The organism is Paenibacillus sp. WC2504, from assembly GCF_052682475.1.
Window position 1 is genome coordinate 3,152,985 of the sequence record NZ_JBQZFH010000001.1, and the last position, 461,373, is coordinate 3,614,357.

The window sequence follows — 461,373 nt, forward strand, 5'->3', positions numbered from 1 at the left end:
CTAGTTAGTTAAAGGCCGCGTCAACTGACAAAAAAAGTAGTAGCCTACTAGCAAGTTTAGACAGACTTTGAACTAGGATTGCCCTATACTGATTTAGAACCTTAAAGTTTCGTCAGGAAAATGGTTGAAAAAGCATCTATCATGGAGGTGAGGACATTGTGATCGTCTACGCGGATCTCATTTTCCTACTGAACTTTCTGATGGATGCGGCCATGCTGATCGTAACGGCCAAAACGCGGAAAATATCGTTCAAATGGTGGAGAATCGTAGGTTCGTCGTTCTTAGGAGCCTCCTATGTCGTCATTATGTTCTTGCCGGTACCCGTGTTTCTTTTTACATTTTCTGTGAAATGTATGTTTTGTATAGGGATGATTATGACTGCTTTTGGGTTCGGGTCTTTACAAAATTTATTGAGAAACCTCGGAACGTTCCTCTTAGTAAATTTTGCTGTCGCTGGCGGGATGTTTGGTATCCATTATGTCCTTGCATCGTCCTCTGAGGTGATGAAAGGTATTGTATTCACCCAATCCGGTGTGGCAATGTTCCAACTCCAAATTGGCAGCGTGCTCTTTGTTCTTTTGCTACTTATTCCATTGCTCTGGTGGTTCAGGACCGTGCTGCAAAGCACAAAGCAGCGTGAGGTGCTGACAGCCTACGTTGCGGAAGTTACGATTCATGTAGGAGACTATACGGCCTCCTGCAAAGGATTAATTGATACGGGAAATCAATTGTATGATCCACTAACGCGCACCCCTGTGATGGTCATGGAAGTGTCGGAATGGGGCGATGTATTGCCTGTAGAGTGGCTGCAGCGGATTCGGTCAGCTGATGTTGACCAAATCATAAGCGGTTTGGGTGTAGAAGAGTTCGTTTGGCAGGACCGCTTGCGTCTAGTGCCTTATCGAGGCGTTAATCGGAACACCCAATTCATGCTGGCCATTAAACCGGATAAGGTGGTGATTACCCATAATAGTACGCAAATTGAAGCATCTAAGGTGCTTATCGGACTCGACGGAGGAAAGCTTTGCAGCGACGGATCCTATCAAGCGATTATTCATCCGGCATTAATATCTGCTGGTTAGCGCTTTCATGCCCTGGCGAAGTCTGTTCTGATACGCAAAACTCAGCGAATGCATACGAAGCAAGTTTTCCTACGAAAACTCAGCCCATGCTTACGAAGCAAGTTTTCCTACGGAAAACTCTTAGGAGGAAACTAACATGCTCTTGAAGTGGAAAATGCTTTTTCAACTAGCGTACTATCGAATTTTGATGCTTCTTGGTCTTAAGGGAGAAGAAATCTATTACATAGGTGGAAGCGAGGCTCTACCGCCACCGCTAACGAGGGAAGAAGAAGAATACTTATTGGAAAAATTACCATCCGGGGACGCCGCTATTCGAGCCATGTTGATTGAACGCAACCTGCGATTGGTTGTTTATATAGCCAGGAAGTTTGAAAATACAGGCATCAACATCGAAGATCTGGTTTCCATCGGCGCTATTGGCTTAATAAAAGCAGTTAACACGTTTGATCCGGAGAAGAAAATTAAACTTGCTACATACGCTTCCAGATGTATTGAGAACGAAATTCTCATGTACCTGCGGCGTAATAGTAAAATCCGTACGGAAGTATCTTTTGACGAACCGCTGAATATCGATTGGGATGGTAATGAGCTGCTTTTGTCCGATGTACTCGGAACAGAGAACGATACCATTTACCGCAATATTGAAGAACAAGTAGACCGTAAGCTGCTGCACAAAGCGTTGGATAAATTAAGTGAGCGTGAGCGTATTATCATGGAGCTGCGCTTTGGATTACAGGACGGCGAGGAAAAAACGCAAAAAGACGTGGCAGATCTACTTGGCATTTCGCAATCCTACATCTCCAGGCTGGAAAAACGAATCATTAAAAGGCTGCGTAAGGAGTTTAACAAGATGGTGTAAGGTGAAAAGAGAGCTTGGGATGTGGTCGTGATCCCACCTCTCTTTTTTTTGTGAAAAATATTTTTGAGCTGGCAATGTCGAAATTGTTCAGGCGTCACAGGGGGGAGCGAGTCGGAGGCCTTTTGTCAAGTGGCGGAACGGGGGGTTAAGCAGGAATAAATCACTCACTCAGGGGGATAATTAACATTAATGTTTCTCCTTGGGAGGTAATCACGGTGACCCGAAATAAAGTTGAGATATGTGGTGTTGATACCGCCAAACTGCCTGTTCTGACCAATGCTGAAATGCGCGAGCTGTTCGCTGATTTGCAGACCAAGCAGGAGCGAACGGCAAGAGAGAAATTGGTGAATGGGAACCTCAGATTGGTTCTAAGTGTGATCCAGAGGTTCAACAATCGCGGAGAGTATGTGGACGATCTCTTCCAAGTTGGCTGTATCGGTCTGATGAAAGCCATTGATAACTTTGATTTAAGCCAAAATGTCAAATTCTCAACCTATGCTGTACCGATGATTATAGGTGAGATACGCCGCTACTTACGTGACAACAACCCGATTCGCGTTTCTCGTTCCTTAAGAGATATTGCTTACAAAGCGCTGCAAGTCAGAGACAGCCTGACGAATGCGAACTCACGCGAACCCACGATTTATGAGATCTCCGAGGCGCTGAACGTGCCCAAAGAGGATGTCGTGTTTGCACTCGACGCTATTCAAGACCCGGTTTCGTTATTCGAACCGATTTATCATGATGGCGGTGATCCGATTTATGTCATGGATCAAATCAGTGATGAAAGAAATAAGGACATGTCCTGGATTGAGGGAATCGCACTTCGTGAAGCGATGCGCAAGCTGAATGCGAGAGAGAAAATGATTCTCTCCATGCGTTTTTTTGAAGGAAAAACACAGATGGAGGTTGCCGATGAGATTGGCATTTCCCAAGCACAGGTATCGCGACTTGAGAAATCAGCCATCTGCCAGATGCAGAAACACGTGAAATCGTAATTTCTATACATAAAGACCGGAGCAGCTGTGACAAGCTGTGACGGTCTTTTTTTGATTTTCAGGACATTTTGCCCACACCGCACATATACTAGTACAAAATCAGTTAAAATCCTATGGATTCGTGGTGAATAGCCTCATGAAAATATCTGATTTCCAGACGAAAGATGTCATTAATATCGTGGACGGCAAAAAACTCGGTCAAATCAGCGACCTGGAGCTGGATCTGCTGCAGGGACGGATCGAATCGATTGTCGTGCCGAACCAAAGCCGATTTTTCGGGTTGTTTGGTACCGGAACAGACGTCATCATACCATGGAAGCATATTGTGAAAATCGGCGCAGACGTTGTGCTCGTGAAGCTCGAAGATGCTCGTCCGTATCGTCAAACCGAAGAAAATGAAGGTGTCTATGAGTTCAACAGACAGTTCCGCAACTAACGTATGACACACGAATGTAGGCTGAATTCCCACAATCAGCCAAGAGACAATCGTGTGTCTTTTTGTTTTGTGCTAAAGTAGAGGTAGTATGAATGTAAGGGAGTGGAATTATCGTGGAACCATTTGTGAAACAAGTAAAAGAGGGGCAGCCTGCACTCTATACAATAGAAAACTGGATGGACCAATTTGAAGGACTGACGGCAGGTTTTACTTCACGACATGGCGGAGTGAGCGAAGCACCTTATTCAACGTTGAACTGTGGTCTGCATGTGTTGGATAATCCTGAGCACGTGATCAGGAACCGAGAACGGTTAGCTGAAGCCATCGGTCAGCCATTCGACGCTTTTACCTACGCGGAGCAGGTACATGGCAATGAGGTGACGGTTGTGTCGCTTCAGGAGAAAGGGATAGGAAGAACGTCGAGGGAGTCAGCCATTCAAGCGAAGGACGGCTTTATTACGAAGGAGAAGGGAATTGTGCTATGTGCGCAGTTTGCAGACTGTGTACCACTGTTTTTCTATGATCCTGTTCATCACGTTGTGGGACTCTCCCATGCCGGCTGGAAAGGGACCGTGCTAAACATTTCCATGGCTACAATATCCTTAATGACACATACTTTTGGTAGTCAGCCTAAGGACATCAGGGCAGCCATCGGACCTTCCATTGGTGTTTGCTGTTATGAGGTGGATGACACCGTTGCAACACATGTTTATGCTGTGCTAGATGAGATGAATGCAACGCCTGATGACAGGCTTACAGTTATTACTGGCAAGGAAAACGGCAAGTACATGCTGAATTTGCAAGAACTGAACCGAAAATTGTTGGTACAAGCAGGAATTTTGTCGTCCCATATCGAAGTAACTCAGTTATGTACGAGTTGCCGCTCAGATGACTTCTTTTCTCATCGCAAAGAGGGCGGATCAACAGGTAGAATGGTTGCTTGGATTGGTCTTCGGTAAGGAGATAACAAGCAGGCAACGTTTGAAATTGAGGTGTTTACATATATGACTTTACTAGCGCGTAAAGAAGAAGTTGAAGCTCGTGTTGCCGCAGCTTGCCAGCGGTCAGGACGAAATGAGGATGAGATCAAAATTATTGCTGTGACCAAATATGTGTCCTTGGAGACGACCCGAAGTGTACTGGATACGGGATTGCTGCATATCGGTGAAAATCGTTGGCAGGATGTAAAGCCTAAGTGGGAGGCACTGCATGAACGCGGTACATGGCATTTCATAGGTCATTTGCAGACGAACAAGGTGAAAGATGTCATTGGCAAATTCGCCTACATTCATTCGCTCGATCGGATGTCGCTCGCCAAGGAGTTGGACAAGCAGGCTGCGGCGCTCGGTATGCAAGTTAATTGTTTGCTGCAAGTAAACATATCCGGAGAAGAATCCAAGTATGGCATGGATCCCGAGCATTTCTTCGAATTTGCTGAAGAAGTCAGCAAACTGCAGCATATACATATCTCCGGTTTAATGACGATGGCGCCTTATGAGATGGAAGCCGATGCGACTAGACCTGTCTTTCGCAGTTTAAGAGAACTGAGAGACCGATTGAATGAGCGCAACATTTTCCCCTATGACATTAAAGAGCTATCCATGGGGATGTCAGGAGATTTTGAAGTGGCGATTGAAGAGGGAGCTACATGGGTGCGATTGGGTACTGTTCTGGTTGGAAAAGAAGCATAAAGGTTATAAAGGATTGAACAAGCGGATAGGAGGGAATTATAATGGGAGTTTATAACCGTTTTATGAATTTTCTTGGATTACAAGAAGAGGAAGAAGTTGTGGAGCGTGAGCGAATCGTGGAAACAACGGAAGAACCTGAAACCAATCCTTATGAATTGCGTAATAAAAATAAGGCGAATGTCGTCAGCATTCACTCTCAGAAGAACGCGCGTGTCGTGCTGAGCGAGCCTAGAACGTACGAAGAAACGCAAGACATCGCGGATCATCTTCGTTCTCGAAGAGCGGTGGTCGTCAATCTACAGCGAGTTCGCGGTGATTTAGCCATACGCATCGTAGATTTTTTGAGCGGAACAGTATATGCTTTGAATGGGTCTATATCCAAACTGGGACCGAATATCTTCCTTTGCACACCTGATACAGTTGATATTCATGGCCACATCTCAGAGATGATGAGTGAGGAATAGGCGCATATCCTAACACAGAGGTGGATGCGTACGTGGATTACGTTCACTATTATCTTAGTATTTTGATGGAAATTTATTATTTCATGATTATCGGTTACTTAATTCTTTCCTGGTTTCCGAATGCACGCGACAGTTTTGTCGGTGGTCTGCTGGGGAAATTAGTTGAACCGTACTTAAGTCCTTTCCGAAAAATAATTCCAAGCATCGGGTTCATCGACTTGTCGCCGATCGTTGCCCTTATCGCTTTGCGATTCGTGGTCATGGGGATTATTGCCGTTCTAGATTTCATTGTAGGGATGTTTTAAAATTGTCTAAAGAACTCTATAGTCATTTTCATTCAGACGAACATTACTTTGTAGATAAAGCCTGGGATTGGGTGGAGCGGGCGGCACAGAACCACGCCGTGAAGCTGACTGATTTTCTGGATCCCAGACAAGCTTTCATCTTAACCTCACTCGTGAATCGGCATCCGGATGTGCACTGCCGGTTCGACGGCGGCTATCCGGATGCGGAACGCAGAAGGGCGCTAGTCGCCCCTGATTACCGGACATTGGATGAGGAAGATATGGAGATGGCTGTTCTCTCCGTTTCATCCGGGGACGGTAAATTTTTAACATTAGAACATGGGGATTACATGGGCGCCATTCTTGGACTCGGCATGAAGCGAGACAAGGTTGGCGATATTCATGTTATAGAGGGTGGCTGCCATTGCCTAGTTACCCGTGATGCAGCCGATTATTTGCACTTAAACTTGTCACAAGTTCATAGAGTCCATGTTCAGACAGAACTGCTTCCATTGAATAAACTGGAGCTAGCAACTGTGAACCTGGACGAGCTGACGTTATCCGTTGCCTCCATGCGGATGGACGGTATTGTAAGCGATGTATTCAGGCTTAGCCGCGCTAAAGTGCTGATCCCTATTCAAGCCGGGCGCTGCCGCGTCAACTGGAAGCCGGAAGAAGATCCGAGTAAGCCGCTGAAAGAGGGCGACATGGTTTCTATGCAAGGATTCGGCAGATTCAAGGTGCTCGAAGTCGAAGGCGTAACGAAAAAAGGTAGGATTCGTGTGAAGATCGGCAAGTTTGCATGAACGTGGATAAATTATCCACGAACCATGCAGGAATTGCTAATTTTCTGTCGAACTGATTCAGTATAGATGTGCGTATTGCTGTGCAAAGCTGTGCAAAACGCAAAGGAGGGGCACTGATGCCATTAACACCGTTAGATATACATAATAAGGAATTTTCCCGTTCTTTTCGCGGATACGATGAAGATCAAGTCAATGAATTCCTCGATCAAGTCATTAAGGATTACGAGGCATTGATTCGTGAGAATAAAGACTTAGCTAATCAAACGGTGGCCCTGCAGGAGCGTCTGGATCATTTCACGAACATCGAAGACTCGTTAAGCAAAACGATCATTGTTGCCCAAGAAGCAGCGGATGAAGTTAGAAACAACGCCAAGAAAGAAGCGCAGCTGATCTTGAAGGAAGCTGAGAAGAATGCAGACCGGATTATTAACGAATCCTTGACGCGTTCACGTAGGGTAGCTCTGGAGATTGAAGAGTTGAAGAAACAAGCATCGATTTACCGTACGCGTTTCCGGACGTTGCTGGAAGCTCAGTTGGAGCTTCTAAACAATGAAGGCTGGCAGAGCATGCAGTTCGATCAAAAGGAAGAAGCCTAGGATGACGGCTGCCAGGCAGCTGTCATATTGACTATGTCTAGTGAATTCGTTATACTCCTTTTATTAGTATCTCAGTAAAGCTATGACTGGAACGAGTAAGTCGCCTAAGCAGTGTCAGCGAATTAGGGTATTGGTGTGAGCCTAATCTCTGCAGCGTACCGAATATCTCCCAGGAGCGTCTCTTGAATCAAGTAGAGAGAACCGGGTCATGCCGTTATACATGATCGAGTGAATGAGCGTGAAATTGCTGCGTTTAACGCGTCTTTTCGGTGGCTCATTAACGAGGGTGGTACCGCGAGTAGAGTTTCTCGTCCCTTTTAGGGGATGAGAGGCTTTTTTTGTTTTTTTGGATGATAAAATGTGTGAAGGTAAGAATGGAGTGGTTGAGTTGGATTATGGCAAAACATTAAATTTATTACAAACCGATTTTCCGATGAGAGGGAATTTACCTCAAGCGGAGCCGAAAATTCAAGAACATTGGGATGCCGAAGACATCTATGCCAAAGTGCAGGAGAGTCGCAAAGGCAGAGAGAAATTTATTTTGCATGATGGACCTCCATACGCCAATGGGGATATTCATATTGGACATGCACTTAACAAAGTGTTGAAAGATGTGATTGTTCGCTTTAAAACGCTGCAAGGATATGACGCTCCATACGTGCCAGGCTGGGATACACACGGCTTGCCGATCGAGCAGGTGATTACGAACAGCGGGAAAGTCGATCGCAAGAAAATGACGGTCCCTGAATTCCGTGAATACTGCAAAGAATACGCGCTGCAATCCGTTGAGAAACAGAAGAGCCAATTCAAACGTCTAGGTATTCGAGGCGATTGGAAGAATCCGTATATCACTTTACTGCCGGAATATGAAGCGGGACAAATCCGTGTATTCGGCAAAATGGTGCAAAAGGGTTACGTTTATAAAGGTTTGAAACCTGTATACTGGTCCCCGTCTTCCGAAAGCGCACTAGCTGAAGCGGAAATCGAGTACAAAGAAAAAACATCCTCATCCATCTATGTGGCATTCCCGGTTAAAGACGGGAAAGGCAAGCTTCCTGAAGACGCAGCAATCGTCATCTGGACGACTACAGCTTGGACGCTTCCTGCCAACTTGGGAATCTCCTTGCATCCGGAATTTGATTATGCTGTGGTGCAAGCCGGTGGGAAGAAATATGTGCTGGCGAAAGGCTTGCTGGAAGCAGCGGCCAAAGAAATCGGCTGGAGCGATTATGAAGTATTGTCGACAGTGAAAGGTCAAGAGCTGGAGTACGTGACTTGCCAGCATCCTTTCTATGATCGCGAATCCCTTGTTATGGTTGGCGAGCATGTTACGCTTGAAGCCGGTACAGGTTGTGTACATACGGCTCCAGGTCACGGGGAAGATGACTTTGCCATCGGTCAACGCTATAACCTCGGGGTCCTTTGTCCTGTGGATGACCAAGGTCATTTCACAGGGGAGGCACCTGGATTTGAAGGCATGTTCTATGAAAAAGGCGGCAAGCTGATCATTGAGAAACTGCAGGAATCAGGCTTATTGCTAAAAGCAGGGGAAATTCAGCATCAATATGCGCATGACTGGCGTACAAAGAAACCGGTTATTTATCGTGCTACGGAGCAATGGTTTGCTTCAATCGATAAATTCAGACAAGAGATGTTGGATGAAATCAAGAAAGTAAAATGGACGCCAGAGTGGGGAGAATTGCGCCTGCACAACATGATCGCCGATCGTGGAGACTGGTGTATTTCGAGACAACGTTCATGGGGCGTACCCATCCCGATTTTCTATTGCCGCAGCTGTAATGAACCGCTCGTCAATGAACAAACGATTGAGCATGTGGCACAGCTATTTGAGCAAGAAGGATCGAACGCTTGGTTTATCAAAGAAGAGAAGGACCTGCTTCCTGCGGGAACTTGCTGCTCGAAATGCGGTCATGGCGAATTCCGCAAGGAAACAGACATCATGGATGTTTGGTTTGATTCCGGTTCCAGCCACGTAGCCGTGCTTGAGGCACGTCCTGAGCTTCAATGGCCGGCAGATTTGTACCTGGAAGGTTCTGACCAATATCGTGGTTGGTTTAACTCTTCCTTGATTACCGGTGTTGCGACGAAAGAGCAATCTCCTTACAAAGGCATTCTAAGTCACGGTTTCACATTGGACGGAGAAGGACGCAAGATGTCCAAGTCCATTGGGAACACGATTGATCCTAATGTGGTTTGTGGCAAGCTTGGTGCTGATATTCTGCGTCTATGGGTATCCTCTGTGGATTACCAATCAGATCACCGGATTTCGGACAACATTTTGAATCAAACAACGGAAGTTTATCGCAAAATCCGTAACACGATGCGTTTCTTGCTCGGGAACTTGAGTCACTTTAATCCAGAGACAGATCGTGTAGCTGTTGAAAATATGTCAGAGCTTGACCGTTATGCATTGATCCGTCTGAACCGGATGATTGATAAGGTTATCAAAGCTTATGATGCTTATGAGTTCAACATTGTATATCAAACGATTCATCATTTCTGCGCGGTTGAAATGAGCTCTTTCTACTTGGATATTATCAAGGACCGCTTATATGCGAACGCACCGCAAGATCCAGCACGGAAAGCTTCGCAAACGGTATTGTATGATTCATTAGTTGCTGTGACTAAGCTAATTTCACCAATCTTGGCTCATACAGCTGACGAAGTATGGAAGTACATCCCTGGAGTAGCATTAAGCAGTGTTCAGTTGGCTGAGCTGCCGGAAGTGGATTCGAGCTTGTACAATGTGGAATTGGAAAATAAATGGAACAGCTTCCTTGATATTCGCGACGAAGTGTTGAAAGCACTAGAAGAAGCGCGTAAAGAGAAAGTCATCGGTAACTCCTTAGGGGCTGCTGTGCACCTGTATCCGAGTGAAGCGACTTTTGGCCTGCTTAGCCAACTTGAACAGTTGGATCAATTGTTCATCGTGTCCGCTGTAAGTGTACATCAGCCAGGAACGAGTGCACCTGAGGGGGCTCATCAGACGAAGGATTTAGCTATTGCTATTGAAGTAGCGGACGGCGAGAAATGCGAGCGCTGCTGGATAGTGACTCCAGAGGTTGGGCAAAGTAAAGAACATCCAACACTATGCGTCAGATGTAATGACGTGGTTACTGCTCATTACCACGAGTAAGAAACGAGCAAACGAGCTTGCGCTGTTATAGCGAAGCTCGTTTGTCCTGTTTATTTTAGAGCGGCTCGTCATCAAGGGAACGGTTTTCCGGCTCAAGAAAAGGGTCGCCTTCATCGCTGTGCATATAATCCCGGTAAGCTTTGCTGCGCACAATGGTGACATGCTCACCATATAAGTCTGTCGCTACGAAGCTTTCGAAAGATTCAACATAGCCGACATTTTCATCAGCTTCAATATACATTTCGTTGTAATTCTCAACGTTTGGGTCTTCTGCGAAGGCAGGCGTATTGGATGTGCCCCAGCTTTCAACGATTTGCCAAGCGTCCTCACCGTCAAATTCGGTTTCGTCATTACGCTCGTCAAAGCTTGTCCGGCCAAAAGGCGGATAAAGCACTTGCTCCTCAACCGGTCTTCTGATGGACTGTTCTGGATCAGGCACATGCTCTTTGCAGTAGAGCGTAGTTGGAATGGCCTGCAAGCGTTCAAAAGGAATTGGGCTATCGCAAAAGATACAGTGGCCATAGTCACCTTTTTCCATATGTGCTAGGGCTTCATCAACCTGCCTCAAGTGAAATTCAGCATGCTCATTGAGCGAGATATCTTTTTCACGTTCGAAGATTTCTGAGGCCACGTCAGCAGGATGGTTATCATACATTGAGAGTTCACCCGTACCGTCTCTGAAAGAGTTTGACAGGCCATAATGATCGTTCGTGGCAAAATGTTTTTCAAGACCAAGCTTTTCCTCCAATAATTGCAAATATAATTGATTTGATTGCTCCTCGGTTAGATGGCTCATAGGTCGTACAGCTCCCTTCTTACAGCTGATCCTTACCGTTATAATGCCGAGCAGCCGCGTTTTTTAGTGAGGTAATTCCTTGAAATTAAGGTACCTTTCTTGCTTAGGGATATATGTGAATGTTTATGAAGTGGGTTTTTGCAGAGGCAGAGCTCTTAGGAGGAAAAGAAATGAAGTATATGAAGTATTATTTCTATGCGTTAATCGTGTTTATTTTGGATCAAGTGTCCAAATGGTTCATCGTAAAAAGAATTCCGCTTGGCGAAGAAAGATCTGTCATTGGCGAGTTTTTCATGATCACTTCCCATCGAAACCGGGGAGCCGCATTCGGCATTTTACAAAACCAACGATGGTTTTTCATTATCATTACGACTTTTGTGTTGATCGGTATCATCTGGTATATGCGTCGGACAATTCGTGAGAATAAAACATTGTTGACATGCGCACTTAGCTTACTCCTCGGGGGAGCTATCGGAAACTTTGTAGACCGCGCGTTATTCGGAGAAGTCGTGGATTTCCTGCAGGTGACTTTTGATTTCAGCTTGTTCGGTAAGGACATTTATTACATTTATCCGATTTTCAATATTGCTGATTCCGCCATCGTGATCGGGGTTATCCTCATTTTCTTAGATTCAATTCTTGCGTGGAGAAAAGAGAAAAAAGGAGCCGCTCATGAACACAAATCAGACCTCGTCTGACATGGCATCTCAAGATGTTATCGAATGGACAGTTGATAAAGAGTATGCGGGTGAACGGATCGATAAATTCATCACCGAAGCGTTGGAAGAAGATGTGTCCAGAACCTTGGTGCAGCAATGGGTCAAAGACGGGCATGTTAAGGTAAATGAGAAAACGATCAAACCTAACTATAAGCTCTCGGAACAGGATGCGATTTCGCTGCAAATACCTGACCCGCAAGGTGTCGAGCTGATTGCTGAAGACATTCCGCTTCAAGTGGTATACGAAGACGCGGATGTCATCGTCATCAACAAGCAGCGCGGGCTCGTTGTTCATCCTGCGCCAGGGCACTATTCAGGTACGTTAGTGAATGCCTTGATGCATCATTGCAAGGATCTTTCCGGAATCAACGGAGAACTTCGTCCTGGCATTGTACACCGCATCGATAAGGACACATCCGGCTTGATTATGTCAGCTAAGAATGACAAGGCACATGCGAGTCTGGCTGAGCAATTGAAGGCACACACGGTTAATCGCAAATATATCGCGTTAGTCCACGGACACCTTCAGCATGATCAAGGCACGATCGATGCGCCGATTGGACGCGATTCACATGACCGTAAGATGTACACGGTGACGGAGAAAAACAGCAAGCATGCGGTGACTCATTTCGTCGTGCTGGAACGTTTCGGCGATTTCACTTTGGTGGAACTCAAGCTAGAAACGGGGCGAACGCACCAAATTCGCGTGCACATGAAGTTTATTGGACATCCCTTAGTCGGAGATCCGATGTACGGCAAGAGCAAAGGGATGTTGATGGATGGTCAAGCGCTGCATGCCGCAGTGCTAGGCTTCGAGCATCCTCGGACAGGGGAATGGCTGCAGTTCGAAGCGCCGATTCCTTCGGACATGGAGCACCTACTGCAAACGATACGAACATCCTAAGGTTCATCTGATGGGGAGAGGAGCGAATCATATGGAGCATTTAATTAATCCACAAGTAAAAGACATTCAGATTTCGGGTATTCGTAAAATCTCCAATCTGGTCAGCACCATTCCGGGTGCACTGACGCTTACGATCGGACAACCGGATTTCCCGACGCCGCGGCATATTATTGAAGCGGGACAGAGGGCGCTGGACGAAAATAAAACCGTCTATACGCAAAATCCGGGTTTGCTTGAGCTTAGACAAGCGGTATCTCACTTTGTGAAAGTGAAATATGGCCAAACCTACCGTGCAGCAGATGAAATCATCGTGACTGCCGGCGCAAGCCAAGCGGTCGATATTACGCTGCGGACCATTCTTACGCCGGGTGCGGAAGTCATCTTGCCAGCACCGATTTATCCGGGGTACGAGCCATTGATTCGGCTAGCCGGAGGGGTTCCTGTCTATGTGGACACAAGAAAAAACGGCTTGAAATTAACAGCCGAACTGTTAGCACCACATCTAACAGACAAAACGCGCTGCGTGATCTTGTGTTATCCGTCCAATCCAACGGGCCAAGTGCTGTCGAAGCAAGAGTTGAATGACTTGGCACAGTTGTTGGAAGACCGTGAATTATTCGTTTTATCCGATGAGATATACAGCGAGCTTGTTTATGGGGAAACGCATCAATCCATTGCAACGATCGGCAACCTGCGTGAAAAAACGATCGTCATCAATGGGCTGTCCAAATCTCACGCCATGACAGGATGGCGGATTGGCTTCACCTTGGCGCCGGCTAACATAACGGAGCATATGGTCAAGGTGCACCAATACAATGTCACCTGCGCCAGCTCCGTAAGCCAATACGCGGCTTTGGAAGCATTGACAGTAGGGATCGACGATGCACTTCCGATGCGAGCAGAATATGAAGCTCGCCGAGACTACGTCTATAATCGTTTGCTGGCCATGGGCTTTGAGCTGGATAAGCCGGATGGGGCGTTCTATTTGTTCCCGTCCATCGCCAAATTCGGATTATCCTCGCAAGAGTTCACGATGAGACTGCTTCAAGAAGAGCATGTCGCGGTCGTGCCTGGGGATGCTTTTACCTCCTACGGGGAAGGTTTTATCCGTATCTCCTATGCGTACTCGCAGGAAGTACTGGAAGAATCGCTGAATCGTGTGGAACGTTTTATCAGCAAATTGTAAGACGCAAAAAACCTCCAAAGCTCTAAGGCTTGGAGGTTTTTTTGTATCCACTTATTGAGATTTAAAATGGAAGTAAGCTGTAATGGTGTTAATAGCAACTTCAATCGCCCGTTCATCCGGGTCAAGCTTGGCATTGTGCAGTCCGTGAGGCGTATCTACCCCTAACCAGAACATGAAACCGGGAATTTGCTCCAAAAAGTAGCCGAAGTCTTCACCGGTCATAGCTTCTGTACATTCCACAAGCTGAACTTGATCGGTTGTTCGCAGCCACGCCATGAACTCCCCGGTCAAAGCAGGATCGTTAAAAACTTGACGGTAGTTTGAACCGTAATCGATCGTTACTTTGCATTCAAAAGAGCTTTCGATGCCAGCTGCGATGGCCTCAATCCGTTTCTTGATCTTGTCCATCGAACCAGCGGAAAGCGTGCGAATCGTGCCTTCCAAGCGCCCCTTTTCGGCAATGATGTTCTGTTTGGTGCCAGCCTCCATTTTGCCGATGGTCACGACAGCCGAATCCAGCGGATTCACATTACGGGAAACGATGGTTTGTAGTTGGCCAACCATTTGCGTCGCCGCGATAATCATGTCATTCGCTTGATGCGGGTAAGCTGCGTGTCCGCCTTTGCCTAGCAGGTCGATGAACAACTCAGAAGTGTTGGCGAACAAGATCTCAGGGCGTGTGGCAATGGTGCCAACCGGGTATTCAGGCGCGATATGGAGGGCAACCATTTGATCCGGCATCCAGTCCTGCAGTTCTTCCGAAGCAAGCATGGGCATTGCGCCCCCAGGTCCTTCTTCAGCCGGCTGGAACAAGACAACAAGATCATCCTTCATAGGCTGTTCAACAAAATGGGTGATCACGCCCATCCCGATAGACATGTGAAAATCATGACCGCAGGCGTGCATGTACCCAGGATGCTGCGATGGAAACGGAAGTGTGGTTTCTTCCGTAATCGGCAGCCCGTCCATATCCGCCCGATAGCCAAAGCGTTTGGTCGGATTTGTTCCTTTGATATAAACCAAAATGCCTGTCCGCCAAGTCCGGATGCTGATCCGATCCTGAGGCAGCTTAGCAAGTTCGTCTAAGAGCAGCTTTTGCGTCTTGAACTCTTGAAAGCCCGGCTCCGGGATTTGGTGAAGCTGACGACGCAATGCGATGAAAGGGCTAGACATAGGTGTTCCTCCAGATGATCTTACAGGGTACGCAGATCTTGTAAGATTTCTGTTTTGGATTTTGTTTTATCGTCAACTTTCTTGATTACACGAGCAGGAGCGCCTGCAACAACCGTGTACTCTTCAACATCTTGTGTAACGATAGCGCCTGCAGCTACTACGGAACCTTTACCAATGCGAACACCTTCCAGGATAACGGCATTTGCGCCTACAAGCACGTCATCTTCGATAACGCAAGGTTGTGCGGAAGGAGGCTCAATAACGCCGGCAACAACTGCACCTGCGCCGATGTGACACATTTTACCGATTTGCGCTCTGCCGCCAAGAACAGCGTTCATATCGATCATGGTGCCGTCGCCTACGGATGCACCGATGTTAATAAGAGCGCCCATCATGATAACCGCGTTGTCTCCGATATGTACTTTATCGCGAATAACCGCACCTGGCTCGATACGAGCGTTGATTCCTTTCAGATCAAGCATAGGAATTGCGGAGTTGCGGCGGTCTGATTCAACCACGTAATCAACGATTTGCTCTTTGTTGGCTTCAAGCACAGGGGAGATTTCGCTCCACTCGCCAAATACGACGCCGCTGCCCCCGGAAATGAAGGATTGGCTGCCTTCTCCGAATTCAATACCTTCAAGGTTTCCTTTTACATATACTTTAACGGGAGTTTTTTTCTTGCTTTCTTTAATAAACTGGATGATTTCTAACGTATTCATTTCGCTCATGGTGACATCTCCTTAAATTAAATTGACTCTCCTATATTATCAGATAGGGGGCGACGTGAAAAGGACTGCGTACCGAGTCGAATCAACTCGCGTGCGCAGTCCATTGATTATGAGATGGCTTTTGATGCAAATTGGCTGTTATACAGGTCGGCATAGAAGCCATTTTGCGCTAAAAGCTGCTCGTGTGTCCCCTGTTCAATAACAGTTCCATGATTCATCACCAGAATGAGATCAGCGTCACGGATGGTGGATAAGCGATGGGCAATAACAAAGCTCGTTCGGTTCTCCATCAGATTGTTCATCGCCCTCTGAATGGAGACTTCTGTGCGGGTATCTACAGAGCTTGTCGCTTCATCAAGAATCAAAATCGCTGGATCCGCCAAAATTGCTCGAGCAATGGTAAGCAGCTGCTTTTGACCATGGGAGAGATTGGAAGCTTCTTCATTTAAAATGGTGTTGTATCCATCCGGTAGCGTTCGAATGAAATGATCGGCATACGCTGCGCGAGCCGCATTCACGATTTCTTCCTCGGATGCACCGTCTCGCCCGTAAGCGATGTTCTCCCGAATCGTGCCATTGAACAGCCACGTGTCTTGAAGCACCATGCCGAACAGTCCACGAAGGTGGCTGCGAGACATTTTACGGGAATCAACGCCGTCGATAGATATCGTTCCGCCTTTTAGCTCATAGAACCGCATGAGCAGGTTAACGATGGTCGTTTTCCCCGCACCGGTCGGGCCGACGATAGCCACGGTTTGACCTGGCTCGACTTCGATGTTCATATGCTCAATGAGCGGCTCATCCTTTTTATAGGAGAAAGCGACCTCGTTGAACTGGACATGCCCGCGCACCTGCGTAACGGACTTGACTGCGGTGTCCTCGAGTACCTCTTCAGGCTCATCCAGCAGTTCGAAGATCCGTTCCGCGGCTGCAATGGTGGACTGAATAATGTTTGCGATGTTCGCAACCTGCGTGATGGGCATCCCGAATTGCCCGGAGTACTGGATGAAAGCCAAAATATCGCCAATTTTGATCACGCTGTGTGTCACCATGATACCGCCAATGACACTGACGAGTACATATCCAATATTTCCGATAAATGACATGAGGGGGAAGATCATCCCGGAAATAAATTGTGCCTTCCATCCGGAATGATACAACCTGTCATTGATTTCATTGAATTTCTCAATAGAGTGGCGTTCACGCCCGAATGCTTTGACAATGGTATGTCCCGTGTACATTTCCTCGACGTGGCCATTGAGCTCGCCAAGTGTTTTTTGCTGACCTTTGAAATATTTCTGGGAGCGGGAAGCAATCATCTTCGTTGCCATAATGCTTAAAGGCAGTGTGATGATGGTAACCAACGTCAACAGGGGACTAATGGTGAGCATCATAATGATAATCCCGACCAGCGTGACGATGGATGTGATTAGCTGAGTTAAACTCTGCTGCATGGTCGAAGAGATCGTATCGACATCGTTCGTTGCACGACTCATCGTATCTCCATGACTGCGGGAATCAAAGAAAGAAAGTGGTACCCGAGTCAGTTTATCGCTAATGTCTTTGCGGAGATTAAACACAATTTTCTGAGTAACACCAACCATAATCCTTTGCTGGATAAAAGTTAAAACAGAGCTGAATAGGTAAAGCGCAGCTAGTATCAAAACAATTTGAAGCAGCGCATCAAAGTCAATTCTCGCGCCGGGCACACCCTTCAGCTTAGCCATAGAGCCTTCATACAGCTTTGTTGTTGCATTCCCCATAAGCTTGGGACTAACGATGCTGAAAACTGTACTGAGCACGGCTGCTATAAAAACAGAAATGATTGATACTCGAAAAGGTTTCATATAGCCGGACAGCCGACGCAAGGTACCTTTGAAATCCTTTGCTTTCTGGACGGGCATGCCCATCGCACCCATACCGCCTCGGCCAAAATGAGCTGGATTAACACCTTGGGAGGAAGGACGCTGCCCGTTTCTCGGTTGATCACTCATGCAATTTCCTCCTCTGACAGCTGGGAAGCCACGATTTCTTGATATACACCGCAGGTGCTCATCAGCTCGGCATGTGTGCCGATCCCGGCAATGCGTCCGTCTTCTAGTACGATAATCCGGTTGGCATCCATGATGGTGCTGACTCGCTGAGCTACGATGATTTTCGTCGCTTGCGCGGTTTCAGCTTTAAGTGCCGCTCTCAGCTTTGCGTCCGTTTTGAAATCAAGCGCAGAGAAGCTGTCGTCGAAGACGTAGATTTCCGGTTTGCGAGCGAGGGCTCGAGCAATGGCTAACCGCTGCTTCTGGCCACCGGATAAATTCGTGCCTCCCTGAGCCAGGATGGATTGATAGCCGTCTTTCAATTCGGCAATGAAATCTGCGGCTTGCGCTGTCTGCGCAGCCTGTTGGATTTCTTCCTCCGTCGCAGACTCGCGTCCGAACCGGATGTTGTCGGCAACCGTACCGGAGAAGAGCGCTGCTTTTTGTGGGACATATCCAATTTGTTGCCTCAGGCTATCTATTTTCAATGTTGGCAAAGAATGGCCGTCAATCGTAATGCTGCCTTCATTAACATCATAAAAGCGCAGCAGCAAATTGATCAGGGTCGTTTTGCCAGAACCCGTACCGCCAATAATGGCTGTTACTTCACCCGGCTCTGCGCGGAATGAAATATCACGGATCGCAGGCTGCTCGGCGCCAGGATAGCTGAAGGTTACATGTTTAAATTCAATCGCTGCCTGATCGGAGGGAAGGGTCTTTGCCTCTTTGGTATTATGTATCGTGGAGGTCAAAGCCAGAACTTCATTAATACGTCCGGAAGAGGCGGAGGCTCTTGGAATCATCATGAAAATCATTGTCATCATGAACATTGAAAACATAATTTGCATCGCATATTGAATGAAAGCCATCAAATCGCCAATTTGCATCTGTTGGCTATCAATGCGTATTCCCCCATACCAGAGGATCACGACAATCCCCAAATTAAAAACCAACATCATGATTGGCATCATCGTCGCCATGATTGTGTTCACTTTGATGGCTGTTTGGGTGTAATCAAGATTCGCTTTTTCAAACTTCGTCTGTTCATGACCGGAACGGTTAAAAGCGCGAATGACTCGGATACCGGTCAAATTCTCGCGAAGCACGAGATTGATGGCATCTATTTTGACTTGCAGCACCTTAAATAGAGGAAGCCCTTTGGACATGATTCCTATGATTGCTAATGCGAGAATCGGAATGACGGCAATGAGGACAATGGCCAGATGGGCATCCTTGTAGGTCGCCATGATTACACCGCCGATCAGCATTGTCGGCGCACCGATGAACATCCGCATCATAACGATCACTTGCTGTACTTGTGCGATGTCATTGGTGGTTCGTGTAATCAGGGAGGAGGTGCCGACCTTGTCAAACTCATTTAATGAAAAGCTCTCGACATGACTAAAAAGCTTGCGGCGCAAATCTCTGCCGAATCCAGTAGCTGTCCGTGCCAGCAAGTAGCTGGCGATCATAACGCAAACCATCGCGCCCATAGCTACCAAAAGCATGTAGGCCCCATAACGGAGAATATAGGCAACATCCCCATTCAAGACTCCGACATCGACGATGTCCGAGAGCAAAGTGGGGAGATACAGTTGGGACAATGACTGAAGGAGCATTAAGGCGATGATGGCTGTAACTGAAACTTTGTACGGATTCAAAAGTCTAAACAGTTTGAACAAATGTTTTCCTCCTTAGGGAATTGTGAATAAACGCCATAATGTGAATTTTGATATGTAAATTATAACACATGATAAAATATCTGTTCAAAAATTCAATGGAATTCATATTGACTTATTGTGTCGAAAGTGGCATAATTCTTTTAATTACATATGTACCTTTAAAAACAGTCCAGAGAGGCTGGCAAGGTAGTCGATAAGAAAAGACGGGATAAATTGAATCGCGAATTCAGTTTATGAACAAGCTTGGGGATGTGCGCATCCTTATGCCCCGCTCTGTATCTTTATGCACGCTAACTCCTTGCCAATGAATGGGCAAGGAGTTTTTTGGTGTGTTTTAACCTGGCCAAAACTCAACTAATGCTTACGATGCCAGTTTTGCTAAAGCAAAACACAGCAGATGCTTACGATGCCAGTTTTGCTAAAGCAAAACTCTCAGGAGGCGAATCAAATGAACGAAGCAGCCGAACACACGATTATAGACGAAATGGGAATTCGCCGTGCTCTTACGCGGATTGCGCATGAGATACTTGAAAAGAATAAAGGGGTAGAAAATTGTACCCTAATTGGGATTCGGACACGAGGCATTTATTTAGCGAAGCGAGTCGCTGAGAGAATCTTAGAAATCGAAGGCGTACCGGTTCCTGTCGGCGAGATTGATATCACTTCGTATCGAGACGACCGCGTCAAAGTGAAATCGGTCGAGAACGTTCAGGAAGGCGGCCGCATCCAAATTCAAGACCGGAAAATCATCCTGTTCGACGATGTCCTGTTTACTGGACGCACCGTGCGGGCAGCTATGGACGCTTTAATCGATTTAGGCAGGCCGCAAATGATCCAGTTGGCCGTGCTTGTGGACAGAGGGCATCGCGAACTGCCGATACGCCCGGATTATGTAGGAAAGAACGTACCTACCTCCAAAAGTGAAAGCATTGAAGTGCTGCTAACGGAAATCGACGACAAAGACGGCGTCATTATACTTCAACAGAGGGGGAAACAGGAGTGAGCATGGTGAGTACACAAACCAAACATTTTCTAGGACTAAAAGGGGTAAGCGCAGATGAGATCATAAGCATCCTCGATCGCGCGGCCTATTTTGAACAGAGTCCTGCGAAAGTGACCAATCAATTTAATGGCAAATTCGTTTCCAACTTATTTTTTGAAAATAGCACAAGAACCCGTTTTTCCTTCGAACTGGCGCAAAAACGTCTAGGAGCGGATGTCCTGAACTTCTCGGCAGCGGAGTCCAGCGTACAGAAAGGCGAGTCCATCTACGACACAGTCCGCACATTGGAGTCGATGGGGATCGACGCTGGCGTTATCCGCTTGAAGCCGAACGGCGTGCTCCAGGAGCTCGCGGAGAAAATCAAAATCCCGCTTATTAATGCGGGTGACGGCAACAACGAGCATCCGACACAAGCGCTGCTCGACTTCTACACGATGCGCAAGCAGTTCGGCGCCATCAAAGGGCTCACCGTCTCTATCGTCGGAGACATTCTGCACAGCCGCGTGGCACGCTCCAATCTGTGGGGACTGCTCGCACTGGGCGCGAAAGTGCAATTCTGCGCACCGGCCAGCATGCAGGCTCCAGAACTCGCAGAGTTCGCGCCATATGTGTCCTTCGACGAAGCGCTGAAAGCAGATGTCGTGATGATGCTGCGTGTGCAGCTGGAACGCCACGACACAGGGCTGCTTCGCTCCGCAGAGGAATACCGCGAGCAATATGGTTTAACGGTAGAGCGTGCAAGCCGTATGGCACCTCACGCGATCATCATGCATCCGGCTCCGGTTAACCGCAACGTGGAACTGGACGATGAACTGGTTGAACATGAGAAATCAAAAATTTTCACACAAATTGCTCACGGCGTGCCGATTCGTATGGCAGTCATCGAACGAGCTTTATCATAAAACAGGGGGACTTACCACAATGGGCATTTGGATTCTAAACGGAACGACAGTTGACGTAAATAATGTACAAGCGAAGAAACACATTTTAGTTGAAAATGATAAAATTGCTCAGGTTCTGGACGCAGTTGAAGGTTCAGCGCCACAAACCGAAGGACATGAAGTCATCGATGCAGCAGGTAAATTGGTAACACCTGGCTTTATCGATATGCATGTTCACTTGAGAGAACCTGGGTTTGAACATAAAGAAAATATTGCGACGGGAACGCGTTCCGCTGCAAGAGGCGGATTTACAACGATTGCTTGTATGCCGAATACAAGACCCGTCATCGATACGGTAGAGACGGTGAATTACATATTGGACAAAGCAGCTACAGAAGGCGTAGTGCGTGTCCTTCCTTACGGCACGATTACCAAAAACGAGCTTGGCCGCGAGTTGACGGACTTTGCCGCGCTGAAAGAAGCGGGTGTCATCGGTTACACGGATGACGGCGTAGGCGTGCAAAGCGCGCAAATGATGAAGGATGCCATGGCGTTGGCCGCATCCATCGGAATGCCCATCATCGCTCACTGCGAGGATGATACGCTTGTCGTCGGAGCGCCGGTCAGCGAAGGCTCTTTCGCCAAGAAGCACGGCCTCAAAGGCATTCCAAATGAATCCGAAGCGATTCATGTTGGCCGCGACGTGCTGCTGGCTGAAGCAACCGGTGTTCACTACCACGTATGCCACGTTTCTACTGAGCAATCAGTTCGCTTGATCCGTCACGCGAAACAGTTCGGAATTAAAGTTACCGCAGAGGTTTGCCCGCATCACCTGGTGCTATCCGATGAAGATATTCCAGGGCTTGACGCGAACTGGAAGATGAACCCGCCGCTGCGCACACCGCGCGATGTGCAAGCCGTCATCGAAGGGCTTGAAGACGGGACGATCGATATTATCGTTACGGATCACGCTCCTCACTCGGAAGAAGAGAAGGAGAAGGGCATGATGCTGGCGCCATTCGGTATCCTTGGTTTCGAGACAGCCTTCAACCTGCTGTACACGAAATTTGTGCTGACCGGCAAGTGGACGCTTGGTTTCCTAGTAGACCGTATGACTAAGAAACCTGCTGACGTCTTCGGACTTCCATACGGAACGTTGAATGTAGGCAGCGTAGCAGACATTACAATTGTAGATTTGGAAACAGAACGCGAAGTCCTCAAAGAAGAGATTGTTTCACGCAGTAAAAACACACCGTTTATCGGATGGAAACTGAAGGGGTGGCCCGTTGTTACCATCGCTTCCGGAAAAATCGTTTATTCATAAAAACGACACGAACGATCTATACGGCAACCCGAAAATCGTGTATATTTATACAAACTGATCATTTTTTATGCAAGTCTACGCATAAAGATGGTAACAAATAAGCATGACATCTGCGATTCGTTAGAATCGTTGACAATAGTGAAGGAGCTGAACATACATGCAGGCAAGATTGTTGCTGGAAGACGGCACGCTTTTTACAGGAAAATCGTTCGGTAGTGAAGGAGAGTCCGTTGGTGAGGTAGTATTCAACACGGGAATTACAGGGTATCAGGAGGTCCTTTCCGATCCGTCCTACTGCGGTCAAATCGTAACGATGACTTATCCATTGGTGGGGAACTACGGTGTGATTCGTGATGATTTTGAATCCGTACGCCCATTCATTCATGGCTTTGTCGTTCGTGAACATGAAGAAATTCCAAGCAACTGGAGAGCGCAATACACGCTTGGCAGCTTGCTTAAGGAATACGGCATCGTAGGCATCAGCGGTATCGATACGCGCATGTTGACTCGTAAGATCCGTCACCACGGCGTTATGAAAAGCTTGCTGACAACTTCCAATAAATCAGTTGCCGAGCTAACTGAAATCCTGAGAGGAACTTCCCTCATGACAGATCAAGTTGCTCGCGTCTCCACGAAAAGCGTGTACGGAGCACCAGGTCACAAAGAGCGTATCGTATTGGTTGACTTTGGAGCAAAAAGCGGAATTATCCGCGATCTGAGCAAACGCGACTGTGACGTTGTTGTTGTGCCTCAAGATGCAACAGCGGAACAAATTCGCCGCCTTGCACCAGATGGTGTCCTGCTGTCTAACGGCCCTGGGGATCCCAAGGATGTTCCTCACGCTGTCGAAATGATCAAAGGTTTGCTTGGCGACATCCCGCTTTTCGGAATTTGCTTGGGTCACCAGCTGTTCGCCCTCGCTTGCGGCGCTGACACGGATAAACTGAAATTCGGTCACCGCGGCGGTAACCACCCTGTGAAAGATTTGGCTTCCGGCCGTTGCTATATTACTTCGCAAAACCATGGCTACACAGTAAAAGATGAGTCCGTTGCCGGAACTGATCTTGAAGTGACGCACATTAACAATAATGACCGTACAATTGAAGGTTTGAAACATAAGAAATTCCCAGCTTTCTCGGTTCAATACCATCCGGAAGCCGCACCTGGACCTTTTGACTCCAGCTATCTGTTCGATGATTTCATCTCGATGATTCGTCAGCACAAACTAGATCATCCAGAACAGCCGCGCCAAGCACAAATGCTTGCTCAATGGAAAGCGTCCGCGGCATCGACATCTGTAAGTAAAGCTTACGAAGCAAGTTTTGCTGAAGCAAAACTCTAGGGAGGAACTGTAATATGCCAAAAAATAATACACTCAAAAAGATCCTCGTTATCGGTTCCGGTCCGATCGTTATTGGTCAGGCAGCGGAATTCGACTATGCGGGAACACAAGCTTGCCAAGCATTGAAAGAAGAAGGCATGGAAGTTATCCTGATCAACTCCAACCCGGCTACGATCATGACGGATACGAACATGGCCGACAAAGTATATATCGAACCAATTACGCTTGAATTCGTTACACAAATCATCCGTCAAGAGCGTCCAGACGGCTTGCTTCCAACTTTAGGCGGTCAAACAGGTCTGAACATGGCGGTAGAACTTGCTCGCGCTGGAGTTCTTGAGAGTGAGAATGTGAAGCTTCTGGGTACTCAGCTTACTGCGATTGAGAAAGCGGAAGACCGCGATCTTTTCAGAGACTTGATGAGAGAGCTGGAACAGCCTGTACCAGATAGCGTTATCGTAACAACAGTCGCGCAAGCGGTAGATTTTGCTAATGAAATCGGCTTCCCGATTATCGTTCGTCCAGCCTACACACTTGGTGGTACTGGCGGCGGTATCTGTAACACGATGGAAGAACTGACGGATATCGTAGCTTCCGGAATTCGTTACAGCCCAATCGGACAATGTCTGGTTGAACGCAGCATCGCAGGTATGAAAGAAGTCGAGTATGAAGTTATGCGTGACGCGAACGACAACTGTATCGTTGTATGTAACATGGAGAATTTTGATCCAGTAGGCGTACATACAGGAGACAGCATCGTAGTAGCGCCAAGCCAAACATTGTCGGATCGCGAATATCAAATGCTTCGCTCCGCATCCCTGAAAATCATTCGCGCTTTGAACATCGAAGGCGGTTGTAACGTACAATATGCGCTTGATCCGCACAGCTTCCAGTACTATGTTATCGAAGTTAACCCGCGTGTAAGCCGCTCTTCAGCGCTTGCATCCAAAGCAACAGGTTACCCGATTGCCAAAATGGCAGCTAAAATCGCGATTGGTTACACGCTCGATGAGCTTGTAAATCCAGTAACGGGTCAAACGTATGCTTGCTTCGAGCCTGCACTTGATTACATCGTGTCCAAAATCCCGCGCTGGCCATTCGATAAATTCACGGCGGCTAACCGCAAATTGGGTACACAAATGAAGGCAACCGGCGAAGTGATGGCGATCGGACGTACATTCGAAGAGTCCATTCACAAAGCGGTTCGCTCGTTGGAAATTGGTGTACATCGTTTGTTCCTGAAGGAAACAGACCTTTTAGATAAAGAAACATTGGAATCCCGTTTGCAAAAACCTGATGATGAGCGCTTGTTCTTGCTAGCAGAAGCTTACCGCAGGGGTTATTCTGTAGAACAATTGCAAAATTTGACGAAAATTGATTGGTGGTTCTTGAACAAGCTTGAAGGTTTGATCAAGTACGAGAAAGAAATCGCCGCAAGTGAATTAACGGCTGATCTGATTTTTGAAATTAAGCGCAAAGGCTTCACAGACCGCGCTGTTGCTGAAATTCGTTCGCTTGCTGGCTGCACAACATTCATTAACGAAGCGGATGTAAGAGCTTATCGCTTGAAGCAAAACATTAAACCTGTTTACAAAATGGTTGATACTTGCGCAGCGGAGTTTGAAGCTTCGACGCCATACTACTATTCAACTTATGAGCAAGAAGATGAAGTAACGGAAACATCGAAAGAGAAAGTCGTTGTACTTGGCTCCGGTCCGATTCGTATCGGTCAAGGGATCGAGTTTGACTACTCAACGGTACATGCTGTATGGGCGATTCAAGCTGCTGGTTACGAAGCTGTTATTATCAATAACAACCCAGAGACAGTATCCACGGACTTCAACACATCCGATCGCTTGTACTTCGAGCCATTGTTCTTCGAAGATGTGATGAACGTCATTGAACGCGAGAAACCAATCGGTGTTATCGTACAATTCGGCGGTCAAACGGCTATCAACTTGGCAGCTCCTTTACACAAAGCAGGAGTTCGCATTCTTGGTTCCGATCTGGAAAGCATCGATACAGCGGAAGATCGCAAAAAATTCGAAGCTTTGCTAAGCAAGCTTTTCATTGCTCAACCTCCAGGCGGCACAGTAACTTCTGTGAATGAAGCGGTTGGAACAGCAGCGAAATTCGGATATCCGGTTATCGTTCGACCTTCCTATGTCTTGGGTGGACGTGCGATGGAGATTGTCTACTCCGATGAAGAATTGCTGAGCTACATGGAATATGCGGTGAAAATCAACCCTGAGCATCCGGTTCTGATCGACCGTTATATGCTGGGCAAAGAGGTAGAAGTAGACGCGATTTGTGATAGAGAAACGGTGCTAATCCCTGGGATTATGGAACACGTTGAACGCGCAGGGGTTCACTCCGGCGACTCCATCGCGGTATACCCGCCGCAATCGCTCTCTGACGAAATTAAGGCGCAAGTTATCGAGATTACAACAAAAATCGGTCTGGAACTTAACGTAGTGGGCTTGGTAAACATCCAGTTCGTTATCCACAACGATCAAGTGTATGTGATCGAGGTTAACCCGCGTTCTTCCAGAACGGTACCGTTCTTAAGCAAAGTAACGAACATCCCGATGGCTAACGTGGCGACACGCGTCATTATGGGACAAAAGCTGGCGGATATGGGTTACCAAAGCGGTCTATGGCCGGAAGATAACTATGTCTCCGTGAAAGTGCCGGTATTCTCCTTCGCGAAACTTCGCCGTGTCGATACAACACTTGGACCTGAGATGAAATCCACAGGTGAGGTAATGGGCCGCGATACGAACTTTGCTAAGGCGCTATATAAAGGTTTAATCGGTGCGGGCATGAAAATCCCGGCTGCCGGTTCAGTCGTAGTAACGGTTGCTGACAAAGACAAGGAAGAAGCGATTGAAATCTTGAAAGGTTTCTACCGTCTTGGTTATAAAATCATCGCGACCGGCGGAACGGCTACAGCCATTGAAGAAGCTGGCCTTCCAGTCACAACGGTGCATAAATTGAGCGAAGGCTCACCGAACATTTTGGACCTGATTCGCAGCGGAGATGCACAATTTGTTGTCAACACGCTGACGAAAGGTAAAACGCCTGAGCGCGACGGTTTCCGTATTCGCCGTGAAGCGGTTGAGAACGGTGTGGTTTGTATGACATCGCTTGACACAGTAAGAGCACTCGTGAATATGCTTGAAGCGATCAACTTCTCCTCGCGCGCAATGCCGGTGCATGTCTAAGAAAGAGGTGACGGACTTGTCAGTATTAACTCGTACGGATGTTGCAGGACGCATTATGGTCGCGCTCGATTATGCGAATGCGGCAAGCGCCGAAGGGCTGCTGAAGCAGCTCGAGGGTATCCCTTGCTACGTGAAGGTGGGCATGCAGCTGTTCTATGCTGCAGGTCCAAGCTTCGTCGCGAGCCTGAAGGATCGCGGTTATAAGGTGTTCCTCGATGTGAAGATGCATGACATTCCGAACACGGTCAAAGGCGGGGCGGAAAGCGTAACGCGCCTAGGGGTGGATGTGTTCAACGTCCATGCCGCCGGAGGCAAGGACATGATGGTGGCTACCTTGGAGGGTGTCGACAAGGGATTGGCCGCAGGCGCTGCACGTCCGATCGTTATCGGCGTGACGCAGCTGACCAGCACCTCGCAAGCGGTGCTGAATGAAGAGATCGGCTTGACCGGCACGGTTGAGCAAGCCGTCATTCGTTATGCCCGCTTGGCGCATGCCGCGGGGCTTCAGGGCGTCGTCGCGTCACCGCTAGAGGTGACGGCGATTAAGGCGGCGTGCGGTGACGGGTTCGTCACCGTAACGCCGGGCATCCGCCCGGCAGGCGCGGATGTGGGCGACCAGTCGCGCATCATGACGCCAGGCGAGGCGTTTGCGCAGGGCACGGACTACGTCGTGATCGGCAGACCGATCACAGGTGCGGCGGACCCAAGGGCTGCATTGGAATCGATTATTGATTCCATCCTGTAGCACTTAACAACGGAAGGAACGGTGGAAGTAACATGAGTCAACTCGAAACGATTGCGAAGCATGTCGCGGCTTCCTTATTAGATATTCAAGCGGTAGCGTTAAGACCGCAGCAACCTTTTACATGGACATCGGGCTTGAAATCCCCGATTTATTGCGACAACCGTCTGACGATGTCACACCCGGCGATTCGCGAAGCGATCGCTGACGGCTTCGTCAGCTTGATTCAAGAGAAGTTCCCGGATGCAGAGGTAATAGCCGGTACTGCAACGGCTGGCATCCCTCATGCGGCATGGGTCGCTCAGAAGTTAGGTCTCCCAATGATTTACATTCGCGATAAAGCGAAAGGCCATGGCAAGGAGAACCTGATTGAAGGTTCTGTAAAGCCAGGTCAAAAGGTCATCGTGATCGAGGACCTGATTTCAACAGGCGGAAGCTCTTTGAAAGCAGCGATTGCTGTCAAAGAAGCTGGAGCCATTCCGTTAGGCGTACTAGCCATTTTCTCCTACCAACTGGATAAAGCGACAGACGCTTTCCAAGCTGCGGAGATGCCGCTTCACACGCTTTCCAACTACTCGACGCTGCTTGAAGTAGCTTTAGAGAAGGGTGCAATCAAAGCTGAGGATATGGCCTTGCTCCGTTCATGGAGAGAGAATCCAGCCGCGTTTGGTGTATAGAAGGATGCGAAGCGTTCAACTGGTTACCGCACCGGCGGCGCCACAAGTGGATGACATTCTCGACATCCACATATAAATGAAATGCGAAGAAGCCCTACCTTTTCGAAAAGGAGGGCTTCTTTTTTTATATTTATTCCTCGTTACTGGTTAATAGTTGGATAAATGTTTGCAAGGGCTGGGAGATCCACTTTTTGGGATGGAGAAGTAGTTGGATATCCAGCTTTAAATCTTCATGTGAAAAAGGAAGGGAAACAAGCCTTTTTTGTTCGAGTTCGCTCTGAACGACAATTCTAGGTAGCAGTGCGATCCCGAGCCCGTTCATGACACACTGTTTAATGGCCTCTAAATTGCCAAGTTCAAAGCCGATTTGGAGCGGGATGGCGTGATCTTTGAGCAGCTTTTCAAACATGCCCCGATAAATACAGCTTTCTTCTGTCACAATAAACTCAGTTTGTTGCAAGTCGCTAAGCTCAATGCGGTCTATTTGTGTGAGCGGATGAGTTAATGGAGCAACGAGCAGCAATGGTTCTTCTTTAATTTTCGTACAGGTTAAGAGGGGCTCAGCCGGATATCGGTCCAAAAGCAAACCCAGATCGTAGTCGCCTTCTCTGACTTTGGTCATTAGGGAGGCTTCGCTGTCCGGATATAACTGAATATTGAGGCCGGGATAAAGCTGTTTCAAAGCTTGTAAATAAGGCGGAAGATAATAAGCGGCAAGAGAGTTGATCGTGCCAATCGTCAAAGTACCTGTGACCTGGCTTGCCACCATTTCTTTGGATTGATCATAGAGATCGAGCATCTGTACAGCCAGCTTCAGAAGGCTTTCACCAGGAGATGTTAGCCGCAGCTGCCGACCAAATCTTTCAAAAAGAGGTACCCCGTATTCACGCTCAAGCTTCTGAATTTGCATCGTAATGCTGGACTGTGCATAGCCTAATTCCTCGGCAGCCTTGGTAAAGCTCTTTCTTCGGGCGACCTCCCGAAAGGTGCGGAAATACGTTAAGTCCATGGCAGCCTCCTATCATTACTTCAAAATTATTGATGAGTAGTATCATTTATTATAGCTAACTGTGATGCAATATTCCATGCTAAAGTGGATGTACAACATCAAATTGACGGGGAGATGGCTTATATGTTAAAAGAAAAAGATTTGCATGGTGTGTATGTTCCTATCATCACGCCTTTTGATGAGGAAGGTGAGTTGGATGCTGCCTCCTTTTATAATCTTGCCTACAATTTGTTTCAAGACGGGATTGATGGCCTTGTCGTGAATGGAACGACAGGGGAATCCCCGACAATTGCGAGTGATGAACTAGGCGTTATGTTTGCAACCGCACAAGCTGCCCGAGATGCAGCCCATGTGCATGTCCCGCTTGTAGTGGGTACGGGCACGAATGATACACGTTCTACGGTACGTAAGACGGAAGAAGCTGGAAAACTTGGCGCTGACAGTGTTTTAGTCGTGGTACCGTATTATAATAAGCCTAGTCAGCAAGGAATTATTGAGCATTTTCGCCGTGTTGCGAGTGTGGGTGTGCCCGTGATTCTCTATGAAGTTCCTCATCGTACAGGGGTGAAATTAGAACTCAATACGGTTCGGACGATTCTCGAACTGGATGGTGTGATTGGAATGAAAGACAGTACGCCCAACACTCAGTTAGTTTCGGAGCTTACTAGATTGGGCTCGAAGCCGATTTTGTGCGGAGAAGATACGTTGCTTTTCGAGGCTCTTCAATCCGGAGCAAAGGGGGTAATGAGCGCATCTGCGAATGTGCAGACAGAGCGGTTTATAGCGTTTTACCGCCATTTTTTGGCAGGGCAGCAGGAGAAAAGCAAGGTGCTTTTTGAAGAGTTGCTTCCGCTGATCCGCCTGCTTTTCCAAGAGCCTAATCCAGCTCCACTGAAATGGCTGCTTGAGCAGCAAAGCGTCATTGAATCGGGTACGCTTCGTTTGCCGCTTATGCCAGTATCGGAAGGTTTGCGCGTTAATCTTGCATCTTATCTGTAAAAGGAGAGTTGAGTGAGTGATGACTCGAACAAAAGTATTTACAGGCTCGCCTTGGGAGCCAACAGTAGGCTATTGCCGCGCAATCCGAGTAGGGAATCGCATTGAGGTCGCTGGTACAACAGCGATGAGGGATGGTGAAGTCGTTGGAGAAGGCAACGCTTATGAGCAAGCGCGTTATGTGCTTGAGACGATAGAGAAAGCACTCTTAGAACTTGGAGCCACCATGTCGGATGTCATACGTACGCGGATGTTTGTGACGGATATTTCCTTATGGGAAGAATTCGGCCGTGCGCACGGGGAATTTTTCCGGGAAGTTCAGCCTGTGGCAACAATGGTTGAGGTGAAAGCTTTAATTGATCCCAGGTTAATGATTGAGATTGAAGTAGAGGCGTTGAAGACCGAAGAATAGAGATGCACTTTCACGCTAAAAAATAAATAGCGCTTTTCCATTTTGTCGTAGATGTCATGTCGCTGACAAGAGGAAAAAGCGCTATTCGCGTTGCTGCTTGCTAACCGACCCGTTTACCAAGAATAATCAGGTCTCGTTCGATTCCGTCAAGCTCGGCAATGCCAGGCAGATGCGCCCAATTTTCAAAACCAAATTTACGGAAAAGCTGCAAACTAGGTTCATTATGGCCGAAAATAAAGCCGAGCAAAGTCTTAAGCCCTAATTTTGGACAAGCTTCTAAAGCCTGCTCCATGAGGTACCGGCCGATTCCTTGACCGCGGCACGCTTCGTCTATGTAAATGCTGACTTCTGCCGTGGCATTATAGGCCGGACGGCCATAAAAGGATTGAAAACTAAGCCAGCCGCAGATTCCGCTGCCATTTTCCAGTACCCATAAAGGCCGGAAATCGGCGGAGTGTTCATGAAACCAGCCTTCACGACTGGCTGTCGTAACGGGTTCCGTATCTGCAGTAACCATACGCCCTGCGACGGTTGAATTATAAATACGTACGATATCCGCGAGATCTTCCAAGTTGGCATCGCGGAGAGATAGATTGGTTGTGCTCATGATGTTCGCTCATTCCTCTCATGCTTTCTCATTTCGTGCAGTGAGTTTCAGCCAGAAGCGACTGATTGTCTCCGTTCCCTTTTCCCAATTGATCAAATGGAAATGCTCATTAGGTGCATGCAAGTTCTCACCCGGAAGGCCAAAGCCGAGCAGAACAACAGGGGCGTCCAGCACGCGGCCCAACACTTCCACGATTGGAATAGAGCCTCCGCTTCGGGTGTACACAGGCCAAACGCCGTAAGTATCTTCAAAGGCTTCTGCAGCTGCAACCATGACGGGATCGTCGATTGGCGTAATAAATGGATTGCCGCGTAGTTGACGATCGAGAGTTACTTTAACGCCAGGCAAATCTTGGGCATGTATATGCGCTTCAACGGCATTCATGATCTCATCCGGGACTTGCGCGGCAACGAGACGGCAGGCAATTTTGGCCGAAGCACGGTTCGGGATAATCGGTTTAATCCCTTCACCTTGAAAACCGCCGCTTACTGAAGTTATTTCCAAAGTGGGTCTGGACGTTGTTTGTTCGTAGAACGAGAATCCTTTTTCCCCATATAACTTGTCTACATTTAGATCGGTACGGACTTTATTTTCATTAGGTTCAACTTGTTTAAAAGCTTCGCGCTCTTTGTCTGAAAGCTCAATGACACGATCGTAGAAGCCTTCGACGGCTACCCGGCCATCGGCATCATGAAAAGAGCTTAGCAGCTTTGTTAAAGCATGAATCGGATTCTGGACAGCCCCGCCAAATAGCCCGGAATGCAGATCGCTGTTCGCTCCATCGATTGTAATCTCAAAACCGGCAAGACCACGCAAACCATACATAAGCGCCGGTTTGCCAGGGCCGTGCATCTGAGTATCCGAGAGGGTAATAGCGTCAGCCTGCAATTTGTCTTTGTACTTTTCTACAAAGGGAGGGAGGTTTTTACTGGCAATTTCTTCTTCACCTTCAATGCAGAATTTCACGTTTACTGGAAGACTGCCCTGTGTGCGCAGGAAAGCTTCTACCACTTTTACATAAAGCAGAAGTTGACCTTTATCGTCGGTACTGCCACGAGCAAAAAGCTTCCCGTCACGAATGACAGGCTCGAAAGGCGGAGTATTCCATAATTCCATTGGGTCAGCCGGTTGAACGTCATAGTGTCCATAAATTAGCACGGTCGGTTTACCTTCCGCATGCAGCCAGTCCGCATAAACGACTGGATGACCGCCTGTAGGCATAATTTCAATATTTTCTAGACCTGCATTTTTTAGGGATTCAGCTACCCAATCTGCACAGCGCTTCATATCCGGTTGGTGTTCGGCAACAGCACTAATACTTGGAATCCGCAAAAATTGCATCAATTCCTCTATGTGTTGGTCTCTTTGCTCTTCCAAATAGGTTTTGATTGTTTCAATCATGTCGGTATTCTCCTTCTTTGTAAGCAATTCTAAATAAGCTACTTCTTTTAACTTCCCCAAAGGGCGGGAAAATCCTGCAAATGAATGCTGCTGTTTCACATTTTGTAGGAGAGTTGCATGCAGCTAAGGCAAGCGGGTATTATTGTAAAGCCAAATAAACGGAACCGCGACGGTTTAGGAGGAGTAAACATGCAGCTTGTTTGTAAAACAGAACGAATGTCTTTGGTTCGTTTAGATCCAGCTTCATCTGAGCTGGTGCTTGATTATGTGAATCGCAATCGTGCTTTTTTGAAGGAATGGGAAATTGAGCGCAATGAGCTGTATTATACGAATTCGCATCAAGCTGATTTACTTGAGAAAGAAGTTAAACTGATCGAGGACGGCCTGCTGCTGAAAGTATGGATGTTGTACGAAGACAGCGTGATTGGGTCGATTTCTCTAAGCAATATTGTCAGAGGAGCTTTTCAATCCTGCCATTTAGGTTATCGAATGGATGGAAGTCTCGTCAATCGAGGGCTTATGACGGAGGGTGTCAAGGCAATGATTGGTTATGCTTTTGAGGTTATGGGGCTGCACCGAATTGAAGCCAACATCATGCCACGTAATGCTGCCTCTTTGAGGGTTGTGGAGAAGCTGGGTTTCTATGAGGAGGGCTTAGCGCTGAAATATTTGAAAATTCATGGTGTTTGGGAGGACCATATTCATATGGTGCTGCGAAATACGGCTATGGAGTAGAAGCGGTAGATTTAAGTAGATTTAGATAAGGATCATCTTAAAAGTCTGTAAGGACTTTCAGGATGGTCCTTTTTTGGATAAAATTAGGTATTTTTTGTATAACATTATTTTACAAATGATAGTATATTTTAATAGATTCATACATAAGAACATTCGTGCTCAAAAACTTTCAGGAAATTTTCAGTTTCGTGGAACTTTTTGAAAACATCCTTCGTCTAATTTATCATACAGGTTATTTTGGAAATGAAAGGAAGAAGTACCATATGGCGAATTGGTTTCGCAAAAATAACAGGGCTGAGCCAGTAGGTACAGAGGATTTGCAGTACCACGAGTTGCAAGCAGCTCCGCACACACAAGATTCGCCGTTGTTAACGGTAACGGGTGTTCATCGCTCTTTTCAAGTCGGTGGCGAACGTTTAGAGGTGCTCAAAGGTATTGAGATGGAGCTCAGACCGCTTCAGCTTGTGATGCTTAAAGGCCGCTCAGGCTCAGGTAAAACAACACTTTTGAATTTGATTGGGGGGCTTGATCAGCCGAATGAAGGAGAAATCATGTTCCTAAATCATGCTTTTCATTTAGGAAGCGACAATGAGCGAACGTTAGTTCGTCGAAAGGAGATCGGCTTTATTTTTCAATCGTATGCCTTAATGCCGTTGTTATCAGCATGGGAAAATGTGGAGCTCGCGCTTCGCATGGCGGGTGTTCCCCGGTCTGAATGGAAGGAAAGGGTAGCCTATTGTCTTGAACTCGTCGGGCTTGGTAAGCGAATGTACCATCGTCCTTTCGAGCTGTCTGGCGGTGAGCAGCAGCGTGTTGCCATTGCCAAGGCGATTGCGCATCGACCTTCATTGATTTTGGCCGACGAACCGACGGCAGAGCTGGACTCCCAGATGGGAGCACAAATCATGTCCGTTTTTCGCAGTATGATTGCAACGGAGCAGGTAACAATTTGTATGACGACCCATGACCCTACGATTTTGGAGGTTGCCGATCATGTTTACGAAATGGTGGACGGGAAATTCGTCTCCTAACTGGAGAAAGCCCGTAACTGCACTACTTATCTGTACGACACTTATTTTATCTTCCGGCTGCTCGCTGCTGCCAAAGGAACAGGAAGAAGAGGCGCTTCCAAGCATTAATCCGCCTAAACTTTCCAAGAAGCCTGAATACACGGTGAAAACAGAAACACTTGAGACGAAAGTAAGAGGGAGCGGGCGTCTGATGGCGCTGCAGGAAGAGAAGCTGTTCTTCTCCGAAGATATGACTTCCAAACGGATCAGTGCCATTCTCGTGAAAAATGGCGATTCGGTTGAGAAAGGCCAGCCCGTTGCTGAGCTGGACGTTTCGGATATGGATAGCGATTTGAAGCGGAAGAAGCTAGAAACCCGCAAAGATGAGCTGACGATGATCGAAACGCTGCGGAAAGCGGACGAAATGACGCCGGAACAAATTGAGCAGGCGAAGATTGATTTTGAGCTGAAGCGGGAGGAACTCACGAAGCTAGAAACCCAAGTGAGTAAAGCGAAACTCCTTGCACCGTTTAGCGGAACAATTGTATCGGTTACAGCGAAGAAAGGCGACACGGTGAAGTCAGATGAGTCCGTCGCAACACTTGCGGACTTGAATGAATTGACGGTGGCGGCAAGCATAAGCGCAGACGATGCGAAGAAAGTCTCCATCGGGATGGATGTCCAAGTAGATATTAACTCTGCCGGACAGCACAAAGGCAAGGTCAAGCAGCTGCCGAATCCGCAAGCGGCAGGAAATAATAACGGCGGCTTCCCGGGAGGCGGGCAAGACGGGAAACAGGATTCCATCGATCAATATTTAGTCGTTCAGTTGGATGAATTTCCAAAAGGTCTGAATCGTGGAACACCGCTTAGCGTGACAATTATTACCCAAAGGAAAGAAAACGCGACAACGATACCGCTTGCGGCGCTTCGTTCCTATTCCGGCCGGAATTATGTGCAAGTGGTTGATAATCAGGGAAATAAGAAGGAAGTTGATGTGGAAATCGGTCAACAGACGTCAACGGATGTGGAGATTGTAAAAGGTCTTACCGCCGGACAGAAAGTAGTTGGTCGCTAATGTCTATTCCCATGCTGAGGTTTTTATTTCGGAAAATGTGGAATACCCGCTGGCTGACGCTCAGCACATTACTTGGTTTGATTATGGCTGTTGCGTTCACAACGAGCATACCGATGTATGCGGACGGGTCGCTGAAGCGAGTCGTAGCCAAATCGCTCGAAGAGAAGAGCAGCGGACTTCCGGCAGGATCCGTGCTTATGCGCTATCAAGCGGTTGGGACGGAACGTGCAGGGTTAGACGAGCTGAAAGACGTCAATGTGTACATAGGGGAAGAAATTCCCAAAGAAATTGGGTTTCCGGTTGCAACGTTCGCCAAAAGCTACACGATCAAAGCAGCTCAAATAACTCCTGTTGATGCATCGAAAGTAGATCCCAGCAAGAGGCGGCAAATGGCGCTTACTTCATGGAGTGAGCTGAATAATCACGTGGACTGGTCTATCGGTCAAATGGCTTCGGATCAAGTGCAGAACGGTATTCTGGAAGCTGTTGTTTTGGATGAAGCTCTGTACCGGAATGATTTGCACATCGGCGATGTGTTCAACTACTCGGTCTCTGGCGCAGGAGGCAGTCAACTGCTTAAGGTAAAGATTGTCGGCTCATTCAAGCCAAAAAATGAAACGGATGCCTATTGGTTTCAAGGTTTAGAGGGCTTACTTAACTCACTTATCGTAAGTGATGATGTTTTTATGAAGACGTTGTTAACAGAGAAGAAAATTCCGCTTCAGTTGGCTAATTGGTATTATGCTTTCGACCTGCGGAATATTCAAACAAGTCAGTTGTCACCGTTAGATCACCGTCTGGAGAGGTTGGACATCAACCTGTTCCAGAAACTCAAAAATACGAAGGTCGATGTTTCCTTCAAGCCGATGCTTGCTGAGTTTAAGGCGCAGAGCTTGCAGATGCAAATTTTATTATTTACGTTAGCAGCACCTATGATTGCCATGGTTTTTTATTACATTGTTATGAATGCCAGACAATCACTGGATCGGCAGCGGGGAGTTATTGCCACTTTGCGAAGCAGGGGCGGCAGTACGAAGCAAATCATTGGCATTTATTTTCTGGAAGGTTTATCGCTAGGGATCATAGCGTTGGTGGTTGGACCGTTCATGGGTTGGTTCATGGCCAAGAGTATAGGTTCTTCCAGCGGGTTCCTGACTTTTGTTGACCGAAAATCAATTCCAGTCAGTTTTACCAAGGAAGCATTGCTGTACGGCGGGCTTGCTGTTCTAATCGCTATCCTGGCAAGTGTAATTCCTGCCGTTCTTTTCGCTAAAGCTTCAATCGTGAACTATAAGCAGCTTCTTGCTAGATCTGATCGATCTCCACTATGGCAGCGCTGGTTTTTAGACATTGTACTGCTCGGTGTTGTTGGTTATGGCTTTTACCTGTTTGATCAGCGTCAGGTGTTGTCAGTACAGACTGGCCTAACGACCGATCAACTGCAAGTTCATCCGCTATTGTTTTTTGTGCCTGCACTTTCGATTTTCGCGTTGGGATTATTCTTTTTACGAATATTCCCGTGGCTGCTGCGCTTTTTTGGATGGCTTGGGCGGAGATTCCTTCCGGTGCCTCTCTACTTAACACTTGTGCAGCTTTCCCGGTCGGCCAAAGCTTACTATCCTTTAATGCTGCTGTTGATTCTTACACTGGGACTCGGCGTATACAATTCTTCAGCGGCACGCACGATTGACCTGAATTCCACAGAGCGAACGCTCTATCAGTATGGAACGGATGTGGTGCTGCAAACCGTATGGGAAGGCTTCTCCGATGATCTGCCGAAGGATCCTAATGCAGGTGGAAATTCTGGTGGCTCTCAAGGCGGCGGCTCAGGAGGTAATAACGGCGGCAATGGTGGTTCCGGTAATGGAGGAAACGGTGCTGGCGGTGGCCAAGGAGGTCAGGGCGGTCAAGGTGGTGGAAATCCAGGAGAGGAAACACCATCGAAGATTCGCTATGTCGAGCCGCCATTTCAAGTTTTTCGCGAGCTTGAGGGCGTTCAGGCAGCGGCAAGAGTTCTGCAAACCAAAGGCAATGTCGTGGTTTCCGGGAAATCGACGGGGCAAGGGCTTGTCATGGGCATTGATAATGTCGATTTTGCCAAAGTCGGGTGGTTCCGGCCAGATTTATTTCCAGCTCCTCCGTATCAATATTTGAATTTGCTTGGCAGCTATGAGCAAGCGGTCATTATTCCTTCTAATTATGCAAGTAAGTATGCACTGAAAGCAGGGGATCTGCTCTCGATTACCATTAGCCAGCAGCCTGTGGAATTTGTCATTGTCGGCATTCTTCCGTACTGGCCAAGTCAGTATCCCGATCAGACGCCATTTTTCATTACAAATTTGGATTATGTATACGATCAAGCGCCTATGGTTCCTTATGAAGTTTGGCTGAAAATGAAACCAGACGCGAAAGTGGCGCCGATTGTTACTGCTTTGCAAGAAAAGGGAATCGAGTTAGCTTCTGTGAAGGATGTTCGCAATGAGCTCATTGTCCAGAATAAGCTTCCAGCCAGAGGCGGAGTTTTCGGGATTCTAAGCTTAGGATTTCTCGTATCTGTCCTTGTGTCTTTAATCGGCTATATGTTGTACTGGTTCTTTAATCTATCAAGTCGTGTCGTGCAGTTTGGGGTCCTTCGCGCGATGGGGCTTTCCCGCAAGCAATTGACAGGCATGCTGCTGCTTGAGCAAGGCTTTACAGCAGGTTTATCGATTGCCTTAGGAATTGCGATAGGTAAACTGACGAGCTATTTCTTTTTGCCTTTCTTGCAAACTTCTCAGAATGTGAAGACTCAGGTACCGCCTTTCCGGGTTGTTTTCGACTCCAAAGACACCAATCAGCTCTATTTCGTTGTAGCTTTCATGATGGCAACAGGAGCTTTGCTGCTGTTCTTGCACATTAGAAGGCTGCGTGTTCATCAAGCTGTGAAGCTCGGGGAGGAGAAATAGAATGATTACTTGTGAAGGTTTAGTCAAAATTTACAAATCAGACGAAGTGGAAGTTGTCGCCTTGCAAGGATTGAACATCCAAGTTGACGCCGGTGAGCTCATGGCCATTATCGGGAACAGCGGAAGCGGTAAGTCTACATTATTGAACATTTTGGGCGGCCTGGATCGTCCTTCCGCAGGGCAAGTGAAAGTCGGCGATTGGGATTTGTTGAAAATCACTGATAAGCAGCTGGTCGAATACAAACGGCATACAGTCGGCTTCATTTGGCAAAATAACGCCCGCAATCTCGTTTCCTATTTGACCGCACTCGAGAATGTAGAAATGCCGATGATGCTCAGCGGGAAATATGATCCCGCCTATGCCAAGCAATTGCTGGAATGGGTCGGGCTTAGCCATCGGCTGAACAATAAACTGCAAGAGCTGTCAGGAGGCGAACAGCAGCGTGTTGCTATTGCGATTTCGCTTGCAAATCGTCCAAGGCTGCTGCTCGCCGATGAACCTACGGGGTCCGTAGATTCCAAAACGGCGGATATGATACTAAACATTTTTCAGCGTCTGAATAAAGAATTGGGAGTTACGATTGTGATTGTTACCCATGATTTATCCATGGCCGGAAAAGTGGGGCGAGTCGTTGCCATCCGGGATGGAATGACGAGTTCAGAGTTTATTGCGCGCAGTCCGTCACTTGTAGGCACGACGGGTATTGCGGGTGGACTTGCGAATAAGGATCATGAAGAGTTTGTTGTGTTGGACCGCGCAGGCCGCTTGCAAGTGCCCAAAGCTTATTTGAACGCCTTGCAAATCGAAGGCAAAGCAACGATGGAGTTTGATGGCGAGAAAATTATGATTAAAGCGCCGAAAGCCATACCGACTTTTGGGGGTAAGGAAATGAATTCACATACTGACGGAGGTAAATCCAAATGAAATCAATTACACGTAAAATGGTCGCTACATCTTTGACCTTGGCCATGGTCGTCCCCCTCGCAGTGGCTTGTACCAAGGGTGAGAAAGCAGACGATAAACAGGAGCGGGTGCTTAAGATCGCCACATCCATGGGGTTCGGCGATGATGAGTATTTCCGACAACAGTTTACAGAAATATTTGAGTTCGCCAACCCGAATATTAAGATTGAAATGATTCCAACGATGGATGATAAGTATCGCTATGGCGGGGTGCAGCCTGGTGAGAAGATGCCGGATCCGATGGAGAAACTGAAAGAGGTCATGCAGGGGGATAACCCGCCGGATGTCGTGATGGTCGGCTTCGAACAGCTGCCGGATATTATTGAAAGCAATATGCTAACGCAACTGGATCCACTGATTACGAAAGATAAGTTCGATACGACAGGCATTGTGCCAGCTGTCATTGATGGCATCAAAAATGCGGGCAGCGGTAAGTTGTATGCACTTGCGCCAACTTTCTCGTCCTCGGCATTGATTTATAATAAGAAAATGTTCACGGATGCCGGAGTTGATTTTCCGAAAGACGGCATGACGTGGGATGAGGTGTTTGATCTTTCCAAGCGGCTGACCAAAGGGGAAGGAGAGAACCGATTGAACGGCTTCTCATTCTCAACGCAAGCTCAAGGCGATTTGTTCTATGGCATGCAAATGTACACGGCTCCTCTGCAAATCAAGATGTTTGATGATGCTGGAGATAAGATGACGGTGGATACGGATCAGTGGGAAAAAGTATGGACGAAAATGGCACAGCTGCAAAAAGACAATGTGTTCCCTGAGCTTATGGATCCACAAAAGGGGATGAATCGGAAATTCGATCAAGAAAATCCTTTTGCCTATGACGATTTCATGTCGAACCGCTTGGCGATGGGAATTATTAATTACGGTCAAATTCAACAAATTACGAATGCGAACAAAAACGCTGCCAGCTACAAAGGATTTACACCGATTGATTGGGATGTTGTAACAATTCCTTCCCATCCTGAAGCGAAAGGCGTGGGAGGTTCCATTTATATGAATGGGATTATGGGGATTAACGCGAAAGCGCAAAATCCAGATGATGCCTGGAAATTCATTAAATTCGTGAATGGCGATGACTGGGCAAAACTGAAATCATACAGCTCTTATAACTTAGTTGCGCGTTCTAAGTATTTGAAACCGAAAGATGGTTTGGACTTCCATATGGAAGCATTTTACAATGTAATTCCTGCGCCATCGGATAATAACTTCAAAATTTACCGTGATAAGCCGAACATTTATCAAGTCCAAGAAATTGGCCATCAATTGTTTAATAATGTTTTACAAGGAAAAACGACGGCTCGTGAGGCACTGAAAGAATGGCAAACCCAAGGCGATGCAATGCTGAAGCAAATGAAGGAAAATCCAGGTGAACCACCGAAACCTATGACTATGCAAGCAGTGCCAGCCGGTTAATAACCATTAACGATCAGATGACAGTTACAACGATGAAGGAGGCCATTCACACCATGAAGATCAAGTTCGGCTACAAATATGCGGCCACAATTGCTTTGTCTGCCACAATGGCATTTGGCGCCATAACACCCGTATGGGCAGATGGCAGTCCAGCCGCCGTAACCATGGCGATAGGTAAGGTACCGATTACGAATAGCAGCTATTTTGAATTAAAGCAGATTCATGTTTTACCTGATCAAAGCGGCAAGATCGCAACCTTCACGATTACGATTCATAATGAAGGCAGCAGTGAACTGCAATTTATTGATTATTGGGCTAGATTGAAAAGTAAATCAGGCAATCAATTCTCAGCGCGCTTGCTGCCTGCTGATAAGGATAAGAACCGGGTAGCCCCCGGTTCTACAACAGATTTAACATTCTATGCGACGGTGAATCCAAGTACGAATCTTCAGGACCTTGTAGTCCAATTCATCAAGTGGGATTTTAGCCAAACGAATTTCGAACGGGTGCTTGGAGAGGTCGCTGTACCGGAGAATTATACGGATGTCGTTCCATCTGAAGGTACGGGCACCATTTCGATTGGCGGCGTGGAAGTACGCGCTTCTATTAAAAAGTTCGTCAGCAACAAAAACGAGAAGTATCATGTTCCCACGGTTTACCTGACGCTGGAGAATGTAGGTAGTCATGCTGTGACTATTCCCGCTTACTTATTCTCAATCAGGACACAGGATGGGCTCTTGTATCCTTTGGAGGCCAAAGGGATCAAGGATTTGAAAATTAATCCAAAAGAAAGCAAAGAAATTCAGCTCTCCGGTTCCATTCCCGTAGCGGTAGCCGCGGATGCTTGGCAGCTGGCCATTGCGGACACGATTGCGGATTTGAAACTTAATGTAGCCGTAGCCAATTTCCAACTTCCTGCCGTATCGTCTCAAGAAGGTGGTTCAATTGGCAAAGAGTATTCTTTCACGAATAAGTCGGGTGTATACACAGCTCAGCTAGGTGGTCTTCACCGTCTTCCTTGGGAGGATCAAGATCTACTGACAGCGGATCTAGTACTAAGCAATAAGGGAGATGAGTCGCTGCCCATTCCGAAACTATCCGGTTACTTCCTTCTGGATGATGCGGTCAAAATCGATGCGAAGCTTATCCAGACAGCTAAAGTGATTGGGCTTGGAGCGGGTACGAGCGTTAACCTGCAGCTTGCCGGCAAATTGCCGTATACGTATGAGTTCTCTCAAGTGAAGCTTGTACTCCAAGAGAATGAGGGAGATGAACCGGCTACGGGGACAGAGACGACAAACACAACAACAACGGATGTCCTGGAGTTCTCAACACAAGCTGAGCTTCAAGCTGTTCCTATGGTTGGACTGGGCGAATCCTATTCGTCGACGGATGTTGGGCGCAAAGCCAAGTATGCGATTAGGAGCGTATCGACCTACGAGGACAAAACAAGCATCATGTATTCAGCCATGGTTGAGGTGACTAACCTGGAGAAAAGATTCACGAACGCCACCAAGCTTGTCGCGAATTTCCGGTCACCGGACGGAACTGTATTCCCGGCTTCTGTTGCGGAAGTGAAGAATAAAATTTCTCCAACAGGAAAAGGGCTGCTTAACGTTTGGGCGCCTGTGCCAAAAGGCTTCTCAACCGAGAACATGAATTTGCTACTTGGCGAAGCCGTAACGGAGGGCAAACTGTCGGAAGGCGACAAGGCTGTTGCTGATTCCTATGTAAATCCAGTTGCCTATACACTGCCAGCGGAGAATACGAAAGTGGCAGATACACTTAAGAATGTGGACTTATTCCCTTACACGATTAGCATTAATAAAATTGGGACGAGTATTGAGGATAAAGTATTTACACTCAAATTCAACTACGAGTTAACGAAAGAGAAACTGACTGAAATTAATACCGAAGGCCACAACTTATTGCTTGTATTTGAAGATGGCGGCGGAATTAAACGTTTTGAGAGAAGATTCGATTTCAAAGACTTTGACGTCTTCAATGGAGATTCCACGGGGGATGAGGATACGAAGATGCGACTTGGGAAAAGAGAGAATTTCAAAATCTCGATCCCCGATGAAGGCCTTATTTTTAATACAAAATTCCTGCAAAAATATACACTTAGTGTGTACGACGAATTCCAGGGGCAACGAAAGTTAGTTGCTTCTCAGAAAGCGGATTGGTTTATTACTACGGATTAATAACATACATCTAAGGGTTGCCTCAAATGGTCTGATAAAGCCAATGAGCAGCCCTTTTTTGTGTCCAGTCATAAGAAGTCATAACAGGATTGCCCGCCATATGACCAACATATGACTGAAATATGACTTCACTCACCTGTTTTTATACATAGCCCGATATATAATAAACCCAGACCGAAAAAAAACATAAATTTTCCATTGTAATTTTATGTTTTGTTAAGAAATTCCAAGTATGATGGTTAAGTGAGTGTCTCAGAGTATTAAAGCTGGTGATAGGGGAGAAGTGAGAATGATCAAGTTAACCGATTTTTCAATGAAAAATGTAGCAGCAATTTTCATCCTGATGCTGCTGTTGGTCGTAGGTGGTACGTACTCCACAACGACGCTCAAGGTAGAAAGCTTTCCAGACATTACTTTTCCGGTCGTCATTGTAAGTACTACATACGTAGCGCCTCCTAAGGATGTGCTGGATGAAGTTACGAAGCCGCTCGAAAAGGCGGTTGCAGGCTTAGACGGGTTAAAGACCCTTAGCTCAAGTTCACAGGATAATTACTCACAAATTATTTTGGAGCTTGAACAGGATAAGAAGCCGGAAGATGTGAAGAAGGACGTTGAGAGCTTAATCTCCAATGTTAAGCTTCCGCAGGGATCTGAGAAGCCTAAGGTGTTAACAGCCGGCTTTGCTTCCGAACCGGTATACTATCTAGCCGTATATGGTGACGAGGGTATGAACCAAGCAGAGCTGGATAATGCGTACAAGGATACAATTCTTCCAGGCTTTAATGGACTTAAAGGGGTTGACCATGTTGACTCTGTCGGTAACCAAGACGCAGTACTAACGATTAAGCTGGATGCGCCTGCGATTAACAACTATGGTTTAACTCCAGCGGATGTCTCTGGATCCATTAAGGCAGCATTGGTTTCCAGCCCTGCAGGTACAGTGGATTTCAATGGTAACCAACAGATGGTTCGTGTGAAAGGCGAAATGGATACCATCTACAATTTGGACAATTTGAAAATCACGACAAAAACAGGTGATACGCTACTCCTTAAGCAGATAGCCAAAGTTGAAGCCATTAGCGAATCCAAGTTTATTGCCAGATTAGACGATAAACCGGCGATCGGCGTGCTTTTGTACAAAACCAAAGCGGCCAACGCCGTGGAATTTGCAGATAGCGCAGATAAATTAATGGCAGACTGGGCTCAGACTTTGCCTGGCGTGAAATTCCACAAAATTTATAACTCAGCCAACGATATCAAAGATTCTATCCATGGAATGGTCCAAGAAGGCGGCTTAGGCGCGATTCTGGCATCTGTCATGATCTTGCTGTTCCTTCGTAATATACGAATGACACTGATCGTACTCGTTTCCATTCCTCTATCGATTCTCGTCACGCTGTTAGTCATGGGACCATTGGGCATTTCCCTGAATATCATGACGCTTGGGGGTATGGCGATCGCGGTCGGACGGGTAGTAGACGACAGTATCGTCGTTATCGAAAATATTTATAGTCAGTTGCAAGTGGCCCAACAACGTAATGAATCCGTTATTCGATTAGCAACGAAACAAGTTTCGAGTGCGATTACGTCCTCAACCATTACAACCGTAGGTGTATTTGGTCCGATCGGCTTCGTAAGCGGGGTTGTCGGCGAAGTTTTCCGTCCTTTTGCGATAACGCTGGTTGTAGCTCTTTTATCTTCATTAATTGTTGCGTTAACTGTCATTCCCATGTTGGCGAAGCTGCTGGTGCTTAAATCCAACAAACTTACCAACCACGACGAACATCATATTGGACCGATGGGTGAGAAGTATAAGAAAGCGATCATCTGGTCTTTAAACAACCGTATCAAAACGCTTTTAATAGCCGGCGTGGCCCTTATTCTTTCTATTGTTATTACTGTTCCGAATTTAGCGGTGGCCTTCATGCCAAACAGTGAAGCTGTCAAACAAGGGGCTATTGAAATAAAAATGCCTCGCGAAACATCTATTGAGATGATGAATGAAAAATCCAAAGAACTCGAAAGAGAATTAAAGCAGCATAAAGATAAATTGGGCAATCCTGCTTTCAAGTATATCGAATCCCTGGTTGGTTATAACCAAAGCAGCGACCGGTATGCCTATAGAGCGATGATGTTCTTTGAATTAACCGCAGACACAGATGCGACAGAGGCTGTCAAAATCTACAAAGAAGATATGCTGAAATTGATGCCGCCAGGTTCGGATGTCAACATCCAGTTGTTTACGGGTGGACCTCCAACATCAACAGGTTCTGATTTTGCCTACTCGCTGAAGGGTGATGACCAGTTATACCTCCAGCAAGCTGCTAAGATGGTGGAAGATAAACTGAAAGAGTTTCCAGAAATAAATGATATCAAAGATAGCTTGAGTGATTCTAAAACGGAAGTTGAGATTACGGTCGATCAAAATAAGGCTCGATTGTACGGACTATCTTCAGCGCAAATTCTACAAGCTGTTAGTTCCTGGATTGCAGAAGAAAAGCTCGGAGATTTGAAGTTTAACAATGTGACCTATGCAACCAAAGTTATGCTTAATCCAACTTATAAAAATTCCGTGGACAAATTAGGCACATTTTTGGTCAAAACACCTACGGGTCAAACGATCCAGTTAAATGAAGTCGCTCATATTGCGCAAATTGACGCGCCTAATAGCATCAGTCGTGAAGATGAAGAACAAATTGTAAGTGTAAGTGCCAAAATTGATAGTACGGATAAAGGAGGCGTGAGCCAAAAAATAACGGCTGAATTGGCAAAGCTGGAGCTGCCGTCTGGGGTCTCACGTGAAGTCAAAGGGGTTTCTGATGATATTAACAGAAGCTTTATGCAAATGTTTGTCGCCATCTTTGCATCCATTTTCATCGTTTACATCGTCATGGTAATCGCATTTGGTAACGCAAGAGCGCCGCTGGCTATTCTTTTCTCACTGCCGCTTGCGGCCATTGGGGGGCTGTTAGGGCTTCTGATTACAAGAGAATCTATTAATGTTACCTCACTCATCGGATTCCTCATGTTAATCGGTATCGTTGTAACGAACGCGATTGTACTTGTAGACCGTGTACAGCAGCTCAGAGAACAAGATTATTCCATTCGGGATGCACTTATTGAAGCAGGGATTACACGTTTAAGACCGATCATTATGACGGCAGGTGCAACGATTATTGCCCTCTTGCCGCTTGGCTTAGGTTTATCCAAAGGGACCATTATTTCCAAAGGATTGGCGGTTGTTGTTATTGGGGGACTTACGACTTCAACGCTGCTAACACTTGTCATTGTACCGATTATGTACGAGATTTTATTCAAAAAGAGAGAACGTCGTTGGTTCAAAAGAAAAGGGAAATCGTCAACCATACAAACGGAGCAATCACCATCTGCGCTTCAATAAGCTGAATAGGGGAAAAGGAGAAATCGAATATGAAACGTCAGTTGTTTACGATTAAGCAAAGTGCCAAATTATTCGGTGCCGTCGCGCTTAGCGCGGCGATCATCGCAGGATGTTCCGCATCACCTGCTGCAAGCCCGAGCGCAACGCCGGCAACGGCTGCCGAGCAAGGAGTTAAAGTTGTGAAAACGGCTAAAATTGCCAAACAAAAGATTGGTAATCCGATTGAGCAAGTAGGAGACGTTGTCTCTTCCATTCAATTGGATGTTGTGCCTAAGTCAGGCGGGGAAGTTATTGAGATTCTAAAGAAACGCGGAGATAAAGTTGAGAAAGGTGATGTGCTGTTCCGCCTAGATCCGACCGATGTTTTGATACAAAAAGATTTGAATTCCGTGAGTATTAAAGGAGCCCAGGCCGGGCTTGTTGAAGCTAAACAGAAGACAGCCAACGGAATTGCTGATGCTAAAGACGGGGTGTCCAAATTAGAGACAGCCGTTAGCGATCTTGAGAAGGCTTATAACAAGGCTCGTAATGAATACGATCTAGGTACAGCAACGAAAACGCAGTTAGAACAGTCTGAAACAGCGCTAACCAATATGAAAAAAGATTTGGAGAGCGCACGTAGAACGCTGAAAACTGCGCAAGAGACGAATTCCCTTGCACAAGTGGAAACTAGTCTGGAGTCAGCACAGGTTAGCGCGCGCAGCATCGATAGAACACTAAGCAACCTCGATGTAAAAGCGCCTGCTTCCGGTGTGCTAACGGATCTCAATGTGACAGTTGGTGAAACTTTGTCACCAGGCGGTCGTGTCGGAGAAGTGCAGCAGACGAACCCGGTGAAAATCAAGTCCCAATTGACCGAAGCATCGGCTGCTCTCGTTCGAGGTAAAAGCGAACTGATTTTCTACATACCAGATGTTACTGATAAAGCCAGCGCTAAAGTCACGTACTTATCTGATGTCATTAATGGTCAATCCAAGGCGTATGATCTGGAGTTGGAAGTCCCGAATCCTGATGGTAAGTTGAAACCAGGTTCCAAGGCCCAAGTCGAGCTTACCAAAGACGATGAACAAATCGTACCGGTTATCCCGAGCCTTAGTATCGTTCGCGAAGGCGGCGACAGCTTTGTGTATATCGTGAACGGGGAAACTGTCCAAAAACGTAAGGTTGAACTTGGTCGCTTAAACGAAACGAATCAAGAAGTGTTATCCGGCGTTAAGGAAGGCGAGATGCTCGTGATCTCCGGACAGCACCAACTGAAAGATCAAGATAAAATTAAAGTGAGCAACTAGCTCGAGCTCAAGGAGGAGAACTACGTGAATAAGAAAATGAAGAGATCACTGGCCACTATTGTACTATCCGCTGCACTTTTAACTACCGCTTCTTTTCCTGCATGGGCTGCGGAGGGTGTGAGCTCGGCAGTTTTCGCTCAAACAAGCACGAATACCAGCTATGCGCTGACTGATAAAGTTGAAGTGGAGATCAAAAGCATACTCAACGAGCATGAATCGGATACAACGAAGCTAGGAGCAGTCATTCGGATTAAAAATACGACCGATAAAATAACTCGTGTCCCTGATTATGAATTGCGCGTTCGCATGGCGGATGGCGTTGAATATACGCTGCAGCCGAGTGCCAAAAATCCAAAGTCGATACTACCGAAGACGCAGCAAGAGCTTAGCTATCTAACGAATGCAGAACGCAGCGATGATGCTGAACTTAGCGAGCTTAGCTTTGTAGATGTGGATATGGAAGTATATCCGAAAAAAGAAACAACACTGCTGAGCGTACCGGTTGACGCGGCGCTCGTGTGGAAAGGCAGTGACAGCACGATTACCAAAGCTTCTGCGCTTCTGAAGTGGGGAGAGGCTTTCACACTGCCATCTCTGAGGACATCGGTAGGATTTATTCCTGTGGATATTCACAAGGAAATCACAGCCAAAGGCGTGTCTACTGTTGTGCAAATTCAGGTCGTCAATCCAACGAATGAACGCCAAACCGTTCCGAATTTCGGAATCGACGGCAAGACGGATAGCAAGGTTTATTCCGGCGATCGTGCCGAAGCTTCCGTTGTACTTGATCCGGGTGAGAAAAAGTATATTCATATCGTGATCCCAACCGATTTGGACACCGAATTCACGAGTTTGAATGTCGTGACGCCGGAGAGTTTCTTCGCTTCGCAGGGGGATGGCAAAATGCAAGAAGATACCTACCGTGTTGGGCGCGCGAACATTTTACTTCCTGTTGGAGCGGCGACACAAGGCGTCATTCCGGCTCCAGACTACACATTAGGAACACCAGTTAAACTGGATTCAACGAATAAATTTGTACCTTCCAATGTTGATGTGTCGCTTGTTGAACTGCATGTCACAAACAATGAAGATGATGGATTCAATACGGCAGTGGCCAAATTTAAACTAACGAATAACAGTGATCGTCCAGTCCCTATTCCAGCGATACAAACGGAGCTTGTAAGTAAAGACGGCTTTGCTTATGGAGGAAGAAGACAGGCGGCAACTGCGCTTAGTGTTGTTCCTAAGGCTTCTTATGTGGTCAGCTATTCCTATGCGCTTCCTGCTTCCGAAACAGGCGAGGGCTTGAAGATGAACTTATACAGCCAGCAGGCTAGCGGAGATACGGTGTATAAGTCGCTGCTCGCAACAGCGAAGGTGCCCGTTCAGACTAACGAGACAACGAGTAAAGTGCTTAATGTTTACCCTTACGAGATCAATATTAAGGACTGGAGTATCTCAGCGATTTATCAAGCTTCCTTGACCTACGATTACAAGTTGAAGCTGGAGCTGGACATCAAACCGGATAAACAGGTAACAGTGGATAAGTATAACAACAAGCTATCCTTTGAATTATTCGATAAAGTTGGCAATCCTGTTGGAAAAACGACGAAAGATTTGTCAGGCGAAGGAAGATTGTACAGTGGTTCGAACACAATTGACCTAAGTGCGAGATCCGGTCAACTGGATTTCCCAATTCAAGTCAAAGTTTATGAGACCTTTACGAACGAATATGGAGAAACGGTTAAACGATTCCTTACAACTTTTAAACAATAAAAGTTCAATGCCGCCTGGTAGTGCAAGAAGCACTGCTAGGCGGTTTTTCATTTTTTTCGTACATGCAGGATGTTCAAGAGGATGGACTCATAAGTCTGATCGGTTTTGGATAAGATAGGTTTATCGATTTCATTAAAACGGAGTGATTGCGATGAACTGGATATATTGGGCAAAATTATATGATTCCAAGTTTCAAGCGGGCTGTCTGGCGAAAAGAATGGAAGAAGACTGGTGGATTTACGGGTATGAATGCCCACAAGAAGTGGAAGTTTTCAAGTCGAAAAAGGGACGTTTCGGCGTTCGTTACAATACGTAATTTCCTGCATTTTATCTAAAAATTAACGCTTGACTTACCACTCGCGCTTAGTGTATATTTATTTTTGTCGCTGTTGAGCGGCAACATGACGCGGGGTGGAGCAGCTCGGTAGCTCGTCGGGCTCATAACCCGAAGGCCGCAGGTTCAAATCCTGCCCCCGCAACCAAATTTTATTTGGGCCTATAGCTCAGTTGGTTAGAGCGGTCGGCTCATAACCGATTGGTCGGGGGTTCGAGTCCCTCTGGGCCCATAGTAGTGAAACCCTTTGAATAAGGGTTTTTTATTTTTTAGAAAATAAAAACAGCCTCTTATTTTCATCAATCGTTTGATGAAGATGAGGGGCTTGTGCACGTTTTTGTGCACACAGCTTTTTGAAAAAATAATAAGAGAATCAATTTGAAAGGTATGGTAAACTGTGTAGGAAATTACTACATGGAGGAAGTTGCATGCCATTAAATTGTGTTAGAAGAAGCCTCATTTTATCTGCATTACTTGTATGGACTTATTCACCATTAGCAGTGTTTGCTTCATCTACAAGCGGACTCGTTTCCATCAAGTTAACATTGGGGGAAACCAAAGCTTCAATTAATGACAAGAGCGTTACTCTTCAAATGTCTCCGCACCTTGTTGAGAATACAACGATGGTCCCACTCCGATTTGTTACAGAAGCCTTAGGTGCCACCGTTAAATGGGATGGAGCTGTACAGAGAGTTGACTTGGCATATGGGACAAAGCTCCTCTCCATGCAGATAGGAAATGCAACTGCTCATGTAGACGGTACGCCAATCCACCTTGAGCAAGCTCCTATTATTGAAAATGAAGTCACTCTCGTGCCGATTCGGTTCATTGCAGAGAATTTCCAACAGACAGTTACATTCGATGAACTTACTCGGGTTATCACGATTTCGCCAGCAGATGATCAAAGCTTGAATGGCGCTCTCCCTGTCAAAAAGCGATTGGATAAGCCGACAGTTGATAATTTAACTTCACAGAACTCTATAAAAATTCCTTTAACTGGACTCCTCCCATCATCTGGACCTTATCCGCATTATTTCCTTAGTGATATGGAGATGATCTCGGATGGTAAGGATGATCTGTATTTCATATCGCAAAATGATCAGTCTAACTTCTATATTAAGAAGATGAATCTGAGCAAAGGAAAAGAGATAAGTTTAGAAACCATCCTTTCGTTCAACGATACAAAGTTTGATTTTGAGTATAAAGACGAGCGTGGTGCGGCAAGCAAATTTCTACATTATGAATTCATCCCAAAATCATTATTCTATGATCAAGCTTCAGATAAACTTTTTGTCATGGGAAGAGACTTTTATAATAAAATGGCTGTTTTTTATCAAGTATGGCCTAGCGTGAAAATGATTGCGTTTGATACGAGTGGACAATTAGATACGGATACGGACTTTATCCAGCCTTTGAATGACGGACAAACATATGTGATAAGTAACTCTTTCAAAAACATCCTGTACACAGCTCATGAGGGAGAGAGGCTCACATCTTACATGAGTGTCGAGGGAAATCGAATGCATCATCTTGTTCCACTTGTTAATAATGGGATCTTGTATGTTCTTGATCGCGAGAGCAAGCAAATAAAAGAGATTACTCCTGGGGTAGGATCAGAGGTAGTTGCTACATTAAATATTGAACAAATAAATACCGCAATCACGCATGATGGATATTTTTTCATTACAGATGGGAAGCAATTTTATCGTGCAAATGTAGAGGGGAAGATTGAACCCTACGCGAATATGGATATTGCCATTTATAGAAAAGGTATTTTTAATTCCTTGACTGGGAACTATGATCAGATGCCCACTCCGCCAGGCTACTCGGGAGCATTAAATGATGATTTTGAGCCTAAAAAAATTGTTCTTGGTATTTCACCGCGATTTGTCATAAATGCCGATGGCAATATTCTGATTTATGATGATATTAATTTGATTCTTAGGAAAATTACGGTTTTCGAGAATTAAGCAAAAGTGTTCAACAAATCAAAAAATTCGCAAAGGAGCTGCTTGTTATGTGTCGTAATATTAAGCCGCTTTTTAACTTCAACCCCGTTGCTACAGATGCTGAGATTCAGGCGGCTTCTTTACAATTTGTTAGAAAAATTTCGGGCTTCACCGCGCCATCCAAGGCGAATGAGGAAGCTTTCAACCGAGCGGTCGCTGAGGTGGCGCTAGCTGCACGTCAATTAATGAATTCACTCGTCACTACTGCGGAGCCGCGCAATCGAGAAATCGAAATCGAGCGTGCACGCGCTAGAAACGCCAAACGATTCGGAACCGTAAAAAAGCTGGAGTCCTAATAAAAAGGCTTTTACCTTCTTAGGTAAGAGCCTTTTTGTTGCTTTCCTTTAATAAGCAACTCATTTGAAGTGTAGCAATCTATTGTCTACGAGCATATGATGTAACAAACTAGTAGAAATTAGGTGATAGAAAGTGGCCAAAGGTTTTGATTGCTCAACGCCTTTAACGGCGCAAACCGCCGCAGCTTTCGTCAAAGATGGCTACTCGTTTGTGGCCAGATATCTCGTCCCGAGCGGGTATAAGGCTTTAACGAAAAGTGAAGCGGAACAAATCAGCCAAGCAGGTTTGGACATCGTATCTGTTTTCGAAACTACGGCAAATCGGGCTCTTGGCGGAAGAAATGCAGGATTGGCTGACGGCGCTACCGCGGTACAGGTGGCTCATCAGCTAGGTCAGCCTGCAGGAAGCTGTATCTATTTTGCTGTCGATTTTGACGCGACTAGCGCTCAAATGGCTACGGTCATTGCGTACATTCAAGCAGCAAGTGAAGCGACTCCGGAGTATACCACCGGGGTATATGGGTCGTATGCGGTTATGGAAGCTGTGAAGCAAGCAGGTGCTTGCTCGAGATTTTGGCAGACCTACGCATGGAGCGGCGGTAAAAAATCTACATTCATTAACATTTATCAATATTTGAATGATGTTTCAGAGAATGGCATCCAAATCGATCATGATGAATCCTACGGCAGTGAAGGCTGGTGGAACACGCTGACACCAGTGAACTATCCACTTACAACGCATGATGCCAATGTCATCATCCCTTTTCTGTCAGCTGGCTATGAAGCGACAACTTCGCTCCCAGCTCGAGCGGAATTCAATCGCTTAGCGAATGAACTACGCAAAGCGTCTGGCCAGCCGCTGCAATAAATGTAAAGCCCGTTAACTCTCGTTCATGAGAGCTAACGGGCTTTTGTCATTGCATGACAGCGCTGCGAATATACCAGCGCGAATCAAGCGATGCTCTTTCAAGCCGAAAGAGCACACGCCTGTGCGCAGGCGCGGAAGCACGTGCCGGTGTAACCGTAACGTCGACCGCAGCCTCAAACTCGAGGAGCTGGGACACGTCCCGCTCCGGGAACTTAGACAGCCGGCGCATGCTTCGCACATGCACCGCCTGCTCTTGCCCTGTGGTGACCTGCAGCAGCTGCAGGTCACCTTGGTTGGCGCCGCTGATCCAGACGTCGATCAGCGCCCAAGGCGAAAGCTTGCTGATGTAGGACGTCAGCAAGCCTGCGGCCCGGTGCACCATGACCTGGTGCGCCGGATCGGAGGAGTGGGAGCCGTGTGTCACGCTCCCGAGGAAATGAATACAGAAATGACCGTTGAAGTCATTTCCGGGAATACCGTCTCCGCCATGCGGCATGCCGTGCATGGAGCCGGCCAGCGTGCGGCCGTTAAACCTCACGAGGACCGCTTTACGGTCCCAGCTCCATGCGCCGCCATAGATGGTTTTGAGCGTCGCGGAGTCGGTCTTCGTCAGCGGTTGGACATCCGCGTGGCTGGAACCTGCGCGGCGCTGTCCTTCAAAGCTAAGACCGCTTTCTACGTCGGTTATTGTGAATTTACTATATTTGGGGATGACGGCGCTTGCGTCTTCCCAAGTCAGGATCTCGCCATAGTGCTGAGCTCTAAGCGCTTGAACCTGTGTGCGAAGCGCTTCTTGCACATCCATCGACACCGCGTAGATGGATTTGGTCATCGGATCAACCAATTCCCCGTTTACCGTAACGCCGTAGTGGAGCGTCTGCCCTTTTTTATGATAAATGAGAGTGGTATCCGGCGGTAAAGGCTCGGTGTACGAAGCGCCTGCCTGTAGTTGCTCAAGCTCTCGCTGTAATTTTTTATTTTCAAAAGATGATTCTGATCGGTAGGCGGCATGTGGAGAGGCTTGGACAACCAACTGAAAAGTAGTCATATTCGTCGTTTCTTGATACCTGAGGGCTTGACCATAGGAATGATGGCCGAATGGACCAAACAAACAAATGGACATCACAGAAAGCAACAAGGTGCAGATCATCGTTCGGAGCAAGCGGGTTGCTCGGGCATGATGCATAGGTAAGCTTCCTCCTGAATTGATTTTAGTAGCGGTCCACATTTGAACAGCTGGATGAAACGTCATAGTCAAGTTTTTACTAATTGCCATAAATTTATGAACAAATTCATCGTCCTCTGCTGTCGGAATGGCATCTGTGTTAAAATATAGCAGTACTTAGGAAAGGGAGGTTATCTCATGCAACCAAGTGTAGGTAAAGCATTTGAGCTACATATAGCAGAGGATCGGATAGTGAGAGGTGATTTCTATGAAGCGGCGTCACAACCGGCTCTGGGGACCTTGATCATTTGCCATGGATACAAAGGTTTTAAAAACTGGGGGATGTTTCCGCACGTAGCGCAATCATTATCTATGAATGTAAATGTCATGGCCATCAATTTCTCACACAATGGCGTCGGGGAGGACCTGCTTGAATTTACAGAGCTGGAGAAGTTCGCGCGCGATACATATTCCAGGGATCTTGAAGATTTGGAAGCCGTTGTGGAGGAAATTCGGCGAAATGAACAGCTTGCTGGTGCCGGAGAGAAACCGATTTTGCTTTTGGGCCACAGTAGAGGGGCGGGGGTATGCCTCATCTATGCCCTTGATCATCCAGATCAAATTGCGGGTGTTATCAGTTGGAATGGCATTTCGAATGTTGATCTGTTGACAGAGGACAATAAAAAAGAGATGCGCACAGCGGGAAGAACGTATACGTTGAACGGTCGTACGAAGCAAAATATGCCGCTAGATCTTGAGATCCTTGAAGACATGGAAAGTAACAGCGAACGATTCAATATTATGGGCAGAATTAGCGGTGCAGCGTTCCCAATTGCGTTAATTCAAGGGACTGAAGATAGCGAGAGGCTTATTCGAGGCTCAAAACAGATGGTCGAGCAAAATTCAGCTATCCAATGGATCCGAATTCCTGAGGGCAATCATACCTTTGGCTCGGTTCATCCTTACCAAGGAGAGTCCCAAGCGCTGAAGCAAGCCATCCAAGAGACTCTTCATACCATTCGAGAAATGTTAGGATAAAAAGACACATGTTAACGAATAGACAACTTGGCGTAACGATACTTATTACCATTCTAGGACTCGCTGCCGCATATGTGCTGCACATTGCCTTGGAGATTGGTTTTTCATTTGGACTCATCACATTGGTCGTCATCGTATGGCGAGGCGGAGCTGGATTCAGTGGCATTCTGAGAAGCATGTGGGAGGGCGTCAAGCATACCAAAGAAGTCATGTGGATTCTTGCATTGGTTGGCGTTGTTATCCCTACGTGGACAGCAAGCGGGACTATTCCCTATATGATCGATTTAGGACTTCGCATCGTGGATCCTAGCTTTTTTCTTACATTTTCGTTTGCTCTTTCCGTGTGCATTTCCATGCTTCTTGGAACTTCCACGGGCACGCTAAGCTCGGTCGGAATACCACTAATCGGTCTTGCTGTGCTGCTTCAAATCCCTTTGCCGATGGTTGCAGGGGCACTAATTTCGGGCGCATTTGTCGGCGATAGGACTTCGCCTTTTTCCAGTGCGAACCGTCTGGTGGCATCTTCCACAGGTGTTTCCGTCAAAGACTTATTTAAAGCCTTGCTGCCAACTACGATTGGGGCTGGAGGTATCACCCTCGCTTTTTTCTTGTTTTGCGACATGAGAGGTAAGTGGCATCAAGGGGAAAATGATGTGCTTAGTCAGCAATTTGGTTCCGGTTTTAACTACAGCATTTGGTTGTTATTGCCTGTGCTGCTTTTACTGCTTTCAATATTGTTCAGATTTAAAACAAGAAACGGATTTCTTCTTTCCATCGCTAGTGCAATCGGAATCGGCCTCATTTTTCAAGGAGTCGCTTGGGAGGAATGGCTGCATGCGATGTGGTTTGGTTATCACTCTATTACTTTTGAATCGCTGCAAACCAAAGGTTTGTCTAGTATGGTTGAATTAATTGTACTTATTGGACTCGCGGGAGCGTTCAACGGGATTTTAGAGGAAAATCGTGTATTACAGGCCTATATGCAAAAATTGTTGGGAGGAAGCTCCACTTCCCTATTCATCGCAACCATTCGAACCGCCTTGTTTGGCTTAGGACTTGGCCTTGTTTCGTGTACACAAACCCTCCCGATCATGATGACAGGCAGGAGTTTGCTGCCTTTCTGGGAGGAACGCTTCCCGCGCAGCCAGCTTGCCAGAGTTGTTGCAGATTCAAGCCTCATTCTAGCTGCTATGATTCCTTGGAATATGCTCGCGATTGTGTGTGGAACCATTGTAGGTGTGCCAGTCGAACATTATGTTAGTTATGCGCCGTTTCTTTGGGCTTTGCCATTATGTACCTTAATTTGGTCGTACGGGTGGAGAGCACGTGGGAACGCTGTCGGATATTAAAATGAAGGAGAGCTGTAATATGCCTACAACTTATTTTATTTCAGATCACCATTTCGGTCATAAAAACATCATTGACTTCGAAAACAGACCTTTTGCAGATGTTGACGAAATGACAGCAGCTATGATTGCAAAGTGGAATGCTGTCGTCCGTAAAGAAGACAAAGTTTTTCATTTGGGTGACTTTTCTTTTTTAAATAAAGAGCGCACTCAGGCTATTGTTTCCCAGCTGAACGGGTATAAAATCCTCATCCTTGGCAATCATGATCGGGGGAGATCGAGGACCTGGTGGCTTGATGCGGGATTTGATGAGGTAAGTGAGTATCCACTTATTTATATGAATTTCTTCTTCCTTTCGCATGAGCCTATGTATATGAATAAACAGATGCCATATTTGAATGTTCATGGGCATATTCATGGTCAGAAATATGAGGGACGCCACTATTACAACGTGAGTGTAGAACAATTGGACTACACGCCGGTGTCTTTTGAGCAGATTCGCGATTCGGTTGTGGTGGATGAGGAACAGGCATAATAGCGCTTGAATGACAAGTATTAAGGTTTATAAAAGGTGGGAATAATGAGATTAATTGTTCGAGGAGGTTGATTTTATGTTAACGAATGACAAGTTGTCTGAAGCGGATATCGAAGTCATTTTGATGGCCATAGATACTTCGAAAGACGCATTACTTAAAGTGTATACGAAAGATTGGCTCGAAACTAAAATCGATGATATAAAAAACAAGCTTCACGCACAGCAAGAGGAACTGGAACGAAATCATTGAATCATGCAATCGATTCTATCGGCAAAAAGCACTCATAATCATTGATCATTAGGGTGCTTTTTTACAATGAATAAAGAAGCATTTGAAAATGCGGGTGGTAAGTCGTACAATGATTTGAAGAGTAAATCCATGTAAGTTTTTGGACGCAGCCTTGCCTCTGGCTCCAATAAAACTATGCTTAAGGAGATTTGAATTATGCCTCAACTGTCATCGTATAAATTGCCTTGTGGAACCAAGAAATTTTATCCTGAAAAACTTGATTATTTAACACGCAAAGGAAATTATCTATTGTTTCATACGTACTCACCTAAAAATAAAATAGCCTATATCATCTCTCCGAAACAGAAGGGCATGGATATCATTGTGGAAGGTCCACCTGGAGACATCGTAAACCTTTATGAAAGTATTGGCCTTGATGAACATGAAATTCGTGATGAAAATGGTGTATTTCTCTATAAACAAGCGCAAACAAAAGAAGAATTTGAACAGGTTTTTGAAAAGTTCGTCCGTTAATATTTGAAATAATATAGAAAGAGCACTTGAATTTATTCAAGTGTTTTTTTTGTTGCAGTAATGGATGCTCAGCGAAAGGGGTTATTCGCGATGATTTATACAATCACATAATTTGGGAATACTGTCTGAATATTAGAAAGTACAAGGTGGTACAAGATGTTCTATAACAATCATCAACAAAAATTTTATCAAGAACCCGTGTACAAGTCCCCTTACGCTGCTGCACTCTGGTCATTATGTTTGCCAGGATTCGGGCAACTATATGTCCGTGAATATTTTATCGGTATCATCTTACTCGCTTCTGAAATTGCTTTTAATATTTTGTCTAAATTAAACTGGTCTATTTATTACTCGTTTACAGGAAAATTGCAAGAGTCTTCCGAGATTGTAAATATGGGATGGGGGTTGTTCTATCCTTCCGTTTACGCGTTCAACATCTGGCATGCGTATAATACGGCAAAGTTCATGAATGCTAAGCTAAAAGCAGAAGGAGTTCCTAGGCCAGATAAACTAGCACATAATATGGGCTTTTTTACTGGACTCGTTTTTGGTATGTTTTTCGGACTACATTGGGCATTTTTAATAAGTCCTGTTTTTTCTGGTATTGTCCTGGGGATTTCATTGGCGATTATTGGGCATTTAATCGAGAAGTGTGTGGATCGATGAATTGAAGTGTAAAAGACGTTTTAGTAAGCATAAAAGAAAAAGCCCTTACCATGTAAGGACTTTCTCTGTATGACCTGTAGTGGGCTCGAACCACTGACCCCTACCCTGTCAAGATAGTGCTCTCCCAGCTGAGCTAACAAGTCGTTTTGTGAAGACAATTAGTAATATACCAAGAATTCTCAAGCATGTCAATATATAAGATGGTTATTTTGTAAACAGATTAATTGCGCCAAAATCGAAAAAGCTTGATGAGGACATGGTAAGTTTTGCGCTTTTTTTTGGACCTGGGCATGAAGGAAAAATCGTTCGTTGAAGTTTCTAAAGTTGCTGTAGGACCTTTCCCCAGAAGGATGGACAGTTCATCATCGGTTATGCCTTGCATTGTCATGGATTAGTCAACCTTTCCGCTCAATCATGTCATTAATATATCAAAAAAGTCAGCGCTTTGATATAGGACTTTCATATTAGCGGGATTTATGGTAACTTGGTGTCATTAGAGTTTGGGAGGAACAGGAATGACGAAGCAGCAGCATCGATGGAATTTGCGTTTAAAAAGCAGTAATGTATATCTAGGTACAGTATATTTAGGCGATCCGCTTCCCGAAGTGGAAGATGTGATTATGATTGGCGATAAGAAATATACAATTCTTGAGCTCGGTAGTAATCGCGATGCAAGCGATGTGTTTGTAGAAGAAGTGAAGAAGAAGTAACTCATGGTAAAAAGCGCTGTCTAGAAGGGTTCATCCTTCTAGACAGCGCTTTTCAATTTACGGATTCTTACACTGGATTCTACACTTTTGTATGTACTAGGCAAGGTTGTAGAGAGAGGCCAGGCAATCAACGAACATTTTGTTATATTCCTCACGGGTGTAGTCTTTGTTACAGGCAATGTCTCTTCCCAGGAATTGAAACCAGGTGATTTCTGTTTGCGCTTTTTTGTAAATAAATTTGCCGTGTTGGATGAGGAAGGTGTCGTTCTCGAAGTAGGGGACGTTATCAAACTGAAGTGTTTTTTCACCTTTTTGTTCGCTAACTAATGTAGCCAATAGAATAAGCATGCGGTAGGGATCACGGAAAATCTCATATTGTTGTTCAGTCATGGTTTACCACTCCTTTTGTATATAGGGATAAAGCCATCATACTAGAGAGGTAATCTGAATAGAATATGCGAATGAAAACTCGTGAGGATATCGAAGGAACAGATGACAATATTGAAGAAATAGAAAAAAAGACTGACGGTCACTCTAAGGAGGATCGAGTGAAATCAGTCTTTTGGAGTTTGCGCCTACATCAAAGGATTAACGTTTGAAGCTGGAAAGTTGTTGTTCTGCGATTTGTACCAAACGCTTCGTGATGTTTCCGCCGATCGCGCCAGCATCACGAGTTGCCAAATTACCGTTGTAGCCAGTAGGGGAGAGAGGGACACCAATTTCCTGAGCGACTTCAAACTTCAGTTGATCCAATGCTGCTTTTGCTTGTTGTACGACTAAAGTGTTGTTACTAGCCATTCAAAATCATCTCCTTTTTTATGGTACACCCGTATTATTTGAATGTTCAGAAAATTTATACGCAAAAAATAAATAATATCTATAACATCAATAAACCCCCAACCGGATGGCTGGGGGAGGATATATTTTAAAATAAGGACCATTTATTCCTCTTCGGATTCCACGCTTTCTTCAGCCGCAGCAGCTTCTTGACTTGCCTCTGCAACTTCTTCAGCCGCCTCTTCGTTCACTACTTCTTCTGTGGACTCTTCAGCGATTTCTTCTTCATTTTGGGATACAACTTCTTCTTCTTGGCTCATGCATTGTCACCTCCTCGGTTATGTATAATATCATTCTATCCGCTTCTATCAGGCGCTACAAGAGGGTTTAGAGGGCTATGCATAGATTTAATGAAACCTTAATTCGTTTGTCAAATCCTGCTAAAACGGGGTAGCGAGGATGCTAGTTTTTTGTGTCTTAATGACTTATTTTCGCCGGATTTCTCTAATGAGCATGTTTTATTTTTCTATGAATATACATGAGGCAAGCAGCGAAAGTTTATGCATTGCTAAGCTGAGCTATGCTACAAAGATAGTTTTCTTACGAAAACTCTTAGGAGGAGTCCGAATGAACCGGTCGGATGTTATTTTGGAATTACAGTTAGTACCTGAGCTGCTCAAACAAGCTGAAGCGATCTATGTGGATGCTGTATCTGAGCTGAGTTGGGCCAAGCACGAACTATTGACGAAGGAATGTGAGGTCATTGGTGACGGATTGGTTACAGGGAAAAATGAACAGCAGCGCCAAGCTGAAATGTGGCCTTACACGAAAGACTTGCAGCAGCAAGTGTTAAGAATGGAAGATGCCGTCGAGCATACGAAGGTGGAGTTCCATTTTTACAAGCGTAAGCTTGAAAATCTTCAAATCATAGCCAAATTGATGACCATTCTATAAGGGAAAATAAAATGACTAGAAGCCTGCGATCGGATGATTGCGGGTTTTTTACTATTTCTGAGCATATATGAAAATTTTATTTTTGTTATACGGTTACAGCAGAAGTCAGTTGTGCATCCTAAGGGTAGATTATGTAAAATGCTAAGTTTTCGGGAGGACGAAGATAGGTCATGAAATCATTAAAAATTGTTGTGACTGTGAGTTTGGGGCTGCTTGTGCTGACAGGCTGTCAAAGCGTGAAAAGTACGGCGACAGCAGAATCTGGCTCTACGCCACCTCTAGAGGTTACATTCATTGGGGCAAGCGGACAAACGGTTGGAAAGGCGCAACTGGCAGCCGTTCCAGAGGGGGTGCAGATTGATCTTCAAGTAAGCGGACTAACGCCTGGTGCCCATGGTTTTCATATTCATGAAAAAGCCGCTTGCGATGCGCCGACATTTGATTCGGCAGGTGCGCATTTTAACCCGATGCATAAAGAGCATGGTTTTCTTAATCCCAAAGGTGCGCATGCAGGGGACCTTCCTAACTTGGTCGTAGATGAGCAGGGTAATGGCCGTTTGAGTACGGTCACCAAATCCGTAGTGATGCTTCCTGACAAGCCGAATTCGTTGTTTAAGCCAGGGGGAACCTCTCTCGTCATTCATGAGAAAGAGGATGATTTGAAGACAGATCCATCCGGAAATTCTGGTAAACGAATCGCCTGCGGTGCCGTGAAATAAAGGAAGGAGCATTCATGACAACATGATCAAAACACAGGATCTCAAACTGCAGATGGATGAACTCACCAAACAGAACGACTTGGTGCTAATTGAGCTCGAACAGGTAAAGAAAATGTTGTTAGGCGGATCCCAAAACTCGCAAGGTGGCCAAAATCAGCAGCAAGCCTCAAATTCCGGTCAATCGCAAGCGCAGGGTGAAGATCAAGGACAGAACCAGGATCAAGCTCAAAGTCAGGCCCAAGGACAAGGACAAGATCAGGGACAAGACCAGGGACAGGGCCAAGGACAGGGCCAAGGCCAAGGTCAAGGTCAGCAAGCCGGACAAAATGGCGCTAACGGCCAGCAAGTCTCAGACTTAGCCAATGAACTATTGAAAATTAAGGATTTGGTTGAAAAACTGGAACAAAAAACATCCCAATATGTCAGCAGCCAGTCCAACAACGGGACATTAACAGAGAAGGACGCTGTCAATCTGATTTTGACGCTAATGAACGGCATGGTCGATTGGGCTAGCGAATTTGTCTCATCCAAAGCCTCTTCGAATGGACAGCTACAATAACATAAGAGATCATCACCCAAATAAAAGAGCTGCCAGTGCAGCTCTTTTTGTTTTTTTGTCGAAACAAAACGCATTTCGTTTGTTTTTTCGGTGACGCGTTTTATGGATTCTTTAGGCGATTCGACAATATGCACTTATTTACATAATCGACTCTGACCGATAAAGTAAAGAAGAGTTAAACTTAAAGAGACAAACCATAGATGGGGTGTAGTGTATGAGAGAAATAGATATTCATCATCTGATGAATCAACTCGGAATTCAGCCTGATCAATTACATAAATGGATGTCTGATCAAGGGAATACAGCTAAGGTTGAAGGGACTCGCAGAGCCGAACATTATTTGATCACGCCGACCCCTTCGAGCTTCATTTCGACTCCTACGCGGAACTCCAATTCGGGATAAAGAGCTTGCCATGTACGCCACTCCTCTTCTACTGTTCCAAAGTGACGCGATCGATACTTTAATCCGAAGCCAAGAGGATCCAGTTTGTTGTCTCGAAATTTTTTCAAAAGCCGCACTATTTTTTCTTCAGAGGATTGGCAAACAGCCGCTTCATATTGCGAGAACTGATTGATTTCGAGGGGACCTGATGCCGATTCTTCAATGACACCTCTCATCTTAATGTGCATATCGACATAAGGAGGTCCACTCTTAGGAATGCGAATGTGGTAATTCGAATTAATATGATCCACCGAAACGAAAAATTTCGAATCCTGGAAGGGCGCTTCAATTTCAACTTTGTTTATACTTGCTTTCATAATATTAAAAAGTCGTGTTTCATTCGAGTTTAGTGTAAGCTTTACATTCTCCTTATCAAAAAGGACGGCAGTGTTAATCGTAAAATGATTGTTAGCCGATTCCACAATGGAGAGAATGGGATCTAATCCCAGTTCTTTTTTTTTGCGATAAAAGTTGAATAGGTACTCGGAAACCACATAACCCGATTCTACCCCCGTTTTCCCAAAGCTTAGCAGCAAAGAGTTGCCAGGCATCCTCTCATGAGATATTTTTGTTCCCAATACGGCTTCTGCTGAAGGTTGTCCAACAGCAACCCAGGACACGAGTTGGATATCTCTGCGGCGATTGAGCCAGTCCAATTCATTGATGCCATTTTCCTTCAGAAACGGATACCCAAAAATAATAATTTTGGCATGACCAAAATCCAGTTCTTTGTCGACCTTAGACTTCAGCAATCGAACAGCTTCGGTGATGGAGTTGGCATCCTGTGTGATCAATTCGTATTGCGCGGAACTATTATCGAGACTACTTCCAGGAACGGCTAGTTTAAGCGATATCCGATATTTCATATTTTTATGTTCAGATTTATCAATTCCAATGGAAACAACGAAAAATCGTTTGTCAATATCCTTGAAGCCGCATCCTCCGCACAGGCACAAGAGCAGCAGGATGAAGAGCCATTTCTTCACGCCATTTTCCTCCTGGCAAAAATTACGATGATCAACACCAAGGCAATTTCAGAAGCCAGCCTTACATTTAAATAAATCGTGCCAAAATCGAATAAGGAATTGTCGTTGAAGAAGTAGCTGAGTAGAAACGTGACCCCTCCCATAAGGGCTATTACAGCCCAAGTGAAGTAGCTTTTTTCTTTCTGACTAGGAATCAGCTCTTTAAAAAATTCAATACCCACATGCCAATGTATAAAAGAACCGGCTAAGCTAATATTGGTGTACAGCAGCATGAAAATAAATAAGACCCTTTCGACTAAACCAAATTCTACCCGCATAGAATCTGAGGTTGAAATCCAAGGGTAAATGTAAGTATTCACGGCCATAGTTCCATGGTAGCCCACAGGAATCAGAAAGCTCGTTAACAAAACACAAGTACCGACAATCGGGATTGTCCAGAGTAAGGGGATTTTTTTATTTGGTTTAAGAAGTCTGTTGAAAATAACTAAATTCGTATACCCTGTGAAAATGTAGGTGCCAGCGGATATGGAGTCCCAAGTCGGCCTATTCAGAATATGAGTGGCAATTTCAAAACAAGCATCATACTGCATGGATTCATTCGTTACAGATTTATACAAGACCCAAACAATAACGGGGACATTGGTAACCAGCAAGATTTCCATGCAAAAAAGAACGGATTCCGATTTCAAACGGGCAATCATACCGACAACAATGACGAAAGCCAGAACGATTAACATCGACGAAATGTCGGGATTAATATATTTTTTTGTGATCTCGCTAAACGCAATCAGCGTTATCATGCCGGCCAAATACCAGATGATAATGAAATAGATCAAAATGAGTATACGCACCCATCGCGGCGCGTGTTGTTTTAATATTTCCGGGAAACCCTGTCCGGGGAACTTCGTGATTGATTTGACAAACACATACAGGAGGGTGAACCCAATTGGTATGGACAAAACCAACGACATCATACTACCTTCAAATCTGTGTGAGAGAAGAATGCGAGGCACGAAAAGGATGATATTCGCCAGCATATTTAATAAAACCAAATAGTAAAAATAACGGACCATCGGTGCAACCACCCCACTCAAGTAAGACTCGTAGGACTCGCTTTATTTTCGGTAGAAAAATAAGCGTAAATAAGGAACGCCAAAGCTTCTTAAATTTGACAAATAGGCTGTCATGCCAATGAGTCCAAGTACGACGCCAGTGATGCCTAAAAAGGATGCGAGCAGGACAAGTGGATATTTCATGATTCTCATGGCGAAGCTCATCGAATTGATGGGAACGACAAAGTTGGAGATCGCTACCGTTGACACGATAATGATCATGATGTTGCTGATTAAACCTGCGGAAGTAGCGGCTTGCCCCAGAATTAATCCGCCAACGGTAGTCGCTGTGGAACCTACGGATTTCGGCAAACGGATGCTTGCTTCCAATAGTAACTCCATCAGGATCAGCATGAGCAAGACTTCGACATACGCCGGATAAGGTACAGAAGCCCGGCTTCCGGCAATGGATAACGCAACCTGGACCCGGAATATTTCCGGATTATAGGCAGTTAGCGCGACATAGGCTGCAGGTAATATCAAACTTAGGAACAAGGCAATGTAGCGTAAGATAAGCAGAAAATAACTAACTAAAGAAAGCTGATAGTTATCATCCATCGCCGAGTAGAAATCATAAAATACGACAGGCAGAATCAGAACGAATGGCGTTCCTTCGAGCATTAAGATTATTTTTCCCTGAGAGAGATTAAGAATGGTTCTGTCAGGACGTTCTGTCGTCAGGAAGGTGGGAAAGATCGAAAACTTTTGTTTGTTCAAAAGTTGGGTAAGCTCGCTTGTCGATTGCAAAGTGTCAACTTTAATCTCATCAATCGTTCTTCTTACTTGGTCAAGTACCTGATGGTCGACTTGCAATTCATCGTACATGATGCACAGCCTGGATTTGGACAATCGTCCGAGCTCCAGGCACTCCACGCGCAAGGAGTTGTTCTGATAGCGAAAGCGGATCAGGTTGATATTTGTATCAATGTGCTCGCTAAAGCCCGTTTGCGGTCCTTGAATCGTTGCTTCCACTTGAGCATCGCTTAGAGCGGCGGCTTTTATTTGTGCGGCATTGAAGAGCAGTATGCGCTCTCTGAGCATAATGGCGACATGGCCCGAAGTAATTTTGTTCAATGCATCAACATTGGAAGCGGGTCGATTGCAGCCTGGAAAAGAGAGTAAATAATTTTCATACTCAGCTTCCTGTTTCATTTGGAAGAAGGGTTGAATGATTTCATCCCGGATCAAGCTGCTGTCACAAATATTAGTAATAAATAAAATTTCGGCCTGAATATGATTGGATTGCATCTTACGATGCTCCAAATCGTCGGAAGGACCTAGTTTATCTAGCAGCCATTGCTTGTTCTGGCTCATTGAATTCAAGGATACCCTTCCTTTCCAAGCAAAGTTTTCCTCTTAGTCTGTCTCTGGAAGGCTGACCCTATCCAAGGGTTAAGGGAAACTGGCTTATTCAGGAAATGAAGAAGATAAACTTGAAATTGCAGTGGGGGAGCTGTTCTTTCTCGTGAGGAGCGTTTGTGCTTGGGAAATATGAAAACGAAAGGGGAGGAAATTCGTAATGAGACGTGGCAGTCGGGGGAAGCGGGTAATCCGTTCCTGGGAGGAACGGACCCGTACTTCCGAGATTCCATTGCGTGGACCAACAGACCACCGTGTCGCGATTTTGGATAAAATGGATGAGGATTGAAAAAGGACAAGACCGGAGTGCTGTGACTATCTCTCTCCTGCAGCGGAGGGGGATTTGAACACAACTTGCTTTGCGCAATATTCAATGATTTCGCTTCTTCGCACAATGCCGATGAATTTATCGGAATCATCAACAATCGGCACGAAGTTTTGCACTTTGGCTAAATCAATGAGATCCACCATGTCCGCATGGATATGAACCGGTTTATTTTGCACGCGCAGCGGAACCTCAGACAGTAAATGTCGGTGGGCATTCTCAAACGATACGCCTTCCGAATTTTTCAAAAACCATAGCAAATCGCCTTCGGTGACGGTCCCTACATAATGACCATCGTCGGATAATATCGGTACCGCGGTATAACGGTGATATTCCATACGCTCAAGTGTTTGACGAAGCGTTGTTTGTAATGTTGTTGTAATAACTTCGGATTTCGGTAAAAGGAAAAAAGCAATATTCATCATTCACACTCCTTAGAGTTTTCATAAGAAAACTGACGTCGCTAGCAAAGGCTTGGAGTTTTTCGCAGGAAAACTTTCTTCGTAAGCTAACACTCCTATTGTATCAAAATTTACGAATAGAATCTAAACCTGTGTTGGATGCTAAAAGAGAGGTGAGCAGAATGAATAGAGCGCTTATAACAGCATTGCTAGGAATCGGTACTGCACAGGCGATAAAAATGCCTCTTACTTATATGACAACGAAGAAGTGGGATTGGTCGCAACTCATTCAAACCGGTGGAATGCCTAGTTCACACTCCGCGGGTGTGTCGGCTTTAGCTACTTATATCGCTATGAGAAGAGGGATTTCCGCCATTGATTTTGCTATTACCTCGGTGTTTGGCGCTGTAGTCATGTACGACGCCATGGGAGTTCGCCATGCTGCTGGGGAGATTGCCGTAGAAGTGAATGAAATTGATGTGCAGGTAGAGCGGTTAGCTAAGCAGCATCCGGGCTTATATCATGTTCGCAGACGGAAAGCTTTGAAGGAGAGATTGGGGCATTTGCCGCGGGAAGTTTTGGGCGGTGCGATTTTGGGGGTAGCCATCGGGGCTTCCAGCTATTTGTTGGAGAAAAAAAGGTAGGCTTTGACGCGTGTGGACATCCTTTCTTGAATGAGATAAGATCAAGGAATATTCATTGAAAGGAAGAAAGTCCACATGGAAATCATTCGCGTTACTAGTCATGATCAACTGAAAGATTGCTTTAAGGTTCGTTTCAAAGTATTTGTAGACGAGCAGCAAGTGCCTGAACATTTGGAGATGGACGAAAAGGATGAATCGCCGGAAGCCTGCCATCATTTTCTTATTCTAGACGGCGAACAACCGGTAGCCGCAGCCCGTTGGTATGAATACCAGCCCCAAACCGCCAAATTGCAGCGCGTAGCTGTTTTGAAAGAATATAGAGGCCAATCCCTTGGCAAGCAAATTATTCTGGCTATGGAGCAGCAGGCGCGCGAATTGAACTGCACGTCATCTATTTTGGATGCGCAGTGCCAGGCTGAGGGCTTTTATAGTCAACTGGGTTATCATGTCATCTCGACAGAACCATTCTACGACGCAGGCATTCTGCACGTAAGAATGAAAAAGCCGCTGTAACTACAGCGGCTTTTTTTGCTATGACGATGTTATTGCGCTAATGGGAAAGTGATGATGAATCGTGTGCCGGTTCCAAGCTCGCTTTCCACCTCCAGCGTTCCCTGGTGATCTTGCACGATTTTGTAGCAGATCGATAAACCAAGTCCTGTGCCGGACTCTTTTGTCGTGAAGAAAGGATGGAAAATCTTCTCTAACTGTTCGTTTGGAATCCCAGGACCATTATCGGCAATGACGACAGTCACGCTTTTGGTATCAGACGTTAATTGCATGTGGACGACACCGTTTTCCTCCATGGCTTCGCAGGCATTTTTTACGAGATTGAGAAGCAATTGAATCATTTTATCTTGATCCATTAAGACAAGGACGGGCTCTGTCGCTTCTTTGTAGTGAATTTGATGGCCGAAACGGGTTGCTTCCGACTCCATCAGCGCGATGACCCTGAGCACGCACTCGTGCAAGGAATAGACGCGAAAATCGATGCTATGAGGCTTGGAGAATTGCAGGAATTCACCGGTTAAATCACTCATGCGATCAATTTCTTCCATAATCAAGCTGTACCAATTTTCTATATTGTAACCGTTTGCTTTGGAAATTTGTAGAAATCCTTTGACTGTTGTAAGCGGGTTCCGTATTTCGTGAGCCATACCAGAAGCCAATTCGCCGATAACCCTTAGCTTATCGGATCGAAGCATATGCTCTTCACGTTTGAGCCACGACTCCCGTTTCTTCGTAAATAAGTTATTCTCAGCTAATAAGATCAGATCATCTTTCGTCAAGCCGTCTAGCGGGTAGGATGCAATCCCGTATGTAATTTGGATACCTGTCAGTTTAGGCAGTTCGGAATCTAGTTTTAGTTTCAAAGAGGAGGTGGCTGATTGGTCTGCGACTAGCGGCATAACTACCGCGAATTCATCACCGCCGTATCTCGCGATAAAGAGCGCATCTTTAAACAAGATTTGGAGGAGCTCTGCCATCTGCTTCAGAATAAAGTTTCCAGCCTGAAAGCCGCGGGTCGTATTCATCGATTTTAAATCCGTACAGTCAATTAGAATCAGGACCAAACCCTGTTTCTGACGAATGAGCTGCTCAAGCCGGCGATGGGACTCTTCATAGTTGTATAGGCCTGTTAGCGAATCTTGCTGCGTAAATAAGTAACGTTCCTTTTTCAACAGATCAGCTTGTTTGAGCGTGGAATAGGTTGCTTTCGTAAGCAATGCAACTGTTGTGAAATGCAGCAAGCATTCAATCCCATAAATCCATAGTAAGTCATATAGCCCTTTAATGAGATAAACATTGCCTAAAAAAATAAGCGCGTAGGAGGCGGACAGCACGCACGATTTTTTGCGATTTTCTTCTGTATAAATATCGTAAAGCAGCGTTAGTATGTATAGAGGGAGGATCAAGTTTAAATGACCTATGTAATGTAAGAAGCCAATGATCAGTAGGCGAAGCCAGGGCATTCCTGCATGTTTTAATGGAAAGCGGAAGCTTATCAAGTAAAGTAACACGAGAAGGATCTGTAAAGGAGTGTTAATGGAAGTGTGGAGAACTGTCGTATATAGCATAAAAACAAATGCGTAAGCAAAAAGAATCCAATTGATTATCAAAGTATCATCTCCTGCAAGTTACGATGTCCAGAATAACCACTCTTGTGACATGTTCTCTGTCTGTTTACCCAAATCCTGCTTTCAGGTAAAAAGAATAGGAAATAAACACGGATTTTCGCGAAAAAAGAACCTTCAAGGGGTTGAATTCCTAAGGTTCCATGTTGATAATTATTCTGGAAGATCAATAATTTCGTGCTGGGTGACAAACCGCATATGGCCGGTTTTGCCAATGAAATCGCTCATATTGTCAGCATAATGCATGAGATAGATCCTCTGCTGAATATGTTCAGGTAACGTAAGCAATTCGTCAAGCGTAGCATGGATGAATCCTTGGCCGCTTAATTGACAATCATGAAAGATTGTATGGCAGTTTCTTTTGGCGGCGACCTCGTGAATAAGCAGATCTTCACTGAAGCGGACATCCGCACTATAGAAGATTCGGTCATTAATAAACAGCGAGTAGCTGGGTTTGCTGGAAATATGAAGTGTGGGCACAAGTTCAATGGTTAAACCAGGGCCTATGACAACAGGCACTTGTTCCTCAATCATAATGACGTCAAAATAATCCTCGAGGGAATGGTAGCCGTCTTCCGGATTATACATGCCGCCTTTCAAAGTGTTCTCCCATAAAATATCTGCGATAGCTTTCGTCAGGTAGAGCTTTGTTTTCTTCTGATTGCTTTCATATAATAAGCGGAAAGCCATTTCTTCCAATCCGCCAACGTGATCGGCATGAATGTGTGAAATTACGATGCCATCGATTTGATCGGGCTGTAGCTGTATGTCGTAAAGCGATCTTGGCGTTGTTGAGCCACAGTCGATGAGTATATTTCTTTCGTTTGAACGGATTAATGCGCTTGTATTATAAAATGTTTTGGCAAAAGCACTGCCGGTTCCCAACATTTGAATTTGCAAACTCATTCAGCCGCCCCCATTTTTCGACAAAAAACATCTTTTTCTAATGTAGCATGGGAGGTTGTTCGATTTCAACCATTATATGTATGGCGTATAAGCTTAAAGCACGATGTATACATAAGTTTATTTCATTTAAGGTGATGATATTGGGATGATTTGGTATGTAATTGGAGCGTTGATCGCGACGATTGGCTTGATTTTGGTGGGCATTTCGACCTATGTAGGCTGGCAATTAACACATCCGAAACGCAAAATCGTCGATGAGTTCCCTGAACAATATGGGTTGCAGAAGCAGGATATTACATTTCCGAGCCAATCGCAGGATGTTGCACTGGATGGATGGTTTTTTAAATCGTCTTCCGCACCCCAAGGGGAATTGGCAACGACAGTCATTATGTCACACGGGTATGCGGGCACACGCTTGGAAAAAGGATTGCCGGCGCTTGCTTTAGCGAAGGCGATCGTTGATGACGGTTATCATGTGCTTATGTTTGATTTTCGCAATTCGGGCAATTCTGAAGGCAGTTTGACGACCGTCGGCTATTTGGAGAAGCAAGATTTGTTGGGTGCAATTCAGTGGGTGCAGGAGCATGTCCCTAGTAAAATTTGCTTGTTGGGCTTCTCGATGGGAGGAAGCACGTCACTTTTAGCTGCAGCGGAAGAATCCTCTGTTGCGGGAGTCATTACCGATAGTGCTTTTAGCCAGCTAAGCCCTTACTTGCGAGATAACTTGCCGGTCTGGTCGAAACTGCCCAGGTTTCCGTTCACGCCTTTGATTTTGGGCATTTTGCCAAGGCTGATAGGGATTAATCCCCGTCATGTAGACGCGCTTGCAGCAGTGGATCAGATTTATCCGAGGCCGATCCTTTTTATCCATAGTAAAGATGACGATGCGATTCCATGGTCAAATAGTGAAGGGATGTGGCGTCGGCATCCGGACGTTTTTGAGCTGTGGCTTACACAAAAAGCGGGGCATGTCGGGTCTTATCACATGCAGCCAGAGGCGTACAACCAACGGGTTCTATCATTTTTATCAAAATTATAAAATCATCGCAACTCTTTTTAACCTTCGGAGTATAAAGATGCAGACATAAAGTTTACTAACGAGAGCTGGAGGTTATTCAAAATGAAAGTTGTTCAGCGGATATTTACGTTGATGCTGGTGTTTTTTGTTCTAAGTACGGCTGCAGTGGTGGCCTCGTCGATATGGGGGGATTATAAGGGATTTAACATTGCCCGTCTGGTCGTTAATGATACGACATCGGAGTTCGGGGATTCGGATGTTCCGCCTCTTATCGTTGATGGCAGCACCGTTTTACCTTTACGCGCGGTTAGCGATGCCTTGCAAGCGCTGGTGAAATGGGATAACACCAATAAGACGGCCTATTTGTACAAACCGAACGTGCACTTGTTCTTTACAACGGAAGTGCGGAAAGATTCGGCCATCGTTCCATTTGGCGTCGTTGAACGCGGGAAGCAAGCGGATTTTATTGTATTTGCACAGGTCGATAATTTGAAAACAAGCATTTCTTCTGTCAAAGTTTCCATTGTATCGCCAAGCGGCAAAAGTGTGGTTACACCTGTAGTGAAAGCCATCACGGACTCCAAAGAGTCTTTCTGGTTGAAGGTGCCTTTGTATGGCGTTTCTTTTGACGAAGCAGGCACTTATGTTGTGAAATTTGCGATGCAAGCGACAGGCGCTAGCGATTATTCCATCGTATCCGAGAAGCAGATTCAATCCGAATAGGATAAGCTCGCAAGAAAGTGGTTTGACCTCTGAATATGAAAATGTTAGGATAATTACGTAACTAATTATTCGACGAAATGAGGTTCTGCCTGTGAGCGATGAGAAGCACGATCATGTACACGGCCCGGACTGTGACCACGATCACGAGCATGGGGAAGATGTTTTTATCGTAACGGACGAGAACGGTGAAGAGCATGAGATGGTAATGGTGTATACCTTCCAATCTCAAGAGCAAGCTTATGCGGTATTGCTTGATCGCAATGATCCTGAAGCGGACGGCGTTATTTTCCGTGTTGAGGAAGATGGCGATGATGCATTCCTAGTCAACATTGAGGATGAAGAAGAATGGGAACGCGTAGTGACCATTTACAATGAGATCGTAGCTCAAGAAGGCGAAGAATAAGAGCTATACATAAGAAAGGGCTGTCCAGTCAGTGGGTTATCTACTGAAGGGCAGCCCTTTCACTATTTAGATGAAACGGGGCTGTCCTAATGGTTTGAATTAACCATTTGGGACAGCCCCGTTCGTGTAAAATGTCATTTTCGAGGATTGAAGTACATGATTCTGCCATTAAATAGATGAAGTTCAGCTTTCAACAGTTTGCCAAGGTATTTGCAGAACTCATTGCCTTTGCTCTTGTCGCCATGTGTGGCGTCGTCAGGCAATACGACTTGAACATAATGCCGGTCTTCCTCTTGAACCCTCTCGCTGCCGACACCAATCACGATATATTTGTATAAAGGATTGATACCTTTCAGATAGAACCATTTGCCTTCGCCTTCCGGCTTCGTCTCAATGGTATAAGGGAATCCGGCCTCGTCATATTCCCAGCCAAGCTGCTTGGCTGTTAGACTGAGCTGCTCACGGTAATGCAAAAGCCTGTCCTTGAGTTCATCCAAGGTGAGTGCGGGTACTTGGGAGCCTGTTACGAATTTAATATAAGCGCTTTGAGCCATTCCTTGTTCACCTCATTCGCTAAACATCACCAACATCATAGCATCATGTAAACGGTTTTACAATAACTTCCTGTCAGTTCAAAGCCTAGAATATCGCCTGTGTCTCAACGATAACTTTGACATTTTGAACGCTGCGGTCCTCAGGGCCCTTGACAGGAAGTCCAACCTCAACATGCTCGACGATGTAATCAATAAGCTCTTGTGTGATGACTTCACCTGGAAGCAAAATCGGAATGCCCGGTGGATAAACATAGATGAACTCAGCGATAATTCGGTCGGCGGAATCTTTGAACGGCAGAATTTCGGTTTCACCATAGAAAGCATCTCGAGGTGTCAACGTTAATTGAGGAATAGCAGGAACTTTAATGACAACCTCTTTGACCTCAACAACATCGTCATTCATATGCGAGAGTTTGCGCAGAGCTTCTAGTAGAATCTCAATATTTTCTGGCGTATCACCCGGCGTAATGAGGCAGAGAATGTTGTACATATCGCTCATTTCGACTTCGATGTTGTAGTGCTCGCGCAGCCAGTTCTCGACTTCGAAGCCTGTGACGCCGAGCTTTCGCACGTGGACACATATTTTCGTCGGATCATAGGTGAAAGTCGCTTCTTCGCCTAGAATTTCTTCCCCGAAACAGTAAAGGTTCTCGATTTCATTAATTTGCTTTCTTGCATACTGAGCAAGGGCAATTGTACGTTCCGCCATTTCATATCCGTTCAAAGCCAAGTGCCTGCGGGCTGTATCCAGCGAAGCTAGCAAGATATAGGACGTAGAAGTCGTCGTAAGCATAGAGATAATCGTTTGAATCCGCTTCGGATTTACGCGATTTCCTTTTACGTTCAAGACGGAGCTTTGCGTCATGGACCCGCCTAGCTTATGAACGCTAGTCGCTGCCATATCGGCGCCTGCTTCCATAGCGGACATCGGCAGTTTATCATGGAAGTGAATGAGCACGCCATGCGCTTCATCAACAAGGACAGGCATGTTATAGCTGTGTACCAGATCAACGATCTCTTTTAAATTCGTGCATACACCATAGTAAGTCGGGTTGATGACCAAGACGGCTTTGGCATCGGGATGCTTCTCGAGCGCTCTACGGACCGAACGAGTCGGAATGCCGTGGTCGATTCCTAAGTTTTTGTCACGAGCTGGTTGGATAAACACCGGCTTAGCGCCAACGAATATAATCGCGGCAAGAACGGATTTATGTACGTTTCGCGGGACGATAATTTTATCGCCTTCGGAGCATACTGTCATGATCATCGTCATGATGGCTCCGCTTGTCCCTTGGACGGAGAAAAACGTATGGTCGGCGCCATAGGCGTCCGCAGCCAGCTTCTGGGCTTCCTCAATGACACCCATCGGTTGATGGAGATCATCCAGCGGTGCTATATTGATGAGGTCGATGGACAGGGCGTTGTCTCCAATAAAGGAACGAAACTCCGGGTCCATGCCGACTCCTTTTTTGTGGCCAGGAATGTGAAATTGAATCGGATTTCTTTCAGCATGCTTGAGCAATGCATTGAACAGGGGGGTACGGGTATGATCCACCTGATTATCGCTTCCCTTCTATCGTGGATTGCTTGTCGAAAGTTGCAACAAACAAAATGAGTATATCAAACTAGAGATTTCATGCAAGCTAATTTTTTGAAAATAGTTTGTGCAAATTGGGGAAAAACTAACAACACTTGTTAAAATACGGCCAAATAAGGAGAAATCCCATGATTTTGATGCAAAAATGGCGGAAAAACCAACTGTTTTCCCCATTTGTGATCGAATTGTTAATTATTATGTTTATCGTCGAATTTGTGAAGGGTGCCCTGCTCATTACCATATTACCGGTATATATGAAAACAGGGCTTGGCGCATCCGCGTTTATCATCGGTTGGACGCTCGCGGCCCAATATATCGGCGATAATGTGCTGCGCACCCCGGTTGGCTGGATCATTGATAAGCTCGGTTACCGTACGACCATGCTCACAGGTGTGCTCTTGACCTTTATTTCCGTAATCCTGATGGCGACGACGTCCCAATATATATGGATGATAGTCGGCTGTGCGCTGCTTGGCTTTGGTACAGCCCCGCTGTGGCCCTGCGTTATTACAGGTACGACGGAAGTGGCGGGAGAGGATGGCAAAGCGACGATTATGAGCGTCGTTTACATGGCATGGCTATCAGGTGTTGGACTGGGTCCGGTGGCGATCAACTTTTTTGTAGGCGAAAATCGTTACACCATGGCATTTCGTTTATTAATTGGCTGCATGACGGTTGTAGTGCTGGTAGCGCTAATGCTGCCCAGGAAAAGTTCAACAGCGGATGTGGCAGTGGAGAAGGCCTTGACGCACGCTAAAATTCAGAAAGCACCGCTTGCTCAGCGGATTTCAGTCTATCTGAGTGAAGTAAGGCGATCGATGTCTGTTAGTCCGCTGATGTTTCCCGCGATGTTCGCGCAGACGTTTGCTCTCGGTATATTGACACCGATTTTGACCCTGTATGCCAAAGAGGTGTTAAAACTTTCCTCCTTCGAATACAGCATGTTTTTGATTGCCGGAGGAGCCGTTACGGTCATTTGTTTAGTCCCGATGGGGAAATGGGTGGATCGCCGTGGCATACGTCCGTTTTTGATAGCGGGTTTTACGATAAGCGCCGCAGCTCTGCTGCTGTTTACATATGCCAAGTCTATGACCATACTGTATGTATTGGTAGCCCTGCTTGGAATCGGTTATGCGTTTATCATACCTTCCTGGAATGCATTGATTGCTTCGGCCATCCCGCCTGAGAAAAGAGGGGCTGTATGGGGGTTTTTCCTGACAATTGAAGGGCTCGGTATGATCGTCGGCCCGATTGTTTCCGGCAAGCTTTGGGATGTATATGGCTATCATGCGCCTTTCTTGATGAGCGGTTCAGTCCTCGTACTGTTACTTGTTCTTCAAATGTTCATTTCCATCCCCAAAAAAGGTATGGTACGATAAGGAAAAATGTTTGGTTTGGAGGCTCATAAGCATCATGAATAAACAGATTGGAATCATCATGTTGTTGTTGATGACCATTTTCGTAGGGTTTGGCATTATCATTCCCATCCTGCCGGAAGTTGTCAAAGGAGCCGGCTCTGAGTATCATAACGCGTTGTTGCTATCGGTCTACTCTGCGGCTTCCTTTCTGATGTCTCCGATATGGGGCGCGGTGTCGGACCGCATTGGACGCAGACCTATCATCTTGATTGGCTTGCTAGGTTTTAGTATCAGCTTTTTGATTTTCGGATTTGCAAATGGGCATCTGTGGGTTATGTACGTGTCACGTATCTTGGGGGGCTTATTCTCAGGCGCTGCCACAGCATGCGCTGTTGCTTACGTGGCGGACATTACAACGGCCGAGAATCGGACGAAAGGCATGGGAATGGTGGGCATGTCGATCGGCTTAGGTTTTATCTTCGGACCGGCACTTGGAGGTATTTTAAGCCGCTGGGGGACTTATGTGCCTTTCTTCGCAGCTTCCATCCTGGCGTTTGCCTCGTTCCTGTTTGCTTTTGCGATCCTTTCGGAATCGCTGCCGGCAAATAAGCGATCTTCGGTGCAGGAGAAAGCACCTTCCCGATGGACCGCATTCTCCGGAGCTTCCAAGTATCTGTATGTGTTATCCTTTTTCGTTTCGTTTACACTAGCAGGCTTAGAAGCGACACTTCAGTATTATCAAATGGACAAAATCGGCGCAACGCCATTTGATATCGGCATGATGTTCCTTGCCAGCGGCATCGTCGGCGCGTTGATCCAAGGCGGTGTCGTTCGCCGCCTGGTCAAGCAGGGTGCCGAGCAGAAGGTGATCGGCATCGGCTTATTGCTCTCAGCAGCTGGCTTCTTCCTGCTGCTGTACTCCAGCAGCGTAGTCACCGCTGCGATTTACTTGTCCGTATTCGGCGCAGGGAACGCGCTCATACGCCCTTGTGTGACGTCGCTGATTACACAGCGTACGAAAGTCGGTCAAGGCGTCGCGACGGGCCTCAGCTCCTCCATGGACAGCCTGGGCCGCATCGCCGGCCCGCTGCTTGGCGGAGCGGTGTTCGCCATCGCGCATTCCTTGCCGTTTATTATCGGCGGCGTGCTTTGCTTGGCGGCGATTCTGCTGCTGCAGCGCTTCGTGCTGATTGACCGCGAGACGCGCGTCCAACAGCAAACGGCGTAGAACAAATTAAAAGCTGTACACTAGCCTATCTCGGTAGAGAGGGCGGGTGTGCAGCTTTTTTGATGCTTGAGAGAGGGTGGGGACTACAGTCCGCTATTTCACTGAAAAGAAATAATTTCCCATGAAAAGGGAACTCTAGTCCTTTATTTTGGCGATTTTCATCTGAAAATCACACCATGGAGGACAAATAAGAGCCTGTAGTTCCCCATAGCCCATAGCGCCGTTCCCTCTACAATTTTGGCAGATTAGCGCCCAGCAGTTCCCTTTGCGGATGAAAAATTCTGCCTTGAGCATTACGTAGCGATAAACCGTACATCCAGAGGTGCTCCCATCCAACGCCGCGAAGCATCTATATTACTCAGCGCATCAGCGCCGCATTTCAGGGCATGGGGACCCGATCGAACACTGGGACACAAAGACCATCGTATTCAAACAAAAATGCCTGAGAAGAGCACTTGGAGGACGTCAAAGAGTTGTATAGTTGAATGATTTGGAATCCGTTTTTGCGCAACGGAAAAATTGAATCCAACAATAAATAAGACTGCTCCAATGCCATCAAAGATGACAGTGAGCAGTCTTTCTTATTTACTTATTCCTTCGCTTTCATGTCTTTTTTGTGATCAACCCATTTCTCAATCGAAGGGGTGAGCTGATCTTTAATGGACGCGACGAGCTTGTCCTTGGAAATGCCTTTGGACTGAGCGATTTCGGCGAGCGACTTGCCGGAGCGGAGCTGGGCATGCAGTTCATCTTTGCTCAGTCCGAGCGTTTTGGCGAGCTTTTCCGTGTCGGGCTTCAATCCGAAGCGGTGCCACTTGCTTCTGCCATGGCTGTCCAACAGGTTCTTCTCGTTGAGGATGAACTTCAAATGCTCGCCAAGTTTTTGCTTCATATGCTCGCCTTGGTCGGCAGTAAGCTTGCCATCCTTCACGGCAACTTCGATCTTCCCGGCACGGAGCTGCTCGAGTTTTGCCGTTAGGTCGGCTTCGCTGATTCCTTTGTCAGCGGCTGCCTCCACGATGCTTTTGCCGCTCTTGAGCGATTTCACGAGCACTTCTTTGTCAACGCCAATGACATGAGCGGCTTCCTCGATAATCGGCCATTTGCGGTCATGGCGCCCGTGCCCTTTCTCATCAGCTTGCTGCAGAGAGACGATTTCCTGCTGGTTCTCGGAAGGAGCTTGCGCCGAAGCAGAAAGTGAAGGGAGCATAGCTGCTCCCAAGACGAACGAGAGGGCCATCGTGCTCACCAGAAGCTTTTTTCTATAATGCTGATTCATGTGTGTACGCCTCCTTTCCCAAATAATAGGAATTACAGAACATAGTCTGTGCAGGAGGGATTAATTTTAGTTTAAAATAACCTTAGTTTTACATAAAAATTCCAAAATTCGAGTTATTTCGCGTCAACCGCGAGTTGATATAAGGGAACCAACTTTTCGAACGTGTCTTTAATCAGGGATTCAAGTTCGTCAGGTTTGGTCAGCACAGGATCTTGGAAATGAAGGTTTTTCCCGATCAGCAGCTCAACTTTTTTGACATCGCGGAATCGGATCAAAGCATCATTCCAAGCGCTGCGGTCCAGTTCAGCAAGCGGTGTGACATCCTTTTTCATATGATCGAAGGACAGGACGAAATCGGCGGGAATTTCCTTTTGGATGCGATCGATCTGATTCATATACGCGGTAGCGATGTTGCTTTTATTGGGCAGCTCATAAATGAGTGCCAGCCAGATAAATACGCGGTCATCAAACAGGCCGACCTGGAAATGAGGAACTTGCTTGTAGCCTCTTTTGTTTGGGCAGACCGCCATCCAGGTGTCCACAGGCGGGTTAATTTTGCGTCTTAGATGCTTGGCAATATGTAAGAACATTTCGGTTCCGGTCAAAAGCGAGAGATCCTGCGCCAAAGAATCGCCTAACGCTTTAAATTTAGGTTGAATGCGCTCGCGAATGGCTTCCATCCGTCCATCCAGACCTTCTATGGCAAATGTATCAAAATCATGTTGTGTAAATCCAGTAAAGCTCATCGTCAGGATCCTCATTTCACTTGCGTTTTTCAATTATTTTAAATTAAATGAGTGCGCTCTGCAATGTTTTACGAGTTTCGTAGAATGCAAGTAGGAAAAAGGTCCCAATTTGTCTAAAAAAGCAGGAAAATATAGGAGTTTGCCGAAATATGTGGAATAATCTATGGCTAAAGACAGGAGAATTCGGATATGAGAATGAAGAAATGGTCTGCAATCGCTCTTTTGGGCTCTTTGATGGGAACATGCTTTACGGCAGGCGTCTATGCGCAAGATGTGCTGCAACGTGTTGACGCGTATTTAAGAAATGATTTCAAAATCGTTGTGAACGGGCAGCAGGTAACGCTTGCGAACCCGCCGTTAATTTATAACAATAGCAGCTACTTGCCAGTGAAAGAGTTGGGAAATTATTTGGGGGCAGTCGTTAATTGGCAGGAGAGTTCCAAAACGATCTATATTAACCCGCGTATTAATCCCGGACAACCCACAGAGGGGAATAATATCAATTACACAGAGATAGTGTTCCAATACCCTTATGTGCAGTACTTCGATTATCGAGGTGCCACTTATCCGATCCTCACGAACACGACAGAGATGACGTACTATCGATTAAAGGATGTGGAGCGAATGGGTGTGCCTACAGTCGGATTGCGCAAAGCGAAGGAGAAATATTCAGAAGAGATCTATGTCGGAGAGGATGAATTGAAGAAGGTTTGGGGGAGCGAGCCTCCGCAATCATCGTATATGTATAATGAAGGTGTTACTGTCACAGGTGAGAATGACCCTATTAAAATTAAAGCACTCAAAGACTATGTGGAGAGCTTCCGATATTATGAAATTGATAAGATACCGTACATGTCGAGCCCGATTATTATTGATGCACTGCCTGAACTCAATACATACAGCTATTTACTTGTCGAGAACGGTCATTACTTCCGCACGACACTCAGGCTGGCGCAGAGCAATAATACGAACAGCAACAATCAGCCCGAATATGTGGTGGGGAGTTCCTCCAAAGAGAATATCGAGGTTGTAAAAGTAAATAAATAACTACACTAACTGATGACTCCGGATTGTTTTTTTAAATAGAAGATGGCAATTTGCGTGCGATCGCGGAGATTCAGCTTGCTGAGAATTTCAGTTATATAATTTTTGACCGTACCTTCGCTCAGGAACAGCTCCTGGGCGATTTCTTTGTTCGATAAGCCTTCCGATATTTTCTCAACCACGGCTTGTTCACTGGCAGTTAACCCGTATTCTCGGAGCATGGCAGGCAGAGGTGCGCTTGGTGCGGGAGCTGGGCTGATGAAGGTAGCTAATTTCTTGGCAATGTCAGGATGAATAAGCAAATTGCCTTGCTCAACCGTTTTGATTCCTTGAATGATACGGTCCGGAGAAATATTCTTAAGCAAATAACCGCTAGCCCCATTGCGTAGCGCCTGAACGATAAATTCATCGTCGTCAAATGTTGTTAGAATCAGAATGGAAATCGCGGGATATGCTTGTTTAATTTTCAACGTGCCTTCCACGCCATCGCAGATGGGCATTCTAATGTCCATAAGGACTACATCGACCTGAACACCGCTCTGAATAAAAGCCAAAGCTTCATCGCCATGATTGCACGTACCGACAACCGTAATGTCTTGGTCAAGTCCAATAATCAATTGCAAGCTTTCTCGAATAAACGGATCATCGTCAGTAATAAGAACATGTATCATCGTTGTTTCAATCCTTTCTTTCTTCATTTGCATTAGTGCGTTTAACGAAAAGTGGGCAAGACCGTTGTCACGGTAAAAGCGGAGTCCATGGCTACAAAAAGCTGACCGCCTATGAGCTTGCTGCGCTCTTCCATGCCTGTCATTCCAAGACCTTTCACGGTTTGAGCGGCAGGGAGTCGACCGTTATTCGAAACGCTCATTGTGATTTGCTTGGTTTCATAGATTAATTGAATTTGAACGGATGTTGCTCCGCCGTGGCGAATTGCATTCGTGATGGCTTCTTGGGCATTGCGGTATAGAATGAAGGCGAGACTTGGATACAGGACATAAGGCATTCCCTGAATATCAACTTCAATCGCAATACTTTTGTCCTTGGTCAATCCTTCAATAAGCCGATTAAGCGTGAACGACTGCATGGAATCGTCATCCGGTTTCAGCTTGCGCACCGTTGATCGAAGCAGCTCCATACTTTCAGTCAATTGGTCCCTGACGGAAGTTAACATCTCCATGCCTTTGTCCATTTGAGTTGGCAAAATCCGCAGGCCGGCTTCCATCATCATTTTGAGACGAATTAATTGATGTCCCAAATCATCGTGAATATCCCGGGAAATCCGGTTCCGTTCATCCAGCTGGGCTATATTTTCAACCTGTCTGGCATAGTCCAATAACTGCATGCGTGCCTCATCCAGCTCATAATGCTGCCGCCGCAGCTGATCATAGAGCAGTTCGATATCCACTTTGTTTTGTTCCACCCGGTTCATATGCAGCAATAGGAGCACCAGGATAAAAAAGAGGAAATTGGCCAGCACATAATAATTGCTCGATTGGCCTTGTAAACTCAGATTTAAGGCGATCAATTGAATACCTAAGAAAGAAAATCGGAGATGACGATGAAAGGCATGCAGATAAGTGAGCAATGTGGAGTAAAAGATCATGAATAATAAGCCGTCAAACGTATAGCTTAGCCATCCGCTGAATGCGATTTCGATCAGAAGCATCCAGACAGCTCTCTTGAAAATCGTTCTTCGCAGCTCAGCGACCCAGAAGAATAGAAGAATAAAGAACACATACGTACCGTTAGACGCGTAGCTTTCGAGATACATGGAGGCAATCGCTGGAATGAGAATGAGCGTGTAGCGGGTAATAAGCAATAAAGGTAACAAACGATTCCCTTCCTTTGTAAGCGTGTAGGAAAATTATAGCATAATTGACAAGTGAGTCTACATGTTTTATAGCGTGCTTATGACTTTTGTCACCTTGTTAAATGACTTAATCTACCTGTAGATGTAATTTCCATGAGGTACAATAAGTGTAATTCAAGCCGTCGAGAAAAGGGAGAGGATCCTATGAGTTTTATTCAAATTAAAAATGCTGTGAAAAAATACAGCAATCAAATATCCGTTGATCATTTGAATTTATCCATCCAAGAAGGTGAAATTTTCGGTTTGCTGGGCCCGAATGGAGCCGGAAAAAGCACGACGATCAAAATGCTAAGCGGCTTGCTCAAAATAGATGGGGGAGAAATGCTTGTAGACGGTCTGTCCGTTGCCAAGGATCCGTTGGAGGTTAAACGACTTATCGGTCTTGTTCCGCAGGAACTTGCCATTTTCGAAACTTTAAGCGCTAGGGAAAATGTTACGTTTTTCGCCAGACTTTACGGCTTAAGAGGCCCTCTCTTACAGAGCCGTGTGAAAGAAGCTCTTGAATTCGTCGGATTATCGGATCGGGCTAACGATAAGCCGAACGCTTTTTCAGGGGGAATGAAGAGGAGATTGAATATTGCTTGCGCCATTATGCATCATCCTAAACTGATTATTATGGATGAGCCGACCGTCGGCATCGATCCCCAATCGCGGAATCACATTCTGGAGTCGGTCAAAACCTTGAACCGTATGGGCTCTACGATCATTTACACATCGCATTACATGGAAGAAGTAGCTGCAATTTCGACGCGGGTCGGCATTATGGATCACGGACATCTGATTGCATGCGGCACACAAGAGGAGCTTCGTGGCAAAGTCGCGCAGGATAACAAGATTGTGCTGCAGGTAGCACATTTATCAGAGGATGCGGTTAAGGAGCTGCGGGATCATCCCAAAATCAAGCAGGTTAACGCCCAGGAGCAAGCGCTGGAACTGCTGGTCGGTTCGTCGCAAGCCTATTTGCAAGACATTTTGTTCATTTTATCCAAACATAACGTCAAAATTCAATCGCTCGTGCAGGTAGAACCGGATCTTGAGGCATTATTCCTGTCGTTGACCGGCAGAACTTTACGGGATTAGGGGGAGAGCACGATGTCGCTATGGATTATTGCAAAATATGAAGTTTTGCGAATGTTTCGCATGCGTTATGTCATGGCCATTCAGTTTGTAATGCCGCTCTTGCTCATCTTCATATTAGGGTCAGCGCTTTCAGGAGCTTTCAAAGTGGAGGACCGGACCATCAAGCCAGTGAAAGTGGACGTTGTGCAGGGAGATACGGGTGCCTTGAAATCGAGTATCGAAGGCTTTCTGCACTCGCCCGACCTCGGGAATTTGATTCAAACCTCAACTGTTCAGACACGCGACCAAGCTGTCAAAAGACTTAAATCAGGCGCCTCTGAATTTGCGCTGATCATCCCTGCTGATTTCAGTGCTCTTGTAATGGCGGGGAAGGAAGCCGAATGGGAAATGATTTTCGGTAACGATTACGAGCAGAATTTGACAGCCGAAATGGTGCTTCGTTCCTTCTTGGATAACGTCAACCAAAGACAGGCAATCGTGATAGCGACTGGTTCTGAAGCAGCAGCTGCCATGCAGAGTCAGGGATCGTCTGAGCATGTTGCTGCCCCGGCAGCTAGCCATGTCAAGTTAGGGAATCTTGCAGCGAATAATTCCCAGTATTCTGCCATGCAATATTATGCGGCATCTATGCTGGTCATGTTTTTGTTATACTCCGGCCTGTCTACAGCAATGACACTGCAAGGCGAGAAGGATAAACATACACTTTCCCGCCTTAATGCAATGCCGATTCATGAATCTGCGATTTTACTTGGCAAGGTGCTCGGAAATGCCTTTATTGCGATATGTCAGGCGGCGGTCATCGTCGGAACAACCGTTATGTTTTATCATGTTGATTGGGGAAAATCGTATGGGGTGTTGGCGCTAATCTGCTTTTTCGTTGTCGTGGCGTCTATGAGTCTCGCCGTATTAACAACTCTCATTGTGAAATCGTCCAAAGGAATCTCAACGATTTTCCAGATGGTTGTACTGACGATGTCTTTTCTAAGCGGAGGCTTTACACCTCTACCGGATGGATTTCTGCGGCAAATTGGTAATTTCACTCTGAATTACTGGGCGATGCAAAGCATGTATCGCATTATGTTAGGCAGTGAAACCTCTGTTTTAGCTCATCATTTACTGGTCTTGGGCTGCATTAGCGGTGGATTACTGTTTGTTTCTTTCATTGTTTACCGAAAGGCGGGATACCATGAATAGTTTGTTTATCGCCTATAATATGCTTCGTCGCACGCTTTTACAAAAAAGAGGTTTTCTGATGTATCTGCTCATTCCTGCGGGTGTTGTTTCCTTAATCATTGGTGTGATGGGACAGCAGCAGGAGCATCGGGTTGATATCGCTTATATCAATATGGATCACGGGCCGCTCGGCGCCCACTTGGTGCAAGAATTGAGTGGGCTGCCGGACTACAAGCTGAAGGAACAAGTTTCTGATGCGGCCTTGAAGGAGGTTGTGACGAAGCAAATTGTCGGTGGCGCGTTCGTCATCCCGGAAGGATTCAGTGAAACGTTGTTAAAGGGCTCCGCACCGCAAGTAGATATGTATCAATTAAGTGTAAGTGAAGCGACGGTTACTTTGAAAATAACCCTGGATAGCATCCTTACTGGCTATCAAGGAACTGTTGATGCCCTGCTCAAGCAAGGACTTCAGGAGAAATCGCTTCAGGACGCCGTGGAAAAGACATTGATCCAGCTAGAAAAGCACCAAGTTAAGGCGAGTGTCACGGATCTGAACTTGTATGTAAATCCGAATATGCATCTTGTCATTGGCTTTATGCTGATGTTCATGATGGGGGTTATCAATAACACGATTTCCGTCATTATGGAGGACCGGAGAATGCGGACCATGGCAAGAACCTTCACGGCTCCGGTTCGCTCCGTAGAAATTATGCTAGGCAATTTTATCGGCAGCTTTTTTGTAGGAACCTTGCAGGTGCTTGTGATCTTGATCATAACACGTTATGTGGCCCTATATGATTATGGACTGCCGTTCTACTCGCAATTTGTCATGTTGGAATTTTTCTTATTAGCAAGTATGGGCATTGCCAGCGCAGTTGCAGGCTTGGTGAAAAATGCCTCTAATATGGGCATGATCAACTCTTTGATCGTTACGCCCACTTGCATGTTAGGCGGCTGTTTTTGGCCCGTTTCGCTAATGCCGGATTGGATGCAGAAAATTGCCGATTTCGTTCCCCAGAAATGGGTGATTGAAGCCATCCAACTTATGGCTGCGGGGCAAACTTTGTCCCAGATGTGGATGCACATGGGGGTGCTGGCCTTATTTGCTCTGATTCTGCTTGGTGTCGGCACGGTGATTTTGAGACCCGAGGATGCAGAGGTAGGTTAATCTAGGTTAATCCGCTCGCTAGCGGGAATATATATAAAGGGCTGCTGGCCAAATGCCAGTCAGCCCTTTTGTATTTGAAGTGGATTAGATAACGAATGCACTAGAAATAATAACTAACAAAATAAAAAGCACCAAAATTGCTGCGGCAGAATTGTAACCACCTACACCTGCATAACCCATTCAAAATCACCCTTTCGTTTATTAATTCTGTTCGTTTGTCTTACAGGGATAGCATATGGTGATCTCCCTAGGAAGGAATGGGCGAATGGATTTGTATGGGAATGATTGTGCTCCTGTACCTATTAATCGATAAATGTAAAGAAAATGTGTTACAATGGAACGATGGATTTATCTTATTGGACAAGGTTCAATTCGACATAACGAATGCAATGAAGGGGAGAAAGGGAATGGCCGTTACGGCGAACGAGGTTGCAGAATGGATGCTCGAGCAGTTGAAATCCGCAGGGATTTTGCATCAGAAAGAAGCCGTTGACTATATTATTCGCCATTATGGAGAATCCTTTATTTATGTCAACGAAAATGGCAATCAAGCGATTTCCAAAGAAGTCAAAAAAATATTTAAGAAACTTCATGGCGGCAGAGCTGCCTGGGAGCGCGACGGATTTTTCTGGGGATGGCATTAAATCGAGTACCTTTGCATAGCAAAACCAGCCTTCCATTTTTTGTTAGGCTGGCGCCGCTATCATACAGGCATCGGCTTTTTTTGTACGTTTTTCCTTAAAAAAATGTCAATAATCCAAGTTGCTAAAACATAGAATTCATAATAAGATAAGGATAAGAAGATAAGTTGTCTGAATATTTAAATAAAATCAAACGCACCAATTATGGAGGGGATTGCCGTGAGTAAGAGTCATGAAGTGGAGTACTGCAACCTAGAGTTACGATTTGATCGCCGGCTAATCCGGAACTTCATTAAAGCACTCATTCAAGAAGGTTATTCTCTGTATTGGAACGAAAGTGAGCTGCAGTTCATCATTTCCATTCGGACAGGACGCAAGCTGATTAAGCTGAAGTTTGAACGAATTGGTGAAAAGTATAAAATCGTGGGTAATTATTCGTTCAAAGACGAGAAGCTCGCGGAAATGATGGAAAAATTGATTGGAGACACACGCGGTCATGCCGTAGTCAAAAGATTTAAGGATCGGCAAATTCTCATTGAGAATATTATGTTCGGGGAAATTATTCGCATGGTTGAAATTAGCGGCATCGAACATAAAGTGCTGTATCAGAAGGAGCCAGCCGTGACAGTAGAAGAAGTCATGCAAGCGCTGCGATCCAAGCGTACTGATGAGCGAATCCCTATTTTGCGCATGGAGCTCGATTATGAACTGGCCACCTTGCATGATGCGATCGCATCCGGGGATGCCAAAGCGATTATGGAGAGTAAAACCAAATTGCTTGAAATGCGTCAAGAAATGCTTTTATTGGAGATGTGAGAATGAATAGTGGATTTGAATAAAAAGAGAGCCTGTATTTATACATACGGACTCTCTTTTGTGTTTCTTAGGGTTTCTGGAAAAAGAAGAAGCGTATATACTTGGATTTTTGCTTAAACTAGGGGTAAACCGCTCCCAAGAAAGGGAGCTTTTTTATTGAAAAGACTATTGTTAACGTGTGCATGAATGTGATATGCTTCTGATAGAGGTGAAGGAATGAGCGTAACGATTAAGGATATTGCCAAGCTTGCGGGTGTGTCCCATACGACGGTTTCCAGGGCGCTTAATAACAGTCCGCTTATTCAAGAGGAAACGAAAGAACGTATTCGCCTCATAGCCGAGCAACTGGATTATACGCCCAATTACAGTGCTAAGAGCTTAGTTCTCGATCGATCGTATAATTTGGGGCTGTTCTTTACCACACTGAGTAAAGGAACTTCAGCAGGTTTCTTCTATGAAGCCATCCGCGGCGTCAACTCGGTCATTCAGGACCGATACCAACTGATTGTCAAGGGGATTGATGACTATTCGAGCTTTCAATCCATTACCCGCAAGAGCTTTGACGGAATTATCATAGTTTCCCAAAGCGATGACGATCAGGCCATTATTGAACATATCGCAAGTAAAGGCATCCCGCTCGTCGTTCTCAATCGGCCAGTCTCTACAGCCGGAGTGTTGAATATTCTGTCTGACGAAGAGCAGGGCGCTTTCCTGGCCTGCTCCTACTTGGTTGAGCAAGGCCACAAGCGCATTGCGTTGATTGAGGGTCGCAAAGGGTTTAAATCCGCCCAAAATCGGAAGGACGGCTTCGAACGAGCCATGAAGCATTATGGCATTAGCGTACCGCCGATTTACAGAATTCCCGGCTTGTATGATCTCGAAAGCGGTCATAAGGCTATGCAGCAATTTCTTGCCTTGGAAGAGCGGCCTACCGCCGTATTTAGCTGCAATGATGAGATGGCGCTTGGTGCAATGAAAGCGATATCGGAAGCCGGCATGCAGGTGCCGACGGACATTTCCGTTGTTGGATTCGATGATACGGTGTTTGCAGCATATGTAACGCCCGCCTTAACAACCGTTCGCAGACCGATTGAACAAATTAGTAAAGAAGGCGCTGTACGGCTCCTTGGGAATATTGAAAATAAGCAGCACGAAACGGAGCAGGTGCTTTTGAAGACAGAGCTCGTCGTGCGGGAGTCCGTAAAGAAGCTGTCAACATAAAGAAAGAGGGAATAATCGATGAGCATATTAAGAGAGCTGTTAAATGATATTCCGATCCCGCAAGTGGTTAAGATTCGTCAGAAGTTCGATCGTACGATTCTGGAAAATCCAGAGCAGGAGCTTGCGGATAAGCTTGCAAGCAGCGGTGTTATGGAGACCATTCTTCCAGGTCAGCAAGTTGCTGTCGCCGTAGGAAGCAGAGGGATTGCAAACATCGCTGGATTTACCAAAACGACAATTGATGCCATTAAAGCCAAAGGTGCGTTCCCGTTCATCGTGCCTTGCATGGGCAGCCATGGCGGCGCAACGGCAGAAGGACAAACGGAAGTGCTCCTTCACTTTGGGATCACGGAAGCGACAATGGGCGCTCCGATTCGTTCCTCTATGGAAGTTGTGAAAATTGACGAGCTTCCCAACGGTCTACCGGTTTATGTGGATCGCATTGCTTCAGAAGCGGATGCTATCGTTGTCATTAATCGCGTGAAGCCGCATACGGCGTTCCGCGGACGCATTGAGAGCGGCATCATGAAGATGATCGCGATCGGGCTAGGGAAGCAAAAAGGCGCTGAAGCTTGCCATCAGCTTGGCTTTAAGTATATGGCGGAGAATGTGCCGGCCATGGCGAACCTGATGATCCAGAAGCTGCCCATCGTGTTCGGTGTAGCCCTCGTCGAGAATGCCTATGATGAGACTTGTCGTGTAGAAGTGCTTCCTGCAGCCGAGATTGAAGAGCGCGAAGAGCAGCTGTTGATTGAAGCGAAGGCGCGGCTTCCTAAGATTTTGTTCGATGAGATTGACGTGTTGGTCATTGATTATATCGGTAAAAATATTAGCGGCGACGGCATGGATCCGAACGTAACCGGCCGTTACCCGACGCCTTATGCCCACGGTGGCCCGGACGTTGCCAAAATGGTTGTTTTGGATTTGACGCCAGAAACGAAAGGCAATGCCAACGGAGTAGGAACGGCTGATTTTACGACTCAACGCTTAGTGGATAAAACAAACCTGGAGTTCACGTATGCTAACGGACTGACATCCACGGTATGTGCCCCAACGAAGATCGCAACAACACTGGAGAATGATTTCTATGCGATCAAAGCGGCTGTAAAAACTTGCAACATCCTGGACTACACGAAGTGTAAGCTCGTTCGGATTCAAGATACGCTTCACCTTGGCGAAATTGAAATCTCCGTGAATTTGCTCGACGCAGCGCGCGTTCATCCCGATATTGAGATTTTAACTGAGCCTTATGATCTTTCATTCAACACAGAGGGGAATATTAGCAAATGACTGACCAATTAAGTACCCTCAAGCCCTATATCATAGCGGCTGATATTGGTACGACAAGTACGAAAACGCTCGTTATTTCACGCGAAGGGAAAGTTCTGGGGTCACACTCCATTGAATATCCCCTTTTCACGCCGACGGCTGATCGCGCTGAGCAAGATCCAGACCAAATTTTTGATGCTGTCGTGCAAGGGATCGGCGAAGTTGTTCGGAAGGTGGGCGTCAAGCCTGAGCAAGTGCTTTGCGTCTCCTTCAGTTCAGCTATGCATAGTCTGATTGCGGTTGATCAAAACACGAAGCCGCTGACCGCTTGCATCACATGGGCGGACAATCGCAGCGCGATGTATGCGGCTGAATTGAAGCGCAGCGGGTTGGGGCAGCAGATTTATTCGCGAACAGGCACACCGATCCATCCGATGTCTCCACTGCTCAAGCTGATGTGGTTCCGAGATAATGAACCTGGGCTCATGAAAGAGACATACAAGTTCATTGGTATCAAAGAATATGTCTTTGCGAAACTTTTTGGCCGTTATGTGATTGATCATTCTCTTGCCAGCGCAACAGGCTTATTCAATCTAGAGAACTTGGATTGGGACGTAGAAGCCCTGGGACAAGCTGGCGTTACGCCAGACCAGCTCTCCGAGCTAGTTCCTACAACGTATCGTGTAGAGGGCCTTAGTGCTGAATATGCTTCTGCGATGGGATTGTCCCAGGATACGCCGTTTATTGTCGGAGCTTCCGACGGCGTGTTGGCCAACCTAGGTGTTGGCGCTTTTGAGCCGGGCGTTGTCGCTGTCACCATAGGAACCAGCGGCGCGGTGCGCAGCGTAGTGACCAAGCCGCAAACGGACCCGGAAGGCAAACTGTTCTGCTATGCGCTAACAGAGAAGTTCTGGGTCGTTGGCGGACCTATCAACAATGGCGGTATTGTTTTCCGCTGGGTACGAGATCAGATCGCTACCGCGGAGGCCGAGGAGGCTCGCCGGCAAGGGATCGATCCGTATGATTATTTGACGGAGTTGGCCTCTCAAGTGAAAGCGGGCTCTGACGGGCTGTTGTTCCTGCCGCTGCTTTCAGGAGAACGCGCTCCGTACTGGAATGCGAATGCTCGCGGAGTATATTTCGGGCTTTCTCTAAGCCATGAGAAGAAGCATATGATTCGCGCGGCTCTGGAAGGCGTCATGTTTTCCATTCAAGCTGTCGCAACGTCGCTTGAGCGGATTATGGGGCCAGCGGCAGTCATTCGAGCTTCAGGCGGTTTCGCCAGATCCGAATTTTGGCGTCAGATGATGACGGACATGTTGGGTACGTCCGTTACGGTGCCGGATTCCATCGAAAGCTCTGGTATCGGGGCAGCGCTGCTTGGTTTACTGGCGATGGGCGAGATTGATGATTTGGCTCATGCACACAATTGGATTCAGGTTGGAACGGCTCATGAGGTGAATGAAAGCAATTATCGCGTATATCAACAATTGACATCTATTTATACAAGCGTATATCATCAGTTAAAAGATCAATTCGACGCGATAACCGCCTTTCAAGGACAGCACCTTCGGAGCCCTCAATCATAAATAGCTTAAGCAAGCAAAATGCTAGAGGGGATGAAGACAAATGAATTTATTCGATCTTACAGGGAAAACAGCAGTAATTATCGGCGGTAACAGTACACTTGGAGGTTCCATGGCGATTGCATTAGCCGGTCATGGCGCGAAAGTAGCGATTGTTGGACGCAACCAAGAGAAAAGCGATCAAGTTCGCCAGGAGATCGAAGCGATTGGCGGCGAAGCCCAAACTTTCCAAGCGGATGCAACGAAACGTGAAGATTTGGAGCTTGTGCTCAAGGAAGTAATCGCTTGGTCTGGCCGTGCAGACATTTTAATGAACTGTCCAGGGAAAAATAGTGCTACGCCTTTCTTTGACATTTCCATGGAAGAATGGGATTCTATTATGGAGGTAAATTTGAAAAGCGTCGTGCTAGCTTGCCAGGTGTTTGGGAAATATATGATTGATCGTGGCGAAGGCGGAAGCATTATCAATATTTCGTCTGTATCGTCTGATCCGCCTCTATCACGTGTATTCACTTACTCCGCTTCTAAAGCAGCTGTTAATAATATCACGCAGAACATGGCACGTGAATTCGCTCCGAGCCGTGTGCGTGTGAATGCGATCATTCCTGGTTTTTTCCCAGCTGAGCAGAATCGTAAGATTTTGTCGCCTGAGCGTATCGAGTCCATTATGCGTCATACGCCAATGAACCGATTCGGTGAGGCATCTGAGCTACAGGGTGCTGCTGTGTTCCTTGCTTCTGAACAAGCTTCGAGCTTTGTTACAGGCTCTGTTTTAAGAGTGGATGGCGGTTTTGGCGCGATGACGATTTAAATATTTATATATCGGAAGGGTGTATGAGAGACGTGTCTAAACAACAAATTGGTGTAGTTGGATTAGCGGTAATGGGGAAAAACTTAGCGTTAAACATCGAGAGCAGAGGTTTCACTGTATCCGTATTTAACCGTTCTGCCGAAAAAACAAAAGAGCTTCTTGAAGAAGCAGCTGGCAAACAACTAGTTGGTACATACACTGTAGAAGAATTCGTGCAATCTTTGGAAGTTCCGCGCAAAATTTTGATCATGGTCAAAGCAGGCGGTCCAACTGACGATACGATCAACCAATTGCTGCCGCACCTTGAAAAAGGTGATATCCTGATCGACGGAGGCAACGCGTTCTTCCCAGATACGCAACGCCGTAACAAAGAACTTGAAGCACATGGTATTCGTTTTGTTGGTACTGGTGTTTCCGGCGGCGAAGAAGGCGCGCTTAAAGGCCCATCGATTATGCCAGGCGGTCAAGAATCCGCGTATAAATTGGTTGAGCCTATTCTTACAGCCATCTCTGCTAAAGTTGGCGAAGACGCTTGCTGTACGTATATCGGACCAGACGGTGCCGGTCACTATGTAAAAATGGTGCACAACGGGATCGAGTATGGCGACATGCAGTTGATCTGCGAAGCTTACCAACTCTTGAAAGATGTTCTGAATGTAAGCACAGAAGAACTTCATGAGATCTTCACAGAGTGGAACAACGGCGAGCTTGACAGCTACCTGATCGAAATTACACGTGATATCTTCACGAAATACGACCCTGAAACCGGCAAACCAATGGTTGACGTTATCCTCGATTCCGCTGGTCAAAAAGGAACAGGAAAATGGACCAGTCAGAGTGCTCTGGACCTTGGCGTACCGCTTTCCATCATTACGGAATCCGTATTCTCCCGTTTCATCTCTGCGATGAAGGAAGAACGCGTAGCGGCTAGCAAAGTGCTCAAAGGACCTGATGCTCCAGCCTTCACAGGTGACCGTAAAGCATTTATTGAAGCTGTGCGTCAAGCGCTGTATGCAAGTAAAATTTGCTCTTATGCGCAAGGCTTTGCTCAAATGAGAGCGGCTTCCGATGAATACAAATGGGATCTGAAATACGGCAACATCGCGATGATTTTCCGCGGCGGCTGCATTATTCGCGCTAGATTCCTTCAAAATATCAAGGATGCGTACGATCGCAATCCGGAACTGAAGAACCTGCTGCTTGATTCTTACTTCACAGATGTGGTTGAGAACTATCAACAATCGTGGAGACAAGTTGTTGCAGAAGCTGTAACTCGCGGTATCGCGGTTCCTTCTTTCGCATCGGCACTTGCTTACTACGACAGCTACCGTACAGAAAGACTGCCGGCTAACCTGCTGCAAGCGCAGCGTGACTACTTCGGCGCTCACACGTTCCAACGTGTGGACAAAGAAGGTTCCTTCCACTTCAACTGGATGGAAAACTAAGAGGGCAGGGGCGCTATGCCTCTCCCTGTAAACCGTAAGCCGCTTCGCGCAGCCACATTTTCAAACGATCGGCTTCTTGATCGAAGCCGTTCCGTCTGTGAATGAGCATCAAGGAGACTTCGGCAAAATAACGGAAATTTTTTAACAATCGTGGTTGAGCAAGACCTTGCATACGCGGGTCTTCTTCAGCCACTTTTTTCTTAATAAACTCCAAAATCCAAACAACATCCTCTTTGCACAAAACATAGCTCGGGTGTAAGATTTGCTCCAGTTTGCCTTGCGTGTGGTTGGAATAGGCAACAATTGGGTTCAAAACTTCATCTCTCCTTGTCGGCATTAGGTTTCTCTTAAAATCTTAACTGTTTGTGTTGGAATTTATTCACACTACTATATGTTTTTCAAATGGATTGTATTCATGACTATGCGGCTATGGTATGATGTTGGGAAAGTTTGTATGAACAGCATATGAGAAAAGGGGATTAACGTGACAACAAGCAATCTTGTACTTGTAGGTTTCATGGGGACAGGCAAATCAACCGTCGGGAAGAAGCTCGCTGAGCGTCTGGGATGGAAATTTCAAGACTCGGATGCTGTACTTGAAGACGAGCTCCAGACGAGTATTGCAGATTTGTTTCGTCAATATGGGGAAGCGCATTTTCGCTCATTAGAGAGCAAGACTCTAGAAAGTTTATTAGCTCAAAGAGGGCAAATTGTGGCAACAGGCGGGGGCGCTGTGTTAGCAGAGGAGAATAGAGCGTGTATGCTTCGTAATGGCTTTGTCGTGGCGCTGAAAGCTTCACCAGAGACAATTATTCATCGCGTGAGCGCGGATATAAATCGTCCGCTATTGCAGGGGAACTTGGAAGAACGTGTTCATACACTGCTTGAGCAGAGAAAGTTTGCTTATGATTTCGCACATACCGTGATCGACACGACGGAACTAACGACAGATCAAATCGTTGATTTGATTATTCAGCAAGCGAATCTTTAAGAGAAGAGGGACAAGCTTTAAGCTTAGTCCTCCCACTCCAACATACCGCCTGTCATGTTTTTAAGGCCTTTATAGCCTTGCGCTTCCAAAAAGCCAAGCGCTCGCCCGCTGCGATTGCCGCTGCGGCAAACAAGAATCACTTCGTCCGCCTGCGGGATCTCGCTTAGTCGCTCCGGCAATTGGCCTAGCGGAATATGGATGGCACCTGCAATCATGCCTTCAGCCACTTCTTCGTCTTCTCGAACGTCGATGATTGCCAACTTTTCGCCACGGTTTAATCTATCTCTGACGGCGGATGGTAAAATCGTATCCATCGTAGGACCTCCTTGTTTTAAAATGTGGGGTAAAAGCCCCATCACAAGTAATGATAGAAACATTAAGGCAAGATGTCAAACCTCGTGCAGCACCACATACATGTGGAGAAGGTTCCCAAGTTCTATTCCGTATGGTACACTGACAATAAATCTTTTGGGCTGTTTTTTACTGGGAATTCTGATAATATGCCATGGGGTTGACAATTGTAAACTATTGATTGGCAACGGTTTTATGAGAGCTTTCACTACAGTTATACCGGTGGAATTCTATTAACATTCATCGGATATTACATATAAACACATGCGAAGGAGATATTAACCACATGAAGGCCATTGTGAAACCTACTGCAAATCTACAAGGAGAAATTAACGCGCTTTCCTCCAAAAACTACACAACTCGTTATTTGCTAATCGGAGCACTAGCGAATGGGACAAGCACGATCTATTACCCAGCACATAGTGAAGACAGTGATGCGATGAGGCGTTGTGTACAAGATTTAGGCGCTGTCATTGAAGAAGATGATGAGAAGATTGTCATTACAGGTTTCGGTAAGAACCCTAAACATGTGTCTGAGTTAAACGTAGGAAATGCCGGTGCTGTTCTGCGGTTCTTAATGTCTACAGCAGCATTTTGCCCGGACGTGACGTTCGTTAACACGTATCCTGAATCCCTGGGTAAGCGTCCTCATGACGATTTAATCGAAACTTTGCAGCAAATGGGCGTGGAAGTACAACATTCTAACGGACGTTTGCCGATAACAATTAAAGGGGGCAAACCCCGCGGCGGTAAACTTACGGTTTCCGGAAACGTTAGCTCGCAGTTCCTTAGCTCTCTCTTATTCATGACACCTCTGCTTGAAGAAGATAGCGAGATTGAAGTGCTTCATGATTTGAAATCCAAAATTATTGTGGGCCAAACGCTCGAAGTGCTTGAGCAAGCAGGCATTGTCGTTCATGCGAGCGAAGATTTGATGCACTACCGGATTCCGGGCAGACAATCGTACCAAGCCAAAGAGTATGTAATTCAAGGCGATTATCCAGGTTCTGCGGCCATTCTGGCAGCAGCGGCAGTGACGAACTCGGACCTACGAGTTCTTCGTTTGGAAGAAAACAGCAAGCAAGGCGAGAAAGCTTGTGTCGATGTTTTACGTGCAATGGGTGTTAATTTAACGCATGACAACGGAGTTGTACATGTTCGCGGCAACCAAAAGCTGATCGCTGGGGAGTTTGATGGAGATCACTTTACAGATGCTGTTCTAGCTATGGTTGCGGCTGCTGTTTTTGCAGAAGGTACATCTCGTTTCTACAATGTTGAAAACTTGCGTTACAAAGAGTGCGACCGAATCACCGATTACTTGAACGAGCTGCGCAAAGCAGGCGCTGATGTGGAAGAACGTCAAAGTGAAATTATCGTCCACGGCAAGCCGGAAGGAGTTACTGGCGGTGTCGAGATCAACGCTCACTTCGATCATCGCGTCATTATGGCTTTAACTGTCGTTGGTCTTCGTTCCGAGAAGGGTTTGACTATTCGTGATGCTCATCACGTGGCCAAATCGTATCCGCAATATTTTGATCATTTGCGTTCTATCGGTGCTCAGGTTGAACTTGTGAAGGAGTAACTTCATTCCAAAAACAAGGATCGGGTGAGTCAGCATGAGGATTATTTGGCAGGGGTTAAAGGTGACGTTTGGATTTTTCCTCGTTGCAGGACTTGTGTTTGCCAGCAGTGTTTTTGCTGTACTGCTATATGCCAAAGCTACCGGGAAAGAGCCGGCATTATTTGCGGCCAATCCTGTAGTGGCCACAGTTAAGCCGGGCGAGCCAGTTCAAGCAGCGGAGGTTTCTTCGCCACAACCGACAATCCAGACAAAAAAATCAGCAATGATTGATGCGCCTGTTTTTTCTCAACTGCCTGAACTGCCTGCAGGTTGTGAAATAACGAGTTTAACGATGCTTCTGCATTATTATGGAATTACCAAAGGTAAGATGGAACTTGCGGCCGAAATGCCCAAAGATAATACACCTATCAAGCTAAATGCGGATGGTTCACCTGCTTATTGGGGAAATCCGAACATAGGCTTTGTAGGTGATGTTACACGAAAGCAAAGGGGCTTCGGCATTTACCATGCCGGTCTTTTTCCACAGCTAAAGTCCTACATTCCCGAAGCGATCGATATTACGGGTGAGTCCTTTGAGCTATTTGAACAGCAAGTGGCAAATGGTTATCCGGTCATTACATGGACGACAATTGATTATAATTTGCCATACAAATGGGTGACATGGGACACGCCGCTTGGCCCGATTCAAACAACTTATGCGGAGCACGCTGTATTATTGGTCGGATTCGATGAGAATAATGTATACTTGAATGACCCGCTAAGCGGTAAAAAACAGCTGCAAGTAAACAAAGCTCAGTTTATTGAAAGTTGGACCGCTATGGGGAAGCAAGGCCTCACTTACTTGAAAAAATAGGAGGTACTACGCATGACTTTTGAAAATCCGTCCAGAGAGCACATTAAGGAAATTCTTGCGAATGCAGGCAATATTGCCGTCGTAGGTCTATCCGACAAGCCTGATCGCACATCTTATATGGTAGCTGCAGCCATGCAGAGCAGAGGATACCGGATTATTCCCGTAAATCCGAATGCAACGGAAATTTTGGGTGAAAAGTGTTATGCTTCGTTATCCGACATTTCGGAGCCAGTTGATATCGTCAATGTTTTCCGCCGGGCAGATCAAGTCGTCCCCGTTGCGGAGGAAGCTGTCAAAATCAAAGCCAAAGTGTTCTGGCTTCAGCTTGAAATCGTGAATGAAGAAGCAGCCCGCATCGCAATTGAGGGTGGCTTAGAAGTCATTATGGACCGCTGCATTAAAGTTGAGGACGCAATTCTCAATCCGCGGAACAACTAAGGGATAACTCAAAAAACCGCTTTTCTCAGACCCTTATGGTGAGAGAGAAGCGGTTTTATTTACGATAAAGCCTAAGCTTTTAATACATCGTGATCGACATAACGTGCGCCATTCAACTCACTGATCACGTTAATGGCCACTTTGGCGCCATCCCCGGAAGTGACAATGGTGTGCATGGAAACACCGGCGATTGTGCCTGCTGCCCATACACCTTTGAGGCTGGTGTTACCTTGTGCATCCGCATCGACAACCGTTTTGATACGAGGCTCAGTACCTGGTTTCGTCTGAATGCCGGAAGCTTCTGCGAGGTCAACGGATAAACCTGTGGCAAGAATGACATACTTACCTTCATATGTACCATTTTCTGTCGTTACTTGAAAGCCGTCGCCAGCCTGATTCAACTGCGTAGCTTTGCCTTGCACGAATTCAGCACCGAATTTAGCGGCTTGTTTTTTCCCGATTTCTACTAAATCAGGACCGGTAATGCCATCTACACCATAATGATTTTCAATCCACGCACGTTTTGTCACGCTTTGATCATTGTCGATAACGAGCGTTGATTTGCCAGCTTTGGCTGAGAATAAGGCTGCACTTGCTCCAGCAGGTCCTGCTCCAATAATAATAATATCATAGGCCAAGTCCGTATTCCTCCTTGTAAAGTGTATGGGGTACTAAGAAATTATGGCATATTTATTTCCTATTAGTCAACTTACATGTATAGAAAGTATGTTTTCTCATTTGAACCACTTTGCATGGATATTAAAATAAAATAAATAAAAAACGGAGTAGCGGAGAGAATAAAAGAGGCTCCCAAAAGGTGCCCAAAAAATAGAAGTATGTAGGAGGATTTACACACATGTACAACAACTTCAACAACAACGGTACCTCATCGTTCGGAAACTCTTCCCAAGGTATGCAAGCGTCCCACAATAACCAAGCGTCGCAAGGTTATCAGAGCAACACCTCCCAATATCAAGGTTACCAAAAGCAGTATCAACCTGTAGGTTATGTCCAGTCCTTTTACACGCAACCGGTATCAAGCAGCACTAATCAAAGCTTTAGTCAAGGCTATAATCAAGGCAGCAATCAGAATCAGGGCTATAATCAAGGCTATGCTGCTACGGAGTCTTTTCATATGGCGAATTACCGGGGGAACCAGACGGGCAATGACAATTATTCGCGCAGCGATTCTTCCGTGTCATCGCATTACCAACCATCAAGCTTCCAAAGCGCATATTCTACCTACAACGGGATGAATAACCAAAGCAATACCATTACTTCTAATCAAACTCAACCGGCTACCTATTCCTACAGCCAGCCATCGATTACGAGCCACTACACGAGCTCCTCACAAATGAATCAACAGCCAACTGCGCAAACATATGTTTCGCCTAATGCTTACCATACGGCTAATTACCGCGGAAACCAGCCAGGTCACGATGTTTATTTGCGTAGTGACTCATCTAATCCTTCTGCGCAATCCTACTCCTACCAACCAAGCTATGCCTTTCAACAAAGTACGCAACAAGGATATCAACAACAAGGGCAACAAGGGCCGCAAGGACAAGCAGGATATCAAAGCTACCAACAGCAAAACACACAACCGTATATCCAAAGTATCAGCAGTACGAGCATGGGGCAGCAATACGGAAATAACTCTTCGTACTAATTACCGTATGCTTTCCAACATGTATAAGCGGGTCGATCCTCGACCTGCTTATTTTGTTTTGACAAACTGGCAAACAAGCTATACGATTTGATAAGAGAGGCTTATGCTTACCATGTAAGTTTTTTCAAGAACACTAGGCTTTGGCTTACGATGTTGGTTTTGTTATAGCAAAACTTTTAGGAGGTAGCATACGTTTGAATTGGATGGGGAACTTACAACAGCTTGGCCGCTCATTAATGCTGCCCACCATTGCGCTTCCTATTGCTGCTGTGCTGCTTAGTCTGGGGAATCTACCTTGGGATGGGATTCACGCATCCGGCTTTGGGGATATGCTGCTGTTAGCAGGGAATACGGTCTTTGACTATATACCCATCATATTCGCTGTTGGCGTGGCGCTCGGTCTTACGGAAAGTGCCGGAATCGCCGGACTGTCTGCCATGCTGGGCTATTTTATGTTTACGAGGCTCATCGAACATTCACTTGGGTCCCATTTTCAATTGGGTGTACCGGGCGGGATCTTAATCGGTTTGCTTGCAGCCATTATTTATCATCGCTGCAAAGAGATCAAGCTGCCTGAATACATACAATTTTTCGGTGGCCCCCGCATGGTGCCGCTCATCATGGGGATGTGCACGCTCATTGTGTCCTATATCATGATTGTGATAGGACCGTTTTTGGAAGATGTAATGGGTAAGCTTTCGAATTGGCTACTCGGCCTTGGCGGGTTTGGTGCATTTGTTTACGGTATTGCGCATCGATTGTTAGTGCCGTCAGGTCTGCACCATATTTTGAATAACTTTTTTTGGTTTCAAGTGGGAGCTTACAAAACACCATCAGGGCAGATGGCTTACGGGGATTTACCACGTTTTTTCGCCGGTGATCCTACGGCTGGGATGTACATGGCCGGTCTATATCCTATCATGATGTTTGCGCTTCCTGCCATTGCATTTGCCATCATCGGGGAAGCGCGTGAGGATTTGAAGCCGAAGATCAAGGCGACATTTCTGACAGCGGCGTTAGCCTCTTTTTTGACAGGTGTCACGGAGCCGATTGAGTTTGCTTTCCTGTTTGTTGCACCTTATTTGTTCATTATTCACGCTATTTTATCAGGTGTAGCCATGTGGTTGGCCTATGAGCTGCATATTCAACATGGTTTTTCCTACTCGGCAGGTGCTATAGACTACGTTATTAATTTGCATTTATCGCATAACGGTCTGCTGCTAATCCCGATTGGAATCGTGTATGGACTGGTGTATTACTTCATGTTTCGCTGGGCGATCAGACGGTTCCAGATACCGACGCCAGGCAGGGAAGAAGGTTCTTCACTCGAAGAATGGGCTGGCGATATTCCGTATCGCTCACCTTTAATTTTGCAAGCCTTGGGTGGGAAAGACAATATTAAGAAGATTGAAGCCTGCATTACCAGATTGCGCCTTACGCTTGTTAATGATCGATTGATTGACATCACGGCATTACGACATTTAGGAGCTGCAGGCGTCATCCGTCTTGGAGGAGGCAATGTTCAGGTCGTGTTCGGGACATTCTCAGAGCTAATTCGTGAAGAGATTATGAAAGTACTGCGCAAAGATATTCATGTGGTGCTGTTTACTTCGCCGATGCAAGGGCGCATGATTCCTATTGAGGAAGTGCCCGACCGCATTTTTGCCTCGCGATTGGTGGGCAACGGGGTTGCGTTTATTCCTGAAAAAGGAGAGCTGGTCTCGCCTGTTGCAGGTACCATTATGCATATTTATCCGACCATGCATGCCCTGGGCATTTTGACGGATGAAGGACTAGAGGTCCTGCTGCACATTGGTATCGATACATCAAGTTTGCCGGGCAAATGCTTTAATGCCGTGGTAAAAGAAGGCGATCGTGTAGAAGCGGGCCAGCTGTTAGTTAAATTTAATTATAATAAAGTTAAAAAGTTTGCTTCATCTTTGGCGACACCGATGATTATTACAAATCCGGATCTTGTTAAGTCTTGGAGCTTTGCTCCGTTCAAATCTGTTAAAAAAGGCCAAGGTTCTGTGATGTCCGTCGTCTTAAAGCCTACTAAATCTACGGGGGGGATGAACGGATGATCAGAGGGATAGGCGCGTCTTCAGGCATAGCAATGGGTCAGGCTTTTGTCATTCCTACGTGGGAGTGGGATTTTCCTGAGAAAATGATCGATGTGACAGACTTGGCTTATGAATTTGAGCGGTTGTATGACGGCATCCGCTCTTCTAAAGATGAATTAGAGTTAATCAAGCAGGAAATTAAGGAAGTTGTGGGGCAAGATCAGGCGTATATTTTTGATGCTCACTTGGCGATTTTGGAAGATCCCATTTTTATGAATGAAATTCAGGGGATCATTGAGCTTCAGTACAAAGCCGCGGAAGTTGCGGTGAAAGAAGTGATCGATAAATTCGTCGGTATGTTCAATATGATCGACGATGAGTATATGAAGGAACGCGCGCTGGATATTAAAGATGTGGGCAACCGGCTTCTGAAGCATTTGCTCGGGGATACCAGTTCAACCGTTCCGCCTATCGATCATCCGTATATTTTGGTCGCCAAAGAGCTTACACCTTCGCAATTGGCTCATCTGGATCCGACTAAAGTGCTAGGGCTTCTAACCATTCTGGGAGGCACGCATTCGCATGTATCGATCATGGCCAGAGCCATGTCGGTTCCTTATGTTTTAGGCCTGGAAGGGAAGCTTCTGCGTCCGATTCAAAACGGTGATTTCTTGATTATTGACGGCCAAGAGGGCACCTTGTATATCAATCCGGATAAAATCACGATTGAGCGCTACCAAGCTCGCAAAAAGAATTGGCTGGAATTCAAAGAGAGTTTGCAGGAAATCGCAGATGTTGCGCCTGTCACTGTGGACAATAGCTATGTGAATCTGCATGCCAACATCAACTCAGTTATGGAGATCGATCAAGTTCTACGTAACGGCGCTTCTGGGGTCGGTTTGTTCCGGACGGAGTATCTATATATGGACCGCGATTCATTGCCTGGCGAGGATGAACAGTTCGAAGTCTATCGTCACGCTGCCAAACAATTAAAAGGTCGTCCTATTGTCATCCGAACCTTGGATATTGGCGGAGACAAAAAGTTGGATTACATGCCGCTTGCCAAAGAAGATAATCCGTTCCTTGGATATAGGGCCATTCGGATCTCACTGGATCGCAAAGATCTTTTTATGACACAGTTAAAAGCAATTCTTCGAGCAAGTCATTATGGGAACGTGAAAATCATGTATCCAATGGTCACTTCGCTGGGTGAAGTGCGTCAAGCCAAAGCCCTTCTAGAGAAGGCGAAAGCCGAACTCAGTGCCCAAGGGATTCCTTACAATGCCCAAATTGAAGTAGGATTAACCATTGAAGTACCTGCAGCTGCTCTTATTGCAGACGTCCTTGCCAGTGAAGTAAATTTTATGAGTATCGGCACTAACGATCTTGTTCAATATGTGCTTGCTGTAGACAGGATGAACGAAAATATTGCGCACTTATATAATCCTTATCATCCGGCTGTTATCAGACTTCTTAAACATGTGATTGATGCTGGCAAAAGTGTTGGCATTCCTGTTGGCGTCTGCGGAGAAATGGCGGGAGACGTCCGCGCGCTTCCTATTTGGTTAGGACTCGGCATTGAAGAACTGAGCATATCTGTGCAAACTATTTTGCAAGTCAAACACCGTTTATTAAGCAGTGATGCTAAGAAATGCAAGCAGTTAGTCAGTGAAATTTTAGTTTGCAAAACTAGCGATGAAATCATAGAGCTGTTAGCACAAACCGAACAGACAGAATCCATTGTGGGAGGTACTTAGTATGGAATTGAAGGGTACGAAAGTATTGGCATTCGTTGATGAAGAGTTTGAAGATTTGGAGATGTGGTACCCCGTTTTACGTTTGCGTGAGGCGGGTGTTGTCGTAGATATCGTCGGGCCAAAAGCGAAAACGATTTATCATGGCAAATATGGCGTCCCAATCACAACGGATTTTGCCTTTGATGAAGTGCAGTCATCGGATTATATCGGTCTTTATGTGCCAGGAGGCTGGGCTCCTGATAAATTACGCCGTTATCCGGATGTGCTTCGCCTTACACAGGAGTTTCATGCCGCGGTGAAGCCAATCGCTCAAATCTGCCATGCCGGCTGGGTGCTTATTTCAGCGAAAATCGTAAATGGCTATACTATGACCTCCACGCCAGGCATTCGCGATGACCTCGAAAATGCCGGGGCTACTTGGGTTGATGAAGAAGTCGTGGTCGACCGCAATATCATCTCAGGGCGCCGCCCGCCAGATCTACCGGCATTTTCCAAGCGTTTCGTGGACGAGCTGGTGCAATTCCATAAACATCAGGAAAAGTAACAGGACGCTTCCATTCGTGGCAAAAACTACTACTCTCTTTTCGGCAGGAAATCGTATAGAATCGTAGAATATCTTTATTACAAGAAATTCATGTTCATGCCGCCAGCCAGTGAAGGAGTGTTAGAATGCAAAAGTTTTGTAAGTGCGGACGCACGATGAACCTTCGTCTGCGTACGGTTATTTATCAAAGTAAAGTCGATATTGAAAATGTACCTATTTATTCATGTGAGGCTTGTGGACGCAGTGAAGTTGTTCCTCATGTTAAACCCGAGCTTACCGGTTTAATCGGCAAGCTGGGGAGTAAGCCTGAGAAGCAGCAGCTGTTTTTTCATGAGCTATCGGAAGTAGCTTTCTTACTGCTTAAGGTAACTGAGAAAGAACATATGAATGATTCCATGGAAAAGATTGTTGAAGAACGTATAAATGAGCTTCTGGACATCTTACTGCTGGCACAATCGCTTGGTGACGAGCCGTGGACCGAAGAAATTCGCAAACGCTTATCTCAAATCACACAGAGCGCAATTTCGACATAAGCAACATGTGGCCAATCCCTTATGGATTGGCTTTTGTACATATTTGTGTACCTTTTGAAAACAAAATGAAATTATTTTCAAAGTATTTTCATTTTTCATTGCAAGATGGATTAATTTGTCGTATCATAACGGTAATATACTAGGCTCGCAGAATACTTTTGAAAATGGAGAGAGTAACCGTGACCGTAACCATTTATGATGTAGCAAGAGAAGCAGGCGTATCCATGGCAACCGTTTCCCGGGTTGTAAACAACAATCCGAACGTAAAGCCGCAAACACGTAAGAAAGTTTTTGAAGCAATTGAACGTCTCGGTTACCGCCCTAATGCGGTGGCAAGAGGTTTGGCAAGCAAGAAAACGACAACCGTTGGTGTCGTCATTCCCGATATTTCAAACTCAATTTTCGCAGAAGTAGCGCGCGGAATTGAAGATATTGCGAATATGTATCACTACAATATTATTTTGTGTAATGCCGACAAGAAGAAAGAAAAAGAAATTCGCGTCATCAACACACTATTGGAAAAACAAGTCGATGGCTTGCTCTTCATGGGTGGCGTCGTGACAGAAGATCACATTCAAGCTTTCCGCACGTCTTCCGTTCCTGTTGTCTTATGTGGAACGAAGGATGAGGCGCAAACGATGCCTTCCGTCGATATTGACCACGAGAAAGCTGCGTTCGATGCCGTTAATGTGTTAATCGCAGCGGGACACCGCGACATTGCGATGATTTCCGGAACTTTGCAAGATCCAGCGAATGGATTCGCCCGTTATCAAGGGTACAAGAAAGCACTCGATGCAGCAGGAATAGAGCTGCGCGACGAGTATGTTCGAATCGGGAACTATCGATATGAATCCAGCGTCGACGCTGTCAAATATTTCTTGGAGCTTTCCCCGCGTCCAACTGCCATTTTCTCGGCAACAGACGAGATGGCGATTGGCGCCATTCACACGATTCAAGATAGCGGACTCAAAGTACCGCAAGATATCGCCGTAATCAGTGTGGATAACATCCGCATGGCTTCCATGGTAAGACCGACGCTTACGACAGTCGCTCAACCGATGTATGATATCGGAGCGGTATCCATGCGTCTTCTGACGAAGTTGATGAATAAGGAATCAACGGATAATATGCAGGTCATTTTGCCACATGAAGTGATCTACCGTAACTCTGTTACACAATCCTAGTGAACTTAAGCCTCTAAGCGAGCTCTTCCTTTCGAGGATGACGCCGCTTAGAGGTTTTCTCCTTTATACATAATTGAAATGAGGATCGATGAAATGACATGGAATAAACTTGCACTAATCGGTGCGATGAATGAAGAAATTGAACTGCTTGTTGCGCATATGTCGGATGTGCGTGAAACCGTGAAAGCGGGAATTACCTTCAGAGAAGGGACGTACTTCGGCAAGGAAGTGGTCGTATGCCGCACTGGCGTAGGCAAGGTTAACGCTGCTGTAACCACTCAAATTCTAATCGATAAATTTGGTGTTGAAGCCGTAATTTTCACAGGTGTTGCGGGTGCATTGGATCCGGAACTGAACATCGGTGATCTTGTTGTTTCCAGTGAGTGCATGCAGCACGACATGGATGTTACACCACTTGGTTTCGCTCGAGGCATCATTCCTTATGAAGCGAAATCTGTTTTTGAAGCGGATAGCAAGCTGGTGGATTTGGCCGTTGCTTCAGGCGAGAAACTTTTTGCAGGTAAAGTAAAAAAGGGGAGAGTGCTCTCCGGCGACCAGTTCATTGCGAGCCGTGAAGTAGTAGCTGGCCTTAATACGGAACTTGGCGGCGTATGTGTGGAAATGGAAGGAGCATCAGTTGCACAGGTATGCTCCATGAATGGTATTCCGTATGTCGTGCTTCGCTCGATGTCTGATAAAGCAGATGGTTCCGCTCATGTGAACTTTGCGGAATTCACGGTTCAAGCATCCGAGAATTCTTATAAAATGGTTGAGGAAATTGTGAAGCAGCTGTAAATGGGAACATGAAAAAAGAGTTAGGCATGCACAACATGCTTAACTCTTTTTGTATCTTTACTTCAAATACATCATCGAGAGATCCTTCGTTTGCCGGTTCTTTTCTGTAATGACCTGGCGCCTCGGAATCGGTGCCCAAGCATCCACAGGGTCCAGCCACGTATCCACGAGCTGGACCGGGCTCTTGCTCTGCCAGGCGTCCAGCCACGCCTGAGGAAGCCTCAGCTGCGGCTGCGCCGCCAGCTGGGGGATAACCGCCTGCTCGCTCATCACGAGCCAGAGCAGGCTCCAAGCCCGTGGTACGACGCGCCAGATGTCGTACCCGCCGCCCCCGAGCGCAACCCACCGCCCTTCGCACCATTGGTGCGCAAGGGAGTGGATCAGCTCGGGCATAGCCTTGTACACGTGCATGGAGCAGTGCACATGCGCGAGCGGGTCGAAAGCATGGGCATCGCATCCATGCTGCGAGATAATGACGTCCGGCTGGAAGCGGGCGATCGTCATGGTCAGCACCTCGCCGAAGCATTCCAGCCACGATTCATCCTCGGTGTAAGGTTCCACCGGGACGTTAATGCTTGTTCCGAACGCGTCGCCTTCTCCGCGCTCGTTCACGGCTCCCGTGCCGGGGAACAGGAATTTCCCCGTCTCATGAATGGACAACGTGCATACCTGGGGATCGGCGTAGAAGCTCCACTGTACGCCATCCCCATGATGCACGTCCGTGTCGACGTACAGCACCTTCGCGCCGTACGTCTCTTTGGCGTGCGCAATCGCCGCTGAAGCGTCGTTGTAGACGCAGAAGCCCGCGCCCTTGCTCTGCAGCGCGTGATGCAGCCCGCCGCCCAGATGCAACGCGTGCGGGGCTTGGCCGGACATAACCAGCTCAGCTGCGGTAATGGAACCGCCAACAATTTTGGCCGTGACGTCATGCATGCCCGGGAAAAATGGCGTATCATCGGTATCGAGTCCGAAGCGTGCCGCTTCTTTGACCCATCGGTCCTCCGGCACGGAAGCGCTAAGCGCTTTCACAGCTTCGATGTAAGCGGGTGTGTGAACCCGCAGCAGCTCGCTGTCTGTAGCGAAGCGAGGCGCCCACAGCGCGTTGTCTGGGAGTGCGCCGGCTTTGCGCAGCAGATCGACCGTCATCACCAGACGGTCTTGATTAAAGGGATGATCTTCATTAAATTTATAGTGAATCTCTTCGTCATCATAGATAAAGACAGGATTTGATGCCTTCTTGTTCATATCCCACATTCCCCCGAATGAGCTAACATGCTTGCTTGAAGTCCTAGTAATCCAAAAGCTGGTCTATCTTTAGTACATGAAGCGCTGTTGAAAACGAATACGATCAAACTGTTCCACAGAAGATATAGGCACTTGCTTGCCTATACGAACCATGAGACAGTTGGCCGGGTGCGAACAGATCTCAGGATCATCCGTAGCGAACCAGATCATATCGACGCTTTTCATCAACTTCTCCATCATTTGCCTGTACTCCCAGACGGTGAGCTTGCTATTTTCCAAGTCCCAGTGCCAATAATACTCCGTGGTGAAGCATATGACATTCTCCATCTGCTCGTCCTCGAAAGCAAGGCGAATCATACGTTTGCCGAGCCCCATGGTGCGATAGTCATCCGCAACTTCTATTGCACCGAGCTCTATTAGATCCTGCATATTTCCTTGTGACCACCGCTCTATTTCGTCTGGATAATGGAAGGTGACATAACCGACAATGGTAGCGCCATCTCTGGCAATGATGATCCGGCCTTCCGGTAATCCGGCAATTTCAATGAGTGCTTCCAGTTGTTCCTTAGGTCGGCGGAAGGCATCTAATTTGCTATGCATCGTGAGATTTTGCAAGCTGTCAGCAGAAACAGGACCTTCTATCATAATTTCTGGTTGATCGGGAGCTGTTCGCAAGCGAAATGAGTGATATATTTTGGTGTGCTGCATAACCTTAGCTCTCCTTTTGAAAAACAGCATGATATGAGTGATTCCTTCTCCGTTGGGTCATAGTCCCTTTATACCAAATTTTATTTGCAAATAAAAGCTGAACTTAGGCGTAGGCGAAAAATTCTCCGTGTGATATAATAGAATATGTCAAAAATCGATCACATTTTGCTCGAAAACATCAGTAAAATGAAAGCGGTTTATCTCGTGAGGAGGGTTTTACGTACATGGATCAAATGAAAGTTGAACTCGTTGAAGCGGTAGCTACTAATCCTAACATGAAAAATTATGAGGAAACACACGCAAATTTTGACTGGAAAGACATCGAAAAGAGCTTTTCCTGGTACGAAACAGGCAAAGTGAATATGGCTTATGAAGCCATTGACCGTCATGCTGAATCGTCGAAAAAGGATAAAGTTGCTCTTTATTACAGCGACAACCAAAGAGAAGAAGCCGTAACATTTGGACAAATGAAAGACAGATCCAATCAGTTCGGTAATGTGCTTCGTGGTCTTGGCATCGGCAAAGGTGAGCGCGTATTTATTTTCATGCCACGTACTCCTGAACTGTACTATGCGTTGCTAGGTACGTTGAAAGTAGGGGCTGTTGTAGGGCCTTTGTTTGAAGCTTTTATGGAAACAGCCGTGAAAGATCGTCTGGAAGACAGTGAAGCTGTTGCGATTGTGACGACACCAAGCTTGCTTTCCCGGGTTCCTTCGAGTGAACTTCCACATCTGAAGCACATCATCGTTGTTGGTGAGAATGTGGAGCCTGCTGAAGGCCATGTAGACTTCTACAAAGAGATGGAAACGGCTTCTTCTGAGCTTGAAATTGAGTGGTTGGATCGTGAGGATGGCCTCATTATTCATTATACATCGGGTTCAACTGGCAAACCGAAAGGTGTTTTCCATGTACAGAATGCAATGATTCAACATTATTATACAGGTAAAATCGTTCTGGATCTCCAAGAAGACGACATTTACTGGTGTACAGCCGATCCAGGTTGGGTAACTGGAACTTCTTACGGCATTTTTGCTCCATGGCTGAATGGGGCTACGAATGTTATCCGTGGTGGACGCTTCAGTCCTCAGGATTGGTACAACACGCTGCAAAAATATAAAGTAACCGTTTGGTACAGTGCACCGACAGCTTTCCGTATGTTAATGGGAGCAGGCGATGATGTTGTATCCGGATTCGATCTTTCATCGCTTCGCCATGTGCTGAGCGTTGGTGAGCCGTTGAACCCGGAAGTTGTTCGTTGGGGATTGAAAGTGTACAACCAACGTATTCATGACACATGGTGGATGACGGAAACAGGCGGGCAGCTCATCTGTAACTATCCTTCCATGACGATTAAGCCTGGCTCCATGGGGCGTCCGATTCCGGGCGTTGAAGCAGCTATTATCGACGATGCTGGGAATGTCTTGCCTCCAAATCGGATGGGCAACCTGGCAATCAAGACACCTTGGCCGTCCATGATGCGCAAAATTTGGAACAATCCAGCCAAATATGAAGAATATTTCCGATTAACAGGCTGGTACGTTTCCGGTGATTCGGCTTATCAAGATGAAGAAGGGTACTTCTGGTTCCAAGGGCGCGTTGATGATGTGATCAACACAGCTGGAGAGCGGGTAGGTCCTTTCGAGGTAGAGAGCAAGCTTGTTGAGCATCCTGCCGTTGCGGAAGCAGGGGTCATTGGCAAACCTGACCCGATGCGCGGCGAGATCATCAAAGCATTTATCGCGCTGCGTGAAGGTTTCACACCTTCCGATGAGCTGAAAGCGGACATTTCCAAGTTTGTCAAAGAAGGGCTTTCCGCCCATGCTGCTCCTCGTGAAATTGAATTCAAAGACAAGCTGCCGAAGACACGCAGCGGTAAAATTATGCGCCGTGTCCTAAAAGCTTGGGAGCTCAATCTCCCAACAGGCGACTTATCCACGATTGAAGATTAGAATGAATTGAATGACGAATAGATAAAGAACCTAGTGATGGGCACCATCACTAGGTTCTTTATTTAGTCATTATAGGCAATGGAAGCAGATGCTTTGGACTCGCCTGAGTCACTGACAGCCGTTACTTTGTAGAAGCCATTGTACGCTGCTGCATAGTAGTGAAACTCTGTACCACCTTCAACGGTGCCAAGCTTGGAGTAGGTGCCTTTTTCCTTCGTGCTAAAGTAGACGTTATACTTTTTGACTTTGTCTTTCGTAGCATTTGCTTTCCACGTGAGCACAATGCCTGCTCCGTCTACCTTGGCTTTAAGACCGGTGGGAGCGCCTGGTGCATCCTTCGCTGTCGTGTTTGGTGGTTCAGTTGCGCCAGCAGGTGGAGTGGATGAACCGGGAATCTGCGTGCCATCATCGGATGGGACAAATAGTGAATCGAGTGAGCTTCCGTCCGTATAGGCCGAACGACTTGGTGTTGATTCTTTGCCGACAACATCGACAGCCGTCACATAGTATCCCATTAAGCTTGATGCAGGGATCGTATCAACAAATTTCGAATCCGCACCGGCTAAAACAACTTTGCCGCCTAATAGTTGGAACTTACCGCGATTATCCGAACGATAAATGCGATAACCGACTATATCCGGGTTCGGACTTGGTTGGAATGTGATGGAGACTGTTTCTCCGGACTTTGTTGCTGTTATATTCGTTGGGGCAGTTGGCTCTTTGCCGTCGTCAACCCTTGGATCGGCTTCGGAAGGAGCATCGTCATCATAATCTGTCGGTTTGTAATTATCGATTGGCTTTCTGCTCTTCTCAGGAAGCTTGTTCATCGCGTCTTGGACTTCTTTGAGCAGTTGGGAAATCGATTTCTGGCGTTTAATAACCGTTTTTTCCTGAACAAAATCTATCGGTGTTTGATCCTGTGCCATGTAGTTCAAGCCGTTGTAAGAGCTGATTTTCATCCGCACCATGACATTGTCGACTTCCGTAGGCACATATTTCTTGTTGAAGATATCGGTTACTTGAAGATTCGAGCTTGTTGTTAATTCGCTTGGCAGTTTGCCGGATAAGCTGGATACAGTAGCCGATACGATACCATCAGGTTTGGCGAACGTTTTGGTTGGGAAGAGCTCTGGCTTCTGTTCGATCGTTTTATTCATGATTAAGGCCCAGACGTCTTTGGCGTGATTCGTTTGCAGTGTTTTGGAAGAAAGCTTATTGATTGGTTGATCATAGCCAATCCAAACGCCCACTGTAATATCCGGTGTAAAGCCCATGAACCATGCATCAGCATCATCTTGTGTAGAGCCTGTTTTACCTGAAATCTCGATTTTGCCGTAAGATTTATACTTTTTCATTAGATCTGTAGCGGTACCTTGGCTAATCACCGTTTTCATCATATCCGTAATCAGATATGCACTTTGTGGGGAGTAGACCTGTGTTGGCTTCTGATCATGAGAATAAATCGTTTGACCGTTCGAATCTTTGATTTCGCGAATCATGAATGTTTCATTGTACTGTCCTTTGTTTGGGATAGAAGCGTAGGCTCCAGTCAGCTCTCTGACGGAAGTACCACGGCTTAATCCGCCGATTACACCGGTTTGGGCGTAATAATCTTCTTTTTGAATAGAGGTAATCCCCAGCTTTTTCGCAAAATCCCAAGCGTCGTTAATACCAACTTTATTCAAAAAGATATCGATGGCAGGGATGTTGTAAGACTGGTTCAATGCTTTTCTGGCTGTCATCAATCCGTGGAACTTGTGATCCCAGTTCTCTGGCAGATGGAAACCTTTGACGCCGTCTTTGAGAATAATCGGAATGTCATCCACAATACTTGCTGGTTGAATGGCACCTTTTTCTAAAGCTGGAATGTAGGCGGCGATGGGCTTCATTGTTGAACCTGGCTGTCTATACGCTTGTGTAGCGTGATTCAGCTGTTCGTCGAAGAAGTTCCGCCCCTCAATCATTCCCTTGATAGCGCCTGACTTGGAATCGATCATGATCGCGCCGACTTGCTCAATGCCTTTTTTCTCATCATTTGGTGCGAAATTCTTATCGTTGCTCGAGATTTCGTGCATGGAATCATAAATCGTCTTGTCGATCGTTGTGTAAATTTGATAACCACCGCGCAATAGCTGAGTATGTATGCCTTTCAAAGCTTCACTATAAGCGGCTTGATTTTTAGTAGGATCAAGGTCTGGCTTTTGAATTTTCAGCAAAATCTCGGCTGCTTCTTGTTCCGTCTCAATCATCAGATACGGATAAGTCGTGTACGCTTTTTGAGCGGCAGATGGCATTGATGCTTTCAGATCAAACTTGAGAGCAGCTTGATATTGCTCATTCGTTATTTTCTTTTCTTCGAGCATCCGTTTCAGCACAAGCTGCTGCCTGGTAACAGCCTTTTTAAAGCCATCTTCATCAAACTCCGGTTTACTTGTGAATGCCGAGTACTGAGAAGGGGATTGCGGCAGTCCAGCCAGATAAGCGGCTTGGGCTACGTTAAGCTTGCTCAGATCATCAATGTCGAACAGACCTTTGGCAGCTGCTTTAATCCCGTATAGGTTGTAACCGGTTGAGCCGTTTCCGTAGGGGATTTTGTTCAGATAGGCGAGCAAAATCTCATCTTTGGACATCAGGCGTTCCATCCGCAGAGCGAGCAGCAATTCTCTTGCTTTACGACCATCATCTCGATCCAACGTTAAAAATACCCGTCTGGCGAGCTGCTGCGTAATCGTACTTCCTCCGGTTTGGACTTCTTCATTCAGCAGCTTCTGAGTGACGGCCCGGTAAAGTCCGCGGAAATCAATTCCGTGATGCTCGTTGAAGTCTTTGTCTTCAATTGAAAGAACAGCATCTAACAATACTTGCGGAATATCATCCAATTTAGCGAGACGCCGGTCTTCTTCGGTTCGCAATTGTCCAATGACCGTGTCGTCATTGAAGTAAGCAAAGCCGGTTACAGCGTTTTCCTGCATCTGCTGGCGAATTTCTTCTTCGCTGCGGACAGGATCTTTTTTAACCAGTGCACTGACATATCCAAATGCCGCGGAGCCGCCCACGATTCCTGCTAAAAAGGCAGAAATGAGCGTCCATTTTAACGTAATTCCGATTACTTTGAATGTCGTTCTTACCCAAGGGCGATTGATTTTGGCGAAAAAATTGCGCATAAGTTCCAATATCCTCCTTACATGAACCCTAATAGTATACCATAATTGCCCTCCCAGCGGTAATGATGTGTCGAAGAAAGGTGGTTGCATGGTTTGACAATTGCCGGAAATCTATGATATAAATTGTATCAAATGCGTAGATAGATCAGCAGTAGGTAGCTTGTGGATGCTTTCAGAGAGCCGGTGGAGGGTGCGAACCGGTACCTGCAGGTTAGTGAATTACGGTCTGGAGCAGTGAATGGGAACCTGCAGCAACAGAAGCTGCATTAGTAGTGTTTGCCGATTAAACCCCGTTACAGGTTCTTGAGTGAAAATAGTTAGCCGTACACGGGCGTTGTTCCTATAGATGTACGTAACTGCTGTTTTAATTAGGGTGGTACCGCGAGTCAAGTCTTCTCGTCCCTTGTGGATAAGAAGGCTTTTTTGTATGCCCACATAACAAAGGAGATGGATGAACATGTCGATTTTGAAGGATTTGGAGTTTCGTGGATTGCTTCATCAAATTACAGACCGCGAAGGCTTGGACAAGAAGTTAAGCGAAGAGCGAGTCGTCTTGTACTGCGGGTTTGACCCGACAGCGGATAGCCTGCACATCGGCAGTTTGCTGCCTATTTTAACATTGCGCCGCTTTCAATTAGCGGGTCACATTCCTCTGGCGCTCGTAGGGGGAGGAACTGGCTTGATTGGAGACCCTAGCGGTAAAGCGAATGAGAGAACCCTGAACGGGCCAGAAACCGTAGAAGCATGGTCTCAAAGCATTAAAGGTCAGCTTTCGAGATTTTTGGATTTTTCATCGGATATCGAAAATAGCGCGGAGTTAGTCAACAACTATGATTGGCTAGGGTCCTTGAATGTGATCGAATTCTTGCGCGATGTAGGTAAAAACTTTACGGTCAACTACATGCTGGCGAAGGATTCCGTTGATTCCAGGATTACAAAAGGTATTTCTTTTACGGAATTCAGTTACATGATCCTGCAATCCTACGACTTCTTGAAACTGAACGAAACGAAAAATTGTTCCTTGCAGATCGGTGGAAGTGACCAGTGGGGCAATATCACAGCCGGTCTTGAGCTTATCGGCAAAACAACGGAGAGCAGAGCCTACGGCGTAACCTTGCCGCTTGTAACCAAAAGCGATGGACAAAAGTTCGGTAAAACAGAAGGCGGAGCGATTTGGCTGGATGCAAGCAAAACGTCCCCTTACCAGTTCTATCAGTTCTGGTTGGGTACGGCGGACAACGATGTTATTCGTTTCCTGAAGTATTTCACGTTTATCAGTCACGAGGAAATTGAGCGATTGGAAGTCGAGGTCCAAACACAGCCTGAGAAGAGAGAAGCGCAGAAATTGCTTGCTCGTGAAGTTACGAAGCTTGTGCACGGGGGAGACGCTCTGGAGAGCGCGCTTAATATTACAGCGGCACTATTCAGTGGCAACATCCAGGAACTATCTCGCACAGAGATCGAGGAAGCCTTTAAGGATGTTCCGTCTTCGACACTAGAACAAGAGGATATGCCTTTGGTCGATCTGCTTATTGCTGTAGGGGCTGCACCGTCCAAACGCCAAGCTCGTCAAGACATTGAAAGCGGAGCTGTGACGGTTAACGGGGTCAAAATAACGGAGCTTGATGCGGTCGCCAAGGACCTGGGCAGACTCGGAGAGTCTTACATCGTTATTCGCCGCGGCAAAAAGAACTACTACCTGGCGCAGTTTAAATAAAATAAACCCCTTAGGGAATTCCCTAAGGGGTTTGCTTTTATTAACGGCTGTAGAACTCGACGATTTGTTTCTCGTCAATTTCTTGAGGAAGCTCAGCGCGCTCTGGCAAACGGATGTATTTGCCTTCTACTGCTGCATCGTTGAACTCAAGGTAAGTTGGCAGGTGGTTACGGTTAGCAAGAGCTTCTTTCACAGCGGAAAGGCCTTTGCTTCTTTCGCGAAGAGCGATAACGTCACCAGTGGATACGATGTAAGAAGCGATATCTACTTTTTTGCCATTTACAGTTACGTGACCGTGAGAAACGAGTTGACGCGCGCCTGCACGGGAGTTGGAAAGACCAAGACGGTAAACCAAGTTGTCCAAACGGCTCTCAAGCAAGATCATGAAGTTCTCACCGGCGATACCTTTAAGTTTGGAAGCTTTGTCGAACAAGTTGCGGAATTGCTTCTCGTTCAAGCCGTACATGTGACGAAGTTTTTGTTTTTCATTTAATTGAACGCCGTAGCCGCTCATTTTTTTACGTTGTCCTGGGCCATGTTGACCTGGAGGGAATGGGCGTTTCATGTCTTTGCCGTTACCACTTAAAGAGATACCAACGCGGCGGCTTAATTTGAACTTAGGTCCTGTATAACGTGACATTTAGGAAAAACTCCTTCTTTTTAACAAATAGTTTAGTAGATAGCATCTAGATGTCAGGGTGAAGACAAGTGCCTGGTTTTGCTTACGAATCATAATGTGATTCCCTGACAAGAGTAGTTCAGCCGCTGTCTTGGCAGGAGCAAAAGCAGTGAGGGTGATCACAAATGGCATTCACCGAAATCATGTTGTTACTCGACTTCTAATTTTATTAAAAAGCGGGGCAAGTGTCAAGTCTCAATCCGCCAAAACAAATCGAAAATATCGTGCAATAACAGTCGAAAAATAGTATGATAAATGAGGTAACATTTTAGCCTGGATCAAAAGAACTATAGTTTGTTAGTGAGGAGAGCCTATGAGTGAACCGCTTCGTAGTATGAAACAACATAGTTCGGCAGAGCACTTCGAAGAGTTTCTTCGGCAAGGACTTGTTCTTCCTAGCAACTTTTCCTATGGAGAATTCAATACGGATCAAGCGCTGCAAGATGCATTTGAGTATTGGGTTTATCAATTTGGACATGCGATGCTACCGCACCAAACCGCATTGTTGTGCGTAAATAGGGATCTTCGTGTCATTAACGCTTGTTTAAATAACGCCCCGTTTATGGAGGAATACTCGCAGACAGGAGTGTCTTGGAACTTCGCTGAACGAGAGGAGAATCCTTTAGCTAAGTGTTTAGCAATTCCTCAGTTACATGTGATGTCCGGGGAAGAACGGGATGATTCAAGGCAGAGTTCGATGAATGCTGCCGCCATTCCGGTCTTGGACTCGCACAAACAACCCATCGCCTATCTGGGACTATTCACCCATTTTCTTACAGAGACTAAAGAGCTTATTCAATTGCTTTACACCTTATCGATATCCTTTCATAGCTGTGTACAAAGCATTGAGGATCGTCGCCGATACGACCATCTGCTGCTGCAAAATCAGCAAAGAGAGCTTGATTTTAAAAAGCATGACATTTTGTTTGAGGCCTCTAAAAAGCTGCATGCCAAAATTGATGTTGACTCGGTACTAACGGAGGCCATTGAATGCATGTACCGCGTGTACCCTCATATTCAAGTCGATCTGCTGCTCTCACAAGATAATGATTCCACGAATCTTTCCGTTAAGCCCTTGAATTTTCAGAGTATTGAGAATGATATTTGTACACGCGCCTTTATGGAAAGCACCGTGGTTTTTGAGCCGACTAAGGGCAGCGAAGGGCCAAGCACGGGGAAAGTAGCGGCGCCATTATCCGGTAAGCAAGGCGTGTATGGAGTTTTGTATATGCAATTTGAGCATGATTTGATTCATGCTTCCGATCTGCAATTTATATCAATGCTCGCCGATACGGCCGGATCGGCATTTGAGAATGCGAAGCTGTATGAGCAGTCGAACGTCATGATTAATGAGCTTCGCTTAATCAATGAAATTACCAAGCAACTTAACCAGAGCCTGCGGTTGAACGAAATTTTCAACTCGGCTTCCAGTGAGATTTTAAGCATCTTTGGAGCCGACTTTTGCTGCATTTTGCAAACGGATCAAGATTCGGACAAGTTAATTCTACAAGCCACGAACTTGCCAGCGTTGTTCCATGAGACTTTTACGATGGACCAGGGCTTCTCCGGACAAATTTACAGAACGAAAGAACCCGTCATCATTTCGGACTATCTGGCAACCAACAAGGTGAAGTCGAAGATCATGCAGTTAAGCAACGCCAGATCGCTCATTGGATCGCCTATTCTAGTGAACGGCCGCGTAGAGGGTGTCATTCTAGTGGCACATAACAAGCCGAATTTCTTTTCATACGATAATTACAAATTACTGCAAGTGCTTTCCGGGCACATCGGTTTAGCCATGACGAATGCCTCTTTGCATGCGGAAGTGAAACGTATGGTTATCACGGACAATCTAACCGGCCTTTATGCGCGACACTATTTGGATGAGCAAGCGAATTTGCTGCAAAAGAAGGACTTCTGCGGTTCGCTAATCGTTGTAGATATCGATAATTTCAAACGTATTAATGATACGCATGGTCATCAAATTGGCGACAAAATATTGATTCAAGTGAGTCAAATTATTAAGACCTGTATTCGCGAGAGCGACATCGCGGCTAGATGGGGTGGTGAGGAGCTCGCCGTCTACTTGCCTCAAGTCGCCAAAGATCAGACGATTCGCATTGCAGAGCGCATACGTACAAGAGTTCTTAAGGAAACCAATCCGCAAGTGACTGTTTCCTGCGGGGTATCGGATTGGAACTGGGAAGAGGATAAGATTAGCGTTGAATCGTTGTTCTATCGGGCGGATATGGCGCTGTATCAGGCTAAAAACAGTGGGCGTAACCAAATTAAAGTCGGCTAGCTTTCCACAAAAATCACTTATCTATAGATAGGTGGTTTTTGCTTTTCATAACGCTGCAAAAAAAGGGCAGACTAGCTTCAGACACGCATGCTTTTACCCTACTTTTCTCTTCCTGAACTAACGGTAACATGATACAATGGTTTGGTTAAGGGAAGGATGGTCGAAATTTGTCAGTGGCTAACAGAAAGCGGATACTTTCAATTCTAGTTATTTTGATTTTAGTCGGTTTTTTGGTTTATTTTTTCTTTTTTAACCACATAGGCATTAAACTTGCTCATAGTAATATGAGGCAGCTGTCTGATCATTTGAATGATCTTGGTTGGCCCGGCAAAATCATCGGCATGGCTTTGATATTTGCTCAAACTTTTTTCCCGTTTATTCCTTTTGTGCTGGTAGCCGGGACGAATGTTGCGCTTTTTGGGATTAAAGTAGGGTTTTTGGTAAACTATATCATGTCTTGCCTAGGAGCAATTGCCTCTTTTTATTTTGCTCGTTATTATGGACATGCTTGGGTCGAGAAGAAATTAGAACGATTTCCGCTTGTTACTCAGTTCAGCCGCCGCATGGAACAGCGTGGGTTTGTTTATGTGCTTCTGGGGAGATTGATCCCGATTTTACCGTCATCGGCAATTAACTTTGCTGCAGGACTCACTCGAGTACGATTCACTCCATTTCTATGGGGCACTGTCATTGGGAAACTTCCCATCGTTTTTTTAGAATCCATGATTGCACACGATTTATTTCATTTTCACAAATATAAAGGAAGACTTCTCCTTCTGCTTGGAATCTTTGTCGTCTTAATTCTTGTTGGTAATGGTGTCAAACGGGTGCTCGCGCCCAAATCGAAATAAAAATTGTTGGAGAATGCAGGAAATTTTCTAGTTGCGCTTTGTCACCTATCCAAGTTATCATATAGAAAGCAAGGCGACCAACTCATATGCAAATAAATGGAGGAATGAAATATGCCAAGTGCTAATAACGCCGCAATTGTTGAAATTTCACAAACAGCTAATAAATTTAGATCATCCATCGTTCTCCAATATGATAATAAGTATATCGATGTGAAAAGTATTTTGGGATTGTTCACAACTCTACTTAGCTCCAGCAAGTATGATTTGCACGTTCATGGCCCAGATGAGCAAGAAGCGAAAGTCGCTATGGCCGAAGTTTTCGCTAAGCATGATCTAGGGGTTAATGTCGTAGAAGACTAGATGAACGCCCGAAGAAGGTACTCTCAGAATCTCTGAGGGTACCTTCTCTTGTATATTGGAGCAATTTCGCTTAATATAGATACATATAAGGACGGATGACTATGCGTATAGGGGGAAGTGGAATGTCTTCATCTGATCTGTTGTTGGACATGAATCAAAAAGCGCTTAATCTTCTTCAAGAAGATGCAGATAAAATCGAAAAGCTGATCGAAGTACAAATGGAAAATTTGACAACACGTCAATGCCCGTTGTATGAAGAGGTTCTAGATACGCAAATGTACGGTCTGTCTAGAGAAATTGATTTTGCCATTCGTGCGGGACTTATTTCCGAGATGCCAGGCAAGCAAATTCTCAGCAAGCTTGAACGTAACCTTGCTCAGCTATATGAAGCGCTGAATAACAAAAAGTAACCCATCATTCGGGTTACTTTTTTTGTTTAGCGTATGTAGTGGTGACACATGAACGTTAGACGAGGAAGAATACGACACCCAGGATGATGTAGACAAATAGCAGGAGGAGACCTTCGTACCAATTGGTTGAACCATCCTGTGTGATTGACTTGGTGATGAAGACGGCGACCCCGATGGCGGCGATCTCATAGGTAGTGAAGACAATGTTCATTGGCGTGCCGCTCATGAAGAAGCTGACTAATACTAGCACTGGAGCTACGAATAGTGCAATTTGCAAGGAGCTGCCGATAGCAATTTCAACGGCTGCACCCATTTTATTTTTCATCGCCATCATGACGGCTGCGCTGTGTTCGGCTGCGTTCCCGATAATGGCTACGAGGAAGGCCCCGACAAAGAGTTCCGAGAAGCCGAATTTATGTGTCACTTCTTCCAAAGTGCCGACCAGCCATTCACTCGTGAAAGCAACCATGACGGTGGATAGAACCAGGAAGAGAATAGATGTTGTTTTGGACCAAGCAGCCTCGCCGTGCTCCATGGCTGCATCGGAAAGTATGCTTTTGTGGGTAACCATGGAAAACAACAGCCAGAGCAAGTAGGCGACTATGAGTAAAATCGCGACGATCATGCTCATCGTCGAAGTTTCTTTAGACGTTAATCCTCCCGTAAAAATCGCTGGAATGAAAAGCGCCACGACGCCGAGAATCATCAAAGACGAGTTGTGGGAAGCCAGCTTTACGTTAAACGACTGCTCCTTGAACTTGAGTCCCCCGGCAAAGATACTAAGCCCGAGCACCAGCAGGAGATTCCCGATGATAGCCCCGGTAAGGCTGGCCTTCACGATATCGTACAAGCCGTCCTTCACAAGGAAGATGGCGATGATTAGCTCTGCTGCGTTGCCAAACGTGGCGTTAAGAAATCCACCTACCCGTTCGCCAGCATAATGGGCCACACTTTCAGTCGCTTTGCCTAGGAACCCGGCGACAAAAATAATCGCGATACAGGCAATGACGAATTGCAGGGTTGTATCCAGATGCATGTAGTGTGCAATCCCTGTCAATACAAAAGAGATGATTAAACCCGCGTAAAACAATTTTCCTTTCAATGTACACCCTCCGACCCTTGAAATATTGGAACTTTTTTACTTCTTTTTACTATACCCACTTTGCCCGATAAAGTAAATTCGATTTAGACATTTGCGGCAGTTCTTGCTTTCATCTATTGAACTTATTACAATAGATTTATACCAGAGTGGAGAAGTTTGGCATTCCATTCAAAGAACCCTATATTAGGAGTTGATCCATATGTCCGAAGACAATCAAACCGGTTTAATTCGTATTTCTGATGATGTAGTATCCACAATAGCAGGTCTTGCAGCTCTTGAAACGGCTGGCATAGCAGGGATGTCTGGTGGCATTTCAGAAGGCTTGGCTAAGCGCTTGAGCGGTAAAAACGTGCAACGAGGCGTATCAGTAGAGGTAGGTCAAGTGGAAGCTGCCATCGATTTACGCGTTATCGTCAATTACGGTTCCCGTATTCAGGATGTATGCAGGGATCTCCAAGAGAACGTTCGGGAAGCAGTCGAAAATATGACAGGCTTAAATGTGGTTGAAGTGAACGTTAAAGTAGAAGGCGTTGCTTTCAGAGAAGAAGAACTTGCAGACGATCCTCTTCGTGTAAAATAAAAAAAAGACCCAATCGAATTTCGTGTCGATTAGGGTCTTTTTTTGGTGGTTGGTTCTTCTTTGCGTATTTGTTCCCGAGATATGCTAAGTATAATACCCATACTAATCAGAGAGACCATCATGGAAGATCCTCCGGCTGATATAAAGGGGAGGGTTACCCCGGTTAGGGGGATGGTTCCTGTGACGCCTCCAATATTAACAAAGGCTTGAAAGCCGAACATCACCATGATCCCTACCCCTGCAAGCATGCCGAACATATCCGGACTGCGAACGGCAACAAGGATACCCCGCCAAATGAAGAAAATGAAAAGAAGAATAAATAGAGAGCTTCCTATAAATCCCAATTCCTCACCGATAATGGCAAAAATAAAATCGTTATGGGCCTCAGGCAAGTAGTGCAGTTTCTGGATGCCTTGTCCGAAGCCAGCCCCTCGAAAGCCGCCGTGTCCAAATGCGTATAAGGACTGGACCACCTGATGTCCGGCACCTTGGGGGTCCGAGAAAGGATCCATAAACGAAGTCAAACGGTCAATTCGATAGTTGTTGCCATCGGAGCCGCCTTTTAACATATATAGGGCTACGCCGATTGCACCAAGGGTAAGCAAGCTTGTCCCCAGCATGAAAATGTGCTTCAAATTGGAGCCGCCAACCATAATCACGATGGCCGAACAAACAAAAAGAATCATGCATGAACCAAGATCCGGCTGAAGCATGATCAGGAAACAGACGAATCCGACAACAATCAAAGCAGGGAGAAGCCCCTTTTTGAAATTGCGGAAATTCTCCTCCTTATTGCTGATTAACGAAGCCAAATACAGAATGACAATCAACTTGGCGAACTCTGTCGGCTGAATCCCGAATTTACCAAGCGTGTACCAACTGCTGGCTCCGTTTGCTTTGGTTGTGAAGATAACGAAGATTAGGGCAAGCACGATAAAGAAGAACGCTGGGATGACAAGCTTTTTGAGCTTCGTGTAATGGAGATTCATGCAAAAGAGCATGCCGATGGTTCCAATCCCGACTGCGATTAACTGCTTTTTCGTAAATGCCCAGGGATCTCCATAATAAGCGCTTGTCATCGAGCTTGCACTGAAAACCATGGCCAGACCGAAGCAAACAAGCACAAAGGTTAATAGAAGCAGCAGAAAATCCGGCGTTCCTCTTCGAGGTGGATTCATGCTGTATCCTCGCCTAGTCCGCTAATAATTGCTTCAGCTGATCCAATTTTTGTTTGGAAAGTTTGAGCACGGATTCAGGAATTGGTGAATCGTAGTCCAAACCATGTGGGAATGTTTCTCTGCCTATGTATGCATCCTCTAGAAACAAAATAGCGTAAGGAGATTCCAGTTTGCCCGATTCTACACGTGCATTTACACGCAAGAAGTACACGGATTTACTTGCTTTATCTTCCATTTTGAAATCATAAGTAGCACGAGTGTATTCCCACTGCCAGCGCACGAAACCTAGCTTCGTCGTTACTTCATCCAGGTGAGCCAGATCGCTTTTTAAGCCTTTTAAGCCAGTTGCTTCAATAATCACTTATAACGCCTCCATATTGTACGTATGCATTCTTTATTCATGATAGTATGTTTCCAATGGTTCTGCAAGTCGATAGCTTCGTCTAATTTCTAATATTTGATGGCACTTTGGAGATGAAACTGGCGCATTAATTTGGTAGAATAGGTTCAATCACTTAGGCAAATATGAAATACCTACATATAAGGATGAGCGGAGGAGTTATCTATGATTGATTTTCAAGCGGACTTACAAGCCATTTATGAAGAAATGGTTGGCTGGAGGCGCTATCTGCATCAAAACCCTGAACTCTCCTTCCATGAGTACCGGACGGCTGATTTCGTCGCGACCCACCTTCGCAGTTGGGGCATTGAAGTCCGTCAAGGCGTTGGCGGCAATGGCGTTGTCGGGCTTCTTCGCGGCGGTGAAGCCGGACCAACCGTCGCTCTGCGAGCCGATATGGATGCTCTTCCTATTCAAGATGAGAAAGACTGCACATACGCATCCCTGACCAAAGGGGTTATGCATGCATGTGGACATGATGCCCACACATCTACGCTTCTCGGGATCGCTAAGGTAGCAAGCAAGCGCCGGGCTGAACTGAAAGGCAATCTGGTTTTCTTGTTCCAGCACGCGGAAGAAATCACCCCTGGCGGGGCGGATGCCATGATCCAAGATGGCGCGCTTGAAGGTGTTGATGCTGTGTTTGGCGTACATTTGTGGACACCATTCCCCGTCGGCAATGTTTACTCCAAAGCGGGTCCATTAATGGCGGCTCCCGATGAATTTACAATCCAGATTCAAGGGAAAGGCGGTCACGGTGGCTTGCCTCATCAAACTATTGACAGCATCTATGTGGCTTCTCAATTAGTTGTGAACCTGCAATCGATTGTAAGCCGTCAAGTAGATCCGATTGAACCATGCGTCGTAAGCATCGGTTCCTTTCACGGAGGGACGAGCTTCAACGTGATTGCTGAAACAAGTTCGTTAAGCGGGACTGTCAGGACTTTTAACGCAGAGCTTAGACAAGATGTTAAGCAGCGCATTGAAAGGATCGTGCAGTCTACTTGCGAAATGTATGGAGCTGCTTACGAAATTGATTATAAGATGGGCTATCCAACGGTAGTGAATGACCCGAATGAAGCTGGGCGATTCTTTAAGGTAGGAGCTGCATTATTTGGGGCAGAAGCTACACAGGAATCTCCACTTATTATGGCCGGAGAAGACTTCTCTTATTATTTGCATCATCGACCGGGTTGTTACATGTTTGTAGGGGCGGGCAATGTAGAAGCAGGGATTATCCATCCGCATCACCATCCCAAATTCGATATCGATGAGAAGTCCATGCTGAATTCGGCTAATTTGCTGCTTGGAATGGCTTTGGATTATATGGCATGAATGCCGTCCATCCTTTGGAGAATGCTATGTCTGTAAGACAACTCTAAGGGAGGGATCGTGGACATGGCTGGGAAAACAGTTCGGGATATTATGAGTAAAGATTGCGTGACAGTGACTTTGCAGGATAATGTATATGAAATTGCTTTGAAAATGAAACAACACGATATCGGATTTGTTGCCGTTGTTGACGGTAAGAAGCTCATTGGTGTTGTGACCGACCGTGATTTGGTCGTCCGCGGATATGCGGAAAAACATTCAGGTTCTACGGCCGTTGAGAAGGTAATTACGAAAGATATTGCAACGATAGATCCGAATACATCTATTGAAGAAGCAGCCAAGATTATGGCGAAAAATCAAATCCGGCGGCTGCCGGTCGTTGAGAACGGCGAGCTCGTTGGCATCGTAGCCATCGGAGATCTGGCCGTCCGCGGCAGCTTCGAAGATGAAGCCGGCCAAGCACTCGGCAAAATCTCTTCCGACAAAACGCCGGTTGGAGCAAGATAAAGGACTATCAAGATAAAGGACTAATTGGAGTATTTTGGACCGGGCATCCGGTCCTTTTTACTTGGCGAAAGCACAGATCTGTCAAAGTTCGCAATAAGGTAGTCAATCTGCGACAAGATGCGAACTCCTGAAATATGCTACATTGGTAACGTGTTCAATTATTGTGAATCTGACAAGAAAAAGGTGAGTACATATGGAGAAAGTTAGGATTGGTATTATCGGTCTGGGCAATATGGGAACTGGACATGCCAAATATTTGGTGAAGAACGAAGTAAAAGGCGCTGAATTGACAGCTATATGTGAATTCAGAGCGGATCGTTTGGAGTGGGCGAAAGAAAACCTAGGTCAGGACATCCAATTATTCGACAATCTTGATGCATTTCTGAACTCAGGCGTTATTGATAGCGTACTGATTGCGACTCCACACTATGATCATCCAGAAGTAGCGATAAAAGCTTTTAAAGCTGGACTACATGTTCTTTGTGAGAAACCGGCTGGCGTTTATACGAAACAAGTTCGTCAAATGAATGAAGCGGCTAAAGAGTCAGGCAAAGTCTTCAGCATGATGTACAACCAACGTACAAATCCTTTATATAAAAAGCTCAAAGATCTGGTCGAATCCGGTGAACTCGGTGAAATCCGCAGAACGAACTGGATCATTACGAACTGGTACAGATCCCAAAGCTATTACGATTCAGGCGGCTGGCGCGCAACATGGGCTGGCGAAGGCGGCGGTGTTCTGATTAACCAGGATCCGCATCAGCTTGATTTGTGGCAGTGGACGATTGACATGATGCCGAAGCGTGTTCGCGCGTTCTGTTATTTCGGAAAACACCGCAATATCGAGGTAGAAGATGATGTAACAGCATTCGTTGAGTACGAGAACGGCGCGACAGGGTTGTTCGTTACAACGACAGGGGAAGCTCCGGGAACAAATCGTTTTGAAATTTCCGGTGATCGCGGCAAAATTGTTATTGAAGACGGCAAGTTGACATTCTGGCGTTTGCGCGTTTCCGAAAGAGAATTTAACGAAACATTCAAAGGCGGATTCGGTCAACCGGAATGCTGGAAAATCGATATTCCAATCGAAGGCAAAGAAACAAGCCACATGGGAATTACACAAAACTTCGTTGACGCGATTCTTCACGGCACACCGCTTGTTGCTCCAGGGGAAGAAGGCATCAAAGGTTTAATGCTTTCCAATGCGATGTTGTTGTCCACATGGACAGACAACTGGGTGGATCTGCCGATTGACGAAGATCTTTTTGAACAACATTTGCAGGACAAAATCAAAAATTCCACCGTTAACAAAGAAGCTGGCTACAAGACTTTCGATGTTTCCGCTTCAAGATAATAAGACTGACCATTTCACCCCGTCAATATATGGGTAAAGACCGTGGAGGAATTCGGATATGCAAAAAAGCGATGGAATGAATTATGCACCAAAAGGCAAGCCGAACATCGTCGTGCAAAAAGGCGAGTTCGTCTTCGCAGCTATTGCCTTAGATCATGGTCATATCTATGGGATGTGCAATGGTTTACTGGAAGCTGGAGCAGAGCTGAAATGGGTCTACGACCAAGATCCTGCGAAAGTAGCAGCTTTCATTGCAAAATACCCGCAAGCCAAAGCAGCTTCTTCGGAGCAAGAAATTTTCGATGACGCGGAAGTTAAGCTGATTGCTGCGGCTGCAGTTCCATCCGAGCGTGGAGCGTTAGGCATCCGGGCGATGGAGAATGGCAAAGACTACTTTACAGACAAAACGCCATTTACTTCGCTAGATCAGCTTGCCGCTGCCAAAGCTAAGGTAGAAGAGACTGGCCGTAAGTATGCCGTATACTTCAGCGAGCGTCTACACGTAGAAAGCGCTGTGTTTGCCGGCCAGTTGATTGAAGAAGGCGCTATCGGGCGCGTAGTGCAGGTCATCGGACTTGGGCCGCACCGACTGGGTGCTGCAGGCCGACCGGATTGGTTCTTCAAAAAAGACAAGTATGGCGGCATTCTGTGTGATATTGGGTCTCATCAAATTGAGCAATTTCTGCATTATGCGGGATGTAAAGATGCTACCGTTGTAAGCAGTAAAGTAGCGAACTACCATGCGAAGGATTATCCGGAGCTGGAGGATTTCGGTGACGCTACACTTGTTGGGGATAACGGGGCGACCAACTATTTCCGTGTGGACTGGCTGACACCGAGCGGTCTTGGAACATGGGGCGACGGACGTACGCTGATTCTGGGAACAGAAGGATATATTGAGCTTCGCAAATATATTGACATTGCGCGCGACCCGCAAGGAGATCAGTTATATCTGGTCAATCAACAAGGTGAGAAACACTATAGTCTTCATGGACAAGTAGGTTTTCCTTTCTTTGGCCAATTGATCCTTGATTGCATCAATCGCACGGAGAATGCGATGACGCAGGCTCATACGTTCAAAGCAGCAGAACTCTGCTTGCTTGCACAGGAGAAAGCAATTCGCGTTGAATAGAGATCATCAGACGGGTAGTCCAGCGTTCGCCGCTGGGCTGCCCGTTTTGCTTTTTAAGAATAAAACAGACAGGCCAGATAGGTTTAAATCCAGTCCTTTCCTTTCATACTAGTGAGAAAGGAGATGGCAACCAGTGAAAGTAGATCCTACTCGTCCTCTGATCGTACAAAGCGATTTGTCAGTCTTATTGGAGACGCATCATCCCGAATTCGAGTCCGTTCGGGGGGTTCTATCCCGTTTTGCGGATCTTATCAAAAGCCCTGAGCATCTCCATATGTACCGGATTACACCGTTATCGCTGTGGAATGCAACGGCTGCCGGGATGCCGATCGAACAAATGTCAGCTTGTTTGCAGCAAAATGCGAAATTCGGCGTACCGTCCTCTGTGCTAAGCGGGATTCGTAAATATGCTAACCGCTATGGCTTGTTACGCATGGAAGACGTCGGCAGCGAACTTTATCTCGTCAGCGACGATACGGTCATACTAAGAGAAATTCGTGCGTACGATTCGCTTAAAAAATATTTAGAAGATACCCGCGGCGAGCGGGCTATTGCTATTTCTCCAGCATATCGCGGCGTGTTGAAGCAGGAATTAATCAAGCTTGGCTTTCCGGTTGAAGATTTGGCCGCATACCGAAGCGGTGAATTTCTTCCGATCCAACTGCGCGACGAAGAAACAATGGAAGAGCCTTTTCAGCTGCGCGACTATCAAAAGAGTGCAGTGGATGCCTTCCATCGCATCGGAGAAGGGGGAAGCGGCGTCCTAGTGCTGCCTTGCGGGGCAGGTAAAACGGTGATTGGTATCGCCGCCATGGCAAGATGCAACTGTGCGACGTTGATTCTTACGTCGAATGTCACATCCGTTAAGCAGTGGAAGCGGGAAATCTTGAGCAAAACAGGGCTCGCGGAAGACCAGGTCGGCGAATATAACGGAACAACGAAGGACGTACGGCCAGTCACTATTGCTACGTATCAAATCCTGACACATCGTGGGAAAAAAGAAGATGACTTCGCTCATATGCGTTTATTCAGCGAAAGAGAATGGGGGCTAATCATTTATGATGAGGTGCATCTTCTTCCTGCTCCTGTTTTCCGCGCAACAGCGGACATTCAGGCGACTCGCAGACTCGGGTTGACTGCTACCCTAATCAGAGAAGATGGCCGAGAGGAAGATGTTTTCTCCTTAGTAGGGCCCAAGAAGTTTGATATGGCATGGAAAGAACTCGAGTCGCAAGGCTGGATTGCTAAGGTAACCTGCCAGGAAGTGCGCGTTCCTCTCTCCGAAAGCGATCGCGACCTGTACGGTGCTTCCAGCGCCAGACAGCAATTTCGGATTGCCGGCGAAAATAGGGCCAAGCAACAGGTGATTGACCATTTGCTGCGGCGCCATGGCGATGAACCGACATTGATTATTGGCCAATATATTGATCAATTAGAACAAATTTCAGCCCACACTGGTGCGCCGATGATCAGCGGTTCAATGCCGTATGAACACAGAGAGGAACTGTATGATCAATTTAAAAAGGGGCAGCTGCCCCTGCTCATTGTCTCTAAGGTAGCTAATTTTGCCGTTGATTTGCCGGATGCCGCGGTGGCTATCCAAGTTTCCGGCAGCTATGGATCACGTCAAGAGGAAGCGCAGCGGTTGGGGCGAATTCTTCGCCCGAAAAGCAGCGGTGCGAATGCAGCCGTCTTTTATTCCATCATCAGCGAGGATACGAAAGAGCAGGACTTTGCCATGAAGCGTCAATTGTTTCTGGTTGAACAAGGATATGAATATTGCATTACGTGTTGGAGTCCTGACACGAAAGATCGTAAAGGAGAACAGTATGAGATATGAGCATGTCGTGAGTCGAATGCCGGAAGCCCTGAAGCAGCTTATTTCCAGCCAAACTTGGTGCTCAACTTACATCAAAGAGGGAGTTTCATTGCCTGATCTTCTGACTGACCGGAAATATCTCTTGAGACTGCTGTCTCACTTGTCAGTAGATGAGAAAAATACCCTCCGTCTTATTCTTAGCGCATTCGGCTGTGAGTCGTTCACGAGCCATGCGCTTGAAAAGCAGGCGGGCCTCCGTATGGCCGGCGCACAAGTCGCTATTGGACTGGTAGGCCTCAGACGGGCAGGCGTTATTGCCGCTTTCCGCAAAGCTTGGGGGGAGCAGCTTTTTGTGCTGCCTGAGGATGCTTTTGAGGCATGGCAGGGACTGCTTTTTCCTTCCGTAAAGCTTAAGACTATAGCGGATGGAAGCGCGCTAGAATTAATTCCAGCGGGGGCTGTCCAAGCGAGTGGTTCGCAGGAGGAAGAAGCAACGGTGCACCCGAGAGGTCTTGCCCAGCAGCTCTTTCACTTTATGGTAGCGTGTTCGCAGCAGTCTTCACTTCCCCTGACCAACAAAGGGACATTGCATAAAAAGCAAATCTCAAAGCTTACCCAGCATCTCGCGCTTCCGAATGACTTGCTGCGTGCCGCGGGAATTACCTACGCTTTCAGAGACATTTACGACGATGGTACAGCGCTGATGTTAGAAATGGCTATTCGGATGGGTTTCATTTCGGCGAAGGGTGATCAGCTCGTTGTGTGCAAGGACGCGTTCCTGTCATGGTTGGATGACCGCTATGAGAGTCAACAGAAGGCGATTTACGGCGTTTGGCGGCAGCTGCAGCTTCCTGCACCTGTCTGGCTTCAACATGGCTTAGCATGGATGGAGAGGGCGGAAACAGGCCAATGGGTTGAGCTGGATGCTATAGTTGGAGCGATCATGGCCTGCTGCTCCGAATACGATCAGATGAAAGAAGCTGATTCTATTTGGCGTGCGTTCTTCTCTTGCTGGATAACGCCGCTCTCCATCTTCCGTTTTATCGAGCTTGCTGCCGATAAAGAAGGCGGTGTATGGTTTCGCTGGCTGATTTCACTGAGGGATGAATGGGAATCAGAGGTAGGAATCAGCGATGATCCATCCAATAGTGCTGAAAAACAATCCAAAGCTTCTTCACTTTATGTGCAGCCCGACTTTGAAATTCTGCTGCTTCCTGATGCATCGCTTCGAACGGAATGGGAGATCGCGGCGTTCGCCGACCTTAAGCAAACGGATCATGTTCGTACTTACCGGATGACAAAAGAAGGCTTTTATCGCGCTTGGGAAATGGGGCAAAGTAGTGAAGAGATCATTTCCATGCTGCAAGAGAATGCGTATTATGAAATTCCTGAGCCAATAACCATAACACTGCGGCAATGGGGCGAGCAGACCGGCAAAGTGCATTTTGAAGAGGTAACGCTGCTTCGCTGCCGATCAAGTGACATTGCAGACGCGTTGCTTAGAAATGAGAAGTGCCAGCCGTTTCTTCAGGAGCGTGTCGGCACAGCTGATTTTGTCGTGCCCAAAGCGCAATTGGCTCAGCTTACGAAATGTTTAGAGAATATGGGATATAACCCTAAAAGCAGTCGTAAAGCACCGGATGGGTTGGGCATCAACGCAGCCGGTAATCCTTACGGCAATCAGACACCGGGCTTATGTTATTCCAGAGATACGATCCAGTTATACGAGATGGATTCCGAGCTCCCTGAAAGAGACGACTTGTATCCGGATATGCGGGATATCCCGTCAAGTTGGCTGCAAGACTTTCGTTCTTACCATGGCTCCACGCGTAAAGAAATGATTCGCAAAGCTATTGAATGGAAGAGCTGTTTACAGCTGCGCAAAGAAGGGCAGAACCGCTTCATAATTCCTAGAAGTTTGCGCGAAGAACGCACCGGTTGGATCCTGGAGGGCCTAGAAGAATTGCAAGAGATTGCATGGTCTGGTGAGGATTGGGAGGAAATGAAATTGATTTTGCCGGGTATTAACGATAAGGATATCTAGAGAAAAGGAAGAAACTCTTGAGGAACTGTGGTATAGTAGAGATGTCAGATACTCTTAAAGAGGAAGGAAGTTGAACATAGGTATGTTACAGACGATGGAAACAGAAACGATTGATATGTCGGCCGTCCTTATGCAGGCCTATGACATGGGTGACATGATTAATTCCTCTGCTGAAGTGGCAGATTATTTATATTGGAAGAACGCTGTTGAGAACAGTGCGGAAGTGAAAGAGCTGAAAGCCGTCTTTGCAAGAAAAAAAGATGCTTTCGAAGAATGCGAGCGTTTCGGGCATTATCACCCGAGTTATCACGAAGCATTGGCTGCTGTGAACGAGGTTCAGGACAAGTTGCATCAGGTCGAGGCTGTTCGCAGATTCAAAGAAGCGGAGGATCGCTTGGACGATTTATTGTTCACCGTGTCCACGACGATCGCTCACGCCGTATCTGATTCTATCAAAGTTCCCAGCAATAACCCGCTTCCAACCGGCAAAGGATGTTCCTCGGGCGGAAGCTGCAGCGGCAATTGCGGTTAACCCATGTTACAACTGGAAATCGGGGCGGATGATTCCGACCTCGGTTCCTTGCCAGTTATGAACAGTAGGCGTGTGAAAAGCAGCAAGCTTGCTGACTTCGGATGACGAAAGCAGGTCTAACTGCTTCAGCGCTTCAACGACAGCAGGATATAGCGCACGCTGATTACCGTCTTCAATCTTCAACACAAAACCTAACCCTTTGTCGGGAACCGTTAGTGCGAAAATGCCCTCAGCACCCATTTTGCCGATGATTCGGCCTTGCGTGACTTCGATTAATTGCGTATCGAAGCGATCGCTGCCTGCTAGGAATTGAGGATATTTTCGCACCGCGGCGACGATTCTCTGGCAAGCGTTTGCACGGACTTCAGGCAGCGCTTCCGGGCTTCCAAGCCGGGCGAAAGCAAGGGCCAGATGATGGATCGGCATGCCGAATACGGGCACGCCGCAGCCGTCGACTCCCAGCTCCATCTGCGATTTGGGGATGCCCGACATGGCGCACACCGCCTCCAGCATGAGTTGCTGCACAGGATGCTGCAGGCTCATGTATGTATCCGGCGATGCCCCAAGGTGCGCACAAAGTGCCAGCATGCCTGAATGCTTGCCCGAGCAGTTGTTATGCAGCGTGGTCGGCGCTTCTCCCCGCTCGCGCATCGCCTGTGCGGTCGGCGCATGGTAGGGCTCATGAGCACCGCATTGCAGGTGCTCGTGATGGAAACCGAGCTTGCCCAAGATGCCTTGGGCAGTGCTCACGTGCTCAGCTTCCCCGTTGTGGGAAGCGCAGCACAAAGCGATTTCGGCCTCGCCAAGGCCGAAATGATCCGCCGCGCCGGACTCGATGACCGGCAGCGCTTGAATGAGCTTCGCCGTCGAACGGGCGAAGGTAAGGAGTTGTGGGTCGCCTGCACCGTGCAGCAGCGAGCCCTTGGTGTTAACGACCGCGAGATGAACGCGGTGAATACTTTCCGTTATGTTCCCGCGGTACACGCGGACGATGGTGTTAGAAGGCTTCATGTAAGGGTATCACTCCATACTAGGATTATTGAAAAGAGGTTGCAATCATGATGATTGAGCGTAGCGGGTTAATCATTTGGGTTAACGATGTGAAAGCCGCCAGAAACTTGGAAAGATTCGGTTCGCTTCATTACATATCCAAGAAAATGAATTATGCGGTTCTTTATATACATGCAAGCAAAGTTGAAGAAACGACTCGCAGTTTACTTAAGCTGCCCTACGTCAAAAAAGTAGAGAAGTCTTATCGCAACGAAATCAAAACCGAATACAGTAGTGAAGTACCGGACAAAACTAGATTTTACACCCTTTGAGGCTGTAGTGCAAAACGAAAGCTTCGGAAGAAGCTTTTTTTATTTTTTGAATTTTTAGATAATAAGCATGTTTTCATGAATTCACAAATATTTATTAATAATTTTATATATTCTTACATGGGAAAAAAAGTTATAATCAAGTAAACTATAACTTACATACAGTCATGGAATAGGTACGCGGACTCATTTTTGTAGGAAAGGGGGTGTGATCATGAAAGACAAAGTAATGGGGAGATGGAGTACTTATGAACCATTCTTCGTGCAGCTGGGTGACAAGAAAGTAGCGGATGTCGTGATCACGAATCATGCGAAGCTGAGATGGAGTGATCGTGTTTCTAGTGAAAACAACTCACTGGAGGAAATCTGTGCTTTTCTATGGGAAAAGCTTAAAAATGGTGACATCGTCCCTTATTATCGAAATGAAGAAGATGTTTATCTGATTGATGATGACCTTGTCGTCGTTGCTGAGTTTTCACACTTGGAGAATGAAACGGATCTGGTGGGCAATCCGCTGCATAAGATGATCATCGTCACCTTCCTCGGGAGAATGTCCGAAACCATGGAGCTTCGTGATTTGAAATCATATTATTCTTGGCTTAGGCATTCAAGGCGCATGACGTTGATCAAGAACAGCCGCAAGCGCCGGTAACTGGATATTAGCTGGATCAAGAGCGTGTCCATCGCGGCATGCTCTTTTTTACGTCTGAATGGACTGCGCACGCGCAATTTCATATAATGGTAGCAAAGAGAGGCGGGTTTTCATGGCACTTAATTTTCATCAACTCCACATTTTTTATACCGTCGCGGAAAAAGGAAGTTTCTCGCATGCCGCCGGGGCGCTCCATATGACCCAGCCTGCCGTCACGATGCAGGTTCAATCCCTCGAGGATTATTTCGGCGTGAAGCTATTTCATCGCAGCACGAAGAAGATTGAGCTTTCTGAAGCGGGAAGAGCGCTCATGCCGTTTGCTAAAAATAGCATTGAGTTGATCCGGGAGACGGACGTGGCGATGTCCAAATTCACCAAAATGATTGAAGGACGTCTCCAACTTGGCGCAAGCTTGACGATGGGCGAATACATTTTACCTCGTCTCCTTGGCCCCTTCAGTAAGGATTACCCGAACATCTCCGTTTCCATGAAGGTAATGAATACAACACAAATTCTCGATGAGGTTCTTGGCCATCAGCTGAATTTCGGGCTTGTCGAGGCGCCGATTCATCACCCGGATGTTCTTACGGAAGCGATTCTAAGCGATGAGCTTAAGCTTATTGTGCCGGCGGACCATCCCTTAGCAGACATGGAGGTTGTTACACTCGAAGAAGTGTTGAAATATCCATTCGTGCTTCGTGAGCAGGGGTCCGGAACCAGAAGGGTAATGGAAGAGGAATTCGCCCGCTGCAACATGGATTGCTCGACGATGAAGATTGTCATGGAATTAGGCAGCACTGGCGCTATTAAATCAGCTGTAGAAGCAGGACTGGGCATTTCCATCCTATCGCAGTCTTCGGTTAAGCATGAGGTGACCCTAGGACTGTTTAAAGTGAAGACGATTGAGAACATTAGGTTTGAACGCAGCTTCTATGCGATTTATTTAAATTCCACGCTGCTTCCTATATCCGCAGTTAGTTTTATGACCTTTTTACGGCAGGAAGAATTAAGCCGTTTTCTTTGAAAAGTGCAGCACCGGTGAAGGCATCAGGAGAAGGAGGATGTGGAAATGACAGCCAATGTGACAGCCAAAATGGAAGCGGATTTACATACACATACTACGGCTTCGGACGGGACGCAGCGGCCTGCGGCTAATGTGCAAATGGCCCACGATGCCGGATTGGCGGCAATTGCGATCACGGATCATGATACGGTTTCAGGAGTGGCTGAGGCGCTTGCAGAGGGAGTGAAGCTTGGCATTGAAGTTGTACCTGGGGTTGAGATCTCAACCGTCGCGGGTGGCCAAGACATCCATGTGCTGGGGTACTATATTCAAATCGACGATATTCAGTTTCTAGAAAGATTGGCCTCTTTGCGTGACACCCGAAATGCTCGGAACGACATGATTATTGAGCGATTGCAGCAGTTAGGCGTAGAAATTACGATGGATGATGTGCTCAAAGAAGTAGCGAATATTAAGCGCAAGGGGGATACTGTCGGAAGACCCCATATTGCTGCCGTGCTTCTGAACAAAGGTTATGTTTCCTCCATTAGCGAGGCCTTTGACAAGTATTTGGCTACAGGCGCTGCCGCTTATGCCAACCCGCCGCGGATCAAACCGGAAACGGCCATCCAGTGGATTCATGAAGCGGGTGGAAAGGCCGTACTTGCTCATCCCGGTATCTATCATGACGATGCGCTCGTTGAGGCTATTACGCAGCAAGGATTAGACGGTATTGAGGTCTACCATTCCGACCACACGCCGGAAGATGAAGCGAAATATCTTGAACTTGCCCAACGCACAGGACTGCTAATTACAGCAGGTTCAGATTTCCACGGCGAACGGGGCGGAGTTGTCTTTCATGCGCCTATCGGTTCCAAACGAATTGGGATCGAAGTTTTACAAAGCCTACAAACCGAGAAGGAGCCGCGTTAATGAAAAAGATTCGCAAAGCGATCATTCCTGCGGCTGGTTTAGGAACCCGCTTCCTGCCAGCCACGAAAGCGCAACCCAAAGAAATGCTGCCCATTGTGGACAAGCCTGCCATCCAATACATCGTCGAAGAAGCCATTGAGTCTGGGATTGAGGATATCATCATTGTAACCGGCCGCAACAAGCGAGCGATTGAAGATCATTTTGATAAATCCGTTGAACTTGAAATGATGCTGGAGGAAAAAGGCAGCACGCAATTGTTGAACATTGTGCAGTCTGTCTCTAACCTGGCTGACGTTCATTATATTCGGCAAAAGCAACCCTTAGGTCTCGGTCACGCCATCCTTTGCGCACGCAAGTTTATTGGCGATGAGCCGTTTGCCGTTCTTTTAGGCGATGACATTCTGCAATCATCTCCACCTGGACTCAAACAGATGTTGGATATTTACGAACAGACGGAAACGTCCGTGATCGCTGTACAAGAAGTGCCTTGGGAAGATGTGAGCAAATATGGGATCGTTTCCCCCGCGGCGAGCTACGGCAGCTATCGTTTGATTGAAGATTTGGTCGAGAAACCTGACCGCGACCAAGCGCCTTCGAATTTAGCCGTGATCGGCCGATACTTGATCATGCCTGAAATATTTGGCATCTTGGAACGGCAAGAGCCTGGCCGCGGCGGAGAAATTCAATTAACGGATGCTCTCCGTGTCCTTAATAAAGAGCAGCAAATGGCTGCATATTTGATGCAGGCGAATCGTTACGACGTTGGCGACAAATTCGGTTACATTGAAGCGACCATCGAACTTGCCCTCCAACGGCCGGATTTGCAGCAGCAGGTGAAAGCGTACCTTCTCAATTTGGCTAGAAAATTAGAAGCGGAATCGGAATAAACACAAGCAAAAAGAACCTAGTGCAGTAAGATGCGCTAGGTTCTTTCTCTATTTTACAGTTACTTTCATTTGTTTGATTTCCTGTTCATCCGGCGTTACGAATAGCGTTTTCTGATTCACATAGATAACGAATCCAGGCTTGGAGCCATTCGGTTTATGGACATGTTTGATCGCTGTATAGTCAACAGGAACTTGGCTGGAGTGCTTGGCTTGGCTGAAATATGCGGCTAATTGCGCCGCCTCTCGCAGAGTTGCCTCGGAATAGTTGTCGCTTCGGATCACGACATGGGAGCCGGGGATATCCTTCGTATGCAGCCAAGTATCGGAGGAGGAAGCAAGCCGGTTGGTCAAAAATTCGTTTTGCGTATTGTTTTTGCCGACGTATATCGGGATTTGCTCACTAGACATATAACACGCCAAAGCAGGCTTATCTTTTTTCTTCTTTTTGCGCTGCTTTTTGTTGCGGTCGCGTATATAGCCCTGTTCCATAAGCTCATCGCGGATTTCTTCGATATCGGTCAAGGAGGCTACGCCCAGCTGCTGCAGCAAGGAATTCAGATACGTAATTTCCTGATGCGTTTGTTCGATTTGTTCCTCGACAATGGCGGTACTGTTTTTCATTTTTGTGTATTTTTTAAAATAGCGCTGCGCATTTTCTGACGGGGTCAACAGCGGATCCAACGGAATTTTGATCAGGGCCTGATCTTCATCGTAGTAGTTGATCGTCTCAAGTTCGCGGTCCCCTTTGTTAACGGCATGCAGGGAAGCTGTCAGCAGCTCGCCAAGTATTCGAAATTTGTCGGCATCTTTGGAGTCCTCGACGGTCTCTTGCAGTTTTTCCAGTTTTTTAACATTTTTGTTCGATTCATTTTGTAAAAAACGGAGTAAATCCGCCACACGTTGTTTGACTGTATCTCTTTCGGCTTTGTCTCCATAAAACATCTCCAAGCATGCGCTAGGCGTCGGGTACGTCGTGGACGTGCCTTCAATGTGCGTGAGCGGTGTCATGGCGAAGAACAATTTGCCGGTACTTGTCTGCTCGGTAATGATAGGTTCGTAGTGGTGCTGACGCACAGCCGTCATCACACGGTCAAAAGCCTGCCACAAAGCGTCGGGATCGACCGTTTGTTCGCTTTCATCGCCCTTGCGGCTGCGGTATACGATCTCTTTGGCAATTAATGGGCTTAACCCGCTAAAGGCGGCGACAAGCCGATGTTCGGGTTTATCCGAACTAGAGGAATCTTCCCCGGACATTTGAGCCATCGCATCAAGGAAGGCTGGTTTATCCACGTTAAGTGGATTTTGCTTATCCTGCACAGGCGGTGTGACATACTTGCTTCCTGGCATGACAACCCGATAGGAGGAAATGGCAGGGGTTACGTGATGAATACCATCCAAAATGGTGTCCGTTGCCGGATCCAGCAGAATGATATTGCTATGCCGCCCCATAATTTCCACGAGAATTTCTTTGGTGCTCATATCGCCTAATTCATCTCGGTGGCGGATTTGCAGCCGGATGACACGTTCCATGCCGATTTGTTCTACGGCTTCAATAACTCCGTTCTCACAGTGCTTGCGTAGGAGCATACAGAACATCGGGGCATCCATTGGATTCAAAGAGGTTTGCTCCGTGAGCTGAACCCGTGGGAACGTGGGATTCGCTGAAAGTAGAAGCTTGAGATTTTGCCCTTGCGCCCGGATTTGCAGGATAACGTCATTCTCGCTGGGCTGGTGAATTTTATTAATGCGGCCACCGACACACGTTTGTAATTCATGAACAATCGCGTGCAGGACTAGTCCGTCTAAAGCCATGATACATACAACTCCATTCTAGGTGAAAACTTTGCTAATCTCTATGATGCCATACTTTTCACAAAAACTTAAGCCTTAGCCACCGGGAAAGATGATTTCAGGGATATTTTCCTGCTTGTCTGAATACATTTACGTATGAGTGGGAGGCAAGATCAAGTGGGAAGTGGGAGGGAGAAGGGCGAATGAGTCAGAATAAGTGGTACCAGTTGACATCGGAAGAAGTCCTGCAGTTACAGCAGGTGGACATGCAGCAAGGATTGCCCTGGGAAGAGGCCTGGAAGCGGCAGGGAGAAGCGGGTCGCAATGAGCTGACTGAAGGCAATCGCGTCTCTCCGATTACGCTGCTATTGAATCAATTCAAAGATTTCATGGTGCTGGTGTTATTGGGGGCAACTCTGATCTCCGGCTTGCTGGGCGAATATCTAGATGCTATCACGATCGTTGTCATTATTGTCATGAACGGCATCCTTGGCTTTACCCAAGAATTCCGCGCCGAACGTTCGCTACGCGCACTTAAGGAATTGTCAGCTCCGAATGCGAACGTGTGGAGGGAAGGCGCCATTCATCAAATACCGGCTCGTGATTTGGTGCCTGGCGATATTATTTTACTGGAAAGCGGGGACAGGATTCCGGCAGATGTGCGATTCTTGGAGACGAATGGCGTCTATATCGAGGAATCAGCGCTAACAGGCGAGTCTGTGGCCGTCAGTAAGCAAACAGCAGCGATTGCGCATGATGAAGTACCGCTCGGGGATCAGCGGAATCTAGGGTTTATGGGGACGATGGTTTCCAGAGGCACTGCCAAAGCTGTTGTCGTTCGAATCGGAATGAATACGGAAATGGGTAAAATCGCAGATTTGATTCAAAATACGGAATCCATGGAAACGCCGCTTCAGCACCGTCTGGAACAGCTCGGGAAAATATTGATTATTGTCGCAATCGCGTTAACTGTTCTCGTCGTCGTTGCCGGTATTATGCACGGACAACAGCCGTATGCGATGTTCCTGGCAGGAGTGAGTTTGGCCGTCGCTGCAATTCCAGAAGGTTTGCCTGCTATTGTGACAATAGCTCTGGCGCTTGGCGTGCAGCGGATGATTAAACGCAAAGCGATCGTAAGAAAGCTGCCTTCTGTTGAAACATTAGGATGCGCTTCGGTGATCTGCTCCGATAAAACAGGAACACTTACACAGAACAAAATGACCGTTACCCACTTATGGGTTGGCGGTGATGTGCTGGAAGTGACGGGGGACGGCTATACGCCGGTAGGGGACATTCAAATTGGCGGACAAAACGCCGATCTGCTCAAAAACCCTTCATTAAGCAGGCTGCTCCATGTGTCCGTGCTTTGTAATAACGCAACGTTATATGAAGAAAAGCAGGAGCTGAAACGGAAGAAAGGGAAGGATTCCAAAGAGAACGTCGTCTCTGTCTGGAATATCAAAGGGGATCCGACGGAAGGAGCGCTGGTTGTCCTAAGCGCGAAGAGCGGTATTACGCAAGAGTCGCTTAGTGACAAGTATAAACGGATCGCTGAATTCCCTTTCGATTCCGAACGCAAACGGATGTCTGTTCTGGTAACTTCGGAAAATGGACGCATGGCATGCACCAAGGGCGCGCCAGACGTACTGCTCCAGCACTGCAGCTACATACTATGGGATGGCAAAGTCATTCCATTCACTTCTACGCTAAAGCAAAAAGTAATGGCGGCCAATGAAGGCATGGCAAGATCCGCTCTGCGGGTGCTTGGCATCGCCTATAAGGAGCTAAAAAGCACTGATCGCTACGACGACTATGAAACGGTAGAAAATGGCCTGGTTTTCATCGGCTTAACCGGCATGATTGATCCGCCTCGTAAAGAAGTGCGCGAAGCCATCTCCAAGTGCCGCAAAGCAGGCATTAAAACGATTATGATAACCGGCGACCATCAGGCGACGGCAGAAGCGATAGCCAAACAGCTTGGCATGATTCAAGGCAGTGGCGTCAGCTTGAGCGGGCAGCAGCTCGCTTCCATGTCGGACGAGGATCTGGAAGCCAAGGTGAATGATACTTACGTGTATGCAAGGGTATCCCCTGAACATAAGCTGCGTATTGTCAAAGCTTTGCAGCGTAAAGGACATGTTGTCGCTATGACGGGTGACGGAGTGAACGACGCGCCGGCGATTAAAGCGGCTGACATTGGAATTGCGATGGGGATTACAGGGACGGATGTTTCGAAGGAAGCTTCTTCCTTGATTCTCAGCGACGATAACTTCTCCACGATTGTCGCAGCCATTGAAGAAGGACGGGGGATTTACGAAAACATCCGCAAGTTCATCCGGTATTTGCTGGCGTCCAATGTCGGCGAGATTATGACCATGTTTATCGCGATGATGGCAGGTCTGCCGCTGCCGCTGGTACCGATCCAAATTCTGTGGGTGAATCTGGTGACGGACGGCCTTCCGGCGATGGCGCTTGGTGTCGACCAAGCCGAGAAGGACTTGATGCAGCATAAGCCCCGCTCCTCGAAGGAGAACATTTTCGCCAGACGGCTCGGCTGGAAAATCATCTCCCGCGGAATTCTCATCGGTGTCTGCACGTTGGCGGCCTTCTGGCTCGTACTGCGGGCGGATCCTTCGGATGCCGCAACTTTATTGAAAGCACAAAGCGTCGCCTTCGCTACGTTGGTCATGGCTCAGCTGATCCATGTGTTCGATTGCCGCAGCTCCCGTTCGATTTTTCACCGCAATCCGTTACAAAATCGTTACCTTGTTCTTGCAGTATTATCCTCTCTTATTTTGATGCTCGCCGTTATGTATGTGGATACTCTTCAACCGATCTTCAAAACCGTTCCTCTTGGATGGAAGGATTGGATTCTCGTGCTCATCGCCGCAGGGATCCCGACCTTTCTTATGGGGCTGGGCAGCGTGCTCTCACCGAAGCGTACGAAAGGCTCTCGTCCTGCTTCCTATACATCATCCAAGGCAAGTTTCAGATAAGTTTAGATATGAGGCTGTCTCAGAGGTCTTGATGACCTTGGGGATGGCCTTTTCGCATTCAGCTGAACGAAAAACAGGAGAAAGGGCTATGCATTCAATCATTTTTGCGCTATGATATTGGCTAAAACACACATTTGGAGTGCTGAATACAATGAAATTTACAAAATTGCATGGTTTAGGCAACGATTTTATTGTCATAGCTGGTGAAAAAGAACTGCCTGCCGGTGTGGATCAGCTCGCGATCCGGCTGTGCAATCGCTTCTTTGGCATTGGCGCTGACGGCTTAGTATACATTCTTCCTTCTGAGAAGGCAGATTTCAAAATGCGCATTATTAACTCCGACGGATCCGAAGCTGAGCAATGCGGCAATGCGATTCGTTGCGTGTCTAAATATGTTTATGACCACAAGCTTACGGATGCAACGGAGATTACGGTTGAAACCTTGGGGGCAGGTGTGCAGAAAGTCCAACTGAATGTGCAAGAGGGGAAAGTTGCGACGGTCCGGGTGGATATGGGGCAGCCAATTTTGCAAGGACTTGAAGTTCCTACGACCGTTGATGAGGCCAAAGTAATCAATCATCCAATTGAGGTGGACGGAAGAGAGTTTCGGTTTACGGCTGTTTCAATGGGGAATCCGCACTGTGTCATTTATGTGGAGGATGCGGTTAATTTCGACCTAGCTGTTTGGGGGCCGAAGCTTGAAGTACATCCGATGTTCCCGCGTAAAATCAATGTGGAATTCGCTACGGTGAAGAATCGTGCGTTTACGGATATGCGTGTCTGGGAGCGGGGCGCAGGTCCTACCCTGGCTTGCGGGACCGGTGCTTGCGCGACGCTGGTATCTTCCGTTCTTAATGGGCTTACCGACCGTCAGGCTACGGTTTCGCTGAAAGGCGGAGATTTGTTCATCGAATGGAATGAAGAAGACAATCACGTGTATATGACAGGGCCTGCCGAAGAAGTGTATCAGGGTACGCTCGACTAGCACAGTATCAGAATAATTGATAAAGGTTTATCTTAATATCTCCCATCATTTGTGATACATTATAACTACATTTTTTTAGTAAGCGGGGAGATTATGATGAAACTGGATCTTCGAGCGGCGCTTCAGCGGGATATTTTGACCGGTGACGGCGCGATGGGGACTTATTTATATCAGATGGGATTTCCGGTAGGCATTTCTTATGAAGAACTGAATCTGCTCAGACCGGAAACGGTCGCTGAAGTGCACCGCCGCTATTTTGAGGCTGGTGCTCGCCTTATTGAAACGAATACCTTTTCGGCTAACCGTGAAAAATTATCTAAGTACGGGCTAGAAGGCGATGTTGAAGCGATCAACCGTGCCGGTGTGGAGCTTGCGCGGAAGGTTGTCGGAGGAGACGCTTATGTTGTTGGAGCGATCGGTTCGATCCGTGCCGGCAAACGCAAAAATGTACGTACTGCCGATGTCGAAGAGTCGCTGCGCGAACAGATCTCCATTCTTCTGGATTCACCGGTTGACGGGCTTATGCTCGAAACCTTCTATGATTTGGAAGAACTGCAGCTGGCGCTGCGCATCATTCGCAGCATGAGTGATTTGCCGGTGATCTGCCAGTTCGCGAATGAAGGAACCGGCAGCACGCAGGATGGCGTTCCGCTGCAGGAGGCGTTCCTGCGTCTGCGCGATGAAGGCGCTGACGTCATCGGTTTCAACTGCCGCGTCGGTCCGAACGGGATTCTCCGCTCGATGGAGAAGCTGTCGCCGCTGGCCGGCGTGCCGTTCTCCGCGTTCCCGAACGCGGGGCTGCCCGACTACGTCGACGGGCAGTACACGTATGCGGCGACGCCTCAGTACTTCGCCGAAAGCGCACTGCGCTTCGCGGATCTCGGCGCGCGCATCATCGGCGGCTGCTGCGGCACCACGCCGGAGCATATCGCCGCAGTCGCGAAGGCGCTGCAGGACTACGTGCCGGCTGAGCCGGGCACGGCGGTGTCCGCGCGCGCTGTGCGCGTGCTGGAACCGGCGCCGGCGAAACCTGCGCCGCCGGCAGGCAAACCTTCGCTGCTGGAGATCGTGAAGCAGCGCAAAACCGTCATTGTCGAGTTGGATCCCCCGCGGGATCTCGACATCGACAAATTTATGCAGGGCTCCAGGGCCCTGCAGGATGCGCATGTCGACGCCATTACGATGGCCGACAATTCACTTGCGGTGACGCGCATGAGCAACCTGGCGCTCGGCCACCTCGTGCAGGATAAGCTTGGTGCGCGTCCGTTGATTCATATCGCGTGCCGCGACCGCAACATGATCGGGACGCAGTCCCATCTCATGGGGCTTCATGCGCTGGGCATCGACCATGTGCTGGCCGTGACCGGCGATCCCGCCAAATTCGGCGATCTCCCGGGGTCCAGCTCGGTTTATGACCTGACATCCTTTGAGATCATTCGGATGATTAAGCAACTGAACGAAGGGATTGCGTTCTCCGGCAAGCCGCTGAAGCAGAAAGCAAACTTCGTGGTCGGAGCTGCTTTTAACCCGAATGTCAAGCATTTGGATAAAGCGGTTCAGCGTTTGGAACGCAAAATCGAAGCCGGCGCCGATTACATTATGACGCAGCCGGTATACGATGCTAGGCTAATTGAACAAATTTACGAAGCGACCAAGCATTTGAATATACCGGTCTTCATCGGGATAGCACCGCTCGCAAGCGGCGGGAACGCGGAGTATTTGCATAATGAAGTGCCAGGCATCCGGTTGTCGGATGAAGTTAGAACGCGCATGAGCGGACTCAAGGGTCCAGAAGGCCGCGCGATGGGCGTGGAGATTGCCAAAGAGCTGCTGGATGCGGCAATGCCTTACTTCAATGGCATCTATCTGATGACCCCTTTTCTAGCGTACGAGATGTGTGTTGACTTGACAAAGTATGTATGGGAAAAGTCGAAACGTCATGATTTCCACTTGTACCCACTTTCAAAATGAATTAAAATAGGGTAATGGATGTGATGAGGATGATTTGCAGTATGACCGGATTCGGACAAGCGAATCGTTCTTTTGCGGGATACAACGTGTTTATCGATGTGAAATCGGTCAATCATAGGTATAGTGAAGTGTCGATTCGAATGCCTAAGGAATGGGCGGTCTTTGAAGACGCTTTGAAGAAGACGGTGCTGCAAGCTGTGAGGAGAGGGCGCGTTGACGTCTTCGTTACAGCGGAACGTGAAGCGGCTTCCACCAAGAGCGTGACGGTCGACTTTGCTTTGGCAGATGCTTATTTACAGGCTGCTGAGGAGTTGAAGGGGCGCTATGGGTACGCCGAGCAGGTCGGTCTCAAAGATTTATTAAGACTACCGGATCTCATTCAGATGAAGGAGCTTCGCAAGGAGCCTGACGAGGAGATCGAACAGGAATTGTGCGCCTGCTTGCAGGAGGCCGTTGCCAAATTATCCGATATGCGGATGCGAGAAGGAGCATTTCTGGAACAGGACATTCGTGAGCGTCTGGCTGAGCTGAAACGGATCCATACGGAGCTGGAAGCTTTAGCGCCTGGAGTCGTGCAAGATTATGCAGCTAAGCTCACCAATCGCATTCAGACTCTCCTGCAGGATCAGACACCTGTGGATGAGATGAGGCTGGCGACAGAAATTGCGATTTTCGCAGATCGTTCTAATGTGGATGAGGAATTGACTCGTCTGAAGAGTCATTTTGGGCAATGTGATCAATTGCTTTCAGAGAAAGAGCCTGTCGGACGAAAGCTGGACTTCTTGATTCAAGAAATGAATCGGGAAGTGAACACGATCGGATCTAAATCCAATCACTCGGAGCCTACGGCTAGAGTCATTGCGATGAAGGCAGAGCTTGAAAAGATGCGCGAGCAAATACAGAATATCGAGTGAAGCGGCATGGAGCTTCGCGAGGAGGAAGCCCTAAATGGCTATCAAATTAATCAACATCGGGTTCGGCAACATCGTATCGGCGAACCGCATTATCTCGATTGTGAGTCCGGAATCGGCTCCGATCAAGAGAATCATTCAAGAAGCGCGTGATCGTCACATGCTGATTGACGCTACATATGGTAGAAGAACCCGTGCCGTTATTATCACGGACAGCGATCATGTGATTTTGTCGGCAGTACAACCAGAGACGGTAGCGCATAGACTTTCCAACAAGGACGATGATCATGACGAGTAATACGAACACTCTTGAGCGTGAGAGAGGTATTCTGATTGTTTTATCCGGACCTTCCGGGGTCGGTAAAGGTACCGTGTGCGCCGCGCTGCGCAAGTGCTCTCCGGATATCGTGTATTCCGTATCGGCTACGACCCGCTCACCGAGACAAGGGGAAGTCGACGGTGTCAACTATTTCTTCAAAACACGGGAGCAATTCCAACAGATGATTGATTCGGATGAAGTGTTGGAATGGGCGGAATACGTAGGTAATTTCTACGGGACGCCGAGACGTTTTGTTGAAGAAACGCTGCGCTCCGGCAAAGATGTCATCCTGGAGATTGAAGTTCAGGGTGCTTTGCAGGTGAAACAAAAGTTTTCCGAAGGCGTGTTTATTTTCTTGCTGCCGCCTTCGCTGGATGAGCTTGAGAATCGCATTGTAACGCGTGGTACAGAAACCGACGAAGTCATCCGCAGCCGCATGTCGATAGCGATTGATGAAATCCGTTTAATGGAACACTACGACTATGCAATTGTGAATGATCATGTGGAAACAGCTTGCTCCAAAATACAAGCGATTCTAACGGCTGAACATTGCAAAAAAGAACGCGTGTATCCCAAAATCGTACAATGGATAGATGAGGTGAAATAAAATGTTATATCCTTCAATTGATAAATTGCTAGATATCGTAGACAGTAAGTATTCCTTGGTTGTCGCTGCATCCAAAAGAGCGAGATCTCTTCGTGACGGCGCGAAATCAGACTTGAAAGGCCACAAAGCTCATAAGCATGTTGGTCTGGCGCTTGAAGAACTTTACGGCCACTACATTGGCTACGAGAAAATCGAGCCGACAGAGAACGAGAAAGTGAAAGAAAACGAGAAATAAATCGCTTACCCAACAACCCTTTGTGGTTGTTATTTTTTTCCCAGAATAGCAGATAGAAGGGGGAATACTCATGAGTGTTTTGCAGGGTAAAACGATTGTGCTTGGCGTGTGCGGAGGGATTGCTGCTTATAAAGCGGCAGCGCTCACGAGCAAGCTGACTCAGGCGGGAGCAGTGGTCCGCGTCATCATGACAGAGTCCGCTGTTCAATTCGTGGCGCCGTTAACGTTTCAAGTTTTGTCTCGTCATCATGTATTCGTGGATACCTTTGATGAGAAAGATCCTTCTGTTGTTTCCCATATTAACTTGGCGGATAGCGCTGATCTTGTGCTTGTTGCGCCAGCAACAGCGAATACGATCGGTAAAATAGCGCTAGGTCTTGGCGATGACATGCTAAGTACAACGCTGCTCGCAACAACCGCACCGGTCTGGATTGCGCCTGCCATGAACGTGCATATGTATGCAAATCCAGCCGTGCAGATGAACATGCAGACGTTGCTTAGCCGTGGCGTACGTTTCATTGAGCCGGGCGAAGGGCAGCTTGCATGCGGATATGTCGGTAAAGGCCGGCTTGCGGAACCAGAGGAGATTTTTGCTGCGGTTGAGCGGCATTTTAAGGGAGAAACTCGGCGCCTTGAAGGGCAGCGGGTGCTCGTGACGGCCGGAGGTACGGTAGAACGCATTGACCCGGTTCGTTATATTACCAATGATTCTTCCGGTAAAATGGGCTATGCCATCGCGGAGGAAGCTGTACGCATGGGAGCTAAGGTGACTCTGGTCTCAGGTCCAAGCGCATTGCCTGTGCCTGCCGGTGTTGAATTGGTTCCTGTTCAGTCCGCGCTGGATATGAGAGAGGCGGTCTTATCCCGTTTTGAGGAAAGCCATGTGGTGATCAAAGCTGCTGCGGTCGCTGACTACCGCTCTGCGGTTATCGCGGATCAAAAAATCAAGAAAAAATCGGATTCGATGACACTGGAACTGATTAAAAATCCAGACATTCTACAGGAATTGGGTACGCTGAAAAAGCATCAGTTCGTCGTTGGTTTTGCTGCGGAAACGGAGCGGCTCGATGAGCATGCGCTGGACAAGCTGAAGCGCAAAAATTGTGATCTTATTGTCGGGAACGATGTATCGCAGGAAGGGGCGGGCTTTAGCGGGGATACGAATGTGGTGCGCATTTTCGACCGAAACGGACTCGTAGAAGCGCTGCCTATTCTGAGTAAGAAAGATGTAGCGCGCAGACTGCTGGAATTGACAGCGGACCGTTTACCCTCTAAGGCGAGGGAGTCCTGATGTACGCCAAGGTTATTGTGGATGTTCCTGCGAAACAAACGAACCGTGCGTTCGATTATGAAGTCCCCTCAGCGCTAAGGAAGTGGGTCGAGGTGGGGAGCCGTGTAGGCGTACCTTTCGGGCCTCGGGTGCTGCAAGGTTTCGTTGTGGAATTGCACGAGGACACACAGCTTGATGTGAAACGGATTAGACCCATACAGAACGTCCTGGATTTGGTGCCTCCACTAACCGATGAGCTCGTGAGGCTTGGCAGATGGATCAGTCATATGTACTTGTGCCATGAAGTCACAGCGCTGCAAGCCATGCTGCCCGCCGCACTCAAAGCGAAGTATGAGCGGGCGATTGAAGTTGGCGAGGAATCCGGTGAACAGTCGTTGCTGGACATGCCGGATTTACAAGCGATTGTGGCTTTCGTTAAATCCAAAGGATCCGTTCCGATGGATGCGTTAATGGATCGTTTTGCTGCCGACGGTGCCCTCATCAAGCAATTGCTTGGCGCGGGTATTTTGACGGAAGTGCAGGTCGTGAAAGACCGAATGAGCACGAAGAAGGCGCTGACGGTATTCCCTCCTGCCGGTGGCAGCGGGCTGGAGCAGGCGCTTTCCGAGCTTCCGGCGAGAGCCAACAAGCAGCAGGAAGTGCTGCGTTATTTGATGGAGCATCCCCACGCCATTCGGCTGACGGAGCTGATGGAAACGGTGGAAGTAGGCGCTTCAACGGTTAAAAGCTTAGCTGATCGCGGATGGATCGAGCTGCGCGAAGTCGAAGTCATGCGCGACCCTTATGCGGGTCGTGCTTTTGTGAGGACGAAGCCGCTTCCGCTAACAGAGGAACAGAGCCGTGTTTTCGCGGAAATTCGGGATGCTGTCGCCGAAGAGCGACATGAGGTCTTCCTTTTGCATGGCGTGACAGGCAGCGGTAAAACGGAGGTTTATTTACAATCCATCCAGCAATGCTTGGATATGGGGAAAGAAGCGATCGTGCTGGTACCCGAGATTTCGCTGACCCCGCAAATGGTGGAACGCTTCAAGGGACGATTCGGCGATCTGGTTGCTGTGCTGCACAGCCGGTTGTCGAACGGAGAACGATACGATGAATGGCGCAAAATTACGCGCAAGCAAGTGAAAGTGGTGATCGGCGCACGTTCCGCGATCTTTGCTCCTTTTACGAAAATAGGACTTATTATTATTGATGAGGAACATGAGTCTTCTTATAAGCAGGAAGAGAGCCCCAAATATCATACTCGCGATGTAGCGGTTAAGCGTGCTAGCATGCAGGGATCCGTCGTTGTGCTCGGTTCAGCGACACCTTCGCTGGAGAGCTTGGAGAAAACGAGGCGGCGCCGGGATCGGGTCGAACCTCCATACAGATTGCTGACGATGAAAGAGAGGGTGGCCAGCAGACCGATGCCGCCTGTGGCGATTATCGATATGCGGGAGGAATTGAAAAGCGGAAATCGCTCGATGTTCAGCACGGCGCTGTATAAAGCGATTGAAGATCGGTTACACAAGAAAGAACAGATTGTTTTGCTGCTGAACCGGCGAGGGTATGCGACTTTCGTCATGTGCCGTACTTGCGGGTATGTCTCGACATGTCCGCATTGCGATATTTCGCTTACGTACCATCAGAGCTCACGCATGCTGCGCTGCCACTATTGCGGCTATGCGGAACGCGAGGTAACCGAATGCCCTAGCTGTCAGTCCAAGCATATCCGCCATTTTGGCACAGGGACGCAGCGTGTCGAAGAGGAACTGGGCAAAATATTTCCAGGCATTCGCGTCATTCGAATGGATGTCGATACGACGACAGAGAAGGGTTCGCACGAAAAGTGGCTGACGATGTTTCGCGAGAAGCAAGCGGATGTGCTGTTGGGGACGCAGATGGTCGCCAAAGGGCTTGATTTTCCCGATGTGACCCTGGTGGGGGTTATTGCTGCGGATACCGTGCTGAATATCCCGGATTTCCGCTCGGCGGAGCGAACCTTCCAGCTTCTGACACAGGTGGCCGGGCGTGCGGGCCGTCATGAAAAGCAAGGGGAAGTGTTCGTCCAGACTTACACGCCTGAGCATTATAGCGTGCAATACGCAAGCCAGCATGACTTTATCGCTTTTGCCAATCATGAGTTGGATGTTCGCGCGAATTTAGGCTATCCGCCTTATCAGCGCTTGATTTTGGTTACTTTTTCACATGAACAGGTGCCGCTTTTGGTACGCTTTGCGGAAGCTTTTGTTACGAGGCTTAAAGAGATCGCGCGTGAGTATCAGGCGAAACAAATGGACCTGTTTTCAGACGCGGTATCCAATGACCAATCCTTCCAAATGGACGTGTTGGGCCCAGTCGCATCGCCTATTTCCCGAATCAAAGATAGATATCGATTCCAATGCGTGGTAAAATATCGTGGGGAAGATCAGGCGGCGGAGATTGTCGGCCGGACGGTGGCCTGGTTTGAAGAGCGCTCATCGAAGGAAAAGCTGCTGATCAGTGTGGATGTTGACCCGCAATATTTGATGTAAGAAATCCCAAATAGAGAAGACTCAAAGGTAGGTGCACGTTATGGCTATTCGTATTATTGTTAAAGATCCAGATCCTGTGCTGCGGGAAAAGGCGATCACAGTTACCAAATTCAATTCCAATCTGCATAAATTGCTCGACGATATGGCAGACACGATGTATGAGGCAGAGGGCGTAGGCCTAGCTGCTCCGCAAATCGGTATTCTCAAACGCGTGATTGTGATGGACTGCGGCGAAGAGCACGGCGGACTGATCGAAATGGTCAATCCGGAAATCGTGTCTTCCAGCGGCGAACAGCACGGACCGGAAGGCTGCTTAAGTATTCCTGGTCTTCGTGGTGATGTCACACGTGCTATGAATGTCACGGCCAAAGGCCAAGATCGCAACGGAAATCCAATCGAAGTTACAGGCACTGAGCTGTTGGCTCGTTGCATTTTCCATGAAATTGACCACTTGAACGGGATTCTGTTTACGGACCTGGCAACCAAAACATACACTAGCGATGAAGAGGAAGATTCTGAGTGAATATCATTTTCATGGGGACACCGGATTTTGCAGTACCTTCCCTGCAGGCTCTTCTGGAGGAAGGCTATAACGTGACGACGGTTGTCACGCAGCCGGACCGGCCGAAAGGACGCAAGCGCGTCCTGACGCCGCCGCCGGTGAAGGTGGAAGCGGAGAAGCACGGCATTCCGGTGCTGCAGCCCGAGAAGCTGCGCCAAGCGGATTCCGTGGAAATTTTGCGTCAGCTGAAGCCTGATCTGATTGTGACGGCTGCCTATGGACAGATTCTGCCCAAGGCCGTTCTTGATCTGCCGAAGCACGGCTGCATTAATATTCATGCGTCCTTGCTGCCCAAGTATCGCGGCGGAGCACCGATTCATCATGCGGTGCTGCGCGGCGAAGCGACTACAGGCGTCACCATCATGTACATGGCCGTCGGACTGGATACGGGCGACATGATTTCGCGTGTAGAGCTTCCAATTGAGGATACCGATACGACGGGGACTTTGTTCCAAAAACTAAGCATCGCCGGCAGCGAGTTGTTGAAACGCACCTTGCCGGATTTATTGGCAGGACGTATTCAGGCTGTCGCGCAGAATGAGGCTGATGCGATCTACTCTCCGAATATCCGCAGGGAGGACGAGCTGATTGACTGGTCTCGTTCGGCCGTGGAGATTTGGAATCAAGTGCGCGGCCTGAATCCTTTTCCTGGGGCCTACACCCTTTGGAACGGGGAAGTCATGAAGGTTTGGGAGAGCGCGAATCCGAAGGAAGCAACAAGCCGCAGCTTCGCAGAAGCTCCTGCTCCCGGAACCGTTCTAGGCAGCAGCGAGCACGGTATTGAAGTGATGACCGGCGAAGGTACGCTATGGCTGACTCATATTCAACCTGCTGGCAAAAAAGCGATGCCCGTCTCCGAATTTATTCGCGGCGTGCAAATCGCAGCAGGTACGACTTTCGGCAGTGTGGGCGAAGATCAGCCATAACTTAACAAAAATGAGGTATTCGATTTGTCAACGCATAAACCCAACCGTCCGCAACATGGATCTAACCAAACACAAGGGGCTCGCAAGCTCCTGTCATCAAAAATCTCCGGGGGCGCTGCGAAGAGCAGCGCTGTTAAGCATTCTGCCCGCGAAGCGGCGCTGGATGTATTGATTCGCGTTGAAGAGAATCAATCGTACAGCAATCTTCTGCTCAATCAGGTTCTGCAGAAGCATGCGCTGGAACGGGCTGATGCGGGGCTGGCGACAGAATTTGTGTATGGGACCATCGGACGTAAAAATACGATTGATTTCTTTTTGGAGCGTTTTGTGAGCAAAGGGCTCGCGAAGCTGGAGCCTTGGGTCAGATGCTTGCTGCGGCTGAGCTTCTACCAGCTGCATTATTTGGACCGCATCCCCGACCATGCGGTCGTCAGCGAAGCGGTCAATATCGCGAAGCGCCGAGGCCACCAAGGCATCTCGGGCATGGTCAACGGCGTGCTGCGCGCAATCATCCGCAGCAAAGCGGAGCTGGTGCTCCCGGCTGCGCTCGGCGACGTGAAGCGCATTGCGCTGGGCCACTCCCATCCGGAGTGGCTCGTGCGCCGCTGGATCCGTCAGCTGGGCCCTGAGCTGACGGAACAGATCTGTGCGGCGAACAATGAGCCGCCGCACGTGAGCATTCGCGCGAACGCGAGGCGCCGCAGCCGTCTGGAGCTGCTGGAGCAGCTCCAGGGCAGCGGTCTCAGCGCGGAAGCGTCAGAGCTGGCCCCGGCCGGCATCCTTGTGCAGGGGGCCGGTAACATGGCTTTGTCCCCCGGCTTCCTGCAGGGGGACTTCTCGATTCAAGACGAGAGCTCCATGCTCGTCGCCGAAGCTCTTGAGCCGCGTCCAGGCATGACGGTGCTGGACTGCTGCGCCGCCCCTGGCGGCAAGACCGCTCACATCGCGGAGAAGATGGATGATAGCGGTAAGATTTGGGCTTGTGATCTGCATGAGCACAAGCAGAAGCTGATCGCAGATCAAGCGGAGCGTCTGGGACTGACGTCGATTCAGACGCTCGTGATGGATGCTGCGAAGCTGGACGAGCATTTTGCGGCGGAGTCGTTTGACCGCATTCTGCTTGACGCGCCGTGCTCCGGTCTAGGCGTTATTCGCCGCAAGCCCGATTTGAAGTGGGCGAAGCAGGAAGCTGAGATCGATGCGATCAGCGAGTTGCAGTACGCAATCTTAAGCCGTGTCCATCGGCTGCTGAGGCCTGGCGGCGTGCTGGTGTACAGCACGTGTACAATTGAGCATGCGGAGAACGCCGGCATGGTGGAGCGTTTCCTCGCGGAGCATCGCGATTTCGAGCTCGAGCCGCTGCCGGCGGAAGCTTTTGCGAGCGTTGACCCGGCGGCTGCTGCAGCCGGCATGGTGCAAATTTTGCCGCAGCAATTCCATTCGGACGGCTTTTTCATTGCCCGGCTGCGCAAACGTGCTTAGCCCACAGAGGGGGATGTGTGTTCGGCCCCGCTTTGTGATAAAATAGACAGGATTAGCAATAAAGCTGGAACAAATAACAACAGGTTGTGATAAATAGTGTCTAATAAACCGTATTTGAAAGAAAAACCATTTGTATATGATTTAAACTGGGATGAGTGGCAGAGCTGGGTGAAAGAAAACGGCGAATCCTCATTTCGAGCTGGGCAAATTTTTGACTGGCTGTATATCAAGCGTGTGTTCAGCTTTGACGAAATGTCCAACTTGCCGAAGGCGCTGCGCGACAAACTGAAGGATCAGTTTGAATTCGTTACGCTGTCCGAGATCGCAAAGTATCAGTCCCAGGACGGTACCGTCAAGTTCTTATTTGAACTTGAAGATAAGAACGCGATTGAGACGGTCGTCATGAAGCATAACTACGGCAACAGTATTTGCGTCACTACGCAAGTAGGATGCCGGGTTGGCTGTACATTTTGCGCATCTACGCTGGGTGGTCTTAAGCGGGATTTGAGACCGGGGGAAATTGTGGCTCAAGTCGTGAAAGCTCAAAAGCTGCTGGATGAGACGGGGGAGCGCATTTCTTCCATCGTGATTATGGGAATCGGCGAGCCGTTTGAGAATTATGAATCGACGATGAATTTCTTGCGCGTTATGATTCATCCGAAAGGTTTGAACATTGGACAGCGTCACATCACGGTTTCGACAAGCGGGATTGTGCCGAACATTTACAAGTTCGCAGATGAGAATCTACAAGTCAACTTGGCGATTTCTATCCATGCTCCGAACGATACGCTCCGTTCGAAACTGATGCCGGTCAATCGCAGGTTTCCTTTCGTTGATTTGATCGAAGCTTGTAAGTATTACATTGCCAAAACCGGCAGACGCATTACGTTCGAATATGCCCTCATGGGGGAAGTGAACGATCAGGCTGAACATGCAGAAGAATTGGCGAAGGTATTGAAGGATATGCCGCTTAGCCACGTGAACCTGATTCCTGTGAATTTCGTGGCCGAACGGGATTTCAAACGTACGCCTAGGGACGATATTTTCACCTTCCAACGTATTCTTGAAAAGGCCAAAATTAATGCCACCATACGCCGTGAACAAGGCAGTGACATCGCTGCTGCATGCGGACAACTGCGCGCGAAGCATATGGAGAGCAAGTCATGAGGTGAGATCAGGATGAAGATGGTAAGCCGTACCGATATCGGTAAAGTCCGTTTAGTGAATGAGGACCGCGCCGCCATACAGCATGAGCTGAATGGCCTTTCTTTGGCTATTGTCGCTGATGGTATGGGGGGACACCAGGCTGGCGATATTGCCAGCCAAATGGCAATTGATATGATCAGTAACGAACTGCAATCCATTCATTGGGGAATGCCCGTTGACGTTTGTAAGCAAGTGCTGAAGCAAGCGATCGAGAAGGCGAATGAGAAAATTTATGAGTTTGCCTCCGGACAAGAAAGTTATCATGGCATGGGGACGACCGTTGTCGCCGTGATCGCTTCGCAAGAGCTGCTGATCATCGGTCACATTGGCGACAGCCGTGCTTACAAAATTGCCGGGGAGTCGATTACTCAGCTAACGGAAGATCATTCCCTGGTGTATGAGCTTGTGAAGAACGGGCAGATCACCCTTGAAGAAGCCGATCATCATCCCCGCCGTAATTGGATTACGCGAGCGTTAGGCACAGAGCCTAGCGTAGAGGTGGATTTATACGAGTATTCGTGGCGGCCTGGGGATACCATTCTGATCTGCACCGACGGTTTAAGCGGATTAGTGGATTCCGGCGATATACTACGAATCGTCAAATCGCATGCCGAGCTGGATGCTGCTGCGAAACAATTGATTCAAAGCGCGCTGGATGAAGGTGGAGACGATAACGTAACGGTTGTTTTACTTGCGCACGATCCTGATTCGGACGAAAAAAGGGGTGATGGGAATTGATCGGTAGAAAGCTTGGGGGCCGCTATGAAATTCTAGACCGTATTGGCGGAGGCGGCATGGCTTTAGTTTATAAAGGGCATGATCTTTTATTAAATCGTAAAGTGGCTGTAAAAGTACTGCGACAGCAGTATGTGCATGACGAAGAGTTCATTCGTCGTTTCCGCAGAGAAGCTCAAGCAGCCGCTTCCCTTTCTCATCCTAATGTCGTCAGTATTTATGACGTGGGACAAGAAGAAGATGTGCATTACATTGTTATGGAATACATAGAAGGCACTACTTTGAATGATTTAATTAAGGAGAGAGCACCGCTGCAGGTGGAAGACGCTGTTCATTACGCCAGCCAAATTGCAGATGCGCTCGATCACGCTCATCATAATGAAATTATTCACCGCGATATTAAGCCGCACAATATTTTGATCGGTAAAAACGGCCGTGTCAAAGTGACGGATTTCGGTATCGCACGGGCCGCTACGTCTTCCACGATTACGCAAACGGGAGCCGTTGTCGGTTCTGTGCATTATTTCTCGCCGGAGCACGCGAAAGGTACGAATACCGGCGAAAAATCCGATTTGTACTCCCTCGGTATCGTGATGTATCAAATGCTGACGGGCCGCCTTCCGTTTCTTGGGGAAAGTCCGATTTCCGTAGCTTTGAAGCATTTGCAGGAAGATGTGGAAGATCCTCGTAAAGTTAATCCTCTCATTCCTCAGAGTGTGGAAAACATCATTCTGAAGGCCATGCGCAAAAAGCCCGATGAACGCTACCAGTCTGCGAAGCTGATGATGGCGGATCTTGATACGTGTTTAAACCCGGATCGCCGGAATGAAGCGAAAGTGGCTTTTTGGGATGCCGACGGCATGGACGAGGAGCGTACCTTGGTAATGCCGGCCATTCGTGCGGATCAGCTTGCGAGCTTCGATGATGACGACGACGAACCGGAGAAGCCTGCTTGGCGCGAGGAAGCTGCTCCCAAGAAGGGGAAGGGCTGGATTAAGCCGCTTGTATGGATCGTCATTTTGCTGATGATCCTTGGCGCTATGTGGTACGCGGTCGGCTATGTGAAAGGGATGTTCACCATTGAAACGGTCGAGGTGCCGGACGTGGTGAACAAGACGTTAACGCAGGCGGAAGCCGAACTGACCAGCGCCAAACTCGGTTTTACGGTAGAGTATGATCAGGAGAGCAAAGCGCCTAAAGATACGGTCATCCGTCAAAATCCTAGCGGCATGCGAATGAACGTAGGCACCAAGGTGACGCTATACGTTAGTAAAGGCGCTCCCAAGATCAAGATGGAAAGCTACATCGGACAGCAGCTCAAAGACGCCAAGCTGAAGCTGGAAGCGCTCGGGATTGACGATAGTCAGATTACGTTCACGCAAACGACGACAGATGATCCGCCGGATACGATCCTGAAGCAAACGCCGCTAGTCGGGGAAGAATTTGAGCTGGATAAAGCAGCGATTACCTTTGTCGTAAGCAAAGCGAAGGAAACCTTCAAAATGCCGGATCTCGTCGGCATGACGGAGGCTGAAGCGAAGGCGCAAATCACCAAGCTGAACCTTAAGCTTCCTGCGAACGGCATTACACGCGAGAAAAGCTACAAGGTTGCCAAAGGGAAAGTCATCAAGCAGTTTCCGTATGATAAAGACACGGATGTTTCTGTCGGTTTCGAAATCTCGCTGATCATCAGCGACGGGTTGCCGGAGGATGCCGGACAAGTGACGGTTAGCGTCCCTGTGAAACCGACGACGGAGGGCAAGGATTCCGAGTTTAAAATCATCGTAAGCGATGCGCAGTACGAGAACTTCGAATACAAGACGGAAAAAGTGTCGAAGCCTCAAAACCTGGATGTCAAAGTCATTGTTTCTCCGGATAAGAAAGCCGTCATCCTGATTAAAGAGGGAGACAACTTGGTTAACTCCATTACGCGTACCTATCAAGATTATTTAGATCAAAAGAACGGTAAGACCGTCTCGCCGAGCCCTAGCGTCTCGCCTTCGTCATCGCCTAAACAGCAAAACAACGGGCCGGCTATTCCGGTTGGCAACAATGGCAATGGGCAAGGCCAATCAGGCGGGGCTGCCTCTAAACCACCAACTGGAGGCACAAATTAATGCCGCAAGGAATGATTGTTAAAGCTTTGAGCGGTTATTACTATGTTCTGCCCGAAGGGGCGGAGCTCCAGGATGCCAATATGATTACATGTCGCGGCAGAGGCGTGTTCAAGAACAGGAAGATTACGCCGCTTGTCGGGGATCGGGTCGTCTTTGAGGAAACGGAGAATGGGGAAGGAACCGTTACTGAAATCCTGCCCCGCTCTTCGGAACTGATTCGTCCTCCGATTGCCAATGTGAACGTGGTTGTGCTTGTTTTCTCCGTTACGGAGCCTGTTCTGAATTTACAGCTGCTAGATAAATTTCTTGTTCATATTGAACATACAGGCATCGAAGTTGTCCTTTGCTTCACCAAAAGTGACTTATTGTCAGAGAACCATGACGCTGCCGGCTCGAAAGAAATGACCGTTGCGGAGTTGGAGCGGATTACGAAGCTGTATGAGGGCATCGGTTATCCTGTGCTGAAGACGAGTTCTCGCCTGAAAGAGGGTGTGGAATCGATTCTGCAACATCTGGAAGGCGCGGTCAGCGTATTCGCGGGGCAGTCCGGTGTAGGCAAGTCCTCTTTGCTCAATGAAATGATTAGCGGCCGTAACTTGGAGACCAATGAGATCTCTCAACGTTTGGGCAGAGGGAAGCATACCACCCGCCATGTTGAGCTGCTTCCATTGAACAATGGCGGGCTTGTTGCAGATACGCCGGGATTCAGTCAGCTGGATTTCATGGAAGTCGACGCCGAAGGGCTTAGCAGCTGCTTCAAAGAGTTCGCTGAGGTAGCGGAGGGCTGCCGGTTCAGGGGTTGTTTGCACCTGCATGAGCCGGATTGCAAAGTTCGTGATGCGGTGGCCGAAGGAACGATTGCCGCTTCGCGTTATGATCATTACTTGTTATTTTTAGGGGAAATCAAGGATCGGAAGAGGAGGTATTAGGAACGAATGGTACACGTAGCACCTTCAATTTTATCAGCAAACTTCGCTAAACTAGGTGAAGAGATTAAAGACGCCGAGCTTGGCGGAGCGGATTGGATCCATGTAGATGTCATGGATGGCCATTTCGTGCCCAATATTACGATTGGACCACTTGTTGTTGAAGCTATACGTCCGGTGACGAAGCTGCCGCTGGATGTACATTTGATGATCGAGCAGCCTGACCGCTATATTCCTGACTTTGTTAAAGCGGGCGCTGACCTCATTTCCGTGCACGTAGAGGCTTGTACGCACCTGCATCGCACGCTTCATCTGATTAAGCAAAGCGGTGTCAAAGCAGGGGTTGTCCTTAACCCTGCAACTCCGATTTCGCTTATTGAACACGTGCTTGATGAGAATCTGGATCTTGTGCTTATTATGACCGTCAATCCTGGCTTTGGCGGACAAGCGTTCATTCCAGGCATGCTTAGCAAAATCCGCGCATTGCGCGATCAAGCAAACGCCAAGGGCCTGAGCGGTCTTCACATTGAGGTGGACGGCGGTATTAACGAAGTCACGGCTCGCCAGGTGGTCGAAGCGGGAGCCGATGTGCTCGTCGCCGGAAATGCTGTATTTGGCCAGTCCGACCGCGCCGATGCAATTAGACGAATTCGGGGGTAGAGGGGAGCGGGACGATGAGATTTCTCTGGCTGTTTCTGTACAGTCTGGTATGCGCCGTGCTTCTTGCGTGTTTTTCTAACATACACGATTTTACGAAGTATATTTTTTCACTCGGTGCCTTGTATCTGGGGATGCGTTTCTTCCGTCGGTTTGAGGGACTCGGATTTCGGATTTGGTTTATCGTGATTGCCGTGATCTTGTATTTCATCTTCAGCTTAATTTATGCCCTATACACGCAGATGGGTATAACTGCACCCTAGCTGCATACATATAGTTACAAGAGCGATGCGCTCTTGTAGCTTTTTTTGCTTTCTGGAAGCGAATAGATCGGAGAAAGTAAAATAGAAGGTACTTTTTCACGACCGGGGCATATACTGTTGTAATGATGTTAGTGCTCACGAAGTCGAAGTCGGTCTTCGGGCATGCGTCCGTTTACTGGCTAAACTCTAAGGAGGGGTAGAGAATGAAGTTCTACACAATCAAGCTACCAAAATTTTTGGGTGGATTCGTGAAAGCTGTGCTTAATACGTTTAGCAAAAACTAAGTTGGCTAACACATACGAAGTCCGAATTCCCCAGAAATGCAAAAAAAGCACCGGAAGGTGCTTTTTGTCTTTTTACATAAAGTATAAGTATCCGAAAATTAAACGCGAGCCACTTTACCGGACTTCAACGCACGAGCACTTACGTAAACCCGTTTCGGTTTGCCATCAACGAGGATGCGAACCTTTTGAACGTTAACTCCCCAAGTACGCTTATTTTTATTGTTAGCGTGGGACACGTGGTTTCCTGATTTAGGACTTTTACCTGTAACGAAACATTTGCGGGACATGTTTGACACCTCCTTCGGCAGTATACAAAGCAGCCTGGGTGGCAAGCCTAAGCTTGACATGACAGCTTTCCTCAAATTTAGACTTTGCTTCTTGCGATTCTTGTAATAACCAGCAAAAACACACTTAAACATAATAGCATAGCAAAAGGAGCAGAGTCAACGAATTACCTTCTTTTTTGCCGTTTATTTATGAAGTATGTTATAGTACAATGAAGATTAGCCCACCTTTCCGAATACATAGTCATTGACGTTTTTGGCGTCAACTTTGCTAAAGCAAAGCTGGAATGGGAATACTTACATAGTTAGTCGCTAATGTGAAACATGAAGGAGTTGTTAGATAATGCCAATTGAACTCACAACCGAGTTTGGAAAAGTGTATATTACCGATGAAGTGATTTCAACTCTGGCGGGATCCGCTGCGTTAGATTGTTATGGACTTGTTGGCATGGCCACCAGAAAGCAATTAAAAGACGGAATAGCAGAACTGCTGGGACGGGACAATTTAAGCCGCGGTGTCGAAGTTCGTCGGGAGAACGGGCGACTCGAGATTGATCTTTATATTATTGTCAGCTATGGAACCAAAATATCCGTAGTTGCCGGCAATGTCCAAACGAAAGTCAAATATATTTTGAACGATGTTGTAGGGCTTCATGTGGACGATGTGAACATTTTTGTTCAAGGCGTTCGTGTAGCCAAATAAAAGCCCGATAACCAGGAAGGGGAATCACTTTGAGTAAGCGCTTTATTTCAATAAATGGAAATGACTTCACTGCCATGGTCTTGGCGGGTGCGGATAACCTTCGCCGAAATGTAGACAAGGTTAATGGTTTGAACGTTTTCCCTGTACCCGATGGAGATACCGGCACCAACATGAATTTAACACTCACCGCTGGTTGTGAGGAACTGAAAAAGAAGCCATCCTCTCATATTGGGAAAGCAGCTGATGCATTGTCCAAAGGGTTACTGATGGGCGCCCGGGGTAACTCCGGGGTTATTTTGTCACAGCTGTTTCGCGGATTCGCGAAGCATGTGCACGATCTTGAGAATGTGAATGCACAGCAATTCGCGGCTGCGTTGCAGCAAGGCGTTGAGACAGCGTATAAGGCTGTCGTGAAGCCGGTAGAAGGCACGATTCTGACAGTGTCCAAAGAAGCGGCCAAACATGCCACGCAGTATAAACGCGGCGGCGATGTGCTCGAACTGATGCAGGAAGTGTTGAGCAAGGCGAACGAAGCCCTCGCTAGAACACCTGAGCAGCTTGCTGTGCTCAAGCAGGTTGGCGTGGTAGATGCAGGAGGCCAAGGGCTTGTCTGCGTGTATGAAGGCTTTGTCACCGCATTAAACGGCGGTTTGCTTCAGGTAGAAGAAGACTACGCGATGATGGATACAAGACTCGATACGGTTTCCGTCGTTCCCGGTTTGAACCTCGCCAAAGAAGTCCACGCACATCTTCCGGCGCAGGCGCATTTGGCTACGGAAGATATTGAATTCGGTTATTGTACGGAATTCATGCTAACGATTGAACCTGGCAAGGTAGCAGGGCATGTTTTCGATGAAGGCAGGTTCCGCGACCAGCTTAGCAAACTAGGAGATTCTTTACTCGTCGTTGCCGATGACGAACTGGTCAAGGTGCATATTCATGCCGAATACCCAGGCGAAGTCATGAACCAGGCGATGAATTACGGCGCTCTGAGCCGTATCAAAATTGAAAATATGCGCGATCAGCATTCACATATATTGGAAGAGATGACCACGGAAGGCTATGAGGCTCCTGTGTCGACTGCTGTAACAGAGGCAGCACCGGGCAAGGCGTATGGATTCGTTGCAGTCGCTTTGGGCGAGGGCATTACGGAGATTTTGTCCAGTGTAGGCGTTGATGTCGTATTGTCCGGCGGACAGACCATGAATCCAAGCACAGAGGATATCGTGAATGCGGTTAACAGCATTGATGCGGAAACGATCTATGTGCTGCCGAATAACTCCAACATTATCCTCGCAGCGCAGCAAGCAGCTGATCTGGTCGACAAAACGTTGATCGTGATTCCATCCAAATCCATTCCCCAAGGTCTTGCAGCCATTCTGGCGTTCCAAGAGAAAGCCGATGCCCAAACGAATACGGAAGCGATGAACGAATCCCTTCGCCGTGTGAAGTCCGGTCAAGTGACGTACGCGGTGCGTGACACGAATATGGACGGCATTGACATCAAGCAGGGGCATTTTATCGGTATTCAAGATGGCCGGATTGTGTCTTCACAGCCAAGTCTGATGGATGCTTGTAAAAAGCTGCTCGAAGAGATGATTGATGAAGGCAGCGAGATCGTGACCATCCTCACCGGAGAAGATGCCGTGAGCGCAGAGACAGAAGAGCTGGAAGCCTTCATTCAGGCGGTTTATCCCGAAATTGAAGTCGAGCTTCACCCTGGCGGGCAGCCATTGTACGCGTACCTGTTCTCTGTAGAGTAAACGATCATCCTCACAGTGGATTAAATTCGGGAAATGGAGTGAGCCCTGTTGACACAGATTCGTATTGTAACGGACAGCACGGCCGACATACCTTTGGCTCTTAGACAAGAGCTTAACATTGAGATGGTGCCGCTTAAGATTCATTTTGGAGATGAACAATTTTTGGATGCGGTGACGCTGCGATCCGAGGAGTTTTATCCTAAGCTGACCTCGTCACCTCATTTTCCTAGAACTTCACAACCGTCTCCTGCGGAGTTTCTAGGCTTATATCAGAGTTTGCTTGAAGAGCCGAATACGGAAATCATTTCCATTCATTTATCTTCTGCACTGAGCGGAACATACCAGTCGGCTTTGCTCGCTTCCACGATGTTGGAGGAGTCTACCGGCAAGGTTCATGTGGTTGATTCCCGCTCCGCATCCTATGGGATCGGCGCCCTTGTTGTCGCTGCAGCGAAAGCCGCTCAAGCCGGGCAAAGTGCAGCTGAAATCATAGAGCTGGTACAAACGATTAGAGAGAACTTTTACATATATTTTCTCGTAGATACACTTGAATTTCTGCAAAAAGGCGGAAGAATCGGCAAAGCGTCGGCATTATTCGGTTCTTTGCTGAATATTAAGCCTATTCTCTCGATAGATGGTGAGGGAGAAGTGGCGGCTATTGATAAGGTTCGGGGGCAAAAGAAAGCGATCGCGCGCATTCTGGAGCTGCTCGCAGCGGATGTGCCGAATCGCCGCATTCCGTCTCTACACATTGCTCATGCGAACAATTTGGAAGGCGCTGAGCTGTTGCGTGAAGTCATTATGCAGCAATTCGAGGTGCAGGATGTGGACTATATTACACTGGGGCCTGTCATTGGCGCACACGCTGGACCCGGTACGATCGCTGCGTTCGTCAGTGCGGTGTAAGTGATGGATTTAAATCAAGTTGTCGTACGCGAAGTCCATGGAGTCGGCGCTCAAAAAGCACTTGAGCTGAACGCCATGGGCATTTTTACGGTTATGGATTTACTGGAGTATGTGCCATTCCGGTATGAGGATTACACTGTGCGCGATATCGCCAGCGTGAAAGACGGCGACCGTGTCACCGTGAAGGGGTATATCATCGGGGAGCCGGTGCTACAGCGCTACAGCGGCAAATCGCGACTCTCCTGCAAGGTGATGGTCGACGACTTTCTCCTGACGGCGGTGTGGTTCAACCGCCACTTTTTGAAAGACCGCTTGCGCCCGCAGCAGGAGATTATCCTGACCGGCAAATGGGATGGCAAGCGGAGGCAAATGAGCGTGTCCGATTCCGAGTTCCCCGGACAAGGCGATTCGAATACCGGCACCATTCAGCCGGTTTATTCGGTTGCAGGCTCGATTACGCAAAAGTGGATGCGTAAAGCGATTCAGCAGGCGCTGACGCAGTACAGCGGCATGGTCAGTGAAGTACTACCGGGGGGAATTACCGGTAGGTACGGGTTTATGCCGCGCAGCAAGGCGCTGGCTGTCATCCACACGCCGAGCGGTGTGGAGGAAGGCAAGCAGGCGCGCAGGCGCATGGTGTATGAGGAGCTGTTCCTGTTCCAGCTCAAGCTGCAGGCTTACCGCGCCGTGACGCGAAGCCGCGCGGACGGGGTGAAGCAGCAGCTCGACCTGCCTGCTGTACGCGCCTTCGTGCGCGCGCTGCCCTTCCAGCTGACGGAGTCGCAGAAGAAGGTCGTGGGCGAGATCCTGCACGATATGCAGGAGCCGTACAGCATGAACCGGCTGCTGCAAGGCGATGTCGGTGCAGGGAAGACGATCGTCGCGGCCATAGGCCTCTACGCGACGGTCAAGGCCGGCTACCAAGGTGCGCTGATGGTGCCGACAGAGATCCTGGCGGAGCAGCATAAGCGCTCGCTGGACCGCTTGTTCGAGCCCTACGGGCTGCAGGTTGCGCTGCTGACAGGCAGCTCGACGGACCGTCAACGGCGGGATCTGCTCGCCTCCTTGCAGATGGGCATGATTAACGTGCTGGTCGGGACGCACGCGCTCATTCAAGAGGACGTCTACTTCCGTCAGCTGGGACTGGTCGTGACGGACGAGCAGCACCGTTTCGGGGTGAACCAGCGCAGCATATTGCGGCGCAAGGGGATGAACCCCGACGTGCTGACGATGACGGCGACGCCGATTCCGCGAACGCTGGCGATTACCGCATTCGGCGACATGGATGTGTCGACGCTGAGGGAGCTGCCCAAAGGGCGTAAGCCGATCAAGACGTATGCCGTCCAGCACGCTATGTTGGAGCGTGTGCTGGGCTTTATCCAGCGTGAGGTGGCGGCCGGCCGGCAGGCGTATGTGATTTGTCCGCTCATCGAAGAGTCGGACAAGCTGGACGTGCAGAATGCCATCGACGTCCATATTCAGCTGCAGCAGCATTTTCCGCATATGCGGATCGGCCTGCTGCACGGGCGTATGAGCGCGCAGGAGAAGGAAGCGATCATGCGTGCATTCAAGGAAGGGACCGTGGAGACGCTGGTGTCGACCACGGTCATCGAGGTTGGCGTGGACGTGCCTAACGCCACGCTGATGGTCATCTACGACGCTGACCGCTTCGGCCTGTCGCAGCTGCATCAGCTGCGCGGGCGGGTTGGACGCGGCGAGCACCAGTCCTTTTGCGTGCTCATCGCCGACCCGAAGACGGAGGTCGGCAAGGAACGCATGAAGGCGATGACCGAAACGTCCGACGGCTTCGAGATTGCCAGGCGCGATCTAGAGCTGCGCGGGCCGGGGGACTTCTTCGGCACGAAGCAGAGCGGGCTGCCGGAGTTCCGCATCGCCGACATGATGGCGGACTTCGAAGTGATGGAGCAGGCACGTGATGACGCTGCTGAGCTCGTCGGCGATTCATCCTTCTGGACAGGCGCTTCCTTCATCCCTCTGAGAGCATACTTGGAGCGTGCCCATATTTTTGATAGTGAAGTGCTGGATTAATCTTTTGGAAGCTTATCTATGAACAAAAAGCTAGGATAGACTGAGGATAATTGTCAGTCATGATCCTAGCTTTTTTTTGCAGGCAGAATGTTAATTATATCCTAACAGAGGTTAGTTTCGTACCTGTCCATTGCCCATCAGTCTTAGTAGAATAAACCTAATGGGCTTAGTGGGCTCACCGCTCGAAAGAGGGCCTTGGGAGCGCCTAGCATTTTAATAGCGAAAGGTGTGTAGAAATGACAAATCCGATTATTCAAGAACGAACAGAGCGCACGCAGTGGTTTTTGCAGGATCGATTCGGTATGTTCATTCACTGGGGGTTGTATGCGATTCCAGCTAGAGGAGAATGGGTTCGCAATGCCGAGCGCATTTCGGTAGAGGACTATCAACCGTATTTTGATGAATTCGACCCTGTTCGCTACGATCCTAAAGCGTGGGCGCGCGCAGCCAAGCAAGCAGGTATGAAATATGCGGTATTGACGGCAAAACATCATGATGGTTTTTGCTTGTTTGATAGCGCTCTCACGGAATATAAATCAACGAACACCAAAGCCGGGCGAGATTTAGTGCGGGAATTTATTGAAGCATTTCGGGCGGAAGGCTTGAAGGTCGGGCTCTATTATTCATTAATCGATTGGTATCATGAGGATTATCCGGCCTATGGAGATCGCCACCATCCGATGCGGGGTAACGAGAGCTATGCCAGAAATCCAGAGACGTTCGACAGATATTTGCAATATATGCACGGGCAAGTCAAAGAGCTGCTCACGAATTATGGCAAGCTGGACATCATGTGGTTCGATTTCTCCTATGATCAGATGAAGGGGGAGACCTGGAAAGCAACAGAACTGATGGCGATGATTCGGTCTCTGCAGCCGCACGTCATTGTAGATAACCGTCTGGACGCAAGCGGCGAGGAAGGCGGGAGCATTTTTACGAACAATCCGCTCAGCTATTCAGGCGACTTTGCTTCACCGGAACAAATCATTCCACCGCAAGGTGTGACGGATTATGAGGGCAACCCTATTCCATGGGAAGCTTGTATTACGCTAAATAATAACTGGGGCTACGCAGCTCAGGATTTCCAATATAAATCCCCGACTACCGTCATTCGGAAGCTGGTAGAGTGCGTCAGCAAAAACGGTAATTTGCTCTTGAATGTCGGTCCTAATGCGCTCGGCGAGATTCCGCAGGAGTCATTGGACATTTTGTCGGAAATTGGCGATTGGATTCAGAAAAATGGGAACAGCATTTACGGCTGCGGGCAAGCCGATTGGCCGAAACCGGAATGGGGCAGGTACACGCAAAAGGGCAATCTGCTGTACGCCCACTTGTTCGAAGAAAGTGTAGGTCCCATCAACTTGAACGGTTTGGCGGGGAAAGTGAAGAAAGCCAGACTGCTGTCGGACGGTTCCGAAGTCTTCTTAAGCCGCCCTTGGAATGCTGCGCAGTATCCGGATGATGCGTTCATTAGTTTCGGTAGACCGGAGCACTCGAGCTACCCGCTGCCGGATAAGAGGGCGACCGTTGTGGAGCTTACGCTGCTGTAACTTTTAAAATTAACATTTGACCACGCCCCCATTCGATTTTAAGATAATAGTAGTTCTATTATTATTTTGGAAGCGAAGGTGCCATCATTTGACTTATTTTCTTGTATATTTACTGCTGATGAATATCGTTACTTTCATAGAGATGGGGCACGACAAGGGGCAGGCCAAAAAAGGCGGGCGCAGAGTCCCGGAGAAGCGGCTGTTTATGTTCGCTGCACTTGGCGGCGGGATTGGCGGTTGGCTCGGCATGCGGGTTTGGCGGCATAAGACGAAGCATACCTCATTCGTTATCGGGATGCCTCTGCTTGTTGCGCTAAATTGTATATGTGTTATTTTGATCGCCATTTATATGTAGTCAAGATTATGTTCGTTTCCTCATATGTATAAAGCATGACGGGACATCGGAGGTACGAACATGAGTTATCAGCTATATGGCATCGATCCTGCGTTGATTGAGCGAGTCAAGTTCAAATTAAGAAACCCGGCGATCAAGGAACGCCTCATCATGCTGCTGCAAAGCGTTACGAAGGCTGATTTGCAAAATCGTATGAAGGTCACGAAGCTCATCGGGATTGCCTCCGGCATTCTCGGCGAGAATCTGACCAACTTCCAAGCGAATCAGATTTTGGAGTTCATTCTTTCTCAAAAAATCGATCCTTCGAACACGTTTCACTTGATCAAACTGTGGTCCATGTTTCGATAAGCTATTCCCAAAATGCCGCCTGCAAGGTCTAAGCGACCTGGTCAGGTGGTATTTTTTTACTTTTCAAAAAAACCACTTGCATAACGAATACGTGTTCGGTATATAATAAGTAACACGAATATATGTTCGCATATGGTGGTGGAAAATATGAGTGTTCATGCAAGAATTGAGACAGAAGAGGATGTTCAAATTATTAAGGAATATACGCTGCTGCCCATTTTGCTCGATATGTTGGCAAGGGATATGGAGGAACTCAAGGTTTATAAGGATAAAATTGTATACAATCATATTCTTTTTTACCTCAGAGAGGTGGAGACAGCCATTTATCCTCAATTACAAAGCATTAAGAGCGTTATGAAGAAAAGAGATATTAAAGTCATTCATACCGAAATGAATGCGTTGGGTATTAATGTCGAGTACAAAGTCCGAGGCTACATCCATCACTTCACGATGCTTCGCAGCTTGGTTAAAGCAGAACTGATGACTACGCTGATGAATATGCGGGGGGGATTGCGGTGAGCAAAGGAAAGGAACGGACGATATTTCTGGCGGATTGCCAGAGCTTCTACGCAAGTGTAGAGAAGGCGGATCATCCGGGGGTTAGGGATAAACCGGTTGCGGTCGCCGGTGACCCTGCTTTGCGTTCGGGCATCATTCTGGCTGCTTGTCCCATCGCCAAATCATTTGGCGTTTCCACGGCCGAGCGGCTGGGGGAGGCGCTTAAGAAATGTCCGGAGCTGGTCGTTATGCGTCCGCGCATGCAGCATTATATTGATGTTTCACTAATGATTACTAAAATATACGAAGAATTTACCGATCTTGTTGAGGTTTTCAGTATTGATGAGCAGTTTCTAGACATTACGGCAAGTTTGCCTGTTTTCGGAGACCCGGATACGATTGCGATGGCCATTCAGCGGAAGGTGCTGCAGCAAACGGGCGTGAAGGTCCGTATAGGGATTAGCTCGAATAAAATTCTGGCGAAGATCGCGACAGATATTTGGGCCAAAAAGAATGAGACCGGCATCTTCACGCTGCGCCCGCCCGCCGTTGAGGAGTACTTATGGGCGCAGCCAGTAAGTAAAATGTTTGGTGTCGGTTCAAGGATGACCGCGCATTTTGCCAGACTGGGCATGTATACGATCGGCGATGTGGCGAGAACGCCGCTGCCGCTGCTCAAGGACAAATTCCGCGCACGGTTTGGCAAGCAATCCGACATTCATGCGGAAGTCATGTGGCGAACAGCGAATGGTTTGGATGATAGTCCGGTTACGCCCGGTACGTTCGATACGCCTCCGAAGTCTATAGGCCATATGATGACTCTCCCCAGGGACTACGCGGAATCTGCTGAGGTAGATACGATTCTGCTTGAGCTTACTGAAGAGGTGTGCCGTGATTGCCGGCGCAAGGGATATATGGCGTCCATTGTGACCGTTAGCTGCATGTGCAGCCCATTTGACGCTCCGACAGGCTTTTCACGTCAAATGAAGATGCCTGACCCGACGAATCATACTAGAACAGTTTTTCAAGCCGTTAAGAAGCTGTTCTACAAGTTTTGGGACACGATGCCCGTCCGCCGTGCCGGTGTGATGTTAAGCCAATTCGTTGACGATGATACGTATCAGCTTACGCTTTTTGAAGATCAGATTAAGGCGAGGGCACTTGAGAAAGTAACAGATAGCCTCAAGGACCGATTCGGCAACGCAGCGATTGTGCGGGCTTCCTCGCTCACGACAGCCGGTCAAGCACAGAACAGAGCGCTCAAAATCGGGGGGCACTATAAATGAGTAAGAAACTGGAAAAGAACGGTTTGTGGGAGTCCAGCAGGATGATGCTGCCTCAGCACCGGGAAGCGCTGCAACATTTGCGCAGCGACAAGGCTGCTCCGGCGAATCGTCCTACAGCGGAGGACATTGGCATTATGCGGGACTACGTGCTGCTGCCCTTGATGCACGGGATGATCAAAAGAAAGGCTGTTGAGATTGAAAGATCCGCTGAAACGCTTAGGCAGCTCTATTCACGCGCTGCCCACGCGCTGGCGGCGCAAATTCTAGCCGATATAAGTGAAACCAAATCGAAAATGATGCATAGAAGCATTCAAATGTTCGAAGAAGAGAAAAATGATCGAGCCATTCATTACCGCTATGTTTGCCGCGGGCACGAAGACGCGCTGATTATTGCGAAAGACTACATGCGGGCTGAAATGAGCGTGCGAACAGCCAGATACATTGATCACTTCGTCGCAAGCATGTACAAAAAAGGTGACGAACACAAAACGTAGTCCATGACGTACACAAAGAAGATATGACGCAACCGCCAGCCCGATGGAGAACCCTCCTCGGGCTGCGCGAATTGACGTGAGTATTTCTTTTTCACATAATGGAGAAGAGAGATTGTGACGTTAGACAGGAAAGTAGGAAGCGAAGACTCTCGCTAGGAAATATGAAGGCAAAGGATGTGCGGCCATGTGCGGACGCTATACCATAACCGTAACGTTGGAGGAGCTGATGCTGCGGTATGATATTTATTACAAATATCCGGCGAGGTACAGCCCCAAATACAATGTGGCACCCGGACAGCAAGTCATGGCGATCGTTCACGACGGTGAGAAAAATAAGCTCGGCGAGCTGCGCTGGGGACTCGTTCCACAATGGGCGAAGGACGAGAAGCTAGGTTATTCGATGCTGAATGCAAGGTCGGAGACACTTGCGGACAAGCCTGCGTTTCGCAAGCCCTTTGAGCGCAAACGCTGCTTAATTCCGGCAGATTCCTTCTACGACTGGAAGGGGACGGGAAAGCAGAAGCAGCCTATGCGAATCATGCTGCGCAACAAAGAGATCTTTAGTATGGCAGGGCTATATGATACATGGACGTCTCCAGACGGCACTCGCATATCCACCTGCACGGTCATTACTACGGAAGCGAACGAATTGATGATGGATATTCATGAGCGTATGCCGGTCATTTTACCGCGGGAGGCAGAAGCGACTTGGCTGGACCGCAGCATAACGAACACGGATGCGCTGCGCCCGCTGCTGAAGCCATACCCGTCTGACGAGATGTATGCGTACCCCGTGTCCAGCCGGGTGGGCAATGTGCGCAATGATGATGAGTTATGCATAGAACCGATAAGCCTGCTGCTGTAGGCGGATGGAGAGAATGGGAGAGGTAAAATGAAAATACGCACGGTTCTAAGTATCACCCTTGTATTTGCCATTATTTTCGGGTTGAACGGTTACATCGGCTGGCACGGTCAGGTCTTTCTATCCAACCAATTGGGTTCTTGGTTTCATCCCGGCCTATATTGGGTTGTCTTCTGGATCGTTGCCTTGTCGTATCTATTAGCATGGGCTGGTTCCAAAGTTCTGCCTGCTGGGATGAAGATGATATTAAAAATTGTCGGTTCTTACTGGTTTGCCATGATGCAGTTCGGTTTCCTGCTGCTGCCGTTGACGGACTTGGTTGCGGGAGTGCTTCATCTGACATCCGTCCCTGCTGCTACTTATACCCCTATCCTTGGATTGATAGATCTTGGGATTCTTATTCTGCTTATGGCGCGTGGTTCCTACAATGCACGTAGTCCAATTCTAAGGAAGTACGAGATTACGATTCCCAAAAAAGCAGGCGACTGGGAGCAGTTACGCATCGCTGTGGCTTCGGATATCCATTTGGGCTCCATTGTGGGCAATCGTCATTTGCGAAAGCTGGTGAAGCATGTCAATGGCTTAAAGCCGGATTTGATCCTTTTGCCAGGGGACGTTATTGATGATGATATTAGACCGTTTATCCGCTATGATATGGGTACGACGATGCGGGAACTGCAAGCTCCTCTTGGGATTTATGCCGTACTAGGCAATCATGAATACATTGGGGGGCATATTCCTGCCTTCATCGAACAGATGGACAAAATCGGTATTCGTGTACTCATGGACGAAACTGTTCATATCCAAGATCGGTTGTATCTCGTGGGCCGAAAAGACAAGGCGGCCGAACGAACGGCCGAGGGGCGAAAAGCACTTGCGTCCTTGCTAGACGGTTCTGACCTAGGCCAGCCTATTATTGTTATGGACCATCAGCCCTATCACCTGGATAAAGCGGAAGCTGCGGGCGCTGATGTCATGCTTTCAGGGCACACGCACAGGGGACAGATTAGTCCGAATTACCTCATCACAAGAAGGCTTTTTGAGCTGGATTGGGGGTACTTGAAGAAGGGGAATCTGCATGCCATCGTTTCCTCAGGCTTTGGTACGTGGGGGCCGCCGGTTCGTCTAGGGAGCCGTTCCGAAATTATTGAATTAGTCATCCATTTTAAAAGCAACGAGAGAAAAGAGGAATAGTCTACCATGCAAGATGCAGAAAAAAAACAAATCACACCCGCTGAACTAGCTGCAGCTATGCTGCAGTTTACGATGAAAAGCATCGAAAATAGCTGGGATACGATCAAGCCGGCAGTTGCTGCTTATTTGCAAGATCCGGTTTTAACACAAGATAAAGAAGATGAACTCATAAAAGAGATTTACATAGCCGCTTTGGCGCTAGAAATTTATTGCATTCCTCATGCCTTCGATGCAGAAATTGCTCGCTTGGTCAGTTCGGGAATGAAAGAAATGATGGCTTCAAGCAACTTGTCCGAGCATCGTTTATCTGAATCGATTAGTCAGTACTATTTGCCTCGCTTGTCAACCGTCGAACTATCCTCAACAGCGGATTTGGCTTTGGCGCTCGCTCAAGAGGCGGCAAGTATTTTATATGACCGCTTAGAGCTTCCACTAAAGCCGGTTGACCCGACGAACAGCTTGTTGTGGGTTAAGCTGTTTCCGTTTCTTGTCCAGCATGTAGGGAAATGGCCCATCTTATCTACAAACTTTGAAGTCATTCAAGAGCGGAGGCAGTAAAGGCGATGGCACAGAAAAGAGTTACGGTTTATATCTTATCCGGCTTCCTTGGGAGCGGGAAAACGACGTTATTGACGAAAACAATTGATCATTTTACCGAAGCGGGGCGAAAGCCGGCAGTCATTATGAATGAGATCGGTGAAGTGAACTTGGATGGGCAGCTGGTAGCAAATGAAGTGCCGATGTCCGAGCTGCTGGGCGGCTGTATCTGCTGCTCAAGCCGTGGCGATCTGGCAACAGCTCTTCATGAGCTAGTAACTGGCGAACAGCCTGACTTGATTTTCATAGAATCCACAGGAATCGCGAATCCCATGGAAATCATTGATGAAGTAACTGACGCTTCGCTTATCATTCCAGTGGAGCTCAAAGCCGTCATCACCGTTGTAGATGCTCCGCAATTGCTGGAGCTTAACCGGACAAGCAGGGGCAAAACATATCGCCTTATGAAGGAACAAATCCGATGCGCGAACTTGCTTCTTTTGAATAAGACAGATCTGCTCACGGGCACGGCGCTCGAGGAAGTGGATACCCTTGTGCGGGAATGGAATCCATATGCCTCCATACATTTTACAGTCTTTAGTCAAATTGATATGAGACTCGTTGAAATGCTCGAAGAAGAGGGATACGCTGCAGCTCATTTGACGGCCGAGCCTGCTTCACATGATCATGAGTCAGACAGTCGCTCGTCACAAGAAGAGCATGAACATGCTCAAGAGCACGAGCACGGGAGCCACCATCATCATTCTCATAGCCATGTGATGGCATATACGCACTTTTTTGAACGCGCAGTAGATAGTAATGCTTTTGAAGAGTTTGTCAGTAAGCTTCCACAAGAGGTGTATCGTGCTAAAGGAATTCTGAGCTTCTCTGATACATCAAGCCGTTTCTTATTTCAGTATGCGTACAGGGAAATGGATTTCGTTAAAATTACGCCAAAAGGTGAAGTGCCCGATGTTGCGGTATTTATTGGAGAAAATTTCTCCAGAGATGCCGTTCGGGATGCCTTGCTGAAGCTGGAATCCATGTCTGATAATGAAGCCGAATCTTAAGTGCAGTTTGTAAAAAGAATCGAAAAGAATCCCGGCACGTAAAGCTGTGGGTTCTTTTTATTGTCTGTAAATACGCTATTAATAATAAATATTACTATTATGTGTTATAATGAGTGGGAGGCAAATTGGACTAGATTGTCGAAACATGGATGGTCAGCTACTTGACGTAGGATGCCAATTTGCTGCACTATGTTAGTAGAACAATTCTTGACAGAGGGGTAATGCAAGTGGGCACTCATACACATACGATTGACGAGATGCTGAAGGCCATGGCTCAGCAGGGCTGGAGAATTACAGAGCAGCGCAGGAGTTTGGCAACATTATTTGCGGAATCTGGAAGTTATTTATCGCCGAAAGACGTTTATGAATACATGAAAATCAAATATCCTGGTGTCAGTTTCGATACCGTGTATCGTAATCTTCGATTGTTGAGTGAGATGGGCGTGTTGGAACAGTTTCATTTGGCTGATGGGTTGAAATTTAAAGCGAGCTGCTTATCCCACCATCATCATCATATGATCTGTGTGGGCTGTGAGAAGACGGTGACGTTCGAATTTTGCCCGATGAAGCTAGTTCAGGATTTGCCGGAGAGCTTTGAAATTCAAAGTCATCGGTTTGAGATATTTGGCTATTGCTCAGAATGCAAGTCGTCGGCAGCCGCTGCTGCACCAATAGAACATTAAAAAAGTCATGGAACTCTTCGTTCCATGACTTTTTTTGGGCGGAAAGAACAGTCGAGAGCGCACCTTAAGGTGCGTTTGTTCGTAGATAAGAAATATAAGTTTTTAACTTTTGCTTCGCTCTACCTTGACAAACGCGCTCGTCCTGAATGGACGACGAAGTCGTTTATCCTTGGGTTTATTTGTTTTTGGTCACGTGAAGCAGTTCAGGTACAGTGACAAAGGTATAGCCGGCTGCTTTGAGTTTCGTGATTAACGGTCCGATGGCCTGGACAGTCCCCGATAAATCCTGAGTATCAGCTCCACCGGAGTGCTGCAGAATGATGGAACCAGGTTTCGTTTGCTGCATAATATTGTTCAGCACCTGCTCCGAGTTCAGCGATTTCCAATCTAGGGAATCGACATTCCAATTCACGATCAAATAATGGTGGTCAGCGACCCATCTGACCTGCTCTTCATTAATTGCTCCGTAGGGTGGACGGATAAGCCTAGGCGCATAGCCAATTAAGCCTTGCAGGACATTTTCCGTGTTCATAATCTGGTTTTGGAATTTGTCCACCGATAATTTCGGTAGATTCGCGTGGCTGTATGAGTGATTGCCAATGACGTGGCCCTCACGAACAATTCGTCTAACGATATCAGGGTGGCTACTAGCCTGTGAGCCGAGCACGAAAAAGGTTGCTTTTACCTGGTTGGCCTTAAGAGCATCAAGCACCTTGGGTGTAAACCGCGTGTCAGGTCCATCATCGAAGGTTAGCGCGACCTTCTTCTCCTGGCTGGAACCGCGCAGCTTGAAAGTGTCCGGATATTTGACTACGAGTTGCGAAAGCGTAAGTTTTTTCTGTGAAATTCGAACTTGACCTGAATTTTTTTGAACGGGAACGGATGGCTTCTTAGAACTGGACCCTTCCGTATGGGCGGCTTTCTTCGGGTTTGTTCTAGGCGACGGGCTAGGTGTAACAGCCGTTGGTGCAGATTTAGGTGATACGGTAGCCTGAGGTGTTGTCGTCGGCGTTAATGTTTCTATGTTCTTTGGGCTCGGCAAAGGTTCAAAATCAAAAACGCTGTCATCGAGACTGGATTTTATTGTTGCTTCTTGCTCATTGACATGTGCATTTTGCGTTGAGCGCTGATCATGATATGGCTTGCTTTTAGGCACACCGCACCCAGCAGCTAGCAGGAAAACGATGGCAGCGGAGCACACCAACTTTGTGGTCATGGCAATCCCTCCGAGCATTATGATATGCTCTAGCTTTTGTAATGAAGGGACAGCCTATCCTGTGAAATAAAGGAATAACATGTATTGGAAGCCATGGACATGAACTATTTCCAGTCATAGAGCGTCATTACATATACTTAAACCGGAAACGTGAAAGGAGCGAGGAGAAGGACATGATAACCCTGATGAACAACAAAAAACTAATGATATTGATCGTTTTTGTGCTGTGCGCAGGCTGTTTTCATGAACAAACCTCGACTCTGCCAACAAGTACACAAACGAGCAAACCAGACAAGCAAAATAGCGGACTATCTGTCATTTCGGGCGAAAATATACAAGTACATAATGAAAATATTCATAAGCCAAATGTCCCTACCAAAGCCATTACCTTTGTGAATGAGCTGCAAGGTTATGGTATTACGTCTGGAAAAGGAAAAGCTTCGCTCATGCAAACTGATGATGGTGGGGCGACTTGGAAGCCTCAGAGAGGGATAGACGCCTTGGTGGCGCCAAGCACGCTTTCTTTTCTTGATTCTCAAACGGGCTGGTTGCTGACAAATGAATCGAAAGACCAAAAATCGCAACTAAGCTTAACCGCGGACGGAGGTCAAACATGGGAAGTGATTGCCCAGGACTTGCCTGTGCTTGAGGGAGGAAAGGAAATTACGTTCTTTCGGTTCTTCGATCGACAAAATGGATTGATTGCCGTTCGCAACGGCAAGGACCTGGTATTGCTTCGTACGCAAGATGGGGGCATTACTTGGTTAGCCTCAAATCGTATTCCTATGCCAAGCGAAGGCGTGGTTACATTCCTTTCATCCCTAGAGGGCTGGTTTATTGGTTCGAGTTCATTCCCAAGTCCAAGTGAAAAAAACAAGCCGGCTGTAACGTTTTACCACATGACGGACGGGGAATCATGGGAGGAAGCAGGTAAAATATCGATGTCTCTCGTACCGAGAGCACTGTCCTTTGTAGATGCAGATCATGGTTTCGTACTGCTGCAATCGAATCAGCAGAATCGTGCTCAAGAGGAAGAGCGACAGCTGCTTCGGACCGGCGACGGCGGGAAAACATGGAGTCAACACACGTTTCCCGCCGCGTTCCAGCCGCTTGATCCGAATTTACAAGTGAGTTTCGTTACAACAAGCAGCGGCTGGCTCTGGGATGCCCGGCATTTGTGGAAAACGAAAGATGGAGGTTTGAATTGGCAGCTGTTAACGCCTTAGAATGTCAAATGATTTTCTGATAGGTTACGATATCAAGGAACTTGCCCCATTTGAAGCCAACCTCGCGGAAGTGAGCGCACTGCGTGTAGCCATTTTTCGAAAACATATGAATACTAGGTTTGTTATCTGCACAGATCGTAGAGATTAAGGAATGAAAATCTTGTTCTTTCGCGAACGTCTCTATAAATTGGATGGCGGCGGAACCGATTCCTTTGCCTACGCACCCCGGTTGTAAATAGATCGTCACTTCTCCTGTAGTGGCATAAGCTTGCTTTTTCTTGTGAGGCATTACTTGCACATAGCCTTGGAGTTCTCCATCCAAAGTGATCACAAAAGTTTGAAAACGCGAGTTCGGATGAATAACACTCTCTGTAAATTCGGTGATTGTAACAGGTTCCGTATGAAAAGAGGCGGTGGAATTCATGACGAAATGGTTGTAAATGTCCATTAGAGCGGGAATATCCGACGCTTCTATTGTTTTAAACATAATTGTAGACATATAAGACTCCTTCTCTTCTTTTTCAAATAGACATCTAGCATCATTCCATGTATCTTAGATATAATATCTTACTATTAAAAGAAGATAAAGTTGAACATCGAAATAGGGGGAGTCACATGTCGGGCAATTCGGGTTACATTCTCGTGATTGTTGTTGGAATCATTGTACTTGCAGGTCTTACCTTCATGAATCTTCGCAAAATTAGCAAATCCACCGCGGACTTGACCCAACTCAAAAAAAGAACGCTTCTCTGGAGCGAAATCTCACTGGCGTTATTTGTTCTGCAGTTGTTCTTCCGTGATCGGCAGGGCGGATTCTTGCTTTTCTTTGGGATTCTGACGCTATTTACAGGGGCTCATTACCTTGGTGTACTGTACTATTCGAAAAATAGGGGTAAATAACAAACGGAGAGAGGCTTTCCTAAGTAGTCAGGCTACTTGGAGGAAAGTCTCTTTTTTATGGGGTACTACTCGTTCCAGCTTGATGGTTGTGTTTTTGTAGGCATTCTCAGCTTCTGGTACCATTTTTTCTTTTTCTTTTGTTCTAGTAACGTTTTTAACTGAAGCATAACAAGCTTCGCTCTGTCCTCGTCGGCATACTTGTCTCGTAGATGTTCAAAAATTGTTGGATCTTGCATTGGATCGGATACCTTCTTTTCTGACTGTAAGATAAATGCGAAAAAAGGAGAATATATGTTCTTGTTTGACTATTATAGCATATGAGTTTTCGAGATGCTAGTCAACTTTTGCTTCATGAGAATCTTCTCATGGGGCTGTTTTTGTTTCCCTTTTTTTAGGTAAGCGCTTAGATCCAATTCTCTGAACCCCGCATTTAATGTAGAGTACCTAACCATAAAGAGGTGAAGACTATGGCTCGAGTAAAAGCAGTTCGTAACACTGATTTCGTTCTGATAACTTGGGTAAGAAATCCGCTTCGTCCAGGTTCTGCACGCAGAATTACCGCCTCTCGTGTGATCGGCAACGCTTCACCTTGTACGTTTACATTAGCTCCCGGTAGACTATTGAATAACGCGTTTGCCTGTTTGTTGGATGCAGATATCGGTTTTAAAGTGGTATATCAGAAAAATACATCAAGCATTAGCGGTGTAGTGTTGCTGCGGCGTAATCGTTAAGGATAAGCTGATTTAAAACCACCGCGAGGTGGTTTTTTTGCTGATCAAAACGGCTGTACCTCGTGGACACGCAAAGTAAGTAATGGTAAAATTTATCCATTATTGTTATGGGGGTCAAGTTCGGATGAAAATAGCTTTTATTTCAGATATACATGGAAACGCAATTGCTCTTGAAGCGGTTTTAAACGATATTAAGCAAAATAAAGTGGATAAAATTTATGTGCTAGGCGATCTTTGTTACCGTGGACCGGAACCCAGACGATCTCTGGATTTAATTCGTTCTTTGAATACGGAAGTGATTAAAGGCAATGCAGACGAGTGGGTAGTCCGCGGCGTTCGCGAAGGGGAAGTTCCGCAAAAAGTGATTGACCTCATGAACATCGAACGTGATTGGACCTATTCCAAACTTGAACCGTCTGATCTGGCCTATTTAGAAACACTCCCGACAGAAATTAATTGTGAGGTAAGTGGAACTCGAATAAACGCCTTCCATGCAACACCGGGTAGTTTATTTGAAATCGTGCTTCCGAACGAGGACGACGCTGGGTTACAGAACCGTTTGATGAGTTCACAAGACGCGCAGATCTATGTGTACGCGCACATCCACAAAGCTTACATAAGACACTTGAATGGTAAAATACTTATGAATGTTGGAAGCGTAGGCCTTCCGTTTGATGGCATTACTAAAGCTTCTTATGGTCTGATTGAAATTGAAGAAGGTAAAATAAAAACATCCATACAGCGTGTTGATTTTGACGCGGAGAGAGTAATTCAACTTTACAGGGATGTGGACTATCCGAATGCAGAAATGATGTCGGGGATAGTTCGGAATGCTAGAGTTTGAGTCGCTCAAGGAACTGAATTCAAAAAGCCCAGGAAAATCCCTGGGCTTCTATTAACTATTTCTTCTTTTTTCTGCTACCATGATTGGGTTTGTTATCTTTTTGATCTTTCAAATGATTTTCTTGTTGCTGGTTATTTGTCGACATGAGAGTAGCCACCTTTAGAGTAATTTTGAAACATTACTATTGTGTGCATTGGAAGAGGGGCTAATCCCTTGGGGTGAAAATTTACCAACTCAATTTCCATCTAAACTTGCACGGCACGTCTCAGGTGTTGTTTCTGCTTTGATCCGGTCATTCATACTTGTACCTTCATCAGTTGTATGTAAACCATCCGCTGCAGTACTCTGACTAAGATCATTAGTTGTGTCTGTTGATTCGTGCTCACTCTTTTGCGTCATTCTGTATCCTCTCCAATTCACTGTTAGTTGGTATCAAAATAAAAAGACTTCATCACACCTGGAGGAGGCTAGGTGGCTAGAAGTCTTTTTTTGCAAGCTTACTTTTCCATCAAAAACTTAACGTTGAAAACCTTGGAGCTGCTGCTCAGCCATTTGTACTAATCTTTTAGTAATGCTGCCACCAATAGAGCCTGCATCGCGCGTCGCGAGATTTCCATTGTAACCATCTGGTTGTAAAGGTATTCCCAATTGTTGAGCTACTTCAAATTTCATTTGATTTAAAGCTGCTTTTGCTTGAGGAACCACTAATGTGCTGTTGTTTGCCATGGAAAAAATCACTCCTTTTCTTGGTGTACTCATATCATTTGGAGTGGAAGGAATTCTTATGCATTCAAAATCAAAATTATTTTCGTCTGATATTACACAAAGCGTCTTAGAGATGTACTTTTGTAAAAACATCTATACAACGGATTGAAAATTGCTGTTATAATGCCTTTGTTAGGTTAATTATGTACTGCTTTACACGGAGGATCGGATGCTAACTAACTTCAATGACCATAGTCTTCTCTTACATGCATTTGAAAAATCTCCAATTGGAGTGGCCTTTTTAGCTTTTGATGGAAGCCTTTTCAAAGTTAATCCATCTTTTTGCAAAATGTTAGGATATAGCGAAAGTGAATTAATAAATCTGGGTGTTCCATCTGTTACCCATCCTGAAGATTTAGAAGCAGATCAGTCATTGTGGCGTCAATTGGTGCAAGGTGAACGTGAGGGTTACCAATTAGAAAAAAGGTACATTCATAAATCCGGGGCCATTATGTGGGGGCTTTTACATGTTACTATCGTTAAGAACCAACTAGGATTCGATGCTAATAGCATACTCATCTCCCAAGTTGTAGATATAACAGAACAAAAAAAGAAGGAAGAAGAGTTCAAGAAGATTGAAGAATTGCACAAGCTTATTTCCGAACATTCCCAGGATGTTATTTTGCGTTTAACGCCGGAAGGAATGATCACATATGTCTCCCCAGCTATCCGAAAACAACTCGGATATGAGCCGGATGAGCTTATCGGAACATCTGCCTATGAGTATTGGCATCCAGAAGATTTGAAATCTAACTGGCTAAAGTACGGTTATTATGATAATTCGGATAGTAGAATATTTGTTTATCGAGTTCGGCATAAAAGCGGCCATTATATTTGGCAAGAAGCACATTCCAAAAGAATAAGAAATGCTGCTGGAGAGATCCAACATGTTATCAGTATGGGGCGGGATATAACAGAACGCATACAATCTGAAGAATTAATTCGCAGATCCGAGAAACTTTCCTTAGTAGGAGAACTTGCAGCTGGAATCGCTCATGAAATTAGAAATCCATTGACTAGTTTGCGAGGATTCATGCAATTGTACGTAAAAGAGGATATAGAAGGTATAAAGAAATTGCGCAATGAAGTCATGATATCAGAAATTGATCGAATCAATGAAATTGTAAGTGAGCTTTTAGTGTTAGCTAAACCTTCAACTGAGGCATCGGAATTAAGGGACGTGGTCCACGAGTTAAATCACGTTACACGACTATTTGAAGGACAAGCCAACCTTTATAACGTTCAAATCAATAAAGAGTTGGATGCCAATTTACCATTAATCCAGTGTCAACGCAGCATCAATCAAGTATTCATCAACGTTTTAAAGAATGCGATTGAATCCATGCCTAAAGGCGGACAAGTAACAATAGAAGCCAAGCAAAAAAACGATGAAATACACATTCGAATTCAAGACACAGGACATGGAATCCCACAAAATGAAATATCCAAGATTGGAGATCCTTTTTTTACTACAAAAGAAACAGGAACAGGGTTAGGATTAATGGTTTCGATGAGAATCATCCAAAATCATAAGGGGACTATGCGAATTGAAAGTGAAGTTGGGAAAGGGACTATGGTGGAAGTTATTTTGCCGATTGTTAGTGGGATTTTATAAGGGAATAATAGTTAATAAGACCAGTATGCGATAGCGTAAGTCATATGAAGAAACAACAAGCCCGAGGGTACAATCCCATGGGCTTTTTTTCATTTAACTTTGGTATCCTGATGGATATTGTCCTATGGAAAAAATGTTCGCGATAATGACTATATAATAGCGACCAGTGCAAACGATTGAGGACGGTATTATTTTTTTATTTCGGAAATATGAGCTTTTTCATATTTAGTCATCCTATCAATCTTAGTCAGATCGCTTAATTGTTGCTCTTGCAATATATGATTACTTAACTCGTGGTTGTTAAGACTCGTAGGAGGTTTTAATAAAATATACAAACCAAAGCCCAAAAGAAAAAGTATGCAAACAAACAACATAAGAAAACCTCCTATTCGTCAATGATAAGGTTCATTCCTTCATGGTTTAGGAATACCAGATATTTGATTTGTATCCATATTTATATTCTAAGTATATGTCACGTGGATTCTAATGATCTAGGACAGCGCCCTTTTTCTTTTTCTGAGCTTTTGCAATTCCTAAAATGTGCTTTATCCCTAGAACAGGCTATTTCATAGGTCCATACACTAATATTGCAAACACCCACATAGATGAATGTTCCCGATAACAAAATGCCTATTCTTATGAAGGGAGGATATAGTTATGATTAAGCATTCTAAAGTATTTATGCATCCTGGTTCGCGAAGCATGAAAATCTTCCATAATGCTAAAATTTCGGGCTATGGGAAGTACACCGTAATGAACAAGCCGGTTGTCCTTCACTCGCTCACAAGCAACCAAAAGGATATTTGCACCGTTGGCCAAGATAAAGAAGCATGTAAATGCTCTAAAAAAACGAAATACAAACATAAATTACGACTCGGAAAATGGAGAAAGCAGAAAATTATTAAAGCTAGAAAACGGTGTTCAAAGAGACTAAGTGAGATTTGTGTTGTTTGCTGTAATCGACGCTGCAAATGTACTAAAAATAAGAAAAAGAGAAAAAAACGAGTATGTCACCGAAAACATAGCATTCACAAACGAAAAACAGTTATCTGTAAGCAAGGTAATAAAGGAAAGAGGGGGAAAGTGGGACCTGGAGGACCTGGAGGACCTGGAGGGCCGATGGGACCGATGGGACCGATGGGACCTGGAGGACCGATGGGACCTGGAGGACCGATGGGACCTGGAGGACCGATGGGACCGATGGGACCGAAAGGACCGGAAGGGCTGAAAGGACCGAGAGGACCAGAAGGGCCGGAAGGACCGAGAGGACCAGAAGGGCCGAGAGGACCAGAAGGGCCAGAAGGACCAAGAGGAGCAGCAGGTCCACCGGGACCACCCGGACCGCCCGGACCACCGGGGCCACCAAGACCGGTAGGGCCGCCAAAGCCGCCAAAGCCTCCAGGGCCTCCAGGGCCGCCTAAACATGTCAGATCTTCCGGGAAAGGGCAATGTAACAGTAATTGTAACTGTGAGAAGTGTTGTATAGGAAATTTCCTAAATCAACTGAAAGGTATTACAGTGAAAGAGTTACACACATTAGACTATTCCTACGGGAAATATTCTGATGTGAAAATCAATTCTGCTGAGAACCGTGTTCTAAATTTCGTTAGCAACGGAGTAGACCATTTCGTGCCAGTCGATCTCATTGCAGGATTGGAAATTTGGGTGGGAGATTTTAATGAGAAATGGTTGGAAGGAAATACGAGTGGGTCCGAGAAAAAAGATTCGAATAATTGCGAAGATGCTGTCTTGACGAGCTTGTTCAGTCCATTAGTCCGTAAATCTAAGGTTGATTTCAACACTTTGGCAGAACAATTAAAAGATGTTCAGAATGCAGAAGTAATTGGACTAAATGGCAATGTCGTCGTATTGTCCACGAGAGATATCATTTTTGCCGTTGCCTTAAGCAGTATTTCGGATGTGTCTAATATAAGAGATATCCAGTAGTAGCGAGAAATAAATTGATATTTCTTCCGGTCAATAATGCTGAGACGTTGTTGACTGGGGGAAATTTGGTATATTTTACCATGTACATAAGCCTTGCAGAGATAAAAGCGGAAAAACTGAGAGACAGGTTATCCGCTTAGTACAAACCATTGTCAGGTACGTATATATAATAATGCAACAACCATTTTACTAGCTGGAGGGAAAACAACATGGCTTTTGATTATTTGACACTGGTGGGTAAACAAGTAAGATTGGATCGCGGAGGTCCTGAGTCGCGGCAAGGTAGGGTAGTATCCGTAGGTTCTGATTATGTCGTTATTTACAATGAGAAGGATGGGCTTGTCTACTACAACACTCAGCATTTAAAGAGTATGACACAAAATACAAAAGACATCATGGATGTTCTGGAACCTACAGAGCCTCAACCTGTGTTAAAAATTATGCAAGCAGAAAATTTTGTTGGATTGCTAGCAGGCATGAAAAATCTTTGGTGTCAGGTTAACCGTGGAGGCCATGAGAGCGTTCAAGGTGTTGTATCCGAAACAACCCCTGAATATATCACCATGGTTGTGAACCATGAGTTGGTCACTATTTTTACATTTCATATTAAAAGCATTTCTTATGGAGTCAAAAAAGAAAATCAGGATGAGAAAAAGGAACAAAAGCAGGATAATAACGAGAAAAAATAACTCAACTATTCATGTTTATAATGGAGGAAGGGGGGAAGTCCTATGATGATTAATCTATTCAATTTATGTAGAACGTCCAAAGAAATTCTCCCTCTCCCGTCCATTGATCTCAAACATGAGTCAATAGATGGTATCCTTGATGAGGTGCAAGCCCATGGTTAATCTGACAACTGCAGTAATCTCCATGGTATTTGTAGCCGTCACAGTGCTGATCATTTGGCGTCCATTCGGTATCAATGAATCAATCCCTACTTCTATCGGTGCATTGATCCTTATTGCTTTAGGGATTGTATCGCTTCCAGATGTATACCATATCGGCACTATTGTAAGCGGGGCTAGCATAACCATATTATCAACAATTGTAATGTCTATTGTTTTGGAGAGCATAGGAATTTTTCGGTGGGCGGCAGTTAACTTGGCGATTCGGGCAAAAGGATCCGGTAGAGCCCTCTTCTGGTACGTTAATATATTATGTTTTTTGATGACAATGTTTTTTAATAATGACGGCAGTATCTTAATTACAACTCCTATTATTATTCAGACCTTAACTATACTCAATCTTAAAACGAGACAAAAAATACCTTATCTTATTTCAGGTGCGCTTGTTGCAACTGGAGCTAGTGCTCCAATCGGTGTAAGCAACCTTGCCAATCTTATTGCGCTAAAGACAGTGGGATTGGATCTTAATACGTATACAGCAATGATGTTTGTACCTGCAATGGTAGGAATTATTGCGATATCGTATTTGCTTTTCGTGTATTTTAAACGTGAAATTCCCGTGAAGATTATGGATTTACACCCTAAATCCATAAATAGTCTTATGCACAGTGAGTCCGGAGCCTATCATCCTCTTAAAGTAGATCCAATGGAAGAGCGCCCCATTGATTGGGTGTTATTTCGCATTTGCATATTCATTGTAATCTTGATCAGATGCAGCTTTTTCCTGTTGACTCCCTTCGGGATTCCTACGGAATGGCCTGCAATCGTTGGTGCGATTCTACTAATCGCTATCCGATGGAAACGTAGAGGAACTGGTCCAAAAGATATACTTTTAAAAACTCCTTGGCACATTTTAATCTTCGCATTCAGTATCTATGTCATTATTTACGGCCTTCATAATTCTGGCTTAACTCAGTTTATCGTAAGTTGGATTGGTGAAACAGTTGCCGAGAATCACTTCAATGCGATTTTTGGAATGGGTATTTTACTAACAGTGATGTCAAACCTATGTAATAATTTGCCGTCTGTTATGATTGGCTCCTTGTCACTACAAAGTATGGGGCTAGATACTTTTACGCTTCATACCGCCTATTTGGGTAATGTCATAGGTGCAGATATCGGGTCATTATTGTTGCCAATGGGTACGCTAGCTTCGTTGATATGGATGCATATACTTAAAAGGCATAACATTCACCTAACTTGGGGGCAATATATAAAAGTAACAATACTAGTTGTACCCATAGCTCTGTTTTTAAGTTTGTTTTCTTTATATGTATGGACGGGCTGGTTATTCAAGTGAGAGGAGGTGAAAATAAATGGATCTTTTTCAGAAGCAGCTAGGAGCGGTTATTGATGTTGAATTGAATGGTGATAAATGGCATACAGGCGTTCTAGTGGATGCAGAGCATGATATATTGGTTGTCTATAATGGGGAGCGCTATATTTACATCCCGACTTATCATGTTTTGAACGTCAGTCTGAGTAACCAAAAAAGTTCAACTGACTTCTCCGCTCCTCCTGAAAAACCAATCAATAATGATAAACAAATTTCTTATCGGAAAATATTATTGAACTCCAAAGGAATATTTTCAGAGATCTTTGTTTGTGGAAATCAGCCTATTCATGGTTATATTACACATGTGATGACGAATTATTTCGAGTTTTACTCGCCCGTATACAGAACGATGTTTATCCCATTAGTCCATCTGAAATGGCTGACTCCCTATAATAACTACCATACTCCATACCTATTGGATAAGAAATTTTTTCCTGTTAATCCTTCCGATTTGCCTCTATCCCGTACCTTTGAGGAACAAATCAAGAAGCTGGAAGGTAACATTGTCGTTTTTGACTTGGGTAGAAACTCTAGCAGGATAGGATTATTAAAAGCAATAGAAAACAATATTGTTCATCTGATTACAGCGGAGGGCAGGGCGCATTATACGAACATTCAGCATATTAAAAGTGTCCACTCGCCGTCTTTATAATGGAATTTCAAGGAGGTAATGAGTATGCCTGGAGGAAAAGGCCATGGTAAACATGGACATGAACACGGTGAACATAAGAATGAAAAAGAAAAACTTGATCAAGAAGTAAAGGAAACAAACAGTAAAGATCAAAAAGAAGAAGAAAAAGGCAAGGAAGCAGATAAGGGTAAGGGGCACAAGGAAGAAAAAGCTAAGGAAGCAGATAAGGGTAAGGAGCACAAAGGAGAAAAAGGTAAGGAAGCAGAGAAAGGTAAGGAGCACAAGGAAGAAAAAGGCAAGGAAGCAGATAAGGGTAAGGAGCACAAGGAAGAAAAAGGCAAGGAAGCAGAGAAGGGTAAGGAGCGCAAGGAAGAAAAAGGCAAGGAAGCAGATAAGGGTAAGGAGCGCAAGGAAGAAAAAGGCAAGGAAGCAGAGAAGGGTAAGGAGCGCAAGGAAGAAAAAGGCAAGGAAGCAGATAAGGGTAAGGAGCGCAAGGAAGAAAAAGGCAAGGAAGCAGATAAGGGTAAAGGGCAAAAGGAAGAAAAAGGTAAAGAAGCAGAGAAAAAGGGTAAAAAAGGTCATTGAGAAGATATGCTGTTGTTGTTTTGCGGACCGTATTGAATTAATTTCTATACGGTCTTTTCAAAATAGAGTTGATTGTTGTATTTACAATGCTTAAAACACGGTCTTTTAATTGTTGAGTCAAAAGCGAAAACCTGAGACTTCCGCATCCAGCATCCGCAAAAAAATGCGGATTCTTTATTTATGATCAGACTTTCGAAGTTCGTTTCATAATACGCAAATGAAACGGCAAATAGAAATAGTATACAACCAAATAAACAGGTATCGAGTACAAGGGGTTCCAGTGCTTTAACGTCATTATCCCAACAGCGACAGCTAGCCACTCGGCAAGTTCTGATACAGCTGTAAAAAGTATTGTGTAGAGAAGTTTTTTATATTCTCGATAAACGTTTAGATAAATAACAGCAAAACTTGAAGGAATAATCGTATACATAAAAAATTCGGGGATACCGCGTTTATTAGGGCTACCAACGTCAAACAAATCAAGCCAAACGGAAAATACAGTATCGATAACCCAAACAAGTCCGGCGATTACACCGAAAGTGAGATAGATCTCTGGCATGTTTAATCTTTTGGGCATAAAAACGACGAACAACAATAGAAAAACACCAAGAATAGCCGAATACCACCAACCTTTACTAAAGTCCATATTTTGAATAATTTGATTCATAAAGCACCACGCACCTCACATTCTGGGAATGGTCGTTAGTTTTCCCCATAAAGTGGAATTCTATGAAAGGACATCGGCTGAAAAATTAAAAGACATTTTCAAAAAGTTTGCAATTTTCCATTTTGATCATATGCATAGAATCATAAAATTCGATGAAAATATTTTGAAGGGAATGTTTGGGAAAGTAATTTGTTTGACAAATGAACCCCTCATCTTCCCTTTGCCAAGATTGGCCGTTGAGATGATTCGAAAAAGTCGGGGTGATCAACTTTAGATCATGCCCGAGAAATGGGCAAGCTGCCCAACAATTTTTTAGGAGTGTTTTTTAGTCAATCCTCAGCGAAAGGGCAGGAAGGATCAATCCCCTACTTGGAGTTAAAGAAAGCATCAAACATTGAAATCTCTGGATTGGCTTATTTTCGAGACGATAAAATGGTGGGCACTTCGACAGCCCTGCAGATCGGCCATTATACGTCGATTAAAGAGATTAACCCTGGTGGGTATAGTGTTATGCATGAATTACCCGGTGGCACAAGGGTTATATTTAAAGCAACACATCGGACATCGAGAATAACCACAACCATCGAAAATGGAAACGTACATGTCCAAATAAATTGCCAGATAGAAGGGGATTTAGAGGAAAAATCAGAAGAGCATTTCAGCGTTACTGATGAAATTCTTAAAAAATTGGAAGTCAAAATCGAAAGAGATGCCAAGCAAGGTTTTGAAAAACTCATTCAGCAAACTCAGATGGATGGTAGCGACATTTTCGGTTTCGGTTAGTATGTGCGTGCTACACAGCCTGGTTACTGGAACAAGCAGGTCAAGACAAAAGAAGCGTGGCAGCGTCAGTACGTAGACGTAAACGTAGATGTTAATATGTTCGTTAAGATCAGGAGGATCGGCACAAAGAACCGATCAAGAAATTTGGGGTGATAATAGAAGGATCAATTTTAGAGGACTTTTAATTATTTGTGAAGAATAGAAATATTTGTAACAAGCAATTGAAAGGACTGATTCAATGAATTTTATTGTTATTATGATCGTTATGTTCGTTATTTTTTGTTTAATTGGCATGTTTAGCAATAAGAATAGAAGAGGTAGCTCTACCCAGCACCACAATCATAGCTCTAATTTCTTTAATAATAGTTCTTCTGATTATGATATTAATCGTCATCACCACAATCATCATAACAATCATAGTCATAGTCATCATGACCACCACCATAATCACCATCACCACAATGATTCCTCCAGCGGAGGAGGAAGTGACAGTGGAGGTGGCAGTGATAGCGGAGGCGGTAGTAGTAGTGATTAACGGAGAGAGTCAAGTTGGCTCTCTTTTTTTGTTGGGCGTAGGGTTCGTCGCGCTAGATGAGTACGGTGATGTCTGGGACGCTCAGGAAGTTGAAGTTTCAGGAAAAGACCCGGAACGAATGGTCAAGCTCATCGATCGGATTGTTCACTTGGTATCACCGGACGATGTTATCTGCATCGAAGATTTTGCTTATGCGCAGGCCAATCGTATGGCGATGCTTGGGGGGATTGGCTGGGGAGTTCGGATGGAGCTATTCAAGAGAGGCATTACATACATCGAGGTTGCTACAGGGGAGCTTAAGAACTTTGCAGGTTGCAAGGGAAACTGCTCCAAAGAAGATCTAATCATTTCAATTTATGAGCTCTGGGGATTTAGAAACGGCAGCGACAATGTCCGTGATGCATTTATCCTGGCGCAAATTGCTAGGGCCCTTAAAGAAACAGTCAAGCTTAAAGCATTTCAAAGAGATGTCATAAAGAAAGTGAAAGGGAGATAGCACATAGCCTACATCGAAGCTGAGGTGTTCATCGTAAATGCAAAGATGTAAGTGGAGTTGTATCAGAAGTGAAGTCACAAGGTGAACAAGCTGAAATGGATCTTGGACTCGATGAGTACCGTAAGAGAGTAGCTCCGCTTGCTACGAAGTGGGATGACTGGAGGCGGGGACAAGTTGAGACTTCAGCAGAGAAGCCTGAGATGACAGCTGCAGAAGGTTCTAAGGGTGATGTAGTTGAGTTTAATGAACCTGGTGATCAAGATAAACAGGAGCCTATTCCGGGTAAAGATGAGAAGGAAATTCAAATTGGCAAAGATGAGCTCGAGAACTTTATCTTAGGTGGAAATGGCCCAGCGTTTGAAGATTTGCCATATGACTTTAAAGAGCTCCTTACTCGTAAACGTAATGGTGAGACATGGATAGAGATCGCACAGTCTTTGAAGATAAGTTCAAGTAAGTTATCTGCAGATTGGAGCGAATACAAGAAACGTATTAAATCTGTATTAGATGGAGAGAACGGGGTCGCATAAAAAGGGAGGGTTAAGATATGAAATGGAAACAAGAGCTTTTATGGGTTAAACGAAATGAATATGGTATTGCACTACGTATAGAGGAAGAGCGGCCGGCAGGTGTTTCGGATGCTGAGATTGATTGTGAATCGCTAGAAGATGAACAGATAATCAAACCGATAGACAGCATGGCTGCATTTGCTTCGCTCAATAGATACTTTGCACTTATTGAAAATACAAAACTGACACTGGAGCAAGCAGAGGAAGCAGTAAAAACTCTTTGTCATGTATACGGAGCTGCGAATGAAGAAGAATTATTTGAACGAGGTGAGCCAGAGCTGATTGAAACTTACAAACAGCTGAAAAATGAAATTTTTGCTGAAAGTAAACGAATAAGTAAAATCCTCTGCGTGTAAAATTTTCGGGATCGCAGAGGATTAGTCGATATAACACACTTCAGTCATATTAAGCTAGCTTATTGATTATCGTCGCGTCCTCCTTGCCAATTACCGCCTTGATATTGACCTGGATGAGGCATTCCTTGCCATACCCCCTGTTGACCATGCCATTGGCCTTGGTGCATTCCAGGATACGGCATTGGGGTTTGATGATGGGGATGTTGACCTGGATGAATAATCACATGATGGAAGTGGTGATGGTGATGTAGTTGATGAGGATTTTGTTGGTAGTGTTGCTGGTGATGTTGTTGTTGAGTTAGATTTTGATTGTAACTCATTGAGCAATCTCCTCCAAATTTTGATACATCAACCTATGTTGAAATGTGATAATTGGATGCTTGATTTTATCTATTTGGGCGTATTTACACGATTTAAAGCACGATCCCACGTCTCCTAGCAAGAATCACAACTGAAAGACATAAAAAACCACCCCATCGTACAGACCGATGAAGTGGTAAAAAGGATGAGGGTTGACACGATTGCAATATATTCCATCATTTTAACAATTGTGATCAGAATTTAAAAGCCTAAAATATCGCTCAAAGATAAAGCTGTTATCGGTTTTTGGTAATAGCACTACAAATAAAGCACGTACTTTTTTTTCCTTTTATTTGCTTCACATTGTCACAGTAGATACATCTCATGAACTTGTCCTCCATATATCCACTTAGTCTTCCGGTGTACGATCCAAATATAGACGAGTTACTGAAGTTGTGTCCCCTCTATCAATTTCCTCTTCAGTAGCTTTCTCTTCAAGTGGGTCGTGCGTGTTCATACCTGGGGCGATTGTAGGTTCATCATTTTCAGCAGTAGCCGTATCTTTCAAAAATATCACTCCTTAGAATTATTAGCGTTATATTATACAATTTCACAGAATTTATTCACCTCTAAAAAAGTGATGAACATTAGTGAACACCGACTGAAACAGAAAATTCAGGAGAAACATAAATTGAGCATCGAGTGAAGACCCGATGCTCAAAATTAACTTGTTTTATCTATTTTAAGATTTTGGAACCTTCTGGCAAAACAGCATCCTTATCGACTACAATTACTCCCACCCCTCCGGGGATATATGCAGCAACTGTATTTTCATCAACATTTATATAGTTACCAGGTACATAAATGCCATGGACTAAAGTGTGAATAATGCCATTCTTATACGTGTGAGCTGGTGTATTTACAGTCTCGGTTGCAGCACTAATAGCGCTCGGAAGCATTAAGCTAGAACTTGCAAGGAGTAAAAATACTTTTGTTTTAAGGGATTTCATATTTGCATCACTCTCCCAACGGTAAGATGTATTGTAACTCTACAGATCATATGTTAACAATTGGTAAAATATTATGCCGTACATCTTGAAGATGCAAATTTATAAGGAACCTGATTTTAGGTTAATTCACGTAGAAAATAAAGATCCCCCGTCTCCTAGCAAGAATCACGGGGGATCAAACATATGTTCCTATAACCAATACTAACACACTGAGGAGGTGTGAGGGAATGGGATGCAATAATTTATCTGAAGGTTATAAACAAACGGCTGCCATGTTGAGAAAGCTGGCAGCTGAGAAGACAAGTAAGATTAAAGAGATTGAGCAGCAAGAAGAAAGATTCTTAGTAAACAAGATGAACTTTCGTTGTTGCAGACTGACCGGCGAGTAATTAATGAGATGGTGGCAGATTGCGAGTGGATGATCGAGTGGCTAGAAAGTGGCCGGCGGCCAGGGAATAAAGCGAGGGGGTGAGCGTCGGGCAGCGTATCAGCGAGAGAAGCTTACGGATCCGGTCCGGATGCAGGCGTACATCTCACAGAGTTCGGCGGGCAGCCCCGCTAACCTTTCAGATTGGAAGAGGTTCCAGATTGAAGATGCGTTATCTAGACTAAGCGAAAGGGAGCGAGAGTGTTACGTGTTGGCTCATGGGGAGCTTTTCGTTTAGTGAGATTGCTGGGATGCTTGGGGTTAGTAAAGGAACTGTGGAGGTTTATGTGACGCGAGCACAGAAGAAAATATCAGAGGACTTGCACAACAGCCTATTCCTTGTGGGATAGGCTGTTTCTCAATATAAACGTTATTGTAATAGAGAGGAGATTAAGATTATAGCTATGCATATTCCGAATACGATAAGAAGTGCTTTCCACTTTTTTGTTTCTGTAGTTCGGAAATATGAAGTAACTGATTCACGGCATAGATAAAATATTAGAAAGCCATCAAAGGCAGATCGTACACCATTTTTTAGATAATAACTTGTTACATATTGTGAACTAACATCACCGTATTGTTCAACGAGCAAGGGTATAGAAATCATTGAATTCAAATTTCGTGTGATTTCATAAGCAAAATAAAATAACGCGAGCCACCAACCCCACTTCTTGCCAAGGAACATTCCAACTGCGGTTGCAAGACTAAGAACTCCTAAAAAAGTGACTGCTACTTGAAAGAAGTAGCTCGATACTCCAATTAATGAAGATACATCATCCAGCCTGCTAAAAAATGCAACCTGTGCAACTAGAACTATAACAGCTGCAATGGCGATCCAAATAGCTAGTAAAGTAATACCAATTGGTCGATCATAGGAATACTCAATAATTTCTTCTTTGTTAGACTTGGGTGCAAAATAAGACAATACTGTTCCTCCTAGAATAATATTTTTCATTGTATCATTAACACTTAAATGTAACAATGTGGAAATTTTAATATAGTAAGTTCTGGGTAACATCTTATTACTTGTGGGATAGGCTTTTAAATTTAGTAGTAGATTTATACTAGACAAAATGAGAGAAATGTAATATTTTGTAGAAATAATTCCATTGGAATTAAATGGGTTTAGAAATGGTGAATACGGAGGTAAAACAGTATTGTATAAGGATCTCAAAGACATCCTAGAGTTAGTTTTAGCTGGCAACACAAATGTGTGGCTGAGCTTACATGTGTCATCGTCGAGTCAACCGATGAGGAATCTAAGCTCTTAACGATTAGTCTGAGCCATTTACGTGGTCGGACTAATGAGGAGCTGCTTGCATCGCTTTTGGAGGAGTTAACAGCTCATTATTCACTCGAAGAGTTATCAACTCAAACCGGTTTTCAATTGGACGAGCTTAATCAATTGCTGCCTGGCTTGAACTCAGACACTGAGCTTATTACTCCGGTCAAGGAAGATGAGTTCGATGTTCAGCGTGCTTTGGATGAGATCAAAGAGCCTGAGACTCGATACGGGGATGTGTGGCAGCTCGGCCGGCATCTTTTGGTGTGTGGCGATGCAACCAAGCTTGAAGATGTGCAGAAACTCATGGAGGGCGCCAAGGCTGCGCTGGTTGTGACTGACCCACCTTATAATGTAGCAGTGGAGAGCGATTCGGCCAGGCTGGCCGCAGATGGCCGAGGAACAATTATGAATGACGACATGCCCGCAGAGGAGTTTGCGGGCTTTTTAAATGCTGTTTTTCTTGTTACGCTTCGGTTATGGACCCGAAGGCAGCTATCTATGTATTTCATCCTTCTTCTTATCAACGGCAGTTCGAGGATGCCATGAACGCGGCCGGTATCGTTGTAAGGTCGCAGTGTATCTGGTTAAAGAACGCTGCTTCTTATGGTTGGTCCCAGTATCGTTACAAGCATGAGCCTGTTTCCTATGCTCATTTGAAGGGTAAGTCCCCGGCATGGTACGGGGATCGGAAGCAGACGACCATTTGGAAGGCCGGGTTGCCACAAGAACTGTTAGAGCCAGAGACGATTTGGGAAGTATCCCGGGGTGATGTTACAAAATATGTTCATCCAACGCAGAAGCCACTGGAGCTCTTACAGATTTCTATAGGGAACAGCAGCCAGCGCGGTGATTTCGTTTTGGACTTCTTTGGCGTAGCGGCTCTACGCTTATGACTTGTGAGCAGATGGATAGGACGTGTAGGACTTTGGAGCTTGATCCGGTATTTTCCGATGTTATTAAGAAGCGTTTTTATGAGTTTACAGGTATTGAGCCAGTTCTTTTAATTCGGACTAAAGCTGCGTAATTTTCTTGATAACCATTGAATTATCGGGCTGGTGACAACTATACCGTAGGCTTCCATCGACCGGCTATGAGTTAAATTTGAAACGAAACGATTATGTAAACAACATATGGAATAATTGATAAATACATAAAAAAATGCCGGGGAGCCCCCGGCATTCACTTATCCGATTACTACAAACGAAGAGACACCGGCGGGTACGAATCGGACCCGGAATAGTGTTCCGTCGTTTCTGAATGTGCGGAGGATAAAAGGCCTGTTGGTCGGTGTGCGAACAGCGAAGAAAACTGCTGTGCCAAAACGATCGAAATTAACCGCTTGAACGAAAGTTCCATTCGTACGCCGGAGTACTGCAAAAAATCCGGTCGTATTAAAAGGTACACCATTGTTATTAGCCCATATGACTGTAAAACGGGTGAGAGTTTGAGTAGGTTTCACAGAGCGGAATCTCGTGAGAGGCACTTTTTTGTAATTCCCCTTCAATGTTTGGGGAGGACGTATTGCCATTTTGAATCAACCCCTTCGTTATGATTAGATATTTAATGCAAGGAGGGGAGATTAAGACAGTGCGAATGCCTATTTAATTTGGCGGTCTTTTTTATTCTTAATCATAGCAAAATAAGAGGACTCGCTAACGTCTCCTCGGCCTCCAGACAAAAGTCTGCTGCAAACTGCTCCCCTTTTCCTATGAAATATGCTTCTTTGATTTTGCTTATTATGGAAAAATAAAGGATGTCATAGTGAGGAAGTAAAAGTAAAATAGTCCCAAACTCAACAAGAAGGGGCAAATTGATTTGGAGCTTGCTAGTTTGACAGAAGAAATTGAGACACTTAGACAACCGTTGGTTCATATGTATTTGGAGGGTATCTCAATCAATAGTGATGTAATCGTATGTAAGCCACAGGAGCTCGATATACTATTAAATGAGTTTCATAGTAGGTTAAATAAACAAATTTCATAAAAATTTGATTAAGTGTTCTTACTACTCTTCCATTTGGAGTGAGTTTTTTTATAAACAAAGAAGGACGCGCTAACGTCCTTCCTAGGTCACCGGAACACTCCCGGTGAGATCATGTTTGCCGTGGCCACGGATATACGAACGCATGGTCTCTTTTTCATTTTAACGGATGATGGGAGTGTTCGCAATTGAAAGATGAAAATACGAACAAAGAGAATGAAGAATTGCTACTTAAGCATGAGTTAGCATTAATAGAAGGAATTGAGATCAAGTCAGTTGAGGACCTGAAAAAGTTGATTGAGATTAATCTGGAGCTTCAAAAAGAGCATTAGTACCGATTATTTGTGAGAGTCAAACTGACTCTCTTTTTTGTTCTCAATTTTCTACTCCGGAGGTGGGTGATATGTAATGCCAAGAGAACGCAGCCCGGACAGGGACAAAGCCAAACAAATCTGGCTCGAGAGTAACGGGAAGTTAAAGCCAGGACCTTGCTGCAGAGCTCGGACTAGGGGAAACTCAGATACGGAAATGGAAGAGCCAGGATAAATGGGATACTTCATTAAATGGTAACGTTACTAATGAAAAGAAAGGTAACGTTACTAAACGAATTGGCGCTCCTTTAGGAAATAAGAATGCCGTCGGTAGTAAAGGCGGAGCTCCGAAAGGAAGTAAAAATGCTCTTGGTAACCGCGGTGGACATGGTGGCCCACCAGGCAACAAAAAAGCAGTCACTACCGGGGAGTTTGAATCCAAATGGATGGATACGCTTGAAGAAGATGAGCAAGAGCTGGCTCGCCTGGTTGAGACTGATCCGATTAGACAAGCGGATGAAGCAATCACACTTTTTTCTATCAGAGAACGACGCATGCTGCAGCGGATCCAGGATCTTCGTAACGCGTTATCTGAGAAGCAGAGGAAAGTTCTGCAGGAGAGAATCACCGTGAAGGATGTTCAAACCGTTCATGATGACAAGACGGGTCAAACCAGAAGTGTGGTTGTTCCGATAGATAAGCTTGTTACGACGAAGATTGAGGAAACAGTTATTAGGGTAATCAATGACCTTCTTCGCCTGGAGGAAGCATTGACTAGGGTCCAGGATAAGAAGTTAAAGGCCATTGAATTAAAGAACCGTTTTGTAGATGCTTAGCGTGATCTTAGAATTCAGAAACTCCAAGCCGAAGTTAACACTCTGAACAACAGCAATATTATTGATCCTGTTGTATTTAAGGATGACCTGCATGAGTGAAGTTAGCTTGCAGCAGACCATTGGGAAGGGTTATGTAGATTTCTGGCGGTTTCGCGGTCGGTACCGAGTTATTAAAGGTGGCCGTGGTTCAAAGAAAAGTGTTACAGCAGTGTTATGGCACATCTATCACATGATGAAGTTGCCGCTTGCAAATACACTCGTTATTCGGAAAACGTTCAATACACATAAAGTTTCTACGTTTGCTCAACTTAAATGGGCAACACGTCGACTAGGCGTAGATCATCTTTGGCAGTTTAAGAAAAGCCCGCTCGAGGCTACATATAAGCCGACCGGCCAGAAGATCTTATTCCGCGGCCTAGATGACCCGATGTCCATCACTTCGATTACGGTGGATACGGGATATTTGTGCGGGGCTTGGTTTGAAGAAGCCTATCAGATCTTAAATGAGGATGACTTTGATAAGATCGATATGTCCATCCGTGGTGAGTTGCCAGAAGGATATTTCAAACAATTAACGCTGACTTTTAACCCATGGAATGAACGCCATTGGTTAAAACAGCGTTTTTTTGATATGCCAAATCCTAATACATTAGCCCTTACAACTACATTTCAGTGCAATGAGTTCCTGGGAGACGACGACCGGGAATTGTTTGAATGGATGAGGAAACATAAGCCGAAGCGTTACCGCGTTGAAGGTGAGGGCAACTGGGGATTGCGGAAGGCGCGATCTTTGAGAATTGGTGTGAGGAAGAATTTGAATGGCGAGATATCGCCAAGCTGCCCGATTACAAAGCTATATTTGGTTTGGATTTCGGTTATACCAATGACCCGAGTGCTTTTGTGGCTGCCCTAGTTGCCGCATGGTTTTGTCCGAAAGTTGGTTGATCAGAAGGTTGGATATTTGCTGAGTAAGCCATTGAGCATTCAAACAGAGCAATGTTGTACGCCTGCTATAAACTTATTTTTAACTAGATGTACGCATGTGAATTTCATATCATCTTCTATGGACTTGTAATTAGCTATGTTTACTTTATGAAATCTATCTATATGCATAAAATATGTGTAATTGGAAAATTTAAGTATACCGCCATCGTAAGTAGGAGCTGATTTGTTTGAACGGAAAAATCACACCCTTCCAGTTGTCTATGCTCCTGATTACATATATCGGAATCTCCAACCATGTTATCCTCATTCCAATATTGTTAGATACCGCGAACCGCGACGCATGGATCTCTGTCTTGGCAGGCATTGTACCTTCCTTACTTCTTGGCCTGCTGTATGTATATATGTACAAACAGATCCCTTCTTCGCTCTCCACCTGGGTAAAAGAGAAAACAAATTCACTGGTGTGGCTTATTTTCACAGTTCTATTCACGTTATACTTCTTAACTCAGGCTAGCATCAGTATACGGGATACGATCGTGTGGTCAAATACATCATACCTGACTTATACCCCAACATGGGTAGTCGGCATATGTCTCATCGGGATTAGTTATTACACGGCAAGAAAAGGACTGGCCGCAATTGCAATCACCAATGGTATTCTGCTTCCCTGGATCGTTCTATTCGGTTTTTATATTATGACAGTAAACTTTCAATATAAAGACTACAGCTATTTGTTCCCTATCTTCAAAAATTCAGCGCAATCTATCACAAATGGCGCATGGTACACAACATCGGGGATCACGGAGATCTTCCTCGTGTTCTTTCTGAAGGACAATGTGAAGGGCAAGCTGTCTCGAATGAATATGATGCTGGTTGTTCTTATGTTGATTGAGCTAACGTTCGGACCATTGTCAGGCATAATAGCCATGTTCGGTCCGTTCGAAGCCGAGAAACTACGATACCCGGCTTACGAGCAGTGGCGCATGGCATCCATCGGAAGCATGCTAAGTCAAACCGACTTTTTGTCCATTTATCAGTGGTTAGCCGGTGCGTTTATACGAATTTCGTTGGCGATCTACATTATTCACACTCTGTGGGTGAAAAAATGGAGGCATCCAGAAATTTTATTCATCCTGATATCCTTATTTCTTTTTGTAATCAATCAGCTTAAGCTGTCAGATATAAAGTTCCACGATCATGTAAAAACTTATTATACGAGTTCCAGTCTGTTTTGCGGTGTCACTAGTTTAGTACTCCTAATTTGTATTTGGGCAGGAAAGAACAAGAAGGCGGTGGAGCAAAATGGCTAAAATAAGTGAAAGTGATATAAGGCAGTTATTTGAGGATTGCGGCGATGTTAACCTTGAAACTATTGGCGGCCTTCTGTTCATTTTCTGCCAAGGCATGTCTAATCGGGAGCAAATAAATGAATTGAGCACATGTAGTGCAGGCATTTTGCGGCAGCACCCCGCTACTTTAACATCGAATTGGAAGAATGAGCTATCGTCCTATGTGTTTAGTGGCAACTTACTTCTCTTCGACATGGATACGGCATGCTTTTACTTGCACTTTGTCGCAGATCCGCCTCAAAGAAACCCGGAAGAGTCTGTAACGGAAACGTCCTCCAAGGGAGCGCGCGACGGATTTACCGAAAGTATCAAGACTAATGTAGCGCTAATCCGCAAGCGATTGCTAACTCCGACACTCAAGGTTGAATCTTTTACAATTGGTGTCCGAAGTCAGACCGAGATATGTTTGCTCTACATTCAAGATATTGCTAATAAGGAGGCTGTCGATGAGGCTCGAGAAAGGTTACAGAACATCCACATCGATGCGCTTATTACTAGCTCTCAGCTGGAAGAAGCCATATCGGATAAGACTATGTCGGTGGTACCGCTTATTGATAATACCGGGCGGCCTGATTTTGCCGCTGAGTATTTGATTGGCGGCCGTTTCGTAGTTTTGCTTAACGGTTCACCGCTTGCCATTATCGCTCCCATTACACTTACATCGCTTATGAAATCGCCGGAAGACGGCTATTTCCGTGCGGTGATCAGTTCTTTTCAACGGCTAATCCGAATGTTTGGCTGGTATTTGGCTTTGTTCCTGCCCGGATTCTACATCGCGCTGATCGGATTCAATTTCGAGCAGATTCCATTGCCTTTGTTAGCAACAATCGCAACAAATCGCATTGGACTTCCGGTTTCACTTCCATTAGAGGCAGTTATCGTGCTCATCTTGTTTGAGTTGTTTAAAGAAGCAGGACTGCGGCTCCCGAAATCTGTAGGCCCAACGGTAACCGTCGTCGGCGGTATCATCGTAGGCGATGCCGCCATACGAGCCGGCATTACGTCCCCTACAGTAACTGTCGTAGCTGCGACCACGGTAATATCCGGCTACACGCTGGTGAATCCGACGCTGAGCGGCATCGTATCAATTGCACGCATCGCCATCATGATCATCACCTCTTTTCTCGGGATGTTCGGGTTCTTCCTGTCTATCTTCTTCGTCATCGCCTATTTATCCGATCTCAAATCGTTCGGGATCCCATATCTCTCTCCTCTTTCACCGCCATCTTGGGCAGATATCACAGGGGCTCTGCTTAAGAAACCGGCGAATAAAATGAAAAAGCGTGCACAGAACCTACAATTGCAGGACGATACGAGGATGAGGGACGGAAAGTCATGAATAGAGTCTGGAAATCGACCTTGGTCGGCTGCATCATGTTATCTCTTTGTGGATGCTGGGACGGAAAGAACATTCAATACTTCAATTTCGTTAATATGATCGGCATCGATTATATCGACGGAAAATATAAAATCTATACGCAAATAAATGATCTCGCGTCCATGGCGAAGCAAGAAGGAAGCGGAAACACCCCGAATCCGATTGTTGTTGGAGTAGGCGAAGGCGAAAGTATCGGGATGGCGATGTTCGATCTGCTTAAGGAAAGCCAGATGAGAATGGATTGGACACAGACAAAAGCGTTTATATTTAGCGATCGTATGCTTGCTAAGGGGATTTTCAATATCCATGACGATTTGATGCGAACACGCGATCAACGCTATACACCCTGGGTATTTGCTACGAATGAAGACCTTAGAAAGATTCTAAGCACAAAGCCGATTACTGGAAACTCCTCGATTAACACAGTGTACTATCAGCCAAATCTTTTATATAAGCAGATGCAATCCTCTTTTGAGCCATTGAATTATCAGAGGTTCATACGATCTTCAAGAGAACCGTTCGAAACCATGCTGCTGGATCATATAAAACTCTCCGAGAGCTGGGATAAAGACGGTAAACCGTTTACGCTGCCAACCGTGGATGGTCTTGTTGCTTTGAAGAAGGGAAAGAGCGAAGTCAGATTCAACCGTAAAGAAGCAAGTGGAGTGAAATGGTTAAAAGAAAGAACATTACGCGGTATACTCCCCATCAAGGACGATCAAGGCATATTTATTGGAACCGCAGCCTTAAAGAACAATAAGGTAAAGAAAACAGCCTCATATAAGAATGATAAACGAATCGTTAAACTTGAAATTAGCATGGACGCCTCCATTAGAGAGCAGAAGAAACCATTAGAGCTGAATGAAATGAATATGTTGATTAAAAAAAACGTCGTAGATGAAATTACAAAAACCTATGAACTTGGCAAGAAACGATCTGTTGACATTTACTCCTTAAACGAAGTTTGCTATCGTAAAGGCTTGACCATCAATGAAGATATTCCGGAGCTTGAGCTGGATATCAACGTCAAACTCTTGGCTGCGAACATGTTCGAGTTACGGGATTAGTTTATATGAAATACCCCCCTGTACTTGAAAATTGTTGGTAGGGTGGGAAGGGAAATAAATTTATTATTATAATGAAGAAACAAAACAAAGGCCCAAAGGAAAGTTCCCTTGGGCTTATTTTCATATAGTGAAGTAAGGAGGCGAATGTATGGGGGACCATCAAAAGGAAAGGGCAAGGTTCTTAAGAAAAAAATTTCAAACATTCCGCAGTATGCGCTGAGAATTGTGGAGTCGGCCACTTGTGCGGTTTGCAAATCACAATGCACGATAGAGGGCTTAGTTATTTGGCGATGATGTCTCAATCGGGTGCTGTCGGAAAAGGGGTTCCTTGCGTTTTGACTAGAAGAAGAATCGATGGGAAACATGAAAAAAGTCCGCGCCCGGTATAGGAGCATGGACTTTTCTTTCTTCTTACCGGTAACGGAAGTGTTCGTGCGTGATGGAGCATTTATTTTGGATAAAATGGATCTGATTCTCGAGCCGGTTGCGCTGCTCTTCGGGACCCTCGAACTGTTCAAGCTCTTGGATCAGATTATGCAAATCATTGCCCGCATTCGCGCAGTCGTAATTGCTATCCAAATCGTTAAGCATTTGCTTCCCTCCTTAGGTTCCAAATTCCACTTTCGGCGTAGTTATTTGTGTCTTTTTTTACTGACCTGATCCGTTGTCCGTGTAGTCGTATTTTTTTGCTTGTCCTCGAGATTATTATAAACAAAAAGCATAAATTGATACGGCTATTCCTCGTAAGGATAAAAATAAATGCCCGGCGAGCGATTTCATCGTTCTGAATTGCAGGCGGATGTTTATTTATCATTATAGTGAAAGGAATTCAGATACTTCAGAACGCAGCGATCGGATATATACTTGTTTAGTCATTACTGACATTTCAAAATTGTTAATGTGAGTAGGAAGTACGGTATCATAATATTATTAACTCTCTTATTAATGGCCCAAGGGTAAATTCCCATGGACTTAGTTTGTTAGTTTTGAAAATCAGAACAACCGTTAAATAAAGGAGGTATGAGTAGGTCTCTTAAGTCGTCTTGTGCCCAAATTGTCATGATAAAATGCAGCTTGAGGGAATTTCCTTAGGCTTTTTATTGTTGTTCGCATTTTGTTCGCATATAATAACAGCGAGGTGATCATTTTGCTTCGAGATATCGAACGAAAGATTTTGCGTATTCTTTGGAACTATTCCCATAGACATCACGGATATATGCCATCCTTCAATGAACTGAGTACAAAAACTGGGAAATATGAAAAAGAGATTAGATTTGTTCTTGTTAAGTTGGCGGAACAAAACTTTATTATTTGGGATAGTTGGAGTACAGATACCATTAAAATTATTCGAGGATGGGAAGATGAGCCGTTAAATATGCCAAATCAGAGCTTTATCGGCCAAGGTTAAGTAAATTAACTTGTATATTCTATATGTAGTTTATCGGATCTTACATGAGGTTATTTATTCTATATAATTAAATTTCGTCCCCAAACCGTCCCCAACAAGAAAAATCTATAACTATACTATTTAATTTTTAACCCCTGTTATACACTAAGAAACCCTTATATCATAAGGGTTTCAGAAAAACTGTTTTTTAAATTAATACGACGGCCCTTTTACGGGCCGTCTCATGGGAGAAGTGAAATATCGCTTTTCTTCTATCCTGTTATAGTCGAATGAATGTTGATTTGGTGCGGTTTATTTGAATGTGTATGAGGTTAATTAGACTGAACTGAATTTAATTATGATCTAGTTGGTACCTCAACAGTACCCTTTGGTACCTCGTCGGTACCCTAAACTTGTCCTTTGTTTACCTTGTTTTTTCTACTGTCGAACAGGAAATCAAGTTTATTAGCAGCAGTGTGATCAGCAGCGCGTAAAACGTGTCCGTAGACATTCATTGTTGTTCCAATGTTAGAATGTCCTAGTCTCTCTGAAATAACCTTAGCATGAACGCCTTGGTTGATCAAGAGTGTTGCTGAGGTATGCCTGAGGTCATGAAAGCGAATATATTTAATGGCACCTTTTAATTTCGCGTGGAAATAGTGCCATTGCTTTGTTGGCCAGTTCTGCGAATAGGCATTACCAAATGTTGAGCAGAATACAAATGAGCGGTCTTTGCCTTGCCACCTGTCGATAACATCCTCTTTAGCAGCTTTTTTGTAATCATAAAATTCTTTGAGTTCAGAGATAACGGATGCGGGTAGGGCGACTTTGCGGAATGAACTATTATTCTTGGGTACTTTGATAAGGGGAGCTCCATCTTTGAAACGGGGGAGAGATTGCTTTACTTCGACTGTGCCGGCTTCAAGTTCTATGTGGTGCCATTCTAACGCTAGAAGCTCACCGCGGCGTAAACCGGTCGTAAGAGCGAGAGTGGCGATCATTCTAAAGTCAGGACGCTCGTTTTGAAGTGCTTCAAAAATAAAAATTGTTTCCTTTTCGTCGTATGCCTCACATTCTACTTTTACCTCTTTAGGTTTTGCGACACCAGTCATTGGGGTTGATTTAATTACTTTCCAGTCCATTGCCCGCATGAAGACGCTTCGTAAAACGCGATAGATGTATACTTTTGATGAAGAGGAGAGAGGTTTACCACTACCGTCTAACCGCGCTCCTGGCTGATCTAATGACTCAACGAAGTTCATGATATGGAATGTTTGTATCTGATCCACACGCATATGACCAAAGTGTGGGATTAGTCGATTGTTCATGATGCTAACGTAATTCTCTTGAGATGTTTGCTCCAATTGCTTCATGACAAATTTACTTTCCCATTCTTTTGCAAATTGATCGAATTTCATTTTATCAGGAGATATGTATTCCCCGACTTCGACCTCGATTTTAAATTTGGAAAGCTCGCTGTCTAAAAAACGCTTTAACTCCAGCTTCTTCATCCGATCGGCATCTTCAACGCTGACAGTCTTCCGCTTATACAGCCGTTTTCCGTTTACGTCATAACCAAGATCAACCTGGAGCCTCCACGAGTTTTTACCGCTCTTCTGAATGCTTGCCACAACAAATTACCTCCATTCATAAAAAGGCTTTACGTCCATCTGCATGATTTCTTCAATATCCCCCATTTGAATAATGAATTGTTCAATGTCACTGTACTCAAAATGCAAACCCTCTTGATATTTCAACTTCTCTAAACGACGAACAACACTATGTATGTTAATCCCAAATTGATTAGGACGCTCAGGATGCGTCATAAGGTCTTCTAAAAGAATAGAGACGCTCATTATGTCTTCCGAGTAATCATCGGCTGTTTTAGGACGAAATGGAGCTTCTAATGGAATGAAAAGTTGGTTCTTATGCCACTCTATTTTCCCTCGAGCGAAAGCGATATTTAATTTATCTGGTACTGGATGAAAATCCTCTGGATGCTCTGAATAATAGACCGATAATTTTGCCACTTTTAAGCTCCTTCTAGTTGTTTTGGACCAAGCTCTGCCATTACGCGCCTAACGTGGTCATCATCAATCGTAATTTTCATGCTACGGCGACGAAGTAATTCTTCCTCGTATCGTGCATTTTGTACTCGTATTTGAATTTGAGTTAATCGATTCTGAACGAACCTTTCAGAGAGACAAAACTCTTCAGCCATTACTTTTACAAGCAGGGAAGGAGATACATTTTTAAATTCTTTTAGTAAGTAAGAAGGCATTGCAGCGTAGTGCTGAAAGTGTTTTGCCTGAACTTCCTGCAGCTCAATAAAAGATCTAGGCATAATTTCTTGCCGGCCGACATGCTGCAGCGGATGGCAGAGTTCGTGGAAGAACACTTCACGTCTCTGTGTTTGGTCCAGGTAACCATTTAGAAAGATGAATGAGTATTCATCTTCCTTCCATTGAGCGAAAGAAGGTCCGGTATAGGTTCGGATTTCTACATCAAAAATGGAAGCTATAAGGTCAAGGTCCATATCTGACGCGTACTCAATGCCGATGCTGCGATACTCTTTTTCAAGCCATTTTTCGAGTTCAGTAGGTTTATAGAATGATAAGTCCATAAGATACCTCCTATAGGTAGATGGTATCATATTTCGTCATGAATAGGAATATTTGTTCGCATAATTGTCGAAAATAACAGAATAAGGTAGAATGTGCCTCATTATATGATAATCCAGCTTCTGAAAAAACAATATAGTAAGACAAAAGATTTAATAGAATGGTCAAATTAGAATACAAATTCTGTATATCCAGGTCTAATTTACTATGATAAAATTGTTGTGTTCATACAGATGAGAACAAGTGCCTATAGATAGCTATAATTTCATCAACTAGAAAAACTGAAATAAACAGGATCTGAAAACGTGGTTTGAGGGTCATTAATGATAAATGATCGGAGGAGATTGTGTTGAATAAAAAAGACCTATCAGAACGCGATATATGTACGAAATATATTACTCCTTCACTTGTCCAATCAGGCTGGGATGTACAAAAGCAAATCCGTGAAGAAGTCACGTTCACAGACGGACGTATTATCGTGCGTAAGAAAATGGTCACTCGTGGTGAGAAGAAACGCGCGGACTATATCCTTTATTATAAAGCAAACATGCCTATTGCTATTATAGAAGCAAAAGATAATAAACACAGTATTGGTGCAGGGATGCAACAGGCTATTAATTATGGTGATATCTTAGATATTCCATTTGTATTTTCATCAAATGGTGATGGGTTCCTAGAGCATGATCGTACATCTAAAACTGGAGTAGTTGAACGTGAGCTCACTTTGTCTCAGTTCCCATCACCAAATGAGCTATGGCAGCGATATAAAATCGCCAAAGGAATTGATACAAAAACTGAAGAGACGATTATGGAGGATTACTATTTTACACAAGAATCTAAGTCACCTCGATATTATCAACGGGTTGCCATTAATCGAACGGTTGAAGCTATAGCAAAAGGACAAGACAGAATCCTACTTGTTATGGCAACTGGAACAGGCAAAACGTACACGGCATTCCAAATCATTTATCGTTTATGGAAATCAAAGTCTAAGAAACGAATACTATTTCTTGCAGACAGGAACATACTTGTCGATCAAACGATGACTAATGATTTTGCTCCATTTGGCGACAAAATGACGAAAGTTAAGAATCGAAAAATAGATAAAGCACATGAAATATATTTGGCGTTGTATCAAGGTATTTCTGGTAATGAGGACTTTCAGAATGCCTATAAAGAATTCTCAAGAGATTTCTTTGATCTAATTATTATTGATGAATGTCACCGCGGTAGTGCGAAAGAAGATTCGGCATGGCGTGAGATTCTAGATTATTTTAATGCAGCTACGCATGTTGGCCTAACTGCAACGCCAAAAGAAACCAAGACAGTTTCTAATTTAACTTATTTTGGTGACCCACTCTATACATACTCGTTAAAACAAGGTATTGAAGATGGTTTCCTTGCTCCCTATAAAGTTGTCCGAGTAACACTCGATAAAGATGCTGAAGGTTTTCGACCAACTAAGGGGCAGCGCGATAAATACGGATACGAGATTGAGGATCGAGAATATAACATAAAGGATTATGACAAGAATCTAATCTTAGAAAAGCGCACACATACAGTTGCGAAAATGGTTTCAGATTTTTTAAAGACAAACAAATCTCGGATGGCAAAAACGATTTTCTTTTGTTTGGATATCAACCATGCTGAACGTATGCGTCAAGCACTTGTAAACGAGAATGCTGATTTAGTTGCTAAGAACTCTAAGTATGTCATGCGAATAACCGGTGATAATGAGGAAGGTAAAGCAGAATTAGATAATTTCATTGATCCCAATGAACAATATCCTGTTCTTGTAACAACGAGTAAACTTATGACCACTGGCGTTGATGCCAAAACCTGTCAGTTTATCGTTTTGGATTCAAATATCAGCAGCATGATTGAGTTCAAACAAATAATTGGCCGCGGTACTCGAATTCGAGAAGATTTTGGTAAGTTATATTTTACGATTATTGATTTCCGTAATGTTACAAAACTATTTGCGGACTCTGACTTCGATGGAGATCCGGTCATCATCATGACACCACCAGATGGCGAGGATATTCCTCCTGAAGATGAACCTGGTAATGGTAACGAAAACGATGGTGGAGATGAGGAAGGTGGAGATAACGACGGCAATCCTCCTGGAGGCAGTGAGGGACCTGAACCACCTTCCAAATATTACGTACATAATGTTGAGGTTAAAGTTCTAAATCAACGAGTGTATTATTACGACAAAGATGGTAAACTGATTACCGAATCTTTGATAGATTACACGAAGAAAAACGTGAAGCATGAATATCAGTCACTAAATGATTTCTTAACCAAATGGAATGACGCTGAAAAAAAGGATGCGGTATTAAAGGAGTTAGAGGCCCAAGGCATCTTACTTGATGAACTACAGGAAGAAGTTGGTAAAGACTTAGACCCGTTTGATCTTATATGTCATGTAGCATTTGATCAACCACCTCTTACACGCCGTGAGAGGGCTGAGAACGTTAAGAAACGCAATTACTTTGCCAAGTATAGCGATCAAGCAAGATTTGTCTTAGAGGCATTATTAGAGAAGTATGCGGATGAGGGAATTTCCAATCTTGAAAGCATTGAGATATTGAAGATTCCTGAGTTTCAAATATTCGGTTCGCCACTTGAAATTGTCAAGCGATTCGGTGGTAAAAATGGATATCTGACTGCCATTAAAGAATTAGAAAAGGTAATTTATACAGCATAGAAGATCTGGGAGGATAATCAACAATGTCAATTTCAGGAGTAATAAAATCGGTTCAAGATACAATGCGTAAAGATGCAGGTGTCGATGGAGATGCCCAACGAATATCTCAGATGGTATGGATGGTCTTTTTAAAGGTATTTGATGCGAAAGAAGAAGAATGGGAAATGATGCGTGATGAATATGTACCGATTGTTCCAGATGGTCTGCGCTGGCGTGATTGGGCAGCAAATGACGAGGGCATGACAGGAGATGAACTTCTCGACTTCGTCAACAATAAGTTGTTCAAAGAATTAAAAGAAGTCGAGTTGGATGAATACAGTGATCCGAAAGCATTCATCGTGAAAGCTGTATTTGAAGATTCCTATAACTACATGAAGTCAGGTACATTAATGCGTCAGGTCATCAACAAGCTTAACGAGATTGATTTTACAACGCAGCAAGATCGTCATATGTTTAATGATATATATGAGAACATTTTGAAGGACTTGCAAAATGCAGGAAATGCAGGTGAATATTATACTCCTCGTCCTGTAACTCAATTCGTTGTTGATATGGTTAATCCGAAACTTGGGGAAAAAGTGTTGGACTTCGCTTGTGGAACTGGCGGCTATCTAACAAGTACAATCGAACATTTTAAGAATACAGACCAAATAAAAAGTATAGAGGCAAACGAGGTTCTACAAGATACGATCATGGGTATTGAGAAGAAACCTATGCCACATATGCTTGCTATAACTAATCTCATTCTACACGATATTGATGCACCTAAGATTAAACATGATAACTCCCTCACTAAGAATGTACGTGAATATCGTCCAATTGATCAAGTTGATGTGATTGTAACTAATCCTCCATTCGGCGGCATTGAAGAAGATGGAGTTGAAATAAATTTTCCTGAGAAATTCCGCACCAAGGAAACTGCTGATTTGTTCATGGTTCTGCTGATGTATTTACTCAAAGATGGCGGTCGAGCAGGAATTGTACTACCGGACGGTTTTTTGTTTGGTGAAGGTGTAAAATCAGCGATTAAAGAAAAGTTGTTGGACGAATTCAATTTGCATACAATTGTTCGTCTTCCGAATGGTGTGTTTGCTCCTTATACAGGAATTAATACTAATCTGCTATTCTTTGAGAAAGGCAAGCCGACTGAAGAGATTTGGTATTTTGAGCATCCTTATCCAGAAGGATATAAAAATTATTCAAAGACAAAACCAATTAGGTATGAAGAGTTTGAATTAGAGAAGCAATGGTGGGAAAATCGCACTGAAAACGAATATTCATGGAAAGTAAGTATTGAGGAAATAAAGAAACGTAATTATAACTTAGATTTAAAAAATCCACATTCAGAAGAGGAAAAACTCCTTGATCCTGTAGAAGTGTTCCAACAGTATCTTCATTCTATAGAAAAAGTAAAGCAAGCTAAACAATTGATAGTTGATGAATTGTCGTCAATTTTGAAAGAAGGTTCAAAAGTATGACGTCATTAATAGATTACTTTCATGAAGCTGTGAACTCTACAAAAGATATAGATAAATTGAAAAAACTTATATTACAATTAGCTATTAAAGGCAAATTGGTTGAGCAAGATTTAAGTGACCAGCCTTCATCGGAACTATTAAAGTTGATAAATGAGCAAAAGGAACAGTTAATAAAGCATAAAAAGATTCGAAGTGAACCTGTCTCTTCAATAAATACTAATGATTTGGCCGAAAACCCAATTCCACGAGGATGGGCACTAGCAAGGATTGGACAGATAATGAATCCCATTAATGGACTAGCATTTAAACCAACTGACTGGTCTAATCAAGGGCTACCAATCATTAGAATACAAAATCTAAACAATTTAAGTGCACCGTTTAATTATTGCGACTTTGAGGTTGATGAAAAATTTATTGTGAATAACGGTGATATATTAATAGGTTGGTCTGGTACACCTGGGACTTCTTTTGGTGCTTTTATATGGCATAGGGGAAAAGCGGTTCTTAATCAACATATATTTAAAGCAGAGATGTATGGAAGGTTTTTGAATAAAGAATATATTATGTATTCAATTAATGCTAATCTAGAGAATATGATTAATAAAGCTCATGGTGCAGTAGGGCTTCAACATATTACTAGGGGGAAGTTCTTGGATATCATTCTTACTATTCCTCCAGTTAATGAACAAAAACGTATTGTAAAACAAATTAAGTATATGTTTGATAGATTAGACAATTTGTCTAACGAGATTGTTAAGAAGCAGAAGAAATCGGAAATGTTGACAAAAAGTGCACTTGCAAAATTGTTGGATCACAGTGACGCTTCCCAGTTGGAAGGCTTACGTTTTATTAGTAACAACTTTGAACATTTTTGCAATGATAGTGTTAGTATTAATCAATTTCGTAGCAGTATATTAAGCCTTGCCGTTCAAGGGAAATTGGTTCCACAAGACCCGAACGATGAACTAGCAAGTGGATTGTTGGCGAATATTAGAGTTGAGAAAGATCAGTTGATTAAAGATAAGAAAATTAAAAAAGAAAAACAACGACCACCAATTACGGAGGATGAGATTCCGTACGAGCTGCCTCAAGGTTGGGAATGGGTTAGGTTTTCTGAAATAACCACTTTTCTAAATGGTGATCGCGGCAAAAATTATCCTAATAAAAATGAATATGTTAGTCAAGGAATTCCTTGGATAAACACAGGTCACATTACTAAAGATGGTTATTTGACAACGGAAACCATGAACTATATCAAGAAAGAAAAGTATGATTCATTGAGCGGGGGGAGAATACAATCAGGTGACTTGGTATATTGTCTTAGAGGTGCAACATTTGGCAAAACAGCAAGAATAGAACCATATGAAACTGGGGCAGTTGCTTCATCGTTGATGATAATTAGATTAATCGATATAAAACTTAGAGAATATATATTCTTATATTTAAGGTCTCCAATTGCGTATATGCAATTACGACAATATGATAATGGTTCTGCACAACCCAATTTGGCAGCAAAAGATGTAGCAAAATATTTGATACCGTTTCCACCTCTCAACGAACAAAAGCGCATCGTTGAAAAAGTCGATCAACTCATGGCATTGTGCGATGAGTTAGAGAAAACAGTTGAGCAGTCTAAACAGGACAGCGAAATGCTGATGCAAGCTGTATTACAAGAGGCATTTAGTAAATCAAGTAAAACAATTGTGAATTTTCCTGTTGATAATAAGAATGAAATAGCTGATTGGGAAATTGCTGCACGCGCCGACGGACAAATAAATGCTGAAACACAATCAAAAATATCGAATCGGGTAGCAGAATTACTCGGTAAGTCACATAAATGACTCCAACTAAATGTGCCCAGCAGGTGCTGCAAAAGTTTAATGTTACAACAACACCTGCATTAAGTTTGGAACAAATTTTTGGCCACTATAAAATTATTTACGACGAAATAGAATACAACGATCCCAATTTTATGGGGAGTTTAATTCGCGCCGAAGGAAAGGCGATTATTCTTGTAAATACAGATATTAAAAATACAGGACGTATTAATTTTACCAAGGCTCATGAACTTGGGCATTTCTGTCTAAATCATAAGGGGCAGCGCTTTGAATGTTCTCGAACAGATATGCTTGATAATTCCAGAAACTCAATTGAGGTTGAAGCAAATCAATTTGCTAAGGAGTTCTTGCTGCCAGAGCATATGGTTAGACCAATCTGCCTTTCTGCTCCATTTGATTTTGAAACAATAAGAGGAATAAGCAGTCAGTTTTTAGTTTCTAAACTTACTGCAGCATTTCGAATACTTGATTTCCATTTGGGGAACTATGCTTTCACGTATTCTCAAAACGGAATAATAACCCATTCTAAAGTATCAAATAGTCTTGCTGGTAAGATTTTTCCTAAGTCCTATGGAGAAATGATTCATACAAAATCATTTGCTTACTCAGTACTTAACAGCGATTCAAAGATGAATATTTATGAAACAATAGATTCAACATTTTGGGTCAGGAATAACCTAACTTCAAAAACAATCGCATTGAAGGAACTTTCTCGTGCTAATAAGATCTCGAAAACGGTTATGACCCTTCTGAAATTCGACTTTTTATAAAGCTTATTTCATTTACTTTTTTATAGTTATCAATAAATAAAACTCTTTATATTGTAGAATAAAGTTTAAAAAAACGGCACCTAGATCTAACGCGGTGTCGTTTTTTTATATATATTTCAGTGTGTGCATTATCGTTATGGTGAAAATCCTCAACGGGGGATGGCGACCACGATGAGTGCCGTCAGTCTTATGTTCAATCTGAGGATTTTGGAGTCAGGGGCTTTCCCGCCTCTATCTAAACAATATTACATACTGTGAGATTAATAATGAGCCAAGAAAATCTTACAGTTCATTTAACATCTCATTTATTTCGTGTTGGATGTATTGTTCAAGTGACCAGGATAAATTATTACTTAAAGTTAGGCCATAAAAGTTACTATTCTCTGCGACATGACTTTTATTTGTCAAAGCTTTTATTGTGTTGGTGGCTTGAAATTTATCAAATGTGAAAGGGTCCATATGATACATGACCCAGCTCACTTGATCATTGGGCATTAATCTTGCGAGCCCGATCTTCTTAGAGCTAGCATAATTTAATGCTGCTTTTTGGAAGGCACCTTTAGAAGTAATTAATGTTCCTTTAGTATTATCAGAACCTATTTGTTCTAATTTAGAATGGAATTCCTCGATATCATCAACGGGAATTTTCTTCCCGTAATCTTTGCACTCCCATATCCAAAGAATTGACGGAGTTTCACTATTTGCTACAAATACCTCTACCGAAACATCTGCAATTATATTTTTTCCACGATCTCTAGAAAAATATCCTTTATTTAGATAGACTTTTGCTGTTCGACTTACCCCAAGTTCTTCGTTTTTAACTAACGCTTCAATTGTTGAGAATACTTTTTGTTCAAACTCCTTGCCCGCTGACATTTAAAAGCTCCTTTGATTAATTTATTTCTTAATATCTAACAAGTTTCCTTTAAGTTTTTCGACATCTCTTATTATTGTTTTAATAGCTCTTTGATCATAAGAAGCGGTTCTAGGAATTAACTTTCTTTCTTCAAGGTTCAGGAGCAATGATCGTACAGCTTCTTCATTATTTCCTAAATGTGTAGGGACGTCTGAGAATATATCATCTATTAAGGAAGCGACTGAACTGACTTCAAAATCAGAATTACTGTTTTCTAATGTGATAAGTCTTTGTTCACGTTCATTTAGAGTGTGTACTTTTCCATTTTTGTAAATTGCTATTTTTTGGTTTTGAATATTTATGTTCACTATATTCGGATTTTTTGTTTCTTGAAATATTATTTTACTTACATAGGTTAGTATAATTCCACCTATTACTGTTCCAACAATATCAAGAATCAGGCTCCCTTGTTGAAACTCCCGTAATTTAAGGTTGTTTTTACGCTTTTTAAGAAAGTTCCGAGAAGATGTGCGATAGGCTTTTAAATCATCTTCCTGGGCAATTAAATAATTTTTAGGTCTGTCAACTAAGCTTGAGACTTCATCTTTCACCCGTTCTTTTTTATACTCATCCATTGGAATTATATTATCAATTGTTTTGATAATTTCATCTGCAATAGAATATCCATTGAATTTTTCAGCAACTGCATAATTGCCAGATAAAGATTCTAAGGTAGAAGCTTCAATACTATATTCGAAGCCTGAGATTAATGTCTGTAAATCAACAAGTAAAAAACTTAAATCAAAAACAGTCTCAAATGAGGTATCAAACTTCAAATAAATGTTTAATTCATTTTCAGTAAACTTTGTATTCATCTATAGTTCTCCTGTCATAGTCTTTCGACAATATTCTCAAAACCCAAATTATTATAACATCAAGAAAGCAAGGAAGATACAAAATATTCCTTTTACATTGCTTATAATAAATAAAAGTCTATAATCACAAGCATCGTTCAAAAAATCACTAGTAAATTGAAAGAAAAAACGCCATGCATAACGCAATTATTACGTCAGCCTGGCGTTTTTTACTAACTATCGTGTAATAATATGGAAATCATACAAGCTCCGGGAAAACCACGAATCACCGATTCGCAAAAATTTGTCACAGTATTCGCGTATTACACCGGCGTTTTCATTCATTTCATCTTTGCAAACAACTACATTGGTTTGTGAAAGGGCAGCCGCAAAAAATTCGATATCAGTTGATAAAACTTTGGTCATTCTTAAAACCCTCCGTAAATATAATATCCTAATATAGGAATATATTTAAAATATTAACATAGTTCTAGTTCTAAAGATACAAAAAATTACTACTCATGTCGAAAATGGTGTGGTAAAATATGTATGTATAGTTGAGATACGATATACGTGAAGGAGAATGGCAAAGTGTCTATTATTCAGGAAGATAGTGATTTTTTACACGAAGTAATATTTCGCTTAGATAATAAAATACAGGACGTTAAATTTCCCATTAATAGAGTTTCTGAGTATTTAGTTTCAGAAGGGTACATAGTAGATAGTGTTCTAAATAATTCAAGAGATGCAACTTTATTTAAAGATGGCAAGAAGGTTCTTGTATCAAATAATGCTATTTGTTTTGAGAAAATTGATTCAACAGAAAAAGAAAAATATAAACAGAAATTTTTTACATATATCATTTCTAGATCTAAGATTTTTTTTCAGTCTGTTCTTCAGAATGAAAAGTCATCCCGTATAAACCTTATACAAAATCAACTTCGTACTTGTGTAAGTAATATGTACTACACATTACATAACAGTTTTGCATCAATGGTAGAATACTATAAAGCAGAATATTTAATTAATCAGGACTTAAAGGAGATTTGGAATAAAAACGATGATGAAGAGACAATGTTAGGACATTTTGTACCAGATGCTTTGAAAGTTACATTAAAAAAAATGAAAATTATAATTGAGAGCGATAAAGAAAGCTGTCTACAAGGAGACACCTTAAAAAGTGGTAAATTAAAAAGCTATCAGAATCCTTTTTCGTGGATAAATCCGATTTTCTTTGATTGGTATGATCAGGAAGATTTTAAATTATTAATAGAATCAATGGCTGATGCTTTAAAAAATATATATATGGAAAATATTGGTGTTGATGAAACCCATAAGCGTTCAAACTTTGAAAGGCAACTCAAAGATGCACTCTTAGAGGTTCAAGAAATAATAAATAATAAGGAAAAAAGTTCAAGAGAATATATAATCGCTACACTATCAGGATTTTTAGGTTACGCTTATATGTTAAGACAACTAGGCGATTATGATTCTTTATTTGAAATGAAAACTTCGCAAAAAGATATAATAAATTGGACGATTATTACTTCGAATTTTGTTAATTTAGTAATAAAATATTTAAACGAGAAAAATGAAGAATCAATTAACAGAGTACAAAAACTTGATGCAGTTAGTTCAACCGAGATCTTACAATCAATTGATATTGAAACAGACACATTGATTATGACTATGACGGGAATAATTATTGATAATGAGTTTAATATGATTGATCTAATAAAAAAACTATATTCACAACAGGGATATAAAATACTAGATCATAAAGGAAAAGTACCAAGATTAACAGATGAAACAAACGAAATAACTATACGTAGAGAGTTTCCTGGAACTACATTAGTTTGTTATATATCTTTTTCAATTCAAGGAATGTTTCGAATTGACGTGTTAAATCCAAATTCAAATGGAAGATTTAGAGATTCAGTGAACTTATTTTATCTTGAAAAACTAATTGATCACGAGGTAATTGAGAGGGATCTATTATTGTCAGTTTCTGATAAGGCTATCGTTGTTAGAGGTATTCCAACAACACATGGCAGTGATAATACGTATAAATATATTGATATTTTATTGGGCGTGCATCCAATGATTGAGCGACAAATAAGCAGCAGCGTTTTTAGACAAATGGATACATTTGCTGAAATGTTTTCAGATGAGAGCATCAGCATACTCAATTACTTTAATTCTAATCTTGACGTAGTTTTACTGGATAGTAGAGTGCGATATGTTATTAGAAGGATTTCTCATGAAGACATTGGAAAGAAAGTATTACTTAATTTATTTATTGCAAATAATTTCGATAGAACAAATGAAATAAAAAATAAAGTCATAAAAGAACAACTAAGTAGACATCCAGATATTGAGCTCATTATTGAATATATATATTTGTCTGAGGCTGAGATTAGACAATTTATTGAGATGAAAAATTATAATAGAATAAAATCTCAAGTTGAAGAATTAAAGATAAAACACACTCTACCCAGTGTAAATGAATCAATTGAAAGTAATGTTGATGATCCAGAAGCTTGTAATGCTGTAGTAGTCGATGAGCTGGACTTATCTATCATGGAAACTGCTGCAAGTGAAAGCTAATATAAATAAATTTAGAATTTATTATTTTGTAACCGCCAGTAGAATAGAACCGTTTAGAACCGCTCCTTATAATTATAAATTGACTGTTGTAGTTTGCAATGAAAATGATACATTAGGGGAATGTATGTGAACTTATTTTACACAGAACTTGAAAGAGAAAGATTACATCATAATTTTTTAGCTATACGAGAAGATACTTACTTAAAAAAAATTATTAACTTATGGGTAGAAGGATTTGTTGATCGTGATAACAAATTTGTTTACGAGTTTCAAACTACTTTTAATTCATGTTTTTGGGAATTATATCTGCATGGCTGTTTTAAGCATCTTGGTTTTAAAGTTGATTTCTCAAAACAATCTCCTGATTTTTGTCTAAGTTCAAATGGGAAAGAGCTATGTGTTGAAGCGGTGATTGCTGAGAAACCCCAAAATGGTTTATTAGCAGAGTGGGAAAAAATGGATATATTTAACGACCCTTTAAAATATGAAAACTATATGAACTATGAATCAATCGTAGATTTAGCTACTGTGCGTTTAATGCAAGCCTTAACATCAAAGTTTGATAAATATATTAAGGATTACTCTAAGTTAACACATTGTAAAAATAAACCTTTTATAGTAGCCGTTGCTCCTTTCGAGCAACCCTTCTTTTTTACACAGAACACAAATGCAATTAGAAAGCTATTGTATACTTACGATTTGCCAGAGTATGTTGACATTAATGGTGAGAGATTCATCTATGGGAATAAAAAGGTTAAAGCAATTAAAAAGAATGAAAAAACTGAACTTCCACTTGGGCTGTTCTTAGATAAAAAATATGAAGGCATAAGTGCTGTAATCTTTAGTAATACCGCAACAATAGGAAAAGCAAGGGTGCTTAGTGACGATAATAGATTTATGTTTATAGCATCTGAAAGATATAATGATAATGGGTTAGATAAATTGATGCAAGTAGAAGAAAAAAAGGAGTACCATGAATCAATATTAGATGGACTACATATTTTTCACAATCCTAATGCAAAGATTCCGTTAGAAATTGATGAATTTCATCATCCAGATATAGCGAATTCTTATTATGATCCTGCAGAAGAAGAATTTTATACTGAAATAAAGCATGAAGCTTTATATTATAGAATGATAACAAGATTACAAAACGGATATGCAATGTCAAAAAAAGAGCGTGAAAGATTTAAAAAAGAATTTTTCAAAGAAGTATTTAATTATAATGATAATAAAAAATAAAAGAAATAGGACGACACATTGTCGTCTTATTTCTTTTTTAATCCCTTCCTATAAGCCTCTACAGCAGACTATGCCGCGGCACGGTCTATCTCCACTTCCTTCCTCAGTGTATTGATCAACATCTCGAACATTAGGGTATGCTTGCTTAATATCCCTCTTATCATCCAAGTGCCGTTCATATCTTATAAAGTATGTGATACCAAAATTGACCTAGTGTTCTAAGGATACAAAAAATGTCTATTCAGGTTAGTTTTGCTGTGTTAGATTAATTTAAGAGTTTTATAAAACCGAAATGAAAGAAGGAAATCAAGTTATGGCAAGAAGTAAGTCTGACATTTCGAATACAGCTATTAGAATGTTTTTACAGGATGTTGGTAAATTTTATGATGAGGCTAGAGGTTATACTCCGTTTAAATCAAGTGGCCCTAATAAAACACAATTATTAAATTTCTTTGATAATAAATGTTGTTACTGCAATATAGATATAAGCGTAAATAGTATATCACTTGACCATTTAATACCAATGAACAAAGCTGATCTTGGGTTACATGCCTGGGGAAACGTTGTTCCATCTTGTGGGAATTGTAATGCGGTTAAGCAAAAGAAAGACTGGATAGCTTATTTGTTTTCTCTCGCGCAAGAAGAAGAATTTAATAGGAGAAAAGCTAAAATTGAGCAATTTACTAGAGATTATAATTATAATCCTAATTTGAACCTGCAAGATATTGCTGAAAACCTGTATCAAGATGTTGGAGAAGTTGCACTAACATTAATCAAACTTAGGTATACACAAGCAGAAAAAATAATTCGTGGGATTATTGGAGAAGAGTAGGAGACTACGGCATATATATCAAACAACGCTAAGAAGTAGACAAAACGACACCATCAAAGGTGTCGTTTATTTCTTCTTATTCAGACCCTTCCTATAAGCCTCTACGGCAGCTTGTGCCGCGGCGCGGGCTATCTCCAGTTCATCCTCAGTGTATTGGTCAGCGCCACCGAAAAAAGCACGACCTACAGATGATTCTTCTTTTTCATCTGAACGTCCGAGTAAGAAATCCACGCTGACCTCAAAATAATCCGCAATTTTCTCCATAGTTTCACTATCAGGCTTTCTAGTTCCGTTCTCATAACCAGAAATTGTGGATTCAGCCAAATTAAATTTTGATCCTAATTCTTTCATGGTTAGTCCATTTTTTTTCCTAAGACCTCTAAGTCTTGTTCCGAACATATTCATCACCTATCTTAGATTATACTTTGCACAATGCGTAATGTGAATTTAATTGCATAAAACTTTGCGAAATGCGTTGACACTTTGCGTTTTGCGTTGTAATATTCAAGTATGAACTTTGCATAATGAATAGTTTGGGGGTGCAATATGAATAGTTTAGTAAAAATGGCTAGGTTAACTTCAGAGTTTTCAATAGAAGAAGCTGCAAAAATGCTCAATATTTCAGCTGGTTACTTATCTCAAATTGAAAATGGACAGAGACAAGTTAGCTCAATACGTGCTGAAGAAATAGCAAATTTATATAAGAAATCTAGAGAAGAAATTTTTTTACCTAGTCGCTATGCAATACGCGAAGTTGATGAGCAATCTTCTGCCTAACCGGAAAATTAAGTTTGACAAAAGGAGGTGATCAAATGGACCAACAAGTCGAACGCAAAACCCTAACGGTCGATGAAATCGCATCTTACTTAGGAGTGCATCGCGATTCCGTTTACACAATGGTGCGCAAAAAAGAAATCCCACACTTCAAAGTCGGTGCTCGCATCCTATTCCGGATGGAGACAATCGAAAGCTGGATGAAGCAGCAAGAGAGCCAGAATCATCGTATTGCTCAATAAAAATCCGCTGACGAGGGAAGGTGTCAGCGGCTGCGAAGGGGAGATGATACAACGATCATCCGTTAATTTCATCTTAAGTTCCTTCTGTGTCACAAATCTACATCAGTTATGTGCAGATTTGCCACATTAATCCGAAAGGTGGTGATAACAATCGCAATTGGAAAAGCAATTCAAGAATTCCGAAGAGAAAAGAATTTAACTCAAGAAGAACTTGCTAATCAAATTCCAATTGATCGTACAACGCTAGCTCGCATTGAAAATGGAGAACGCCCATTACCAAGCGGCTTTGATACGGTTGTATCTGGTCTATCTTGGAAAATAGCTCTTGAGATAGCGAATGAGCGAACGGGTGGATACATCTCCAACATCTTAGTGGATGTTCCGAATCTGGATTTACACCCTGCGGCACTTAAAGACTTATTGCTTAAGCAACTTGCCGAAGCTGGGACAGCATTGGAGAGGTTATCAATGTCAAAACACATTTCGTCTGAAAAACGAAAAGAAAGTGCTGAAAGAGTTTGGCAAGAAATCAGAGACGTTATCGAGACTGCAAACGTCATGCAAGGAGTGCTTGAGGATGAGTTCGGGTTAGATCGTAAGCGAATGATTCAAAAGCATGAATTGGAAATCAAGAAAGGTGATCGCTGAGCGAGGAGGGGATAAATTGTCACTAATTCTTGTGAGTAAGGATGTCGGTACATATGCACATCTTAGCAAGTTGTATTCGTATCTAGAAGCAATGCAAACTAATCCAGGCTATTTCCATAAGGAAGTTAAGCCTGCTGCCGAAGATTGGGTGCGTGGAGAACTCGATTCAATTGAGAAGGAGCTTTATGAAACAAAAAAAGAAGCAGGCACCGGCCAGGGTGACTACTCCAAGGTTACATCATTTGAAAATAACATTGCTTTTAGTATACCTACTGAGGGGTACCAATTCAAGGACTCATTTTTTTGCCCTTAAATCTATGAATCTATCAAACAAGAGGAGAAATAACGAATGTTGAAAGCAACAGGAATAGTAAGAAGAGTTGATGAGCTTGGTCGCGTGGTAATTCCTATTGAGCTGCGGAGGAATCTGGGGGTCGAGATTAAAGATCCTATTGAAATCTTCACAAATGGAGACAGCATTGTATTAAAGAAATATGCACCGGGTTGTGTACTTTGTACCAATATCGAAAATGTGAAGCCAGGTCCTGGTGGCAAGTTAATTTGCGTTAGCTGTATTAGTCAGATTCAATCTATCTGAAATTTACTGGAGGTCTTTTAAATGAATAAACAATCAATCATTGAGCGTTTACTGGTGTTGCCGGAACTGATCGCAGCTGCTGAGATTGCATTAATTGCAGCTCAAAACAATCTAAATTCTGCTCGCTCTGAATTAACACACAGGGAGGATGGCCTCTACCTCGGAGTTTTTGAAGAAGAGGGAATGATCATCGACGGTAAAAATGCAGAGATTCGTAGTGCACAGCTTCGCAGATTTTCGGTTATTGAACGCAACGAGGTAGCACGTACGGAGCATTTGGTTATGGAGTTCAGGTACCAACTGGATAAGCTGAAAACAGAGCTAAAGGCACTGCAGTCCATTGTGGATCTGCTTAAGGGGGCGGCGTAATTTGAACGAAGTCACCGTCATTCAGCCTCAAACATCTAGCGGACAAGCTAGCGGTGGGGCAATCATCGATTATGAATTCGGTAGTGCAACGGATTTACGGAAGAAGTTGGCCGATATGAAACAAAAACTTAATCTGACTAAGGAATTTTTCCGTGAGGTTATGCAAGAAGGCGTTGACTATGGAATCATTCCTGGAACAGACAAGCCCACCTTATTGAAGCCTGGCGCCGAGGGGCTGTGTGAGTTCTATAACTTTGCTCCTACGATTGCTAGCAAAGTGGAAGATAAAAACTTTGAGACCGGTTATTACGGAGTGGATATCACGATTCGATTAATTCACCGTGGATCAGGTGCCATTATTGGTGAAGGCGTAGGTCATGCTAATACATTCGAAAGCAGGTACCGCTGGCGCTGGGTGTCGGAGAAAGATCTTCCTAGAGGCATTGAAAAGGAAGACCTAGTCAGTAAAGAGCGTTCCGGGAAATACGGCAAGTATCAATCCTATCGAATCGAAAATGACGACATGCACTCCATTTGGAACACGGTCCTTAAGATGGCTAAGAAGCGAGCGTTAGTTGATGCCACCCTTGCTGCTACAAGGTCCAGCGGCATCTTCACACAGACAGAGCAAGAGCTGGAAGCGTATCTGGCTGGTGAAGATCCGGAAGCAGATGGTGAAGGTCAACAACAAGCCAAGGCACAGCAGCAAAATTCGCAGAGTGGCAGCCGGCAATCAAGCAGCCGAAGTACAGCGGCAGCCGGCTCCGGACAAGCAGGTAATGTTGTTCAAAAGAATCGAGTTCTGGATCTCATGAAGAAAGCTTCTCTAGATTGGAACGCTCTCGCAAAAGAAGCATCAACCGCATTGAACCGCGACATTAAGAAGGTTGTTTCAGATATTCAATCAGATGCGGACTGGAAAGCGGTCGGAGATCATCTTGAGTTTCTTATTGCTGCAGGGCAGTCCGATCAGAAAGAAATGAACTTCGATATTCCAGAAAACTTGTGAGGTGAGAAGCATTGAAAATAGCCCATGTTGCAGATAGTCACTGGGGACTCGGTTATCCGGGTCCGGAACCTTATGCACGTTTTCAGGATATAACCAAAGTTATGGATTGGGTAGCCGACCGGATTATTGAAGAAGGTTGCGAGGTAGTGCTTTTTGCTGGTGATGCATTCAAGGATGCCCGCGTGTTTATAGATCGTGCAACCATCGAGATTGCTGCATTTACACAATGGTTAAGGCGATTAAGTAATGCAGGGTGCAAGGTGGTCGTGATTAGCGGTACACCTTCACACGATGCTGTATCTGCTTACGAGATCATTAAGGAAATGCACATTCCTAACACTACAATCTTCACTACTCCTGGCGGGCTCGTTCTTGGGCCTGCGGGTAACGAATTATCGATAAGTTGCTTGCCGGGTATGAATCGCAGCCAGTTTGCCACACAACAGGAGTTCAAAGATTTGCCTCCTAATGAATTTCATCAAAAGATGACGGAATGGATCTATGAGGAATGTTCTAGGCTGGTTTCCTATAGTTCAGGAACCAAGCTCTTGATGTCTCATTTAACGTTTGACCTGGCTGACACAGGCTTTGAAGATGTGTTGCTGATGAATGAACCTATTTTGACTGACGAGGCTGCTCAGTTGTTCGATCTGGTTGCTCTCGGCCATATCCATCGGCCGCAGCAGGCTGGCAGGAATGTCTTTTACAGCGGCGCACCTGAGCGGCATAACTTCGGTGATGAGAAAACGAAGCCGGGCTTTTGGATTCATACTTTAACAGCGAAACAAGCTTTTGCATCAACTTTTATTGAAACACCATCGCGTCGATTTAAAACCATCAATTGGTGCGATATGGACATTGAAGCCTGGCTGGATGGGCAAGTAGATGAATTTACGACCGTTAAGGATGCCATCCTCCGGGTGCGATATAGCTGCAGCGAGGACCTTCAGAAGCGATTCGATCGTAGGACTTTGGAAAAATCTTTATATGATGCTGGTGCTTTCTATGTCCATGAGATTAAAGCAGATGTTGAACGTTCGGACCGGGTACGAGACGTTGAGGTAACGGAAAGCCTTGGCCCTCAAGTGGCGTTGTCTAAATGGGGACAGAACCAATCCATAGAGGCTGAGGAAATAAGCGTGCTGCAGGCACTAACTGCTGAATTATTGGAGGCGATTGTATGAATCCACTTACGCTTGAATTAATTAATTTTCGTGCTATCCCATATGCCAACATTGATCTTAATGATGTTACGATCGCAGCGATTTGTGGAAGAAATGGTGCTGGAAAGAGTTCGGGATTCACTATGGCACCAAGATTTGCCTTGTTCGGTGATGTAATCGAGGGTGTGAGCATGGACGATCTTGTAAGGCGGGGCACACAAGAAATGGCCGTAACATTTACGTTTGAACACCAAGGAAGTAATTACCGGGCCATTCGAACTCGGTCACTAAAGGGTAATGGTAAGAGTACTTTAGAGTTTCAACAACAGATCGGTGCAAAATGGGAAAGTAAATCTGCAGAGAAAATTAAAGATACTGAGGCCGTTATCCGCAATCTCTTGAATCTAGATGATGAAACATTCACAGCGTCCAGCATGATTATGCAAGGTAAGGCGAATGAGTTTACGGCAAAATCAGCCGGTAAACGTAAAGAGATCCTGCAGCAGATACTTGGGCTTAATATTTATGACCGTTTGCAGGACGCTGCTAGGCAGAAGGCGGCTGGGCTGCATTTGGAGATTGAGAAGTCCAAAGATAAACTAGCCGAACTTGATGAGCGACTAAAACTGAAGCAATCAAAGGCTGAGTTGTTTGAGATTTTGAATCAAGAAACGGGAGCAATGAAAGCATTCATACTCGCTAAAGAAAACGATTTGAGACACCAGGAAGAGAAGATTCGTGAGCTTCAGACCAAGTCTGAAAAGGCAGCGGAGCTTGATAAACAATTGATTTTAATTTCCAAGGAAATCGCGCCGTTCGACATTGAAAAAGAAGGACTTGTCGCAAAACTAGGGCGTGCGGAGAAAATCCTATCTAAAGAATCTGAGATTCTTGCAAATACGGATGAGTTTTATCAAGTCAAAGAGCAAATTACGGCGCTTGAGGCACGGTGGCCGGAGCAGGAGAGATTATCAACTGAACTTGGGAACATGGAAGTGTCTATTACAAATATTAAAAATGAGATTGCACCACTTGATCACAGGATCAGAAACGTGCAGCAGTTGCTTCAGAGCCGTGAGTTGTTTTTGGCGAAAGCAGCCGAGTATACGGCTGCTACATTACAACAGAAGGAATTGGAGCAGCTTGCCGAACGATGGGACTCCATTGAAAAAGAGATCTTGGATGTTCGAGCTGATTATAACGCGGAGCAGGCAAGGATCAACACGACAAAGAGCTTGCTCGAATCAGAAATTCGCATGCTTGAGTCCAAGACTTCGATGCTCACCAATTCGAATTGTATTGATGAGACGAAGGCGGCCTGCTTGTTTCTATCAGATGCTCAAGATGCAAAGCAAGTGCTGATTAGAAAACATGAAGAATTGAACAGCATCGATTTATCTAAATTAACGACATTAAATAAAACTATGATCAGCCTGACAAAGAAACAACAAGAGATTGGCTATGATTTTGGTGCACACCGGGCGTTAAAAATGCGCATTGAAGAACTCAGACCAATGGCAGAAGAGGCGGGCCAGATGCAAGCGAAAGAAGAGCTTCTTATAAGTCTGCAGGAGCAAAGTTTCCGTTTGAATAGCCAAATAGAAGAGCTAACGCTAAAACAAATAAATACTCAAAGTGAATTAGACACTTTACGTGAAGCTCTAGCACCACTACCAGCACTTCGTAGACGATTGGACAATCTCCAACCTTGGGCGAATTTAAAAGACCAAATAGGAGCAGCACGTGAAGCTAAACAAAGCTCTGCTGCTCGCATTTTAGCAATTGATTCGGAATTACTAAGAAAAACAGAATGCAAAACTGCAATTGATGAGGAACGATCTCTGCTTCTGTTGGAAACTCAGGGTCTGGAATCTGCTGTAACACAGCTTCCCATAATCCAACGTGAGCTGCAGCAGCTGCGGGATCGACAACATATTCTCGCTGAACAAATAGGTGGTTTGAAAACCGAACTGACTGCACTGGAAAAGGATGAACAGGCCCGCCTGCAGCTGGCAGATGAGTTAGAGCCAAAGACCAAAAAGTGGAGTCGATACCAAACGTTGATTCGTGCTTTTGGCCGCGATGGGATTCCTGCACTGATCATTGAAAATGCCGTTCCTCAGCTCGAGCATATCGCAAATGAGATCCTTGGCAAGATGTCAAAAGGTAAGCACTACATTCGTTTTGAAACCCAGCGCGAGTTGAAAAGCCGGGATGGAGTCCAGGAAACATTAGATATCATGATTGGCGATTGGACGTCTGAGCGGCCTTATGAAACGTTCTCTGGTGGGGAGCAGCTGCGCATCGATTATGCCATCAGGTTTGCACTAGCCGAGCTCCTAGCGCAGCGTGCCGGCAGTAAAGTGGAATGGCTAACGATTGATGAAGGATTAGGCTCTCAAGATGCTGAGCACCGCGGGCTGGTTCTTGAATCCATTAAAGCGGTAGCAGATCGATTTAAGAAGGTCCTTGTCATTACTCATATCGAAGAAGCGCAGGCTGTATTTGAACAGCAGATTTTCTTTGAGAATACAGATGCCGGCATAGATGTCAAAGTGGCATGAACGAGCTTGAGGGTGGGCCACCACTCATGAGGTCGGGCGTTAGTAAACGAATTTGGGATCTGCTTGATAAGGATCCAACTGTATTTAAAAAAGAGGTTATTGCGTATTTTGCAATTGGCTATCCTGGGTTCACGGTTGTCCGGGCAAAGTACCCAGATATTTATTTGAGAGACGATCGGAGGCAAACACTTTGAAGAATGGAAAAAAGCCAACAAGGCTGCAGCAAGTTGCTATCATTGCAGCCAAGTTAGACCCAAAGGATTGGCTTGTTATGAAGAACCTATCTAATGAATTACATATCCTTCATCGGAATAACAAGGACTTGAAAGTAATACCTGCTTAAGGTTTGGGTCATCGAACAGTAGTAATTAACAGAGGAGCCCGCGGGAGGGGATGACACATGAATGCCTAACAATCACATAATTCCTGTCTCCAGCGGGCTTTTTGAACATCGTGATCGCATTGGCCCGGCAATCTGGGAATTCCTCTGGTGCATTGATGCCATAACTGATGAAGAAAAAGATAGTGACGGAGCTCGTTGGGGGCTTGTACACGGCGGCGCCCCGGTGAAGCATGAGAGGATAGCCCAAGAAATTGGTTCCAGCCAGGTCACGGTTCAAAGAAATATGGCTAATTTGAAGAGTCGAGGATACATAAATTCAGTCAGAACAGCCCGCGGCGAGATCATAAAAGTTGCCAAAAATAAGAAAGAAATGGATAAAAAGAGATACATCAAAAATGATAGATCACTCGAAAATGATACATCAAAAATGATAGATCACAGCGAAAGTGATACATCAAAATTGATAGATCGCAGCGAGAGATACATCAAAAATGATAGATCAGATGAGATTGATCTATCAAAAATGATAGATCTAAAAGACTTTAAAGATCTTAATAATATTACTACTACTATTAATTATCCAGAATATGAACCCGAAAAGAAAAACCCGTTAATGCAATTGCTAGATGCTTATTGCCAGCTTAACCACAAGTTTGACATTCACGTTAAACCGAAAGAGCGCGAAGCCATGGGTAAGATGGTCGCCGGAGGTATGCCTAACCCTTTTACCATCCGAACTATGGAGCTCCTCCTTGAGGACAAGCGCAAACGTGAAGGGAATAGCTTCAAGCTTCCAACCAGTTTTCTGTACTACGAGAACGGGATTTGGGATGCCTGGAGAAATGAGAATGCCCAAACTATCCCTGTGTCGTCAGGTGAAGTCGCCCCGGGTAAGGCTCATAAAACCAAGCAAGAACAAGCTTTTACCATGCTAGATCAAATCGCAAGGGAGGAACTTGAGCGTGAACAGAGCGGAAGTCACGCAGTTGCTCAAGAAAATTAAGGGGAAATACCCCGGGTTCCAAATCCCGAATGACTTGCAGTCACTGCAGACCATGGTGGATGAATGGCTGGAGGATCTAGAGAACACACCTTTCGAAGTGGCGGCAGAGAACTTGCGCCGGCATTCGGACAGCGCCGAGCAGTGGCCGCCAAGTATCGGAAAGCTCAAGCAGCCCTTGAAGACCGAAGAGGAGCTGTATCACGAATCCATGAAGCGATCAGCTCAAGAGTTCTTGGAAAAACGAGATGAATGGTTGAAGACTTCGGTCGGTCCTCCTGATCACATCAGGGCCATGATGCGTTTGCCCTACGAGCAGAGGTTGGAGGCGATCCGAACATATGCAGCACGAAATGAACGATGACTTGAGCGCTGAACAGGCTGTTCTTGGGGCCATTTTCACCGAGAATGAAACGATGTCAGTCGTTTCTGAGCGGCTATTGCCAGAAGACTTCATAGAGCCCAAGCACCGAATCATATACGAGTCCATGATTGAGCTTTACGACGCTGCAGAGGCGGACACGCCAGTTGATCTACTAACCGTCACCAAGCACTTGCAGCGGCGTCAGCAACTCGAACATGTCGGAGGTGTCGGGTACCTTTCGGAACTGACAAGTGCAGTTCCTACGGTGGCAAACGTGGATTATTACGCCAAGATCGTACTTGATTCCGCACTTGAGCGAAAGACTCGATTGGGCATGCAGAAGATTTTCCAAAACAATGACCTGACGGCCGAGGAAATGGCGACTCAGGCACAGGCTGTTGCTGAAGAGGTTGCGGAACGATCTGCTAGCAAGAAAGGCGGATTCAAACGGATCGATCAAGTTAGCATGCAGGTGTTCGAGCAGATTGAAAAGAACAATGCGAACCCTAATCCCGGGGGCATCACGGGAATTTCATCTGGGTTTGTGGACCTGGATAAACAGACCTCAGGTTTTCAACGGCAGGATTTAATTATCATCGGAGCTCGTCCGTCAGTCGGTAAGACGGCGTTAGCCTTAAACGTTGCGCAGAGCGCTGGCACGACAAGCGGCGAAACAATTGCAGTTTTCAGTCTGGAGATGGGTGCAGCACAGTTGGTTCAGCGGATGCTCTCTTCGGAAGGCCGGATCGATGCTAGTCGAATGCGCAGCGGAATCATGGAGGGCGACGATTGGGAAAAGCTGACCATGGCGATCGGCGAGCTGTCGAGGTCTAATGTCTACATCGACGACAGCCCTTCGATTACGGTTAACGAGATTCGAACACGTTGCCGGCAGCTTAAGAAAGACACGGGATCACTTGGACTCATACTCATAGATTACCTTCAGCTGATTAGCGGATCTGGTCGTAGCGAAAACCGGCAGCAGGAAATCTCCAAAATCTCGCGTACGCTCAAGCAAATAGCTCGGGAGTTGGATGTACCAATCATCGCGCTCTCACAGCTCAGCCGTGGCGTAGAGCAGCGGCAGGATAAACGACCAATGATGTCCGATCTCAGAGAGTCCGGATCCATCGAGCAAGATGCAGATATCGTGGCTTTCTTGTACCGGGATGATTATTACGACAAGGAGTCAGAGAAGAAAAATATCATCGAAATCATTATAGCTAAACAGCGTAATGGTCCGGTTGGAACGGTGGAGCTAGCTTTTCAAAAGAACTTTAATAAATTCGTTAACCTGGATAGATCACATCAAAGTGTGCTTGATAAACCCAAAGTGCAGTCAGCATCAGGCAATAACAAACGACGCTGGGCATAAATACGAGAGGAGCGATAAAACATGCGAGATCCGCTGTTTGAGAATAAATACCGGTACTTGGTCCTTCAAGGGAAGAACATAATCGGAGAGGTTTATGTGATGGATGAAAAGTACATCGCTATTCTTAAGAAAGTTCGCAATGGCCTCAGCTGCAGAAAGGCAGGCTGAACAATGGCACGGTATGTAGGCATTGACACTTCCACCAAGACAGGGTTCGTCGCGCTAGATGAGTACGGTGATGTCTGGGACGCTCAGGAAGTTGAAGTTAAAGGAAAAGACCCGGAACGAATGGTCAAACTCATAAATCGTATTGTTCACTTGGTAGGCCCAGAAGATGTTGTCTGCATCGAAGATTTTGCATATGCGCAGGCCAATCGAATGGCTATGCTTGGTGGAATTGGCTGGGGCGTTCGAATGGAGCTATTCAAGAGAGGCATTACATACATGGAGGTTGCTACAGGGCAGCTTAAGAACTTCGCCGGCTGCAAGGGAAACTGCTCCAAAGAAGATCTTATTATTCCTATCTATGAGCTTTGGGGATTTAGAAACGGCAGCGATAATGTCCGTGATGCGTTTATCCTTGCACAAATCGCTAGGGCCATTAGAGAAACAGTCAAGCTTAAAGCTTTTCAAAGAGATGTCATTAAGAAAGTGAGAGGAAGATAGCACATGGCCTACATCGAAGCTGAAGGTGTTCTCGTAAATGCAAATATGAAGAAGGGTGGAAAGCTTCTCATTCAAATTGAAGTTACTGAGGATCTGGAGAATAGGGAAGATTACTTCCATCTACGTAAGATGATCGAGAAGAACGTACGATTTTCCTTAGATAGTTTAGTTGTGGAGTACAACGTTACACTCAATGCTAGGACAAACAAGCCGGTCCGTGAATATCAAGTTGATGTAAGTGGAGTTGTATCAGAAGTGAAGTCAGAGGGTGAACAGGCTGAAATGGATCTTGGACTTCCGATCGAAAAGGTACCGACCAAAGAAGAAACGGAGGAAGCCGATCGTAAACTAATTGATGAGTTTATCCGCAGCGGTCTTGCTCCGCTACATGAGGACTTAACGTTAGACTTCGCATCGATTCTCAAACGTTTTTATGATGGTACAGGCTATGCGAAGATTGCTGCAGATTTAAATATTACATTAGGTGAGTTGTCAGTAATGCTTGATGAGTACCGTAAGAGAGTAGCTCCGCTTGCTACGAAGTGGGATGACTGGAGGCGGGGGCAGACTGAGACGTCAGCAGAAAAGCCTGAGTCAACGGCTTCAGAAGGTTCTAGCGGTGAAGTAGTTGAGTTTACTGAACCTGTGGTTCAAGAAGATAAACAAAAGGCTGTTCCGGGTAATGAAGAGAAAAGCAGTCAAATTAGTAAAGACGAGCTGGAGAACTTTATTTTAGGTGGGGATGGCCCAGCGTTTGAAGATTTACCATATGACTTTAAAGAGCTCCTTACTCGCAAGCGTAATGGTGAGACATGGATGGAGATCGCGCAGTCATTGAAAATAAGTTCAAGTAAGTTATCTGCAGATTGGAGCGAGTACAAGAAGCGTATTAAATCAGTACTAGATGGAGAGAACGGCGCCGCATAAAAAGGGAGGGATAAGATATGAAATGGAAACAAGAGCTTTTATGGGTTAAAAGAAATGAATATGGTGTTGCACTACGTATAGAGGAAGAACGGCCGCCAGGTGTTCCGGATGCTGAGATTGATACTGATTCCGTAGAAGATGAACAGATAATCAAACCGATAGATAGTATGGCTGCATTTGCTTCGCTCAATCGATACTTTGCACTTTCTGAAAATACAAAACCAACTTTAAAACAAGCTGAAGAAGCAGTTAAAACATTGTGTCATGTGTACGGAGCTACGAATGAAGAAGTTTTATTAGAACGTGGGGATGCAGAGGTGATTGAAACATACAAACAGATAAAGAATGAAATTATGATCAAAGTAGACTGAGTGAATAATGGAAAGAAGACGTACGGACAAATTCGTACGTCTCCGAAAAAAACTATTTGTGATCGTGTCAACCTTGCCAGTTACCATAATGTCCTTGTTGATGGTGGCCTTGTGAGCCTCCATGCCATTGACCATTATGACCATGCCACTGTCCACCGTGCCAACCGTGATACGGGTAGTGGGGTGGGTGGTGGTGCGGATATGGAACGGGATAAATGATTACGGGATGATGCTGCGTATGTGGATGGTATACGTGTGGATGATATTGATGATAAGGATTATGATTATAGCTTTGGTTGTAACTCATTGAATAATCTCCTCCTAATTTTGATACATCAACCTATGTAGAATTGTGATAGTTGGATGCTTGACTTTATCTAATTGGGCATATTTACACGATTTAAAAGCACGATCCCACGCCTCCTAACAAGAATCACAACTGAAAGACATAAAAACCACTCCATCGTACAGACCGATGAAGTGGTGAAAAGGATGAGAGTTGACGATTATAGTATATTCCATTGTTTAACAATTGTGATCAAAATTTAAAATCCTAAAATATCGCTCAAAGATAAAACTGTTGTGATAGCACTACAAATAAAGCATATACTTTTTTTTCCTTTTATTTGCTTCACATTGTCACAGTAGATACATCTCATGATTTTTTTACCTCTCAGTTCATTACGATTATAAGTCTTATATTGTAACAAAATCAGATGAATTATTCGTTGAAAAACATGAGAGATAATGGGAAAATCGACTGGATATTGAGGAACTTAAAGGAGTGTTGATGTGAGTATACAAGCACATAGATGCAAGACTTTATCGAAGAAGTTCCGCAATGTTGTTATATAGAATATGATCGTTCACTTGAAGCAAAAACCAATGAATATTGCGAGAAGAAAGGGGGGGAGTTGAAAGAAATAAGATTAATACTACCAGACATTGGGAAATGTCGAGTATAAATTAATAAATTTGACATTGAATCTGCATGGTTGCTGAATGTGAAAACATCAAGTTAATTTTTTAAACTTATTTCTTCTGCTCAAGTAGTGAGCTACTAAATAAATAATAAATTGAATAGGAACAGAGTAACTATACTTCCATTCTCTAGGATTATAGATCATTAGCCATTTAATAAATGGTTCTGCTACATATGAAGTAAGTAAAGCAAATAATATTGCTTTAAGGTATGGGTTAATTTTAGGCTTTACTTGTATAAGAATCATTATCGCAAGAGGCATCAAAGTCAAATCCCACGGTAAATAAGTTGGGACAATAGGAATCACGTTAAATCTATAGTGCCAGTATCCAAATTGATCACCAAGTATATCAAGAGTAAGTGAAATACTCATGACAAAAAAGCCGGCATAAAGTATTCTATCGGTACTGTTTTTATTCCTGACCAAAAACCAAATTATCCAAGGAATAACAGATAAAATAACACCAAACCACCATAATCCTGAAAAGACAACATGCTCTTTCCAAATTACTATTTTTTGATCAATTAATAAATGAATTTGATTAACATTATTATCAATTTGTTCGACTACCTTTTCTTTATCCATAGTTAACCACCCCACTGGTGGTATTATCTGCCAAAGGATTATTGATTTATACATTACTTAATGAGTGCAAAAAAAGATCCCCCGACTCCTTGCAAGAATCACGGGGGATCAAACGTATGTTCCCGTAACCTATATTAACACACTGCGGAGGTGTGAGGGAATGGGATGCAATCATTTATCTGAAGGTTATAAACAAACGGCCGCCATGTTAAGAAGGCTGGCTGCAGATAAAACAAGTAAGATCAAAGAGATTGAGCAGCAAGAAGATGAAAGCATTGTTTGTAAACAAGATGAGCTTTCAACGCTTCAGGCTGATCGACGAATTATTAATGAAATGGTAGCCGATTGTGAGTGGACGATTGAGTGGCTTGAGAGCGGGCGCCGACCAGGAAATAAGCGAGGGATTGAACGGCGGGCAGCGTATCAACGGGAGAAGCTCATGGATCCGGTCCGGATGCAGGCATACATCACTCAGAGTTCGGCCGGCAGCCCAGCTAATCTTTCTGATTGGCAGAGCTTTCAGATTGAAGATGCATTGTCCAGGCTTAGCGATAGGGAGCGAGAATGCTATGTCCTTGCTCATGGGGAGTGCTTTTCGTTTAGTGAGATTGCTGGGATGCTTGGGGTTAGTAAGGGGAGTGTGGAGGTTTATGTGACTAGGGCTCAAAGAAAAATATCGGATGATTTGCTGAATAGCCTATTCCTTGTGGGATAGGTTTTCTTTGAGAAGAGCTTCGTTTTTGTCGTACAGATGCCACTAATAGGTGAAAGGATCTTTTATATGAACTTAAAGCACCTTAACCGAGTGCTTTTTCTTTTACCTAAAATCCGACATAACACAAGGGGGAATTAATTTGAGAATCGAAACTATACCTATTGAACACATATATCCAAACGCCTGGAACCCGAATGAGATGGATGATCATATCTATAGATCTTTGGTTGAAAGCATTCGGAATCACGGCGTGCTGCAGCCGATCCTGGTCCGTAGCGATATGACAATCGTTAAGGGGGAGAAGCGCTGGCGTGCTGCTAAAGAGGCTGGGCTCAAAGAGCTTACTTGCGTTGTCGTAGAGTCAAGTGATGAAGAGTCTAAGCTTTTAACCATCAGTCTTAGTCATTTACGCGGCCGGACCAATGAGGAGCTGCTAGCATCGCTCCTTGAAGAGCTGTCTGCACACTATTCACTCGAGGAGTTATCAACTCAAACCGGCTTTCAAATGGACGAGCTAAATCAATTGCTTCCAGGATTAAACGCAGATACTGAACTGATTACTCCAGTCCAAGAAGACGAGTTCGACGTTCAACGTGCTTTGGATGAGATCAAAGAACCTGAGACTCGATACGGTGATGTATGGCAGCTCGGTCGGCATCTTTTGGTGTGTGGCGATGCAACGAAGCTTGAAGATGTGCAGAAACTCATGGAGGGCGCCAAGGCTGCTCTTGTAGTGACAGACCCACCTTATAATGTAGCAGTGGAGAGCGATTCGGCCAGGCTGGCCGCAAATGGTAGGGGAACAATTATGAATGACGATATGCTCGCAGAGGAGTTTGCGGTTTTTTTGAATTCTGTTTTTGCTTGTTATGCTTCGGTTATGGACCCGAAGGCAGCCATTTATGTATTCCACCCTTCTTCATATCAAAGGGAGTTTGAGAACGCTATGAACGCGGCCGGCATCGTTGTAAGGTCGCAGTGTATTTGGTCAAAGAATGCTGCTTCTTTTGGTTGGTCCCAGTATCGATATAAGCATGAGCCGGTGTTCTATGCGCATTTGAAGGGTAAGTCACCTGCATGGTACGGGGACCGGAAGCAGACAACCATTTGGAAGGCTGGTTTGCCCCAGGAGCTGCCAGAGCCAGAGACGATTTGGGAAGTGTCCCGGGGAGATGTAACAAAGTATGTTCATCCAACGCAGAAGCCGTTGGAGCTCCTGCAGATACCGATCAACAATAGCAGTCAGCGTGGAGATATTGTGCTGGACTTCTTTGGAGGTAGCGGATCTACTCTTATTACTTGTGAGCAGATGGACCGGACTTGTAGGACATTAGAGCTGGATCCTGTTTTCTGTGACGTGATAAAAAAGAGATTCTTTGAGTGGACTGGGGTTGAGCCGATTCTATTAAATACAATGCCCCTTTAAAATAGTTGCAGGAAAAGGAAGAATTGAAGGATTTTTAAGAAAGCAAGATTTTATAAGGAGATTGATTGAACATTAAACCAACTGGATAAGATAAAGATATCATACATAAATAAATATTAAGTATGGAATTGAAAGAATCAGGGAGATGAAAGTAAAATGAGCATCGAGGAAGGATTACAACAAGCTGAGCAAGGGTATCAAAAAATATATGAAGCAAATAGTTTGACGAGCAGTGCAATAAAGAACGCATTTTTATTTACATGGACATGGTGGCTTGGAATTGCATTAATCATTATACCGTGGGCACTTTGGTTTATGTTTGGAAAAAAAGAAAGCATGGGTCGTTTACTTTTAGCAGGCTTTACCTCTATGCTTCTCTCTACTGTTATAGAGAGCGTCGCTTTATCGTTAGGAAAATGGTCATACCCTTTTACAATAATTCCTTTTTTTCCTGTGTTGGATATTGTTTTTGATTGGTGCATATTACCTGTAGCAGTCATGTTTTTTATTCAATTGAAACCCAATATTAATCCCTTTATAAAAGCAATTGTTTTTGGTTTATTAGGTGCGTTTATTTTAGAACCTATTTTTGAAAAACTTCATTTTTACAACCCAAAAGATTGGCGTCACACATATGATTTCTTTATTCATTCTTCAATTTTTTTAATCTCTTTCTGGATAAGTACAATGAGTAATTTCGAAAAAACCAAATCGGATGCAAATGTTAAACGGGAGTATAACTTTAATTTTTTGCGCAAAAAAGAAAAAGTACGATAAAAGACAAGTCCTATCCAAAGAAACCACTCCATTGGTAGGAGTGGTTTTGTCTTTGATGTTATTAAGAAGCGGTTTTATGAGTTGACCGGGATTGAGCCTATTCTTTTAATTCGGGCAGAAGCTGCATGAATTTCATTTAAATAGCGCATGAACGGATGAGAGATAGAGCATGGTGGAACTGTAAAAAGGCCACAGCTCAAAATTTAGGCTTGTGACCATATCTCGCGTGAGAGCCATTTGGGTAGGCGTAGTTATCTTGCTTTTTTCTTTATACTTAAGAGTCTGCTCATTTTCATATTTTCTAGTGGGTAATCATTTTTTCTTTGTAGATACATGAAAAAATTAGTTATCAAATTTGATATAACAAAAATTAGAATGTAAATCAGAAAGATATAAAAGAAGTTCATCCCATTATAAAGTTTCATAAGGCCAAAAGTCACCAATGCAGGTTTGAATAGAAAAGATGCAATAAAAGAATAAGCTGTAGCATATAAGTAAAAATTCTTTTTATTGTTTACAATCCATTGATAAAGAAGCATGGATGTAACAGGAATTAATGCAATATCCAAGGCCGTACTTGAAGATAAGAAGGGAATCACTTTATATGGATAATCAATAAATCCATTAGTTGCAGTAATGGCATCTGCATAATGAAACCATACATGAATGTTGAATCCAAAGAACCCAATAAGGAATACCTTTTTTCTATCTATCAAGAAGTACAGGGCAACTAACGGCAGTATTATTAAGAAAAGAAGAAGCCAGAACTGCCAAGTATTTAAATTAGAGTAGGCAACCCAATAATCTGCTGTAGCATTTGAGAGTCGTTCATGTAATTTATGTATTTGTTCAAATTTATTGGATTGATCAGTTCCCAATTCAGTTCCCGCCTTTTGTCATTGTGTAGTTTTACTTAATTTAACCAAATATGCTGATGTGTATGTATCAGCATACACAGAATATGGAGGAACAATGTGATAACTAGAACTTCAAAAAAATTTAAGCAGCAGCTTTTTTGAGGCAATTTAACGATCAAACCCTTAATGAGAAAAGAAGGATGCGCTAATGTCCCCTAGGAACCGGAACACTCCCGGTGAGTTGATGTTTTTTAATGCGATGTTATTAAGAAACGTTTTTATGATTGGACAGGTATTGAGCCTGTTCTTTTAGATCGAGCAGAAGATGCATAAATTTCGTGCTATCCATTGAACTAACATGAAAGAACGCTTTAACCTTTCATTCACTGTGGTGCAACACTGGAGATGCATGCATGGCTCGGCAGATTACGTGGCGACGAACGTTAATTGATGTAAAAAAGCCGGGTTCCATCCGAAGGATGGCCCGGCTTTTTCCATCATTAAAGCAAGGAGCTCAGTCTCAAATCAAGTCTGGCCGCAACCCCTGCAGGATTAGCTGCACTGCGCTGTCCGCCGAAGTTGAAGGCGATGATGACGATATCGTTGCGTCCGCGTCTTACAAAGTTAATGACGTCAAAGGTACGGCCGGTGTTGTAGAAAGACGGCGTATTTTGCGGTCCGTCAAAAACGAGTGGCACACCATTGATGATCACAACGGCATAGTTGTCGACGGATAGGAAGAGGGAGGCGCTAAGAATAGCTCTGCGCTGCGAAAGGGTGAAGCGAGTCGAAATAATAGCATTCTCACTGTTCAAATTGCCTGAATACCAGACGTAATTGGCATTTGGAACGGACACCCATGCAGGATCACGGTTAATGACCTGGGCATTGAACCAGGAATTATCGGTCCCGATCGAAACCGTGCGTTGGGTAATAAAGTTGCCAGATCTCGTATTGTGGTATTTTCTCAGCTGCGCACGGTACAGCTTCATTGCTTCGCATTTTGGCATTCCTGCACTTTTGGGAAGTTTAATAAGTCTGGTGAACTTTCCGGCAATACGTTGTTTCTGCATCATTCGCCATCTCCTATCAACATAGTAAAATTTCTTGCTCTGTATTCTATGTTTATCAATGCGAATTGTCAGGGTTATAGACCAGTATGAAGACGCCTCTTTAATTTGGTAGTTTTCTTTAAATAAAAAAGAAGGACGCGCTAACGTCCTCCTTAGGTACCGGACACTCCCGGTGAGATCATGTTTGCCGTGGCCACGGTTATACGAACACACGATCTCCTATTCATTTTAACGAATGTTGGGAGTGTTCGCAATTGAAAGATGAAAATACGAACAAAGAAAATGAAGAATTGCTACTTAAGCATGAGTTAGCATTAATTGAAGGCATCCTGGAATCCAAGTCAAAGTATCGTAAAATCATACAAGCCGGCATTGCTCGCTGGGTGAAGGACTTTCAGGATGGTCGAATCGAGATCAAGTCGGTTGAGGATCTGAAGAAGCTGATTGAGATTGATTTGGAGCTTCAAAAAGAGCAGTAGTACCCATTAATTGTGAGAGTCAAATTGACTCTCTTTTTTATTTTCGATCTTTTATTTCGGAGGTGGGTGATATGTAATGCCAAGAGAGCGTAGTCCTGACAGGGACAAAGCCAAACAGATTTGGCTCGAGAGTACCGGGAAGTTGAAACTCAAAGACCTTGCTGCAGAGCTCGGACTTGGAGAAACTCAGATACGGAAATGGAAGAGCCAGGATAAATGGAGTGCTTCATTAAAAGGTAACGTTACTAATGAAAAGAATGGTAACGTTACTAAACGGATAGGTGCTCCTTTAGGAAATAAGAATGCCGTTGGTAATAAAGGTGGAGCTCCGAAAGGGAGTAAAAATGCTCTTGGTAACCGCGGAGGAACTGGCGGCCCAGTGGGAAACAAGAAAGCAGTAACCACCGGTGAGTTCGAATCCATTTGGATGGATACGCTTGAAGAAGATGAGCAAGAGCTGGCACGCCAGGTTGAGACTGATCCGATTAGACAAGCGGATGAAGCAATCACACTTCTTTCTATTAGGGAACGACGCATGCTGCAGCGGATCCAGAATCTTCGTAACGCGTTATCAGAAAAGCAGCGAAAGGTCCTTCAGGAGAGAATCACCGTGAAGGATGTTCAGACTGTACATGATGATAAGACAGGTCAAACCAAGAGTGTGGTTGTTCCGATAGATAAGCTGGTTACTACGAAGATTGAGGAATCAGATATCAGGGTAATCGATGACCTTCTTCGGCTGGAGGAAGCATTGACTAGGGTCCAGGATAAGAAGTTAAAGGCCATTGAATTAAAGAACAGATTTGTAGACGCTGAGCGTGATCTTCGAATTCAAAAGCTTCAAGCCGAAGTTAACACTTTGAACAATAGCAATATTATTGATCCAGTCGTATTTAAGGATGACCTGCATGAGTGAAGTAAGCTTGCAGCAGACCATAGGCAAGGGTTATGTAGATTTCTGGCGGTTTCGCGGTCGGTACCGAGTTATTAAAGGTGGCCGTGGTTCAAAGAAAAGTGTTACGGCAGCGCTATGGCACATTTATCACATGATGAAGCTGCCGCTTGCAAACACACTCGTTATTCGGAAAACGTTCAATACACATAAAGATTCTACGTTTGCTCAGCTTAAATGGGCTACTCGTCGTTTAGGTGTTGCTCACCTTTGGCAGTTTAAGAAAAGCCCACTCGAGGCTACATATAAGCCGACCGGCCAGAAGATCTTATTCCGCGGCCTAGATGACCCGATGTCCATCACTTCGATAACGGTGGATACGGGCTATTTGTGCTGGGCTTGGTTTGAAGAAGCCTACCAGATATTAAACGAGGATGACTTTGATAAGATCGATATGTCTATCCGTGGTGAGTTGCCAGAAGGGTATTTCAAACAATTAACGCTGACTTTTAACCCGTGGAATGAACGCCATTGGTTGAAGCAACGTTTTTTTGATGTGCCAAATCCTAATACGCTAGCCCTAACAACTACATTTCAATGCAATGAGTTCCTGGGAGACGACGACCGGGAATTGTTTGAATGGATGAGGAAACATAAGCCGAAACGTTACCGCGTTGAAGGTGAGGGTAACTGGGGGATTGCGGAAGGCGCGATCTTTGAGAACTGGTGTGAAGAAGAGTTTGAATGGCGTGACATCGCTAAGCTACCCGGTTACAAAGCCATATTCGGTTTGGATTTTGGGTATACCAATGACCCGAGTGCTTTTGTGGCTGCCTTGGTTAATAAGGAATTGAAGAAGATCTACATCTTTGATGAACACTACGAGGGGGCTCTGACCAATGACAAAATTGCAGATATCATCAAGAAGAAAAACTACTCGAAAGAAAAGATTATTGCGGATTCTTCGGAGCCTAAGTCCATCGATGAGATTAGGGGTTATGGGATTAATCGGATTCGTGCTGCGGAAAAAGGACCGGACAGTGTAATAAACGGTATCCAGTATCTTCAGCAGTATGAAATCATTGTACACAAATTCCGTTGTCCCAATGTCAGCATAGAATTGTCCAGTTACGTGTGGGATCAGGACAAAACAGGGCGTTTCTTAAATAGACCAATTGATGATTTTAACCATGCGATGGATGCACTACGCTATGCCATGGAGCAGATTCGCAAGGGATCAGGAGTTTCATTTGATTAATAATGTTTGGAGGTGAATATATTGTGACACCGGAAATGCAGAATATTGCCGCCATTCTCCGTGCTGGCGCTGCTTCTGCCATGACTATCGAAGAAATCATTCATCAGGAAATTAGTGATTGGCAGAAGGATCCGCTGCGCAAGCTGATGTTAATCGGACAGCAGTATTATGGATTAGATAATGATGTCTTAAAATATAAGCGGATGACGATTGGTGAAGGCGGCGCCTTAATTGAAGCAGTCAATCTAGCAAACAACAAACTGCCGCATGGTTTTGTCCGAAAGTTGGTTGATCAGAAGGTCGGCTATTTACTCAGTAAACCATTGAGCATTCAAACAGAAAATACAGCTTATGAAGACTTGTTAAAGGAATTCTTTAATAAGTCTTTTTTGCGCTTATTACAATCTGTTGGCCGAGAAGCAATTAATAAGGGGAAAGCCTGGGTCCATATTTATTACAGTCCTGCAGGCGTGCTATCACTTAAGAGAATCCCGGCTGAGGAATGCATTCCTCTTTGGAGGGATGCTGCTCACACCGAGCTGGATGCACTTATTAGAGTTTACGAGGTTGAGGTGTATGAGGGTAAAACGAAGAAAGTAATCAAGAAAATTGAGTTCTGGGATACAACTGGTGTTAAGCGATACGTTCTTGATGGTGTTGGTATGTCACCAGACTTTGATTCGGTCGATAATGGGACCCACTTTACATTAGTTGAAGGAGACGAAGAGATTCCGTTAAATTGGGCCCGAGTTCCATTTGTCTGCTTCAAATACCATGAAGACGAGCTGCCTTTGGTCAAATTCATTCAAGCTTTGGTTGATGATTACGATCGCAAGAAAAGTGATAACTCGAACAATCTGGATGATTTACCGAACAGCGTTTATGTCATTAAAAACTATGATGGACAAGATCTCGGCGAGTTCCGACGTAATCTCTCAGTGTTTCGTGCGGTAAAAGTTATGGATGATGGGGCAGTTGACACGCTCTCCTTAGACATCAATACCGAAGCTTATAAAACACATCAAGATATGAATCGAAAAGATATTTATGAATTCGGACGCGGCGTAGATACGCAGTCCGATAAGTTTGGAAATAGCCCGAGTGGCATTGCATTAAAATTTTTATATCAAGACTTGGACCTGGACGCCAATGATATAGAAACAGAATTTCAAGCAAGCCTGGAGCAGCTTCGATGGTTTATTGATACGCATCTAGCAAATAGCGGTCAAGGTGACTTCTCCGAGGAATCAGTTGATTTCATTTTAAACCGGGATATCCTCATCAATGAAATGGATACTATCACTAATGCAAAGAACAGCGTAGGTGTTATTTCAGAAGAGACGATTGTTGCAAATCATCCGTGGGTGACCAATCCTCAGGATGAAATAAAGAGACTGGAAGCCGATCGGAAGAAAACAATGGATGATCTTGCCTATGAAGCTAAAATTACAGGTGAATCATCATGAGGTCCGCAGAGTATTGGGCTCAGCGAATGGAACAGCTGAACGAAGCGCAGCTTGCGAAAGGTGAAGCTTATATCCAGAACATGAAACGTGAATACGGAAAGGCAATGGCCTCTATTCAAAAAGATATTAATGTGTTCTATCAACGTTTTGCTAAAAACAATGACGTAGATCTGGCGACTGCTCGTCAAATGCTTAAGGCTGGGGAGCTAAAGGAATTTAAATGGTCTGTTGAGGATTACATCAAAGCTGGCCGTGAAAATGCCATTGATCAACGATGGATGAAGGAACTAGAAAATGCGAGTATTCGCGTCCGTATGAGTCGATTAGAGTCATTGCAGCTACAAATGAGGCAACAAGTCGAATTACTCACCGCTAAACGCCAAACGGGAGCTTCGAGTTTATTAGGTGACATTTATAAGGATAGTTACTATCAGAACATATTCGAATTACAGAAGGGTGTAGGGATTGGGGCAAGTTTTGCAAAGCTAAATACTCAGCAGATTGAAAGCGTGCTTGCTACACCTTGGGCTCCGGATGGTAGTAACTTTAGTCAACGAATTTGGGGTGACCGTAGCAAGCTGATCCATGAGCTTCAAACAACTTTGACGCAAGGACTGATTCGAGGGGATTCATCAGATTTGATGATTAATCGTCTATCTGAGCGTATGGGAGTATCTCGATCACGAGCTGAAACTTTAATCCTTACTGAGTCAGCATATTTCTCTGGAGCTTCACGCCGGGCTTCTTACGTGGAGCTAAACGTTGAGAAATATAGAAATGTGGCAACCTTGGACAAGCGGACATCGGATATTTGTAGGACAATGGACGGTAGCATCTTTCTGGTGTCGGAAGCCAAGGCAGGGCTTAACTGCGCTCCATTTCATGCACGCTGCAGGACGGTTGATATTCCATATTATGAAGACAACGTGAAAGAGCGGGCAGCTAGGGATGATGATGGCAAGACTTATAATGTCCCTGGTGACATGACTTACCCGGAGTGGGAGAAAAAGCATGTGACTGGGGAAATGAAAGAGCCTGCAGGTGAAGGCTTCAATAGAAGGTACAATCCAAAAGCTTCATATTACGTTGATTTACCTGCCACACCTGAAACAGTATTAGATGAGATTGCCGATGTAAATAGAAGTATTGCACGGCAAGGATTCAAAGAAGGTAAGGAAATCATGGTAATCATGGACAAAGTCGGTACAGAGATTGGGCGTGCGACCGGAGAAATTAATAAAGTAGTATTTTCTCCGGAGATCCATGAGATGCTGCTCAATTCACCGGTCAACTCGGTTACATTGACACACAACCATCCCCGCGGAACTAGAATAAATGTGAAAGATATAAGGAACTTCTCTCTGTATCCCTCACTATTGAATATAATAGCTGTCGGGCATGATGGTGGAGTTTCATTTGTTTCTACTCAAGGGATCTTAGTATCCGCTATGGTGTTCCAAGATGTTATGATGCAACAAGGTGCTAAGGTAACAGCCGGCTTACAAACTAACAAGGAGTATGCTATGATGTCATCATCAGCACAAAGAGAATATTTTGACTTTCTCCTTATGCAAGCAATCATTACAGAATTGGGGTGGGTTTATGGAGAAGAATTCGGAGATGCAAAAACAGATCGGCGGTTTTGATGAAAGCTACCTGGATGAACTTGATCCGAAGGCACCCGATTTCCTTGAGAAGTATTTCGAGAAGGTATTGGCACCGGTTGAACCTGATAAAAAAGATAGTAAGAATTAGCAGCACTCTCCATTTGCGAGAGTGCTTATTTATTTGAAACGGGCAAATTAAACATCAATAATTTCCAATATCATGATATAGTTTACTTACTAATACTAAATAAAGGTGTGACACCAAATGTATAGTAAACTTCAGAAGAGAGAAGAAACTAAGAACACAAATCCCTCATCATTAAATTTAAGCACACCTTTAGCTAATTCTAACATTGCTGCCCTTCAGCAAACTATAGGTAATAGAGCTGTTGCTCAAATGATGAAATCAAATTTTGCAGCGACCACCGTTCAACGATCTACTTCTGGAGTTCCTACAATGCCTGGGCTTTCAGGTGGAGATAGGGGGGAGAAAAGGAAGCGAGATGATGATGAGAAGGATGAGCGTAAGGAAGAAGCACCGCCTGAGAAGAAAGTGAGACCTGAAAAAGTAGGAGAATGGACTAAAACATTAGCAGGAGACAGAGCTGACATGTGGATGTCTGAAGGTGATAAATTTTGTTTCTCATTCTATAGAGATGACCATGATTATCATATCAAAGGGAAAAAAGGGGTACTCACAGCTTATCAAGAGGGCTTATTTAATGGAGTATATTCTTTAAGAGTTACCAATGGATTAGTAGGAAAAAAGAATAAGACGGTTAGGAATGCAAATCTTGAAATGTGTAGAGCTGCATATACGTTTTGTGTTAATAATATTGTTCCATTATATAATGATTAGCATTTAATTGCTTTTCTATTAAATATAATATCTTTATTATTTAGGATTCCTGAATCTTCAGGAGTCCTTTTTCTACTGCCATGCCACTAGGCTTAAAACTAGGTAATTCATTAAACCGGACACAACCGGAACAATAAGTGAGGATGATCAAAGATGGGTTGGCTAAAAGAATTGCTAAAAGCTCAGGGGCTTTCTGATGCCCAAATTACTGCAATTGTTGAAGGTGTAGAAACAAACTATAGAGGCTGGGTGCCTGAACACAGGTTTAAAGAAGTGAATGATGCCAAGAAAACAGCGGAAGACACTCTCAAAGAGCGAGATAAACAGCTTGAGGCGCTCAGTAAATCAGCCGGGGATAACAATGTTCTTCAAGATCAGATTAAGCAGTTGCAAGCTGATAATAAAACAGCATCAGATAAATATGAAGCTGATTTAAAAGATCTCCGATTAATTACAGCTGTTAAAATGGCCCTGGCTGGAAAGGTACATGACCCTGAGATGGTAATAGGATTATTGGACAAAAATAAAGTTGAGCTCGACGATGCCGGCAATGTGAAAGCTGGACTCGAAGAACAAGTGAAAGCCTTGCAAACGAGCAAGGCTTTTTTGTTTGTTCCTGAAAAGTCGGGTCAGCAACAGTTTAAGGGAGTGGCTCCTGCAGATGGAAGAGAAAAAGGGGGTGGTAGTGGAGATGATCAGAGCAATATTGGAAAGCGCCTGGCTGAACAGGTAGCTAAACAAGGTGAAGCATTAGATAAGGCCAGGGATTCATATTTTCAATAATTCTATGGAGGTAGTGTAGATATGAAATACACAGAAACGATCTTTACAAACAACAAGAAGGAAATCTTGAAATTTCCGGACCATTACGTAAATCTTGCAGTGATGGTGGATGACACGGGGATTGTGGCTAATGCTGACGGCAAGAAGATAGTCCCGGCTGGCACGATTATTGGCAATGGCATTTTAACAGATCAGACGAAGAAAGCGAAAAAGGCAGTAACAACGACAGGTGTTTCCAACGCTGAAGGGGTGTTATTTACTGACGTTGACGTAACTTATGGACCTGCTGCAGGAGCCATGCTCATCCATGGATTTATTGATTTAGCCAAACTTCCTACACCACCAGCACCTGAGGAAATTGCAGCACTTAATCAAATTACGTTTTTGAAATAAGGGGGAAATGAACAAGATGCCAACTATTTTTGATTTAGTTAATGCTAAGAATATTGCTACTTATTTCGAGACGAACACTTCAAATGCCATTCCTTATCTAGGTGCTACCTTGTTTCCGGCAAAGAAACAACTAGGACTAGATCTCAAATGGATTAAAGGTTCAAAAGGTTTGCCTGTTGCATTGCTACCTTCCGCGTTTGATGCTAAGGCAACTCTCCGTGATCGAATTGGATTCAAGAAAATTGAAACTGAAATGCCTTTCTTCCGTGAAGCCATGCGTATTGGTGAAAAGGATCGTCAAGAACTGAATCGGTTAGCAGCTAGTGATAATGAAAGCTACCTGATGCCGTTGATTAACAATATCTATGATGATGTAACTAACTTGGTCGGTGGAGCTTTAGTAAATCCAGAGAGGATGATCATGCAGCTTCTCTCAACAGGTAAGATTAGCATTGTAGCTAATCGATTGAACTATGACTACGACTACAAGATGCCGGCTAACCACAAGGTGACATTAACGAGCACGGATAAATGGAGTGATCCAACAGCAGATATTGTAGGGGATATCAAAACATGGCAGGATACGGTTGAAGATGAAACAGGGGTACGTCCTTTAAACGGAATTAGCACGCGTAAGACATGGAATTATATTCTTAAAAATACGGCTATTCGTTTGGATATGAATCCACTTGGTGGCCAGAACATTATTATGACTGATGCTCTCATGAAGCAGTATCTTCAAAATAAACTTGGTGTATCGATCGCTGTATACAACAAGAAGTTTGGTCTACAAGACGGCAGTAGCAACTTGTTCTACCCTGATGATTATTTCACTCTTATTCCAGAGGGAGCTCTTGGGAATACGTACTTCGGTACCACACCAGAGGAATCCGATTTAATGTCGGGCAGTACTACCGCTGATGTATCCATTGTTAATACCGGTGTTGCTATTACTACTATTAAAGAACCGCATCCGGTAAACGTTGAAACCATTGTATCTGCGATTACGTTGCCTTCATTTGAACGAATCGATCAAATTTTTATTGCTAAAGTAAATTAATTAAGAGGGAGTGTTTTTCGGATGACGACTAAGGCCCAAGAAGAAAAGCCAAAGACCGTTAAAGTTAAATTCACGCAAAATGTTAAATATCGAGGTGCTTACTATTCTGCTGGAGAAAAATTAGACATTCCTGCGGAGGATAAAGCAGCTCTCGTTAAAGATGGTGTAATTGCCGGTTCAGCTACGATTGAGGATGACGATGACGACCAATGATTTTGTAATCAAACTTAAAGAGCTGCTAGGGATTCCAGTTGAGGATATTAGTAAAGAGCAGCGGCTAACCTTTACGATCGAAATAGTAATTCAAGGAGTTCTTACTTGGTGTAACATCTCAGTGATTCCAATTGAGTTGGAACTTGTAGTTCTCCAAATTGCAGAGGATCAGTATAGGACGAAATATGCAGCTGATTTTTCTGATGCTACATCTGCTGTGCAGAGCGTTAAACGCGGGGACGTTACAACCACCTTCGGTTCTGTTAAGCCTAACATTAAGGCTGGGCCGGGAGCTTCATTCGTCCAGGCATATGAAAGCCAGTTAGCAGCATTTAGGAAACTGAGGTGGTAACAATGGCATTCGGTAACGTTGCTGCAGAGCGTGCGGCAATTGAGAGCACATATGAGGGGTTTTGCACTGTTACGACTTTTCAAACAGTTAAACATCCGATTACACATGTAACTGGACAGCAGAGGATTAATCTTTTTGAAGACGAACCTTGCGGGCTATCACAAACTACTCTTGCTAGCTCTAGTAAAACTGAAACGGATAATACAATCGGATTCGATGCGAAATTGTTCATTTCTCCTGAGGTAACAATAACAGCAGGCTGCGAGATCCGGGTCCTACAAAATGGAATGGACTTGAAATTTGAGCAAGTAGGCGAGCCATTCCGATACGCCACACATCAAGAGATCTTGTTAAAACAAGTGGGGCGAGCATGACCAGGCTTGGAGATTTTGATTTTTCGGGGCTTCTGAATTTTAAGAATGGATTGGACAAACTTCGAGAGCATGCCCCTGCTTTCCAGGAAGAGTGCTTAAAGGAGTTGGTGAGTCGCTTGTTTGCGAAAACTGTAGCTCGCACTCCAGTTCTCACGGGTGAACTGCGAAGAGGTTGGTCGATTGGACCCATTCAACGTGTAGGCTCTCAAATTCAAATAGAGATAATTAATCCTGTTGAATATGCGATGTACGTTGAGTATGGTCATAGAACGAAAGATCATAAAGGATGGGTCGAAGGACGGTTTATGCTTACTACTTCCATTGAGGAATTGGAGAGGGAATTGCCTGCTATTCTTGAAAGAAAGCTGGAGCAGTTTATAAAGGAGCATTTAAGGTGGTAAGTTGATGGAAGATCAAATCTTGAATGGTATCGTTGCTCGCTTGAGTGAGATTGATTCCACAGTCCCGATCTATACAGAGCAGATAAAGCAGGGCTTTTCCCAGCCTGCTTTTTTTGTTATGCAGCTAGATACAGCGCAGGCTCCGGGATATAACCGACGATCAAGTCGCAACATGCTTTTCAACGTGCATTACTTTCCTGACAGGGACAGCCTCGTGCCGAAAGCAGATTGCAGAACGATTGCTGAGAGCCTATTCGAGCCTCTGAGATATGTCACAACGGATTATGGACTAGTGAGGTCAAACGGATTGAGGTACGAGATTGTCGACGACGTCCTGCACTTTTTCATCAACTTCTCTGTCAAGGTGATCCTTGAAAAAGAGCCGGTCGATAAGATGCAGAAGATTGAACGGGAGGGGAATCTAGGTGGCGACTAAGGAAAAAAGCATCCAGCCTGAATTCACGAAAGAGCAATTTCTTGTATCAAAATCCTACACGGGTTTAGAGAAAGATATCTTTCGCGCATTACTGGACGACAACAAAACATATACCAAAGATCAGGTGCGAGAGATCGCCGATGACTTTGTAAGAAAGGAAGTGCAGTAAATGGCAGGAGGAACTTTTACAGCTCAAAATAAAGTTCGGCCAGGAAGTTATTTTGATTTTCTGACGAGTGGTACAGTAGGCGCTTTGGGTGCTCGGGGTATCGTGGCGATCTCACTCGCTCTAAGTTGGGGCTCTTCAAAGACTGTGATCGAGATTAACGCAGGTGACAACCTGAAAACATTGCTTGGTTATGACATCGCAGATTCGAAGTTGCTGCTTATTAACGAGGCACTGAAGCGTGCTAAAAAACTTTTACTATACCGTTTAAATGCAGGTACTAAGGCGACCGCAACACTTGGCAATCTGACAGCAACGGCTAAATATGGCGGCTTACGAGGTAATGACATCACGGTAGCTGTGACGGTTAACATCGATGATGCTTCGAAGTTTGACGTTGTAACGCTAGTTGATGCTGTACAGGCAGACAAACAAACCGTGTCCGCGATCTCCGGGCTTGTAGCGAATTCATGGATCGATTGGTCTGGTACAGGATCGCTGACAACTAATGCGGGTATAGCTCTAGCAGGCGGTGCTGATGGCGTCGTAATCAATGGAGACCATACAGACTTCCTAACTGCTGTTGAAGTTGAGGATTTCAGCACGCTTGCATTGACTTCCACAGATCCGACACTGAAAGCTCTGTATGTATCCTTTGCAAAGCGCCTGCGCGATGACGAGGGGACAAAAATTCAGGTCGTATTGGAGAACTACCCTGATGCAGATTACGAAGGTGTAATCAGTGTTAAAAATGGCGTGATCTTGGCGACAGGCGCGACTATTACAGCAGCTCAGGCGGTTGCATGGGTGGCAGGCGCGACAGCTTCTGCTCAGGTCAATACATCCCTAACTCGTCAGGCTTATGACGGTGCAGTCGATGTCAGCCCTCGCTATACTAATTCGCAGATTGAGGCGGCTCTATTGAGTGGTGAGTTCGTATTCACTCCGAATCAAGGGAAAGCGGTCGTCGAGCAGGATATCAATACGTTTACAAGCTTCTCTCCGACAAAAGATAAACGCTTTTCGAAGAACCGTGTCGTGCGCGTTCTTGATGCTATTAACAACGACCTGAAAACGATCAATGATAATTATTACATCGGTAAGGTCGACAATAACGCAGACGGGCGCAACCTTTTGAAGAATGAATATGTGAATTACTTGGAGTCACTGCAGGCGCTCAATGCTATTCAGAACTTCAATTCTCAGACTGACATCTCTGTCCTTCAAGGTGGCGATGCTGATGCTGTTTATTGCGAATACTCGGTTCAGCCGGTTGACTCCATCGAAAAAATTTACAACCGCGTGTTAGTAAAATAGGTGAGGTGATATAGATGTCTTTTTTAATGGCGAAAGATACAATTTCCGGTCAATCTGGGCGCGCTTATGCGACGATTAGTGGAGTTGTTGAAGAAATGTTCTACGTGAAGAAATTCGAGGCGAAGGTCAAGAAGAACAAGAAAGAGATTAGAACCCTCGGTAAGAACGGCACGCAAAACAAGGCTAACGGTTACGCGGGTACCGGGTCGATGACGATCTATTTTGTCACGTCCAAGTTTCGCGACCTCATGCTGCAGTATACGAAGCTTGGTATTGATACCTACTTTGATATTCAAATCTCGAATGAAGATCCTTCTTCCACTATCGGAACACAGACAACCGTTGTGAAAGGCGTCAACATCGATGAGCTGACAGTCGCTTTACTCGATGTTGATGCCGAGACGCTTGAAGAAGAAGTTACATTCACATTCGACGACTGGGATATGCCAGATAAATTCGCTTCACCCGCACTAGGCCAATAATAACCATTTAAACGGAGGGTACTCATATGTCAGATATCAGTGTGTTTTTTGCAGGGAACGTTGAGGTAAAGACTCAAGAGGATTTCATCGTGTCTCCGCGCTTCAAAGACAAAGAAGGCAAGCCAGTACCATGGGTAATCCAATCCATTACGGAGGAAGAGAACGATGTAATCCGGAAGTCGGCAACGAAGGTGACTAGGGTGAAAGGTCAGACTCAGTCCGAAATTAACCAGACCGAGTATATCGCGAAACTCGTTGTTGCGAGCGTGGTATTCCCTAACTTAAAAGCAGCGGAGCTACAACAATCCTACGGGGTTCTTGGTGCTGAAGCACTTGTGAAGAAGATGCTACTGTCAGGTGAATATGCTCAGTTGATTATCAAAGTGCAGGAAATTAATGGATTCGACCGAGATATGAATGAACTGGTGGAAGAAGCAAAAAACTAATTGATGGCGGTTGGAACGAAGAGGGCGAGTATATTAATCCTGATCCAACCGCCAACCTTCTTCACTACGCTTTACACAGGCTCAAGAAGTTGCCGCATGAAATTCTTTCAAGGCCGGCGACTGAAAGGGCCTTTATTTTTGCGTCTATCGGTCTTGCAGCGAAGCATGAGTCGAAAGAAAAGAAAAAATTGAAGTAACTTCGGATGGGGATTAGGTTATGGCAACAGTTGAGGCGACACTCAGGTTATTTGATAACTTCAGTTCAACGATGATGAACGCAACAAGAGCGATGAATTCGACTGCAAGGGCTGCGAGTCGATTACAATCAGTTCTAAACGCGACATACGGCTCTGAATCTCTTACATCTGCTGTAGCTGCTACAGAACAAGTGGCGGCGAATTCACAACGCGCACTAGAAAGTCAACGAAATCTAGTAAACGCCACGAACAGGAATAATGAACGATTGGCGCAGTCTCGCAGACATACGCAGGGGATGAGCAGCGACATTGATAAGATGTTAATCGCCTACCTCGCATTTGCAGCGGCCCAGAAGGCGGTAGAGGCTTCGGACAATTATGTCAATGCACAGGCAAGGCTTAGGATCATCAATAATGGACAAGATCCTGCAGCACTTCAAGCGCAGGTATTCGAAGCGGCAAACAGATCGCGCGGTGATTATGTCACGATGGCTGATGCGGTGGCTAAACTTGGACTATTGGCCAGTGATGCTTTCACGGGGAATAGCGAGGTCTTGAAGTTCTCTGAGCTTATGCAGAAGTCTTTCAAAGTGTCTGGGGCATCTACGCAAGAATCACAAGCTGGCATGTATCAACTTACGCAGGCCATGGCGTCAGGTAAGCTGCAAGGTGATGAGTTTAGGTCGATCATGGAGAACGCTCCTATGTTGGCCGATGCGATCGCCAAGTTTACCGGGAAGTCGAAAGGACAGCTTAAAGATATGTCAGCAGATGGTACGATTACAGCTGATATTATTAAAAACGCACTATTCACGGCAGCAGACGACATCAATAAAAAATTCGCTACAATGCCGATGACGTTCGGTGATGCAATGACGCTCATGAAAAACGAAATTTTTCAGAATTTTGGTCCAGTCATTGAAAGAATGAACCGGATGTTGAATAGCGATAATGGGAAAAAGTTCTTTGAAGGTATGTCTAACACAATCAGCGTAGCAGCAGGATTAGCAAATAAGCTACTGACAATCATCGGTGCTGCTATTAATTTCATGATGAATAACTCAAATATCGTCGTAGGTGCGCTCGTCGCTTTAGGTGTAGCATTCTCGATCATGGGTGTACAAGCTATGATCGCATGGATTGAGGCTACATGGCCGATTCTACTCATCGCAGCGGCTATCGGTGGGTTAATTGCTCTTATTATGTCTTGGGGCGTGACGTTCGGCCAGATCATCGGATTCGTTGCCGGTCTATTCACGTTTCTCGGCGGCGTGGTGTGGAACACTATAGCTCTAATGTGGAATATCATCGTGGACTTCGTTGAATTTTTTGTTAACGTTTGGGTTGATCCGGTATATGCCGGACAAAAGTTATTTTATGATCTAGCCCAGACGTTCGGCGGTGTAATGGTAAATATGCTAAGAGGCATCGAGAGTTTTAGTGGCGGCTTTATGAAGTTCTTCACGATGGCGATTAATGCAGGGATTAAGGGACTGAATGCACTTGCTGAACTATCAAATAAGATTCTTAATACGGATATCAAGCCGGCGAAGTTATTCGACGAAGAGAATGTGCACAGCGTAAGTGATGCGCTAGATTCTGTTTTTAAGTCCATGAATGCACCGACGACGAATAAGGCGGTAAAAGATTTATCTGGGATGAAAATGAAACCAATGGATCTTGCGAATGCTACGATGGGCGCGTTTAATGCGGGGGAATCATTATTTAATGGGCTACAACTTCCGGATCTCAAGGGATCGTTCGGACTCGACGGAACAGGCGAGATCAAGAAAGTCGGTGAAGTTGGCAAGATCGGCGATACGGTCGACATCTCGAATGAGGATCTGAAAGCAATGCGTGAATTAGCTGAGATGAAGTCAATTCAAAACTTTGTCACTCTGACGCCAACAGTTCAGGTCACAGGGGATAACCACTATCACCAACAGGGCAGCGTCGAGGACATGGCGGGTATGTTAGCTGTAGCTCTTGAAACGCATATGAACTCTTCAATGGATGGGGTGATCGAAGATGGCCTATAGTATTAATCTGAGTTTTAACAACAGTCAAGAGGGCTTTCAGTTCCCTGTAAATCCTGAGAGCCTCGAGATGAGCGGCGGCAGCAACGGCAAAACCTACGACATCGTAGGAGCTAACGACGGTCGTTCTGAATCCCGAGGAGGCGAGGTTAACGTCATCAAAGGTCCGAAGCTGCGGGAGATCTCATTCAGCGGGATCTTCCCGGCTCAGTTCTATCCGTTCCTTGCAACCAACGTTCTCTATGAACCGATGTACTATGTTCGAGCTATAGAAAATTGGATGGCGACTAAACGACCTGTAAGGTTCATCTACGCCGGTCATTATGAATCGGCTCTAGCTGCTCAGGGATTCATAGGGCAGGAGCTCAACATTCCTGTATCCATTGAAAAATTCAAATGGAAGGAATCAGCAGGAGATTCGGGAGATCTCGAGTTCGACATCAGCTTCAGGGAGTACAATTTTTACGCAGCTCGGAAAGCAGAGGTAAAGACGGATAAAACCGGTGCTCAAGTTATCATTCCGATGTCAGCGCGCAGACCGGACGAGCGGATCAGACCGTCGACATATACGGTTCGGCAGGGTGATACACCGTCCAGAATCGCAATGATGTTTTACACGGATGGTTCAGGTCTCCCGGATAGTTCCCGGTATAAAGATATTCAAAAACTAAACGGCCTTAGCGATGCAGCAGCGGCGAAGCTTACAGTAGGTAGCGTCATAAAACTGCCGGCCTTGTGAGGTGATAGTGTGCTGCAGGTACTAGTTGACAATAGAAACGGTAACGTGTGGGATTTGCCGGTGTCATCCATCAACTATAGAACCGTTAGGATTGGAAAGGCGTCGAGTGTAGATTTCACATTCCTGAGCGGCGGGATATATGAAAGCACGAATTTCCAAATCAATAACGGGGATATTGTGAGGGTTACACTGAACGACATTCCTGTGTTTTATGGTTATGTGTTTAAGATTGATGGTGGCCGAGATGAGGCAGTCAAGGTTACTGCTTATGATCAGACACGGTACCTGATGGGATCTGATACTTATGTGTTCAAGAATACGACGGCGACGAACGTGCTTAAGAAGATTGCGAATGATTCGGGTCTGAAAGTTTCTAGTGAACTTGCGGATACATCATATGCCATTCCAAAGATCGTTGCTGACGGAGAGAAGCTATTCGACATCATTGTGAATGCTCTTGCGGACACGACACGCTCAACCGGTAAATCATATGTGTTTTTCGATAACTTCGGTGAGCTCACAATTAAGAAGATTGAGGATCTAGCGATTGATCTGTCACTAGGGGATCAAAGTCTTGTATATGATTACTTAACATCGAGATCCATCGACTCGGATACATATAACAGGATCAAGCTTGTACAGGATATTAAGAACAAAAAAGGCAAGGTCACAGGTCGTGATGTGTATATCGCTCAGGACAGCAACAACATTGAAAAGTGGGGCCGGCTGCAGTACTATCAAAAACTCGATGATGGACTGAATAAGGCGCAGATTAATGAAGTCCTGACGACACTGTCGCAGCTAAAGAACCGCGAGACGAGAACCTTCTCTATCTCAGCTCTTGGAGATATCCGCGTGCGTGCCGGTTGTAAACTCTCGGTAAACATCCAGAAAGCAGGTATCAACGAGTCCTATCTCGTCGATGAGTGCGAACACAGATTTGAAGGCGAAGAACATACGATGTCACTAAATTTGAAGGTGTACGGATGAAAAACATAGGCTTATTAGCAAATGTCATAAAATCAGCAGGCGTCGGAGCTGTGCGAGCCGGTTCTCCGGTCGAGATCATATTCGGAGTCGTGTCAAATACAAGTCCTCTCGAGGTAACCATTGATCAGCGTTTCTCACTCGACGAGGACTTTTTAATTATTCCTGAGAGTCTAGTGGAGTATAAGATCTCGGTAAACCATACGCACAACTACAGCGGAGGGACAACCGGACCAGCATTAACTGAAGAGCTCATCATCAGAAAGGGGCTTGAAGTTGACGACGTTGTGATCTTATTCCGACTGCAGGGCGGCAATCAATATTTAATCTTCGATAGGGTGGTGTGAAGAAATGATCCCAACAGGGGGCATGACTAATGCTGCATTGCAGCAGTCACAGCAGCCAAGTAGAACATACAGGATGGATTTAGAAAATGGTCGGATCGTTGGGACGACTGAAGGACTAGAAGCAGTCAAGCAGGCTGTTCACAAGATCCTTGGTACTGAACGATTCGAATACTTGATTTATGGACCAGATTACGGCAGCGAGTATGGTTCATTAATTGGCGTGAATAGCGGGTTAATTCGTTCTGAATTAGGGCGTAGGATCACTGAGGCTCTTATGCAGGACGACCGCATCACGGATGTTCAGGATATGAAAGTAATGATCACAGGGGATTCAGCTCTTGCGGAATTCACAGTCGTCTCACAATACGGAAGTTATCAAACAGAGAAAGGTGTGAGCGGAGTTGTATGAATCTCAAACATACGGCGCTATCTTACAGCGAATGCTTTTGGCTGTTCCTGACGACATCGACAAACGGCCGGGGAGTATTATCTATGATGCTTTAGCTCCTGCTGCTTTAGAGTTATCCGAGATCTATGTGAATCTCGATAGACAACTGAAAGAAGTTTTCCCGCAAACAGCATCGGACAATAACCTCGACTTATTGACAGAGCCTTTTGGTCAGGAACGTAATCAGGCTACGTATGCAGTCCGCAAGGCCGTTTTCACAGGTCAGTCTGGCGTATCAATTAATGTGCCTATCGGTAGTCGCTTCTCGATATCAGGCGTTACGTACAGAGCTATATTGAGGATTACTTCAGGGCAGTTTGAGCTAGAATGTGAGCAGTCGGGAAGTATCGGCAATCAATACTTTGGGACTATGATTCCTATCGATTACGTGGATGGTTTAGTCGTGGCTACCCTCGCAGACGTTCTGATCCCGGGGGTTGATAGAGAAAGCGACGACGATTATCGGACTAGATTCTTTCTCGGCGTGCGTCTGCCTGCAACGAGCGGAAACAAAGCTGATTATCGCAAATGGGCGCTTGAGGTGGACGGAGTAGGAGGGGCGCAGGTTATCCCGCTATGGAATGGACCAGGAACAGTGAAGGTGATCATTATCGATGCTGAAAAACTTCCAGCGAGCCCTACACTAGTTTCTATTGTGCAAGACTATATTTCCCCGGCAGATGGTACCGGAGAAGGCGTGGCGCCTGTGGGTGCTGATGTGAACGTCGTTGCTGCTACGAGTGTATTGGTGAACATCACAGGCACAATCGTGCGTGATGGATCACGAACGATCGTTCAGATTGAGGAGGATTTCGCTTCAGTCATCTCTTCATATCTTGCAAGCATTGCCTTTATAGACAATGCGAATGTGTTATATGCAAAGCTTGGTGCAATGTTGCTAGATGTGGCAGGAGTCGATGACTACACGGCGTTACAACTAAATGGGGCGACAGGTAACATTACGATCCTTAGTGGTCAGGTGGCAGTCCTCGGGACGGTGAATCTGTCATGAGTGAGATTCAAATCAGGAGCCCTTCAGGGGTTCAAATGATTGGTGTATTGCCTGAAATGTACGCAGGCATTCACGAGGCTCAGGCGCTGATGCAAAGTGAAGGTGTCGAATTCGATGCGGTGAAGATGAATTCTATCGACGTATTCGATCAGGCTAAAATCGATGTATCGACATGGGGGTTGTCCTTGTGGGAAGAAGCGCTTGGGATCAAAACAGACATCTCGAAAAGCTATCCTATTCGACGTGCTGTGATAAAGTCTAAGATCCGAGGTAACGGCACGACGACAATGGCGCTGCTTCAAAAGGTCGTCAGTAGTTACGAAAACGGCGTGATTGAAGTTACGGCACAACCTGCTCTTTATCAAATTACGATCAACTTCTCAAGCGTGATCGGTGCGCCTCCGAATATCGCAGATGTACAGGCAGCAGTCGAAGCGATCATCCCAGCACATCTCGCGGTAGTTTATAAATTCCGATATCTCAGCATCACTGAAGTTGAGGCAATGACGATAGACGAAATCGAGGCAATAACACTCGATAATTTCTCATGGGGGTGATTAGATATGGCTAATCCAACGACGCCAAATCTAGGACTGATTAAGATCGACCGGAGTTCTCCGTCGTCGATATTCTTCAATACAAAATCTTACATAGATGACAATATGGATATCATTGATGTCGCAGTAACCGCAAGAGCTCCGAAGGAAAACCCGGTATTTACGGGAACAGGCGTAACGCTCCCCGCTGATCCGACACAAGCGATGCATGCCGTAACATTACAACTTTTAAATGCGAAATTTGCACAAGCTATGAAATACGCTCCTTAATTGTGCGTTGTTGCTTTTAGAAAGGGGGTGAATTAGTTGCCTACATTAACGCTCACAGCAGTAAAGGATACCTATCTTTATTCAGGCTCTGTTAATCAAGCATATGGTACGTTTGGAACATTTCTTTTAAGCTACGATGGATATAGTGCTTACCCATGTATTAACTTTGATTTCTCTGCACTACCTGCAAATGCTTTTATCACTTCTGCTACGTTGAAAATTTATGCAGCTAGTTCTCCGAATGGCGTGTCTGCGGGGAGTAGTTTACCCGTATCTATTAGTGCCATTACGGATTTTAATGAGTCCACAATTACTTATTCTAATGGCTACTCACAGGTATCCGTTGTTGATGATACTACTTCCGCAGGAGCGCAAATTACCGTTCCTACTAATGGAAGCTGGCTAAATCTCAACGTTACGTCAATGATGCAAAAAAGGATTAGTTTTCAGGGATTTATGCTTAGTTACTATCAAAGTGGTATTGGTTATAATCAATCTTTTGCAAGTAGGCAATATAGTGGGGGCATATCATTCGCTCCACAACTCGTGATTGATTATTCCATTGGTAGTATCGTCTCTACTAACGTATATTTCACATCTGACTATACGGTCAATGAATCAAACGGTATTGAAAGTCCATACAATCCAACTGTTAATATTGGTGCAAATACGCACCACTACAATTCCGATGGTGGTTACGATGAATACTATTATAAATTCGGATTGTTATTTTGGGATATGGGCACTATTCCTGCAAATGCTCAACTTAAATCTGCTAGCCTGAACGCGAAGACATCTAGCTACGGTTCACAAAGACGTCTGGCTTCTGTCGGTACTTACTTGTATCAGTATAATGGTAGTAACGAAGCAAGTCCTGTGAGTATCATCGCACAAGGGGCGTACGCTGGAGGTGGAGCATTCGGTGCAGCCACAACAGAAACATGGTTTACATATCCATTTACAAAACCATTTAGATCTAGGTTCATTGGATCAGCACAAGGTTACTATGGTGTCTACTTAAGACCAGACGCTGAACAGCGAGATGTTTGGGTTATGTCCGATTTCTATTCTAGGAATAGTGGAAATCCTCCATACATAACGGTTACGTATGTTATCCCTAACCAACCGCCTAATGCACCTATTATTACTTACCCACCTGCTAATACGTGGATCAATACAAAAACGCCGCTTGTACAGTGGAATTTCATCGATTCTGACCCTGGTGACTATCAAAGTCAATACTGGATTCAGTTAGTTAATAGTGCCTACAATGCTGTCCTAGCTGATACCGGTTGGTTGACGGGTAATGTTCGAAGTTGGCAAATGCCGGCGGGGTGGATCAATGCGGACGGAAATTATTATTTAAGAATGATGGTTCGCGATTCTGCGGGAGCAAATAGCCTTCCGGGTACCGGAACCCCTGGAGATACAACATTCTACAACGTTTATTTTGGGGTGGATACAACTCCCCCAACAATCGGCGGCGTATCACCCGGGGTTTACACGAAGAACGCAACCCAGCGAATGCTGGTTATGGGTGTATCGGATAACGTAGCTATTGACCGTGTAGACGCCTATATTCTAAATAGGGCACAGAATGCATGGTCTGGGCCTTTTATCTGTTCAAATGCGGGCGGTGGTACTTGGTACTATGACTTCAATGCTGCATATGAAGGTGATGGGTATCATACCGTCGTTTTCTGGGCCTACGACGAAGTTAATAATGGTACCCAGTCGGTGCCTACCTTTATTCATTACGATGCATCAGTACCCGCAGCACCAACGCAAACAAACGGCATACTTTACGCAACTTCAAATGGTATCACTTGGTCTGCATTTAATGATGGAGCCAACAGTTCAGGCCTTTTACTTACAACACTAACCCTTCAAAAATGGAATGGCAGCACGTGGGTTACGGAATCAGGCTTCCCCAAAAGTGTAGTAGGTCTAACGTATAGTTTCACTGGTTTAACTCCAGGTACTCAGTATCGATGGGGTGTGACATATACAGATAATGCAAGTAATACAAGCACTTTGAACTATACGACATTCACAACAAACAGCTATGCCGTTTCGACGATTAACAACCTAACGCCAAGCGGAAGCGTGTTAAATCAACGCCCAAAATTCAGAATAACTCCAACGGACGCTAACGATAGCACATTGACGGATTTTCAGATTCAAATAAGTACGTCTAACTCCTTTGCATCTACTATTATAGATGCCACAAGATCCATCAAGCCTTCGGATTGGAGCACAGCAGCAACTGTACCTTCGGGTACCGCTATTGCATATTCGCCGCTTAGCAACTTAGGAACAGGGAGTTTGTACGTAAGGTCGAGGGCAAATGATGGAAAGGAGTGGGGGATGTGGAGCACGGTAGTTAACTTCACAATTTCCGCGGTTACCTGGGCAACTACCATTGCAGCAGAAGACACCGCTATCAGTAAGAGAACAGTGGATGAAATCAGAATTAAAGTGAATGCAGTACGTCAGGCTAGAGGCTTAGCTCCTGTCGTTTGGACTGATTCGACCATTACAGATTGGAACGGGCTATCTCCTACAAACGTTAGGGCAATGCATCTGATCGAGCTGCGGCAAGCCATCACGGACATATATACAGCGTTATTCGTGACGGCTCCAAATTGGTCTTCAGATCCTATCATAGACACAACGATTAACCGTAAGGGCCAACACTGGATCGATTTAAGAACCGCACTAGCATTAGCATAAAGACGACAGGCCAAAAAGCGCCGGTCGTCTTTTACGTTCCCCAAAAAAATAAAAAGCCCTTCGGGGAAGAAGAGAGAGGTCAGTAATGAACAAGTTTTTACAATCACTACTCACCCTGGAATCATTATTTAAGCCTGCAAATGCAGGAGCTGCTACCGTAGGAGCTATTATTGGACCGTTTATTTTACAGTCATTTGGCAACGGAAAAGCATGGGCTTTTATTTTATTAATCGCTGTCATCATTGCTGACTGGATAACTGGGACTGCTGCAGCTAAGAAAGATGAAAGCTACACCTCTGAGTATGGAATTAGGGCGGTACCGCGGACAATTTTAATGCTCTGGTTTCCTATTATTGGTGGATTACTTGATAAGGTATCACAGAGTGTTTTTGGAATCAATCAACCAGGATATGCATTCTTTTCAATCACTATCATGCTTATCTATCATACCTGGGAGAGCATGACAGCTAATGCTTATCGAGCTGGCTGGGAACAGTGGATTCCTAAGACCGTTACATCATTTGTGGGGAGTGAAATTAAGGCGAAGATCGAACGAGCTAATCGTCAGAAGGACGGTATGAGCAAATGAGAAATCAAGAATTCATTAATAAAATCGCACCCGCAGCTGTAGAGGACATGATTAATACGGGTGTGCTTGCAAGTATTACAATTGCTCAGGCGGCTCTGGAAAGCGCATGGGGGCTGTCTGCCCCTGGTAACAATTTATTCGGAATTAAAGGCAGTGGAACGACTCAGACAACAAAAGAATTTATCAATGGCGAGTGGGTGACTATCAATGCAGGTTTTAGATCATATCAAGACTGGTTCGGCAGCATAGCCGATCATTCAAAGTTTTTACTTGAGAATTCGAGGTACCGAAATGCAGGATTCTTTGATCAATGTTGTGCAATGGACTATGCCGGGGCAGCGAAGACCTTACAAGCTGCAGGATATGCGACGGATCCGCAGTATGCTGCAAAAATAATCGGTATCATTGAAAATAATCGATTACAACAATTTGATCAGGAGGCGGATACTATGCTGAAAGAAATTGACGATTTAAAGGGACAAATTCAAACACTACTCAACACTGCAGAGGTCCATATTGAAAAAATCAGTGCGCTAGAAGCGAAAACAAGCATGGCGGTTCCGGAGTGGGCCAAGGAGGCAGTGATTGCGGCAAGCACTACCTTTTGCAGAGACGGCAGGCCCTTGATTGATACGCCTGATGGTAGCAGCTATGACTTCTATAGGTTGCTGACTACGATCCATCGGAAGGGGCTCATATAAAAGTTGGTTATCCGGAAGTTATGAAACAGAAAAATTTAGCGCATCGAAAGCCCGTGGGAAGTATCCCCGGGCTTTTATTTCATATCTATACCACCAGAATTAAAATCTATCCATCTTAAAAATAGTTATTTTTTCTTTTTTCTACTACCGTGATTTGGTTTGTTATCTTTTTGATCTTTCAAGTGATTCTCTTGTTGCTGGTTGTTCGTTGACATGATAGTTGCCCACCTTTAGAGTGATTTTAAACATTAAATATTGTACGCATTTGAAGTGGGCTTAATTCTTGTGGTAATTATTTTTATTCGATAATATTTAAACAATACTCAAACACCTTCGTCATTACTTTTCTCTCATAATCATTTTTTACATAAAAGCAATGCCGTTTCCAATCAAGCAAACGCAGCGCACCGTCCATATCCCCGGTTAACGCAATCTGATATGCTGACTCTACCTGTTCTAAAGACGGTACTCTCTGATGTTTCCTGTGAAAGCCAATAATCTTTGATAATTCATTACTCTTGTAAATCTTCAAGTAGTAAATACGCCTCCATATTTGTATCAAAAACTAAGATAAGACCATCGACAGTATACTCCATATCATTTACTTCGAGGTGACTAAGTGTTTTATGTTCACCTGTCTCTTTATGCTTTACATTGTATTCCACGATGTCATCCCCTAAATAATAAATTCTTCGAAAACTGGCAACCGCATTGCTCCAGATTTATACCAATCGCGATATTTCACTTTGCATCTGACCAGAGGTTTTATATATACATGGTCTTTACTTTCACCACTTTTAAATGACTGAAACACTGGCCACATTGATTCGCGTGCAGACTGGGTTATTCCTAGCTCGAGCGTACCGATCGGACGGATACTTTCTCCATCCGGGTAGCCGAGCAGCCAAGAACTTTCCTTCTTGCTATAACCAGTTATGTAGACCTCTGCCTTTTGGTAGTTGATTACCTTTTGCCATGACCAGGAACGGACGCCTTTTTCGTATTTCGAGTCCTTTTTCTTTAGGACAATCCCTTCAAGTCCATGTTGGCAAACAATATCAAAGAAATCCTTTGCACTGCCATTGATTGGCCGGACAATTCTATAGTGGTCCGTTTCTTGAAGTGTTTCTTCAAGCAACTGCTTTCGTTGAATTAACGGCAATCCAGTCACGTCTAAGCCTTGGTGGTATAAGATGTCAAAAGCCATGTATACGACTGGTTTACGTTTCTTACTAGACCGAAAGCCTCCATTTGTCGCTTCGAAGTCTGCTCGCCCTTGCTCATCAAGAACAACGATTTCCCCATCGAGAATAGTCCCTTTCGGAATCGGCGGATTGTGGAGTTCCGGATACTTAGCTGTTGCGTTTGTGTTTTTTGTATATAGGTTTAATTCTTTCATATTAGATACAATTAATCGAATGCCATCCCACTTCAATTCTGCGAAGGTGGAAATACAATCAAACGGTTCGTTGTTTTTGGCATATTGGAGAAGCATTGGAGGAATAAACATTTTCTTCATCACCCATAATAATGGTACACCTTAGAGCTATCTATGACTAATGGGATTTGAAGGAAGCAAGGAGCCTAATATAATGAAGAGATTATTTACTCCAAGTTCATTTGTTTGTCTTAGTATAGCAACTGCAATCTCATTGCCAATGTACTATGTGTTTAGAGGAAGATGAGCTATGTACGAGCTCAAATAGTAGTAATACTTAATTAGTAAAGATTATGTTGCCCATCAAAATGTTCCCCGCTAGCTTTAATGGCTAGTGGGGATTTTTTTGTATTTACAAAAATCACTTGCATAGCGAATACGTGTTCGGTATATAATATAAAACACAAACAAACGTTCCTATTTTGAGGTGATTAAATGAGTGTCATGACAAATGTTGAGACTGACGAGGATGTTCAATTAATCAAAGAGTTTACACTGCTTCCTATATTACTCGATATGTTGTCGAGGGATTGTGAAGAGCTCAGGGTTCACAAAGACAAAATTATATATGGTCATATTCTGTTTTACCTAAAAGAAGTCGAGAACACTATTTATCCAGAAATACAAAGCATTAAGAGTAAAATGAAAAAACGTGATATTAAGGTATTGAATACATCGATGACTGCTTTAGGCATTAACGTTGAATATAAAGTTCGTGGTTACGTCCATCATTTCACAATGCTCAGAAGTTTGATTAAAGCTGAACTCATGACAACTTTAATGAGAATGCGGAGGTCATTGTAATGGTAATGAGGGAAAAAAGCGAACGCACAATTTACCTCTCGGATTGCCAATCTTTTTACGCAAGCGTCGAAAAGGCTACACATCCTGGATTAGATAATCTTCCTGTTGTTGTGGCCGGTGATCCTGCTAGAAGATCTGGAATTATTTTGGCAGCATGTCCAATAGCCAAAAGCTTTGGAATTAGTACGGCTCAACGACTTGGAGAAGCCCTGCAGCTATGCCCAGATGTTATCGTAATGCGTCCGCATATGCAGCGTTATATTGATGTATCACTTGCAATTACAGATATTTACAAAGAGTATACCGATTTAGTTGAAGTGTTTTCTATTGATGAGCAATTTCTAGATGTAACGGGTTCTCTCAATCATTTTCGTTGTACCTCAGAAGAACTGGCAAGCATGATTCAAAAAAAGGTCGCGGCGTCAATGAATGTTCGTATTCGTGTTGGCATCGGTCCAACTAAAATCCTTGCTAAGCAAGCAACGGACAATTTTGCAAAGAAAAACCCAAGTGGTATTTTTACGCTTGGTAAAGAGGATGTAGAACGTGTCCTATGGCCTTTAAGTGTGGATAAGATGTATGGAGTTGGGTCGCGCATGACTCGGCACTTCGTAGCTCTTGGCATGACAACGATAGGTCATGTTGCTCAAACACCATTGCATTTACTTAAGCAGAAATTTCGTGCGCGCTTTGGTAAACAATCTGATATTCAAGCTGAGGTCATGTGGCGTACAGCTAACGGTCTTGATGATAGTCCAGTCACACCTGGCACATTTAATGTAGCTCCAAAATCAATTGGTCACGGAATGACCTTGCCACGAGATTATACGACGGCAGAAGAGGTAGATATTGTTCTCTTGGAATTAACGGAAGAAGTTTGCCGCGATGCACGAGCGAAGGGGTATACGAGCGGAACCGTTCATGTATTCTGCATGTGCTCACCCTACGATGCGCCTACAGGCTTTAGTCAGCAGCGCAAGATGCCCTTTGCTACAAATAATACTCTGAAAGTTTTCAAGTCAGTTCGTGAGATCTTTCATCGTAATTGGAATGGGCACCCGGTGCGTAAAGTTGGCGTTACGCTAGGATCACTTGATGATGAGGAAGTTACACAACTAGATCTCTTTGAAGACGTAACGAAGCTAAGGAAACTCGATAGTGTTCTAGATGGGATTAAAGATCGTTTTGGCAATACGGCAATTATTCGCGCTTCGAGTTTAATGAAAGCTGGTCTAGCTGAAGATCGAGCTGGTAAAATTGGAGGTCACTATAGATGAGTAAAAAATTAGAGCTTAACGGACTTTGGGAATCCAGTCGGATGATGCTTCCTCAACATAAAGAGTCAGCGATTAGAAATCGAAAAGAGGCTCAGCGGTTATCACGGCCTATACGAGACGAGCAAGAAATTCAAAACATATCAGCTGTGCTGAGTTTGTCGCAGATGTACAAGAAACCAGTTGTACTAACTTTATATGAAGAGTTTAAAACTCGATCAGTTACCGGCATCGTGGCACGCAGTAGGCATGGTGAATTTCGATTAGACATAGTGGAGACAGTTAGCGCAGTAGAAGATTGGGAATGGATTGCTTACAGAGATGTTCTTAAAGCAGAATTAAGCAATGAATGGACAGAAGATGGAATGATAGATTCGTAAAAATAATGAGAGCCTGGGCCAAGGGCAGTATCATTATTAATGAAGAAAAAAATAAGCACATGGGAAACTTCCCATGTGCTTATTTATGGTTAATTTAATTGTAGTTAGATTTAATTCTCTTCATTTGGTACCTTATCGGTACCCTTGTATGTTTTTTTATGCCTGTACCACTCAATATTTATTGGTCTGTTATATATGTAAAACCTTGATATATCAAGGAAATGTTAAAACTGTTCTATAAATTAATACGACGGCCCTTTTACAGGCCGTCTCATGGGAGAGGAGAAACCGGACGAAGAGCTTATGGGGAAACGTAAGTCTTCTCCGCGGTTGTCTACGACATTCTCTGATGTCGATAGTTCAAGGATGACCGTTTTACAGGAAATTTATACATGGCAGGCACAAAATTTTTGTGTCAGAATAGGGCTTGTGGTACGATAGCAAAAGAATGAACCAGTCAGAAGGGGAAAAGCGCAAGATGAGAGTGATTTCAGGCACTGCCAAAGGCAGGTCGTTAAAGGCGGTACCCGGTATCAGCACACGGCCAACAACGGATAAAGTGAAAGAAGCGATCTTCAGTATGATCGGGCCTTATTTTGATGGAGGGCAGGTCCTCGATTTGTTCGCAGGCACAGGCGGGTTAGGCATCGAGGCTCTGAGCCGCGGGATGGATAAAGCGGTCTTCATTGATATTGAGAAGAAGAGCATCGATACGATCCAGCATAATCTGCAAGTAGCCGGGCTCAAGGACCAAGCCGAGATTTACCGGACAGATGCCGCTCGGGCATTGAAGGCTTTAGCAAAGAGGGAGCAGCAGTTCCAATTGGTTTTTCTAGACCCGCCATATAAAATGAAAGTGATCGTGGATCTGATCAACGCGATGGAAACACAAGCTATCGTTGAGGCGAGTACCACAATTGTGGTGGAGCATGACGCGAAGGATGTTCTAGACGACGTTATAGGCGGATTCAAGCAACAAAGAAGAGCGGACTATGGAGATACCGCTGTTACAATTTACAAACAATCTGTAGGGGATGAATAGGATTTTGAGAGGAGATGACAGCATGATGAAACAAGAACATGGCATTACTGTAGCTGTATATCCGGGAAGTTTTGACCCGGTGACATATGGCCACCTTGATATTATACATAGAGCAGCGAAGGTGTTTGATAAGCTCATTGTTGCAGTACTGAATAACACATCCAAAAACCCTCTTTTCACGTTGGAAGAAAGAATGGAGCTAATCCGAACAGTGACGAAGGATCTGCCAAATGTAGAGGTGGATGGGTTCAGGGACTTAATGGTGAATTATATGAAGCACCGCAATGTGCGACTGATTGTGCGCGGTCTTCGGGCTGTTTCTGATTTTGAATACGAGCTTCAAATGGCGTCTACGAATCACAAGCTCAACTCGGATGTGGAGACTTTCTTTATGACCTCGAAGCCCACGTACTCCTACTTGAGCTCCAGTATCGTCAAAGAAATTGCTCGTTTTCATGGGCCTGTTGTTGATTTAGTTCCTCCCGAAGTGGAAATAGCGCTGCAAAATAAATTTCCAAAAGCTTAAAGCAGCCATCTATTGGGCTTTTTTTCGAAAAGTACTTAAAAAAGAAGAGACGATTAGCATAGTGATGATCAAAAGAAGGAACTGAAAGAGGTTAACTCCCCAAAAAGCCCATATCGAGCCGCCGTTCAGCTGAGATGCGAATTGTGTGTTCGTGTTTGTTGTTTGATCCAACCAGAGAAAACTTGGTTCTGTATCTATGAGAAGGAACTGTACAGGTTTCCAAAATAGAATGGTACCTACAAAGGCAAGAACGGCGTGCAAGATACGGGACTGGAAGAAAAAGCGATAGCGTGCTTCTGTTTTTTGGTGAAAGCCAGCAACTTGCGCATGTGCGGACAAGCCGCCCCAACCAAGAAATGCGCTAATGAGCGCCATTTGTGGTAGTAAGGAGATGCCCTGAACTTGGCTCCAGGAATAGGCTCCGAGATGAATCTCCATCAGACCCATCACCCATTGCGGTGATGTATCCGTGTGGACATTCAAGAAGCGCAAGAAGAAGGAGACGAGGGGCTTAAGGACTTCTGTGAGATGGGTAATGGTAATGACGTTAATCAATACGGAAAAGATCATCATATATCCGCCGATGAGCATTAACGTTTGAACAGAGGAAATCACTGCATCGCCTAGGAGCTTGCCGAACGCACGGCCATCGTGCAGATAGGCTTGTCGCATCGTTGACAAGGCCATCTTCCAGATAGAGCCTGACGATTTAGGAGCAGCGCTTTTTTGATCATCCGAAGGCTGCTGAGGCATTTGAGATCTTTTAGGCAATCGCATTAAGAAGCCGGTGACAATAGCGGTCGTATAATGAACGATGGCCAGGATAAGACCAAGTTTCGCACTGTGCAGAAAGCCGATACCCACAACCATGATTAAGAATAAAGGGCTGCACAGGTGGGATAAAGCTGTTAGACGTTCAGTCTCATCTCGCGAGATGAGTTTTTTTTCGCTGAGGGTGGCAGTAATTTTGGCTCCGCTAGGAAATCCTACAATCAGGCCTGAAGCTAGCGCCCAACCACCCACTCCGGGCAAACGGAATATCACTCTCATTAATGGGTCTAACAGAACGCCTGTCCCTTGAATGACGCCAAAACCAATCAACAGCTCGATCATAATGAGAAAAGGCAACAGGGCAGGAAAGACGAGTTTCCACCAAATCGTAAGCCCCTCGAGCGAAGATTGAAACGCTTTGTCAGGGAAAAGTATGATAGACACAACTACGAGGGCAGTCAGAGAACCCAGTACGAGCGTTGTCAGCTTGGGAGTGTAGCTTACTTTTGAAGGCTGCATGGTTTCACCTCATCCTTTAACATGCTTCATTTGTACGCGAAAAGACAGAGGTTTAGACCAAGCTTTCATTCTTGTCCATTGGAAGATAGTCATGACTTGTAGTAGGCATCAGGAAGGGGAACCTGTATGGAAAACGAAGAAGAGAATCGAATTCACACGTGGTCTAATGATTCCTATCGATATCCGAGAAGATCGTCGACGAGGCGTTATTTAGTTTCAGCGCTTGTCGGAATTGTCATTATTTATTTGTTGTTTTTTGTACGGTTACCATTCTTTATTTTCATGCCGGGAACGGCGGAAGAAATTAAACCGATGGTGACAATACCAAGAGGCTCTGATTTGGAAAAGGGAACGTTGATGCTTACGACAGTGCGTGTAGCCGATGCCAATATGATTAATTATCTAATTGGTCTTGTACACCCATATGAAGAAATTCAGCCCAAAACGAGTGTTTTGCGCAAAGGTGAGTCTGAGCAAGAGTACACGCAGCGCCAAGAATATGTCATGTTGACCTCGCAAGCGAGTGCCATTCAAGCAGCGTACACACATGCGAAGGTTCCTTTTCACATCAATCATGAGGGCGTAATGGTATTGCAGACGTTACCTGGTTTATCGGGAGAGAAGGTGCTCAAACCCGGTGATGTGCTGCTGAAGGCTGGAGAGAAAGATGTGAAAGTGGCTCAGGATTTACTTGATGCATTAAAAGGGAAGAAAGCGGGAGAATCCATCACGGTTACCTACTCTAGGAATAAGGTGGAACAGCAGGCAACACTAGCACTAGGAGCGCTTCCTCAACAACAAGGGGAGACAGGTGAACCTCGTGCTGGTATTGGCGTCGTTCCGGCTGATATGCAAGCAGTCAAAGCAGACCAAGAAGATCAACAGGTCTCGATTAAGGCTGGAGAAATCGGAGGGCCTTCGGCTGGTTTGATGTTTTCGTTAGAGATTTTTAATCAACTGGTTCCAGAGGATATCACAAAGGGCTATCGTATTGCAGGGACAGGGACCATTGAAACAGATGGCACTGTGGGCCCGATCGGAGGCATTCAACATAAGATTATTGCCGCGGATCGGGAAAAGGCGGATTTCTTCTTTGCTCCCAAAGATGTGACGTACAAAGACGGGACCAAAATTACGAATTATTCCGATGCCGTCCAACGAGCGAATCAAATTAAGACGAAGATGAAAATTGTCGAGATCGGCACGATGGATGACGCCCTGAAATATCTAGCGGCGCTGCCTCCCAAGTAAGCTCTTTGGAATGCAAGTAAATAGATTTATAATTGACAAAAGGCAATCAAACTGGATATAATAATCTTTGTTTGTTTGGGGTGATATAACATGCAGATTCGTTTTAGAGAGCTTTCTCTGAAAGGACACCCGGTCCATATGACGGAAGAGATGAATTTGACGGCTCCTTTTGAAGGGCGTCAAGATATCCTTCGCTATGGTCCTGTACGTGTCGATCTTCTTGCATCGCATGAAGATGGAGTAGCCAAAGTTAACGGAACGTTAACGCTAGACTTGGAGTTAAGCTGTTCACGATGCTTAACGCACACGAATCAAACAATCGAACTTCCTTTTGAGGAAGTCTTCATGCAAAAGCCAGAGGAAGAAGACCCGGAACTTGACGAGGACATTCATTTGGTCGTTGGAGATAAAGTCGATTTAGAGCCGTACGTTGTAGAAAATGTAGTGGTCGGTTTACCGTACATACCACTTTGTGACGAAGCGTGCAAAGGTCTCTGTCCTGTGTGTGGAGAAAATCGCAATCTTAAGGATTGCGGCTGTAAGCAGGAGAAAATCGATCCTAGGCTTGCAGGTCTCGCGGACTTTTTTAACAAAGAATAAGGCAACGCCCGAAATTCGATGAAGGAGGTGTTTTGAATATGGCAGTACCTCAAAGGAGAACGTCCAAAACTCGTCGCGACAAGCGCCGTACTCACTTTAAATTGGAAGTTCCAGGCATGGTGAAATGTGAACAATGTGGAGAACTGAAGCTGGCACACCGTGTGTGCAAGTCTTGCGGAACTTACAAAGGTAGAGAGATCGTAAAAGCATAAGAATAAGCATAGTACTTCATCCTAGTGTGAGGTGCTATTTTTTTTGCTTTCTTTTTGGTTCTAAATTTAATATACTACAGTTTAGTATCTGGTAATAAGATGAGATCTCACGAGATAAGGTGGTGCTAGCCATCGAACGCCTTCCTAAACGACAAAGGCAGCAGCAATTGCTTCAAGCAATTGAAGCGAATCCTTTTATGACTGACGAGGAACTGATGCGAACGTTTCAGGTTAGCATCCAAACCGTCCGGTTAGACCGATTGGAACTAGGTATTCCTGAGCTGCGGGAACGCATGAAACACATGGCTGTCAAAACGTACGATCAAGTGCGTTCACTGTCCATTGATGAAGTCATTGGTGAAGTGATCGATTTACAGCTTGACCAAAGCGGTATTTCGATTTTTGAAATTAAAGAAGATCATGTTTTCTCAAGAACCAAAATTGCAAGAGGACATCATATATTCTCACAAGCAAACTCCCTCGCCGTTGCCGTTATCGACGATCCGATCGCCTTGACAGCCTCAGCAGACATCCGGTTTATACGTTCTGTAAAGCTAGGAGAGAAATGTATCGCCAAAGCCTATGTGCGTTCCGTTTCCAAAGGGAAAGCAAGAGTTGAAGTGTCTTCCTACGTTGGCGATGAGGCTGTGTTCCGAGGTAATTTCGTGATCTTTCATTCGAAGAAAGAGCAACATCTAGAGAGGGAGGACAAGCTGCATGCGGATCGCGATTGATGCCATGGGCGGCGATAATGCCCCGAAGATTGTCGTGGAGGGTGCGTTAGCAGCGGCCAAAGAATGGAAAGACGTACATATCATTTTGGTCGGCAATAGCGCTGTAATTGAAGCCCATCTCACAGAGAGACCGGCAAATATAAGTATCCGTCACGCGGAGGAAGTCATTGAAGCGGAAGATGAGCCTGTGAAAGCAGTGCGGCGCAAAAAAGACGCCTCCATGGTTGTGGCGGGTAAACTAGTACGGGAGAAAGAAGCGGAAGCTATGATTTCCGCTGGAAATACAGGTGCATTGATGACGACGGGCTTGCTCGTGGTGGGAAGAATCCCGGGCATTGAGCGTCCGGCTCTGGCGCCGATGATCCCGACAATGGATGGCAATGGTGTGCTTGCCCTCGACTTGGGTGCGAATATGGATGCTACGCCGGAGCAATTGCTCCAGTATGCAATCATGGGCAGCATTTACCGTTCCAAAGTGCATGGCGTTTCTAAGCCGCGCGTAGGCCTTTTGAACGTAGGAACAGAGGCTGCCAAAGGGAATGAATTAACCAAAGCGGCATATCCTCTAATGGAACAAGGGCCTATTCATTTTGTAGGAAATGTCGAATCGTCTCAGGTACTCCGCGCCAAATGCGATGTTATCGTATGTGACGGGTTTGCCGGAAATATTATGCTGAAATCGCTGGAGGGTGCGGCATCCGCTATTTTCTCAGCACTGAAACAGGAATTTACGAAATCGATATTTACCAAGCTGGCAGCAGCTGTTTTGAAACCGGGTCTTACCCAATTCCGCAAAAAGTTGGATTATAACGAGCATGGAGCGGCGCCATTCTTAGGGATAGATGGATTGGTTCTGAAGAGCCATGGTTCCTCCGATGCAAATGCCATTAAAAATGCGGTTCGCCAAGCTAGAATAGCTTTGCAAAATGATTTGGTTGGCACGATATCTGCCGAAATAAGCCATGGGAAGAGAGATATTACAACATGAACCTAATACCAGTTGGGGTGCTTGGTACAGGGAAATATGTACCTGATCGCATATTAACGAATCAAGAATTGGAAACGATGGTTGAGACGAACGATGAGTGGATCGTAACGAGAACAGGCATCCGTGAAAGAAGGATCGCAGCTGAAGGACAAGCAACGTCCGATCTTTGTTATGAAGCATCGTTGATTGCACTGGCCAATGCCGGCATTACGGCAGACCAACTTGATCTGATTGTCGTTTCCACCATTACGCCGGATATGTCATTCCCATCAACGGCTTGCATCCTGCAAGAGAAGCTGGGGGCCAAAAAGGCTGCGGCATTTGATTTATCTGCGGCATGCTCAGGCTTCGTATATGGACTGGCTAATGCATCTAACTTTATTGCAACAGGAACTTATAAATATGCCCTTGTGATTGGTGCAGATTGTTTATCCAAGATTACAGATTATACAGACCGGAATACGTGTATTCTGTTCGGTGATGGTGCTGGAGCGGTTGTGATTGGCGAAGTGCCTGAAGAAAGAGGATTCAAATCCTTTGAGCTTGGTGCCGATGGCACAGGCGGGCCGCTGTTGAAAATTGAAGGCGGGGGATCACGCAATCCTGCTTCACAAACATCGATTGATCAACGTATGCATTACATCTATATGGCTGGTGCTGAAGTTTTCAAATTCGCGGTGCGGATTATGGGGAATGCAGCAGATGAAGTTCTGAACAAAGCAGGCTGGGACAAATCGGATATTGATTTACTAGTCCCGCATCAAGCAAACATGAGGATTATTCAAGCTTCTTTAAACCGACTGGAAATGACCGCAGATAAATGTATGATTAATCTCGATAAATACGGCAATATGTCGGCAGCCTCCATTCCCGTAGCGCTTGCAGAAGCTGCAGAGCAAGGCAGATTAACAGAAGGCGATCGTCTTGTGCTGGTTGGTTTCGGTGGAGGTCTGACTTGGGGCGCAACCGCACTGGTGTGGTAGTTCAGTTCATTTTATACATGAAATTCATTTATTTTATTTAAAATCTATTGCCAAAGGGGATCCTATTCTCGTATGGGTAAAATTGCGTTTGTTTTTCCTGGTCAAGGCTCACAGTCAGTAGGGATGGGCCATGATTTATACACGAATCATCAGGCAGCCAAAGCTTTTTATGACCGCGCAAATGAAGCGCTGGGCTTTTCCTTATCTGATCTGATCTTCCAAGGTCCGGAGGACCAGCTGAAGATCACTTACCACACGCAGCCTGCCTTACTGACAACAAGCATCGCTTGTCTGGAAGCATTTAAGGCTGCGGGCATTACGCCAGACTATGTCGCTGGACATAGTCTGGGTGAATACAGCGCGCTCGTCGCAGCCGGCGTGCTCGCTTTTGAAGACGCGGTCCGCACGGTGCGGGCCCGCGGCGAGTTCATGGAGCAGGCCGTCCCTGGCGGCCTGGGCGCGATGGCGGCCGTGCTCGGAGCCGAGCGCGAAGCGCTTGCGGAGCTGTGTAAGGCCATCACAAGCGGCGGCTCCGTCGTGGAGCTCGCCAATGTGAACTGCCCGGGACAGATCGTCGTCTCGGGCAGTAAAGAAGGCGTGCAAGCGGTTGTCGAACGCTGCAAAGAAGCCGGTGCGAAGCGGGCCATCCCGCTCGAGGTGAGCGGACCTTTCCACTCATCACTGATGAAGCCCGCTTCAGAGCGTCTCGCTGAAGTGCTCGCATCCATCGAGATGAGCGAGGCAGCCGTTCCCGTTGTGGCCAACGTTACGGCACGTCCTGTTACGTCTCCAGCCGATATCCGCGGTTTGCTTGTCGAGCAGGTCTATTCCCCTGTATTATGGGAGGACACGATTGCGTACTTGATCAGCGAAGGTGTTGATACCTTTATTGAACTGGGATCAGGAACGGTGCTTGCCGGTCTGATCAAAAAGGTCGATAAAACGGTCAAAACCGTTTCGATTGGCAGCCTCGAAGCTCTGGAGAAGTATTTACAGGAGGTGCAATAACATGCTAACGGGTAAAGTAGCACTGGTAACCGGGGCATCCCGAGGCATCGGCCGAGCGATTGCTTTGCATTTGGCTGAACATGGCGCAGATGTTGCTGTAAATTATGCAGGAAGTGAAGCCGCTGCTGAAGAAGTAGTAGCAGCCATTGAAGCGATGGGGCGCAAAGCCATCAAACTCCGTGCTGACGTAAGCAGTTACCAGGAGTCTGAGGAATTAGTTAAGCAAACCATTGAAAAATTTGGTAAGATTGATATTCTTGTGAATAATGCAGGTATCACAAGAGACAATCTAATCATGCGAATGAAGGAAGAAGAGTTTGATCAAGTCATTGCTACGAATCTGAAGGGTGTATTTAACTGTGTGAAAGCTGTTACTCGTCCTATGATGAAGCAAAGATTCGGTCGAATAATTAATATATCTTCTGTAGTCGGCGTGCTCGGAAATCCGGGTCAGGCTAACTATGTAGCAGCCAAAGCCGGCGTGATTGGTTTAACCAAGGCTACGGCGAAGGAGCTTTCCACTCGGGGCATTACCGTGAATGCGGTGGCGCCAGGTTTTATCGAAACCGATATGACCGACAAGTTGTCGGCCGAGATGCGTGAGCAAATGTTGAAGCAAATTCCGTTGGAGCGCCTTGGTCAACCAGAGGAAATCGCAAAGGTTGTTCGCTTCCTGGCATCCGACGATGCATCCTACATGACAGGCCAAACACTTCACGTGGATGGCGGCATGTACATGTAAGATTCGCCAAAAAGAGAATCTCCAAATTGCCTACTGGCAATCTGTCAAAGATTCTCGTATAATACCAAAGAGGAGGTGAACCGGATGTCCGACGTATTGGATCGTGTTAAACGAATTGTAGTCGATCGTCTAGGGGTTGATGAAGCTGAAGTCACCCTCGAAGCATCTTTCAAAGAAGATCTTGGTGCTGATTCTCTCGATGTAGTTGAATTAGTGATGGAATTAGAAGATGAGTTCGATTTAGAAATTTCAGATGAAGATGCTGAGAAGATTACGACAGTAGGAGAAGTTACGAATTACATAAAATCTCATACGTAATAGTCTACAGAGTCCCGTTTCTAATCAAGACGGGACTTCTCTCCATTCTCATCCATTAAAAAATGAAGATTCACGACATAGAAGGTGGTACAGATGAAAAGAGTTGTAATTACAGGTATGGGCGTAGTTACTGCCCTTGGTCAAGATTTAGATACGTTTTGGGGCAATTTGACGGCCGGCAAGTCCGGTGTCAGCTTGATTGAGAATTTTGATGTAAGCGAATACCCAACACGCATTGCAGCAGAAGTGAAAGATTTTAATATTGAAGATTATGTGGATCGCAAAGAATCTCGCCGGATGGACCGTTTCGTACAGTTTGCCGTAGCAGGCGCTCTTAATGCTCTGAAGGACGCGAATTTGAACCTGAAAGAGGATACAGATCCAGAACGCGTCGGGGTTTCCGTTGGCTCTGGAATCGGCGGTTTGAATACGTGGGAAGAGCAGCATAGAATCCTTTTGGAAAAAGGTCCAAAACGTGTTTCTCCGTTCTTTATCCCAATGATGATCGCGAATATGGCTTCGGGTCACATCTCGATGGTTACAGGGGCTAAAGGACCGAACTCGACAGCGGTGACAGCTTGTGCGACAGGAACGCATTCCATTGGTGATTCCTTCAAAATGATTCAACGCGGCGACGCTGACGTTATGATCTGCGGCGGAGCAGAGGCGACGATTACGCCGATTGGTGTGGCTGGTTTCTGTGCGCTGCGCGCGATGTCCACTCGCAATGATGAGCCGCATTTGGCAAGCCGCCCGTTTGATACGGACCGTGACGGTTTCGTTATGGGCGAAGGATCAGGCGTTCTGATTCTGGAGTCACTTGAACATGCGGAACAGCGTGGGGCACGCATCTATGCCGAAGTAATCGGCTATGGGATGAGCGGCGACGCCTATCACATGACAGATCCGGATCCGGACGGAGCAGCCCGTTGTATGGTGAAAGCGATCAAGGATGCTGGCATTTCGCCAGATGAGATTACTTACATTAATGCTCACGGAACATCAACACCAGTTGGTGATAAGTCGGAAACAACAGCGATCAAGAAAGCACTTGGCGATCATGCGTACAAAGTAGCGGTTAGTTCTACAAAGTCCATGACAGGACACTTGCTTGGAGCTGCCGGAGGCGTTGAAGCTGTCATCTGTGGTCTGACAATCGCTAACAGTTTGATTGCGCCTACGATTAATCTGGTGAACCAAGATCCGGAATGTGATTTGGATTACGTACCGAACCAAGCACGACAAGCAAAAGTTGATATTGCGATGTCCAATTCATTTGGTTTTGGCGGTCACAATGCAACGATTATTATGAAAAGGTTCCAAGCATAATTTGCCTGCCTGCGAAGAAAGATAACGAAATAGCATTCTCTCTGGGTGGTGAATTAAGCAATGAACCGCAATGTTAAGGAATTGCAGCAGCGGATTGGCATCACATTTCGAAAATCAGAGCTGCTGAAGCAAGCTTTTACCCATTCTTCTTATGTGAATGAGCATCGTATTGCCGGACATAAAGATAACGAGCGTCTGGAATTTTTAGGAGATGCCGTATTAGAATTAACCGTTTCGGAATTTTTATATGATTCTTATCCCGGGCGTTCGGAGGGCGAGTTGACGAAGCTGCGAGCATCGATTGTTTGTGAGCCGTCTCTCGTTACGTTTGCTGAAGATTTGGATTTTGGCGCATTCGTATTACTTGGTAAAGGCGAAGAGTTGACCGGCGGACGTAACCGCCCGGCTCTTCTTGCCGACGTTTTTGAATCCTTCATTGGTGCTTTATATTTGGATCAAGGCATAGATGTTGTAAAAAGTTTTTTGAAGAAATATGTATTTGCAAATATCTCCAGTGAAGGTAAGTTGCTCGTTATTGATTACAAGACTCAGCTGCAAGAGCATACTCAGCATCATGGAATGGGTTCTCTGGAATACCGGATCGTGAATGAGCGGGGACCTGCGCATGAGCGTGAGTTTGTAGCTGAAGTACACATGGATGCCGACCTTCTAGGAACCGGAGCGGGACGTTCCAAGAAAGAAGCTGAGCAGCAGGCTGCTGCGCAAGCTTTGTTGAAATTGAATGTGACCGTTCAGCGGTAAGTCATATAGCATAAAGAGGCAGCTGCGGCTGCCTTTTTTGTTTTTTTCTCTTATTTTTAGAAGGGATATGTTACAATAATTTCTGAGGTGAGACCATGTTTTTAAAACGGATTGAATTATCCGGGTTTAAGTCTTTCGCTGATCGGACGGAGCTGGAATTTGTGCGCGGTATCACCGCGGTTGTAGGTCCGAATGGGAGCGGAAAAAGTAATATTTCCGATGGTATCCGATGGGTACTGGGGGAACAAAGCGCGAAGTCTTTGCGTGGCGGTAAAATGGAGGATGTTATTTTTGCGGGTAGTGATGCGCGCCGGGCGGTCAATTATGGCGAAGTATCACTGACATTGGATAACACTTCACAATCGCTTCCGCTCGATTTCAATGAAGTAACGGTTACTCGCCGAGTACATAGGAGTGGAGAGAGCGAATATTTAATCAATAAGCAGCCCTGCCGCCTAAAAGATATAACGGAATTGTTCATGGATACGGGAATCGGGAAAGAAGCCTATTCCATTATTGGACAAGGACGTATTGAAGAAATTCTTAGTACGAAATCAGAGGATCGTCGTGGTATTTTTGAAGAAGCCTCGGGGATAGTTAAATATAAATCGCGTAAAAAGGAAGCAGAGAAGAAGCTAAGTGACACCGAGCAAAATCTGCTCAGGATCCATGATTTGGTTTCAGAATTAGAGGATCAAATTGAACCGCTCCGGGAGCAATCGGAGAAGGCGATTCGCTACAAGGAGCTGCGTGAAACACTCAAAAGCAGTGAGATTGCCATGTATGTTCACCAGATTGATCAAATCTATTTATCGTGGAATGAAGCTTCGCAGAAGCTGGAGAAGCTCGTGAAGGAGCAGACAGAGCTTTCAACCATTGTGAATCAGCATGATGCGCATTTGGAGAAGCATCGGTGGGAAACCCGCAGGCTGGAAGAGGAGCTGGAGAAGCTTCAAGAAAGTTTGCTTGTTCTGAGCGAGGAATTCGAGAAATGCGAGGGTCACGGTGAAGTACTCAAAGAGCGCAAGAAAAATTACGCTGCCAATTACCAACAGCTTAGCAGCACAATTGCCTTGCAGGAACAGCGCAAAATAGACAAGGAAGCTGAGATTAGCGAACAGCGTGAGAAAATCATTCAAATCGGCGCGCAGCTCTTTGAATTTCAAGCCAAGCTGACGGCCGAAGAACAACGGTTGCTTGGGGTTAATGGTGGAATTAGCTCTTCGCCGGAAGATCAATTGAAAGGTGAACTCTTAGAGACGCTAAACCGGATGGCACAAGCCCGGAACGAAATTCGTTATGCGGAGCAGCAGAGGGAAAGTATCGGGCGCAGGCTGGAAAGGCTTGATGATGAGCGGCAGAAATGGGCCGAGCAGCGCGAGAAAATCACTGTCCGCAAGCAAGAATTAACGTTAAAACTGGAAACAACGGTTAAGGAAATCGAAGACACCAGACAGCAGTATGTCCAGCTGACGCAAAGTTTGAAAAATAAGCAGGGCTTGCTTGATGATGCCTTGGGCATGGTCCGCAAATGGGAACAGAAGTTGGATGCTCTTACATCACGCCGCGACACCATGAAGGAAATGGCCAACGATTACGACGGCTTTATGCAAGGTGTTAAAGAGGTGCTTAAAGCGAAAAGCCGCAAGGATTTGCGGGGAATTCGCGGTGCTGTTGCGGAACTCGTGAAAGTGCCGGCCGATGTGGAGATCGCGATTGAAACCGCTTTAGGCGGGGCTTTACAAAATATCGTCGTCGAAACCGAAGCGGATGGGCGAGAAGCGATCTCGTTCTTGAAGCGACGTCAAATGGGACGGGCAACGTTCTTGCCAATGAATGTTATCCGCGGGCGTTCAATTTCGGATAATGAGATCAGCTCTCTCAGATCGGCAAAAGGTTTTGTTGGTATCGCAGTAGATCTAGTATCGTTTGACTCTACTTATCAAAACATTTTTTCTAGTCTTCTAGGCAATGTGGTTGTAGCCCAAACGTTAGAAGATGCGAATCATATTGCTGCAAAAGCACAATATCGTTATCGGGTTGTGACCCTAGAAGGCGATGTGGTCAATCCCGGAGGATCGATGACGGGGGGGAGTTTGCAGAAGAAGTCGACAAATCTGCTAGGTCGTCAGCGTCAGATCGAAGAGCTGGATAATGAAATCAAACATTCGGAACAGCAGCTTAGTGGTTTGCGCGGTCAAACCAGCGTCATGAAGCGTGAAATTACGGATGAGATGATGGCTGTGGAGCAGCTTCGCCAATTAGGAGAGCAAAAGCGTATCGAAGAGCAGCAAATCCGAGCGGAATTAAATCCGTTGGAAGCGGAAAACCGCACGGTGGAGGAGCAGCTTTCCCTGGATAGCCAAGACAGGGGGGCATTGCTTGAAGAGCAAGCTGATCTTGGACGCAGGAAAACAGAGTCCGAAGCGGCGCTTGCGGAGCTGCAGGAAGAAGAAGCTTCCTTACAGCAAGCAATTCGTGATGCAGAAAATTCGCGAAAAGCCAGCGAATCCGAGAAAGAAGAGCTGCAAGGGCAGCTGACGGATCTTAAGGTTAAGGTGGCTTCCATTTCCCAAGAGAAGCAGTCTCTTCAGGATCAACAGCGGCGGTTGCAGCAGGATCTTAGCGAGTCCGATCGAGAGATGGAGATGAACCGCGGGCTTCTGCAGCAGCTGGAGCAGGATATGAGCGCACTTGAACAGGAAACGGTCCTTCAAGTAGAATTACTTAATGATCTCAAACTGAAGAAGCAGCAGTGCACAGAGAGTATTGATTTCAAACGTGCTGAGCGGACCGAATGGCTGCAGAAGCTTGAGCAGGAAGAGAATGAAACGCGTGCACAGCGCGTACAGTTAAAGCAGGTTGAAGAAAGCTTGCATCAAACCGAAGTGCGTGTAACTCGTCTGGATGTTGAACTGGAAAATTTGCTGAAAAAGCTTGGCGAAGAATACGAGCTTAGCTATGAGCTAGCCAAAGAACGTTATCCGGTTCCGGAAGATATCCAGGGTACGCAGAGCAAAGTGCGTGAGATCAAACGCGAAATTACTTCGCTTGGCGATGTCAATCTCGGCGCGATCGAGGAATATGCGAGGATCTCTGAGCGTTATGAGTTTTTGAGTGCGCAGAAAAATGATTTGATCGAAGCCAAAACTACGCTTTATCAGGTCATTCGCGAGATGGATCAGGAGATGTCCAAGCGCTTTAAGACGACTTTTGATGCCATTCGTTCGCATTTTGGCGTTGTTTTCTCCAAATTGTTCGGTGGAGGACGCGCAGATTTGATCCTGTCGGAGCCAGAAAATATGCTGGATACGGGAATTGAGATCGTCGCCCAGCCGCCAGGCAAAAAGCTGCAAAATCTTCAACTCTTATCAGGGGGAGAACGCGCGCTTACGGCAATTGCGCTGTTGTTCTCGATCATTCGGGTCAAGCCGGTTCCTTTCTGCGTATTGGATGAAGTAGAAGCTGCCTTGGACGAAGCAAACGTATCCCGTTTTGCGGAATATTTGCGCGAGTTCTCGGAAATGACGCAATTTATCGTCGTTACGCACCGCAAAGGGACGATGGAAGAGGCTGATGTGCTGTACGGTGTAACTATGCAAGAGGGCGGCGTTTCCAAGCTCGTTTCTGTTCGATTGGAAGATGAGGAAGCGGAAATGTCAGCTTCTTAAAGAGTTTTTATTTCGACAAATACGCTCGCCCCATTGGGACGAGAAGTTGTTTATTCTTGGGAGGAACTATGAGTTTTTTTAAACGGTTAAAAGAGAGCATTTCGAGCAAGGCCGAAGCGGTAACGAATAAGTTCAAAGAGGGACTAACCAAAACGAGAGATGTGTTCGTTGAGCGTGTCGATGACTTATTTAGCCGCCGTAAGAAGATTGATGAAGATTTCTATGAAGAGCTGGAAGAAATTCTGATTGGCGCAGACGTAGGTGTAAATACGGTTCTTAAGCTCATTGATCAGCTTCGTACTGAAGTGAAAAAACGCAAGATTGAAGATCCCGCAGAACTGCAGCCTATTCTTTCGGAAAAACTGATCGAACTGCTGAAAGGTGACGCGGATGCAGGTTTGAATTTAAATCCTAACGGTTTATCGATCATCTTGTTCGTAGGAGTCAATGGTGTAGGGAAGACGACAACGATTGGTAAAATGGCGCACATGTTTAAATCCCAAGGGAAAAAAGTGCTCATGGCTGCCGGTGATACGTTCCGTGCCGGAGCGATTGAACAGTTGGAGACTTGGGGGCAGCGTGTCGGCGTTGACGTCATTAAGCAGCAATCCGGAGCTGACCCTGCTGCGGTTATGTATGATGCTGTGCAAGCAGCCAAAACCCGCGGCGTGGATATTTTGCTCTGCGACACGGCAGGACGCCTGCAGAATAAAGTGAACCTGATGGAAGAGCTGAACAAAATTTACCGCGTTATCCAGCGTGAAGTACCGGATGCTCCTCATGAGGTCATTCTTGTGCTTGATGCGACAACAGGCCAAAATGCGCTGAGCCAGGCTAAGCTGTTCGGTGACAAAACCGGGCTGACCGGACTAGTGCTCTCCAAGCTTGACGGGACGGCCAAGGGTGGTATCGTGGTGGCGATCCGTCAGGAATTGTCGCTGCCTGTGAAGTTTGTCGGTCTCGGTGAAAAAATGGATGATCTTCAGCCATTCGATTCCGAGCAGTTCGTGCATGCTTTATTTGGCAAATGGATCGGCGAGCAAAAAGAAGAATAGTCGTAAAAAATTCTCCTCTGCCGGCAGTCGGTTAGAGGGGGTTTTTTTGTTTGCGAACTGACAAGGTAAAACGCTTGACATTCATCTTGGAATTCAGTATGATAGGTTCTGTTGTGCTGGTGTCAAGGGTGCAACCTTTACGGAGGTGGGTTCATGACTGTCGATCAAATGCTTGCGAAAACCAATCGCATTAATCTGTTATTTGATTTCTATGAACCACTTTTAACCGAGAAGCAGAGAACTTTCCTTCAATTGTATTTTCATGATGATTACTCTCTCGGAGAGATTGCTGAAAATTTCGAAATAAGCCGCCAAGCGGTGTATGAACATATAAAACGAGCAGAGTTAACTTTACAGGAATATGAAGCTAAACTGCATCTGTTACATAAGCATGAACAACGCATGAAGCTGCGCACAGAGCTGGATCACATGCTGGATGGTTGTGAACCTGAGCTAAAGAGGAAAACAGCGGAGCTTTTTGATACAATAATAGGGATCGATTAAAAAGTGTAAGCAGGAGGTGAAGCGCATGGCATTTGAAGGATTAGCAAACCGATTACAGAACGTATTCGGCAAGCTGAGAAGCAAAGGTAAGCTGACGGAAGAAGATGTAGGCGAAGCGCTTCGCGAGGTCAGACTCGCTCTGCTTGAAGCGGACGTTAACTTTAAAGTGGTGAAAGACTTTATTGCTAAGGTGAAGGAACAAGCTATCGGACAAGAAGTGCTGAAGTCCTTTACACCGGGCATGGTCGTTATCGATATTGTTAACAAAGAGCTCACGGCATTGATGGGTGGCACACAAAGCAAGCTGGCTCGATCCAATCGACCGCCGACTGTCATTATGATGGCAGGCTTGCAAGGGGCAGGTAAAACAACGACGTCAGGTAAACTGGCTAAGATGCTCCTTAAGCAGAACCATAGACCGCTGTTGGTTGCGTGTGACATTTATCGTCCTGCGGCAATCAAGCAGTTGGAAGTACTCGGCGATCAGTTAAAAGTTCCTGTATTTTCACTAGGAGATCAAGTAAATCCTGTTGAAATTGCAAAAGCTGGTCTGCAACACGCCAAAGATAATGGCAATGATTATGTGATCATTGATACTGCGGGTCGTCTGCATATTGATGAGCACTTGATGGATGAGCTGAAAAATGTTCGTTCCGTCGTTGATCCTGATGAAATCTTGCTAGTTGTTGATGCGATGACGGGTCAGGATGCTGTTAATGTCGCGGAGAGTTTCCATCAGCAGTTGGAACTGACAGGTGTCGTACTTACCAAGTTGGATGGCGATACCCGCGGTGGCGCAGCTTTATCTGTCAAGGCGGTTACAGGTTGCCCGATTAAATTCGTAGCAAGCGGCGAAAAGATGGACGCGTTAGAACCATTTTTCCCGGATCGTATGGCGTCAAGAATTCTTGGCATGGGCGATATGCTTACTTTGATTGAGAAAGCGCAAGCTGGTATCGATATGGACAAGGCGAAAGAAATGGAGCGCAAAATGCGCAACGCCGAATTCACTTTCGAGGATTTCCTTGATCAAATGGAGCAAGTGAAGAAGATGGGGCCGCTTGATCAGATCCTGGAGATGCTGCCAGGCGCGAACAAGATCAAAGGCATGAAAGATATGAAAGTCGACGACAAACAGATGGCGCGTGTTGAAGCGATTGTGAAGTCGATGACCAAGGAAGAGAAACGCAAGCCTGAACTGCTAAATGCAAACCGACGCAAGCGGATTGCACTAGGAAGCGGGAACTCGGTACAAGAGGTCAACCGTTTCATTAAGCAGTTCGATGATATGCGCAAAATGATGAAGCAATTTTCAGGCATGATGGGGCCGAAGGGCGCCAAAGGCATGAAGAAGTTAGGCAAGGGATTTAAATTTCCCTTTTAAATAATGTTTTTTATTCTAAGTAGGAGGTGATTTTTCATGGCAGTACGTATTCGTCTTAAACGTGTAGGCGCTCATAAAGCTCCTTTCTACCGTGTGGTGGTTTCGGATTCCCGTTCCCCGCGTGATGGTCGTTTTATCGAAGAAATCGGAACTTATAACCCGATTGCAGAACCAGCAGCTGTAAACCTTGATGAGGAAAAAGCGCTGAAATGGCTTCAAACTGGCGCTCAACCGTCCGATACAGTTCGCAGCCTGTTCTCCAAAGCAGGTTTGATGACTAAGTTTCACGAGCTGAAATTACAGAAGTAATCTGTTAACTTTCGGAGGGTGGGTTCATGAAGGATCTTATCACCGTTATTGCTAAGGCTCTTGTAGATCATCCGGAAGAAGTACGAGTCGCTGTCGTGGAGAAGGATGACAAAATTGAGTACAGGCTGTCTGTTCACCCCGACGATGTCGGTAAAGTGATCGGGAAGCAGGGCAAGATTGCGAAATCGCTCCGCACAGTCGTCACGTCAGCAGCAGTGAAAGAAACGAAGCGGGTAGCCGTTGAAATCGTTTCATAAGAAACCAGGTTAGGATTCAGTTCCTAACCTTTTTCTTATATGGTCTTGAAGGTAAATTATAGTGGAGGTTGGGCAAGCGCAAATGACCGAGAAACTCATAACTGTTGGTAAAATCGCAAATACCCACGGGATTCGTGGGGAATTGAAAATAGTGCCGGAAACGGATTTTCCAGAACGCTTTGACAAAGGAAATGAATTGATTATTGTTGACCCTCAAAATAAGCAAACGCCGGTGACGGTTCAAACCTCCCGCTTACATAAAAATGTTTTTATCGTCCAATTTGCGCAGTTCAGCAATATTAATGAGGTTGAGAAATTCAAAGGTTCATTGCTAAAAATCGAAGCTAAGAATCAACTGCCCTTGGAAGAGGGAGAATACTATTACCACGAAATTATTGGCTGTAAAGTCATAACGGAAGAAGGCCAAGAATTAGGGCTAGTTTCTGAGGTGTTGACGCCTGGCGCAAATGACGTTTGGGTTGTGGACTTGCCAAAAGGCAAACAGCTGCTGCTTCCTGTGATCGATGATGTGATCCTGGATGTGGATGTTGCTGCCAAAACAATCCGGATTCATTTGATGGAAGGACTAATGGAATGAGAATCGATGTTTTGACCTTGTTTCCGGAAATGTTTGACGGGGTATTTTCGTCGAGCATTTTGGGGAAAGCTCGTGACAAGGGAATTGTTAGTCTAAATACCGTGAATTTTCGTGAGTACTCCAATAACAAACACAATACGGTAGATGATTATCCCTACGGTGGCGGCGGTGGAATGGTCCTAAAGCCAGAGCCGATCTTTGCCGCAGTTGAAGCCTTGCCCAAACATCAAGAGGCAGAGGAAGTACCTGCTCAGCCGCGCGTTATTCTCATGTGTCCGCAGGGTAAGCCGTTTTCGCAGAAAATTGCTGAAGAGCTCTCAAGCGAAGAGCATCTTGTATTTATTTGCGGTCACTATGAGGGCTACGATGAACGCATTAGGCAGTATCTGGTGACCGATGAGCTGTCCATAGGTGATTATGTATTAACTGGCGGAGAATTGCCTGCTATGGTCGTTATAGACAGCGTAGTGAGGCTGTTGCCTGGTGTGCTGGGCAATGAGATGTCAGCGGTGACCGATTCGTTCTCCACAGGCCTGCTGGAGTACCCGCACTATACAAGGCCGGCGAAGTTCAGAGAGTGGGAAGTACCCGAAATGCTTTTATCAGGACATCATGAGAACGTAAAGCGTTGGCGCCGTAAGGAATCCATCCTTCGCACTCTTGAGCGCCGTCCTGATTTGCTTGAAGGTAGAGAGCTGACGAAAGAAGAAAAGGTTTGGATCATGGAATGGAAAGAGAAAAACAAATGAAGTAGCCCCCAAAAACTTCTCTATTGAATTTCTTTTCTGTCTATGATAATATATATTCTGTTGTGAATTTTTCAACAGTTCGAGTCTGGTGGTCCTCTACGCATAACAGCTAAGACATACTATGTAGATAAGCGGAATGAACACCTGTGTGGAAGGAGGGAGTCAACTATGAATCTTATTCAAGAGATTACGAAAGAGCAACTCCGTACGGATATTCCTAATTTCCGTCCAGGAGACACACTTAAAGTACACGTAAAAGTTATCGAGGGTACACGTGAGCGTATTCAGCTGTTCGAAGGTGTTGTTATTAAACGCCACGGCGGTGGAATCAGCGAAACGTTTACAGTTCGTAAAATTTCTTACGGTGTGGGTGTGGAAAGAACTTTCCCATTCCATTCTCCGAAGATTGAGAAGATTGAAGTGGCTCGCCGTGGTAAAGTTCGTCGTGCGAAACTTTATTATCTGCGTGGTCTTCGTGGTAAAGCAGCAAGAATCAAAGAAATTCGATAAGAAAACGGGGGGCTTGTTTAGGCAAGTCTCCTTTTCATTTTTACAGGGCAAACTATATACATAAAACCAAAACTGGAAAAGAGGCAATCAGTGATGGAACAGAATGAGCAAGATCAGCCTAGAGTAAGCTCAGTTACGACTGCGGAAGCTGTAGCAGCAAAACCTGTAAAAACAGCAAAAAGCGAAACTTGGGAATGGATTAAAGCATTGGTAATCGCGGGAGTGCTCGTTATTATTATTCGCTGGTTCCTGTTCTCACCTTTCATCGTCGATGGTGATTCCATGCGTCCGAATTTTTCTACCGGCGAGCGACTCATTGTCAATAAAATTGTCTATGATATTCGCGCACCGAAACGGGGAGAAGTGATCGTTTTCCATGCGCCGGAGGGGAAAGATTACATTAAGCGTGTAATTGCACTCCCAGGCGAAACCGTTAAAGTAACAGGCGATAAAGTGTTTATTAATGGCCAAGAAATCGATCAGCCATTCATTAAGGAAGCTATCGAACAAGCAAATAAAGAAGGACATGCTTATAACACATTGTCAGATTTCCCGGAAACAAAAGTGCCGGATGGGGAGCTGTTTGCAATGGGGGATAATCGTCCGAACTCGAAAGATAGCCGTGCTAAAAGTGTGGGCTTCGTTCCATTCGAAAAAATCGTTGGACGTGCGGAAGTTATTTTCTGGCCGCTGAACAAAATTAGTTTTATACATTTTTGAGGTGAAATAGAATGACCATTCAATGGTTTCCCGGTCACATGACCAAAGCTCGAAGGCAGATTGAAGATAAGCTAAAGCTGATTGATGTCGTCATTGAGCTCTTGGATGCCCGCGTACCGCTCTCCAGCCGGAACCCGATGGTGGATGAAATTTTGAAGGGCAAACCCCGTTTGGTCCTTTTGAATAAAAACGATTTGGCGGATCCCCAGGTGACAGCGCAGTGGGTGAAATATTTTGCAGAACAAGGACTGCCTGCTTTGCCAATTGATGCAGCCACTGGAACGGCGACCAAAGAAATTTTACCCCGTGTGAAACAGCTGTGGGCACATAAGATTGAACGTCAACTTAGCAAAGGGATTAATCCTCGTGCTGTAAGGGCGCTCATTGTCGGCATTCCGAACGTTGGGAAATCAACGCTTATCAATCAGTTGGCGGGTAAAAAAATCGCAGCAACCGGCGATAAACCGGGTGTTACCAAAGGGCAACAGTGGATTAAAGTCGGAACGGAAATGGACTTGCTGGATACGCCGGGTATTTTATGGCCGAAATTCGAGGATCAATTGGTTGGTCAGCGTCTTGCAGCGACTGGTGCGATTAAAGAAGAATTGCTGCACTTAGATGAAATTGCGCTTTTTGTTGTTCGCTATATGGTTGAACATTATGGTGCAGCTCTTCAAGAGCGATTCGGAGTAACCGACCTTCCGGAGGATATGGAGAATGTGCACGAAGTGGTTAAGGTGATGGAGGCAATCGGTCGGAAGCGCGGAGCCATTGTGAGCGGTGGTAAAGTGGATTTGGATAAAGCTTCCTTAATTATCATCCGTGATCTTCGAGCAGGTAAAATGGGGCGTATCTCCTTGGAAAAGCCTCAGTAATACAGGAAACATAAGTAGCCACTTTCGGACCGAGCTGTTAAGGCGGGTCGGAAGTGGCTTTTTTGTTGAAAAAAATGGGTATAGCTTGGCGAAGCGGCAATCCCTTATAATGATGAGATGGAAAGGGGCGAAAGCCATTGCTGGAGTATGAAAAAGAAGTATGGGAGCAAGGATTCAGCCTTGTTGCCGGGATTGATGAGGTAGGAAGAGGATGTTTATTCGGAGATGTCGTTGCGGCAGCTGTCATTCTTCCACAAGGGTATGTGTTGGAAGGGGTAAATGACTCCAAGAAACTCTCCGAGAAAAAACGGGATGCCCTCTATGAACAAATTATGAGTGAAGCTCTAGCTGTAGGAGTTGGCATTGTTGATGTAGATAAAATAGAAGCGATGAATATTAAACAAGCAGCTAGATTAGCCATGAAGCAGGCTGTCGAGCAGTTAAGCCAAGTTCCAGATTATCTACTTGTGGACGCAGAGAAGGTAGATTTGGAAATTCCACAAACGGCTATTATACATGGAGATGCATTAAGTCAATCCATTGCAGCAGCATCGATTATCGCCAAGGTGACGAGAGATCGAATGTGCGCTGATTGGGATGAACAATATCCCGAATACGGACTCGCGGTACATAAGGGTTATGCTACAAAGCACCATAGAGAGATGCTATTGCGCTATGGTCCGACGGCGCTCCACCGTAAATTATTTATACGCAAAGTGATGGCGCAGCTGGAAGAGAAAGAAACGCAGCCGCAGTCTGAACAATTTGAACTGGACTTTATCTGACTTCATCTTATTCAGAAATGGCGAGAAGCAGCCGATAATATAGATAAGCAATAGAAAGACTTGAGGTGAACGGGATGAACATAAGTGGATTAATTCGCAGCTTGGTGGGTGATTTAACCGCTTCGGATAGCAAGGTGCTTGAACTAAAAGTAGGACAAGTAGTGAAAGGTGTCGTTCTTCAACTGCTTAGCGATCAAGAAGCATTACTTAATATAGGTGGCGTACAAGTCAGAGCCAAACTGGAAACTCCTCTTAAGCAAGGAGATGTGACTTACCTGCAGGTTCAACCGGAATCAAGCGGCGGACAAATTATGATGAAGCCGTTGACAGCATCGGATGTACAGATTACAGAAGATTCTCTCGGTGATCTCCTTAAAGCCTTCTCGGTTAAGGATACGGCAGGCAATCGGCAAATGGTTCAGCTGATGCAGCAGGAAGGCGTTCCTGTATCCAAGGAAACGGTAAAAGCTTTTGAAACTTTGATGAGTAACCTACCTGAGGGTGTGAATAAGGAAGAATGGGCGCAAGCTGCTGTACTAGCCCACAAAAAGGGTTTGCCCCTTACACAAGAAACAGTTGGGGCCTTAAGACAGGTTACTTCTGGCCCTCCAGTAGGGAGGGTGCTGGAGCAGGTGGAGCAGCAGGCTGCGAAATTGCTTGAGCAGGAGCCGGAGCATCCCGCAGCTGACACTGCGAAGCAGGTCGTCGCGCTGCTTAGAGAGCTGCGGGCTTCCGCCGCAGCTGCGTGGCCCGCGCGGCCGCCGGAGGCACCGGCCGCGGCCGCGGCTCCGCCAGCTGCTGCGCAGGCTGGCGCCAGCGGCACGGCGGCTCCCGCAGAGCCGCCGCCGCGTGTCGGCAGCGCGCCTGCGGCCGCTGCCGTAACAGCCCCGCCCGCCGCAACGGCGCAGCCGGCGGCGGAACCGCAGGCCGCCCGCACCGCGAGGGCGGCCATGCAGGAGGCACAGGCGCGAAGCGCTGTGCCTGCGCCTGAAGGCGAACCGCCGGTGGCGGGTTCGCCTGTGCAAGAGCCGCCTGCGAAGCAGAAGGCGGCGGAATCGCAAGAGGCGCGCAGCAGTGCGCCTCCGGAGCCCGAGGCTGATCCAGAGCCTAACTGGATCAGCAGGATGCTCAAAGCCGTCGGCGTGGAGCATGAGGCTCATCTGGCAGCGAAGCTGGAGGAGCGCGGAGAGGTCATGCAGCGCGGCCGGCTCCCTAAGGACGATCAGCTGCCAAACCTGATCGCCATGACTTCTCAGCAGGACGATACGGCCAAGCCTGCAGCTGCTGAGACACTGAAGAGCTTGCTATTGCAGCTCACGGCTTCGGATGATACGCCAGCGCCGCTCAGAGAGGCGGCGCAGCAAGCAGTCGGGCAAATCACGGGTCAACAACTGATGTTGACTGGTGACAAAACCGCCATGTTTGCGCATATGACCTTATTTGTTCCATTTATGGATGGAACAGGTCAGCAATCTGCAGCCGTTCATATTCAATCCCGCAAAGGCAAACGCGGTGAAGTAGATGCAAGCAACTGTCGCTTGTTATTCGATCTACAAATGAAAGTCATGGGGAATACCTTAGTGGACGTACAAGTTGTTAATAAGATCGTCTCATTGACGATCCATAATGATCATCCAGCCTTAGCTCCTATGATGGAGGAGTCCAAGGAAGAAATAACATCGGCGATGAACAAAGCGGGGTATCAGTTCATTTCGTTGAAATGTTCCCCCTATCCACAGCCTGCAAGCAACGAGGATGAGGGGAAAGTGAAGGGTGTTACAGATGGTCGAGCAGACCTTCGCTCGCTCTACCTCCCCAAAACGTACAAGGGGGTGGATTTTCGGGCATGACCAGGCAAAAGAATCCAGCGGGAACACCAGAACCTACGCCGATCAAGAAAGCCGTAGCGCTTCGCTACTCCCCTGAAGCGCAGAAGGCTCCAACCCTGATTGCCAAAGGTAAAGGTCATGTGGCGGAAGCTATCTTACAAAAAGCCAAGGATAACGGTATTCCTGTTCAAGAAGATTCCTCATTAGTTGAAGTATTATCCAAGCTGGACCTGGATCAGGAAATTCCTCCTGAGCTCTATCAGTTGGTGGCTGAAGTGCTAAGCTTTATCTATCGATCGGATAACCGAATGCGAACCCAGAGGGACAGATAATGAAGGAACAAGGGAAAGATAACAGGAAGCAGCTTGGCAAGCTTGGCGAAGATGCGGCGGAGGCATTTTTGAGCAGCAAGGATTATCGGATCCTGGAGCGGAACTGGCGCTGTCGTACGGGAGAATTGGATATCATTGCAGAGCAAGCAGGTACGATTGTGTTTATTGAGGTCAGAACACGACGTTCTACCGGCCGCTTTGGAACTGCCAAAGAATCCGTTGATACCCGTAAGCAAATGAAAGTGAAAGAAACGGCGCAATTTTACTTGCACCGCTTCCAAAAATATGAGAATTCCGTTCGCTTTGATGTCATTGCCGTCGAAATATCCTTGGACGGAGCAACGACTCAAATTGAACATATTCAAGGAGCCTTTTGAGCCTGATTCGCAGATAAGACGAACGGGCTCAAAAGGCTCTTATTTGTGTCATCCTTCTTGCTCTTTTTGCTGCTTATCGAGATTCCGGTATTGAATGGCCTCAGCCAAGTGATGGGACAGAATACGATCACTCTCCTCTAAGTCTGCAATCGTTAAAGCTAAGCGAAGAATGCGGTCATGGGCTCTAGCGCTTAGTCCAAGAGCCTCAAAGGATGCGCTCAGCAGCTGCTCTCCCTCAGCTGTCAGATGGCAAATTTGTCTCATCCGAGTTCCGCTTAATTCATTATTATGCTGAATGCCAGTGCCTGCATAGCGCTCTTGCTGTCGCTGGTGGGCAATTAATACTCTCGCCAACATTTCCGTGGATGATAAAGGATTATTGATTGTGTGCTCCTTCAGCTGAGCATAACTCGGTTTAGGCACCTCCACATGGAGATCGATGCGATCCAGGAGAGGGCCGGATATTTTGGAACGGTATTGAAAGATTTTTGCGTGCGAGCAAATACAGGCATTTGCTTCATTTTCTGCTCCGTAATAACCGCAGGGGCAAGGATTCATAGCAGCAGCTAATATAAATTGCGAAGGAAATGTATACACGGCTCGTGCTCTAGCTATTGTAACAGAGCGCTCTTCCAGTGGTTGTCTAAGAACTTCCAGTGCATTTCGTGTAAACTCCGGCAGCTCGTCCAGAAACAGAATTCCACGGTGAGCTAAACTGACTTCGCCTGGTTTCGGTATCGTTCCACCTCCAACCAGCCCTGCGGCCGATATGGTGTGGTGTGGAGCTCGAAATGATCGACTGCGCATTAGCGAGGAGCGATCTATGAGCTTGCCTGAGGCGCTGTAAATTTTGGTGACTTCCAGTGCTTCATGATCCGACATGGGGGGTAAAATGGAAGGCATGCGCTTTACCAACATCGTTTTTCCGGTTCCAGGAGGGCCGATTAATAGGATATTATGCATGCCTGCAGCAGCTATCATCATTGCTCGTTTGACTTGGTGCTGCCCGTTGACATCGGCGTAATCTTCGACATCATGATGGGTTATTGAGGAAATTCTCGAAAATCCATTCTGAATGCTCGTATTACTATTAAATAAATACTCTTGATGAGATTGCCGATTCCAATTTCTAAAATCTGAGAGATTTATTATTCCACAAACATCCATGCCGTCAATTAGTGCAGCTTCAGAAGCATTGGAGAGAGGGACGCAGACTCGGTTGATGCCTAGCTTTTTTGCTGCATGCGTCATGGATAACACGCCCGGAACAGGCCGGAGTGAGCCATCCAAGGCTAATTCGCCTAAAAATAAGGTCTTGTGTAAAAATTCACTGCTGACCTGACCTGTCGTTAGTAAAATAGCAACTGCAATAGCCAAATCGAAAGAGGAGCCCTCTTTGCGCAAGTCTGCTGGCGCTAGATTCACCGTGATTCGATCCATCGGGAACGTGAATCCGCAATTTTTGATAGACGTACGAACTCTTTCCACAGATTCACGGATGGCGGAATCCGGAAGTCCCACTAAGTTCATCTGAGGTAACCCACTGGAGATATCAACCTCTACCTCGATTGTTTTTCCTTCAATCCCTTGCAAACAAGCACTCCAAACTTTGCCGTACATACAATAAACACCTTCCTCTCCTTAGTAGAGCAGCAGGTTAACTACTGTTCATGAGGATAAAAGGTGCTTCCTTATTGATCCGTTTAATTTCCTCTATTGTATATAAAATGGAAAAATTACGCAATCCATAAATGCTTTTAAAGCGTTTTAAATAATGTCTATATGCACATACTGGAAGATGAGGTGATGATATGCAGGAGAAGCCATATTTTTGTCCAAACTGCCGTTCTAATCGTATTAAATTCAGTGTAATTACCAGCTATGCGCAGCCGTTTCTGAAAGATGCTCTATCCGGTAACATAACGGAATTCAATGATCCTGATGCGATTCCTGAGGAAGAACCGATGATTCAATGTCTTGTTTGCAGCTTTACCGGTAATGAGATGAGATTTATCAAACAAGCGGAGCGCGAACCGCGAATGAATACTCCGATAACGCCCCATTATTGACAAATAAAGAGGTAGACGTATTTTTCAAGTTTTGAGAAATACGTCTTTTTTATGAACATTTTTGTCATTTAAACACAGATGTGGGCGCTTGATGGTCGCAAGTGATAGCTAAAGTTTTTCAGAGTGAAAGGAAAATTTGAATGGATTAACGAAAAAAATAAGGAAACTGTCGAAAATTAGTGATACAATGGTTAGGGCTTGTGAAGAAGTGTGATACTAATTCCGGCAGCAAGATTTATTTCGTGCACAACAAACATAGGAAATTACACTTTTTCCCCTGTATAGCACGTATAGAAAGTCCATACTGATAGGAGGATTTTAGGAAATGAATATCCATGAGTACCAAGGCAAAGAAGTCCTGAGACAGTACGGAGTCAGCGTTCCTAACGGGAAAGTTGCTTTCACCGTAGATGAAGCTGTTGCAGCTGCAAAAGAACTCGGAACATCCGTCGTCGTAGTTAAGGCGCAAATTCATGCCGGAGGTCGCGGTAAAGCAGGCGGCGTTAAGGTAGCTAAAAACCTCGACGAAGTTCGTACATATGCTAGCGAAATTCTTGGCAAAGTGCTTGTCACTCACCAAACAGGTCCTGAAGGTAAAGAAGTTAAACGCCTTTTGATCGAAGAAGGTTGTGACATTAAAAAAGAATATTATGTTGGTGTTGTTGTTGACCGTGCGACAGGTAGCGTCGTTTTGATGGCTTCTGAAGAAGGCGGAACGGAAATTGAGGAGGTTGCTGAGCATTCTCCTGAGAAAATTTTCAAAGAAGTTGTAGATCCTGCGATCGGTCTTCAAGCTTTCCAAGCTCGTAGACTTGCATACTCCATCAACATTCCTAACGAACTGGTTAACAAAGCAGTTAAATTCATGCTTGCGCTTTACAAAGCGTTCGTAGAAAAAGATTGCTCCATCGCTGAAATCAACCCATTGGTTGTTACGGGTTCCGGCGACGTTATGGCTCTTGACGCTAAATTGAACTTCGATTCTAACGCTCTTTTCCGTCACAAAGATATCGTTGATCTTCGTGACCTTGAAGAGGAAGATGCGAAAGAAATTCAAGCTTCCAAATATGATTTGAGCTACATTGCTCTTGACGGTAATATCGGTTGTATGGTTAACGGCGCAGGACTTGCGATGGCTACTATGGACATCATCAAGCACTACGGCGGAGACCCTGCTAACTTCCTTGACGTAGGGGGCGGTGCTACGAAAGAGAAAGTTACAGAAGCATTCAAAATCATCTTGTCCGATGAGCAAGTTAAAGGGATTTTCGTTAACATCTTCGGCGGTATCATGCGTTGTGACGTAATCGCTGACGGCGTTGTTGCTGCTGCTAGAGAACTTGGTCTTTCCCGTCCGCTTGTTGTTCGTCTTGAAGGAACAAACGTGGAACTTGGTAAAAAGATTCTTAACGAATCCGGCCTGAACATTGTTGCCGCTGACTCCATGGCAGACGGCGCTCAAAAAATCGTTGCACTTGTGAAATAAATTAAACCCGTGCGGTTTTAAATAATATAGGGGATGTGAACAAAAGATCATGAGTATTTTGGTCAATAAACATACAAAAGTCATTACTCAAGGGATTACCGGCGCTACGGGTTTGTTTCATACCAAAGGCGGTCTTGAATACGGCACACAAATGGTTGGTGGCGTAACCCCAGGTAAAGGCGGAACAAAAGTAGACATCACACTGGAAAACGGTGAGCTTGTTCAACTTCCGGTTTTTAACACAGTAATCGAAGCTAAAAATGCAACTGGTGCAACAGCATCCGTTATTTATGTACCACCTGCTTTTGCAGCAGAATCCATTATCGAAGCGGTTGACGCTGATCTTGATCTCGTTATCTGTATCACAGAAGGTATTCCTGTTCTTGACATGGTTAACGTGAAACGTTACATGGAAGGCAAGAGAACCGTTCTAATTGGACCAAACTGCCCAGGCGTTATCACGCCAGGCGAGTGCAAAATCGGTATCATGCCTGGTTATATCCACACGCCAGGTCACGTAGGTGTTGTTTCCCGTTCCGGAACACTAACTTACGAAGCGGTTCACCAATTGACAACTCGCGGTATTGGACAATCTTCCGCTGTTGGTATCGGTGGAGACCCTGTTAAAGGTTCCGAGTTTATCGATATCCTCAAACGTTTCAATGAAGATCCTGACACTTATGCTGTTATCATGATCGGTGAGATCGGTGGAACAGCAGAAGAAGAAGCGGCTGAGTGGGTTGCTGCCAACATGACGAAACCGGTAGTCGGTTTCATCGGTGGTAAAACTGCGCCTCCAGGAAAACGTATGGGCCATGCCGGTGCGATTATTTCCGGCGGTAAAGGTACGGCAGCTGAGAAAGTTGCAACAATGGAAAGATGCGGAATCCGCGTAGCGGCTACGCCATCTGAAATGGGTTCAACGCTAGTTAGCGTGCTTGAAGAAAAAGGAATGCTTGACAAAGTTATCACAAAAAAATAGCCTCGTTTTTTTGAAGGTAAGCAACCTTCCATCTCCCTTAAACAGGGATTTGGAAGGTTTTTTGTTTTTCTAGCTTTGCAAAGATTTGTCATTCGAGTAAGGAGTGTATATACTAATGGATAATCGAATCATTTTATTTGGCCTTCATGAACTTGAAGGGGTCGGCTGGAAAACCATGCTTCAGCTCGTTAACCGGTTTCCAGACCTGCAAGTTTTGTTTGAGCTCTCCGCAGCGGAAATCTCGGCTCAAGGTATTCGTGCTTCTGTAGCTGAGCGAATTTCCTCCCGATTTACTCATGCCTTCATTGAGGAAAGACTTCAATTATATATGAAGCAATCCATTCAGATCCTAACGATACTGGATGAGGAGTACCCTCAGATATTGAAAGAAATTGCGCAGCCCCCTTGGGTTTTATATGTGAAAGGTAAATCAGCCATACTGAATGGACGACTCTTGGGAATGGTTGGTACCCGTACACCCACGCTGTATGGGAAAAAGATTGCAGAGGAATGGGCAGCGGCACTTTCACGTGCTGGATTCGGTATTGTGAGCGGGCTGGCTAGAGGAATTGACAGTAAAGCGCATATCGGCGCCTTACAAGGAAAGTCAAAGACGGTAGCAGTTCTTGGTTGCGCTATCAATCAGATCTATCCGCGTGAGAATGCTTTACTATTTCGAAATATTGAGCAAGAAGGAGTTATCATTTCTGAATACCCTATTGGTACAGGGATGAAGCCTGGTATGTTTCCGCAGCGAAACCGCATTATTGCGGGATTGTCGCTTGGCGTTACGGTTGTTGAAGCAGCTGAGGACAGCGGATCGTTGATAACGGTAGAGTTTGCTCTCGACGAGTCGCGGGATGTGTTCGCTATTCCGGGACCCATTCATTCGCGTGTAAGCAGCGGTGTTCATAGGCTTTTAAAGGATGGCGCTAAGTTAGTTACACGTGTGGAAGAGATTGTAGACGATTACAACTATATGATAAGTTCAGATGAAAAACGTGCTCTAAATAAGCCGTTGACATTATTTTCACTTTCGGAAGAGGAAGGCGAAATATTCCGTAAGTTGTCGAATGAACCCATTTCAATTGATGCCCTAATGGAGGACGGACAATTTACGTTTGGACATTTGCATGCAGTTCTGTTATCTTTACTATTGAAAAAGGCGATTAAACAGCTTCCAGGTTCTACCTACATCCAAGCATAGGCTATTCAAGAAGTTTTTCTTCTCGCCAATAGACTTAACCTTGAAATTAAGAGGGGAGGAAGGACGATCATGGCAGATTCATTAGTCATTGTTGAGTCACCAGCTAAAGCCAAAACCATCGGCAAGTATTTAGGCAGCAAATTTATCGTAAAAGCCTCGATGGGTCATATTCGCGACCTTCCGAAAAGCCAAATTGGCGTAGAAGTAGATCGTAACTTTGAGCCTAAATACATAACTATCCGTGGTAAAGGTTCTATATTAAAAGAATTAAAAGATGCTAGTAAAAAAGTGAAAAAAATATATCTGGCGGCTGACCCGGATCGTGAGGGTGAAGCGATTGCCTGGCATTTAGCGCATTATTTGGATGTTGGTTCAGATGAGCTTTGCCGAGTTGTATTTAATGAGATTACGAAGGATGCTGTGAAGGATGCTTTCAAAACGCCTCGCCGCATCAATCAGGATCTTGTTAATGCTCAACAGGCCAGACGAATATTGGATCGACTTGTAGGTTATAAAATAAGCCCTTTACTTTGGAAAAAAGTGAAGAAAGGTTTATCGGCAGGCCGAGTACAGTCCGTAGCGGTTAAACTGATTCAAGATCGAGAGAATGAGATCAAAGCCTTCGAGCCTGAAGAGTACTGGTCCATTACAGCGCTGTTGGATGCGGGAAAAACAGGATTCGAAGCGAAGTACCACAGCATAAACGGCGAGAAAAAGGAACTGCATTCGCAAGAGGATGTTAACGAAATTCTGGCCGCAATGGGCAACGGGAAGTTTACCGTGAAAGAAGTGAAAGAGAAAGAGCGCGGGCGTAACCCGTCTCCACCTTTCATTACAAGCTCCATGCAGCAAGAAGCGGCACGTAAATTAAACTTCCGGGCGTCTAAGACGATGTCTGTCGCGCAGCAATTATATGAAGGAATAGACTTGGGGAAAGAAGGTACAGTCGGTTTAATCACGTACATGCGTACGGATTCAACAAGGATTTCACCTGTCGCCCAAGAAGAAGCCAGAGAGTTTATTTTAACCAAATATGGTGCAGCGTTTTATCCGGAAACACCGCGTGTTTACACGAAAAAAAATGCAAATGCACAAGACGCGCATGAAGGAATCAGGCCTACCTCAGTGCTCCGCGAACCTGAACAATTGAAAGAATTCCTAAGCAGAGATCAATATCGTCTATACAAACTCGTATGGGATCGTTTTGTTGCCAGTCAAATGTCATCCGCCATCTTGGATACGATGACCATCGATTTGACCGCAGGTGACACGGTATTCCGGGCGAACGGCTCCAAAATGAAGTTTGCAGGTTTTATGAAGGTTTATGTTGAAAGCAATGATGATGGGACGACGGAAGAGGATAAATTGCTTCCGCCATTATCGAAAGGCGATGTTTTGGAGAAACAAAGCATTGACCCCAAACAACACTTTACTCAACCGCCTCCACGGTATACGGAAGCCCGTTTAGTGAGAGCCCTAGAGGAAATGGGCATTGGTCGACCAAGTACGTACGCACCGACGCTTGAGACGATTCAGAAGCGCGGTTACGTTGCGATCGAAGAGAAAAAATTCGTTCCTACCGAGTTAGGCGAACTAGTTATCCAATTGATGCAAGAGTTCTTTCCTGAAATTCTCGATATTGAGTTCACAGCGCATATGGAAGAGGAACTTGATTTTGTAGAAGAAGGCAAAGAGGATTGGGTAAGAGTCCTGGATACTTTCTATACTTCCTTTGAGAAACGGCTTGAATTTGCTGAAGAAGAAATGAAGGAAATTGAGATTCAGGATGAAGTGTCTGATGAGATTTGCGAGAAATGCGGCAGACACCTTGTCTATAAAATGGGACGCTTCGGCAAATTCCTGGCTTGTTCCGGATTCCCGGAATGCCGGAATACGAAGCCGATCATCAAAGATATCGGTGTCACATGCCCAAGCTGCCACGCAGGCAAGATAGTAGAGCGCAGAAGTAAGAAGGGCAGAGTATTCTATGGCTGTGATCAATATCCAACATGTGATTTTGTCTCATGGGATAAGCCGGTTAACAAGCCTTGTCCGGTTTGCAGCTCAATGATGATCGAGAAAAGAAGCAAGAACGGCCTTAGTATTCAATGTACGAATTGCGACCATAAAGAAGAAGTAAATGAAGATCAGAACGAAGATATGAAAGATTAGAGGTGTCCGATTTTGCCAGAATACCCAAGAGTAACAGTCATCGGTGCAGGACTCGCTGGAAGTGAAGCAGCTTGGCAGATTGCACGTCAAGGTGTGCCTGTTACTTTATACGAAATGCGTAATGTCCGTAAAACACCAGCTCACATTACAGATCAATTCGCTGAACTGGTGTGCAGCAACTCCCTTAGATCCAATGGCTTAACGAATGCAGTTGGCGTACTGAAAGAAGAGATGAGACGAATGGACTCCTTGATTCTCTCCTGCGCCGACAAGCACGCGGTACCGGCAGGTGGAGCCTTAGCCGTTGACCGTGATGGGTTCTCCCAAGCCGTTACCCAAACGTTACGGAACCATCCGCTCATTGAAGTTATCAACGAGGAAGTGCAGGTTTTGCCGGAAGGCATCACTGTAGTAGCCTCTGGTCCGTTAACTTCCCCAGATTTATCTGCCCAACTGAAGGAACTAATGGGTGAGGAATACTTGTACTTCTACGATGCGGCAGCACCGATTGTAGAGAAAGATTCCATTGATATGAATAAAGTTTACTTGGCTTCTCGTTACGACAAAGGCGAGGCAGCTTACCTCAATTGTCCGATGACGGAAGAGGAATTTAATGTTTTCTATGAAGCCTTAATTACGGCTGAGGTAGCAGAGCTTAAGGAATTTGAAAAAGAGATCTACTTCGAAGGATGTATGCCGTTAGAGGTCATGGCTAAGCGTGGTAAACAGACAGTGTTATTTGGGCCAATGAAGCCGGTTGGATTGATTAACCCGCACACCGGAAAACTGCCGCACGCCGTCGTACAGCTTCGCCAAGATAATGCCGCGGGAACCTTGTACAATTTGGTTGGATTCCAAACCCATTTGAAGTGGGGCGAGCAAAAACGAGTTCTGTCTTTGATTCCTGGTTTGGAAGAAGCGGAATTCGTCCGTTATGGCGTGATGCATCGTAACACATTTATTAATTCGCCGAAGCTTCTTGAACCGACGTACCAATACAAGCGTCGTGAGAATCTGTTTTTTGCAGGACAAATGACAGGCGTTGAAGGTTATGTGGAATCTGCTGCGTCCGGGTTAATCGCCGGGCTTAATGCCGGTCGATTGGCAAAGGCGCAACCATGCTTGGTGCTTCCAGAAGAAACAACATTAGGCAGCATGGCTCATTACATTACGACAGCTGACTTTAAACATTTTCAACCGATGAATGCCAATTTCGGATTACTTCCACAACTTCCGGAACGGATTCGGAACAAAAAAGAAAAGTACGAGAAGTTGGCTAACCGAGCAATTGAGAGTATTCAGAATTTTTCGAAAACAATTACTGAATAGGTTGTAATCACACTATTCACTGTGTTACTATAATTATGTTTTGAATTATTATTCATTCGTTTTCTCATACATTTACCTCTAGATGCGGTCTTAATTGTGAAATTGACCTCGCTAGAGGTTTATCTCTTTTTATTAGGTCGAAACCAAGTCAAGAATTTGTTTTTCCGGTGTATGATTCCATTAGAGGGGTGAGAAGAGATGGATGCCAGTCAGGCGCAATTCCATGCGACAACTATTTTTGCCATTCGTCATCAAGGTAAAGGTGCAATTGCCGGAGATGGCCAGGTTACATTTGGCAACAGTATGATTATGAAGAGCAGTGCCAAAAAGGTGAGGCGTTTACATAGAGGGAAAGTGATCGCAGGTTTTGCAGGATCAGTAGCTGATGCGATTACCCTTTTTGAGAAGTTTGAAGGCAAGCTCGAAGAACATCATGGTAATTTACAACGTGCTGCAGTCGAACTCACGAAGGATTGGCGTCAAGACCGCGTATTACGTCGATTAGAAGCAATGATGATTGTTATGGATGCTACCGGCTTATTGCTTCTCTCAGGCAATGGGGAGATTATTGAACCGGATGATGGCATTCTGGCGATTGGTTCTGGCGGAAGTTTCGCATTGGCGGCTGGTAGGGCACTACATCGTCATGCACCATCGCTAAGTGCCAAAGAGATTGCACATGCTGCTCTTACAACAGCTGCTGAAATTTGCGTGTTCACGAATCATAATATTATTGTCGAAGAAATCGAGTAAATCAGAATTGATTACGCACTTTTTTAGGAGGGTACCCGAATGGCAAACAGCTCCCTAACACCTAAACAAATTGTACAGGAATTAGATCGATACATTGTAGGTCAGAAGAAAGCGAAGAAATCGGTTGCTATTGCTTTGCGGAATCGTTATCGGAGAAATCTGGTGGATGAAGCCATGCGGGATGAGATTGTTCCCAAAAATATTCTGATGATTGGACCAACAGGTGTAGGTAAAACTGAGATTGCACGCAGACTGGCAAAATTGGTTGGAGCCCCTTTTATTAAAGTGGAGGCAACCAAATTTACAGAGGTAGGTTACGTTGGCCGTGACGTCGAATCGATGGTAAGGGATTTAATTGAAACCTCTATTCGTATGGTTAAATCGGAACGCATGGAAGCAGTCAAAGACCGCGCAGAGAAATTAGCGAATGAGCGAATTGTTTCTTTGCTGGCTCCAAGTCCTTCGCGCACCAAAACACAGCGTAATCCGTTTGAAATGTTGTTTGGGGGCCAAAATCAACCCGAACAGGAAGAGAGTGCGCCGGATCCAAATCTCTCATCGAAAAGGGCTCAAATCGCCGAACAATTGACTAGTGGTAAATTAGAGAACGAGATCGTAGAGATCGAAGTCGAAGACTCTTCACCTTCCATGCTGGATATGTTAGCAGGGCAAGGAAACGAGCAAGCCGGCATGAATATGCAGGAAATGTTTGGTAGCCTGATGCCGAAAAAGATGAAGAAACGCAAGCTTCCAGTGAAGGAAGCAAGAAAAGTTCTGACTCAAGAGGAAGCACAGAAATTGATTGACATGGACGATGTTATTCAAGAATCCATTCACCGCGCTGAGCAGTCGGGTATCATATTTATTGATGAAATCGACAAAGTAGCAAGCAGCTCCCGCGGCGGAAGTGGTCCGGATATTTCACGCGAAGGCGTACAGCGCGATATTCTCCCGATCGTAGAAGGTTCTACCGTCGTAACCAAATATGGACCTGTGAAAACCGATTATGTTTTATTTATTGGTGCTGGAGCTTTCCATATTGCAAAACCTTCGGATTTGATCCCAGAGCTTCAAGGGCGTTTTCCGATTCGGGTAGAACTGAGTGATTTAACGCTTGAAGACTTTGTTTCTATTCTACAAGAGCCCAAAAATGCGCTGACGAAACAGTACACGGCGTTGTTGCAAACAGAAGGTATAACAGTTGAATTTGCTGAGGAAGCTATTCATGAAATTGCTCGAATTGCGGTCGAGGTCAATCAGAATACGGAAAATATCGGAGCACGTCGCTTGCATACAATCTTGGAAAAATTGCTTGAGGATCTTTCCTTTGAAGCCCCTGAGCTTACATTGGAATCTTTCATCATCAATCCGGAATATGTGCGCGAAAAGCTGAGCGGTATTGTTCAGAATAGAGATTTGAGTCAATACATTTTATAATGAGCGATTGCAGGGTTACGTAAGTAGGAGGCAGTTACATGAGTTTATTAAACAAAACAAGAAGGCTAAATCGATTGCTGCAAAAGGAAGCAGGGAATGCGGTTAGCTTTATGGATATGGCTGAAGTTCTTCGTGATATTGTTATTGCGAATATATATGTCGTCAGTCGTAAAGGGAAGATTCTAGGTTATGCTACGACCAATGATCCTGTTTCATCTGAAATGAATCAGGCGATTTTGTTGGAACGCAGATTTCCGTCTGAATCCAATAATCTTCTATTGAAGATAGAGGAAACGACGTCGACGTCTGAACCAAGCAGCCCGTACTATTACTACACAGAACAAATGAAAGACATGTTCCCTTATACACACACGACGCTGGTTCCTATTATCGGTGGTGGTGATCGATTAGGGACATTAATCTTAAGTCGTAATGAAAGCCTGTTTATTGATGATGACTTAATATTAGCTGAATATGGTTCGACAGTAATCGCTATGGAGATATTGAGAGAAAGAGCGGAAGAGATCGAAGAAGAAGCAAGAAGTAAAGCTGTCGTTCAAGTGGCAATAGGCTCTTTATCCTTTAGCGAAATGGAAGCTGTAGAGCATATTTTCGAGGAATTGGATGGCAAAGAAGGGCTTTTGGTCGCGAGTAAAATCGCTGATCGCGTTGGAATTACGCGTTCTGTTATCGTGAATGCACTTCGTAAGCTGGAAAGTGCCGGAGTTATAGAGACACGCTCGCTTGGTATGAAGGGCACTTATATCCGAATCTTAAATGAACAATTAATACAAAGCATCGAACAGATAAAAACAAAACTATAGCTTGGCACGATTGAAAAGCCCTGTCTGCTAAAAAAGATAGGGCTTTTTTCTTATTGTAACTTAAGCGAATATCTTAGATGATTAGGAAGGTAATAAACTTACAAAATTCTACAACAGGAAACTTTTTCTAATTATTTTGTGAAAATAATGTCGAAATAAGAAGGAATACATACTTTCTGTGTGGAAGTATAGTGTCGAATACTCTATTGAAAGGGGGTAACGTGCATGTCTTTGTTGGACAAACCCAGTTGGAACTTGATGGAGCGTTCGCTTGATGCTTCGACTCTCAGACAAAAAGTGGTAGCGAACAACGTTGCCAATGTGGACACACCTTACTTTAAGCGTTCAGACGTATTGTTTGAAGAGTTATTGCAAGGTGAAATGAATTCATCAACGCCCTCTATAGAAGGTTATCGGACAAACCCTAAGCATTTCTTTATAGGCAAATCGACAAATTTACCGAATTCAGAAATTAAAACCGATGAATCGACAGCGATTAACAACAACATGAACAATGTCGATATGGACTATGAAATGTCTTTAATGGCTAAAAACCAACTGAAATACAATACAATGATTCAGCAAATGAACAGTGAGTTTAAAAAAATGCGCACAGTATTAGGGGGGAAGTAATAACAAATGAGGCTTACTAACGGATTTGACATCAGCTCATCAGCACTGACTGCGCAACGTTTGAGAATGGATGTCGTCTCATCAAATATTGCTAATGCGGATACAACACGTGCTAAGTTTGTAGACGGGAAATGGGTACCCTACACGAGAAAGTTAGTTGCATTTGAAACAAAATCACAACCGAGCTTCGCACAGTCTTTGCAATCGGCTATGGCAGATGGAACAGGCGAAGGAGTACGAGTTAACAAAATCTTCGAGGATCAGTCGCCGCTCAAACAAGTATATAACCCTACACATCCTGATGCAGATGCAAATGGATTTGTTTACATGCCCAATGTTGATGTGCTTAAAGAGATGGTTGATATGATTTCAGCCACAAGATCTTATGAAGCTAACGTTACCGCGCTTAATGCAAGTAAATCAATGATTACAAAGGCATTAGAGATCGGTAGATAATTAATCGGGAGGTTGCAGCATGATTGACAAAATCAGCTATAGTCCAATAAATATTATGAGCTCGGTTCAACCCAAAGACAACTCTGGTGAAGGTGCTGCTGACCTTGGGAAACAATTCGGCTCATTTCTGAATGATGCGATGACGAATTTAAATGCCCAACAACAACAAGTTGATCAGTTGAATCAAAGTTTCATTAAAGGAGAGCTTTCAGACGTTCATCAGCTCACGATTGCTTCCGAGAAAGCATCGTTAGGTCTGGAACTTACGGTGCAAGTTAGAAATAAAGTCCTTGAAGCTTACCAAGAAATGATGAGAATGCAGCTGTAATTAACCAAATGCTGCTAAAACTTTGGTTCGATGGGGTGACGGAGTGAACGAGAATCTCCTCCAGTACTGGGAAAAAGTAAAACAGTATTGGAATCGATATAGTAGAACAACAAAAATAACATTTATCGCAACGGTTGCCCTTTTGATTCTTACGGCCGCAATTATCAGTGTTAATTTATCTAAGACGGAATATTCCTTAGCATTTACCGAACTTCAGCCAAGCGACGCGGCTGCGATCAAAGGTTACCTAGATACAGCTAAAATTCCATACAAACTTAGTGCTGATGGTAAAAGCATCGAAGTACCTACAAATGAAGTAGCGAATGTGAAACTCGGTGTAGAGTCACAAGGTTTAAACAAAAATGGTTCTCTAGGATTCGGTGCTTTTAGCAACAGTAGTTCATTTGGTATCACAGATAACGAGTTTAAAGTGAAATACTTAAATGCGATTCAAGGTGAGTTGCAGCAGCTTATTAACTCGAATCAAGCCATATCGGGTTCGAAGGTTCTTATTTCACTTCCTGAGGATGGACCTTTCTTGCAACAGCAGGAAGAGAAAGCAACAGCATCAGTTGTTCTTCAAATGAAACAAGGTTACACACTAGATCAAGGCAAAATCGATACGATCTATAACTTGGTTTCACACAGTATAAAAAATCTTCCTGTTGAGAATATCACGATCTCAGATCAGTATGGGCAAAGCTTAGTTTCTTCCAAATCAGGTGGCCAGTCCTCCTCGAGCTTAGTGACAAGCCAGTCCGATATTAACGATAAGTTTCAAAAAGATCTGCAGAAAAATATTATGAACATGCTAGGAACGATGTTTGGTCGCGATAAAGTAAATGTCAGTGTTTTCTCTACCATGAACTTTGATCAGAAGAAGAGTAAAGAACAGCTCGTCTCTGCACCAAATCAAGTGGATCAAAAAGGACTGGAAATTTCCCTGCAAGAAGCAACCGAGTCTTATCAAAATAACGGTGCAGATACAGGCGGTGTTCCTGGTACTGGTACGACGGATGTGCCCGGTTACCCAGGGGCATCAAATTCCGGTAAATCGAACAGCGAGAAAAACTCGAAGACTGTAAATTACGAAGTGAATCGGATTACGAATGACATCGTGGCTACACCGTATGTAGTGAAAGATTTGAGCATTAATGTCGGAATTGAACCGCCGGTTAAAGATGATCCGACTTCTTTGACTGCAGAGACTAAAACTGCTGTGCAAACCGCTTTGGTAAATATTGTGAGGACTGCACTGGCAGATAATAAGGTTACATATACTGACGATGAATTGCAGAAAAAAGTTACAGTTCTTGCTCATACTTTTGCACGGCCAGCAGATACATTTGCTTCGAAAACAACAACGTACTTAACTTATGCTGGATTGGCTCTAGCGGCGCTAGCGATTGGTGCGATTGCTGGTTTTGCAATTAGAAAACGTAGAAAAGCTGCACAACAATTAATGGAACAAGATCTGAACATTGCAGCGAATAAAGCGGAACTTCCAACGATTGATATTGAAAATGTAACTAATGACAATCAAGTGCGTAAGCAGTTAGAAACTCTTGCGAAAAAGCGGCCAGAAGACTTTGTCAATCTGCTTCGGACTTGGTTAGTAGACGAATAGAGGTGCACTTGTATGGCCAAAGCTGCTGTAAACGGGTTAACCGGACGACAAAAGGCAGCCATTCTTTTGATCAGTTTAGGCCCTGAGGTGTCTGCTCAAATATTTAAACATTTACGAGAAGAAGAGATTGAGCAGCTAACACTGGAAATTGCAAATGTAAGGAAAGTAGATTCTTTTGAAAAAGAAGCGATTCTCTCTGAGTTTCATCAGATCTGTCTTGCCCAAGAATTCATTTCACAAGGAGGTATTGCTTACGCTAAGGATATCTTGGAGAAAGCGCTTGGTTCTCAGAAAGCACTCGATATCATTAACCGTCTGACAGCCACCTTACAGGTGAGACCTTTTGACTTTGCCAGAAAAGCGGATCCTGCTCAAATTCTTAACTTTATTCAAAATGAAAATTCACAAACCATTGCGCTAGTTTTGTCCTATTTGCAAGCGGATCAAGCGTCTATCATCTTGTCCTCGTTGCCGCAAGAAAAACAAGCCGATGTTGCAAAACGTATTGCCTTGATGGACAGCACTTCTCCAGAAGTGATCAGTCAGGTAGAGCGTGTACTGGAACAAAAACTTTCGTCTACTGTTACACAGGATTACACAAATGCTGGAGGCATTGCATCTATCGTTCAGATTTTGAATGGTGTTGATAGGGGGACGGAGCGTACCATCCTTGATTCTCTGGAAATTCAAGATCCTGAACTGGCCGAAGAAATCAAGAAACGGATGTTTGTCTTCGAAGATATCGTTAATATTGATAATCGCTCTATACAGCGAATTATTCGTGATATTGAAAATGCTGATTTACAACTTGCGCTCAAAGTTGCGAGTGAAGAAGTGCGTGATGTTCTATTCAAAAACATGTCCAAACGGATGGCAGAGACGTTTAAAGAAGAAATGGAATTTATGGGTCCTGTTCGTTTGCGTGACGTTGAAGAAGCACAAACGAGAATTGTTGCTACAATCCGCCGCCTAGAGGAATCGGGTGAAATCATCATTGCACGTGGTGGAGGAGACGATATTATTGTCTAATATCATTAAATCATTTGCTTATTATGCTGTAGATGATAAGAAATTGGTTGAAACGATCTCGCCATTTCACTTGAATGGAGATCTTGATGCGGGTAATCAGCTAACTCCCGAACAACAGCAGGAAATAACGGAAGCGACGAATTTGAAAGATCAAATTCTTCAAGATGCTGAAGCTTTTGCCAATGAGCAGATTCACCAGGCTATGCAGGAATGCACAGCGCTCCGTGAACAAACGCAAGAAGAAATTAATGCTTGGTGGCAAACACGTCGTGCAGAAGATGAAGAGCATGTCACTTTATCCAGGCAGGCTGGTTTTGAAGAAGGCTACCAACAAGGAATTGCTCAAGCTGAAGAAGCGCTTAGACAGGAATACAGTGAAATGCTAACGGAAGCACAAAGTATTCTGGAGCAATCCTACAAACTTAAACAGCAGATCATTCAGGAATCTGAGCCATTCCTAATCGAACTAAGCACATCCATAGCAGAGAAAATCATTGGCAAACAGCTAACCTTAAATCCGGAATGGGTTGTTGAGTTAATTCAAACCGTTCTGTCGCGCAGACGCGAAAAAGGGATCATTGCTTTATGCGTATCTCCTTCACAATTCGCTTACATTCAGGATGCGCGTGAAGAGTTGCTAACTTCTATTGATTCACAGGCTGAATTGCAAATTATACCTGACTCTACGGTGCAAGATCGTGGATGTGTGATTCGTTCTTCATTTGGAAGTATTGATGCACGCATCGATACGCAGCTGAAAGAAATTAAATCAGCTCTGCAACAGTTGGCCACTCAAAGTGAGGGTACAGGATCATGAGCAGCGCGCTACCAAAAGTAGATAAATACAAAGAACATTTGCATGCCATCGACCCTATTCGTGTTAATGGAAAAGTAACACAGGTGATTGGATTGACGGTTGAGTCGGAAGGTCCGGATGTGAGCATTGGCGACCTCTGCTATATTTACCCGCATAAATCCAATAAGCCATTGAAGGCGGAAGTCGTTGGTTTTCGCAGCAATAAAGTCGTGTTGATGCCACTAGGCGATTTGGACTCTATTGGACCTGGTTGCGATGTTGTTGGTACAGGAAAACCACTTACTGTTCAAGTAGGCCATGAACTTCTTGGTAAAGTGCTGGACGGATTAGGACAACCATTGGATGGTTCGTTCTTGCCTTCAAGAATGGCTCAATATTCTACGAATAATGCGCCGGGCAACCCGCTAACGAGGCCGAGAGTGTTGAATCCAATATCTGTAGGAGTTCGATGCATTGATGGATTATTGACTATTGGCAAAGGTCAGCGCGTTGGTATTTTTGCAGGGTCTGGTGTTGGTAAAAGTACGCTGATGGGAATGATTGCCCGTAATACAGCTGCAGATGTTAACGTCATTGCACTTATCGGTGAGCGGGGCAGAGAGGTCTTGGATTTTATCGAAAGAGATCTAGGTCCCGAAGGGCTAGCAAGATCAGTCGTTATCGTTGCAACATCTGATCAGCCTGCGCTTATACGTATCAAAGGAGCAATGATAGCAACAAGCATCGCTGAGTATTTTCGTGATCGTGGTCTAAATGTCATGATGATGATGGACTCCGTCACTCGCTTTGCAATGGCACAGCGTGAAGTTGGCCTTGCTGTAGGGGAACCTCCGGCAACGCGAGGCTATACGCCTTCGGTTTTTGCGATGCTGCCACGGTTACTTGAGCGATCTGGTACCGGGCCGAAAGGATCCATTACTGCCTTTTATACAGTGCTAGTAGACGGTGATGATATGAACGAGCCAATTGCTGATGCGGTCCGAGGGATCCTCGACGGTCATATTGTTCTAAACCGCAGCATTGCCAATAAGGGTCATTACCCTGCTATTGACGTTCTGTCCAGCGTAAGCCGTGTAATGAAAGAAATCGTGCCTTCTGAACATATGGAAGCTGCTGATCACTTAAAGCGACTTCTCTCTATATATAAAGATTCGGAAGACCTAATCAATATCGGGGCGTACCAAAAAGGTTCTAATCCAAATATTGATGTTGCCATGGATCATATTGAAGCCATATGGGATTTCATCAAGCAAAAAACGAGTGAAAAACTGACCTATGAAGAAGCTCAAGAACGATTGATTCACGAATTTTATAAGGGATGAGGGTCCTAAATGCAATTTCGTTATTCTTTCCAGCAAATTGTCGATTTAAAAAACAATGAACGAACACAGGCGGAATGGATTTTATCTGAGGCAATGGGCCAATTACGGAACGAAGAAACGAATTTACATGGATTATTTGAAGAAAAAGAGAACTTGCATCAGGAAATGGTGAAAGCCTCTTGCAATTCAGTATCTATTTCAAAGATGCTCATGCTCCAATCTTATATGAACCATGTTGATCAGCAAATTGCGCGTAAACATCAGGATGTTCAACAAGCTAAGCGTGTCGTACTCAAAAAGCAGGAACATCTATCGGAAAGAATGATCGATGAGAAGGTGTGGTCGAAAGCTAGGGAAAAGGCATTCGGCCAATTTCAATCCTTTGTTGCCAAAAAAGAGCAGGACGCTCTGGATGAAATGGCTACAAACCGGTTCAAACGACTCTCGTATTGAGGAAGGTAAAGGAGGAACAAGGAGATGGCCGATACAAGCATGGAAGGTGCATCTTATAGTGCGCTGGAGCGGTTTCTGATATGGTTTGTCATCCCCTTTGTGTTTACGGCTGTCTTGCTTTTCGTATTACTGTCGATCTTTGATTATGATATCAAGAGCAGTATTCAGAAAGCGTTGCATAACACTCCGGTGATTGGAGCAATTGTTCCTGCGCCCAAAGAAAAAAGTGTTGTAAGCGGAACTGGTAAAGAGACAACTCCTGAACAAAGCATCAAAACCAAGGATGATGAGATTACGAAGTTGAATGCCAAATTGGCTGAACTTCAGTCCGCTTTGCAGAAAGCTGAATCAACAACGGAGACGAAGGATCAATCACTCAAAGATGCAAGCGCAAAGATAACGGAACTGGAAGAAAAGCTGAAAGACAAGACGCAAACAGAAGAAGAGTACACGAATCAAATCACACAGCTTGCCAATATGTATGCAAAAATGACACCGAGCAAGGCGGCTCCAATCATTGAAGCACTTACACCTAAAGAAATGGTGCTGATCTTCTCCATGATGAAAGCGGACAGCCGCGGAGCGATCCTGGAGAAAATGGATGCAACGAAAGCAGCAGAAGCTTCCATGGGACTTAAAGACGTTACACCTGTAAGGGATAAAGAGATTGCCGCTTTACAAGAAAGATTAGCAACGAATGGAGCAAGCACAGCAAAAGCGACGACATCTGTCAGCAAGTCGGATTTAGGTCAGACATTTGCTAACATGACTCCCAAAAGTGCTTCAAACGTGCTAATTGAAATGAATAAATCAAATCCCGACAAAGTATTGGCCATCCTGAGTGGCATGGATAATGCTTCCCGTTCCAAAGTGATGTCGGCGTTGTCCGATGCGAATAAAGAAATCGCTGCTGCAATTTCAGCTAAGCTTGTTCAGTAACCGACGTTGAACTTAGGAGGGAGGTGAATAAATAAGATGGATGTACAAATACAGACAACACCTACTGCAAACTCTGCTTCAACTTCGACGAATAAGGCTGGAGCAACAGGGACTACTTCTAAGGACGGTTTTAATCAAGTTTTGGACGGTCAATTGTCTCAAGATAGCACGGCAAAGACTGAGGCGAACCCAACTGACACAGCACTTTCTCTGAACATGCTGTTGCAAATGCTTCAGAGTCTGGTAGCACCTCTGCAAGGGACTGCTGTGCAGGATGCAAAAACAGAAGATCAGCCACTTTCTGAAGTCGTTTTGGAGGCTATGAACAGTAATCCAGCGCTTGCTGAGCAATTATTGCAGGATCCAAAGGTTCAGCAATGGTTTGAAGAAGCTGAGCAACTTCTACAAACGCTAAGTGGAGCTCAATCAACTCCATTGGTTACTCTTCCAAGTACGCTAAAGCTTCAAGCAACTGAAGTTTCAAGCCTGCAAGCTCAAAATACGCTGCTAGCATTAGCTTCCCTGTCAAAGCAGCAGCCTGACAATCCGATTGTGAAGTTTCTGAATCAAGATCTACAAAACGTCATTCAACCACTATTACCAGAATTGGTGGCGAACTTGAAGGGACAAACTTCAGAGGCTGCTAGTACAGAGAACGCTGCTGAAGCAATGGAAGGTTTGTTGCATCCAGGTAAGAAGGAAGTCACTTCTACTGATAAGCCAAATCATCACAAGTTTAGTAGCAAGAAAACATCAGATCAGAACGTTGATATGACAAACTCGGTGACGATTGCACAACCAGCAAAGTCAAAATTAGAGCTTCTTGCTCTGAAAAGTGGTTTCTTAACCGCGCAGGTGGATGCATCTTCTACATCGGGAGATACGCTGCCTAATCTCGTAGATCTGCCAACTGAACCTGAAACGACTACTAGCTCAGTGGTTACGATCGGTGATTTGCAGAGAACGCAACAGTCACAGACCATTGTTGACAAGACCGTAGTTCCAACGATGAATGCGGCTAATTTCGCTGAAGAAATGACGGAGCATGTTCTTAAGAACATGAAAATAACACTCGCAGACGGTTTCTCCGAAGCTAAGTTATCGTTGTTTCCAAAAAATCTGGGGCACATTGATGTGAAAATATCGATGCATGATGGCCAGCTAATTGCACAGTTTGCTGCGGAATCCGCAGCAGCTAAGCAGATGCTGGAAAATCAGCTGCCGCAGTTGAGACAAGCTCTTCTAACGCAAGGTTTGCAAGTAGAAAAGCTTGAAGTTACGCAAAGCCCAAATATGCAATCCAGCATGTTCCAGGAACATCGTCAGCAGCAAGCTTTTGGCCAATCTCAACGTCAAAATAAGAACAATTCTGGCGGTTTTGAGGTTGAATCCCTTGATTTTGAGCAAGAGATTGATGCTAACGTGCAAGTTAAACCGGCAATACATGGTAATTCCTTTGATGTAACTGCCTAAATGTGAGTCCATTTAATGCAGTTGGAGGTGAAAGTATGGATACAAACCCCGTCGTAGGCAACGTTACAGATTTAATCAATACTGGGAAAAATGCGAAAACGAAAGAAAAAGATAACAACACGTTAGGTAAAGACGATTTTCTTAAAATCTTAATTACCCAACTTCAGAATCAAGACCCAACACAACCATTACAAGATAAAGAGTTCATTGCCCAGATGGCACAGTTCACTTCCGTTGAGCAATTGACCAATATGGCTGGTGAGATGAAACTGATGCGTCAATCATTAGGTTTTGTTTCTGGGTTGATTGGGAAATCGATCACTTGGGATGATACGGACTCCACCGGAGCGACTGTTGAAAAGTCGGGCGTTGTTGATTCCATCACGTTCAAGGACGGCAATCAATTTGCCAATGTGAAGGGAGTGGAAATTTCTCTGGATAAACTCAAGAAAATTGAGGATACCGGAGAAACCAAATGACAGAGAGAATATCCATAGGGCAGCTTTATCCTAATGCGGTTTCTCCTGCGTCTACGAGACGAACAACTTTACAGCAACCGGTATCCACATCTGCATCTGGGAATCCTACATTTCAAAAACTACTTCAGGAGCAATTTGTTCGTTTCAGTCATCATGCAGAAGTTAGACTGAAAGAGCGAGGCATTCAACTGAAGCCGGAGCAACTGGATAGTCTTAGCAAAGCGATTGATAAGGTAGCAGCAAAAGGCGCTAAGGATGCACTGATGGTTTTAGGCGGAAATGCATTGATTGTCAATGTTCCTAACCGAACTGTTGTTACGGCGCTTGACGGGAACGCGATGAATGAACATGTTTTTACACAGATAGACAGTGCAATTATTATATCTACATAAACGGGCTCGACCGCGCAGGAAGCCTGGAGCTGTGGAGCGAAGGAAGCAGCTCATGATTCACGTTATTTTAATCCGATTAGGAGGCTAGTAAGATGTTAAGATCTTTATACTCTGGTGTTTCAGGTATGCGTGGTTTTCAAACGAAATTAGATGTTATCGGTAATAATATCGCAAATGTAAACACCATCGGATTTAAAGGAAGCCGTGTTATGTTTAAAGACATTCTTAGCCAAACTATTTCTGGCGTTAGTGCTGCTGATGAGAACCGTGGCGGCGTGAATGCTCAGCAAGTTGGATTAGGTGTAAGCGTGGCTTCAATAGACACCGTACATACACCTGGCAGTGCCATGACAACGAACGTTCCTACGGATTTACGCATTAATGGTGATGGATTTTTTGCAGTAGGAACTACAGATCAAACAGATGCTCCATATTTGACGAGATCCGGCAACTTTACATTAGACCCAACTAGAAACTTGGTGAATGCTGAGGGCCTTCATGTCATGGGAGCTGATGGCGCTGGTCCGATCGTGATTCCGGATAATATCGTATCGTTCTCAATCTCTCAAAACGGCGATATTATCGGTGTTGACACGACAGGTGCAACGGTTGCAACTGGCCAAAAAATTGGCGTCATCAAAGTTGTTAACCCATCTGGTCTTGAGAAAATTGGCGGCAATCTGTATCGGATGACAGCGAATGCTAATCCGGAAGGTGCGATTGAGGTTGGGGCTCCTGGTAACACAGAAACGGGAACAGGAACACTGATTTCTGGGCAACTAGAAATGTCCAACGTTGATTTGACTGGGGAGTTCACTGAGATGATTATCGCTCAACGTGGATTCCAAGCAAACTCCCGTATTATCACAACTTCGGATGAAGTGCTTCAAGAGGTCGTAAATCTTAAACGTTAATTTTCATTGAAATGACAGAGGGGAGCTAGTCTCCCCTTATCCTGATGCAGGAGGAGAAGCATGATTTCTCTCACTCGTTTAAACGGTAAAGCCATCATCCTTAATGCTATTTTGATTGAATTGATTGAAGAGACGCCAGACACCATGATTACTTTGACGACAGGGAAGAAGATCACAGTTCTTGAAAAGGCAGAGGTCGTGGTAAGCTTAGTGCGGACCTACATGCAGGAAATTGGCTCAGTACGAGCGACGATTATGTCAAGGGATGCGGAGGGTTCGTAATTGTTTAAGAATAAAATTTTCATACTGATCGTATCGATTTTAATTGCTATCACATTAATTTTGACCGCTGCATTCGTTTTGTGGAATTTTATGGAAAAGAGTAATCAATCCAAAGATCCTGCGGTCCAAGCACAAGATGCTGTAGCAAGTGTGAAACCGACAAAAGCACCTTCTGCTGAAGCGGTTAAGGCGAACACGGCAATCATCAAAGATATTTTGACCAATTTATCAGGCAGCCAAAATTTCATTAAAATTAGTTTCGCGTTCGAGTTGGAAAACTCTAAAGGCAAAACGGAATTTGACAGTTTGTTGGATTCTGCTGTGAAAGGGACGATCGTTCAAACCCTGGGAGATTTAACAAAGGATCAAATCGAAGGAAGCAAAGGGTCGGATAGTTTAACGGCTACGTTGATGAACAAATTAAACCCACTGCTGCACGAAGGTAAAATAAAGCAAATTTGGATAACTGATAAAGTGCTTCAATAAATCTGCTATTGATTTTGCTAAAAGGAGGTGACTCTAATGGTTGATGTTTTGTCGCAAAATGAGATCGATGCCTTGTTGGCGGCATTGTCCTCTGGCGAAATGGATGCGGATGAACTCAAAAAAGAAGAGACGCAGAAGAAAGTAAGGGCTTATGATTTTAAAAGAGCTGTGCGCTTCTCCAAGGACCATATTCGAAGTTTGACTCGAATTCACGAAAACTTTGCGCGGTTCCTAACCACTTATTTCTCAGCGCAGCTACGTACATTTGTACAAATTAGTGTGGTTCAGGTTGAACAATTGCCTTACGATGAATTTATTCGTTCGATCCCGAAAATGACCATTTTGAACATCTTTGAAGCGGAGCCTTTAGAGGGTCGGATGGTACTTGAAGTGCATCCCAATGTTGCGTTTGCGATGTTAGATCGTTTGCTAGGTGGTGCAGGTACAACTCCTACGAAGATTAATGCTTTAACTGAGATTGAAACCATTGTAATGGAACGTATTTTTAGCCGGGCTTTCGACAGCCTGCAAGAGGCATGGAAAACTGTTATTGATATTCAGCCTAGATTAGAGGCACTTGAAACAAATCCACAGTTTATGCAGATTGTTTCTCCCAATGAAACGATCGCATTGATCTCATTGAGTACCAAAATTGGTGATACGACAGGGATGATTAATTTATGCATACCGCATGTGGTCATCGAACCGATCATGCCTCGACTTTCTGTGCATCACTGGTTTGTTTCACAGAAGAAGACGAGAGCACCTGAAGAAGTGGAAGCACTTCAATCCCGCTTGGAAAAAACCAAGCTACCCCTCATTGCAGAATTGGGTTCGTCCGAAATTTCAATTCGAGATTTCTTAGGCTTAACGGTCGGCGATGTGATCCCGCTGCAAAAATCCGTCGAAGAATCGCTTCAAGTCAAAGTGGGCGAGAAGCTGAAATATCTCGGTAGCCCTGGTATCTTAAAAGGAAAGATGGCTGTTCAAATTACAGATATCGTAAATGAAGGAGAAGAAGATTATGACGAATAATAGAGATTATTTGTCCCAGGAAGAGATCGATGCTTTGTTGAGACAGTCTTCGGACGATAGTTCAGCCTCTTCTTTTCATGGGTCTCCTCAAGTTGAAGATTTTTTATCTTCCTTAGAGCAAGACGCACTAGGTGAAATTGGTAACATCACATTTGGCAGTGCAGCTACAGCTCTTTCTACCTTGCTTGGTAAAAAAGTCGACATCACGACGCCAAAGGTATCGATTATCAGTAAAGATGAATTGCAAGAGCAATTTCCGAAACCACATGTGGCTGTACATGTAAACTATGTGGATGGCTTCGATGGCATTAACTTGTTAGTGATCAAAACGCGCGATGCCCAAGTCATTGCTGACTTAATGATGGGTGGAGACGGTACTGGCGGAGATGAACATCTAAGCGAAATTCATATTAGTGCCGTGCAAGAAGCGATGAATCAAATGATGGGATCTTCAGCAACATCCATGTCTACCATATTTAATCGATTTGTCAATATCTCACCTCCAGGAATCGACATATTAAATTTGTCGAAAGGAGAAGGAAAACTACCCGACGAGGACGTATTTATAAAGATATCGTTCCGACTTATCATTGGCGACCTTATTGATTCTAATATCATGCAATTATTACCTGTTCCTTTTGCCAAAGAAATGGTATCGATCCTCATGGGTGGCGATTCTGAGTCTTCAATGGAAGCTGCACCTGCTGCACAAGCGCCGGCGCCTTCACCAGCGCCTATGCAGGAAGTACATACACCGCCCCCTGCAGCTGCTCAACCTATGTATGAGCAACCTATGTATCAACAACAGCAGCCAGTGTATGAACAACCTATGTACCAACAGCCTATGCAACCACCAATGCAGCCGCCAATGGGGCAGCCGATGTATCCGCCGCAGCAACCTATGTACCAGCAGCCACCTGCTTCTTACGGAGGGATGCCAAATCGCAATGTCAATGTCCAACCTGTTCAGTTTGGAAATTTACAATCAGGTGGATTAGGGCATACGGATGATACGAACCTGAATTTACTACTGGATATACCGCTTAAGGTAACAGTAGAGTTAGGCAGAACACACAAGGTGATTAAAGACATCTTGGAACTCTCCCAGGGATCGATTATCGAATTGGATAAACTGGCAGGTGAACCGGTAGACATCTTAGTTAACAATAAGCTGATTGCCAAGGGCGAAGTCGTTGTCATCGATGAAAACTTCGGAGTTCGTGTAACCGACATTGTGAACCAGTGGGAACGAATTCAAAAGTTACAATAATTTAATCTTAGGGGGACTTTATTCATGGCTAACCGTATTCTAATTGTAGATGATGCTGCTTTCATGAGAATGATGATTCGTGATATTTTGACAAAAAATGGTTACGAGGTTTGTGGAGAAGCGAATGATGGTGCACAAGCTATCGAAAAATACAAAGAGTTGAAACCGGATCTGATTACAATGGATATCACAATGCCAGAGATGGATGGTATTCAAGCTTTGAAGGAAATTAAGAAAATTGAACCTAGCGCTAAAGTAATCATGTGCTCAGCGATGGGACAACAAGCAATGGTAATTGACGCCATTCAAGCTGGTGCGAAGGACTTTATCGTGAAGCCTTTCCAAGCAGACCGTGTTATTGAAGCTATTAAAAAGACTCTAGGTTAAGCCGTCTTCGTTCGGTCGAGTCTTACATACACCGAAAGGATTGTGGATATGAGAAGACTCTGCTCGAAAAGACTGCTAACAGGCATACTCGGTTTAACCGCAATGTTGTATACAAGGTCCGTCGGTTTTGCTGAAACTGAACCCGGGCAAGGACTTCCAACAACGGATTATCCGAGTACCGATCCAACGGGGACGTTTGGGATGATTTTTAAGGTCATATTCTTCTTGATTTTAATTATTCTCCTTTTCTATGTGCTAATTAGGTACGTAGCGAAGAAAAATAAAGGAACAATGTTTGGGAACTCAATTCGATCTTTAGGTGGAGTTCCCCTAGGCCAAAATAAATCCATTCAAATCGTTGAAATTGGACATTCGCTCTTCGTAGTTGGCGTCGGAGATAACATCCAGCTGTTGGATAAAATCAATGACGCCGATGAAGTAGCATACATCACTGAACTTCTGATTTCTTCTCAGGATGATCGAATGGGATTCGGATCTGTTAGCAAGTGGATCAGTAAACTGCCAATTAGAAAAAAAGACATCGAAGAAGAAGTAGAAATTAACTCTGCCTTTCAGCAAGTATTTCATGATAAGCTACAGCGTGTAACTAATCGTAATCGAAATGTAGAAGAATGGCTTTCTGATCAAAAACAAAAAGATCGGTTGAATGATGAATGAAACGAAATAAAATTGTTTTTACACTTCTCATTGTGTTGATTTCTGTGTTTCTACTCTCTTTGACAGCATCAGCTGCGGAGACCGATCCTAACAATCCGATTCCAGGTTTAAACGTAAACATTGGGACTGGAGGGACAGCCGGAGGGTCATCTAACACAGTAACACTATTGCTGCTGTTAACCGTTTTGAGTCTTGCACCATCTTTTCTCATTCTAATGACTAGTTTTACAAGAATAGTCATTGTGCTCGGTTTCGTCCGTACTTCACTAGGGACCCAGCAGATGCCACCTAACCAGGTTCTAATCGGACTCGCTCTGTTTTTAACCTTCTTTATCATGTCTCCAACTTTAGGAGAAGTGAATCAAGTAGCTCTTCAACCTTATATGAAGGGTGAAATCAATCAAACCCAGGCTTTCGAGAAGGCTTCATTGCCTATGAAAAAGTTTATGTTCAAGCATACGCGTCAGAAGGATTTAAAGTTATTTTTAGATTACACCAAGGCAAAGGCACCTACAGGTGTGGAAGATATTCCGCTAACTTCATTAGTTCCTGCTTATGCGATTAGTGAGTTGAAATCTGCTTTCCAAATGGGATTCATGATATTCATTCCGTTCCTGGTCATTGATATGGTCGTTTCCAGCACCTTGATGGCAATGGGGATGATGATGCTGCCGCCTGTTATGATTTCATTACCGTTTAAGATTCTACTTTTTATCTTGGTAGATGGCTGGTATCTTGTGGTGAGATCATTACTCCTAAGCTATAGTTGAGGATCAAGATATCGGAGGTTTCTTAAATGGGGTCGGAATTTGTAATAAGAATTGCTGGTGAAGCTGTTTACACGGTGCTTAAAGCAAGTGCTCCCATGCTTGTCATTGGGCTTGTCGTAGGTCTGATTATAAGTATTTTTCAGGCGACAACACAGATTCAAGAGCAAACGCTAGCTTTTGTTCCCAAAATCGTCGCTGTGCTGCTGTCAATCCTCATCTTTGGTCCGTGGATCATGAACACACTGGTTGATTTTACGTTCAATTTACTCAACAACCTTTACAAATTCGTTGGATAGGTTGTGAGCGCGATGACATTAGTTTTTCAGGCAATCCCTATTTTTTTGCTTATCTTTTGTCGAATTACATCATTCTTTGTCGTGGTGCCGATTCTATCTTCTAGAAACGTGCCCATGATGTTCAAGATCGGTCTATCCGTATTCATCTCATTTCTTATTTTTGCGAGTATGGGGTTGGATAAGCCCATTCCGATGGATGGTGAATATGTTCTTTTGATTATTCGTGAAATGCTGATCGGCATTTTGCTTGGTTTTCTTGCCTATCTCTTTTTTTCGGTTATTCAAACCGCCGGTTCTCTGATGGACATGCAAATTGGTTTCAGTATGGCAAGCGTAATAGACCCGCTAACAGGGGCTTCAACGCCAATGTTAGGTAACCTCAAGTATATGATTGCCGTGCTGTTATTCCTTTCATTTGACGGTCATCATTACCTACTTAGAGCGATTATGGATAGTTATAAGTGGGTTCCGTTGGACAACCAGTTGTTTGCTCGGATGTACAGCGGTGAGATATCTGACTTTTTGTTTCATTCTTTGACCAAAATGTTTTATCTTTCGTTTCAACTTGCTGCACCGATTATTGCCGCTCTTTTTCTAACCGATTTAGGTTTAGGGCTGTTAACGAGGGTTGCTCCGCAATTTAACATTTTTGTTATCGGTGCGCCGCTAAAAATGATTCTAGGCTTTTTCTTACTTGTTGTTTTATTCCCGGAATTAATTTCACAATTCCAATCTTTGTTCTCAACTATTTTCGAAATCATGGAGAAGCTGCTTGGGCTCATCAGTGGAACACAGCAACCATCTCCCTAGGCAGGAGGAAAGCCGTGTCCCAACAACGTCGTTTGCAGCTTGATTTACAATGGTTTGCTGGGGAAAAGACGGAGCCAGCTACGGCGAGGAAAAGGCAGGATGCACGCAAGAAAGGGCAAGTTGCGAAAAGTATGGACTTACCCGCGGCACTTATTTTGCTCTTTTCTTTCTTGTCGTTTCTAATGTTTGGTAGATACATGAAAGAGAAGATAATTAACATTTTTCGCAATGTATATGAGAATGAACTGACGATGGATATTACGGCTAGCAATGTTCAAGCGCTTTTCGCCGATTTGGTCAAGCAAGGATTTTTTATCTTAGGTCCTATCTTTCTGCTGGCTGTGATTATCGCTTTTATTGCGAATTATGCGCAAATCGGGTTCATGTTTATCGGTGACCCCTTGATGATGAAATTCAATAAGATTAATCCATTAGAAGGATTTAAACGGATCTTTTCTTTACGAACAGTGATGGAATTTTTGAAGTCTACATTGAAATTGACAATTATCGGTTATGTTGTTTACACGACATTAATGGGAGAAAAGGCTAGATTGTTGGGGTTGGGACATGCTCCACTAGAAAGCACATTCTCGTTTATCGCTTCGATTACCTTAAAATTAGGTATAAAGATTGGCGCAATTCTCATCGTACTTGCCATTTTTGACTACATTTATCAAAAATATGAACATGAGAAAAGTCTTAGAATGTCCAAGCAGGACATCAAAGATGAGTATAAGAAAAGTGAGGGAGATCCCTTCATTAAAGGAAAGATTCGTGCGAAGCAGCGCCAGATGGCGATGCAGCGAATGATGCAGGAAGTTCCTAAAGCGGATGTCATTATTACGAATCCAACTCACTTTGCAGTTGCTCTTAAATATGATTCCACCAATATGCAAGCCCCTACCGTTATTGCAAAAGGCGCCGATTACGTTGCTTTGAAAATCAAAGAAGTTGCCAAGAACAACGGTATTATTACAATGGAAAACAAACCGCTTGCTCGTGCGATCTTTGCACAGGTGGAAATAGGAGACTCAATTCCGGCTGAGCTGTTCCAAGCTGTCGCAGAAGTGTTGGCGTATGTATATAAAATGAAGGGCAAGACGAATTAATAAGAAGGGGGGTACAATCTAATGAGAGTCAAGGATTTGTTCGTTCTTATAGGCATTATCGGTATTGTTTTAATGATGATTGTACCAGTTCCAATCCCTTTGTTGGATTTTCTTCTAATAATTAATATCTCTATTGCTTTAATGATTATTTTGGTTGCCATGAACACGCAAGAAGCCTTGCAATTTTCTATCTTCCCGTCTCTACTCTTGATCACTACGTTGTTTCGGTTAGCGCTAAACGTGTCGACAACACGAAATATTTTGTCTCATGCAGAAGCAGGCGACGTGGTCAGAACTTTTGGTTCTTTCGTAGCGCAAGGAAATATCGTCGTAGGATTTGTCGTATTCCTTATCCTTGTCTTAGTTCAATTCATCGTAATTACCAAAGGTTCTGAGCGCGTTGCCGAGGTTGCAGCTAGATTTACGCTCGATGCGATGCCGGGTAAACAAATGAGTATCGATGCGGATCTGAATGCCGGATTGATAAATGAGGTTCAAGCACGCGAACGAAGACAGAAGATTGAGCGAGAAGCAGATTTCTACGGGGCCATGGATGGTGCCAGCAAATTCGTAAAAGGGGATGCTATTGCTGGTATTGTTATTTTGGTCATCAATTTGATTGGTGGCTTTATCATTGGGATGACGATGAAAGGCATGGATTTCTCCGAAGCCCTTCAAACCTTTTCGATTCTAACGATTGGAGATGGACTCGTCTCCCAAATTCCAGCACTACTGATTTCAACGGCTGCTGGTATTATCGTCACAAGAGCATCTTCAGAAGGAAACTTAGGTACTGATGTGACCAAGCAGTTAACTTCACAACCTAAACTACTTTATATTGTTGCAGGTACGCTAGTGATGCTGGGGATTTTTACACCGATCCATTGGTTTACGACTTTTCCGATTGCCGGATTGTTGGTTTTCGCCGGGTACAAAATGCAAAAGAACTTGGAACGAGAAGCCATCAAAGAAGAACAATTGGTGGAAGAGCAGCAAATCGAGGAAGTTCGAAGTCCCGAAAGTGTTATCTCTTTACTGCAAGTTGATCCGATTGAATTTGAATTTGGTTACGGCTTAATTCCACTCGCGGATACGCAGCAAGGTGGAGATTTACTTGATCGAATTATTTTAATTCGTAGGCAATGCGCACTTGAATTAGGGGTTGTCGTACCTGTAATTCGCATACGCGACAATATTCAACTGCGCCCGAACGAGTATATCATCAAAATTAAAGGCAATACGGTGGCACGCGGCGAACTACTCCTTAATCACTATCTGGCCATGAGCCCAGGAATTGATGATGATTCAATTGCCGGTATTGAGACAACGGAGCCTGCTTTTGGATTGCCTGCCATCTGGATCGATGAAGTGACCAAAGAGCGAGCCGAGTTATCAGGATACACTGTTGTTGATCCTCCTTCTGTAGTAGCTACTCATCTAACAGAAGTTATTAAGAAACATACACATGAGCTTCTTGGACGCCAAGAAACGAAAGCGCTCATCGATAATGTTCGCGAATCTTACCCTGCGCTTGTGGATGATCTTATCCCTTCCGTATTGTCGATTGGTGATGTTCAAAAAGTGTTGGCTAAGCTGCTTAAGGAGAAAATTTCTGTTCGCGACTTGGTTACTATTCTGGAGACACTTGCCGATTATGGCGCTTATACGAAAGACCCTGAGATCTTGACGGAATATGTCAGACAATCATTATCCAGACAGATTACGCAGCAATTCACGTCATTGGGAGATTCATTGAAAGTTATTACAGTAGGCCCGTCTGTGGAAAAGAAAATAGCTGATTCTGTACAGCAGTCCGATCAGGGAAGCTATTTGGCCCTAGACCCGTCCTCATCTCAAATTATTTACCATCGCGTAAGCGAACAAGTAAGCAAATTAATTCAATCTGGGCAACAGCCTGTTATTTTAACCTCACCAACGATTCGGATGTACTTGAGACAACTGCTTGAAAGAACGCTGCAAGACATTCCCGTTTTATCATACAGCGAGTTAGAGCCTAGCGTAGAAATTCAGAGCATGGGGGTAGTCAATTTATGAGAGTAAAAAGATATGTTGTTGATTCCATGCCTGATGCCTTGCAGAAAATTCGCACTGATTTAGGGAAGGATGCAGTGATTCTTAACACCAAAGAAATTCGCACAGGCGGATTTCTTGGTATGTTTGGCAAGAAAAAGATTGAGGTCATAGCTGCTATTGATAATACGAATTCTAATACAGCACCGACTGCACCCAAGGTTACATCGCAACTTCAGCAGCAGAAGCAGCAGTCAATGATTTCTCATGTGTATGCGGCAAAGTCTCAGCCTCATCAGTCAGATTTTCCGGAAGTACCGGATGTTCTCGTGAATGTTTCGGCAGAAAATGAGCCCGTTGCTGCCAAATTTGTTGTAGATACAGCCTCATCTTTAACTCAAACGTCGCAACAAACCTATACACCGGCATCGGTCAATGCGCCTAATAAGATTAGCTACCAAAAGGACGAGCAGCTTATTGAGGAACTTAAACAGATGAAAGAGATGATGAAGAAGTTAACACAAGCATCGGATGTGTTCGCACTCCCTGAGCCTCTTCAAAAACTTGAACAGCGATTAAGTGATCAAGAAGTAGATCATAAGCTAATACGTCAAATTATGGATGAGACTGTCGCTGATTTTCAACTTGCAGATGAGCCGGTGACAGAAGAAAGTGCTGTACAACTGGTTAAAGCTAAGCTGGCTCAGGTTTTTCAGTCCGACCATAGCAAGAAAATTTCACCGAATACGCGTGTTGTTCATTTTGTGGGACCGACTGGAGTCGGTAAGACGACGACTATTGCGAAACTGGCTGCTGAACAAGTATTGAAGTATCAACGCAAGGTTGGATTTATTACTTCAGACACTTACCGTATTGCGGCTATCGAACAATTAAAAACGTATGCCACCATTTTGAACGTTCCATTAGAAGTTGTCTTTTCCCCGCAAGATTTAGTAAAAGCATTTCAAAACCTAGCGGATTGTGATGTTATTTTCATGGATACAGCCGGTCGCAATTTTCGTAATGAAATGTACGTCTCGGAGCTTAATTCATTGCTCAAAACACAAGGCAGCAGCGAGACGATCCTTGTGCTTAGCTTAACAACGAAATATAGAGATATGAAGGCAATTACGAACAACTTCAACAAATTTAAGCTGGATAAAGTCATTTTCACCAAAATGGATGAAACGGATTCTTACGGAGCTATTGTTAATATTGTTCATGAGTTCTCTCTTCAAATCTCGTATGTGACCAATGGTCAGAGCGTGCCGGATGACATTACAGAATTGAATGAGTGGCAAATCATTGATTTGTTATTGGAGGAACCTAGAGCATGAAGGATCAAGCAGAAGGGTTACGGAACCTGGTTCAAATTCAGAATGATAAAGGCACAAAATCGACCAGGATTATTACCGTGACTAGCGGAAAGGGCGGCGTAGGGAAATCGAATGTTACGCTGAACTTTGCTTTAGCGCTTCAGTCCCAAGGTTATAAGGTTCTTGTTTTTGATGCCGACTTAGGGCTTGCCAATATTGATGTGTTGATGGGCATTTCCTCTAAGTACAATTTGTATCACTTGTTGAAAAAGGAAAAAACCATTTGGGAAATCATCCAAAAAGGTTCGAATGATTTAGATTTCATTGCAGGTGGCTCTGGTTTCAACGATCTGCTTCGTTTAACGGAAGACGAACTGGATTACTTTGCTGAGCAGGTGATGCAGCTTAACGGTTATGTTGATTTCATCATTTTTGACACGGGTGCTGGTTTGTCAAAAGAAACATTGAAATTCATTCTGGCGGCTGAGGAAACTTTCGTGGTAACGACTCCAGAACCAACTTCCATTACGGATGCTTATGCGATCATCAAAATGGTTAACTCGATGGGACACGATGTGTCCTTTAAGTTAATCATAAACCGGGTTGCGGATCGAAAAGAAGGCAAACAAACAGCGGACAAAATCGCTTTGGTGGCCAAACAATTCTTAGGCATCCAGGTTCCTACACTAGGTTTTGTGGAAGATGATGCGTCTGTGTCAAAAGCTGTAAAAAGGCAAGTTCCCTTTACCATTGCTTTTCCAAACTCGGTCGCAGCTAGAAGCTTACAATCGCTTGTAGTCGATTATATCAAAGGTTATCACGTCGTTGATACTTCTTCTCCTGGTGTCAAGGGCTTTTTGAATAAAATGATGCGACTTTTGAAATAGGAATTTCGCGAGTTATGTCGAATTAGCACATAAAGGGAGGGAAACAGCATGGCACAATATAACATACTAGTTGTAGATGACTCCGTCTTTATGCGAAAAATAATTAGCGATCTGATTTCAGATAATCCTCAGTATAACATCATTGGAACTGCCAAAAATGGACAAGAAGCTATTGACCAAGTGAAGCTTCTACGGCCTGATGCCGTCACAATGGATGTAGAAATGCCTGTGATGAACGGGTTGGATGCATTGCAGCGCATTATGGCTGAGCAGCCAACTCCGGTAATCATGATAAGCTCTTTAACCGAGGAAGGGGCGGCAGAAACGATTAAAGCGCTTGAATGGGGTGCTGTCGACTTTATTCGAAAGCCATCGGGTTCCATCTCATTGGACTTATATAAAGTAAAGCAGCTGCTGCACGAAAAACTGCACATGGCTGTTCGAACCAAGTTGAGATCATTTCAGCCCATTCAGCAGCCAATCGTAGCGCCTAGAAGTAATTTAGCTCCTCTTCTACTTAATAAAGTCAGTACACTGAAACAGTTAGATGCGAAGAAAACGTTGGCAGAAAATTCACCGAATTTTGAGCATCTAGTTGCAATTGGAACTTCTACGGGTGGACCACGAGCCTTGCACCAAGTGATCTCCAGTATCCCGGCAGGGTTTCCTGCTCCGATCCTTATTGTCCAACATATGCCGCCTAATTTCACGAAGTCATTAGCTCAGCGGTTGAATGACATCTCTCAGATTCAAGTTGTAGAAGCAGCTGAGGGGGATGTTCTCAAAACGGCAACGGCTTATGTTGCTCCGGGAGGTTGGCATATGATTGTATACAAAGATGTTAATCATACATACAAAATTAAATTAACAAAAGAAGAACCTCGTTCTGGCCACCGTCCTTCGGTGGATGCCCTCTTTGAGTCCTTGCTTGGCCTGAATGAGTTGAAGAGGCACATCGTCTTGATGACGGGGATGGGTAGCGATGGCGCCAGGGGAATGCTTTCCTTAAGGCAATCGGGTGCAGCAACAACCATTGCGGAGTCTGAAGAAACGTGTGTAGTTTATGGCATGCCTCGGGCTGCCGTAGAGATGCAAGCGGCAATGCACGTACTTCCACAGCATCATATTGCTGCCCGCTTGGCGCAATGTGTACTTCCTTAATTGATGGAACAATGCAAGCAAGTTACTTAAAGATCCTATTGGAGGTGTGTGGTTTTGGAACTTAGTCAATATTTATCCATGTTTATCGATGAGTCGAAAGAACACTTGCAATCTTTGAATGAGAACTTACTAAGTTTAGAAAGCAACCCTCAAGATATTAGCATTGTACATAATATTTTTCGTTCTGCGCATACGTTGAAGGGCATGTCTGCAACAATGGGTTTTGAGGATATCGCTTCTCTCACGCATGAAATGGAAAACGTTCTGGACATGGTCCGCAATAGTAAAATCGAAATGAATGATTTCATTTTTGACTGTATTTTTAAAAGTTTAGATTCCTTAGAGTCTATGGTGGAAGACATTATCCAAGGTGGCACTGGAAAAGCGGATGTTACGCCGATTGTCGTATCACTGAGATCCATTGTGACTGGAGAATACTTAACAGCTTCAACTAAAGCTGTTGCGGCAGTAAAGGAACCAGCTAAAGGCATTGAAGTAGACGAATTTCAATTCTCCATTCTTCAGCAATCAATTGATGCGGGTTTTCTTGTTTTCTACGTAGAAGTTAACGTCAATGAGAACTGTGTACTAAAAGCCGCACGTGCTTATATGGTTTTTGATGCTTTGGAAAGAATGGGTGAGATCGTCAAAGCGACGCCATCTGTGCAAGAGATCGAGCAAGAGAAATTCGACCGCTCATTCTCGCTTTATTTTATATCCAAAGTTGATCACGCAACACTAGAAAAAGAGATTCTTAATGTTTCAGAGATTGAATCTGCTGTAATTATTACGGTTGATTCCGAATCCTTGGTAGAACTATCCCGTCCTCGCAGCGAAGTTGAAGCGGCAAGGAAAGAAATCGCTGCTGCTGTAGCGGCTGTAGAGGCACCAACTCCTGTTGTTGCTGTTACGAGTACTCCAGTTGCGGCAGAACCAGTGGCAGCAGCTAAACCGGCAGCTGGCGGAGCACCTGTTGCAAGCCGTACCATTCGCGTTGATATTGAACGTCTTGACGCATTAATGAATCTTTTTAGCGAGTTATTAATTGACCGTGTGCGTTTGGAACAACTGGCGAGTGAAGTTAAGCGTAATGATTTAACAGAAACCGTCGAACACATGTCTAGAGTAAGCAGCGACTTGCAAAATATTGTGCTTAAACTTCGCATGGTGCCTGTAGACTCCGTATTCAATCGTTTCCCGCGGATGATCAGGGATCTGGCGAAATCACTAGATAAGAAAGTAGATTTAGTGATCACAGGTGCAGAAACGGAATTAGACCGTACCGTTATCGATGAGATTGGCGACCCGCTTGTTCACTTGCTGCGTAACGCGGTTGATCATGGTATTGAGTCGATTAGTGACCGTGTAGCTGTAGGGAAAAGTGAACATGGAACCATCCAACTTCGTGCTTTCCATAGCGGCAATCATGTTTTTATCGAAATAGAAGAAGATGGAAGAGGCATTTATAGAGAGAAAGTATTAAAAACGGCACTGAAAAATGGACTTGTAACGGCTGAGCAAGCCGCAAAGCTGACGGATAAAGAAGTTTACAATTTACTGTTCGCCTCTGGCTTCAGTACGGCTGAAAAAATTTCAGATATTTCTGGTCGCGGCGTAGGACTTGATGTCGTGAAAACCAAGATTCAAATGCTTGGCGGACATGTGCAAGTTGACTCGAAGCCTGGCGTAGGAAGTAAATTCTCTGTCCAGCTCCCGCTTACACTTTCTATTATTTCAGCTATGTTAGTACGGCTTGGCAGCGAGAAATATGCGATACCGTTATCCTCTATCGTGGAAACTTCTGCGATCCAGAAAAATCAAATTCGCAACATCCACGGTAACAAAATGGTGGATTACCGCAAATCCGTTATTCCTCTCGTATCTTTGAGCACGTTGTTTGAAGTGCCGGATTTTAATGAGGATCTCGAAGAAGAAACCGAAATTGTGGTTGTTCGTAAAGGGGACAAGCAGGTTGCTTTGATGGTTGATGAATTTATCGGCCAACAAGAGATTGTTCTCAAAACATTAGGTAAGTATTTAACAGGACTATTTGCGATCTCAGGTGCTACGATTCTTGGAGATGGGCAAGTGGCTTTGATTATTGATCCAAACGCATTGATTAAATAACTACATAATTCTAAGGAGGATCTTACAATGGGAGAAGAAAAAAAGGTAATCGTCTTCGCACTTGGATCGGAAGAGTATGGCGTGGAAGTCGAGAAAGTCAGAACGATTGAAAGAATGCAGCCGATGACGCGTGTTCCAAAAGCACCTGAGTTTGTTAAAGGTGTAATTAATCTTCGTGGTGTAGTCATTCCGATTATCAATCTGCGCTCACGTTTTGGACTCGAAGAGCAAGCGATTTCTGATGCTTCTCGGATTATCATCGTGTCTGCAGGTGAGTTTGAAGTGGGTTTAATCGTAGATTCAGCTAATGACGTGATTGACCTGGATACCGATAACATTGATACTCCACCAGAAATTGTTGGCGGCATCAAAGCAAAATATCTGGATGGCATAGCTCGGGTCGGCGAGGAAAGATTGTTAGTGCTGCTTAATTTAGAGCAGGTTTTAAACCGCGACGAAATTTTACAGTTAGAAAGATTAGGGGACTAACTTGTGGACGTTTTTAGTCAGTTGGCAGATTTTCAAATGGATGTTCTCAAGGAAGTTGGCAATATAGGTGCGGGGCATGCTGCTACCGCCTTATCTACACTATTGGACAAACCGATCGATATGCTTGTACCCAAAGTCAGGATGCTTCCTTTTGAAGAAATTTGTGAAAGTGTTGGCGGGGCTGAGACGGTTGTTCTGGCCATTTTCTTACGAGTAGAAGGAGACGCTCCAGGGAATATGTTCTTTATCCTCAATTTAGATGCCGCCAAAAATATACTGCGGGACCTGATTGGTTTGAAAATTGAAGATCAAGAAGAATATTCGGAGCTGGAGTTATCTGCGTTAAACGAAATAGGCAATATCCTTGCCGGATCCTATCTTTCTTCTCTTGCTGATTTTACTAACTTGAACATGCAGCCTACAGTCCCAGCATTAGCGATTGATATGGCAGGTGCCATATTAAGTTATGGTTTATTGCAATTTGGTCAAATGGGAGATCAGGCTCTTCTCATTGACACCAAATTTTTGGAAGGGGAAAGTGAAGTACAAGGGCATTTCTTCCTAATTCCTGATCCGGAATCGTTTGGCAAAATATTTTCGGCATTAGGAGTAGATTCTTCATGACCCAAGATAATTTGATTAAAGTAGGCATGGCTGACTTGAATGTTGCTCACCTGACAGGTGTGTTGAAAACAACAGGTTTAGGCTCATGTGTAGGGGTTACGCTTTATGATAGCCGCGTGAAAGTAGCGGGAATGGCACATGTCATGCTGCCATCCTCTGAAATCGCCCGCGAAGGTTCCTTAAACATTGCGAAATATGCGGACACCGCCATTCCTGAGTTAATCTCCAGAATGGAGCAGCTTGGAGCCACCGTTAGCAAGCTCGAGGCTAAGCTTGCAGGCGGTGCCCAAATGTTTGCATTCGCAGGGAATAATGATACGATGAGAATTGGCCCGAGAAATGTAGAATCCTGTAAGGAAATGTTGAATAAATACAGAATTCCAATTCGTGCGGAGGATACAGGAGCGAATTACGGTCGAACGATAGAATTTAATAGTGAAACCGGTATTCTAGTCATTCGAAGCGTCCAATTAGGAGTGAAAGAAATTTAATGATGATTGGTACTATTCGACTAAATTTCATTGTAGCAGGGTTGGCGGGTTTATTAACTTTTGGCTTATCGATTGGCAATAATTTATTCCTAACTTCCTGTCTAAAAACGTTATACAGTTTTCTTATTTTATTTATACTTACCTTTGGCTTTCGGTGGGTGCTAGGTCTGATGATTGGGGCTGAACACGCGGCAGGACACGCACAATATGCGAATATGACGCCAGACTCATCCGTTGGTCAAACGTTGGATTTGACAACACCAGAAGATGAGGAAACACGTGAACTATTGAAAGCTAATATGGGCAATAAACATACGCCTTCATCAGCTGACATGCAATTTTCACCACTGAATCCACCTAAGTTAGTCACCAAGAATAATCTGGAACCTGAACAACTGGCGGGTGCCCTACGGCGAATGTCAGAAGACTAAGGATGGTGAAACGTAAATCATGATCGAACAAAAGCAATCACAACTAGCGAATTTCGACTTATGGAAGCAGTGGAAAGAGGAAGGCTGGGTTCCCGCTAAGCAGGCACTGATTGAGAGTTACTTGCCTTTAGTCGATTATGTTTCAGGACGTCTCGCCATTGGACTTCCCAAAAGTGTCTCGAAAGAGGACCTGTCCAGCTATGGCGTGATGGGTCTTATTGATGCCGTGGAGAAATTTGATTATGCCCGCGGCCTACAATTTGAAACTTACGCATCCTGGCGAATCCGTGGCTCGATTATCGATGGCCTCAGGCAAGGAGATTGGGTCCCGCGCTCTGTTCGAGAAAAGGCCAAAAAGGTTGAAGATGCTTATCAAAAGCTTGAACAACAGTATCTTCGTTCTGTAACAGATGCCGAGATTAGCGCATACTTGCAGGTCAGTGAGCAAGATTTCCAACAGATGCTTCAAGATATCTCTATTACGACGGTGTGTTCGATTGATGATCCAATTCGAGAAGAAGATTCGGAAACGCGGCTCTCGTTGCTTGTCGATGAAAAAGCTAAAAATCCGGAGTTTCAAGTGAATGAGTTTTATTTGAAAGACTCGCTGGCCAAAGCTATTGAGCGTTTGACAGAGAAGGAACGTACTGTGGTTTCGTTATTTTATTTCGAGGAACTCTCTTTAAGTGAAATCGCCGAAGTTATGAGCTTATCTCCTTCGCGCATTTCGCAACTACATTCGAAAGCGATTCTTCGTTTAAAGGGCGTACTTAGCCGGTTTAAGAATCAGCTATTCCAGGATACATAACATAAACTTGCTAAAGTTGAAGGGTGGAATTCCATGCTTGAGAGGAACATGCCTTTAGATTATTACATCAGTATTTCCATCTCGGATGATAAATTGTCAGCATTTTTACTTATAAATAATATGGATGATACTTTAATAGTAACAACTGCTGAGTTAGAAGAATTAACTCAAAAAAACCGTATAGTACATGGCTTGAATCGACCGCTGTTAGCTCAAATAGCTGCAAATCCTAAAGCTTTTTATCAACAAAAAGTAGTTATCGCTGTTGGGACGAAGGCAGAACCAGGTGTTAACGGTTATATTTCTTATACGTTTGATTTGGATGATAATGACAAAAAACCTCAAGAGCTGGATGACGGCAGAGTAAATTATAAAGAAGTGGTATCTCTAAATAATGTGAAAAAAGGACAACTGATTGGACAACGTTTTTTAGCTACCGAAGGTACTCCGGGACGTGCAGTGACAGGTGAGACGATTTTTAGTAAAGCTGGGAAAGAAGCTCGTTTTAAAATTGGTAAGAATGTGATTGCAGACGCCGAACAAAAGGGGCTATATGCCCTGATTGATGGGATGGTTGTGAAAACCGATCGAGATAAGATTAATGTATTTCCTGTGTATGAAGTGAATGGAGATGTAGATTATCATATTGGAAATATTGATTTTATCGGTACTGTTGTTGTCCGCGGCAATGTGCTGCCAGGGTTTAAGATTCGTGCTTCCGGCGATATTCGTGTCACTGGTGGCGTAGAAGCCGCAGAGCTTGAAGCGGATGGCTCTATCGAGATAAATGCCGGTATTGTAGGTCAAAATAAAGCTTTCGTTAAAGCCGGAAAAAATGTAAAGAGCTCTTTTATTCAAGATGCGACCGTTGAAGTATTAGGGGAGTTAAAAGTTTCTCAGAGCATTATGCATTCTACCATTCGAGCTGGTAAAGCAGTTAATTGTAATGGAGCAAAGGGACTGATTGTTGGAGGCACCATACAAGCTGGTGAACGTGTGACAGCACGTACAATTGGAAACTCCATGTCAACTACAACGGTCATTGAAGTGGGGGTATTGCCAGAACTCCGCAATGAAATGATTCATTTGCGTAATCAGTTGAGAGTTTTTGTGGAGAATATGGACAAAACAGATAAAGCCCTTTCATTGCTTGATACTTTGGCTGCTGCGGGTCAGCTCACTCCGGATAAACTTGCAATGCGCGTTAAATTGAATCATACCAAGAGACAAGGTATCGAAGAGCAAAATACGATCAAGGAACGTATTCTTGAGATCGAAAAATCATTAGAAGATTCCGATCAAGCGAAGGTTGAAGTTTTGTCGACGGTTTACGGGGGAACTAAGATTGTCATTGGGCGCTATACGAAATTCATCAAAGATTCGACTAATCGAATGACATTCCGTTTGCATGAGGGAGATATTTATATGAGTGCATACGTGTGAGTGAAGGAGTGGGTAAGCGATGAGTTTTAAAGCCATCGATTTACAGTTCGCTGTACACAAGAACGATGAGGCGGGAATTCGTCAGAATCAACTGATGCAGAAACCACGCCAAGATGAAACGATCCTAGAAAATCAGGCTGCACAATTGACTGAAAAAGATCGACAACGCAGCAGTAAGCTTGAAGAAAGCGCTAGAACGGATATCAACGATCATGGCGGGCAGAAGCAGCAGATGGCTGAGAAGAAGCCCAAGAACAAAAAGCTTTCGTCTTCATCAGATTCTATAGAACATGAACATCAACCGAATCATCCATACAAAGGGCATCATATTGATTTATCCTTATAAGGCGTTATCTCATTAAAAAGAAAAAGGTGAACATAAGTGGCTATGCAGCCGTGGATGTATGTCGTACTTCTAGGATTGGTCGTGATTGTTTACGCACGTTTTCTGCCTAAGGAACAAGCGGCAGCCTCCGGCAAGATGACGGTCGTTCAAGAGATTGAGGAAACGATAGAACACTTTGCCGCTGAGATGGATGAGCAAAATCAATCACTGCTGGACCTGTTTTCGAAAACCAAACAAGATTACGAGGTTGAACTTGCGAAGCTGGCAGGCAGGCTGGAAACTTTGGAGAAGCAGAAACATGAGCTTTCCCAAGAGTTGACCAAAGTTCATATCAAAGATCAAGGAAACTCTGCTTTAGTTACTACGATTGATCCAGGGCTCGGGCAACAGGCAGCCGCGGGAGAACCCCAAATCACAAATTCTTCTTTGGTTGAAGAATCAGCTGCTGCTGAAGAAGAGCCGGTTTATGTTGGTCTGAGTATGAAAAGCCGATATGCGGAGCTATTTTCTCTACACGATCAAGGAAAAGGTGTTGAAGCTATCGCTAAGAAATTAGGGATGAATAAAGGTGAAGTTAGTTTGATCTTGCAGCTTTCCCGACAGGAGGAGACGACCCGTGCTTAAAAATCGTTCATATCTTTTAGGCATTGGGACTGGCATCATCGTCGGTGCCTTATTGCTGCAAGTGATGTCCGTTCGGGCAAGCGCACCGGGCAAATCTGGTCTCGCTCTTGACGAAATGGATCCTCAGAAGTTGAAAGAAGAAACAGCTAAATACTATCAAGTTTTTGATTTAGGCACTAAAATGTATACGCAAGCTGAAGTGGATGCTTCTGTTCAAAAAAAGGTGAAAGAAGAAACGGACAAACTAGCTGCAGCTAAGCCTCAAGATCAGCCTAAGACAGAGACCGTTGTTAGAACAGTTGTTTACGTACAGCCAAATCTTGATGCAACTGCTGTTAGCGAACTTCTCGTGAAATCCGGTCTGATTACGGACCGAAAAGCATTTGCCACTGAACTCCAAAAGCAAGGCGGAAACAGCAAATTGCAAGTTGGCTTTCACGTGTTTGAAGGGCAAATGGATATGCAGCAAGTTGTGTCGAATCTCATAACATCCCAGCAGTAGACGCTCAAATTGATCATTATTTTGAGGTCTTTTTTTATTGAAACACGCCTATTGTCACGGGAAAATACGAAATCGACAAAAGGTTGCATAGGGATTTGAGTTGTGGTATATTTATTCACGGTGTTAAAAACTCACGTCAGTCAATTTGTATATTGGTGCTTACATTGGTAAGTTTTATACAAAGATGCGACAGGCGGCGGATACCAAATAAACCATTTTAGAGGAGGGATTGGGGATGGCAGTTATCTCCATGAAACAGCTTTTAGAAGCTGGCGTACATTTCGGTCACCAAACACGTCGTTGGAACCCGAAAATGGACAAGTACATTTTCACAGAAAGAAACGGAATTTACATTATCGATCTACAAAAAACGGTTAAAAAAGTTGAGGAAGCTTACAACTTCGTTAAATCCGTATCTGAAGATAATGGTACAATCCTTTTCGTAGGAACTAAAAAACAAGCTCAAGATTCCGTTGCTGAAGAAGCAGAACGTTGCGGAATGTACTTCATCAACCAACGTTGGTTGGGTGGTACGCTTACTAACTTCCAAACAATTCAAAAACGTATTGACCGTTTGAAAACTCTTGAAAGATGGGAAGAGGACGGTACATTCGAAGTTCTACCTAAGAAAGAAGTTATCATTCTCCGTAAAGAGAAAGAGCGTCTTGAGAAATTCTTAGGCGGAATCAAAAACATGAAATCTCTGCCTAGCGCACTATTCATTATCGATCCACGTAAAGAGCGTATTGCTGTTGCAGAAGCTCGTAAATTGGGTATCCCAATCGTTGGTATCGTTGATACGAACTGTGATCCGGACGAGATCGACTACGTGATCCCAGGTAACGATGATGCGATTCGTGCAGTTAAATTGCTTACAGCGAAAATTGCTGACGCAGTTATCGAAGCACACCAAGGCGAACAAACAACAGCTTAATTTATAGGAATGGGAAAAGGGTGGTTGGAAGGTGTAACAGCCTGTCACCACCCTTTTTTTAAAGAGTAACGAGTTTTACATACTAACCAATAACGGGAGGTTTCTTTCAATGGCAGTTACAGCAGCACAAGTGAAAGAATTACGTGAAAAAACAGGCGCAGGTATGTTGGATTGCAAAAAAGCGCTTGAAGAAGCAAATGGTGATTTGACAAAAGCAGGAGAAATCCTTCGTGAGAAAGGTCTTTCCGCAGCAGCTAACAAAGCTGGACGTATTGCTACAGAAGGCGCTGTAGAATCCTACATCCACGCTGGCGGTAAAGTTGGCGTACTTGTTGAAATCAACTGTGAAACTGACTTCGTTGGTAAAACAGATCAATTCAAAGCTTTCTGCAGAGACATCGCAATGCACATCGCGGCTGCAAGCCCGACTTACGTGCGTCGTGAAGAAGTACCTACAGAAGCATTGGAAAAAGAAAAAGAAATCCTTCGCAACCAAGCTTTGAACGAAGGCAAGCCTGAGAAAATCGTTGACAAAATGGTTGAAGGCCGCATCGGTAAATACTATGAAGAGTATTGCTTGATGGAGCAATCTTTCGTTAAAGATCCAGACAAAACAATTGAGCAATTGTTGAACGAGAAAATCGCAACAATCGGTGAGAACATCTCGATCCGCCGCTTCGTACGTTTTGCTCTTGGTGAAGGCCTTGAGAAAAAACAAGAAAACTTCGCTGAAGAAGTTATGTCCCAAGTTAAACTATAATAGCTATTTCAAAAAGATGGAACACTTGGTGTTCCTTCTTTTTTAGCCAATAAGTTTGTTTATGCATGGAAACGGAGGTTATACAAGTTGGGTCAACCTTTTTATAAAAGAATAGTGCTCAAATTGAGCGGCGAAGCTCTGGCAGGACAGCAAGGGTACGGCATTGATTCAGAAGTCATTACCTCCATCGCCCAGCAAGTGAAAGACGTTGTTGAATTGAACGTGGAAGTTGCTATCGTAGTAGGTGGCGGTAACATATGGCGTGGAATCGCCGGCAGTGAAAAAGGCATGGATCGTGCAACAGCGGACTACATGGGGATGCTTGCGACCGTCATGAATTCCTTGGCACTACAGGATGCTTTGGAAAATATTGATGTGCCAACAAGAGTTCAGTCCTCCATTACGATGCAGCAAGTAGCTGAACCTTATATTCGTAGAAAAGCAATTCGTCACTTGGAAAAGTCGAGAGTTGTCATTTTCGCGGCAGGTACAGGGAATCCATACTTCTCAACAGATACGACAGCAGCTTTGAGAGCAGCTGAAATTGAAGCGGAAGTTATTCTCATGGCCAAAAATAAAGTGGATGGCGTTTACTCCGCAGATCCATTCAAAGATCCAACAGCTAAGAAATTTGAAACGTTGACGTATATGGAAGTTATCAGTAATAATTTAGGTGTCATGGACTCCACCGCTTCTTCCCTATGTATGGATAACAACATCCCGTTGGTGGTGTTCAACATTACAGAAAAAGGGAATATTAAACGAGTGGTCCTTGGCGAGAAAATTGGGACTACAGTTAAAGGGAGTGTCTAATCGATGCCACAAGCAGTGAAAAAGAACGCAGAAGACCGGATGGATAAAGCCATCGGCGCACTTAAAAGAGACTTGACTACGCTTCGTGCAGGTCGTGCTACGCCTTCTTTGTTGGATCGTATTCAAGTAGAATATTACGGAGCAATGACACCGGTGAATCAACTTGCGAATTTAACGACACCTGATTCACGTACTTTGCTTATTCAACCATGGGACAAAAGCTCCATGTCCTCTATAGAGAAAGCAATTATGAAGTCTGACTTAGGACTGACACCATCTAATGATGGAACGGTTATTCGTATTGTCATTCCAGCTCTGACCGAAGAGCGTCGTACGGATCTTGTTAAAATGACGAAAAAATTCGGCGAAGAAGCCAAAGTGGCAATTCGCAATATTCGCCGCGATGCGAACGATGAGATCAAAAAGCTTGAAAAAGCAGGGATCTCGGAAGATGAGTCTCGTAAACATCAGGAAGACATCCAGAAGTTTACGGATAAATTCGTAGCCGAAGTTGAAAAAGTTTTGGCTGCTAAAGAAAAAGAAATCATGGAAGTATAAGATAGATATGCCCCCGGGTAGTCGCTGGGGGTTTTTCATCTTTCCCTAGTTGGGAGGAACAACAGTGCTCAAGCGATTTAAGCAATGGTTTGGAATGAAAGATCAGCAAGCATCTACAGCTAGACCAGAAATTGAATTGGACAAAGTGCCAGCGCATGTCGCTATCATTATGGACGGAAATGGCCGCTGGGCAAAACAAAGAGGTTTGCCGCGAGTAGCCGGGCACCATTCCGGCATGAAGAATGTTAAGAAAATAACGATGGCAGCTAATGAGATCGGTGTTAAAGTATTGACGATGTATGCTTTTTCAACAGAAAATTGGAAGAGACCCAAGGAAGAAGTGGAGTTTTTGATGAAGCTTCCACAAGAGTTTTTTCCCTTGGAAATTGAAGAGCTAATCGAGAATAATGTCCGTATCCGCATGACGGGTTGGAAAGATGGTTTGCCTGACTATACGCTAAATGCGATAGAGGGCGCTATTGAACGGACGAAAAATAATACAGGACTCATTTTGAACTTTGCCTTAAACTATGGTGGACGTAAAGAAATGATTGCTGGTGTGCAGGATATGATTCGTGATGTTCAAAGCGGCAAGCTGCAGACCGAAGAACTGGACGAAACTCGTTTTTCATCGTATATGCTTACTTCAGATCTACCAGATCCCGATTTGTTAATTCGCACGAGCGGTGAGTTGAGACTTAGCAATTTTCTGTTGTGGCAATTGGCTTATTCAGAGCTTTGGTTTACTGAGGCTTATTGGCCGGAATTTACAGAATCTTTATTTTTGCAGGCCATCGCGGAATACCAACGCCGTGGGAGAAGATACGGAGGACTGTAAAGGATCCTTTCGATTTCTCCTTAACGGTGACGGTTGTTTAACGAATTGCTGCCGGATTTGAAGTTGTTCATCTAGGAGGATTCAACTTGAAACAAAGGATCGTCACAGGCGTTATTGCTGGGCTCGTTTTTATTACGTTATTAGTTTTAGGTGGGTACTGGTATGCCGGATTAATCGTATTGCTCTCGATTCTTGGCTACCGGGAATATTTGCAGATGAATGGCTATATGAAGTATAGGTTAACAAGCGCTGTTGGATTAATTGCACTGTTGTACATAACAATACCTTGGGAATTCGTTGGGATCACTTCTCCAATTCCTACAAGTGCAATCATTTGGTTTGCTATGTTCTTACTTCTATTTATAACGGTAGCTTCGAAAAATAAAATTACTATCGATCAGGTTTCGGTCATTTTGTTAGGCGTTGTCTATATTGCTTTTGGCTTCTATTATATGATTGCAGCACGTTTAGCGGAGCACGGCTTGTTTTGGACAATCCTTGTTTTCGTTTGTATATGGGCCTCGGATTCAGGTGCCTATTTCGTTGGCTCCAAACTGGGCAAAAACCTTCTATGGCCGCAAATTAGCCCTAAGAAATCAATTGAAGGCGCAATAGGCGGCGTTGTCATCTCGATGATTGCGGCGTTCATATTCGCTTGGTTTGCTCCGGATTTACTCGGGTTTGGCAAAGCGTTAGCTCTTGGTTTTATTATTGCTGTTGTTGGACAAGTAGGAGACTTAATTCAGTCTGCATATAAGCGTGTTAAAGGAATCAAAGATACGGGAACATTACTCCCCGGTCACGGCGGTGTGCTGGATCGGATGGATAGTTGGCTAATTGTGTTTCCATTTGTTTATTTGATCGGAATAATACCTATGTAATTGTCATGGGCGAGGTGCTTAGTCATGAAACGGATTGCCATTTTAGGATCAACGGGGTCTATCGGTACCCAGACCTTAGACATCATTCAACACGCTCCAGAGAAATTTCAAATAGAAGCTATATCTGGTGGATATAATACGAAGTTATTGATTGAGCAAGTGAACCAGTTTAAACCGAAACTCGTCTCCGTTGCAACGAAGGAGTTGGCGAATGAGGTTCAGCTGAACGTACCGGCAGGGACGAAGGTTGTATATGGTGAAGAAGGCCTAATTGAAGTAGCCGCGGCGACGGACGCTGATTTAGTCGTTACTGCTCTGGTAGGAAGTCAAGGTCTGAAACCCACACTTGCTGCTATTGATGCTGGTAAACACATCGGTCTTGCCAACAAGGAAACTTTAGTGAGTGCAGGGCACATTGTAACCGAAGCTGTACGTAAAAAAGGTGTCGCTGTACTGCCTATTGACAGTGAGCATTCAGCGATTTATCAATGTTTAAATGGTGAGAACATTGCGCAGGTTTCCAAAATTACGATAACAGCATCCGGTGGTTCCTTCCGAGATCGTACTCGTGCAGAGTTAGAAGGCGTTACAGTTGAACAAGCTTTACAACACCCTAATTGGGCTATGGGAGCAAAAATTACGATCGATTCAGCTACGATGGTGAATAAAGGTTTTGAGGTCATTGAGGCGCACTGGTTATTCAACCTTTCCTATGATCAAATTGATGTGTTGATTCATCCGGAAAGTGTCATTCACTCCTACGTTGAGTTTGTTGACAACAGCATTATTGCTCAGCTTGGTAACCCAGACATGCGAGTGCCAATCCAATATGCCTTAACGTATCCTGACAGATTCGTGACACCGACCAAGAGGCTTGATCTAGCTGCAATTGGCAAACTGCATTTCCGCGAGATGGATTATACCAGATACCCGTGTTTGCGGATGGCATATGAGAGCGGTAGACAAGGTGGGACGACACCGACGGTTTTCAATGCTGCCAATGAGATTGCCGTAGCGCGTTTCCTCAAAGGGGAAATTACTTTTTTACAAATCGAGCAAGTCATTGAAGCAGCTCTTCAGAAGCATGAGTCATATGCCAATCCTGCACTGGAACTCATACATGAACAGGATCTGTGGGCTAGATCGTATGCCGAATCTATTCAATTTTAATGTGTGAAGAGCTTAAGTCAGTGAGTGTGGCTCGGCTCTTTTTTTCTCTGGTTGCAGGTACGTCTAATTCATTCTCCATTGCCGTATACTGTGCTAAACAGGCATAGCTTGTATTCAGCGGTTCAATAATGGTAATCTAAGAACATGCTGTCCATGAAGGAGGAAATACGACTTGTCAGCCATAGAAGTTGGATTGAAAGTTATTTTGATGTTTTTCATTCTTGTATCGATTCATGAATGGGGTCATTTTTATTTTGCAAAACGCGCAGGCATCTTAGTTAGAGAGTTTGCCATCGGTTTTGGACCCAAGATTTTCTCATATAAAAAAGGGGAAACTCGCTATACGCTTCGCTTACTGCCCATCGGCGGTTTTGTTCGTATGGCCGGAGAAGATCCGGAAATTGTTCAAGTGAACCCTGGACAAACCATTGCGATTAAATTAAATAAACAAAATGAAGTGTCCTCCCTTTTTCTTGATCAATTAGACCGTCGATCCAATGTCATTTTGGGTATTGTGGAACATATCGATCTTGAAAGAACACTTCAAGTTTCACTTGATGTGGATGGAGAGAGAGTAACCTATCCCGTCGACCGCGAAGCGATGATGGTTACCAAGGGAGTGGAAACACAGATTGCACCGTATGATCGGCAATTCGGCTCGAAAACCGTTGGTAAACGGGCGATTGCGATTGTAATGGGACCTGTGATGAACTTTCTTTTGGCGATCGTGTTGTTCCTGATCGTTGTAATCATGTCTGGTGTTTTTACGAATGTAAAGCTGGATTCGGTTCTAGCGGGTAAGGCAGGGGAGAAGGCTGGGTTGCAAAAAGGCGATATTATCATTTCGATTGATAATCAGCCAATTGGCAGTGACCGTGAGAAGCTGGTAACGACGATTCAATCATCTGCTGGGAAGCCAATGACTTGGGTAATTGACCGCGCCGGGAATCCGCTGACTCTGCAGGTAACGCCAGAAACGGAAGCCGGGTCAGGCAAACTAGGTGTTGTGATCTCGGGTGACCGAAGAAGTGCTTCCTTTGGTGAAGTAATAAGTGGAACTTACGAGCAAGTTGTTGGGACAACTATTGGAATCGTAACGGGTCTGCAGAAGCTAGTGATGCTGCAATTTAAACTCGATGATTTAGGTGGTCCGGTTAGAACGGCCCAAGTATCTGCCCAATTCGCCCAGATGGGAATTACTGTTTTTCTCTCGTGGATGGCTACTTTAAGTTTATATCTTGGGATATTTAATCTTCTGCCGATCCCTGCTTTGGATGGAAGCAGATTATTGTTCATGGGATTAGAGGCGCTTCGCGGCAAACCGATTGATCCGAATCGTGAGAGCATGGTTCACTTCGTTGGGTTTGCGCTGCTTATGCTGCTAATGGTAGCTGTAACGTATAATGATATTTTACGTTTAATTAAGGGATAGTTCTAATGATCTAGGAGGGTTTATGTCAAACGATAAGCAGTTTGTTAAAGAGATTACACCACAGGGAGAAGATTTCTCCCGTTGGTACATAGATGTGATCAAAAAAGCGGATCTGATGAGCTACTCTCCGGTTCGCGGATGTATCGTGTTTAAGCCGGACGGCTATGAAATCTGGGAAAACATTCAACGCGAGTTGGACAGTAAATTCAAAGAAACAGGACATCGGAACGCCTATTTCCCTTTATTTATCCCAGAAAGCTTTTTCCAAAAGGAAAAAGAGCATGTAGAGGGCTTTAATCCGGAACTGCCATGGGTTACAGAAGCAGGCGGGGAGAAACTGGAAGAACGATTGGCGATTCGCCCTACTTCCGAAACGATGATTGGACATATGTACTCCGAATGGATCAACTCCTATCGTGATCTGCCTTTGCTGATTAATCAATGGGCGAATGTGGTTCGTTGGGAGAAACGTACGTTGCCATTCCTGCGCACAACGGAATTCTTATGGCAAGAAGGGCACACGGCACATGAGGATGAGCAGGATGCACGTCGCGAAACGATGCAAATGTTAGATGTTTATCGTCAATTTGCAGAAGATTTCTTGGCTATTCCGGTCATTGTTGGACAAAAAACGCCTTCTGAGAAATTCGCTGGCGCAATTGATACTTTCTCGATTGAAGCGATGATGAAAGATGGAAAAGCTGTACAAGCAGGTACCTCTCACTACCTGGGTACGAATTTCGCAGTTGCTTTTGATATCAAATTCCTGGATCGTGAGAATCAACATCAATTTGCGCACACCACGTCATGGGGCGTAAGCACGCGTCTTATCGGGGCACTGATCATGGTTCATGGAGATGACAGAGGTTTGGTTCTTCCGCCAAAAGTCGCTCCAACGCAAGTCATCATGATTCCAATTGGTCCTCCAAAAACGCGGGATCAAGTTATCGCACGGGTAGATGAGTTGTACGCTGATCTTAAAAAAACAGGTGTCCGTGTAAAAGTGGATGATCGCGCTGATCAAAGCCCTGGCTGGAAGTTCAATGAATATGAAATGCGCGGCGTACCGATTCGTGTTGAATTGGGACCACGCGATATGGAGAACGGGCAGGTTGTTCTTGTATCCCGAGTAAGTGGAGAGAAGAAAACCGTGCAACAAGCGAATTTTGTCGAAGAAGTTCAAAATTTACTTGCTGAGATTCATCAGCAGATGTATGATAAAGCCAAGCAGTTCCGTGACGAGCACTATATTGCCGTGGATTCTATCGATGAATTCAAAACCTTCCTAGAAACAAAACGTGGTTTTGCTTTAGCTGGATGGTGCGGCTCCAATGCATGTGAGGAACAAGTGAAGCAAGAAACAGGTGCGACGAGCCGGAATATTCCATTCACACCTACAGAAACGAAGTCAACATGTTTGGTTTGCGGCGATGCTGCTAAACATACGGTCGTATTTGGCCGCAGTTACTAATTACTACAATAAGGGCAAATGGAGGCAAGTCATCCATTGCCCTTCGTATTTTTATGGGGAGGCTGTTCATGAGTAATTTGGCGGATAAACGGAATCGCTTTGAGCTTTTGATGCAGCAAGCTGAGATTCCTGCCGATATCGTGCGATCATTTTTTACAGAAGGCTATATCGATCAAGTAGAGATTAGTCGGAAGAACCGCGACTGGACTTTTTATTTGGTGAAAAATGAATTAGTGCCTCAGAACATTTACCGCTCTTTTTGTAAAATGATTCAAGAAAAATTCGCGCAAATTGCGAAGATTCGTTTTATTTGGAAATTTGAAGGGGCGGAGCCGGCTGCTTTGGTAGATGAATACTGGAGCTTATTTATGGAATGGCTGCAGCGCGAAGTACCGTCCATTAACGGCTGGATGGCTAAAGCCAAATTTGAAGTGCAAGGTCAAGCCCTGTCTCTCATAATGTTGGATGCAATTGGTCTGGAGCTTGCGAAGAAAAAGAATATTGATACCTTCATCCGGGACTTTTTCCATAACTTTTTCCAAACAGAATTGACGGTTAAATTTGCGATCAGCGATTCAGCCAATGTCGAAACGGAATATGAAAAGTTTGCCAAACAGCGTGAGCAAAGCGAGAAGACGATTACACAAGAAATTATGATGTCGATAGACATGGAAGAAGAAGAAGAAGCTTCTTTACCGGATGATTTGAAGCTCGTAATGGGGTATGAGATTAAGGAAGTACCGACTCCGCTGAAAGATATTAAAGAAGAAGAGAAGAAAATTACGGTTCAAGGAACGGTATTCGGCTTAGAGGTTAAGGAATTAAGAAACGGTAACACGTTGTATAGTTTTAACTTAACGGATTTTACGGATTCAATGGCGATGAAAGTTTTTGCGAAAACCAAAGATGACGTGAAGATCATGAGTTTGCTTCAGAACGGAACTTGGATCAGAGCCAGAGGCAAAGTTGAATATGACCGATTCATGCAAATCCCTGAGCTCGTAATGATTCCAAACGATTTGACTGAAGTGATGGCACCGAAAGATCGCATGGATGATGCTGCTGAAAAGCGTGTTGAGTTCCATTTGCATACAACGATGAGTACGATGGATGCTTTAACTCCTATTGATCAATATGTGAAAATGGCGGCAAAATGGGGTCACAAAGCCATTGCCGTTACGGACCACAGCAATATTCAATGTTTCCCTGATGCGGGGAAAGCAGCCAAAAAACACGGGATTAAAGTGATTTACGGTGTTGAAGCTAACGTAGTCAATGACTCTGTGCCTATCGTCATGAATGGCAGGGATTTGGATATGAAGCAGGCGACATATGTCATTTTCGACGTCGAGACCACAGGGTTATCCGTTACGAATAATCGTATCATCGAGCTTGCCGGAGTTAAAATGCAGGATGGCAAGGAAATCGAGCGTTTTGCAACATTCATTAATCCGCATGAGAAAATCCCTTATAACATTCAGCAATTAACGAATATTACAGATGACATGGTGGTTGGAGCTCCAGACATTGAGGAGGAACTTCCGAAGTTTATAGAATTTATCGGCGATTCCGTGCTTGTAGCTCATAACGCGCGCTTTGATATGGGCTTTCTTCAAGCCAATTTGCAACGGATGGGTTTGCCGGAGGTTACCAACGCTGTATTAGATACATTGGAACTGGCGAGATTTTTGTTCCCATCCATGAAGAATCACCGTTTGAACACCTTATCCGATAAATTCAAAGTTAGCTTAGATAACCATCACCGCGCGATTGATGACTCCATTGCATTAGGATTTGTGCTATATCATTTAATTAATGAGGCTAATGATCGACAAATAACGAGTCTCGCCAAACTAAATGATTATGTCGGCAAAGATTTGTCGAATCAGCGACCTTTCCATTGCTGCATCTATGCGCTTAACGCGGTTGGCAAAAAGAACTTATTCAAACTTATCTCTTTATCCCATACGACCTATTTACAGAGAGGCGCTACGATTCCGAAGAGCGTGCTAGTCGAACTGAGAGAAGGGCTTCTCATCACTTCCGGTTGCGAAAAAGGCGAGTTTTTTGAGGCTGTTCTTAATAAAACGATTGAAGAAGCTGAACAGGTTTCAGAGTTCTATGATATTTTGGAAATCCAGCCGGTCAGCTACAATATGCATTTAGTTGAAAAAGGGCTTGTCGGCAGTGTTGAGGACCTCGAGAATGCAGTACGCCGCGTCTGTGAAATCGGTTATAAAACGGGCAAGCCGGTCATTGCGACAGGCAATGTGCATTACCTGCATCCTCGGGAGAAAGTATGCCGGGATATTACCATTAACGGGATTACTGGGTTTAGCCCGCTGAAATCGATGAAGAAGCCGGATGCTCACTTCCGCACCACGAAAGAGATGCTGGAAGAGTTTAAATTTTTGGGCGAAGAAAAGGCCTTTGAGGTTGTTGTTCGCAGCACGAATGAACTGGCAGATCGGTTCGAAGCGATTGAGCTTTTTCCGGATAAATTGTTTACGCCAATCATTGAAGGCGCAGACGATGAAATTCGAAACACCTGTTACTCGACAGCAAAAAGTATTTACGGCGAAGAGCTTCCAGAGGTCATCGTTGCCCGGTTGGAAAAAGAGCTTGTTCCAATCATTAAATTCGGTTTCTCTGCGAACTATTTGATCTCCGAACGATTGGTTAAAAAGTCGAATAAAGACGGCTACCTCGTAGGTTCAAGGGGATCTGTCGGATCTTCTGTAGTTGCGATGATGCTTGGGATTTCTGAGGTTAATCCGCTGCCTCCGCATTATATTTGCGCCTCTTGTCAGCACAGTGAGTGGTTTCTGGACGGTAGCGTTCCGAGTGGGTTCGATCTTCCTAACAAGATATGCCCGGATTGCGGTGGGAATCTTAGAGGAGACGGACATGACATTCCTTTTGAAACATTCCTGGGTTTTAAAGGGGATAAAGTTCCCGATATCGATTTGAACTTCTCTGGCGAATATCAGCCGGTTGCCCATAATTACACGAAAGAAATTTTCGGCGAGCGATGTGTTTTCCGTGCGGGCACCATTGGTACAGTTGCGGAGAAGACCGCCTTCGGATTTGTCAAAAAATATGAAGAAGAGCAAGGCCAGAAATGGCGGGGCGCTGAGCTGAATCGGTTGGCTGCCGGTTGTACTGGAGTGAAGCGCAGCACAGGGCAGCATCCAGGGGGAATTGTTGTAGTCCCTGATTACATGGAAGTTGATGACATTACACCAGTGCAATACCCGGCAGATGATAAGAATTCAGAATGGAAAACAACTCATTTTGACTATCACGCCTTCGATGCCAATTTGCTCAAACTAGATATTCTGGGACACGACGATCCGACGATGATGAGAATGCTGCAGGATTTGACGGGTATTGATCCGACAACCATTCCGATGAATGATCCTAAAGCGATGAGTATTTTTAACTCAACAGAAGCACTAAACGTAACTCCGGAACAGATTCGTTCTCCGGTTGCTACATATGGCGTTCCGGAAATGGGAACGAAATTTGTGCGTCAGATGCTCCAGGAAACGCAACCGAGCTCGTTTGCCGACTTACTGCAAATTTCCGGATTGTCTCACGGAACAGGCGTTTGGTTAGGTAACGCTCAAGAGCTGATTAAAAAAGGAATATGTAATATTAAGACCGTAATTGGATGTCGGGATGATATCATGTTATTCTTAATTTATAAAGCAGGGATGGATGCGGGCTTAGCCTTTAAAATTACCGAGAGTGTGCGTAAAGGTAAAGGTCTAACGGACGAATGGAAAGAAGAGATGAAGCGGTGCAATGTGCCTGCTTGGTATATTGAGTCCTGTGAACGGATTGAATATATGTTTCCAAAAGCGCATGCTGCTGCTTACGTAATCTCCGCTGTTCGTACAGCATTCTTCAAGGTGTATCATCCAATTGCTTACTACGCCACATACTTTAGTGTTCGTGCGGCCGACTTCGATCTCGAATTGCTTTGCCAAGGGTACGACGCTATCCTGAAACGCTTGATCGAAATTGAAGAAAAGGGTTTTCAAGCGCTGCCAAAAGAAAAGGCAATGGTCTCCATCCTGGAGATGTCGCTAGAGATGACGTCTCGTGGCTTCAGCTTCAAGCCGATTGATATCTACCGTTCGCATGCAACGCGATTTACGATTGATGGCAACTCATTGATTCCTCCCTTTGCCGCCTTGTCAGGTATTGGAGAGAATGCAGCGAAAAATATTGCGGCTGCCAAGGACGAAGGCGATTTCCTCTCCATCGAGGATTTCCAGAATCGTTCGAAAGCTTCCAAAACCGTGATCGAGCTATTGTCGTCGATGGGATGTTTCCGAGGTTTGCCGGAATCGAATCAGTTGTCACTATTCTAAATTTCATTGCATAGTGTAATAGAGAAGTTAGCTGTCAAGTGAAAATCATTAACAAGTTTGCTATTGTAATGCAAAGATTGGTTATGGTATAATTTTTATTGGCAATAATGAGGATATCATCTTGTGATTAAAGAGTGGGGAAACCCACTCTTTACATTTTGATATAGGACTTTTCGGGTTATGACTAGGGGAAAGTCAATTTAGGAGGTACATTTATCTGTGGTTACACAAGCACACATCAAATCCGTCATAGAGGACATGCTGAAGGATTTCATTGAACAAAATGGATTTGAACTCGTGGATATTGAATATGTCAAAGAGGGCAGCAATTGGTTCCTTCGCGTCTACGCTGACAAAGAAGGCGGAATTGATATAGATGATTGCGGCCGCATCAGTGAATACCTTAGTGTTCAATTGGATGAGAAAGATCCGATTGTTGATGCTTATTTCTTGGAGGTTTCTTCACCAGGGGCTGAACGTCCATTGAAGAAGATCCAAGATTATTACAAGGCCGTGAACAGTCACGTATTTGTTACGACCTATGAGCAGATCGAGGGCTCCAAGGAGTTTGAAGGATTGCTGGTATCCTTTGACGAACAAGATCTCATCATTGAAATTGGCAAAAAGAAAGTTACTATTCCGTTCACTAAGGTAGCAAGCGCTCGTTTAGCTATCGTATTTTAGTGGCCGTTACTTATTGAAAGGGGGGACTCAGTTCAAATGAACACGGATTTCATCGAAGCGCTGTCGGAAATTGAACGTGAGAAGGGTATCTCTAAAGAGTTACTTATCGATGCAATTGAAGCAGCGATGATTTCAAGTTATAAGCGTAATTTCAACACCGCGCAAAATGTGCGCGTAGATATCAATCGTCATACGGGTCTCATTAAGGTATTTGCACGCAAAACCGTAACTGAGGAAGTACTCGATCCAAGATTGGAAATTTCGCTCCACGCTTCGCGTGAAATTAATCCTAATTATCAACTGGAAGATATTGTTGAAATTGAAGTTACGCCTCGCGATTTTGGTAGAATTGCTGCTCAAACAGCAAAACAGGTCGTAACACAGCGTATTCGTGAAGCTGAGCGAGGACTAATTTACAATGCTTTTATTGACAAAGAGGAAGATATTGTTACGGGTATTCTTCAGCGTCAAGACCAACGCAACATTTATGTTGATCTAGGTAAAGTGGAGGCTGTGCTGCCTTTAACAGAACTTATGCCAACAGACAAATTTAAGCAAGGCGATCGGATTAAAGCGTATATCACCAAAGTGGAGAATACGACTAAAGGGCCGCAAATTATTTTGTCCCGTACACATCCCGGTTTGCTTAAACGTCTGTTTGAACTCGAAGTGCCTGAAATTTTTGACGGTGTCGTCGAAATTCGTTCCGTGGCCCGTGAAGCAGGATTCCGTTCCAAAATCGCTGTTCACTCACGCAATGCTGAGGTTGATCCGGTAGGTTCCTGTGTTGGGCCCAAAGGGTTACGTGTTCAAACGATTGTTACTGAACTGCGCGGCGAGAAAATCGACATTGTTCGTTGGATGGAAAGCGTGGAAGAGTACGTGGCCAATGCGCTAAGTCCTTCCAAAGTTCTTGAAGTTCAAATTCATGAAAATGAAAAGATGGCACGCGTCATTGTTCCAGACTATCAACTATCATTAGCCATTGGGATCAAAGGGCAAAATGCTCGCCTAGCAGCTAAATTGACAGGCTGGAAAATCGACATTAAGAGTGAAACACAAGCGGAACAAGAATTTGGCCGAGTGAAAACTTATACAGAAGAAATGCATCAAGATTCAGTCAGTATCGATTAAGTTTTTGTTTGGAAGCAAGGGGTGATCGGAATGAAGCAGAGAAAAGTCCCTCTGAGAAAATGCGTGGCCTGCCAGGAGATGATGCCGAAGAGGGAGTTGATCCGCGTCGTCAAAACGCCTGAAGATGACATCCTCATTGATCTCAAAGGGAAAAAATCCGGGCGCGGTGCCTACTTATGCGGTAAAGTTTCTTGTTTTAAATTGGCAAAGAAAAGCAAAGCCTTGGATCGAGCACTTAAGCATGCCGTAAGCGCTGATATTTATGACCAACTGGAACAAGATTTTATTCGGGTTGAAGATGAATTCCTCTCTTCCAAAGAGGAGGAATCCGAAGATGAATCCTAAATTTTTTAACCAGTTGGGTCTGGCGATGCGGGCAGGAAAGCTTGTTACCGGCGATGAAGGCGTCTTTAAAGCCATTCGTTCGGGAGAAGCCAAACTTGTCATTATGGCGGAGGATGCTTCGGCTAATACACGGAAGAAATTTCAGGATAAATGCCAATTTTATGGGGTGACTCTTATGGAAATTGGAACGAAGTATGAATTGGGCCGCAGCATTGGTAAAGAGATGCGTGTCACCATAGGTGTATTGGACGGAGGCTTCGCGCAGATGCTGCAGAAAAGTCAAGAAAATCCTGCGGAGGTGGAACATATTGACCAATAAACAACAAGATAATAAAGATAAAACCCGCGTATACGAATACGCCAAACAGCTCAATATGAGCAGTAAAGAAATCATCACCATTCTCAAACGTTTAAATATACCTGTTAACAATCATATGAGTGTAATGGAAAATGACGCGGTTAGTTCCGTGGAGAAATTTTTCCGTGATATAAAAGCTAATGCGGCTGCCAAACGAGCAGCTACGGACGGAGGAAATGTGAGTTCATCGACGACGAATCAGAATCCTGCATCGCAGGCTCCAGCACAAGAGAATAAAGGTGCAGCAACGGGGGCTTCCAAGCCTGTTGTTTCTTCAGAACAATCAGCCAACCAAACAGCTAGTGGTGCAGTGACCCCACAGCCATCCACAACGCAAGCTACACCTGGTGCGACAAGTCGCCCATCCCAACCCCAACGTGATGGTCGCCCAAGCGGCCAAGGATCTTCGCAAGGCGGACGTCCAAGCGGTCAAGGTCAAGGTGGACAACGTACGGGTTACCAAGGTCAAGGCGGGCAACGTCCGAGCGGCCAAGGTTCATCACAAGGCGGGCAACGTTCCGGCTATCAAGGTTCTTCCCAAGGCGGACAACGTCCAAGTGGCCAAGGCTATCAAGGTCAAGGACAGGGGCAAGGTCAACGCTCTGGTGACAGACCTCCATTCCGTTCCAACGATGGACGTCCAAGTGGTGGATCATCAGGCGGATATAACAGCCAACGTCCAAGCGGTCAAGGTTCCTACCAGGGGCAAGGCCAAGGCGGAGCTCCTCGCACGAATAGCAACTATGCGGGATCCCGTCCGAACCAAGGTGCAGGCGCATCTGCCGGTGGCGGACAAAGCGCGAACAGTGGCCGTCCACAAGGTGGAAGTCCTAACCGGAGTACAGGACCGAATCGTCAAAACAAACCTTTTGACAACCGTAACAATAACCAAAGCGGAAGACCTGTTATTCAGGAAGCTAAGCCGCAATTCCATGTTGGAGCAACAGCAGCTGAATTGGATGATGCAGCAGCGAAAGCTGGCGTAATCACTACGAAGAAATCCAAACCAACGCCTAAGCGTTTTGATGATAACCGCTCTGGCGGCAACCGCGGGCCATCCGGTAACAACCGTGGCAACCAACGTGGTAACAATCGTGGCAGATATCAGCAAGAAACGGTTAAGAAAGAAAAAATTGATAACACTCCTAAGAAAATCATCGTTCGCGGCAGCATGACGGTTGGTGAAACAGCTAAATTGCTCCACAAAGATGCTTCTGAAGTTATCAAAAAACTGTTGTTCCTAGGAACAATGGCGACAATCAACCAAGAACTTGATTTGGACGCTATTCAATTGATTGCAACTGAATTCGGCGTTGAAGTTGAGATTAAAATTAAAGTCGAAGAAGACAACTTCGAGACGATTGAAGAAGTGGATGATGAGGCAGATCTGCTTGAGCGTCCACCGGTTGTTACAATTATGGGTCACGTTGACCATGGTAAAACGACACTTCTTGATGCTATTCGTAAAACAAGCGTTACTGAAGGCGAAGCAGGCGGAATTACGCAGCACATCGGTGCGTACCAAGTTGAAGTTAACCATAAGAAGATCACGTTCTTGGATACACCTGGTCACGAAGCATTTACAACCATGCGTGCCCGCGGTGCACAAGTAACGGATATTACGATTATTGTCGTAGCAGCAGATGACGGCGTAATGCCACAAACCGTAGAGGCGATTAGCCATGCTAAAGCGGCAGGTGTTCCGATCATTGTAGCTGTGAACAAGATTGATAAAGAAGGCGCTAATCCTGACCAAATCAAACAGGCTCTTACAGCTTATGAACTGGTTCCGGAGGAGTGGGGCGGCGATACAATTTTCTGCGAAATTTCTGCGAAACAACGTATCGGACTTGAAAATCTCTTAGAGATGATCTTGCTTGTAGCGGAAGTACAAGAGTACAAAGCTAACCCGAACAAACGTGCAAGAGGAACAGTTATTGAAGCTGAGTTGGATAAAGGAAGAGGCCCAGTGGCTCGCGTCCTCATTCAACACGGTACGCTTAAAGTGGGAGATAGCTTCGTTGCAGGCGTTCACTTCGGCCGTATCAGAGCGATGGTTAATGATAAGGGCAAACGCTTGAAAGAAGCAGGCCCATCTACACCAGTCGAAATCACAGGTCTAACTGATGTTCCTCAAGCTGGAGATCCATTCTTGGTGTATGAAGATGAGCGTAAAGCGAGAGATATCGCGGACCGTCGTTCCATTGCACTGCGTCAATCCGAGATGACGGCAAATTCACGCGTGACATTGGATGATCTCTTTAAGCATATCAAAGATGGCGAAATCAAAGATTTGAATGTCATTATCAAAGGTGACGTTCAAGGATCTGTTGAAGCGCTGAAAAGCTCGCTTGAGAAGATCGAAGTGGAAGGCGTTCGCGTTAAAATCCTGCATAACGGTGTAGGGGCAATTACCGAGTCTGATATTATTCTTGCTTCGGCGTCTAATGCGATTATTATCGGTTTCAACGTTCGTCCGGAGCCTGCTGCCAAATCTACAGCAGAACAAGAGAAAGTTGATATTCGTCTGCACAATATCATTTACAACGTTATTGAAGAAATCGAGCAAGCGATGAAAGGCATGCTGGATCCTGTCTTCAAAGAAGTTGTGCTTGGTCAAGCGGAAGTACGTAACGTATTCAAAATTACGGGTTCAGGAACAATTGCCGGCTGTATGGTCATTTCGGGTAAAATTGCTCGTAATGCTCAAACACGCTTGATCCGCAGCGGTATTGTCGTTCATGAAGGCAAAATTGATTCCTTGAAAAGATTTAAAGATGACCAAAAAGAAGTAGCACAAGGTTATGAATGTGGTATATCTCTGGAGCGTTATCATGATATTAAAGAAGGCGACATTATTGAAGCCTTCATCATGGAGTCCGTTGAGAGGTGATAACAAATGGCTAGAGTGCGTGTAGGTCGAGTAAGCGAACAAATCAAGAAAGAATTAAGCCAAATCGTTCAATCGGAGTTAAAAGACCCGCGAATTGGTTTCCTAACTGTTACAGGTGTTGAAGTAACAAACGATCTTTCCTTAGCGCGTGTGTTTCTAAGCGTGATGGGTACGGACGAACAGAAAGAGGCCACTCTAAAGGCGCTTTCTGCAGGTTCCGGTTACATCCGTTCTGAGCTTGGCAAACGAATTCGGTTAAGGAAAATCCCGGAATTACAGTTCAAGTTCGATGCGTCTATCGATTATGGCAGTCATATCGAGAACTTGCTTCATAAGCTAAACCAGGAAGGAAATCCAAGTGTATGAGTAATGGAATGATGCATGCCACCGAATACAGCCAGCAGCTGGAAGCAGCAGCTAAGTTTATCGAGCAGCATGATGATTTCTTGGTGGTATCTCACATCCAGCCGGATGGGGATGCCGCCAGCTCTACATACGCGATGGGATGGCTTCTGAGCCAGCTAGGGAAGACATTTACCATGATGAACGAAGGTCCTATGCCTTCTAAATTTTCCTATCTGTGGGGAAGCGATCAGGTACTTGATTTTAGCAAAGAAATAACGAGTAGACGTTACAAGACCATAATAAGTGTTGATTGTGCTGATTTCTCCAGAATAGGTAGGGTCAGCACTCTTTTTGATGAACAAGCTCAGCTGCTCAATGTTGATCATCATCCAACCAATGATAGATTTGGTTCGTGTCATTTGATTAAGCATGATGCGGCCGCGACTGTTCAAATTTTGTATGATTTAGCCATACATATGAACATGAGTTTGAACTTGGCCATTGGTGACTGCATCTACACAGGTTTGCTTACAGATACAGGCGGTTTTCGTTATTCGAATACTTCGCCGGAAGTTATGCAAATTGGAGCGTCTCTGCTTGCTTTGGGTGTTCAGGGCTCCGAAATTGCCGAGCAAGTTCTAGAGAGAGTGACGTATTCGCAAATTGTTCTTCTACAGAAGGCGTTATCTACCCTCTCGTTTGCTCATGATCGCAAATTAGCGTGGCTCGCAGTCTCTTTAGCTGATTTGGAGTCTACAGGGGCTTCTAGTGAAGATTTAGATGGACTGGTGAACTATCCTCGTAACGTGGAAGGCGTCGAAGTGGGTATGCTATTTAAAGAAAAGGCGCCCGGCATAATTAAAGTAAGTCTTCGCTCTTCAGGACTTGTCGACGTTGCAGCGATCGCTCAATCCCTTGGTGGAGGCGGTCATGTGCGAGCATCAGGCTGCACAATCCAAGGAACAATTGAAGAAGCAGTAGCAAGAATGGTTCAGGAAGTAGGGAGCAAGCTGATATGACGCTAGAAGGCATCTTGCCTGTTTGGAAACCGGAAGGCTTCACATCTCATGATGTTGTAGCCAAAGTCAGAGGTATACTTGGAATTAGACGTATTGGCCACACCGGCACGCTAGATCCGCAAGTGACAGGGGTTCTGCCGCTTTGCATTGGTCGAGCAACGCGGATGGTTGAATATATACAGGAATTGCCGAAAGAATATGAAGCCGTACTTCGAATTGGCCTTTCAACAGATACAGAAGATATGACAGGCAATGTACTCGAAGAAGTTGCTCTCGTACAATTGGACGAAACGGTTGTTCGCGAGGCTTTGCTTCGATTTGTCGGAGAGATCGAACAGATTCCTCCTATGTTCTCGGCTGTTAAGGTCGACGGGAAGCGGCTGTATGAGCTGGCCCGCGAAGGCAAGGAAGTTGAGCGCAAATCACGTAAAGTAACGATTCATCAATTAGACATTCTTCGTATGGATTTGCAGCAAAAGCATCCGGAAATACATTTCCGTGTTTCTTGCTCGAAAGGGACCTATATTCGAACCTTATGTGTTGATATTGGTAAAGCTTTAGGGTATCCTGCGGTTATGAGTAGCTTGATCAGGACTTCTACAGGCAATATCCGTCAGGAACAGTGTCTAACCTTTGAGCAAATCAAAGAATTGAAAGATCAAGGCGTGTTGCAAGACCGTATGATTCCTATGGACGAAGCGATCTCTCATATGCCTTCGGTTGAGCTTTCCGAACAAGAAGCCATTCATGCGCAGCAAGGAAAAAGGATTTCAATAGCTGTGAATCGCATTACGGGTGCAGCGGCGGGTTCTCCAACCTTGATCCGTGCTTATTCTCCGGATAAAAGGTTCCTAGGGCTTTATGAATGGAAAAGCTCTAGCCAAATCCTGATCCCTTCAAAAGTATTTCTTTAACCCATTACAAGCAGGGACAGGCTGAAATGGATAGGTGAATTGAACTTATATGCAAATAATACCAATATCATATCCCATTGATTTTGATACTCCGCGCGTATTTGTCGGAGAGCAGGTAGTCGCTATAGGTGATTTTGATGGTGTTCACTTGGGGCACCGAGAGGTCATTGGACGAGCGTTACTTACTGCTAAAAAGCTGAATCTTCCGACGGCGATCATGACTTTCCACCCGCATCCCAGATCGGTAATGGGGCAGGATAAATACATTGATCTTTTGACACCGATGAAAGAGAAGATGGAGATATTTGCCTCGCTTGGCGTCAATCATACCTATATAGTTACCTTCGACGCTTCGCTAATGCGATTGTCCCCGGAGCTATTCGTGGATCAAGTCTTGGATCGGCTAGGTGTGAACAGCGTCATTTGCGGTTTTGACTTTACTTTCGGCTATCAAGGCAAAGGAAACCCGGATTCGCTTTGCGAATTGAGTCACGGGAAATTTTCTGTAGAAGTGGTGAGACCTTTTCAAATGGACGGCGAAAAAGTTAGTTCTACACTCATTCGTGAATCGTTGCAACAAGGGGATATTGACACAGTTACAAGACTTCTTGGTCGTCCCTACAGCATTAGCGGCATCGTGATAGATGGAGAAAAGCGAGGAAGACTGCTAGGGTTTCCAACAGCTAATTTGCAATTGGACGAGACCTATGTTATTCCTACAAATGGCGTGTATGCGATTAAAGCTTCAATCAAAGGGGAAACCTATAAAGGCGTCATGAATATTGGCGTAAAGCCGACTTTCGCGACTGGGGAGTTGAAACCATCGTTTGAAGCTCATTTATTTGATTTCTCCGAGCAAATTTATGGCGAACAAATGAAGGTTGAACTCATTGCTTTCCTTCGTCCCGAGCGTAAATTTTCGTCCATTGACGAGCTGATTGCGCAAATCAAGGTAGATGCGGAAGCTGCGAAAAATAAACTAGAATAAATCATACCGAAACAAACATTTACTTCTACTATGTGGTTATGGTATACTGATTAACGTTGCCCAAAGGACAATTCCTTTGGCATGAACCTAAGCTTGGTTAGACGCTATCATCGGCGATTTCTAGGCTTATGGGGATACAATAGAATTTAGGAGATGAACAATCATGGCATTAACACAAGAGCGCAAAACACAACTGATTCAAACTCACAAGGTACACGATACCGACACAGGTTCACCTGAGGTACAAGTAGCAATCCTTACTGAGAACATTGTAAACCTTACGAACCACCTTCGTACACACAAGAAAGATCACCACTCCCGTCGTGGTTTGCTTAAAATGGTTGGACAACGCCGTAAGCTTCTTGCTTACGTGAAGAACAAAGATGTAAGCCGTTATAGTGCTTTGATCGAGAAGCTTGGTTTGCGTCGATAAAACCGACAATGAGAAGCAACCTGTTGCTCCTTTGCTGGGCTTGATAAAGCTTGCGCAGAGAGTGGCAACGAGGTTGCTTTTTCTTGTATTTTTAAAACGGAAAAAGAAGGAAATACTACACACTACGCAGAAATAGAGGATGACTCAAGTGCTAGGCAAGTTTTTGGATACATACGGAGTCTAAGGTTTGAGGTATCGACCTCCTTTTCTGTGAATGCGTATCAAGACACATAATGAATAAGAAATTTCCTTAGGAGGATTTTATGGAGAAAAGGGTACAAATGGAACTTGGCGGTAAACCGTTCATTCTTGAAACGGGCCGACTTGCCAAACAAGCCAATGCAGCAGTTACCGTTCGCTATGGTGACACGGTTGTGCTAAGTACAGTTACAGCATCCAGCGGACCGAAAGACTTGGATTTCTTCCCGTTGACTGTCAATTATGAAGAAAGACTATATTCCGTAGGTAAAATTCCAGGCGGATTTATTAAGCGTGAAGGTCGCCCAAGCGAAAAGGCAATTCTTGCGAGCCGTTTGACGGATCGTCCGATTCGTCCGCTATTTCCTGAAGGATTCCGTAACGATGTCCAAATCGTATCCATGGTGATGAGCGTGGATCAAGAATGTCCACCAGAAATCGCGGCAATGATCGGTACTTCCGCAGCGCTGGCCATTTCTGATGTTCCTTTCAACGGTCCTGTTGGCGGTGTCATTGTTGGACGTGTGGATGGTCAATTCGTAATCAACCCAACAGGTGAAATTGCGGAGAAAAGTGATCTTCATTTAACGGTTGCAGGAACAAAAGACGCAATCATGATGGTTGAAGCAGGCGCCAACGAAGTATCCGAGGACGTTGTGCTCGAAGCGATTATGTACGGACATGATGAAATCCGCAAAATTGTTGCTGTTATTGAGGAATTGGTTGAAATCGCAGGCAAGCCGAAAATGGAAGTGAAACTCCACACGGTTGATGCTGATGTAAGCAAAGCAGTTCGCGACTTCGCGCAGGCTAGATTAGTCGATGCCATCAAAATTTCCGAGAAACATGCTAGACAAGAAGCAATTGACGTTGTGAACGCTGAAGCGGTGGAACATTTTACAGCTTTGTATGCGGAAACACCGGAGTTGTTAGGCGATGTTAAAGAAACTCTTTATGATATCGTCAAAGAAGAAGTTCGCCGTTTGATTACGCATGATAAAGTTAGACCGGATGGACGTAAACTGGAAGAAATTCGCGCGATTGACTGCGATATCGACTTGCTGCCGCGCACGCACGGATCAGGCTTGTTCACACGTGGGCAAACACAAGCATTAAGCGTTTGTACATTAGGCGCATTAGGCGATGTTCAAATTCTGGATGGCTTGGATCTTACAGAAACTAAACGATTCATGCATCACTATAATTTCCCTCCGTTCTCTGTAGGTGAAGCAAGACCGCTTCGTCCGCCGGGCCGTCGTGAAATCGGACATGGTGCGCTAGGGGAGAGAGCTTTAGAGCCTATCATTCCTAACGAAACCGATTTCCCTTACACGATTCGTCTCGTATCAGAGGTACTTGAATCCAACGGTTCTACATCCCAAGCAAGTATTTGTGCAAGTACATTAGCGCTTATGGATGCTGGTGTGCCAATTAAAGCACCGGTTGCTGGTATTGCGATGGGGCTGATTAAAGACGGCGACCACTTCTCCATTTTGTCCGATATTCAAGGGATGGAAGATCATCTTGGCGATATGGACTTCAAAGTTGCGGGTACAGCTGAAGGGATTACAGCGCTTCAAATGGATATCAAAATTGATGGTATCGATCGCAGCATCCTGCAGCAATCTTTGCAGCAAGCCAAAGAAGGCCGTTTGCACATTTTAGGCAAAATGGTTTCACGTATTTCGGAACCGAAGAAAACTCTTTCCGAATATGCACCGAAAATCTTGACAATGAACATCAACCCTGACAAAATCCGTGATGTTATCGGAGCAGGCGGTAAAATCATCAACAAGATTATTGAAGAAACTGGCGTGAAAATTGATATCGAGCAAGACGGCCGTGTTTTCATTGCTTCATCAAATCAAGCAATGAACGAAAAAGCACGTTCCATTATTGAAGGTATCGTGCGTGAGGTTATCGTCGGTGAAACGTATCTTGGTACTGTAAAACGCGTTGAGAAATTCGGAGCTTTCGTTGAGATCCTGCCAGGTAAAGAAGGTCTGGTTCATATTTCTCAAATCTCCACAGAGCGCGTAGCGAAAGTGGAAGATGTCGTTAACGTTGGCGATCAAATCACAGTCAAAGTAACGGAAATTGACCAACAAGGAAGAGTTAACCTTTCTCGCAAAGCTACATTAACTTCGCAAGTCCCGGCTCAAACCTAGAGCCGAGTGACTTGTGAAGTCCCTTTTTCATAGATTAAGTCATGGATAAAGAGTCAGATGAATCTGTCTCTTTTTTGCTATTTCGTTAGACATGGACATGCCGGTTCTACTCTTGTCCCTTTCTGCATACACTCAGGACATGAGGAGAAGGGGGATCAGTCTATGCGCTACAAGAAATGGCTTCTACTTGGAAGTTTTTTTGCTATGATTATGCTTGCCTTAGATACTATCCCTAATGTGGGTGCTTATATTCAGTCCGTGAAAACTGGACAAAGTCCCTATGTATTCGGGACCGATTGGGAGGACGAAGAAGCGCTTCCGGTTTTTGCAATGGACCCGGCATCTGGTTCTATCCAATCGACTCCGTCTAAAAGCAATAATTTATTAGATACAATTACGCAAGAAGCGGAGAAACGTAAAATTGCTCCGATCAATGCGAAATTAGATCCTGTGTGGAAAGCAATTCCTGGCTATAACGGTCTAGAAGTCGATATTCCTGAAACGCTTAAACTGGCTCAGCACAAGTTGACGCCTGGCAAAATCAATTATGTCATGAAAGAAGTTCCCCCTAGTATCCAGTTGGATGATTTGGGACCAAACCCCATCTATAAAGGCAATCCCAAAAAGCCAATGGTCTCATTTATGATCAATGTTGCTTGGGGGAATGAGTATTTGCCGAGCATTTTAGAGACGCTACGCAAAGAAAACGTGCACGCCACATTTTTCCTCGATGGGTCTTGGTTGAATAAAAATGTTGAGATGGCGAAAACGATTCAGAATGCAGGTCATGAATTGTCCAATCATGCTTATTCCCATAAGGATATGAGGAACGTCAGCCGGAGTAAGGCTGTTGAGGAAATCTCCAAAACGGAACAGTTGCTGAAGCAGCAGTTAGGCGTGCATAACACACTATTTGCCCCGCCTTCGGGGTATTTTAACCAAGAAACGGTCCAAGTAGCATCCGAGTTTAAACTAAAGACGGTATTATGGACTTTTGATACGATTGATTGGAAAAATCCCGGAGCAGACCGCATTCTGCAGAGGCTTTCCACCAGTGTTGAGCCAGGCTCGCTTATTCTGATGCATCCAACGCCTTCTTCCAGAGACGCACTGCCAGGGATGATTCGAATGATTAAAAATAAGGGATTAACCATGGGTACGGTAACGGAATTACTTTCCTCCAAACGGGTTGAAGAAGCGAACCAAATTGTCAACTGAGTGATGGAGAACTTGCAAAGTTGAGTCGCTCGCACATTTTTGTTAGACTGAGGAAGTATAATTTGGAAATGGGACTTTACGGGCTTCATTTTGAGGAGGAAACTTAGTGATCAAATATCGCTTACATAATGGCTTGAGAGTGGTTATGGAACAAATCCCTACTTTTCGATCGGTCACGTTCGGAATTTGGGTAAAAACTGGCTCACGTAATGAGTCTCAAGAACAAAACGGCATTTCGCACTTTATTGAACACATGCTGTTCAAAGGAACGGAGCGCCATTCAGCAAAAGATATTGCAGAGATATTTGACGGAATTGGCGGAAATGTCAATGCTTTTACCTCCAAAGAGTATACTTGCTATTATGCCAAAGTACTCGATGAGCATTTGCCGCTAGCTATGGATGTACTTTCCGACATGTTCTTCCGTTCTTCCTTTGATGAAGGGGAGCTGGAGAAAGAAAAGGGAGTCATTTATGAAGAGATTTCGATGTATGAAGACACGCCTGACGATTTGGTCCATGATTTATTAGCGAAAGCTTCATATGGGACTCATCCATTAGGTTATACGATTCTCGGGACGGCAGAGAATTTATCCAAAATGAAGTCGGATGATCTTCGTAATTATATGAAGAAACATTATAATACGGAGAATACGGTGCTTAGCATTGCCGGCAATATTGATGACAGTGTTCGTGAACTGATTGAGAAGCATTTTGGTGGATTCGCACAAACGGGGGAAGAAACGAGCTATGATGCGCCGGATTTTCTTGGAGAATTGATTTTCCATGCCAAAAAAACAGAGCAAAATCATATCTGTCTCTCACTGCCAGGTCTCTCCTTACAAGAGGAAAACCTGTACCCCATGGTGCTGCTCAATAACGCAATTGGTGGGGGCATGAGCTCCAGGCTGTTTCAAGAAATCCGTGAGAAGCGCGGCTTAGCTTATTCGGTGTATTCGTACCATTCTTCCCATATCGATAGCGGCATGTTTACTATCTATACTGGGACAGCACCTAAACAAACAGAAGAAGTCTTGAAAGTAACGATGGAGCTGCTTCATGATATAGCGGTAAAAGGGATGCTGGAATCCGAGTTGAAAAAAGGGAAAGAACAGTTGAAGGGCAGCCTGATTCTTAGTCTTGAGAGTACGAGCAGCCGCATGAACCGTTTTGGGAAAAATGAGTTGATGACCGGCAAGCACTACAGTCTGGATGAAATGCTTGAACGCATTGACAGCGTACAAATGGAGCACATTCAAGCGTTAACCAAAACATTATTCTCAACACCGTTTGCTCTGTCAATGGTTGGGAATTCCGATGATGTCATTAGCAGCTTCAGGAGGGATCAGCTTGTCTCTCTCTAAGTTTGAAGTCCAAATAAAACGTGTTTCCGGGCAGGAAGATATCCTCTTGCCACAGAAAATGTCTGCAGCCGCAAGCGGATTTGACCTTCATGCTGCTGTAAGCGAACCTGTTATACTTGCTCCGGGTGAGCGTAGGCTTATTCCTACTGGTTTTGCACTGAGCATGCCGCCGGAACTTGAAGCGCAGATCCGGCCAAGAAGCGGATTGGCATTCAAATATGGCATTACGACGTTGAATTCACCAGGAACAATTGATGCTGATTATCGTGGTGAAGTGAAGGTGCTGCTGATTAATCATGGACAGGAAGCTTTCACAATTGGGCGCAATGAGCGCATTGCCCAAATGGTATTTCAGCTTGTACCACAGATTGATCTAGTCGAAGTTAATGAGTTGACGGAAACGGAGCGGGGCTCAGGTGGATTCGGTCACACAGGACGATAATAAGTAGTAGAAAGAACCTCTGTATAGGGGTTCTTTTTTTGTTTCAAAAAGCAGTGGCACCCATCCTTAGGCGAACGCATACTATAACGTATCGAAACGGACCGAGAAAGGGGTGTAAGCAAAGAATGCTTACTGGGATTTCGGTTGCTTTCATGGGTGGAGACGCCCGGCAGCTAGAAGTAATTCAGAAATTTACCGAGCTTGATGCATCAGTGACATTATTCGGTTTTGACAATCTCGGGAGGCAATTTAGCAGTGTTTCCAACGCGAAACTAGATCCCGTGCTGCTTCAAACGATTGATGTTCTTATCTTGCCGGCTGTAGGTACGGATGATTCGGGACAAGTGGAATCTATCTTTTCAAGCGATGAACTGAGATTGACGGACGTTCATATTTCTTCGCTGCCGAAGCATGCCAAGGTGTACACAGGAATGGCCAAAAGTTATTTGAAAAATCTTTGTGCCGCGCATGGAATAGGCGTTGTGGAGTTATTTGATCGGGACGATGTCGCGATATACAACTCCATTCCAACAGCTGAAGGCGCGCTGATGATGGCGATACAGAACACGGATATTACCATTCATGGTTCTGTATGTATGGTTTTGGGTTTTGGTCGTACGGGTTTCACTATGGCCAAAACACTGCAAGGTTTAGGGGCTACCGTTAAGGTAGGGGTAAGGAAACCAGAGCATTTCGCAAGGGCGTGGGAGATGGGTTTTCAGCCTTTTTACACGAAAGATCTGTATCCGGAAGTGGGGAATATTGACTTGCTTTTTAACACAATTCCGACTATGATAGTCACAGCGCAAGTTATTACCAATATCCCACATCGCGCGCTGATCATCGATTTGGCTTCTAAACCCGGTGGAACGGACTTCCGATTTGCCGAGAAAAGAGGCATCAAAGCGATGCTTGCGCCCGGATTACCTGGCATCGTCGCCCCCAAAACAGCTGGCCGCATCATGGCGAACACACTAAGTCAGCTGATCGAGGAAGACTTCAGAGACAGGAGCGATGTGGAATGAATTGGCAAGGGAAAACAGTCGGTTACGCGTTAACCGGTTCTCACTGTACGCTGGAAGAGGTAATGCCTCAAATTCAGAGATTTGTAGATGCTGGTGCACGTGTCATTCCGATTGTATCAAATACGATCATGACAACGGACACTCGTTTCGGTAAATCGGCAGATTGGCAGCAGCAGTTAAAGGACATAACAGGCAACAACATCATTTCGACAATTGTAGATGCAGAACCACTAGGTCCATCCAAGCTGCTTGATGTGATGGTTATTGCGCCGTGCACAGGAAATACAACTAGTAAGCTAGCAAATGCGATGACAGAAAGTCCTGTACTTATGGCTGCCAAAGCGCAAATGCGGAACTTACGTCCGCTTGTTTTAGCTATTTCTACCAATGACGGACTGGGTTTGAATGCGATGAATATCGCTAAGCTTCTGATTACGAAGAACATTTATTTTGTTCCTTTTGGTCAAGATGCACCTGGAGCTAAGCCAAATTCGTTGGTGGCTCGCATGGACTTGATTATGGAAGCTTGTGAATCTGCGTTGGATGGCAAGCAATTGCAACCCATGATTATTGAGAGATTTCAGTACTAATTTCATATATAAATCTTGAAGGGGAGAGACCAGCTCATGTCCAACCAGAAGCTTTTCAACATTGCAGTCGTCGGAGCAACAGGCGCAGTAGGTGAACAAATCATCCGTCTATTAGAACAACGGAATTTCCCCATCAAGGAATTAAAATTGCTTTCTTCCGCACGCTCAGCGGGTGTCAAGATCCCTTTCAAGGGCCAAGAGGTAACGGTTCAAGAAGCTACCCCAGACAGCTTTGAGGGTGTGGATATTGCCTTGTTTAGCGCTGGTGGCGACGTGACTAAAGCGTTAGCTCCGCACGCGGTAAATGCAGGTGCAATTTGTATTGATAACACAAGTGCTTACCGAATGGATCCAGACACACCTCTGGTTGTTCCAGAAGTGAATGTTGACAAAATCAACGAGCACAAAGGTATCATTGCAAATCCGAACTGTTCCACGATTCAGATGGTTGCAACCCTGAAGCCTTTATACGATCGTTACGGCATTTCCCGCATCATCGTATCGACGTATCAAGCTGTTTCTGGAGTGGGCGCGAAAGCGATTCATGAAATGTTGAGACAATCGAAAGAGGTACTTGCAGGTAACGATGCGAATCCGGACATTTTGCCAGTGGGCTCATTGCCGGTGAAACACCAAATCGCTTTTAATGCAATCCCTCAAATCGATAAGTTCCTCGACAATGGCTTTACCAATGAAGAGATGAAAATGATTCTTGAAACGAAAAAAATTATGGGTGACGAGTCCATTGAAGTGACTGCCACTTGTGTGCGTATCCCTGTTGTGTATGGACATTCAGAGTCCGTTTACGTGGAATTGAAGGAAGATTTCGACGTAGAAGAAGTGAAAACATTGCTTGCAGATGCTCCTGGTATCGTTCTAGTTGACAATCCGGCTGAGCAGCAATATCCACTAGCAACAGATGCAGCGGGCAAGCTGGAAACTTTTGTTGGACGCGTACGCCGCGATTTGAGCAACCCAAAAGCACTGAATATGTGGATTGTTTCTGACAACCTGCTCAAAGGCGCTGCTTGGAATGCTGTGCAAATTGCTGAATATATTGCTATAGAACAATAATCAGCATTACTGCGATTAAGTTGCAGTGAATATGGGGGAAACTCATGCGAATCCTTGTACAGAAATTCGGAGGTACCTCGCTTTCCACCGCACAGGCTAGAGAACATGTTATTGGACATATTCAAGATGCACTAATCGATGAATACAAATTAGTCGTTGTTGTTTCTGCGATGGGACGTAAAGGGGAACCCTATGCGACTGACACGCTCTTAGATCTTGTTCGTAAGAACGGAGAGGGGCTGCCGGCGCGGGAACTCGATATGCTAATGGGCTGCGGAGAGTTAATTTCTGCGGTACATTTGTGCAGTTTATTGCAGTCTAGAGGCATACGCTCAACAGTTTTGACAGGTGGGCAAGCTGGTATTTTAACAAATGACGATCATGGTAACGCTAAGATTGTTGCTATGCAGCCTAACCGTATTCTAGAGTTACTGGAACAAGATATGGTCGTTATTGTTACTGGTTTTCAAGGTAAAACAAGCGAGGATGAGCTGACTACGCTGGGACGCGGAGGTAGTGATACATCAGCGACTGCGTTAGGAGCAGCACTGAAAGCCGAGATTGTTGATATTTTCACTGACGTGAATGGGATAATGACAGCGGATCCAAGAATTGTGGAGGACGCTAAACCGCTCATTCGAGTCAGTTTTGCCGAAATTTGCAATATGGCGCACAATGGCGCCAAAGTGATTCATCCGCGTGCCGTAGAAGTCGCTATGCACGCTAATATTCCGATCCGGGTGCGATCCACGTTCACGAAGGAATTAGGCACTTTGGTTACAGCTTCAGACAGTATCCCGCATGACTTGAATCAAGTAAAAGACCGATTTGTTACGGGGATTGCCCATTTTACGAACATTACGCAAATCTATGTGGCTGCCGTTGAGGGGCAATTTGATCTGCAGCTTCGTGTGTTCAAAACGATGGCGCAGAACCAAATCAGTGTTGATTTTATCAGTGTGAATCCATCGGCAGTTGTTTATACCGTTTTCGACCATGAAGCCGAACGTGCAGTTAAGCTGCTCAGAAGCCATGGTTACGAACCCCATGCTTTAAGTGGATGTGCCAAGGTATCTGTGATCGGCGGGGGGATGAACGGTGTGCCGGGAATTATGGCGCAAATTGTAGAGGCTTTAACGGTAGAAGACATACGGATCTTGCAATCAGCCGATTCGAATACGACGATATGGGTGCTTGTTCAAGGTGAAGATATGATTAAATCGGTTAAAGCATTACATCATAAATTTGGTTTAAATAAATGAATATGAGATTCAGGAGGTGCAAACGGTGGATTTTGGAAGAGTAATCACAGCCATGGTCACTCCGTTTGACGAGCAATTACAAGTCAACTGGGACCAAGTAGAACCGCTAATCAATTATTTGATCGAAGAGCAGCAGTCTGATAGCCTCGTAATTTGTGGGACCACTGGTGAGGCGCCTACATTAACCGACGAGGAGAAGCTGAAGCTGATCGAGCTATCCGTTCGTTATGCCCGAGGTCGTTGCAAGATCATTGCAGGCACTGGAAGCAATGACACGGCACACACCATCCATTTCTCACAAAAAGTTGAGAAACTCGGAGTCGATGCTTTGCTCATCGTAGCACCTTACTATAACCGCCCGTCGCAAGAGGGGTTGTACCAGCATTTTAAAGCAGTTGCTGAATCCGTTAACGTCAGTATCATGCTTTATAATGTACCGGGTCGTACAGGTGTCAATTTGGATGCAGAGACAACCATTCGTCTTTCCCACATTTCGAATATTGTGGCAACCAAGGATTGTGCGAACACGGATCAATTAACCCGTATTCTTAACGATGCAGCCCCTGGTTTTCTAGTATACAGCGGGGATGACAGCAATGCCCTGCCAGCATTATCCGTAGGTTGTCATGGAATTATTAGTGTTGCGAGCCATGTGATTGGAAAAGAAATGCAATCTATGGTAAAGTATTATTTAGAAGGTAACATTCAGCAAGCGGCAGAGCTTCATCGTAAGCTGCACCCTGTGTTTATTGGCATTTTCCGTGTTCCGAGTCCTGCTCCAATCAAGCATGCTCTTGCACTGAAAGGTATCCAAACAGGGGGCGTGAGACTTCCGTTAGTTCGAGTATCCGAGCAAGAAGGACAATTCATCCAATCACTTTTTGTATGATAACGCCTAATGAATCGGTGCTCCGGCATCGGTTTTCTTTTTTTGGGGAAGCTATTGTAATCGGTATTAACTTGTATTTGTTGTTTTTTTTCATGTATAATGGTTGCAAGTGACTAGTTCGGTTTTTCATCTAAAATTCGTCGTCCAATCTTAGAAGGAGGTATATTCTTGTCCAAAAAAAATATTGATAAACTTTTGATCTTCGCTCTTGGCGGCGTGGGCGAAATCGGAAAAAATATGTATTGCGTTCAGTATGCGAACGATATCATCGTCATTGATAGTGGTTTGAAATTTCCTGAGCAGGACATGCTCGGAATTGATATTGTCATTCCAGATATCGGATACTTAACGGAGAATCGGGATAAAGTACGCGGCATTATCATTACTCACGGCCATGAAGATCATATCGGCGGCTTACCTTACGTGCTTAAGCACCTTAATGTTCCACTGTATGCGACTAAACTTACAATGGGTCTCATTGAGGCGAAGCTGAAGGAAGCGAACTTGCTCGGTACAACAAACCGGATCCTTATTAACGCGGATTCCGTACTTTCTTTAGGCACTATTACTGCAACATTCTTCAAAACTAATCACAGTATCCCTGATTCTGTAGGTGTCGCTCTGGATACACCGGAAGGTGTGGTTGTGCATACAGGAGATTTCAAATTTGATCAAACTCCTGTGAATGATCAATATGCCGATTTGCACCGCATGGCAGAGATCGGGAAGAAAGGCGTTCTTGCCTTGCTTTCTGACAGTACCAATGCAGAACGACCTGGTTACACAGGCTCGGAGCGCAGTGTAGGTATTGAGATTGAAGAAGTGTTCCGTAAAGCTAAACAGAGAGTGGTTATTGCAACTTTTGCATCTAACATTCATCGTGTACAACAGGTGTTTGATGCAGCGGCTGCAACGAATCGTAAAGTTACCGTTATTGGTCGAAGCATGGTTAATGTGGTATCGATTGCAAGCGAATTAGGTTACTTGAACATTCCGGACGGCATGTTGATTGAGCCAGAAGAAGTGAACAAGCTTGCTGCTGACCGTGTTGTCATTCTTTCCACAGGAAGCCAAGGCGAGCCGATGTCTGCACTTACAAGAATGGCACGTTCCACCCACCGTAAAGTTGATATTTTACCAGGTGATACGGTCATTATTGCAGCTACGCCGATTCCAGGAAATGAACGTGATGTAGGTCGTACCGTAGATGAATTGTTCCGTATCGGTGCTAATGTGATTTACGGACCAGGTTCAGTGACCGGTGTACACGTATCAGGTCACGGCAGTCAAGAAGAATTGAAGCTTATGCTCAATTTAATGAAGCCGAAATACTTTATTCCAATCCACGGTGAATATCGCATGCTCCGTCAGCATGGACTCCTTGCTGAGTCTGTAGGTATGGCGAAAGAAGATATTTTTATGTGTGATATCGGTGACACGGTAGAAATTCAAAATGGAGTTGCACGCAAAGGTTCCAAAGTTCAAAGCGGCAACATTCTGATTGATGGACTGGGCGTCGGAGATGTAGGCAACATTGTGTTGCGTGACCGTAAGTTACTGTCTCAGGACGGTATTCTTGTAGTCGTTGTTACTCTCAGTAAACAAGATGGCAAAATTTTATCCGGACCGGATATCATTTCTCGTGGATTCGTGTATGTACGTGAATCAGAGGGCCTCTTGGAAGAAGCCAATCGAATCGTTACCAATACATTAACGAAGTTAATGAACGAAAATGTAAATGAATGGGCATCTTTAAAAACTAATGTAAAAGATGTTCTCGGACGCTTTTTATATGAACAAACCAGAAGAAGACCAATGATCCTTCCAATTATCATGGAAGTCTAGGCTCGAACAGTCACTTGAACCTATGCAAATAGCAAAGCTCTCTCCGTCACTGGAGGGAGCTTTTTTCAGTCGGCCCAAAACAAAAAATGATGCATGAAAGGTACCAAGAATATTCATACTATGGGAGATTATGATCCAAGTCTGTAAGGATTGTTAGTCAAACATGAAGGGGGACTTATTGTGGCATCATCTACAGAACCGACGAAGCAGCAGGAACCAGTGACAGAGGAAGGGAAGAAAAATCCTGTTCTCGAAAATATTCAGCAATTAGGCCAAACCAATACGATTTCGGGTGAGTCGAACATTTTTTGTCTTACGATCATTGGCCAGGTGGAAGGCCATATCGTGCTCCCGCCGCAGAACAAAACAACGAAATACGAGCACCTCATCCCACAATTGGTCGCCGCGGAGCAGAATCCAAAGATTGAAGGCGTCATGATTATTTTAAATACAGTGGGTGGAGATGTTGAAGCGGGGTTAGCGATAGCAGAGATGGTGTCGACCCTCTCGAAGCCTTCAATCGCTTTAGTTCTAGGGGGAGGGCACAGCATCGGTGTTCCAATAGCGGTTTCAGCAGATTACTCCATTATTGCGGAGACTGCGACGATGACGATTCATCCAATCAGATTAAATGGCTTAATTATCGGTGTCCCGCAAACTTTTGAGTATCTGGATAAAATGCAAGAACGCGTCGTTCGATTCGTAACGAAACATTCCAATATAACGGAACAAAAGTTTAAAGAGTTGATGTTTAAGACGGGGGAGTTAACCAGAGATATCGGCACAACGGTCATTGGCGAGGATGCTGTGAAATACGGCTTAATCAACCAGGTCGGCGGAATCGGTGATGCCATTCGGGAGCTTAACAAGCGTATTGAGTCGAAAAAGGCAGCTATGGGCGGTGGCATGGTACAATGATTCACTATTCGGTCGTGCCTATGGATGTGATTTTTGAAGGGGCGGATACGTATGAGCCCAAGTTCATGGATATTGAGCAAGGCGGAATCATGATGCAGATTGAGCCAATTAGCGGCTTTCAAGCGCGTATTGTCAGACTGTACAGCTGTAACCCGCAGGACTATTTAAAACAGCAATATGCTCCTGGAACTATAATTTCTTATAGTCCAATTATGGAGACTTCACTCACATAAAGCGTTGTTCCTGTATCATCCCTCAAGCCAAATATGGTATAATGTGGACTTGGGGGTGACAAGCGTGGCGAAACGCAAGAAGAAGGGTAAGGCTTTAAAAACTAGCTTGTTATTCGAATTGTACGGGATTCTCATTTTGATTTTTTCCGTCATTGCACTTGCCCATCAAGGACATGTCGGAAACTCATTGATTTACCTTTTCCGCTTTTTTGTTGGAACGTGGTATTCGTTAGTGCCTCTCATTTTCATATATGTGGCCTTATATGCCATGATCAAACGAGCCTGGCCACAGATGGTGACGCCTAAGAAAGCAGGCATTTTGCTGTTTATTCTTGGACTTTTGATAAAAAATCACATTGATTTATTTGCTCAATTGTACCCGGATGGCGGATTTACGTCAGGCAAAATCATTTCGTCGACATGGAACGCCATGTTGGAGGGGCTGCATCCGACGGAAGCAGGCAAGGCTGCGCTTGAGCACGGGATAGGCGGCGGCATGATTGGCGCTATGCTGTACAGTATCTTGTACTTTTTATTTGACTACTTAGGTGCAAGATTAATTCAGTACGCCTTATTTGTCATAGGCTTTATTCTGGCTACCGGCATCTCTTATGTGGATATCGGCAACGTAATCCGCGGACGGTTCAGCAATGTCGGACAAAATTTCAAAGACAGAATGAAAGAATGGCTGCAGGATCGAGAAGGGCGACAACCCGCGCAAGTTGCCACGGCCACGGCCTCTGGAGCCAATGACAAGAAAGTAAAGAGGCAGGCTTATGTCCCTGTTGACGATGAGTTCGATGAAGAAGTATTCCAGCCTGTGAAACGGAAGAAATCACCGCTTATCATGGAGCTGCTGCGTCCTATTAAAGAAGGCCGCAAGAAAGCAACTGCAGCGGCAAGTGATGAGAATGAAGATGAATTTGTACATAATGCAGAAGAAACGGAAGCTTCCGAAGAAGTGGTTTACAAATCGAATGAAGTGCCATCTGCTGCCGAGATTCCATCGGAAGATCAGCCTGTCACACCGATCATTCGCGATTTTCAGGAACAAGTGTTTCAAGAAGCCCAACAATCGGCTAAACCTGTTTCGGCTGCATCAATAACGGCGATACCTAAGACAAAACCAGCTTCAGTTAGTGATGCAACTGCGGAAGATGAGCCTGTTACTTTAGAGTTTCAAGATCATGTACCGGCCGTTCAAACCCGTCCTTATGAGATGCCTGCACTCGATCTGCTGGCGAAGCCGGCTGTCGGCAAAGGCAGTGAGATGTCGGACTACAAAGCGAATGCCCGGAAGCTGGAAGCCACCTTGGAAAGCTTCGGTGTGCGTGCCAAAGTGCTCGAGGTCGTCAGGGGACCTGCTGTTACACGGTATGAGATTCAACCCGATGTCGGGGTGAAGGTAAGTCGAATTGTTTCCTTAACGGACGACATTGCGTTAGCGCTTGCCGCTAAGGATATTCGGATGGAAGCTCCGATTCCGGGTAAATCCGCAATTGGGATTGAGGTTCCAAATCTAGAGGTTTCCGTTGTAACGATGCGAGAAGTGATGGAAACATCAGCATTTCAAGAATCGAGTTCTCGCTTGTCTGTTGTACTCGGGAGGGATATTTCCGGACAACCTATCGTCGGGAATTTGGCTAGAATGCCCCACTTACTAGTAGCCGGTGCTACAGGTTCAGGTAAATCCGTATGTATCAACGGGATCATTACGAGTATCTTGTACAAAGCTAAACCGAATGAAGTCAAGTTTTTGATGATCGACCCCAAGATGGTTGAGTTAAATGTCTACAATGGAATACCGCATCTTCTGGCGCCGGTTGTAACAGATCCACGAAGAGCATCTTTGGCTCTTAAGAAAATCGTTGTTGAGATGGAGAAACGCTACGAGTTATTCTCGAAGAGTGGAACGCGAAATATTGAAGGCTACAATGCTATGCTGACTGAAAGCGGCACAGCGGCTCCACTGCCTTACTACGTTGTCATTGTAGACGAGTTGGCGGATTTAATGATGGTCGCAGCTAATGACGTAGAAGATTCGATCTGCCGATTAGCTCAGATGGCTCGTGCAGCAGGTATTCATTTGATTATTGCTACGCAAAGGCCTTCCGTTGATGTCATCACGGGGGTTATCAAAGCCAATATCCCTTCGCGTATTGCATTTGGTGTTTCTTCCCAAGTCGATTCACGGACCATTTTGGATATGGTTGGTGCCGAGAAGCTGCTAGGCCGAGGCGATATGCTTTATTTGCCTGTTGGAGCATCCAAGCCGGTACGTGTACAGGGAGCCTTTTTATCTGACCAAGAGGTCGAACATGTCGTAACTTTTGTACGTACACAAGAACAAGCCAATTACCAAGAAGAATTGGTACCGCAAGTTGAAGAAATGCCGGAACAACAAAATGAATTCGAGGACGAGCTGTATGATCAAGCCGTTCAAATCGTTTTGGAAGCGAAACAAGCCTCCGTTTCCTTACTTCAAAGACGCATGAGAGTTGGCTATACACGCGCAGCTAGGCTTGTAGACGCCATGGAAGCCAAAGGCGTTGTCGGCCCTTATGAGGGAAGCAAACCACGTGAAGTGCTAATGTCAATCGAGCAATACCAACACAATCGAATTAGTTGATAACAGATGTAAGATGATTACTTGGACACTCTCTTTCTGGAGAGTGTTTTTGTTTGCATAAACCAAGACCCCCTTTCTCATAATAAGCTAAGAAAAGTAAGAAAAGGCTCTTATTTGAAAAGTGAGGTTGAGAAGGGGAATGAATAAACGATTAATTGTAGTAACCTTTTGCATTGTTTTCGTATTGGTTGTTGCCTTCCAATTGAAAGGAAAGTTCAACCCGCCGGCGGAAGAAACGTTCAGCAAAAATGAGATACGTTATGGAGCTACGGGTGCAGACGTCAATGAGCTGCAAGGACGTTTGAAATTCATCGGTTTTTATGGCGGCAATATAGACGGTGATTATGGGTATAAGACATTAACGGCTGTGAAACGTTTCCAAGGCGAATTTGGGATGACCGTAGATGGAATTGTAGGGCCAAAAACAAAACTTAAACTATGGGAAGCTACGAAGAATTGGAAACCAACTGCACCAGCGACTGGAGGTAACACAGGCGGTGGTGGTGGAGGTGGCGGCGGAACTGCTGGTGGTACAGAGAATGCTGCTTCGGACCAAAAGCCGGCTAATCTTACTCCATCTAATAACCTTGGCCTCTCGGAGCAGGATATTAACTTGATGGCGAATGCTGTGAATGGTGAAGCACGCGGCGAGCCGTATGTTGGACAAGTAGCAGTAGCCGCAGTCATTTTGAACCGCGTCAAAAACCCGAGCTTTCCTAACACGGTTTCGGGTGTTATCTTTCAACCAGGTGCGTTTACCGCTGTAGCAGATGGCCAAATTTGGCTTACACCTAGCGAGTCGACGAAAAAAGCGGTTAAAGATGCATTAAGCGGCTGGGATCCTACAGGCGGGTGTATCTATTATTTTAACCCGGAAACAGCAACATCCAAGTGGATTTGGAGCCGACCACAAGTTAAGAATATTGGCAAGCATATTTTTTGTAAATAATTTTGAAATGGACAGGGAGAAGGAACCGGCATTGGTTGCTTCTCCTCTTCGTATAGGAATATAATGGAACTATTACGATCTTAGAAGGGAGACAGACCTTTGAAGCATATACAATTTGAGCGCAGTACATTGAATCATATTCGTTTGCATGTGCTGCCGACAGATCGGTTCAAAACGTTTGCTATTTCCGTGTACATAGGCCGTCCCTTAGATGAAGATACGGTCACGAATACCGCCCTTACTCCTTTTGTATTACGCAGAGGAACAGAATTACGGCCGGAAACGAAGCAATTTCGAGAGTATTTGGATGATCTGTACGGTGCAGGTTTTGGATTTGATATTTACAAAAGAGGCGATTATCAAATTGTGCAGTTGCGGATGGATATCATTAATGACCGTTTCGTAAAGTCTGCGCAATCACTCTTGAAACAAGGGCTTGATTTTGTTGGAGAAACGCTTACACGACCTGCTCTGGAAGGTAATCATTTTCGCACCAAATATGTAGATTCCGAGAAGCAAACGCTTCAGAAGCGTATTGAATCCGTTATTAATGATAAAATCCGCTATGCCGCTGAGCGCTGCATCGAAGAAATGTGCAGTGACGATCCGTATCGTCTTCACCCATTGGGTAAAATAGCGGATCTTGACCGTATTAATTCCGAGCAGCTTTACGAACAGTATAGACAGTGGCTTCAATCACAGCCGATAGATATTTATGTGGTAGGTAACACAACGCTCGCTGAAGTTGAAGGAATTGTCTCTTCCGCGTTCAAAATTGATCGCAATCAAGATGTTGGTTACGTGACCTCGGCTCCGCGGGGCGCTTCAGGTGAAGTGAAAACGGTTGTCGAGCGATTAGACGTTAATCAAGGTAAACTCAACATGGGACTGCGCACGAATATTTCCTATGGGGATGAGCTCTATCCTGTAGCTCTTATGTATAATGGGGTCCTAGGCGGATATCCGCATTCCAAGCTGTTTATTAACGTCCGTGAGAAAGCAAGTTTAGCTTATTATGCTTCTTCTCGATTTGATGGACACAAAGGCATATTAACGATCCAATCAGGTATTGAAATGGCCAATTATGAGAAAGCGGTTGATATTATCCGCAAGCAGCTAACGGCGATGGAGCAGGGAGATATCAATGATATTGAACTAAGCCAGACGCGGGCTATGATTGCGAATCAGCTTCGAGAAATCCAGGATTCCGCTTTTGAATTAATTTCTTTTGATTTTAATGCGATCTTGTCGGGTAAAGAGCGCACAGTAGCGGGGTTAATCGAGTCCGTGGAACAAATCGACGTTCCGGCGATTGCTGATGCTGCTAAGCGAGTTCAACTGGATACGATTTATTTTTTACGGGATCGGGAGGGAGAGTAGGCCATGAAAGTTATTCCTTATCCACACCTGGGTGAAACGATTTATCACGAAGTGCTCGATAATGGGCTTCATGTGTTTGTTCTGCCCAAAGAAGGTTTCCAGAAAACCTATGCGACGTTCACGACGCAGTATGGTTCTATTGATAACGATTTTCAAGTTGAAGGGAAAGCGGCTGTTCAAGTTCCGGACGGTATTGCCCATTTCCTGGAGCACAAAATGTTTGAGGAGCCCGAGGGTGATATTTTCGCAACTTTTGCTTCGAACGGGGCATCAGCGAACGCTTTCACAAGTTTTGACCGGACCGCGTATTTGTTCTCGTCAACGGACAATTATTTAACCAATTTAACGACATTAATTAATTTCGTGCAAAATCCTTATTTTACAGATGAAAATGTGGAAAAAGAAAAAGGGATTATCGGTCAAGAAATTAAAATGTACGAAGATAATGCGGACTGGAGAAGCTATTACGGTTTAATTGAATCCTTATACGCCAAGCATCCCATTCATATTGATATCGCGGGGACCGTAGCTTCGATTTCCAAAATTACAAAGGAGACTTTGTATGAGTGCTACAATACCTTCTACCATCCGAGCAATATGAGCTTGTTTGTTGTAGGTGGGGTGAATGCGGAAGAAGTAATTAAACTTGTGAAGGAGAACCAAGCTGCCAAAACATTTCCACCGCAAGGAGAAATCAAACGATTTTTCCCGGAAGAGCCAGTAGAGGTGAAGGAAGCACGCAGAGTTACCTTGCTTCCAGTATCGATGCCGAAGTGTTTAATTGGCTTCAAGGAGCAAGCGCCGGCTGTGAATGGCAAGGATTTGCTAGTCAGAGAACTGACAACGAAATTAATGCTGGACGTCTTGTTCAGCTCAAGCTCGGATATTTATCAAGCGCTTTATGATGAACAGCTTATCTCTGATAATTTCGGACATGAATATAATTGCAGCGATGGATATGCCTTCTCTATCCTTGGCGGAGACACCAAAGATCCTGATCAGCTTATTGCCCGTATCCGTGAAGAAGTCGAAAAAAGGAAAAGCCCTGGGCTTGATGAGGTTACCTTTGAACGCAGCCGCAAGAAAAAAATCGGCAATTTCTTACGGATGATGAATTCCCCGGAATCGATTGCGAATGAGTTTACGAAATACCGCTTTAAAGGCATTGATTTGTTTGACATTTTGCCTGTTTATGAGCAAATTACGCTTCAGGATGTTAATCGACGCTTCAGAGAGCATTTTGATTGGAGTAAGCTTGCTATTTCCATTGTTCAAAGTCGTGAGAAGTCGTGACCTTTTCCAAGCCATTTAGTGAGCAAACGGTTCTCATTACGGGTGCCAGCCGGGGGATTGGAGCAGCGATTGCTGAGCGCTTCGCCGCGGTAGGGATGAAAGTGGTCATCCACTACCGCGATTCTCATGAAGCGGCGAATGAAGTTGCCAGAACTTGCATGAAGCATGGCGCGAAGGTACTCACCGTATCTGCAGATGTCAAATCCCGAGAACAAATTCTTTTGATGAAGGAAAAGCTGGAGCAAAAAGATATGGTTCCTGATATCATCGTGAATAATGCTGGTATTGCTCATTACGGGCTGTTGTCAGATGTAAGCGAAGAAGAATGGGATTCTGTCATGGACGTTAATTTAAAGGGAGCATTTCTTTGTTCGCAAACCTTTATGCAAGCGATGATTTCCCAAAAGTATGGTCGAATCATTAATGTATCCTCGATTTGGGGTATCTCAGGGGCATCTTGTGAAGTGGTGTATTCCACGGCAAAAGGTGGGCTGAATGCGTTCACTAAGGCATTAGCTAAAGAACTTGCTCCATCCGGCGTAACAGTGAATGCCGTTGCTCCAGGGGCTGTTGAAACGGATATGATGTCCGGGTTTCAAACTGAGGAGCGGGATGCGATTGCCAGCGAAATTCCGGTCGGCCGCTTTGCAATGCCTTATGAGGTGGCTTCGCTCGTTTATTTCTTGGCCTTGCCTGAATCCGGCTATATCACGGGTCAAATTATAAGCCCTAATGGTGGATGGTTAACTTAATGTCATTGTAAGAAGCGCGCATAATTCTAGTGGGAGAAGCGAATATTACTTATGTAATGACCATCTCTCATAACTCAAAGGAGGCTTCTTACAATGGCTACAGTACTTAAAGTATTTGACAAGTGGAAAGAGTTTCTGGCTGAACGGGTTAGTCAAGCTGGACATGCGGGGATGAGTGATGAAACCATCTCAAAGCTCGCTTTTCAAATTGGTGAATTCCTAGCTGATAAAGTTGATCCGGAAAATGAGCAGGAACGTGTGCTCAAAGAGCTATGGGATGCCGGGGATGAGCAGGATAAACGTACGCTTGCCCGCCTCATGGTAAAATTAGTAGACAAAGGTTAATAACCGTTTTACAATTCAATAGGGTACTATGTGAAAGCCTCCTCTTTCGGAGGCTTTTGCACGCTTTCTTAGGTAGAAAGGAATCGAATTTTATGATTATCAAACGTTCTATGCTTATGATTTTGCTCTTATCTTTTATTGTTGCAGGCTGTGGAAATCGAGGTATTCCAGTTATCAAACAGGAGTTATTGGATAAGAAATTATCTGTCTTGATGCTTTCTAGCGTTAATTTATCTCAAACCGCTAAGGACTCCATTGGGAGTGCGCTTCAAAAGTGGAGAGACGCCAATTTTATCGCCTATGATTGGATTAACGATTTGAGTGCAGTGGATGATCGTGTGCTCACGAAATTGAAAGCAAGCTCGTACGATTACATATATGTTATCGGCAACGATTTGTTTCCTTCGGCCAATGGGGTGATTCAGCAGGGGTTAAATCCGGGTAAATGGACATTATTACAGAGTCAGTTGGATGTAAACGGGAGTGCGAGCACAGCCATTGAGCAAGCTGCGTTATTGCAAATTGATTCTCAACAGATTGAAAACTTGAAGAATCAGTGGATTCAAAATCTCATGGCTCAGAATGTTACGGTGGAATGGGTAACGAGAAGCGATCGCCCGATTCCTTCCGCATGGGCACCTTCGGAAGAAGCGGACCACATTGTTTTGCTTGATAATAATGAACAATGGTTTCAGCAGCTAGCTTTCCAAACGAGACAGCACTATGCTGCTTGGATTATTTTCTATTCTCCCGCGACAGAAGCGCAGCTGCAAAAAGCAAAAACGCTGGGAACATCTGTCATAGATGTTTCTAATTCATTATCAGCTGAGCTTAACTGGCCGCAAATTCTCGATGACCGGCTTCTTGTAATGACAAGTAAGTCATGGCAGAAAGGCGCTTTAAATTATAATGAAAAAGAGCTTACTGAACTCAAAATGAAATAAATTCGTGCTTCTTTACAGAAGGAAATTGGCGAAAATTGTAGAATTTATTTGAAGAGCTAACAAAAGGACGTTACAGATACAGCGATGAGGTGGAAGGATTGGACGTTAAAGAATGGTATATGGAGTATAAGATTCACAAAAATCGTCCCGGGTTATTAGGGGATATCGCTTCCTTAATGGGGATGTTGGATATTAATATTGTAACCATTAATGGGGTTGAAGATCGTACGCGCGGTATGCTTCTTCAAACTAACGATGAAGAAAAAATTGACTTAATGGGTAAAATGCTGAAAAAAGTAGATAATATTACTATTACGGCATTGCGTCCACCCAAGCTCGTGGATATTTTGGCTGTACGTCATGGTCGATATATCGAACGTGATTCGGATGATCGCAAAACATTCCGGTTTACCCGTGATGAGTTAGGGTTATTGGTTGACTTCCTTGGCGAGGTTTTCAAACGTGAAGGTAATCATGTGATCGGGCTTCGCGGCATGCCTCGGGTTGGCAAGACGGAATCGATTATTGCAGGAAGTGTTTGTGCAAATAAACGCTGGACATTCGTTTCTTCCACGTTGCTTCGTCAGACGGTTCGCAGCCAATTATCCGAAGATGAGATGACGCCTAACAATGTGTTTATTATTGACGGAATCGTTTCCACGATTCGTTCGAATGAGAAGCATCATAGTCTTTTACAGGATATCATGGCTATGCCTTCTACGAAGGTAATCGAGCATCCGGATATATTTATTCGCGAATCGGAATACACTTATAATCACTTTGATTATATTATTGAGCTTCGTAACAGCCCGGATGAGGAAATCAATTACGATTCATTTACGTATACGTCCGAACCATTTTAAGGTTTGTAACGTCATTAACTAATGAGATTCCCGTGGGGAGGTGACCATTATGTCTGATCTTGGATACATTTTACGCAAGACACGATTGGAAAGAAAGATTTCGCTAGATGATTTGCAGGAAGTTACAAAAATTCGTAAACGCTACCTTGAAGCCATTGAAGAAGGAAACTATAAAGTGCTGCCAGGAAGCTTTTATGTACGAGCTTTTATCAAAAGCTATGCCGAAGCGGTAGGGTTGGATCCAACTGAAGTGTTGAATATGTACGAGACAACGAATCCTTCTCCAGTCGTGGAAAAACCGGTAGTAGAAACAATTCGTAAAAATCGAACGAGCGTTCGTAATACAGAGAAAATGAGCCGTTGGGCGTCAAGCGTTATGTTTATTTGTTTCATTTTGCTCATTTTCGGAATTGTGTACTATTATACATATAAGAACTATAAGGGAACACCGGCAGGGGAAAAGCCTTCTCAAACGCAGTCTCCGCGAATTACGGATACCACGAATCCCGGGGCAGGAACGACTCCGACAACTTCAACGAATGCCTCCAGTGAAGGTAAAGTGGAGCCTCTTCCGACCCCAACACCGGCACCGACACCGACGCCACCAGCGGTACAAGTTAAATTTAGCAGCAACGAAAAAGGCGTAGATAACTACACGATTACTGGCACTGCGAATTTAAACATACAGATGAAAATAAACGGTTCCTGCTGGATTCGAATTGATGCCCTTACAGATGGTGGCGGTAAAGACATGTTAAGACAAAAACTTTACAAAGCAGGCGATACCGACGCCTTTGATTTGACAAGTTCCGCCTATCTGAATGTAGGAGCAGCAAGTGCGCTAGAGCTTACTGTGAACGGCACCGTGGTACCTGTTGGTGATACACCTAATCCAAAGCGTGTACAGCTGAACTTGCAAAAAAACTAGCATTTTGGCAGTTCCTGCGCTTTCCCGGGTAATGAAATCATTTCCTCAAGAGACATCCTAGGCCGTGGGGCTGCGGGATGTTTCTTTTTATTAGACTTCTTGCTATAATGCTATTGTAATTTGATGGAAAGGGTGTTTGGTCTAAGATGAGTTCAGAAAGTTCGTTCGATATTGTATCCAAGGTGGATATGCAGGAGTTAAATAACGCCATTCAACAGGCTGAAAAAGAGATTGCAACCCGCTTTGATTTTAAAGGCAGCAAAAGCAGCATTAAATTAGAAAAAGATCAATTAGTCGTTACTTCGGATGACGAATTCAAGCTTCAGAATGTTCTAGATATCCTGCATGCGAAAATGACAAAACGCGGGATTTCGATCAAAAATCTCGATTACAGCAAGGTAGAACCAGCTGCCAGCTCGACTGTAAGACAGAAAATCAGTATGAAACAAGGTGTCGATCAAGAAAATTCGAAAAAAATCAACATCCTGATTCGTGATTCGAAACTTAAGGTGAAAACGCAAGTACAAGGAGATCAAATTCGGGTAACAGGCAAGAGCCGTGATGATTTGCAGGCTGTTATCGCTCTGCTTCGCAAGGCGGAGATTCCTCTTGATCTGCAATTTGTAAACTTAAAATAGGCATACATACCATGTTATTGAAAGAGAAGCCCCCTGCTGCTAGGGGGTTTTTACATTTTGACACCCTATAGGGCTTGTATTATACTTGTAGGGAGCGTTTTTAGGACTATTGGAGGTTGTTTCTTTCATGACAGAAAAGGTTAAAGTAGTAACCCTCGGATGCGAGAAGAATATGGTCGATTCCGAGATTATGGCTGGATTAATACATGGGCGTGGTTTTCAGCTTGTAGATAACAAGGAAGATGCCACTGTCATTATCGTGAACACTTGCGGGTTCATTGATGCAGCGAAAGAAGAATCCGTAAATACAATTTTGGATATGGCAGAACTCAAAGAAACAGCGAATCTTAAGGCGCTTATCGTGTCAGGTTGCTTAACCCAGCGTTACAAAAAGCAGCTGCTCGATGAAATGCCGGAGATTGACGGAATCGTGGGAACGGGAGATTTTGACAAAATCAATGATATTGTTGATGAGGCTCTGCGCGGGAAAAGACCGGTTCTTGTTGGGAATCCGGTATTTAACTATGATGCGGACCTGCCGAGGCTTGTTACAACGCCTAGATATACAGCGTATGTAAAAATCGCCGAAGGTTGCGATAATGCCTGCACATTCTGCAGTATTCCGATCATGCGCGGCAGCTTCAAGAGCAGAAGCATGGAGTCCATTGTAGCAGAAGTAGCAAACTTGGCTTCACAAGGCGTGAAAGAAATTAGCTTAATTGCACAGGATTCTACGAATTACGGTACAGATTTGTATGATAGCTTTATGCTGCCTACGCTTTTAAATAAAGTGAGCGAGGTAGAAGGCATCGAGTGGGTACGTCTGCACTATGCATACCCTGGTTTCTTTAGCGATGAGTTAATCGAAGTGATGGCGACGAACCCGAAAGTATGTAAATACATCGATATGCCGCTTCAACACAGCGAAGATTCTATTCTTAAACGTATGCGTAGACCTGGCCGTCAAAAGGATACCCGTGAGTTGGTTCGCAAAATTCGCGAATCGATCCCGGATGTTGCGCTTCGGACTTCACTTATTGTAGGGTTCCCGGGAGAAACGGAAGAAGATTTCGAGAACTTGAAACAATTTGTTCGAGATGTACAGTTCGATCGCCTTGGCGTTTTTGCTTATTCCAAAGAAGATGATACTCCGGCGGCACGTTTGCCGAATCAAGTGCCTGATGATGTGAAAGAGTATCGTGCGAATGCGATCATGGAAATCCAAAGAGAAATTTCGAATATCCGCGGCGGACGCCGTATCGGTCAAGAAATTGATGTACTGATTGAGCGGTACGATGGTAGAAGTGATGTGTATATTGGGCGTTCTCAATTTGATGCTCCCGAGATCGATGGGGAGGTATTCGTATCGAATGGTAAACTAACGATCGGTGAACTCGCCAAAGTTCGTATTACCCACTCTTATGAGTTTGACTTATCTGGGGAGGTAATTGCATGAACCTGGCCAACCGCATCACCGTGGCGAGGATTTTACTAGTACCGATCATCATGTTTTTTCTGTTGATTAAGGTGAAATTCCCTCATATACGGATTGAGGAATTTAGCATTACGTATAATCAAATTATTGCTGCTACTATTTTCATTATTGCAGCGAGCACAGATAGTTTAGATGGTTATATTGCCAGAAAACGCAATCTAGTAACCAATTTAGGCAAGCTGCTTGATCCCTTGGCGGATAAGCTGCTTGTTACGGCTGTGCTCGTTTCACTAGTGGAAATGGGTAAAGTAGATGCTTGGATCGTCATTGTTATTATCAGTAGAGAATGGGCTGTAACTGGTCTTCGCCAAATTGCTCTGCTGGAAGGCACAGTGATGGCGGCTAGTAAGTGGGGAAAAGCAAAGACGGCAGCTCAGATTACAGCCATCATAGCGCTACTTATCAATAATTTTCCGTTTACGTTTGTAGATTTTCCTTTTGATGTCATAGCAAGTTGGGCAGCGGCCATCATTACGGTCTACTCAGGTATCGAGTATTTTGTGAAAAATAAACATGTCATAGACTTTTCAGAAAAGACACAATAGGTCATCCTATTGGTTTTTTTCTATTCTAGGAGGATGCTGGGATGAAAGCAGAAATCGTTGCTGTTGGAACAGAGCTCTTGCTTGGACAAATTGCGAATACGAACGCTCAATTTCTTTCTAGGGAGTGCGCCGCAATTGGTGTGGATATATATTTCCAAACCGTAGTGGGTGATAATGAGCAGAGATTGCTGGAAAGCCTCACGTTAGCCGCTTCCAGAGCCGACGTGGTCATCTGCACAGGTGGTTTGGGACCTACACAGGATGACCTAACAAAAGATGTCCTAGCGGCTTACGTAGGTCGTCAGTTAATCATTCATGAGCCGTCCATGAACGCAATCACCCAGATGTTTCAATCACGCGGCATACATATGGTTGAAAGCAACAGGCGTCAAGCGTTAATGCTTGAGGGCAGTGATCCATTACATAACGAAACAGGACTAGCGGTAGGTGTTGCCTTCACGTTTGAAGGAACTCATTTCATTCTTCTGCCTGGCCCGCCCAAAGAAATGAAGCCCATGTTTACCAATTATGCGGTTCCTTGGCTGCATGCGGTTATGCATGATGAAGTTCCGCTTTATTCCAAAATGCTTAAATTTGCCGGCATCGGTGAATCTAATTTAGAGCATCAATTAATTGATTTGATTCAGGCACAATCGGACCCAACCATTGCTCCATATGCCAAAGAAGGCGAAGTGACGATTCGTCTGACGACCCGCGCGCAAACGGCGGAAGAGGGCGAGCGTAAACTGTTTGCGACTGAACAAGAGATTAGAAGCCGTTTAGGCCAGCATATTTACGCGGATCAAGACGTACCGATTGAAACGATAGTTTTGAAAATGCTGGATGAACGCAAGTTGTCGCTTGCAGTTGCTGAGAGCTGCACAGGCGGTTTGCTCAGTGATTTAATAACTTCAATACCCGGGAGTTCGAGCTCTTTCCTGGGGGGGATTATCTGTTATTCCAATGCGCTAAAACATAAACTTCTCGGTGTTCCTATGGATGTGCTGGAAGGTGAAGGCGCGCCAGGTGCCGTTAGCAGCGAAACAGCGGTTATCTTAGCAGAGAACTTGCTCACGACAACGGGGAGTGACTTTGGCATTTCCGTAACCGGTGTAGCCGGTCCTGGTTGGTCTGAAGGCAAGCCTGTCGGGCTTGTGTATATAGGATTTGCGCAAAAGAACGCGGAGACACAAGTCATTACGCTGCAGCTTTCCGGCAATCGGGAATCGATTAAACACAGATCCGCGAAGAGCGCGCTCTACCACCTTTGGAAACAGTTGAAAGAAAGCTAGAGTTCGCATATAATCAAATAAGTGTTAACGGAAGAACCGTAACAAAGCGATAACTTTGTTGCGGTTTTTTGTTTGTTCGCGAAAAAGTCGAATGTATGTTCGAAAAAGTACTTGGCAAACACCCCGAAACAAGTTATCATATACCTATAATGATAGAAGGAAGTGAGTGTTTTGACAGACCGTCGCGCAGCACTTGATAATGCATTACGACAAATTGAGAAACAATTCGGTAAAGGCTCCATCATGAAGCTTGGAGAGTCAACGCATATGCAAGTTGAAACGATTTCAAGCGGAGCGTTAGCCCTTGATATTGCTCTAGGAATAGGTGGATTCCCACGCGGAAGAATTATTGAAGTATACGGACCTGAGTCCTCAGGTAAAACAACTGTAGCTTTACATGCGATCGCTGAAGTCCAAAAGGTTGGCGGACAAGCTGCATTTATCGATGCAGAGCACGCTTTGGATCCTTCTTATGCAAGTAAGCTAGGCATTAACATAGATGAGCTGTTGCTCTCTCAACCTGACACTGGTGAGCAAGCACTAGAGATCGCAGAAGCGCTTGTAAGAAGCGGCGCGGTTGATATTATCGTTATTGACTCTGTAGCGGCACTAGTACCTAAAGCAGAGATCGAAGGCGAAATGGGAGACTCTCACGTGGGTCTGCAAGCACGTCTGATGTCTCAAGCACTTCGTAAGCTATCTGGTGCAATTAACAAATCCAAGGTTATTGCGATTTTCATTAACCAGTTGCGTGAGAAGGTCGGCGTTATGTTTGGAAACCCGGAGACAACGCCTGGTGGCCGTGCACTGAAGTTTTATTCCTCCGTTCGACTGGATGTTCGTCGCATAGAAACGATCAAGCAAGGTAACGATATGGTCGGTAACCGCACGAGAATTAAGGTCGTTAAGAATAAAGTAGCTCCTCCGTTCAAACAAGCGGAAGTAGATATTATGTACGGTGAAGGAATCTCACGTGAAGGCAGTATCATTGATATCGCAACTGAGATGGATATCGTGAATAAAAGCGGAGCTTGGTATTCCTATGAGGGTGAGCGTTTAGGCCAAGGTCGTGAAAATGCAAAGCAATTCTTGAAAGATAACAAAGCAATTGCCGAAACAATCGAACAAAAAATCCGTGAAAACAGCAATTTGATTGTTGCTGTCGGGCCAAATGTAGACGAGGAAGACGATGAGTTAGAAGCGGCTTTCGAGTAAGATTCGATGATATGATACCGTGAAAGCACCTTAAACCTTAGGTTAGGGTGCTTTCGTGCATGAAAGGGGCTAGAAAGCTTGGAGCAGGAAGAACAGCAGATGTCTATCATCACACTAGTAGAGAAACAGAAGCGGGGGAAGCACCGCTATAATATATTTTTGAATGAAGAGTACGCGTTTTCCGTTCACGAAGACATTCTGATTAAGCATCGGTTAGTAAAAGGAGAGAGTGTAGATCTCCAAGATATGGAGAGAATCATTCAAGATGAAGAGCAGAATAATGCGTATATGAAGGCTTTGCGAGCGATTGGCCGGCGACCGCATTCATCGAGCGAGTTGAAACGCAAGCTCAAAGAATCTGGTTATGAACCACCCATTATCGAATGGGTGATTGAGAAGTTAGCTTCGCAAAATTATCTGAATGATGAAGAATTTGCTAAAATGTGGACGGACAGCCGGATTATTTCTCAAAAGAAAGGCCGCAACCTCGTTCGTCAAGAGCTGCAGCAAAAAGGTATCGATAAAGAATTGGTTAAACATGCAATGGAGAACATCAATCAGGAAGATGAAATAGCTGGAGCCATGAAACTTGCTCAAACGAAATGGAAGCAAACTTCAGGTGAGCTTTTTGACAAGAAGAGAAAGACGGCAGCTTTTCTAATGCGCAGAGGGTACACGGGGGCCGTAGTGACGAAGGTGCTTGGGCAATTGAGCAGCGAGCCGAGTGAAGATGATTTTGAAATCCATGATGATTCCTTCGATGATTAATGTTGTTAAATATTAACTGAAATTACTTAACAACATGAATGAATAAAAGGGTACGTAGTTGGGCATGATGATCTTCTCATGGACTATCGCTTGACAAGCTTCTTCGACAAAAGATAAAATAACAGTGTATATTTTCATAATGTATTCAAAATCATACTTATTTCATTGATTTTGAGAGGACAGATGTAAAAACCGCCAATTTTTACACTGTTGATTATGGATTATTAGCACTATAGTGCCTCTTACGCACAGTGCGCATTCATTTAAAAGCCATACTCTTTTTACTTTAGGGTATGTATGACTAGTCAAACAATTAAAAATCGGATTAAAAAACCGAACGGAATCCCAGGCTAACACCTTGGAGAAACCAACGAGGAGGTGAACAAGATGATGACTTTCATCTGGATCGCGATCATTCTCATTGTTGGAGCTGCATGCTTAGGGATTGGTTATTTTATCCGTAAATCTCTTGCAGAAGCGAAAATTTCCAGTGCTGAAACAGCCGCTGAGCAGATTAGAGAAGCTGCTAAGAAAGAAGCAGAAGCACTGAAAAAAGAAACGGTTCTGGAAGCAAAGGACGAAGTGCATAAGCTTAGGTCCGAAGCTGAAAAAGACATTCGTGAGCGTCGGAATGAAATTCAACGACAAGAAAGACGATTGTTGCAAAAAGAGGAATCGCTGGATAAAAAATTAGAATCTCTCGAGCGTAAAGAAGAGCAAGTTTCCAACAAAGAGAAGCGGATCGAGGATACCCAAAATCAAATTGATCAGCTTTATAAAAGCCAGGTTTCGGAGTTAGAGCGTATCTCAGGACTTACAATGGAAGAAGCGAAAAGCATCATTCTTACCAATGTGGAGCAGGAAGTACGACACGAGACCGCACAGCTTATTAAAGAAATCGAACAACAGGCCAAAGAAGACGGCGATAAGAAAGCCCGTGAAATCATCACGCTCGCCATTCAACGTTGTGCCGCAGATCATGTTGCTGAAACGACCGTTTCAGTTGTTTCACTACCAAATGAAGAAATGAAGGGCCGTATTATCGGTCGTGAGGGACGTAATATCCGTGCATTGGAAACATTAACGGGTATTGACCTTATTATTGATGACACGCCAGAAGCAGTTATTTTATCTGGATTTGATCCAATTCGTCGCGAAATTGCTCGTACATCCCTAGAGAAACTTGTTGCCGATGGACGTATTCATCCAGCACGTATTGAAGAGATGGTTGAGAAATCCCGTAAAGAAGTGGATGAACGCATCCGCGAATATGGGGAGCAAGCCACGTTTGAAGTTGGAGTTCACGGATTGCATCCTGACTTGATTAAAATTTTGGGTCGACTGAAATTTAGAACAAGTTATGGTCAAAACGTATTGAAGCATTCCATGGAAGTAGCTTATCTGGCTGGTCTGATGGCCGGGGAGCTCGGGGTAGACGTAACTTTGGCGAAACGTGCCGGGCTGCTTCATGACATCGGTAAGGCGCTTGACCACGAGGTTGAAGGATCTCATGTCGAAATCGGTGTTGAGATTGGTAAGAAATACAAGGAACATCCAGTCGTCATTAACAGTATTGCTTCCCATCATGGCGATGTAGAAGCAACTTCCGTTATTGCGATGTTAGTCGGAGCAGCAGATGCCTTATCCGCGGCGAGACCTGGAGCACGCAGGGAAACGCTCGAAACATATATTAAGCGTTTAGAAAAGCTCGAAGAAATTTCGGAATCTTTTGAAGGTGTTGAGAAATCATACGCCATTCAAGCAGGCCGTGAAGTACGTGTTATGGTTCAACCTGAGAAAGTGGATGATACCGAAGCGTTCCGTCTGGCCCGCGATATTACCAAAAAAATCGAGGGTGAACTCGATTATCCAGGACATATTAAGGTTACGGTCATTCGTGAAACACGAGCTGTTGAATACGCTAAATAAGAGTAACCAATGCGAAAAGTGGCTGATACAGCCACTTTTCCTTATTTTATAGGCGGGCCGATTTCATAGTATCACTACCCTCCATGCATCTATGTGAATAAAGGAGCTACAAAATTGTTATGAAAATTGTATTTATTGGAGATATTGTTGGATCTGTTGGACGCAAAGCACTAAAAAATGTCATGCCTCGTTTAAAGCGAGATCATCCTCACGCCGTGTTCATCGCCAATGGAGAGAACGCTGCTGCAGGGAAAGGGATAACATCAGCCATCGCGAAAGAAATCTATGAGATGGGCATTCAGGCGCTTACAATGGGCAATCATACATGGGATCAAAAAGAAATTTTCGATTTTATCGATCGGGATGAGAAAATGGTTCGTCCAGCCAATTTTCCGCCAGGTACGCCAGGCAGGGGACATACTGTCATTAAAGTGAAAGATCAGGAGCTGCTGATCATCAATTTACAAGGGCGCACATTCTTGCCGCCAATTGATTGTCCATTCCGCAAAGTAGATGAGATCCTTGAAGCGGATAAGAAAAAACATAAATTTATTTTTGTCGATTTCCATGCTGAAGCAACGTCTGAGAAAATTGCAATGGGGTGGCATTTGGACGGGAGGGTATCGGCGGTTGTCGGCACACATACCCACGTGCAAACCAATGATAACCGCGTCTTGCCGCAAGGCACGGCTTATGTGACAGATGTGGGAATGGTTGGTCCACGTGATGGCATCCTTGGGGTGGAGCGAAATGCTGTGCTTCAGAAATTCAAAACACAGCTTCCTGTGAGATTTGTAACCGATGAAGGGAAATGGCACTTCCACGCTGTCGTTATCGAGTTGAATGATCAAACAGGTCAAGCGAAAGCCATCCAGCTTATTCGGTACGATGAAGACCAAGTTTTCATGGATTAATAGTTATTTCAGAAAATTTTGAGAATTAGAACGTAATAGAAAGTCATGTTTGTGCTGTCTCGGGAATATGATGATTAATGGAACTATCCATCATTCCCGAGGAGGTACTATTCATGGATGTATTAAAAGTTTCAGCAAAATCCAATCCAAACTCCGTTGCAGGTGCTTTGGCAGGTGTGTTGCGTGAGCGCGGGGCAGCTGAGCTCCAAGCGATCGGTGCAGGCGCCTTGAACCAAGCCATCAAAGCAGTAGCGATCGCAAGAGGATTTGTGGCGCCTAGCGGAGTTGACTTAATTTGTGTACCAGCCTTCACAGATATCGTGATTGACGGGGAAGATCGGACGGCCATTAAATTAATTGTTGAGCCGAGGTAATGAACTTCACCATACATAGGAATGCCTGCAGCCTGTTTACCTTGTAGACAGGTTTTTTATTCTACGCCAAAACCTCTGACAAGAGGTTTTTGTCTTGTTTAGCGATAAATAAGGAGGCTGGATGGATGAAGATCATGGATGGTCATTGCGATGCGTTAACGAAGTTGTATGTGAACCCAAAGCTCGATTTTGAGAAGGAAGATCAGGAACTGGATGTCAGTTATCCGAGACTAAAGCATGCGGGCGTTAAGGTGCAGTGTTTTGCCATTTATTTATCCGACTCTATCCAACAGCCGACATTTGATCATATCTTACAGATGGTTGATATTTTTCATCGGAAAATTGTGAGTCATTCGGGTATTAGATTTATTCAGAATGTGCAGGACTGGCATGAAGTAGAAGCGGGAGATCAAATTGGCGCAATTCTGACACTTGAAGGCGTGGATGCATTGGCAGGCAATTTGACCCATCTAAGAATCCTGTACCACCTCGGTGTACGAAGCATAGGACTAACTTGGAACTATGCGAATTGGGCCGCAGACGGCGTAATGGAGCCTAGAAAAGGCGGATTCACAAGAAAAGGTAAACTCATGTTAAGAGAATTAGAAACTATGGGTATAATAGCAGATGTGTCACACTTATCGACGGCGGCATTTTGGGAATTGGTCGAAGGTTATAACAAACCTTTTATTGCTTCACACTCCAATGCTCAGAAAATATGTCCCCATCCAAGAAATTTATCAGACGATCAAATCAAAGCTATCATCCAATGTCAGGGTCAAATCGGCCTTACATTTGTTCCTTACTTCGTTGATAGCGTGAATCTGGCAGTTTCTATTCCAGGTTTACTTAAACATATTGATCACGTCTGCTCGTTGGGGGGAGAGAGACAAATTGGGTTTGGATCGGATTTTGACGGCATTGAACAATGGATCAAAGGGTTAAGACATGCAGGGCAATACGAGAATCTAATCGAGGCGCTTTGTAAAAACTATAACGAAACACAAGTAGAGGCTTTTTTGTTTGGAAATTGGCGGAATTTCATGCTGACGAACCTTCCGAAATGAAAATTGAAAATCGATCTAAAATTGATATGGATTCGATCTAAAAACTCTATCTTTTAGAATCGTTGGTACCCCTTGCATTTTGCTTCATAAAGGCATAGAATTTGGTTGACAAGTGAAAGGTTTTTTTTATTGCATTATCTTATCTTACTAAACAATTTAGCTTTTAATGTCTTCGAGCAGCTACAATCAAAAGGAGTGGACGTACGGTGATTAGTCAGTTATCTTGGAAAATCGGAGGTCAACAGGGTGAAGGGGTCGAAAGTACTGACCGTATCTTCTCTACTGCATTGAACCGTCTCGGTTACTATTTGTATGGGTACCGTCATTTCTCTTCACGGATTAAGGGGGGACATACAAATAACAAGATTCGCATCAGCACCAAGCCGATTCGCGCAATTTCAGATGATTTGGACATTCTGGTTGCATTTGACCAGGAAAGTATCGATTTCAACGCTCACGAGCTTCGTGACAATGGGGTCATCGTTGCAGATGCCAAATTTAACCCTGTTTTACCTGAAGGAATTAAAGCACGTCTGTTTCCAGTTCCAATTACAGCAATTGCAGAAGAACTAGGAACATCCCTATTTAAGAACATGGCCGCATCGGGAGCTTCTTGGGCATTGCTCGGTTTGCCGCTTGATGTGTTTAATAAAGCTGTTGAAGAAGAGTTCGGTCGTAAAGGCGCAGCTGTCGTTGAGAAAAACGTTGAAGCTGTTCGCAAAGGTGCTGAATCCGTACTTGAATTGGCTGGCGGCCCAATCGCTGACTTCCAATTAGAGCCGGCTGACGGCAAGCAAAAATTGTTCATGATCGGTAACGATGCAATCGCTCTGGGAGCTGTAGCTGCTGGCTGCCGTTTCATGCCTGCATATCCGATTACGCCTGCTTCCGAGGTTATGGAATACTTGATTAAAGCACTTCCTAAATTCGGCGGTACAGTTATCCAAACAGAAGATGAGATCGCAGCTTGCACAATGGCAATCGGTGCTAACTACGCGGGTGCACGTGCACTGACAGCTTCCGCTGGTCCTGGTCTGTCCTTGATGATGGAAGCTATTGGCTTGGCTGGTATGACAGAAACGCCAGTTGTTATCGTTGATACACAACGCGGCGGTCCAAGTACAGGTCTTCCAACGAAACAAGAACAATCTGACTTGAACGCAATGGTCTACGGAACACACGGTGAAATCCCGAAAATCGTTCTGTCCCCAAGCACAATTGAAGAGTGCTTCTATGATACAATTGAAGCTTTCAACTTGGCTGAGAAATACCAATGCCCAGTTATTCTGATGACGGATCTTCAGCTTTCCTTGGGTAAACAATCCGCTGAAATGCTGGACTACAACCGTATCGTCATCGATCGCGGTGCTCTGGTAACAGAAGCTCCTGAGCTAGAAGCAAATCAATTGTTCAAACGTTATGAATTCACAGAGAATGGCGTTTCCCCTCGTGTAATCCCAGGCGTTAAACATGGTCTTCACCACGTAACTGGGGTAGAGCATGACCAAACGGGTCGTCCTTCGGAGAGCACAGAGAATCGTCAAAAAATGATGGATAAACGTCTTGAGAAGTTGAAACACATTCAAGTAACAGATGCGATCAAAGCAGATGCTCCTCATGAGAACCCAGATCTTTTGATCATCGGTATGGGATCCACTGGTGGAACAATTGATGAAGCAAGACGCCGCGTTGAACAAGAAGGCATCAAAACAAACCACGCGACTGTACGCTTGATTCATCCGTTCCCAGCTGAACAGCTGAGACCACTTGTTGAGAAAGCAAAAACAGTTATCGTTGTTGAAAACAATGCAACAGGTCAATTGGCTGATCAAATTAAACTGCATGTTGGTCATGCAGATAAAATTAAAAACGTTCTGAAGTACAACGGTAATCCGTTCCTTCCAGCAGAAATCGAACAAAAATGTAAGGAGTTGACTTTAGCATGGCAACATTAAAAGATTTTCGTAACAATGTAAAGCCAAACTGGTGTCCAGGATGCGGAGACTTCTCCGTACAAGCAGCAATTCAACGTGCAGCGGCTAATGTTGGTTTGGAGCCTGAAGGTTTAGCAATCGTATCCGGTATCGGATGTTCCGGACGTATCTCCGGTTACATCAATGCCTATGGTTTCCACGGTATTCATGGTAGATCTTTGCCAATCGCACAAGGTGTAAAAATGGCTAACCGCGACCTTACAGTTATCGCTTCCGGCGGTGACGGAGATGGCTTCGCAATCGGTATGGGTCACACGGTTCATGCGATTCGTCGTAACATCGACGTTACTTATATCGTAATGGATAACCAAATCTACGGTTTGACAAAAGGTCAAGCATCTCCACGTAGTGCGGAAGGCTTCAAAACGAAAAGTACACCGCAAGGTACAATCGAGTCCGCTATTTCTCCGTTAGAAGTAGCGATGGCTGCCGGTGCAACTTTCGTAGCACAATCTTTCTCCAGTAACTTGAAACAGTTAACAGCTGTTATCGAAGCTGGCTTGAATCACAAGGGATTCTCCTTGATCAACGTATTCAGCCCATGCGTTACTTTCAACAAAGTAAACACGTATGATTGGTTCAAAGAAAACATTGTTGATTTGGATGAAATTCCGGATTACGATTACACAAACCGCGTTATGGCAATGACCAAAATCATGGAAACAAACTCCATGTTGACAGGTATCATTTACCAAAACAAAGATAAAAAGAGCTATGAAGATTCCATCCCTAGCTTCGCTAAAGAAGGACTTTCGAAACAAGATCTTCAAATTTCAGAAGCAGACTTCAACAAAATGCTCACTGAATTCAAATAATGGTTTGACCTTGAGGGCATATGGAGATAATCCGTATGCCCTTTTTGCTGAGCGGCAATACTGACAACTATACTAATCAAAGGATGATACCCTAATGAAAACAGTTCCCGTTGGAGTTTCGGCAAGACATATTCATCTGACAGAGGCGCATATTGCGATTTTATTTGGAGAAGGGTATGAGCTTCAAGTATTTAAAGATCTTTCACAGCCAGGACAATTCGCAGCCCAAGAAACAGTGTCCATCGTCGGACCGAAATCCAGGATGGATAAAGTGAGAATTCTGGGTCCTGCACGCCCTTTTACCCAAATTGAAATTTCGCGCACGGATGCATTTTCTTTAGGAGTTAACCCGCCTGTACGCGAATCAGGCCATATCGATCAAACACCAGGTTTGAGGGTGATAGGTCCAGTAGGGGAAGTAGAACTTGATCAAGGTGTGATTGTAGCAGCTAGACACATTCATTTTCACACGTCAGATGCAGATCAATGGGGCATCCAAGACAAACAATTGCTCCGTGTCAAAGTAAATGGCGAAAGACCGTTGATTTTTGAAAATGTGATTGCTCGTGTTTCCGAACAATTTGCTTTGGACATGCATATTGACACAGATGAGGGGAACGCAGCAGGGGTCAAAACAGGGGATATAGCTGAGATTCTTGACTAGTTCAAAAAGAGCTATTTTCACGGTTATGCCAATTTCTTTTTGTACTAAATAGGCATGTGATGTTATAATAAAAGTTGCGTAATTATTCGTGAATTACGTAAGATTTACCAAAGCAAACACGTAGGAGGAACGGAAGTGGCTAACCAAGTGAAATCCGATAAGGATTATTCTCAATATTTTCAGCCTCCTTCACTGTCAGATGCTAAGAAGCGCGGAAAAGAAGAAATCGCCGTTCACTATGATTTCCATATCCCTGAGGACATGCAGGGGTTCGGCAAAGATAAATATTATTTGATTCGCACTTACGGATGTCAGATGAATGAGCATGATACAGAAGTTATGAGGGGCTTGCTTGAACAAATGGGTTATCAGACGACGGAAGACAAGTACCAGGCAGACGTCATTCTGTTGAATACTTGTGCGATCCGTGAAAATGCGGAGGATAAAGTGTTCGGTGAGCTTGGACACTTGAAGGCGCTCAAAGCACAGAAGCCAGGACTTGTTCTTGGGGTTTGTGGCTGCATGTCACAGGAAGAAGCTGTCGTCAATCGGATTATGCAAAAGCATGCTTTTGTTGATTTGATTTTTGGAACACACAATATTCATCGTTTGCCTAGTTTGTTGAAGGACGCTTTTTATAACAAAGAAATGGTTGTTGAAGTATGGTCCAAAGAAGGCGACATTGTTGAAAATTTACCGAAGAAGCGGGAAGGTATCCGCGCTTGGGTGAACATCATGTTCGGATGCGATAAATTCTGTACATACTGCATTGTTCCGTATACGCGCGGCAAAGAGAGAAGCCGCAGACCGCAGGATGTGCTTGCTGAAGTAAGAGACCTTGCACGACAAGGGTTTCAAGAAATTACGCTGCTTGGACAAAACGTCAATGCTTACGGCAAAGACTTTGAAGATATTACTTATTCTTTCGCTAATTTGATGGATGATATCCGTAAAATTGATGTTCCGAGGATTCGTTTCACAACCTCACATCCAAGGGATTTTGATGACGACCTGATTGAAGTTTTAGGCAAACGGGGTAATCTGGTTGAGCATATTCATCTGCCCGTACAAGCGGGGAATACCGAAGTCCTGAAACGGATGAGCAGGAAATATTCCAGAGAGCATTATTTGGAACTTGCCCGCAAAATCAAAGCCACGATGCCGGATGTCGTGCTAACTACGGATATTATCGTTGGTTTCCCAGGTGAGACAGACGAGCAATTCGATGAAACGATGTCTTTATACGAGGAAGTAGGATTCGATTTCGCGTTTACATTCATTTATTCGCCGCGCGAAGGTACACCTGCTGCTGGAATGGAAGATAATGTTCCGATGGAAGTGAAGAAACAGCGTTTGTACCGCTTGAATGAGCTTGTGAACGCTCACAGTAAAGCGAGTAACGAGAAGTTGCTAGGCCAAACGGTTGAAGTACTTGTTGAAGGCGAAAGTAAAAATAACGCCGATGTACTTGCCGGGCGCACACGAACGAATAAGCTGATTCATTTTACCGGCTCCAAAGAGCTAATCGGTCAAATGATTGACGTCAAAGTGACGCATGCGCAAACATGGATTTTGAAGGGCGAAATTGTTCAGGAACCCTTGAAAGTATCCATTTAATCCGATTGTTATTATTGATAGGAGTGTGAATGAGAGTGTCCCAATGTGATCATCAACATGATAACCAGCCTCATGCTTTTAAAGTTGAGGAATTTACGAATACGGAAATGATCGTTCGCGAAGATATTTTAGACAAAGCCAAAGAACTGGCCAATTTGTTGACGACTTCGAATGAAGTGCAGTTTTATCAAAAAGCAGAGAAGCAAATTGCTACAAACCCGGACATTCAAGTTTTAATTAGCTCCATTAAAAAGAAGCAAAAAGAAATTGTGGCGTTCCAGACATTTAAGAACGAGAAAATGGTTCAAAAGATCGAGAATGAAATCGAAGTTCTGCAAGATGAATTAGATGGAATTCCCATTGTAAGTGAGTTTAAACAAACACAAGATGATATCAATTATTTACTACAACTGGTGATGTCGGTCATTCGCGATACGATTTCCGATAAAATCAATGTAGAAGCAGGAACTTCAGAAGCACCGACATCTTGTGACTAAGATGAAAGATGACTTCCCGTGGGTTAGCGAGAATCGCCCTCTATTCAGGCCTTAGCTTGATGTGAGTGGCGATTTTTTCCAAAGGGACCAATAGGAAACATGAAGGAGAGATTGTCATGCTTACCGTACGTAATCTAAGTAAAGTATATCCGCCAGACAATCAAGTGCTTTCTCAGGTTAGCTTTCAAGTGGATCAAGGCGAATTTATCGCCGTGATAGGTAGTAGCGGGAGTGGGAAAACAACATTGCTGCGCTGCATTAGCCATCAAGAAAAGTGGACAAGCGGCCAGTTAATTTATAACTCTAATGATATCTCTCAACCGGGACCTTGGGAGCGCTTTAAATTAGGCAAGGATTTCGCTTACTTAGAAGAGAAACCTGCGCTGAATCGAAATAAAAGCGCTGTCAAGAATGTCATGATGGGCAGAGTGTTTCAAGCGCCAATACGAGTTCTTACAGGCATGACGTCCAGGGATGAGCATGTAGATAGCATGGATTATTTGGAAAAGGTAGGCCTGCTGGATAAAGGGGACAAGAAGGTTGGTCAGCTTAGCGGCGGTGAGCAGCAACGTGTAGCCATCGCAAAGGCTTTAATACTTGGACCTAAAGTGCTCGTCGCTGATGAGCCTGTTTCTGGTCTAGATCCGAAATCAACGGAGTATATTCTTCAGGATTTGAAGTCATTATGCAAAGATAGGAATATGAGTGTAATCGCTACATTGCATAAGGTGGAATTAGCAGAGCGATTCGCAACACGTATTTGGGGTCTTTCAGAGGGTAGGATCGTACTCGACATCCCCGCTAGACAGTTAACGATGCGTGAGAAAAAGCTTGTATTTGGTGAAGTATGATCCAGGTCTTATTCGTTTGTTTAGGAAATATTTGTCGCTCTCCCATGGCAGAGGCTGTTTTTCGCCATCAGGTCAAACAAGCCGGACTTGAACATGCCATTGCTATTGATTCCGCAGGCACAGGTGATTGGCATATCGGACATCCGCCGCACCAAGGAACACGGGATATTTTAGATAAAAACCAGATTGACTACAAAGGCATGCAAGCTAGACAGGTAACATCCGATGATTTCGTGCAATTTACGTATATCATTGCGATGGATGAGAGTAATGTGCAGAATCTAGCTGCGTTCGCTCCTGAACCGGTAGATGGTGAGAAGCGTGCTTCCATTCATAAATTGTTGGATTTTGCACCCGGGCGAAAGGATAAAAATGTGCCGGATCCCTATTATACGGGGAATTTTCAAGAAGTTTACGAGATGGTTGAAGAGAGCTGCGCAAACTTATTGACGTATATCCTTGATAAGGAACAACTTACATAAAAAGTTATTTAGAAAACGGAGCCCGCAAATTCGCGAAGCTCCGTTTTTTGTCGTTGAAAATGCTTAATTGTGTATACATTTGTACGAATAAATTGTAAAAACAAACAAAAAGACGGGATAACGCAAATACAATTTCGTTTTTTTGCTACATAATGTATCTTGTACTTGGAGAAATATAGGTAGTGACAGGAGGAAGAAGCTTGAAGAAAAGATTAAATTGCATATCCAAAAAGATTCATACGATCGTATCTTCTGCCTTGATTGCCAGCATGGTTTTAACATTCACAGCAGCCGCTAATGACGAGGGAGCTACAGCATCTGCGGAAGTGACGGTTCAAGAGAGAACGACTTTTAAAAACCCAATCGTTCCTGTTTCCAACAGCAGTGGCGGTTCAGCGGATCCGAGCATTGTGTATAGAGATGGCTACTACTACTATGTAAAATCCAACAGAGATGCATCTATCTCGATTTCGAAGGCGAAAAGATTGCAGGATATCGGCTCAGTCCCCAGAGTGACTGTTTATTCGCCGCCAAGCGGGCAAGCCTATTCCAAGGAACTGTGGGCGCCAGAGCTGCAATATCTGGATGGGAAGTGGTACATCTATTTTGCTGCGGATGACGGTGCGAATGAAAATCACAGGATGTATGTCCTGGAAGGAGACTCCCAGGATCCACAAGGATCATATACGTTGAAAGGGAAAATTTCAGACAGCACGAATAAGTGGGCAATTGACGGAACGGTTCTGGTTAAAGATGACAATTCCAAATATTTCGTATGGTCGGGCTGGGAAGGCGATGTCAATGTGAAGCAAAGCATTTATATCGCTCCAATGAGCAATCCTTGGACAATCAGCGGTCCGAGAGTTCAAATCTCTACACCGGACCAAGAATGGGAACGTAAAGGTACGCCTTATATCAACGAAGGACCGGAGATTTTGAAGAAAAACGGTAAAATATTTGTAGTTTACTCGGCAAGCGGTAGTTGGACGGACGATTATACGCTTGGCATGCTAAGCAACACGGATGGCAATGTTTTGAACCCTGCTTCCTGGAGCAAGTCAGGCCCTATTTTCAGCAAAGCACCTACAGCTTACGGCCCAGGCCATAATACGTTCACCACTTCACCCGACGGAAAAGAGGACTGGATCGTGTATCACGCCGATCAATTTTCGGGCGGTAGCTGGGGAAATCGCAGTGTCCGTGCGCAAAAGTTCACATGGAATGAAGACGGTACCCCGAATTTCGGAACGCCTTCCGCTTATGGTGCTTCCATGGAGGAGCCCTCAGGTACTCCAAGTGTAACGAGATACAAATACGAAGCTGAAAACGCTCTCATCAGCGGTACAGCACTCATTACTTCTTCCGATAATGCATTAGGAGACAAAGTAGTCGGTCATTTGGATCAGCCCGGAAAAGATTATGTAGAGTTTACAGTTGATGTTAAGGAAGCGGGCGAGTACTCACTCCTTGCCATGGCTGACAATGGAACTGCCGGAGGCGCTTCTGCACAGCATGAAGTTTCCGTAAATGGAGGTACAGGCGAGTCGATCACTTATAAAAACTTTGGCTGGAAAGGATTTAACCCAGTATCGATGGATGTTAGCTTGAATGCTGGCATTAACAAGATCCGTTTTACCAGCAAACTGAATTTCGCTCAACTGGATTACATCGTTCTTGAGCCTCTAGAGAAGAGTGACGTTTCAATACCGGTAGATAGTATTACACTGGATAATCAAGCTATGTCATTGGAGGTTGGAGAAACTGCTTCCTTAGTTGCCTCTGTGAGACCGCTAATCGGAACAAACAAGAACGTTGTGGTGACTTCATCGGCACCTGAAGTGGCGACGGTTACTCAAGACAGCAAAGATACTGCTTCAGGTAGCTCGATGCTGACGGTAAAGGGATTGAAAGCAGGCAGCGCAACAATTCGAGTTGCAAGTGTTGATAATGGCGCAGTCATCAGTGAAAGTAACATTACTGTCCGTCAAACGCCTGGAGAACCGGACTTATCGAAGTTCACCGTTGATTCCTTTGATAGCGAGGTGCTCGACCCGGCATGGTCCATTTTTCAGGAAAGCAAAGGCAATTGGAGCTTGACTCAAACGCCTGGTTCAATGACGATTCATACGACGCCTACGGATGTCTATCAGGATAATAATAGTCAAAACAATGTATTTTTGAGAAATGTGCCCGCCAATGGCGATTTTGAAATTGTTACGAAAGTTACGGCACCTGTTGCCTTAAATCACCAGCAAGGTGGTCTGTTCGTCTGGCAGGATGCAGATAATTTCTTAAAGCTGGGGCATGTATATGCGAATGGAAAAATTATTGAAACCGCTTATGAACTTAACGGCAGTTATAAGAAACCAGGCAATGAGGTGGCTCATCCCGGTGGTGATACACTGACGCTCAAAATCAAGAAGATGGGGAATGTTTATACGACCTATTATTGGGATGGATATGCGTGGATACAGGCATCGAACCCTGTCACTGCGAATTTGAAAAATATCAAGGTCGGCTTCTACGCAAATAATATCGTTGCAACAAATAATCGGATAGATGCCCGATTCGATTATTTTGCTGTCAGATCGATTCAAGGCGGAGTTGATCTTGATCAGAAGAAGCTGACACTCGAATCAGGGAAGACAGCTCAGCTTCACAACCTGGGAGAAAGCGGAGATGAAGTGACTTGGGTCTCCAGCAATCCGGAAATCGCTACCGTCAGCAGCAGCGGATTAGTAAAGGCCTTAGCGCCAGGCAGAGCGGTCATTGAAGCGGCATCTACAAGCGGTGATTTCCGTTCGCAAGCAACAGTAACCGTGCCAAACTCCGCCCCTGTGCCGGAGATCTTATACACGAACGACTTTAGTGGAACATCAGCTGAAGGATGGTCTACGTACGAAGGGAATTGGACCGTGTCTAACGGGCAATATGCGGTAAACAGCGGTCCCGGCTATAAAGCGGTGCTTAACAGCAAAAGCTTCACTGATTTCGTCCTTGAGGGCGATGTGCAAATAACGAGCGGGAATGAAGCGGGGTTTATTTTCAGGGCATTGAATGTTGCCAATGGCGCGGATAATTTAGACGGATATTACGTAGGCATTAACGCTTCCGCACAATCGGCAGTACTCGGCCATATGTCGAAAGGCCAGTGGAAAGAGCTTGCATCCAAAAAACTGCCGATTCTGGCAAACGAGCGATACCATATTAAGGTCCTTGCAAACGAAGATCACATTCAAGTTTACGTAAACGATAACCCGCTCAATGTCAACGGATATCCGAAATTCGACTTGTTGGATGCATCGCATATGGCGACTGGAGCAATCGGATTGCGCACATGGAATGCCGATGCCAAATTTGACAACATCAAAGTATCTTCGTACCACGATTCGATAACGGGGCCGTCTTATACCAACTCGGTGCTGCCAAACATTGCGGATCCATTCGTACTGCAGCATGACGGCAAATATTACTTGTATGGAACGAATACGGATCCTAATAAATCGTCTTTGGGGTTCAAGGTGTATACCTCAACGGATTTGGTCACTTGGTCGGAACAAAATGAATTGGCGTTAAAGCAGTCCGATTCTTGGGGGACTAGCGGCTTTTGGGCACCGGAGGTCGTGGAAAAGGACGGAACCTTCTACATGTACTATGTAGTCAACGAAAGGCTTGCGGTAGCAACAAGCAGCTCACCTTTAGGACCGTTCGTTCAAGACGTCAAGCAACCGATGCATCTGAATACGCCGGAAATCGATGCGCATATTTTTAAAGACGATAACGGCAAAAGGTATATTTACTTCGTCAGATTCAATCAAGGCAATGAAATGTGGATGGCCGAGTTGAGTGACGATATGAAGAGCATGAAGGAAGATACGGTGCAATTCGTGTTCCGGGCCACTCAAGAATGGGAACGCAGCCAAAAGCAGCCGGTTGCAAGTATAAACGAGGGGCCGTTTATGATTAAGCATAAGGGTACCTACTACTTGACCTATTCCGGCAACCACTTCGAAAGCCCGGATTATGGCGTGGGTTATGCAACGGCTCCGACTCCAATGGGGCCTTGGACGAAGTACACGTATAATCCGATTATGAAATCCAACACAATTGTGCCCGGTGCGGGACATCATTCCTTGATCTACTCGCCGGATGGTACGGAATTGTTTATGGTGTATCATACTCATTACAAGGCGGGTACAACGGAACCGCGCAAGCTTGCGATTGATCGCGTTCATTTTGTGCCGCAAGCCAGCGGGATCGATGCGATGGAAGTGTGGGGCCCGACGATTACTCCTCAGCTTAAGCCATCGGCTGAGCAAGCAACAGAATTGACGGCTACATTAAATGGGGCGAGCAGCGTACAAGCCGGACAGTCCTTCGAACTTTTGTATGGTCTCAATCATCTTAGTGTCACGCAAAGTATATATGCACAGGACATTACGGTCACGTTCGATCCTGCGCAAATAGAATTTGTTGATGCAGAGCCTGTTCAGAAGGGACTAACCATCGCCGGTAAAAACGAAATGTCCGGACGCGTGCGCATCCTGCTGGCAAGCATAGGAGCGGGAGGTGCCATTCATGCCAACGGCGATTTGCTGCAGCTTCGTTTTACAGCGAAATCTTCTGCTCAACCAGCCGTAATCGGGCTAACTAATGTGATGATTTCGAATGGTCTAGGGGAGGAAACCGCACTCGGCAATGTATTCAAGCGTGTAGAAATCCAGACGGGTGATCGAGCCGTACTTAGCGCCGCTATAGCATCAGCCCAAGCGAAATATGATAGCGCAGTGGAAGGAACAGAAGTGAATCAGTATCCGTTGGGATCCAAGGCTGTATTACTGTCAGCGATCGAGAAAGCAAAATCGGTGCTGAACAATCTGAATGCTTCCCAACAACAGATCGATCAAGCAGTAACAGAGCTTAATCTAGCGCTTCAAGCGTTCATCGAATCGGTCAACACAGCGCATTCGACGGATGTCAACAGCGATGGACACGTTGCAATTGGCGATCTGGCTATCGTGGCTGCCGCTTATGGGAAAACCTTCAATGATCCAAATTGGAGCGAGTACAAAAAGGCAGATATTAATGGTGACGGGAAAGTAGATATTAAAGACTTGGCAGAGGTAGCTCGAATGATCTTGAATTAAAGGCAAAAAGGCGTGCAAATGGATAACCCATTTGCACGCCTTTTCACTAGAAAATTTATAAAGAGATCAACCCTGTACGAGTGAGGCATTCGGAGATAGCGCCGAGCATGACTGGATAAATAGGAATAACGATGTTAATAGGACCAAGTTCAAACAATCCGCTTCTGTTATGGACCGTTGCTCCTTGCACATAAATACGGAAGTGATCGGAGCCCGGAGATAAATGTGTGGTCTCCTGATTACCCGATCGAGCATTGACGAAAGACATGGCTTTCAGTGAAGAATGCTCATAGGGAACAATACTGATGATGTTCTCCAATTTAAAATAATAATTCATATGTGGCTTGTGAAGAATCAGTTCTTTGGTCGTGATGGTTAAACCATAATCCTTCTTCTTATGAGACATCTTCAAGTCGCCGTCCAGCGATTTTATCTGAATGAAATCCGAATTCATGGTAAAGCCCTCCTTCACGAGTCATGATGTTCGCTTGTCTTAACAGAATAACACAGATCATCATCGTTGTTAAATGGAGGGACTTGGTTCCTATTTTTGCTGGAAAAGGATGGAGCATTGTGTACCCTGGTTTAAAGCGCTGCTGAAGGAAATTTTCCCGTTCATCATTTTGATGATGCTCATAACGACGACAAGCCCAAGTCCGGTTCCTTGTTCTTTGGTTGTATAAAACGGCATGCCTAGCGAATCTAATTGTGATTTGCTCATCCCAACCCCTGTATCAGTAATGGAAATTTGAACACCGTCCGGCAGCTTGCAGGTGCGCAGCACAATGTGACCGCCATCAGGCATGGACTCAATGGCATTTTTGACCAAATTTATTAAGCACTGCCGAAGTTTCTTGGACTCACCCAAGATGAACAGGGGGTCATCTGTCTCATGAATGATTTCGATGATTACCTGATGATCTGTTGCAAGTGGAGTAATGAAGCGAAGCGTGGCTTCCAATTCCTCCTTAATATCCAGCTGCTCCTGCAACCCGTTAGAAGGCTTGGCATAGTTCAAATAGTCATTGATGATGGTATTCGCCTGGTCTACACCGGATAACGCTAACTCAATATACCTCTTCTGATCATGGAGCGGCAGCTCCTTCTGATCTAACAACTGAAGGAACCCCCGAATGGAGGTTAATGGATTGCGAATTTCATGAGAAATCGTAGCAGCCAATTGACCTATCATGCGGTCTTTTTCAATCGCGATAATACGCTGTCTATGAAATTCATGTTTCTTCACATGGAAAACTAAAAAAGTGATTAGCAGTAGTGAAATAAAAGTAAACAATATGGTGTATAGAACATACATGGAAAAGTAAGATTGTATGTAAGACGCTAGCAGTGCATACAATACTTCGTACACAACCAGTAAGGCCAGTGCATATGTTATTTTGAATTTAAGGTTAAGCTGATTCACTTTATTTCTGAAATAATAACTGCTTAGCAAGATAAAAGCACTGCTCAGCAATGCCGGCTGCCAATAATATTGAAGCACGAAGATACAACCAATATTAAAACTGATCCAAGTCATTGAAGCAGGAATAAAACCAGCAAATAAAATGACTGTTGTTAAACTCAAGGGGAGAAAGTAAAGCGAATAGATGAAGGGATCTATATCTTCAAAATTCCAATAAAAGATAAGTAGAATGATGAGCAGAATACCAAATAACAGATTGCGGTGCTGCTCTTTGTAGATGAATAAAGGTGTGAGAACCTGATGGATTAATGTAGCGCTCATGAGGTAGAAGAGACCATGCAGTTCATGGGAAATGATTGAATGGAGCAAACGATTGCCATCCTTTCCATGTGTACGACATTATCTTAGCTATTTCTACATTATCTCACAGAATTAGACCTTATCAAGAGAAAGGGTCTATTTTGGATGCTAAAGATTTGCTAAAGATTTAATAAAGACTTATGGTGTTTACGCTATTAACCGCTGTATAATAGGAGTTAACATCAATGCAAGCGTTTACAAATTCATGGGATTTGAAAACGAGGAGAGATGAGGATGCGGGCGTGCTCACAGGTTTGCGGTGTTGTCTTTAATCCGATTGACGAAGCTTATGTGAACGTTTGTGACGAGTGTGAGCATGTCGGAAGGCTTGAGTCTGAGACAGAGAGTGAGAGGTTAGAAGAAGCAAGTTACTATTTGGGAAAATGCGGCCTTATTATCGATTATTTGCTCTAAAAAGGCAATGTCTAAAAAAAGGTTGATTACCAGCAATTTCTTGTTACAATGTAAGTAGATTTACTATTCATACTATTTATTCTTTATGCTGTTCATTTTTGAAAGGAGACCTTGCATGGTAACTTTACCTAAATTGAACGATCTCGGATTTTTCGAGATAAGACTGGAATCCATCGGCGGTCTCGGCGCTAATCTGGCAGGCAAGATGCTGGCGGAAGCGGGCGTGGTCGGGGTGGGATTGAACGGGGTTAGTTTTTCTTCTTATGGTTCTGAGAAGAAAGGATCGGCAGTGAAAGCGCACATCAGGTTTTGTGACATGGATACGAAAATACGGGATACGTCACCCGTAGAACGACCGCATGTTGTAGGTGTTTTTCATGAATCGCTTTCCAAAACTGTAAACGTTATCAGTGGCATCTATGAAGATAGTACAGTATTAGTAAACTCAACGAAAACGCCGGATGAACTCAAGGAGAAGATGAAGTTAAGAGGCGGCACGATTGCGGTTATCGATGCCATCGGCATTTCGCTGGAGGAGAAAAATCGTGTAAACATGGCGATGCTTGGCGCCTTGTTCCGGTTATGTGATTTCCTTGATCCGGATGTTATGAGAGGTGTTATCCGGAAATCATTAGAGAAGAAGTATCCGCAGGCTGTTGCACCAGCCTTACGAACGTTCGACCGCGGATACAACGAAGTTAAGTTCCAAACGTATGCGCTTCCAGAAGGGGAGACAATGCCTGATTTCGTGCGCTTCGATACCCCTGTACTCGGATACGAAACGCAGACGATCGGCGGAGTGATTTCTAATCCTGGGAACAGCATTCTAAAGGATTTAAGCATTTCACGCGCGGGCATGATGCCGCATTTCCATGAAGATAAATGCATTCACTGTGCTTCTTGCGATAACGCTTGCCCGGATTTCTGTTTTGTATGGGATGAGCTCCCTGACAAAAAAGGGCGTCCGCAGATGTTTTTGCAGGGCATTGATTATCAATACTGTAAAGGTTGCCTTAAATGTGTACAGGCTTGTCCGACCGAAGCGCTCACTGATGAGCGGGAAGAAGACGGTTATGCCGATATTCACCGTATGCCACATCGCTTCAATCTAGCTATAAACTCTTAGAGAGTATTTATGGGAGAAGGGTGGAACTACTCGTTATGTCCATTGATATTAAGAAGGAATTAGGGCAGGCCAAGGTTGAACAACGCATTGTATATGAGTCAGGCAACGAGATGGCGGCTTATGCAGCCCATCAAATCAATTATCACATTATGGGATATTTTCCGATTTCTCCATCGACCGAAGTAGCCCAATTCCTGGATCTGATGAAGTCCAACGGACAACATGATATTGTGCTCATCCCCGCAGACGGAGAGCATGGATCTGCAGGTATATGTTATGGAGCCTCAACTGCTGGCGGCCGCGTATTTAACGCGACAAGCGCCAACGGTTATTTGTATATGCTGGAACAAATGCCGGTGCAGTCCGGCACACGCTTTCCCATGGTGATGAACTTGGTATGTAGATCTGTCTCCGGTCCCTTGAACATCCACGGGGATCATTCGGATCTGTATTATGCCTTAAATACGGGATGGCCGATTGTGATGTGTCGTGATCCGCAAGCGGTTTACGATATGAATATTCTCGCCTTGAAATTGGCTGAAGATCCTGCGGTGCGCTTACCGGTTCTGGTAGCTTCGGACGGATATTTCACGTCGCATCAGAAACGCAGAGTGCAAACGTTTGCAAATCGTGAAGACGTGCATGCTTTTATCGGCGAAAAGCCGCAAGGCTTCCCTGATACGTTAGATCGGAATAACCCGATCACGGTTGGCCCTTATATGAATGAACCGGATTACATTAATAACTGTTATCAGCAATCTATGGCGATGTACAATGCCGAAGAGGTGTATGATCGCATTCGGCAGGAATATGCCGAATTGACAGGCCGTGACTATCCGATTCTTGAACTGTATCGGATGGAGGACGCGGAAGTCGCGGTGTTCCTGATGAATTCGGCTTCCGAAATCATTAAAGACGTCGTCGACCAGCTCCGCGAAAAGGGCATTAAAGCCGGATCGATCGCACCGAATATGATCCGTCCTTTCCCTGCCAAGCAGATTGCCGAAGCTTTGCAGCATGTGAAGGCGATCACGGTCGGCGATCGCGCGGATTCCTATGGCGGCCATGGCGGCAATATGGTCAACGAAATTAAAGCGGCGCTGTTCACACACGGGAACAGAGATACGCTTGTCATAAGCCGCATATACGGCTTAGGTGGCAAGGACTTTTATGCCGAAGACGGGCATAACCTGTTCCAATTTGCCATTGACGCTGTGCAAAACGGCAAGGTGGAAGTGCCCTTCGATTACTACGGTCACACACCAGGTGATCCGGCGAAAGCACCGAAGCGGGTACTGACACCGATGAAATATGAGGATTTGAAGACGGGCCTCATCACCGTTACACCGGATGAAGCCTCCGGCAAGCTGAATGTTCGGATCCCGCCACTGCGCGCTCTAACCAAGAAGCCGAAGCGTATTGCTCCTGGCCATGGCGCATGTCCGGGCTGCGGCATTTTCTCGGGATTAGAGCTGTTCTTCAAGGGAATCGAAGGCGATATCGTTTCAATCTTCCACACAGGCTGTGCGATGGTTGTCACGACAGGTTATCCATACTCGGCTCATAAGGCGACGTATATTCATAACCTGTTCCAGAACGGCGCTGCAACGCTGTCAGGGGTTGTGGAGATGTTCTGGGAGCGCAAGCGCCGTGGAGAACTCGATCATTTGGGATTGAAGGACGATTTCACTTTCGTCATGATTACAGGCGATGGCGGCATGGATATCGGCATGGGGCCAGCCATTGGCGCTGCGCTGCGCAATCATAAAATGATTATCCTCGAGTATGATAACGAGGGTTACATGAATACAGGCGCGCAGCTGTCCTATTCAACGCCGATGGGGCATCGCACGTCGACATCGAACGTTGGGAAACACCAAGGCGGGAAAGTGTTCCACCATAAAGATACGGCGCAAATTATGGCGGCTACGCATATTCCATATGTCTTCACAGGATCAGAAGCGTATCCGCAGGATCTCGTGAAAAAGGCAGCGAAAGCACAATGGTACGCTCAGAATGAAGGCCTTGTATATGGGAAGATCCTGATTGCATGCCCGCTCAACTGGCTGTCTGACGACCAAGAAGGATCCAACATTGTAGGTGCTGCGGTAGATTCTTGTTTCTTCCCGCTGTATGAAGTGGAGCACGGCATTACGAGCATCACGTATAACCCGGAAGATAAAAACAAGAAAATTCCTTTATCGGATTGGCTCAAGACGATGGGGAAAACGAAGCATATGACGAAGCCGGAATACGAGGGTTCGCTCAAATCATTCGAAGTCGAAGTTGAACGCCGTTGGAATCGTTTAAAAGCAAAACACGAGAACGCTTATTTGTAATAGCAATCATATGAACGAGGCACGTTCACCCTGTTGCGGTGAATGTGCCTTTTTAATGGAGGAAGATCAAATGCCGTATGTACTGCAAAATAAAAACACAGAGCTACTCTACACCTGCATGTTGGTTAATCATTATGGACTTGTTTATTATGGTGTGAAATTTTGGTCGGAGCAGGAGGAGGCGGACGAGCTTTCGCAGGATTTTCTCCTCACCATAGAGGGAATAGTGCCAGAAGATTGGCAGGTGATTGAGCTTGAAGAAGGGGAAATGAAACTCTGCAATGTGAAATTGAAAAATGACCCTAACCTCACGATCTGCTGGCTTCCAACAAGAAAACCCGAGGTTCGAAGATTGGAAAATTAAACCTCGCCGTCAATAGGTATGCAGCCATGCGGCATTTACATAAAATCGACAAAAATCGCAACCTTTCGCCTATATTCGCTCTTCAGCCCCTGAAACTATAATAAAGGTATGTAAGAAAAATATGACATCATGGAGAGAGGTTGAGGCGATGAAAAAATGGTCGTTGGTTGTTAGCTTGATTGTTTTGGCGCTTACTTTTGTTTTACCGGCAGCGATTTCAGCGGATGTAGGTGCTTCGACGAAAGCACAGATCGTATCGGGGGTAAGTTTTCGAGATCAGCCGAACACGTCAAGCCATGTGATCCGGTTGCTGAAAACGAACGAAATCGTCACGGTAACGGATTATGTGACAACCAATTGGTACAAAGTCAAGGATGCTCAAGGTGTGAGCGGCTATGTATCGACAAACAGCAAGTACATAAAAATTGTCAGCAATGCAGCAATCATTTATGGCGTTAACTTTCGTACGCTTCCTTCATCAGAAAGTGGTTCCAAAGTGATTCGCATGCTTAATAAAGGTGAAGAAGTTTTAATTACGGATAAGGTCAATGACAGCTGGTACAAAATTGTGGATGCGAACGGCACAAGCGGCTACGTAAGCACAGGCAGCAAATATATGGTCACTGATTTCTCCGTGATCGTTCCGGGTATGCCGCTTGAGGATGAGATTGAAGCGGTGATTTCAGCTGGAAATGTTTACTTAGGCACTCCTTACGAGTTTGGTTCCGTTCGAAATGATCCTAGCACGTTTGATTGCTCTGATTTCGTACAAACGATGTTCTGGGATGCGCTTCGCCTCTCGGTTCCAAGTGATTCCGCTGCACAAGGCACTTTCGTTCGATCTTTAGGACCTGTTAGTACGGATTGGACAAAATTAATGCGTGGAGATCTGATGTTCTTCAGCTCTTATAAAGGAAGCAAACCTTCTGATTATGAGAATGTCGATCCGTTCAAAGAACCGATTACCCATGTTGGACTTTACCTGGGGAATGGAACTATCCTGCATACGTATTCCGTTGAATCCGGCGGTGTTCGTGTCGATACGATCGATGGCAAGCAGTGGGAGAACCGCTTTTTGTATGGAGGAAGTGTTTTACGCTAAGTGATGGTTCGATCATTGGAGTTTTGCTATATACTATAGATAGGGGCGGATGCAGCTGGCCAGCATCCGCTTCTTCCTGATTCTAAGGAGAAAGGAAGAACCTTATCTTTGAAACCCTTGAGAGCAAATCACCCACTGGAATTTCGGAACACGACGGAAAGAGGACTGGACTTGGATACGGTTCATGAGAGGATCTTGCATTTCATGCGTCTTGAGCCGGCGGGTACCTACAAGTTTATCATTGGAACGGATTGTCAGGTGCACTCAGGCCACACCAAATTCATCACAGGTGTAGTGATTCAACGGCTTGGAAAAGGAGCGTGGGCATGCTATCGTCAAGTGATTGTTCATCGAGCTTTGCATTCAATTAAGGAAAAGCTTTCGATGGAAACGGCACTCAGTGAAGAAATTGCGACGTACTTTGACGAGGCTAAACGAGAGGATATGGAAAATATTGTTCTTCCTCATCTGTACCAAGGTGCCTCTTTCGATATGTACATCCATATTGATGCAGGTGATGATGAGAATAAGAACAGGACGGCCAAATATGTCCAAGAGATGGTGCGGCGAGTAGAGTCTGTAGGCATGGTGCCTGTCATTAAACCGGATTGTTATGTGGCATCGGCCTATGCGAACCGATTCTCTAAGAAACCTTATCTTCCCTTGTATGAAGATCGTGAGGTAAAGGATGGCAGTTTATAAGAGAAGATTGAACCGTTAGTTCTATATGATCACTGCGATCATTGAGCTGGCGGTTTTTTGTTGTCTCATCGTGATCTCGCGGTTAAAATGTCCAGTGAAAAAAGGGTTTTCAAAGTTGATTAGCGAAATAAATGCTGATGCACCCTTAGAGAGAGGAGACTGATAAGTCATGAGCAAAACATTTATCATAGAGGCAGTAATGCTCGCTGTGCATGGTCAGTTAATGCTGCCAGACCAGCCGGTTACCTATATAATCCCTTATACAAGCATTCAAGAGCTATATGAATTACAGGCAGGCAGCGAGCCGATCATGCTGGAGGAAGAGGATGATGGTTTCGTCAAACAAATGATTGGCGAGCTGATCGCGTTCTTCGAGGAATCATTTAATAAGAAAAAAATTGAAAAGGCGCTTGTTGCACCATGGCGGAAAAGTCCTCCGCTGCCAATCAATGAGAACGTCACCTTAATGGTTGTGTTAGCCATCGATACAGAGGCTTATGGGGAGCAGTTTGACCCGATTGAAACGGAGTTAATCCTCAGTTCAATGAAGGAGCAAGCGCCCATTTTAACGGATCAGTTCGATCTGATCGAGAGGCTGATTCAAGCCGAAATTCCTGTTCAAGCGTTTGATGTAGAAGACTTCGAATTCGCGGTGGAAGGCGACAATCAAGTTTAGTGAAAGGAGCTGGTGAATACAATTATGCGAGTTAAAGATTTTGAGGAGCAATTGGCCTTATTGCCTGCATACTGGTTTCCTGGTCAAGCTTGGACGATCCGTGTAGGTGCGGGCGGCATGAATAATACAACAAGATTTGTTGATGTAGCAGGCACTTCTTACGTACTGCGATTGTACGAAACTCACCGCGATATCGATAAAATTATTTTTGAACATCGCATTCTCCTTGCTTTGAACAAACGAAAGAATCAACTGCCTTATCGAATTCCAGTGCCAATCGAGCTGCCGGACGGTGGAACGGTTGTACAGTTGGATGATAGCCAAGGAAAACTCGCGGCGTTATTTACCTTTACGGACGGGATGAATCCCACCTGGGTGAATGCTCAGCAATTGCTGCATTATGGAGAGGCAGTTGGTCAGTTATCTGCTGTTTTGGGAACGATAGCTGTCGATTTGAAGCCTGTTTACCCACCTTACTACGAGATTGAAAATATTCATCCTCGCTGCACGCCGGATGCGATCCGCGAATTCTGTATGCATCCACCAGAACCGTTTTTCGCGCAGCGTGAGGAGCTCCTATATATTTTTGAACGATTTTCCGCGTTATATCAAGCGATTCCCTCTTTGCGTAAACTGCCTCACCAGCTTGTGCATGGCGATATTAATGGTTCCAACATGCTGGTGGATGAGGAAGGTCACATTACATCCGTTCTGGACTTTGAATTTATCACGCGAGATCTTCGGGTTATGGAAATTGCGGTCTGCTTGTCCGATTTGATTGATCCTGCGCTGCCGAAAGCGGAGTTGAAGCGAAATTGTGCCGCTTTCTATAAAGGCTACCAACAATTCGTTGACTTAAAAAAAGCGGAAATGCAGGTACTGCCGTTATTGATCGAGCTGCGGAGGCTGGATGTATTTATTCACTTCCTGGGACGATATGCGGATGGTGTTGATCCACAAGGTGTGCTGATTGATATTATCCAAAATACATTTGATAAGACAAAATGGCTGCAGGAACATAGCACGGAGCTTGTACGTTCTTTACAAAATAAGCAATTAGACTAGAGGAACTGTACAACCGTAAGCATCGTTGCGGGAATACCCTATAGTACCAAAGGAAAAGGTGGTGCTGGTGGTATGCCAAGAGGAGCTTATCTGGGAAATGTACGTGCAATACCAAATTGCGGCCGTTTTTGTACGAATGTATGTACTCGTTTGTTTGTAGTTGGCCGGAATCAATGTATCGCGGACTGTTTACGCTGTGCGGGAATTCGTGGAACAGCGAAGTCGAAAGCGTTGCTCACGAAAAAAGAGATCTATAAACCAAAAGGCAAAGGGAAATGCGGTTGTGGCTGCGGTAAGTGCAAGTAAATCCTGAAACTGTCGAGGCGACTCGGCAGTTTTTTTGTTGACGGAAACAAAGTCTGTGAAAGCCTACTAACCTAAAGGTAAGTAAGACACGTTTTTTTCAGCTCTTTTTTTGTTGCCAGCGTTCGCCTATACTGTACTAAGAAACCAAACTTTGGTGAAACTTTAATAGATGCTTACAGCGTAAGTTTTCTATGGACATTTTGAAGGAGGACGCAAGCACATGGTTTATCAAGCAAGCTCAACGCGTTATGCAGAAATGAAATATAATCGTTCCGGGAAATCCGGACTTAAACTGCCAGCGATTTCATTAGGTCTGTGGCACAATTTCGGGGGATTGGATATTCACGAGAATGGACGAGCTATGCTGCTTCGTTCTTTTGACTTAGGTATTACACATTTCGATTTGGCTAATAACTACGGCCCGCCTCCTGGGTCGGCTGAAGAAATGTTCGGTAAAGTACTGAAAAGCGACCTCGGCGCTTATCGTGATGAAATGATCATCTCGACAAAGGCCGGATACCATATGTGGGAAGGACCATACGGGGAGTGGGGCTCTAAGAAATATCTTATTTCTTCGCTGGATCAAAGCTTGAAACGAATGGGCCTTGATTACGTGGACATTTTCTACTCACACAGACCCGATCCGAACACGCCTTTCGAAGAAACGATGGCGGCTCTTGATCAAATTGTTCGTCAAGGTAAAGCTTTGTACGTTGGTCTTTCTAACTACACAGCAGAACAAACGAGAGAAGCGGTCACCATTCTGAAAGGTCTTGGCACACCTCTGCTAATTCACCAACCTTCTTACAGCATGCTGAACCGTTGGATCGAAAGTGGACTGCAGGACGTGCTGGATGAATTCGGCGTGGGCAGCATCGCGTTCTGTCCGCTTGCTCAAGGTTTGCTGACGAATAAATATGTGAGCGGGGTACCAAGTGATTCACGCGCAGGCGGGAAAAGCCAATTCCTGAATACGAAGGATATTACGGAAGAGAAGTTGAATCAAATTATTCAGCTGAACGAGCTGGCTGCTAGCCGTGGCCAAAGCTTAGCACAAATGTCGCTGGCCTGGGTGCTGCGCGGCGGACGTGTTACTTCAGCGTTGATCGGCGCAAGCCGTGTATCGCAAATTGAGGAAAACGTTGCAGCTTTGAAAAACCTGGAGTTCGCTCCGGAAGAACTAGAACAAATTGAAAAAATCCTGAAGTAAGCTTCAGGATTCCAATCGTTTATCAATCGCTTCGGACATGGTTCGGTCGGTTAGATGCGCATAAATTTGCGTCGTTTCCGGCGAGGCATGCCCAAGCTGCTCTTGTGTTTTGTACAAATCATTCTGCAAGTAATAATCCGTGGCGAAAGAATGCCGCAGCTTATGAACGGACAAATAGGGTTTGCCGAAACGCTTCGCATATTTGATAACAAGCTCTTGTATGGCCCGTTTGGTCATACGAACGCCTTCTTTTTTGCCATTTGCGATGGCAAGGAAGAGGGCTTTTTCTTTTTTTAGCGGCTTATATTGGGTTTGCCGAATAGCTAGATAATCCGTTAGCGCCTCAATGGCATCCTGACGGAAGTAGACAGGCGTTTTGAACGTATCATCATTTTTACCTTTGCGGTAGACATGCGTTAACTTCTTCTTCAGATCGATATCATCGACATTCAGATTAAAAACTTCGGATACACGCAGACCGGAATTCAGAATTAACGTAATGATGCAGATGTCTCTAATTTTGTTGCGTTCATAAGAGTAGATAGCTTGCTTGTTGGAAGCTACGTCATGCTCGTACCCATTCTGGACATAGTCGATGAACTGGGCAATTTCCTCTTCCTGCAGCAGTTTACCTTCCAACTTGGCGGCACTATCCTTGGGCCTGTGAGACCGCTTAATTTCCACTTTAGCCATGACATTCCGCTTCAGCAGCGGGTAGAAATTCTCGTCTTCGGCAATTTGGCTTAAATAATGGAAAAGGGATCGGAGTGCGGAAAGCTTCCGATTAACCGTCGTCTTGACATTCGCATGTTCTCTCCGAACAGCAAGGAACATACGGAAATTATCGACGCTGTCCATATGTAATTTCTCTAAATCTTCGATAGGTACTTGATTGATCGAGGGGGCCGTGCTTAATCCTTCGGCCAGCAGCCAGGATAAGAAGATTTCATAATCGCGCACGTACTCCAGTAGAGAGGAGGGTGAGAGATCCGGCAGCTTATAATTAATAAATTTCTCTATATACCAGGGCATGGTGGGGATTCTTTTCTCTAACTCATGACGGTCTTTGACTTTAATAATATTCATAGGCACTAGTCACCTCTCTAACGTATGCATGTTGTAAGTATAGCAGTGAGAGAAGAAAATTGGTAGAAGAAGGATGGCTCTGAGACCTTACACCCTATGTTATGATAACTAGATCCAAACTTTATGACGCACTTATACGTCCTACCTCATAGAAGCCACATCATTGCGTATTAAAAGGAGCGTTTTTACACTCATGAGCTTACATCCAAATCTGGAGAAAATGTTAATTACCTGTATAACAGAACATAAAGAACACGTTTACCGTTTGGCATTCAGTTATGTAAAAAATCAGGAAGATGCGCTTGATATTGTTCAAGAAGCGATCCATAAAGCGTTTGCCTCTGTGGAATCGTTGAAAAACACAGCGTCGATGAAGAGTTGGTTTTATCGAATTGTTGTGAACACATCGCTGGATTTCTTACGAAAGCACAAGAAGATGCAGGTCGTGGACGAAACGATGCTGGAAGCAATGGACTCAGGCAGTGAAGACGTGTATGCCAATATGGATCTGGAGATAGCTCTGAATGAATTGCCAACCATGTATCGCAGCGTGATTACCCTTAGATATTTTGAGGATTTGAAAATCGATGAAATTGCCGAAGTGCTGAGTGAAAATATTTCGACAATTAAAACCCGATTATATCAAGCCCTGCGGCTGCTTCGTATTCGTATGAACGACGAAAATCCAGAGGAGGCACTCTAAGATGGATAGGAAATTAGAAGAAATGAAACAACAATATATGGATGTCCCGATTCCCAAAAAGCTTGATTTTATCGTAACGAAAGCCATCCAACGTCATACGAAGAAAAAGAGAAGTCTCAAATGGTTGACAGCTGCTGCTGCCGCGGCAATTATTTTTGTAGCTGGTATCAACACAAGTCCTGCTTTTGCTCATGCATTGTCCGAAGTGCCGCTGGTGGGAAATTTGATCAAGGTGCTCACGTTTAGAGAATATATGTTTAAAGACCAGACGTATGAAGCCAAGTTGGAAGTGCCCGTGATTACGGATATGAAAAATAAGGAACTTCAGGAATCGCTGAATCAAAAATATCAGGAGGAAGCGAAGAAGCAGTATCAAGAGTTCATGACGGAAATGGACAGCATGAAAGCAGCAGGCAGTGGAGGCCATTTGGGTGTAAACAGCGGTTATGTCGTGAAGACCGATAACGATCGCATTTTATCCGTAGGAAGATACGTGGTAAACATGGTCGGATCGTCTTCGACAACGTTTCAATATGACACCATTGATAAAAAGAAAGAGATTCTCATTACGCTGCCCAGTTTGTTCATGGATGAGCGGTATATCGAGGTGATCAGCGAGAACATCAAATCGCAAATGAATGAGCAGATGAAATTGGATCAGGGAAAAGTGTATTGGGTGGAAGGCTCCCCGGCACCGGTACAGATGAGCGAAGTCTTCAAGTCCATTAAAAAAGATCAAAACTTTTATATCAATTCGGACGGTCAACTTGTGATTTCGTTTCAAAAGTATGAAGTTGCGCCAGGCTATATGGGCGTTCCTGAATTCGTCATTCCAACCCGTGTGTTATCCGATCTTCTGGTCAGCAAAGACGAATATCTTCGATAAATCAAGCTGCTTTGGATGAGAGGAATAAGATCGGCTCAATTTACTAAAATTAATCGTGTATGGAAAATTCGAGCTGGGGGTTCTTTTATGCCACAACAAAACCAACAAGATCAGGATGACAATAAGCAAAACATTGAACAAATTAAACAGTTTGCCCAAAAAGCGGAGCAAGCTGCTGAACAAACCCTGCAGGTAGCTCAGGAGCTTCACTCCCAGGCTACCGCGGCGGCACTCTCGGAGGCGGAGCAGGAGATTCAGGATCTGCAGACCCAAATTAAGGATGCGCAGCAGAAATCGGCTACCCTCAAAGAGGAGCTTGATTCCCTTCAACAATCTGGGAATTAATTGAAAAAAGGTATTGTCTGTACATGACATGATGTGTTAAGATGTGGAAAATAAACGGAAGGGCTTCTAGGGATCCGAATCCACGCGGATGGCGAACCGAGCGAAGCCGGCACGGATCAAGTCGTGTTACACCGTAAGGGATAAAAGACCTTCGGAAAGTTCCGCCTGCATAGGCGAAACGGACCGAGAGGTCTTTTTTGCTTTAGTGAATGAAAGGACGGTGGACCTGATGGAGTCGATACGTGTTCAGCAGTTAGGAAAGTCATTTCGTATGAAGAAGAAAGAAGAGGGATTCATCGGCAGTGTGAAGGCGCTCATTAGGCCGCAATACACCGAGAAAGTAGCCGTTGAAGGCATTACGTTCTCTGCTGCTGGAGGAGAAACGCTAGCCTTCCTTGGCCCTAACGGAGCGGGGAAGTCAACGACGATCAAGATGCTGACCGGGATCCTGCATCCCTCCACGGGCGAGGCGGAAGTGCTGGGCTGTTGTCCCTGGAAGGAACGGAACAAGCTTAGTTATCAGATCGGCTCTGTGTTCGGCCAAAAATCGCAGCTCTGGTACCATCTGCCGCCGATCGATACCTTTGAGCTAATGAGCCGTATTTATGAGCTGCGGCGAAGTGATTATATCAAGCGGCGTGATGATCTCATCGAGCGGTTCGAGCTAGGTCCCTACTTGCACACCACCGTTCGAAAGCTGTCTCTAGGCGAGAGGATGCGCTGTGAAATCGCAGCTTCCTTGCTGCATCGTCCCCAAGTGCTCTTCCTGGATGAGCCGACCATCGGATTAGACGTGGTTGTAAAGCAGCGCATCCGAGAGCTTATTCTGGAGTTGAAGCGAGAAGAGGGGACAACGATTTTTCTAACCTCTCACGATGCCGGCGACATTGAACGGCTATGCGATAGAGCCATTGTGATCAATCATGGACGAATTGTGTTCGATGATCGTGTTCAAGTGATGAAGCAGCGCTTCATGACCCACAAGACAGTACGTCTTGTGCTGGAGGACGAACCAGGCGAGATGGAACTGGAAGGCGTGACATTGCTGGAAAAAAACGGCGTGGGTCTTTCCCTGTCGGTGGATACGGGGCTAACGACGATTGAAACAGCCTTATCTCAGATTATGGCGGCTCACCGAATTGTTGACGTCACGGTAGAAGACCCGCCTATGGAGGATATCATCACTCGCATGTACGGGGACTATGGCAAGGGAGGGACGGAACATGAACTCCTGGAGCAAATCGGTTAAGTATGTTTTTATCGGCAAAATCACACTGCGTAATCAATTTGCCTATATGATTGATTTTCTCATTCGATCGATCTTCCTGCTTCTGATCCTATATATTTTCCTTCAGCTGTGGCAGACGACGTTCCATGGTGAAGGCACAGATACCATTGCCGGCTATAGTTTCAAACAGATTATGTGGTATCTGGTCATTACGGAATCGATGATTTTGGCTAGTCCCAGCTTGTGCACTCGCGTTGAAGAAGAAGTGAAAAGCGGCGACATTGTGTTTAAATTCGTTCGTCCGGTCAATTTTGTCGTGTTCCACTATGTCGAATACATGAGTGAAGCAGCCATTCGTTTTATCGTAAACGCTATTCTTGGCACCATCTTGGGATTATTAATTATTGGACCGCCGCATTTCGGCTATGGGTTGTTATGGCTTCCGCTTATTGCGCTTTGCGGTTTCACGGTCAATTTTTTGCTGAATATGGTATTAGCGCTCTGCGCTTTCTGGGTGGAAGAGACTCGGGGATTGGAATTTGTGTACAATAAATTTCTATTTACCATAGGCGGCATGCTGATGCCTCTTGAGCTATTCCCTGAAGCACTCCAGCAGGTAGGCCGCTGGCTCCCCTTTCAAACGATTGTTTATCTACCTGCCAAAACAACGGTGGCTTTCGATGCCTCCAATCTGGCCGGAACTATTTCCATACAGCTTATTTGGATGCTGGTAATCGGTGTTATCGTCTTCCTCGTGTATCGGAAAGGAGTGACAAAACTCAATGTTAACGGTGGATAACAAGCGTTTGCCAACAATCAGCGAATACGGGAAGCCCGGGAAGTTTAAGCGATTACTTCGATTTGTTCTGGCGTGCTGGAAGCTCAATCTGGCGGGAGCCATGGAATTTCGCTTGAGTTTTCTGCTTACCGCCGGCATGATGATCATCAATAATGTGGTTTGGATCGTATTCTGGGGAATTTATTTTGGCCGATTCCATGTCTTGAATGGATGGGAGATGCAGGATGTGATGATGCTGTGGGCCGTAGCAGCAGGAGGTTTTGGAGTGATGGCCACATTCTTTGGCAATGCGACCCGGATATCCAATCTGATTGCAACCGGACAGCTTGATATTTATTTAACACAGCCAAAGCCCGTACTGCTGCATGTCCTTATTAGCCGGATGTCGGTTAGTGCCATTGGTGACGTCTTATTTGCCCTTTTGATTTATGCTGCTTTCGGAGATAAGTCAGGGCTTGGTTTTCTTAAATTTGCACTGGCGATGGTACTGTCGACGCTGATTTTTATATTTTTCACGGTCATTGTAAACTGTCTCGCTTTCTGGTTGGGCAGCACGGAGGGACTTAGTTTGCAGTTGTATAATGCACTTCTAACTTTTACAACCTATCCGACCAGCATTTTTAAAGGTCTAGGTAAAATCGTTCTATTCACCGTGCTGCCAGCAGGATTTATTAGTTATTTGCCGATTGGATTATTACGCGAAGTTGACTTGCCGTTTATATTAGCAGCCATTGGTATCGTTCTATTCCTTTGCGTTGTCGCCATTAGCCTATTTTATGGAGGGTTAAGAAGGTATTCATCTGGTAACATGATGGGGCTGAGACGCTAATAGGCATAGGATCCTAATAAGCTGCGCATGCTAGTTAGGTGGCAGACATATTACGTAAATCAAAGGAGTCGATAGAAATGTCAAGACGCCGGCGCGGTCCAGTACCGAATCCGAATATGCAAAGCCAACCTAACGGTATGATGCAGCCAACTTTTCAAGCAACGTCATCGTATCAACCAAGCATGCAACCAAATTTTATGCCGCAAGCACGTAATGATCAAAATCAGTACCAGACCTATCAGGGTGGAATGCCCGTTCCCGGTTCTTCCGGCGACATGAGTGCCCCATATGGTCAACGAAACACGGGTATCAATCACGCAGACGCGCGCAATGTGGGGTTCCAGGGTGGATACACTGGGTATGGAGCGAATGGTCAACCAACACAGTACGGTACGTTTATGAGAGATGGGACGCAGTACGGGGCAGGACCTCACACCATTGATCCGAATAAGGCGATCATTCAAGCCGTTCATTATGGAGACGGCGGCATTCGTAGCGTACAATTTCAAGATGGCAGAATCGTGGATATTGCGGATGCGATAGCGATGACGGAAGCTGGATTAATTGAAGATGTGAATACGGGCCGAAATCGAGAAGGGGAAAAGACGCTAAGGTCTTACCCGGATGGAGATCCAAGCAATAACTTATCGAATTTACCCCGGTTTTAAAGGGATGAAATCAAGCAGTTTGCTACCAAGCAAGCTGCTTTTTTACTTTTTCAAGATTTTTCTCGAAAAATCTCATTTCTGATGTCACACAATCGCATTGCCAGTTGTCTTATTAACGGATGGTTCTGGGCAGTTTTTCAGTAGATAAGAAAGTATAAGTTTTATCCTTTTGCTTCGCATCTACCTTGACAAACGCGTCCGTCCTAAAAGGACGACGAAGTCGTTTATCCTTGTATAGAATGGTTTATTTGGATTTGTTTCATAATATTTAGAACAGATTGAATTTTAAATCAAAGAGAAGAGGCTATTATGCAAAGTTATACCGTGGACCCACAACTTAATAACATCGAAGATTTGTATAAAACCTATAAGTCTCATTTGTTTGCAATTGCTTATCGCATGTTAGGTTCCAGCTCGGATGCCGAGGATATGGTACAAGATTTGTTCATTGGCATGCACGGTTATTTAAATGAAAATATTAATAATATGAAATCATACTTAAGCAAAATGATGATTAATCGGTGCCTGAATGAATTGAAATCTGCACGTAAAAAACGCATTAGTTATGTAGGCAATTGGCTTCCGGAACCATTGGTACAATTGAGTGAAGATAATCCGCTGGATAGCATTGAGCGTCGGGACACGATTTCTTATGCCTTTCTTGTATTGATGGAAAAACTAACACCACTAGAGCGAGCTGTATTTGTCTTAAGAGAGGTCTTTGCTTATGAACATAGCGAAATTGCCGAAATGTTTAATAAAACGGAAGTGAATTGCCGTAAAATTTATAGCCGGGTCAAGAAAAAAGTTGATTTATCTACGGAAAAAAATGACTACTTACAGATGCATCCCGTTGAGGAAAAGGAACTGGTGACGCGATTTATCTCTGCGCTTTCGAACGGCAACGTTCAATCTCTAGTAGACTTATTAACCGAGGATGTCATCTTGGTTGCGGATGGTGGAGGAAAAGTGTCGGCTGCAGCTGTACCTGTCTACATGAAAGAGCGTGTGCTCAAAATATTACAGGCTCTTTCATCAAAATTTCCTGAAAATAAGGCCCAACTCGTTGAGGTTAATGATCAGCAGGGGATATTGTTAACCAAAGATGGTATGCCATCTGGCGTCATTGCTTTTGAGTGGGATGCCTATAAGTTGGCTGTACAACGAATTTTCATTATTTTGAATCCAGATAAGTTAAAACATCTATCCATTTAAAAGCAAATTAAACTCTGGATCCGTGCAAGTGGCGGAATTTCGGAGTTTTGTCTATTAAACAGACAGCTTGCGTCGTTTCTTCATACTGCCAATTGTCCATAAGGTTAAAGGGATGGCAAAGTAGGCGAATGGATAAAAGATCCTAACAAGAAACGTGCTCTTTAGCGTATAAGAAATTTGAATATTGTAAGAGCTATAGATGAGAAATGTCAGTAATATAACTGTCATGCCGCATGCAATATATTTCCAATTTCTGATTCCTGTCCACTCCGATAATCCATAACTTAGAATGAATAAGCTGACCGCTAACTTAATAAAAGCACCAAATACCCATAATGGGATATAAAGAGCATCGATATTTTGAATGAAATTGAGAATAGATATAAATTTGGTGAGAGAATATACAGGAATCACCAATTGAGTGGCTATGTCGGGGCCAGTTACGAATAGAAGCGCCAGTGCAGCTAAAACACCCCATATCATCGAAACTCCCGTTCCCCAAAGGATCGCTCGCGAGGCAGTTTGCTTGTTCTCTGCAAAAAAGAACAGCATAAGGATGATTGAAGGATCCACCATGTAGGTATATGAATGTAAGGCGCCTTTAAGAATTTTTAACCAACCTGAATCCGAATAGATAGGTAAAACTCTGGTTACTTCCATGTCTTGAGGATTCAGAAATAATTGAATAAACAACGTGAAAACAAAGATTGGGCCTATAACTTCTGCGCATCGGCTGACAGTCGTAATGCCCCCTTTATATACGGCATAAGCAACGAGAAATAACATAAAGAGTAAGATAATAATCATCGGTGTATTGTGCATCAAAACTAGATTCACAAACTCAGCATTCCCTTTTGCGATCGTTGACATTTGCAAAAACCACAGCAGAAAATACACGATGACGATGATTTTGCCAAGAACAGTGCCTAATAGGTCCTTTATGAAGACGACTATTGTTTTATCCTTATTTTGCATACAAACACGGAGCATAACCCAAGTGACCGCCATCATAACCAATCCTCCAAGCAGAATGGAAATCCAACAGTCCTGACGAGCATGCTCCGCGGCCAAATGGATAGGAAGGTAAGAAACGACGATAATGGAAGAAATGCAGATCAGCCAAAACATTTGATAACCACTTACTTTCATATTTCGTACCACTCCTTACCGTCCTCGTTTTATTTGTCCGCCAGTTGCCCCGATGGATTTAAATTGGATATTTGCTTGGACTACCACATGGATTTGCTTAAAATGTTCATCCCAATCCTCTTTATTCAACCGCCACCATGCTGGATACTTGTGGTGCAGGTAAGCACCGATGCTGAAAACGTCCGTGCCCCAACTCTGAACTTTATTAAAGGTAAGTTGTAATTCTTCACTAACTTTCTCATTGAGATATTGTTGTACTTCAAGCATGCTGCCTACTTCGGACATGTCAAGTTGAGTCGTGTTTTCAAGCAGATAAGCTTGTGCTCTAGCAGTTACAGCTACTTGAGTAGGAGCAGGGCCGGCAGTCGATTTCATTTCGCGATTCAGATGGGTCAATCTGAAGGAAAGACTCCCCTTGCCATCCTTCCAAGGAATGGTCAGCACTCGCAACCCATCCTTCCCGGACATCCAGGCTGTTTTATTTCCCTCCAAATCGTCCAAAACCCCCCCGATTTTAAGTTCATTATTCAAGACAGCGAAACCGGATAGTACGGCCAGTAGATCCTTTTTATTCTTGCTTGTTTGCGTATTTTTCATCTGTAGAACCGGAACGAGAGGCCGGTGGTCTTGTGCAACACTGTCGATAACAAATTGCCTTGTAGAGTATTTTTTCATCCCATTGATATTCATTTCTTTGCCAACCGCAATACTAGAGAGATTTTCCAAAGGATTCTTCGTCATCAGGAATTCTTTTGCGCTTTTCCCTCTAATCATAACGGTAATGTCCCTTTGATTGTTGGCAGGATCCCTTCCGAGTTTATCAAATATCTTGTCCACTTCATTCTTAATGAAAAAATCTTCACTAATTGCAATTATAATGCGATGGCTAGTCAGTAATTTTCTTGATATCTCCCTCTGTATTTTTTGATTTGCCTCAAGAACGTCCTTTCCTTTGGCCGACATGACGAGGAAACTGTCCGAGTCTCCGGATCCACTTCCTTTGGAAGTACCATTCATTTGGGAGGGGATGACAATCTGGTGGCTGATTTCGATGTTGCCATTATCAACATGGTCAACAGCCGTCCCCATTACAAATGCCAATTGATTCGGCTCTACAAAATCGGTACAGCCTGAGACGAAGAACATAAATATGACAGATGCGCACGTGATGATTACAGCGCGGATCATGTTTGGCGTCCTTTCTTGTTTTGAAGATTCTTAAACCTATAAGGATAACGGATAATCACATCTTTAAATCGTTTGGCATCGAATGGCGCGAGCGGGCTCAAGAATGGCGTTCCAAAGGATTCAAGCGATACGAGATGAATCAGCAAAAAAATAATGCCAAACGCGAAGCCGACAAAACCAAGCCACCCGGTTATGAACAACAAGAGATAGCGGGTGAAACGGAAGGGCAGGGTGGCACTGTATCTCGGAATGGTGTATGCCGCGACACCGGTCAACGAAATAACGATAATAATCGGTGTGGATATAATGCCGGCTTCAACGGCCGCTTGACCAATTACCAACGCGCCAATAATACTGACAACCGGACCAAGTTGATTAGGAAGGTGTACCCCTGCTTCTTGTAATCCGTCAAAAATAAACATCATAAGGAATACTTCGATGACGGTCGGAAACGGACTGCTTTCTCTTGCTGTTGCGATTTCAATCATGAGAGAGTTAGGGACCATTTCCGGGTGGAACGTTGATAAGGCAACATAGACTGCGGGCAAAGCAAAGGAAGTGAAGGTCAAGATATATCGGATCATACGTGTCAGTAAAACAAAGATGAACCTCTCAAAATAGTCATCAGCCGATTGAAGACCTGACCATAGTGTAATAGGAAGGATTAGGACAAAGGGAGTTCCATTCGTTATAATCGCGACTTTTCCCTCCAGAAGACTTGCCGCCACAATATCAGGTCGTTCGGTATTCTGAATCTGTGAGAAGATAGAGAAAGAGTTATGCTCAAGACACTCCTCGAGATAAGCGGAATCGAGAACGCCTTCAAGTTCTATGGCATTTAACTTATCTTTTACCTCCATTAATACTTTCTCATCTGCTAGTCCCTTCAAATAGGTTAGGACAACTTCAGTCTGCGTATAAGTCCCAACCGTAAAAGATTCCATTTTCAAATGAGAGTGAACGATTCTTCTCCGAATCAACGTTGTATTCGTGCGAATATTTTCGACGAATCCCTCTTTTGACCCCCGTAATGTTGCTTCTTTCCTTGGCTCTTGGATGCTTCTTGTCTCAAATCCTTGCACTTGTGCAATTAGCGCGGTTGCCGCATCATCCACTAATATTCCTAAGCTGCCTTGCAGGATGTGCTGGACAAGATCTTGGAGCGTACAATCCGTCTTGACATCCGTCAAAGGAATCCATTCCTGGCTAAACATGTCGGCTAGAGATTGAATCCGATCCATGCCTTGGGGGAGTCCGCTGAAAATCAGCGGTTTGAGTACGTTATCCTCTATACTTTGTAAGCGAGTCATGCCGTCTAGGTAGACAAGGATTAGTTTGGTTTCGTCTTTTAACATAAAAGATCGAATAACGACATCTGAGCAATCACGGAACTGATCTTTAAGAAAGGCTTCGTTTACTTCGATTGACCTGCTTATTTCGCTCATCGAGGATCACCCGCATGCATCATAGATGTTGGATATTATTAACAGAGTGTCATTTCGTTATTCAGCGGATGAAGAATGTCACACTTTGAAAGCGCCAATTGTCTTAATAGTGTTATGAAATCAAAAAAGTGGAGGTAACAAAAATGACACAACGTATAAATTACATGCAGCAATCACCGGAATTCACCAAAAAAATGATGGACTTCAGCAACGCTGAGAAGGATAGCTCAATTGAGGAAACAATCCTGCATCTGGTTCACATTAGGGCTTCTCAAATGAATGGTTGTGGATTCTGCGTAGATATGCACGTCAAACAAGCCAAAATTCATGGTGAGAGCGAACTTCGTCTCTATCACCTCCCAATTTGGAGGGAATCCACGTTGTTCTCGCCGCGCGAACGCGCTGCGTTGGCTTGGACTGAAATCCTAACCAAGCTTCCTGAACATGGTGTACCTGATGAAGTGTATGACCGAGTTCGCGGCCAGTTGTCGGAGAAAGAATTGTCAGATTTGAGCTTCTCCATCATGGCGATCAATGCGTGGAACCGTATCAATGTCGGTTTCAAAACAGTTCCAGGTTCAGCTGATGCTGCATTTGGTTTATCGAAAGCTGGACTCAAGTAATAAGTTCATACTTCATTTGTTTGGACCCTATAGACTAGATAATTTCAATCATAAAACCAGGAGGAATTCATATGAAAATTGTAGTTATTGGCGGTAGTGGACTTATCGGAAAAAAACTTGTGAATAACTTACGTGAGCTTGGTCATGAAGTCGTAGCGGCATCACCTTCCTTAGGCATCAACTCCGTTACGGGTGAGGGGCTAACTGCGGCAATCAGCGGCGCACAGGTTGTCGTTGACGTTACGAACGCTCCTTCGTGGGAAGATCAAGCCGTATTAGACTTCTTCAAAACGTCAACGCGAAATCTTCTTGAAGCAGAAGCTGCTGCAGGCGTGCAACATCATGTTGCGTTGTCCGTCGTTGGTACGGATGGCTTGTTGGAGAGTGGATATTTCCGTGCGAAAATGGCGCAAGAAGAGATGATTAAAGCTTCTAAAGTGCCTTATACCATCGTTCGCGCAACTCAGTTCTTCGAGTTCGTTGAAAGTATTGCTCAATTCTCCACGGAAGGTCAAACCGTCCGGATGCCGTCCGCCTTTATTCAACCGATTGTATCCGACGATGTCGCTGCCGCGGTTGCGGACTATGCGCTTGCGGCGCCTGTGAATGGTATTGTCGACTTGGCGGGTCCGGAACGCATGGGTCTTAATGAACTTGTTCGTCGTTTCCTGGACGCCAAAAAGGACGCAAGACAACTTATCACAGACGAAAATTCACGCTACTATGGCGTGCTGTTGAAGCAGCATTCACTCGTTCCACTAGGCGAGGCGCGTATTGCTCCAACACATTTTGAAGAGTGGTTAAATGGCTCTGCGAACTAAAATAAATAGTTCTGCATGGCCGAAAAGGAGAACTGCTTGCGTGCAGTTCTCCTTTTTTAGTACCCCAGGAGGATAACATAATGAAAATAGCTATTATTGGCGGTGGATTAGCTGGATTAACAGCGGCTGCCTACTTGACTGAGAATCCACATGTTGAAGGAACTTTATTCGAACGCAGTCCGCAATTAGGCGGGCGAGCTTTTACTTATGAAAAGGCTGGATTCACATTAAACTACGGCGCACATGCGATCTATGGCATCGACCGTCATACCTTGTCGTCCATGGAACATGAATTGCGCCTGACGTTTTCCTCTAAGCAGGTAGATAAACGCAAAGTCGTTTATTCGAAAGGTAATCATCTTACAACGGCGCCGCTGGACGCTATTAATCTATTAACAACAGATCTATTAAGCACCATGCAGAAAGTAAGGTTTGTCGGAGATATTACGGCGATTATTGCCAATATTCATAACTTGAAAAACTACAACACCTTAGGCGACTATTTCGAAGCCTCCAAGGCGGATGATGATGTGAAGGAGTTATGGGAGCATTTGGTTTGCTCCAATTTCTTTATTGCTCCTGAAGATGCTCGTCATGTTTCCGGAGCTGTGATTAGTGAGTACTATCATAATTTGTTTCTGTCAACAAAACCTGTCAATTATGTCCTAGGAAGTTGGTCCGTTATTACGAATCAATTGAAGCAGAAAATAATGACTTCAGAGCAATGGGAAATCGCCATGCAGGAAAGTGTAGAAGAACTTCGATATGAAGATCAGAAATTTATTCTGCAGACCAAAAATCGTAAGCAAGCTTTCGATAAAGTTATTTTTGCCATGCCGGTTCAACAAGTCATCAAATTTCTCAAAGGTACGGCTTGGGAGCCATTCCTTGCTCCATATGAATCCAATACAGCAACTGAAGTAATGATCTACGATGTTGGATTAAGTCAGGTTGTTGCAAGACCTTTTACGTATATTAGCGATATGGATAATAAAATATTTATCACGGATGTGTCGGCAACAGACCATACGCTTGTACCAGAGGGTGGACAATTGCTGCAGGCAATCGCCTATTTGAAAGATCATTTTGATAGTGAGGAGCAGCGTAAAACTTATTTGGATGATAAGAACGCACAGATTGAAGCACTCTTCGATCGGCATTACCCAGGGTGGCGCGTAGTTACCGCGGTGAAACGCGTTTCCAAAAAAGCAATGGTCTCCAGCGTGAAAAACGTTATTACAAATAAGTTACTGCCTACTCGTATCGATCATGTTCCGTTCTATTTTTGTGGAGATGGCTGTGAGGGGAAGGGAGAACTTGCAGAAAGAGCTTTCTCCAGCGCTCGGAATGTGGCTTTGTCCATTGTTAATGAAGTTCATGAAGCTTTACAAAAGGTTTAATAAAATTTGGTACTCGAACAAAGCAAAATGTATGTCACACTTCAGAGCTGCCAATTGTCTTAATAGTGTTAAGAAAATAATTAAGGAACAGCAAGGAAGGAATATAAAAATAGCACAACGTGTAAATTATATGCAGCAATCACCTACTAGGAGGAATTCATATGAAAATTGTTGTTATTGGTGGTAGTGGACTTATTGGAAAAAAACTTGTAAATAACCTGCGTGAGCGTGGTCATGACGTAGTGGCCGCATCACCTTCTTTAGGCATCAACTCTATTACTGGAGAAGGATTAGGTGAAGCAATTAGCGGTGCGGAAGTTGTCGTCGATGTTTCGAACGCTCCATCATGGGAAGACCAAGCTGTATTAGAGTTCTTTGAGACCTCAACTCGCAATCTCCTAGCAGCTGAAGCTGCTGCCGGCGTGAAACATCACGTTGCGTTATCCGTCGTTGGTACGGATGGTCTTCTTGAGAGTGGCTATTTCCGGGCAAAGATGGCGCAAGAAGAAATGATTAAGGCCTCTAAAGTTCCTTACACAATCGTTCGTGCGACGCAGTTCTTCGAGTTCGTTGAAAGCATTGCTCAATTCTCTACGGAAGGGCAAACCGTCCGGATGCCGTCCGCCTTTATTCAACCGATTGTATCCGACGATGTCGCTGCCGCGGTTGCGGACTATGCGCTTGCGGCGCCTGTGAATGGCATTGTAGACCTGGCTGGTCCAGAACGCATGGGTCTTGACGAACTCGTGCGTCGCTTCCTGACCGCTAGAAAGGACACTAGGCAGGTAGTGACAGACGAAAACTCACGTTACTACGGCGTGTTATTGAACCAACATTCTCTTGTCCCTCTAGGGGAAGCGCGTATTTCCACGACTCGCTTCGAAGATTGGTTAAAGCGCACTTGAATTATGACCATTGCGAACAATTTTAGTATGAGGAGACCTACAGAATGTGGGTCTTCTTTTTTATTTCACACTTACAAAGCAGGAGCCAGCATTTGTATGAAATTTTAAAATTGACATCGAGTATACTCCAGGTACTATTCTTGGAACTAGGCAAAGGGGATTTCAGCCTATGCTCAAAATTCTATCACCATGGAGGAATATTCAGATGCAAAAGAATAGTTACGAAGTAACAATACAAGCTCCGATTCAATCAGGATTTGGTCCAAGAACGACGGCGCAGGAAGCACTTGGGGGAGAAAAATTGAGCGGTAAAGTCGCTATTGTTACAGGCGGCTACTCGGGACTAGGTCTCGAGACTGCGCGTGTGCTTGCGGAAGCCGGGGCAACGGTTATTGTGCCAGCACGTACGCCCGAGAAGGCTCAGGCATCCGTTTCCCATCTACCTGGGGTTGAACTAGAATCTTTGGATCTTCTAGCTCCTGCCTCCATAGATGCTTTCGCGGAGCGCTTCCTTGCTTCAAATCGTCCCTTGCATATTCTTGTGGATAGTGCCGGGATCATGGCATCGCCGCTTGCTCGTGATCACCGCGGGTATGAAGCTCAGTTTGCAACAAACCACTTGGGACATTTCCAACTTGCAGCAAGACTGTGGCCGGCTTTAGTTAAAGCGGAGGGAGCTAGAGTTGTATCGGTCTCATCGCGAGGTCATGCAATTAGTGGAATGGACTTCAAGGATCCGCTTTTTGAAACTCGCCATTATGAAAAGTGGACGGCGTATGGACAATCCAAAACAGCAAATGCCTTATTTGCGGTCGAGTTGGATAAGCGGGGTCAATCCTATGGTGTTCGTGCTTTTTCTGTCCATCCAGGATCGATTGTAACCGACTTGTCACGCAACCTGTCTGATGATGAAATGCTTGCGATGGGAGCTCTGGACGAACAAGGGCAGCGAGTATTCAGCGAGTATAATGATGAGTTTAAAACAATTTCAGAGGGTGCAGCTACGATTGTCTGGTGTGCTGCAAATAAACAATTGGAAGGTAAAGGGGGCGTCTATTGCGAAAATGTAGATATTGCACAGGCTGTTCCTGCCGATAACCCTCGCGGACCAGGCGTTAAACCATGGGCGACGAATCCGGAATTCGCGGAGCAGCTCTGGCACCTTAGTGAAGAACTTACCGGTATCAAGTTTCCAGTATGAGCAAAAATTTATCAACCGTCCTCAGGTTTTCGAACCGTGTGGGCGGTTTTTTGTCACACTTTGACACTCTCAATTGTCTTATTAATGTCAAGACAGCATATCATTGACCGATTAGAAACAACGAGACAGATCGGGAACAAATCATCTTAGAGAGGTGTCACATGAAAGGAAATTCCTATTACTGGCGCAAACTGCATTCACTACTCGGAGTCATTCCACTCGGGGGCTTCATTCTAGTCCATCTATTGATTAACTTTCAATCGTTTGAACGCGGACCAGAGGGGTTCAGCAGCGGTGTACATTTGGTCAACAGCTTGCCGCTTAAGCCTTTGCTTGAGATCTTTGGAATCTACATTCCGATCCTGTTCCATGGCGTGTATGGACTTTATATGGCTTATCAATCCAATATGAACTCGGGACAATACACGTACGGTCGCAATTGGGCGTTTACTTTTCAACGTATAACGGGGGTCATTACGTTTATTTTCGTTTTCTGGCATTTTTTTAATACACGCCTTCAAGTCTACCTTGGGACCATCACGCATGATGATCTTGGGTCTACGATGCATCAAATTGCTACGAATCCAACCTATTTCGTCCTATATGTGATAGGGGTATTGTCAGCAGTATTCCATTTCAGTAATGGTCTATGGGCTTTTATGATTAGTTGGGGGGTCACGATATCACCGAGATCACAACAAATCTCCTCTAAAATTTGTATGGGGGTTTTTGTGCTTGTTTCGCTGCTATTCCTTCTTTCGCTCATTGCGTTCACTGGCGAGGAATTTAAAGGAGCGGCTAATGCCGCTGTACTACTCGGTAGGTATAGTTAAAGGAGGGACCCCTTGAATTAAAACTTGGTGAATTCCTGCCAATTCATAACGGGATAAAGTTGCTGTCACAGCTCTTGACAGCAAACTTTATCCCGCTTTTTTATTTAAAGAAATAGTCAATAGCGCGGTAAGAAAATGCCTAGTTTATGAATTTTTAATATGTGGTTTAGATCTAGTTTATTTCCATTTATTATCTTATAGATACTACAATTACAGGGGGATTGCGGGATTATGAAAGTGCTAAACATGACACAGAAGAAGTGGCTCTTGAGCTTGCACATCCTTTTTTCAGCCATTATGCTCGGTACAAGTGTAACATTTCTTATTTTGAGTATAACGGCAGCGAGCTCTAATGATTCAGGATTAATACTTTCTTGCTATAAGGCTATGCATGTTTTATCTACAACTTCTGTGAGAGCTTCATTTATTGGAACAATAGTGACAGGGTTGCTGTTATCCGTATGGACTCACTGGGGCTTGGTGAAATATTATTGGATCATAGCGAAGGAAATACTTAGTTTGCTTGCGCTTATTCTAGGTCCTATCGGCATGTATATATATACACTTCAAGGCATATCGCTGATAACGGATGTAGGGGTAGAGGGAGCAAATCAAGGGGCTTTGGTAGTAAACACGCTATCGTTGTTCATTGGTATAGGTTTACAGTTGATCTCCTTGGTTTCCATGTTTCTACTTTCCGTTTTTAAGCCGTGGGGGAAGCGCAAATAGATTAGGCAAGCCCTCTACTATGGAAAAAGTGTAGATGTAGTCCAGTCATCTAGAAATGAGATATCGAGTATCTCATTTCTGTATTATACAAGATAGAAGAATCATTGTAAGATACATGAGCAGGCCAGAAACAAGACATATCAATAGCGTCTTGAAAAAGGACGCATTTTTTTAACTAAATTAACTACCTTTTAATAGGTAGAGACGGAGAGTGGAGAAAATGAGTATTCAAAGTAAAGTGGTCGTAATTACAGGAGGAAGCAGTGGGATTGGGAAAGCAGCAGCAGTGGAACTCGTAAAAAGAGGAGCTAACGTAGTCATCAACGGCCGTCGTGAACAAGAGTTGGTTAAGGCTGCCAATGAAATCGATCCGACAGGTACGCATGTCGCTTATGTTGCAGGCGATATTTCAAACCCGAAAGTAGCTGAGCAGTTAATCGGCGAAGGACTTGCGCGTTTTGGACGCATTGACACACTGATTAATAATGCTGGGATTTTTATTGCTAAACCATTCACCGAATACACGGAAGAAGATTTTGCATCGATCCTTTCCGTCAATGTCGCAGGCTTCTTCCATCTCACTCAGCGTGCGTTAATCGAGATGTTGAAAGAGGGTTCAGGCCATATCATCAACATCACAGCAAGTGGGTTTATTGAACAGCCAATTAAAGCCATTCCTGCTGCACTGCCGGCTTTAACCAAAGGCGGTTTGAACTCAGCTACGAAGTCACTGGCAATCGAGTTCGCGGACAAAGGCATCCGGGTGAACGCAGTCGCGCCTGGAATCACCAAAACACCGATGCATCCGGTTGAGAATCACGCTTATTTAGCTACATTACACCCGATGGGCCGAATGGGCGAGATGCAGGAAATTGTTGATGCTATTTTATATCTGGAATCCGCAAATTTTGTGACGGGAGAAATTCTTCACGTCGATGGTGGTCAAAACGCAGGACAGTGGTAAGCAAGTCTAAGTAAGAGAGTCGTTGATAGAATCGAACATAAAATATAAAGTTTGGAGCGATATTCGTGAGTATCTTTAAAAAACTATTTAAAAAGGAGTCTACACAAGTGTCAACATCAAAGGTGAATTTAGCCGTTATTTATTACAGTTCAAATGGGACCAATTATCAATTAGCGCAATGGGCCGCTGAAGGAGGACTTCAAGCAGGTGCAGAGGTCAAAATTCTCAAAGTGCCGGAAACTGCGCCACAATCTGTGATAGATAACAATCCATCTTGGAAAGCTCATCTTGAGCAAACCAAGGATATTCCTACCGTGTCTTTGGCAGATTTGGAGTGGGCAGACGCGATCATCTTTAGTATGCCCACAAGATTCGGTAATCTACCAGCTCAAATGAAACAGTTCATAGATACGACAGGAGGCCTTTGGGCACAAGGGAAAACGGTGAATAAAGTGGTGAGCGCCATGACTTCCGCCCAAAATCCGAATGCAGGTCAGGAACAAACGATTCTTCAATTATACACTTCCATGTACCATTGGGGTGCGATTGTGGCTGCGCCAGGGTTCACGGATCCTTCGGTATTTGTTGCAGGCGGCAATCCGTACGGGACAAGCGTAACCGTGGATCAAAATGGAGCGATTAAGGAAGACGCGCGCGCTGCTGCCCAGCACCAAGCAAAACGCGCTGTGTCTGTTGCCAAATGTGTAAAGGCTGGTTTAGAACAATAATATTGCTAATTCTATATATAATCCCAGTGCCGTATTGGTACTGGGATTATATGCGTTATTTCCTAACCATAACAAGGAGAGCGCGATGAAGATGACCATTCATCCTAGAATATTTTTGGAGAAAAAATGGGAAATTAGATCTATCCGTGTTTTCTGTAGGAGGCTGTTCAGTGAAATGGTTTAGGAAATGGATGCGCACGAAACCTGGGTATCCAATTATACCTGAGGAACTTCAATCTGAAGGTGAAGAGAACTCCGGGTTAACCGAGGATTTAGAGCATAATGAATTTATTCTTAAACGGATATTCCACAACAGCTCTGATATCGTTTTCCGTCATGTTCAAATGGCTGGACACAACCACTGGCTTATTATCTACTTTGCAACCCTGGTTGAAGAAGAGTTGATTAATGATCATATCTTGAAGCCATTAATCGCTGCATCGGAAAGACAGGAAGAGATAGCAAAAACAGAATGGCTGGATGATCAAAGTATCTCCCTAGGGATGACGAGTGTTATATCCAAAGTAACTGACATCGTGAAACAAGTCTTAAATGGCCATGCAGCCGTGATCACCATAGGGAACTGCGATGCGATGATGGTGAAGGTGAATGCCAAATCAACAAGAAGCCTAGACGAACCGACATCTGAACCCGTCATCCGCGGGCCCAGGGTTGGATTTATCGAAAATATTTCAAGGAATATAGGGTTAATTCGCTCCTTAATTAAGACTTCAAGATTAAAAATGGAGTCTTTTACACTCGGTGAACTTTCACAAACGCAAGTTGTTATAACTTATATTGTTGGAATTGCTTCGGAGACGATCATTGAGGAAGTTAGAGAAAGGGTTGGAAGGATTAAAATAGACGGAATCCTTGATTCAGGGTACGTGGAGGAGTTTATCGAAGATAGTCCATTTTCCCCATTTCCACTTGTACACAGTACGGAACGACCGGATGTGGTTGCAGCCGAACTATTGGAAGGAAAAGTAGCTATTCTCGTGGATACATCTCCTTTTGTTTTAATTGTTCCCATGACCTTCTGGACGGGGCTCCAGGCAAGTGAGGATTATTACATCCGCTGGCCAATCGCCACTTTTGTGCGATGGATTCGTTTCCTTTTCATTAGTATCGCGATATTTGCTCCTCCTCTATACGTCGCAATTACGACCTTCAATCAGGAAATGATTCCTACTAATCTGGTACTGAGTATTGCCTCCTCTAGAGAGCCTGTTCCTTTTCCAGCCGTAATCGAAGCCTTCTTAATGGAAATTATATTTGAAGCCTTACGGGAAGCAGGGATTCGATTACCTAGGCAAATCGGGCAAGCGATAAGTATTGTAGGGGCATTGGTCATCGGACAAGCGGCTGTATTAGCAGGCATAATTTCCGCACCGGTCGTTATTATTGTGTCCATTACTGGTATTGCAGCGTTCACGATTCCTCGTTACAGTTTTGCTAATGGAATCCGATTGCTACGATTTCCCATGCTATTACTGGCGGGTACGCTTGGTCTTTATGGCATTGTAATCGGTTTACTGGGCATTGTGTTACATATCTCATCGCTTCGTTCGTTCGGAGTCCCATACTTTGCTCCAGCAACTCCGATGACATTCTCTGAATTAAAGGATGTCATCATCCGGGCACCTATATGGGCTAAAACTCAACGTCCTAAAGCAACAAGCTTTAACGACGCAGTACGTGAGCCTGCAGGTCAAAAACCAAGCCCTGAATCTGCGGGCAAAAGGAAGGGAGCTCCAGAATGAAACCATTCCTTTTTATAGGGGTACTAATCACACTGCTGACCACAAGTGGCTGTTGGGACCGAACGGAAATAAACGATCTTGCTTTCATTATGGGTACGGCATTTGACATAACCGAAGACGGGAACTATATCTTATCCCATCAAATTGCAATTCCTTCCTCTGCGCAAGGAGGGCCGGGGAGTGGAGGCAACAGCAACGAGAAGTTTTTCGTTATTTCCGCTGAGGGTAGTAATGTGAATGAAGCTTTCTATAGGCTTCAGAAAAAAAGTTCGCGTAGACTGTTTACTGCACACCGCGTCGTTATTTACATTGGTGAGAAGCTGTCTAAACGTGGAATTCAAGACATTCTCGACATTTACACCCACGATTCAAAACAACGCTTAAAAACATATATCATGGTTGTAAAGGGAGGAGAAGGGCGGGACATTCTGAAAGTGAAATACCCCTTTGAACAAGTGCCCAGTGAAGCCATCAAGGAAATGGAAGGCTTAAGAAATGAGCTGGCAATCTCATTGCGAGACTTTTTTTTAGCCTCGTCTGGAGAAGGAATCAGCCCCGTTTTGGGAGCCATCACGCCGGATGGCATAACAGAAGGAGTCAAAGAAAGCCATATATTTAAGCTAGCCGGCTCGGCCATTTTTAAGGACTTCAAATTAGCTGGTTTTCTAAACGAGAATGAAACCAATGGATTTCTATGGGTTACAAATAGAATGAAGCATGGGAGCCTTAATGCAAATATACCAGATAGCGGTGGAACGGTTGGGATGATTTTATCAAAAACGGATCGGAAAATTACTCCGGAGATTAGTGGGGGTAAGATTAAATTTAACATACAGCTTCAAGGTGAAGGGAATATTTGGGAAAATAACACCAATTTAGATATTCGAATACCAGAGAATCTTAAAATTGTTGAGGAAGCCTTGGAGAAAGCGGTTGAAGAACAAATTCACGATACGTTATCCAAAGTCCAGAAGCAATACAAAGTAGATAGTGTGGGTTTTGGCAGAGAAATCTACCGTGACGAGCCGAAACAGTGGAAAACGTTGAAAGATCAATGGGACAATAAGTATCCGGAGGTAGCCGTTTCCTTTGATGTAAAGATAAATATATTAGGCAGCGGGATGGCAGGTCCTCCTTTACATTTGAAGAGAAAGGAGATCATAAAATGATCGTCAAAATCATCCTTTTTGTATCTTTCATGATCGTATGGTCTTTTGTTACAATCCGATCAAATCTGCAAAGACAAAAAAATAGAGAAGCAGTGGTATTCAGCGGTTTAATGGCCATATCGTCTATCGTCGGCTCTTTATTAATTGCTCGAGTTGAGCTGCCAAGTATGGTCGTCCCGTTCAAAATTGTTTTTGAACCCATCGGAAAAATGCTTTTAATGCGGTGAAGGCATAGCTTTTCTTTTGATTGTGTCTATCAAGAGAAGTAAAAGCGGTATGAGGCTTTGTGTAACAAAACCCCCGCTCGGGTAAATTAATGTAAGATAAGTCTGAAGTTCAGCACCATTTTCGAAAACCCAAACAGATCCAATGAGGCACAAGAGGGTGATTGGCGCCACGAGATCACGATAATTCCGAATGCCGAAAATCTGGCTTATACTAATACTTAATATAAACAATGACACCGAAACTTTCACGAAACTCCCAATGACCCATACCATGACAGCAATGGCTTCGAGACGTTCGAATGAACCTTCAATACCTATATATTGCATAACACTTAAATACGAATAGTTGAGTTGACCTGTTAACGAACCGAGAACCAAAATCGTAGATAAAACAATGATAAAAATAAAAACAAAGATACATATAAGCGCATACAAGGAAATTTTAAACGCCTTTTGGGGTTGATTCAAATAGGGAAGCAGCCATCCCAAAATAAACAACTGATTCATAAATGCTCCTGCCGGTAGGATGGCTCCTTGTAATACCGGCAGAAAGCCGTCTGCTAAAACTGGTTTTAGTTGTTCATGATCCGCTGCACCAATCGTCAGTATCAAAAGTGGAATCAAAAAAACCAATTTCAGTGGCGTAAGAAACTCAGAACATCTTCCAATGACCTCAATACCCATATATACAGCTAGACCGCAAAGGATCAATAACGTCAGACTTCCTATGATGGACGGACTTCTTGGTAATAGCAGTGTTTTAATGAAAAAGGTATGTTGTATGGTCATAATCGAAATAGACATAAACCAAAAGTAGATATAATAAAGGCCCAAACAGGTTCCTAACCATTTACCGAGTATTTTTTGACTATACGCTATGATTGTCAGACCCGGATATCGATTCGCGAGTTTGGTCATCACCCAAATACTTAGTAAACCTGTTGTAGTCGATGGTATCACCGATATCCAAGCATCTTGTTTGGCAAACATCGCCATCAATCCAGGAATGGTTAAGACGATCGTGGAAGCGATAAAAGAGAATAGTAGGATACCTAATTGGTTACCTGTAATTTTTTCTGTATGTTGCATAGCAGCCCCCCCTCACCTAACCTCACAGAGGTTGCTCCAAGTATTGACTTTTCGATAGCTAATTATACGTTAGATCCCGTGAAATGCTTACGCATAGCCGATAAGAAAGCGGATAATGCTGGTGTGATTAAAGCATCCCTGCGCCGGATGAACACCGTTGTGACGATGGCATGCTTGCCTGTAATTTTATGCGTGCGGATTCGTCCTTGTTCTTCTGGTTCGGCAGCGATTGTACGTGGCAAAAGCGAAATGCCTAAGCCTGCGCCGACACAACCGATAATCGTTTCCGGTGATCCGAAATCCATCAGTTTAACAGGGATTAAACCTTCTTCTTTGAGCAGCAGATTTAATTTTGCCCGATAGGCACAACCGCTGCGTAAGACGAGAAGCGGGCGATCCTGCACGTCATGGATAGAACGGATGGGAGGGTGGGAAGATGAAGTGACTAGGACCAGTTCTTCATCAATGACTTTTTCTTGAATCAGATCTGGATGTTCTACGGGACCTGCCACAAAGGCTCCGTTAAGCTCATAATGAAGCACGCCATGGATATGCTGTTCTGTAGGACCCGTTGTTAATGTGAAATCGACTGCGGGAAATTCCGTATGATAGTTGGTGAGCAGCATGGGCAGCCGGGCGGAGGCGGTTGTTTCCATGGAGCCAATATGCAAGGGACCTGCGGGCTCGGAGGAGTCCCCCACGGCAAGCCGGGCTTCCTGAATCACATGCAATATTTTCTCCGCATAGGAAACAAGGATTTGACCGGAAGGCGTAAGCGTGATTCCCCGATTGTGGCGATAGAAGAGCTGTGTTTGCAAATCAGCTTCCAGTTGTTGAATCTTATGCGTGACGTTGGACTGGGCGAAGTTTAATTTATTTGCTGCTTTGGAAATGCTGCCTTCGTGTGCCGTGGTAAAAAAAACTTTGAGCAACTGAATATCCATAAAAGCCTCCTGTATCGGTGCGATTAGCTATCTGAGATTGAGATAATGAATGTCATTATTCTGCATTATACATGATAAAAGAATACCTTGCATGTTGACATGCTATCTACTGATAGCTAGAATTTACTTATGGATAAAAATAAAAATACAGCAGAATTTATTTTGGACACCGCTCAGTCGCTTGTGCAGCAATTTGGCTTTAACGGATTTAGCTACTCTCACATTGCAGACAAAGTAGGGATACGGAATGCCAGTATTCATTATTATTTCCCCAACAAAGAGGATCTGGGAGAAGCGCTGATTACACGGTATCAAAGAAATTTTATTACCTATGTCTCACAAATTGATTTGGAAACTCAGCATAGTTTGGAGAAACTGCGCAAATTCACTTTACTTTACAGTGGTCCAGTCCAAGATTACCGTACTTGTCTGAGCGTTATGCTCTCAACGGATTTAGCTACTCTTTCCGGCAAAGTTCGAGATGGCTTAGCTCAATTTTTCACATCGAATTTAGAATGGTTGGAACGTGTGCTGGAGCAGGGGCGTCTCGATGATCAACTTAAATTTGAAGGCCCCGCAGATGTGAGAGCCCATCAATTTCTGGCTTCACTTCAAGGAGCGCAACTACTAGCAAGAAGTTTTAGTGATGTCAAAAAGTTTGATATGATTGTCGATGGTTTGCTATCCGCCTTAACTTGAAAAAGCAGGCGGATTATTTTTTAATTTGAACTGCACCCCATTTGTTAGACACCACTAACAATGGAGGTGCAGTTTTTTTGTCTAATTTCAGTTTAGATGAGAAATTGAAGGCCATTCAAAGGTATCAGAATGGTACTGAAGGAGTCAAAAGTATTGCAAAATCATTAGGGATAAATCATGAAGTTTTACGTATGTGGATTAGGCAATACGAATATCACGGGATAAGAGCTTTTGAAAAGAGCTATACAGCTTACACCGCGTCATTTAAACTAGACGTACTCAACTACATGAACGAGTATGGGACGTCTCCAAATGAGGCTGCTGTCATCTTCAAAATTTCCTCTCCAGGGATTATTAGAAAATGGCGCAATCAATTTAATGAAGATGGAAAGGACGCCCTGAAATCAAAGAAAAAGGGGCGTTCACTCATGACAAATAACAAAGAAAACATTGCAAAGAAACAAGAACCTACGGAGGGTTCAGTCGAAACTCTAAAAGCTGAAATAGAACGTTTGAAGATGGAAAACGCCTATTTAAAAAAGTTGAATGCCTTAGTTCAAAACAAGGAAAAATCACCAAACAAGACAAAGCACAAGTAGTCTATGAATTAAGGCATGAATTCCCGGTGGTTACATTGCTAGCGTTCGCTGCCATCCCCCGTAGTACATTCTATTACTGGGTAAAGCAGTTCGACAAACCCGATCTAGACGCAGACCTTAAACTCCTTATTCAATCCATTTACGAGGAACATCAGGGCCGTTATGGCTATCGTCGTATCCGTGATGAACTATTGAATCGGAGAGAACAAGTTAATCATAAAAAAGTGCAGCGTATCATGAAAGAATTAGGCTTGAAATCAGTAGTACGTATGAAGAAATATCGCTCTTATAAAGGAACAGTAGGTAAAATTGCACCTAACGTTCTCGGCCGTAATTTTAAAGCGGAAAGACCAAATGAGAAATGGGTTACCGACATTACAGAATTTAAATTGTTTGGAGAAAAGCTGTATGTATCACCTGTTTTGGACTTGTTTAACGGTGAAATTATCACGTACACAGTAGGGTCCCGCCCTACGTATTCCTTAGTCTCCGAGATGCTAAATAAGGCCTTTAAACGCTTATCTGAAGAGGATGAACTCCTCCTGCATTCGGATCAAGGCTGGCACTACCAGATGAAGCCTTATCAACATGCTTTGAAGGAGCAAGGAATTACCCAAAGCATGTCACGTAAAGGAAATTGTTACGATAACGCGGTAATGGAGAACTTCTTTGGCATTATGAAGTCAGAGTTTCTTTACCTAAATGAGTTTGAAAGTGTAGATCACTTTAAGCTAGAATTAGCACGATACATGGATTACTACAATCACAAACGTATCAAATCAAAACTAAAAGGCATGAGCCCGGTACAGTACCGAGCTCATGCCCAACAGGTTGCATAAAACATTTGTCTAACTTTAAGGGGTCACTTCAATTTTGACTACCTATTAATAGGTTAATTAATAATATTTTATTATGGCGTATCATTTCTTGAGAAATAAAGAAAAATAATGAAGGTAAATGAGTATGCCGTCAATCGTAAATTAAACGAAATCAATGATGAAATGAGGCAAATAAAATGAAAACTTTAGTCATCGTTACGCATCCGAACATGGAAGGATCCACTTGGAATAAAGCATGGGTGAAGGCCTTGCAAGATCAAACGGATTACACCATCCATGAGCTATACAAAACGTATCCAGACGAAAATATCGATGTTGCGAAAGAGCAGAAGTTAATGGAGTCGCATGACCGCATTATCTTTCAATACCCATTTTATTGGTACAGCACACCGCCATTATTAAAAAAGTGGTTTGACAACGTATTGTTATACGGTTGGGCTTATGGACCAGAGGGCAAACTGGCTGGAAAAGAAATCGGTGTTGCGATCTCGACGTATGGCACCAAAGAGTCGTATTCAAAAAGCGGGTCCAATCGATTTACTTTAGAAGAGATGCTGCGCCCGGTAGAAGCGCTTGCTCATTTTATTAGCGCCTCGTATCTGCCACACTTTGCTTTGAACGATACGTCTAATGTGACAGATGAACGTGTAGCAAAAAGCGCTCAAGATTATGTGCAGCATCTCAAAACGGTCAAACCAGGAGTGCTGGTTTAAGAAAGATGTCGTTACAAGGTTTTCGCCCGCTTGGGTGGAAGCCTTTTTATTTTGTTGAAATAGTAAGTATCAAGACTCACAATTGTGCTACAATTGTCTCGTAATTAAAATGAATCCTTATCAATAGAGAAAGGAGGGGTGTATATGCTTATCCGATTGAATAAAGTTCTCGAGAAAGCAATGCCTTTTGTTACGCCAACGGCTGTTATTGTTGGGCTAATTTGCAGTGTTTGGCTGCACAATCTGAGCTTTCTGGTGCCATGGATATTTGCGTTGATGACGTTCTTCGGTAGCATTGGCTCTAATTTTAAAGATTTACAGAAGGTGTTGATGCATCCGCTGCCGATTGTCGCTAACTTTATCATTTTGCATCTTGCCATGCCATTGCTTGGTTGGGCCGCCGGCTCGCTTTTTTTCCCAGGAGATGATTTGACTCAGACTGGTTTTGTTCTCCTATTCGTTATTCCTACCGGTGTAGTTAGCTTGGTATGGGTCACTATTTACGGAGGAAATATAGCGCTTACTTTGGCGCTGATCTTGCTAGACACACTTCTGTCTCCCTTTATTGTGCCACTTAGTCTTTCAATCATCGTTGGAGCGAAGGTACATATGGACCAATGGGAAATTATGAGAGGATTATTCTTAATGGTCGTGATTCCCTCATTGATCGGCACGATGCTTAATCAGTGGACAAAAGGGAGAATTAAAACCACATGGGGACCCAGGTTTGCGCCTTTTTCTAAAATAGGCCTTTTTGTGGTCGTCGCGATTAATTCCTCGGTCATAGCTCCTTATCTCAAGAACATGAATGGGCAGTTGATCAAAATCATTGTAATCGCTTTCGTGAGCGCTACCATCGGATATTTGGCAGGTTGGCTGGTATCACGGATGATGAAATGGGAACGCGAAGTTACGATAGCCTTAACGTTTAATTCCGGGATGCGAAATTTAAGTGCAGGTGCGGTGCTCGCCATCAGCTTTTTTCCGCCGCCAGTGGCGCTTCCAGTTGTCGCAGGCATGCTGTTTCAGCAGATTTTGGCGGCGATATTCGGGCAGCGTCTGGCTAAAAGTTACGGAGTAAACGGCCACACAGCAAAAGCAGCATAGTTGAGATGTGAGTACACTTGACGTATACATAAGGATATAGCGAAACTAAAAAAGCCTTCAGGACCACTCTCAAGTGGGCTGGAGGCTTTTTTACGCTTTTCTTATTGAATCATAGTAAAAGAAAAATGTTGATCAAGCGCAAAATTAATTGCGCCGAGTGCACCGCCGATTTCGGGTAAGACGGCCGTGTCCACGGCTATTCCGGCAGAGAGGGCTAACATGGACCGCTGTTTCATAACTTTTGTGGCGGTTTGGACATATGTGCTGCACATGCTGGGAATGGATCCCCCAAGAATGATCGCCTCCGGATTGAGCAAATTGACCACATTAGCCAACGCGATCCCGAGATACGTGGCGGCGCGGTTAACGATACGTAAGGCCAAAGCATCACCTTGATCCGCAGCCAAGCAAACGTCCTTTACTTGCAGAAGTTGAAGATCGTTTCCAGCTATCACACGGTTGAGCACACTATCTTCCTGTCCGGACCGAAGTTGTCTGCGCGCTTCCTGTTCAATGGCAGAAGCCGTTGAATAGAGGTGCAAACAACCGTTATTTCCGCAAGGGCATACCGGACCGTCCGGCTCAACCGTAATATGTCCGAGCTCACCTGCTCCGCCGAACGAACCTGAAACCAACTGTCGATCATTAAAAATTCCGGCAGCAATCCCGGAACCGACCCCAACATAGATCATATGCTTATAGCTGCTGCCCGAACCGAATCGGCATTCAGCAAGCCCACGGGCACGGTGCCTGTTGATGGCTACAGTGGGCCATCCAAGTTTTTTACTTACTATGTCCTCAATCTCCACGTTCGACCAACCCAAATCTGAAGCGCTTTTAATTATACCTCTTCTTGTGTCGACAAGACCTGGAACTCCCAGACCGAATAATTGGATGACACTGATATTCAATTCTTTAACAAATTTTGCCGTTTGATCCGTTAACTCTTGAATCGCAATCTCGGGCAGGGGAGAGCTGACAGGTATTTTCGTAAGATGGATGACATTCCCCAGTAAATCAAACACACCTAACGTCCATATTTGATTATCCAGATCGGCGCCCATAATGCCAGGTGATCCTGGGACTAGCTCCAGTGAGATAGCTGGACGGCCTCCCGTTGATGGGGCTTTTTCTGTTTCTTGGACAAGATTACAATCCATGAGTTCGGAAATCGTGGAAGAGATGGTCGCTCTGCTCAGTTCCGTAACTTTGGTCAATTTAATTCGAGGCATGGAACCGTGCATACGCAAAGCTTGAATGATGCTGGTTTTGGTACCCTTTTGATCGCTTTTATATGGACTTATCATGTGTTATCACCGTCGCTATATCATTATGTAATTAAAACGATTATACCTGAACCCATACGAATAGTGGTAATGAGCTTACTTTAATAAAAATAAGAACAAAGATCAATGTTTTTCTATTGATTATAATAACATTTAACAGGTAATTTAATAACTTAATTTAAATGTTGACATAAGTTACAGATATAACTTATGATATCCTCATACTATTGAAAGCGCTATTACAGAAAGGGCGGGATGAAATCAATGATCGTTTTAGGCGGTAATATGTATGATGATTCAACTATGGAGCATTTTTTGAAAGATGCGGCTGCTATTGGTTATGAGGGCGTCGAGATTCGAGGTGTTGGTGAATTAAAAGATGGTCATATCTCGCAAGAACGAGCGGAGCAGATTAAAAGTTTGCTCGTAGATTATCGGCTAACTCCAATCAATCTATCCCTTTTTGTTGGGAATTTTGCTTGTAATACGGAAGAGGAAAACCATGCGGAATTTCTGAAGTGGGAGCGCTATCTCGAATTTGCCTCAACCATTGGATGCGGCATGATGCGATTGAACCCAGGATTCCAGCATTCCGATGAGGTGTCCAAGGACGACTTTGCTAAGGCAATCAAGTGGTTCCAGCAATGCGCCGATGCGGCAAACATCCGAAATATACGGGCGGTTATTGAGATGCATCACGGAACGCTTTGCGATCATGCCGATTCCTCGATCGCTTTTGTAGAAGCAGTAGGGCGCAGTAATGTAGGGCTAATCATGGATCCGGTTAACCTGTATCAAGTGCCGACCGATTATGGGATAGCAACCATTGAACGTTTAAAACCGTATCTCCTCAACGTTCATATTAAGGATATAGTGAAGCTGCAAGGAAACCAGTATCCTTGGGCTTTCGAATATAGTGATTATGTACCGCATATCGGCAGGTATCATAGAGTCATACCGAAGCAGGGTAAACAAGAAGAGCAATATTTCTGTCATCGTCTTATTAATCAAGGTGGGATTGATTGGTACGAAGTGTTCCGAGGGCTGGAACAAATCGGATACAACGGTTACCTCACCGTTGAAAGTGTAAGCAAGCCTGGCTCCGATCTTCCCGTACATACCGAATTAGCTCAGCAATGTTATCACGATGTGCAGCACCTTCTTAGCGTCACAAAATCTAATGTTAATGTATAAAAAATGCGCGAGGGAAAGGGAGGAACGGCAGCTGTGGAACATTCGGAAAAACCTTATTCATTTTCACTGTTTGTGAAACATTGGAAAGATAAAATGGCTCCCGAGCTGGCCAGCTTTGTAAGCCGAGTTGGATTTGACGGCATCGAGCTTCCTATTCGAGACGGGTTTCAGGTAGAGCCTGAGACAGCTTGGAAAACACTGCCGCAATTTGCCAAGCAGTTAAACGAGCAAGGGGTCAACATTTATAGCGTTGCCGCATCAACGGATGAATCGATTTTCGCTGCATGTTCGGAAGCCGGTGTACCTCTGATCCGAATCATGGTCAACATCGATCAGGACGGGTATAAGGCAACGGAAGAGAGGACCAAGCGGAAACTGGAGGCGCTTGTCCCGCTTTGCGAAAAGTATGGCGTAAAGGTCGGCATCCAGCAGCATTACGGAAACTACATCATCGATTCGAACGGTATTATGCAGTTGATGCATCAAATAAACCCCGAGCATATCGGCGTCGTCTGGGATGCTGCGCACGATGCATTCGCGGGGCAACAGCCTGAATATGGATTGGATATCGTTTGGTCCCATCTGGCAATGGTGAATTTGAAAAATGGGTTCTTTCTGCGCAGTAACGGACCCGAGGCTGAAACAGCGGAGTGGAAACGTCATTTCACGACCGGACGGCACGGGATGGCGCACTGGCCGAGAATTGCCAGCTATGTGAAAGAACGAAACTATGCCGGTGTCATCTGTTTGACGGCAGAGTACACGGATTTGGCAAACAAAGACCGCTACATTACCGAAGATCTTGCTTATGCGAAGTCGCTTTTTAAGTAAATAGGAGGTGCAGGGCAAATGGCAGCTCAGAGTGAATGGCATCTGGGTAGTATCCCAGAAACTGTCCCGCAAAGCAGATGGAAGCATGTACTACATGGACTTAGACGAGACAAATTTCTGTATTTGTTAATTGCTCCAGGTGTGTTGTTTTTCCTGATCTTCAAATACGTCCCGATGTGGGGAGTCGTCATCGCTTTTCAAGATTACTCGCCATATATGGGGGTATCGGGAAGCCCATGGGTTGGTTTTGACCATTTTATCCGCTTCTTCTCCAACCAAGACTTCTACCTATTATTCCGAAATACGATGGCCATCAGTTTGTTAAGTTTGATATTCTTTTTCCCGCTGCCGATCTTGCTTGCTCTTATGCTGAATGAACTGCGCAATGAAGTCTACAAGAAATGGATTCAATCCATCGTTTATATGCCGCACTTTCTTTCGTGGGTCATTATCGCAGGGATTACTTTCTTGTTGTTATCGCAATCGTCGGGGATTATTAATAAGATGCTAGTCAGTTTAGGGGCTGCCAAATACGACTTTTTAACGAATGAAAACAGTTTCTGGATCCTGCTTACCGTGCAGAACGTCTGGAAAGAAGCGGGATGGGGAACGATCATTTTCCTTGCTGCTATCGCGGGAGTCGATCCTGGACTGTATGAAGCGGCGAAAATAGACGGAGCGGGCCGTATTCGGCAAGCTTGGCACGTAACGCTGCCCGCGATTCGAAGTGTCATTATCGTGTTGTTCATCCTCAAGCTCGGGCATATCATGGATGTTGGATTCGAGCAAGTATTTCTGATGATGAATGGCGCCGTTTCCAATGTGGCCGATGTTTTTGAAACCTATGCTTATCGTCTAGGTATTCAGCAGGGGCAATTCAGCTTCAGCACCGCCGTCGGCTTGTTCAAATCAGTGGTTGGATTGATTTTGGTTATTGGAGCCAATAAGTTGGCTAAACGATTTGGTGAGGAAGGCGTATACTGATCTCCGCAAATACGGGAAACGGGGTGAGAATGATGAATCGAACCTTAGGCGAGCGTCTATTTGATACGATGAATATAATCGTGCTCGGTGTCATAGCGATCATTACGATTTTTCCGCTTTATTATGTCTTTGTCGTTTCATTTACGGATCCAGCAGAGTACATCCAAAAGCAAGGTTATCTCTTATTTCCGCAGAAATGGACACTGGATTCCTACAAATATTTGTTGTCTACATCAGCTTTTCAAAATGCAACGATGATCAGTGGTTTTCTAGCAACTGTCGGAACAGCGCTCAGCCTTGTGATAACAGCTGCACTGGCCTATGGGTTATCCCGTAAGCGGTTGCAGGGCAGAAGACTGATCATGTTATTGATTCTGATCACACTTTTGTTCAGTCCGGGACTGATCCCACCTTACCTGCTGGTTCGCGACTTGGGATTGATTAACAGCGTCTGGTCCTTAATTCTACCGGTGCTGACAAGCGGGTGGTACGTTATTCTCATGAAAAGCTTTTTCGACAGCATCCCTGTTGAATTAGAAGAATCCGCCATTATTGACGGTTCCACGGATATCGGCGTTTTCTTCCGCATTGTCCTTCCTCTATCTCTTCCAGCTCTTGCCGCATTTGGATTATTCTACGCAGTGGCGTATTGGAACACATTTTTTAGTGCGGTACTGTACATCAATGATTACACTAAGTGGCCGCTTCAGCTGGTGCTCCGCAATATGTTAATCGACTCATCGACGCAAGCAGGAGGGGCTGCTGCAGCACAGATGATGGCCGAACAAAGCATCCCTACCGAAACTTTAAAAATGGCTGCTGTCGTCATTGCGACATTGCCAATCCTGTGTGTTTATCCGTTCCTGCAAAAGCATTTTGCCAAAGGCGTCATGCTGGGTTCGGTGAAAGGATAATCTTTTTAAAATGAAAGAGGAGGGTTCATATGAAAAAAAATGAGAGGTCAATGACGAGCAAAGCGCTGCCTGTATCTATAACCTTCATGATGGCTGCATCGGTTCTGTCAGCTTGCTCAGGCGGAGCACCGGCTTCAACAACTGGAACAGGTACAGGAACGGGAACTGCAGCTGACAGCGGTCCACCAACGGAAATTAGCATTTTTACGGAGTTTAGCACACCGGAACCACCGGCTGCCGATAATCCGGTGACCAAGGAATTCGAGAAGCGCACGAATACGAAGTTGACGATTACTTGGGCATCTCCCAATGCGTGGGAAGAGAAGCAGAACGTCATGTTAGCTTCAGGCGATATGCCGGATTTGATGAAAATCAAAGACATGAAGCAAACGCAGGCGATCACTATGATCAAGCAAGGTGCTTTTTGGGATTTGACGCCATATTTGAAGGATTATAAAAATTTATCGGCTTATCCGCAAGAGATTATGGACAGTGTCAAAGTAAACGGCAAGCAATATATCCTGCCGTCGGTACGACCGCTTCATGGAAGCAGCTTCTTTAACATCCGTCAAGATTGGTTGGATAACGTAGGGCTGAAGATGCCGCACACCATGGATGAGTTCTACACCGCTTTGAAAGCTTTCGTCGACAAAGATCCAGACAAGAACGGGAAAGCTGACACGTACGGATATAACGGAAAGAACTGGGAGAAAGTCATTGATATTTTCAATAAAAGTAATGGCAAGTGGAAGTTGCAAGACGGCAAACTGGTTGACACTGATCTAGAACAGGGGACAAGAGAAGGACTTATTTATCTTAACAAGATGTATAAGGATAAAATATTGCCTGAAGATTTCGTTGCTATGAAAACAACCGATTTTGAAAACATGGGGAAAGCCGGTAAAGTCGGTGTCCAAGTGGATACAACAGAAGGTGTTTTCCGTGCTACGGAAGGTGCGCAAAAGCTTGATCCGAAAGCGGATTTTGTGGCTATGACGTATTTGGAAAGTGCAGCAGGTAAAATGGTTCCTACCGGTTCTGGTTTCGCAGGGCTGTATGTGATTCCGAAAAAAGTCCCTGAGGCCAAAATGAAGAAAATCCTGGCTTTGATGGATTATGGCGCATCCGAGGAAGGTTTCGAATTGGCCTGTTACGGCTTGAAGGATATCCACTTCACCGTGGTGGACGGTTTTAAAACGGCGACAGAGCAAGCGGTGAAGGACAGTGTATCGCAAAGCTCGTTCGGTAAAATCTTCGAAAGATTTGATCCGTACTTATGGGCATATCGCGTGGGCATGCCGAAAGCGACCTTCGAGCGTAATAAGAAAATTATCGATGAACGAGGAAATTATGGCGTACCTGATGTATCCATTGGTTTGATGTCCGATATTGACTTGAAAATGGGACCAGACTACAAGAAGAAGATGGACGATATGAAGGTCAAAGTAATTATGGGGAAAGAACCGATCGAATCCTGGGATGCGATGGTAAAGACGTATAAAGCGGATGCCAACTACATGAAGATGACGGATGAATTTAATAAGTCCTATCAAGACAGGAAATCCGGTAAATAAAGAGAAAAAGGAGTCGAGCAAACATGCTGCATAAATTGCGATTAGCCGTTGTCGGATTGGGGCGCGTGTCGAAGTCCCATCTTCCGGCCATCCGGGAGCTATCCGATCAAATTAAACTTGTTGCCCTTGTTTCTCGCGATGAAGGTAAATTGCGGCAAGAAGCCGAAAAGTGGGAAGGGGTACATACCTACACTTCCTACGATGATGCGGTAAATGATCCGGATATTGACGCGTTTTTGCTGCTTCTGCCACATGATCTTCACGCGGAGTACTCAATTAAGGCGCTTCGTGCCGGCAAACATGTGCTGGTCGAGAAACCTATGGCGATGAATGTGCAGGAAGCGGAGGAGATGGCGGAGGCGGCGGATCGTGGTAACGTTACGTTAATGATTGGGCAAAGCCGCCGTTTCTACCAACCGGTCATGGAATCGATTCGGCAGGTGAGAAAGAAAGCCATTGGTGAATTGATTAACATCAATGCGATGCTATTGGCGCATATGGATAAGCCGGCGGCAGATTGGTGGAAGGATGAATCGAAAATTGGTGGATTTATCATTCCATTATGGGGAAGCCATATACTAGACTATATTCAGTGGGCATATGGTAGAGCTCCGAAGTCCGTTTATGCGCAGGGACATTCCAACAATCCGAATTGGTCGGGTGAAGATGAAGTGGCCATTTCCATGAATTTTGGCGATGGTCAAATGGCGAATGTGTGGATGTCGTTTAACGCCGGTTGCCGCCCAACCGATGAAGTTGGTCTTACCGGGAAGCGGATATGGTCGACGCAAAACAGCATTTATGAGCGCTATTTAATTGGATCGAACGGTTTGCTGCATCTGAAAGATGAGTATGAACTTAGCCTGAACGGCGAGAAGCTGGAAACCTGTGAGTCTACATTCCCTAATTTCAAATGGCAGCTTGAAGAATTTGCTAATGCGATTAGAGAAGGACGTGAACCGCTGGCATCAGGTCGGGAGATCATCCAGGTGATGAAGGTCATGGATGGTTGCTTTGAATCTATACGGACCGGGCAGGTTGTGCAGCTCTAAATCTTGGACTTGTCTAAGGAAAACGAAGGAGGACTTTCTGCAATGAAGTTAAAAACATGGGTGCTTTCACCACAATCTCGATTGGATGAAGTCTGTTCAGAGGCGTGCCGTGCACGAATAAATGAGTACTTCGAACCTGTGTGGAACGAGACAGGACGTGATTACACGCAGGAAGAGCTTTCAGAACGAATTGCTGAGGCTGAAGTCATTATTACCAGTTGGGGCTCGCCTAGCTTAACTGATGAAATGCTTGAGAAGGCCGTCAAGCTTCGTGCCGTCGGGCATGCAGCGGGAACTGTGAAGAACCTTGTTCCCAAACAAATTTTCGCGCAAGGGGTCAAAGTTTACTCGGCAGCCCCAAGGATTGCCTTGAGTGTGGGTGAATATTGCCTCGCAGCGCTGCTGACATCCCTTCGGCACTTGACTGAATTTCATACCACCATGCGGGATGGCAAATGGAAGATTGCTGGTTTGAAAGGCAGAGAGCTTACCGGAAGTACGGTGGGCATCATCTCAGCTAGCTCTACGGCTCGATCGTTTATCAAGCTGCTTGCGCCTTTTCAAGTCAATGTTCTCATTTACGATCCCTATTTGAGTGAAGATGCAGCGGCCCGGCTGAATGCTAAAAGGGCTACACTTGAGGAGGTTATGAGTTGTCCTATTATATCGGTTCACGCGCCCAAGCTTCCTGCTACGGAAAGAATGCTGACCCGAGAATTGCTCGCGCTAATTCCGGATGGTGCTGTCTTCATTAACTCTTCTAGAGGTCCTGTGGTAGATGAACAGGCATTCATGGAAGAGCTTCAAAGCGGACGGTTCTTTGCTGCTCTAGATGTGTTTGAAAAAGAGCCTCTTGCTGTTGATCATCCTATCCGCTCTCTTCCGAATGTTCTTCTTTCACCTCATATTGCCGGAGCCTCCGTACAAGGTCATCTCGCCTTAATGGAGGAAGTCGTCGAAGACATCATTAGAGGCTTGCAGGAAGAGAAGACCATGTATGAAGTGAACGAGAAAATGTGGGAAGTTATGGCTTAACAGGCTGAAGAATACTTTGGATAGATGGAAGGAGAATAATGTAAATGGTTAGAAAAATGTCCGTACCTCCCATGGAATTGGTTGATTATGATGGTCCTGGTACGCAGATGTGTGCGGTTATGGACGCCATTGGCGAGATTAGCGTGAGAAGAGCTTTGATTCCAGAACCCAAGGATGGCGAAGTAAGAGTAAAAGTTAAGTGGGTGGGGATATGCGGCAGTGATGTTGAAGTATTCCGTGGCGCACGCGAACCTGAATTTATATCATATCCTACAAGGCTGGGACATGAAGTTGCAGGCATCATTGATAAAGTCGGCCCTAATGTGATTGGTGTCAAGGTTGGCGATCATGTTGCTCTTCGATATGTTTGGGGAGCTTTTGCCGAGTATGTATGCTGCACCCCGTTTTCTCTGAAGGTGTTGCCGAAAGATTTGCCCTTAATCGAGGGCTCGCTGATTGAAGTGCTTCCAGGTATTATCCATGCCGCAGAACTCGGAGACATTTCACCGAATAAGAACGTATTGATCACGGGGCAGGGCGTCAGCGGTCTAGTGATGACGCAGGTTATCAATATGTTTAGTCCTAGAAATTTGGTCGTCACCGATTTGTTTGACGAGAAACTGGCGCTTGCACGCAAATATGGCGCCACCCATACGTACAAAATTCCGCATGAACATGCGGATACGATGGATATCGTGGGAGCAGATTTCCCCGATGGCTTTGATGTCGTCATTCCTTGTCTTCTGGAAGGAGCAGGTATGGTTGATGCCATTAATGCGGCAGCGCAGAATGGGCGAATCGTCATGTATGGGTGCATTGGCACGTGTCACAAGCCGGTTGATTTTTTCAAGGTGCATAAAAAACGGCTGGATATCCTGTCAACGGAACCCAAACGTGACATCGATAATCGGCGTTACTTCGATGAAGGATTGCGGTTGGTTCTCGACGGATTAGTGAATACGGAGGAAATGATTACTCACATCGTTCCGCTTGCGGAAGTTTCCCGAGCTTTCCAATTGAGGAACGAGCATAAGGGAGATACCATTCACGTCATGATTGACTGTGAAGTTAAATAAAATGAGGGGCTAAGCAGCTGGATCTGCTTAGCTCTTTTTTTGATGTAACGATGAGAAACATCGTTTCAGACTTTTGAATCTAGGTGAAATTTTATGCAAGCGCTCACAATACTTTGTTATACTGAGAGTAAATGCATCCAATCGGCTTAGAGGTAGCAAGGAGGAAATGGCCCATGCGTAAGTGGCTTGTACCGGATACGAATGTCAGACATAAAGTTTTTATTCGTATGTTAATCCCTTATCTTTTATTTATTTGTATGCTGTTAGGTATTGGTTATATCGTCTACCGAGAAACCATTCATGTAATGGAAAAAGATGCCACTGAGAATCACAGGCTTGTTCTGGAGCAAAGCAGAGATATTCTTGAACGAAGAATGGATGAGATTACTTCAATTGGACGTCAAGTTGCCGCCAACACGAAAGTCATTCAATTTATGACGGTGACGGATCCTTTCCAAGGTGCCAACACGTATTCCGTCCTAGATACGATTAAAAGCTTATATGATTTTAAGCTTTCCAATAACTTCGTCTATAACTATTATATTCTTTTCAAGAATAGCGACCTTGTTCTCACACCGGGTTCCAGCTATACCATGGACGAATTTTTTAGCCGGATTGCCGTTTATGATGGCGGAGATACAGAGAAGATGCGGAAGAATTGGCTGCAGACCTATCATTCCCGCTCTTTTCTCCCCTCTGAACACATGAATACTGGAAATAGCTCCTACCAAATGATGACGTATTTACAATCGTTAGGTCTACCGGGTAATCCGCAGGCGGTTATCGCTGTGATGATTGATCAAGCTGAGATCCGTAAGCTGTTTCAGGGACTTAACTTAACGGAAGGTGGCTGGGCGTATATTCTGGATGATCAGGGCCGCATTATGAGCTCGTTATCTGGCGAAGATACGGGACTTCCCGTGCGATTGGCTGATTTGAAGGAACAGCATGGCATTGTTGAGCAAAAGCTGAATAATCAATCCATGATTGTTACGTATACAAAATCAACGACAAATGGATGGACGTACGTTGTTGGTCAACCGAAAGTTATTCTTTTAGGAAAAGTGCATTATATTCAAAAGATTATTTTCTCCTTAACGCTGCTTTTTCTTGTGATTGGTGTATCCATGGCCTATTTTCTGGCATATCGGAATAGCAAACCGCTTCGAGCTCTTGCCCAGTCGCTGAAAGAACTCGTTGGAGGCGGAGTGAAACAGCACGATGTGTATGGCTTTATAAGTGAAGCGGTGTCCGGCCTGGCGCTTTCTAACCGTAAACTGCAATCCGAGTTGGAGCTGCAGGTGCCTTTATTACGCGCATCCTATTTCAGAAGGCTTATGCAAGGACAATTTCTATCAACAAGGGATGCGGATGTCCTGCTCAAGCATCTAGGGTTAGGGATGGAGGATGAAGATCGGCAATATGTCGTCGCGCTCATTCGCATTCAAGGGTATGACAATGGCTATAATGAACGGCTGCTCAAAGATCTGGATCGAGTCCGCTTCGCATCCGCTGAGTTAATCAGGGAACTTGTAGGCGCAGACGGATTTGCATATGATGTGGCGCAAGACCAAATTGCCGTTTTACTAAGTGTATATTCGCATGATGCTAACAAGCATCGAGAAAACATAACGAAACTAATGGAACAGGTCTGTCAGGCGATTAACTTGCGGTTTCAGATTGTATCCGATTGTGGCATCGGGGGGTACTGTGACCGGGTAACCGCAATCTCACGCTCCTATGAGCAGGCTAGAGAGGCTTTATTCGCCCTAGTACGATTGGGCAAGGATGGATTGCAGTGGTTTGACGAGCTCCCAGCGGCGCTCAATGATTACCATTACCCGCAAGACATGGAAGGACGGCTCATGAATGTCGCATTGGCTGGTGAGCAGGAAGAGGTTACACGTCTATTACAAGCCCTGTACACCGAAAATTTTGAAAACAGACACCTTTCACAAACCGTTCTCCGTTTATTTATTGGTGAATTGTGGGGGAATCTCATCAAACTTCTACGGCAATTAGGCATGCAAGCTGAGGAAGTTTATATCCAAATTCAGCGGATAGATGGCGCGGAGCCTTCTTATGAGACTTTGCAGCAGCATTTTGCAGCGATACGTCTTGCTTATTCGACGATTTGTCAGCATGTCGTGGAGCAGCGCTCAAGTCGTAACATTGAACTACTGGATAATATTCGTACGATGCTTCAGAAAAACTTTGCTGACAAAGCGTTATGTCTGGATGAGGCCGCTGATAGACTTCGTGTATCCAAGGTGTATTTGTCACAGTTTTTCAAGGATCAAACGGGTATCAATTTCTCAGATTATTTGGAGCAATTGCGCATGGAGCATGCGAAGCATTTGTTAAGAAATTCGGAGTATGCCATTCAAGAGATTGCAGACAAAGTAGGATACGCCTCATCCAATACATTCTGCCGGGCGTTCAAGCGGCTCCATGGGGTTAGCGCAACGGTTTATCAAAGGTCTGTAGAAGTGAATGTTTAGCGGAAAAATAACATTTGCACATGAATAAAGTAATTGCACATCCTCAAAACCTAAGGATTGCACAGGATTTAAACGTTTTCATATATACATGCAACGAGGGTAACCCTTACATTGAAGCTATACAACGACGAAGGGAGGTTACCCAATTGAAAACAGTGGCAGGTGTAAATACGTTGGCAAAAACCAATACGGGGATCAAACGAATGCCGTTCTTAAAGAAGCTGCATCGCAGTTGGCAGCTGTACGTTCTATTAGCGCTGCCTGTTCTTTACATTATCGTGTTCAAGTATTATCCGATGTATGGTGCGCAAATCGCTTTCAAAAATTTTATTGCTTCGAAAGGAATCACAGGCAGTAGTTGGGTGGGATTCAAGCATTTCATCAGATTCTTCAATTCGTATGAATTTGGCACCCTTTTAAAAAACACATTGGTTCTAAACTTCTACAGCTTGCTTGCAGGTATTCCTTTCCCAATCCTTCTGGCACTGGCCATCAATAACATTCAAAACAAGTGGTTTAAGAAATCGGTACAAATGATCACGTATGCACCGCATTTCATTTCTGTCGTCGTTATGGCGGGGATTGTGCTCGTCCTTCTGGATCCAGAAAAGGGGATTGTCAATCTATTGCTTGGGGTGTTTGGTTTTGAACCCATTCATTTCATGGCGAAGCCAAGCTATTTTAGTTCTGTTTTTGTCTGGTCGGGCATCTGGCAAAACGTAGGTTTCTCTTGCATCATTTACTTGGCAGCGCTTTCAGGTATCGACCCGTCTCAGCATGAAGCTGCGGTGATCGACGGCGCTAGTAAATTTAAGCGAATTTTGCACATTGATATTCCTGGTATTATGCCTGTTGTCATCATTTTACTTATTTTGAACACAGGGCATATTATGGATTCTGGCTTCGAGAAGGTACTGCTCCTGCAAAATCAATTAAACCTTAGATCCTCAGAGGTCATTGATACTTACGTGTATAAGGTGGGACTCGCCTCACAAGCGATGAACTACTCATACTCAACGGCCATTAACTTGTTCAAATCAGTTGTTGGACTTGCCATGCTCATTATTGTCAATCAAATCGCGAAACGTGCAAAGCAAGAAAGCTTATGGTAACGGTGTAGCAGGGAGGTGCAAGGAGGTATGAAAGAGTCACATATCCTCGAATCACGAGGTGACAAATGGTTTAATTGGGTCAATATGCTGCTGATTTGTCTGTTTCTTGTGGTCATCTTGTACCCGCTAGTGTTTGTTGTAAGCGCTTCTATCAGTTCTCCTGACGCTGTGATTTCGGGGAAAGTTTGGCTTTGGCCGGTACAACCAACCTTAGATGGCTATGCGGCTGTGTTTAAGCACAAGTTAATTTGGAGTTCCTTTCGAAATTCCGTTTTTTATACGGTAGCAGGTACATTACTTAGTGTTGTACTGACGATTGCTGCTGCATATCCACTTTCCAGACGTGATTTATTCGGTAAAAACTGGTTTATGCTGTTGTTTGTTTTCACGACCATGTTCTCAGGAGGGCTAATTCCTTCTTATCTATTGGTGAAAGATCTGGGGATGCTGAACACGGCGTGGGCTATGATTATTCCAAGTGCGATGAGTGTGTTTAACATTATCATTACACGTACTTATTTCAAAACGACATTACCGGATGAAATGCTGGAAGCGGCTCAAATCGATGGTTGCAACGATTTCCGATATGTGTTTTCAATCGTTCTGCAGCTGTCAGGTCCGATCATCGCTGTAGTAGCCCTTTATTCTGCGGTTGGATATTGGAATCAATATTTTAATGGCTTATTGTACCTCGATAATCAGAAGTTATATCCGTTGCAATTAGTCTTAAGAGAAATTCTCGTGCAAAACGAAGTGGATGCTTCAATGCTGGACATGAAAGAAATTGCCGCTCAAGAAGGTTTACGCGCACTTTTGAAATACTCGTTAATTGTTGTTTCATCACTGCCATTACTGCTCGTTTATCCCTTTGTGCAAAAATATTTTATTAAAGGCGTTATGATTGGCTCTTTGAAAGGATAAATAAGGGGAGGTTGTTCTTGGAATGAAAAAAATGTGGGGTATGGGATTAAGCGTTCTTCTGGCAAGCGGGGTTGTCCTTGCAGGGTGTGCAGATAAACAAGCAGATGCGCCTGCAGAAGCGGCAAAGGATCCGGTGAAAACCAGCAACGTCACAGCAGCAGGAGAATTGCCGATAACCAAAGAGAAAACGACGATTAAAGTATTGGTCAAAGGCTTTCCAGGCGTAAGTGATTACGCGAACAACGAGTTCACGAAATATTTGGAGGAGAAAACGAATATTCATATTGAATGGACGGTTGCTCCTGAAAAGTCAGCTGTGGAAAAATTGAACCTTGTGCTTGGCAGTGGTGATCTGCCTGATGTCATCATGGGTTTCGGGATTTCGCCAACCCAACAGTTGATCTATGGCACGCAGGGAGACTTCCTGGATCTCGCACCCTATATTAATCAATACGGCGTGGAAACGAAGAAAATGTTCGATATCGTTCAAGGGGTTAAAGAGGAGATTACAGCACCTGGAGGTAAAATATATGCTTTGCCCCAAGTGAATGAGTGCTATCACTGCTCGATGTCGCAAAAAATGTGGATTTACCAGCCATGGTTAGACAAGTTGGGTCTTCAGATGCCGAAAACAACAGACGACTTGTATAACGTTCTAAAAGCATTTAAGACGAAGGATCCCAATGGAAATGGTAAAGCGGATGAGATTCCGCTGTCGGGTGCAGCGGTTGGGCCGAACGTAAATATCGATTCCTTTATCATGAACTCCTTTGTACTTGACTCCGGCATTACGACGCGGTTGTTTGTTGATAATGGCAAGGTGACGACATCGGTCAATACACCAGGTTGGAAAGAAGGGTTGACTTACCTTCACAAGTTGTATGCTGAGGGCTTGATTGCACCGCAATCGTTCACACAAGATCGGGATCAAGCGAAAGCGATGGGTGAGAATCCGGATATTAATATTCTGGGCGGCGAAGTTTCACAGCATAACGGCATATTCACCGCTTTTAACGGTCCGAGCGGCAGGTGGTTGGAAGTGCAATCCGTACCTTCCTTGAAAGGACCTGCAGGTGTACAAACGACGCCATGGAAATCAAGCGTACTTCAAGGCTATTATGTCGTAACACGCACAGCGAAAAATCCAGAGGCTGCATTCCGTTTAGGTGACCTTCTCTACAATACGGAGATGACGTTACGTCAAACGATTGGGCGTCCTGGAACCGAGTGGGATTATGCAGCAAGCGGAGAGTTAGGCATTAACGGAAAACAAGCGATATGGAAAACACTTCCTAGTGCCATTCCGACCAATGCAGCGAACAATATCAATTGGAGCGGGCAATCCGCACCGTCGCTCCGTTCCAACGATTTCCGGCTTGGGCAGATGGCAGATCCGAAAAATCCGCAGGAAGTCAAGCTCTTTACAGAGACCAGAAATAACTATGAGCCGTATAGGCAAAAGCCCGAGTCTGTCCTTCCAGCTTTATTCTTCTCGAACGACCAAGCGACAGAGCTTGCTGATCTAGAGAAGACTTTGACGGACTATATCAATCAGATGATCGCTCGTTTCACAACAGGTGACGCCAATATTGATAAAGAATGGGACGGTTATGTGAAGAAACTGAATGATATGAATCTGAAAAAATATTTGGACATCTATCAAGCCGCTTATGATGCGAAAATGAAAAAATAAGGTTCTAGCGAAAAGCATGGAGTAATCCATGCTTTTTTAAACTGCTCATACCATCTAGGAGGAGAAACAGATGAAATCCAAACAACCGAACATTATTTATATACTGGCGGATGATATGGGATATGGCGATATTTCCTACCTGAACAAAAATTCCAAAATTCATACGGTTCATTTCGACCGATTGGCCAAAGAAGGGATCGCCTTTACGGATGCTCATTCTTCATCGGCCGTCTGTACGCCATCTCGATATAGCATCTTAACTGGAAGGTACAATTGGCGATCATCTCTCAAGAAGGGCGTTCTGAATGGATTCTCCGCTCCACTCATTGAGGATGGCCGAATGACAGTCGCCAGTTTACTTCGTGAACAGGGATATAAGACGGCTTGTATCGGCAAATGGCATTTGGGCATGGAATGGGCGAAGGTAGGCGACGCGGAAAGTGAAGTTGATTATCGAGAGCCCGTCCAAAAGGGCCCGATATCGCATGGATTTGACTATTATTACGGAATTAGCGCATCGCTGGATATGCCTCCTTATGTCTATATCGAGAACGACCGGGTTACTCAACTGCCGGATCGCATAACTCACAACGATGATGCGGTGGCTTATTGGCGTGAAGGGGCTACCGCGCCGGATTTCGAACACCACCAAGTTCTTCCTAAACTTACAGCCAGAACACTGGCGTGGATCGAGATGAGCAAGGATGAGCCTTTTTTCATCTATTTCCCGTTACCTGCTCCGCATACCCCCATCCTGCCATCGGAAGCCTTCGTTGGTCAATCCGGTACAAACGCGTACGGTGATTTCGTACTCATGTGTGACGATGTGATCGGTCAAATAATGAATAAACTCGATGAATTACAGCTGTCCGGCAATACAATCGTAATCTATACGAGCGATAATGGCTGCTCACCTCGTGCTAATTATGAGGAGCTTGCAGCATTTGGACATAACCCAAGTTATGTTTTCCGCGGTCATAAAGCGGATATTTATGAAGGCGGGCATCGGATACCGCTGATTGTGAAATGGCCGCAGCGCATACAAGCTGGGCGCATGAGCGATGAGCCCGTCTGCCTCACGGATTTGCTCGCAACGGTTGCAGAGATATTAGAAGTAACATTACCCCCGGACGCAGGTGAGGATGGTGTCAGCAATCTGCCCGTTTGGGCTGATATGCCTTATGAGCGGCCATTGCGAGAAGCTATTGTTCATCATTCCATTCAGGGGGCGTTCTCTATTCGCCAAGGGAAGTGGAAGCTGGAGTTATGCCCGGGCTCGGGCGGGTGGAGCTATCCAAAGCCTGGTGAAGAACCGGAAGGATCGCCGCTGTACCAATTGTATGATCTCAGTAAAGATATTGGTGAAACGAATAATCTGGTCGATGAGTACCCTGAGATTGTCCAAGCAATGAAGCTTGTCCTTGAAGGATATCAGGAATCGGGGAGAAGCACAGCTGTTTCATCGAAATGACACGCGTATTTCTCACCATTTCGTGTGTGAAAGGAAAAAGATCGCCGCTGGCGGTCTTTTTTTAGTGTTTGGGGAGGGCTCTTGCGATAGGGTGAGGCTGAACCTCACCACCGAGCCCTTCAGTAGCGCTGAATTCGAAGCGCGTTGCGCTTTCTCATTCAGCAAAGGGAACTCCAGGGCGCTATTTCATCGAAATGCGCCCTTTTACACTCGGAGGGGAACTGGGGGCTCTTATTTCTTCATAATTGGCTAAAAACCTGCCAAATGTGAAGAAATAAGGCCCTGTAGTTCCCCTAGAGCTGCCATGAGCCCACTATTAACCGAAATAGTGGACTGCAGTTCCGCTCAGTTGGCTGCGCAGCCAACTTGATACTGGTGGTGAGGTCGAACCTCACCACCGAGCCCTTGAGCAGCGCTGAATTCGAAGCGCGTTGCGCTTTCTCATTCAGCGAAGGGAACTCCAGGGCGCTATTTCATCGAAATGCGCCCTTCTACGCGCGGAAGGAAACTGGGGATAAAAATTTGATTTTTTAGAACGTCCGTTCTATAATGGGCATACATCTTGCTGACAAATAAACCAAAATCACATATTCAAGGAGAGCGTAGAATGACAGAATTTTGGGAATCCAGCTTTATCGAGAATCAAAGGATGTGGGGATTTGAACCTGCAGACTCAGCCATCTTGACCAAGGACTTTTTCCTGGAGAAAAACGTCAAGGATATTTTGATCCCTGGTATCGGATATGGGAGGAACGCAAAGGTTTTTATGGATAATGATATCCATGTAACAGGTATTGAGATTTCGAAAACAGCGATTGAACTGGCCAGACAAGAAGGATTGCATATTGACATTTTTCATGGTTCAGTGGCTGACATGCCGTTTGAGAACAAGCTGTATGACGGCATATTTAGCTATGCGCTTATTCATTTGTTGAATGAAGACGAGAGAGAAAAGTTTATCAAGGATTGTTATAACCAGTTAAAGCCGAACGGATATATGGTTTTTACGACGATTTCCAAAGAAGCCCCCATGTTTGGAAAGGGCAAACAACTGGGTAAAGACTATTATGAGACCGCCGCAGGTGTAAAGATGTTTTTCTATGACGCAGATTCGATCACCCAAGAATTCGGGAAATATGGGCTGTTAGAATTTTCGGAAATTTTTGAGCCGCATAAGAATGTGGAAAATAAACCGCCATTTAAATTTCTAATGATAAAATGTAAAAAAACATCTGAATAGGACGATTAATAAAGGTTTTTAACCATTGGAGACGAATACAGTTACTATCACTTGATTGAACTAGGGGATATTTACTCATGAATTTAAAAGAATACTTAATTGATTCCTTCATGAATTTAACATCCGATGGGATTGTAATCGTCGATATAAATGGAACCGTGCTGGAAGTAAATAAGAAATTTGAAGAGTTACATGGCTGGACGAGGGATGAGGTTATTGGACAAGTGTTGCCAATGACACCGGATGATTTTAAAGAAAATGCTCTTCAATTGTACAAGTCATTAATCAACGGCGAACAAATCAAGGATTTCGAAGCGATTAAACTTAGAAAAGACGGGACGACATTTATTGCCAATGTG

General features: G+C 44.8%; 473 protein-coding genes, 3 tRNA genes and 2 other annotated features (1 of these 478 cut by a window edge). Of the genes, 401 read left to right on the forward strand and 75 right to left on the reverse strand.

The window, feature by feature from the left end:
• Positions 1–158 precede the first annotated feature (158 nt).
• The 11 genes from spoIIGA (at position 159) to ileS (ending at position 10,373) form a co-directional block, all read left to right on the forward strand.
• Positions 159–1,082 (forward strand): sigma-E processing peptidase SpoIIGA, encoded by a 924-nt coding sequence (gene spoIIGA / locus ACUN27_RS13775; protein WP_445559047.1) that lies wholly within the window; start codon positions 159–161, stop codon positions 1,080–1,082.
• Positions 1,083–1,218: 136 nt separating this feature from the next.
• Positions 1,219–1,941 (forward strand): RNA polymerase sporulation sigma factor SigE, encoded by a 723-nt coding sequence (gene sigE / locus ACUN27_RS13780; RefSeq protein ID WP_090816111.1) that lies wholly within the window; start codon positions 1,219–1,221, stop codon positions 1,939–1,941.
• Positions 1,942–2,156: 215 nt separating this feature from the next.
• A complete protein-coding gene (gene sigG, locus ACUN27_RS13785) occupies positions 2,157–2,939 on the forward strand; it encodes an RNA polymerase sporulation sigma factor SigG (RefSeq protein ID WP_127451991.1) in 783 nt (260 codons plus the stop codon).
• Positions 2,940–3,075: 136 nt separating this feature from the next.
• Positions 3,076–3,375, forward strand: coding sequence for a YlmC/YmxH family sporulation protein (locus tag ACUN27_RS13790; protein ID WP_145656916.1), 300 nt, complete (start codon positions 3,076–3,078; stop codon positions 3,373–3,375).
• 113 nt (positions 3,376–3,488) lie between these two features.
• On the forward strand, positions 3,489–4,334 hold the full coding sequence (gene pgeF / locus ACUN27_RS13795; protein WP_445559048.1) for a peptidoglycan editing factor PgeF: 846 nt from the start codon (positions 3,489–3,491) through the stop codon (positions 4,332–4,334).
• A gap of 45 nt (positions 4,335–4,379) precedes the next feature.
• Complete coding sequence (locus tag ACUN27_RS13800; protein WP_315951382.1) at positions 4,380–5,066, forward strand: YggS family pyridoxal phosphate-dependent enzyme; 687 nt, start codon at positions 4,380–4,382, stop codon at positions 5,064–5,066.
• A 41-nt stretch (positions 5,067–5,107) separates the two neighbouring features.
• Positions 5,108–5,530: a cell division protein SepF gene (locus tag ACUN27_RS13805; protein WP_315951381.1), complete on the forward strand. Its 423-nt coding sequence runs from the start codon at positions 5,108–5,110 to the stop codon at positions 5,528–5,530.
• Positions 5,531–5,595: 65 nt separating this feature from the next.
• Complete coding sequence (locus tag ACUN27_RS13810) at positions 5,596–5,835, forward strand: YggT family protein (protein WP_157322286.1); 240 nt, start codon at positions 5,596–5,598, stop codon at positions 5,833–5,835.
• A gap of 2 nt (positions 5,836–5,837) precedes the next feature.
• Entirely contained in the window at positions 5,838–6,620 is a 783-nt protein-coding gene (locus tag ACUN27_RS13815; RefSeq protein WP_315951380.1) for a YlmH family RNA-binding protein, read from the forward strand.
• A gap of 116 nt (positions 6,621–6,736) precedes the next feature.
• Positions 6,737–7,216, forward strand: a complete 480-nt coding sequence (locus tag ACUN27_RS13820; RefSeq protein WP_445559049.1) for a DivIVA domain-containing protein — start codon at positions 6,737–6,739, stop codon at positions 7,214–7,216.
• Positions 7,217–7,289: 73 nt separating this feature from the next.
• Positions 7,290–7,535, forward strand: a binding site (T-box leader).
• A 69-nt stretch (positions 7,536–7,604) separates the two neighbouring features.
• Positions 7,605–10,373: an isoleucine--tRNA ligase gene (gene ileS / locus ACUN27_RS13825; RefSeq protein ID WP_445560628.1), complete on the forward strand. Its 2,769-nt coding sequence runs from the start codon at positions 7,605–7,607 to the stop codon at positions 10,371–10,373.
• 55 nt (positions 10,374–10,428) lie between these two features.
• Here the strand turns inward: ileS and ACUN27_RS13830 are convergent, their stop codons facing one another.
• The gene (locus ACUN27_RS13830) at positions 10,429–11,169 is read right to left on the reverse strand and encodes a TraR/DksA C4-type zinc finger protein (protein WP_315951379.1); all 741 of its coding nucleotides are present in this window, start codon (positions 11,167–11,169) and stop codon (positions 10,429–10,431) included.
• A 179-nt stretch (positions 11,170–11,348) separates the two neighbouring features.
• Here ACUN27_RS13830 and lspA point away from each other — a divergent pair, with 179 nt between their 5' ends.
• From lspA to ACUN27_RS13845, 3 genes are read left to right on the forward strand one after another with little or no spacing between them, the layout of a single operon-like run.
• Positions 11,349–11,867, forward strand: a complete 519-nt coding sequence (gene lspA, locus ACUN27_RS13835) for a signal peptidase II (protein ID WP_315951511.1) — start codon at positions 11,349–11,351, stop codon at positions 11,865–11,867.
• A 1-nt stretch (position 11,868) separates the two neighbouring features.
• The gene (locus ACUN27_RS13840) at positions 11,869–12,792 is read left to right on the forward strand and encodes an RluA family pseudouridine synthase (protein ID WP_315951378.1); all 924 of its coding nucleotides are present in this window, start codon (positions 11,869–11,871) and stop codon (positions 12,790–12,792) included.
• Positions 12,793–12,823: 31 nt separating this feature from the next.
• Complete coding sequence (locus ACUN27_RS13845; protein ID WP_445559050.1) at positions 12,824–13,978, forward strand: aminotransferase A; 1,155 nt, start codon at positions 12,824–12,826, stop codon at positions 13,976–13,978.
• Between the two features lie 51 nt (positions 13,979–14,029).
• Here the strand turns inward: ACUN27_RS13845 and ACUN27_RS13850 are convergent, their stop codons facing one another.
• From ACUN27_RS13850 to ACUN27_RS13865, 4 genes are all read right to left on the reverse strand, one after another.
• Complete coding sequence (locus ACUN27_RS13850; RefSeq protein ID WP_326060541.1) at positions 14,030–15,151, reverse strand: N-acetyldiaminopimelate deacetylase; 1,122 nt, start codon at positions 15,149–15,151, stop codon at positions 14,030–14,032.
• Between the two features lie 20 nt (positions 15,152–15,171).
• A complete protein-coding gene (gene dapD, locus ACUN27_RS13855) occupies positions 15,172–15,882 on the reverse strand; it encodes a 2,3,4,5-tetrahydropyridine-2,6-dicarboxylate N-acetyltransferase (RefSeq protein ID WP_127452012.1) in 711 nt (236 codons plus the stop codon).
• A 107-nt stretch (positions 15,883–15,989) separates the two neighbouring features.
• Entirely contained in the window at positions 15,990–17,876 is a 1,887-nt protein-coding gene (locus tag ACUN27_RS13860; protein ID WP_326060540.1) for an ABC transporter ATP-binding protein, read from the reverse strand.
• Complete coding sequence (locus ACUN27_RS13865; protein ID WP_315951374.1) at positions 17,873–19,597, reverse strand: ABC transporter ATP-binding protein; 1,725 nt, start codon at positions 19,595–19,597, stop codon at positions 17,873–17,875. The genes ACUN27_RS13860 and ACUN27_RS13865 overlap by 4 nt, the downstream gene beginning before the upstream one ends.
• 448 nt (positions 19,598–20,045) lie before the next feature.
• On the opposite strand from ACUN27_RS13865, the gene pyrR reads away from it, so the two are divergent.
• The 7 genes from pyrR (at position 20,046) to pyrE (ending at position 28,790) form a co-directional block, all read left to right on the forward strand.
• The gene (gene pyrR, locus ACUN27_RS13870; protein WP_161406028.1) at positions 20,046–20,600 is read left to right on the forward strand and encodes a bifunctional pyr operon transcriptional regulator/uracil phosphoribosyltransferase PyrR; all 555 of its coding nucleotides are present in this window, start codon (positions 20,046–20,048) and stop codon (positions 20,598–20,600) included.
• Positions 20,601–20,602: 2 nt separating this feature from the next.
• Positions 20,603–21,502, forward strand: a complete 900-nt coding sequence (locus ACUN27_RS13875) for an aspartate carbamoyltransferase catalytic subunit (RefSeq protein WP_326060581.1) — start codon at positions 20,603–20,605, stop codon at positions 21,500–21,502.
• 19 nt (positions 21,503–21,521) lie between these two features.
• Positions 21,522–22,805 (forward strand): dihydroorotase, encoded by a 1,284-nt coding sequence (locus ACUN27_RS13880; RefSeq protein ID WP_315951373.1) that lies wholly within the window; start codon positions 21,522–21,524, stop codon positions 22,803–22,805.
• Between the two features lie 157 nt (positions 22,806–22,962).
• The gene (locus ACUN27_RS13885; RefSeq protein ID WP_315951372.1) at positions 22,963–24,147 is read left to right on the forward strand and encodes a carbamoyl phosphate synthase small subunit; all 1,185 of its coding nucleotides are present in this window, start codon (positions 22,963–22,965) and stop codon (positions 24,145–24,147) included.
• 14 nt (positions 24,148–24,161) lie between these two features.
• Entirely contained in the window at positions 24,162–27,371 is a 3,210-nt protein-coding gene (gene carB, locus ACUN27_RS13890; RefSeq protein WP_326060538.1) for a carbamoyl-phosphate synthase large subunit, read from the forward strand.
• A complete protein-coding gene (gene pyrF / locus ACUN27_RS13895) occupies positions 27,364–28,116 on the forward strand; it encodes an orotidine-5'-phosphate decarboxylase (RefSeq protein WP_445559051.1) in 753 nt (250 codons plus the stop codon). Before carB ends, pyrF begins: the two co-directional genes overlap by 8 nt.
• Before the next feature lie 32 nt (positions 28,117–28,148).
• A complete protein-coding gene (gene pyrE, locus ACUN27_RS13900; RefSeq protein ID WP_326060537.1) occupies positions 28,149–28,790 on the forward strand; it encodes an orotate phosphoribosyltransferase in 642 nt (213 codons plus the stop codon).
• Positions 28,791–28,920: 130 nt separating this feature from the next.
• On the opposite strand, the gene ACUN27_RS13905 is transcribed toward pyrE, so the two are convergent.
• The gene (locus ACUN27_RS13905; RefSeq protein ID WP_326060536.1) at positions 28,921–29,799 is read right to left on the reverse strand and encodes a LysR family transcriptional regulator; all 879 of its coding nucleotides are present in this window, start codon (positions 29,797–29,799) and stop codon (positions 28,921–28,923) included.
• A gap of 123 nt (positions 29,800–29,922) precedes the next feature.
• Here ACUN27_RS13905 and dapA (ACUN27_RS13910) point away from each other — a divergent pair, with 123 nt between their 5' ends.
• Complete coding sequence (gene dapA, locus ACUN27_RS13910; RefSeq protein ID WP_326060535.1) at positions 29,923–30,798, forward strand: 4-hydroxy-tetrahydrodipicolinate synthase; 876 nt, start codon at positions 29,923–29,925, stop codon at positions 30,796–30,798.
• A 19-nt stretch (positions 30,799–30,817) separates the two neighbouring features.
• Positions 30,818–31,207, forward strand: a complete 390-nt coding sequence (locus ACUN27_RS13915) for a RidA family protein (RefSeq protein WP_326060580.1) — start codon at positions 30,818–30,820, stop codon at positions 31,205–31,207.
• 100 nt (positions 31,208–31,307) lie between these two features.
• On the opposite strand, the gene ACUN27_RS13920 is transcribed toward ACUN27_RS13915, so the two are convergent.
• The gene (locus ACUN27_RS13920) at positions 31,308–31,814 is read right to left on the reverse strand and encodes a GNAT family N-acetyltransferase (RefSeq protein WP_315951367.1); all 507 of its coding nucleotides are present in this window, start codon (positions 31,812–31,814) and stop codon (positions 31,308–31,310) included.
• 18 nt (positions 31,815–31,832) lie between these two features.
• Complete coding sequence (locus ACUN27_RS13925; RefSeq protein ID WP_445559052.1) at positions 31,833–33,215, reverse strand: dipeptidase; 1,383 nt, start codon at positions 33,213–33,215, stop codon at positions 31,833–31,835.
• 189 nt (positions 33,216–33,404) lie between these two features.
• Between ACUN27_RS13925 and ACUN27_RS13930 the strand changes: the two genes are divergently transcribed.
• The 16 genes from ACUN27_RS13930 to ACUN27_RS14005 all read left to right on the forward strand — a co-directional run bounded on the left by ACUN27_RS13930 (position 33,405) and on the right by ACUN27_RS14005 (position 53,553).
• Positions 33,405–33,950, forward strand: a complete 546-nt coding sequence (locus tag ACUN27_RS13930) for a GNAT family N-acetyltransferase (RefSeq protein ID WP_326060533.1) — start codon at positions 33,405–33,407, stop codon at positions 33,948–33,950.
• A gap of 263 nt (positions 33,951–34,213) precedes the next feature.
• Positions 34,214–34,981, forward strand: coding sequence for an ABC transporter ATP-binding protein (locus tag ACUN27_RS13935; RefSeq protein ID WP_315951364.1), 768 nt, complete (start codon positions 34,214–34,216; stop codon positions 34,979–34,981).
• Positions 34,944–36,038 carry an efflux RND transporter periplasmic adaptor subunit gene (locus ACUN27_RS13940; protein ID WP_315951363.1) on the forward strand — a complete coding sequence of 365 codons (1,095 nt, stop codon included), beginning with the start codon at positions 34,944–34,946 and terminating at the stop codon, positions 36,036–36,038. The genes ACUN27_RS13935 and ACUN27_RS13940 overlap by 38 nt, the downstream gene beginning before the upstream one ends.
• On the forward strand, positions 36,038–38,983 hold the full coding sequence (locus ACUN27_RS13945) for an ABC transporter permease (protein WP_326060532.1): 2,946 nt from the start codon (positions 36,038–36,040) through the stop codon (positions 38,981–38,983). Before ACUN27_RS13940 ends, ACUN27_RS13945 begins: the two co-directional genes overlap by 1 nt.
• A gap of 1 nt (position 38,984) precedes the next feature.
• The gene (locus ACUN27_RS13950; RefSeq protein ID WP_315951361.1) at positions 38,985–39,908 is read left to right on the forward strand and encodes an ABC transporter ATP-binding protein; all 924 of its coding nucleotides are present in this window, start codon (positions 38,985–38,987) and stop codon (positions 39,906–39,908) included.
• Positions 39,905–41,377: an ABC transporter substrate-binding protein gene (locus tag ACUN27_RS13955; protein ID WP_315951360.1), complete on the forward strand. Its 1,473-nt coding sequence runs from the start codon at positions 39,905–39,907 to the stop codon at positions 41,375–41,377. The genes ACUN27_RS13950 and ACUN27_RS13955 overlap by 4 nt, the downstream gene beginning before the upstream one ends.
• Before the next feature lie 53 nt (positions 41,378–41,430).
• Complete coding sequence (locus ACUN27_RS13960) at positions 41,431–43,581, forward strand: COG1470 family protein (RefSeq protein ID WP_326062135.1); 2,151 nt, start codon at positions 41,431–41,433, stop codon at positions 43,579–43,581.
• A gap of 289 nt (positions 43,582–43,870) precedes the next feature.
• Complete coding sequence (locus tag ACUN27_RS13965; protein WP_326062136.1) at positions 43,871–46,981, forward strand: efflux RND transporter permease subunit; 3,111 nt, start codon at positions 43,871–43,873, stop codon at positions 46,979–46,981.
• 29 nt (positions 46,982–47,010) lie between these two features.
• Complete coding sequence (locus ACUN27_RS13970) at positions 47,011–48,270, forward strand: efflux RND transporter periplasmic adaptor subunit (RefSeq protein WP_326062137.1); 1,260 nt, start codon at positions 47,011–47,013, stop codon at positions 48,268–48,270.
• A 24-nt stretch (positions 48,271–48,294) separates the two neighbouring features.
• Positions 48,295–50,046 (forward strand): hypothetical protein, encoded by a 1,752-nt coding sequence (locus ACUN27_RS13975; RefSeq protein ID WP_315951356.1) that lies wholly within the window; start codon positions 48,295–48,297, stop codon positions 50,044–50,046.
• 151 nt (positions 50,047–50,197) lie between these two features.
• Positions 50,198–50,362, forward strand: coding sequence for a hypothetical protein (locus ACUN27_RS13980; protein WP_164484139.1), 165 nt, complete (start codon positions 50,198–50,200; stop codon positions 50,360–50,362).
• An 89-nt stretch (positions 50,363–50,451) separates the two neighbouring features.
• Positions 50,452–50,528 (forward strand) — tRNA-Met (locus ACUN27_RS13985).
• A 10-nt stretch (positions 50,529–50,538) separates the two neighbouring features.
• Positions 50,539–50,612 (forward strand) — tRNA-Ile (locus ACUN27_RS13990).
• Positions 50,613–50,808: 196 nt separating this feature from the next.
• A complete protein-coding gene (locus ACUN27_RS13995; RefSeq protein ID WP_445559053.1) occupies positions 50,809–52,350 on the forward strand; it encodes a stalk domain-containing protein in 1,542 nt (513 codons plus the stop codon).
• Positions 52,351–52,397: 47 nt separating this feature from the next.
• Complete coding sequence (locus tag ACUN27_RS14000) at positions 52,398–52,685, forward strand: DUF2277 domain-containing protein (protein ID WP_445559054.1); 288 nt, start codon at positions 52,398–52,400, stop codon at positions 52,683–52,685.
• A 133-nt stretch (positions 52,686–52,818) separates the two neighbouring features.
• Positions 52,819–53,553 (forward strand): DUF1906 domain-containing protein, encoded by a 735-nt coding sequence (locus ACUN27_RS14005; RefSeq protein WP_315951353.1) that lies wholly within the window; start codon positions 52,819–52,821, stop codon positions 53,551–53,553.
• 46 nt (positions 53,554–53,599) lie between these two features.
• Here the strand turns inward: ACUN27_RS14005 and ACUN27_RS14010 are convergent, their stop codons facing one another.
• Entirely contained in the window at positions 53,600–54,739 is a 1,140-nt protein-coding gene (locus tag ACUN27_RS14010; protein ID WP_445559055.1) for a hypothetical protein, read from the reverse strand.
• Positions 54,740–54,916: 177 nt separating this feature from the next.
• On the opposite strand from ACUN27_RS14010, the gene ACUN27_RS14015 reads away from it, so the two are divergent.
• The 6 genes from ACUN27_RS14015 to ACUN27_RS14040 all read left to right on the forward strand — a co-directional run bounded on the left by ACUN27_RS14015 (position 54,917) and on the right by ACUN27_RS14040 (position 59,066).
• Positions 54,917–55,756, forward strand: a complete 840-nt coding sequence (locus ACUN27_RS14015; protein ID WP_326062140.1) for an alpha/beta hydrolase family protein — start codon at positions 54,917–54,919, stop codon at positions 55,754–55,756.
• An 8-nt stretch (positions 55,757–55,764) separates the two neighbouring features.
• Entirely contained in the window at positions 55,765–57,105 is a 1,341-nt protein-coding gene (locus ACUN27_RS14020) for a Na+/H+ antiporter NhaC family protein (RefSeq protein WP_326062141.1), read from the forward strand.
• A gap of 19 nt (positions 57,106–57,124) precedes the next feature.
• Positions 57,125–57,637: a metallophosphoesterase gene (locus ACUN27_RS14025; RefSeq protein WP_315951349.1), complete on the forward strand. Its 513-nt coding sequence runs from the start codon at positions 57,125–57,127 to the stop codon at positions 57,635–57,637.
• Positions 57,638–57,713: 76 nt separating this feature from the next.
• On the forward strand, positions 57,714–57,887 hold the full coding sequence (locus tag ACUN27_RS14030; RefSeq protein ID WP_157321493.1) for a hypothetical protein: 174 nt from the start codon (positions 57,714–57,716) through the stop codon (positions 57,885–57,887).
• A gap of 195 nt (positions 57,888–58,082) precedes the next feature.
• The gene (locus ACUN27_RS14035) at positions 58,083–58,400 is read left to right on the forward strand and encodes a hypothetical protein (protein WP_326062142.1); all 318 of its coding nucleotides are present in this window, start codon (positions 58,083–58,085) and stop codon (positions 58,398–58,400) included.
• A gap of 156 nt (positions 58,401–58,556) precedes the next feature.
• Positions 58,557–59,066 (forward strand): hypothetical protein, encoded by a 510-nt coding sequence (locus ACUN27_RS14040; protein ID WP_445559056.1) that lies wholly within the window; start codon positions 58,557–58,559, stop codon positions 59,064–59,066.
• A 70-nt stretch (positions 59,067–59,136) separates the two neighbouring features.
• On the opposite strand, the gene ACUN27_RS14045 is transcribed toward ACUN27_RS14040, so the two are convergent.
• Positions 59,137–59,209, reverse strand: a tRNA-Val gene (locus ACUN27_RS14045).
• Positions 59,210–59,581: 372 nt separating this feature from the next.
• Between ACUN27_RS14045 and ACUN27_RS14050 the strand changes: the two genes are divergently transcribed.
• Positions 59,582–59,776 (forward strand): hypothetical protein, encoded by a 195-nt coding sequence (locus ACUN27_RS14050; RefSeq protein ID WP_079420361.1) that lies wholly within the window; start codon positions 59,582–59,584, stop codon positions 59,774–59,776.
• Between the two features lie 96 nt (positions 59,777–59,872).
• On the opposite strand, the gene ACUN27_RS14055 is transcribed toward ACUN27_RS14050, so the two are convergent.
• The 3 genes from ACUN27_RS14055 to ACUN27_RS14065 all read right to left on the reverse strand — a co-directional run bounded on the left by ACUN27_RS14055 (position 59,873) and on the right by ACUN27_RS14065 (position 60,873).
• The gene (locus tag ACUN27_RS14055; protein WP_157321486.1) at positions 59,873–60,166 is read right to left on the reverse strand and encodes a hypothetical protein; all 294 of its coding nucleotides are present in this window, start codon (positions 60,164–60,166) and stop codon (positions 59,873–59,875) included.
• Between the two features lie 198 nt (positions 60,167–60,364).
• On the reverse strand, positions 60,365–60,574 hold the full coding sequence (locus tag ACUN27_RS14060; RefSeq protein WP_127452072.1) for an alpha/beta-type small acid-soluble spore protein: 210 nt from the start codon (positions 60,572–60,574) through the stop codon (positions 60,365–60,367).
• Positions 60,575–60,717: 143 nt separating this feature from the next.
• The gene (locus ACUN27_RS14065) at positions 60,718–60,873 is read right to left on the reverse strand and encodes a hypothetical protein (RefSeq protein ID WP_157321483.1); all 156 of its coding nucleotides are present in this window, start codon (positions 60,871–60,873) and stop codon (positions 60,718–60,720) included.
• A gap of 307 nt (positions 60,874–61,180) precedes the next feature.
• On the opposite strand from ACUN27_RS14065, the gene ACUN27_RS14070 reads away from it, so the two are divergent.
• From ACUN27_RS14070 to ACUN27_RS14080, 3 genes are all read left to right on the forward strand, one after another.
• A complete protein-coding gene (locus tag ACUN27_RS14070) occupies positions 61,181–61,507 on the forward strand; it encodes a hypothetical protein (protein ID WP_127452074.1) in 327 nt (108 codons plus the stop codon).
• Positions 61,508–61,677: 170 nt separating this feature from the next.
• Positions 61,678–62,226 (forward strand): superoxide dismutase family protein, encoded by a 549-nt coding sequence (locus ACUN27_RS14075; protein ID WP_315951345.1) that lies wholly within the window; start codon positions 61,678–61,680, stop codon positions 62,224–62,226.
• Positions 62,227–62,248: 22 nt separating this feature from the next.
• The gene (locus ACUN27_RS14080; RefSeq protein ID WP_445559057.1) at positions 62,249–62,785 is read left to right on the forward strand and encodes a hypothetical protein; all 537 of its coding nucleotides are present in this window, start codon (positions 62,249–62,251) and stop codon (positions 62,783–62,785) included.
• A gap of 336 nt (positions 62,786–63,121) precedes the next feature.
• Here ACUN27_RS14080 and ACUN27_RS14085 read toward each other — a convergent pair whose 3' ends face one another.
• The 3 genes from ACUN27_RS14085 to ACUN27_RS14095 are packed head-to-tail and all read right to left on the reverse strand — an operon-like array spanning position 63,122 to position 66,639.
• Positions 63,122–64,213 carry a Ger(x)C family spore germination protein gene (locus tag ACUN27_RS14085; protein WP_445559058.1) on the reverse strand — a complete coding sequence of 364 codons (1,092 nt, stop codon included), beginning with the start codon at positions 64,211–64,213 and terminating at the stop codon, positions 63,122–63,124.
• Entirely contained in the window at positions 64,210–65,286 is a 1,077-nt protein-coding gene (locus ACUN27_RS14090) for a GerAB/ArcD/ProY family transporter (protein WP_315951341.1), read from the reverse strand. Before ACUN27_RS14090 ends, ACUN27_RS14085 begins: the two co-directional genes overlap by 4 nt.
• A gap of 42 nt (positions 65,287–65,328) precedes the next feature.
• Positions 65,329–66,639, reverse strand: a complete 1,311-nt coding sequence (locus tag ACUN27_RS14095) for a spore germination protein (protein ID WP_445559059.1) — start codon at positions 66,637–66,639, stop codon at positions 65,329–65,331.
• A gap of 205 nt (positions 66,640–66,844) precedes the next feature.
• Between ACUN27_RS14095 and ACUN27_RS14100 the strand changes: the two genes are divergently transcribed.
• Positions 66,845–66,973, forward strand: a complete 129-nt coding sequence (locus tag ACUN27_RS14100) for a hypothetical protein (RefSeq protein WP_315951339.1) — start codon at positions 66,845–66,847, stop codon at positions 66,971–66,973.
• Positions 66,974–66,999: 26 nt separating this feature from the next.
• Here the strand turns inward: ACUN27_RS14100 and ACUN27_RS14105 are convergent, their stop codons facing one another.
• Positions 67,000–67,431 (reverse strand): CBS domain-containing protein, encoded by a 432-nt coding sequence (locus ACUN27_RS14105; protein WP_161405984.1) that lies wholly within the window; start codon positions 67,429–67,431, stop codon positions 67,000–67,002.
• A gap of 161 nt (positions 67,432–67,592) precedes the next feature.
• Between ACUN27_RS14105 and ACUN27_RS14110 the strand changes: the two genes are divergently transcribed.
• Together ACUN27_RS14110 and ACUN27_RS14115 are read left to right on the forward strand one after the other, a co-directional pair.
• Positions 67,593–68,054, forward strand: a complete 462-nt coding sequence (locus ACUN27_RS14110) for a divergent PAP2 family protein (RefSeq protein WP_315951337.1) — start codon at positions 67,593–67,595, stop codon at positions 68,052–68,054.
• Positions 68,055–68,129: 75 nt separating this feature from the next.
• A complete protein-coding gene (locus ACUN27_RS14115; RefSeq protein ID WP_315951335.1) occupies positions 68,130–68,567 on the forward strand; it encodes a GNAT family N-acetyltransferase in 438 nt (145 codons plus the stop codon).
• 29 nt (positions 68,568–68,596) lie between these two features.
• On the opposite strand, the gene ACUN27_RS14120 is transcribed toward ACUN27_RS14115, so the two are convergent.
• Both ACUN27_RS14120 and ACUN27_RS14125 read right to left on the reverse strand, forming a co-directional pair.
• Positions 68,597–69,898 carry an ATP-binding protein gene (locus tag ACUN27_RS14120; RefSeq protein ID WP_445559060.1) on the reverse strand — a complete coding sequence of 434 codons (1,302 nt, stop codon included), beginning with the start codon at positions 69,896–69,898 and terminating at the stop codon, positions 68,597–68,599.
• Between the two features lie 444 nt (positions 69,899–70,342).
• Positions 70,343–71,095 (reverse strand): MBL fold metallo-hydrolase, encoded by a 753-nt coding sequence (locus tag ACUN27_RS14125; protein ID WP_445559061.1) that lies wholly within the window; start codon positions 71,093–71,095, stop codon positions 70,343–70,345.
• Positions 71,096–71,240: 145 nt separating this feature from the next.
• On the opposite strand from ACUN27_RS14125, the gene ACUN27_RS14130 reads away from it, so the two are divergent.
• The 3 genes from ACUN27_RS14130 (at position 71,241) to ACUN27_RS14140 (ending at position 73,239) form a co-directional block, all read left to right on the forward strand.
• Positions 71,241–72,134 (forward strand): alpha/beta hydrolase, encoded by an 894-nt coding sequence (locus ACUN27_RS14130; RefSeq protein ID WP_445559062.1) that lies wholly within the window; start codon positions 71,241–71,243, stop codon positions 72,132–72,134.
• An 81-nt stretch (positions 72,135–72,215) separates the two neighbouring features.
• Positions 72,216–72,836 (forward strand): stalk domain-containing protein, encoded by a 621-nt coding sequence (locus ACUN27_RS14135; RefSeq protein WP_445559063.1) that lies wholly within the window; start codon positions 72,216–72,218, stop codon positions 72,834–72,836.
• Between the two features lie 91 nt (positions 72,837–72,927).
• On the forward strand, positions 72,928–73,239 hold the full coding sequence (locus tag ACUN27_RS14140) for a DUF1292 domain-containing protein (RefSeq protein ID WP_127452090.1): 312 nt from the start codon (positions 72,928–72,930) through the stop codon (positions 73,237–73,239).
• 134 nt (positions 73,240–73,373) lie between these two features.
• Here the strand turns inward: ACUN27_RS14140 and ACUN27_RS14145 are convergent, their stop codons facing one another.
• Together ACUN27_RS14145 and ACUN27_RS14150 are read right to left on the reverse strand one after the other, a co-directional pair.
• On the reverse strand, positions 73,374–73,793 hold the full coding sequence (locus tag ACUN27_RS14145) for a DUF1885 family protein (RefSeq protein ID WP_315951325.1): 420 nt from the start codon (positions 73,791–73,793) through the stop codon (positions 73,374–73,376).
• A gap of 85 nt (positions 73,794–73,878) precedes the next feature.
• The gene (locus ACUN27_RS14150; RefSeq protein WP_315951324.1) at positions 73,879–75,348 is read right to left on the reverse strand and encodes an aminotransferase class I/II-fold pyridoxal phosphate-dependent enzyme; all 1,470 of its coding nucleotides are present in this window, start codon (positions 75,346–75,348) and stop codon (positions 73,879–73,881) included.
• A gap of 170 nt (positions 75,349–75,518) precedes the next feature.
• On the opposite strand from ACUN27_RS14150, the gene ACUN27_RS14155 reads away from it, so the two are divergent.
• Entirely contained in the window at positions 75,519–76,769 is a 1,251-nt protein-coding gene (locus tag ACUN27_RS14155; RefSeq protein ID WP_315951323.1) for an MFS transporter, read from the forward strand.
• A 34-nt stretch (positions 76,770–76,803) separates the two neighbouring features.
• Positions 76,804–77,976, forward strand: coding sequence for an MFS transporter (locus tag ACUN27_RS14160; protein ID WP_445559064.1), 1,173 nt, complete (start codon positions 76,804–76,806; stop codon positions 77,974–77,976).
• 589 nt (positions 77,977–78,565) lie between these two features.
• On the opposite strand, the gene ACUN27_RS14165 is transcribed toward ACUN27_RS14160, so the two are convergent.
• Positions 78,566–79,255, reverse strand: a complete 690-nt coding sequence (locus tag ACUN27_RS14165; RefSeq protein WP_326062155.1) for a hypothetical protein — start codon at positions 79,253–79,255, stop codon at positions 78,566–78,568.
• A gap of 113 nt (positions 79,256–79,368) precedes the next feature.
• Positions 79,369–80,001, reverse strand: coding sequence for a YktB family protein (locus ACUN27_RS14170; protein WP_315951321.1), 633 nt, complete (start codon positions 79,999–80,001; stop codon positions 79,369–79,371).
• 189 nt (positions 80,002–80,190) lie between these two features.
• On the opposite strand from ACUN27_RS14170, the gene ACUN27_RS14175 reads away from it, so the two are divergent.
• Complete coding sequence (locus ACUN27_RS14175; protein ID WP_445559065.1) at positions 80,191–81,048, forward strand: stalk domain-containing protein; 858 nt, start codon at positions 80,191–80,193, stop codon at positions 81,046–81,048.
• A 5-nt stretch (positions 81,049–81,053) separates the two neighbouring features.
• On the opposite strand, the gene ACUN27_RS14180 is transcribed toward ACUN27_RS14175, so the two are convergent.
• Both ACUN27_RS14180 and ACUN27_RS14185 read right to left on the reverse strand, forming a co-directional pair.
• A complete protein-coding gene (locus ACUN27_RS14180; protein WP_315951318.1) occupies positions 81,054–81,716 on the reverse strand; it encodes a response regulator transcription factor in 663 nt (220 codons plus the stop codon).
• Between the two features lie 41 nt (positions 81,717–81,757).
• Positions 81,758–82,879: a sensor histidine kinase gene (locus tag ACUN27_RS14185; protein ID WP_315951317.1), complete on the reverse strand. Its 1,122-nt coding sequence runs from the start codon at positions 82,877–82,879 to the stop codon at positions 81,758–81,760.
• A 183-nt stretch (positions 82,880–83,062) separates the two neighbouring features.
• Here ACUN27_RS14185 and ACUN27_RS14190 point away from each other — a divergent pair, with 183 nt between their 5' ends.
• Genes ACUN27_RS14190 through ACUN27_RS14200 form a run of 3 tightly spaced genes read left to right on the forward strand, consistent with a single transcriptional unit; the run spans position 83,063 to position 86,339 of the window.
• Positions 83,063–83,998, forward strand: a complete 936-nt coding sequence (locus ACUN27_RS14190; protein WP_315951316.1) for an ABC transporter ATP-binding protein — start codon at positions 83,063–83,065, stop codon at positions 83,996–83,998.
• A gap of 12 nt (positions 83,999–84,010) precedes the next feature.
• On the forward strand, positions 84,011–85,192 hold the full coding sequence (locus tag ACUN27_RS14195) for an ABC transporter permease (RefSeq protein ID WP_326062158.1): 1,182 nt from the start codon (positions 84,011–84,013) through the stop codon (positions 85,190–85,192).
• On the forward strand, positions 85,185–86,339 hold the full coding sequence (locus tag ACUN27_RS14200; RefSeq protein ID WP_445559066.1) for an ABC transporter permease: 1,155 nt from the start codon (positions 85,185–85,187) through the stop codon (positions 86,337–86,339). The genes ACUN27_RS14195 and ACUN27_RS14200 overlap by 8 nt, the downstream gene beginning before the upstream one ends.
• Before the next feature lie 84 nt (positions 86,340–86,423).
• On the opposite strand, the gene ACUN27_RS14205 is transcribed toward ACUN27_RS14200, so the two are convergent.
• A complete protein-coding gene (locus ACUN27_RS14205) occupies positions 86,424–86,519 on the reverse strand; it encodes a YjcZ family sporulation protein (RefSeq protein ID WP_315951313.1) in 96 nt (31 codons plus the stop codon).
• 227 nt (positions 86,520–86,746) lie between these two features.
• Between ACUN27_RS14205 and ACUN27_RS14210 the strand changes: the two genes are divergently transcribed.
• The 7 genes from ACUN27_RS14210 (at position 86,747) to gndA (ending at position 94,128) form a co-directional block, all read left to right on the forward strand.
• Positions 86,747–86,983 carry a DUF6953 family protein gene (locus tag ACUN27_RS14210; protein WP_127452406.1) on the forward strand — a complete coding sequence of 79 codons (237 nt, stop codon included), beginning with the start codon at positions 86,747–86,749 and terminating at the stop codon, positions 86,981–86,983.
• 216 nt (positions 86,984–87,199) lie between these two features.
• Positions 87,200–87,796 carry a hypothetical protein gene (locus tag ACUN27_RS14215; protein WP_127452115.1) on the forward strand — a complete coding sequence of 199 codons (597 nt, stop codon included), beginning with the start codon at positions 87,200–87,202 and terminating at the stop codon, positions 87,794–87,796.
• A 216-nt stretch (positions 87,797–88,012) separates the two neighbouring features.
• Entirely contained in the window at positions 88,013–89,017 is a 1,005-nt protein-coding gene (locus ACUN27_RS14220; protein ID WP_315951312.1) for a LacI family DNA-binding transcriptional regulator, read from the forward strand.
• Between the two features lie 18 nt (positions 89,018–89,035).
• Complete coding sequence (locus ACUN27_RS14225; RefSeq protein WP_326062160.1) at positions 89,036–90,307, forward strand: lactate racemase domain-containing protein; 1,272 nt, start codon at positions 89,036–89,038, stop codon at positions 90,305–90,307.
• Positions 90,304–91,875: a gluconokinase gene (gene gntK / locus ACUN27_RS14230; RefSeq protein ID WP_326062161.1), complete on the forward strand. Its 1,572-nt coding sequence runs from the start codon at positions 90,304–90,306 to the stop codon at positions 91,873–91,875. The genes ACUN27_RS14225 and gntK overlap by 4 nt, the downstream gene beginning before the upstream one ends.
• 40 nt (positions 91,876–91,915) lie before the next feature.
• The gene (locus ACUN27_RS14235; RefSeq protein ID WP_127452123.1) at positions 91,916–92,683 is read left to right on the forward strand and encodes an SDR family oxidoreductase; all 768 of its coding nucleotides are present in this window, start codon (positions 91,916–91,918) and stop codon (positions 92,681–92,683) included.
• A gap of 32 nt (positions 92,684–92,715) precedes the next feature.
• Positions 92,716–94,128: an NADP-dependent phosphogluconate dehydrogenase gene (gndA, locus tag ACUN27_RS14240; RefSeq protein ID WP_315951308.1), complete on the forward strand. Its 1,413-nt coding sequence runs from the start codon at positions 92,716–92,718 to the stop codon at positions 94,126–94,128.
• 13 nt (positions 94,129–94,141) lie between these two features.
• Here the strand turns inward: gndA and ACUN27_RS14245 are convergent, their stop codons facing one another.
• Positions 94,142–94,441 carry a hypothetical protein gene (locus ACUN27_RS14245; protein ID WP_157321432.1) on the reverse strand — a complete coding sequence of 100 codons (300 nt, stop codon included), beginning with the start codon at positions 94,439–94,441 and terminating at the stop codon, positions 94,142–94,144.
• Between the two features lie 171 nt (positions 94,442–94,612).
• On the opposite strand from ACUN27_RS14245, the gene ACUN27_RS14250 reads away from it, so the two are divergent.
• Positions 94,613–95,119 (forward strand): shikimate kinase, encoded by a 507-nt coding sequence (locus ACUN27_RS14250; protein ID WP_326062162.1) that lies wholly within the window; start codon positions 94,613–94,615, stop codon positions 95,117–95,119.
• 23 nt (positions 95,120–95,142) lie between these two features.
• Here the strand turns inward: ACUN27_RS14250 and ACUN27_RS14255 are convergent, their stop codons facing one another.
• The gene (locus ACUN27_RS14255; protein ID WP_315951306.1) at positions 95,143–95,433 is read right to left on the reverse strand and encodes a rhodanese-like domain-containing protein; all 291 of its coding nucleotides are present in this window, start codon (positions 95,431–95,433) and stop codon (positions 95,143–95,145) included.
• A gap of 100 nt (positions 95,434–95,533) precedes the next feature.
• On the opposite strand from ACUN27_RS14255, the gene ACUN27_RS14260 reads away from it, so the two are divergent.
• From ACUN27_RS14260 to ACUN27_RS14275, 4 genes are read left to right on the forward strand one after another with little or no spacing between them, the layout of a single operon-like run.
• Positions 95,534–95,707 (forward strand): FluC/FEX family fluoride channel, encoded by a 174-nt coding sequence (locus ACUN27_RS14260; protein ID WP_326062163.1) that lies wholly within the window; start codon positions 95,534–95,536, stop codon positions 95,705–95,707.
• A 49-nt stretch (positions 95,708–95,756) separates the two neighbouring features.
• Positions 95,757–97,052 carry a 3-phosphoshikimate 1-carboxyvinyltransferase gene (gene aroA / locus ACUN27_RS14265; protein WP_326062164.1) on the forward strand — a complete coding sequence of 432 codons (1,296 nt, stop codon included), beginning with the start codon at positions 95,757–95,759 and terminating at the stop codon, positions 97,050–97,052.
• 34 nt (positions 97,053–97,086) lie between these two features.
• Positions 97,087–97,905 (forward strand): C39 family peptidase, encoded by an 819-nt coding sequence (locus ACUN27_RS14270; protein ID WP_315951304.1) that lies wholly within the window; start codon positions 97,087–97,089, stop codon positions 97,903–97,905.
• 12 nt (positions 97,906–97,917) lie between these two features.
• Complete coding sequence (locus tag ACUN27_RS14275; protein ID WP_326062165.1) at positions 97,918–98,343, forward strand: CoA-binding protein; 426 nt, start codon at positions 97,918–97,920, stop codon at positions 98,341–98,343.
• 71 nt (positions 98,344–98,414) lie between these two features.
• Here ACUN27_RS14275 and ACUN27_RS14280 read toward each other — a convergent pair whose 3' ends face one another.
• Positions 98,415–98,981 carry an FAD-dependent oxidoreductase gene (locus ACUN27_RS14280; protein WP_315951302.1) on the reverse strand — a complete coding sequence of 189 codons (567 nt, stop codon included), beginning with the start codon at positions 98,979–98,981 and terminating at the stop codon, positions 98,415–98,417.
• 218 nt (positions 98,982–99,199) lie between these two features.
• Between ACUN27_RS14280 and ACUN27_RS14285 the strand changes: the two genes are divergently transcribed.
• From ACUN27_RS14285 to ACUN27_RS14315, 7 genes are all read left to right on the forward strand, one after another.
• On the forward strand, positions 99,200–100,012 hold the full coding sequence (locus tag ACUN27_RS14285; protein ID WP_326062166.1) for a hypothetical protein: 813 nt from the start codon (positions 99,200–99,202) through the stop codon (positions 100,010–100,012).
• Positions 100,013–100,206: 194 nt separating this feature from the next.
• Positions 100,207–102,096, forward strand: a complete 1,890-nt coding sequence (locus tag ACUN27_RS14290; RefSeq protein WP_315951299.1) for a glucose PTS transporter subunit IIA — start codon at positions 100,207–100,209, stop codon at positions 102,094–102,096.
• Positions 102,093–103,832, forward strand: a complete 1,740-nt coding sequence (gene ptsP / locus ACUN27_RS14295; protein WP_315951297.1) for a phosphoenolpyruvate--protein phosphotransferase — start codon at positions 102,093–102,095, stop codon at positions 103,830–103,832. Before ACUN27_RS14290 ends, ptsP begins: the two co-directional genes overlap by 4 nt.
• A gap of 1 nt (position 103,833) precedes the next feature.
• A complete protein-coding gene (locus ACUN27_RS14300) occupies positions 103,834–104,376 on the forward strand; it encodes a type 1 glutamine amidotransferase domain-containing protein (RefSeq protein ID WP_315951295.1) in 543 nt (180 codons plus the stop codon).
• A gap of 125 nt (positions 104,377–104,501) precedes the next feature.
• On the forward strand, positions 104,502–104,909 hold the full coding sequence (locus ACUN27_RS14305; RefSeq protein WP_127452144.1) for a hypothetical protein: 408 nt from the start codon (positions 104,502–104,504) through the stop codon (positions 104,907–104,909).
• A 179-nt stretch (positions 104,910–105,088) separates the two neighbouring features.
• Positions 105,089–106,093 (forward strand): catabolite control protein A, encoded by a 1,005-nt coding sequence (ccpA, locus tag ACUN27_RS14310; RefSeq protein WP_127452146.1) that lies wholly within the window; start codon positions 105,089–105,091, stop codon positions 106,091–106,093.
• A gap of 93 nt (positions 106,094–106,186) precedes the next feature.
• Positions 106,187–106,888, forward strand: coding sequence for a 5'-methylthioadenosine/adenosylhomocysteine nucleosidase (locus ACUN27_RS14315; protein ID WP_315951293.1), 702 nt, complete (start codon positions 106,187–106,189; stop codon positions 106,886–106,888).
• 57 nt (positions 106,889–106,945) lie between these two features.
• On the opposite strand, the gene ACUN27_RS14320 is transcribed toward ACUN27_RS14315, so the two are convergent.
• Both ACUN27_RS14320 and ACUN27_RS14325 read right to left on the reverse strand, forming a co-directional pair.
• On the reverse strand, positions 106,946–108,133 hold the full coding sequence (locus ACUN27_RS14320) for an acetoin utilization protein AcuC (protein ID WP_326062167.1): 1,188 nt from the start codon (positions 108,131–108,133) through the stop codon (positions 106,946–106,948).
• A gap of 69 nt (positions 108,134–108,202) precedes the next feature.
• Positions 108,203–108,841: a GNAT family N-acetyltransferase gene (locus ACUN27_RS14325; protein WP_157321418.1), complete on the reverse strand. Its 639-nt coding sequence runs from the start codon at positions 108,839–108,841 to the stop codon at positions 108,203–108,205.
• Positions 108,842–109,065: 224 nt separating this feature from the next.
• Between ACUN27_RS14325 and acsA the strand changes: the two genes are divergently transcribed.
• Positions 109,066–110,790: an acetate--CoA ligase gene (gene acsA / locus ACUN27_RS14330; RefSeq protein ID WP_315951290.1), complete on the forward strand. Its 1,725-nt coding sequence runs from the start codon at positions 109,066–109,068 to the stop codon at positions 110,788–110,790.
• A gap of 62 nt (positions 110,791–110,852) precedes the next feature.
• Here the strand turns inward: acsA and ACUN27_RS14335 are convergent, their stop codons facing one another.
• The gene (locus ACUN27_RS14335) at positions 110,853–113,954 is read right to left on the reverse strand and encodes a transglycosylase domain-containing protein (RefSeq protein ID WP_326062168.1); all 3,102 of its coding nucleotides are present in this window, start codon (positions 113,952–113,954) and stop codon (positions 110,853–110,855) included.
• Between the two features lie 128 nt (positions 113,955–114,082).
• Positions 114,083–114,361 (forward strand) — a binding site (T-box leader).
• A gap of 50 nt (positions 114,362–114,411) precedes the next feature.
• On the opposite strand from ACUN27_RS14335, the gene tyrS reads away from it, so the two are divergent.
• The gene (gene tyrS, locus ACUN27_RS14340) at positions 114,412–115,671 is read left to right on the forward strand and encodes a tyrosine--tRNA ligase (protein WP_315951286.1); all 1,260 of its coding nucleotides are present in this window, start codon (positions 114,412–114,414) and stop codon (positions 115,669–115,671) included.
• 40 nt (positions 115,672–115,711) lie between these two features.
• On the opposite strand, the gene rpsD is transcribed toward tyrS, so the two are convergent.
• Entirely contained in the window at positions 115,712–116,311 is a 600-nt protein-coding gene (gene rpsD / locus ACUN27_RS14345) for a 30S ribosomal protein S4 (RefSeq protein ID WP_127452159.1), read from the reverse strand.
• A 373-nt stretch (positions 116,312–116,684) separates the two neighbouring features.
• Between rpsD and ACUN27_RS14350 the strand changes: the two genes are divergently transcribed.
• The 4 genes from ACUN27_RS14350 to ACUN27_RS14365 all read left to right on the forward strand — a co-directional run bounded on the left by ACUN27_RS14350 (position 116,685) and on the right by ACUN27_RS14365 (position 120,273).
• Entirely contained in the window at positions 116,685–118,652 is a 1,968-nt protein-coding gene (locus tag ACUN27_RS14350) for a sensor domain-containing diguanylate cyclase (RefSeq protein WP_315951283.1), read from the forward strand.
• Positions 118,653–118,936: 284 nt separating this feature from the next.
• Positions 118,937–119,503 carry a TVP38/TMEM64 family protein gene (locus ACUN27_RS14355; protein WP_445559067.1) on the forward strand — a complete coding sequence of 189 codons (567 nt, stop codon included), beginning with the start codon at positions 118,937–118,939 and terminating at the stop codon, positions 119,501–119,503.
• Between the two features lie 111 nt (positions 119,504–119,614).
• Positions 119,615–119,863 (forward strand): HPr family phosphocarrier protein, encoded by a 249-nt coding sequence (locus ACUN27_RS14360; RefSeq protein ID WP_127452161.1) that lies wholly within the window; start codon positions 119,615–119,617, stop codon positions 119,861–119,863.
• Positions 119,864–119,985: 122 nt separating this feature from the next.
• Positions 119,986–120,273, forward strand: coding sequence for a YlaN family protein (locus tag ACUN27_RS14365; protein ID WP_056833125.1), 288 nt, complete (start codon positions 119,986–119,988; stop codon positions 120,271–120,273).
• A gap of 55 nt (positions 120,274–120,328) precedes the next feature.
• On the opposite strand, the gene cax is transcribed toward ACUN27_RS14365, so the two are convergent.
• Positions 120,329–121,375 (reverse strand): calcium/proton exchanger, encoded by a 1,047-nt coding sequence (gene cax / locus ACUN27_RS14370; RefSeq protein WP_315951278.1) that lies wholly within the window; start codon positions 121,373–121,375, stop codon positions 120,329–120,331.
• Positions 121,376–121,574: 199 nt separating this feature from the next.
• Here cax and ACUN27_RS14375 point away from each other — a divergent pair, with 199 nt between their 5' ends.
• Positions 121,575–121,955, forward strand: coding sequence for an Asp23/Gls24 family envelope stress response protein (locus ACUN27_RS14375; RefSeq protein ID WP_127452164.1), 381 nt, complete (start codon positions 121,575–121,577; stop codon positions 121,953–121,955).
• Between the two features lie 29 nt (positions 121,956–121,984).
• Here the strand turns inward: ACUN27_RS14375 and ftsW are convergent, their stop codons facing one another.
• The gene (ftsW, locus tag ACUN27_RS14380; protein ID WP_326062170.1) at positions 121,985–123,133 is read right to left on the reverse strand and encodes a putative lipid II flippase FtsW; all 1,149 of its coding nucleotides are present in this window, start codon (positions 123,131–123,133) and stop codon (positions 121,985–121,987) included.
• A gap of 13 nt (positions 123,134–123,146) precedes the next feature.
• Positions 123,147–123,494, reverse strand: a complete 348-nt coding sequence (locus tag ACUN27_RS14385) for a YugN family protein (RefSeq protein ID WP_315951276.1) — start codon at positions 123,492–123,494, stop codon at positions 123,147–123,149.
• 204 nt (positions 123,495–123,698) lie between these two features.
• On the opposite strand from ACUN27_RS14385, the gene ACUN27_RS14390 reads away from it, so the two are divergent.
• The 7 genes from ACUN27_RS14390 (at position 123,699) to ACUN27_RS14420 (ending at position 132,253) form a co-directional block, all read left to right on the forward strand.
• The gene (locus ACUN27_RS14390; RefSeq protein WP_315951275.1) at positions 123,699–124,868 is read left to right on the forward strand and encodes a M20 family metallopeptidase; all 1,170 of its coding nucleotides are present in this window, start codon (positions 123,699–123,701) and stop codon (positions 124,866–124,868) included.
• A gap of 63 nt (positions 124,869–124,931) precedes the next feature.
• Positions 124,932–125,372, forward strand: a complete 441-nt coding sequence (locus ACUN27_RS14395; protein WP_157321397.1) for a CBS domain-containing protein — start codon at positions 124,932–124,934, stop codon at positions 125,370–125,372.
• Between the two features lie 193 nt (positions 125,373–125,565).
• Positions 125,566–126,726, forward strand: a complete 1,161-nt coding sequence (locus ACUN27_RS14400; RefSeq protein WP_315951274.1) for a Gfo/Idh/MocA family protein — start codon at positions 125,566–125,568, stop codon at positions 126,724–126,726.
• Positions 126,727–126,784: 58 nt separating this feature from the next.
• Positions 126,785–127,858, forward strand: a complete 1,074-nt coding sequence (locus ACUN27_RS14405; protein WP_315951273.1) for a Gfo/Idh/MocA family protein — start codon at positions 126,785–126,787, stop codon at positions 127,856–127,858.
• Positions 127,859–127,991: 133 nt separating this feature from the next.
• Positions 127,992–129,698 (forward strand): DNA repair helicase XPB, encoded by a 1,707-nt coding sequence (locus tag ACUN27_RS14410; RefSeq protein WP_326062171.1) that lies wholly within the window; start codon positions 127,992–127,994, stop codon positions 129,696–129,698.
• Complete coding sequence (locus ACUN27_RS14415) at positions 129,688–131,721, forward strand: helicase-associated domain-containing protein (RefSeq protein WP_326062172.1); 2,034 nt, start codon at positions 129,688–129,690, stop codon at positions 131,719–131,721. The genes ACUN27_RS14410 and ACUN27_RS14415 overlap by 11 nt, the downstream gene beginning before the upstream one ends.
• Positions 131,722–131,803: 82 nt before the next feature.
• Positions 131,804–132,253, forward strand: coding sequence for a YlbF family regulator (locus tag ACUN27_RS14420; RefSeq protein ID WP_127452411.1), 450 nt, complete (start codon positions 131,804–131,806; stop codon positions 132,251–132,253).
• Between the two features lie 6 nt (positions 132,254–132,259).
• On the opposite strand, the gene ACUN27_RS14425 is transcribed toward ACUN27_RS14420, so the two are convergent.
• Complete coding sequence (locus tag ACUN27_RS14425) at positions 132,260–133,264, reverse strand: asparaginase (RefSeq protein WP_326062173.1); 1,005 nt, start codon at positions 133,262–133,264, stop codon at positions 132,260–132,262.
• A gap of 47 nt (positions 133,265–133,311) precedes the next feature.
• Here ACUN27_RS14425 and ACUN27_RS14430 point away from each other — a divergent pair, with 47 nt between their 5' ends.
• The 5 genes from ACUN27_RS14430 (at position 133,312) to galU (ending at position 137,047) form a co-directional block, all read left to right on the forward strand.
• A complete protein-coding gene (locus ACUN27_RS14430) occupies positions 133,312–133,575 on the forward strand; it encodes a YlbG family protein (RefSeq protein WP_127452182.1) in 264 nt (87 codons plus the stop codon).
• Positions 133,576–133,786: 211 nt separating this feature from the next.
• A complete protein-coding gene (locus tag ACUN27_RS14435; protein WP_127452184.1) occupies positions 133,787–134,224 on the forward strand; it encodes a hypothetical protein in 438 nt (145 codons plus the stop codon).
• 112 nt (positions 134,225–134,336) lie between these two features.
• Complete coding sequence (locus ACUN27_RS14440) at positions 134,337–135,248, forward strand: selenium metabolism-associated LysR family transcriptional regulator (protein WP_315951269.1); 912 nt, start codon at positions 134,337–134,339, stop codon at positions 135,246–135,248.
• 45 nt (positions 135,249–135,293) lie between these two features.
• Complete coding sequence (locus ACUN27_RS14445; RefSeq protein WP_445559068.1) at positions 135,294–136,160, forward strand: PHP domain-containing protein; 867 nt, start codon at positions 135,294–135,296, stop codon at positions 136,158–136,160.
• Entirely contained in the window at positions 136,160–137,047 is an 888-nt protein-coding gene (gene galU, locus ACUN27_RS14450) for a UTP--glucose-1-phosphate uridylyltransferase GalU (protein ID WP_315951265.1), read from the forward strand. Before ACUN27_RS14445 ends, galU begins: the two co-directional genes overlap by 1 nt.
• A 48-nt stretch (positions 137,048–137,095) precedes the next feature.
• Here the strand turns inward: galU and ACUN27_RS14455 are convergent, their stop codons facing one another.
• Complete coding sequence (locus tag ACUN27_RS14455; RefSeq protein ID WP_445559069.1) at positions 137,096–138,859, reverse strand: Rqc2 family fibronectin-binding protein; 1,764 nt, start codon at positions 138,857–138,859, stop codon at positions 137,096–137,098.
• Positions 138,860–139,041: 182 nt separating this feature from the next.
• On the opposite strand from ACUN27_RS14455, the gene ACUN27_RS14460 reads away from it, so the two are divergent.
• The 19 genes from ACUN27_RS14460 (at position 139,042) to spoVM (ending at position 159,824) form a co-directional block, all read left to right on the forward strand.
• Positions 139,042–141,834 (forward strand): calcium-translocating P-type ATPase, SERCA-type, encoded by a 2,793-nt coding sequence (locus ACUN27_RS14460; protein ID WP_445559070.1) that lies wholly within the window; start codon positions 139,042–139,044, stop codon positions 141,832–141,834.
• 151 nt (positions 141,835–141,985) lie between these two features.
• Positions 141,986–142,819 (forward strand): diaminopimelate epimerase, encoded by an 834-nt coding sequence (dapF, locus tag ACUN27_RS14465; RefSeq protein WP_315951261.1) that lies wholly within the window; start codon positions 141,986–141,988, stop codon positions 142,817–142,819.
• A 96-nt stretch (positions 142,820–142,915) separates the two neighbouring features.
• Positions 142,916–144,790, forward strand: a complete 1,875-nt coding sequence (locus ACUN27_RS14470; protein WP_315951260.1) for a bifunctional homocysteine S-methyltransferase/methylenetetrahydrofolate reductase — start codon at positions 142,916–142,918, stop codon at positions 144,788–144,790.
• A 29-nt stretch (positions 144,791–144,819) separates the two neighbouring features.
• On the forward strand, positions 144,820–145,704 hold the full coding sequence (locus ACUN27_RS14475) for a YicC/YloC family endoribonuclease (protein ID WP_157321380.1): 885 nt from the start codon (positions 144,820–144,822) through the stop codon (positions 145,702–145,704).
• 34 nt (positions 145,705–145,738) lie between these two features.
• Positions 145,739–145,999, forward strand: coding sequence for an extracellular matrix/biofilm regulator RemA (gene remA, locus ACUN27_RS14480; RefSeq protein WP_009672664.1), 261 nt, complete (start codon positions 145,739–145,741; stop codon positions 145,997–145,999).
• Positions 145,989–146,627, forward strand: a complete 639-nt coding sequence (gene gmk, locus ACUN27_RS14485) for a guanylate kinase (protein ID WP_127452198.1) — start codon at positions 145,989–145,991, stop codon at positions 146,625–146,627. The genes remA and gmk overlap by 11 nt, the downstream gene beginning before the upstream one ends.
• 1 nt (position 146,628) lies before the next feature.
• Entirely contained in the window at positions 146,629–146,862 is a 234-nt protein-coding gene (gene rpoZ, locus ACUN27_RS14490) for a DNA-directed RNA polymerase subunit omega (protein WP_315951249.1), read from the forward strand.
• Positions 146,863–146,932: 70 nt separating this feature from the next.
• The gene (gene coaBC, locus ACUN27_RS14495; protein WP_315951247.1) at positions 146,933–148,153 is read left to right on the forward strand and encodes a bifunctional phosphopantothenoylcysteine decarboxylase/phosphopantothenate--cysteine ligase CoaBC; all 1,221 of its coding nucleotides are present in this window, start codon (positions 146,933–146,935) and stop codon (positions 148,151–148,153) included.
• The gene (gene priA / locus ACUN27_RS14500) at positions 148,153–150,666 is read left to right on the forward strand and encodes a primosomal protein N' (protein ID WP_445559071.1); all 2,514 of its coding nucleotides are present in this window, start codon (positions 148,153–148,155) and stop codon (positions 150,664–150,666) included. Before coaBC ends, priA begins: the two co-directional genes overlap by 1 nt.
• Positions 150,667–150,706: 40 nt before the next feature.
• On the forward strand, positions 150,707–151,189 hold the full coding sequence (gene def, locus ACUN27_RS14505; RefSeq protein WP_127452205.1) for a peptide deformylase: 483 nt from the start codon (positions 150,707–150,709) through the stop codon (positions 151,187–151,189).
• On the forward strand, positions 151,186–152,154 hold the full coding sequence (gene fmt, locus ACUN27_RS14510) for a methionyl-tRNA formyltransferase (RefSeq protein ID WP_445559072.1): 969 nt from the start codon (positions 151,186–151,188) through the stop codon (positions 152,152–152,154). Before def ends, fmt begins: the two co-directional genes overlap by 4 nt.
• 24 nt (positions 152,155–152,178) lie before the next feature.
• Complete coding sequence (gene rsmB / locus ACUN27_RS14515) at positions 152,179–153,636, forward strand: 16S rRNA (cytosine(967)-C(5))-methyltransferase RsmB (protein ID WP_445559073.1); 1,458 nt, start codon at positions 152,179–152,181, stop codon at positions 153,634–153,636.
• Between the two features lie 96 nt (positions 153,637–153,732).
• Positions 153,733–154,803 (forward strand): 23S rRNA (adenine(2503)-C(2))-methyltransferase RlmN, encoded by a 1,071-nt coding sequence (rlmN, locus tag ACUN27_RS14520; RefSeq protein ID WP_315951241.1) that lies wholly within the window; start codon positions 153,733–153,735, stop codon positions 154,801–154,803.
• Between the two features lie 12 nt (positions 154,804–154,815).
• Positions 154,816–155,580, forward strand: coding sequence for a Stp1/IreP family PP2C-type Ser/Thr phosphatase (locus ACUN27_RS14525; protein ID WP_445559074.1), 765 nt, complete (start codon positions 154,816–154,818; stop codon positions 155,578–155,580).
• Positions 155,577–157,694 carry a Stk1 family PASTA domain-containing Ser/Thr kinase gene (gene pknB / locus ACUN27_RS14530; RefSeq protein WP_315951239.1) on the forward strand — a complete coding sequence of 706 codons (2,118 nt, stop codon included), beginning with the start codon at positions 155,577–155,579 and terminating at the stop codon, positions 157,692–157,694. Before ACUN27_RS14525 ends, pknB begins: the two co-directional genes overlap by 4 nt.
• Positions 157,694–158,623 carry a ribosome small subunit-dependent GTPase A gene (gene rsgA, locus ACUN27_RS14535; RefSeq protein ID WP_315951238.1) on the forward strand — a complete coding sequence of 310 codons (930 nt, stop codon included), beginning with the start codon at positions 157,694–157,696 and terminating at the stop codon, positions 158,621–158,623. Before pknB ends, rsgA begins: the two co-directional genes overlap by 1 nt.
• Before the next feature lie 6 nt (positions 158,624–158,629).
• Complete coding sequence (gene rpe, locus ACUN27_RS14540) at positions 158,630–159,280, forward strand: ribulose-phosphate 3-epimerase (protein WP_326062661.1); 651 nt, start codon at positions 158,630–158,632, stop codon at positions 159,278–159,280.
• A gap of 14 nt (positions 159,281–159,294) precedes the next feature.
• The gene (locus ACUN27_RS14545) at positions 159,295–159,540 is read left to right on the forward strand and encodes a hypothetical protein (RefSeq protein WP_315951236.1); all 246 of its coding nucleotides are present in this window, start codon (positions 159,295–159,297) and stop codon (positions 159,538–159,540) included.
• A 203-nt stretch (positions 159,541–159,743) separates the two neighbouring features.
• On the forward strand, positions 159,744–159,824 hold the full coding sequence (gene spoVM / locus ACUN27_RS14550) for a stage V sporulation protein SpoVM (RefSeq protein ID WP_014652194.1): 81 nt from the start codon (positions 159,744–159,746) through the stop codon (positions 159,822–159,824).
• 98 nt (positions 159,825–159,922) lie between these two features.
• Here spoVM and rpmB read toward each other — a convergent pair whose 3' ends face one another.
• Complete coding sequence (rpmB, locus tag ACUN27_RS14555) at positions 159,923–160,111, reverse strand: 50S ribosomal protein L28 (RefSeq protein ID WP_127452218.1); 189 nt, start codon at positions 160,109–160,111, stop codon at positions 159,923–159,925.
• Between the two features lie 340 nt (positions 160,112–160,451).
• Between rpmB and ACUN27_RS14560 the strand changes: the two genes are divergently transcribed.
• The 15 genes from ACUN27_RS14560 (at position 160,452) to ACUN27_RS14630 (ending at position 174,406) form a co-directional block, all read left to right on the forward strand.
• A complete protein-coding gene (locus ACUN27_RS14560; protein WP_315951234.1) occupies positions 160,452–160,811 on the forward strand; it encodes an Asp23/Gls24 family envelope stress response protein in 360 nt (119 codons plus the stop codon).
• Between the two features lie 29 nt (positions 160,812–160,840).
• A complete protein-coding gene (locus ACUN27_RS14565) occupies positions 160,841–162,574 on the forward strand; it encodes a DAK2 domain-containing protein (protein WP_315951233.1) in 1,734 nt (577 codons plus the stop codon).
• Between the two features lie 48 nt (positions 162,575–162,622).
• Positions 162,623–163,480 carry a DegV family protein gene (locus tag ACUN27_RS14570; protein WP_326062662.1) on the forward strand — a complete coding sequence of 286 codons (858 nt, stop codon included), beginning with the start codon at positions 162,623–162,625 and terminating at the stop codon, positions 163,478–163,480.
• Entirely contained in the window at positions 163,481–165,529 is a 2,049-nt protein-coding gene (gene recG, locus ACUN27_RS14575; protein WP_326062663.1) for an ATP-dependent DNA helicase RecG, read from the forward strand. It abuts the gene before it with no gap.
• Between the two features lie 236 nt (positions 165,530–165,765).
• Positions 165,766–167,079, forward strand: coding sequence for an alpha-L-fucosidase (locus ACUN27_RS14580; protein ID WP_445559075.1), 1,314 nt, complete (start codon positions 165,766–165,768; stop codon positions 167,077–167,079).
• Between the two features lie 118 nt (positions 167,080–167,197).
• Entirely contained in the window at positions 167,198–167,434 is a 237-nt protein-coding gene (locus ACUN27_RS14585; protein WP_315951227.1) for a DUF1294 domain-containing protein, read from the forward strand.
• A 60-nt stretch (positions 167,435–167,494) separates the two neighbouring features.
• Positions 167,495–167,782 (forward strand): stage VI sporulation protein F, encoded by a 288-nt coding sequence (locus ACUN27_RS14590; protein WP_315951225.1) that lies wholly within the window; start codon positions 167,495–167,497, stop codon positions 167,780–167,782.
• A gap of 147 nt (positions 167,783–167,929) precedes the next feature.
• On the forward strand, positions 167,930–168,301 hold the full coding sequence (locus ACUN27_RS14595; RefSeq protein WP_127452234.1) for a hypothetical protein: 372 nt from the start codon (positions 167,930–167,932) through the stop codon (positions 168,299–168,301).
• A complete protein-coding gene (locus ACUN27_RS14600) occupies positions 168,298–169,566 on the forward strand; it encodes a DNA polymerase IV (RefSeq protein WP_315951224.1) in 1,269 nt (422 codons plus the stop codon). Before ACUN27_RS14595 ends, ACUN27_RS14600 begins: the two co-directional genes overlap by 4 nt.
• The gene (locus ACUN27_RS14605; RefSeq protein WP_315951222.1) at positions 169,563–170,060 is read left to right on the forward strand and encodes a hypothetical protein; all 498 of its coding nucleotides are present in this window, start codon (positions 169,563–169,565) and stop codon (positions 170,058–170,060) included. Before ACUN27_RS14600 ends, ACUN27_RS14605 begins: the two co-directional genes overlap by 4 nt.
• A 184-nt stretch (positions 170,061–170,244) precedes the next feature.
• Complete coding sequence (locus ACUN27_RS14610; protein ID WP_445559076.1) at positions 170,245–170,925, forward strand: SOS response-associated peptidase; 681 nt, start codon at positions 170,245–170,247, stop codon at positions 170,923–170,925.
• Between the two features lie 27 nt (positions 170,926–170,952).
• The gene (locus ACUN27_RS14615) at positions 170,953–172,116 is read left to right on the forward strand and encodes a metallophosphoesterase (protein WP_445559077.1); all 1,164 of its coding nucleotides are present in this window, start codon (positions 170,953–170,955) and stop codon (positions 172,114–172,116) included.
• A 6-nt stretch (positions 172,117–172,122) separates the two neighbouring features.
• Complete coding sequence (locus tag ACUN27_RS14620) at positions 172,123–172,674, forward strand: hypothetical protein (RefSeq protein WP_315951216.1); 552 nt, start codon at positions 172,123–172,125, stop codon at positions 172,672–172,674.
• Between the two features lie 5 nt (positions 172,675–172,679).
• Positions 172,680–173,723 (forward strand): CobW family GTP-binding protein, encoded by a 1,044-nt coding sequence (locus ACUN27_RS14625; protein ID WP_445559078.1) that lies wholly within the window; start codon positions 172,680–172,682, stop codon positions 173,721–173,723.
• Positions 173,724–173,944: 221 nt separating this feature from the next.
• Complete coding sequence (locus ACUN27_RS14630; protein WP_315951211.1) at positions 173,945–174,406, forward strand: Fur family transcriptional regulator; 462 nt, start codon at positions 173,945–173,947, stop codon at positions 174,404–174,406.
• Positions 174,407–174,581: 175 nt separating this feature from the next.
• Here the strand turns inward: ACUN27_RS14630 and ACUN27_RS14635 are convergent, their stop codons facing one another.
• On the reverse strand, positions 174,582–175,622 hold the full coding sequence (locus ACUN27_RS14635) for a polysaccharide deacetylase family protein (RefSeq protein WP_315951210.1): 1,041 nt from the start codon (positions 175,620–175,622) through the stop codon (positions 174,582–174,584).
• 203 nt (positions 175,623–175,825) lie between these two features.
• On the opposite strand from ACUN27_RS14635, the gene ACUN27_RS14640 reads away from it, so the two are divergent.
• The gene (locus tag ACUN27_RS14640; RefSeq protein WP_445559079.1) at positions 175,826–176,848 is read left to right on the forward strand and encodes a hypothetical protein; all 1,023 of its coding nucleotides are present in this window, start codon (positions 175,826–175,828) and stop codon (positions 176,846–176,848) included.
• 4 nt (positions 176,849–176,852) lie between these two features.
• Here the strand turns inward: ACUN27_RS14640 and ACUN27_RS14645 are convergent, their stop codons facing one another.
• Positions 176,853–177,335, reverse strand: coding sequence for a GNAT family N-acetyltransferase (locus ACUN27_RS14645; RefSeq protein WP_315951207.1), 483 nt, complete (start codon positions 177,333–177,335; stop codon positions 176,853–176,855).
• Between the two features lie 128 nt (positions 177,336–177,463).
• Here ACUN27_RS14645 and ACUN27_RS14650 point away from each other — a divergent pair, with 128 nt between their 5' ends.
• The gene (locus tag ACUN27_RS14650; protein WP_445559080.1) at positions 177,464–177,748 is read left to right on the forward strand and encodes a hypothetical protein; all 285 of its coding nucleotides are present in this window, start codon (positions 177,464–177,466) and stop codon (positions 177,746–177,748) included.
• A gap of 65 nt (positions 177,749–177,813) precedes the next feature.
• On the opposite strand, the gene ACUN27_RS14655 is transcribed toward ACUN27_RS14650, so the two are convergent.
• Positions 177,814–177,984 carry a hypothetical protein gene (locus ACUN27_RS14655; protein ID WP_326062673.1) on the reverse strand — a complete coding sequence of 57 codons (171 nt, stop codon included), beginning with the start codon at positions 177,982–177,984 and terminating at the stop codon, positions 177,814–177,816.
• A 231-nt stretch (positions 177,985–178,215) separates the two neighbouring features.
• Here ACUN27_RS14655 and ACUN27_RS14660 point away from each other — a divergent pair, with 231 nt between their 5' ends.
• Both ACUN27_RS14660 and ACUN27_RS14665 read left to right on the forward strand, forming a co-directional pair.
• On the forward strand, positions 178,216–178,479 hold the full coding sequence (locus ACUN27_RS14660) for a hypothetical protein (RefSeq protein ID WP_127452254.1): 264 nt from the start codon (positions 178,216–178,218) through the stop codon (positions 178,477–178,479).
• A 124-nt stretch (positions 178,480–178,603) separates the two neighbouring features.
• Positions 178,604–179,323: a metallophosphoesterase family protein gene (locus ACUN27_RS14665; protein WP_445559081.1), complete on the forward strand. Its 720-nt coding sequence runs from the start codon at positions 178,604–178,606 to the stop codon at positions 179,321–179,323.
• A gap of 516 nt (positions 179,324–179,839) precedes the next feature.
• Here ACUN27_RS14665 and ACUN27_RS14670 read toward each other — a convergent pair.
• Positions 179,840–180,049 carry an alpha/beta-type small acid-soluble spore protein gene (locus ACUN27_RS14670; protein ID WP_127452259.1) on the reverse strand — a complete coding sequence of 70 codons (210 nt, stop codon included), beginning with the start codon at positions 180,047–180,049 and terminating at the stop codon, positions 179,840–179,842.
• Between the two features lie 208 nt (positions 180,050–180,257).
• Here ACUN27_RS14670 and ACUN27_RS14675 point away from each other — a divergent pair, with 208 nt between their 5' ends.
• From ACUN27_RS14675 to ACUN27_RS14700, 6 genes are all read left to right on the forward strand, one after another.
• Positions 180,258–181,703 (forward strand): PAS domain S-box protein, encoded by a 1,446-nt coding sequence (locus ACUN27_RS14675; RefSeq protein WP_445559082.1) that lies wholly within the window; start codon positions 180,258–180,260, stop codon positions 181,701–181,703.
• Between the two features lie 1,083 nt (positions 181,704–182,786).
• Positions 182,787–183,650 (forward strand): collagen-like triple helix repeat-containing protein, encoded by an 864-nt coding sequence (locus ACUN27_RS14680; protein ID WP_445559083.1) that lies wholly within the window; start codon positions 182,787–182,789, stop codon positions 183,648–183,650.
• Positions 183,651–183,859: 209 nt separating this feature from the next.
• The gene (locus ACUN27_RS14685; protein ID WP_315951197.1) at positions 183,860–184,339 is read left to right on the forward strand and encodes a hypothetical protein; all 480 of its coding nucleotides are present in this window, start codon (positions 183,860–183,862) and stop codon (positions 184,337–184,339) included.
• Positions 184,340–184,493: 154 nt separating this feature from the next.
• Positions 184,494–185,858, forward strand: coding sequence for an arsenic transporter (locus ACUN27_RS14690; RefSeq protein ID WP_315951195.1), 1,365 nt, complete (start codon positions 184,494–184,496; stop codon positions 185,856–185,858).
• A 16-nt stretch (positions 185,859–185,874) separates the two neighbouring features.
• On the forward strand, positions 185,875–186,546 hold the full coding sequence (locus ACUN27_RS14695) for a DUF2642 domain-containing protein (RefSeq protein ID WP_315951193.1): 672 nt from the start codon (positions 185,875–185,877) through the stop codon (positions 186,544–186,546).
• A gap of 24 nt (positions 186,547–186,570) precedes the next feature.
• The gene (locus ACUN27_RS14700) at positions 186,571–187,110 is read left to right on the forward strand and encodes a hypothetical protein (RefSeq protein WP_445559084.1); all 540 of its coding nucleotides are present in this window, start codon (positions 186,571–186,573) and stop codon (positions 187,108–187,110) included.
• Positions 187,111–187,294: 184 nt separating this feature from the next.
• Here ACUN27_RS14700 and ACUN27_RS14705 read toward each other — a convergent pair whose 3' ends face one another.
• The gene (locus tag ACUN27_RS14705; protein ID WP_326062679.1) at positions 187,295–187,777 is read right to left on the reverse strand and encodes a hypothetical protein; all 483 of its coding nucleotides are present in this window, start codon (positions 187,775–187,777) and stop codon (positions 187,295–187,297) included.
• Between the two features lie 288 nt (positions 187,778–188,065).
• Here ACUN27_RS14705 and ACUN27_RS14710 point away from each other — a divergent pair, with 288 nt between their 5' ends.
• The gene (locus ACUN27_RS14710) at positions 188,066–188,560 is read left to right on the forward strand and encodes a Ger(x)C family spore germination C-terminal domain-containing protein (protein ID WP_445559085.1); all 495 of its coding nucleotides are present in this window, start codon (positions 188,066–188,068) and stop codon (positions 188,558–188,560) included.
• Between the two features lie 283 nt (positions 188,561–188,843).
• On the opposite strand, the gene ACUN27_RS14715 is transcribed toward ACUN27_RS14710, so the two are convergent.
• Positions 188,844–189,020, reverse strand: a complete 177-nt coding sequence (locus tag ACUN27_RS14715) for a hypothetical protein (RefSeq protein ID WP_445559086.1) — start codon at positions 189,018–189,020, stop codon at positions 188,844–188,846.
• A 31-nt stretch (positions 189,021–189,051) separates the two neighbouring features.
• On the opposite strand from ACUN27_RS14715, the gene ACUN27_RS14720 reads away from it, so the two are divergent.
• The 3 genes from ACUN27_RS14720 (at position 189,052) to ACUN27_RS14730 (ending at position 190,516) form a co-directional block, all read left to right on the forward strand.
• Entirely contained in the window at positions 189,052–189,591 is a 540-nt protein-coding gene (locus ACUN27_RS14720) for a hypothetical protein (RefSeq protein WP_445559087.1), read from the forward strand.
• A gap of 68 nt (positions 189,592–189,659) precedes the next feature.
• On the forward strand, positions 189,660–190,121 hold the full coding sequence (locus ACUN27_RS14725) for a hypothetical protein (protein ID WP_445559088.1): 462 nt from the start codon (positions 189,660–189,662) through the stop codon (positions 190,119–190,121).
• Positions 190,122–190,138: 17 nt separating this feature from the next.
• The gene (locus ACUN27_RS14730) at positions 190,139–190,516 is read left to right on the forward strand and encodes a hypothetical protein (RefSeq protein ID WP_315951182.1); all 378 of its coding nucleotides are present in this window, start codon (positions 190,139–190,141) and stop codon (positions 190,514–190,516) included.
• Between the two features lie 59 nt (positions 190,517–190,575).
• Here ACUN27_RS14730 and ACUN27_RS14735 read toward each other — a convergent pair whose 3' ends face one another.
• The 3 genes from ACUN27_RS14735 to ACUN27_RS14745 all read right to left on the reverse strand — a co-directional run bounded on the left by ACUN27_RS14735 (position 190,576) and on the right by ACUN27_RS14745 (position 191,826).
• On the reverse strand, positions 190,576–190,836 hold the full coding sequence (locus ACUN27_RS14735; protein WP_315951180.1) for a hypothetical protein: 261 nt from the start codon (positions 190,834–190,836) through the stop codon (positions 190,576–190,578).
• Positions 190,837–191,225: 389 nt separating this feature from the next.
• The gene (locus ACUN27_RS14740; protein WP_315951522.1) at positions 191,226–191,384 is read right to left on the reverse strand and encodes a hypothetical protein; all 159 of its coding nucleotides are present in this window, start codon (positions 191,382–191,384) and stop codon (positions 191,226–191,228) included.
• Between the two features lie 169 nt (positions 191,385–191,553).
• Positions 191,554–191,826: a hypothetical protein gene (locus ACUN27_RS14745; RefSeq protein ID WP_315951178.1), complete on the reverse strand. Its 273-nt coding sequence runs from the start codon at positions 191,824–191,826 to the stop codon at positions 191,554–191,556.
• Between the two features lie 227 nt (positions 191,827–192,053).
• Between ACUN27_RS14745 and ACUN27_RS14750 the strand changes: the two genes are divergently transcribed.
• Positions 192,054–192,215, forward strand: a complete 162-nt coding sequence (locus ACUN27_RS14750; protein WP_315951177.1) for a hypothetical protein — start codon at positions 192,054–192,056, stop codon at positions 192,213–192,215.
• A 289-nt stretch (positions 192,216–192,504) separates the two neighbouring features.
• Positions 192,505–192,603, forward strand: coding sequence for a hypothetical protein (locus ACUN27_RS14755; RefSeq protein WP_445560629.1), 99 nt, complete (start codon positions 192,505–192,507; stop codon positions 192,601–192,603).
• 20 nt (positions 192,604–192,623) lie between these two features.
• Here the strand turns inward: ACUN27_RS14755 and ACUN27_RS14760 are convergent, their stop codons facing one another.
• Positions 192,624–193,235: a hypothetical protein gene (locus ACUN27_RS14760; RefSeq protein ID WP_445559089.1), complete on the reverse strand. Its 612-nt coding sequence runs from the start codon at positions 193,233–193,235 to the stop codon at positions 192,624–192,626.
• 231 nt (positions 193,236–193,466) lie between these two features.
• On the opposite strand from ACUN27_RS14760, the gene ACUN27_RS14765 reads away from it, so the two are divergent.
• The gene (locus tag ACUN27_RS14765; protein WP_315951173.1) at positions 193,467–194,084 is read left to right on the forward strand and encodes a hypothetical protein; all 618 of its coding nucleotides are present in this window, start codon (positions 193,467–193,469) and stop codon (positions 194,082–194,084) included.
• Positions 194,015–194,431 carry a DNA methyltransferase gene (locus tag ACUN27_RS14770; RefSeq protein ID WP_315951171.1) on the forward strand — a complete coding sequence of 139 codons (417 nt, stop codon included), beginning with the start codon at positions 194,015–194,017 and terminating at the stop codon, positions 194,429–194,431. Before ACUN27_RS14765 ends, ACUN27_RS14770 begins: the two co-directional genes overlap by 70 nt.
• 290 nt (positions 194,432–194,721) lie before the next feature.
• Here ACUN27_RS14770 and ACUN27_RS14775 read toward each other — a convergent pair whose 3' ends face one another.
• Positions 194,722–195,066, reverse strand: a complete 345-nt coding sequence (locus tag ACUN27_RS14775) for a hypothetical protein (protein WP_315951170.1) — start codon at positions 195,064–195,066, stop codon at positions 194,722–194,724.
• 302 nt (positions 195,067–195,368) lie between these two features.
• Between ACUN27_RS14775 and ACUN27_RS14780 the strand changes: the two genes are divergently transcribed.
• From ACUN27_RS14780 to ACUN27_RS14810, 7 genes are all read left to right on the forward strand, one after another.
• Positions 195,369–195,521 (forward strand): Spo0E family sporulation regulatory protein-aspartic acid phosphatase, encoded by a 153-nt coding sequence (locus ACUN27_RS14780; RefSeq protein ID WP_418936938.1) that lies wholly within the window; start codon positions 195,369–195,371, stop codon positions 195,519–195,521.
• 185 nt (positions 195,522–195,706) lie between these two features.
• Positions 195,707–195,850 (forward strand): hypothetical protein, encoded by a 144-nt coding sequence (locus ACUN27_RS14785; RefSeq protein ID WP_315951168.1) that lies wholly within the window; start codon positions 195,707–195,709, stop codon positions 195,848–195,850.
• A 425-nt stretch (positions 195,851–196,275) separates the two neighbouring features.
• Positions 196,276–196,665 carry a hypothetical protein gene (locus ACUN27_RS14790; protein ID WP_315951166.1) on the forward strand — a complete coding sequence of 130 codons (390 nt, stop codon included), beginning with the start codon at positions 196,276–196,278 and terminating at the stop codon, positions 196,663–196,665.
• Between the two features lie 91 nt (positions 196,666–196,756).
• On the forward strand, positions 196,757–197,578 hold the full coding sequence (locus tag ACUN27_RS14795; RefSeq protein WP_445559090.1) for a PBSX family phage terminase large subunit: 822 nt from the start codon (positions 196,757–196,759) through the stop codon (positions 197,576–197,578).
• A 259-nt stretch (positions 197,579–197,837) separates the two neighbouring features.
• Entirely contained in the window at positions 197,838–198,920 is a 1,083-nt protein-coding gene (locus ACUN27_RS14800) for a GerAB/ArcD/ProY family transporter (protein WP_315951163.1), read from the forward strand.
• Positions 198,913–200,298 carry a spore germination protein gene (locus tag ACUN27_RS14805; RefSeq protein WP_315951161.1) on the forward strand — a complete coding sequence of 462 codons (1,386 nt, stop codon included), beginning with the start codon at positions 198,913–198,915 and terminating at the stop codon, positions 200,296–200,298. The genes ACUN27_RS14800 and ACUN27_RS14805 overlap by 8 nt, the downstream gene beginning before the upstream one ends.
• Positions 200,295–201,404, forward strand: a complete 1,110-nt coding sequence (locus tag ACUN27_RS14810; protein WP_315951159.1) for a Ger(x)C family spore germination protein — start codon at positions 200,295–200,297, stop codon at positions 201,402–201,404. Before ACUN27_RS14805 ends, ACUN27_RS14810 begins: the two co-directional genes overlap by 4 nt.
• Before the next feature lie 411 nt (positions 201,405–201,815).
• On the opposite strand, the gene ACUN27_RS14815 is transcribed toward ACUN27_RS14810, so the two are convergent.
• Entirely contained in the window at positions 201,816–201,995 is a 180-nt protein-coding gene (locus tag ACUN27_RS14815) for a DUF2524 domain-containing protein (RefSeq protein WP_157321305.1), read from the reverse strand.
• Between the two features lie 583 nt (positions 201,996–202,578).
• Between ACUN27_RS14815 and ACUN27_RS14820 the strand changes: the two genes are divergently transcribed.
• Complete coding sequence (locus tag ACUN27_RS14820; protein ID WP_445559091.1) at positions 202,579–202,812, forward strand: hypothetical protein; 234 nt, start codon at positions 202,579–202,581, stop codon at positions 202,810–202,812.
• Between the two features lie 386 nt (positions 202,813–203,198).
• Here the strand turns inward: ACUN27_RS14820 and ACUN27_RS14825 are convergent, their stop codons facing one another.
• From ACUN27_RS14825 to ACUN27_RS14835, 3 genes are read right to left on the reverse strand one after another with little or no spacing between them, the layout of a single operon-like run.
• Entirely contained in the window at positions 203,199–204,422 is a 1,224-nt protein-coding gene (locus ACUN27_RS14825; RefSeq protein ID WP_445559092.1) for a tyrosine-type recombinase/integrase, read from the reverse strand.
• A 6-nt stretch (positions 204,423–204,428) separates the two neighbouring features.
• Positions 204,429–204,821, reverse strand: coding sequence for a hypothetical protein (locus ACUN27_RS14830; RefSeq protein WP_445559093.1), 393 nt, complete (start codon positions 204,819–204,821; stop codon positions 204,429–204,431).
• Positions 204,822–204,823: 2 nt separating this feature from the next.
• Positions 204,824–205,414, reverse strand: a complete 591-nt coding sequence (locus ACUN27_RS14835; protein ID WP_445559094.1) for an ImmA/IrrE family metallo-endopeptidase — start codon at positions 205,412–205,414, stop codon at positions 204,824–204,826.
• Positions 205,415–205,761: 347 nt separating this feature from the next.
• Here ACUN27_RS14835 and hsdR point away from each other — a divergent pair, with 347 nt between their 5' ends.
• The 4 genes from hsdR to ACUN27_RS14855 are packed head-to-tail and all read left to right on the forward strand — an operon-like array spanning position 205,762 to position 212,208.
• Positions 205,762–208,122, forward strand: coding sequence for an EcoAI/FtnUII family type I restriction enzme subunit R (gene hsdR, locus ACUN27_RS14840; protein WP_445559095.1), 2,361 nt, complete (start codon positions 205,762–205,764; stop codon positions 208,120–208,122).
• A 23-nt stretch (positions 208,123–208,145) separates the two neighbouring features.
• Positions 208,146–209,600: a type I restriction-modification system subunit M gene (locus ACUN27_RS14845; protein WP_445559096.1), complete on the forward strand. Its 1,455-nt coding sequence runs from the start codon at positions 208,146–208,148 to the stop codon at positions 209,598–209,600.
• Positions 209,597–211,441, forward strand: coding sequence for a restriction endonuclease subunit S (locus ACUN27_RS14850; RefSeq protein ID WP_445559097.1), 1,845 nt, complete (start codon positions 209,597–209,599; stop codon positions 211,439–211,441). Before ACUN27_RS14845 ends, ACUN27_RS14850 begins: the two co-directional genes overlap by 4 nt.
• Positions 211,438–212,208: an ImmA/IrrE family metallo-endopeptidase gene (locus tag ACUN27_RS14855; protein WP_445559098.1), complete on the forward strand. Its 771-nt coding sequence runs from the start codon at positions 211,438–211,440 to the stop codon at positions 212,206–212,208. Before ACUN27_RS14850 ends, ACUN27_RS14855 begins: the two co-directional genes overlap by 4 nt.
• 282 nt (positions 212,209–212,490) lie before the next feature.
• Here the strand turns inward: ACUN27_RS14855 and ACUN27_RS14860 are convergent, their stop codons facing one another.
• From ACUN27_RS14860 to ACUN27_RS14870, 3 genes are all read right to left on the reverse strand, one after another.
• Positions 212,491–213,084, reverse strand: coding sequence for a restriction endonuclease (locus tag ACUN27_RS14860; RefSeq protein WP_445559099.1), 594 nt, complete (start codon positions 213,082–213,084; stop codon positions 212,491–212,493).
• Positions 213,085–213,105: 21 nt separating this feature from the next.
• Positions 213,106–213,939 (reverse strand): hypothetical protein, encoded by an 834-nt coding sequence (locus ACUN27_RS14865; RefSeq protein ID WP_445559100.1) that lies wholly within the window; start codon positions 213,937–213,939, stop codon positions 213,106–213,108.
• Between the two features lie 216 nt (positions 213,940–214,155).
• Positions 214,156–214,344, reverse strand: a complete 189-nt coding sequence (locus ACUN27_RS14870) for a hypothetical protein (RefSeq protein WP_445559101.1) — start codon at positions 214,342–214,344, stop codon at positions 214,156–214,158.
• A gap of 165 nt (positions 214,345–214,509) precedes the next feature.
• Between ACUN27_RS14870 and ACUN27_RS14875 the strand changes: the two genes are divergently transcribed.
• The 3 genes from ACUN27_RS14875 to ACUN27_RS14885 all read left to right on the forward strand — a co-directional run bounded on the left by ACUN27_RS14875 (position 214,510) and on the right by ACUN27_RS14885 (position 218,599).
• On the forward strand, positions 214,510–216,525 hold the full coding sequence (locus tag ACUN27_RS14875) for a hypothetical protein (RefSeq protein ID WP_445559102.1): 2,016 nt from the start codon (positions 214,510–214,512) through the stop codon (positions 216,523–216,525).
• Positions 216,526–216,651: 126 nt separating this feature from the next.
• A complete protein-coding gene (locus ACUN27_RS14880; RefSeq protein ID WP_445559103.1) occupies positions 216,652–217,767 on the forward strand; it encodes a hypothetical protein in 1,116 nt (371 codons plus the stop codon).
• Positions 217,768–218,080: 313 nt separating this feature from the next.
• Entirely contained in the window at positions 218,081–218,599 is a 519-nt protein-coding gene (locus ACUN27_RS14885) for an HNH endonuclease (protein ID WP_445559104.1), read from the forward strand.
• 66 nt (positions 218,600–218,665) lie between these two features.
• Here ACUN27_RS14885 and ACUN27_RS14890 read toward each other — a convergent pair whose 3' ends face one another.
• Positions 218,666–218,950, reverse strand: coding sequence for a helix-turn-helix domain-containing protein (locus tag ACUN27_RS14890; protein ID WP_445559105.1), 285 nt, complete (start codon positions 218,948–218,950; stop codon positions 218,666–218,668).
• Between the two features lie 195 nt (positions 218,951–219,145).
• Here ACUN27_RS14890 and ACUN27_RS14895 point away from each other — a divergent pair, with 195 nt between their 5' ends.
• The 18 genes from ACUN27_RS14895 to ACUN27_RS14980 all read left to right on the forward strand — a co-directional run bounded on the left by ACUN27_RS14895 (position 219,146) and on the right by ACUN27_RS14980 (position 231,231).
• Entirely contained in the window at positions 219,146–219,376 is a 231-nt protein-coding gene (locus ACUN27_RS14895) for a helix-turn-helix domain-containing protein (RefSeq protein WP_445559107.1), read from the forward strand.
• 35 nt (positions 219,377–219,411) lie between these two features.
• Entirely contained in the window at positions 219,412–219,615 is a 204-nt protein-coding gene (locus ACUN27_RS14900; protein WP_445559108.1) for a helix-turn-helix domain-containing protein, read from the forward strand.
• A 141-nt stretch (positions 219,616–219,756) separates the two neighbouring features.
• Positions 219,757–220,263 carry a helix-turn-helix domain-containing protein gene (locus ACUN27_RS14905; RefSeq protein ID WP_445559109.1) on the forward strand — a complete coding sequence of 169 codons (507 nt, stop codon included), beginning with the start codon at positions 219,757–219,759 and terminating at the stop codon, positions 220,261–220,263.
• A gap of 16 nt (positions 220,264–220,279) precedes the next feature.
• Entirely contained in the window at positions 220,280–220,576 is a 297-nt protein-coding gene (locus ACUN27_RS14910; RefSeq protein WP_445559110.1) for a hypothetical protein, read from the forward strand.
• Between the two features lie 36 nt (positions 220,577–220,612).
• Entirely contained in the window at positions 220,613–220,861 is a 249-nt protein-coding gene (locus tag ACUN27_RS14915) for an AbrB/MazE/SpoVT family DNA-binding domain-containing protein (RefSeq protein WP_445559111.1), read from the forward strand.
• Between the two features lie 21 nt (positions 220,862–220,882).
• The gene (locus tag ACUN27_RS14920) at positions 220,883–221,230 is read left to right on the forward strand and encodes a hypothetical protein (protein ID WP_445559112.1); all 348 of its coding nucleotides are present in this window, start codon (positions 220,883–220,885) and stop codon (positions 221,228–221,230) included.
• 1 nt (position 221,231) lies between these two features.
• On the forward strand, positions 221,232–222,239 hold the full coding sequence (locus tag ACUN27_RS14925; RefSeq protein ID WP_445559113.1) for a hypothetical protein: 1,008 nt from the start codon (positions 221,232–221,234) through the stop codon (positions 222,237–222,239).
• 11 nt (positions 222,240–222,250) lie between these two features.
• A complete protein-coding gene (locus ACUN27_RS14930; RefSeq protein ID WP_445559114.1) occupies positions 222,251–223,423 on the forward strand; it encodes a metallophosphoesterase family protein in 1,173 nt (390 codons plus the stop codon).
• Positions 223,420–225,966, forward strand: a complete 2,547-nt coding sequence (locus ACUN27_RS14935) for a hypothetical protein (RefSeq protein WP_445559115.1) — start codon at positions 223,420–223,422, stop codon at positions 225,964–225,966. The genes ACUN27_RS14930 and ACUN27_RS14935 overlap by 4 nt, the downstream gene beginning before the upstream one ends.
• Positions 225,967–226,156: 190 nt before the next feature.
• The gene (locus tag ACUN27_RS14940; RefSeq protein ID WP_445559116.1) at positions 226,157–226,309 is read left to right on the forward strand and encodes a DUF6906 family protein; all 153 of its coding nucleotides are present in this window, start codon (positions 226,157–226,159) and stop codon (positions 226,307–226,309) included.
• 61 nt (positions 226,310–226,370) lie between these two features.
• The gene (locus tag ACUN27_RS14945; RefSeq protein WP_445559117.1) at positions 226,371–227,312 is read left to right on the forward strand and encodes a helix-turn-helix domain-containing protein; all 942 of its coding nucleotides are present in this window, start codon (positions 226,371–226,373) and stop codon (positions 227,310–227,312) included.
• Complete coding sequence (locus tag ACUN27_RS14950) at positions 227,272–227,673, forward strand: replicative helicase loader/inhibitor (RefSeq protein WP_445559118.1); 402 nt, start codon at positions 227,272–227,274, stop codon at positions 227,671–227,673. The genes ACUN27_RS14945 and ACUN27_RS14950 overlap by 41 nt, the downstream gene beginning before the upstream one ends.
• On the forward strand, positions 227,651–229,048 hold the full coding sequence (dnaB, locus tag ACUN27_RS14955) for a replicative DNA helicase (RefSeq protein WP_445559119.1): 1,398 nt from the start codon (positions 227,651–227,653) through the stop codon (positions 229,046–229,048). The genes ACUN27_RS14950 and dnaB overlap by 23 nt, the downstream gene beginning before the upstream one ends.
• Before the next feature lie 21 nt (positions 229,049–229,069).
• Positions 229,070–229,216, forward strand: a complete 147-nt coding sequence (locus ACUN27_RS14960) for a hypothetical protein (RefSeq protein WP_164819488.1) — start codon at positions 229,070–229,072, stop codon at positions 229,214–229,216.
• 3 nt (positions 229,217–229,219) lie between these two features.
• Positions 229,220–229,714: a hypothetical protein gene (locus tag ACUN27_RS14965; protein ID WP_445559120.1), complete on the forward strand. Its 495-nt coding sequence runs from the start codon at positions 229,220–229,222 to the stop codon at positions 229,712–229,714.
• A 3-nt stretch (positions 229,715–229,717) separates the two neighbouring features.
• Positions 229,718–230,641 (forward strand): 2-methylcitrate dehydratase, encoded by a 924-nt coding sequence (locus ACUN27_RS14970; protein ID WP_445559121.1) that lies wholly within the window; start codon positions 229,718–229,720, stop codon positions 230,639–230,641.
• A gap of 17 nt (positions 230,642–230,658) precedes the next feature.
• Positions 230,659–231,012, forward strand: coding sequence for a hypothetical protein (locus ACUN27_RS14975; protein WP_445559122.1), 354 nt, complete (start codon positions 230,659–230,661; stop codon positions 231,010–231,012).
• The gene (locus tag ACUN27_RS14980; protein WP_445559123.1) at positions 231,013–231,231 is read left to right on the forward strand and encodes a hypothetical protein; all 219 of its coding nucleotides are present in this window, start codon (positions 231,013–231,015) and stop codon (positions 231,229–231,231) included.
• A 794-nt stretch (positions 231,232–232,025) separates the two neighbouring features.
• Here ACUN27_RS14980 and ACUN27_RS14985 read toward each other — a convergent pair.
• A complete protein-coding gene (locus ACUN27_RS14985) occupies positions 232,026–232,580 on the reverse strand; it encodes a CBO0543 family protein (RefSeq protein WP_326062724.1) in 555 nt (184 codons plus the stop codon).
• Between the two features lie 160 nt (positions 232,581–232,740).
• On the opposite strand from ACUN27_RS14985, the gene ACUN27_RS14990 reads away from it, so the two are divergent.
• The 3 genes from ACUN27_RS14990 (at position 232,741) to ACUN27_RS15000 (ending at position 235,498) form a co-directional block, all read left to right on the forward strand.
• Positions 232,741–233,295: a sigma factor-like helix-turn-helix DNA-binding protein gene (locus ACUN27_RS14990; protein ID WP_326062725.1), complete on the forward strand. Its 555-nt coding sequence runs from the start codon at positions 232,741–232,743 to the stop codon at positions 233,293–233,295.
• 139 nt (positions 233,296–233,434) lie between these two features.
• A complete protein-coding gene (locus tag ACUN27_RS14995) occupies positions 233,435–234,721 on the forward strand; it encodes a DNA methyltransferase (protein WP_445559124.1) in 1,287 nt (428 codons plus the stop codon).
• Positions 234,722–234,877: 156 nt separating this feature from the next.
• Complete coding sequence (locus ACUN27_RS15000; protein ID WP_445559125.1) at positions 234,878–235,498, forward strand: CBO0543 family protein; 621 nt, start codon at positions 234,878–234,880, stop codon at positions 235,496–235,498.
• 251 nt (positions 235,499–235,749) lie between these two features.
• On the opposite strand, the gene ACUN27_RS15005 is transcribed toward ACUN27_RS15000, so the two are convergent.
• The gene (locus ACUN27_RS15005; RefSeq protein ID WP_445559126.1) at positions 235,750–236,376 is read right to left on the reverse strand and encodes a CBO0543 family protein; all 627 of its coding nucleotides are present in this window, start codon (positions 236,374–236,376) and stop codon (positions 235,750–235,752) included.
• Between the two features lie 479 nt (positions 236,377–236,855).
• A complete protein-coding gene (locus ACUN27_RS15010; protein ID WP_445559127.1) occupies positions 236,856–237,428 on the reverse strand; it encodes a hypothetical protein in 573 nt (190 codons plus the stop codon).
• A gap of 254 nt (positions 237,429–237,682) precedes the next feature.
• Between ACUN27_RS15010 and ACUN27_RS15015 the strand changes: the two genes are divergently transcribed.
• The 30 genes from ACUN27_RS15015 to ACUN27_RS15160 all read left to right on the forward strand — a co-directional run bounded on the left by ACUN27_RS15015 (position 237,683) and on the right by ACUN27_RS15160 (position 261,028).
• Positions 237,683–237,907 carry a hypothetical protein gene (locus ACUN27_RS15015; RefSeq protein WP_326062730.1) on the forward strand — a complete coding sequence of 75 codons (225 nt, stop codon included), beginning with the start codon at positions 237,683–237,685 and terminating at the stop codon, positions 237,905–237,907.
• Between the two features lie 76 nt (positions 237,908–237,983).
• Entirely contained in the window at positions 237,984–238,823 is an 840-nt protein-coding gene (gene terS, locus ACUN27_RS15020; protein ID WP_445559128.1) for a phage terminase small subunit, read from the forward strand.
• Positions 238,816–240,057 carry a PBSX family phage terminase large subunit gene (locus ACUN27_RS15025; protein ID WP_326062732.1) on the forward strand — a complete coding sequence of 414 codons (1,242 nt, stop codon included), beginning with the start codon at positions 238,816–238,818 and terminating at the stop codon, positions 240,055–240,057. Before terS ends, ACUN27_RS15025 begins: the two co-directional genes overlap by 8 nt.
• Positions 240,058–240,080: 23 nt before the next feature.
• A complete protein-coding gene (locus ACUN27_RS15030) occupies positions 240,081–241,523 on the forward strand; it encodes a phage portal protein (RefSeq protein WP_326062733.1) in 1,443 nt (480 codons plus the stop codon).
• Positions 241,524–241,549: 26 nt separating this feature from the next.
• Positions 241,550–243,169 (forward strand): minor capsid protein, encoded by a 1,620-nt coding sequence (locus ACUN27_RS15035; RefSeq protein WP_445559129.1) that lies wholly within the window; start codon positions 241,550–241,552, stop codon positions 243,167–243,169.
• On the forward strand, positions 243,144–243,278 hold the full coding sequence (locus tag ACUN27_RS15040) for a hypothetical protein (protein ID WP_445559130.1): 135 nt from the start codon (positions 243,144–243,146) through the stop codon (positions 243,276–243,278). Before ACUN27_RS15035 ends, ACUN27_RS15040 begins: the two co-directional genes overlap by 26 nt.
• 117 nt (positions 243,279–243,395) lie before the next feature.
• Positions 243,396–243,989 (forward strand): hypothetical protein, encoded by a 594-nt coding sequence (locus ACUN27_RS15045; RefSeq protein ID WP_326062736.1) that lies wholly within the window; start codon positions 243,396–243,398, stop codon positions 243,987–243,989.
• 153 nt (positions 243,990–244,142) lie between these two features.
• Positions 244,143–244,772, forward strand: a complete 630-nt coding sequence (locus ACUN27_RS15050) for a phage scaffolding protein (protein ID WP_326062737.1) — start codon at positions 244,143–244,145, stop codon at positions 244,770–244,772.
• Positions 244,773–244,793: 21 nt separating this feature from the next.
• Complete coding sequence (locus ACUN27_RS15055) at positions 244,794–245,165, forward strand: hypothetical protein (protein WP_326062738.1); 372 nt, start codon at positions 244,794–244,796, stop codon at positions 245,163–245,165.
• 16 nt (positions 245,166–245,181) lie between these two features.
• On the forward strand, positions 245,182–246,225 hold the full coding sequence (locus tag ACUN27_RS15060; RefSeq protein WP_445559131.1) for a major capsid protein: 1,044 nt from the start codon (positions 245,182–245,184) through the stop codon (positions 246,223–246,225).
• Positions 246,226–246,246: 21 nt separating this feature from the next.
• The gene (locus tag ACUN27_RS15065) at positions 246,247–246,438 is read left to right on the forward strand and encodes a DUF7210 family protein (protein ID WP_445559132.1); all 192 of its coding nucleotides are present in this window, start codon (positions 246,247–246,249) and stop codon (positions 246,436–246,438) included.
• On the forward strand, positions 246,425–246,790 hold the full coding sequence (locus tag ACUN27_RS15070; protein WP_445559133.1) for a hypothetical protein: 366 nt from the start codon (positions 246,425–246,427) through the stop codon (positions 246,788–246,790). Before ACUN27_RS15065 ends, ACUN27_RS15070 begins: the two co-directional genes overlap by 14 nt.
• A 2-nt stretch (positions 246,791–246,792) precedes the next feature.
• Positions 246,793–247,164: a hypothetical protein gene (locus ACUN27_RS15075; RefSeq protein ID WP_445559134.1), complete on the forward strand. Its 372-nt coding sequence runs from the start codon at positions 246,793–246,795 to the stop codon at positions 247,162–247,164.
• Positions 247,161–247,565 carry an HK97 gp10 family phage protein gene (locus ACUN27_RS15080; protein WP_445559135.1) on the forward strand — a complete coding sequence of 135 codons (405 nt, stop codon included), beginning with the start codon at positions 247,161–247,163 and terminating at the stop codon, positions 247,563–247,565. Before ACUN27_RS15075 ends, ACUN27_RS15080 begins: the two co-directional genes overlap by 4 nt.
• A gap of 4 nt (positions 247,566–247,569) precedes the next feature.
• Positions 247,570–248,001 (forward strand): phage tail terminator family protein, encoded by a 432-nt coding sequence (locus ACUN27_RS15085; RefSeq protein WP_445559136.1) that lies wholly within the window; start codon positions 247,570–247,572, stop codon positions 247,999–248,001.
• Positions 247,991–248,170: a hypothetical protein gene (locus tag ACUN27_RS15090; RefSeq protein WP_445559137.1), complete on the forward strand. Its 180-nt coding sequence runs from the start codon at positions 247,991–247,993 to the stop codon at positions 248,168–248,170. The genes ACUN27_RS15085 and ACUN27_RS15090 overlap by 11 nt, the downstream gene beginning before the upstream one ends.
• The gene (locus ACUN27_RS15095) at positions 248,171–249,484 is read left to right on the forward strand and encodes a phage tail sheath family protein (RefSeq protein WP_445559138.1); all 1,314 of its coding nucleotides are present in this window, start codon (positions 248,171–248,173) and stop codon (positions 249,482–249,484) included. It begins immediately after the preceding gene.
• Between the two features lie 14 nt (positions 249,485–249,498).
• The gene (locus ACUN27_RS15100; protein WP_445559139.1) at positions 249,499–249,966 is read left to right on the forward strand and encodes a phage tail tube protein; all 468 of its coding nucleotides are present in this window, start codon (positions 249,499–249,501) and stop codon (positions 249,964–249,966) included.
• 26 nt (positions 249,967–249,992) lie between these two features.
• A complete protein-coding gene (locus ACUN27_RS15105) occupies positions 249,993–250,412 on the forward strand; it encodes a phage tail assembly chaperone (protein ID WP_445559140.1) in 420 nt (139 codons plus the stop codon).
• A gap of 217 nt (positions 250,413–250,629) precedes the next feature.
• Positions 250,630–252,648, forward strand: a complete 2,019-nt coding sequence (locus tag ACUN27_RS15110; RefSeq protein ID WP_445559141.1) for a tape measure protein — start codon at positions 250,630–250,632, stop codon at positions 252,646–252,648.
• On the forward strand, positions 252,638–253,384 hold the full coding sequence (locus ACUN27_RS15115) for a LysM peptidoglycan-binding domain-containing protein (protein ID WP_445559142.1): 747 nt from the start codon (positions 252,638–252,640) through the stop codon (positions 253,382–253,384). Before ACUN27_RS15110 ends, ACUN27_RS15115 begins: the two co-directional genes overlap by 11 nt.
• A gap of 9 nt (positions 253,385–253,393) precedes the next feature.
• Complete coding sequence (locus tag ACUN27_RS15120; RefSeq protein ID WP_445559143.1) at positions 253,394–254,374, forward strand: XkdQ/YqbQ family protein; 981 nt, start codon at positions 253,394–253,396, stop codon at positions 254,372–254,374.
• Positions 254,371–254,718, forward strand: a complete 348-nt coding sequence (locus tag ACUN27_RS15125; RefSeq protein ID WP_445559144.1) for a DUF2577 domain-containing protein — start codon at positions 254,371–254,373, stop codon at positions 254,716–254,718. Before ACUN27_RS15120 ends, ACUN27_RS15125 begins: the two co-directional genes overlap by 4 nt.
• Positions 254,719–254,722: 4 nt before the next feature.
• Positions 254,723–255,127: a DUF2634 domain-containing protein gene (locus ACUN27_RS15130; protein ID WP_445559145.1), complete on the forward strand. Its 405-nt coding sequence runs from the start codon at positions 254,723–254,725 to the stop codon at positions 255,125–255,127.
• Positions 255,120–256,178, forward strand: coding sequence for a baseplate J/gp47 family protein (locus tag ACUN27_RS15135; protein WP_445559146.1), 1,059 nt, complete (start codon positions 255,120–255,122; stop codon positions 256,176–256,178). The genes ACUN27_RS15130 and ACUN27_RS15135 overlap by 8 nt, the downstream gene beginning before the upstream one ends.
• Positions 256,175–256,735, forward strand: coding sequence for a putative phage tail protein (locus tag ACUN27_RS15140; protein WP_445559147.1), 561 nt, complete (start codon positions 256,175–256,177; stop codon positions 256,733–256,735). Before ACUN27_RS15135 ends, ACUN27_RS15140 begins: the two co-directional genes overlap by 4 nt.
• A gap of 6 nt (positions 256,736–256,741) precedes the next feature.
• Positions 256,742–257,005, forward strand: a complete 264-nt coding sequence (locus ACUN27_RS15145) for a hypothetical protein (protein WP_445559148.1) — start codon at positions 256,742–256,744, stop codon at positions 257,003–257,005.
• A gap of 36 nt (positions 257,006–257,041) precedes the next feature.
• On the forward strand, positions 257,042–259,738 hold the full coding sequence (locus ACUN27_RS15150) for a DNRLRE domain-containing protein (protein ID WP_445559149.1): 2,697 nt from the start codon (positions 257,042–257,044) through the stop codon (positions 259,736–259,738).
• Positions 259,739–259,823: 85 nt separating this feature from the next.
• On the forward strand, positions 259,824–260,327 hold the full coding sequence (locus ACUN27_RS15155) for a phage holin family protein (RefSeq protein ID WP_445559150.1): 504 nt from the start codon (positions 259,824–259,826) through the stop codon (positions 260,325–260,327).
• Complete coding sequence (locus ACUN27_RS15160; RefSeq protein WP_445559151.1) at positions 260,324–261,028, forward strand: glycoside hydrolase family 73 protein; 705 nt, start codon at positions 260,324–260,326, stop codon at positions 261,026–261,028. Before ACUN27_RS15155 ends, ACUN27_RS15160 begins: the two co-directional genes overlap by 4 nt.
• A gap of 298 nt (positions 261,029–261,326) precedes the next feature.
• Here ACUN27_RS15160 and ACUN27_RS15165 read toward each other — a convergent pair whose 3' ends face one another.
• Genes ACUN27_RS15165 through ACUN27_RS15175 form a run of 3 tightly spaced genes read right to left on the reverse strand, consistent with a single transcriptional unit; the run spans position 261,327 to position 262,547 of the window.
• Complete coding sequence (locus ACUN27_RS15165) at positions 261,327–261,560, reverse strand: hypothetical protein (protein WP_445559152.1); 234 nt, start codon at positions 261,558–261,560, stop codon at positions 261,327–261,329.
• Positions 261,541–261,693, reverse strand: a complete 153-nt coding sequence (locus ACUN27_RS15170) for a hypothetical protein (RefSeq protein ID WP_445559153.1) — start codon at positions 261,691–261,693, stop codon at positions 261,541–261,543. Before ACUN27_RS15170 ends, ACUN27_RS15165 begins: the two co-directional genes overlap by 20 nt.
• Positions 261,694–261,704: 11 nt before the next feature.
• On the reverse strand, positions 261,705–262,547 hold the full coding sequence (locus ACUN27_RS15175) for an ATP-dependent DNA ligase (RefSeq protein ID WP_445559154.1): 843 nt from the start codon (positions 262,545–262,547) through the stop codon (positions 261,705–261,707).
• A 354-nt stretch (positions 262,548–262,901) separates the two neighbouring features.
• Here ACUN27_RS15175 and ACUN27_RS15180 point away from each other — a divergent pair, with 354 nt between their 5' ends.
• The 5 genes from ACUN27_RS15180 (at position 262,902) to coaD (ending at position 266,492) form a co-directional block, all read left to right on the forward strand.
• Positions 262,902–263,270 (forward strand): hypothetical protein, encoded by a 369-nt coding sequence (locus ACUN27_RS15180; RefSeq protein ID WP_445559155.1) that lies wholly within the window; start codon positions 262,902–262,904, stop codon positions 263,268–263,270.
• Between the two features lie 5 nt (positions 263,271–263,275).
• The gene (locus ACUN27_RS15185) at positions 263,276–264,547 is read left to right on the forward strand and encodes a DNA polymerase IV (RefSeq protein ID WP_145657819.1); all 1,272 of its coding nucleotides are present in this window, start codon (positions 263,276–263,278) and stop codon (positions 264,545–264,547) included.
• Positions 264,544–264,924: a YolD-like family protein gene (locus ACUN27_RS15190; protein WP_445559156.1), complete on the forward strand. Its 381-nt coding sequence runs from the start codon at positions 264,544–264,546 to the stop codon at positions 264,922–264,924. Before ACUN27_RS15185 ends, ACUN27_RS15190 begins: the two co-directional genes overlap by 4 nt.
• A gap of 478 nt (positions 264,925–265,402) precedes the next feature.
• Positions 265,403–265,966 carry a 16S rRNA (guanine(966)-N(2))-methyltransferase RsmD gene (rsmD, locus tag ACUN27_RS15195; RefSeq protein ID WP_326062766.1) on the forward strand — a complete coding sequence of 188 codons (564 nt, stop codon included), beginning with the start codon at positions 265,403–265,405 and terminating at the stop codon, positions 265,964–265,966.
• 22 nt (positions 265,967–265,988) lie between these two features.
• Positions 265,989–266,492: a pantetheine-phosphate adenylyltransferase gene (coaD, locus tag ACUN27_RS15200; protein WP_315951154.1), complete on the forward strand. Its 504-nt coding sequence runs from the start codon at positions 265,989–265,991 to the stop codon at positions 266,490–266,492.
• A 9-nt stretch (positions 266,493–266,501) separates the two neighbouring features.
• Here the strand turns inward: coaD and ACUN27_RS15205 are convergent, their stop codons facing one another.
• On the reverse strand, positions 266,502–267,782 hold the full coding sequence (locus tag ACUN27_RS15205; RefSeq protein ID WP_326062767.1) for a nucleoside recognition domain-containing protein: 1,281 nt from the start codon (positions 267,780–267,782) through the stop codon (positions 266,502–266,504).
• 126 nt (positions 267,783–267,908) lie between these two features.
• Between ACUN27_RS15205 and ACUN27_RS15210 the strand changes: the two genes are divergently transcribed.
• The 26 genes from ACUN27_RS15210 to ACUN27_RS15335 all read left to right on the forward strand — a co-directional run bounded on the left by ACUN27_RS15210 (position 267,909) and on the right by ACUN27_RS15335 (position 290,664).
• The gene (locus tag ACUN27_RS15210; protein WP_326062768.1) at positions 267,909–269,033 is read left to right on the forward strand and encodes a SepM family pheromone-processing serine protease; all 1,125 of its coding nucleotides are present in this window, start codon (positions 267,909–267,911) and stop codon (positions 269,031–269,033) included.
• Positions 269,034–269,123: 90 nt separating this feature from the next.
• On the forward strand, positions 269,124–269,633 hold the full coding sequence (locus ACUN27_RS15215) for a YceD family protein (protein ID WP_315951150.1): 510 nt from the start codon (positions 269,124–269,126) through the stop codon (positions 269,631–269,633).
• A gap of 38 nt (positions 269,634–269,671) precedes the next feature.
• The gene (gene rpmF / locus ACUN27_RS15220; RefSeq protein ID WP_029195321.1) at positions 269,672–269,845 is read left to right on the forward strand and encodes a 50S ribosomal protein L32; all 174 of its coding nucleotides are present in this window, start codon (positions 269,672–269,674) and stop codon (positions 269,843–269,845) included.
• A 119-nt stretch (positions 269,846–269,964) separates the two neighbouring features.
• Entirely contained in the window at positions 269,965–270,579 is a 615-nt protein-coding gene (fapR, locus tag ACUN27_RS15225; RefSeq protein ID WP_164819829.1) for a transcription factor FapR, read from the forward strand.
• Positions 270,563–271,567: a phosphate acyltransferase PlsX gene (gene plsX / locus ACUN27_RS15230; protein WP_315951146.1), complete on the forward strand. Its 1,005-nt coding sequence runs from the start codon at positions 270,563–270,565 to the stop codon at positions 271,565–271,567. The genes fapR and plsX overlap by 17 nt, the downstream gene beginning before the upstream one ends.
• On the forward strand, positions 271,564–272,550 hold the full coding sequence (locus tag ACUN27_RS15235; RefSeq protein WP_315951144.1) for a beta-ketoacyl-ACP synthase III: 987 nt from the start codon (positions 271,564–271,566) through the stop codon (positions 272,548–272,550). The genes plsX and ACUN27_RS15235 overlap by 4 nt, the downstream gene beginning before the upstream one ends.
• Before the next feature lie 72 nt (positions 272,551–272,622).
• Positions 272,623–273,558, forward strand: a complete 936-nt coding sequence (fabD, locus tag ACUN27_RS15240; RefSeq protein WP_326062769.1) for an ACP S-malonyltransferase — start codon at positions 272,623–272,625, stop codon at positions 273,556–273,558.
• Between the two features lies 1 nt (position 273,559).
• Entirely contained in the window at positions 273,560–274,300 is a 741-nt protein-coding gene (gene fabG, locus ACUN27_RS15245; RefSeq protein WP_315951141.1) for a 3-oxoacyl-[acyl-carrier-protein] reductase, read from the forward strand.
• Between the two features lie 84 nt (positions 274,301–274,384).
• The gene (acpP, locus tag ACUN27_RS15250; protein WP_028558238.1) at positions 274,385–274,618 is read left to right on the forward strand and encodes an acyl carrier protein; all 234 of its coding nucleotides are present in this window, start codon (positions 274,385–274,387) and stop codon (positions 274,616–274,618) included.
• Between the two features lie 93 nt (positions 274,619–274,711).
• On the forward strand, positions 274,712–275,947 hold the full coding sequence (gene fabF / locus ACUN27_RS15255; RefSeq protein ID WP_315951138.1) for a beta-ketoacyl-ACP synthase II: 1,236 nt from the start codon (positions 274,712–274,714) through the stop codon (positions 275,945–275,947).
• Positions 275,948–276,007: 60 nt separating this feature from the next.
• On the forward strand, positions 276,008–276,709 hold the full coding sequence (rnc, locus tag ACUN27_RS15260; RefSeq protein WP_315951136.1) for a ribonuclease III: 702 nt from the start codon (positions 276,008–276,010) through the stop codon (positions 276,707–276,709).
• A 95-nt stretch (positions 276,710–276,804) separates the two neighbouring features.
• Positions 276,805–280,380 carry a chromosome segregation protein SMC gene (gene smc / locus ACUN27_RS15265; RefSeq protein WP_326062770.1) on the forward strand — a complete coding sequence of 1,192 codons (3,576 nt, stop codon included), beginning with the start codon at positions 276,805–276,807 and terminating at the stop codon, positions 280,378–280,380.
• Between the two features lie 68 nt (positions 280,381–280,448).
• Positions 280,449–281,435: a signal recognition particle-docking protein FtsY gene (ftsY, locus tag ACUN27_RS15270; protein WP_315951132.1), complete on the forward strand. Its 987-nt coding sequence runs from the start codon at positions 280,449–280,451 to the stop codon at positions 281,433–281,435.
• A gap of 153 nt (positions 281,436–281,588) precedes the next feature.
• Positions 281,589–281,939, forward strand: coding sequence for a putative DNA-binding protein (locus tag ACUN27_RS15275; protein WP_127458429.1), 351 nt, complete (start codon positions 281,589–281,591; stop codon positions 281,937–281,939).
• Positions 281,940–281,964: 25 nt separating this feature from the next.
• Entirely contained in the window at positions 281,965–283,323 is a 1,359-nt protein-coding gene (ffh, locus tag ACUN27_RS15280; RefSeq protein ID WP_315951129.1) for a signal recognition particle protein, read from the forward strand.
• Positions 283,324–283,359: 36 nt separating this feature from the next.
• Positions 283,360–283,632: a 30S ribosomal protein S16 gene (gene rpsP, locus ACUN27_RS15285; RefSeq protein WP_127458431.1), complete on the forward strand. Its 273-nt coding sequence runs from the start codon at positions 283,360–283,362 to the stop codon at positions 283,630–283,632.
• A gap of 26 nt (positions 283,633–283,658) precedes the next feature.
• The gene (locus tag ACUN27_RS15290) at positions 283,659–283,889 is read left to right on the forward strand and encodes a KH domain-containing protein (protein WP_047672782.1); all 231 of its coding nucleotides are present in this window, start codon (positions 283,659–283,661) and stop codon (positions 283,887–283,889) included.
• A gap of 82 nt (positions 283,890–283,971) precedes the next feature.
• The gene (rimM, locus tag ACUN27_RS15295) at positions 283,972–284,487 is read left to right on the forward strand and encodes a ribosome maturation factor RimM (protein ID WP_326062771.1); all 516 of its coding nucleotides are present in this window, start codon (positions 283,972–283,974) and stop codon (positions 284,485–284,487) included.
• Positions 284,484–285,236, forward strand: a complete 753-nt coding sequence (trmD, locus tag ACUN27_RS15300) for a tRNA (guanosine(37)-N1)-methyltransferase TrmD (RefSeq protein ID WP_326062772.1) — start codon at positions 284,484–284,486, stop codon at positions 285,234–285,236. The genes rimM and trmD overlap by 4 nt, the downstream gene beginning before the upstream one ends.
• 168 nt (positions 285,237–285,404) lie before the next feature.
• The gene (rplS, locus tag ACUN27_RS15305; protein WP_127458434.1) at positions 285,405–285,746 is read left to right on the forward strand and encodes a 50S ribosomal protein L19; all 342 of its coding nucleotides are present in this window, start codon (positions 285,405–285,407) and stop codon (positions 285,744–285,746) included.
• 93 nt (positions 285,747–285,839) lie between these two features.
• Positions 285,840–286,466: a signal peptidase I gene (gene lepB / locus ACUN27_RS15310; RefSeq protein ID WP_379171888.1), complete on the forward strand. Its 627-nt coding sequence runs from the start codon at positions 285,840–285,842 to the stop codon at positions 286,464–286,466.
• Between the two features lie 11 nt (positions 286,467–286,477).
• Positions 286,478–287,341 carry a ribosome biogenesis GTPase YlqF gene (ylqF, locus tag ACUN27_RS15315; protein ID WP_315951122.1) on the forward strand — a complete coding sequence of 288 codons (864 nt, stop codon included), beginning with the start codon at positions 286,478–286,480 and terminating at the stop codon, positions 287,339–287,341.
• A 137-nt stretch (positions 287,342–287,478) separates the two neighbouring features.
• The gene (locus ACUN27_RS15320) at positions 287,479–288,126 is read left to right on the forward strand and encodes a ribonuclease HII (RefSeq protein WP_445559157.1); all 648 of its coding nucleotides are present in this window, start codon (positions 287,479–287,481) and stop codon (positions 288,124–288,126) included.
• A gap of 74 nt (positions 288,127–288,200) precedes the next feature.
• Positions 288,201–289,976 (forward strand): hypothetical protein, encoded by a 1,776-nt coding sequence (locus tag ACUN27_RS15325; protein ID WP_445559158.1) that lies wholly within the window; start codon positions 288,201–288,203, stop codon positions 289,974–289,976.
• A complete protein-coding gene (locus ACUN27_RS15330) occupies positions 289,973–290,287 on the forward strand; it encodes an EscU/YscU/HrcU family type III secretion system export apparatus switch protein (RefSeq protein WP_315951117.1) in 315 nt (104 codons plus the stop codon). Before ACUN27_RS15325 ends, ACUN27_RS15330 begins: the two co-directional genes overlap by 4 nt.
• Positions 290,287–290,664 (forward strand): YraN family protein, encoded by a 378-nt coding sequence (locus tag ACUN27_RS15335; protein WP_326063927.1) that lies wholly within the window; start codon positions 290,287–290,289, stop codon positions 290,662–290,664. Before ACUN27_RS15330 ends, ACUN27_RS15335 begins: the two co-directional genes overlap by 1 nt.
• A 48-nt stretch (positions 290,665–290,712) precedes the next feature.
• On the opposite strand, the gene ACUN27_RS15340 is transcribed toward ACUN27_RS15335, so the two are convergent.
• Positions 290,713–292,284 (reverse strand): YifB family Mg chelatase-like AAA ATPase, encoded by a 1,572-nt coding sequence (locus tag ACUN27_RS15340; protein ID WP_326063928.1) that lies wholly within the window; start codon positions 292,282–292,284, stop codon positions 290,713–290,715.
• 191 nt (positions 292,285–292,475) lie between these two features.
• Here ACUN27_RS15340 and ACUN27_RS15345 point away from each other — a divergent pair, with 191 nt between their 5' ends.
• The 105 genes from ACUN27_RS15345 to ACUN27_RS15865 all read left to right on the forward strand — a co-directional run bounded on the left by ACUN27_RS15345 (position 292,476) and on the right by ACUN27_RS15865 (position 402,149).
• A complete protein-coding gene (locus tag ACUN27_RS15345; RefSeq protein ID WP_326063929.1) occupies positions 292,476–292,733 on the forward strand; it encodes a hypothetical protein in 258 nt (85 codons plus the stop codon).
• A 325-nt stretch (positions 292,734–293,058) separates the two neighbouring features.
• Positions 293,059–294,219 carry an ADP-forming succinate--CoA ligase subunit beta gene (sucC, locus tag ACUN27_RS15350; RefSeq protein ID WP_315951113.1) on the forward strand — a complete coding sequence of 387 codons (1,161 nt, stop codon included), beginning with the start codon at positions 293,059–293,061 and terminating at the stop codon, positions 294,217–294,219.
• Positions 294,220–294,268: 49 nt separating this feature from the next.
• A complete protein-coding gene (gene sucD / locus ACUN27_RS15355) occupies positions 294,269–295,201 on the forward strand; it encodes a succinate--CoA ligase subunit alpha (protein WP_127451108.1) in 933 nt (310 codons plus the stop codon).
• Positions 295,202–295,316: 115 nt separating this feature from the next.
• The gene (gene dprA / locus ACUN27_RS15360; RefSeq protein WP_315951110.1) at positions 295,317–296,408 is read left to right on the forward strand and encodes a DNA-processing protein DprA; all 1,092 of its coding nucleotides are present in this window, start codon (positions 295,317–295,319) and stop codon (positions 296,406–296,408) included.
• Positions 296,409–296,477: 69 nt separating this feature from the next.
• Entirely contained in the window at positions 296,478–298,580 is a 2,103-nt protein-coding gene (gene topA, locus ACUN27_RS15365; RefSeq protein WP_315951108.1) for a type I DNA topoisomerase, read from the forward strand.
• Positions 298,581–298,592: 12 nt separating this feature from the next.
• On the forward strand, positions 298,593–299,909 hold the full coding sequence (gene trmFO / locus ACUN27_RS15370) for an FADH(2)-oxidizing methylenetetrahydrofolate--tRNA-(uracil(54)-C(5))-methyltransferase TrmFO (RefSeq protein WP_445559159.1): 1,317 nt from the start codon (positions 298,593–298,595) through the stop codon (positions 299,907–299,909).
• 198 nt (positions 299,910–300,107) lie between these two features.
• Entirely contained in the window at positions 300,108–300,662 is a 555-nt protein-coding gene (hslV, locus tag ACUN27_RS15375) for an ATP-dependent protease subunit HslV (RefSeq protein WP_127451100.1), read from the forward strand.
• Between the two features lie 39 nt (positions 300,663–300,701).
• A complete protein-coding gene (hslU, locus tag ACUN27_RS15380) occupies positions 300,702–302,099 on the forward strand; it encodes an ATP-dependent protease ATPase subunit HslU (protein ID WP_315951104.1) in 1,398 nt (465 codons plus the stop codon).
• A gap of 38 nt (positions 302,100–302,137) precedes the next feature.
• Positions 302,138–302,923 (forward strand): GTP-sensing pleiotropic transcriptional regulator CodY, encoded by a 786-nt coding sequence (gene codY / locus ACUN27_RS15385; RefSeq protein WP_127451096.1) that lies wholly within the window; start codon positions 302,138–302,140, stop codon positions 302,921–302,923.
• Positions 302,924–303,148: 225 nt separating this feature from the next.
• Complete coding sequence (gene flgB / locus ACUN27_RS15390) at positions 303,149–303,556, forward strand: flagellar basal body rod protein FlgB (protein WP_127451094.1); 408 nt, start codon at positions 303,149–303,151, stop codon at positions 303,554–303,556.
• 6 nt (positions 303,557–303,562) lie between these two features.
• Positions 303,563–304,012 (forward strand): flagellar basal body rod protein FlgC, encoded by a 450-nt coding sequence (gene flgC / locus ACUN27_RS15395; RefSeq protein ID WP_127451092.1) that lies wholly within the window; start codon positions 303,563–303,565, stop codon positions 304,010–304,012.
• 19 nt (positions 304,013–304,031) lie between these two features.
• Positions 304,032–304,340, forward strand: coding sequence for a flagellar hook-basal body complex protein FliE (fliE, locus tag ACUN27_RS15400; RefSeq protein ID WP_315951100.1), 309 nt, complete (start codon positions 304,032–304,034; stop codon positions 304,338–304,340).
• Between the two features lie 43 nt (positions 304,341–304,383).
• The gene (fliF, locus tag ACUN27_RS15405; RefSeq protein WP_315951098.1) at positions 304,384–305,967 is read left to right on the forward strand and encodes a flagellar basal-body MS-ring/collar protein FliF; all 1,584 of its coding nucleotides are present in this window, start codon (positions 304,384–304,386) and stop codon (positions 305,965–305,967) included.
• Between the two features lie 12 nt (positions 305,968–305,979).
• The gene (fliG, locus tag ACUN27_RS15410; protein WP_127451086.1) at positions 305,980–306,996 is read left to right on the forward strand and encodes a flagellar motor switch protein FliG; all 1,017 of its coding nucleotides are present in this window, start codon (positions 305,980–305,982) and stop codon (positions 306,994–306,996) included.
• Positions 306,989–307,813 carry a FliH/SctL family protein gene (locus ACUN27_RS15415; RefSeq protein ID WP_315951095.1) on the forward strand — a complete coding sequence of 275 codons (825 nt, stop codon included), beginning with the start codon at positions 306,989–306,991 and terminating at the stop codon, positions 307,811–307,813. The genes fliG and ACUN27_RS15415 overlap by 8 nt, the downstream gene beginning before the upstream one ends.
• A complete protein-coding gene (gene fliI / locus ACUN27_RS15420; protein ID WP_445559160.1) occupies positions 307,810–309,135 on the forward strand; it encodes a flagellar protein export ATPase FliI in 1,326 nt (441 codons plus the stop codon). The genes ACUN27_RS15415 and fliI overlap by 4 nt, the downstream gene beginning before the upstream one ends.
• Before the next feature lie 9 nt (positions 309,136–309,144).
• Entirely contained in the window at positions 309,145–309,588 is a 444-nt protein-coding gene (gene fliJ / locus ACUN27_RS15425; protein ID WP_315951093.1) for a flagellar export protein FliJ, read from the forward strand.
• 24 nt (positions 309,589–309,612) lie between these two features.
• Positions 309,613–310,527: a MotE family protein gene (locus ACUN27_RS15430; RefSeq protein WP_315951092.1), complete on the forward strand. Its 915-nt coding sequence runs from the start codon at positions 309,613–309,615 to the stop codon at positions 310,525–310,527.
• Positions 310,528–310,563: 36 nt separating this feature from the next.
• Entirely contained in the window at positions 310,564–312,000 is a 1,437-nt protein-coding gene (locus tag ACUN27_RS15435) for a flagellar hook-length control protein FliK (protein WP_445559161.1), read from the forward strand.
• Positions 312,001–312,035: 35 nt separating this feature from the next.
• On the forward strand, positions 312,036–312,479 hold the full coding sequence (locus tag ACUN27_RS15440) for a flagellar hook capping FlgD N-terminal domain-containing protein (protein ID WP_315951089.1): 444 nt from the start codon (positions 312,036–312,038) through the stop codon (positions 312,477–312,479).
• Positions 312,476–312,871 carry a TIGR02530 family flagellar biosynthesis protein gene (locus ACUN27_RS15445; protein WP_315951087.1) on the forward strand — a complete coding sequence of 132 codons (396 nt, stop codon included), beginning with the start codon at positions 312,476–312,478 and terminating at the stop codon, positions 312,869–312,871. Before ACUN27_RS15440 ends, ACUN27_RS15445 begins: the two co-directional genes overlap by 4 nt.
• A gap of 92 nt (positions 312,872–312,963) precedes the next feature.
• The gene (gene flgG, locus ACUN27_RS15450; protein ID WP_315951085.1) at positions 312,964–313,785 is read left to right on the forward strand and encodes a flagellar basal body rod protein FlgG; all 822 of its coding nucleotides are present in this window, start codon (positions 312,964–312,966) and stop codon (positions 313,783–313,785) included.
• 60 nt (positions 313,786–313,845) lie between these two features.
• Entirely contained in the window at positions 313,846–314,067 is a 222-nt protein-coding gene (locus ACUN27_RS15455; protein ID WP_127451068.1) for a flagellar FlbD family protein, read from the forward strand.
• On the forward strand, positions 314,068–314,553 hold the full coding sequence (locus tag ACUN27_RS15460) for a flagellar basal body-associated FliL family protein (RefSeq protein ID WP_315951084.1): 486 nt from the start codon (positions 314,068–314,070) through the stop codon (positions 314,551–314,553). It begins immediately after the preceding gene.
• A 36-nt stretch (positions 314,554–314,589) separates the two neighbouring features.
• The gene (gene fliM / locus ACUN27_RS15465) at positions 314,590–315,588 is read left to right on the forward strand and encodes a flagellar motor switch protein FliM (protein ID WP_445559162.1); all 999 of its coding nucleotides are present in this window, start codon (positions 314,590–314,592) and stop codon (positions 315,586–315,588) included.
• Positions 315,578–316,858, forward strand: a complete 1,281-nt coding sequence (gene fliY / locus ACUN27_RS15470) for a flagellar motor switch phosphatase FliY (protein WP_326063847.1) — start codon at positions 315,578–315,580, stop codon at positions 316,856–316,858. Before fliM ends, fliY begins: the two co-directional genes overlap by 11 nt.
• Before the next feature lie 24 nt (positions 316,859–316,882).
• Positions 316,883–317,245 carry a response regulator gene (locus tag ACUN27_RS15475; protein WP_127451060.1) on the forward strand — a complete coding sequence of 121 codons (363 nt, stop codon included), beginning with the start codon at positions 316,883–316,885 and terminating at the stop codon, positions 317,243–317,245.
• A gap of 102 nt (positions 317,246–317,347) precedes the next feature.
• The gene (locus tag ACUN27_RS15480; RefSeq protein WP_445559163.1) at positions 317,348–317,923 is read left to right on the forward strand and encodes a flagellar biosynthetic protein FliO; all 576 of its coding nucleotides are present in this window, start codon (positions 317,348–317,350) and stop codon (positions 317,921–317,923) included.
• Positions 317,920–318,693, forward strand: a complete 774-nt coding sequence (fliP, locus tag ACUN27_RS15485) for a flagellar type III secretion system pore protein FliP (RefSeq protein ID WP_315951079.1) — start codon at positions 317,920–317,922, stop codon at positions 318,691–318,693. The genes ACUN27_RS15480 and fliP overlap by 4 nt, the downstream gene beginning before the upstream one ends.
• 26 nt (positions 318,694–318,719) lie before the next feature.
• Positions 318,720–318,989 carry a flagellar biosynthesis protein FliQ gene (fliQ, locus tag ACUN27_RS15490; RefSeq protein WP_127451055.1) on the forward strand — a complete coding sequence of 90 codons (270 nt, stop codon included), beginning with the start codon at positions 318,720–318,722 and terminating at the stop codon, positions 318,987–318,989.
• A 12-nt stretch (positions 318,990–319,001) separates the two neighbouring features.
• Positions 319,002–319,799: a flagellar biosynthetic protein FliR gene (gene fliR, locus ACUN27_RS15495; protein ID WP_315951078.1), complete on the forward strand. Its 798-nt coding sequence runs from the start codon at positions 319,002–319,004 to the stop codon at positions 319,797–319,799.
• Between the two features lie 14 nt (positions 319,800–319,813).
• Complete coding sequence (gene flhB, locus ACUN27_RS15500) at positions 319,814–320,908, forward strand: flagellar biosynthesis protein FlhB (RefSeq protein ID WP_315951077.1); 1,095 nt, start codon at positions 319,814–319,816, stop codon at positions 320,906–320,908.
• A gap of 21 nt (positions 320,909–320,929) precedes the next feature.
• Positions 320,930–322,963: a flagellar biosynthesis protein FlhA gene (gene flhA, locus ACUN27_RS15505; protein WP_315951076.1), complete on the forward strand. Its 2,034-nt coding sequence runs from the start codon at positions 320,930–320,932 to the stop codon at positions 322,961–322,963.
• Positions 322,960–324,276, forward strand: a complete 1,317-nt coding sequence (gene flhF, locus ACUN27_RS15510) for a flagellar biosynthesis protein FlhF (protein ID WP_326060291.1) — start codon at positions 322,960–322,962, stop codon at positions 324,274–324,276. Before flhA ends, flhF begins: the two co-directional genes overlap by 4 nt.
• On the forward strand, positions 324,273–325,142 hold the full coding sequence (locus ACUN27_RS15515) for a MinD/ParA family protein (RefSeq protein WP_315951074.1): 870 nt from the start codon (positions 324,273–324,275) through the stop codon (positions 325,140–325,142). Before flhF ends, ACUN27_RS15515 begins: the two co-directional genes overlap by 4 nt.
• Positions 325,143–325,190: 48 nt before the next feature.
• Positions 325,191–326,303 (forward strand): protein-glutamate methylesterase/protein-glutamine glutaminase, encoded by a 1,113-nt coding sequence (locus ACUN27_RS15520; protein WP_315951073.1) that lies wholly within the window; start codon positions 325,191–325,193, stop codon positions 326,301–326,303.
• Positions 326,304–326,357: 54 nt separating this feature from the next.
• The gene (locus tag ACUN27_RS15525; RefSeq protein ID WP_315951072.1) at positions 326,358–328,430 is read left to right on the forward strand and encodes a chemotaxis protein CheA; all 2,073 of its coding nucleotides are present in this window, start codon (positions 326,358–326,360) and stop codon (positions 328,428–328,430) included.
• A gap of 27 nt (positions 328,431–328,457) precedes the next feature.
• On the forward strand, positions 328,458–328,919 hold the full coding sequence (locus ACUN27_RS15530) for a chemotaxis protein CheW (protein ID WP_157321214.1): 462 nt from the start codon (positions 328,458–328,460) through the stop codon (positions 328,917–328,919).
• Positions 328,920–328,955: 36 nt separating this feature from the next.
• A complete protein-coding gene (locus ACUN27_RS15535) occupies positions 328,956–329,543 on the forward strand; it encodes a chemotaxis protein CheC (protein WP_157322246.1) in 588 nt (195 codons plus the stop codon).
• Positions 329,540–330,034 carry a chemotaxis protein CheD gene (locus ACUN27_RS15540; RefSeq protein WP_315951071.1) on the forward strand — a complete coding sequence of 165 codons (495 nt, stop codon included), beginning with the start codon at positions 329,540–329,542 and terminating at the stop codon, positions 330,032–330,034. The genes ACUN27_RS15535 and ACUN27_RS15540 overlap by 4 nt, the downstream gene beginning before the upstream one ends.
• Positions 330,034–330,465 (forward strand): hypothetical protein, encoded by a 432-nt coding sequence (locus ACUN27_RS15545; protein ID WP_315951070.1) that lies wholly within the window; start codon positions 330,034–330,036, stop codon positions 330,463–330,465. Before ACUN27_RS15540 ends, ACUN27_RS15545 begins: the two co-directional genes overlap by 1 nt.
• Positions 330,466–330,484: 19 nt before the next feature.
• Positions 330,485–331,273, forward strand: coding sequence for a FliA/WhiG family RNA polymerase sigma factor (locus ACUN27_RS15550; RefSeq protein ID WP_157321209.1), 789 nt, complete (start codon positions 330,485–330,487; stop codon positions 331,271–331,273).
• A 33-nt stretch (positions 331,274–331,306) separates the two neighbouring features.
• A complete protein-coding gene (locus ACUN27_RS15555; RefSeq protein WP_315951069.1) occupies positions 331,307–332,716 on the forward strand; it encodes a DUF342 domain-containing protein in 1,410 nt (469 codons plus the stop codon).
• A 19-nt stretch (positions 332,717–332,735) separates the two neighbouring features.
• Positions 332,736–333,062 (forward strand): hypothetical protein, encoded by a 327-nt coding sequence (locus ACUN27_RS15560; RefSeq protein WP_315951068.1) that lies wholly within the window; start codon positions 332,736–332,738, stop codon positions 333,060–333,062.
• Positions 333,063–333,098: 36 nt separating this feature from the next.
• Positions 333,099–333,686 (forward strand): hypothetical protein, encoded by a 588-nt coding sequence (locus tag ACUN27_RS15565; RefSeq protein ID WP_326060287.1) that lies wholly within the window; start codon positions 333,099–333,101, stop codon positions 333,684–333,686.
• On the forward strand, positions 333,679–334,188 hold the full coding sequence (locus tag ACUN27_RS15570; RefSeq protein WP_315951066.1) for a hypothetical protein: 510 nt from the start codon (positions 333,679–333,681) through the stop codon (positions 334,186–334,188). The genes ACUN27_RS15565 and ACUN27_RS15570 overlap by 8 nt, the downstream gene beginning before the upstream one ends.
• A gap of 235 nt (positions 334,189–334,423) precedes the next feature.
• A complete protein-coding gene (gene rpsB / locus ACUN27_RS15575; protein WP_127451023.1) occupies positions 334,424–335,122 on the forward strand; it encodes a 30S ribosomal protein S2 in 699 nt (232 codons plus the stop codon).
• Positions 335,123–335,231: 109 nt separating this feature from the next.
• On the forward strand, positions 335,232–335,882 hold the full coding sequence (gene tsf / locus ACUN27_RS15580) for a translation elongation factor Ts (RefSeq protein ID WP_127451022.1): 651 nt from the start codon (positions 335,232–335,234) through the stop codon (positions 335,880–335,882).
• 87 nt (positions 335,883–335,969) lie between these two features.
• Entirely contained in the window at positions 335,970–336,695 is a 726-nt protein-coding gene (pyrH, locus tag ACUN27_RS15585; RefSeq protein ID WP_315951064.1) for a UMP kinase, read from the forward strand.
• A 3-nt stretch (positions 336,696–336,698) separates the two neighbouring features.
• Entirely contained in the window at positions 336,699–337,253 is a 555-nt protein-coding gene (frr, locus tag ACUN27_RS15590; protein WP_127451018.1) for a ribosome recycling factor, read from the forward strand.
• A 94-nt stretch (positions 337,254–337,347) separates the two neighbouring features.
• Positions 337,348–338,091, forward strand: coding sequence for an isoprenyl transferase (locus tag ACUN27_RS15595; RefSeq protein ID WP_157322242.1), 744 nt, complete (start codon positions 337,348–337,350; stop codon positions 338,089–338,091).
• Positions 338,092–338,177: 86 nt separating this feature from the next.
• Positions 338,178–338,972 carry a phosphatidate cytidylyltransferase gene (locus ACUN27_RS15600; protein ID WP_315951061.1) on the forward strand — a complete coding sequence of 265 codons (795 nt, stop codon included), beginning with the start codon at positions 338,178–338,180 and terminating at the stop codon, positions 338,970–338,972.
• 24 nt (positions 338,973–338,996) lie between these two features.
• Positions 338,997–340,142 (forward strand): 1-deoxy-D-xylulose-5-phosphate reductoisomerase, encoded by a 1,146-nt coding sequence (locus ACUN27_RS15605; RefSeq protein ID WP_315951059.1) that lies wholly within the window; start codon positions 338,997–338,999, stop codon positions 340,140–340,142.
• A gap of 172 nt (positions 340,143–340,314) precedes the next feature.
• Positions 340,315–341,574 (forward strand): RIP metalloprotease RseP, encoded by a 1,260-nt coding sequence (gene rseP / locus ACUN27_RS15610; protein WP_315951057.1) that lies wholly within the window; start codon positions 340,315–340,317, stop codon positions 341,572–341,574.
• A 22-nt stretch (positions 341,575–341,596) separates the two neighbouring features.
• On the forward strand, positions 341,597–343,045 hold the full coding sequence (gene proS, locus ACUN27_RS15615; RefSeq protein ID WP_315951056.1) for a proline--tRNA ligase: 1,449 nt from the start codon (positions 341,597–341,599) through the stop codon (positions 343,043–343,045).
• Positions 343,046–343,113: 68 nt separating this feature from the next.
• The gene (locus ACUN27_RS15620; protein WP_315951054.1) at positions 343,114–347,424 is read left to right on the forward strand and encodes a PolC-type DNA polymerase III; all 4,311 of its coding nucleotides are present in this window, start codon (positions 343,114–343,116) and stop codon (positions 347,422–347,424) included.
• A 219-nt stretch (positions 347,425–347,643) separates the two neighbouring features.
• A complete protein-coding gene (gene rimP, locus ACUN27_RS15625; protein WP_326060280.1) occupies positions 347,644–348,108 on the forward strand; it encodes a ribosome maturation factor RimP in 465 nt (154 codons plus the stop codon).
• Between the two features lie 36 nt (positions 348,109–348,144).
• The gene (gene nusA / locus ACUN27_RS15630) at positions 348,145–349,242 is read left to right on the forward strand and encodes a transcription termination factor NusA (RefSeq protein WP_157321183.1); all 1,098 of its coding nucleotides are present in this window, start codon (positions 348,145–348,147) and stop codon (positions 349,240–349,242) included.
• Positions 349,243–349,272: 30 nt separating this feature from the next.
• On the forward strand, positions 349,273–349,587 hold the full coding sequence (gene rnpM, locus ACUN27_RS15635; protein ID WP_326060276.1) for an RNase P modulator RnpM: 315 nt from the start codon (positions 349,273–349,275) through the stop codon (positions 349,585–349,587).
• Entirely contained in the window at positions 349,577–349,906 is a 330-nt protein-coding gene (locus ACUN27_RS15640) for a L7Ae/L30e/S12e/Gadd45 family ribosomal protein (protein ID WP_157321181.1), read from the forward strand. The genes rnpM and ACUN27_RS15640 overlap by 11 nt, the downstream gene beginning before the upstream one ends.
• Positions 349,896–352,838 (forward strand): translation initiation factor IF-2, encoded by a 2,943-nt coding sequence (gene infB / locus ACUN27_RS15645; RefSeq protein WP_315951051.1) that lies wholly within the window; start codon positions 349,896–349,898, stop codon positions 352,836–352,838. The genes ACUN27_RS15640 and infB overlap by 11 nt, the downstream gene beginning before the upstream one ends.
• Positions 352,839–352,844: 6 nt before the next feature.
• Complete coding sequence (gene rbfA, locus ACUN27_RS15650) at positions 352,845–353,204, forward strand: 30S ribosome-binding factor RbfA (RefSeq protein ID WP_315951050.1); 360 nt, start codon at positions 352,845–352,847, stop codon at positions 353,202–353,204.
• Complete coding sequence (locus ACUN27_RS15655) at positions 353,201–354,202, forward strand: DHH family phosphoesterase (protein WP_315951048.1); 1,002 nt, start codon at positions 353,201–353,203, stop codon at positions 354,200–354,202. The genes rbfA and ACUN27_RS15655 overlap by 4 nt, the downstream gene beginning before the upstream one ends.
• Complete coding sequence (gene truB, locus ACUN27_RS15660; protein WP_315951046.1) at positions 354,199–355,116, forward strand: tRNA pseudouridine(55) synthase TruB; 918 nt, start codon at positions 354,199–354,201, stop codon at positions 355,114–355,116. Before ACUN27_RS15655 ends, truB begins: the two co-directional genes overlap by 4 nt.
• 49 nt (positions 355,117–355,165) lie before the next feature.
• Positions 355,166–356,104: a bifunctional riboflavin kinase/FAD synthetase gene (locus tag ACUN27_RS15665; RefSeq protein WP_315951044.1), complete on the forward strand. Its 939-nt coding sequence runs from the start codon at positions 355,166–355,168 to the stop codon at positions 356,102–356,104.
• Positions 356,105–356,267: 163 nt separating this feature from the next.
• On the forward strand, positions 356,268–356,537 hold the full coding sequence (gene rpsO, locus ACUN27_RS15670) for a 30S ribosomal protein S15 (protein ID WP_029195252.1): 270 nt from the start codon (positions 356,268–356,270) through the stop codon (positions 356,535–356,537).
• A gap of 263 nt (positions 356,538–356,800) precedes the next feature.
• The gene (pnp, locus tag ACUN27_RS15675) at positions 356,801–358,903 is read left to right on the forward strand and encodes a polyribonucleotide nucleotidyltransferase (protein ID WP_315951041.1); all 2,103 of its coding nucleotides are present in this window, start codon (positions 356,801–356,803) and stop codon (positions 358,901–358,903) included.
• 162 nt (positions 358,904–359,065) lie between these two features.
• Positions 359,066–360,121: a polysaccharide deacetylase family protein gene (locus tag ACUN27_RS15680; RefSeq protein WP_445559164.1), complete on the forward strand. Its 1,056-nt coding sequence runs from the start codon at positions 359,066–359,068 to the stop codon at positions 360,119–360,121.
• A gap of 106 nt (positions 360,122–360,227) precedes the next feature.
• On the forward strand, positions 360,228–361,484 hold the full coding sequence (locus ACUN27_RS15685; protein ID WP_445559165.1) for a M16 family metallopeptidase: 1,257 nt from the start codon (positions 360,228–360,230) through the stop codon (positions 361,482–361,484).
• Positions 361,471–361,926, forward strand: coding sequence for a dUTP diphosphatase (gene dut / locus ACUN27_RS15690; RefSeq protein WP_315951036.1), 456 nt, complete (start codon positions 361,471–361,473; stop codon positions 361,924–361,926). The genes ACUN27_RS15685 and dut overlap by 14 nt, the downstream gene beginning before the upstream one ends.
• 125 nt (positions 361,927–362,051) lie before the next feature.
• The gene (gene dpsA / locus ACUN27_RS15695; RefSeq protein WP_315951034.1) at positions 362,052–362,951 is read left to right on the forward strand and encodes a dipicolinate synthase subunit DpsA; all 900 of its coding nucleotides are present in this window, start codon (positions 362,052–362,054) and stop codon (positions 362,949–362,951) included.
• Positions 362,948–363,541, forward strand: coding sequence for a dipicolinate synthase subunit B (locus ACUN27_RS15700; RefSeq protein ID WP_127450986.1), 594 nt, complete (start codon positions 362,948–362,950; stop codon positions 363,539–363,541). The genes dpsA and ACUN27_RS15700 overlap by 4 nt, the downstream gene beginning before the upstream one ends.
• A gap of 36 nt (positions 363,542–363,577) precedes the next feature.
• A complete protein-coding gene (locus tag ACUN27_RS15705) occupies positions 363,578–364,615 on the forward strand; it encodes an aspartate-semialdehyde dehydrogenase (protein ID WP_445559166.1) in 1,038 nt (345 codons plus the stop codon).
• Between the two features lie 44 nt (positions 364,616–364,659).
• Positions 364,660–365,877: an aspartate kinase gene (gene dapG, locus ACUN27_RS15710; RefSeq protein ID WP_315951032.1), complete on the forward strand. Its 1,218-nt coding sequence runs from the start codon at positions 364,660–364,662 to the stop codon at positions 365,875–365,877.
• A 25-nt stretch (positions 365,878–365,902) separates the two neighbouring features.
• Positions 365,903–366,766 carry a 4-hydroxy-tetrahydrodipicolinate synthase gene (gene dapA / locus ACUN27_RS15715; protein ID WP_315951031.1) on the forward strand — a complete coding sequence of 288 codons (864 nt, stop codon included), beginning with the start codon at positions 365,903–365,905 and terminating at the stop codon, positions 366,764–366,766.
• 168 nt (positions 366,767–366,934) lie between these two features.
• Positions 366,935–368,611, forward strand: a complete 1,677-nt coding sequence (locus ACUN27_RS15720; protein WP_127450978.1) for a ribonuclease J — start codon at positions 366,935–366,937, stop codon at positions 368,609–368,611.
• Positions 368,612–368,788: 177 nt separating this feature from the next.
• Positions 368,789–369,529 (forward strand): ClpP family protease, encoded by a 741-nt coding sequence (locus tag ACUN27_RS15725; protein ID WP_379171920.1) that lies wholly within the window; start codon positions 368,789–368,791, stop codon positions 369,527–369,529.
• Positions 369,526–369,762 (forward strand): YlzJ-like family protein, encoded by a 237-nt coding sequence (locus ACUN27_RS15730; RefSeq protein ID WP_315951029.1) that lies wholly within the window; start codon positions 369,526–369,528, stop codon positions 369,760–369,762. Before ACUN27_RS15725 ends, ACUN27_RS15730 begins: the two co-directional genes overlap by 4 nt.
• A gap of 64 nt (positions 369,763–369,826) precedes the next feature.
• The gene (locus ACUN27_RS15735; protein WP_315951028.1) at positions 369,827–372,391 is read left to right on the forward strand and encodes a DNA translocase FtsK; all 2,565 of its coding nucleotides are present in this window, start codon (positions 369,827–369,829) and stop codon (positions 372,389–372,391) included.
• A 139-nt stretch (positions 372,392–372,530) separates the two neighbouring features.
• A complete protein-coding gene (sleB, locus tag ACUN27_RS15740; RefSeq protein WP_315951027.1) occupies positions 372,531–373,340 on the forward strand; it encodes a spore cortex-lytic enzyme in 810 nt (269 codons plus the stop codon).
• Between the two features lie 99 nt (positions 373,341–373,439).
• Positions 373,440–374,720 carry an EF-P 5-aminopentanol modification-associated protein YfmF gene (gene yfmF, locus ACUN27_RS15745; RefSeq protein WP_315951026.1) on the forward strand — a complete coding sequence of 427 codons (1,281 nt, stop codon included), beginning with the start codon at positions 373,440–373,442 and terminating at the stop codon, positions 374,718–374,720.
• Between the two features lie 3 nt (positions 374,721–374,723).
• Positions 374,724–376,013 (forward strand): EF-P 5-aminopentanol modification-associated protein YfmH, encoded by a 1,290-nt coding sequence (gene yfmH, locus ACUN27_RS15750; protein ID WP_315951025.1) that lies wholly within the window; start codon positions 374,724–374,726, stop codon positions 376,011–376,013.
• The gene (ymfI, locus tag ACUN27_RS15755) at positions 376,010–376,765 is read left to right on the forward strand and encodes an elongation factor P 5-aminopentanone reductase (RefSeq protein ID WP_315951024.1); all 756 of its coding nucleotides are present in this window, start codon (positions 376,010–376,012) and stop codon (positions 376,763–376,765) included. The genes yfmH and ymfI overlap by 4 nt, the downstream gene beginning before the upstream one ends.
• Before the next feature lie 93 nt (positions 376,766–376,858).
• Positions 376,859–377,110, forward strand: coding sequence for a DUF3243 domain-containing protein (locus ACUN27_RS15760; RefSeq protein WP_127450964.1), 252 nt, complete (start codon positions 376,859–376,861; stop codon positions 377,108–377,110).
• A 92-nt stretch (positions 377,111–377,202) separates the two neighbouring features.
• Positions 377,203–378,054 carry a hypothetical protein gene (locus ACUN27_RS15765; protein ID WP_326060253.1) on the forward strand — a complete coding sequence of 284 codons (852 nt, stop codon included), beginning with the start codon at positions 377,203–377,205 and terminating at the stop codon, positions 378,052–378,054.
• A gap of 119 nt (positions 378,055–378,173) precedes the next feature.
• Positions 378,174–378,917: a DUF3388 domain-containing protein gene (locus ACUN27_RS15770; RefSeq protein WP_379171917.1), complete on the forward strand. Its 744-nt coding sequence runs from the start codon at positions 378,174–378,176 to the stop codon at positions 378,915–378,917.
• Between the two features lie 49 nt (positions 378,918–378,966).
• Positions 378,967–379,845, forward strand: a complete 879-nt coding sequence (locus ACUN27_RS15775) for a helix-turn-helix domain-containing protein (RefSeq protein ID WP_315951022.1) — start codon at positions 378,967–378,969, stop codon at positions 379,843–379,845.
• A gap of 146 nt (positions 379,846–379,991) precedes the next feature.
• Complete coding sequence (locus ACUN27_RS15780; protein ID WP_315951021.1) at positions 379,992–380,483, forward strand: YajQ family cyclic di-GMP-binding protein; 492 nt, start codon at positions 379,992–379,994, stop codon at positions 380,481–380,483.
• A 127-nt stretch (positions 380,484–380,610) separates the two neighbouring features.
• On the forward strand, positions 380,611–381,939 hold the full coding sequence (rimO, locus tag ACUN27_RS15785) for a 30S ribosomal protein S12 methylthiotransferase RimO (protein ID WP_315951018.1): 1,329 nt from the start codon (positions 380,611–380,613) through the stop codon (positions 381,937–381,939).
• Positions 381,936–382,523 (forward strand): CDP-diacylglycerol--glycerol-3-phosphate 3-phosphatidyltransferase, encoded by a 588-nt coding sequence (gene pgsA / locus ACUN27_RS15790; RefSeq protein WP_127450952.1) that lies wholly within the window; start codon positions 381,936–381,938, stop codon positions 382,521–382,523. Before rimO ends, pgsA begins: the two co-directional genes overlap by 4 nt.
• 41 nt (positions 382,524–382,564) lie before the next feature.
• Positions 382,565–383,815, forward strand: coding sequence for a competence/damage-inducible protein A (locus tag ACUN27_RS15795; RefSeq protein ID WP_445559167.1), 1,251 nt, complete (start codon positions 382,565–382,567; stop codon positions 383,813–383,815).
• Between the two features lie 171 nt (positions 383,816–383,986).
• Positions 383,987–385,030: a recombinase RecA gene (gene recA, locus ACUN27_RS15800; RefSeq protein WP_315951015.1), complete on the forward strand. Its 1,044-nt coding sequence runs from the start codon at positions 383,987–383,989 to the stop codon at positions 385,028–385,030.
• A 78-nt stretch (positions 385,031–385,108) separates the two neighbouring features.
• Positions 385,109–385,798 carry a regulatory protein RecX gene (locus tag ACUN27_RS15805; RefSeq protein WP_315951014.1) on the forward strand — a complete coding sequence of 230 codons (690 nt, stop codon included), beginning with the start codon at positions 385,109–385,111 and terminating at the stop codon, positions 385,796–385,798.
• A gap of 387 nt (positions 385,799–386,185) precedes the next feature.
• The gene (rny, locus tag ACUN27_RS15810; RefSeq protein ID WP_315951497.1) at positions 386,186–387,727 is read left to right on the forward strand and encodes a ribonuclease Y; all 1,542 of its coding nucleotides are present in this window, start codon (positions 386,186–386,188) and stop codon (positions 387,725–387,727) included.
• 119 nt (positions 387,728–387,846) lie between these two features.
• A complete protein-coding gene (locus ACUN27_RS15815; protein WP_315951012.1) occupies positions 387,847–388,641 on the forward strand; it encodes a TIGR00282 family metallophosphoesterase in 795 nt (264 codons plus the stop codon).
• A gap of 113 nt (positions 388,642–388,754) precedes the next feature.
• Complete coding sequence (locus ACUN27_RS15820; RefSeq protein WP_028558349.1) at positions 388,755–389,015, forward strand: stage V sporulation protein S; 261 nt, start codon at positions 388,755–388,757, stop codon at positions 389,013–389,015.
• Positions 389,016–389,140: 125 nt separating this feature from the next.
• Positions 389,141–390,082, forward strand: a complete 942-nt coding sequence (locus ACUN27_RS15825) for a dipeptidase (protein WP_315951007.1) — start codon at positions 389,141–389,143, stop codon at positions 390,080–390,082.
• Between the two features lie 206 nt (positions 390,083–390,288).
• A complete protein-coding gene (locus ACUN27_RS15830) occupies positions 390,289–392,037 on the forward strand; it encodes a 2-oxoacid:acceptor oxidoreductase subunit alpha (protein ID WP_127450938.1) in 1,749 nt (582 codons plus the stop codon).
• Positions 392,025–392,891 carry a 2-oxoacid:ferredoxin oxidoreductase subunit beta gene (locus tag ACUN27_RS15835; RefSeq protein ID WP_315951005.1) on the forward strand — a complete coding sequence of 289 codons (867 nt, stop codon included), beginning with the start codon at positions 392,025–392,027 and terminating at the stop codon, positions 392,889–392,891. Before ACUN27_RS15830 ends, ACUN27_RS15835 begins: the two co-directional genes overlap by 13 nt.
• Before the next feature lie 94 nt (positions 392,892–392,985).
• Positions 392,986–393,555, forward strand: coding sequence for a phosphate propanoyltransferase (gene pduL, locus ACUN27_RS15840; protein ID WP_315951004.1), 570 nt, complete (start codon positions 392,986–392,988; stop codon positions 393,553–393,555).
• A 147-nt stretch (positions 393,556–393,702) separates the two neighbouring features.
• Positions 393,703–395,172, forward strand: coding sequence for a tRNA (N6-isopentenyl adenosine(37)-C2)-methylthiotransferase MiaB (gene miaB / locus ACUN27_RS15845; protein WP_379171911.1), 1,470 nt, complete (start codon positions 393,703–393,705; stop codon positions 395,170–395,172).
• Positions 395,173–395,201: 29 nt separating this feature from the next.
• Complete coding sequence (locus ACUN27_RS15850) at positions 395,202–395,669, forward strand: RicAFT regulatory complex protein RicA family protein (protein WP_315951000.1); 468 nt, start codon at positions 395,202–395,204, stop codon at positions 395,667–395,669.
• A 116-nt stretch (positions 395,670–395,785) separates the two neighbouring features.
• Entirely contained in the window at positions 395,786–396,520 is a 735-nt protein-coding gene (locus ACUN27_RS15855) for a phosphonate ABC transporter ATP-binding protein (RefSeq protein WP_127450928.1), read from the forward strand.
• On the forward strand, positions 396,517–397,002 hold the full coding sequence (locus ACUN27_RS15860) for a low molecular weight protein-tyrosine-phosphatase (RefSeq protein WP_326060233.1): 486 nt from the start codon (positions 396,517–396,519) through the stop codon (positions 397,000–397,002). Before ACUN27_RS15855 ends, ACUN27_RS15860 begins: the two co-directional genes overlap by 4 nt.
• Before the next feature lie 200 nt (positions 397,003–397,202).
• On the forward strand, positions 397,203–402,149 hold the full coding sequence (locus ACUN27_RS15865) for a family 43 glycosylhydrolase (protein WP_445559168.1): 4,947 nt from the start codon (positions 397,203–397,205) through the stop codon (positions 402,147–402,149).
• A 55-nt stretch (positions 402,150–402,204) separates the two neighbouring features.
• Here the strand turns inward: ACUN27_RS15865 and ACUN27_RS15870 are convergent, their stop codons facing one another.
• Both ACUN27_RS15870 and ACUN27_RS15875 read right to left on the reverse strand, forming a co-directional pair.
• Positions 402,205–402,603, reverse strand: coding sequence for a hypothetical protein (locus ACUN27_RS15870; protein ID WP_315950993.1), 399 nt, complete (start codon positions 402,601–402,603; stop codon positions 402,205–402,207).
• Positions 402,604–402,693: 90 nt separating this feature from the next.
• The gene (locus tag ACUN27_RS15875) at positions 402,694–403,941 is read right to left on the reverse strand and encodes an ATP-binding protein (protein ID WP_445559169.1); all 1,248 of its coding nucleotides are present in this window, start codon (positions 403,939–403,941) and stop codon (positions 402,694–402,696) included.
• Between the two features lie 225 nt (positions 403,942–404,166).
• Between ACUN27_RS15875 and ACUN27_RS15880 the strand changes: the two genes are divergently transcribed.
• The 9 genes from ACUN27_RS15880 (at position 404,167) to mgrA (ending at position 413,236) form a co-directional block, all read left to right on the forward strand.
• Positions 404,167–404,346: a hypothetical protein gene (locus tag ACUN27_RS15880; RefSeq protein ID WP_315950990.1), complete on the forward strand. Its 180-nt coding sequence runs from the start codon at positions 404,167–404,169 to the stop codon at positions 404,344–404,346.
• A gap of 115 nt (positions 404,347–404,461) precedes the next feature.
• Positions 404,462–405,472 carry a 2-oxoacid:acceptor oxidoreductase family protein gene (locus ACUN27_RS15885; protein WP_127450910.1) on the forward strand — a complete coding sequence of 337 codons (1,011 nt, stop codon included), beginning with the start codon at positions 404,462–404,464 and terminating at the stop codon, positions 405,470–405,472.
• A gap of 35 nt (positions 405,473–405,507) precedes the next feature.
• Positions 405,508–407,811 (forward strand): thiamine pyrophosphate-dependent enzyme, encoded by a 2,304-nt coding sequence (locus tag ACUN27_RS15890; RefSeq protein ID WP_127450909.1) that lies wholly within the window; start codon positions 405,508–405,510, stop codon positions 407,809–407,811.
• A 70-nt stretch (positions 407,812–407,881) separates the two neighbouring features.
• Positions 407,882–408,175: a hypothetical protein gene (locus ACUN27_RS15895; protein WP_326060225.1), complete on the forward strand. Its 294-nt coding sequence runs from the start codon at positions 407,882–407,884 to the stop codon at positions 408,173–408,175.
• 148 nt (positions 408,176–408,323) lie between these two features.
• A complete protein-coding gene (locus tag ACUN27_RS15900) occupies positions 408,324–409,277 on the forward strand; it encodes a C40 family peptidase (RefSeq protein ID WP_445559170.1) in 954 nt (317 codons plus the stop codon).
• A gap of 117 nt (positions 409,278–409,394) precedes the next feature.
• A complete protein-coding gene (locus ACUN27_RS15905; RefSeq protein ID WP_445559171.1) occupies positions 409,395–409,979 on the forward strand; it encodes a ribonuclease H-like YkuK family protein in 585 nt (194 codons plus the stop codon).
• A gap of 169 nt (positions 409,980–410,148) precedes the next feature.
• Positions 410,149–410,655, forward strand: coding sequence for an ADP-heptose synthase (locus ACUN27_RS15910; protein WP_445559172.1), 507 nt, complete (start codon positions 410,149–410,151; stop codon positions 410,653–410,655).
• Positions 410,656–410,679: 24 nt separating this feature from the next.
• On the forward strand, positions 410,680–411,720 hold the full coding sequence (locus ACUN27_RS15915; RefSeq protein ID WP_326060107.1) for a phosphotransferase enzyme family protein: 1,041 nt from the start codon (positions 410,680–410,682) through the stop codon (positions 411,718–411,720).
• Positions 411,721–412,246: 526 nt separating this feature from the next.
• Positions 412,247–413,236, forward strand: a complete 990-nt coding sequence (gene mgrA / locus ACUN27_RS15920; RefSeq protein ID WP_445559173.1) for an L-glyceraldehyde 3-phosphate reductase — start codon at positions 412,247–412,249, stop codon at positions 413,234–413,236.
• Positions 413,237–413,239: 3 nt separating this feature from the next.
• Here mgrA and xerS read toward each other — a convergent pair whose 3' ends face one another.
• Positions 413,240–414,322: a tyrosine recombinase XerS gene (gene xerS, locus ACUN27_RS15925; protein WP_326060103.1), complete on the reverse strand. Its 1,083-nt coding sequence runs from the start codon at positions 414,320–414,322 to the stop codon at positions 413,240–413,242.
• A 193-nt stretch (positions 414,323–414,515) separates the two neighbouring features.
• On the opposite strand from xerS, the gene ACUN27_RS15930 reads away from it, so the two are divergent.
• From ACUN27_RS15930 to ACUN27_RS15965, 8 genes are all read left to right on the forward strand, one after another.
• On the forward strand, positions 414,516–415,025 hold the full coding sequence (locus ACUN27_RS15930; RefSeq protein WP_445559174.1) for an RNA polymerase sigma factor: 510 nt from the start codon (positions 414,516–414,518) through the stop codon (positions 415,023–415,025).
• Position 415,026: 1 nt separating this feature from the next.
• Positions 415,027–415,911: a DUF3298 domain-containing protein gene (locus ACUN27_RS15935; protein ID WP_445559175.1), complete on the forward strand. Its 885-nt coding sequence runs from the start codon at positions 415,027–415,029 to the stop codon at positions 415,909–415,911.
• Between the two features lie 87 nt (positions 415,912–415,998).
• On the forward strand, positions 415,999–416,256 hold the full coding sequence (locus ACUN27_RS15940) for a hypothetical protein (protein ID WP_445559176.1): 258 nt from the start codon (positions 415,999–416,001) through the stop codon (positions 416,254–416,256).
• 229 nt (positions 416,257–416,485) lie between these two features.
• Positions 416,486–417,505, forward strand: a complete 1,020-nt coding sequence (locus ACUN27_RS15945; protein WP_445559177.1) for an ABC transporter ATP-binding protein — start codon at positions 416,486–416,488, stop codon at positions 417,503–417,505.
• The gene (locus ACUN27_RS15950) at positions 417,480–418,283 is read left to right on the forward strand and encodes an ABC transporter permease (protein WP_315950971.1); all 804 of its coding nucleotides are present in this window, start codon (positions 417,480–417,482) and stop codon (positions 418,281–418,283) included. Before ACUN27_RS15945 ends, ACUN27_RS15950 begins: the two co-directional genes overlap by 26 nt.
• Positions 418,267–419,112 (forward strand): ABC transporter permease, encoded by an 846-nt coding sequence (locus ACUN27_RS15955; protein WP_445559178.1) that lies wholly within the window; start codon positions 418,267–418,269, stop codon positions 419,110–419,112. Before ACUN27_RS15950 ends, ACUN27_RS15955 begins: the two co-directional genes overlap by 17 nt.
• A 77-nt stretch (positions 419,113–419,189) precedes the next feature.
• Positions 419,190–419,780, forward strand: a complete 591-nt coding sequence (locus ACUN27_RS15960; RefSeq protein WP_315950969.1) for a DUF3892 domain-containing protein — start codon at positions 419,190–419,192, stop codon at positions 419,778–419,780.
• Between the two features lie 324 nt (positions 419,781–420,104).
• Entirely contained in the window at positions 420,105–420,995 is an 891-nt protein-coding gene (locus ACUN27_RS15965) for an RNA polymerase sigma-70 factor (RefSeq protein ID WP_445559179.1), read from the forward strand.
• Positions 420,996–421,049: 54 nt separating this feature from the next.
• On the opposite strand, the gene ACUN27_RS15970 is transcribed toward ACUN27_RS15965, so the two are convergent.
• Genes ACUN27_RS15970 through ACUN27_RS15980 form a run of 3 tightly spaced genes read right to left on the reverse strand, consistent with a single transcriptional unit; the run spans position 421,050 to position 424,777 of the window.
• A complete protein-coding gene (locus ACUN27_RS15970) occupies positions 421,050–422,144 on the reverse strand; it encodes a GerAB/ArcD/ProY family transporter (RefSeq protein WP_315950967.1) in 1,095 nt (364 codons plus the stop codon).
• Between the two features lie 15 nt (positions 422,145–422,159).
• A complete protein-coding gene (locus tag ACUN27_RS15975) occupies positions 422,160–423,332 on the reverse strand; it encodes a Ger(x)C family spore germination protein (protein WP_445559180.1) in 1,173 nt (390 codons plus the stop codon).
• On the reverse strand, positions 423,329–424,777 hold the full coding sequence (locus ACUN27_RS15980; RefSeq protein WP_445559181.1) for a spore germination protein: 1,449 nt from the start codon (positions 424,775–424,777) through the stop codon (positions 423,329–423,331). Before ACUN27_RS15980 ends, ACUN27_RS15975 begins: the two co-directional genes overlap by 4 nt.
• A gap of 143 nt (positions 424,778–424,920) precedes the next feature.
• Here ACUN27_RS15980 and ACUN27_RS15985 point away from each other — a divergent pair, with 143 nt between their 5' ends.
• The 12 genes from ACUN27_RS15985 to ACUN27_RS16040 all read left to right on the forward strand — a co-directional run bounded on the left by ACUN27_RS15985 (position 424,921) and on the right by ACUN27_RS16040 (position 436,140).
• On the forward strand, positions 424,921–425,400 hold the full coding sequence (locus ACUN27_RS15985) for a carboxymuconolactone decarboxylase family protein (RefSeq protein WP_157321082.1): 480 nt from the start codon (positions 424,921–424,923) through the stop codon (positions 425,398–425,400).
• A 71-nt stretch (positions 425,401–425,471) separates the two neighbouring features.
• Positions 425,472–426,221: an SDR family oxidoreductase gene (locus ACUN27_RS15990; RefSeq protein WP_445559182.1), complete on the forward strand. Its 750-nt coding sequence runs from the start codon at positions 425,472–425,474 to the stop codon at positions 426,219–426,221.
• Positions 426,222–426,301: 80 nt separating this feature from the next.
• Complete coding sequence (locus ACUN27_RS15995) at positions 426,302–427,621, forward strand: FAD-dependent oxidoreductase (RefSeq protein ID WP_445559183.1); 1,320 nt, start codon at positions 426,302–426,304, stop codon at positions 427,619–427,621.
• Positions 427,622–427,863: 242 nt separating this feature from the next.
• Positions 427,864–428,526, forward strand: coding sequence for an SDR family oxidoreductase (locus tag ACUN27_RS16000; protein ID WP_315950959.1), 663 nt, complete (start codon positions 427,864–427,866; stop codon positions 428,524–428,526).
• Between the two features lie 205 nt (positions 428,527–428,731).
• Positions 428,732–429,727: an oxidoreductase gene (locus tag ACUN27_RS16005; RefSeq protein WP_445559184.1), complete on the forward strand. Its 996-nt coding sequence runs from the start codon at positions 428,732–428,734 to the stop codon at positions 429,725–429,727.
• A gap of 161 nt (positions 429,728–429,888) precedes the next feature.
• A complete protein-coding gene (locus tag ACUN27_RS16010; RefSeq protein ID WP_315950956.1) occupies positions 429,889–430,560 on the forward strand; it encodes a succinate dehydrogenase cytochrome b558 subunit in 672 nt (223 codons plus the stop codon).
• A 231-nt stretch (positions 430,561–430,791) separates the two neighbouring features.
• The gene (locus tag ACUN27_RS16015; protein ID WP_315950954.1) at positions 430,792–431,289 is read left to right on the forward strand and encodes a hypothetical protein; all 498 of its coding nucleotides are present in this window, start codon (positions 430,792–430,794) and stop codon (positions 431,287–431,289) included.
• 220 nt (positions 431,290–431,509) lie between these two features.
• Positions 431,510–432,253, forward strand: coding sequence for an SDR family NAD(P)-dependent oxidoreductase (locus ACUN27_RS16020; protein WP_445559185.1), 744 nt, complete (start codon positions 431,510–431,512; stop codon positions 432,251–432,253).
• A gap of 65 nt (positions 432,254–432,318) precedes the next feature.
• Complete coding sequence (wrbA, locus tag ACUN27_RS16025) at positions 432,319–432,981, forward strand: NAD(P)H:quinone oxidoreductase (RefSeq protein WP_445559186.1); 663 nt, start codon at positions 432,319–432,321, stop codon at positions 432,979–432,981.
• 191 nt (positions 432,982–433,172) lie between these two features.
• Positions 433,173–434,744, forward strand: coding sequence for a spore germination protein (locus ACUN27_RS16030; RefSeq protein ID WP_445560630.1), 1,572 nt, complete (start codon positions 433,173–433,175; stop codon positions 434,742–434,744).
• Positions 434,741–435,913 carry a Ger(x)C family spore germination protein gene (locus tag ACUN27_RS16035; RefSeq protein WP_315950949.1) on the forward strand — a complete coding sequence of 391 codons (1,173 nt, stop codon included), beginning with the start codon at positions 434,741–434,743 and terminating at the stop codon, positions 435,911–435,913. Before ACUN27_RS16030 ends, ACUN27_RS16035 begins: the two co-directional genes overlap by 4 nt.
• On the forward strand, positions 435,910–436,140 hold the full coding sequence (locus ACUN27_RS16040; RefSeq protein ID WP_445559187.1) for a hypothetical protein: 231 nt from the start codon (positions 435,910–435,912) through the stop codon (positions 436,138–436,140). Before ACUN27_RS16035 ends, ACUN27_RS16040 begins: the two co-directional genes overlap by 4 nt.
• Here ACUN27_RS16040 and ACUN27_RS16045 read toward each other — a convergent pair.
• Together ACUN27_RS16045 and ACUN27_RS16050 are read right to left on the reverse strand one after the other, a co-directional pair.
• Positions 436,129–437,229, reverse strand: coding sequence for a GerAB/ArcD/ProY family transporter (locus ACUN27_RS16045; protein ID WP_445559188.1), 1,101 nt, complete (start codon positions 437,227–437,229; stop codon positions 436,129–436,131). The two genes, ACUN27_RS16040 and ACUN27_RS16045, sit on opposite strands and share 12 nt — an antisense overlap.
• Positions 437,230–437,291: 62 nt before the next feature.
• Complete coding sequence (locus tag ACUN27_RS16050; protein ID WP_445559189.1) at positions 437,292–438,173, reverse strand: LysR family transcriptional regulator; 882 nt, start codon at positions 438,171–438,173, stop codon at positions 437,292–437,294.
• A gap of 129 nt (positions 438,174–438,302) precedes the next feature.
• On the opposite strand from ACUN27_RS16050, the gene ACUN27_RS16055 reads away from it, so the two are divergent.
• The 4 genes from ACUN27_RS16055 to ACUN27_RS16070 all read left to right on the forward strand — a co-directional run bounded on the left by ACUN27_RS16055 (position 438,303) and on the right by ACUN27_RS16070 (position 442,130).
• The gene (locus ACUN27_RS16055) at positions 438,303–438,872 is read left to right on the forward strand and encodes a TetR/AcrR family transcriptional regulator (protein WP_326060062.1); all 570 of its coding nucleotides are present in this window, start codon (positions 438,303–438,305) and stop codon (positions 438,870–438,872) included.
• A gap of 77 nt (positions 438,873–438,949) precedes the next feature.
• Positions 438,950–440,310 (forward strand): IS3 family transposase gene (locus ACUN27_RS16060; RefSeq protein WP_445559190.1). Its coding sequence is split into 2 segments (ribosomal slippage): positions 438,950–439,406 and positions 439,406–440,310, totalling 1,362 coding nucleotides; the frame shifts between segments, so codons are not numbered across the junction.
• A gap of 176 nt (positions 440,311–440,486) precedes the next feature.
• Positions 440,487–441,023: an NAD(P)H-dependent oxidoreductase gene (locus tag ACUN27_RS16065; RefSeq protein ID WP_315950942.1), complete on the forward strand. Its 537-nt coding sequence runs from the start codon at positions 440,487–440,489 to the stop codon at positions 441,021–441,023.
• A gap of 144 nt (positions 441,024–441,167) precedes the next feature.
• Positions 441,168–442,130 carry a bile acid:sodium symporter family protein gene (locus tag ACUN27_RS16070; protein WP_315950940.1) on the forward strand — a complete coding sequence of 321 codons (963 nt, stop codon included), beginning with the start codon at positions 441,168–441,170 and terminating at the stop codon, positions 442,128–442,130.
• Positions 442,131–442,231: 101 nt separating this feature from the next.
• On the opposite strand, the gene ACUN27_RS16075 is transcribed toward ACUN27_RS16070, so the two are convergent.
• Positions 442,232–443,437 carry an ROK family protein gene (locus tag ACUN27_RS16075; protein ID WP_315950939.1) on the reverse strand — a complete coding sequence of 402 codons (1,206 nt, stop codon included), beginning with the start codon at positions 443,435–443,437 and terminating at the stop codon, positions 442,232–442,234.
• Between the two features lie 234 nt (positions 443,438–443,671).
• Between ACUN27_RS16075 and ACUN27_RS16080 the strand changes: the two genes are divergently transcribed.
• From ACUN27_RS16080 to ACUN27_RS16150, 15 genes are all read left to right on the forward strand, one after another.
• Positions 443,672–444,610 (forward strand): sugar phosphate isomerase/epimerase family protein, encoded by a 939-nt coding sequence (locus tag ACUN27_RS16080; protein WP_445559191.1) that lies wholly within the window; start codon positions 443,672–443,674, stop codon positions 444,608–444,610.
• Between the two features lie 33 nt (positions 444,611–444,643).
• Positions 444,644–445,441, forward strand: coding sequence for a sugar phosphate isomerase/epimerase family protein (locus ACUN27_RS16085; protein ID WP_326060056.1), 798 nt, complete (start codon positions 444,644–444,646; stop codon positions 445,439–445,441).
• 18 nt (positions 445,442–445,459) lie between these two features.
• Positions 445,460–446,425 carry an ABC transporter permease gene (locus ACUN27_RS16090; protein ID WP_315950934.1) on the forward strand — a complete coding sequence of 322 codons (966 nt, stop codon included), beginning with the start codon at positions 445,460–445,462 and terminating at the stop codon, positions 446,423–446,425.
• A 32-nt stretch (positions 446,426–446,457) separates the two neighbouring features.
• The gene (locus tag ACUN27_RS16095; protein WP_315950933.1) at positions 446,458–447,339 is read left to right on the forward strand and encodes a carbohydrate ABC transporter permease; all 882 of its coding nucleotides are present in this window, start codon (positions 446,458–446,460) and stop codon (positions 447,337–447,339) included.
• Positions 447,340–447,368: 29 nt separating this feature from the next.
• Positions 447,369–448,913 (forward strand): extracellular solute-binding protein, encoded by a 1,545-nt coding sequence (locus tag ACUN27_RS16100; protein ID WP_315950932.1) that lies wholly within the window; start codon positions 447,369–447,371, stop codon positions 448,911–448,913.
• A gap of 23 nt (positions 448,914–448,936) precedes the next feature.
• Positions 448,937–449,965, forward strand: coding sequence for a Gfo/Idh/MocA family protein (locus ACUN27_RS16105; RefSeq protein WP_445559192.1), 1,029 nt, complete (start codon positions 448,937–448,939; stop codon positions 449,963–449,965).
• 42 nt (positions 449,966–450,007) lie between these two features.
• Complete coding sequence (locus tag ACUN27_RS16110; protein WP_445559193.1) at positions 450,008–451,000, forward strand: hydroxyacid dehydrogenase; 993 nt, start codon at positions 450,008–450,010, stop codon at positions 450,998–451,000.
• Positions 451,001–451,044: 44 nt separating this feature from the next.
• Positions 451,045–452,076 carry a zinc-dependent alcohol dehydrogenase gene (locus ACUN27_RS16115; RefSeq protein WP_127450849.1) on the forward strand — a complete coding sequence of 344 codons (1,032 nt, stop codon included), beginning with the start codon at positions 451,045–451,047 and terminating at the stop codon, positions 452,074–452,076.
• Between the two features lie 173 nt (positions 452,077–452,249).
• Positions 452,250–454,577, forward strand: a complete 2,328-nt coding sequence (locus tag ACUN27_RS16120; protein WP_315950929.1) for a helix-turn-helix domain-containing protein — start codon at positions 452,250–452,252, stop codon at positions 454,575–454,577.
• A gap of 203 nt (positions 454,578–454,780) precedes the next feature.
• Complete coding sequence (locus ACUN27_RS16125) at positions 454,781–455,689, forward strand: ABC transporter permease (RefSeq protein WP_379174730.1); 909 nt, start codon at positions 454,781–454,783, stop codon at positions 455,687–455,689.
• A gap of 27 nt (positions 455,690–455,716) precedes the next feature.
• Positions 455,717–456,610, forward strand: a complete 894-nt coding sequence (locus ACUN27_RS16130; protein WP_127450845.1) for a carbohydrate ABC transporter permease — start codon at positions 455,717–455,719, stop codon at positions 456,608–456,610.
• A gap of 22 nt (positions 456,611–456,632) precedes the next feature.
• A complete protein-coding gene (locus tag ACUN27_RS16135; protein ID WP_326060047.1) occupies positions 456,633–458,303 on the forward strand; it encodes an ABC transporter substrate-binding protein in 1,671 nt (556 codons plus the stop codon).
• A 70-nt stretch (positions 458,304–458,373) separates the two neighbouring features.
• Positions 458,374–459,774 (forward strand): sulfatase family protein, encoded by a 1,401-nt coding sequence (locus ACUN27_RS16140; RefSeq protein ID WP_445559194.1) that lies wholly within the window; start codon positions 458,374–458,376, stop codon positions 459,772–459,774.
• Positions 459,775–460,381: 607 nt separating this feature from the next.
• Positions 460,382–461,014, forward strand: coding sequence for a class I SAM-dependent methyltransferase (locus tag ACUN27_RS16145; protein ID WP_326060041.1), 633 nt, complete (start codon positions 460,382–460,384; stop codon positions 461,012–461,014).
• Positions 461,015–461,091: 77 nt separating this feature from the next.
• Positions 461,092–461,373: the beginning of a PAS domain-containing sensor histidine kinase gene (locus ACUN27_RS16150; RefSeq protein ID WP_326060038.1), read on the forward strand. It continues 1,128 nt past the right edge of the window; the window shows 282 of its 1,410 coding nt (coding positions 1–282); the start codon lies at positions 461,092–461,094; its stop codon lies off the right edge, out of view.

What these genes read in the sequence shown, in the direction of transcription:
- ACUN27_RS15640 (WP_157321181.1), top strand. Translation starts at nt 349,577, where the DNA reads ATGAATCCTAAATTTTTTAACCAGTTGGGTCTGGCGATGCGGGCAGGA.
- proS (WP_315951056.1), top strand. Translation starts at nt 341,597, where the DNA reads ATGTCAAACGATAAGCAGTTTGTTAAAGAGATTACACCACAGGGAGAA.
- ACUN27_RS14475 (WP_157321380.1), top strand. Translation starts at nt 144,820, where the DNA reads ATGATTTGCAGTATGACCGGATTCGGACAAGCGAATCGTTCTTTTGCG.
- ACUN27_RS13880 (WP_315951373.1), top strand. Translation starts at nt 21,522, where the DNA reads ATGGGCATTTGGATTCTAAACGGAACGACAGTTGACGTAAATAATGTA.
- ACUN27_RS14440 (WP_315951269.1), top strand. Translation starts at nt 134,337, where the DNA reads ATGGCACTTAATTTTCATCAACTCCACATTTTTTATACCGTCGCGGAA.
- rpsP (WP_127458431.1), top strand. Translation starts at nt 283,360, where the DNA reads ATGGCAGTACGTATTCGTCTTAAACGTGTAGGCGCTCATAAAGCTCCT.
- ACUN27_RS15100 (WP_445559139.1), top strand. Translation starts at nt 249,499, where the DNA reads ATGTCTTTTTTAATGGCGAAAGATACAATTTCCGGTCAATCTGGGCGC.
- ftsY (WP_315951132.1), top strand. Translation starts at nt 280,449, where the DNA reads ATGAGTTTTTTTAAACGGTTAAAAGAGAGCATTTCGAGCAAGGCCGAA.
- ACUN27_RS14710 (WP_445559085.1), top strand. Translation starts at nt 188,066, where the DNA reads ATGGGCAAGCTGCCCAACAATTTTTTAGGAGTGTTTTTTAGTCAATCC.
- ACUN27_RS15760 (WP_127450964.1), top strand. Translation starts at nt 376,859, where the DNA reads ATGGCTACAGTACTTAAAGTATTTGACAAGTGGAAAGAGTTTCTGGCT.
- ACUN27_RS14135 (WP_445559063.1), top strand. Translation starts at nt 72,216, where the DNA reads ATGAAAGTTGTTCAGCGGATATTTACGTTGATGCTGGTGTTTTTTGTT.
- ACUN27_RS14090 (WP_315951341.1), bottom strand. Translation starts at nt 65,286, where the DNA reads ATGGTCCGTTATTTTTACTATTTGGTTTTATTAAATATGCTGGCGAAT.
- ACUN27_RS14885 (WP_445559104.1), top strand. Translation starts at nt 218,081, where the DNA reads ATGGCAAGAAGTAAGTCTGACATTTCGAATACAGCTATTAGAATGTTT.
- ptsP (WP_315951297.1), top strand. Translation starts at nt 102,093, where the DNA reads ATGATCAGAGGGATAGGCGCGTCTTCAGGCATAGCAATGGGTCAGGCT.
- ACUN27_RS15765 (WP_326060253.1), top strand. Translation starts at nt 377,203, where the DNA reads ATGATTATCAAACGTTCTATGCTTATGATTTTGCTCTTATCTTTTATT.
- ACUN27_RS16115 (WP_127450849.1), top strand. Translation starts at nt 451,045, where the DNA reads ATGGTTAGAAAAATGTCCGTACCTCCCATGGAATTGGTTGATTATGAT.
- ACUN27_RS14190 (WP_315951316.1), top strand. Translation starts at nt 83,063, where the DNA reads ATGAGTTTTATTCAAATTAAAAATGCTGTGAAAAAATACAGCAATCAA.
- ACUN27_RS14165 (WP_326062155.1), bottom strand. Translation starts at nt 79,255, where the DNA reads ATGAATCAGCATTATAGAAAAAAGCTTCTGGTGAGCACGATGGCCCTC.
- ACUN27_RS15655 (WP_315951048.1), top strand. Translation starts at nt 353,201, where the DNA reads ATGAGTAATGGAATGATGCATGCCACCGAATACAGCCAGCAGCTGGAA.
- rpmF (WP_029195321.1), top strand. Translation starts at nt 269,672, where the DNA reads ATGGCAGTACCTCAAAGGAGAACGTCCAAAACTCGTCGCGACAAGCGC.
- acsA (WP_315951290.1), top strand. Translation starts at nt 109,066, where the DNA reads ATGGATCAAATGAAAGTTGAACTCGTTGAAGCGGTAGCTACTAATCCT.
- ACUN27_RS14020 (WP_326062141.1), top strand. Translation starts at nt 55,765, where the DNA reads ATGTTAACGAATAGACAACTTGGCGTAACGATACTTATTACCATTCTA.
- ACUN27_RS16015 (WP_315950954.1), top strand. Translation starts at nt 430,792, where the DNA reads ATGAAAGTGCTAAACATGACACAGAAGAAGTGGCTCTTGAGCTTGCAC.
- ACUN27_RS14735 (WP_315951180.1), bottom strand. Translation starts at nt 190,836, where the DNA reads ATGAGTTACAATCAAAATCTAACTCAACAACAACATCACCAGCAACAC.
- pyrE (WP_326060537.1), top strand. Translation starts at nt 28,149, where the DNA reads ATGAGTCAACTCGAAACGATTGCGAAGCATGTCGCGGCTTCCTTATTA.
- ACUN27_RS15880 (WP_315950990.1), top strand. Translation starts at nt 404,167, where the DNA reads ATGCGGGCGTGCTCACAGGTTTGCGGTGTTGTCTTTAATCCGATTGAC.
- topA (WP_315951108.1), top strand. Translation starts at nt 296,478, where the DNA reads ATGGCAGATTCATTAGTCATTGTTGAGTCACCAGCTAAAGCCAAAACC.
- plsX (WP_315951146.1), top strand. Translation starts at nt 270,563, where the DNA reads ATGCGGATCGCGATTGATGCCATGGGCGGCGATAATGCCCCGAAGATT.
- ACUN27_RS14585 (WP_315951227.1), top strand. Translation starts at nt 167,198, where the DNA reads ATGAATATCGTTACTTTCATAGAGATGGGGCACGACAAGGGGCAGGCC.
- ACUN27_RS15935 (WP_445559175.1), top strand. Translation starts at nt 415,027, where the DNA reads ATGGATAGGAAATTAGAAGAAATGAAACAACAATATATGGATGTCCCG.
- ACUN27_RS16080 (WP_445559191.1), top strand. Translation starts at nt 443,672, where the DNA reads ATGAAATCAATGATCGTTTTAGGCGGTAATATGTATGATGATTCAACT.
- gmk (WP_127452198.1), top strand. Translation starts at nt 145,989, where the DNA reads ATGACGAGTAATACGAACACTCTTGAGCGTGAGAGAGGTATTCTGATT.
- ACUN27_RS15530 (WP_157321214.1), top strand. Translation starts at nt 328,458, where the DNA reads ATGGGAGAAGAAAAAAAGGTAATCGTCTTCGCACTTGGATCGGAAGAG.
- ACUN27_RS15095 (WP_445559138.1), top strand. Translation starts at nt 248,171, where the DNA reads ATGGCAGGAGGAACTTTTACAGCTCAAAATAAAGTTCGGCCAGGAAGT.
- ACUN27_RS16005 (WP_445559184.1), top strand. Translation starts at nt 428,732, where the DNA reads ATGCAAAAGAATAGTTACGAAGTAACAATACAAGCTCCGATTCAATCA.
- ACUN27_RS14435 (WP_127452184.1), top strand. Translation starts at nt 133,787, where the DNA reads ATGAAAGACAAAGTAATGGGGAGATGGAGTACTTATGAACCATTCTTC.
- ACUN27_RS14145 (WP_315951325.1), bottom strand. Translation starts at nt 73,793, where the DNA reads ATGGCTCAAAGCGCTTATATTAAATTCGTAACAGGCTCCCAAGTACCC.
- ACUN27_RS14160 (WP_445559064.1), top strand. Translation starts at nt 76,804, where the DNA reads ATGAATAAACAGATTGGAATCATCATGTTGTTGTTGATGACCATTTTC.
- ACUN27_RS14100 (WP_315951339.1), top strand. Translation starts at nt 66,845, where the DNA reads ATGAGACGTGGCAGTCGGGGGAAGCGGGTAATCCGTTCCTGGGAGGAA.
- ACUN27_RS14010 (WP_445559055.1), bottom strand. Translation starts at nt 54,739, where the DNA reads ATGCATCATGCCCGAGCAACCCGCTTGCTCCGAACGATGATCTGCACC.
- hslU (WP_315951104.1), top strand. Translation starts at nt 300,702, where the DNA reads ATGGCAAACAGCTCCCTAACACCTAAACAAATTGTACAGGAATTAGAT.
- ACUN27_RS15205 (WP_326062767.1), bottom strand. Translation starts at nt 267,782, where the DNA reads ATGCAGCCTTCAAAAGTAAGCTACACTCCCAAGCTGACAACGCTCGTA.
- ACUN27_RS14420 (WP_127452411.1), top strand. Translation starts at nt 131,804, where the DNA reads ATGTTACAGACGATGGAAACAGAAACGATTGATATGTCGGCCGTCCTT.
- ACUN27_RS14975 (WP_445559122.1), top strand. Translation starts at nt 230,659, where the DNA reads ATGAAATGGAAACAAGAGCTTTTATGGGTTAAAAGAAATGAATATGGT.
- ACUN27_RS14920 (WP_445559112.1), top strand. Translation starts at nt 220,883, where the DNA reads ATGAATAAACAATCAATCATTGAGCGTTTACTGGTGTTGCCGGAACTG.
- ACUN27_RS14770 (WP_315951171.1), top strand. Translation starts at nt 194,015, where the DNA reads ATGGACCCGAAGGCAGCTATCTATGTATTTCATCCTTCTTCTTATCAA.
- rny (WP_315951497.1), top strand. Translation starts at nt 386,186, where the DNA reads ATGATGACTTTCATCTGGATCGCGATCATTCTCATTGTTGGAGCTGCA.
- ACUN27_RS15185 (WP_145657819.1), top strand. Translation starts at nt 263,276, where the DNA reads ATGAGGGAAAAAAGCGAACGCACAATTTACCTCTCGGATTGCCAATCT.
- ACUN27_RS15705 (WP_445559166.1), top strand. Translation starts at nt 363,578, where the DNA reads ATGTCCAACCAGAAGCTTTTCAACATTGCAGTCGTCGGAGCAACAGGC.
- ACUN27_RS13980 (WP_164484139.1), top strand. Translation starts at nt 50,198, where the DNA reads ATGAACTGGATATATTGGGCAAAATTATATGATTCCAAGTTTCAAGCG.
- ACUN27_RS16090 (WP_315950934.1), top strand. Translation starts at nt 445,460, where the DNA reads ATGGCAGCTCAGAGTGAATGGCATCTGGGTAGTATCCCAGAAACTGTC.
- ACUN27_RS15175 (WP_445559154.1), bottom strand. Translation starts at nt 262,547, where the DNA reads ATGAAGAAAATGTTTATTCCTCCAATGCTTCTCCAATATGCCAAAAAC.
- pnp (WP_315951041.1), top strand. Translation starts at nt 356,801, where the DNA reads ATGGAGAAAAGGGTACAAATGGAACTTGGCGGTAAACCGTTCATTCTT.
- ACUN27_RS15990 (WP_445559182.1), top strand. Translation starts at nt 425,472, where the DNA reads ATGAAAATTGTAGTTATTGGCGGTAGTGGACTTATCGGAAAAAAACTT.
- ACUN27_RS14335 (WP_326062168.1), bottom strand. Translation starts at nt 113,954, where the DNA reads ATGCGCAATTTTTTCGCCAAAATCAATCGCCCTTGGGTAAGAACGACA.
- ACUN27_RS16110 (WP_445559193.1), top strand. Translation starts at nt 450,008, where the DNA reads ATGAAGTTAAAAACATGGGTGCTTTCACCACAATCTCGATTGGATGAA.
- truB (WP_315951046.1), top strand. Translation starts at nt 354,199, where the DNA reads ATGACGCTAGAAGGCATCTTGCCTGTTTGGAAACCGGAAGGCTTCACA.
- ACUN27_RS13800 (WP_315951382.1), top strand. Translation starts at nt 4,380, where the DNA reads ATGACTTTACTAGCGCGTAAAGAAGAAGTTGAAGCTCGTGTTGCCGCA.
- ACUN27_RS13940 (WP_315951363.1), top strand. Translation starts at nt 34,944, where the DNA reads ATGTTTACGAAATGGTGGACGGGAAATTCGTCTCCTAACTGGAGAAAG.
- fliQ (WP_127451055.1), top strand. Translation starts at nt 318,720, where the DNA reads ATGGGGTCGGAATTTGTAATAAGAATTGCTGGTGAAGCTGTTTACACG.
- ACUN27_RS15455 (WP_127451068.1), top strand. Translation starts at nt 313,846, where the DNA reads ATGATTTCTCTCACTCGTTTAAACGGTAAAGCCATCATCCTTAATGCT.
- ACUN27_RS15440 (WP_315951089.1), top strand. Translation starts at nt 312,036, where the DNA reads ATGGATACAAACCCCGTCGTAGGCAACGTTACAGATTTAATCAATACT.
- fliI (WP_445559160.1), top strand. Translation starts at nt 307,810, where the DNA reads ATGAGCAGCGCGCTACCAAAAGTAGATAAATACAAAGAACATTTGCAT.
- ACUN27_RS14360 (WP_127452161.1), top strand. Translation starts at nt 119,615, where the DNA reads ATGCCAAGTGCTAATAACGCCGCAATTGTTGAAATTTCACAAACAGCT.
- pduL (WP_315951004.1), top strand. Translation starts at nt 392,986, where the DNA reads ATGAAAACAGTTCCCGTTGGAGTTTCGGCAAGACATATTCATCTGACA.
- carB (WP_326060538.1), top strand. Translation starts at nt 24,162, where the DNA reads ATGCCAAAAAATAATACACTCAAAAAGATCCTCGTTATCGGTTCCGGT.
- ACUN27_RS13930 (WP_326060533.1), top strand. Translation starts at nt 33,405, where the DNA reads ATGCAGCTTGTTTGTAAAACAGAACGAATGTCTTTGGTTCGTTTAGAT.
- ACUN27_RS14965 (WP_445559120.1), top strand. Translation starts at nt 229,220, where the DNA reads ATGGCACGGTATGTAGGCATTGACACTTCCACCAAGACAGGGTTCGTC.
- ACUN27_RS16075 (WP_315950939.1), bottom strand. Translation starts at nt 443,437, where the DNA reads ATGATAAGTCCATATAAAAGCGATCAAAAGGGTACCAAAACCAGCATC.
- ACUN27_RS14655 (WP_326062673.1), bottom strand. Translation starts at nt 177,984, where the DNA reads ATGCAAGATCCAACAATTTTTGAACATCTACGAGACAAGTATGCCGAC.
- ACUN27_RS15775 (WP_315951022.1), top strand. Translation starts at nt 378,967, where the DNA reads ATGTCTGATCTTGGATACATTTTACGCAAGACACGATTGGAAAGAAAG.
- ACUN27_RS14205 (WP_315951313.1), bottom strand. Translation starts at nt 86,519, where the DNA reads ATGGGTTATGCAGGTGTAGGTGGTTACAATTCTGCCGCAGCAATTTTG.
- gntK (WP_326062161.1), top strand. Translation starts at nt 90,304, where the DNA reads ATGACTGACCAATTAAGTACCCTCAAGCCCTATATCATAGCGGCTGAT.
- ACUN27_RS14890 (WP_445559105.1), bottom strand. Translation starts at nt 218,950, where the DNA reads ATGAAAGAATTAGGATCAAAATTTAATTTGGCTGAATCCACAATTTCT.
- ACUN27_RS15930 (WP_445559174.1), top strand. Translation starts at nt 414,516, where the DNA reads ATGAGCTTACATCCAAATCTGGAGAAAATGTTAATTACCTGTATAACA.
- ACUN27_RS15210 (WP_326062768.1), top strand. Translation starts at nt 267,909, where the DNA reads ATGGAAAACGAAGAAGAGAATCGAATTCACACGTGGTCTAATGATTCC.
- ACUN27_RS14390 (WP_315951275.1), top strand. Translation starts at nt 123,699, where the DNA reads ATGATTGATTTTCAAGCGGACTTACAAGCCATTTATGAAGAAATGGTT.
- ACUN27_RS14075 (WP_315951345.1), top strand. Translation starts at nt 61,678, where the DNA reads ATGAAATCATTAAAAATTGTTGTGACTGTGAGTTTGGGGCTGCTTGTG.
- dapF (WP_315951261.1), top strand. Translation starts at nt 141,986, where the DNA reads ATGAAATTTACAAAATTGCATGGTTTAGGCAACGATTTTATTGTCATA.
- ACUN27_RS14365 (WP_056833125.1), top strand. Translation starts at nt 119,986, where the DNA reads ATGTCTTCATCTGATCTGTTGTTGGACATGAATCAAAAAGCGCTTAAT.
- ACUN27_RS13805 (WP_315951381.1), top strand. Translation starts at nt 5,108, where the DNA reads ATGGGAGTTTATAACCGTTTTATGAATTTTCTTGGATTACAAGAAGAG.
- rimM (WP_326062771.1), top strand. Translation starts at nt 283,972, where the DNA reads ATGACCGAGAAACTCATAACTGTTGGTAAAATCGCAAATACCCACGGG.
- nusA (WP_157321183.1), top strand. Translation starts at nt 348,145, where the DNA reads ATGAACACGGATTTCATCGAAGCGCTGTCGGAAATTGAACGTGAGAAG.
- ACUN27_RS13885 (WP_315951372.1), top strand. Translation starts at nt 22,963, where the DNA reads ATGCAGGCAAGATTGTTGCTGGAAGACGGCACGCTTTTTACAGGAAAA.
- ACUN27_RS14445 (WP_445559068.1), top strand. Translation starts at nt 135,294, where the DNA reads ATGACAGCCAATGTGACAGCCAAAATGGAAGCGGATTTACATACACAT.
- rpsB (WP_127451023.1), top strand. Translation starts at nt 334,424, where the DNA reads ATGGCAGTTATCTCCATGAAACAGCTTTTAGAAGCTGGCGTACATTTC.
- ACUN27_RS15430 (WP_315951092.1), top strand. Translation starts at nt 309,613, where the DNA reads ATGGCCGATACAAGCATGGAAGGTGCATCTTATAGTGCGCTGGAGCGG.
- ACUN27_RS14615 (WP_445559077.1), top strand. Translation starts at nt 170,953, where the DNA reads ATGAAAATACGCACGGTTCTAAGTATCACCCTTGTATTTGCCATTATT.
- ACUN27_RS14180 (WP_315951318.1), bottom strand. Translation starts at nt 81,716, where the DNA reads ATGATACATGTTCTTATTACTGACGATGATCCGTTTATTCGAGAAAGC.
- priA (WP_445559071.1), top strand. Translation starts at nt 148,153, where the DNA reads ATGTACGCCAAGGTTATTGTGGATGTTCCTGCGAAACAAACGAACCGT.
- ACUN27_RS14470 (WP_315951260.1), top strand. Translation starts at nt 142,916, where the DNA reads ATGAAACTGGATCTTCGAGCGGCGCTTCAGCGGGATATTTTGACCGGT.
- ACUN27_RS15885 (WP_127450910.1), top strand. Translation starts at nt 404,462, where the DNA reads ATGGTAACTTTACCTAAATTGAACGATCTCGGATTTTTCGAGATAAGA.
- ACUN27_RS14865 (WP_445559100.1), bottom strand. Translation starts at nt 213,939, where the DNA reads ATGAATACAAAGTTTACTGAAAATGAATTAAACATTTATTTGAAGTTT.
- dapD (WP_127452012.1), bottom strand. Translation starts at nt 15,882, where the DNA reads ATGAGCGAAATGAATACGTTAGAAATCATCCAGTTTATTAAAGAAAGC.
- ACUN27_RS15070 (WP_445559133.1), top strand. Translation starts at nt 246,425, where the DNA reads ATGACGACCAATGATTTTGTAATCAAACTTAAAGAGCTGCTAGGGATT.
- ACUN27_RS16035 (WP_315950949.1), top strand. Translation starts at nt 434,741, where the DNA reads ATGAAACCATTCCTTTTTATAGGGGTACTAATCACACTGCTGACCACA.
- lepB (WP_379171888.1), top strand. Translation starts at nt 285,840, where the DNA reads ATGGAACAGAATGAGCAAGATCAGCCTAGAGTAAGCTCAGTTACGACT.
- rpoZ (WP_315951249.1), top strand. Translation starts at nt 146,629, where the DNA reads ATGTTATATCCTTCAATTGATAAATTGCTAGATATCGTAGACAGTAAG.
- ACUN27_RS13960 (WP_326062135.1), top strand. Translation starts at nt 41,431, where the DNA reads ATGAAGATCAAGTTCGGCTACAAATATGCGGCCACAATTGCTTTGTCT.
- ACUN27_RS14375 (WP_127452164.1), top strand. Translation starts at nt 121,575, where the DNA reads ATGTCCGAAGACAATCAAACCGGTTTAATTCGTATTTCTGATGATGTA.
- galU (WP_315951265.1), top strand. Translation starts at nt 136,160, where the DNA reads ATGAAAAAGATTCGCAAAGCGATCATTCCTGCGGCTGGTTTAGGAACC.
- fabD (WP_326062769.1), top strand. Translation starts at nt 272,623, where the DNA reads ATGGGTAAAATTGCGTTTGTTTTTCCTGGTCAAGGCTCACAGTCAGTA.
- ACUN27_RS14260 (WP_326062163.1), top strand. Translation starts at nt 95,534, where the DNA reads ATGTGGAGAAGGTTCCCAAGTTCTATTCCGTATGGTACACTGACAATA.
- ACUN27_RS14170 (WP_315951321.1), bottom strand. Translation starts at nt 80,001, where the DNA reads ATGAGCTTTACTGGATTTACACAACATGATTTTGATACATTTGCCATA.
- ACUN27_RS14210 (WP_127452406.1), top strand. Translation starts at nt 86,747, where the DNA reads ATGGCCGTTACGGCGAACGAGGTTGCAGAATGGATGCTCGAGCAGTTG.
- ACUN27_RS14790 (WP_315951166.1), top strand. Translation starts at nt 196,276, where the DNA reads ATGGATACGCTTGAAGAAGATGAGCAAGAGCTGGCTCGCCTGGTTGAG.
- ACUN27_RS16020 (WP_445559185.1), top strand. Translation starts at nt 431,510, where the DNA reads ATGAGTATTCAAAGTAAAGTGGTCGTAATTACAGGAGGAAGCAGTGGG.
- frr (WP_127451018.1), top strand. Translation starts at nt 336,699, where the DNA reads ATGCCACAAGCAGTGAAAAAGAACGCAGAAGACCGGATGGATAAAGCC.
- ACUN27_RS15540 (WP_315951071.1), top strand. Translation starts at nt 329,540, where the DNA reads ATGACCCAAGATAATTTGATTAAAGTAGGCATGGCTGACTTGAATGTT.
- ACUN27_RS15535 (WP_157322246.1), top strand. Translation starts at nt 328,956, where the DNA reads ATGGATGTTCTCAAGGAAGTTGGCAATATAGGTGCGGGGCATGCTGCT.
- ACUN27_RS15110 (WP_445559141.1), top strand. Translation starts at nt 250,630, where the DNA reads ATGGCAACAGTTGAGGCGACACTCAGGTTATTTGATAACTTCAGTTCA.
- ACUN27_RS14350 (WP_315951283.1), top strand. Translation starts at nt 116,685, where the DNA reads ATGAAACAACATAGTTCGGCAGAGCACTTCGAAGAGTTTCTTCGGCAA.
- pyrR (WP_161406028.1), top strand. Translation starts at nt 20,046, where the DNA reads ATGAACGAAGCAGCCGAACACACGATTATAGACGAAATGGGAATTCGC.
- ACUN27_RS15180 (WP_445559155.1), top strand. Translation starts at nt 262,902, where the DNA reads ATGAGTGTCATGACAAATGTTGAGACTGACGAGGATGTTCAATTAATC.
- ACUN27_RS14985 (WP_326062724.1), bottom strand. Translation starts at nt 232,580, where the DNA reads ATGGATAAAGAAAAGGTAGTCGAACAAATTGATAATAATGTTAATCAA.
- ACUN27_RS14105 (WP_161405984.1), bottom strand. Translation starts at nt 67,431, where the DNA reads ATGAATATTGCTTTTTTCCTTTTACCGAAATCCGAAGTTATTACAACA.
- ACUN27_RS14035 (WP_326062142.1), top strand. Translation starts at nt 58,083, where the DNA reads ATGCCTCAACTGTCATCGTATAAATTGCCTTGTGGAACCAAGAAATTT.
- ACUN27_RS15700 (WP_127450986.1), top strand. Translation starts at nt 362,948, where the DNA reads ATGAATTGGCAAGGGAAAACAGTCGGTTACGCGTTAACCGGTTCTCAC.
- ACUN27_RS13945 (WP_326060532.1), top strand. Translation starts at nt 36,038, where the DNA reads ATGTCTATTCCCATGCTGAGGTTTTTATTTCGGAAAATGTGGAATACC.
- ACUN27_RS14755 (WP_445560629.1), top strand. Translation starts at nt 192,505, where the DNA reads ATGCTTGGGGTTAGTAAAGGAACTGTGGAGGTTTATGTGACGCGAGCA.
- flgC (WP_127451092.1), top strand. Translation starts at nt 303,563, where the DNA reads ATGAGGCTTACTAACGGATTTGACATCAGCTCATCAGCACTGACTGCG.
- ACUN27_RS14700 (WP_445559084.1), top strand. Translation starts at nt 186,571, where the DNA reads ATGCCTGGAGGAAAAGGCCATGGTAAACATGGACATGAACACGGTGAA.
- ACUN27_RS15820 (WP_028558349.1), top strand. Translation starts at nt 388,755, where the DNA reads ATGGATGTATTAAAAGTTTCAGCAAAATCCAATCCAAACTCCGTTGCA.
- ACUN27_RS15125 (WP_445559144.1), top strand. Translation starts at nt 254,371, where the DNA reads ATGAAAAACATAGGCTTATTAGCAAATGTCATAAAATCAGCAGGCGTC.
- ACUN27_RS15770 (WP_379171917.1), top strand. Translation starts at nt 378,174, where the DNA reads ATGGAGTATAAGATTCACAAAAATCGTCCCGGGTTATTAGGGGATATC.
- ACUN27_RS15970 (WP_315950967.1), bottom strand. Translation starts at nt 422,144, where the DNA reads ATGAAAGTAAGTGGTTATCAAATGTTTTGGCTGATCTGCATTTCTTCC.
- ACUN27_RS15960 (WP_315950969.1), top strand. Translation starts at nt 419,190, where the DNA reads ATGTCAAGACGCCGGCGCGGTCCAGTACCGAATCCGAATATGCAAAGC.
- ACUN27_RS15860 (WP_326060233.1), top strand. Translation starts at nt 396,517, where the DNA reads ATGATCCAGGTCTTATTCGTTTGTTTAGGAAATATTTGTCGCTCTCCC.
- ACUN27_RS15665 (WP_315951044.1), top strand. Translation starts at nt 355,166, where the DNA reads ATGCAAATAATACCAATATCATATCCCATTGATTTTGATACTCCGCGC.
- ACUN27_RS14270 (WP_315951304.1), top strand. Translation starts at nt 97,087, where the DNA reads ATGAGGATTATTTGGCAGGGGTTAAAGGTGACGTTTGGATTTTTCCTC.
- fliG (WP_127451086.1), top strand. Translation starts at nt 305,980, where the DNA reads ATGGCCAAAGCTGCTGTAAACGGGTTAACCGGACGACAAAAGGCAGCC.
- ACUN27_RS13840 (WP_315951378.1), top strand. Translation starts at nt 11,869, where the DNA reads ATGGCATCTCAAGATGTTATCGAATGGACAGTTGATAAAGAGTATGCG.
- ACUN27_RS13810 (WP_157322286.1), top strand. Translation starts at nt 5,596, where the DNA reads ATGGAAATTTATTATTTCATGATTATCGGTTACTTAATTCTTTCCTGG.
- ACUN27_RS14255 (WP_315951306.1), bottom strand. Translation starts at nt 95,433, where the DNA reads ATGGATACGATTTTACCATCCGCCGTCAGAGATAGATTAAACCGTGGC.
- ACUN27_RS13955 (WP_315951360.1), top strand. Translation starts at nt 39,905, where the DNA reads ATGAAATCAATTACACGTAAAATGGTCGCTACATCTTTGACCTTGGCC.
- ACUN27_RS15890 (WP_127450909.1), top strand. Translation starts at nt 405,508, where the DNA reads ATGTCCATTGATATTAAGAAGGAATTAGGGCAGGCCAAGGTTGAACAA.
- ACUN27_RS15950 (WP_315950971.1), top strand. Translation starts at nt 417,480, where the DNA reads ATGAACTCCTGGAGCAAATCGGTTAAGTATGTTTTTATCGGCAAAATC.
- rpe (WP_326062661.1), top strand. Translation starts at nt 158,630, where the DNA reads ATGGTACACGTAGCACCTTCAATTTTATCAGCAAACTTCGCTAAACTA.
- ACUN27_RS15850 (WP_315951000.1), top strand. Translation starts at nt 395,202, where the DNA reads ATGAGAGTGTCCCAATGTGATCATCAACATGATAACCAGCCTCATGCT.
- ACUN27_RS14850 (WP_445559097.1), top strand. Translation starts at nt 209,597, where the DNA reads ATGACGTCATTAATAGATTACTTTCATGAAGCTGTGAACTCTACAAAA.
- ACUN27_RS13850 (WP_326060541.1), bottom strand. Translation starts at nt 15,151, where the DNA reads ATGTCTAGCCCTTTCATCGCATTGCGTCGTCAGCTTCACCAAATCCCG.
- fliR (WP_315951078.1), top strand. Translation starts at nt 319,002, where the DNA reads ATGACATTAGTTTTTCAGGCAATCCCTATTTTTTTGCTTATCTTTTGT.
- tsf (WP_127451022.1), top strand. Translation starts at nt 335,232, where the DNA reads ATGGCAGTTACAGCAGCACAAGTGAAAGAATTACGTGAAAAAACAGGC.
- ACUN27_RS15595 (WP_157322242.1), top strand. Translation starts at nt 337,348, where the DNA reads ATGAAAGATCAGCAAGCATCTACAGCTAGACCAGAAATTGAATTGGAC.
- ACUN27_RS15190 (WP_445559156.1), top strand. Translation starts at nt 264,544, where the DNA reads ATGAGTAAAAAATTAGAGCTTAACGGACTTTGGGAATCCAGTCGGATG.
- ACUN27_RS15730 (WP_315951029.1), top strand. Translation starts at nt 369,526, where the DNA reads ATGATTCACTATTCGGTCGTGCCTATGGATGTGATTTTTGAAGGGGCG.
- ACUN27_RS15010 (WP_445559127.1), bottom strand. Translation starts at nt 237,428, where the DNA reads ATGCAGAAACAACGTATTGCCGGAAAGTTCACCAGACTTATTAAACTT.
- dapA (WP_326060535.1), top strand. Translation starts at nt 29,923, where the DNA reads ATGTTAAAAGAAAAAGATTTGCATGGTGTGTATGTTCCTATCATCACG.
- dprA (WP_315951110.1), top strand. Translation starts at nt 295,317, where the DNA reads ATGGATAATCGAATCATTTTATTTGGCCTTCATGAACTTGAAGGGGTC.
- ACUN27_RS15780 (WP_315951021.1), top strand. Translation starts at nt 379,992, where the DNA reads ATGAGTTCAGAAAGTTCGTTCGATATTGTATCCAAGGTGGATATGCAG.
- rbfA (WP_315951050.1), top strand. Translation starts at nt 352,845, where the DNA reads ATGGCTAGAGTGCGTGTAGGTCGAGTAAGCGAACAAATCAAGAAAGAA.
- ACUN27_RS13860 (WP_326060540.1), bottom strand. Translation starts at nt 17,876, where the DNA reads ATGAGTGATCAACCGAGAAACGGGCAGCGTCCTTCCTCCCAAGGTGTT.
- ACUN27_RS15825 (WP_315951007.1), top strand. Translation starts at nt 389,141, where the DNA reads ATGAAGATCATGGATGGTCATTGCGATGCGTTAACGAAGTTGTATGTG.
- ACUN27_RS15140 (WP_445559147.1), top strand. Translation starts at nt 256,175, where the DNA reads ATGAGTGAGATTCAAATCAGGAGCCCTTCAGGGGTTCAAATGATTGGT.
- ACUN27_RS15795 (WP_445559167.1), top strand. Translation starts at nt 382,565, where the DNA reads ATGAAAGCAGAAATCGTTGCTGTTGGAACAGAGCTCTTGCTTGGACAA.
- ACUN27_RS15620 (WP_315951054.1), top strand. Translation starts at nt 343,114, where the DNA reads ATGAGTAATTTGGCGGATAAACGGAATCGCTTTGAGCTTTTGATGCAG.
- ACUN27_RS16040 (WP_445559187.1), top strand. Translation starts at nt 435,910, where the DNA reads ATGATCGTCAAAATCATCCTTTTTGTATCTTTCATGATCGTATGGTCT.
- ACUN27_RS15475 (WP_127451060.1), top strand. Translation starts at nt 316,883, where the DNA reads ATGGCTAACCGTATTCTAATTGTAGATGATGCTGCTTTCATGAGAATG.
- ACUN27_RS14315 (WP_315951293.1), top strand. Translation starts at nt 106,187, where the DNA reads ATGACATGGAATAAACTTGCACTAATCGGTGCGATGAATGAAGAAATT.
- ACUN27_RS15085 (WP_445559136.1), top strand. Translation starts at nt 247,570, where the DNA reads ATGGAAGATCAAATCTTGAATGGTATCGTTGCTCGCTTGAGTGAGATT.
- ACUN27_RS14195 (WP_326062158.1), top strand. Translation starts at nt 84,011, where the DNA reads ATGTCGCTATGGATTATTGCAAAATATGAAGTTTTGCGAATGTTTCGC.
- xerS (WP_326060103.1), bottom strand. Translation starts at nt 414,322, where the DNA reads ATGAATATTATTAAAGTCAAAGACCGTCATGAGTTAGAGAAAAGAATC.
- ACUN27_RS15275 (WP_127458429.1), top strand. Translation starts at nt 281,589, where the DNA reads ATGACTGTCGATCAAATGCTTGCGAAAACCAATCGCATTAATCTGTTA.
- ACUN27_RS16135 (WP_326060047.1), top strand. Translation starts at nt 456,633, where the DNA reads ATGAAAAAAATGTGGGGTATGGGATTAAGCGTTCTTCTGGCAAGCGGG.
- ACUN27_RS14640 (WP_445559079.1), top strand. Translation starts at nt 175,826, where the DNA reads ATGATATTGATCGTTTTTGTGCTGTGCGCAGGCTGTTTTCATGAACAA.
- ACUN27_RS13995 (WP_445559053.1), top strand. Translation starts at nt 50,809, where the DNA reads ATGCCATTAAATTGTGTTAGAAGAAGCCTCATTTTATCTGCATTACTT.
- dapG (WP_315951032.1), top strand. Translation starts at nt 364,660, where the DNA reads ATGCGAATCCTTGTACAGAAATTCGGAGGTACCTCGCTTTCCACCGCA.
- ACUN27_RS15680 (WP_445559164.1), top strand. Translation starts at nt 359,066, where the DNA reads ATGCGCTACAAGAAATGGCTTCTACTTGGAAGTTTTTTTGCTATGATT.
- ACUN27_RS15915 (WP_326060107.1), top strand. Translation starts at nt 410,680, where the DNA reads ATGCGAGTTAAAGATTTTGAGGAGCAATTGGCCTTATTGCCTGCATAC.
- ACUN27_RS15145 (WP_445559148.1), top strand. Translation starts at nt 256,742, where the DNA reads ATGGCTAATCCAACGACGCCAAATCTAGGACTGATTAAGATCGACCGG.
- ACUN27_RS14855 (WP_445559098.1), top strand. Translation starts at nt 211,438, where the DNA reads ATGACTCCAACTAAATGTGCCCAGCAGGTGCTGCAAAAGTTTAATGTT.
- ACUN27_RS15335 (WP_326063927.1), top strand. Translation starts at nt 290,287, where the DNA reads ATGAAGGAACAAGGGAAAGATAACAGGAAGCAGCTTGGCAAGCTTGGC.
- ACUN27_RS15215 (WP_315951150.1), top strand. Translation starts at nt 269,124, where the DNA reads ATGCAGATTCGTTTTAGAGAGCTTTCTCTGAAAGGACACCCGGTCCAT.
- ACUN27_RS14795 (WP_445559090.1), top strand. Translation starts at nt 196,757, where the DNA reads ATGAGTGAAGTTAGCTTGCAGCAGACCATTGGGAAGGGTTATGTAGAT.
- ACUN27_RS14630 (WP_315951211.1), top strand. Translation starts at nt 173,945, where the DNA reads ATGCAAGTGGGCACTCATACACATACGATTGACGAGATGCTGAAGGCC.
- ACUN27_RS15550 (WP_157321209.1), top strand. Translation starts at nt 330,485, where the DNA reads ATGATCGAACAAAAGCAATCACAACTAGCGAATTTCGACTTATGGAAG.
- ACUN27_RS16130 (WP_127450845.1), top strand. Translation starts at nt 455,717, where the DNA reads ATGAAAGAGTCACATATCCTCGAATCACGAGGTGACAAATGGTTTAAT.
- ACUN27_RS14155 (WP_315951323.1), top strand. Translation starts at nt 75,519, where the DNA reads ATGATTTTGATGCAAAAATGGCGGAAAAACCAACTGTTTTCCCCATTT.
- ACUN27_RS14915 (WP_445559111.1), top strand. Translation starts at nt 220,613, where the DNA reads ATGTTGAAAGCAACAGGAATAGTAAGAAGAGTTGATGAGCTTGGTCGC.
- ACUN27_RS14805 (WP_315951161.1), top strand. Translation starts at nt 198,913, where the DNA reads ATGGCTAAAATAAGTGAAAGTGATATAAGGCAGTTATTTGAGGATTGC.
- ACUN27_RS15835 (WP_315951005.1), top strand. Translation starts at nt 392,025, where the DNA reads ATGGCAACATTAAAAGATTTTCGTAACAATGTAAAGCCAAACTGGTGT.
- ACUN27_RS15040 (WP_445559130.1), top strand. Translation starts at nt 243,144, where the DNA reads ATGCAAAAACAGATCGGCGGTTTTGATGAAAGCTACCTGGATGAACTT.
- ACUN27_RS14685 (WP_315951197.1), top strand. Translation starts at nt 183,860, where the DNA reads ATGGCTTTTGATTATTTGACACTGGTGGGTAAACAAGTAAGATTGGAT.
- rnpM (WP_326060276.1), top strand. Translation starts at nt 349,273, where the DNA reads ATGAAGCAGAGAAAAGTCCCTCTGAGAAAATGCGTGGCCTGCCAGGAG.
- rplS (WP_127458434.1), top strand. Translation starts at nt 285,405, where the DNA reads ATGAATCTTATTCAAGAGATTACGAAAGAGCAACTCCGTACGGATATT.
- ACUN27_RS14590 (WP_315951225.1), top strand. Translation starts at nt 167,495, where the DNA reads ATGAGTTATCAGCTATATGGCATCGATCCTGCGTTGATTGAGCGAGTC.
- ACUN27_RS16140 (WP_445559194.1), top strand. Translation starts at nt 458,374, where the DNA reads ATGAAATCCAAACAACCGAACATTATTTATATACTGGCGGATGATATG.
- ACUN27_RS14845 (WP_445559096.1), top strand. Translation starts at nt 208,146, where the DNA reads ATGTCAATTTCAGGAGTAATAAAATCGGTTCAAGATACAATGCGTAAA.
- ACUN27_RS15330 (WP_315951117.1), top strand. Translation starts at nt 289,973, where the DNA reads ATGACCAGGCAAAAGAATCCAGCGGGAACACCAGAACCTACGCCGATC.
- ACUN27_RS15985 (WP_157321082.1), top strand. Translation starts at nt 424,921, where the DNA reads ATGACACAACGTATAAATTACATGCAGCAATCACCGGAATTCACCAAA.
- flgB (WP_127451094.1), top strand. Translation starts at nt 303,149, where the DNA reads ATGTCTTTGTTGGACAAACCCAGTTGGAACTTGATGGAGCGTTCGCTT.
- ACUN27_RS14200 (WP_445559066.1), top strand. Translation starts at nt 85,185, where the DNA reads ATGAATAGTTTGTTTATCGCCTATAATATGCTTCGTCGCACGCTTTTA.
- ACUN27_RS15520 (WP_315951073.1), top strand. Translation starts at nt 325,191, where the DNA reads ATGGCACAATATAACATACTAGTTGTAGATGACTCCGTCTTTATGCGA.
- ACUN27_RS14605 (WP_315951222.1), top strand. Translation starts at nt 169,563, where the DNA reads ATGAGTAAGAAACTGGAAAAGAACGGTTTGTGGGAGTCCAGCAGGATG.
- def (WP_127452205.1), top strand. Translation starts at nt 150,707, where the DNA reads ATGGCTATTCGTATTATTGTTAAAGATCCAGATCCTGTGCTGCGGGAA.
- ACUN27_RS14455 (WP_445559069.1), bottom strand. Translation starts at nt 138,859, where the DNA reads ATGGCTTTAGACGGACTAGTCCTGCACGCGATTGTTCATGAATTACAA.
- ACUN27_RS14415 (WP_326062172.1), top strand. Translation starts at nt 129,688, where the DNA reads ATGAGATATGAGCATGTCGTGAGTCGAATGCCGGAAGCCCTGAAGCAG.
- ACUN27_RS14835 (WP_445559094.1), bottom strand. Translation starts at nt 205,414, where the DNA reads ATGGACTTATCATTCTATAAACCTACTGAACTCGAAAAATGGCTTGAA.
- ACUN27_RS14660 (WP_127452254.1), top strand. Translation starts at nt 178,216, where the DNA reads ATGGCTCGAGTAAAAGCAGTTCGTAACACTGATTTCGTTCTGATAACT.
- ACUN27_RS13935 (WP_315951364.1), top strand. Translation starts at nt 34,214, where the DNA reads ATGGCGAATTGGTTTCGCAAAAATAACAGGGCTGAGCCAGTAGGTACA.
- ACUN27_RS16050 (WP_445559189.1), bottom strand. Translation starts at nt 438,173, where the DNA reads ATGGATATTCAGTTGCTCAAAGTTTTTTTTACCACGGCACACGAAGGC.
- ACUN27_RS14645 (WP_315951207.1), bottom strand. Translation starts at nt 177,335, where the DNA reads ATGTTTAAAACAATAGAAGCGTCGGATATTCCCGCTCTAATGGACATT.
- ACUN27_RS14235 (WP_127452123.1), top strand. Translation starts at nt 91,916, where the DNA reads ATGAATTTATTCGATCTTACAGGGAAAACAGCAGTAATTATCGGCGGT.
- ACUN27_RS14460 (WP_445559070.1), top strand. Translation starts at nt 139,042, where the DNA reads ATGAGTCAGAATAAGTGGTACCAGTTGACATCGGAAGAAGTCCTGCAG.
- coaBC (WP_315951247.1), top strand. Translation starts at nt 146,933, where the DNA reads ATGAGTGTTTTGCAGGGTAAAACGATTGTGCTTGGCGTGTGCGGAGGG.
- ACUN27_RS14960 (WP_164819488.1), top strand. Translation starts at nt 229,070, where the DNA reads ATGCGAGATCCGCTGTTTGAGAATAAATACCGGTACTTGGTCCTTCAA.
- ACUN27_RS15955 (WP_445559178.1), top strand. Translation starts at nt 418,267, where the DNA reads ATGTTAACGGTGGATAACAAGCGTTTGCCAACAATCAGCGAATACGGG.
- fabG (WP_315951141.1), top strand. Translation starts at nt 273,560, where the DNA reads ATGCTAACGGGTAAAGTAGCACTGGTAACCGGGGCATCCCGAGGCATC.
- ACUN27_RS14300 (WP_315951295.1), top strand. Translation starts at nt 103,834, where the DNA reads ATGGAATTGAAGGGTACGAAAGTATTGGCATTCGTTGATGAAGAGTTT.
- ACUN27_RS15325 (WP_445559158.1), top strand. Translation starts at nt 288,201, where the DNA reads ATGAACATAAGTGGATTAATTCGCAGCTTGGTGGGTGATTTAACCGCT.
- fabF (WP_315951138.1), top strand. Translation starts at nt 274,712, where the DNA reads ATGAAAAGAGTTGTAATTACAGGTATGGGCGTAGTTACTGCCCTTGGT.
- ACUN27_RS14675 (WP_445559082.1), top strand. Translation starts at nt 180,258, where the DNA reads ATGCTAACTAACTTCAATGACCATAGTCTTCTCTTACATGCATTTGAA.
- ACUN27_RS14000 (WP_445559054.1), top strand. Translation starts at nt 52,398, where the DNA reads ATGTGTCGTAATATTAAGCCGCTTTTTAACTTCAACCCCGTTGCTACA.
- ACUN27_RS14225 (WP_326062160.1), top strand. Translation starts at nt 89,036, where the DNA reads ATGAGCATATTAAGAGAGCTGTTAAATGATATTCCGATCCCGCAAGTG.
- ACUN27_RS14400 (WP_315951274.1), top strand. Translation starts at nt 125,566, where the DNA reads ATGGAGAAAGTTAGGATTGGTATTATCGGTCTGGGCAATATGGGAACT.
- ACUN27_RS14705 (WP_326062679.1), bottom strand. Translation starts at nt 187,777, where the DNA reads ATGAATCAAATTATTCAAAATATGGACTTTAGTAAAGGTTGGTGGTAT.
- ACUN27_RS14620 (WP_315951216.1), top strand. Translation starts at nt 172,123, where the DNA reads ATGCAAGATGCAGAAAAAAAACAAATCACACCCGCTGAACTAGCTGCA.
- ACUN27_RS14690 (WP_315951195.1), top strand. Translation starts at nt 184,494, where the DNA reads ATGGTTAATCTGACAACTGCAGTAATCTCCATGGTATTTGTAGCCGTC.
- ACUN27_RS14580 (WP_445559075.1), top strand. Translation starts at nt 165,766, where the DNA reads ATGACAAATCCGATTATTCAAGAACGAACAGAGCGCACGCAGTGGTTT.
- ACUN27_RS14285 (WP_326062166.1), top strand. Translation starts at nt 99,200, where the DNA reads ATGTACAACAACTTCAACAACAACGGTACCTCATCGTTCGGAAACTCT.
- ACUN27_RS14040 (WP_445559056.1), top strand. Translation starts at nt 58,557, where the DNA reads ATGTTCTATAACAATCATCAACAAAAATTTTATCAAGAACCCGTGTAC.
- ACUN27_RS15995 (WP_445559183.1), top strand. Translation starts at nt 426,302, where the DNA reads ATGAAAATAGCTATTATTGGCGGTGGATTAGCTGGATTAACAGCGGCT.
- rsgA (WP_315951238.1), top strand. Translation starts at nt 157,694, where the DNA reads ATGCCGCAAGGAATGATTGTTAAAGCTTTGAGCGGTTATTACTATGTT.
- ACUN27_RS15515 (WP_315951074.1), top strand. Translation starts at nt 324,273, where the DNA reads ATGAAGGATCAAGCAGAAGGGTTACGGAACCTGGTTCAAATTCAGAAT.
- ACUN27_RS14320 (WP_326062167.1), bottom strand. Translation starts at nt 108,133, where the DNA reads ATGAACAAGAAGGCATCAAATCCTGTCTTTATCTATGATGACGAAGAG.
- rpsO (WP_029195252.1), top strand. Translation starts at nt 356,268, where the DNA reads ATGGCATTAACACAAGAGCGCAAAACACAACTGATTCAAACTCACAAG.
- aroA (WP_326062164.1), top strand. Translation starts at nt 95,757, where the DNA reads ATGAAGGCCATTGTGAAACCTACTGCAAATCTACAAGGAGAAATTAAC.
- ACUN27_RS15910 (WP_445559172.1), top strand. Translation starts at nt 410,149, where the DNA reads ATGAGCAAAACATTTATCATAGAGGCAGTAATGCTCGCTGTGCATGGT.
- ACUN27_RS15340 (WP_326063928.1), bottom strand. Translation starts at nt 292,284, where the DNA reads ATGTACGGCAAAGTTTGGAGTGCTTGTTTGCAAGGGATTGAAGGAAAA.
- ACUN27_RS15855 (WP_127450928.1), top strand. Translation starts at nt 395,786, where the DNA reads ATGCTTACCGTACGTAATCTAAGTAAAGTATATCCGCCAGACAATCAA.
- ACUN27_RS14810 (WP_315951159.1), top strand. Translation starts at nt 200,295, where the DNA reads ATGAATAGAGTCTGGAAATCGACCTTGGTCGGCTGCATCATGTTATCT.
- ACUN27_RS15290 (WP_047672782.1), top strand. Translation starts at nt 283,659, where the DNA reads ATGAAGGATCTTATCACCGTTATTGCTAAGGCTCTTGTAGATCATCCG.
- ACUN27_RS14745 (WP_315951178.1), bottom strand. Translation starts at nt 191,826, where the DNA reads ATGAAATCCCTTAAAACAAAAGTATTTTTACTCCTTGCAAGTTCTAGC.
- ACUN27_RS14070 (WP_127452074.1), top strand. Translation starts at nt 61,181, where the DNA reads ATGAACCGGTCGGATGTTATTTTGGAATTACAGTTAGTACCTGAGCTG.
- ACUN27_RS15945 (WP_445559177.1), top strand. Translation starts at nt 416,486, where the DNA reads ATGGAGTCGATACGTGTTCAGCAGTTAGGAAAGTCATTTCGTATGAAG.
- flhF (WP_326060291.1), top strand. Translation starts at nt 322,960, where the DNA reads ATGAGAGTAAAAAGATATGTTGTTGATTCCATGCCTGATGCCTTGCAG.
- ACUN27_RS14080 (WP_445559057.1), top strand. Translation starts at nt 62,249, where the DNA reads ATGATCAAAACACAGGATCTCAAACTGCAGATGGATGAACTCACCAAA.
- ACUN27_RS15555 (WP_315951069.1), top strand. Translation starts at nt 331,307, where the DNA reads ATGCTTGAGAGGAACATGCCTTTAGATTATTACATCAGTATTTCCATC.
- sucC (WP_315951113.1), top strand. Translation starts at nt 293,059, where the DNA reads ATGAATATCCATGAGTACCAAGGCAAAGAAGTCCTGAGACAGTACGGA.
- ACUN27_RS16030 (WP_445560630.1), top strand. Translation starts at nt 433,173, where the DNA reads ATGCGCACGAAACCTGGGTATCCAATTATACCTGAGGAACTTCAATCT.
- ACUN27_RS15055 (WP_326062738.1), top strand. Translation starts at nt 244,794, where the DNA reads ATGAAATACACAGAAACGATCTTTACAAACAACAAGAAGGAAATCTTG.
- flgG (WP_315951085.1), top strand. Translation starts at nt 312,964, where the DNA reads ATGTTAAGATCTTTATACTCTGGTGTTTCAGGTATGCGTGGTTTTCAA.
- ACUN27_RS14065 (WP_157321483.1), bottom strand. Translation starts at nt 60,873, where the DNA reads ATGAGCCAAGAAGAAGAAGTTGTATCCCAAAATGAAGAAGAAATCGCT.
- ACUN27_RS15045 (WP_326062736.1), top strand. Translation starts at nt 243,396, where the DNA reads ATGTATAGTAAACTTCAGAAGAGAGAAGAAACTAAGAACACAAATCCC.
- ACUN27_RS14430 (WP_127452182.1), top strand. Translation starts at nt 133,312, where the DNA reads ATGATGATTGAGCGTAGCGGGTTAATCATTTGGGTTAACGATGTGAAA.
- ACUN27_RS14275 (WP_326062165.1), top strand. Translation starts at nt 97,918, where the DNA reads ATGACTTTTGAAAATCCGTCCAGAGAGCACATTAAGGAAATTCTTGCG.
- fliJ (WP_315951093.1), top strand. Translation starts at nt 309,145, where the DNA reads ATGCAATTTCGTTATTCTTTCCAGCAAATTGTCGATTTAAAAAACAAT.
- ACUN27_RS13830 (WP_315951379.1), bottom strand. Translation starts at nt 11,169, where the DNA reads ATGAGCCATCTAACCGAGGAGCAATCAAATCAATTATATTTGCAATTA.
- ACUN27_RS16105 (WP_445559192.1), top strand. Translation starts at nt 448,937, where the DNA reads ATGCTGCATAAATTGCGATTAGCCGTTGTCGGATTGGGGCGCGTGTCG.
- ACUN27_RS13905 (WP_326060536.1), bottom strand. Translation starts at nt 29,799, where the DNA reads ATGGACTTAACGTATTTCCGCACCTTTCGGGAGGTCGCCCGAAGAAAG.
- ACUN27_RS16010 (WP_315950956.1), top strand. Translation starts at nt 429,889, where the DNA reads ATGAAAGGAAATTCCTATTACTGGCGCAAACTGCATTCACTACTCGGA.
- ACUN27_RS14305 (WP_127452144.1), top strand. Translation starts at nt 104,502, where the DNA reads ATGCAAAAGTTTTGTAAGTGCGGACGCACGATGAACCTTCGTCTGCGT.
- ACUN27_RS14775 (WP_315951170.1), bottom strand. Translation starts at nt 195,066, where the DNA reads ATGGCAATACGTCCTCCCCAAACATTGAAGGGGAATTACAAAAAAGTG.
- ACUN27_RS14095 (WP_445559059.1), bottom strand. Translation starts at nt 66,639, where the DNA reads ATGAGCCAGAACAAGCAATGGCTGCTAGATAAACTAGGTCCTTCCGAC.
- ACUN27_RS14750 (WP_315951177.1), top strand. Translation starts at nt 192,054, where the DNA reads ATGGGATGCAATAATTTATCTGAAGGTTATAAACAAACGGCTGCCATG.
- ACUN27_RS13970 (WP_326062137.1), top strand. Translation starts at nt 47,011, where the DNA reads ATGAAACGTCAGTTGTTTACGATTAAGCAAAGTGCCAAATTATTCGGT.
- ACUN27_RS16070 (WP_315950940.1), top strand. Translation starts at nt 441,168, where the DNA reads ATGCTTATCCGATTGAATAAAGTTCTCGAGAAAGCAATGCCTTTTGTT.
- ACUN27_RS15160 (WP_445559151.1), top strand. Translation starts at nt 260,324, where the DNA reads ATGAGAAATCAAGAATTCATTAATAAAATCGCACCCGCAGCTGTAGAG.
- ACUN27_RS14610 (WP_445559076.1), top strand. Translation starts at nt 170,245, where the DNA reads ATGTGCGGACGCTATACCATAACCGTAACGTTGGAGGAGCTGATGCTG.
- ACUN27_RS15035 (WP_445559129.1), top strand. Translation starts at nt 241,550, where the DNA reads ATGGAACAGCTGAACGAAGCGCAGCTTGCGAAAGGTGAAGCTTATATC.
- ACUN27_RS14900 (WP_445559108.1), top strand. Translation starts at nt 219,412, where the DNA reads ATGGACCAACAAGTCGAACGCAAAACCCTAACGGTCGATGAAATCGCA.
- rpsD (WP_127452159.1), bottom strand. Translation starts at nt 116,311, where the DNA reads ATGTCACGTTATACAGGACCTAAGTTCAAATTAAGCCGCCGCGTTGGT.
- ACUN27_RS13950 (WP_315951361.1), top strand. Translation starts at nt 38,985, where the DNA reads ATGATTACTTGTGAAGGTTTAGTCAAAATTTACAAATCAGACGAAGTG.
- ACUN27_RS14025 (WP_315951349.1), top strand. Translation starts at nt 57,125, where the DNA reads ATGCCTACAACTTATTTTATTTCAGATCACCATTTCGGTCATAAAAAC.
- ACUN27_RS14425 (WP_326062173.1), bottom strand. Translation starts at nt 133,264, where the DNA reads ATGAAGCCTTCTAACACCATCGTCCGCGTGTACCGCGGGAACATAACG.
- dnaB (WP_445559119.1), top strand. Translation starts at nt 227,651, where the DNA reads ATGCAGCACGAAATGAACGATGACTTGAGCGCTGAACAGGCTGTTCTT.
- ACUN27_RS15815 (WP_315951012.1), top strand. Translation starts at nt 387,847, where the DNA reads ATGAAAATTGTATTTATTGGAGATATTGTTGGATCTGTTGGACGCAAA.
- ACUN27_RS14860 (WP_445559099.1), bottom strand. Translation starts at nt 213,084, where the DNA reads ATGTCAGCGGGCAAGGAGTTTGAACAAAAAGTATTCTCAACAATTGAA.
- ACUN27_RS15900 (WP_445559170.1), top strand. Translation starts at nt 408,324, where the DNA reads ATGAAAAAATGGTCGTTGGTTGTTAGCTTGATTGTTTTGGCGCTTACT.
- ftsW (WP_326062170.1), bottom strand. Translation starts at nt 123,133, where the DNA reads ATGAATCCACCTCGAAGAGGAACGCCGGATTTTCTGCTGCTTCTATTA.
- ACUN27_RS14935 (WP_445559115.1), top strand. Translation starts at nt 223,420, where the DNA reads ATGAATCCACTTACGCTTGAATTAATTAATTTTCGTGCTATCCCATAT.
- ACUN27_RS15975 (WP_445559180.1), bottom strand. Translation starts at nt 423,332, where the DNA reads ATGATCCGCGCTGTAATCATCACGTGCGCATCTGTCATATTTATGTTC.
- ACUN27_RS14525 (WP_445559074.1), top strand. Translation starts at nt 154,816, where the DNA reads ATGAAGATGGTAAGCCGTACCGATATCGGTAAAGTCCGTTTAGTGAAT.
- flhA (WP_315951076.1), top strand. Translation starts at nt 320,930, where the DNA reads ATGAGAGTCAAGGATTTGTTCGTTCTTATAGGCATTATCGGTATTGTT.
- ACUN27_RS14015 (WP_326062140.1), top strand. Translation starts at nt 54,917, where the DNA reads ATGCAACCAAGTGTAGGTAAAGCATTTGAGCTACATATAGCAGAGGAT.
- ACUN27_RS15050 (WP_326062737.1), top strand. Translation starts at nt 244,143, where the DNA reads ATGGGTTGGCTAAAAGAATTGCTAAAAGCTCAGGGGCTTTCTGATGCC.
- ACUN27_RS16065 (WP_315950942.1), top strand. Translation starts at nt 440,487, where the DNA reads ATGAAAACTTTAGTCATCGTTACGCATCCGAACATGGAAGGATCCACT.
- ACUN27_RS15065 (WP_445559132.1), top strand. Translation starts at nt 246,247, where the DNA reads ATGACGACTAAGGCCCAAGAAGAAAAGCCAAAGACCGTTAAAGTTAAA.
- ACUN27_RS14110 (WP_315951337.1), top strand. Translation starts at nt 67,593, where the DNA reads ATGAATAGAGCGCTTATAACAGCATTGCTAGGAATCGGTACTGCACAG.
- ACUN27_RS14395 (WP_157321397.1), top strand. Translation starts at nt 124,932, where the DNA reads ATGGCTGGGAAAACAGTTCGGGATATTATGAGTAAAGATTGCGTGACA.
- ACUN27_RS16100 (WP_315950932.1), top strand. Translation starts at nt 447,369, where the DNA reads ATGAAAAAAAATGAGAGGTCAATGACGAGCAAAGCGCTGCCTGTATCT.
- ACUN27_RS16055 (WP_326060062.1), top strand. Translation starts at nt 438,303, where the DNA reads ATGGATAAAAATAAAAATACAGCAGAATTTATTTTGGACACCGCTCAG.
- ACUN27_RS14815 (WP_157321305.1), bottom strand. Translation starts at nt 201,995, where the DNA reads ATGCTTAACGATTTGGATAGCAATTACGACTGCGCGAATGCGGGCAAT.
- ACUN27_RS13920 (WP_315951367.1), bottom strand. Translation starts at nt 31,814, where the DNA reads ATGAGCACAACCAATCTATCTCTCCGCGATGCCAACTTGGAAGATCTC.
- ACUN27_RS16120 (WP_315950929.1), top strand. Translation starts at nt 452,250, where the DNA reads ATGCGTAAGTGGCTTGTACCGGATACGAATGTCAGACATAAAGTTTTT.
- pyrF (WP_445559051.1), top strand. Translation starts at nt 27,364, where the DNA reads ATGTCTAAGAAAGAGGTGACGGACTTGTCAGTATTAACTCGTACGGAT.
- ACUN27_RS15605 (WP_315951059.1), top strand. Translation starts at nt 338,997, where the DNA reads ATGAAACGGATTGCCATTTTAGGATCAACGGGGTCTATCGGTACCCAG.
- ACUN27_RS15105 (WP_445559140.1), top strand. Translation starts at nt 249,993, where the DNA reads ATGTCAGATATCAGTGTGTTTTTTGCAGGGAACGTTGAGGTAAAGACT.
- ACUN27_RS16095 (WP_315950933.1), top strand. Translation starts at nt 446,458, where the DNA reads ATGAATCGAACCTTAGGCGAGCGTCTATTTGATACGATGAATATAATC.
- sleB (WP_315951027.1), top strand. Translation starts at nt 372,531, where the DNA reads ATGAATAAACGATTAATTGTAGTAACCTTTTGCATTGTTTTCGTATTG.
- dpsA (WP_315951034.1), top strand. Translation starts at nt 362,052, where the DNA reads ATGCTTACTGGGATTTCGGTTGCTTTCATGGGTGGAGACGCCCGGCAG.
- ACUN27_RS14695 (WP_315951193.1), top strand. Translation starts at nt 185,875, where the DNA reads ATGGATCTTTTTCAGAAGCAGCTAGGAGCGGTTATTGATGTTGAATTG.
- ACUN27_RS16145 (WP_326060041.1), top strand. Translation starts at nt 460,382, where the DNA reads ATGACAGAATTTTGGGAATCCAGCTTTATCGAGAATCAAAGGATGTGG.
- ACUN27_RS14055 (WP_157321486.1), bottom strand. Translation starts at nt 60,166, where the DNA reads ATGACTGAACAACAATATGAGATTTTCCGTGATCCCTACCGCATGCTT.
- ACUN27_RS15000 (WP_445559125.1), top strand. Translation starts at nt 234,878, where the DNA reads ATGAGCATCGAGGAAGGATTACAACAAGCTGAGCAAGGGTATCAAAAA.
- ACUN27_RS15235 (WP_315951144.1), top strand. Translation starts at nt 271,564, where the DNA reads ATGAACCTAATACCAGTTGGGGTGCTTGGTACAGGGAAATATGTACCT.
- ACUN27_RS13915 (WP_326060580.1), top strand. Translation starts at nt 30,818, where the DNA reads ATGACTCGAACAAAAGTATTTACAGGCTCGCCTTGGGAGCCAACAGTA.
- fliE (WP_315951100.1), top strand. Translation starts at nt 304,032, where the DNA reads ATGATTGACAAAATCAGCTATAGTCCAATAAATATTATGAGCTCGGTT.
- hslV (WP_127451100.1), top strand. Translation starts at nt 300,108, where the DNA reads ATGGATGCCAGTCAGGCGCAATTCCATGCGACAACTATTTTTGCCATT.
- ACUN27_RS14130 (WP_445559062.1), top strand. Translation starts at nt 71,241, where the DNA reads ATGATTTGGTATGTAATTGGAGCGTTGATCGCGACGATTGGCTTGATT.
- ACUN27_RS15115 (WP_445559142.1), top strand. Translation starts at nt 252,638, where the DNA reads ATGGCCTATAGTATTAATCTGAGTTTTAACAACAGTCAAGAGGGCTTT.
- ACUN27_RS14895 (WP_445559107.1), top strand. Translation starts at nt 219,146, where the DNA reads ATGAATAGTTTAGTAAAAATGGCTAGGTTAACTTCAGAGTTTTCAATA.
- ACUN27_RS15545 (WP_315951070.1), top strand. Translation starts at nt 330,034, where the DNA reads ATGATGATTGGTACTATTCGACTAAATTTCATTGTAGCAGGGTTGGCG.
- ACUN27_RS13925 (WP_445559052.1), bottom strand. Translation starts at nt 33,215, where the DNA reads ATGATTGAAACAATCAAAACCTATTTGGAAGAGCAAAGAGACCAACAC.
- spoVM (WP_014652194.1), top strand. Translation starts at nt 159,744, where the DNA reads ATGAAGTTCTACACAATCAAGCTACCAAAATTTTTGGGTGGATTCGTG.
- ACUN27_RS13965 (WP_326062136.1), top strand. Translation starts at nt 43,871, where the DNA reads ATGATCAAGTTAACCGATTTTTCAATGAAAAATGTAGCAGCAATTTTC.
- terS (WP_445559128.1), top strand. Translation starts at nt 237,984, where the DNA reads ATGCCAAGAGAGCGTAGTCCTGACAGGGACAAAGCCAAACAGATTTGG.
- ACUN27_RS15445 (WP_315951087.1), top strand. Translation starts at nt 312,476, where the DNA reads ATGACAGAGAGAATATCCATAGGGCAGCTTTATCCTAATGCGGTTTCT.
- ACUN27_RS14625 (WP_445559078.1), top strand. Translation starts at nt 172,680, where the DNA reads ATGGCACAGAAAAGAGTTACGGTTTATATCTTATCCGGCTTCCTTGGG.
- ACUN27_RS14650 (WP_445559080.1), top strand. Translation starts at nt 177,464, where the DNA reads ATGTCGGGCAATTCGGGTTACATTCTCGTGATTGTTGTTGGAATCATT.
- ACUN27_RS15940 (WP_445559176.1), top strand. Translation starts at nt 415,999, where the DNA reads ATGCCACAACAAAACCAACAAGATCAGGATGACAATAAGCAAAACATT.
- ACUN27_RS14635 (WP_315951210.1), bottom strand. Translation starts at nt 175,622, where the DNA reads ATGACCACAAAGTTGGTGTGCTCCGCTGCCATCGTTTTCCTGCTAGCT.
- ACUN27_RS15480 (WP_445559163.1), top strand. Translation starts at nt 317,348, where the DNA reads ATGTTGTATACAAGGTCCGTCGGTTTTGCTGAAACTGAACCCGGGCAA.
- ACUN27_RS14670 (WP_127452259.1), bottom strand. Translation starts at nt 180,049, where the DNA reads ATGGCAAACAACAGCACATTAGTGGTTCCTCAAGCAAAAGCAGCTTTA.
- trmD (WP_326062772.1), top strand. Translation starts at nt 284,484, where the DNA reads ATGAGAATCGATGTTTTGACCTTGTTTCCGGAAATGTTTGACGGGGTA.
- ffh (WP_315951129.1), top strand. Translation starts at nt 281,965, where the DNA reads ATGGCATTTGAAGGATTAGCAAACCGATTACAGAACGTATTCGGCAAG.
- ACUN27_RS14115 (WP_315951335.1), top strand. Translation starts at nt 68,130, where the DNA reads ATGGAAATCATTCGCGTTACTAGTCATGATCAACTGAAAGATTGCTTT.
- sucD (WP_127451108.1), top strand. Translation starts at nt 294,269, where the DNA reads ATGAGTATTTTGGTCAATAAACATACAAAAGTCATTACTCAAGGGATT.
- ACUN27_RS14220 (WP_315951312.1), top strand. Translation starts at nt 88,013, where the DNA reads ATGAGCGTAACGATTAAGGATATTGCCAAGCTTGCGGGTGTGTCCCAT.
- ACUN27_RS15155 (WP_445559150.1), top strand. Translation starts at nt 259,824, where the DNA reads ATGAACAAGTTTTTACAATCACTACTCACCCTGGAATCATTATTTAAG.
- ACUN27_RS14050 (WP_079420361.1), top strand. Translation starts at nt 59,582, where the DNA reads ATGACGAAGCAGCAGCATCGATGGAATTTGCGTTTAAAAAGCAGTAAT.
- ACUN27_RS13875 (WP_326060581.1), top strand. Translation starts at nt 20,603, where the DNA reads ATGGTGAGTACACAAACCAAACATTTTCTAGGACTAAAAGGGGTAAGC.
- ACUN27_RS13845 (WP_445559050.1), top strand. Translation starts at nt 12,824, where the DNA reads ATGGAGCATTTAATTAATCCACAAGTAAAAGACATTCAGATTTCGGGT.
- ACUN27_RS14175 (WP_445559065.1), top strand. Translation starts at nt 80,191, where the DNA reads ATGAGAATGAAGAAATGGTCTGCAATCGCTCTTTTGGGCTCTTTGATG.
- ACUN27_RS14355 (WP_445559067.1), top strand. Translation starts at nt 118,937, where the DNA reads ATGAGGCAGCTGTCTGATCATTTGAATGATCTTGGTTGGCCCGGCAAA.
- yfmH (WP_315951025.1), top strand. Translation starts at nt 374,724, where the DNA reads ATGAAAGTTATTCCTTATCCACACCTGGGTGAAACGATTTATCACGAA.
- mgrA (WP_445559173.1), top strand. Translation starts at nt 412,247, where the DNA reads ATGGTTTATCAAGCAAGCTCAACGCGTTATGCAGAAATGAAATATAAT.
- ACUN27_RS16045 (WP_445559188.1), bottom strand. Translation starts at nt 437,229, where the DNA reads ATGCAACATACAGAAAAAATTACAGGTAACCAATTAGGTATCCTACTA.
- codY (WP_127451096.1), top strand. Translation starts at nt 302,138, where the DNA reads ATGAGTTTATTAAACAAAACAAGAAGGCTAAATCGATTGCTGCAAAAG.
- ACUN27_RS15345 (WP_326063929.1), top strand. Translation starts at nt 292,476, where the DNA reads ATGCAGGAGAAGCCATATTTTTGTCCAAACTGCCGTTCTAATCGTATT.
- rimO (WP_315951018.1), top strand. Translation starts at nt 380,611, where the DNA reads ATGACAGAAAAGGTTAAAGTAGTAACCCTCGGATGCGAGAAGAATATG.
- ACUN27_RS15025 (WP_326062732.1), top strand. Translation starts at nt 238,816, where the DNA reads ATGAGTGAAGTAAGCTTGCAGCAGACCATAGGCAAGGGTTATGTAGAT.
- rnc (WP_315951136.1), top strand. Translation starts at nt 276,008, where the DNA reads ATGAACCGCAATGTTAAGGAATTGCAGCAGCGGATTGGCATCACATTT.
- ACUN27_RS14970 (WP_445559121.1), top strand. Translation starts at nt 229,718, where the DNA reads ATGGCCTACATCGAAGCTGAAGGTGTTCTCGTAAATGCAAATATGAAG.
- fliY (WP_326063847.1), top strand. Translation starts at nt 315,578, where the DNA reads ATGACGAATAATAGAGATTATTTGTCCCAGGAAGAGATCGATGCTTTG.
- ACUN27_RS14560 (WP_315951234.1), top strand. Translation starts at nt 160,452, where the DNA reads ATGCCAATTGAACTCACAACCGAGTTTGGAAAAGTGTATATTACCGAT.
- smc (WP_326062770.1), top strand. Translation starts at nt 276,805, where the DNA reads ATGTTTTTAAAACGGATTGAATTATCCGGGTTTAAGTCTTTCGCTGAT.
- ACUN27_RS14730 (WP_315951182.1), top strand. Translation starts at nt 190,139, where the DNA reads ATGAAATGGAAACAAGAGCTTTTATGGGTTAAACGAAATGAATATGGT.
- ACUN27_RS15435 (WP_445559161.1), top strand. Translation starts at nt 310,564, where the DNA reads ATGGATGTACAAATACAGACAACACCTACTGCAAACTCTGCTTCAACT.
- ACUN27_RS14405 (WP_315951273.1), top strand. Translation starts at nt 126,785, where the DNA reads ATGCAAAAAAGCGATGGAATGAATTATGCACCAAAAGGCAAGCCGAAC.
- ACUN27_RS15080 (WP_445559135.1), top strand. Translation starts at nt 247,161, where the DNA reads ATGACCAGGCTTGGAGATTTTGATTTTTCGGGGCTTCTGAATTTTAAG.
- fliM (WP_445559162.1), top strand. Translation starts at nt 314,590, where the DNA reads ATGGTTGATGTTTTGTCGCAAAATGAGATCGATGCCTTGTTGGCGGCA.
- ACUN27_RS14990 (WP_326062725.1), top strand. Translation starts at nt 232,741, where the DNA reads ATGGGATGCAATCATTTATCTGAAGGTTATAAACAAACGGCCGCCATG.
- ACUN27_RS15980 (WP_445559181.1), bottom strand. Translation starts at nt 424,777, where the DNA reads ATGAGCGAAATAAGCAGGTCAATCGAAGTAAACGAAGCCTTTCTTAAA.
- ACUN27_RS14665 (WP_445559081.1), top strand. Translation starts at nt 178,604, where the DNA reads ATGAAAATAGCTTTTATTTCAGATATACATGGAAACGCAATTGCTCTT.
- ACUN27_RS13790 (WP_145656916.1), top strand. Translation starts at nt 3,076, where the DNA reads ATGAAAATATCTGATTTCCAGACGAAAGATGTCATTAATATCGTGGAC.
- remA (WP_009672664.1), top strand. Translation starts at nt 145,739, where the DNA reads ATGGCTATCAAATTAATCAACATCGGGTTCGGCAACATCGTATCGGCG.
- tyrS (WP_315951286.1), top strand. Translation starts at nt 114,412, where the DNA reads ATGTCGATTTTGAAGGATTTGGAGTTTCGTGGATTGCTTCATCAAATT.
- ACUN27_RS14125 (WP_445559061.1), bottom strand. Translation starts at nt 71,095, where the DNA reads ATGAGTTTGCAAATTCAAATGTTGGGAACCGGCAGTGCTTTTGCCAAA.
- ACUN27_RS14945 (WP_445559117.1), top strand. Translation starts at nt 226,371, where the DNA reads ATGCCTAACAATCACATAATTCCTGTCTCCAGCGGGCTTTTTGAACAT.
- ACUN27_RS15870 (WP_315950993.1), bottom strand. Translation starts at nt 402,603, where the DNA reads ATGAATTCGGATTTCATTCAGATAAAATCGCTGGACGGCGACTTGAAG.
- ACUN27_RS15060 (WP_445559131.1), top strand. Translation starts at nt 245,182, where the DNA reads ATGCCAACTATTTTTGATTTAGTTAATGCTAAGAATATTGCTACTTAT.
- ACUN27_RS14060 (WP_127452072.1), bottom strand. Translation starts at nt 60,574, where the DNA reads ATGGCTAGTAACAACACTTTAGTCGTACAACAAGCAAAAGCAGCATTG.
- ylqF (WP_315951122.1), top strand. Translation starts at nt 286,478, where the DNA reads ATGACCATTCAATGGTTTCCCGGTCACATGACCAAAGCTCGAAGGCAG.
- ACUN27_RS15075 (WP_445559134.1), top strand. Translation starts at nt 246,793, where the DNA reads ATGGCATTCGGTAACGTTGCTGCAGAGCGTGCGGCAATTGAGAGCACA.
- ACUN27_RS16125 (WP_379174730.1), top strand. Translation starts at nt 454,781, where the DNA reads ATGCCGTTCTTAAAGAAGCTGCATCGCAGTTGGCAGCTGTACGTTCTA.
- ACUN27_RS14325 (WP_157321418.1), bottom strand. Translation starts at nt 108,841, where the DNA reads ATGCAGCACACCAAAATATATCACTCATTTCGCTTGCGAACAGCTCCC.
- ACUN27_RS15130 (WP_445559145.1), top strand. Translation starts at nt 254,723, where the DNA reads ATGATCCCAACAGGGGGCATGACTAATGCTGCATTGCAGCAGTCACAG.
- ACUN27_RS14545 (WP_315951236.1), top strand. Translation starts at nt 159,295, where the DNA reads ATGAGATTTCTCTGGCTGTTTCTGTACAGTCTGGTATGCGCCGTGCTT.
- ACUN27_RS13820 (WP_445559049.1), top strand. Translation starts at nt 6,737, where the DNA reads ATGCCATTAACACCGTTAGATATACATAATAAGGAATTTTCCCGTTCT.
- lspA (WP_315951511.1), top strand. Translation starts at nt 11,349, where the DNA reads ATGAAGTATTATTTCTATGCGTTAATCGTGTTTATTTTGGATCAAGTG.
- pgsA (WP_127450952.1), top strand. Translation starts at nt 381,936, where the DNA reads ATGAACCTGGCCAACCGCATCACCGTGGCGAGGATTTTACTAGTACCG.
- sigE (WP_090816111.1), top strand. Translation starts at nt 1,219, where the DNA reads ATGCTCTTGAAGTGGAAAATGCTTTTTCAACTAGCGTACTATCGAATT.
- ACUN27_RS14870 (WP_445559101.1), bottom strand. Translation starts at nt 214,344, where the DNA reads ATGACCAAAGTTTTATCAACTGATATCGAATTTTTTGCGGCTGCCCTT.
- ACUN27_RS15560 (WP_315951068.1), top strand. Translation starts at nt 332,736, where the DNA reads ATGAGTTTTAAAGCCATCGATTTACAGTTCGCTGTACACAAGAACGAT.
- coaD (WP_315951154.1), top strand. Translation starts at nt 265,989, where the DNA reads ATGATGAAACAAGAACATGGCATTACTGTAGCTGTATATCCGGGAAGT.
- ACUN27_RS14030 (WP_157321493.1), top strand. Translation starts at nt 57,714, where the DNA reads ATGTTAACGAATGACAAGTTGTCTGAAGCGGATATCGAAGTCATTTTG.
- fliP (WP_315951079.1), top strand. Translation starts at nt 317,920, where the DNA reads ATGAAACGAAATAAAATTGTTTTTACACTTCTCATTGTGTTGATTTCT.
- ACUN27_RS15895 (WP_326060225.1), top strand. Translation starts at nt 407,882, where the DNA reads ATGCCGTATGTACTGCAAAATAAAAACACAGAGCTACTCTACACCTGC.
- rsmD (WP_326062766.1), top strand. Translation starts at nt 265,403, where the DNA reads ATGAGAGTGATTTCAGGCACTGCCAAAGGCAGGTCGTTAAAGGCGGTA.
- ACUN27_RS14595 (WP_127452234.1), top strand. Translation starts at nt 167,930, where the DNA reads ATGAGTGTTCATGCAAGAATTGAGACAGAAGAGGATGTTCAAATTATT.
- rpmB (WP_127452218.1), bottom strand. Translation starts at nt 160,111, where the DNA reads ATGTCCCGCAAATGTTTCGTTACAGGTAAAAGTCCTAAATCAGGAAAC.
- acpP (WP_028558238.1), top strand. Translation starts at nt 274,385, where the DNA reads ATGTCCGACGTATTGGATCGTGTTAAACGAATTGTAGTCGATCGTCTA.